General features: G+C 70.0%; 398 protein-coding genes, 18 tRNA genes, 3 rRNA genes, 1 other RNA gene, 1 pseudogene and 2 riboswitches (2 of these 423 only partly in view). Of the genes and pseudogenes, 205 read left to right on the top strand and 216 right to left on the bottom strand.

The features are described from left to right. From OG257_RS20290 to OG257_RS20235, 12 genes are all read left to right on the top strand, one after another. Positions 1–624: the 3' portion of a LeuA family protein gene (locus OG257_RS20290; RefSeq protein WP_329209389.1), read on the top strand. The gene continues 528 nt to the left of window position 1, outside the view; only the last 624 of its 1,152 coding nucleotides appear in the window; the start codon falls outside the window, past its left edge; its stop codon occupies positions 622–624. 96 nt (positions 625–720) lie between these two features. Further along, on the top strand, positions 721–906 hold the full coding sequence (locus OG257_RS20285) for a lysine biosynthesis protein LysW (protein ID WP_329209387.1): 186 nt from the start codon (positions 721–723) through the stop codon (positions 904–906). 1 nt (position 907) lies between these two features. Then, the gene (locus OG257_RS20280) at positions 908–1,756 is read left to right on the top strand and encodes an ATP-grasp domain-containing protein (protein ID WP_329209385.1); all 849 of its coding nucleotides are present in this window, start codon (positions 908–910) and stop codon (positions 1,754–1,756) included. Beyond that, positions 1,753–2,808, top strand: a complete 1,056-nt coding sequence (gene argC, locus OG257_RS20275) for an N-acetyl-gamma-glutamyl-phosphate reductase (protein WP_329209382.1) — start codon at positions 1,753–1,755, stop codon at positions 2,806–2,808. The genes OG257_RS20280 and argC overlap by 4 nt, the downstream gene beginning before the upstream one ends. Next, positions 2,805–3,623, top strand: a complete 819-nt coding sequence (locus OG257_RS20270; protein WP_329209380.1) for an amino acid kinase family protein — start codon at positions 2,805–2,807, stop codon at positions 3,621–3,623. Before argC ends, OG257_RS20270 begins: the two co-directional genes overlap by 4 nt. Beyond that, complete coding sequence (locus OG257_RS20265; RefSeq protein ID WP_329209378.1) at positions 3,620–4,183, top strand: type 1 glutamine amidotransferase; 564 nt, start codon at positions 3,620–3,622, stop codon at positions 4,181–4,183. Before OG257_RS20270 ends, OG257_RS20265 begins: the two co-directional genes overlap by 4 nt. 55 nt (positions 4,184–4,238) lie before the next feature. Further along, on the top strand, positions 4,239–5,357 hold the full coding sequence (locus OG257_RS20260) for a Glu/Leu/Phe/Val dehydrogenase dimerization domain-containing protein (RefSeq protein WP_329209376.1): 1,119 nt from the start codon (positions 4,239–4,241) through the stop codon (positions 5,355–5,357). Continuing rightward, a complete protein-coding gene (locus tag OG257_RS20255; RefSeq protein WP_329209374.1) occupies positions 5,354–7,084 on the top strand; it encodes an AMP-binding protein in 1,731 nt (576 codons plus the stop codon). The genes OG257_RS20260 and OG257_RS20255 overlap by 4 nt, the downstream gene beginning before the upstream one ends. A gap of 59 nt (positions 7,085–7,143) precedes the next feature. Beyond that, positions 7,144–8,448, top strand: coding sequence for a pyridoxal phosphate-dependent aminotransferase (locus OG257_RS20250; RefSeq protein WP_329209372.1), 1,305 nt, complete (start codon positions 7,144–7,146; stop codon positions 8,446–8,448). A 67-nt stretch (positions 8,449–8,515) separates the two neighbouring features. Next, the gene (locus OG257_RS20245; RefSeq protein WP_329209369.1) at positions 8,516–9,484 is read left to right on the top strand and encodes a fumarylacetoacetate (FAA) hydrolase; all 969 of its coding nucleotides are present in this window, start codon (positions 8,516–8,518) and stop codon (positions 9,482–9,484) included. Positions 9,485–9,589: 105 nt separating this feature from the next. Continuing rightward, complete coding sequence (locus tag OG257_RS20240; protein WP_329209367.1) at positions 9,590–10,981, top strand: NtaA/DmoA family FMN-dependent monooxygenase; 1,392 nt, start codon at positions 9,590–9,592, stop codon at positions 10,979–10,981. Further along, entirely contained in the window at positions 10,978–12,210 is a 1,233-nt protein-coding gene (locus OG257_RS20235; protein WP_329209364.1) for an LLM class flavin-dependent oxidoreductase, read from the top strand. Before OG257_RS20240 ends, OG257_RS20235 begins: the two co-directional genes overlap by 4 nt. Here the strand turns inward: OG257_RS20235 and OG257_RS20230 are convergent. Together OG257_RS20230 and OG257_RS20225 are read right to left on the bottom strand one after the other, a co-directional pair. Continuing rightward, complete coding sequence (locus OG257_RS20230) at positions 12,204–13,055, bottom strand: hypothetical protein (protein ID WP_329209362.1); 852 nt, start codon at positions 13,053–13,055, stop codon at positions 12,204–12,206. The genes OG257_RS20235 and OG257_RS20230 overlap by 7 nt on opposite strands. 140 nt (positions 13,056–13,195) lie before the next feature. After that, entirely contained in the window at positions 13,196–14,407 is a 1,212-nt protein-coding gene (locus OG257_RS20225) for a S8 family peptidase (RefSeq protein WP_329209361.1), read from the bottom strand. 332 nt (positions 14,408–14,739) lie between these two features. On the opposite strand from OG257_RS20225, the gene OG257_RS20220 reads away from it, so the two are divergent. Continuing rightward, positions 14,740–19,359 (top strand): HEAT repeat domain-containing protein, encoded by a 4,620-nt coding sequence (locus OG257_RS20220; RefSeq protein ID WP_329209359.1) that lies wholly within the window; start codon positions 14,740–14,742, stop codon positions 19,357–19,359. Between the two features lie 6 nt (positions 19,360–19,365). Here OG257_RS20220 and OG257_RS20215 read toward each other — a convergent pair whose 3' ends face one another. The 3 genes from OG257_RS20215 to OG257_RS20205 form a co-directional block, all read right to left on the bottom strand. Next, positions 19,366–19,617: a hypothetical protein gene (locus OG257_RS20215; RefSeq protein ID WP_329209357.1), complete on the bottom strand. Its 252-nt coding sequence runs from the start codon at positions 19,615–19,617 to the stop codon at positions 19,366–19,368. 102 nt (positions 19,618–19,719) lie between these two features. Next, positions 19,720–20,637, bottom strand: coding sequence for a glycoside hydrolase family 11 protein (locus OG257_RS20210; RefSeq protein ID WP_329215214.1), 918 nt, complete (start codon positions 20,635–20,637; stop codon positions 19,720–19,722). A 574-nt stretch (positions 20,638–21,211) separates the two neighbouring features. Then, positions 21,212–22,132, bottom strand: a complete 921-nt coding sequence (locus tag OG257_RS20205) for an NAD(P)-dependent oxidoreductase (RefSeq protein WP_329215212.1) — start codon at positions 22,130–22,132, stop codon at positions 21,212–21,214. 46 nt (positions 22,133–22,178) lie between these two features. On the opposite strand from OG257_RS20205, the gene OG257_RS20200 reads away from it, so the two are divergent. The 3 genes from OG257_RS20200 (at position 22,179) to OG257_RS20190 (ending at position 25,317) form a co-directional block, all read left to right on the top strand. After that, positions 22,179–22,535, top strand: coding sequence for a winged helix-turn-helix transcriptional regulator (locus OG257_RS20200; protein ID WP_329209355.1), 357 nt, complete (start codon positions 22,179–22,181; stop codon positions 22,533–22,535). Positions 22,536–22,605: 70 nt separating this feature from the next. After that, positions 22,606–23,349 carry an aminoglycoside 3'-phosphotransferase gene (locus OG257_RS20195; RefSeq protein WP_329209352.1) on the top strand — a complete coding sequence of 248 codons (744 nt, stop codon included), beginning with the start codon at positions 22,606–22,608 and terminating at the stop codon, positions 23,347–23,349. A 153-nt stretch (positions 23,350–23,502) separates the two neighbouring features. Next, positions 23,503–25,317, top strand: a complete 1,815-nt coding sequence (locus tag OG257_RS20190; protein ID WP_329209350.1) for an alkyl/aryl-sulfatase — start codon at positions 23,503–23,505, stop codon at positions 25,315–25,317. Here the strand turns inward: OG257_RS20190 and OG257_RS20185 are convergent. Beyond that, positions 25,307–26,710 (bottom strand): SGNH/GDSL hydrolase family protein, encoded by a 1,404-nt coding sequence (locus tag OG257_RS20185; RefSeq protein ID WP_329209348.1) that lies wholly within the window; start codon positions 26,708–26,710, stop codon positions 25,307–25,309. The genes OG257_RS20190 and OG257_RS20185 overlap by 11 nt on opposite strands. A gap of 52 nt (positions 26,711–26,762) precedes the next feature. After that, positions 26,763–27,488 carry a polysaccharide deacetylase family protein gene (locus OG257_RS20180; protein WP_329209347.1) on the bottom strand — a complete coding sequence of 242 codons (726 nt, stop codon included), beginning with the start codon at positions 27,486–27,488 and terminating at the stop codon, positions 26,763–26,765. A 323-nt stretch (positions 27,489–27,811) separates the two neighbouring features. Here OG257_RS20180 and OG257_RS20175 point away from each other — a divergent pair, with 323 nt between their 5' ends. Then, positions 27,812–28,768 carry an alpha/beta hydrolase gene (locus OG257_RS20175; protein WP_329209345.1) on the top strand — a complete coding sequence of 319 codons (957 nt, stop codon included), beginning with the start codon at positions 27,812–27,814 and terminating at the stop codon, positions 28,766–28,768. A 15-nt stretch (positions 28,769–28,783) separates the two neighbouring features. On the opposite strand, the gene OG257_RS20170 is transcribed toward OG257_RS20175, so the two are convergent. Continuing rightward, positions 28,784–29,992, bottom strand: coding sequence for a PucR family transcriptional regulator (locus OG257_RS20170; RefSeq protein WP_329209343.1), 1,209 nt, complete (start codon positions 29,990–29,992; stop codon positions 28,784–28,786). A 41-nt stretch (positions 29,993–30,033) separates the two neighbouring features. Between OG257_RS20170 and OG257_RS20165 the strand changes: the two genes are divergently transcribed. The 4 genes from OG257_RS20165 to OG257_RS20150 all read left to right on the top strand — a co-directional run bounded on the left by OG257_RS20165 (position 30,034) and on the right by OG257_RS20150 (position 34,664). Then, a complete protein-coding gene (locus OG257_RS20165; RefSeq protein ID WP_329209341.1) occupies positions 30,034–31,356 on the top strand; it encodes an extracellular catalytic domain type 1 short-chain-length polyhydroxyalkanoate depolymerase in 1,323 nt (440 codons plus the stop codon). Between the two features lie 349 nt (positions 31,357–31,705). Then, positions 31,706–33,367, top strand: a complete 1,662-nt coding sequence (locus OG257_RS20160) for an ABC-F family ATP-binding cassette domain-containing protein (protein ID WP_329209339.1) — start codon at positions 31,706–31,708, stop codon at positions 33,365–33,367. 110 nt (positions 33,368–33,477) lie between these two features. Further along, positions 33,478–34,173: a class E sortase gene (locus OG257_RS20155; RefSeq protein WP_329209337.1), complete on the top strand. Its 696-nt coding sequence runs from the start codon at positions 33,478–33,480 to the stop codon at positions 34,171–34,173. Positions 34,174–34,196: 23 nt separating this feature from the next. Further along, a complete protein-coding gene (locus tag OG257_RS20150) occupies positions 34,197–34,664 on the top strand; it encodes a cyclic nucleotide-binding domain-containing protein (RefSeq protein WP_329209335.1) in 468 nt (155 codons plus the stop codon). A 325-nt stretch (positions 34,665–34,989) separates the two neighbouring features. Here OG257_RS20150 and OG257_RS20145 read toward each other — a convergent pair whose 3' ends face one another. Next, positions 34,990–35,847: a transglycosylase family protein gene (locus OG257_RS20145; protein ID WP_329209333.1), complete on the bottom strand. Its 858-nt coding sequence runs from the start codon at positions 35,845–35,847 to the stop codon at positions 34,990–34,992. A gap of 124 nt (positions 35,848–35,971) precedes the next feature. Between OG257_RS20145 and OG257_RS20140 the strand changes: the two genes are divergently transcribed. Beyond that, a complete protein-coding gene (locus OG257_RS20140) occupies positions 35,972–36,337 on the top strand; it encodes a PH domain-containing protein (RefSeq protein WP_329209332.1) in 366 nt (121 codons plus the stop codon). Positions 36,338–36,392: 55 nt separating this feature from the next. Here the strand turns inward: OG257_RS20140 and OG257_RS20135 are convergent, their stop codons facing one another. Together OG257_RS20135 and OG257_RS20130 are read right to left on the bottom strand one after the other, a co-directional pair. Continuing rightward, positions 36,393–37,130, bottom strand: a complete 738-nt coding sequence (locus OG257_RS20135; protein WP_329209330.1) for a peptidoglycan recognition protein family protein — start codon at positions 37,128–37,130, stop codon at positions 36,393–36,395. Between the two features lie 159 nt (positions 37,131–37,289). Then, positions 37,290–37,934 (bottom strand): ScbR family autoregulator-binding transcription factor, encoded by a 645-nt coding sequence (locus tag OG257_RS20130; RefSeq protein WP_329209329.1) that lies wholly within the window; start codon positions 37,932–37,934, stop codon positions 37,290–37,292. A 103-nt stretch (positions 37,935–38,037) separates the two neighbouring features. Here OG257_RS20130 and OG257_RS20125 point away from each other — a divergent pair, with 103 nt between their 5' ends. Beyond that, positions 38,038–38,943: a ScbA/BarX family gamma-butyrolactone biosynthesis protein gene (locus OG257_RS20125; RefSeq protein ID WP_329209328.1), complete on the top strand. Its 906-nt coding sequence runs from the start codon at positions 38,038–38,040 to the stop codon at positions 38,941–38,943. A gap of 21 nt (positions 38,944–38,964) precedes the next feature. Here OG257_RS20125 and OG257_RS20120 read toward each other — a convergent pair whose 3' ends face one another. Together OG257_RS20120 and OG257_RS20115 are read right to left on the bottom strand one after the other, a co-directional pair. After that, positions 38,965–39,729: a glucose 1-dehydrogenase gene (locus OG257_RS20120; protein WP_329209326.1), complete on the bottom strand. Its 765-nt coding sequence runs from the start codon at positions 39,727–39,729 to the stop codon at positions 38,965–38,967. 21 nt (positions 39,730–39,750) lie between these two features. Then, positions 39,751–40,341, bottom strand: a complete 591-nt coding sequence (locus OG257_RS20115; protein WP_329209324.1) for a ScbR family autoregulator-binding transcription factor — start codon at positions 40,339–40,341, stop codon at positions 39,751–39,753. A gap of 188 nt (positions 40,342–40,529) precedes the next feature. On the opposite strand from OG257_RS20115, the gene OG257_RS20110 reads away from it, so the two are divergent. Both OG257_RS20110 and OG257_RS20105 read left to right on the top strand, forming a co-directional pair. Next, a complete protein-coding gene (locus tag OG257_RS20110) occupies positions 40,530–41,438 on the top strand; it encodes a quinone oxidoreductase family protein (protein WP_329215210.1) in 909 nt (302 codons plus the stop codon). 52 nt (positions 41,439–41,490) lie between these two features. Further along, the gene (locus OG257_RS20105; RefSeq protein ID WP_329209322.1) at positions 41,491–42,570 is read left to right on the top strand and encodes an acyltransferase family protein; all 1,080 of its coding nucleotides are present in this window, start codon (positions 41,491–41,493) and stop codon (positions 42,568–42,570) included. 61 nt (positions 42,571–42,631) lie between these two features. On the opposite strand, the gene OG257_RS20100 is transcribed toward OG257_RS20105, so the two are convergent. The 4 genes from OG257_RS20100 to OG257_RS20085 form a co-directional block, all read right to left on the bottom strand. Beyond that, complete coding sequence (locus tag OG257_RS20100) at positions 42,632–42,940, bottom strand: SCO5918 family protein (protein WP_329209320.1); 309 nt, start codon at positions 42,938–42,940, stop codon at positions 42,632–42,634. A gap of 53 nt (positions 42,941–42,993) precedes the next feature. Further along, positions 42,994–44,556: a DEAD/DEAH box helicase gene (locus OG257_RS20095; protein WP_329209318.1), complete on the bottom strand. Its 1,563-nt coding sequence runs from the start codon at positions 44,554–44,556 to the stop codon at positions 42,994–42,996. A gap of 316 nt (positions 44,557–44,872) precedes the next feature. After that, the gene (locus OG257_RS20090; protein ID WP_031090619.1) at positions 44,873–45,076 is read right to left on the bottom strand and encodes a cold-shock protein; all 204 of its coding nucleotides are present in this window, start codon (positions 45,074–45,076) and stop codon (positions 44,873–44,875) included. 301 nt (positions 45,077–45,377) lie between these two features. Further along, positions 45,378–45,722 carry a MerR family transcriptional regulator gene (locus OG257_RS20085; protein ID WP_329209316.1) on the bottom strand — a complete coding sequence of 115 codons (345 nt, stop codon included), beginning with the start codon at positions 45,720–45,722 and terminating at the stop codon, positions 45,378–45,380. Between the two features lie 341 nt (positions 45,723–46,063). Between OG257_RS20085 and OG257_RS20080 the strand changes: the two genes are divergently transcribed. Then, positions 46,064–46,648: a hypothetical protein gene (locus tag OG257_RS20080; protein WP_329209314.1), complete on the top strand. Its 585-nt coding sequence runs from the start codon at positions 46,064–46,066 to the stop codon at positions 46,646–46,648. A 33-nt stretch (positions 46,649–46,681) separates the two neighbouring features. Then, the gene (locus tag OG257_RS20075; protein ID WP_329209313.1) at positions 46,682–47,530 is read left to right on the top strand and encodes a GNAT family N-acetyltransferase; all 849 of its coding nucleotides are present in this window, start codon (positions 46,682–46,684) and stop codon (positions 47,528–47,530) included. A gap of 4 nt (positions 47,531–47,534) precedes the next feature. On the opposite strand, the gene OG257_RS20070 is transcribed toward OG257_RS20075, so the two are convergent. Both OG257_RS20070 and OG257_RS20065 read right to left on the bottom strand, forming a co-directional pair. Continuing rightward, complete coding sequence (locus tag OG257_RS20070) at positions 47,535–47,945, bottom strand: YunG family protein (RefSeq protein WP_329209311.1); 411 nt, start codon at positions 47,943–47,945, stop codon at positions 47,535–47,537. A 103-nt stretch (positions 47,946–48,048) separates the two neighbouring features. Next, entirely contained in the window at positions 48,049–48,783 is a 735-nt protein-coding gene (locus tag OG257_RS20065; RefSeq protein WP_329209309.1) for an alpha/beta hydrolase, read from the bottom strand. A gap of 161 nt (positions 48,784–48,944) precedes the next feature. Between OG257_RS20065 and OG257_RS20060 the strand changes: the two genes are divergently transcribed. From OG257_RS20060 to OG257_RS20050, 3 genes are all read left to right on the top strand, one after another. After that, positions 48,945–49,430, top strand: a complete 486-nt coding sequence (locus OG257_RS20060; RefSeq protein ID WP_329209307.1) for a peroxiredoxin family protein — start codon at positions 48,945–48,947, stop codon at positions 49,428–49,430. Positions 49,431–49,535: 105 nt separating this feature from the next. Next, complete coding sequence (locus tag OG257_RS20055) at positions 49,536–50,057, top strand: NfeD family protein (RefSeq protein ID WP_329209305.1); 522 nt, start codon at positions 49,536–49,538, stop codon at positions 50,055–50,057. A gap of 74 nt (positions 50,058–50,131) precedes the next feature. After that, positions 50,132–51,571 carry a flotillin family protein gene (locus OG257_RS20050; RefSeq protein ID WP_329209303.1) on the top strand — a complete coding sequence of 480 codons (1,440 nt, stop codon included), beginning with the start codon at positions 50,132–50,134 and terminating at the stop codon, positions 51,569–51,571. A 73-nt stretch (positions 51,572–51,644) separates the two neighbouring features. Here OG257_RS20050 and OG257_RS20045 read toward each other — a convergent pair whose 3' ends face one another. Further along, on the bottom strand, positions 51,645–52,073 hold the full coding sequence (locus OG257_RS20045) for a DUF6892 domain-containing protein (protein ID WP_329209301.1): 429 nt from the start codon (positions 52,071–52,073) through the stop codon (positions 51,645–51,647). Between the two features lie 140 nt (positions 52,074–52,213). Here OG257_RS20045 and OG257_RS20040 point away from each other — a divergent pair, with 140 nt between their 5' ends. Continuing rightward, positions 52,214–52,684 carry a cation:proton antiporter regulatory subunit gene (locus OG257_RS20040; protein WP_329209299.1) on the top strand — a complete coding sequence of 157 codons (471 nt, stop codon included), beginning with the start codon at positions 52,214–52,216 and terminating at the stop codon, positions 52,682–52,684. Between the two features lie 2 nt (positions 52,685–52,686). Then, positions 52,687–53,940: a cation:proton antiporter gene (locus OG257_RS20035; RefSeq protein ID WP_329209297.1), complete on the top strand. Its 1,254-nt coding sequence runs from the start codon at positions 52,687–52,689 to the stop codon at positions 53,938–53,940. Positions 53,941–54,009: 69 nt separating this feature from the next. Here OG257_RS20035 and OG257_RS20030 read toward each other — a convergent pair whose 3' ends face one another. Next, the gene (locus OG257_RS20030) at positions 54,010–55,080 is read right to left on the bottom strand and encodes a PucR family transcriptional regulator (protein ID WP_329209295.1); all 1,071 of its coding nucleotides are present in this window, start codon (positions 55,078–55,080) and stop codon (positions 54,010–54,012) included. A 328-nt stretch (positions 55,081–55,408) separates the two neighbouring features. On the opposite strand from OG257_RS20030, the gene OG257_RS20025 reads away from it, so the two are divergent. Then, a complete protein-coding gene (locus OG257_RS20025; RefSeq protein ID WP_329209293.1) occupies positions 55,409–56,047 on the top strand; it encodes a hypothetical protein in 639 nt (212 codons plus the stop codon). Between the two features lie 66 nt (positions 56,048–56,113). Continuing rightward, a complete protein-coding gene (locus OG257_RS20020) occupies positions 56,114–58,117 on the top strand; it encodes an NAD-binding protein (protein WP_329209291.1) in 2,004 nt (667 codons plus the stop codon). 35 nt (positions 58,118–58,152) lie between these two features. Here OG257_RS20020 and trpS read toward each other — a convergent pair whose 3' ends face one another. Together trpS and OG257_RS20010 are read right to left on the bottom strand one after the other, a co-directional pair. Beyond that, entirely contained in the window at positions 58,153–59,220 is a 1,068-nt protein-coding gene (trpS, locus tag OG257_RS20015; protein ID WP_329209289.1) for a tryptophan--tRNA ligase, read from the bottom strand. 175 nt (positions 59,221–59,395) lie between these two features. Beyond that, the gene (locus OG257_RS20010; protein ID WP_329209287.1) at positions 59,396–59,524 is read right to left on the bottom strand and encodes a DUF6126 family protein; all 129 of its coding nucleotides are present in this window, start codon (positions 59,522–59,524) and stop codon (positions 59,396–59,398) included. Between the two features lie 156 nt (positions 59,525–59,680). On the opposite strand from OG257_RS20010, the gene OG257_RS20005 reads away from it, so the two are divergent. The 3 genes from OG257_RS20005 to OG257_RS19995 all read left to right on the top strand — a co-directional run bounded on the left by OG257_RS20005 (position 59,681) and on the right by OG257_RS19995 (position 61,988). Continuing rightward, on the top strand, positions 59,681–60,778 hold the full coding sequence (locus OG257_RS20005; protein ID WP_329209285.1) for an LLM class flavin-dependent oxidoreductase: 1,098 nt from the start codon (positions 59,681–59,683) through the stop codon (positions 60,776–60,778). Between the two features lie 5 nt (positions 60,779–60,783). Then, complete coding sequence (locus OG257_RS20000; protein ID WP_329209283.1) at positions 60,784–61,443, top strand: FMN reductase; 660 nt, start codon at positions 60,784–60,786, stop codon at positions 61,441–61,443. A gap of 122 nt (positions 61,444–61,565) precedes the next feature. Continuing rightward, positions 61,566–61,988, top strand: a complete 423-nt coding sequence (locus OG257_RS19995; RefSeq protein ID WP_329209281.1) for a universal stress protein — start codon at positions 61,566–61,568, stop codon at positions 61,986–61,988. A 63-nt stretch (positions 61,989–62,051) separates the two neighbouring features. Here the strand turns inward: OG257_RS19995 and OG257_RS19990 are convergent, their stop codons facing one another. The 4 genes from OG257_RS19990 to OG257_RS19975 all read right to left on the bottom strand — a co-directional run bounded on the left by OG257_RS19990 (position 62,052) and on the right by OG257_RS19975 (position 64,973). Continuing rightward, on the bottom strand, positions 62,052–62,423 hold the full coding sequence (locus tag OG257_RS19990) for a hypothetical protein (RefSeq protein WP_329209279.1): 372 nt from the start codon (positions 62,421–62,423) through the stop codon (positions 62,052–62,054). 134 nt (positions 62,424–62,557) lie between these two features. Continuing rightward, a complete protein-coding gene (locus OG257_RS19985) occupies positions 62,558–63,415 on the bottom strand; it encodes an ABC transporter permease (RefSeq protein WP_329209277.1) in 858 nt (285 codons plus the stop codon). After that, positions 63,412–64,383 carry an ATP-binding cassette domain-containing protein gene (locus OG257_RS19980; protein ID WP_329209275.1) on the bottom strand — a complete coding sequence of 324 codons (972 nt, stop codon included), beginning with the start codon at positions 64,381–64,383 and terminating at the stop codon, positions 63,412–63,414. The genes OG257_RS19985 and OG257_RS19980 overlap by 4 nt, the downstream gene beginning before the upstream one ends. Positions 64,384–64,562: 179 nt before the next feature. Continuing rightward, the gene (locus OG257_RS19975; RefSeq protein WP_329209274.1) at positions 64,563–64,973 is read right to left on the bottom strand and encodes a hypothetical protein; all 411 of its coding nucleotides are present in this window, start codon (positions 64,971–64,973) and stop codon (positions 64,563–64,565) included. Positions 64,974–65,099: 126 nt separating this feature from the next. On the opposite strand from OG257_RS19975, the gene OG257_RS19970 reads away from it, so the two are divergent. Together OG257_RS19970 and OG257_RS19965 are read left to right on the top strand one after the other, a co-directional pair. Continuing rightward, positions 65,100–65,978 carry a hypothetical protein gene (locus OG257_RS19970; RefSeq protein ID WP_329209273.1) on the top strand — a complete coding sequence of 293 codons (879 nt, stop codon included), beginning with the start codon at positions 65,100–65,102 and terminating at the stop codon, positions 65,976–65,978. 100 nt (positions 65,979–66,078) lie between these two features. Beyond that, positions 66,079–67,020: an NADP-dependent oxidoreductase gene (locus OG257_RS19965; RefSeq protein ID WP_329209271.1), complete on the top strand. Its 942-nt coding sequence runs from the start codon at positions 66,079–66,081 to the stop codon at positions 67,018–67,020. A 38-nt stretch (positions 67,021–67,058) separates the two neighbouring features. Here OG257_RS19965 and OG257_RS19960 read toward each other — a convergent pair whose 3' ends face one another. After that, positions 67,059–67,463, bottom strand: a complete 405-nt coding sequence (locus OG257_RS19960) for an RNA-binding S4 domain-containing protein (protein ID WP_329209269.1) — start codon at positions 67,461–67,463, stop codon at positions 67,059–67,061. Positions 67,464–67,698: 235 nt separating this feature from the next. Next, positions 67,699–69,768 (bottom strand): PhoX family protein, encoded by a 2,070-nt coding sequence (locus tag OG257_RS19955; RefSeq protein ID WP_329209268.1) that lies wholly within the window; start codon positions 69,766–69,768, stop codon positions 67,699–67,701. Positions 69,769–70,038: 270 nt separating this feature from the next. Here OG257_RS19955 and OG257_RS19950 point away from each other — a divergent pair, with 270 nt between their 5' ends. Then, the gene (locus OG257_RS19950) at positions 70,039–71,550 is read left to right on the top strand and encodes a VWA domain-containing protein (protein WP_329209266.1); all 1,512 of its coding nucleotides are present in this window, start codon (positions 70,039–70,041) and stop codon (positions 71,548–71,550) included. Here OG257_RS19950 and OG257_RS19945 read toward each other — a convergent pair. Both OG257_RS19945 and OG257_RS19940 read right to left on the bottom strand, forming a co-directional pair. After that, on the bottom strand, positions 71,484–72,674 hold the full coding sequence (locus OG257_RS19945) for a sensor histidine kinase (protein ID WP_329215208.1): 1,191 nt from the start codon (positions 72,672–72,674) through the stop codon (positions 71,484–71,486). The genes OG257_RS19950 and OG257_RS19945 overlap by 67 nt on opposite strands. A 62-nt stretch (positions 72,675–72,736) precedes the next feature. Continuing rightward, the gene (locus OG257_RS19940; protein WP_329215206.1) at positions 72,737–73,390 is read right to left on the bottom strand and encodes a response regulator transcription factor; all 654 of its coding nucleotides are present in this window, start codon (positions 73,388–73,390) and stop codon (positions 72,737–72,739) included. A 147-nt stretch (positions 73,391–73,537) separates the two neighbouring features. Between OG257_RS19940 and metG the strand changes: the two genes are divergently transcribed. After that, the gene (metG, locus tag OG257_RS19935) at positions 73,538–75,151 is read left to right on the top strand and encodes a methionine--tRNA ligase (protein WP_329209264.1); all 1,614 of its coding nucleotides are present in this window, start codon (positions 73,538–73,540) and stop codon (positions 75,149–75,151) included. A gap of 76 nt (positions 75,152–75,227) precedes the next feature. Here the strand turns inward: metG and OG257_RS19930 are convergent, their stop codons facing one another. The 3 genes from OG257_RS19930 to aspS form a co-directional block, all read right to left on the bottom strand. Next, positions 75,228–75,977 (bottom strand): hypothetical protein, encoded by a 750-nt coding sequence (locus OG257_RS19930; RefSeq protein ID WP_329209262.1) that lies wholly within the window; start codon positions 75,975–75,977, stop codon positions 75,228–75,230. Between the two features lie 206 nt (positions 75,978–76,183). Next, positions 76,184–77,128, bottom strand: a complete 945-nt coding sequence (locus OG257_RS19925) for an intradiol ring-cleavage dioxygenase (RefSeq protein WP_329209260.1) — start codon at positions 77,126–77,128, stop codon at positions 76,184–76,186. A 145-nt stretch (positions 77,129–77,273) separates the two neighbouring features. Next, on the bottom strand, positions 77,274–79,091 hold the full coding sequence (gene aspS, locus OG257_RS19920; protein ID WP_329209258.1) for an aspartate--tRNA ligase: 1,818 nt from the start codon (positions 79,089–79,091) through the stop codon (positions 77,274–77,276). A gap of 195 nt (positions 79,092–79,286) precedes the next feature. Here aspS and OG257_RS19915 point away from each other — a divergent pair, with 195 nt between their 5' ends. Further along, positions 79,287–81,395 carry an ATP-binding SpoIIE family protein phosphatase gene (locus OG257_RS19915; protein WP_329209256.1) on the top strand — a complete coding sequence of 703 codons (2,109 nt, stop codon included), beginning with the start codon at positions 79,287–79,289 and terminating at the stop codon, positions 81,393–81,395. A gap of 27 nt (positions 81,396–81,422) precedes the next feature. Here OG257_RS19915 and OG257_RS19910 read toward each other — a convergent pair whose 3' ends face one another. From OG257_RS19910 to OG257_RS19900, 3 genes are all read right to left on the bottom strand, one after another. After that, positions 81,423–82,478, bottom strand: coding sequence for an AI-2E family transporter (locus tag OG257_RS19910; RefSeq protein ID WP_329209254.1), 1,056 nt, complete (start codon positions 82,476–82,478; stop codon positions 81,423–81,425). An 88-nt stretch (positions 82,479–82,566) separates the two neighbouring features. Next, the gene (locus OG257_RS19905; RefSeq protein ID WP_329209252.1) at positions 82,567–83,523 is read right to left on the bottom strand and encodes a pirin family protein; all 957 of its coding nucleotides are present in this window, start codon (positions 83,521–83,523) and stop codon (positions 82,567–82,569) included. A gap of 186 nt (positions 83,524–83,709) precedes the next feature. Next, entirely contained in the window at positions 83,710–84,150 is a 441-nt protein-coding gene (locus tag OG257_RS19900; protein WP_307126116.1) for an SseB family protein, read from the bottom strand. Between the two features lie 166 nt (positions 84,151–84,316). On the opposite strand from OG257_RS19900, the gene OG257_RS19895 reads away from it, so the two are divergent. From OG257_RS19895 to OG257_RS19885, 3 genes are all read left to right on the top strand, one after another. Then, positions 84,317–86,143: an acyl-CoA dehydrogenase gene (locus tag OG257_RS19895; RefSeq protein WP_329209248.1), complete on the top strand. Its 1,827-nt coding sequence runs from the start codon at positions 84,317–84,319 to the stop codon at positions 86,141–86,143. A 174-nt stretch (positions 86,144–86,317) separates the two neighbouring features. Continuing rightward, positions 86,318–87,616, top strand: a complete 1,299-nt coding sequence (locus OG257_RS19890; RefSeq protein ID WP_329209246.1) for a M18 family aminopeptidase — start codon at positions 86,318–86,320, stop codon at positions 87,614–87,616. 104 nt (positions 87,617–87,720) lie between these two features. Next, entirely contained in the window at positions 87,721–87,942 is a 222-nt protein-coding gene (locus tag OG257_RS19885; protein ID WP_329209244.1) for a DUF6458 family protein, read from the top strand. A gap of 143 nt (positions 87,943–88,085) precedes the next feature. On the opposite strand, the gene OG257_RS19880 is transcribed toward OG257_RS19885, so the two are convergent. Continuing rightward, positions 88,086–89,897: an NHL domain-containing thioredoxin family protein gene (locus tag OG257_RS19880; RefSeq protein WP_329209242.1), complete on the bottom strand. Its 1,812-nt coding sequence runs from the start codon at positions 89,895–89,897 to the stop codon at positions 88,086–88,088. Between the two features lie 64 nt (positions 89,898–89,961). Between OG257_RS19880 and OG257_RS19875 the strand changes: the two genes are divergently transcribed. Then, positions 89,962–90,456, top strand: a complete 495-nt coding sequence (locus OG257_RS19875; protein WP_329209240.1) for an LURP-one-related/scramblase family protein — start codon at positions 89,962–89,964, stop codon at positions 90,454–90,456. Between the two features lie 92 nt (positions 90,457–90,548). Here the strand turns inward: OG257_RS19875 and OG257_RS19870 are convergent, their stop codons facing one another. Beyond that, positions 90,549–91,340 carry a carbon-nitrogen family hydrolase gene (locus OG257_RS19870; protein ID WP_329209238.1) on the bottom strand — a complete coding sequence of 264 codons (792 nt, stop codon included), beginning with the start codon at positions 91,338–91,340 and terminating at the stop codon, positions 90,549–90,551. A gap of 198 nt (positions 91,341–91,538) precedes the next feature. Between OG257_RS19870 and OG257_RS19865 the strand changes: the two genes are divergently transcribed. Then, a complete protein-coding gene (locus OG257_RS19865) occupies positions 91,539–92,363 on the top strand; it encodes a maleylpyruvate isomerase family mycothiol-dependent enzyme (protein WP_329209236.1) in 825 nt (274 codons plus the stop codon). Between the two features lie 113 nt (positions 92,364–92,476). Here OG257_RS19865 and OG257_RS19860 read toward each other — a convergent pair whose 3' ends face one another. Both OG257_RS19860 and OG257_RS19855 read right to left on the bottom strand, forming a co-directional pair. Then, positions 92,477–93,784, bottom strand: a complete 1,308-nt coding sequence (locus OG257_RS19860) for an MFS transporter (RefSeq protein ID WP_329209235.1) — start codon at positions 93,782–93,784, stop codon at positions 92,477–92,479. Further along, positions 93,781–94,443, bottom strand: coding sequence for a GntR family transcriptional regulator (locus tag OG257_RS19855; RefSeq protein WP_329209233.1), 663 nt, complete (start codon positions 94,441–94,443; stop codon positions 93,781–93,783). Before OG257_RS19855 ends, OG257_RS19860 begins: the two co-directional genes overlap by 4 nt. Positions 94,444–94,642: 199 nt before the next feature. Here OG257_RS19855 and OG257_RS19850 point away from each other — a divergent pair, with 199 nt between their 5' ends. Next, the gene (locus tag OG257_RS19850; RefSeq protein WP_329209231.1) at positions 94,643–95,542 is read left to right on the top strand and encodes a D-alanyl-D-alanine carboxypeptidase family protein; all 900 of its coding nucleotides are present in this window, start codon (positions 94,643–94,645) and stop codon (positions 95,540–95,542) included. Positions 95,543–95,620: 78 nt separating this feature from the next. Here the strand turns inward: OG257_RS19850 and OG257_RS19845 are convergent, their stop codons facing one another. Genes OG257_RS19845 through pdhA (OG257_RS19835) form a run of 3 tightly spaced genes read right to left on the bottom strand, consistent with a single transcriptional unit; the run spans position 95,621 to position 99,194 of the window. Then, positions 95,621–97,051 carry a dihydrolipoamide acetyltransferase family protein gene (locus tag OG257_RS19845; protein ID WP_329209230.1) on the bottom strand — a complete coding sequence of 477 codons (1,431 nt, stop codon included), beginning with the start codon at positions 97,049–97,051 and terminating at the stop codon, positions 95,621–95,623. Between the two features lie 11 nt (positions 97,052–97,062). Next, entirely contained in the window at positions 97,063–98,043 is a 981-nt protein-coding gene (locus tag OG257_RS19840) for an alpha-ketoacid dehydrogenase subunit beta (protein ID WP_329209228.1), read from the bottom strand. 2 nt (positions 98,044–98,045) lie between these two features. Further along, complete coding sequence (pdhA, locus tag OG257_RS19835) at positions 98,046–99,194, bottom strand: pyruvate dehydrogenase (acetyl-transferring) E1 component subunit alpha (RefSeq protein ID WP_329209227.1); 1,149 nt, start codon at positions 99,192–99,194, stop codon at positions 98,046–98,048. Positions 99,195–99,541: 347 nt separating this feature from the next. Here pdhA (OG257_RS19835) and OG257_RS19830 point away from each other — a divergent pair, with 347 nt between their 5' ends. The 3 genes from OG257_RS19830 to OG257_RS19820 all read left to right on the top strand — a co-directional run bounded on the left by OG257_RS19830 (position 99,542) and on the right by OG257_RS19820 (position 101,798). Then, the gene (locus OG257_RS19830; protein WP_329209225.1) at positions 99,542–100,201 is read left to right on the top strand and encodes a response regulator transcription factor; all 660 of its coding nucleotides are present in this window, start codon (positions 99,542–99,544) and stop codon (positions 100,199–100,201) included. An 84-nt stretch (positions 100,202–100,285) separates the two neighbouring features. Beyond that, positions 100,286–100,717 (top strand): pyridoxamine 5'-phosphate oxidase family protein, encoded by a 432-nt coding sequence (locus OG257_RS19825; RefSeq protein WP_329209223.1) that lies wholly within the window; start codon positions 100,286–100,288, stop codon positions 100,715–100,717. Between the two features lie 82 nt (positions 100,718–100,799). Continuing rightward, a complete protein-coding gene (locus OG257_RS19820; protein ID WP_329215204.1) occupies positions 100,800–101,798 on the top strand; it encodes a phosphotransferase in 999 nt (332 codons plus the stop codon). Positions 101,799–101,831: 33 nt separating this feature from the next. Here the strand turns inward: OG257_RS19820 and OG257_RS19815 are convergent, their stop codons facing one another. Then, positions 101,832–103,400 (bottom strand): protein kinase domain-containing protein, encoded by a 1,569-nt coding sequence (locus OG257_RS19815; protein WP_329209221.1) that lies wholly within the window; start codon positions 103,398–103,400, stop codon positions 101,832–101,834. Positions 103,401–103,692: 292 nt separating this feature from the next. On the opposite strand from OG257_RS19815, the gene OG257_RS19810 reads away from it, so the two are divergent. The 6 genes from OG257_RS19810 to OG257_RS19785 all read left to right on the top strand — a co-directional run bounded on the left by OG257_RS19810 (position 103,693) and on the right by OG257_RS19785 (position 111,154). Continuing rightward, positions 103,693–105,330 carry a protein kinase domain-containing protein gene (locus OG257_RS19810; protein WP_329209219.1) on the top strand — a complete coding sequence of 546 codons (1,638 nt, stop codon included), beginning with the start codon at positions 103,693–103,695 and terminating at the stop codon, positions 105,328–105,330. Positions 105,331–105,736: 406 nt separating this feature from the next. Next, on the top strand, positions 105,737–106,024 hold the full coding sequence (locus OG257_RS19805) for a hypothetical protein (RefSeq protein WP_329209218.1): 288 nt from the start codon (positions 105,737–105,739) through the stop codon (positions 106,022–106,024). A gap of 71 nt (positions 106,025–106,095) precedes the next feature. After that, positions 106,096–106,728 carry a PadR family transcriptional regulator gene (locus OG257_RS19800; RefSeq protein ID WP_329209216.1) on the top strand — a complete coding sequence of 211 codons (633 nt, stop codon included), beginning with the start codon at positions 106,096–106,098 and terminating at the stop codon, positions 106,726–106,728. Positions 106,729–106,887: 159 nt separating this feature from the next. After that, positions 106,888–107,652 (top strand): ABC transporter ATP-binding protein, encoded by a 765-nt coding sequence (locus OG257_RS19795; RefSeq protein WP_329209214.1) that lies wholly within the window; start codon positions 106,888–106,890, stop codon positions 107,650–107,652. Further along, positions 107,649–110,504, top strand: coding sequence for an FtsX-like permease family protein (locus OG257_RS19790; RefSeq protein WP_329209212.1), 2,856 nt, complete (start codon positions 107,649–107,651; stop codon positions 110,502–110,504). Before OG257_RS19795 ends, OG257_RS19790 begins: the two co-directional genes overlap by 4 nt. Positions 110,505–110,605: 101 nt before the next feature. Beyond that, positions 110,606–111,154, top strand: a complete 549-nt coding sequence (locus OG257_RS19785; RefSeq protein ID WP_329209210.1) for a bacterial proteasome activator family protein — start codon at positions 110,606–110,608, stop codon at positions 111,152–111,154. Positions 111,155–111,354: 200 nt separating this feature from the next. Here OG257_RS19785 and OG257_RS19780 read toward each other — a convergent pair whose 3' ends face one another. From OG257_RS19780 to pdhA (OG257_RS19750), 7 genes are all read right to left on the bottom strand, one after another. Beyond that, positions 111,355–112,341: an NAD(P)H-quinone oxidoreductase gene (locus OG257_RS19780; protein ID WP_329209208.1), complete on the bottom strand. Its 987-nt coding sequence runs from the start codon at positions 112,339–112,341 to the stop codon at positions 111,355–111,357. A gap of 71 nt (positions 112,342–112,412) precedes the next feature. Beyond that, positions 112,413–113,555, bottom strand: coding sequence for a potassium channel family protein (locus OG257_RS19775; protein WP_329209206.1), 1,143 nt, complete (start codon positions 113,553–113,555; stop codon positions 112,413–112,415). Next, positions 113,513–115,054, bottom strand: coding sequence for a molybdopterin molybdotransferase MoeA (locus OG257_RS19770; protein ID WP_329215202.1), 1,542 nt, complete (start codon positions 115,052–115,054; stop codon positions 113,513–113,515). Before OG257_RS19770 ends, OG257_RS19775 begins: the two co-directional genes overlap by 43 nt. Before the next feature lie 95 nt (positions 115,055–115,149). Further along, complete coding sequence (locus OG257_RS19765; RefSeq protein ID WP_329209205.1) at positions 115,150–116,025, bottom strand: NTP transferase domain-containing protein; 876 nt, start codon at positions 116,023–116,025, stop codon at positions 115,150–115,152. A 57-nt stretch (positions 116,026–116,082) separates the two neighbouring features. Next, complete coding sequence (locus tag OG257_RS19760) at positions 116,083–117,501, bottom strand: dihydrolipoamide acetyltransferase family protein (protein ID WP_329209203.1); 1,419 nt, start codon at positions 117,499–117,501, stop codon at positions 116,083–116,085. Continuing rightward, positions 117,501–118,532, bottom strand: a complete 1,032-nt coding sequence (locus tag OG257_RS19755) for an alpha-ketoacid dehydrogenase subunit beta (protein WP_329209201.1) — start codon at positions 118,530–118,532, stop codon at positions 117,501–117,503. The genes OG257_RS19760 and OG257_RS19755 overlap by 1 nt, the downstream gene beginning before the upstream one ends. Beyond that, positions 118,529–119,683, bottom strand: a complete 1,155-nt coding sequence (pdhA, locus tag OG257_RS19750; protein WP_329209199.1) for a pyruvate dehydrogenase (acetyl-transferring) E1 component subunit alpha — start codon at positions 119,681–119,683, stop codon at positions 118,529–118,531. The genes OG257_RS19755 and pdhA (OG257_RS19750) overlap by 4 nt, the downstream gene beginning before the upstream one ends. Positions 119,684–119,895: 212 nt before the next feature. On the opposite strand from pdhA (OG257_RS19750), the gene OG257_RS19745 reads away from it, so the two are divergent. Further along, a complete protein-coding gene (locus OG257_RS19745) occupies positions 119,896–120,417 on the top strand; it encodes an Lrp/AsnC family transcriptional regulator (RefSeq protein WP_329209197.1) in 522 nt (173 codons plus the stop codon). A gap of 25 nt (positions 120,418–120,442) precedes the next feature. On the opposite strand, the gene OG257_RS19740 is transcribed toward OG257_RS19745, so the two are convergent. Beyond that, positions 120,443–121,036 (bottom strand): TetR/AcrR family transcriptional regulator, encoded by a 594-nt coding sequence (locus OG257_RS19740; RefSeq protein WP_329209195.1) that lies wholly within the window; start codon positions 121,034–121,036, stop codon positions 120,443–120,445. A gap of 123 nt (positions 121,037–121,159) precedes the next feature. Between OG257_RS19740 and paaN the strand changes: the two genes are divergently transcribed. Then, the gene (gene paaN, locus OG257_RS19735; RefSeq protein ID WP_329209193.1) at positions 121,160–122,860 is read left to right on the top strand and encodes a phenylacetic acid degradation protein PaaN; all 1,701 of its coding nucleotides are present in this window, start codon (positions 121,160–121,162) and stop codon (positions 122,858–122,860) included. Between the two features lie 87 nt (positions 122,861–122,947). Here paaN and OG257_RS19730 read toward each other — a convergent pair whose 3' ends face one another. From OG257_RS19730 to OG257_RS19720, 3 genes are read right to left on the bottom strand one after another with little or no spacing between them, the layout of a single operon-like run. After that, positions 122,948–123,658: a TrmH family RNA methyltransferase gene (locus OG257_RS19730; protein ID WP_329209192.1), complete on the bottom strand. Its 711-nt coding sequence runs from the start codon at positions 123,656–123,658 to the stop codon at positions 122,948–122,950. Continuing rightward, positions 123,655–124,926, bottom strand: a complete 1,272-nt coding sequence (locus OG257_RS19725) for an HTTM domain-containing protein (RefSeq protein WP_329209190.1) — start codon at positions 124,924–124,926, stop codon at positions 123,655–123,657. Before OG257_RS19725 ends, OG257_RS19730 begins: the two co-directional genes overlap by 4 nt. Beyond that, complete coding sequence (locus OG257_RS19720; RefSeq protein WP_329209188.1) at positions 124,923–125,918, bottom strand: DUF5819 family protein; 996 nt, start codon at positions 125,916–125,918, stop codon at positions 124,923–124,925. Before OG257_RS19720 ends, OG257_RS19725 begins: the two co-directional genes overlap by 4 nt. A 115-nt stretch (positions 125,919–126,033) precedes the next feature. Between OG257_RS19720 and paaA the strand changes: the two genes are divergently transcribed. The 5 genes from paaA to OG257_RS19695 are packed head-to-tail and all read left to right on the top strand — an operon-like array spanning position 126,034 to position 129,591. Further along, positions 126,034–127,053, top strand: coding sequence for a 1,2-phenylacetyl-CoA epoxidase subunit PaaA (paaA, locus tag OG257_RS19715; RefSeq protein WP_329209186.1), 1,020 nt, complete (start codon positions 126,034–126,036; stop codon positions 127,051–127,053). Continuing rightward, entirely contained in the window at positions 127,050–127,340 is a 291-nt protein-coding gene (gene paaB, locus OG257_RS19710) for a 1,2-phenylacetyl-CoA epoxidase subunit PaaB (RefSeq protein WP_030972485.1), read from the top strand. The genes paaA and paaB overlap by 4 nt, the downstream gene beginning before the upstream one ends. Beyond that, entirely contained in the window at positions 127,337–128,038 is a 702-nt protein-coding gene (paaC, locus tag OG257_RS19705) for a 1,2-phenylacetyl-CoA epoxidase subunit PaaC (protein WP_329209184.1), read from the top strand. The genes paaB and paaC overlap by 4 nt, the downstream gene beginning before the upstream one ends. Beyond that, positions 128,032–128,529: a 1,2-phenylacetyl-CoA epoxidase subunit PaaD gene (paaD, locus tag OG257_RS19700; protein WP_329209183.1), complete on the top strand. Its 498-nt coding sequence runs from the start codon at positions 128,032–128,034 to the stop codon at positions 128,527–128,529. Before paaC ends, paaD begins: the two co-directional genes overlap by 7 nt. Then, positions 128,530–129,591, top strand: a complete 1,062-nt coding sequence (locus OG257_RS19695; protein WP_329209181.1) for a 2Fe-2S iron-sulfur cluster-binding protein — start codon at positions 128,530–128,532, stop codon at positions 129,589–129,591. Between the two features lie 196 nt (positions 129,592–129,787). Here the strand turns inward: OG257_RS19695 and OG257_RS19690 are convergent, their stop codons facing one another. From OG257_RS19690 to OG257_RS19675, 4 genes are all read right to left on the bottom strand, one after another. Continuing rightward, on the bottom strand, positions 129,788–130,132 hold the full coding sequence (locus tag OG257_RS19690) for a rhodanese-like domain-containing protein (protein WP_329209179.1): 345 nt from the start codon (positions 130,130–130,132) through the stop codon (positions 129,788–129,790). A gap of 46 nt (positions 130,133–130,178) precedes the next feature. Beyond that, complete coding sequence (locus OG257_RS19685; RefSeq protein ID WP_329209176.1) at positions 130,179–131,204, bottom strand: J domain-containing protein; 1,026 nt, start codon at positions 131,202–131,204, stop codon at positions 130,179–130,181. Between the two features lie 58 nt (positions 131,205–131,262). Then, entirely contained in the window at positions 131,263–132,720 is a 1,458-nt protein-coding gene (locus tag OG257_RS19680) for a DUF2252 domain-containing protein (protein ID WP_329209174.1), read from the bottom strand. 144 nt (positions 132,721–132,864) lie between these two features. Further along, a complete protein-coding gene (locus OG257_RS19675; protein WP_329209173.1) occupies positions 132,865–133,938 on the bottom strand; it encodes a hypothetical protein in 1,074 nt (357 codons plus the stop codon). Positions 133,939–134,017: 79 nt separating this feature from the next. Between OG257_RS19675 and OG257_RS19670 the strand changes: the two genes are divergently transcribed. Beyond that, positions 134,018–134,470, top strand: a complete 453-nt coding sequence (locus tag OG257_RS19670) for a MarR family winged helix-turn-helix transcriptional regulator (protein ID WP_329209171.1) — start codon at positions 134,018–134,020, stop codon at positions 134,468–134,470. 69 nt (positions 134,471–134,539) lie between these two features. Here the strand turns inward: OG257_RS19670 and OG257_RS19665 are convergent, their stop codons facing one another. Beyond that, positions 134,540–134,884, bottom strand: a complete 345-nt coding sequence (locus tag OG257_RS19665) for a winged helix-turn-helix transcriptional regulator (protein ID WP_329209169.1) — start codon at positions 134,882–134,884, stop codon at positions 134,540–134,542. A gap of 158 nt (positions 134,885–135,042) precedes the next feature. Between OG257_RS19665 and OG257_RS19660 the strand changes: the two genes are divergently transcribed. After that, positions 135,043–135,654, top strand: a complete 612-nt coding sequence (locus OG257_RS19660) for an FMN-dependent NADH-azoreductase (protein ID WP_329209167.1) — start codon at positions 135,043–135,045, stop codon at positions 135,652–135,654. 240 nt (positions 135,655–135,894) lie between these two features. Further along, positions 135,895–136,572, top strand: a complete 678-nt coding sequence (locus OG257_RS19655) for a response regulator transcription factor (RefSeq protein ID WP_329215200.1) — start codon at positions 135,895–135,897, stop codon at positions 136,570–136,572. A 35-nt stretch (positions 136,573–136,607) separates the two neighbouring features. Here the strand turns inward: OG257_RS19655 and OG257_RS19650 are convergent, their stop codons facing one another. The 3 genes from OG257_RS19650 to OG257_RS19640 all read right to left on the bottom strand — a co-directional run bounded on the left by OG257_RS19650 (position 136,608) and on the right by OG257_RS19640 (position 139,357). Then, positions 136,608–137,237, bottom strand: coding sequence for a phosphatase PAP2 family protein (locus OG257_RS19650; protein ID WP_329209166.1), 630 nt, complete (start codon positions 137,235–137,237; stop codon positions 136,608–136,610). A gap of 159 nt (positions 137,238–137,396) precedes the next feature. Then, on the bottom strand, positions 137,397–139,049 hold the full coding sequence (locus OG257_RS19645) for a sensor histidine kinase (RefSeq protein WP_329209164.1): 1,653 nt from the start codon (positions 139,047–139,049) through the stop codon (positions 137,397–137,399). A 225-nt stretch (positions 139,050–139,274) separates the two neighbouring features. After that, positions 139,275–139,357: transfer RNA gene (locus OG257_RS19640), tRNA-Leu, on the bottom strand. Between the two features lie 315 nt (positions 139,358–139,672). On the opposite strand from OG257_RS19640, the gene OG257_RS19635 reads away from it, so the two are divergent. The 6 genes from OG257_RS19635 to pknB all read left to right on the top strand — a co-directional run bounded on the left by OG257_RS19635 (position 139,673) and on the right by pknB (position 147,714). Next, complete coding sequence (locus OG257_RS19635; protein ID WP_329209163.1) at positions 139,673–140,533, top strand: DUF3662 and FHA domain-containing protein; 861 nt, start codon at positions 139,673–139,675, stop codon at positions 140,531–140,533. 10 nt (positions 140,534–140,543) lie between these two features. After that, positions 140,544–141,059: an FHA domain-containing protein FhaB/FipA gene (locus tag OG257_RS19630; protein WP_307126071.1), complete on the top strand. Its 516-nt coding sequence runs from the start codon at positions 140,544–140,546 to the stop codon at positions 141,057–141,059. 129 nt (positions 141,060–141,188) lie between these two features. After that, on the top strand, positions 141,189–142,682 hold the full coding sequence (locus tag OG257_RS19625) for a Stp1/IreP family PP2C-type Ser/Thr phosphatase (protein WP_329215198.1): 1,494 nt from the start codon (positions 141,189–141,191) through the stop codon (positions 142,680–142,682). Positions 142,683–142,705: 23 nt separating this feature from the next. After that, positions 142,706–144,106, top strand: a complete 1,401-nt coding sequence (locus tag OG257_RS19620) for an FtsW/RodA/SpoVE family cell cycle protein (RefSeq protein ID WP_329209158.1) — start codon at positions 142,706–142,708, stop codon at positions 144,104–144,106. Then, on the top strand, positions 144,103–145,557 hold the full coding sequence (locus tag OG257_RS19615; RefSeq protein WP_329209156.1) for a peptidoglycan D,D-transpeptidase FtsI family protein: 1,455 nt from the start codon (positions 144,103–144,105) through the stop codon (positions 145,555–145,557). Before OG257_RS19620 ends, OG257_RS19615 begins: the two co-directional genes overlap by 4 nt. Positions 145,558–145,728: 171 nt before the next feature. Beyond that, positions 145,729–147,714: a Stk1 family PASTA domain-containing Ser/Thr kinase gene (pknB, locus tag OG257_RS19610; protein ID WP_329209154.1), complete on the top strand. Its 1,986-nt coding sequence runs from the start codon at positions 145,729–145,731 to the stop codon at positions 147,712–147,714. 364 nt (positions 147,715–148,078) lie between these two features. Here the strand turns inward: pknB and OG257_RS19605 are convergent, their stop codons facing one another. From OG257_RS19605 to OG257_RS19585, 5 genes are all read right to left on the bottom strand, one after another. Beyond that, entirely contained in the window at positions 148,079–148,810 is a 732-nt protein-coding gene (locus tag OG257_RS19605; RefSeq protein WP_329209152.1) for a class E sortase, read from the bottom strand. Between the two features lie 26 nt (positions 148,811–148,836). Beyond that, positions 148,837–150,156 carry a class E sortase gene (locus OG257_RS19600; RefSeq protein WP_329209150.1) on the bottom strand — a complete coding sequence of 440 codons (1,320 nt, stop codon included), beginning with the start codon at positions 150,154–150,156 and terminating at the stop codon, positions 148,837–148,839. Next, the gene (locus tag OG257_RS19595; RefSeq protein WP_329209148.1) at positions 150,153–150,791 is read right to left on the bottom strand and encodes an aminodeoxychorismate/anthranilate synthase component II; all 639 of its coding nucleotides are present in this window, start codon (positions 150,789–150,791) and stop codon (positions 150,153–150,155) included. Before OG257_RS19595 ends, OG257_RS19600 begins: the two co-directional genes overlap by 4 nt. After that, the gene (locus tag OG257_RS19590) at positions 150,788–150,976 is read right to left on the bottom strand and encodes a hypothetical protein (protein WP_329209146.1); all 189 of its coding nucleotides are present in this window, start codon (positions 150,974–150,976) and stop codon (positions 150,788–150,790) included. Before OG257_RS19590 ends, OG257_RS19595 begins: the two co-directional genes overlap by 4 nt. 143 nt (positions 150,977–151,119) lie before the next feature. Further along, positions 151,120–151,845: a DUF881 domain-containing protein gene (locus OG257_RS19585; protein ID WP_329209144.1), complete on the bottom strand. Its 726-nt coding sequence runs from the start codon at positions 151,843–151,845 to the stop codon at positions 151,120–151,122. 179 nt (positions 151,846–152,024) lie between these two features. On the opposite strand from OG257_RS19585, the gene crgA reads away from it, so the two are divergent. Continuing rightward, positions 152,025–152,279 carry a cell division protein CrgA gene (gene crgA, locus OG257_RS19580; protein ID WP_329209142.1) on the top strand — a complete coding sequence of 85 codons (255 nt, stop codon included), beginning with the start codon at positions 152,025–152,027 and terminating at the stop codon, positions 152,277–152,279. Between the two features lie 254 nt (positions 152,280–152,533). On the opposite strand, the gene OG257_RS19575 is transcribed toward crgA, so the two are convergent. Together OG257_RS19575 and OG257_RS19570 are read right to left on the bottom strand one after the other, a co-directional pair. After that, on the bottom strand, positions 152,534–153,445 hold the full coding sequence (locus OG257_RS19575) for a rhomboid family intramembrane serine protease (RefSeq protein ID WP_329209141.1): 912 nt from the start codon (positions 153,443–153,445) through the stop codon (positions 152,534–152,536). A gap of 189 nt (positions 153,446–153,634) precedes the next feature. Continuing rightward, complete coding sequence (locus OG257_RS19570; RefSeq protein WP_329209139.1) at positions 153,635–154,162, bottom strand: peptidylprolyl isomerase; 528 nt, start codon at positions 154,160–154,162, stop codon at positions 153,635–153,637. Positions 154,163–154,512: 350 nt separating this feature from the next. Between OG257_RS19570 and OG257_RS19565 the strand changes: the two genes are divergently transcribed. After that, positions 154,513–155,238, top strand: a complete 726-nt coding sequence (locus OG257_RS19565; protein ID WP_329209137.1) for a DUF5324 family protein — start codon at positions 154,513–154,515, stop codon at positions 155,236–155,238. Between the two features lie 269 nt (positions 155,239–155,507). Here the strand turns inward: OG257_RS19565 and OG257_RS19560 are convergent. Further along, a tRNA-Ala gene (locus OG257_RS19560) sits at positions 155,508–155,580 on the bottom strand. Between the two features lie 170 nt (positions 155,581–155,750). On the opposite strand from OG257_RS19560, the gene OG257_RS19555 reads away from it, so the two are divergent. Further along, the gene (locus OG257_RS19555; RefSeq protein WP_266922196.1) at positions 155,751–156,299 is read left to right on the top strand and encodes a helix-turn-helix domain-containing protein; all 549 of its coding nucleotides are present in this window, start codon (positions 155,751–155,753) and stop codon (positions 156,297–156,299) included. Positions 156,300–156,405: 106 nt separating this feature from the next. Beyond that, positions 156,406–157,788, top strand: coding sequence for a serine/threonine protein kinase (locus tag OG257_RS19550; RefSeq protein WP_329209133.1), 1,383 nt, complete (start codon positions 156,406–156,408; stop codon positions 157,786–157,788). Positions 157,789–157,813: 25 nt separating this feature from the next. On the opposite strand, the gene OG257_RS19545 is transcribed toward OG257_RS19550, so the two are convergent. From OG257_RS19545 to OG257_RS19535, 3 genes are all read right to left on the bottom strand, one after another. Continuing rightward, the gene (locus tag OG257_RS19545; protein ID WP_329209131.1) at positions 157,814–159,151 is read right to left on the bottom strand and encodes a hypothetical protein; all 1,338 of its coding nucleotides are present in this window, start codon (positions 159,149–159,151) and stop codon (positions 157,814–157,816) included. Beyond that, complete coding sequence (locus tag OG257_RS19540; RefSeq protein WP_329209129.1) at positions 159,148–161,085, bottom strand: vWA domain-containing protein; 1,938 nt, start codon at positions 161,083–161,085, stop codon at positions 159,148–159,150. The genes OG257_RS19545 and OG257_RS19540 overlap by 4 nt, the downstream gene beginning before the upstream one ends. 175 nt (positions 161,086–161,260) lie before the next feature. Beyond that, positions 161,261–161,395 (bottom strand): DLW-39 family protein, encoded by a 135-nt coding sequence (locus OG257_RS19535; RefSeq protein ID WP_003958712.1) that lies wholly within the window; start codon positions 161,393–161,395, stop codon positions 161,261–161,263. A gap of 294 nt (positions 161,396–161,689) precedes the next feature. Between OG257_RS19535 and OG257_RS19530 the strand changes: the two genes are divergently transcribed. Beyond that, entirely contained in the window at positions 161,690–162,064 is a 375-nt protein-coding gene (locus OG257_RS19530) for a DUF6344 domain-containing protein (RefSeq protein ID WP_329209127.1), read from the top strand. Between the two features lie 351 nt (positions 162,065–162,415). Here OG257_RS19530 and OG257_RS19525 read toward each other — a convergent pair. The 9 genes from OG257_RS19525 to dnaA form a co-directional block, all read right to left on the bottom strand. Continuing rightward, positions 162,416–162,489 (bottom strand) — tRNA-Ile (locus OG257_RS19525). 70 nt (positions 162,490–162,559) lie between these two features. After that, positions 162,560–163,156, bottom strand: a complete 597-nt coding sequence (locus OG257_RS19520) for a DUF3566 domain-containing protein (protein WP_329209125.1) — start codon at positions 163,154–163,156, stop codon at positions 162,560–162,562. 93 nt (positions 163,157–163,249) lie between these two features. Next, complete coding sequence (gene gyrA / locus OG257_RS19515; RefSeq protein ID WP_329209124.1) at positions 163,250–165,877, bottom strand: DNA gyrase subunit A; 2,628 nt, start codon at positions 165,875–165,877, stop codon at positions 163,250–163,252. A gap of 46 nt (positions 165,878–165,923) precedes the next feature. Beyond that, complete coding sequence (gene gyrB / locus OG257_RS19510; protein WP_329215196.1) at positions 165,924–167,993, bottom strand: DNA topoisomerase (ATP-hydrolyzing) subunit B; 2,070 nt, start codon at positions 167,991–167,993, stop codon at positions 165,924–165,926. A gap of 403 nt (positions 167,994–168,396) precedes the next feature. After that, a complete protein-coding gene (locus tag OG257_RS19505; RefSeq protein WP_383174840.1) occupies positions 168,397–168,975 on the bottom strand; it encodes a DUF721 domain-containing protein in 579 nt (192 codons plus the stop codon). Further along, positions 168,972–170,102 carry a DNA replication/repair protein RecF gene (gene recF / locus OG257_RS19500; RefSeq protein ID WP_329209123.1) on the bottom strand — a complete coding sequence of 377 codons (1,131 nt, stop codon included), beginning with the start codon at positions 170,100–170,102 and terminating at the stop codon, positions 168,972–168,974. Before recF ends, OG257_RS19505 begins: the two co-directional genes overlap by 4 nt. A gap of 53 nt (positions 170,103–170,155) precedes the next feature. Beyond that, positions 170,156–171,034 (bottom strand): phosphogluconate dehydrogenase (NAD(+)-dependent, decarboxylating), encoded by an 879-nt coding sequence (gene gnd, locus OG257_RS19495; RefSeq protein ID WP_329209121.1) that lies wholly within the window; start codon positions 171,032–171,034, stop codon positions 170,156–170,158. Between the two features lie 131 nt (positions 171,035–171,165). Then, complete coding sequence (gene dnaN / locus OG257_RS19490; protein ID WP_329209120.1) at positions 171,166–172,296, bottom strand: DNA polymerase III subunit beta; 1,131 nt, start codon at positions 172,294–172,296, stop codon at positions 171,166–171,168. A 1,058-nt stretch (positions 172,297–173,354) separates the two neighbouring features. After that, on the bottom strand, positions 173,355–175,151 hold the full coding sequence (gene dnaA, locus OG257_RS19485) for a chromosomal replication initiator protein DnaA (RefSeq protein WP_329209118.1): 1,797 nt from the start codon (positions 175,149–175,151) through the stop codon (positions 173,355–173,357). A gap of 382 nt (positions 175,152–175,533) precedes the next feature. Between dnaA and rpmH the strand changes: the two genes are divergently transcribed. From rpmH to OG257_RS19440, 9 genes are all read left to right on the top strand, one after another. After that, positions 175,534–175,671, top strand: coding sequence for a 50S ribosomal protein L34 (gene rpmH, locus OG257_RS19480; protein WP_078850492.1), 138 nt, complete (start codon positions 175,534–175,536; stop codon positions 175,669–175,671). A gap of 18 nt (positions 175,672–175,689) precedes the next feature. Next, positions 175,690–176,061 (top strand): ribonuclease P protein component, encoded by a 372-nt coding sequence (rnpA, locus tag OG257_RS19475; RefSeq protein ID WP_329209114.1) that lies wholly within the window; start codon positions 175,690–175,692, stop codon positions 176,059–176,061. Next, positions 176,058–176,417 carry a membrane protein insertion efficiency factor YidD gene (yidD, locus tag OG257_RS19470; RefSeq protein ID WP_329209112.1) on the top strand — a complete coding sequence of 120 codons (360 nt, stop codon included), beginning with the start codon at positions 176,058–176,060 and terminating at the stop codon, positions 176,415–176,417. The genes rnpA and yidD overlap by 4 nt, the downstream gene beginning before the upstream one ends. Positions 176,418–176,420: 3 nt before the next feature. Next, positions 176,421–177,674 carry a membrane protein insertase YidC gene (gene yidC / locus OG257_RS19465; protein ID WP_329209111.1) on the top strand — a complete coding sequence of 418 codons (1,254 nt, stop codon included), beginning with the start codon at positions 176,421–176,423 and terminating at the stop codon, positions 177,672–177,674. A 14-nt stretch (positions 177,675–177,688) separates the two neighbouring features. Beyond that, positions 177,689–178,198 carry a Jag family protein gene (locus tag OG257_RS19460; RefSeq protein ID WP_329209109.1) on the top strand — a complete coding sequence of 170 codons (510 nt, stop codon included), beginning with the start codon at positions 177,689–177,691 and terminating at the stop codon, positions 178,196–178,198. Between the two features lie 108 nt (positions 178,199–178,306). Next, the gene (gene rsmG / locus OG257_RS19455; protein WP_329209107.1) at positions 178,307–179,023 is read left to right on the top strand and encodes a 16S rRNA (guanine(527)-N(7))-methyltransferase RsmG; all 717 of its coding nucleotides are present in this window, start codon (positions 178,307–178,309) and stop codon (positions 179,021–179,023) included. Positions 179,024–179,326: 303 nt separating this feature from the next. Continuing rightward, on the top strand, positions 179,327–180,403 hold the full coding sequence (locus tag OG257_RS19450) for a ParA family protein (RefSeq protein WP_329215192.1): 1,077 nt from the start codon (positions 179,327–179,329) through the stop codon (positions 180,401–180,403). After that, positions 180,400–181,500: a ParB/RepB/Spo0J family partition protein gene (locus OG257_RS19445; RefSeq protein ID WP_329209105.1), complete on the top strand. Its 1,101-nt coding sequence runs from the start codon at positions 180,400–180,402 to the stop codon at positions 181,498–181,500. The genes OG257_RS19450 and OG257_RS19445 overlap by 4 nt, the downstream gene beginning before the upstream one ends. 305 nt (positions 181,501–181,805) lie before the next feature. Further along, positions 181,806–182,423: a GNAT family N-acetyltransferase gene (locus tag OG257_RS19440; protein WP_329209103.1), complete on the top strand. Its 618-nt coding sequence runs from the start codon at positions 181,806–181,808 to the stop codon at positions 182,421–182,423. A gap of 122 nt (positions 182,424–182,545) precedes the next feature. Here OG257_RS19440 and trxA read toward each other — a convergent pair whose 3' ends face one another. From trxA to OG257_RS19405, 7 genes are all read right to left on the bottom strand, one after another. After that, positions 182,546–182,878 carry a thioredoxin gene (gene trxA, locus OG257_RS19435; protein WP_329209101.1) on the bottom strand — a complete coding sequence of 111 codons (333 nt, stop codon included), beginning with the start codon at positions 182,876–182,878 and terminating at the stop codon, positions 182,546–182,548. A 47-nt stretch (positions 182,879–182,925) separates the two neighbouring features. Further along, entirely contained in the window at positions 182,926–183,897 is a 972-nt protein-coding gene (trxB, locus tag OG257_RS19430; protein ID WP_329209099.1) for a thioredoxin-disulfide reductase, read from the bottom strand. Positions 183,898–184,023: 126 nt separating this feature from the next. Continuing rightward, positions 184,024–184,938, bottom strand: coding sequence for an anti-sigma factor family protein (locus tag OG257_RS19425; RefSeq protein WP_329209097.1), 915 nt, complete (start codon positions 184,936–184,938; stop codon positions 184,024–184,026). Beyond that, a complete protein-coding gene (sigM, locus tag OG257_RS19420) occupies positions 184,935–185,630 on the bottom strand; it encodes an RNA polymerase sigma factor SigM (RefSeq protein WP_329209096.1) in 696 nt (231 codons plus the stop codon). Before sigM ends, OG257_RS19425 begins: the two co-directional genes overlap by 4 nt. A 25-nt stretch (positions 185,631–185,655) precedes the next feature. Beyond that, a complete protein-coding gene (locus tag OG257_RS19415) occupies positions 185,656–187,356 on the bottom strand; it encodes a serine/threonine protein kinase (protein ID WP_329209094.1) in 1,701 nt (566 codons plus the stop codon). A 130-nt stretch (positions 187,357–187,486) separates the two neighbouring features. Continuing rightward, positions 187,487–189,646: a murein biosynthesis integral membrane protein MurJ gene (gene murJ / locus OG257_RS19410; protein ID WP_329209092.1), complete on the bottom strand. Its 2,160-nt coding sequence runs from the start codon at positions 189,644–189,646 to the stop codon at positions 187,487–187,489. Positions 189,647–189,695: 49 nt separating this feature from the next. Further along, positions 189,696–191,993 carry a DUF6049 family protein gene (locus tag OG257_RS19405; protein WP_329209090.1) on the bottom strand — a complete coding sequence of 766 codons (2,298 nt, stop codon included), beginning with the start codon at positions 191,991–191,993 and terminating at the stop codon, positions 189,696–189,698. A gap of 180 nt (positions 191,994–192,173) precedes the next feature. Here OG257_RS19405 and OG257_RS19400 point away from each other — a divergent pair, with 180 nt between their 5' ends. After that, positions 192,174–193,616 (top strand): CCA tRNA nucleotidyltransferase, encoded by a 1,443-nt coding sequence (locus OG257_RS19400; protein WP_329209088.1) that lies wholly within the window; start codon positions 192,174–192,176, stop codon positions 193,614–193,616. Between the two features lie 101 nt (positions 193,617–193,717). On the opposite strand, the gene OG257_RS19395 is transcribed toward OG257_RS19400, so the two are convergent. The 3 genes from OG257_RS19395 to OG257_RS19385 form a co-directional block, all read right to left on the bottom strand. Further along, a complete protein-coding gene (locus OG257_RS19395; protein ID WP_329209086.1) occupies positions 193,718–195,007 on the bottom strand; it encodes an MFS transporter in 1,290 nt (429 codons plus the stop codon). Positions 195,008–195,129: 122 nt separating this feature from the next. Further along, positions 195,130–196,212 carry an inositol-3-phosphate synthase gene (locus OG257_RS19390; protein WP_329209084.1) on the bottom strand — a complete coding sequence of 361 codons (1,083 nt, stop codon included), beginning with the start codon at positions 196,210–196,212 and terminating at the stop codon, positions 195,130–195,132. A 59-nt stretch (positions 196,213–196,271) separates the two neighbouring features. Beyond that, positions 196,272–196,973: a PadR family transcriptional regulator gene (locus OG257_RS19385; protein ID WP_329209082.1), complete on the bottom strand. Its 702-nt coding sequence runs from the start codon at positions 196,971–196,973 to the stop codon at positions 196,272–196,274. A gap of 387 nt (positions 196,974–197,360) precedes the next feature. On the opposite strand from OG257_RS19385, the gene OG257_RS19380 reads away from it, so the two are divergent. Together OG257_RS19380 and OG257_RS19375 are read left to right on the top strand one after the other, a co-directional pair. Beyond that, complete coding sequence (locus OG257_RS19380; RefSeq protein WP_329209080.1) at positions 197,361–200,045, top strand: transglycosylase domain-containing protein; 2,685 nt, start codon at positions 197,361–197,363, stop codon at positions 200,043–200,045. 145 nt (positions 200,046–200,190) lie between these two features. Continuing rightward, a complete protein-coding gene (locus OG257_RS19375) occupies positions 200,191–201,693 on the top strand; it encodes a glycosyltransferase family 87 protein (RefSeq protein ID WP_329209078.1) in 1,503 nt (500 codons plus the stop codon). 83 nt (positions 201,694–201,776) lie between these two features. Here the strand turns inward: OG257_RS19375 and OG257_RS19370 are convergent, their stop codons facing one another. The 3 genes from OG257_RS19370 to OG257_RS19360 all read right to left on the bottom strand — a co-directional run bounded on the left by OG257_RS19370 (position 201,777) and on the right by OG257_RS19360 (position 204,452). After that, a complete protein-coding gene (locus OG257_RS19370) occupies positions 201,777–202,808 on the bottom strand; it encodes an alanine racemase (protein WP_329209076.1) in 1,032 nt (343 codons plus the stop codon). Between the two features lie 76 nt (positions 202,809–202,884). Next, entirely contained in the window at positions 202,885–204,003 is a 1,119-nt protein-coding gene (locus OG257_RS19365; RefSeq protein ID WP_073750714.1) for a lipid II:glycine glycyltransferase FemX, read from the bottom strand. Between the two features lie 128 nt (positions 204,004–204,131). Continuing rightward, entirely contained in the window at positions 204,132–204,452 is a 321-nt protein-coding gene (locus OG257_RS19360) for a hypothetical protein (protein ID WP_329209072.1), read from the bottom strand. A gap of 283 nt (positions 204,453–204,735) precedes the next feature. Here OG257_RS19360 and rpsF point away from each other — a divergent pair, with 283 nt between their 5' ends. The 4 genes from rpsF to rplI all read left to right on the top strand — a co-directional run bounded on the left by rpsF (position 204,736) and on the right by rplI (position 206,475). Beyond that, the gene (rpsF, locus tag OG257_RS19355) at positions 204,736–205,026 is read left to right on the top strand and encodes a 30S ribosomal protein S6 (protein ID WP_006604399.1); all 291 of its coding nucleotides are present in this window, start codon (positions 204,736–204,738) and stop codon (positions 205,024–205,026) included. A 74-nt stretch (positions 205,027–205,100) separates the two neighbouring features. Further along, complete coding sequence (locus OG257_RS19350) at positions 205,101–205,730, top strand: single-stranded DNA-binding protein (protein ID WP_329209070.1); 630 nt, start codon at positions 205,101–205,103, stop codon at positions 205,728–205,730. 43 nt (positions 205,731–205,773) lie between these two features. Next, the gene (rpsR, locus tag OG257_RS19345; protein ID WP_003967857.1) at positions 205,774–206,010 is read left to right on the top strand and encodes a 30S ribosomal protein S18; all 237 of its coding nucleotides are present in this window, start codon (positions 205,774–205,776) and stop codon (positions 206,008–206,010) included. A gap of 18 nt (positions 206,011–206,028) precedes the next feature. Continuing rightward, a complete protein-coding gene (gene rplI / locus OG257_RS19340; RefSeq protein WP_329209068.1) occupies positions 206,029–206,475 on the top strand; it encodes a 50S ribosomal protein L9 in 447 nt (148 codons plus the stop codon). 174 nt (positions 206,476–206,649) lie between these two features. Here rplI and OG257_RS19335 read toward each other — a convergent pair whose 3' ends face one another. Continuing rightward, a complete protein-coding gene (locus OG257_RS19335; RefSeq protein WP_329209066.1) occupies positions 206,650–207,987 on the bottom strand; it encodes an MATE family efflux transporter in 1,338 nt (445 codons plus the stop codon). Positions 207,988–208,445: 458 nt separating this feature from the next. On the opposite strand from OG257_RS19335, the gene dnaB reads away from it, so the two are divergent. Continuing rightward, positions 208,446–209,921, top strand: a complete 1,476-nt coding sequence (dnaB, locus tag OG257_RS19330) for a replicative DNA helicase (protein WP_329209064.1) — start codon at positions 208,446–208,448, stop codon at positions 209,919–209,921. A gap of 46 nt (positions 209,922–209,967) precedes the next feature. Here the strand turns inward: dnaB and OG257_RS19325 are convergent, their stop codons facing one another. Then, positions 209,968–210,828, bottom strand: coding sequence for an alpha/beta fold hydrolase (locus OG257_RS19325; RefSeq protein ID WP_329209062.1), 861 nt, complete (start codon positions 210,826–210,828; stop codon positions 209,968–209,970). Positions 210,829–210,903: 75 nt separating this feature from the next. Here OG257_RS19325 and OG257_RS19320 point away from each other — a divergent pair, with 75 nt between their 5' ends. After that, the gene (locus OG257_RS19320; protein WP_329209060.1) at positions 210,904–211,824 is read left to right on the top strand and encodes an AraC family transcriptional regulator; all 921 of its coding nucleotides are present in this window, start codon (positions 210,904–210,906) and stop codon (positions 211,822–211,824) included. 26 nt (positions 211,825–211,850) lie between these two features. Here OG257_RS19320 and OG257_RS19315 read toward each other — a convergent pair whose 3' ends face one another. Both OG257_RS19315 and OG257_RS19310 read right to left on the bottom strand, forming a co-directional pair. Continuing rightward, on the bottom strand, positions 211,851–212,996 hold the full coding sequence (locus tag OG257_RS19315) for an RNA polymerase sigma factor (RefSeq protein ID WP_329209058.1): 1,146 nt from the start codon (positions 212,994–212,996) through the stop codon (positions 211,851–211,853). Further along, the gene (locus OG257_RS19310; protein WP_329209056.1) at positions 212,993–213,400 is read right to left on the bottom strand and encodes a YciI family protein; all 408 of its coding nucleotides are present in this window, start codon (positions 213,398–213,400) and stop codon (positions 212,993–212,995) included. Before OG257_RS19310 ends, OG257_RS19315 begins: the two co-directional genes overlap by 4 nt. 393 nt (positions 213,401–213,793) lie before the next feature. Between OG257_RS19310 and OG257_RS19305 the strand changes: the two genes are divergently transcribed. Both OG257_RS19305 and OG257_RS19300 read left to right on the top strand, forming a co-directional pair. Beyond that, positions 213,794–214,450 carry a maleylpyruvate isomerase N-terminal domain-containing protein gene (locus OG257_RS19305; RefSeq protein WP_329209054.1) on the top strand — a complete coding sequence of 219 codons (657 nt, stop codon included), beginning with the start codon at positions 213,794–213,796 and terminating at the stop codon, positions 214,448–214,450. A gap of 66 nt (positions 214,451–214,516) precedes the next feature. Then, positions 214,517–215,647, top strand: coding sequence for an NADAR family protein (locus OG257_RS19300; RefSeq protein WP_329209052.1), 1,131 nt, complete (start codon positions 214,517–214,519; stop codon positions 215,645–215,647). 53 nt (positions 215,648–215,700) lie between these two features. Here OG257_RS19300 and OG257_RS19295 read toward each other — a convergent pair whose 3' ends face one another. Continuing rightward, a complete protein-coding gene (locus OG257_RS19295) occupies positions 215,701–216,282 on the bottom strand; it encodes a TetR/AcrR family transcriptional regulator (RefSeq protein WP_329209050.1) in 582 nt (193 codons plus the stop codon). Between the two features lie 148 nt (positions 216,283–216,430). On the opposite strand from OG257_RS19295, the gene OG257_RS19290 reads away from it, so the two are divergent. Together OG257_RS19290 and OG257_RS19285 are read left to right on the top strand one after the other, a co-directional pair. Further along, positions 216,431–217,015, top strand: a complete 585-nt coding sequence (locus OG257_RS19290) for a dihydrofolate reductase family protein (protein ID WP_329215190.1) — start codon at positions 216,431–216,433, stop codon at positions 217,013–217,015. Positions 217,016–217,114: 99 nt separating this feature from the next. Then, complete coding sequence (locus tag OG257_RS19285) at positions 217,115–218,494, top strand: serine hydrolase domain-containing protein (RefSeq protein ID WP_329209048.1); 1,380 nt, start codon at positions 217,115–217,117, stop codon at positions 218,492–218,494. 51 nt (positions 218,495–218,545) lie between these two features. On the opposite strand, the gene OG257_RS19280 is transcribed toward OG257_RS19285, so the two are convergent. From OG257_RS19280 to OG257_RS19270, 3 genes are read right to left on the bottom strand one after another with little or no spacing between them, the layout of a single operon-like run. Further along, complete coding sequence (locus tag OG257_RS19280) at positions 218,546–219,709, bottom strand: winged helix DNA-binding domain-containing protein (protein ID WP_329209046.1); 1,164 nt, start codon at positions 219,707–219,709, stop codon at positions 218,546–218,548. Between the two features lie 28 nt (positions 219,710–219,737). Further along, positions 219,738–220,190 carry a GNAT family N-acetyltransferase gene (locus OG257_RS19275; RefSeq protein ID WP_329209044.1) on the bottom strand — a complete coding sequence of 151 codons (453 nt, stop codon included), beginning with the start codon at positions 220,188–220,190 and terminating at the stop codon, positions 219,738–219,740. 27 nt (positions 220,191–220,217) lie between these two features. Then, positions 220,218–220,676, bottom strand: a complete 459-nt coding sequence (locus OG257_RS19270; RefSeq protein ID WP_329209042.1) for a MarR family winged helix-turn-helix transcriptional regulator — start codon at positions 220,674–220,676, stop codon at positions 220,218–220,220. A gap of 140 nt (positions 220,677–220,816) precedes the next feature. Here OG257_RS19270 and OG257_RS19265 point away from each other — a divergent pair, with 140 nt between their 5' ends. Both OG257_RS19265 and OG257_RS19260 read left to right on the top strand, forming a co-directional pair. Then, entirely contained in the window at positions 220,817–222,028 is a 1,212-nt protein-coding gene (locus OG257_RS19265; RefSeq protein WP_329209040.1) for an MFS transporter, read from the top strand. A gap of 99 nt (positions 222,029–222,127) precedes the next feature. Further along, positions 222,128–222,550 carry a GlcG/HbpS family heme-binding protein gene (locus OG257_RS19260; protein ID WP_329209038.1) on the top strand — a complete coding sequence of 141 codons (423 nt, stop codon included), beginning with the start codon at positions 222,128–222,130 and terminating at the stop codon, positions 222,548–222,550. A 79-nt stretch (positions 222,551–222,629) separates the two neighbouring features. Here the strand turns inward: OG257_RS19260 and OG257_RS19255 are convergent, their stop codons facing one another. The 5 genes from OG257_RS19255 to OG257_RS19235 form a co-directional block, all read right to left on the bottom strand. After that, positions 222,630–223,115 carry a DUF2269 domain-containing protein gene (locus OG257_RS19255; protein ID WP_329209036.1) on the bottom strand — a complete coding sequence of 162 codons (486 nt, stop codon included), beginning with the start codon at positions 223,113–223,115 and terminating at the stop codon, positions 222,630–222,632. A 108-nt stretch (positions 223,116–223,223) separates the two neighbouring features. Next, complete coding sequence (locus tag OG257_RS19250; RefSeq protein ID WP_329209034.1) at positions 223,224–223,703, bottom strand: NUDIX hydrolase; 480 nt, start codon at positions 223,701–223,703, stop codon at positions 223,224–223,226. Between the two features lie 52 nt (positions 223,704–223,755). Then, positions 223,756–224,649 (bottom strand): LysR family transcriptional regulator, encoded by an 894-nt coding sequence (locus OG257_RS19245; RefSeq protein WP_329209032.1) that lies wholly within the window; start codon positions 224,647–224,649, stop codon positions 223,756–223,758. A gap of 284 nt (positions 224,650–224,933) precedes the next feature. Beyond that, positions 224,934–226,058, bottom strand: coding sequence for a cystathionine gamma-lyase (locus OG257_RS19240; RefSeq protein WP_329209030.1), 1,125 nt, complete (start codon positions 226,056–226,058; stop codon positions 224,934–224,936). A 66-nt stretch (positions 226,059–226,124) separates the two neighbouring features. Then, positions 226,125–226,502 (bottom strand): phage holin family protein, encoded by a 378-nt coding sequence (locus OG257_RS19235; RefSeq protein WP_329209028.1) that lies wholly within the window; start codon positions 226,500–226,502, stop codon positions 226,125–226,127. A 78-nt stretch (positions 226,503–226,580) separates the two neighbouring features. Here OG257_RS19235 and OG257_RS19230 point away from each other — a divergent pair, with 78 nt between their 5' ends. The 4 genes from OG257_RS19230 to OG257_RS19215 all read left to right on the top strand — a co-directional run bounded on the left by OG257_RS19230 (position 226,581) and on the right by OG257_RS19215 (position 228,838). Continuing rightward, entirely contained in the window at positions 226,581–226,898 is a 318-nt protein-coding gene (locus tag OG257_RS19230) for a cupin domain-containing protein (RefSeq protein ID WP_329209026.1), read from the top strand. A 127-nt stretch (positions 226,899–227,025) separates the two neighbouring features. Then, complete coding sequence (locus OG257_RS19225) at positions 227,026–227,238, top strand: DUF5326 family protein (protein ID WP_329209024.1); 213 nt, start codon at positions 227,026–227,028, stop codon at positions 227,236–227,238. A 290-nt stretch (positions 227,239–227,528) separates the two neighbouring features. Further along, complete coding sequence (locus OG257_RS19220; RefSeq protein WP_329209022.1) at positions 227,529–228,299, top strand: IclR family transcriptional regulator; 771 nt, start codon at positions 227,529–227,531, stop codon at positions 228,297–228,299. Between the two features lie 101 nt (positions 228,300–228,400). Next, the gene (locus tag OG257_RS19215; protein ID WP_329209020.1) at positions 228,401–228,838 is read left to right on the top strand and encodes an SsgA family sporulation/cell division regulator; all 438 of its coding nucleotides are present in this window, start codon (positions 228,401–228,403) and stop codon (positions 228,836–228,838) included. A 57-nt stretch (positions 228,839–228,895) separates the two neighbouring features. Here OG257_RS19215 and OG257_RS19210 read toward each other — a convergent pair whose 3' ends face one another. Further along, positions 228,896–230,251, bottom strand: a complete 1,356-nt coding sequence (locus tag OG257_RS19210) for a YibE/F family protein (protein WP_329209019.1) — start codon at positions 230,249–230,251, stop codon at positions 228,896–228,898. A gap of 197 nt (positions 230,252–230,448) precedes the next feature. Between OG257_RS19210 and thiC the strand changes: the two genes are divergently transcribed. Beyond that, positions 230,449–232,281, top strand: a complete 1,833-nt coding sequence (thiC, locus tag OG257_RS19205) for a phosphomethylpyrimidine synthase ThiC (protein WP_329209017.1) — start codon at positions 230,449–230,451, stop codon at positions 232,279–232,281. A gap of 319 nt (positions 232,282–232,600) precedes the next feature. Further along, positions 232,601–232,957, top strand: a complete 357-nt coding sequence (locus tag OG257_RS19200) for a DUF805 domain-containing protein (protein WP_329209016.1) — start codon at positions 232,601–232,603, stop codon at positions 232,955–232,957. Positions 232,958–233,089: 132 nt separating this feature from the next. On the opposite strand, the gene OG257_RS19195 is transcribed toward OG257_RS19200, so the two are convergent. The 3 genes from OG257_RS19195 to OG257_RS19185 form a co-directional block, all read right to left on the bottom strand. Then, entirely contained in the window at positions 233,090–233,926 is an 837-nt protein-coding gene (locus tag OG257_RS19195; RefSeq protein WP_329209015.1) for a hypothetical protein, read from the bottom strand. A gap of 182 nt (positions 233,927–234,108) precedes the next feature. Continuing rightward, positions 234,109–235,164, bottom strand: coding sequence for a metallophosphoesterase (locus OG257_RS19190; RefSeq protein WP_329209013.1), 1,056 nt, complete (start codon positions 235,162–235,164; stop codon positions 234,109–234,111). A gap of 174 nt (positions 235,165–235,338) precedes the next feature. Continuing rightward, entirely contained in the window at positions 235,339–236,451 is a 1,113-nt protein-coding gene (locus OG257_RS19185) for a LacI family DNA-binding transcriptional regulator (protein WP_329209012.1), read from the bottom strand. A 403-nt stretch (positions 236,452–236,854) separates the two neighbouring features. On the opposite strand from OG257_RS19185, the gene hisC reads away from it, so the two are divergent. From hisC to OG257_RS19160, 5 genes are all read left to right on the top strand, one after another. Continuing rightward, the gene (hisC, locus tag OG257_RS19180) at positions 236,855–237,934 is read left to right on the top strand and encodes a histidinol-phosphate transaminase (protein WP_329209011.1); all 1,080 of its coding nucleotides are present in this window, start codon (positions 236,855–236,857) and stop codon (positions 237,932–237,934) included. 285 nt (positions 237,935–238,219) lie between these two features. After that, positions 238,220–239,728, top strand: coding sequence for a cytochrome ubiquinol oxidase subunit I (locus OG257_RS19175; protein ID WP_329209009.1), 1,509 nt, complete (start codon positions 238,220–238,222; stop codon positions 239,726–239,728). Positions 239,729–239,746: 18 nt separating this feature from the next. After that, positions 239,747–240,748 (top strand): cytochrome d ubiquinol oxidase subunit II, encoded by a 1,002-nt coding sequence (gene cydB, locus OG257_RS19170; RefSeq protein ID WP_329209007.1) that lies wholly within the window; start codon positions 239,747–239,749, stop codon positions 240,746–240,748. A 113-nt stretch (positions 240,749–240,861) separates the two neighbouring features. Further along, the gene (gene cydD / locus OG257_RS19165) at positions 240,862–244,452 is read left to right on the top strand and encodes a thiol reductant ABC exporter subunit CydD (protein ID WP_329209005.1); all 3,591 of its coding nucleotides are present in this window, start codon (positions 240,862–240,864) and stop codon (positions 244,450–244,452) included. Between the two features lie 56 nt (positions 244,453–244,508). Continuing rightward, positions 244,509–246,209, top strand: a complete 1,701-nt coding sequence (locus tag OG257_RS19160; protein WP_329209004.1) for a sensor histidine kinase — start codon at positions 244,509–244,511, stop codon at positions 246,207–246,209. 48 nt (positions 246,210–246,257) lie between these two features. Here OG257_RS19160 and OG257_RS19155 read toward each other — a convergent pair whose 3' ends face one another. The 5 genes from OG257_RS19155 to OG257_RS19135 all read right to left on the bottom strand — a co-directional run bounded on the left by OG257_RS19155 (position 246,258) and on the right by OG257_RS19135 (position 251,804). Continuing rightward, on the bottom strand, positions 246,258–247,103 hold the full coding sequence (locus OG257_RS19155) for a Cof-type HAD-IIB family hydrolase (protein ID WP_443054442.1): 846 nt from the start codon (positions 247,101–247,103) through the stop codon (positions 246,258–246,260). Between the two features lie 196 nt (positions 247,104–247,299). Next, positions 247,300–248,211, bottom strand: coding sequence for an LLM class flavin-dependent oxidoreductase (locus OG257_RS19150; protein WP_329209001.1), 912 nt, complete (start codon positions 248,209–248,211; stop codon positions 247,300–247,302). Between the two features lie 96 nt (positions 248,212–248,307). After that, positions 248,308–248,850, bottom strand: a complete 543-nt coding sequence (locus OG257_RS19145; RefSeq protein WP_329208999.1) for an RNA 2'-phosphotransferase — start codon at positions 248,848–248,850, stop codon at positions 248,308–248,310. A 165-nt stretch (positions 248,851–249,015) separates the two neighbouring features. Next, positions 249,016–249,945, bottom strand: a complete 930-nt coding sequence (locus tag OG257_RS19140) for a MerR family transcriptional regulator (RefSeq protein ID WP_329215188.1) — start codon at positions 249,943–249,945, stop codon at positions 249,016–249,018. Between the two features lie 86 nt (positions 249,946–250,031). After that, entirely contained in the window at positions 250,032–251,804 is a 1,773-nt protein-coding gene (locus OG257_RS19135; protein ID WP_329208997.1) for an SDR family oxidoreductase, read from the bottom strand. A gap of 339 nt (positions 251,805–252,143) precedes the next feature. Between OG257_RS19135 and OG257_RS19130 the strand changes: the two genes are divergently transcribed. The 6 genes from OG257_RS19130 to OG257_RS19105 all read left to right on the top strand — a co-directional run bounded on the left by OG257_RS19130 (position 252,144) and on the right by OG257_RS19105 (position 257,062). Next, positions 252,144–253,154, top strand: coding sequence for an ABC transporter ATP-binding protein (locus OG257_RS19130; protein ID WP_329215186.1), 1,011 nt, complete (start codon positions 252,144–252,146; stop codon positions 253,152–253,154). Beyond that, complete coding sequence (locus tag OG257_RS19125) at positions 253,144–254,052, top strand: ABC transporter permease (protein ID WP_329208995.1); 909 nt, start codon at positions 253,144–253,146, stop codon at positions 254,050–254,052. The genes OG257_RS19130 and OG257_RS19125 overlap by 11 nt, the downstream gene beginning before the upstream one ends. Then, positions 254,049–254,960 (top strand): ABC transporter ATP-binding protein, encoded by a 912-nt coding sequence (locus OG257_RS19120; protein ID WP_329208994.1) that lies wholly within the window; start codon positions 254,049–254,051, stop codon positions 254,958–254,960. The genes OG257_RS19125 and OG257_RS19120 overlap by 4 nt, the downstream gene beginning before the upstream one ends. A 30-nt stretch (positions 254,961–254,990) precedes the next feature. Continuing rightward, a complete protein-coding gene (locus OG257_RS19115; RefSeq protein ID WP_329208992.1) occupies positions 254,991–255,710 on the top strand; it encodes an ABC transporter permease in 720 nt (239 codons plus the stop codon). 294 nt (positions 255,711–256,004) lie between these two features. Beyond that, positions 256,005–256,697: a hypothetical protein gene (locus OG257_RS19110; RefSeq protein ID WP_329208990.1), complete on the top strand. Its 693-nt coding sequence runs from the start codon at positions 256,005–256,007 to the stop codon at positions 256,695–256,697. Positions 256,698–256,972: 275 nt separating this feature from the next. Then, positions 256,973–257,062: transfer RNA gene (locus OG257_RS19105), tRNA-Ser, on the top strand. Positions 257,063–257,113: 51 nt separating this feature from the next. Here the strand turns inward: OG257_RS19105 and OG257_RS19100 are convergent. From OG257_RS19100 to OG257_RS19060, 9 genes are all read right to left on the bottom strand, one after another. Continuing rightward, positions 257,114–257,929 carry an HAD family hydrolase gene (locus OG257_RS19100; protein WP_329208988.1) on the bottom strand — a complete coding sequence of 272 codons (816 nt, stop codon included), beginning with the start codon at positions 257,927–257,929 and terminating at the stop codon, positions 257,114–257,116. After that, entirely contained in the window at positions 257,926–259,203 is a 1,278-nt protein-coding gene (gene serS / locus OG257_RS19095) for a serine--tRNA ligase (protein ID WP_329208986.1), read from the bottom strand. Before serS ends, OG257_RS19100 begins: the two co-directional genes overlap by 4 nt. Positions 259,204–259,905: 702 nt before the next feature. Then, entirely contained in the window at positions 259,906–260,841 is a 936-nt protein-coding gene (gene pheA, locus OG257_RS19090; RefSeq protein WP_329208984.1) for a prephenate dehydratase, read from the bottom strand. Positions 260,842–260,882: 41 nt separating this feature from the next. Continuing rightward, positions 260,883–262,214 (bottom strand): iron uptake transporter deferrochelatase/peroxidase subunit, encoded by a 1,332-nt coding sequence (efeB, locus tag OG257_RS19085; protein WP_329208982.1) that lies wholly within the window; start codon positions 262,212–262,214, stop codon positions 260,883–260,885. A 5-nt stretch (positions 262,215–262,219) separates the two neighbouring features. Next, positions 262,220–264,160, bottom strand: coding sequence for a copper resistance CopC/CopD family protein (locus OG257_RS19080; protein ID WP_329208980.1), 1,941 nt, complete (start codon positions 264,158–264,160; stop codon positions 262,220–262,222). A 14-nt stretch (positions 264,161–264,174) separates the two neighbouring features. Beyond that, positions 264,175–264,618: a copper chaperone PCu(A)C gene (locus OG257_RS19075; RefSeq protein ID WP_329208978.1), complete on the bottom strand. Its 444-nt coding sequence runs from the start codon at positions 264,616–264,618 to the stop codon at positions 264,175–264,177. Beyond that, positions 264,615–265,271: an SCO family protein gene (locus OG257_RS19070; protein WP_329208976.1), complete on the bottom strand. Its 657-nt coding sequence runs from the start codon at positions 265,269–265,271 to the stop codon at positions 264,615–264,617. Before OG257_RS19070 ends, OG257_RS19075 begins: the two co-directional genes overlap by 4 nt. Before the next feature lie 43 nt (positions 265,272–265,314). Further along, positions 265,315–266,055 carry a YcnI family copper-binding membrane protein gene (locus OG257_RS19065; RefSeq protein ID WP_329208974.1) on the bottom strand — a complete coding sequence of 247 codons (741 nt, stop codon included), beginning with the start codon at positions 266,053–266,055 and terminating at the stop codon, positions 265,315–265,317. A 164-nt stretch (positions 266,056–266,219) separates the two neighbouring features. Further along, a complete protein-coding gene (locus OG257_RS19060) occupies positions 266,220–267,047 on the bottom strand; it encodes a hypothetical protein (RefSeq protein WP_329208972.1) in 828 nt (275 codons plus the stop codon). Between the two features lie 258 nt (positions 267,048–267,305). On the opposite strand from OG257_RS19060, the gene OG257_RS19055 reads away from it, so the two are divergent. Next, the gene (locus tag OG257_RS19055) at positions 267,306–267,905 is read left to right on the top strand and encodes an ATP-binding protein (RefSeq protein ID WP_329208969.1); all 600 of its coding nucleotides are present in this window, start codon (positions 267,306–267,308) and stop codon (positions 267,903–267,905) included. A 48-nt stretch (positions 267,906–267,953) separates the two neighbouring features. On the opposite strand, the gene OG257_RS19050 is transcribed toward OG257_RS19055, so the two are convergent. After that, positions 267,954–269,429, bottom strand: coding sequence for an aminopeptidase P family protein (locus OG257_RS19050; protein ID WP_329208967.1), 1,476 nt, complete (start codon positions 269,427–269,429; stop codon positions 267,954–267,956). A 99-nt stretch (positions 269,430–269,528) separates the two neighbouring features. Continuing rightward, entirely contained in the window at positions 269,529–271,016 is a 1,488-nt protein-coding gene (locus tag OG257_RS19045) for a PP2C family protein-serine/threonine phosphatase (RefSeq protein ID WP_329208965.1), read from the bottom strand. A gap of 522 nt (positions 271,017–271,538) precedes the next feature. Here OG257_RS19045 and OG257_RS19040 point away from each other — a divergent pair. After that, complete coding sequence (locus OG257_RS19040; protein ID WP_329208964.1) at positions 271,539–272,222, top strand: bifunctional DNA primase/polymerase; 684 nt, start codon at positions 271,539–271,541, stop codon at positions 272,220–272,222. 741 nt (positions 272,223–272,963) lie between these two features. Here the strand turns inward: OG257_RS19040 and OG257_RS19035 are convergent. The 3 genes from OG257_RS19035 to OG257_RS19025 form a co-directional block, all read right to left on the bottom strand. Next, complete coding sequence (locus OG257_RS19035; RefSeq protein WP_329208962.1) at positions 272,964–273,929, bottom strand: DUF5926 family protein; 966 nt, start codon at positions 273,927–273,929, stop codon at positions 272,964–272,966. Between the two features lie 162 nt (positions 273,930–274,091). After that, positions 274,092–274,685 carry an ATP-binding protein gene (locus OG257_RS19030; protein WP_329208960.1) on the bottom strand — a complete coding sequence of 198 codons (594 nt, stop codon included), beginning with the start codon at positions 274,683–274,685 and terminating at the stop codon, positions 274,092–274,094. 53 nt (positions 274,686–274,738) lie between these two features. Then, positions 274,739–275,566: a glycerophosphodiester phosphodiesterase gene (locus OG257_RS19025; protein ID WP_329208958.1), complete on the bottom strand. Its 828-nt coding sequence runs from the start codon at positions 275,564–275,566 to the stop codon at positions 274,739–274,741. 197 nt (positions 275,567–275,763) lie between these two features. Here OG257_RS19025 and OG257_RS19020 point away from each other — a divergent pair, with 197 nt between their 5' ends. Both OG257_RS19020 and OG257_RS19015 read left to right on the top strand, forming a co-directional pair. Next, on the top strand, positions 275,764–277,269 hold the full coding sequence (locus OG257_RS19020) for a S1C family serine protease (protein ID WP_329208957.1): 1,506 nt from the start codon (positions 275,764–275,766) through the stop codon (positions 277,267–277,269). A gap of 198 nt (positions 277,270–277,467) precedes the next feature. Then, a tRNA-Ser gene (locus OG257_RS19015) sits at positions 277,468–277,554 on the top strand. A gap of 125 nt (positions 277,555–277,679) precedes the next feature. Here OG257_RS19015 and OG257_RS19010 read toward each other — a convergent pair. Next, positions 277,680–278,561: a bifunctional DNA primase/polymerase gene (locus tag OG257_RS19010; protein WP_329208955.1), complete on the bottom strand. Its 882-nt coding sequence runs from the start codon at positions 278,559–278,561 to the stop codon at positions 277,680–277,682. Positions 278,562–278,859: 298 nt separating this feature from the next. Between OG257_RS19010 and OG257_RS19005 the strand changes: the two genes are divergently transcribed. The 3 genes from OG257_RS19005 (at position 278,860) to OG257_RS18995 (ending at position 281,780) form a co-directional block, all read left to right on the top strand. Then, complete coding sequence (locus OG257_RS19005) at positions 278,860–279,171, top strand: hypothetical protein (protein ID WP_329208953.1); 312 nt, start codon at positions 278,860–278,862, stop codon at positions 279,169–279,171. 269 nt (positions 279,172–279,440) lie between these two features. Continuing rightward, positions 279,441–279,995: a SigE family RNA polymerase sigma factor gene (locus OG257_RS19000; protein WP_329208951.1), complete on the top strand. Its 555-nt coding sequence runs from the start codon at positions 279,441–279,443 to the stop codon at positions 279,993–279,995. 138 nt (positions 279,996–280,133) lie between these two features. Next, a complete protein-coding gene (locus OG257_RS18995; RefSeq protein ID WP_329208949.1) occupies positions 280,134–281,780 on the top strand; it encodes a long-chain fatty acid--CoA ligase in 1,647 nt (548 codons plus the stop codon). A gap of 94 nt (positions 281,781–281,874) precedes the next feature. Here OG257_RS18995 and OG257_RS18990 read toward each other — a convergent pair whose 3' ends face one another. Together OG257_RS18990 and OG257_RS18985 are read right to left on the bottom strand one after the other, a co-directional pair. Further along, positions 281,875–285,957, bottom strand: coding sequence for a PAS domain-containing protein (locus OG257_RS18990; protein WP_329208947.1), 4,083 nt, complete (start codon positions 285,955–285,957; stop codon positions 281,875–281,877). A 257-nt stretch (positions 285,958–286,214) separates the two neighbouring features. Next, on the bottom strand, positions 286,215–286,685 hold the full coding sequence (locus OG257_RS18985; protein WP_329208945.1) for an SSI family serine proteinase inhibitor: 471 nt from the start codon (positions 286,683–286,685) through the stop codon (positions 286,215–286,217). 299 nt (positions 286,686–286,984) lie between these two features. On the opposite strand from OG257_RS18985, the gene OG257_RS18980 reads away from it, so the two are divergent. Further along, a tRNA-Ser gene (locus tag OG257_RS18980) sits at positions 286,985–287,075 on the top strand. 205 nt (positions 287,076–287,280) lie between these two features. Beyond that, a tRNA-Arg gene (locus tag OG257_RS18975) sits at positions 287,281–287,353 on the top strand. 117 nt (positions 287,354–287,470) lie between these two features. Here OG257_RS18975 and OG257_RS18970 read toward each other — a convergent pair. The 3 genes from OG257_RS18970 to OG257_RS18960 all read right to left on the bottom strand — a co-directional run bounded on the left by OG257_RS18970 (position 287,471) and on the right by OG257_RS18960 (position 291,342). Continuing rightward, on the bottom strand, positions 287,471–288,823 hold the full coding sequence (locus tag OG257_RS18970; protein WP_329208943.1) for a hypothetical protein: 1,353 nt from the start codon (positions 288,821–288,823) through the stop codon (positions 287,471–287,473). Between the two features lie 266 nt (positions 288,824–289,089). Next, on the bottom strand, positions 289,090–290,295 hold the full coding sequence (locus OG257_RS18965; protein ID WP_329208941.1) for an NAD(P)/FAD-dependent oxidoreductase: 1,206 nt from the start codon (positions 290,293–290,295) through the stop codon (positions 289,090–289,092). A 102-nt stretch (positions 290,296–290,397) separates the two neighbouring features. Further along, positions 290,398–291,342 carry an RNA polymerase sigma-70 factor gene (locus OG257_RS18960; RefSeq protein ID WP_329208939.1) on the bottom strand — a complete coding sequence of 315 codons (945 nt, stop codon included), beginning with the start codon at positions 291,340–291,342 and terminating at the stop codon, positions 290,398–290,400. Positions 291,343–291,577: 235 nt separating this feature from the next. On the opposite strand from OG257_RS18960, the gene OG257_RS18955 reads away from it, so the two are divergent. The 7 genes from OG257_RS18955 to OG257_RS18925 all read left to right on the top strand — a co-directional run bounded on the left by OG257_RS18955 (position 291,578) and on the right by OG257_RS18925 (position 299,735). Next, entirely contained in the window at positions 291,578–291,928 is a 351-nt protein-coding gene (locus OG257_RS18955; RefSeq protein WP_329208937.1) for a hypothetical protein, read from the top strand. Positions 291,929–291,950: 22 nt separating this feature from the next. Further along, entirely contained in the window at positions 291,951–292,838 is an 888-nt protein-coding gene (locus OG257_RS18950) for a DUF2797 domain-containing protein (RefSeq protein ID WP_329208935.1), read from the top strand. A 36-nt stretch (positions 292,839–292,874) separates the two neighbouring features. Next, on the top strand, positions 292,875–293,756 hold the full coding sequence (locus tag OG257_RS18945; RefSeq protein WP_329208933.1) for an amidohydrolase family protein: 882 nt from the start codon (positions 292,875–292,877) through the stop codon (positions 293,754–293,756). A gap of 71 nt (positions 293,757–293,827) precedes the next feature. Further along, on the top strand, positions 293,828–294,568 hold the full coding sequence (locus OG257_RS18940; RefSeq protein ID WP_329208931.1) for a response regulator transcription factor: 741 nt from the start codon (positions 293,828–293,830) through the stop codon (positions 294,566–294,568). Between the two features lie 4 nt (positions 294,569–294,572). Then, positions 294,573–296,195 (top strand): HAMP domain-containing sensor histidine kinase, encoded by a 1,623-nt coding sequence (locus OG257_RS18935; protein ID WP_329208929.1) that lies wholly within the window; start codon positions 294,573–294,575, stop codon positions 296,193–296,195. 25 nt (positions 296,196–296,220) lie between these two features. Then, positions 296,221–297,525 carry a bifunctional glycosyltransferase family 2/GtrA family protein gene (locus OG257_RS18930; protein ID WP_329208928.1) on the top strand — a complete coding sequence of 435 codons (1,305 nt, stop codon included), beginning with the start codon at positions 296,221–296,223 and terminating at the stop codon, positions 297,523–297,525. After that, a complete protein-coding gene (locus OG257_RS18925; RefSeq protein WP_329208927.1) occupies positions 297,522–299,735 on the top strand; it encodes an ArnT family glycosyltransferase in 2,214 nt (737 codons plus the stop codon). Before OG257_RS18930 ends, OG257_RS18925 begins: the two co-directional genes overlap by 4 nt. Here the strand turns inward: OG257_RS18925 and OG257_RS18920 are convergent. Then, complete coding sequence (locus tag OG257_RS18920; protein WP_329208925.1) at positions 299,714–300,583, bottom strand: endonuclease/exonuclease/phosphatase family protein; 870 nt, start codon at positions 300,581–300,583, stop codon at positions 299,714–299,716. The genes OG257_RS18925 and OG257_RS18920 overlap by 22 nt on opposite strands. 166 nt (positions 300,584–300,749) lie before the next feature. On the opposite strand from OG257_RS18920, the gene OG257_RS18915 reads away from it, so the two are divergent. Together OG257_RS18915 and OG257_RS18910 are read left to right on the top strand one after the other, a co-directional pair. Next, the gene (locus OG257_RS18915; RefSeq protein WP_329208923.1) at positions 300,750–302,297 is read left to right on the top strand and encodes an MFS transporter; all 1,548 of its coding nucleotides are present in this window, start codon (positions 300,750–300,752) and stop codon (positions 302,295–302,297) included. A gap of 107 nt (positions 302,298–302,404) precedes the next feature. Beyond that, positions 302,405–303,175: a TetR/AcrR family transcriptional regulator gene (locus OG257_RS18910; protein ID WP_329208920.1), complete on the top strand. Its 771-nt coding sequence runs from the start codon at positions 302,405–302,407 to the stop codon at positions 303,173–303,175. Positions 303,176–303,185: 10 nt separating this feature from the next. Here OG257_RS18910 and OG257_RS18905 read toward each other — a convergent pair whose 3' ends face one another. The 5 genes from OG257_RS18905 to OG257_RS18885 form a co-directional block, all read right to left on the bottom strand. Then, positions 303,186–304,145, bottom strand: a complete 960-nt coding sequence (locus tag OG257_RS18905; RefSeq protein ID WP_329208918.1) for an NAD(P)-dependent oxidoreductase — start codon at positions 304,143–304,145, stop codon at positions 303,186–303,188. A gap of 8 nt (positions 304,146–304,153) precedes the next feature. After that, a complete protein-coding gene (locus OG257_RS18900) occupies positions 304,154–304,624 on the bottom strand; it encodes a PPOX class F420-dependent oxidoreductase (RefSeq protein ID WP_329208916.1) in 471 nt (156 codons plus the stop codon). Positions 304,625–304,634: 10 nt separating this feature from the next. Next, positions 304,635–305,450, bottom strand: a complete 816-nt coding sequence (locus tag OG257_RS18895) for a YceI family protein (RefSeq protein ID WP_329208914.1) — start codon at positions 305,448–305,450, stop codon at positions 304,635–304,637. A gap of 180 nt (positions 305,451–305,630) precedes the next feature. Next, positions 305,631–308,117 carry an MFS transporter gene (locus OG257_RS18890; RefSeq protein ID WP_329208912.1) on the bottom strand — a complete coding sequence of 829 codons (2,487 nt, stop codon included), beginning with the start codon at positions 308,115–308,117 and terminating at the stop codon, positions 305,631–305,633. A 23-nt stretch (positions 308,118–308,140) separates the two neighbouring features. Next, positions 308,141–308,653, bottom strand: coding sequence for a MarR family winged helix-turn-helix transcriptional regulator (locus tag OG257_RS18885; protein ID WP_329208910.1), 513 nt, complete (start codon positions 308,651–308,653; stop codon positions 308,141–308,143). A 370-nt stretch (positions 308,654–309,023) separates the two neighbouring features. Between OG257_RS18885 and OG257_RS18880 the strand changes: the two genes are divergently transcribed. Next, on the top strand, positions 309,024–309,239 hold the full coding sequence (locus OG257_RS18880; RefSeq protein WP_329208909.1) for a hypothetical protein: 216 nt from the start codon (positions 309,024–309,026) through the stop codon (positions 309,237–309,239). Between the two features lie 298 nt (positions 309,240–309,537). Here OG257_RS18880 and OG257_RS18875 read toward each other — a convergent pair whose 3' ends face one another. The 8 genes from OG257_RS18875 to OG257_RS18840 all read right to left on the bottom strand — a co-directional run bounded on the left by OG257_RS18875 (position 309,538) and on the right by OG257_RS18840 (position 314,301). Further along, positions 309,538–310,404, bottom strand: coding sequence for an RNA polymerase sigma factor SigF (locus OG257_RS18875; protein ID WP_329208907.1), 867 nt, complete (start codon positions 310,402–310,404; stop codon positions 309,538–309,540). A 234-nt stretch (positions 310,405–310,638) separates the two neighbouring features. Beyond that, a complete protein-coding gene (locus tag OG257_RS18870) occupies positions 310,639–311,496 on the bottom strand; it encodes an RNA polymerase sigma factor SigF (RefSeq protein ID WP_329208905.1) in 858 nt (285 codons plus the stop codon). Between the two features lie 188 nt (positions 311,497–311,684). Then, positions 311,685–311,978 carry a Dabb family protein gene (locus OG257_RS18865; protein ID WP_329208903.1) on the bottom strand — a complete coding sequence of 98 codons (294 nt, stop codon included), beginning with the start codon at positions 311,976–311,978 and terminating at the stop codon, positions 311,685–311,687. Positions 311,979–311,988: 10 nt separating this feature from the next. Beyond that, positions 311,989–312,153, bottom strand: a complete 165-nt coding sequence (locus tag OG257_RS18860) for a hypothetical protein (RefSeq protein ID WP_164494166.1) — start codon at positions 312,151–312,153, stop codon at positions 311,989–311,991. A 443-nt stretch (positions 312,154–312,596) separates the two neighbouring features. Next, positions 312,597–312,681: transfer RNA gene (locus OG257_RS18855), tRNA-Ser, on the bottom strand. Positions 312,682–312,760: 79 nt separating this feature from the next. Next, entirely contained in the window at positions 312,761–313,189 is a 429-nt protein-coding gene (gene tadA / locus OG257_RS18850; RefSeq protein ID WP_329215184.1) for a tRNA adenosine(34) deaminase TadA, read from the bottom strand. Positions 313,190–313,270: 81 nt separating this feature from the next. Next, a complete protein-coding gene (locus tag OG257_RS18845) occupies positions 313,271–313,846 on the bottom strand; it encodes a tRNA adenosine deaminase-associated protein (RefSeq protein WP_329215182.1) in 576 nt (191 codons plus the stop codon). Positions 313,847–314,064: 218 nt separating this feature from the next. Further along, the gene (locus OG257_RS18840) at positions 314,065–314,301 is read right to left on the bottom strand and encodes a hypothetical protein (RefSeq protein ID WP_383183088.1); all 237 of its coding nucleotides are present in this window, start codon (positions 314,299–314,301) and stop codon (positions 314,065–314,067) included. Positions 314,302–314,416: 115 nt separating this feature from the next. On the opposite strand from OG257_RS18840, the gene upp reads away from it, so the two are divergent. Beyond that, on the top strand, positions 314,417–315,052 hold the full coding sequence (gene upp / locus OG257_RS18835; protein ID WP_329208898.1) for a uracil phosphoribosyltransferase: 636 nt from the start codon (positions 314,417–314,419) through the stop codon (positions 315,050–315,052). A gap of 13 nt (positions 315,053–315,065) precedes the next feature. Here the strand turns inward: upp and OG257_RS18830 are convergent, their stop codons facing one another. Together OG257_RS18830 and OG257_RS18825 are read right to left on the bottom strand one after the other, a co-directional pair. After that, the gene (locus tag OG257_RS18830) at positions 315,066–315,665 is read right to left on the bottom strand and encodes a LytR C-terminal domain-containing protein (protein WP_329215180.1); all 600 of its coding nucleotides are present in this window, start codon (positions 315,663–315,665) and stop codon (positions 315,066–315,068) included. A gap of 141 nt (positions 315,666–315,806) precedes the next feature. Continuing rightward, positions 315,807–316,103, bottom strand: coding sequence for a type II toxin-antitoxin system VapB family antitoxin (locus tag OG257_RS18825; RefSeq protein ID WP_003955420.1), 297 nt, complete (start codon positions 316,101–316,103; stop codon positions 315,807–315,809). A 103-nt stretch (positions 316,104–316,206) separates the two neighbouring features. On the opposite strand from OG257_RS18825, the gene OG257_RS18820 reads away from it, so the two are divergent. Beyond that, positions 316,207–317,805, top strand: coding sequence for a helicase HerA-like domain-containing protein (locus OG257_RS18820; protein WP_329208896.1), 1,599 nt, complete (start codon positions 316,207–316,209; stop codon positions 317,803–317,805). Positions 317,806–317,844: 39 nt separating this feature from the next. Here OG257_RS18820 and OG257_RS18815 read toward each other — a convergent pair whose 3' ends face one another. Together OG257_RS18815 and OG257_RS18810 are read right to left on the bottom strand one after the other, a co-directional pair. After that, positions 317,845–319,368 (bottom strand): M28 family metallopeptidase, encoded by a 1,524-nt coding sequence (locus OG257_RS18815; protein ID WP_329215178.1) that lies wholly within the window; start codon positions 319,366–319,368, stop codon positions 317,845–317,847. Between the two features lie 128 nt (positions 319,369–319,496). After that, a complete protein-coding gene (locus OG257_RS18810; protein WP_329208893.1) occupies positions 319,497–320,117 on the bottom strand; it encodes an HhH-GPD-type base excision DNA repair protein in 621 nt (206 codons plus the stop codon). A gap of 141 nt (positions 320,118–320,258) precedes the next feature. Here OG257_RS18810 and OG257_RS18805 point away from each other — a divergent pair, with 141 nt between their 5' ends. Then, positions 320,259–321,032: an SDR family oxidoreductase gene (locus tag OG257_RS18805; protein WP_329208891.1), complete on the top strand. Its 774-nt coding sequence runs from the start codon at positions 320,259–320,261 to the stop codon at positions 321,030–321,032. A gap of 27 nt (positions 321,033–321,059) precedes the next feature. Here OG257_RS18805 and OG257_RS18800 read toward each other — a convergent pair whose 3' ends face one another. The 3 genes from OG257_RS18800 to OG257_RS18790 all read right to left on the bottom strand — a co-directional run bounded on the left by OG257_RS18800 (position 321,060) and on the right by OG257_RS18790 (position 323,610). Beyond that, positions 321,060–322,295, bottom strand: coding sequence for an RNA polymerase sigma factor (locus tag OG257_RS18800; protein ID WP_329208889.1), 1,236 nt, complete (start codon positions 322,293–322,295; stop codon positions 321,060–321,062). Positions 322,296–322,320: 25 nt separating this feature from the next. Continuing rightward, positions 322,321–322,728 (bottom strand): YciI family protein, encoded by a 408-nt coding sequence (locus OG257_RS18795; protein WP_329208887.1) that lies wholly within the window; start codon positions 322,726–322,728, stop codon positions 322,321–322,323. A 144-nt stretch (positions 322,729–322,872) separates the two neighbouring features. Next, complete coding sequence (locus tag OG257_RS18790) at positions 322,873–323,610, bottom strand: sensor domain-containing protein (protein WP_329208885.1); 738 nt, start codon at positions 323,608–323,610, stop codon at positions 322,873–322,875. Positions 323,611–323,833: 223 nt separating this feature from the next. Between OG257_RS18790 and cbiE the strand changes: the two genes are divergently transcribed. Together cbiE and cobM are read left to right on the top strand one after the other, a co-directional pair. Next, on the top strand, positions 323,834–325,123 hold the full coding sequence (cbiE, locus tag OG257_RS18785) for a precorrin-6y C5,15-methyltransferase (decarboxylating) subunit CbiE (protein ID WP_443054441.1): 1,290 nt from the start codon (positions 323,834–323,836) through the stop codon (positions 325,121–325,123). After that, on the top strand, positions 325,120–325,869 hold the full coding sequence (gene cobM, locus OG257_RS18780) for a precorrin-4 C(11)-methyltransferase (protein ID WP_329208883.1): 750 nt from the start codon (positions 325,120–325,122) through the stop codon (positions 325,867–325,869). The genes cbiE and cobM overlap by 4 nt, the downstream gene beginning before the upstream one ends. Before the next feature lie 42 nt (positions 325,870–325,911). On the opposite strand, the gene OG257_RS18775 is transcribed toward cobM, so the two are convergent. Next, positions 325,912–327,030 carry a cobalt-precorrin-5B (C(1))-methyltransferase gene (locus OG257_RS18775; protein WP_329208881.1) on the bottom strand — a complete coding sequence of 373 codons (1,119 nt, stop codon included), beginning with the start codon at positions 327,028–327,030 and terminating at the stop codon, positions 325,912–325,914. A gap of 15 nt (positions 327,031–327,045) precedes the next feature. On the opposite strand from OG257_RS18775, the gene OG257_RS18770 reads away from it, so the two are divergent. Next, positions 327,046–327,846: a cobalt-precorrin-6A reductase gene (locus tag OG257_RS18770; protein ID WP_329208879.1), complete on the top strand. Its 801-nt coding sequence runs from the start codon at positions 327,046–327,048 to the stop codon at positions 327,844–327,846. A 5-nt stretch (positions 327,847–327,851) separates the two neighbouring features. Here OG257_RS18770 and OG257_RS18765 read toward each other — a convergent pair whose 3' ends face one another. From OG257_RS18765 to OG257_RS18750, 4 genes are all read right to left on the bottom strand, one after another. After that, the gene (locus OG257_RS18765) at positions 327,852–328,364 is read right to left on the bottom strand and encodes a DinB family protein (protein ID WP_329208878.1); all 513 of its coding nucleotides are present in this window, start codon (positions 328,362–328,364) and stop codon (positions 327,852–327,854) included. A 74-nt stretch (positions 328,365–328,438) separates the two neighbouring features. Next, positions 328,439–329,953 (bottom strand): precorrin-3B C(17)-methyltransferase, encoded by a 1,515-nt coding sequence (gene cobJ, locus OG257_RS18760; RefSeq protein ID WP_329208876.1) that lies wholly within the window; start codon positions 329,951–329,953, stop codon positions 328,439–328,441. Further along, positions 329,950–330,576, bottom strand: coding sequence for a precorrin-8X methylmutase (locus OG257_RS18755; RefSeq protein WP_329208874.1), 627 nt, complete (start codon positions 330,574–330,576; stop codon positions 329,950–329,952). Before OG257_RS18755 ends, cobJ begins: the two co-directional genes overlap by 4 nt. Before the next feature lie 67 nt (positions 330,577–330,643). Continuing rightward, complete coding sequence (locus OG257_RS18750; protein WP_329208872.1) at positions 330,644–331,921, bottom strand: cobalamin biosynthesis protein CobG; 1,278 nt, start codon at positions 331,919–331,921, stop codon at positions 330,644–330,646. Positions 331,922–332,116: 195 nt separating this feature from the next. Continuing rightward, positions 332,117–332,264, top strand: a riboswitch (cobalamin riboswitch). A gap of 35 nt (positions 332,265–332,299) precedes the next feature. Here OG257_RS18750 and cobN point away from each other — a divergent pair. From cobN to OG257_RS18735, 3 genes and pseudogenes are all read left to right on the top strand, one after another. Continuing rightward, positions 332,300–335,902, top strand: a complete 3,603-nt coding sequence (gene cobN / locus OG257_RS18745; protein ID WP_329208870.1) for a cobaltochelatase subunit CobN — start codon at positions 332,300–332,302, stop codon at positions 335,900–335,902. A 78-nt stretch (positions 335,903–335,980) separates the two neighbouring features. Next, positions 335,981–336,739, top strand: coding sequence for an IclR family transcriptional regulator (locus OG257_RS18740; RefSeq protein WP_329208869.1), 759 nt, complete (start codon positions 335,981–335,983; stop codon positions 336,737–336,739). A 78-nt stretch (positions 336,740–336,817) separates the two neighbouring features. Beyond that, positions 336,818–337,290, top strand: a pseudogene (locus OG257_RS18735) (tyrosine-type recombinase/integrase); the annotation flags it as partial. Between the two features lie 64 nt (positions 337,291–337,354). Here OG257_RS18735 and OG257_RS18730 read toward each other — a convergent pair. Further along, a tRNA-Ser gene (locus tag OG257_RS18730) sits at positions 337,355–337,442 on the bottom strand. Positions 337,443–337,575: 133 nt separating this feature from the next. On the opposite strand from OG257_RS18730, the gene ffs reads away from it, so the two are divergent. The 6 genes from ffs (at position 337,576) to OG257_RS18700 (ending at position 346,169) form a co-directional block, all read left to right on the top strand. Continuing rightward, positions 337,576–337,670: signal recognition particle sRNA small type (gene ffs / locus OG257_RS18725), an RNA gene on the top strand. Positions 337,671–337,750: 80 nt separating this feature from the next. Continuing rightward, positions 337,751–339,991 carry a DNA polymerase III subunit gamma and tau gene (locus OG257_RS18720; RefSeq protein WP_329208867.1) on the top strand — a complete coding sequence of 747 codons (2,241 nt, stop codon included), beginning with the start codon at positions 337,751–337,753 and terminating at the stop codon, positions 339,989–339,991. A gap of 76 nt (positions 339,992–340,067) precedes the next feature. Beyond that, entirely contained in the window at positions 340,068–341,321 is a 1,254-nt protein-coding gene (gene purD / locus OG257_RS18715; protein ID WP_329208866.1) for a phosphoribosylamine--glycine ligase, read from the top strand. A gap of 417 nt (positions 341,322–341,738) precedes the next feature. After that, positions 341,739–343,460: a hypothetical protein gene (locus tag OG257_RS18710; RefSeq protein WP_329208865.1), complete on the top strand. Its 1,722-nt coding sequence runs from the start codon at positions 341,739–341,741 to the stop codon at positions 343,458–343,460. Positions 343,461–343,684: 224 nt separating this feature from the next. Next, the gene (locus OG257_RS18705) at positions 343,685–345,148 is read left to right on the top strand and encodes a N,N-dimethylformamidase beta subunit family domain-containing protein (RefSeq protein ID WP_329208863.1); all 1,464 of its coding nucleotides are present in this window, start codon (positions 343,685–343,687) and stop codon (positions 345,146–345,148) included. 106 nt (positions 345,149–345,254) lie between these two features. Further along, positions 345,255–346,169: a phosphoribosylaminoimidazolesuccinocarboxamide synthase gene (locus tag OG257_RS18700; protein ID WP_329208861.1), complete on the top strand. Its 915-nt coding sequence runs from the start codon at positions 345,255–345,257 to the stop codon at positions 346,167–346,169. Positions 346,170–346,210: 41 nt separating this feature from the next. Here the strand turns inward: OG257_RS18700 and OG257_RS18695 are convergent. The 8 genes from OG257_RS18695 to OG257_RS18660 all read right to left on the bottom strand — a co-directional run bounded on the left by OG257_RS18695 (position 346,211) and on the right by OG257_RS18660 (position 350,955). Further along, positions 346,211–346,286: transfer RNA gene (locus tag OG257_RS18695), tRNA-Gly, on the bottom strand. 22 nt (positions 346,287–346,308) lie between these two features. Further along, positions 346,309–346,935, bottom strand: coding sequence for a response regulator transcription factor (locus OG257_RS18690; RefSeq protein WP_329208859.1), 627 nt, complete (start codon positions 346,933–346,935; stop codon positions 346,309–346,311). Continuing rightward, a complete protein-coding gene (locus OG257_RS18685; RefSeq protein WP_329208857.1) occupies positions 346,935–348,344 on the bottom strand; it encodes a sensor histidine kinase in 1,410 nt (469 codons plus the stop codon). Before OG257_RS18685 ends, OG257_RS18690 begins: the two co-directional genes overlap by 1 nt. A 53-nt stretch (positions 348,345–348,397) precedes the next feature. Continuing rightward, a complete protein-coding gene (locus OG257_RS18680; RefSeq protein WP_329208855.1) occupies positions 348,398–349,168 on the bottom strand; it encodes an ABC transporter permease in 771 nt (256 codons plus the stop codon). Beyond that, on the bottom strand, positions 349,165–350,112 hold the full coding sequence (locus OG257_RS18675; RefSeq protein WP_329208853.1) for an ABC transporter ATP-binding protein: 948 nt from the start codon (positions 350,110–350,112) through the stop codon (positions 349,165–349,167). The genes OG257_RS18680 and OG257_RS18675 overlap by 4 nt, the downstream gene beginning before the upstream one ends. A gap of 130 nt (positions 350,113–350,242) precedes the next feature. Further along, positions 350,243–350,315, bottom strand: a tRNA-Gly gene (locus OG257_RS18670). Between the two features lie 80 nt (positions 350,316–350,395). Beyond that, positions 350,396–350,467, bottom strand: a tRNA-Gly gene (locus OG257_RS18665). Between the two features lie 152 nt (positions 350,468–350,619). Beyond that, entirely contained in the window at positions 350,620–350,955 is a 336-nt protein-coding gene (locus tag OG257_RS18660; RefSeq protein ID WP_329208851.1) for a histone-like nucleoid-structuring protein Lsr2, read from the bottom strand. Positions 350,956–351,328: 373 nt separating this feature from the next. On the opposite strand from OG257_RS18660, the gene purS reads away from it, so the two are divergent. From purS to OG257_RS18620, 8 genes are all read left to right on the top strand, one after another. Then, complete coding sequence (gene purS, locus OG257_RS18655) at positions 351,329–351,598, top strand: phosphoribosylformylglycinamidine synthase subunit PurS (protein ID WP_329208849.1); 270 nt, start codon at positions 351,329–351,331, stop codon at positions 351,596–351,598. After that, positions 351,595–352,275 carry a phosphoribosylformylglycinamidine synthase subunit PurQ gene (purQ, locus tag OG257_RS18650; RefSeq protein ID WP_329208847.1) on the top strand — a complete coding sequence of 227 codons (681 nt, stop codon included), beginning with the start codon at positions 351,595–351,597 and terminating at the stop codon, positions 352,273–352,275. The genes purS and purQ overlap by 4 nt, the downstream gene beginning before the upstream one ends. Continuing rightward, the gene (gene purL / locus OG257_RS18645; RefSeq protein WP_329208845.1) at positions 352,272–354,521 is read left to right on the top strand and encodes a phosphoribosylformylglycinamidine synthase subunit PurL; all 2,250 of its coding nucleotides are present in this window, start codon (positions 352,272–352,274) and stop codon (positions 354,519–354,521) included. Before purQ ends, purL begins: the two co-directional genes overlap by 4 nt. Before the next feature lie 104 nt (positions 354,522–354,625). Beyond that, entirely contained in the window at positions 354,626–355,153 is a 528-nt protein-coding gene (locus tag OG257_RS18640) for an ArsR/SmtB family transcription factor (protein ID WP_329208843.1), read from the top strand. A 30-nt stretch (positions 355,154–355,183) separates the two neighbouring features. After that, a complete protein-coding gene (locus OG257_RS18635; RefSeq protein ID WP_329208842.1) occupies positions 355,184–356,017 on the top strand; it encodes a M23 family metallopeptidase in 834 nt (277 codons plus the stop codon). 44 nt (positions 356,018–356,061) lie between these two features. Next, positions 356,062–357,354, top strand: coding sequence for a hypothetical protein (locus OG257_RS18630; RefSeq protein ID WP_329208841.1), 1,293 nt, complete (start codon positions 356,062–356,064; stop codon positions 357,352–357,354). A 51-nt stretch (positions 357,355–357,405) separates the two neighbouring features. After that, positions 357,406–358,209 carry a maleylpyruvate isomerase family mycothiol-dependent enzyme gene (locus OG257_RS18625; protein ID WP_329208840.1) on the top strand — a complete coding sequence of 268 codons (804 nt, stop codon included), beginning with the start codon at positions 357,406–357,408 and terminating at the stop codon, positions 358,207–358,209. Between the two features lie 37 nt (positions 358,210–358,246). Continuing rightward, positions 358,247–359,074: an META domain-containing protein gene (locus OG257_RS18620; protein ID WP_329215174.1), complete on the top strand. Its 828-nt coding sequence runs from the start codon at positions 358,247–358,249 to the stop codon at positions 359,072–359,074. Positions 359,075–359,092: 18 nt separating this feature from the next. On the opposite strand, the gene OG257_RS18615 is transcribed toward OG257_RS18620, so the two are convergent. Both OG257_RS18615 and OG257_RS37255 read right to left on the bottom strand, forming a co-directional pair. After that, positions 359,093–360,559 carry a sulfatase family protein gene (locus OG257_RS18615; RefSeq protein ID WP_329208839.1) on the bottom strand — a complete coding sequence of 489 codons (1,467 nt, stop codon included), beginning with the start codon at positions 360,557–360,559 and terminating at the stop codon, positions 359,093–359,095. A 195-nt stretch (positions 360,560–360,754) separates the two neighbouring features. Then, positions 360,755–360,847, bottom strand: coding sequence for a putative leader peptide (locus OG257_RS37255; protein ID WP_383801576.1), 93 nt, complete (start codon positions 360,845–360,847; stop codon positions 360,755–360,757). A 531-nt stretch (positions 360,848–361,378) separates the two neighbouring features. Between OG257_RS37255 and purF the strand changes: the two genes are divergently transcribed. Together purF and purM are read left to right on the top strand one after the other, a co-directional pair. Next, positions 361,379–362,905 (top strand): amidophosphoribosyltransferase, encoded by a 1,527-nt coding sequence (gene purF / locus OG257_RS18610; RefSeq protein ID WP_329208838.1) that lies wholly within the window; start codon positions 361,379–361,381, stop codon positions 362,903–362,905. A 60-nt stretch (positions 362,906–362,965) separates the two neighbouring features. Further along, positions 362,966–364,033, top strand: a complete 1,068-nt coding sequence (purM, locus tag OG257_RS18605; RefSeq protein ID WP_329208837.1) for a phosphoribosylformylglycinamidine cyclo-ligase — start codon at positions 362,966–362,968, stop codon at positions 364,031–364,033. 128 nt (positions 364,034–364,161) lie between these two features. Here the strand turns inward: purM and OG257_RS18600 are convergent, their stop codons facing one another. Further along, positions 364,162–364,419: a DUF3073 domain-containing protein gene (locus OG257_RS18600; protein ID WP_033296941.1), complete on the bottom strand. Its 258-nt coding sequence runs from the start codon at positions 364,417–364,419 to the stop codon at positions 364,162–364,164. Between the two features lie 352 nt (positions 364,420–364,771). Then, positions 364,772–365,854 (bottom strand): Leu/Phe/Val dehydrogenase, encoded by a 1,083-nt coding sequence (locus OG257_RS18595; protein ID WP_329208836.1) that lies wholly within the window; start codon positions 365,852–365,854, stop codon positions 364,772–364,774. A gap of 176 nt (positions 365,855–366,030) precedes the next feature. Between OG257_RS18595 and OG257_RS18590 the strand changes: the two genes are divergently transcribed. Next, on the top strand, positions 366,031–366,876 hold the full coding sequence (locus tag OG257_RS18590; RefSeq protein WP_329208835.1) for a hypothetical protein: 846 nt from the start codon (positions 366,031–366,033) through the stop codon (positions 366,874–366,876). 664 nt (positions 366,877–367,540) lie between these two features. Beyond that, positions 367,541–367,747: a developmental transcriptional regulator BldC gene (bldC, locus tag OG257_RS18585; protein WP_003949541.1), complete on the top strand. Its 207-nt coding sequence runs from the start codon at positions 367,541–367,543 to the stop codon at positions 367,745–367,747. Positions 367,748–368,333: 586 nt separating this feature from the next. On the opposite strand, the gene OG257_RS18580 is transcribed toward bldC, so the two are convergent. The 3 genes from OG257_RS18580 to hrpA form a co-directional block, all read right to left on the bottom strand. Next, complete coding sequence (locus tag OG257_RS18580) at positions 368,334–368,675, bottom strand: DUF6274 family protein (RefSeq protein WP_329208834.1); 342 nt, start codon at positions 368,673–368,675, stop codon at positions 368,334–368,336. 142 nt (positions 368,676–368,817) lie between these two features. Beyond that, positions 368,818–368,892 (bottom strand) — tRNA-Asp (locus OG257_RS18575). A 115-nt stretch (positions 368,893–369,007) separates the two neighbouring features. Further along, positions 369,008–372,928 (bottom strand): ATP-dependent RNA helicase HrpA, encoded by a 3,921-nt coding sequence (hrpA, locus tag OG257_RS18570; RefSeq protein WP_329208833.1) that lies wholly within the window; start codon positions 372,926–372,928, stop codon positions 369,008–369,010. A 224-nt stretch (positions 372,929–373,152) separates the two neighbouring features. Between hrpA and OG257_RS18565 the strand changes: the two genes are divergently transcribed. The 3 genes from OG257_RS18565 (at position 373,153) to OG257_RS18555 (ending at position 375,162) form a co-directional block, all read left to right on the top strand. Continuing rightward, positions 373,153–373,500, top strand: a complete 348-nt coding sequence (locus OG257_RS18565; protein WP_329208832.1) for a hypothetical protein — start codon at positions 373,153–373,155, stop codon at positions 373,498–373,500. Between the two features lie 64 nt (positions 373,501–373,564). After that, on the top strand, positions 373,565–374,320 hold the full coding sequence (locus OG257_RS18560) for a DsbA family protein (RefSeq protein ID WP_329208831.1): 756 nt from the start codon (positions 373,565–373,567) through the stop codon (positions 374,318–374,320). Further along, on the top strand, positions 374,317–375,162 hold the full coding sequence (locus OG257_RS18555) for a cytochrome c biogenesis CcdA family protein (RefSeq protein WP_329208830.1): 846 nt from the start codon (positions 374,317–374,319) through the stop codon (positions 375,160–375,162). The genes OG257_RS18560 and OG257_RS18555 overlap by 4 nt, the downstream gene beginning before the upstream one ends. Before the next feature lie 46 nt (positions 375,163–375,208). On the opposite strand, the gene OG257_RS18550 is transcribed toward OG257_RS18555, so the two are convergent. From OG257_RS18550 to OG257_RS18535, 4 genes are all read right to left on the bottom strand, one after another. Continuing rightward, a tRNA-Phe gene (locus OG257_RS18550) sits at positions 375,209–375,285 on the bottom strand. A gap of 22 nt (positions 375,286–375,307) precedes the next feature. Next, positions 375,308–375,382 (bottom strand) — tRNA-Asp (locus OG257_RS18545). A gap of 38 nt (positions 375,383–375,420) precedes the next feature. Continuing rightward, positions 375,421–375,493: transfer RNA gene (locus tag OG257_RS18540), tRNA-Glu, on the bottom strand. Positions 375,494–375,573: 80 nt separating this feature from the next. Next, a complete protein-coding gene (locus tag OG257_RS18535; RefSeq protein WP_329208829.1) occupies positions 375,574–377,106 on the bottom strand; it encodes a metallophosphoesterase family protein in 1,533 nt (510 codons plus the stop codon). A 145-nt stretch (positions 377,107–377,251) separates the two neighbouring features. On the opposite strand from OG257_RS18535, the gene OG257_RS18530 reads away from it, so the two are divergent. From OG257_RS18530 to OG257_RS18485, 10 genes are all read left to right on the top strand, one after another. Then, on the top strand, positions 377,252–377,602 hold the full coding sequence (locus tag OG257_RS18530) for a metallopeptidase family protein (protein ID WP_329208828.1): 351 nt from the start codon (positions 377,252–377,254) through the stop codon (positions 377,600–377,602). Continuing rightward, positions 377,599–378,093, top strand: a complete 495-nt coding sequence (locus OG257_RS18525; protein WP_329208827.1) for a fluoride efflux transporter FluC — start codon at positions 377,599–377,601, stop codon at positions 378,091–378,093. The genes OG257_RS18530 and OG257_RS18525 overlap by 4 nt, the downstream gene beginning before the upstream one ends. Next, a complete protein-coding gene (locus OG257_RS18520) occupies positions 378,090–378,491 on the top strand; it encodes a fluoride efflux transporter FluC (RefSeq protein ID WP_329208826.1) in 402 nt (133 codons plus the stop codon). The genes OG257_RS18525 and OG257_RS18520 overlap by 4 nt, the downstream gene beginning before the upstream one ends. Before the next feature lie 130 nt (positions 378,492–378,621). Then, positions 378,622–379,179: a hypothetical protein gene (locus OG257_RS18515; RefSeq protein WP_329208825.1), complete on the top strand. Its 558-nt coding sequence runs from the start codon at positions 378,622–378,624 to the stop codon at positions 379,177–379,179. A gap of 229 nt (positions 379,180–379,408) precedes the next feature. Further along, positions 379,409–381,640 (top strand): DEAD/DEAH box helicase, encoded by a 2,232-nt coding sequence (locus OG257_RS18510; RefSeq protein WP_329208824.1) that lies wholly within the window; start codon positions 379,409–379,411, stop codon positions 381,638–381,640. Between the two features lie 261 nt (positions 381,641–381,901). Next, positions 381,902–385,015, top strand: coding sequence for an FG-GAP repeat domain-containing protein (locus OG257_RS18505; protein ID WP_329208823.1), 3,114 nt, complete (start codon positions 381,902–381,904; stop codon positions 385,013–385,015). Between the two features lie 61 nt (positions 385,016–385,076). Beyond that, positions 385,077–386,633, top strand: a complete 1,557-nt coding sequence (locus OG257_RS18500; RefSeq protein WP_329208822.1) for an amino acid permease — start codon at positions 385,077–385,079, stop codon at positions 386,631–386,633. A 91-nt stretch (positions 386,634–386,724) separates the two neighbouring features. Continuing rightward, positions 386,725–386,798, top strand: a tRNA-Lys gene (locus tag OG257_RS18495). A 729-nt stretch (positions 386,799–387,527) separates the two neighbouring features. After that, positions 387,528–389,585, top strand: a complete 2,058-nt coding sequence (locus tag OG257_RS18490) for an N-acetylmuramoyl-L-alanine amidase (protein WP_329215172.1) — start codon at positions 387,528–387,530, stop codon at positions 389,583–389,585. A 513-nt stretch (positions 389,586–390,098) separates the two neighbouring features. Continuing rightward, the gene (locus OG257_RS18485) at positions 390,099–391,442 is read left to right on the top strand and encodes an ABC transporter substrate-binding protein (RefSeq protein WP_329208821.1); all 1,344 of its coding nucleotides are present in this window, start codon (positions 390,099–390,101) and stop codon (positions 391,440–391,442) included. A 50-nt stretch (positions 391,443–391,492) separates the two neighbouring features. Here the strand turns inward: OG257_RS18485 and sigJ are convergent, their stop codons facing one another. Continuing rightward, the gene (gene sigJ / locus OG257_RS18480) at positions 391,493–392,377 is read right to left on the bottom strand and encodes an RNA polymerase sigma factor SigJ (protein WP_329208820.1); all 885 of its coding nucleotides are present in this window, start codon (positions 392,375–392,377) and stop codon (positions 391,493–391,495) included. Between the two features lie 105 nt (positions 392,378–392,482). On the opposite strand from sigJ, the gene OG257_RS18475 reads away from it, so the two are divergent. Beyond that, positions 392,483–393,253 carry an SDR family oxidoreductase gene (locus tag OG257_RS18475; protein WP_329208819.1) on the top strand — a complete coding sequence of 257 codons (771 nt, stop codon included), beginning with the start codon at positions 392,483–392,485 and terminating at the stop codon, positions 393,251–393,253. Here the strand turns inward: OG257_RS18475 and OG257_RS18470 are convergent. From OG257_RS18470 to OG257_RS18460, 3 genes are all read right to left on the bottom strand, one after another. Beyond that, positions 393,250–393,471 (bottom strand): hypothetical protein, encoded by a 222-nt coding sequence (locus OG257_RS18470; protein ID WP_329208818.1) that lies wholly within the window; start codon positions 393,469–393,471, stop codon positions 393,250–393,252. The genes OG257_RS18475 and OG257_RS18470 overlap by 4 nt on opposite strands. A gap of 129 nt (positions 393,472–393,600) precedes the next feature. Next, positions 393,601–393,768, bottom strand: coding sequence for a hypothetical protein (locus OG257_RS18465; RefSeq protein ID WP_329208817.1), 168 nt, complete (start codon positions 393,766–393,768; stop codon positions 393,601–393,603). 205 nt (positions 393,769–393,973) lie between these two features. After that, entirely contained in the window at positions 393,974–395,359 is a 1,386-nt protein-coding gene (locus OG257_RS18460) for an FAD-binding oxidoreductase (RefSeq protein ID WP_329208816.1), read from the bottom strand. A 330-nt stretch (positions 395,360–395,689) separates the two neighbouring features. On the opposite strand from OG257_RS18460, the gene OG257_RS18455 reads away from it, so the two are divergent. The 5 genes from OG257_RS18455 (at position 395,690) to OG257_RS18435 (ending at position 400,544) form a co-directional block, all read left to right on the top strand. Beyond that, positions 395,690–395,763, top strand: a tRNA-Met gene (locus tag OG257_RS18455). Positions 395,764–395,877: 114 nt separating this feature from the next. Continuing rightward, the gene (locus tag OG257_RS18450; RefSeq protein WP_329208815.1) at positions 395,878–396,624 is read left to right on the top strand and encodes a MerR family transcriptional regulator; all 747 of its coding nucleotides are present in this window, start codon (positions 395,878–395,880) and stop codon (positions 396,622–396,624) included. A gap of 130 nt (positions 396,625–396,754) precedes the next feature. Continuing rightward, on the top strand, positions 396,755–397,912 hold the full coding sequence (locus tag OG257_RS18445; RefSeq protein WP_329208814.1) for a PP2C family protein-serine/threonine phosphatase: 1,158 nt from the start codon (positions 396,755–396,757) through the stop codon (positions 397,910–397,912). A gap of 234 nt (positions 397,913–398,146) precedes the next feature. Continuing rightward, a riboswitch (cyclic di-AMP (ydaO/yuaA leader) is annotated at positions 398,147–398,299 on the top strand. An 11-nt stretch (positions 398,300–398,310) separates the two neighbouring features. After that, a complete protein-coding gene (locus OG257_RS18440; RefSeq protein WP_329208813.1) occupies positions 398,311–399,348 on the top strand; it encodes a M23 family metallopeptidase in 1,038 nt (345 codons plus the stop codon). A 251-nt stretch (positions 399,349–399,599) separates the two neighbouring features. Further along, positions 399,600–400,544, top strand: a complete 945-nt coding sequence (locus OG257_RS18435; RefSeq protein ID WP_329208812.1) for an aldo/keto reductase — start codon at positions 399,600–399,602, stop codon at positions 400,542–400,544. Between the two features lie 16 nt (positions 400,545–400,560). Here OG257_RS18435 and OG257_RS18430 read toward each other — a convergent pair whose 3' ends face one another. The 4 genes from OG257_RS18430 to OG257_RS18415 all read right to left on the bottom strand — a co-directional run bounded on the left by OG257_RS18430 (position 400,561) and on the right by OG257_RS18415 (position 405,930). Continuing rightward, positions 400,561–402,057: a PrsW family intramembrane metalloprotease gene (locus tag OG257_RS18430; protein ID WP_329208811.1), complete on the bottom strand. Its 1,497-nt coding sequence runs from the start codon at positions 402,055–402,057 to the stop codon at positions 400,561–400,563. 170 nt (positions 402,058–402,227) lie between these two features. Next, complete coding sequence (gene trmB / locus OG257_RS18425) at positions 402,228–403,055, bottom strand: tRNA (guanosine(46)-N7)-methyltransferase TrmB (RefSeq protein WP_329208810.1); 828 nt, start codon at positions 403,053–403,055, stop codon at positions 402,228–402,230. After that, positions 403,048–404,304 carry an L-2-hydroxyglutarate oxidase gene (lhgO, locus tag OG257_RS18420; protein WP_329208809.1) on the bottom strand — a complete coding sequence of 419 codons (1,257 nt, stop codon included), beginning with the start codon at positions 404,302–404,304 and terminating at the stop codon, positions 403,048–403,050. The genes trmB and lhgO overlap by 8 nt, the downstream gene beginning before the upstream one ends. A gap of 132 nt (positions 404,305–404,436) precedes the next feature. Then, a complete protein-coding gene (locus OG257_RS18415; protein WP_329208808.1) occupies positions 404,437–405,930 on the bottom strand; it encodes a sporulation protein in 1,494 nt (497 codons plus the stop codon). 934 nt (positions 405,931–406,864) lie between these two features. Here OG257_RS18415 and OG257_RS18410 point away from each other — a divergent pair. Together OG257_RS18410 and OG257_RS18405 are read left to right on the top strand one after the other, a co-directional pair. Then, positions 406,865–408,976, top strand: a complete 2,112-nt coding sequence (locus OG257_RS18410; RefSeq protein WP_329208807.1) for an asparagine synthase-related protein — start codon at positions 406,865–406,867, stop codon at positions 408,974–408,976. A gap of 142 nt (positions 408,977–409,118) precedes the next feature. Next, the gene (locus tag OG257_RS18405; protein ID WP_329208806.1) at positions 409,119–412,355 is read left to right on the top strand and encodes an ATP-binding protein; all 3,237 of its coding nucleotides are present in this window, start codon (positions 409,119–409,121) and stop codon (positions 412,353–412,355) included. Here the strand turns inward: OG257_RS18405 and OG257_RS18400 are convergent. Together OG257_RS18400 and OG257_RS18395 are read right to left on the bottom strand one after the other, a co-directional pair. Beyond that, positions 412,342–414,381, bottom strand: a complete 2,040-nt coding sequence (locus tag OG257_RS18400; protein ID WP_329208805.1) for a sigma-70 family RNA polymerase sigma factor — start codon at positions 414,379–414,381, stop codon at positions 412,342–412,344. The two genes, OG257_RS18405 and OG257_RS18400, sit on opposite strands and share 14 nt — an antisense overlap. A 240-nt stretch (positions 414,382–414,621) precedes the next feature. After that, positions 414,622–415,413: a TetR/AcrR family transcriptional regulator gene (locus OG257_RS18395; RefSeq protein ID WP_329208804.1), complete on the bottom strand. Its 792-nt coding sequence runs from the start codon at positions 415,411–415,413 to the stop codon at positions 414,622–414,624. Between the two features lie 384 nt (positions 415,414–415,797). On the opposite strand from OG257_RS18395, the gene OG257_RS18390 reads away from it, so the two are divergent. Together OG257_RS18390 and OG257_RS18385 are read left to right on the top strand one after the other, a co-directional pair. Further along, entirely contained in the window at positions 415,798–417,213 is a 1,416-nt protein-coding gene (locus OG257_RS18390; RefSeq protein WP_329208803.1) for an NAD(P)/FAD-dependent oxidoreductase, read from the top strand. A 373-nt stretch (positions 417,214–417,586) separates the two neighbouring features. Then, positions 417,587–419,269 (top strand): ATP-binding SpoIIE family protein phosphatase, encoded by a 1,683-nt coding sequence (locus tag OG257_RS18385; protein WP_329208802.1) that lies wholly within the window; start codon positions 417,587–417,589, stop codon positions 419,267–419,269. On the opposite strand, the gene OG257_RS18380 is transcribed toward OG257_RS18385, so the two are convergent. Continuing rightward, complete coding sequence (locus tag OG257_RS18380) at positions 419,263–420,561, bottom strand: MFS transporter (RefSeq protein WP_329215170.1); 1,299 nt, start codon at positions 420,559–420,561, stop codon at positions 419,263–419,265. The two genes, OG257_RS18385 and OG257_RS18380, sit on opposite strands and share 7 nt — an antisense overlap. A gap of 142 nt (positions 420,562–420,703) precedes the next feature. Here OG257_RS18380 and OG257_RS18375 point away from each other — a divergent pair, with 142 nt between their 5' ends. The 4 genes from OG257_RS18375 to rrf all read left to right on the top strand — a co-directional run bounded on the left by OG257_RS18375 (position 420,704) and on the right by rrf (position 427,069). Further along, entirely contained in the window at positions 420,704–421,261 is a 558-nt protein-coding gene (locus OG257_RS18375) for a MarR family winged helix-turn-helix transcriptional regulator (protein WP_329208801.1), read from the top strand. Between the two features lie 658 nt (positions 421,262–421,919). Next, positions 421,920–423,445: ribosomal RNA gene (locus OG257_RS18370) — 16S ribosomal RNA — on the top strand. A gap of 303 nt (positions 423,446–423,748) precedes the next feature. Beyond that, positions 423,749–426,873: ribosomal RNA gene (locus OG257_RS18365) — 23S ribosomal RNA — on the top strand. Positions 426,874–426,952: 79 nt separating this feature from the next. Continuing rightward, positions 426,953–427,069: ribosomal RNA gene (gene rrf / locus OG257_RS18360) — 5S ribosomal RNA — on the top strand. Together the 16S, 23S and 5S rRNA genes form the textbook arrangement of a ribosomal RNA operon. 69 nt (positions 427,070–427,138) lie before the next feature. Here the strand turns inward: rrf and OG257_RS18355 are convergent. From OG257_RS18355 to OG257_RS18335, 5 genes are all read right to left on the bottom strand, one after another. Then, positions 427,139–427,804, bottom strand: coding sequence for a response regulator transcription factor (locus tag OG257_RS18355; protein WP_329208800.1), 666 nt, complete (start codon positions 427,802–427,804; stop codon positions 427,139–427,141). Continuing rightward, positions 427,801–429,060 carry a sensor histidine kinase gene (locus OG257_RS18350; RefSeq protein WP_329208799.1) on the bottom strand — a complete coding sequence of 420 codons (1,260 nt, stop codon included), beginning with the start codon at positions 429,058–429,060 and terminating at the stop codon, positions 427,801–427,803. The genes OG257_RS18355 and OG257_RS18350 overlap by 4 nt, the downstream gene beginning before the upstream one ends. A 31-nt stretch (positions 429,061–429,091) precedes the next feature. Next, positions 429,092–429,883: an ABC transporter permease gene (locus tag OG257_RS18345; protein WP_329208798.1), complete on the bottom strand. Its 792-nt coding sequence runs from the start codon at positions 429,881–429,883 to the stop codon at positions 429,092–429,094. Continuing rightward, positions 429,880–430,818 (bottom strand): ATP-binding cassette domain-containing protein, encoded by a 939-nt coding sequence (locus OG257_RS18340; RefSeq protein ID WP_329208797.1) that lies wholly within the window; start codon positions 430,816–430,818, stop codon positions 429,880–429,882. Before OG257_RS18340 ends, OG257_RS18345 begins: the two co-directional genes overlap by 4 nt. Before the next feature lie 94 nt (positions 430,819–430,912). Beyond that, positions 430,913–431,911 carry a GntR family transcriptional regulator gene (locus OG257_RS18335; protein WP_329208796.1) on the bottom strand — a complete coding sequence of 333 codons (999 nt, stop codon included), beginning with the start codon at positions 431,909–431,911 and terminating at the stop codon, positions 430,913–430,915. Positions 431,912–432,069: 158 nt separating this feature from the next. On the opposite strand from OG257_RS18335, the gene OG257_RS18330 reads away from it, so the two are divergent. Beyond that, positions 432,070–433,170, top strand: coding sequence for an FAD-dependent monooxygenase (locus OG257_RS18330; protein ID WP_329208795.1), 1,101 nt, complete (start codon positions 432,070–432,072; stop codon positions 433,168–433,170). Between the two features lie 54 nt (positions 433,171–433,224). Beyond that, positions 433,225–433,776 (top strand): GNAT family N-acetyltransferase, encoded by a 552-nt coding sequence (locus OG257_RS18325; protein ID WP_329208794.1) that lies wholly within the window; start codon positions 433,225–433,227, stop codon positions 433,774–433,776. Positions 433,777–433,810: 34 nt separating this feature from the next. On the opposite strand, the gene OG257_RS18320 is transcribed toward OG257_RS18325, so the two are convergent. The 9 genes from OG257_RS18320 to OG257_RS18280 form a co-directional block, all read right to left on the bottom strand. Then, complete coding sequence (locus tag OG257_RS18320; protein WP_329208793.1) at positions 433,811–435,292, bottom strand: type VI secretion protein; 1,482 nt, start codon at positions 435,290–435,292, stop codon at positions 433,811–433,813. A 1-nt stretch (position 435,293) separates the two neighbouring features. After that, complete coding sequence (locus OG257_RS18315; RefSeq protein ID WP_329208792.1) at positions 435,294–436,712, bottom strand: ATP-binding protein; 1,419 nt, start codon at positions 436,710–436,712, stop codon at positions 435,294–435,296. A 30-nt stretch (positions 436,713–436,742) separates the two neighbouring features. Further along, on the bottom strand, positions 436,743–438,293 hold the full coding sequence (locus OG257_RS18310) for an SCO6880 family protein (protein WP_329208791.1): 1,551 nt from the start codon (positions 438,291–438,293) through the stop codon (positions 436,743–436,745). Continuing rightward, the gene (locus OG257_RS18305; protein ID WP_329208790.1) at positions 438,290–439,642 is read right to left on the bottom strand and encodes a hypothetical protein; all 1,353 of its coding nucleotides are present in this window, start codon (positions 439,640–439,642) and stop codon (positions 438,290–438,292) included. Before OG257_RS18305 ends, OG257_RS18310 begins: the two co-directional genes overlap by 4 nt. Then, positions 439,632–440,498 (bottom strand): hypothetical protein, encoded by an 867-nt coding sequence (locus OG257_RS18300; protein ID WP_329208789.1) that lies wholly within the window; start codon positions 440,496–440,498, stop codon positions 439,632–439,634. The genes OG257_RS18305 and OG257_RS18300 overlap by 11 nt, the downstream gene beginning before the upstream one ends. A gap of 179 nt (positions 440,499–440,677) precedes the next feature. Then, the gene (locus OG257_RS18295) at positions 440,678–440,986 is read right to left on the bottom strand and encodes a hypothetical protein (RefSeq protein WP_014047394.1); all 309 of its coding nucleotides are present in this window, start codon (positions 440,984–440,986) and stop codon (positions 440,678–440,680) included. A 372-nt stretch (positions 440,987–441,358) separates the two neighbouring features. Then, on the bottom strand, positions 441,359–441,976 hold the full coding sequence (locus tag OG257_RS18290; RefSeq protein WP_329208788.1) for a DUF402 domain-containing protein: 618 nt from the start codon (positions 441,974–441,976) through the stop codon (positions 441,359–441,361). Then, positions 441,973–442,875, bottom strand: a complete 903-nt coding sequence (locus OG257_RS18285; protein WP_329208787.1) for an aldo/keto reductase — start codon at positions 442,873–442,875, stop codon at positions 441,973–441,975. Before OG257_RS18285 ends, OG257_RS18290 begins: the two co-directional genes overlap by 4 nt. A gap of 112 nt (positions 442,876–442,987) precedes the next feature. Continuing rightward, positions 442,988–444,382: a serine/threonine-protein kinase gene (locus OG257_RS18280; RefSeq protein ID WP_443054434.1), complete on the bottom strand. Its 1,395-nt coding sequence runs from the start codon at positions 444,380–444,382 to the stop codon at positions 442,988–442,990. A gap of 277 nt (positions 444,383–444,659) precedes the next feature. Between OG257_RS18280 and OG257_RS18275 the strand changes: the two genes are divergently transcribed. After that, complete coding sequence (locus tag OG257_RS18275) at positions 444,660–445,265, top strand: dihydrofolate reductase family protein (RefSeq protein ID WP_329208786.1); 606 nt, start codon at positions 444,660–444,662, stop codon at positions 445,263–445,265. Positions 445,266–445,572: 307 nt separating this feature from the next. On the opposite strand, the gene OG257_RS18270 is transcribed toward OG257_RS18275, so the two are convergent. Both OG257_RS18270 and OG257_RS18265 read right to left on the bottom strand, forming a co-directional pair. After that, entirely contained in the window at positions 445,573–447,159 is a 1,587-nt protein-coding gene (locus tag OG257_RS18270) for an adenosine deaminase family protein (RefSeq protein WP_329215166.1), read from the bottom strand. 112 nt (positions 447,160–447,271) lie between these two features. Next, the gene (locus tag OG257_RS18265; protein WP_329208785.1) at positions 447,272–447,889 is read right to left on the bottom strand and encodes a histidine phosphatase family protein; all 618 of its coding nucleotides are present in this window, start codon (positions 447,887–447,889) and stop codon (positions 447,272–447,274) included. A 236-nt stretch (positions 447,890–448,125) separates the two neighbouring features. On the opposite strand from OG257_RS18265, the gene OG257_RS18260 reads away from it, so the two are divergent. From OG257_RS18260 to OG257_RS18235, 6 genes are all read left to right on the top strand, one after another. Then, positions 448,126–448,506, top strand: coding sequence for a hypothetical protein (locus tag OG257_RS18260; RefSeq protein WP_443054432.1), 381 nt, complete (start codon positions 448,126–448,128; stop codon positions 448,504–448,506). Further along, complete coding sequence (locus OG257_RS18255; protein WP_329208783.1) at positions 448,503–450,293, top strand: alpha/beta hydrolase; 1,791 nt, start codon at positions 448,503–448,505, stop codon at positions 450,291–450,293. Before OG257_RS18260 ends, OG257_RS18255 begins: the two co-directional genes overlap by 4 nt. Before the next feature lie 17 nt (positions 450,294–450,310). Next, complete coding sequence (locus OG257_RS37250) at positions 450,311–450,850, top strand: hypothetical protein (RefSeq protein WP_443054430.1); 540 nt, start codon at positions 450,311–450,313, stop codon at positions 450,848–450,850. 115 nt (positions 450,851–450,965) lie between these two features. Continuing rightward, positions 450,966–451,955: a C40 family peptidase gene (locus OG257_RS18245; RefSeq protein ID WP_383187171.1), complete on the top strand. Its 990-nt coding sequence runs from the start codon at positions 450,966–450,968 to the stop codon at positions 451,953–451,955. 301 nt (positions 451,956–452,256) lie between these two features. Further along, positions 452,257–452,991 carry a phosphatase PAP2 family protein gene (locus tag OG257_RS18240; RefSeq protein WP_329208780.1) on the top strand — a complete coding sequence of 245 codons (735 nt, stop codon included), beginning with the start codon at positions 452,257–452,259 and terminating at the stop codon, positions 452,989–452,991. Between the two features lie 207 nt (positions 452,992–453,198). Next, positions 453,199–456,069 carry a tetratricopeptide repeat protein gene (locus OG257_RS18235; protein ID WP_329208779.1) on the top strand — a complete coding sequence of 957 codons (2,871 nt, stop codon included), beginning with the start codon at positions 453,199–453,201 and terminating at the stop codon, positions 456,067–456,069. A gap of 36 nt (positions 456,070–456,105) precedes the next feature. Here the strand turns inward: OG257_RS18235 and OG257_RS18230 are convergent, their stop codons facing one another. After that, positions 456,106–456,306, bottom strand: a complete 201-nt coding sequence (locus OG257_RS18230; protein ID WP_329208778.1) for a hypothetical protein — start codon at positions 456,304–456,306, stop codon at positions 456,106–456,108. Between the two features lie 173 nt (positions 456,307–456,479). On the opposite strand from OG257_RS18230, the gene OG257_RS18225 reads away from it, so the two are divergent. Further along, positions 456,480–457,364, top strand: a complete 885-nt coding sequence (locus OG257_RS18225; protein ID WP_329208777.1) for a hypothetical protein — start codon at positions 456,480–456,482, stop codon at positions 457,362–457,364. 98 nt (positions 457,365–457,462) lie between these two features. Then, positions 457,463–457,672, top strand: coding sequence for a hypothetical protein (locus OG257_RS18220; RefSeq protein ID WP_329208776.1), 210 nt, complete (start codon positions 457,463–457,465; stop codon positions 457,670–457,672). 66 nt (positions 457,673–457,738) lie between these two features. Here OG257_RS18220 and OG257_RS18215 read toward each other — a convergent pair whose 3' ends face one another. Next, a complete protein-coding gene (locus OG257_RS18215) occupies positions 457,739–458,095 on the bottom strand; it encodes a metal-sensitive transcriptional regulator (RefSeq protein WP_329208775.1) in 357 nt (118 codons plus the stop codon). Positions 458,096–458,315: 220 nt separating this feature from the next. Between OG257_RS18215 and OG257_RS18210 the strand changes: the two genes are divergently transcribed. Continuing rightward, a complete protein-coding gene (locus OG257_RS18210; protein ID WP_329208774.1) occupies positions 458,316–458,936 on the top strand; it encodes a DUF47 domain-containing protein in 621 nt (206 codons plus the stop codon). 5 nt (positions 458,937–458,941) lie between these two features. Beyond that, positions 458,942–459,940 (top strand): inorganic phosphate transporter, encoded by a 999-nt coding sequence (locus OG257_RS18205; protein WP_329208773.1) that lies wholly within the window; start codon positions 458,942–458,944, stop codon positions 459,938–459,940. Positions 459,941–460,096: 156 nt separating this feature from the next. Here OG257_RS18205 and pstB read toward each other — a convergent pair whose 3' ends face one another. Then, entirely contained in the window at positions 460,097–460,873 is a 777-nt protein-coding gene (pstB, locus tag OG257_RS18200; protein ID WP_329208772.1) for a phosphate ABC transporter ATP-binding protein PstB, read from the bottom strand. 39 nt (positions 460,874–460,912) lie between these two features. Beyond that, positions 460,913–461,373 carry the final stretch of a phosphate ABC transporter permease PstA gene (pstA, locus tag OG257_RS18195; RefSeq protein WP_329208771.1) on the bottom strand. It continues 628 nt past the right edge of the window, so only the last 461 of its 1,089 coding nucleotides appear in the window; its start codon lies beyond the right edge, outside the window; it ends in the stop codon at positions 460,913–460,915.

The raw sequence follows: 461,373 nt of genomic DNA, 5'->3' as shown, positions 1-461,373 counted from the left end.
CGGTTCCGGCTCGCCGAGACCGTCGCCCACCTGTCGCCCTGGCAGATGGAGGAGGTGATCGCGGACCTCGTCGCGATCGACGGCTCCGAGATCGAGATCCACTCGCACAACATGCTGGGCATGGCCGTCGCCAACTCCCTCGCCGCCGTCCGGGCGGGCGCCCAGTGGGTCTCGGCGACCGTCGGCGGCATCGGCGAGCGCGGCGGCAACGCTCCGCTGGCCGAGCTGCTCACCTCGCTGCGTGTCATCCACGGCGACACCCGCTTCGACCTGACCCACCTCACCGAACTGTCGCGGGTCGCGCTCAGGGGCGCCGGCCTCGGCGACGCCTTCCAGTCGGGGCCGACCACACCGCACGCCTTCGCGTACGAGCTGCCGGGCCAGCTCAGCCACCCGGCGGCGTACGAGACCCTCCCGGCCGAACTCGTGGGCAACACAAGGGAGTTGCGGGTGCGCAGCCGCCTGACACCGGCCCTCGTCACCTGGGCGCTGGCCGACTCGGGAATCCTCGTCGACATCGCCGCCTTCACACCCTGGCTGGCCGAGCAGCAGGAGCGGAACGGCCGCCCGCTGCTGGACCGGGACGCGATCCGCAAGGCCGCCATCGACTTCCAGCCCGCCTGAACCGCATCACCCGCAGGGGTGCGAGCCCCCTCCCACCCGGGCCGCCCGGCCCGGTCCCGAAAGCCGACACCCGCGTACGACCTACGGAGTTGAACCATGTCCACCGCCACACTCACCGGCATCTGCCCCGAGTGCGAGACCGACCTGACCGTGCCGCCGGTCGTGAAGGGCGAGACCCTGTCCTGCCCCGAATGCATACTCACGCTCCGCGTCGAGGACATCAAGGACGGCCACCTGACGCTGGTCATGGTCGAGGTACAGCTCCGCGACTGGGGGCAGTGACATGGGCGGCAGCGTCGCCCTCGTCGCCGACCGCATCAGCTGGGAGGAACGCCTGCTGATCGAGGCGGCCCCGGCCTTCGGCCTCCGCCTCGACTGGGTCAACGACGAGTCCCTGTGCCTCGGTCATCCGGACGCCCCGTCCGTGAAGGGCTACGACGCCCTGCTGGTACGCAGCCGCAGCTACACCCGCGGCGGACTGATCGCCACGCTCGCCGAGGCGGCCGGTGTCCCCGCCCTGAACACCGCCCGTGCGATCCACGCCTGTGAGAACAAGGCCGCGCTGCGCGCCGTCCTGCACACCGCGGGCGTGCCCGTGCCGGACCACCGGCTCGTGCTCTCCCGCAGGGACTTCGAGAAGGCCCTCGACGAGCTGCCCCTGCCGGTGGTCCTCAAGCCCGTCTTCGGCGGCATGGGCAAGCGGGTCACGCTGATCCGGCACGCCGACACCGCCCAGTCCGTGTACGACTACGTCGAGGACCTCGGGCACGCCTTCGAGCAAGCCTGTGTGGTCGAGCCGTACCTCGGCGGCAGCTCGGTGCGCTGCCTCGTCGTCGGGCGCGAGCTCATCGGCGCCGCGGAGTTCGAGAGCGGGGGCACCGACTGGCGCAACAACGCCGCCCTCGGCAACAAGAACCGCGCCGTCGCCCACGACCCCGACGTCACGAAGATCATCGACGGCGTGGTGTCCGTGCTCGGCCCCGGAATCTACGGGGTCGACCTCTTCCGCACCCCCGACGGCTACGTCGTCAACGAGGTCAACCACGCTCCCGGCTTCCGGGCGGTCGCCTCGGCGACCGGCGCGGACATCCCTTCGGCCATCGGCCGTTACGTGCAGGAGTTACTCGCATGATCCGTGCAGGAGTCGTCGGCGCCTCCGGGCTCGCCGGCGGCGATCTCATCCGGCTGATCACTCAGCACCCCGACCTGGAGCTGACCTTCCTCGGCGGCTCCTCCCACATCGGCAGGCGTCTGTCCCAGCTCCACCCCGGTCTGCGCATCGACCAGGGCCTGACCGTGCAGCCCGTGACCGAGGCCGTCGCCGACCAGGTCGACGTCCTCTTCCTGGCCACCCCGGCGCCGGTCTCGGCCGAGCTGGCCGCGCTGTTCGCCGACCGGATCCCGGCCGTCGTCGACCTCAGCGGCGCCTTCCGCATCCGCACCCCGGAGCTCCACGACCGCTGGTACCCGAAGGTGAAACGCCGTACCGACCTCGCGGACCGCTTCGTGTACGGGGTTCCTGAGCTGATCGGCGACCAGCTGAAGGACGCCGCGCTGATCTCCCTGCCCGGCTGCTACGCCACCGCGATCACCCTGGGCCTGGCGCCGCTCACACTCGGCCTCGGCCTGGACCTGAAGACGGTCGTGGTGGACGGCAAGAGCGGATCCAGCGGCGGCGGCCTGCACCTGCGCACCTCCGACCTGCACCCGTTCCGCAGCGGGGCCATCGCCCCGTACTCCCCGACCGGGCACCGGCACGCCGCCGAGGTCGGGGACTTCCTGCAGCGGAGCAAGCCCGGCGCCATCGAGTCCCTGTCCATGTCCGCGTACGGCGTCTCCCACGTGCGCGGCCTGCTCACCAGCTCGTACGTCTTCACCGACGAGAAGATCGACCAGCGCGAGCTGTCACGGGCCTATCTGCGTTTCTACAAGGGACGCCCCTTCGTCCGGGTGCGACGGCACGACGAGACGCTGATCCCGGTACCCGACCCGCAGGCCGTACTGGGCTCCAACTTCTGCGACGTGACGGCCCTGCACGACGAGGAGGGCGGCCGGATCGTCGTGCTCGCCGCGCTCGACAACCTCGTCAAGGGCGCCGCCGGCCAGGCGGTGCAGGCCGTGAACCTGCGGTTCGGGCTGCCCGAGGAGACGGGCCTGACGATGCAGCCGGTGATGCCCGCATGAGCGCCCAGCACCGAAACCGTGTCCCGACCGTGGTGAAGCTCGGCGGCAGCTGCCTCGACGACCTCGACGGCGCGTGGTGGGACGACCTCGCCCGGCACGGGCAGGAGCGGCCGCTGATCCTCGTACACGGCTGGTCCAAGCCCCTGAAGAAGCTCGATCCCCGCTACAGCGAAACGTCCGCGATCCTGCGCGACCGGTACGGCAACCAGAGCCGGTGGACCACGCCCGAGGTCATCGAGGACATCAAGACCGTCAGCGCGGAGCTGGCCGAGGACGTCCTGGGGCGGCTGGAGCGGCGCGGTATCACCGCGGAGCGGCTGCTGGGCAGCGACGGCCTGGTGGACGCCGGCGAGGGCGAGAAGTGGTGGTGGCGGGAGAAACAGCTCGTCGAGCTGGAGAACCTCGTCGGCCCGATCACCGGGGTGGACCCGGCACCGCTGAAGAACCTGCAGCCGCGCCACGCCTACCTCGTCACGCCGCTCGCCCGGAACGGGGCGGGCCGGGAAGTCAACACCGACGCCGACCGGGCCGCCGCCGCGATCGCCGGGGCCACCGGCGCCACCGACCTGGTCCTGGTCACCGATGTCGCGCACCTGCTCATCGACGGGGAGCCGGTACGCCGGATCACCGCGCAGGCCGCGGCGGCCTTCCGCGACAAGGGCGCGAAGGGCGGCATGCGCAAGAAGCTTCGGGCCGCGGGCGAGGCCCTGGAGCACGGTGTGGAACGGGTCGTCATCGGCAGCGCACCCGTCTCCCACCTGCTCGACGCCCGCACCGGCACCGTCATCACCCGAGCGCAAGGAGCGAACACATGACGCGGCCCCGTGTGCTCGTCGTCAACAACGGAACCCTGTCCCTGAAACAACTTCGGTCCCGGCTGGAGGAGTTGGGGTCACAGACCGAGGCGGTCGACGTCTCGTCCGTACCCGCCCGGCTGGGCGGCCGATACCGGGCGATCGTACTGAGCGGCACCAAGGTGCGCGCCTACGACCGTGACTACTACAAGCCCCTCATCGACCTCGTCAGGAGCGCGGACGTCCCCGTCCTCGGCATCTGCGGCGGCATGCAGATCATCGCCGTCGCAGCCGGCGGACACCTCGCGGAGGGGCCTCAGCGGGTCGGCGGCTACGAGGCTCAGGTCGACACGGAGGAGCCGCTCTTCACCTACGTGAAGCCGACCGTCACCGTCTTCCACCGGCACACCCTCTATCTGCGGGACGCGCCGCCCGGCTTCCGCTCCATCGGCCGCTCCGCGCACGCGCCCGTGGAGTTCCTGCGCTCCGACGACGGCCGGATCCTCGGCTCCCAGGCCCACCTGGAGTTCCGCAAGGACGGCCTGGAGATCCTGCGCGGCTTCGCGCAGCTCTACCGGTGACCCGTCCCTGCCGCACCGACTTCCCCCTCCCACCTACGGCCACAAGGACTTGGCAATGAGTGCTCTGGAAGACCCGCAGGCTCCCGCGTTCACCGTCCACCTGAACGGGAGCGGCGGCACGATCAAGGGCTGGGTCGTCGTCGACACGCTCGTCGACGGCCTGGCGATGGGCGGAACCCGGATGACAACCGGGGTCAGCGAGGAAGAAGTGGCTGGTCTCGCCCGCGACATGACGGAGAAGTTCACGCTCGCCGGGCTGCGCATCGGCGGCGCGAAGGCCGGCATCGTCTCCGACGGTACGAACCGCGAGGAAACCTTCCGCACCTTCGGCCGCACCGTCAAGCCGCTCCTGCACGGCGGCATCCACCTCGGCATCGACATGGGCGTCACCCCCGCCGACCGGGCCGTCTTCTTCGCCGAGGCCGGCTACGACCCGCGCTACCGGCTGGGCGCCCCGGACATGCCGATCGACTGGCGCACCTACTACGAGCCCCTGATCGACGCCACCGGGCACGGCGTCGGGGTCGCCGCGATCACCGCCCTGGAGGCGAGCGGCCGCACGGAGCCGGCCCGGGTGGTGGTGCAGGGCTTCGGCGCGGTGGGCCGGGCGGTCGCGCGGTTCCTGGAGGAGCGCGGGCACATCATCGTGGGCATCGCCGACGTGCAGGGCACCATCAGCGCGGACCGGCTGCCGGTGGCTGATCTCGTCGCCGTGACCGACGAGTTCGGGCGGATCGACCGCTCCCGGCTGCCCCAGCACGTCACCGTCTCCGGCGAGCCGGAGGCCTGGCTGGACGTGGATGCGGACCTGCTGGTCCTGGCGGCGCAAAAGTACGCGCTCACCGCCGAGAACACGCACCGCCTCCGGGCCGGCCTGGTGGTCGAGGGCGCCAACCTCGCCTCCAGTGGCGCGGCAAAGGAGAAGGTGGCCGCATCGGGCGCCGCCCTCGTCCCTGGCGTGATCGCCAACATCGGCGGGGCCGCGTCGGCGGCCCTGGCGGTCACCCGCGTCGTCCCATTCGACCTCGCGACCGAGGCCCGCAAGGCGTGGGTGTTCGACTGGGTCGGCGACCGGGTACGGCAGAACACCCGGGACCTGCTGGACATCGCGGCCGCCCGGGCGGGCAACCCGCTGCCCGAGCTGCTCGCGGCCCGCCGGAAGGACCTCCGATGAGCACGGCGGCCACGGAACCGGCGACTACGACGGTCACGGACCCGGCTCCGCCCTCGGCCACCGCCTCCGCAGGGGCCGAGGAGCGGGCGGCCGAGGAGCGGGCGGCCGAGTACCGCCGCCGCGGCTGGTGGCGGGACGAGACCTTCCTCGACGACCTGCGCCGGCAGGCGCGCCTGCACCCGCACCGGCTGGCCGTCGCGGGCCGACGCGTCGCCGAGTCCCGCACCGACACCCTCGACTACGCGGAACTGGACGCCCTGACGGACCGGTTCGCCCACGCGCTGCTCGACCTGGGCGTACGGCGCGGCGACTTCGTGGCCGTACAGCTCCCCAACCGGTGGGAGATGGTGCCGCTGATCTTCGCCTGCATCCGGGTCGGCGCCGTCATCTGCCCGATCTCGCCCGTCTGCCCGGAGGACGAGCTGCGCCACCGCCTCGGCCTCACCGAGGCCCGGGTCTGCGTCACCCTCCCCGAGTGGTCGGGAACGCCCCTGGCGGAGATCGTCACCCGGCTCAAGGACGACCTCCCCTCGCTCGAGCACGTGGTGGTGGTCGACGGCCCGGTGCCCGAGGGCGCACGGTCCTTCCACGACCACTTCGTGGCCGAGGCGCGGGAGGAGCAGGAGGGGGCCGCCGGCCCGGACGGCCGGGCCCTCGGCCCCGAAGAGCCCTTCGTGGTCCTGTTCACCTCCGGGACCACCGGAGCGTCCAAGGGTGTCCTGCACAGCCAGAACACGGTCCACTCGGCGGTACGCGGCTACGTCGACGCCTTCGGGGCCGGGGACGACTGGGTGGCGGCCGTGTCCACGCCGCTCGTCCACTACTCGGGGTTCGCGCAGGGCGTCCTCGCCGGTGTCATGCTCGGCGGCACCGTCGCCTTCCAGGACGTACGCCGCAACGAGGCGCTGCTCGACCTGGTGGAGCGGTACGGCGCCACCCTGCTGTACGGGCCGCCCGCCACGCTCGCCGACGTGGCCGCGTCGCAGCGGGCTCAGAAACGCGACACGAGCACCCTGCGGCACGTGGTCATCGGCTCGGCCCAGGTCCTCCAGGAGCTGGCCGACGAGGTCCACGAGACTCTGGGCGCGCGCACCTACTCGCTGTGGGGCATGTCCGAGAACGGCCCCGTGACCACGACCCGGCCCCAGGACCCCGAGAACTGGGCGGCCCACAGCAACGGCAGCGCCATCGACTCCATGGAGACCCGCATCGACGCGTCCGGCGCCGGCGGCGGGAGCGGCTCCGTCGGCCGCCTCAAGGTGCGCGGTGCGTCGCTGGCGCTCGGCTACCACCGGCGCGACGAGGCGTTCCGGGCGGAGCTGGACGCGGAGCGCTGGTTCGACACCGGGGACCTCGCACGGGACGACGGACGCGGCGGCATCCGCATCATCGGGCGGGCCCGCGACGCGATCCTGCGCGGTGGGCTGGTCGCGCCCGTGACGGAACTGGAGGCGGTCATCGGCGGCCACCCGAACGCCGTCGAAGCGGCGCTGGTGGGTCTGCCGCCCGACCGGGACGGCGGAGAGCCGGTGATCTGCGCCGTCGTGGTCCCGCGCGGCGGTGCGGGTCCGTCGCTCGGCGCACTCCGTTCCCGCATCGGGGAGGCGGGCCACGACCCCCGCTTCCTGCCGGACCGCGTGGAGCTGGTGCCCGCCCTCCCGAAGACCCTGACCGGCAAGGTCCGCAAGGCGGAGCTCCGGCAGCGGTACGCCACGGCGACGCCCTGAACCGGCCCCTGCCCCGCACCCCGGCCCCTCACCCCACCACCCCGAACGCTGGAGCTGTCATGTCCGAACCCGCACCGGTCTCCATGTCGGCGACCCTCGCCGCCGACGAGGCCCTGGCCCGCCGGCGCCTGGCCGGGGAGCGGGTGCTGTCGATGGCGAGCGGCGAGATCGGCCTGCCCGTCCTCACCACGCTGCGGGACCGGCTCGCCGCGGCGGCGGGCGAGAACGCGTACGGCTCCGTCGCCGGAAGTCCCGCGCTGCGCACCGCCGTCGCCGGGTACTGGGAGCGGCGCGGACTGGACATCGACCCGGAGCTGGTGGTGGCAGGACCGGGCAGCAAGGCGCTGCTGTTCGCGTTGCTGCTCGCCATCGGGGGCGACGTGATCGTGCCCGTACCGAGCTGGGTCAGCTACGCGGCGCAGGCCCGCCTCGTCGGGGCTCGCCCCATCCCCGTACCCATCCTGCCGGGGCAGGGCGGCGTACCCGATCCGGACCGGCTGCGGGAGGCCGTCGCCGACGCGCGGGCCGCCGGGCTGAACCCCCGGTCCGTGGTCGTGACGGTGCCGGACAACCCGACCGGCACGGTGGCGTCGGCCGCCACGGTGCGGCGGCTGGCGGACGCGGCCCGCGCCCTCGACCTGGTCATCGTGTCCGACGAGATCTACCGCGACCTGGTGTACGACACCTCCCGGCCCGCCGTGTCCCCGGCGGTGCACGCACCCGAGCGGACCGTCGTCACCACCGGCCTCACAAAGAGCCTGGCGCTCGGCGGCTGGCGTACGGGCGTGGCCCGGCTGCCGGACAGCGGCATCGGACACGCCCTGCACACCCGCCTCGTCGCCGTCGCCAGCCAGATCTGGTCCAGCCCGCCGGCGCCCGTACAGAGCGCGTCCGCGTACGCGTTCGGGGAGCCGCCGGAGGTCACCGCGCACATCGCGGCGAGCCGTCGGCTGCACGGGACGGTGGTGCGCGCGGTCGCCGGCCGGTTCACCGCGGTGGGCGCGCAGACGGCCCCCGTCGTCGCGACGTGCTACCTCTACCCGGACTTCGAGCCCTTGCGGGACCGGCTGGCGCGGCGGCACGGCGTGCGCGGCGGCGACGACCTGGCCCGGCTGCTCTCCGAGCGGTACGGAGTCGGCGTCCTCCCGGCGAGCGCGTTCGGGGAGCCCGGCCGCGCCCTGCGGATCCGCGCCGCGACCAGCCACCTCTACGGCGACTCCGACGAGCGGCGCAGGGCGGCCCTGACGGCGCCGGATCCGCTCGCACTGCCGTGGATACGGGAGGCGGTCGACCGGGTCGGTGAGGTCCTGGCCGACCTGACGGGCGCGGATGCTCCGGCCCCCGCAGCCGCTCCTCGGTCCTGACCCGCATCACCCACATCAGCACCCCTCAGCCCGCTTCAGCCCCCATCAGCCCTGGAGGAGTTCCCTCATGTCCCAGTCCGTTCCCCCCGCTCTCCCTGTTCTCCCCGTCCTGTTCGAGGCCACGTACGGCGGCGAACGCCATGTCGGTTTCGGCAGGCCCGAGGACGGCACGCGGCAGACCCTCTACCGGGTGGCCGAAGGGCAGGTGGCCGCCGCCTTCATCGCCACCGACGGTTCGGCGACCGCCATCGAGGCCGCCCTCACCGAGGGCGCGGAAACCGTCACCGTCACCGTCGGCGACCCGGAGCTGAGGCTGCTGCCACCGCTGCTGCCGACGGCCACGGGCCATGCACTGCTGAGCGGTTTCATGGGCACGCACAAGAAGAAGTGGAACGGCGAAACCGCCCCCGAAGGAGGGGAGTTCGTTCCGCCCAAGTGGTTCTTCAAGGGGTTCGGCGACTGGGTGCGGCTGCCGGGCGAGACACTGGACGTGCCCGCCGCTCCGGTCGCCCTCATCGAGGAGCCGGAGGTCACGCTGGTCTACGTCAACGACGACGACGGCACGCCCCACTACGCCGGCTACACCTTCGGCAACGACCTGTGCGACATCGGCCTGCACCGCCAGGACCCCGGCTACAACCCGTACTGCAAGCTGTGCGACACCGCGCTCACCCCGTGGCTCTTCCTCGGCCCGCCGCCGCGCACGGTGACCGGGCGGGTCACCATCGTGCGGGACGGGGCGACGGCCTGGGAGGGCAGTTTCGACTGCGGCGCCGACGCCCTGTACTTCCGGGTGCAGGACATGGCGGCACACCTGTTCTCGTTCCCCGCGGTGCGGCGGCCCGGACAGGTCAACTACGTGCTCCTGGGCGCCGACGAGGCCAGTTTCCACGACGGGTTCCGGATCGCCGACGGCGACCGCATCGCCATCGACGTGAAGAGCCACGGCGTGGCCTTCGAGAACACGGTGCGGTACGTCTCCCCGGCCCCGCTCGCCACGCCGGCCGCGACACCCGCGGCAGGCCCTACGGCGTGAACAGCTCATGAAGTAAGGCCTGTTGGCCTGTCCGCGCCGCCACCGGCCCGTGCACGCTCTGAGGGCCCCACCCACAGCCGGACCTTCGCAGGAGGAGACCGCACCGTGCCCGTCACCGGAAAGAAGCAGGTGCACCTCGCGGCGCAGCTGCCCGGCATCCACAACGTGACCGTCTGGTCGGACCCGCGGTCCGGGAGCCAGATCTCCATCGACTCCTTCATCCGGCTCGCGCAGACCGTCGAACGCGGCAAGTTCGACTTCTTCTTCCTCGCCGAGGGGCTGCGGCTGCGCGAGCACAAGGGGCAGGTCTACGACCTGGACATCGCGGGGCGCCCGGAGAACCTGACCGTGCTCAGCGCGCTGGCCGCCGTCACCACGCACCTCGGCCTCGCCGCGACCGTCAACGCCACCTTCAACGAGCCGTACGAGGTGGCGCGCCGACTCGCGACCCTCGACCACCTCAGCGGCGGGCGGTCGGCCTGGAACGTGGTCACCAGCTACGACGCCTTCACCGGCGAGAACTTCCGTCGCGGCGGCTTCCTCGACGAGGCCGACCGCTACACCCGGGCAGCCGAATTCCTGGCCACCACACGCGAGTTGTGGAACAGCTGGGCCGACGGGGATCTCCGCGCCGACGCGGCTGCGGGAGAGTTCGTACGGCCCGGGGTCGGCCGGTTCGCCCATCACGGGACGCACTTCGACATCTCGGGCCGGTTCACGACACCGCCCGGTCCGCAGGGACACCCCGTGATCATCCAGTCGGGCGAGTCCGACGCTGGCCGCGAGTTCGCCGCGTCCGACGCGGACGTGATCTTCAGCAAGCACAACCGGCTCGATGCGGCCCGTGACTTCTACCGGGATGTGAAGCGGCGCCTCGCGCGGTACGGGCGCACCCCGGACGAACTGAAGATCATGCCCACCGCCAACGCCGTCATCGCCGACACCGACGAGGAGGCCGTCGCGTACGCCGCCGAGGTCAGCCGCGACCTGGTGAGCCCGCAGACCGCGATCGCCCACCTGGAGGCGGTCTGGGGCCGCGACCTGTCGGGGTACGACCCGGACGGGCCGCTGCCCGGTATCGAGCCCGAGGACGACGCCCATTTCCTGAAGGGCCACTCGGTGTTCCGCAAGGGGCGCGCCGAGACGGCCCGGCAGTGGCGCAAGCTCGCCGAGGAACGGAACCTGAGCATCCGCGAACTGGTCATCGAGGTCGGCGGCCGCCAGACGTTCGTCGGCAGCCCGCAGACCGTCGCCGACGCCATCGACCACTTCGTGCAGACCGAGGGCGCCGACGGCTTCGTCCTCGTCCCCCATCTCACCCCCGGCGGGCTCGACGACCTGGTGGACCGGGTGGTGCCGCTGCTCCAGGAGAAGGGCGTGTTCCGCGAGGACTACGCGGGGACGACGCTCCGGGACCACCTGGGCCTGAGCACCCCCGACCGCGCCGAACGGCCCGCAGACCGCAAGCCCGTGGACAACGAGAAGGAGGCCTCGTGACCGGCACGACCGGCAGCACCCCGCTCCACCTCGCCGTCGCCCTCGACGGCGCGGGGTGGCACCCGGCCGCCTGGCGGGCGGCGGACGCCCGGCCCGGTGAGCTGCTCACGGCCGCGTACTGGGCCGGCCTGGTCGCCGAGGCCGAGCGCGGCCTGCTCGACTTCGTCACCTTCGAGGACGCCCTCGGACTGCAGACCGCCGCCTTCCACCTGCCGGACGACCGCAGCGACCAGGTCAGGGGCAGCGTGGACGCGGTGCTGCTCGCCGCCCACCTCGCCCCCCTCACCGAGCGCATCGGCCTGGTCCCGACGACGAACGTCACGCACACCGAACCGTTCCACCTCGCCATCGGCATCGCCACGCTCGACCACGCGAGCAAGGGCCGTGCCGGCTGGCGCCCGCAGATCTCCTCGCGCGCCGCCGACGCCTCCCACTTCGGCCGCCGCACCACACCTCAACTGACCGACGACGACGTACGCGACTCGGAGCTGATCGCGGCGCGGCTGCGCGAACTCTTCGCGGAGGGCACCGAGGTGGTGGAGGCGGCACGGCGGCTGTGGGACAGCTGGGAGGACGACGCGGAGATACGGGACGCGGCCACCGGCCGCTTCATCGACCGCGACAAGGTGCACCACATCGACTTCCGGGGAACACGGTTCAGCGTGAAGGGGCCCTCGATCACGCCGCGGACCCCGCAGGGGCAACCCGTGGTGGTGAGCCTCGCGCACGCCTCCACCCCGTACGAGTTCGCGGCGCTCGGCTCCGACCTCGTCCACGTCACCCCGCACGACCGTGCGGGCACCGCGGCGATCCTCGCGCAGGTCGACGAGGCGGTGGAGCGCACCGGCAGGGACATCCGGGACCGGCCCCTGCGGAGGTTCGCGGAACTCCTGGTCTTCCTGGACGAGGAGCCGGGCGCGGCCTCGGACCGCAAGGCCCGCCTGGACGAACTGGCCGGCGCCGAACTCGCCTCCGACGCCGAGATCTTCACCGGCACGCCCGGCGAGCTCGCCGACCTGCTGCTCGACTGGCGCACCGCCGGCCTCGACGGCTTCCGGCTGCGGCCCGGCACCCTGCCGCACGACCTCACCGCGATCACCCGCGGCCTGGTCCCGGAACTGCAGCGGCGCGGTGTGTTCCGTACGGCGTACGACGCCACGACCCTGCGCGGCCACCTGGGCCTGCCGCGCCCCGCCAGCCGCTACGCGGAGGTGGCAGCTCGTCAGTAGCCGTAGCGGCTCTTCAGATGGCGCCAGAGATCACGGAGCATCCACGTGTCGAACTCCGTGATCTGCGCGGCGGAACCCGCATTCATCAGGAAGCAGCACTGCCCGGTCGGGGTCCAGTCGTAGAAGTCGTCGAGCCCGAAGGTGTGACCGACTTCGTGCAGGTAGATGTGGATGTTCTCCTGGCTCAGCGCGCCGGTGAAGTACTCCTGCCCGACTCGCTGACCCCAGTCTCCGCCGGCACCGCCCTGGAAGCCCTCGGTCAGCCACAGGGACTGGTCGTAGTGACGGGCCGCACCGCCGGGGCAGCGTGAGTAGTCGGCGTCCTGGTGGAAGAAGCGGCCACAGTCCGGCGAGCACTGCGGGGCGCCGCCCTCGTCGAGGTTTCCCGCGTAGATGTCGACGGAGCTGTCGGTCCACTGCAGTGTCGAGCGGTCCTTCACCGCCCAGCCGACGATGTCGACCGGCACCGTGGTGTACGGCCAGGCGTTGTGGCCCTGGCCGTTCTCCACCATGGCCGCCGTCCATTTCCCGAACTGCTTCTTCAGCGCGGCATGGATCCTGTCGCGCAGTTCGGGGCCGACCGGGGCGTCGGACTCCCAGCGGACGCAGTAGTTGATGCTTCCTCTGTTGGCCACGACCTGGTCCCAGCCGTAGTTACGGAAGCCGTAGAGGTCGGGGTAGGTCGACTCGACGTGGCTCCACACCTCGCCCAGCGGCTGCACCAGCTTCGCGGGCGGGTTCCACTCCTCGGCGGCCTGCGAGGGGGACGCCGTCACCGGAGGCGCCGCGACCATCGCGACGAGGGCGGCGAGGACGGTGACCAGACGCGCAAGGTCTCTGCGCATGGGTGACTCCCTTGATGGGGGACGGGACTCCGCCCTCAAGTCGCCGCCACCACCCGCGCGGGTTGCCGGTCCGCCGCACAGCAGAGCCGGGGACGTGTACGGGGCGGCCGGCCCCGTACACGTCCCCGGCCGTCATGCGGTTAGGGGACGAGCTTGAGGAGCTTGTTCGGGGAGCCGGATCCGACGCCCGTGAGGACGTTGGACGTCGCGCCGTTCACGAGTGCCGCTGCCACTGCCGCCGGGGAGGCCCCGGGGTGGTTCGTCAGGTAGACCGCGGCAGCGCCGGCGACGTGCGGCGCTGCGAAGGAGGTGCCGTTGCCGGTGTAGGTGGCGGTGTCCGAGCTGTTCCAGCCGGCCGTGATGTCGGAGCCCGGCGCGAAGATGTCCACGACGGGGCCGTAGTTCGAGTAACTGGCCTTGGCGTCGGTCCTGGTCGTGGCGCCGACGGTGATCGCGGTGTCGACCCGGGCAGGGGAGTAACCGGACGCGAGTGCACCCGAGTTGCCGGCGGCGATGGAGTACGTGACCCCGGACGCGATCGACCGGCGCACCGCGTTGTCCAGCGTGGTGCTGGCCGCGCCGCCGAGCGACACGTTCGCGACGGAGGAGGCGACGTGGTTGGCGGTGATCCAGTCGACGCCCGCGATGACCCCGGCAGTGGTGCCGGAGCCGTTGTTGCCGAGGACACGCACTGCGACGATCTTCGCCTTCTTCGCCACACCGTAGGTGCTTCCGGCGACGGTCGTGGCGACATGGGTGCCGTGACCGGCACCGTCCTGGGCGGTGGTGTCGTTGTCGACGAAGTCGTAGCCGTACGAGGCGCGGCCGCTGATCTGCTGGTGGCTGATGCGCACCCCGGTGTCGAGGACGTAGACGGTTGTGCCGCCGCCCCCCGAGTCCGGGTAGGTGTACGTGCCGCTCAGCGGGAGGTTCGTCTGGTCGATCCGGTCGAGGCCCCAGGGGGCGTTGCTCTGGGTGGCGGTCGAGTGGACCTTCTGGTCCTGCTCGACCGAGGCGACCGCCGGGTCGGCGGCGAGCCGCTTGGCCCCGGTGCTGGTGAGCGTGGCGGCGTAGCCGTTCAACGCCGACGTGTAGGTGCGCTTGATGTGGCCGCCGTACTCGGCTATCAGCTGCTTGCCGTGGGCTGTGGAAGCCTTGAACCCCGCCGTCTGCTTCAGCGTGACGATGTAGCTGCCGGCCACCGCCTCGGCTGTCCCGGCGTGCAGGACTCTGCCCTCCGGCTGGGCCGCCTGGGCGGGTAAGGCCGCACCTGCTCCGACTGCCAGCGCCACGGTCGTCGCGGTGGCGATCGCCGCGGCGATCCTCCGCCTGATGTTACGCACTGCTGCCATCGAGAGGTCCTCCTCGAACGGTGGCGCGCCAGGGGTTCCACGCGCCGGGTGGGTGCGGCGTTCGGGATTCGAACGCCGCATCCGACGATGGCTCGGTGCGTTCGGGCGGAGCAAGCAATACCGGGATGCTGTCATGACCGCGCCACGTTGTTGACTGTGCGTCAAACTGCCGCCACACAAGGCAACACAGGCTTTGCACGGGATGCATGATCGGCGCTGCCGAAGCGCACGGCCCGGGTACGTCTCCGAGCCGCACCGCCAAGCCGTGACCGACGACGGGGCGGGCCGAATCTCGCTGGTGGAGCCGGGAACGCCCTGGCTAGCATCCGATGATGACGATGCCGGCGGACCAGACCTTCCACGATGCCGTACGCCGGGCCGACGTCGGCCGGCTGTCCCGACACCTCGACGCGCAGGTCTGCCCGCCTGCCGTCCTCGGGCGTCTGATCCGGCACGGGGATCCCCGAATGCGGTATCTGGGGCTGGCCCTTCTCGCCGAACGAGTCACCTCGGGGCCGGCCGTCGCGCATCCCGAGGCGGCCGAACTCGCGGCGCTCCTGCCGGCGTCGGTGACCGGGCCGCCGGAGACCGCACTCGCCATGGCGGGTCTCTACGAGCGGCTCGGGCCGTTCCGGAAGGGCAGCTCCTGGCCGTCGTGGCGTACGGCCGAGCTGCCGGTGCGCGTGCGGATCGCCTGGCTGCGCGCCGAGCTCCTCAACGACCCCTCGATCGTCCGGCGAGAACCTCCCGGTGAACTGCTCTACCAAGCGGTACGGGGGGCGAGCGCCGCCGACGCGCACCGGCTCGCGCCCCTCGTGGGCGAACTGGCGGACACCGGCGACCCGGTGTTGCGCGCCGAGGCTCTCCGGCTGGCCCGGCAGGGACTGCACGCGGGACTGCTGGCCCCCGCCCGGGTCCGCGAGGTCGTGGTCGGGCTGCTCGCCGGCGGCGGCGCGGTCGTCATGGCCGCCCTGGAAGAACTCGCCCAGCCCTGGGCGACGATGGACCCGGTCCCGACGGGACGCCTGTCCCCCTTCCTCGCCGCCGGCCCGGCGGTTGAGCGACCCGAAGTTGCCGACGCGGCCCTCGTGGCCGCCGCCCGCCACGGGCACGCCGGCCTGCTGCGGCAGGTCGTCGGCGATCCGGAACTGCCACCGGTCCTGCGCCGGAAGGGGATGGAACTGCTCGGAGACCTGGCGGACCGCGGTGACATCGGTGAACTGACGGCCATCGCCGCGCAGGACCCCCTGCTGTTCGGCGGTCCCGCGGTGAGCTGCCTGCGCGGGCTGCACCGGCGGGGGCACTTTCCGGACGACCTGCACGCCCCGTCGGTCGTCGGCCTGGCCCTCGCAGACCATTCGATTCCGCCCGGGGAGGTCGCGTCGGTCCTCTTCACCTGCCGACAGGTGGTGTTCCGGGCGTTGATGGACGCGGACGCGGAGGATCCCGGGTGGCCGCGGCGGCTCGACCTGCTGGTCGCCCTGGCCGGGCAGGGGGCGAGGGAGCTCCCGGTCGGGGAGGCGATCGCACGGCTGCTGCCGCGCGTCACCGCGCCGGGGCCCTTCCTGGCCGCGATCCGTGAGCTTCGCCATGCGGACGCCGAGGAGGCCGTGCTCGCCCTGCTCCCGTCGGCACCCGGCGCGGCCCTGGAGGCACTGGAGGCCGTCGGCGGGCACCGGACGGTACTGGTGCTGAGGGAAGGACTCGGCCTCGGCGCGGGCATGGACGCACCCGGGAGCGAGGGCGTGATCGCACCCCATCTCCGCGCCGTACGGAACCGCGCCCTGGAGCTCCTGTGGCACCTCACCGGAGATCCGGCACAGCGGCGCGCCCTCCTCGTCCGCCTCGATCCCGCCGACCTGCCGCCCCGCATCGCGAGCGACCTCGGCGGGCCGGACGAGCAGGAACTGGCGCTCCTCAGCTCCCGCCCGGACCCCGGCAGGCCGGTGGCGGCCCTGTGCAGGCTGGCGGCCCACGGCGGCGCCGGCACCCTGCCGGTCATCGAGGACCTTCTTGCGCGCATCGTGAGCGAACTGGCGGCGGCCCGGGAATCCGGTGCCACGGACTCGGGGCTCGACAGCGGACCGACGGCAGGCGAACCCGCCGTGCCCCAGGAGGTGCTGGACGCCGTCCACGCCCTGGGCCGCCGTCTCCACGAGCGGGGACGGATCAGGCCCTCCTGCCTGCTCGACGCGGCGGACGCGCACACGGCCGGGCATGCACTCGTCGCGGCGACGGCACTGAACCTGCTGGACCGGCCGGGACTGCCCGCCGGTGAGCAGACGATCCTGCTGGAACTGCTGCTCCGAGCCCCCAGTACGCGCACCCGCGCACGGGTGCACCGCATGCTGCGGCACCGCGACGGCCACGTACGCAAGCACGTGATCGCGTTGCTCGCCCGCGACGCCCGGGGGGACGACGCGCAGACCCTGTCGGCGACCCTGATCGCGCTGACCACCGCCCAGGACGTCCAGACCGTCCGGCAGGCGCTCCTCGCCCTCGGCCACGCGGGTGCCCGCTGGGCCGGTACCGCGATCGCGGCATGTCTCGACCACCCGAACATGAACATCAAGAAGACCGCCGCCGCGGTCCTGGCCGAGGTCGGCACACCGACGGCTGTACCCGCACTGCTCCACCGGCTCGGGCACAGCGACAACCCCGGGCTGCGTGCCGCAATCGTCGAGGCGCTGCGTGCCGTCCTCGGAGAGGCGTACGCCGCGACCCTGCTGGCCGCCGCCGAGCACAGCGAGAGCGGCCGGGCCCGCGAGCTGCTGCTGGACGGGCTCGACGGCGTACTGCCGGTCCGTTCGGTACGCGCGCTGGACGACCAGGCCTCACCGGTCGCACCGGCCCTGCTCGCCCTGGTGGCGGGCGGCCTGGTCCGGCTCGAATCCGGGACGGTCGCGGACCTCTCCGCGTCACTGGCCGAGCACGGCATCACCGCGCCCGCCGCGCGCCGGCCACCGGCGGACGAGGGCGGCGGGCCGGACCCCGACGTCACGTCGCTGGTGAGGGAGGGCTGGAATCCGTCGCTCGCGCTGCGCCTCGCCGGGAGGGACGAGCCCCCGCACCCCGACCGGTTGTCCGGACTGCGGCCCATGCTGGCGGACTGGCTCCGGCTCGCCGACTCCGAACCCGCCGCCCGGGACCGGGTGGTGCGGTTCACCCTGCGACTGTGCCCCGCACCGTGGGCGCCGGAGGAGCTGACGGTCTTCGCCCGGTTCGCCCAGGTCCTGACCGACGTGCTCGCCGAGGCCCCGGACGGGGACCGGCACGGCCTCGTCGCCGTATTCGAGGCGATCGCACCGAACCTCTCGGCGGTCCGGAAGGCGGCCGTCGCCGACGCCGTACGCGCACTGCCTCCCGCCCCCGAGGGGGGCCGGTCCGCGCTGGCGCTGCTGCGCCGCCTCGACGCCGTGCTGGTCCGCGCCGATCTCGAACAGGCGCTCGCCGCGGCCCGGCTCGGTGCCGACCCCTGGCTCGCCGAGGCCGCCGTACTGCGGGAGGCCTTCGCCGTACCGGAGCCCACCACGGACTCCGTGCCCGCCGACGCAGAAGCGTGGCGGGCCGCGCTGGAAGCCGCGGTGCGCACACCGGGCGCCCTGGAGGAGTTCCGCCGTACGGACACCTCCGGGGTCCGCTCCGGGGACCGCCTGAACGCACTGATCGAGGTCCACCCCTCGGCCGGCCCGGAGGTCCGCGCCGCGCTCGTCGACCTGATGGAAGGCGTCCAGCCCCTCGACGCGCCCCCGTGGACCATCACCGAGACCGCTCACGTGCCCACGCCGGCCGCGCGGAACGTCAACGCCGACGACCTCGACCAGCCCCGTTCGACCGCACTTCGTGAGCGCCTGCTGGCCATGCTGCACGGATCCGCTCCCGATCGCAGGACGACCGCGGCACTGGCACTCCTGAAGTGGCCGGAGCCCGAGGTCCGAACTCCCCTGCTGCGGGCGTACCTGCGCGGCCACGTCGACATACCCGTCGGCGCCGACCTGGCCCGCACGCTCAGCGCCCTCGACGTGACGGAGCTCCGGTCCGACGGCATCCTGCGCGAGCGGGTGGCTCTCGCGGCCATGAGCCTCGACCCGTGGGAACTCGGTCCGCTGGTGCCGCTGCTGCTCGAATGGTGGGAGGACGACCGTGCCTCGGCCGCGACCGGACAGGCGCTGCTCAGGGTCCCGGCCGATGTCCTGGCGGAGCACCTCGGCGACCGCCTCGACCGTGGGGCCTGGGGGTACCTCGACCTGCTCACCGGCCGTCCGGTGCTGCGCACATCCGCGCTGGTCGCGGTCTGCCGACGGCTGCGCGCCGAGGGGCGCGACGACCTCGCGGACGGGATGCGTCTCGTCGGGGGCCCGCTGCGTGGACCCGACGCCGCACGGCAGGACGCGGCCGCACTGGAGGCGCTCCGCGCCCGCGCGCCGCATGCCGTGTCCGCCGGAGCCCCGCACCGTCCGAACCGGCAGGAGTTGCTGGAGCAGGCCCGCACCGGCGATCCGGGCGGGGTACGCCGGGCACTCACCCGGCTGACCGAGATACATCCGGGCCCGAACACGGACGTGGACCCCGAACTGCGGGACCTCATAGGTGAGTTGCTGCACCACCCCAGGAGGGAGGTCCGCCTGCACGCCCACCGTGCCTCGCGGGCGATGCTGGACCGGCAGACCTACCTGCGGCACACCGAGGTCCTGCTCGACGACCCCCGGCACGACGTGGTCCGGACGGCGATCCGCGCCCTCTGCCACGCCTCCTGGGCGCCCGCGATCCCTGCCGTGACCGGCCTGCTCGCGCACGCACACCCGGTGGTCCGCAGGGCCGCGACCGAGGGGCTCGTCGGGATGGGCACACCGGCGGTCCCCGCTCTCAGGCGTGCCGCCGACCACGCCCGCCCCGACAGACGGTCGCTCTACACGGACGTCCTCGACCGGATCGCGGCCTCCCAGGGGTGACCGCCGCTACTTCGCGGGGGTTCGGGTTCGCCGGTGGTCCAGGGCCTCCGCGCCGAGGCCGGCCACGACGAGCAGGCATCCCAGCCAGAAGAGGGCCATGCTCTGCCGCTCCACTCCGCCGAGCAGGATGGCCGCGAGGCCGACGGACGGCAGGAAGACGCCGACCGCCGCCCACCCACGGCCCTTGAGCGCGAAGTTGACCGCGGAGGCCGAGCTGAGCACGAAGAGCACCGTCGTCACAACCAAGGCTATGCGCATGCGGGCAGTGTGCAGGGTCGCCCGCCGCGTGCGCCGACCGGGGCGGCGGCCGGGTGCCGCCGCCCCGATCGGCGCGGTGTCACGGGCGTGCTCCGCGGAAGGTCAGCCTGCGCTGCAGGAGACCGTCGGCCAGGTCCAGGATCCGTTGGCCTGGAGGGTGACCCCGAAGTTGTTGCCGCTGCCGTTCGATTTGGCTGTCAGTACCTGGGCGCTCGGGTAACTGGCGGTCGTGTTCCAGGTGGAGAGGACCTTCTGCGGGGACGGGACGTTCATCGTCACGGTCCAGTTGCTGGAGCCGGAGACCGCGACGTCGAGGTTGTACCGGTCGCTCCACTTCTCGCCCGCGGACAGGGTGGCGGTGCAGCCGCCACCACCGCCACCACCGCCACCACCGGACGAGCTGCCCAGCGTGATGTTGGAGCTCCCGCTGCTCTGGTAGCCCTCGGTGGCCATGATCATGTAGTTGAAGGTGCCCAGGTTCATCCCCTTCTGGGCCCAGGCGTCGAAGTGGTTGCCGGTGGTGATGGTTCCGCCGGTTCTCTTCGCCTGCCTGACGCTCCAGAACTGCTTGAACGTCTTGGTGCCTTCGATGGAGGGGGCGTTGGTCCGCGTCGTCTCGTAGATGTCGTACGTTCCGCCGTCGCTGGAGACGGTGCCCTTGAACGTTCCCGTGGGCCGGTAGGTGCCCCAGTTGTCGACGATGTAGTACTCGACGAGCGGGTTCGTCGACCAGCCGTAGAGCGTCAGGTACGCGTTGCCGGACGGGTTGAAGGTGCCCGAGTAGGTCACGCTCCGGCGCCCGCCGGTGCTCCAGCCCTTACCGGCCACGAAGTTCCCGGTGTTGCTCCACGACGTGCCGTAGGTGCCGCCGGATCCCAGGTTCATCGAGACCGTCCCGGAACTGTCCGTCCAGAACGAGTAGTAGTAGCCGTTGTTGGTCCCGGTCTGATTCGAGTTGATGACCGTGTCGGCACTGGCGGTGCCGGGCAGCGCAATTGCGGCCACGCAGGCCATCGCCATGGCGAAGGCACTGCGGATGAAAAGCCTGAAGCGGCCGAATGACCTGGTGCGGCCGCTTGCGCGGCTCGTCGCATGTGCGGGTGCGTCGTTCATGTGCGTACTTCCTCCTCGTCCTCGTAAGGCCGTTGGGGCCGGGCAGCGCAACACGTCTCGCGAAGGTGCCGGTGAACGGGCGACGACGGCGCATGCGCGTCGGTGCCGCGCAGCCCGGCCGAACACGGGCCCGGCCGTTGCGTGTTCGGCGGACCGGCCCCGGTGACGGGTCGTGGTGGACCCGGATCGACAGCGATCTGAGGTCTGCCGACGGCGCTCAGTGTTGATCTGCCCTCGTCAACTGTCAATAGTTTCGGCACGAGTTACGAAACAGTCGCTCGGTCGAGGAGTACGTATGGTGATCGTATTACCTGGTCATAGGAACTATCACGTCCATCGACCTTATGATGGTCACGCAGGATGTAATTGCCGGATCAGAATCAAAGATCTTCATTTCCGAAAGTTTCGAACTCTTTCGGAATGCGTTGCGCGGAGGAGCGTGCTCACACCGGACGCGACACCGTGAAGCGCGCGTGCGCCCTCACTCGCCCCTCAGCAGGCCGACCATGCCCGCCAGTCCTTCGTCTCCGTGGCCCTGGGCCACCCGACGGCGCATCAGCTCCATGTACGGGGTGAGGAGCCGGGGATCGACCGACCGGTCCTCCGCCGTGGCCAGGAGCGCGTCGTTGCCCGCCGTCATCATGGCGAGGTTGGAGGTGACGCCCTCCGTGTAGTCGCCGCTCTCCAGCTGGGCGGCCATCTCGTGGGTCGTGCCGGACATGGCGCCGAGCCATTCGGCGAGCAGGGCCGCAAATCCGGCCCGGTCGAGGTCCTTCTCGGCGCCCACCAGGGCGAAGGCGTGGGTGATACCCGCGAGCATGCCGGTCATCGCGCTGAGCAGGGCGATGTCGTGCAGCGCCGCGTGACCGGGGTCCTCACCGACGAACTTCGCACCGGCGGGAACCTCCAGTGCCCCGCTGTGGCGTTCGAACAGTGCGCGGTCGCCGCTGTAGAAGATGTAGCCGCCGGTCTCCGGCCGGCCGATCATCGGGGGTACGGCCATGATCCCGCCGTCCAGGAAACGGGCGCCCCGCTCCACGGCCCAGCGGGCACGTAGCCGGGCATCGGCGGGGGTGCTCGTGGTCAGGTTGACCACGTCCTTGCCGGTCAGGTCGACGCCGTCCAGGGCCTCTTCGACCGAGGCGTCGTCCAGCAGGCAGAGGACGACGGGACCGGTTGCCGACGCGACCGCCCCGGCCGGGGTCGACGCCACCCGCGCACCCTCGCCCGCCAGTGGTCCGGCCTTCTCCGGGGTGCGGTTCCAGACGGTCAGCGGGTGTCCCGCGCCGAGCCAGGCACGGGCGAGCGCGGTGCCCATGCCGCCGAGGCCGAGGAGGGTGACGGGGGTTCCGGGAGTGGTGTGGGTGTCCATGGCGATCAGGCTGCTATGCACCCGAATCATGATCAAGTACGCACTCTTTTGTGGGTGGTTACCTTAAGGTGAGCGGATGACCAGGCGGGACACGTACGTGTGCGGCATCGACGCGGCGATCGACGTGGTCGGTGGCAAGTGGAAGGTGCTCATCCTGTGGGTGCTGAACGAAGCGCCCTGCCGGTTCGGTGAGTTGGGCCGCGGCATACCGGGTGTCACCGAAAAGGTCCTCGCCTCGCACCTGCGCGAGCTGCAGGCCGACGGCATCGTCTTCCGGGAGGAGTCGCTCGAGGGAGCGGTACGCCGTGTCACCTACGGCCTCACCCCGCTCGGCATCTCCCTGAACGAGGCGCTGAGCCCCCTGGGTGCCTGGGGCAGGGAGCACCTCCTCGGAGGCCGGAGCGCACACGGGCAACAGCCGCCGGACGGGTGAGGGAACCGCGGTCACGCCGCTCCCGGAAAACCACTCGCCCGGACCGCGCGGTGGAGGAGACCATGAGGTCATGGCCTTTTCAGGACCGCCCCCCTCCTCCGTGCGGGTACCTGCTCGCATCGTCGGCCTGGCCGGGGACCGGCCCCTGCTGCCCGTGTGGCAGAACGAGTTGGGCGGCCTGACCTTCCGTATCGGCGACGGGGACGGCCGGCTCTTCGCCAAGTGGGCTCCGGCGGGCTCCGGGCTGGACCTGACCGCCGAGGCGGACCGTCTTCGGTGGGCCCGCCGTTTCACGACCGTGCCCCGCGTGCGCGAGTACGGAGCGGACCGGGACGGAGCCTGGCTCGTCACCCACGGGCTTCCCGGCGAGAACGCCGTCGCGCCCCGCTGGAAGGCGGATCCCGGCACGGCCGTGCGCGCGCTGGGTGCGGGGCTGCGGGCCCTGCACGAGCGGCTGCCCGTGGCCGGCTGCCCCTTCGGCTGGTCCGTCGAGGACCGTCTGACGCGCGCCCGGCGGGCAGGCATCCAGGTGCCCCCGGACCTGTCCGTGCCCCCGCCCGTCGACCGCCTCGTCGTGTGCCACGGCGACCCGTGCGCACCGAACACGCTGCTCCACGAGGACGGCACCTGGTCCGGTCACGTCGACATGGGGGCCCTCGGTGTCGCCGACCGCTGGGCGGACCTGGCCGTTGCCACCTGGAACACCGAGCACAATTACGGGCCGGGCTGGGAGGACACCCTCCTCGACGCCTACGGGATCGCCCCCGACCCGACCCGGGCCGAGTTCTACCGCCGTCTCTGGTCGGCGACGTGAGCGGTCCGGTCACCTGACACCTCGCCGTGCCGCCCACACGGGCCCACCCATGGACGGCCCCGCAGCGCCGAGCACCCGGACGGCCCACATCCCCCGGGCACGGCGCCTGCCGCTCCCACAGGATGAGCACAGTGCCAATCCCTGGAGGCCCGCGTGACCACAGCCGACGTCATCCCCGACTTCGAGGACCGAACCGACTTCGAGGACGCCGATCGCGGGCTGGTCGCACCCCCCACAGCCGGGACGATCACGGCTGCCGACGGCAGAGTGGTGTGGAGCTTCGACGACACCGCCTTCCTGGACGGCGACTGCCCCGGTACGGCGAATTCCAGCCTGTGGCGGCAGTCCCAGCTGTGCGCCCGCGCCGGCCTCTACGAGGTGACCGACGGGGTGTACCAGGTCCGCGGATTCGACCTGTCGAACATGACGCTCATCGAGGGCGACCGCGGCGTGATCGTCGTGGATCCGCTGGTGTCCGAGGAAACGGCAGCCGCCGCGCTCGCCCTCTACCGGGAGCACCGCGGTGAACGGCCCGTCACCGCCGTCCTGTTCACGCACTCCCACCTCGACCACTTCGGCGGCGTCCACGGCGTCACCCGCGCCGGCGACGACGTCACCGTCGTGGCTCCCGAGGGCTTCATGGAGAGTTCCGTCGCGGAGAACGTCTACGCCGGAACGGCCATGCTGCGACGCGGGGCCTACTACGCGGGCTCCAACCTCGACCGCGACCCCGAGGGCCTGATCGGCATGGGCCTCGGCTTCACCGCGTCCACCGGCCTGCCGGGGCTCCTCGCGCCCACGATCGAGATCAAGCACACCGGCCAGGAGCTGACCCTCGACGGGGTCCTCCTCCGCTTCCAGATGACGCCGGGCACCGAGGCACCCTCGGAGATGAACTTCCTCATCCCCGAGCGGCGCGCCCTGTGCATGGCGGAGAACGCGACCCACAACCTCCACAACATCCTGACGCTGCGCGGTGCACTCGTACGTGACGCCCGCATCTGGTCCCGCTACCTCAACGAGGCCCGCGAGCTGTTCGCGCACGACGCCGACGTGCTCTTCGCCTCCCACCACTGGCCCACGTGGGGCAAGGAGCGCATCCGGGCCTTCCTCGCCGAGCAGCGCGACCTGTACGGATATCTGCACGACCAGACGCTGCGCCTCGCCAACCAGGGGTACACCGGCACCGAGATCGCCGAAGTGCTCGAACTCCCGCCGGTGCTGGCACGCGCCTGGCACGCCCGCGGCTACTACGGCTCCGTCAACCACAACGTCAAGGCCATCTTCCAGCGGTACATGGGCTGGTACGACGGGCATCCCTCATCGCTCTGGGAGCACCCGCCGACCGAGAGCGCCCAGCGGTACGTGGACTGCGTCGGCGGTCTCGAAGCGGTCCTCACCAAGGCACGCGGGTACATCGGCGAAGGCGATCTGCGCTTCGCCGCCCAGCTGCTCAAGCACGCCGTGTTCGCCGCTCCGGACAGCACCGACGCCAAGGGCCTCCTGGCGCAGGTCTACGAGCAGCTCGCGTACGGCGCCGAGTGTGCGACCTGGCGCAACTGCTACCTCACCGGTGCCGCCGAGCTGCGCCACGGCATCACGCCGACCGTCATCACGGCAGGCACCATGGCCACCGCTCTGTCCGTGGAGCAGCTCTTCGACTCCCTCGCCGTCCGGATCAACGGCCCCGAGGCGTGGGACCACTCCTTCACGGTGCACTGGCAGCTCACCGACCTCGGTGAGGCGTACCGCATGACCCTGCACAACGGTGTCCTGATCCACTCCCGCACCTCGCAGCCCGGCGACGGCGCGGATCTCGCCCTCACCCTCACCAAGCCACAGCTCATGCAGATCCTCGGCGGCCAGGGGCTCGACGGAATCGAGCACACCGGCGACCCCGGTGTGCTCATGACCATCCTCTCCGTCCTGGACGACCCCGACCCCGACTTCGCCGTCGTCACGCCCTGAGGGACCGGGGCCCCGAGCGCCGTTCGCCGTCGGCTCCCGAGAGGGATCGGCGCAGCAGGTGGAGGGGGACGGCCCGGGACATCGCCTCGGCTCCGGCGTCGTTGGGGTGCAGGTGGTCGCCGCTGTCGTAGCGCGCCAGGAGGCGTTCCGGGTCTGCCGGGTCGCGCAGGGCCCTGTCGAAGTCGATCACCGCGTCGTACGCCCCGCTCGTGCGGATCCAGTGGTTCACGGCCTGCCGGGCGGCCTCGTTCTGCGGACTGTAGAAGCCGAGGGTGTCGTTCTTGAACGGCAGGATCGTGCCGCCGTACGCCTTGAGGCCCCGGTCGTGCGCGCGGGCGATGATCTGGCGGTGGGCGTCGATGATGTCGGCCGCGGTGACCCTCTCGGACTCCGGTGCGACCGTTCCGGGATGGCCGAGGTCGTTCACACCGAGGAGCACGACGAGGTGCTCGGCTCCGGGCTGGGAGGCTACGTCGCGGTCGAAGCGGCGCAGTGCGCTCCGGCCGAAGTACGCCGCGAAGTTCTCCGCCTCGGACCCGGCCGGGGGGTTGGGGTCGTGCAGGAGGCGGTTGCCGCTGATGCCCTGGTTGAGCACGCCCACGGCACGCGGACCGTATCCGGCGTTCAGTCGCCCGGCCAGGAAGTCGGGCCAGCGGTGGTTGGCGTCCACGCCGGTTTCGGCGCCGTCCGTGATGGAGTCGCCGAACGCGACGACGGCCGAGGAGCGTGCGGAGCGGCCGGTGCTCACGCTCACCCCGGTCAAGAAGTACCAGCGGTCGATGGTGGTGGTCGCTTCGATGTCGCCGCGCCCGGTGACGTTTCCGGCTGCGACGTAGTTGTGCTGGAGGGCGAACGCGTGGAGCGTCGAGCCCGCGGTGCGCTCGGGCAGATGGATGCTCACCACCAGATCGGAGCCAGCGGGCACCCGCAGGGAGACCGGGTCGCTGAGCGCGGGGGCGCCCGCGGGGATCGTCACGGACGTACGGCCGCCGAAAGTGAGCGGGCGGTCGGTGCGCGGGTCGATGCGGGAGGCCGGACCGTCGGCGGCCCGGCGGGCGACGTGCGCCTCACCGATGACCAGGGGCCGACTGCCGAACTCGTTGGACAGCCGGATCCGCACCCGGTCGCCGCCGATGCTGGTGCGGACGGTCTGCCGGATGGTCTGGTCCTCGAACGCGGTGGTGTCCGAGGCCGGGGTCTCCGTGGGCGTGGTGGCCCAGGTGCCGGTCCACGCGGCGTCGGCGGACCGGTGGGACGCGTGCCGGACGGAGGAGGCGGCGGAGGGTTCGGCGGACGCGGCCGGCGCCGTGGCCAGGAGCAGGGCTCCGGTGAGTACGGCCACCAGATGGCGGCCCGCGCGTCGGGCGCCGGACCCTGCGGAATGCGGTCTCATACGGATCTCCTGAAGCGGTGTGAGGAGGTGCGGGAAGCTGCTCGGAGCTGCGTCAGGCTCTGCGGGCGGGCTTGTCGAAGCGCCAGTGGGCGGCCCGCAGTGCGGGAACGATCCGGTCGACGGCCTCGACGGTCTGGCTGCGGTCGCCGCCACCGTCGTGGAGCAGCACCACCGCCCCGGGGGTGACGCCCTCCTCGATGCGGCGGACCAGCTCGTCGGTGCCCGGCGGCTCCCAGTCCCCGATCGCCAGCCGCCAGCCCAGCGGCTGCATCCCCAGATCAGCCGCCACCTGCGGGGTCTGACCCCAACTCCCGTACGGAGCACGGAAATAGGGAATACGCACACCGGGTGCGGCACGGCGGATCTCGGCGTTGGTCCGCTCCAGGTCCGCCCGGATGTCCTCGGCCGGCCAGGCCGCCATGTCGTCGTGGCGCATCGTGTGGTTGCACAGCGTGTGGCCGCCCGCGACGATCGCGCGCACCAGTTCGGGGTGCTCCTTGACGTGGTCTCCCCACAGACAGAACACCGCCTTGACGTGGTGCTTGCGCAGCACTTTCAGCAGCCGCGGGGTGTCGGTGGGGTTCGGGCCGTCGTCGAAGGTCAGGGCGACGGCCCGGCCGCCGTGCCGGGTGGAGTCGACGATCCCGGTGCCCGCCTGCTGCCCGGCGTACGCGGGACCCGTCGTGGTGAGGGCGGCCAGGCACAGTCCCCCGGAGAGCAGCAGGGGCGTCACACGGCGGCGCAGGCGGATGCGGACACGGGTACGGAAAGTGGTCAACGCTGGTCCCTCTCGGAGGTGTTACGCATCGCAGGACGCGAAAGTTTCGGCCGGTCCGTCGATCGGGCGAGCAGACGGTAGAGAAGCCACCCGGCCGCCGTCAAGAGGGCCCAACTCCCTTATCGTGCACGCGTTTTCGCTGGTCGAAGCAGGTATTCGCGGGCGTTCGGGGCACCGCCGGGACCGAAAACGGTATGGAAGACGCGCAGGTGTCGGACGAGTGCGGCCATGGAACCGACACATGTCGGATGACCTGGGGGAACGCCCCGTGACACCGTCTCACTCAGGACGCCGCCGCCCGCGGCCCGGACCGGAGGAGGGGCATGCTCCCGCAGTACCGTTTCGATCCGGAACTGGCCGCCGCGCTCACGATGATGCCCGAGGTCGACATCACGGACGTGGGCGCCGCCAGGGCAGCGCAGGCCCAGCAGCTGACCGCGTCCCTCGCGACGGCGGACACCGCGGGGGTGGACGTCCGGGAGGTCACCGTCCCCGGCCCGGACCGTGCGCCGGACGTCGCGCTGCGGCTGTACCGGCCCCGGTCCGCCCAGGGGCCGCTGCCCGTCGTCTACAGCATCCACGGCGGAGGCTTCGTCCTGGGCTCGCCGGACGTCGACCACGACTGGAATCTGCTGCTCTGCAGGGAACTGACGGCACTCGTGGTCTCCGTCGACTACCGGCTGGCCCCCGAGCACCCTTTCCCCGCACCGCTGGAGGACTGCTACGCCGGACTGTCCGGTCTCGCGGCGAACGCCGCGGAGCTGGGTGTCCGGGCCGACCGGATCGCCCTGTGGGGCGACAGCGCCGGAGCGGGTCTCGCCGCAGCCCTGACCCTGCTCGCCCGGGACCGCCGAGGGCCCGCCATCTGCTTCCAGCACCTGTGCAGCCCCGCGCTCGACGACCGGCTGGAGACGTCGAGCGCACGGCAGTTCACCGACACCCCCGTATGGAACCGGCGCAGCGCCCGCCTGAGCTGGGAGGCCTACCTGGGGGACGGGGTACGGGGCACGGCGGGCGTCTCCCCGTACGCGGCACCGGCCCGTGCCGGGGCCGACGCGCTGTCCGGGCTGCCGCCCGCCTACGTGTCGGTGATGGAGTTCGACCCGCTGCGGGACGAGGGCGCCGACTACGCCCGCGCGCTGCGGGCCGCCGGGGTGCCCGCACAGCTGCGGCTGTTCCCCGGCACCTTCCATGGCGCCTGGGCCGTGGAGCACGCGGCCGTCATACGGAACGCGACCGCCGAGGCGGTCGCGGCGCTCCGCACGGCGCTGGGGCGGTAGGCCGGTGCGCGCTCATCAGCCCGTGCCGTTACCCTCCTCGCCTTCACTGCCGGCGGAGCCGTCCGCGGACTGCGTCAGCCGCCATGCGTACAGGGCGAGTTGGGCGCCGAACCGGTCCTGCGGATCACGCAGCCGGAGGCCGAGTTCCTTCTCGACGTGGGCAAGCCGCGCGGCCACCGAACTGTGGTGCAGGTGGAGTTCCAGGGCGGCCTGCCGCAGCGAACCCGTACGGCAGAACGCCGCCAGCGCCGCCAGGAGGTCGCCGCCCTGCCCCGCCCCCTCGCCGCAGGCCAGCTTCGTCAGCCGCCGTACGTCCTCCTGGGCACGCAGCCGCTCCACAGGGATGTCCGCCAGCAGCGCGACCGGGCCGAGTTCACCGTGGTCGGCCACCGACTCCTCGGGGGAGCCCGCCACGGCGAACCGCAGCGCGGAACGCGCCTGTTCCCACGAGAGCCGTGCGTCCAGCGGGGCTGCTGAGGCCCCGACCCCCACCCGTACCGCGTGCGCGGGACGGTGGGCCGTCCCCCGCTCACGGCCCCGTTCGTGCAGAGCCGCCCGTAGTTCCGCGGTCGTCGACGCCGTACGGGAACCGGGTCCGCCCGCGTCCGGACTCTGCACCAGCACCGCCCCCAGGGCACCGGCCCGCGCCACCCGGACCGTGCCCCGCACAGCACCGCGCCCCAGCAGTGCCACCGCCTCCAGCCCGGCGTCCGTCCCCGGCCGCCCGGTCACCGCGACCACCCGCAGCGGCACATCGGGGGCGAGGCCCAGCAGCCGCAGCGCGCGGATCCGGTCCGTGGCGTCCTCGCGCCCGGACAGCACCAGTTCCACCAGAGCCGGATCGGCCGCGGTGGGCACCCGGGGCTGCCAGGGGCGGCCGGCGAGCACCCGGGCGGTGATGGCCATCCACTCCAGGACCAGCTCGTCGAACGGCCCCGGCACACCGGGCCGTTCCAGCCAGACACCGCCGGACGGCTCCAGATCCACCCGGCCGGAGACCTGCGCGGGTACGCCCGGCAGGGCGAGGCCGTCCGGCCCGAACCGTGCCGCCCGCCCGTCGGGCAGCTCGAGGCCAGCCGCACAGCCGGCCAGGCCCGCGGTCGACCGGGCCAGGGTCACCGGATCCGGGCCGCCGCCCAGCAGCGCCTCGAAGTGGGCGATCACGCGCACGGCGGTGGCGGCGTCCGCGTCCAGCGCCGACAGCCGCAGCAACAGGCCCTTCACAGCAGTCCCTTCACACCCGGCAGTCTAGGAAGGACAGGAACATGACCAACAGATCCCTGCACGCACCGGAGGCCGGAAGGCGGTCGGCGAGAGCGCTGCTGACAGCCCTCCTCGCGGGCGTCCTCCCCCTCGTGTCGGCGCTCCTCCTCGCCGTCGCACCCCCCGCGTCGGCCGCTTCGCTGACGGAGGTGACCTCCTTCGGCAGCAACCCGAGCAATCTGAGGATGCACGTGTACGTGCCGGACACCGTCCAGCAGCGGCCGGCCGTCCTGGTGGCGGTGCACTACTGCACAGGATCGGGCCCGGCGTTCTACTCGGGCACGGAATTCGCCTCGCTCGCCGACCGGTACGGGTTCATCGTCGTGTACCCCTCGGCGACCAGGAGCGGCAACTGCTTCGACGTCTCCTCGCCGCAGGCCCTCAGGCGTGACGGGGGCAGCGACCCCGTGGGCATCAGGTCCATGGTCAGTTACGTCCAGCAGCGGTACGGCGCCGACTCCGGCCGGATCTACGTCACCGGAGCCTCCTCGGGCGCCATGATGACCAACGTCCTGCTGGGCAACTACCCCGACGTCTTCAAGGCGGGGGCCGCCTTCATGGGCGTACCGCACTCCTGCTTCGCCACCACCGACGGATCGGGCTGGAACAGCGCCTGCGCCAACGGCACGGTCGACAGGACGCCGCAGGCATGGGGCGACCTGGTACGTGCGGCGTATCCCGGGTACAGCGGTGCCCGGCCCCGGATGCAGATCTGGCACGGCACCGAGGACAGCACGCTGCGCTACCCGAACTTCAACGAGCAGATAGACCAGTGGACCGATGTCCACGGCGTGAGCCGCACCCCCGCGGCCACCGACACCCCGCAGTCCGGCTGGACCCGCACCCGGTACGGCGCCACCGGCAACCAGGCCCCCGTGGAGGCCATCAGCATCCAGGGCGTCGGCCACTCGCTGCCGACCGGCGGCATGGCGGCCCGGGCCCTCACGTTCTTCGGCCTGGACGGCACCACGACCACCCCGCCCGACCCCGGCCCCGACCCGGAGCCGGGTGCCTGCCGGGTGGGCTACACGACCAGCGCCTGGAACACCGGCCTGACCGCGACCCTCACCCTCACCAACACCTCCGCCGCGGCGATCAGCAGCTGGTCGCTCGCCTTCACCCTGCCCGCCGGCCAGACCATCACCTCCGGCTGGGGAGCGACGTACAGCCCGAGCAGCGGTGCGGTGACGGCCAGGAACGTCGCGTACAACGGCACACTCGCCCCCGGCGGCTCGGTCCAGATCGGCCTCCAGGCGAGCCACACGGGTAACACCGGTCAGCCCGCTTCCTTCGCGCTGAACGGATCCGTCTGCTCCAGGGCCTGACAGCGTCCCGGTCCCGGCAGGACGTCCCCGCTGCCGGGACCGGGCATCCCCGCGCACCTGCGGGCCCCGGCCCCGTTGCGCTACAGTCGTCGGGTCCTGTTGTCTCCGATAGAGGTGGACGTTGCGCATCTGAGGTTCGCGATCATCGCGCGGTACGGCACTCGCCGTAGCCCTGTCACGCTGCCGTCGGCTTTCCTGCCGCCCCGTGACCCCGCGTGGATGCGACCTCGGTGCATGAGCCGTCCCCCGCCCTCCGGAGGACCGCACCCCCTTTTTCCATGGCCCGGTCGCCGCGTGGTGCTCGCATACGAAGCCCCTTTTTCCTGTGCTTGCGACTGCGAGGATCACCATGTCCCACCCCCTCACGCCCACGGCTTCCCTCACCTGCTCCGCCCTGTCCTTCTCCTGGCCCGACGGCACGGAGGTCCTCGACGGGCTCTCCCTCAGCATCGGCCGCGGCCGTACCGGCCTCGTCGGCAGCAACGGCTCCGGCAAGTCCACCCTGCTGCGTCTGCTGGCCGGCCGGCTGCGCCCCACCCAGGGTTCGGTGACGGTGGGGGGCAGCCTCGCCTACCTTCCGCAGAACCTCACCCTCGACACGGGACTGCGCGTGGACGCGGCACTCGGCATCGCCGAGCGGCGCACGGCGCTGCGCGCCATCGAGTCCGGCGACGTCGCCGTCGAGCACTTCGAGACCGTCGGCGACGACTGGGACGTCGAGGAACGGGCCCTGGCGACCCTGGGCTCGCTCGGCCTCGGCGGCATCGACCTCGACCGCACCGTCGGGCAGCTGTCCGGCGGCGAGACCGTGCTGCTGCGCCTGGCAGCCCTGCTGCTGGAGCGCCCCGACGTCCTGCTGCTCGACGAACCGACCAACAACCTCGACCTGTTCGCGCGCCGCAGGCTCTACGAGGCCGTCGAGTCCTGGCGCTCAGGCGTGCTCGTCGTGGTCAGCCACGACCGTGACCTGCTGGAACGGGTCGACCGCATCGCCGAGCTGCGGTCCGGATCCATGAGCTGGTACGGAGGCGGCTGGTCCGACTACGAGGAGGCGCTGGCCACCCAGCAGGAAGCGGCGGGGCGCATGCTGCGGGCCGCCGAGTCGGACGTGCGCCGTCAGAAGCGCGAGCTGGAGGAGACCCGGATCAAGGTGGCCCGCCGACAGCGCCACAACAAGAAGATGGACGCCGAGCGGCGGGCCCCGCGCATCGTCGCCGGTGCGCACAAGCGGTCCGCGCAGGAGTCGGCGGGCAAGCTGCGCGGCCTCCACGAGGACCGCCTGCAGGAGGCGCGCGAGCGGCTCGACGAGGCCGCGGACTCGATCCGCGACGACGCCGAGATCCGGGTGAGCCTCCCCCACACCGCCGTACCCGCGGGCCGCACCGTCCTGAGCCTGCACGGGCTGCGCCCGCGGTTCGGCGCACTGCGCGACGGCGAGCTCCAGGTGAAGGGTCCCGAACGCGTCGCCCTGGTCGGCCGTAACGGGGCGGGCAAGACGACGCTGCTGCGGACCCTCACCGGGGAGCTCGCACCGCTGTCGGGGGAGGCCAGGACGTTCGTACCGCTGCGCTTCCTCCCCCAGCGCCTCGACGTGCTGGACGAGGAACTGAGCGTCGCCGCGAACGTGGCCCGGCTGGCTCCCGGGATCACCGACAACCACATCCGCGCCCAGCTCGCACGGTTCCTCTTCAAGGGGGCGCGCGCCGAACAGTCGGCGGGCACCCTCTCGGGCGGCGAGCGCTTCCGTGCCGCACTCGCGGCGACGATGCTCGCCTCACCCGCCCCGCAGCTTCTGATGCTCGACGAGCCGACCAACAACCTGGACATGGCAAGCGTGCGGCAGCTTGCGAGCGCGCTCGACGCCTACGAGGGAGCGCTCGTGATCGCCGGCCACGATCTCGCCTTCCTGGAATCGGTCGGCATCACCCGCTGGCTGCTCGTCGGGGAAGAACTCCAGGAGACGACGGCGGAGGAGGTGCGCGACCTGCTCGCAGCCCCGGAGCCCGGCTGAGCGTGACCCGGCAGGGGAGCGCCCGACCGGGAAGCGGTGGTGTACTGGGAGGAGCGGGCCGTGGACCGCGGTCCGCTCCGGCACCTGCCGACAACGATCCGGATCTCCCCATGCACAGTCTCCGAAGAGTTCCCCGGGCGCTCGCGGGCGCGATACTCGTGGCGCTGGCGGCCGGCTGCTCGGCAGCGACGGCCGGGCAGGCCACGGCGCCGGCCCCCGTACTGGCCGCAGCACCGGCCGCACCGGCACCGACCACGGCCCCGGCACAGCCACCGGCCGACCGGACCGATCCGCGGACCGAGACCGCGACGCTCTCGATCCCGTCGATCGGCCTCACCGATCTGCGCGTGGTTCCGTACAAGGGGACGACGGACGACTGGCCGGGAACCCGCATCCAGAACCGCGGCGTCGCTGCCAGCCCGTACGGCAAGGACGGCGGCGTGGGACCGGGCGAGGTCGGCAACTATCTCGTGACGGCCCACCGGCTCTCCGCGGGCGGACCGCTGCGCGAGCTCCCGTCCGTCGAGAAGGGCGACTCCGTCTTCGTCACGGAGGGCGGCACGGTGTACGAGTACCGGATCACCGAGTCCAGGACGACCTCCTTCCGTTCCGAGCGCTCCCTCGCCGAGCAGCGCGCCGAGGTCCCCGGCTCTCCGGGGGAGAACCCGACGAAGGCGATGATCACGCTCTCCACCTGCGCCACGCCCGAGGACAACGCGGCGGGCAACTTCTGGCGGGACGACAGGGACAATCCGGAACACCGCATCGACAGGATCGGCGTACTGGTGGCCTCGCGGCCGTCATGACGTTTCACAGGAGCGAGGCCCTCATGCCGAAGACCAGGAGTCTGCTGGACGCGCTCCCGTCCGGGAGCCGGGCACGCCTGCTCGCCGAGGCGTCGCACGAGGTTCCCCTGGCGCAGGACGCGCGCGTCTTCGAAGAGGGCCGGCGTGCCGACCGCTTCTGGATCATCCGGTCCGGCCGGGTCGAGGTCGACATCCGGGTACCCGGGCGGCGTGCGGCGGTCGTCGAGACGCTGGGACGGGACGACCTCCTCGGCTGGTCCTGGCTCTTTCCTCCCCATGTGTGGCACCTGGGCGCGCGTGTCGTCCATGCGGGACGGGCGGTGGAGTTCGACGCGGCGGCCGTCCGTGCCCTGTGCGAGGACGATGCGGAGCTGGGCCGTGCGGTGTACAAGTACGTCGCCGAGACGGTCGCGGAGCGGCTGTACGGAACCCGTACGCGACTGCTTCAGCTGTACGGGCCTCAAAACGGGGCAGGAACCCCGGAAGATTGAAGTAAAAACTACGGAAAAGTTTCGACTTGTCCGCTGTAGGACTACCGTAAAAGCATGGCCAGAATCGAGCGTAAGCACGAACGACAGGCGGAGCACGCGTGTCCGGCCTGCAAGCACCACGTCGAGACGGAGCTGAGGCGCCACAAGACCCTCGGAATCTTCGTCCCTGTCTGGGGTCCGGGTCCGTGCCGGAATCCCGAGTGCACGGCGTACGTGGCCGAGGCGGAGGAGACCGGGGCACCGAGGTCCGGTAGGGCCACCCGCAACCACGGGGACACTGCCGTCGCCGACCGATGACCGGCACCACGAGCCGGGCCTGCCTGGCTCAGATGGTCAGCCGGAGACGCTGGCCGGGGTAGATGAGGTCCGGTCCCTCGTCCAGCATGTCGCTGTTGATCGCGTACAGGGCGTCGGTTCCACCGGGCACGTCCGCGCGCTCGGCGATGACGGAGAGACAGTCTCCCGGCTCGACCACGTAGGTCCGGTCACCGGCGAGTTCGTGGGAGTCAACGGCTTCAGCGGCTTCCGTGGTCTCTTCGGATCCACCGGCTCCACTGGTTCCACCGGTTCCACCGGCTTCACTGGTTCCACCGGCTTCAGCGGCTTCGGACGCCTTGGGGGAATAGCTCCCACCGCTGCTCGAACTGCCGCTCGACTGGCGGTTCGGGGTCGTCTGTGCCGCCTCGTGCCGCCGGTCGGTGCTGCCGGACTGAGGACTCGACGTCCGGTTGGCACCGAGGCGTCCGCAGGTGGGCCAGGCGGACAGTCCCTGTGAACGGGCGACCCGTTCACCGACGGCGATCTGTTCCGACCGGGTGGCGAGGTCGGCGCGCGGTGCGTACTTCCCGCCGCCGTACGCCCGCCAGGTCGAGGGGGCGAACTGCAGGCCGCCGTGGTAGCCGTTGCCGGTGTTGATGTTCCAGCGGCCGTTGCTCTCGCACTCGGCGATGCGGTCCCAGTCGGTGCCCGTGACGAGGGCCGGAGCTGCGACAGCCTGCACGGTGGCGGCCCGGACGGTGACCGCCCGGGCGGGGGCCGCCTGGGCCGGAGCTGCCTGGGCCGGAGCGACCCGGGCCGGAGTGTCCGCGGCGCTGCGGCCTGCCAGGCCCAGCACGCTCAGCAGAATCAGCAGAAGGGCGAGCGCCGATTCGACGGGCCGCTTGGCGAGGGGTGATGCCGGCATGACGGTATTCCTCCGCTGTGCTCCGAAAGCTTTCAAGGGCACGTACAGATAAGCCGCCGATATGCTTTTTGTTGGGCTTTGGCGCGTCCAACGCCCGCACATTCACTCGGGTGGAGGCTTTCGCATGGCACTGTTCGGCAACGCTCACACGGTCGACCCGGCCGCAGCACAGCGGGACTACGCACGACTGCTCGGCCAGGGAGAGCAGATACACGCCGCTTACCTGCTGATCCGCGACACGATTCTGTTCACCGACCGCAGGCTGGTCCTCGTCGACAAGCAGGGGATCACGGGCAAGAAGGTCGAGTACCACTCCGTCCCGTACCGCAGCATCACGCACTTCGCGGTGGAGACGGCGGGCACGTTCGACCTCGACGCCGAGCTCAAGATCTGGGTCTCCGGCACCTCCGAGCCGATCCAGAAGACCTTCACCAAGGGCGTCGACATCTACGAAGTGCAGGCGATCCTCACGCAGTTCGTAGCGCGCTAGGGTCCTCGTCCGGATCAGAACGGATCGGGACGGATCGGGTCGCGGGGGCCGGGCGTCACGCGCGCGGTTCCCGCAGCCTGGCCATCTCCTCGCGGATCGCGGGCAGTTGCGCGTACAGCTCCTCGCCGGGACAGCTGGTCTGGTAGGTGTCCCGGTGGCCGGACACGGCGTGGAGGCGGACCACCTCACCCCGCTCGTACAGGCTCTCGTCGTTCGTCGAGACCATCCGTACGGTGCCCATGGGGTCGATGCCCCGGCGCAGCTTCCACGCGCCCACCTTCGCGATCCCCTCGATGAGCGCCAGCGGCACCGGCACCCCGGGCCCGAAGTTCCCCAGGGCCGCGATCCCCACGCTGTGGGCGTTGAACCCCGTGGCGTGCGCGCCGCGCACGGACCGTCCGACGCCGCCGGCCCTGCCCTCGTATATGGTCCCGCAGCGGTCGACGACGAAGTTGTAGCCGATGTCGTCCCACCCCTCGCCGGAGACGTGGTCCTCCTCCATCGCCCGGAGCATCCTGGGGGCATCGGCGCAGTCGTACTGGTTGGTGTGGTTGGTGTGGTGGACAAAGACGGCGTTGACCGCACCCGTGTACGTCGCGTGCTCCTTGACCAGGCTCTCGTCCGCGTGCCAGGCCGCCCGGCTGACGATCGTCGGCCGCGGTGCCGCCGCGGGCGGCGCCTCGGGCTTGGCCGTGGTGGTCTCGGGCGCGACAAGCCGGACCGGCGCGTCCCGGAACACCAGGACGGCCAGCGGCACCACCATGGCGCCCAGGGCTGTACGACGAAGCCACATAGGCCCACCCTGCGCCCTGACCAGCCGCTTCGCAGTCGCGCGGCACCCACTCGGGTGAAGCCGGCAACGCCGCGTCACCGCGCCCCCGCGAGGGCGCGCACACGGCCTGGCCACGTGCGCGCGGTTGCGGCGCATCGCGGCGGGGCTGCCCGCGCCGGATCAGGACGCGGCGGCCGTCCTGCTCTCCTCGAGGAGGCGCTGCGCACGGTGCGGGGAGATGTCCAGCCGGGCCAGCACACCGGGGACGACGTTGTTGGGAAGGATGAGCTCGAAGAGGGCGGAGATCTCGGCGACCAGATCGGGCGGCTCCGCCATCGACTCGGTCACCAGCTGGACCCCGGTCCAGGCCCCGACGAACAGCCGCGACGTCATGATCGGATCGACGTGCGGGAGCAGCTCGCCCCGCTCCTTGGCCTCGGAGAGCATCTCGCCGCCCAGGGCGATCCAGTCCGGCCAGCGGGTGCCGAACAGTCCGCGCGCCCGAGGGTCGACGGACAGCCGGATCGACGCGCTGAGCATGGGTTCTCTGGGCAGCCGATAGGCGAGCAGAAGCGCTGTGTCCACCCATTCCTGAAGCTTGAACGTCTGGGGCGTGACGCCCTCCGCGGTCACCGCTTCTTCGAGAACGCCGCGGGCCAGCTCTTCCTTCGAGGTGAAGTGGAAGTACAGCGCGCCCCTCGTGAGCCCTGCCCGTTCGAGGATCGCGGCGATCGTCGCGGCGTCGTAACCATGCTCGTCGAAGACCTCGGCAGCGGCCTCGAGGAAGACTCTGCGCGTCCGGATCGCCCGTTGCTGTCTTGCCAACTCGCGCTCCCCTTGACGTGACGTTGCGCTGGCCGAAAAATACCGGTGAACCGGTATCATAACAGCGCCAGGGGCCCGCTTTGCGCCAGAGTCCGGGGGGACCGTGCCAGAAGTACCTGCTTTCCCGCATCCGCCACACGTCGACGTACGGGGGGTACCCAAGGAATACGTCCACCTCACACGCGATGCCACGGTTCTCGTCACCGGATGGCGATGCCTCGAAGATGGCGAGTTCTCGCTCACCGCCCAATGGCCCTCTCCCGATGACGGTCTGCGTTACGACTCCCGGGTCCTCACGCAGACCATCCGGCAGAGCGGTCTGGCCATAGCGCATGCAGCGTACGGCGTTCCACTGTCGCATCAAACCCTGCTGCACCACTTCGACTTCACAGTCGTTCCGGGATTCCGGGTTCCCTCCGGTCGACCGTCCGCCCTCGGTGTCAAGGTCTCCGTCTCGGAGTCGAAGAGAAGCAGACGGGCCGTCAGTTCCCTGGGTGTGGATATACGAATCTTCCAGGACAACACCATGGTGGCGCGGGCCGATTCGGAGTTCGGCTGGATATCTCCCGCCGTCTATCGACGACTTCGCGGCGAGAACCTCACGGCAGGCTGGAACGAATGGCCCCTGCCCGCGCCGGTCGACCCCCGGACCGTCGGCCGGACGAGCGGCACGGATGTGGTCCTGGCCCCCGGCGAGCGGCCGAACCGGTGGCAACTGCGCAACGACACCGCGCACTTCCTCCTGTACGACCACCCGGTCGACCATGTACCGGGGCTCGTCCTCCTGGAAGCCGCCCACCAGGCGGCGCAGGCCGTGCTGCACCCGCTCCCCTTCGAACCCACCGACGTCGCCAGCACCTTCGAGCGGTACGTCGAGTTCGACCGGCCCTGCTGGATCGGGGCGGAGGTCGTACCCGCCCCCGGCCCCGGGCAGTCCACCGTTCTGGTCACGGGGACGCAGGACGGGCAGACCGTGTTCCGGGGCCGGCTGAGCGGGCCGTGCGGCTGACGGCCCCCGAAGGCCGTCGGCTCACTGGTTGACGAAGCCGCCGTCCACCGGCAGAACCGTGCCCGTGAGGAACGGGCAGCGGTCGCTGAGCAGCCAGGCAACCGCGTTCGCGATCTCCTCGGGCTCGGCCGTACGGCCTTGCGGAGTAAGGCCGTTGACCATCTCCTCCAGACCCGGGTTGCGCCCGAACCAGTCGGCGGTGATCTCGCTTCGCGTCGTACCGGGGGCCACGGCGTTGACCCGGATTCCCTGCTTGGCGTATTCGTCGGCCGCCGCCCGGGTGAGCCCGACGACCGCGTGCTTGGCCGCTATGTACGGTGCGGCGGCGGGAATGGCCACCAGACCGCCCACACTGCTGTTGTTCACAATGGAGCAGCCCCCGCCGTTCGGCAGCATGGCCGCTATTTCGTAGCGAAGGCAGTTCCAGACGCCCCGCACATTCGTGTCCATGACCGCGTCGTAGACGTCATCGCCCATCAGATGCAGGGGAGTCCGGTCGCCGCCGAGTCCCGCATTGTTGAATGCCGAATCGAGGCGCCCAAAGGTGTTCACGGTGAAGTCGACCGCCCTTGCGGCGTCCTTCGCCACCGTGACATCACAGACGACATGGGCCGCCTGACCGCCCTTGTCCCTCAATTCGCCGGCCAACGCGGCCAGCCGGTCCTCCCTGCGCGCCGCCAGCACCACCGTCGCGCCTTCCTGGGAGAAGACCCGTGCCGCAGCTGCGCCGATACCACTGCTCGCCCCGGTGATGAGGACGACTTTGCCGTTCAGAAGATCGCTCATGGCCGCAGTCTTGCAGGCAAGTCAGGGCCGGACCATGGCCGTGGTGATCCGCGGCAGCATCAGGTTCCAGAACTGGGCGACGGCGTGCCGCGCCGACCAGTCCGCGTCCGCGCGTCCCAGGGCCTGCGCTCCCACCACCACCGCGGTCACGGCGGACACCAGGTCCTCGATGAGGACGTCCGCCGCCAGGACGCCTTCGGCTCGGGCCAGGGTCAGCATCGAGCGGACCCAGTCGTGCCACACCCGCCACAGCGCGACGTCCTCCTGCCAGGCGGCGTCCGCGGCAAGGCCGAAGCCGGCGCGCAGCACGACGTCCTCGGCGAGCCGCCGCGCCAGGATGTGCGAGGTGTCGACCAGATTCCGCAACGACGCGGGCTGTTCGCAGGGGCGCGGAGCGATGAGGTCCTGGAGGATCCGGGCCGCCTCGGACTCGACGGCAGCGCCCAGCGCGCGTTTGCTGCCGAAGTGGAAGTGCAGCGCCCCGCTGCTGACTCCGGCTCCGACACTGATCTCCGTGAGCGACGACGGAGCGAACCCACTCCGGTCGAATGCCTCGGCGGCCGACCGGATCAGCTCCTGCCGCGTGCGTACCGCGCGGTCCTGCTTGGCCATCCTGGCGCTCCGGTGAGTACGGGGTTCCGATGGTTGCGGAAGCGGCTGCCCGTGCTGTGCAGTCGGACAGCCACCCAGAGTGAGCACTCTAACAAACCGGATGTACTGTTTTCTCGGTCCCTGCGGAGATGGCCGAAAGTCTCTTCCCGGACGCACTTCCGCTCCGGATCACCGCGATACCGTGCGGCATGCTCGCGATCCAGTTCGACCGCTTCGGTGGTCCCGAAGTCCTCCGGCCCACGCAACTGGCCACCCCCGTGCCGGGCCCCGGCGAGGTGCTGATCACCGTCGAGGCCGCCGGGGTGAACTTCGCGGACACACACCAGGTGGACGGCTCCTACCTGACTGCCGACGCCCTTCCCTACGTACCCGGCAGCGAGGTCGTCGGCCGCACCCCGGACGGCAGGCGGGTCCTGGCCCGCGTTTCGCACGGGTACGCGGAGCAGGTGGTCGCCAAGGAGTCGGCCCTGCTGGACATGCCCGAGGAGCTGGGCGCGGCCGAGGCGCTCGCCCTGCTCGTGCAGGGACTCACGGCCTGGCATCTGCTGCGGACCTCGGCCAGGCTGCGTACCCGCGAGACCGTCGTCGTCCACTCCGCCGCGGGCGGGGTGGGCAGCCTCGCCGTCCAGCTGGCCAGGGAGTTCGGCGCGGGCCGGGTGCTCGCCCAGGTCTCCTCCCCGGCCAAGGAGCGGCTCGTGCTGGACCTCGGCGCGGACGCGGTGGTCACCTACCCCCTCCAGGAGAAGGCGGACGTCGTCCTGGACGCCGCCGGTGGCGAACTCTTCGACCGGGCGCTGGACTCGCTGGCGTCCTTCGGCCGCCTGGTGACCTACGGCAACGCCTCCCGCACCGGCTTCACCCCGGTGGACCCCGCCAGGCTCGGCCGGCTCAACGCCTCCGTGGTCGGCTTCTGGCTGCGTCCCACCCTGGCGGCGCCCGGCGCAGTCTCCGGACCCGTCAAGGAGCTCTTCGCCCTGGCCGCCGCGGGGCGGCTCAGGCCCGTGGCCGGCGGCAGCTACCCGCTCGCCGAGGCCGCCCGCGCCCACGAGGACCTGCTGGCACGCCGGACGACCGGCAAGGTGATCCTGGTCCCCTGAGGGCCACCGGCACGGGACGCGGGGTGCTTGCGCAGGTGATTAGGGTGGCCGGATGCCGTCCTTGACCTCACTGACCCCGGGCCCCGCCTCACCGGGGGCCGCGTCCCCGGCCGCGCCCCGGGCCGGCCGCGATCCGTACTTCGACAACGCGAAGTACCTGGCGATCGTCCTGGTGGCGATGGGGCACGCCTGGGAGCCGCTGCCCGGGAGCGGCCGCCTGGTCGAGACGCTCTACACCTTCGTCTACACCTTCCACATGCCGGTCTTCATCATGATCGCCGGCTACTTCTCCCGCAGCTTCGACCTGCGCCCCGAGCGGGTGTGGAAGCTCGTCACCAGCCTGGTCGTGCCCTACGCGGTCTTCGAGATCGCGTACACACTGTTCGAGCGCCTCACGGGCACCCCCGACTTCCCGCTGAGCCCCCTCACGCCGTACTGGCTGCTGTGGTTCCTGCCCGCACTGTTCCTCTGGCGTCTCACCACGCCGATCTGGCAGACGGTCCGCTGGCCCCTGGCGTTGTCCCTGGTCGTCGCGGCCATGGGAGCGGTGACCAGCAACATCGGCGGTGATCTGCAGCTCCAGCGCGTCCTGCAGTTCCTGCCGTTCTACGTACTCGGCCTGCAGCTCCGGCCCGCGCACTTCGACCTCGTGCGCAGCCGCGCCGTACGGATCGCCTCCGTGCCGGTCTGCCTGATCGCCCTGGCCGCGGCGTACTGGGCGGTCCCGCGCTCGACGACCTCGTGGTTCTTCCGGCGGTACGGCGCCGAGGAGCTCGGCTCGCCCGCCTGGACGGGTGCGCCGGTGACCCTGCTCCTGTTCGGCTGCGCCGTCGTGCTCAGCGCCTGCTTCCTTGCCTGGGTGCCGAGCCGCCGGCTGTGGATGACGGCGCTCGGCGCGGGCACGCTGTACGGCTACCTGCTGCACGGCTTCGTCATCAAGGGGGCGATCCGCCTCGACCTCTTCGAGGCCGACATCGTCTCCACCCCGCTGGGCCGGGTCGCGGTGTCACTCGCCGCGGCGGCCGTCGTCACGCTGCTGTGCAGCCCGCCCGTGCGACGGGTCTTCCGGTACGTGGTGGAGCCCCGGCTCGACTGGGCGAAGAAGCGGAACCCGGATCCGGCGGCCTCCTGACGCACCGCACCCCCTGGGCCCGGACGGGCACAGGGGGTGCGGTTCACACCTGACGGCGGGTTCAGACGTTGCCGGGCGTTCCGAGCATCGCGGACGCGTTCTCCAGCGCGGTGAGGGGCACCGCGGGGGCGGGCACCTCGGCCGGACGGCAGGTGAAGCCCAGGCGCGCCAGCGCCCTGGTCACCTCGGCGGCGCTGAAGTCGCGGCGGTCCTGCCGGGTGATCACTTCCCCGACCTGCTTGACGGGGTAGACGCGGCGGCTGATGACCACCGCGTCACCGGTGACGGGTTCGGGCTTGATGCCCTTCATCGAATCCTCCACCTCGTTCTTGAACAGATCGAAGGGGAAGCGGGCGATGACACAGCGCATAGTGCCTCAACAGGGTCGAAGAGAAAGCCGGGAAGGGACAGCCGGTCCGGTGACTAGGCAGCCCGGTTGGACCGACGCAGCGCGGCAGCTGCACGCGCTTCGGGAGTCGAGGTGGCGGCGTTGGAGCGGCGGCCCTGCGGGGGCCTGCTGCCGCGCCGGCGCGAGGGGGAGCCGTTGCCCTTGCCCCGCTCCGTCAGCGGTGCGGAGATGGTCACGGGGACACCCGAGGGCGCCTGCGCCCCGGTGATGCGGCTGAGCTCGGCCTCGCCGGAGCGGACCTGGGCGACCTGCGGGGTGATCCCCGCATCGGCCATCAGACGGGTCATCTCGCGGCGCTGGTTGGGCAGCACCAGCGTGACGACACTGCCGGACTCCCCGGCACGGGCGGTACGGCCGCCCCGGTGCAGGTAGTCCTTGTGGTCGCTCGGCGGGTCGACGTTGACGACGAGGTCGAGGTTGTCGACGTGGATGCCGCGGGCCGCGACGTTCGTGGCGACCAGCACCGTGACGTGACCGGTCTTGAACCGGTCCAGGGTGCGGGTGCGCTGCGGCTGCGACTTGCCGCCGTGCAGTGCGGCAGCCCGTACACCGCTGTTCAGCAGGTGGTCGGTGAGCTTGTCCACCGCGTGCTTGGTGTCCAGGAACATGATCACCCGGCCCTCGCGGGCCGCGATCTCGGTGGTCGTGGCGTACTTGTCGGAGCCCTGTACGTAGAGCACGTGGTGCTCCATCGTCGTCACCGCGCCGGCAGCGGGGTCGACCGAGTGGACGACCGGGTCGTGCAGGTAGCGGCGGACCAGGAGGTCCACATTGCGGTCGAGGGTGGCCGAGAACAGCATCCGCTGACCGTCGGGGTTCACCTGGTCGAGCAGCTCGGTGACCTGGGGCATGAAGCCCATGTCGGCCATCTGGTCGGCCTCGTCGAGGACCGTGATGGCGACGCGGTCGAGCTTGCAGTCGCCGCGCTCGATGAGGTCCTTCAGCCGGCCCGGGGTGGCCACGACGACTTCGGCACCGCCACGCAGGGCGCTGGCCTGGCGGCCGATCGACATACCGCCGACGACCGTTGCCAGTCGGAGCTTGAGGGAGCGCGCGTACGGGGTCAGCGCGTCGGTGACCTGCTGGGCCAGCTCCCGGGTGGGAACGAGGACCAGGGCCAGCGGGCGGCGCGCGTCGGCGCGGTTGCCCGCGGTACGGGCCAGCAGCGCGAGACCGAAGGCGAGCGTCTTGCCCGAACCGGTGCGGCCGCGGCCCAGGACGTCACGCCCGGCGAGCGAGTTCGGCAGCGTCGCCGCCTGGATGGGGAACGGCACCGTCATGCCCTCGGAGCCGAGCGCCGCCAGCAGGGGCGCCGGCATGTCCAGGTCGCCGAAGGCCTCGGCGGCGGGGAGTGCCGGGGTGATGGTCACCGGAAGGGCGAATTCACCCGAGACGGAGGAGGACCGGCGGCCATAGCCTCCGGAGCGTCCGCCGCCGGAGCGGCCCTGGGAGCCCGAGCCGCCCTGCCGGCTGGACGCCGCCGAGCGGAATCCGTTGGCGGTGCGGCCGCTCTGGGGCCCGCCGGAGCGAGTGCGAGAAAATCGGTCGTTCGTGCGAGCTGTGCGATCGCGGTTCAATGGAGAACCCTTCCCTCGAATGGCACGTATCGAGGGATTCTTTTTCCGGGCGGCTGCAGCCAAGTACGGCGCCAAGAATCGCAAGAACGAGCCGATGAAATAATGAAGAACGAAGCCCGTCCGTCGGTAATCAGCCGTATACGGCGCTTCAGAATGACTGCAAAGGGACTGCTCCGGCACGACCCGTGTGCACCAGAAATTTACGTACTGGGCCTACCGCGGCGACGACGCCGGGGTCACAGTGCCGGGAAACAACAACGAGCTGGGGCCCGCACCCCAAGGTGCGGGCCCCAGCTGCGCCATACGCCTGAGGTGATCAGGCGGGGGTGATGTTCTCCGCCTGCGGGCCCTTCTGGCCCTGCGTGACGTCGAAGTTCACCTTCTGGCCTTCCTGCAGCTCGCGGAAGCCCTGGGCGGCGATGTTCGAGTAGTGGGCGAAGACGTCAGCGCCGCCACCCTCCTGCTCGATGAAGCCGAAACCCTTTTCCGCGTTGAACCACTTCACGGTGCCAGTAGCCATGTCATATCTCCTTCGGGGCGTTGCCCGTGTCCCGCACTGTGCGAGCCACGTCGCCGCAAATGATTGCCCCGTCCGGAAGAAACCGGAAATACAAAAGTGCACCCACCCGAGTGAACCGGCGAGAGCACTTGAAGTTTTGGGAACCACAACTGCAACTGAGGTCAACAGTAGCACGATTTGGGCAGGTGCGGGCTGTACGCCATTTCACTCCGGCACCGCTCCGCCGTGTGCGGCATAAACCTTCACCGCTCATTACGCGTATTTCTGTGCTGGCGAAAACAGATATGCACCCGCCCGCCGGTCAGGAATCGGCTGCGCTCCGGCCCACCGCGGGCCTCCGCAGTTCCTCGTTGAGGCGCAGGGCCTCCTCGAGCTGGTCCTCCAGGATGACGATGCGGCAGGCGGCGTCGATCGGGGTGCCGCTGTCCACCAGCTCGCGGGCGCGGGCGGCGATACGCAGCTGGTAGCGGGAGTAGCGGCGATGGCCGCCCTCCGAGCGCAGGGGCGTGATCAGGCGGGCCTCGCCGATGGCCCTGAGGAAACCCGGAGTCGCACCGATCATCTCCGCGGCCCGCCCCATCGTGTACGCGGGGTAGTCGTCGTCGTCGAGACGATCCATGCTGTGAGAGGGGGTTTCCGGGGGCATCTGCACCTCTTCTGCTGCGCGCCGGCCCATTGATGTGGCCCGGCTGCACAAGAAACCCTAGGCGTACGGGTAGGCCATGTCTATCGCCACCGGAACAGATTTCCCCGCATCGTGGCGCCCCGCGCGCAGCGTGGCACCGCCCGGACCGCCCTCCCGGCGCCGCGAGGATTCCCCCGAATGCCCCAACACGACTGACCGGCCGGTCAGTTGTACGCCGACCTGAGAGCGGTCATACTGCAGGAGTAGCCCTTCACGCATCCCCCGTCGTGAAGGGCTACAGTCACGCCCGGCCACCGGCATCACGGGACCGGCGGAGCCCGCGGAGCCCCGGAGAACACGGTATGAGCACCACCAGCAGGACCACGTCGGCGGCCCGCACGGTCACGGACGTCCTCCAGCCCCGCAACGTCCTGCTCGCCGGCATGCTCGCCATCGGACTCGCGTCCGCCGGTGACTGGACGGGGCTGCCCTGGGGCCTCCTCGGCGCGGTCTGTGCCGGGCTCGTCCCCGCCGGTTACGTGGAGTGGGAGCGCAGCCGCGGCACCTGGGGCGACCGCCATGTCGTGGACCGGACCCAGCGGGCGCCCATCTTCCTCGTGATCCTCGGCTCCCTGGGCGCCGGTTCGCTGATCATGGTCCTCGGCGGTGCCCCCGCGGGCATCCTGATCGCGATGATCGCCCTGTGGGCGATGACGATCGTGCTGCTGGCCGTCAACACCGTCTGGAAGATCTCGGTGGACTCGGCGGTCGCCTCCGCCGTGGTGGCCCTGCTCTGCGTGGTGCACTCAATGTGGTGGCTGACCGCCTGTGTACCTGCGGTCGCCGTGTGCTGGTCGCGGGTGGCGCTGCGCTACCACTCGGTGGCGCAGACGGCCGCGGGGGCGTTCCTGGGTGCGGCGACCGCGGCGTTTTTCCTCCTCGCCTGAGCCAACGGGTCCCGTACCGGGTACGAGTGATCCGTGCCGACATTCGAGATCACCACCGCGAGCGCCGATGACGTCGGAATGCTGGGGGACTGGGCCGATGACGAGGGCTGGAACCCCGGCCTCACCGACGACCGGGCCTTCTTCGCCGCCGATCCGTGCGGCTTCCTGATCGGCCGGCTCGACGGCGAGCCCGTCACGTCCGTCTCCGTCGTGCGCTACGGCGCCTGCTTCGGCTTTCTCGGTTTCTACCTGACCCGGCCGTCGCTGCGCGGCCGGGGGTACGGGACCCAGGTCTGGCGTGCCGGCCTGGCCCGGCTCTCCGGGCGCACCGTCGGGCTCGACGGCGTACCCGCTCAGCAGGACAACTACCGCAGGTCCGGATTCCGCACCGCCTGGAGCAACGCGCGTTACGAGGGGGCAGTGCCCCTGGACGTCGCACCGCCGGCCGGTGTCACGCTCGTCGACGCCCGGACCCTTCCCTTCGGCCTGCTCAGCGCGTACGACCGGCGCTTCTTCCCCGAGGCACGCGACAGTTTCCTGGCCCCCTGGATCACCGCACCCCGGCGCACGGCGCTCGCCGCGATCCGCGACGGCTCGCTCGTGGGCTTCGCCGTGCTGCGCGCCTGCCGGGCCGCCTCGCGCATCGGGCCGCTCCACGCCGACTCCCCCGAGGTGGCCGGCGCCCTCGTGAGCGCGCTCGCGGCAACCGCCCAGGCCACCGCCGTCGCGATCGACGTCCCCGACATCAACCCGGCGGCCGTACGCCTCGCGGAACAGCTCGGTCTGGCCCCGTCGTTCGAGACGGCACGCATGTACGCCGGGCCGGTGCCGGAAACAGACCGGGCGGGCCTGTACGGCATCACCAGCCTCGAACTCGGCTGACCGATCACACCGACCGGCCGGAACCCACCCGTATCCGCCCGCGCAGCCGCTCCAGCACCCGGCCGCGCAGCGTCTCGTACTCCTCGCGGAGCCGTACGATCTCCGCCGGCCGGTCGATCACCGTGCCCCCGGTGACGACCTCGTGCGGTCCGAACTGCTCCCGGGTGAGGTCGATCTCGATGCCCAGGCCCAGCCTGTTCCACCAGTGGAAGTCGACCTGCCGGCCGTCGACCATCACCTCGCCCCGGATCAGCTGGCCGCCGAGCAGGTCGTTGACCACGAGGGCGGTGACTCCGCACTGGTCCCGCGCCGGATTGTCCGGGTCCCACCGGGGCCGGTGCTCGGGCGTGGTCGTGTCCGCGTCCCAACTGCTGCGGATGGCGGCTTCGATGTCGGCGAGGAGCAGAGGTTCCATGCCGCCGATCCTCGCACCCGCCACCGACAACGGGCCCCGGCGCCAGGACTGCCGTCCGACACGCGTCGCCCGAGGGCCGTTTCGGCCCGGACCGCCCCCGGTCTCAGGTGCGCGGCATCCCCCGCAGCGCCCGCCGGCCGGGTCCGGCGGGCAGGCTGTCCAGTGCCATGGTCCCGTCGGCGGCCGATGCGTCCACCGGCAGTTCCAGCGCGGCGGTGACCGCGTCGGGGAGCGGACCGAGCCCCAGCAGGCCCCTGACCAGGTCGGCGGTCAGGCGGTGCCAGGACGGTGCGCGCCGGAGCATCGCGTGGTCGCTGTCCCTGATCGTGACCAGGCAGGTGCGGGCACCCGCACGGCGGGCCCTGGCCGTGAGGGACTGGGTGGCCTGAGGGCTCGTCACGCGGTCCCGGGTGCTGTGGAGCAGGACGACGTCACGCCCCGCGAGCTGGGTGACCGGGTCCCCCGGCGGACACCACGGGGCGAGGCCCACCACCGAGCGGACCAGCGGATGCCCGGCGGCGTGCAGCGCGGCACGCGCCCCCATCGAGTGGCCCAGGAGGACCACGGGGATGTCGCCCGCCTCGCTCCGCAGGGCGTCCAGGTCCCGTACGACGTCGCGCATCGGGTCCTGACGGGCGCCGTTCCAGCCGCGGTGGCTGTAGCGGACCCGGCGGACGCGTATGCCGGGGGCGGGTCGGACGGCCCGGGCCACCGCGCGGGCGATCGGGAGCATCCGCAGGCCGGGGAGGTTCATGACGCCGGGCGGGGGCGGCGCCAGACCGGTCTCGTACCCGCCGTGCAGGACGAGCACAGCTGCGGACGGCGGTCGTTCGGCCACGCGTACCTCCGGTTCGGGGTGCGGGGCCCGTGCCCGCCCACTCCTCCCATATTCGGTGCCGGGCGGCGCAAGGATGGGTCGAACGTGTCGATACGTGGGAAGTGCCGTTCACTGTACGAAGCACGGACCCATTCACGTACCGGACCAAGGGAGTTGCCGTCATGGCATCAGGACCCCAGATCGGCCAGAACGTCCAGGACTTCACGCTTCCCGGCGGAATACTGGCCGAGGACACCTTCGAGCGCCGCGACTACACGCTCTCCGCCGCCCGCGGCCGGGCCGTCGTCCTCGCCTTCTACCCCGGCGACAACACGGCCGTCTGCACCAAGCAGCTCTGCTCCTACTCCTCGGGCCTCGAGACCTTCGAGGGCCTCGACGCCGAGGTCTGGGGAATCAGTCCACAGGGTGTGGACAGCCACGAGTCCTTCGCCCGCACCCACCAGCTGCGCATGCCGCTCCTGGCTGACACGGGACGGGACATCGCCCGGGCGTACGGGGTCGCGGCGCCCGGCATCGGAGTGCGGCGTTCCGTCTTCCTGATCGGGCCGGACGGCGTGCTGCGCTGGAAGCATGTCGCCCTGCTCGGTGCCACGTTCCAGTCACTGGACACGCTCGCCGGGCACCTTTCCGGCATCGGAACCGCGTAAAGACTGCCGGACTCCGGCAGTATCCCTGGCCGGTGGCGTATGGGATCCTTCAGTCAGTTCGACGGAAACATTTCGGGGGAAATCGAAAGCCGGGGGAGTGATCACGTGACCATTTTTCTCGGTCTCGGCATTGCGGGAATCGCTCTTCTCACCCTCTCCCTGATCTTCGACGGAATCCTTGAAGGGCTCCTCGGCGACGCGCTGGGCGGGCTGCTGAACGGCTTCTTCGACGGCCTGCTCTCCCTGCCGGTCATCGCCGGCTTCATCTCCATGCTCGGCTTCGGCGGCGCGATCGTCCTCGGCACCACCGGTGCGGGCACCCCGGTGGCCGTCGCGGCCGGGGCCGCGGCGGGGCTCGTGGCGGCCTGGCTGACCTGGCGGCTGAGCAAGGCCCTGATGCGGGATCAGACCACGGCCACACCCCGCGGCGAGGACCTCGTGGGCACCTCGGGATCCGTCGTCACCCCGATCCCGGCCGACGGCTACGGCGAGGTCCTGCTGCGACTCGCGGGCCAGACCGTGAAGTTCTCCGCGAAGAGCGAAGTACCGGTCGAACGCGGCGCCGAGATCTGGGTCGAGGCCACCCTCTCGACCACCTCGGTCACGGTCCGCCCCGTCGAGCGCTGACACCGCCGCGCCACACGTCTGTCCACCACCTGAACGAGCTGCCACCCCGTCGGGGGGCAGGGGGGATCCTTCTCATGAGTCCAGTAGTGATCGCCGTCATCGGCATAGTCGTTCTCGTCGTACTCCTCGGCCTCGCGGTCATCACCCGCTACAAGGTCGCGGGACCCAGCCAGGCCTTCATCATCACGGGCCGCCGCGGCAAGAAGTCGACCGACCCGGTGACCGGCCGCACCAGCATCGACAACAGCGGCCAGAAGGTCGTCGTCGGCGGCGGCGTCTTCGTCGTGCCGTTCGTCCAGCAGAAGTTCACCCTGGACCTCTCCAGCCGGCACATCCCCGTCGCCGTACGCGGAGCCGTCACCCTGCGCGGCGTGAAGTCGAACCTCGAAGGCGTCGCGATCGTCAAGGTCGGCGGCAGCGAGGACGCGATCCGCGCCGCCGCCCAGCGCTTCCTCCAGCAGCAGAACGGCATCGTCGGCTTCACCCAGGAAGTGCTCTCCGGCGCCCTGCGCGCGATCGTCGGCCGGATGTCCGTCGAGGACATCATCCGCGACCGCGCCGCCTTCGCCGGCCAGGTCGCCGAGGAGGCCGAGGCCAGTCTCTCCGGCCAGGGCCTGATCCTGGACGCCTTCCAGATCCAGGACATCACCACCGAGGGCTCCTACCTGGAGGACCTCGGACGCCCCGAGGCCGCCCGCGCCAAGCAGGAGGCCGACATCGCCGAGGCCATCGCCCGGCGCGCCTCGGAGCAGGCCCGGTTGAAGGCGGCCGAGGAGATCGCCATCGCCGAGCGGACGTTCTACCTCAAGCAGGCCGAGATCAAGGCCGAGACGGCAGCCGCCACCGCCAAGGCCGACGCCGCCGGCCCCCTCGCCGAGGCGGCCCGCCAGCAGGAGGTCCTCGCCGAGCAGGAGAAGGTCGCCCAGCGCCAGGCGGCCCTGACCGACCGTGAGCTCGACACCAAGGTCCGCAAGCCCGCCGACGCCGCCCGCTACCGGGCGGAGCAGGAGGCCGAGGCCCGCCGCATCGCCCAGGTCAAGGAGGCCGAAGCCGACGCGGAGCGCTCCCGTCTGACCGGTCAGGGTGAGAAGCTCCACCGCTCGGCCCTCGCCGACGCCGTACGCATCGAGGGTGAGGCCGAGGCCGCCGCCATCGCCGCCAAGGGCTCCGCCGAGGCCGAGGCCATGCAGAAGAAGGCCGACGCCTTCGCCCAGTACGGCGACGCGGCGGTGCTCCAGATGCTCGTCGAGGTGCTCCCGCAGGTCGTCGCCAAGGCAGCCGAGCCGCTGAGCGCCATCGACAAGCTGACGGTCATCTCGACGGACGGCGCCAGCCAGCTGTCCCGCACGGTCACGGACAACGTGGCGCAGGGCATGGAACTGCTGAGCTCGACCACGGGCGTCGACCTGGGCGCGCTCCTGCAGAACCTGAAGGGCAAGGTGGGCGGCTCGGAGTCCGTGCCGGCGCCGGCCGCCCCCCAGCACACGAACAACAAGATCGAGGTCACGGACTGAGGCACCTCCGCTCCACCGGGCCCGGCGGCGATCCTTCACCGCCGGGCCCTTTCCATCGGCGGGGAGCACGGCGTCAGTCCATGGCGATCCCACGGGCCGCGAGGATCTCCGGTGCGCCGGGGACGTGCAGCTCAGCTATGCAGGTGATGCGCTCGAGGTTCGGCAGCAGGGCCAGGTCGTCGAGCGACCGGACGTCGAACAGGTCGTCCTCGCCGTCCCAGACCGGGGAGCACTCGTAGTACACCTGGTGCCCGCCGTCGACGAGCAGCTCGTCCACGCCCGCCAGGAGCTCGTCGCTGATCTCCAGCTCCTCGAAGAAGGCGCGGGACTCGTCGAGCACCGTGAACGCCAGGTCGTTGTCGAACACGTGGTTCTGCACGTCCTCGATGCCTCTGGCGCGCATCCGCTCGTCGATGCTGTACGCCGGTACGAGGGCCTTGGACCCGTACATGAGCTTCTCGATGACCAGCAGCTTGAAGTTGAAGTCCTTGAAATCAGCCATGCCCGGAGATCTATCACGCCGCTCCGACAGCGCCCCACCTGCTGCCACATGGCCGGTTTTCGTCGCCGGATAAGGTAATGGAAAGCTAAAAGGATCACCAAGAGCCATCGCCGTACCGCCGTACTCCTCGGGAGGAAGCCATGGGAACCCACCGCACATCGCTGCCAGGAGTCGGCGTCCAGTACGACTACACCACCGAGTCGGGACAGCACATCTCCGTGGTCGTGCACCACGACGGGCGGCGCTTCCTCGGGTTCTACGACAAGGACGATCCTGATTCGTGCCTGCTCTCCGTGCCCCTGACCACCGCTGAGGCCACCGGGCTCGCGCATCTGATCGACGCCGCGCCGATCGACGCCGTGCGGACCGAGGGAATAGATCTCGTCACCGAGCACATTCCGCTCGGGACCCGCTCCCCGTACGGCGGGCGGGTGCTCGGCGAGACCAGGGCGCGGACCCGGACGGGCGCGTCGATCGTGGCCGTCCTGCGTACGCACAGTGCGCATCCGTCGCCCGGGCCGGACTTCCGGCTGGCCATCGGGGACACGCTCGTCGTCGTAGGCACGCGTGAGGGCGTCGACACGCTCTCCGAGATCATTGCGGAGGGCTGACCGTGCACGACACGACCGCACTGCTCATAGAGCTCGGCTCCGTCATTCTCGGGCTCGGCATCATCGGCCGCTTCGCCGGGCGGATAGGCCTCTCGCCGATTCCGCTCTACCTGCTGGCCGGGCTGGCCTTCGGTGAAGGCGGTCTGCTGCCGCTCGGCGCCAGTGAGGAGTTCACCGCCATCGGGGCGGAGATAGGCGTCATCCTGCTCCTGCTCCTGCTCGGGCTCGAGTACAGCGCGTCCGAACTCGTCACCAGCCTCAAGACCCAGTACCCGTCCGGGGCCGTCGACTTCGTGCTCAACGCGACGCCCGGGGCCATTGCCGGTCTGATGCTCGGGTGGGGGCCCGTGGGGGCCGTCGCGCTGGCCGGGGTCACCTGGATCTCGTCGTCCGGCGTGATCGCCAAGGTGATGACCGACATGGGGCGCCTCGGCAACCGCGAGACGCCCGTCATCCTCGGTGTCCTCGTCATCGAGGACCTCGCGATGGCCGTCTATCTGCCGCTGCTCACGGCGATGCTGGCCGGGGTCGGCCTGGCCGGCGGGAGCATCGCCCTGCTGATCGCACTCGGGACCGTCGGGTTCGTGCTGTACCTGGCGCTGCGGCACGGGCGGCTCATCAGCCGTGCGGTGTCCTCCGACAACCCGGAGATGCTGCTGCTCGTCGTCCTCGGGCTCACGGTCCTGGTGGCCGGTGTGGCACAGCAGTTGCAGGTGTCCGCGGCCGTGGGCGCGTTCCTCGTGGGCATCGCCCTGTCGGGCGAGGTCGCCGAGGGTGCGCGCAAGCTGCTGACGCCGCTGCGCGATCTGTTCGCCGCCGTCTTCTTCGTGTTCTTCGGTCTGTCCACCGATCCGGCGGACATCCCTCCCGTCCTGCTTCCTGCGGCCCTGCTGGCGATCGTCACCGTCTTCACCAAGATCGGCACCGGCTGGTACGCGTCGCGGCGGGCCGGCATCGGTCCGCGGGGCCGTTGGCGCGCGGGGGGCACGCTGGTCGCGCGCGGCGAGTTCTCGATCGTCATCGCCGGTCTGGCCGTGGCGACGGAGCCGCGGATCGGGCCCATCGCCACCGCGTACGTGCTGATCCTGGTGATCGTCGGACCGCTCACCGCCCGCTGGACCGAGCCGGTCGCCTCCAGGCTCCAGGCGAAGCTGGCCGGCAAGGGGAAGAAGCCGGCACCGGCCGTGGCGAGCGTCGGGCCCATGCCCTCGCACGACGACCTCACGCCGGAGCACGCGGGGCGCGACGCCGACTGAGACGGGGAGCCGGGGTTCCCCGTGGCCCTGTCCCCCGAGCCCCGGGGAACAGGGCCGGCCCCGGCCGCCTCAGAGCTCCTTCGCCGGCCAGTCCAGCAGCCGGGCCCCGATCACCGCGGTCTGGAGCGTGTAGCGGTGCATCGGATCGGACGGATCGGAACCGGTCAGCTGGTGTATGCGCTCCAGCCGGTACGTCAGGGCGCGCACGCTCAGCGCCAGCCGACGGGCCGTCTCGGCCGCGACACACCCCGCGTCGAAGTACACGGACAGCGTCCGCAGCAGCGGTTCCGCGCCGCCCCGGGCCCCCTGGAGCGGGCCTAGCTCGCTGCGCACCAGATCGGCCATCGCCTGCCGGTCCCGCGTCAGCACCGGGTAGACCAACAGGTCCGTGGCGTACAGCACCGGCTCGTCGAGCCCCATCCGCTGCGCCAGATCGAGCGCCTCGAGCGCCTCGTCGTACGAGTGGACGACGCCGCCGGGACCCCGGTGCGCGCGCCCGACCGCGACCTGGCCGCCGTCCGTCGCGGCGTGCGCCTGCTTGGCGAAGTACCTCAGGACGTCCGGCTGGCTGCCGGGGGCGATGCAGACGAGGCGCCCGTCCTTCGTGGTGAGCAGGATCTTCCGGCCGCTGAAGCGGGTGAGCAGTGCCGTCTCCACACTTCGGGACACGGCGTCGGTCTCGGTGTACGCCTCCGGCCCCGTCGCCACGGCGACGGCGTGCGCCCGCGAGAGCCGCAGCCCGAAGCGTGTGGCGCGCTCCGCGAGCCTGCCCAGGTCGCTGCGCCCGTACAGCAGGTCGTCGATGAACTCCCGCCGCGCCGCTTCCTCGCGCCGCACGGTGAGCCGCTGCGCCCGCTCGAATCCCTCCGCGAAGGCGTCGACCCCCTGTTCCACCGCGGCCAGCACGGCATCGGCGGCCGCACCGGACCCGATCGCGGCGCGCGGCCACGCGCTGCGGGTGGCCGCCAGGTGCAGATTCACCAGGGCGCGCAGCTGGTGCCCGGCCTCCGCGGCCTCACGGCCCAGCGCGCGCCGGGTCTCCAGCTCGTCACGGGTGAGCCGGCGCCCGGTGTCCGCGACCTCGCCCAGCACGCGGGCGTGGTCCCCCAGGAACTCCTCGGGGATCTCCGGCTCTGCCACGGCTCACTCCTCCTGCGTCCTGTACGTGAGGGCGCCGACCCGCGCCGACACCTCTCCAACGCACGTGGACGGGTGCCGGTGCCCGGCATCAGGAACTCGCAAAGATTGCCGGATTCCGGCAGTGCGGGGAAAGAGCCCCGACTGGCACGATCTCTTCAGCAACACACGGGGGAAGCACGGGGGTTACGGGGGAAGCACGGGGGACACGGGGAGAGGACCCGGCTGCTGCGGTGCCGTTCGCGGTGTCGCGGCGCCGGGGCCCCGTGCGCACCCCGCCACCACCACCCCTGGCAGACAGAGGCGCGCAGCGTCGCAGGGGGTGAACCGGATGGCCGAAATCCTTTCCGCAGCACTTGCCTTTCCTGCCGTCGTCCTCGACGCCGCCCTGGTCGTCGTCATCTGCTTCTGGCTGTTGGTGCTGGTCGGGGCCACCGCAACGGACTCCTTCGACAGCGACCTCGACGCCGACGCGGCGGGCATCGGCGGGGTGCCGGTCGCCGTGTCCGCGTCGCTCGCCGTGGTCATCGCCTGGTTCACCGGCCTCACGGGGTCGGTCCTGGTCCAGCGCAGCGGTGTCACCGGTACCGCACGCTCCCTGCTCCATGTCGCCGTACTGGCGGGGGCGCTGCTGATCGCCTGGGGGGTCGTCCGCATGCTCGTACGCCACCTCCGCCGGTACTTCCGGGCGGAACCTCCCCCATCGCGGCGGGACTTCCTGGGGCAGGTCTGCACGATCCGTACGGGGTCCGTCAGCACCGGCTTCGGGCAGGCGGAGGTTTCGGCGGCCGACGGCTCGACCGCGATCGTGCGGGTCCGGCAGCCGGTGCCGTCGTCCGGTCCCGGCGAGGTGCTCGGAGCGGGCAGTACGGGGCTGCTCCACGCGTACGACGCCGAGGGCGAGTTCTTCTGGGTCTCGGCGTACGATGCCGCGCCCGCCCCGCGAGCGCTGCCGCGCAAGGCCGCCTGAGCGCACACGCCCCGCCCACCGCGGGAGAGCGAAAGCTGATGATCGAGAATCGGGAGAGGACAGGGCATGCTGGGTTTCGTGCCTCCCCTTCCTCAGCAGCCCCAACGCCCCACAACCAGCGGCCACATGGTGGTCTGCGGCGACGACACGCTCGCCCGGCGGCTCGCCGTGGAGCTGCGCTATGTGTACGGGGAGCGGGTCACCCTGCTGCTCCCGCCGGGCCGCGACACCAGCCGCCCCGATCTGCCGCTGACCCAACGCGCGCGGGCGGCAGCCCTGTTCGGCCGCATGTCGGCGGCGATGAACCGCAACGGCGCGGCGGGCGGGACCGGTGACGGCGACACCAACGCCGGGGTCGAGGCCGTACGCATCATCGAGGCGCACGAGCCGTCCGACGACGTACTGGAGGAGGCGGGTGTCGACCGGGCCGCCGCGCTCGCGCTGGTCTACGACGACGACGAGCGCAACATCCGGGCCGCCCTGACGGCCCGGCGCCTCAACCCGCGTCTGCGGCTGGTCATCCGGCTCTACAACCGCAAGCTCGGCCAGCACCTGGAGACCCTGCTCGACCAGGCTGCCGCCGTCGCGATGCCGGGGCTCGACCCGGCCGCCCTGGACGCCTCCACGACCGTGCTGTCCGACGCCGACACCGCCGCCCCCGCCCTGGCCGCCACCGCACTGACCGGCAGCAGCAAGGTCATCCAGGCCGAGGGCGTGCTCCTGCGCGCCGCCGAGCGGACCCCGCCCCGGCAGGGCGAGCTCGCCGACCCGGGCCTGTGCACGCTGGCCCTGCTCTCCTCCACCACCCATGACCCCGCGGGCACCGAGGGATCCGACAGCAGCGGCGAGGAGGGTCCCCAGCTCCTGCCCGACCATGCGACGGTGGCCGCGGCCACCGGCCGGGGCACGGTCGTCCTGGAAGCCATCAGCCAGGCGGGCCCCGACCGCACACCCACCCGGATGGGCGGCAGGGGCGCACCGCTCGGCCACATCTTCTCGCGCCGGCTGCGCTGGTCGGCGGCGGGCGTCGCGACGGCCGTCGTGGGCCTGGCCGTCGCCTCGGTCGTCACCACCGGCGACAGCCCCGTGCACGCCGCCTATCTGACCCTGCTCGACCTGCTCGCGATGGGCGACCCGGCGGACGGGGACAAGGACCCGGCGTCCCGCCAGATCATCCAGCTCCTCTCCGGAACGGCCGGGCTCCTCCTCCTGCCGCTGCTGGTCGCCGCCGTCCTGGAGGCGTTCGGCTCGCTGCGCACCGCGTCCGCGCTGCGCCGCCCCCCGCGCGGCCTGTCCGGCCACGTCGTGCTGCTGGGCCTCGGCAAGATCGGTACGAGGGTCCTCGTGCGGCTCCGCGAGCTGGACATCCCCGTCGTCGTCGTCGAGGAGGACCCGGAGGCGCGCGGCATCCCGCTGGCCCGCAGCATGCACATCCCGACGGTCATCGGCGATGTCACCCAGGAGGGCGTCCTGGAAGCGGCCAAGATCCGCCGGGCCCGCGCGCTGCTGGCCCTGACCAGCGTCGACACGACGAACCTCGAAGCCGCCCTGTACGCCCGCTCGGTGAAGCCCGACCTGCGGGTGGCACTGCGCCTGTACGACGACGAGTTCGCCACCGCCGTCTACCGGACCCTGCGCACGGTCCACCCGCAGGCCCTGACCCGCTCCCGCTCCGTCTCCCACCTGGCCGCCCCGTCGTTCGCCGTCGCCATGATGGGCCGGCAGATCCTGGGCGCGGTCCCGGTCGAACGCAAGGTCATGCTGTTCGCCGCCCTGGAGGTGGGGGGCCATCCGCAACTGGAGGGCCACACCGTCGAGCAGGCGTTCCGCCCGGGTTCCTGGCGCGTCCTGGCCCTGGACGCCACCCCGCCGGCCGACCGCCGCCCGGATCTGGCCGCCGTCCCCCCGTACGACCCCTTCGGACCCGACGCGACGGACCGGCCGGCCGGACTGATCTGGAACCTGCACCCGGGCTACGTGCTGCGGCCGGAGGACCGGGTGGTGATCGCGGCGACCCGGCGCGGTCTGGCGGAACTGCTGCGCAGGCAGCGCTCGATGAACCGTCTGTGACCCGTGGCCGAGCACTCGGCCACGGGCCGGCACGGTCAGCGGGGCGTGCCCATCGCCTCGCGCACCTCGTCCAGCGTCGCCTCGGCGATCGCGTTCGCCCGCTCGTTGCCCGCGCGCAGTACCGACCGCACGTACGCCATGTCCTGCTCGTACTCCGCCCGGCGGGCCCGGATCGGGGCCATCGTCGCGTTCACCGCGTCCGTCACGGTCCGCTTGAGCGCGGCACCGCCGCCGTTCCCGATCTCTTCGGCGACGTCGTGCGGGTCGCGCCCGAGGCAGAGCGCGGCCAGCAGCACCAGGCTGGACACCCCGGGCCGCCGTTCGGGCTCGTACGTGATGTGCCGCTCGGCGTCGGTGGTCGCGCCCTTGATCAGCCGGGCCGTCTCGTCGGCGTCCGCGCCGAGGGCGACGGAGTTGTTCCGGCTCTTGCTCATCTTGGTGCCGTCGGTGCCGAGCAGCAGGGGCGCGGCGGAGAGCAGCGCGTCGGGTTCCGGGAAGACCACCCCGTACCGCTCGTTGAAGCGGCGGGCGACGGTGCGGGTGATCTCCAGGTGGGGCAGCTGGTCCAGCCCGACGGGTACGAGGTTTCCCTTGCAGAACAGGATGTCGGCGGCCTGGTGCACCGGGTAGGTGTACATGAGCCCGCTGACCGCGGCCTGCCGGGAGTGGGCGATCTCGTCCTTCACGGTGGGGTTGCGGCCGAGCTCGGCGACGGAGACGAGGGAGAGGAACGGCAGGAGGAGCTGGTTGAGGGCCGGTACGGCGCTGTGGTTGAAGACCGTCGTCCGGGCGGGGTCGATCCCGATGGCCAGATAGTCCAGCAGCAGCCCCTCCACGTGCTCGGTGAGCCGCTCGGCGACGTCCCGGTCGGTGAGGACCTGGTAGTCGGCGATCAGGACGAAGACGTCCACGCCGAGGTCCTGGAGGCGCACCCGGTTGTGGAGGGTGCCGAAGTAGTGCCCGAGGTGGAGGGCCCCGGTGGGCCGGTCGCCGGTGAGGACCCGGAAACGGCCCGGGTCCTGCGCGAGCTGTTCCTCCAGCTCGGCACTGCGGCGCAGGGCGGGTGCTGCGGGGCCGGCGGGCGGCAGGTCTGTGACGGTCACGTGGCTCTCCTCGCTGATCGCGTATGCGTGGAGGACGGCCCGCCGACGGACATCGGGGCAGCAAAAAAGGGCCGTCCATGTCGAACGGCCCTGGTTCCGTGCAGATGAAGGTGGCCGCTCCTAGGAGGAGCGCCACCGGTTCAGGCACAGGACGGAGGTCATGCGCCGAGTGTAGTCACTTGTCCGCGTGGCCGCCCACGTAGAAGAGCAGCATGATGAACCCGGCGAAGAGGTGCGTCGCGAAAATGTAGACGAAGACGCGCAGGACGACACCGCGCTCCTTCCAGCTCTCGCTCTCGCTCATGACTCACCTCTTTCCGCTCCGTCACCGCGACAGGACCGGCTCCAGGGTACGCAGCCCCGGGGCGGCACGGAGCCCGCGGAATAGGGGGGCGGGGTCTCCCGTTGTAGGGTGTGTTCAGATAGTTCAACGTTCAACCAGTAGCTGGAGGCGGGCGCCATGCAGTTCGGGATCTTCACCGTCGGGGACGTCACCACCGACCCCACGACCGGTACGACGCCGAGCGAGAACGAGCGGATCAAGGCGACGCTCGCGATCGCGCTCAAGGCCGAGGAGGTGGGCCTGGACGTCTTCGCCACCGGTGAGCACCACAACCCGCCGTTCGTCCCGTCCTCGCCGACGACCACGCTCGGCTACATCGCCGCCCGCACCGAGAAGCTGATCCTGTCCACGTCCACCACCCTGATCACCACCAACGACCCGGTGAAGATCGCGGAGGACTACGCCACGCTCCAGCACCTCGCGGACGGCCGCGTCGACCTGATGATGGGCCGCGGCAACACCGGGCCCGTCTACCCCTGGTTCGGCAAGGACATCCGCCAGGGCATCCCGCTCGCGATCGAGAACTACGCCCTGCTGCACAAGCTGTGGCGCGAGGACGTCGTCGACTGGGAGGGCAAGTTCCGCACACCGCTCCAGTCCTTCACCGCGACCCCGCGCCCGCTGGACGGCGTCCCGCCGTTCGTCTGGCACGGCTCCATCCGCTCCCCGGAGATCGCCGAGCAGGCCGCCTACTACGGCGACGGGTTCTTCCACAACAACATCTTCTGGCCCCTGGAGCACACGAAGAAGATGGTGGACCTCTACCGCCGGCGCTACGCCCACTACGGGCACGGCACCGCCGAGCAGGCCATCGTCGGCCTCGGCGGCCAGGTGTTCATGCGCAAGAACTCGCAGGACGCGGTGCGGGAGTTCCGCCCCTACTTCGACAACGCGCCGGTCTACGGGCACGGGCCCTCCCTGGAGGACTTCTCGGAGCAGACCCCGCTGACCGTCGGCTCCCCGCAGGAGGTCATCGAGCGGACCCTGTCCTTCCGCGAGCACGTCGGCGACTACCAGCGCCAGCTGTTCCTGATGGACCACGCGGGACTGCCGCTCAAGACGGTCCTGGAGCAGCTCGACATCCTCGGCGAGGAGGTCGTGCCCGTGCTGCGCAAGGAGTTCGCCGCCCTGCGCCCGGCCGGTGTGCCGGACGCACCCGTCCACCCGGCGGTCGCCGCCGCCCGCGCCACCCGCGCCACCCAGAAGGAGGCCTGACCACCGTGTTCGCCACCGCCCCCCTGAAGATCGTCGCTGTCGCCGCCGGGCTGAGCAGCCCCTCGTCCACCCGGCTGCTGGCGGACCGGCTGGCCGACGCCGCCCGTGAGCAGCTGGCGGCCGGCCAGGACCGCAGGGTCGACGTACAGGTCATCGAGCTGCGCGATCTCGCCGTCGACATCGCGAACCACCTCGTCACCGGCTTCCCGCCGAAGGGCCTCGAGGCAGCGATCGACGCGGTCACCGGGGCGGACGGGCTGATCGCCGTGTCGCCCGTGTTCACCGCCTCGTACAGCGGGCTGTTCAAGTCCTTCTTCGACCTGATCGACAACACCGCCCTGACCGGCAAGCCCGTCGTCGTCGCGGCGACCGGCGGCACGGCCCGGCACTCGCTGGTCCTCGAGCACGCGATGCGCCCGCTCTTCACCTACCTGCGGGCGGTCGTCCTGCCGACATCCGTGTACGCGGCGTCCGAGGACTGGGGCTCGTCCGGCGACGAGTACACCGAGGGGCTGCCCTCCCGGATCCGCCGCGCCGGCGGCGAACTCGCCTCCGCGGTCATGGGGCGGACGGTCTCCGGGGCGTCCCGGTCGCTCACCCTCGACGACGGCGAGGACGCGGTCGTGCCGTTCGAGCAACAGCTCGCCGGACTGCGCACAGCCTGAACGGAACACCTGGGGCCTCCCGTTCGGCCCACAGGCCCCAGGTGCCCGTTCTGGTTAGAGTTGTCCCGAATAGGCATGGTGAAGAGCAGGCCAGGAGTGAGCGGACCGAACGGGAGGCAGACATGGGCAGGATCGTCGTCGGCGTGGACGGCTCGGATGCGTCGATCAAGGCGCTGCGCTGGGCCGTACGCCAGGCCGAACTGACCGGGGACACGGTCGAGGCGGTCAACAGCTGGGAGTACCCCGCGTCCAGCTGGGCGTCCATGATGCCTGGCCTGCCGGAGGACTTCGACCCGCAGGCCGTGGCGATCGTGGCCCTCACCGAGGCACTGGAGGAGGCCCTCGGCGCCGAAGGCGCGGCATCGGTCAGCAAGGTCGTCGTGATCGGGAACCCCGCGCAGTCCCTGCTCGACCGGGCCGCGGGCGCGAATCTGCTGGTCGTCGGCGCCCGTGGCTACAGCGGCTTGAAGGCGACGCTGCTCGGCTCGGTCAGCCTCCACGTCGCCCAGCACGCCCCCTGCCCGGTCACCGTCGTCCGCGACTAGGACCTCCGATCCGGCTCACGGGCGGGCCGCCCACGCGGTGGCCCGCCCTTTTCGTGGCCGGAGTCAGCCCTGGGAAGTGACGTGGTCGACCACCCGGGCGAACTCCTTCGTGGGCGAGAAGTCCACGTACTCGCAGTCCTCGAGCGCCTCGGGGACGTGGCCGGGGGGCCAGTAGAACGCCTGCCCCTCCTCGTAGACCTCGTACGAGTCCGAGCCGGCACCGGTCCGCATCTTCAGCCGGCCCTTGAGGAGATAGCCCCAGTGGGGGCAGGGGCACAGGTCCTCCGGCAGGCCCTTGAGCGCCGGGCCCATGTCCGTGCCCTTGGGAAACCGGACGAAGGCGACCGTCAGGTCTCCCCCGATCTCCTTCATGCGCAGTTCCGCACCCTCGCCCTCGAACGCAACGGGCGTCTCGTTCCTTGTCGTAGCCGTCATGGCTCCTCCAGGACTCCTCAGGGCAGGTCCCTGCCCCTGCCTTCCAGTCTGGTCCCGGCCCGCAGAGGGGGCGAGAGAAGGAGCACGGCCCCACCGCCGGAGCGCACCCCGCCGGGAGGGCCGGACGGCCGGAGTCACTTCCGGTTGTAGAGCCGCATCGTCACCGTGCCGAACACCACCACGAACAGGGCCGACCAGCCCAGCGACCAGGCGATGTCCGTCGCCGGCCAGTTGCCGGCCATGAGCTCCCTGACCGCCGTGGCCACGTGGGTGACCGGGCTGTTGTTCACGAAGGCCTGCAGCCAGCCCGGCATGGTCTTCGGGTCGACGAACACATTGCTCAGGAACGTCAGCGGGAAGATCACCATCATGCTGACGCCCATCACCGACTTCTCGGTGCGCAGCAGCAGCCCGAACATCGTCCAGATCCAGGAGAACGCGAACGAGAACACCAGCAGCAGGACAACGCCCGCCAGTACTCCCAGCGCCCCGCCGTCCGGCCGGTAGCCGATGATCATGCCGACGGCGAGCATGACCGCCGAGGCCAGCACATAGCGCAGGACGTCGCCGAGCAGATAGCCGACCATCGGCGCGGGCCGCCAGATCGGCAGCGTACGGAAGCGGTCGAAAACGCCCTTGGTGATGTCGGTGTTCACCGAGACACCCGTGTACATCGTGATCATCACGACGCTCATCACCAGGATGCCCGGCAGCAGGAACTGGATGTACGCCTCGGTGGAACCGGCCAGCGCTCCTCCGAAGAGGTACGTGTACATCAGCACCATCATGATCGGGAACGCCGTGACGTCGAACAGCTGCTCGGGCACGTGCTTGATCTTCAGCATCGCCCGCCACCCGAAGGTGAGGGACGCCGACAGAGCACCGGGCCTGGGCGGCCGCTCCTGGCCGACCAGCAGGGAGGCGAGCGTCTCGGCGTCCGGCGCGGTGAGCTCGACGTCCTCCGTCCGGGTCTTGGCCGGTGCGGTACTCACGCCGCCACCCCCTTCTTGTCCGTGAGCGCGAGAAAGACCTCGTCGAGGCTGGGCTGCCCCAGCGCGAAGTTGTCCACGTGGATGCCGCACCTGGCCAGCTCGGCCAGCGCCCGCGCGGCCTGTTCCGCCGCGCCCTTCTCCGTGCCGTGGCCGTTGACCCTGGCCGTCAGCGCGACCGGGTCCGGGTCCAGCTGGACCGTGGCGTCCAGCACGAGCGCGAGCACCCGCTCGGCCTCGGGCCGCTGGGCGGGGTCCCGCAGGCGCAGATGGACCGAGCCGGAGCCGACGGATGCCTTGAGCTCGCCCTTCGTGCCCTCGGCGATCACCTTGCCGTGGTCGATCACCGCGATGCGCGAGGCCAGCTGGTCGGCCTCGTCCAGGTACTGCGTGGTCAGCATGACCGTGGTGCCCTGGGCGACGACGGCCCGCACGATGTCCCACACCTGGTTGCGGCTGCGCGGGTCGAGCCCGGTCGTCGGCTCGTCGAGGAAGAGCAGGTCCGGGGTGTTCAGAATGGACGCGGCGATATCGATACGGCGCCGCATGCCGCCCGAGTAGTTCTTCACCTGCCTGCCTGCCGCCTCGCTCAGCCCGAAGGCCTCCAGCAGCTGTGCCGACCTGGTCCGGGCCTGGGGCTTGGAGTGCCCGAGCAGCCGGCCCAGCAGCACCAGGTTCTCCGTACCGGTCAGGTCCTCGTCGACCGAGGCGTACTGCCCCGTGAGGCTGACCCGGCTGCGGACCGCGTCGGCGTCCTTCACGACGTCGTGGCCGAAGACCCGTGCCTGGCCCTCGTCCGGGCGCAGCAGCGTCGCCAGCATCCGTACGGCGGTGGTCTTCCCGGCGCCGTTGGGTCCGAGGACGCCGTAGACGGTGCCGGTGGGAACAGCGAGATCGATGCCGTCCACCGCACGGTTGTCGCCGAAGATCTTGACCAGCCCCGTTGTCTCGATGGCCAGTTCAGTGCTCATGGTCCCTTCCTTGTCCGTCGAGATTGCCGGGTTTACCGATTGCCGAGGGTGTCGAGGAGGTCGGGTGGGTCAGGGCCACGATGGCACGGGAGCACCGCGCCACGGGGTACGTCAGAAGGAAAGGCGTGGCCGCCAGATCCGATCTGGCGGCCACGCACCGGTCCGGAGGGACCCGGCGCTCAGTCCTCCCGCGTGTAGTACAGGTAGAAGGCGGAGCAGAACATCCCTGCACCGACCACCAGCCCCAGCACGCTCGACGAGAACACGCTGCTGCCGTTGAGGCTGTGGAGGAAGCCGATCGCGATCCCGGTCAGCGCGCCGTACGCCGCCGCCCGCAGCTCCCTCGGCAGGGCGTGCCCGACCCGTCCCAACACGAAGCACAGCGCGGCGAAAGCCACTCCGGACACGACACCGAGCCAGATCTGCCCGCCGGTGGTCGCGCCGCCGTCGCGCTTGATGAAGAAGGCCCAGAAACCGAGGATCACGCCCAGCGTGAGGGGCAGCGCCCAGGCGAGCGCGCTGTGCGTCCGCCGTGCCGGTGTGCGGGCATGCATGCGTCCACGCGTCGGCATCGTTGCGTGAGTGGCCATGGCGGACAGCTCCTTCCCTCGCCCCCGTCCTCCGTCCCTCCAGGGCACACCCGACCGCGCCGACCGGCAACTCGAATGGCCCACGGCCCGGAGCGCCGCGGCGCTCCGCGGGATTGTCTGGGTGGTGTGCGGACCTACCTCTCAGCGGCTCTGTCGGCAGTACTGCTCGTCCTGCTTGCCGTGCTGGTGCCGGTGAGCGCGCTCTCCGCGTGGGTCGACCTGGAGATCGACGACACCGACCGGTACCTGGCCGCCGTCTCCCCGCTGGCCTCCGACCCCGCCGTCCAGAACACCGTCGCCACCCTCGTCACCGACGAGGCGATGAAGAACATCGACGTCGGACCGCTCCAGGAGACCCTGGAGCAGTTCCTGCACGAGACCGTGCAGTCGTTCACCACCACCGAGTCCTTCCAGCGGGCCTGGGACACCGCGAACCGGACGGCGCACCAGGCCGTGACCGCCGCGCTGCACGGTGACAGCGGCCAGGCGGTGATCATCGATCTGGCGCCGGTGATCGAGCAGGTCAAGGGGGAACTGGTGAACTCCGGAGTGCCGTTCGCCGATCAGATCCCGGTCGAGAGCACCGCGATCACGGTGCTCTCCGCGGACCGGGCGGACGACCTGCGGAGCTCCTTCCAGTGGCTGCGCCACTGCAGCGTCTGGCCGGCCGTGGGGACGGTGGTGCTCCTCGTCCTGGTGGTGGGCCTCGCGCTCGTACGGGGAGGCCTGCGGGCCGGGCTGGGCGCCGCCGCCGTGGTGGGCGGCGGCTTCGTGCTCGGCGCGATCGTGCTGCGCATCCTGGTCGCGGTGGGCCGCGACCGGGTGCTGGACGAGGTGCCGGGCAGCGACCGGGGCGGGGCCGCGGCCGTGTACGACGCGCTGACCGCTTCGCTGCGGACGACCGTGTGGATCGTGATCGTGGTGGGCGCGGTCCTGGTGGTCGGCGGACTGGTGGGACGGTACGTGTCGGCGCGGCGGGGCGCCGGACGGAGTGCCGGGCCGTAGGAGGGTGGCTCCGGCCCGCCGGGCTCCGACATGCGCGGGCGCGTGGGCCGGGCGAAAGTGGGACCCGTGAGAGCAGGGGGGCGACTGAGAGGTCTGCCGTATGCGAGCCATCGCTGTCAGCGCGTTCTGTGCGGAGCCCTGTCTCGTCGAAGTGCCCAAGCCCGATCCCGACGCGGGCGACGTGCGGGTGAAGATCGAGTACGCGGCGCTCAACCCGCTCGACTGGCAGACCGCGGACGGCGCCCTGGACGGGGCTGCCCCGCATGCCTTCCCCCTGATCGTCGGAGTCGACTTCGCGGGCCGGGTGGACATGATCGGCAGCGGCGACAACCGCTTCCGGGTGGGTGACGCCGTCTTCGGCCGGGTGACCGCGCCCCCGGTCGGGCGCTGCGGGTCGTACGCCGAGTACGTGTCCGTTCCGCAGGACTCCCCGATCGCCCTGGTCCCCCGCGACCTGCCGCTCCAGATCGCGGCGGCGCTCCCGTCCGCCGGGACGGCCGCCGCGCAGATTCTGGGGGGCACGGCGGTCCGCAGCGGCCGGAGTCTGCTGATCATCGGCGCGGCGGGTGGCGTCGGCACCTTCCTGACCCAGCTCGCCGCCGCCCGGGGCATCGGGGTCGTCGCGGCGGTACGGGGCGACGAGGAGAAGCGGATGCGGGCGTTCGGCGCAGCCGCCGCCGTCGACACGACCGTCGGTCCCGGCGAGCTGGCCGCGGCGGTACGGGACGTGTACCCGAACGGCGTCGACGCGCTCGTCGACCTGGTCTCCACCGACCCGGACGCCTTCGCCGCGCATGCCGCACTGGTGCGCGACGGCGGTGTCGCGGTCACCACCCGCTCGGTCGCGGGCCCGCCCGGCGTCGCACGGGTCGACTTCCGGCTCGCCCCGGCGGCGGAACTGCTCGAATCACTGGCCGCCGGCGCTGCGCGGGGCGAGCTGGCCGTGCCCGTGGACGCCGAGCTCCCCCTGGAGAAGGCACCGCAGGCACTCGCCCAGAACCGTACGGGCGGGGCGCGCGGAAAGACCGTCTTCGTCATCTGAAGCCGGTCCTTCGACGGGAAGCCCTTCGGCGGGAAGCCCTAGGACGGGCCGGGTCCGCGCTCCTGGAGGCGTTCCATCTCCCGGCGGTCGCGTTTGGTCGGGCGGCCCGCGCCGCGGTCGCGGACCGGGACCTGGATCGCGGCCTCGCGCGGCGGCGGGGGCGGGCTGTTGTCGACGAAGCAGTCGGCGGCCACCGGCGGCCCGACGCGCTTCTTCACGATCTTCGAGACGACCACGATCCGGTCCCGTCCCGCATGCCGCAGCCGTACCTCGTCGCCCGTCTGCAGCGCCTGGGCGGGCTTGGCCCGCTCGCCGTTGACCCGCACATGCCCCGCCCGGCAGGCGGCAGCGGCCTGCGAACGGGTCTTCGTCAGCCGGACCGACCAGATCCAGACGTCGACCCGGACACTTCCCTCCGCCTGCGGCGCCTCACCGGAAACCATGAGACCGACTCTAATGCGGTGAGGCGCCCCGGACGGGTCAGGAACCGAAGTCTCCGATGACTTCGGCCATCTCGTGGGTGTTCTGCGGGACGGTTCTCCTCCTCAGCCGTACCGGCCGCTCACCGAAGGCAACTCGGGCCACGGAGGGGACATTTGTACGACGTACATCAGGCCTGCACCGCAAGGGGCACAGGCCTGATGTTCACCGAGATCGGCAGTGGAAACGGGGTGCGGTTCAGACGCCGATGTCGCTGCCGTCCTTGCGCCAGACGGCCACGACGGACGGGCGGACGATCCGGCCGGGGCCGTCCGGCCAGGTGCTCGCGGGCTTCTCGACGGACGCGCCGTCGATCTCGCCCGGGTGCTGCACGGCCACCAGGACCCGGCGGTCCTGGATCACCGGGCCGCAGGTCTCGGCGCCCGACGGCACGGTGAGGAACTGCTTGAGCTCACCCCGCCGTTCGCCCTGCGTCGCGACACCGAACAGGCCGTCGTGCGAGCCGAGCTGGGCGCCGTCCGTGGAGATCCACAGGTTGCCGTGGTCGTCGAAGGCCACGTTGTCCGGGCAGGAGATGGGGCTGACCTTCTCCTTGGGAAAGCCCGCGAAGTACGTCGACGGGTCGTTCGGGTCACCCGCGACGAGGAAGAGCCGCCAGGCGAAACCGTCGCCCGCCGGGTCGTCCCAGTTCTCCGCGAGCTCCAGGATCTGGCCGTGCTTGTTGGCGTTGCGCGGGTTGGCCTCGTCCGCACCGGCCTTGCCCGCCTTGCCGCGGTCCGTGTTGTTGGTGAGGGCGATGTAGACGCGGCCGGTGCGCGGCGACGGCTCGACGTCCTCGGGGCGGTCCATCTTCGTGGCACCGACCTTGTCACCGGCGAGACGCGTGAAGACGTACACCTCCTCGGCGGTCATGCCGGGCACGTGCGAGGTGCTGCCCGTGGCGAGCGGGATCCAGACGCCGCTGCCGTCGAACTCGCCGTCGGAGGGGAGCTTGCCCGTGCCGTCGAACTCCGCGGCCGGGGAGTCGCCGGTCAACTTGGCGACGTACAGCGTGCCCTCGTCCAGCAGGGTGAGGTTGTGCTCGCGCGCGGCACGCGAGTTCCCCTTCTTCATCTTCTTGCTGGAGACGAACTTGTAGAAGTAGTCGAACCGCTCGTCGTCGCCCATGTAGACCACGGGGCGGCCGTCTGCGGTCAGCCGCGGCTGGGCCGCCTCGTGCTTGAAGCGGCCGAGCGCGGTCCGCTTGCGGGGGACGGAGTCGGGGTCGTACGGGTCGAGCTCGACGACCCAGCCGAAGCGGTGCGCCTCGTTGGGCTCCTGGGCCAGGTCGAAGCGCTTGTCGAAACGCTCCCACTTGCGCTCGGTGGCGCTCGTCGCGATGCCGTAGCGCTTGTCCGTGTCGCTGGAGCCGTTGGCGAAGTACTGGTTGAAGTTCTCCTCGCCGTGCAGCGTGGTGCCCCACGGGGTGGTGCCGCCCGCGCAGTTGTTGAGCGTGCCGAGGACCTTGCGGCCGGTGGGGTCGGCGGAGGTACGGAGCAGGGGGCTGCCCGCGGCCGGGCCGGTGACCCTGAACTCGCTGGTCGCGGTGAGGCGGCGGTTCAGCGGGTGGCGGCTGACCGGGCCGAGCCTGCCGGTGCGGTTCTCCTCCTGGACGACGACCACGGAGAGTCCGTGCGCGGCCCAGGCGATCTCGACCTGCTCACGCGTCGGGTTGGCCGGATCGTATCCACGGAACATCAGGATCTCGTCCGTGTACTCGTGGTTGGCGACCAGGACCTGACGGCCCCGCTCGCCGGGGAGCGGGAGCAGGGAGAGGAAGTCGTTGTTGTAGCCGAACTGGCCCGCCTGCGCCTTCGCCGACTGCTGGTCAGGGTCGAAGGCGGGGGCACCGCGCAGGATCGGCTCGCCCCAGCGGATCACCACGTTCTGGCTGTAGCCGTCCGGGACGGTGACCTTGTCGTTCTTGTTCGGTGCCACGGGCGCGAAGCGCAGGCCGCGGGCGCCCGAAGAGGTGTTCCCGTGCGGGGGCTTCGGCTTGTGGCCGTGGCCCGCGAGCGCGGCGGCCTCGGCGCGCGGGGCGCCCGGGCCGGTCAGAGCTGCGGTTCCGGCGGCGGCGGCGACGGTCACCACCGCGGCGGCGCGCATGATCGACCGGCGCGACAGCGCACCGGCGATGATGTCGCCGGCGTACTCGTTTCCACTGGTGTTCGGTATCTCCTGGAAGCAGGCGTCACCGCAGCGGTAGCGGCACGTCAGCGCAGAGCGCCCGCCCTGGTGCGAGCCGATGAGCGGCAGCAGATTGCGCACGTTGTTCGTCCCTCCGTCTGTGTGTCCTGCGTGACGGTAGGTGCGCATCGACGCGGTACGAGGGACGGACGGTGAACGAGGGGTGAAGTCCGGGCCACTGCTGTCCTCAGGGCTCAATTGGAGCTCGGTTGGAGCTCGGTTGACGCAGGGGCGGGCCGCGCCACCGAACGGCCGGATCCGGCCGCTAACCTTACGTATCCGCCCTGGCCAGGGATCAATTCCCGCAGTACGGACATTTATCGCCACCAACTCATGCGAAAGGCCTCGCCCATGGGCATTCGGAGCTTGCTGCGCAAGGTGTTCGGCCGCACGGAGCAGGACGAGCCGGTCACGGCCACCGTCCCGCCCCAGGCCGAGCGCACCCAGCCCACGGAGCCGGAGCCGGAGACCACCACTTCGGCGGCCGAGCCCGCGAAGGCCTCGGTACCGGCACCGGCCTCCTCCTCTTCGGCGCGGTCCACCGCGGACGGGGAGAACGGACTGGCAACGGACCTGGTGGCGGAGGCCTTCGACAAGGCGGCCACCACCACTTCAACCTCAGCCTCCGGGCCCACGCCGACGGTTCCGGCCCAGGGGTCGGCCCCCGACGCCAAGCCGGCCACGGTGGCCACGGCCGTCGCGGAGACCACGACCGTCGCGGAGACCGCGGCTGTCGCGGAGACCGCGGCTGTCGCGGAGACCGCGGCTGTCGCGGACGAGCCGGCACCGGTAGCCGAGGCGGCTGACCCGGCGCCGATCACGATCGACGTCGACATCGACGCGGAGCCGGAGCAGGCACCCGCTGCGGTCGCCGAGCCCGCCGGAACGGTCATCGAAGCCGAGCCGGTCATCGAGATCGTCGAGGTCGAGACCGCGCCCGAGGCCCCGGCCGCCGAGCCGGTCATCGAGATCGTCGAGGTCGAGGCCGCCGCCGAGCCGGTCGCCGACGAGGTCACCGCGGAGGCCGAGTCGGTCGTCGAGGCCGAGCCGGCCATCGAAGCCGCGCCAGTCGCCGAAGCCGAGCCGGTCGTCGAGGCCGCGCCTGTCACCGAAGCCGCGCCGGAGCCGGTCGCCGAGGCACTCACCGCCGCCCCGGCCCCCGCTGCCGGCGGTAAGCCCGCCGTCACCCTCGCCCGGGTCAAGGCGGCCGCGCCCGCGCTCGTCACCCCGTACAAGGCGGCGCAGGCCGGGCTCAAGGCGCACGGGCTCACCGGCCTCCGGGCGAACGTCTACCTGGTGCTCGACCGCTCCGGGTCGATGCGGTCGTTCTACAAGGACGGCAGCGCACAGCACCTGGGCGACCGCACCCTGGCACTCGCCGCGCACCTGGACGAGAACGCCACCGTGCCCGTCGTCTTCTTCTCGACCGACATCGACGGCACCGGCGCGATCGACCTCACCGCCCACGAGGGCCGGATCGACGAGCTGCACGCGGGGCTCGGGCGCCTGGGACGTACCAACTACCACCGGGCCGTCGAGGAGATCGTCACGCACTACGAGAAGTCCGAGGCCACCGGGCCCGCGCTGGTGATCTTCCAGACGGACGGCGCCCCGGACGCCAAGCAGGCCGCGAAGCAGGCGCTGGCGGACGCGGCACGGCTGCCGCTGTTCTTCCAGTTCGTCGCGTTCGGCGACGAGGACGCGAAGGGCTTCGACTTCCTGCGCAGGCTCGACGTCGAGAACGCCGGGTTCTTCCACGCCGGTCCGGCCCCGCGCGAGGTGCCCGACGCGACGTTCTACCGCGAGGTGCTCGCCGGGCTTCCCGCCTGGGCCGCCGCCCGCGGAATCGTCGCCGGGGACTGATCCACCGGCAGCCGTACGGTCACGGCGAGCCCGCCCCCAGGGCCGGGTACCGCCGTGACCGTACCGCCGTGAGCCACCGCAATAGAACGTACGATCGATAGACCGAGGCCCGAGCCCGGCCCCATCCGGTCCCGCCCCTCACCGCGCCTGAACGGTTCGAAGAACCCCGCGATGTCCCCCTCGGTCACCGCGGGACCGGTGTTGCGGACCACCAGGGTCCCGCCCGCGGACAGCGACACCCGCACGGAACCGCCGGGCACGTTGTACCTCACCGCGTTGGACAGCAGGTTCGCCACCAGCTGCGCGAGCAGCTGCCGGTTGCCCCGTACCGCACACGGCTCCGCCGCGACCGTCACCTCCGGGTGGGTCGGCGGGCGCTCCGCCGCCGAGGGCCGGGCGGCCTCCTCCGTCACCACCTGCGCGAGGTCGAACTCCTCGCGCTCGCTCTTCGCCAGCCCCCGCTCGCTGCGCGCCAGCACCAGCAGCCCCTCGATGAGCCGCTCGCTACGCCGGTTGTTGTCCAGCAGCGTCTGACGGGTCCGTACGAGCTCGTCCGGCGACGGATCGTCGAGACCCACCTGGATCGCGGCCCGCTGGGTGGCCAGCGGAGTGCGCAGCTCGTGCGAGGCGTTGGCGATGAACCGCCGCTGGCTGTCGAACGCCTTCTCCAGCCGGGCCAGCAGCGCGTCCAGCGTCTCCCCGAGCTCCTTCAGCTCGTCGTCGGGGCCGCTGGAGGCGATCCGCTCGTGGAGGGTGTGCTCGGAGAGCCGCCTGGCCTTCGCGGTCATCGCGTGGACGGGCCGCAGGACCCGTCCGGCCGTCCACCAGCCCACGGCGACCGCACACGCCGTCATGACGAGCAGCGCGGCGACCGACCAGTACATGAGCTCACGGCCGGCGGCGTCGCTCACATCGTCGGTGAGGTCGTAGACCGTGGGCGGACCGAGGCGGCCCCGTGTGTGCAGGGGGCCGTTGACCGCGAAGCCCGGCTGGGTGACCGCGGCGGACGTGGCGATGGCCCGCGCCTGCGAGTCCGTACCGGCGCGGGAGGCCAGATTGACCGTCGTCAGCAGGGCCGTTCCGAGGATCAGGAACACTCCGCCGTACACCAGGGCGATCCGCATCCGGATCGTCGAGTGCTGGACCTGCGAGGCACCCGTCGCCCGCAGCCGCCTCAGCAGCCGCTTCACAGGGCGTACCCCACGCCCTGCACCGTGCGGATGAGGGCGGGCTCCCCGAGCTTGCCGCGCAGCTTGCTCATACAGACGCGGACGGCCCCGGTGAAGGGGTCGGCGTTGGCGTCCCAGGCCCGTTCCAGCAGTTCCTCGGCGCTGACGGTGCCCCCGTCGGCCTCCAGCAGCAGCTGCAGCACGGTGAACTCCTTCGGCGACAGGTCCAGATCCCGCCCGTCCCGCGTCGCCGCCCGCCGCACGCTGTCGAGCCGGATGCCGTGCCGCTCCAGCTGCGGCGGTACGGGCCGTGCACTGCGCCGCCGGAGCGCGCGCACCCGGGACACCAGCTCGGGGAACTCGAAGGGCTTGCTCACGTAGTCGTCCGCTCCGAGATCGAGCCCCTCCACCCGGTCCTCCATGGTCCCCGAGGCGGTGAGCATCAGGATCCTGGTCCGGGAGCCGGCGGACACGAGCCTGCGGGCCACGTCGTCGCCGTGCACCCGGGGCAGATCACGGTCCAGGACGACCACGTCGTAGTCGTGCAGGCCCAGGTAGGCGAGCGCCGCGTCCCCGCTGTACACGGTGTCGACGGCGAAACCGGCCCGCCGCAGCCCGGTCGCCACCAGCTCGGCCAGGATCTCCTCGTCCTCGGCGACCAGTACCCGCATCGTGTTGTCTCCCGCCTCGTGCACGCGTGCCCACTCCTCCCAGGATGCGTCTTTGGTACGGGAAGGGATGTTTCGCAAAGCTCTCCGAGCACCGGGCCGCTTTTAACGATGTGAGTGGAACTCCCACGGACCGTTAGGATTTCGACCATGGCGGCCACTGGATCCGAGAAGCAAGGGGGCGACGGCGTGAAGAGTTTCTACGTATCGACCCCCATTTACTACGTCAACGACGCTCCTCACCTGGGGCACGCCTATACGACCGTCGCAGGCGACGTGCTCACCCGCTGGCACCGCCAGCGGGGCGAGAAGGTGTGGTACCTCACCGGCACGGACGAGCACGGTCAGAAGATCATGCGCACGGCCGAGGCGAACGACGTCACGCCCCAGGCCTGGTGCGACAAGCTCGTCGAGGAGGCCTGGAAGCCCCTCTGGGAGCACCTGAACATCGCGAACGACGACTTCATCCGTACGACGGAGAAGCGGCACACCGACCGTGTGCAGGAGTTCGTGCAGGACCTGTACGACAAGGACCAGATCTACAAGGGCGGGTACGAAGGCCCGTACTGCGTGGGCTGCGAGGAGTACAAGCTCCCCGGCGACCTGATCGAGTCCGAGGACGGCACGAAGCTGTGCCCGATCCACAAGAAGCCGGTGGAGCTCCTCAAGGAGGAGAACTACTTCTTCAAGCTGAGCGAGTACGGCCCGAAGCTCATGGAGTTCTACGCGGCCAACCCGGGCTTCATCCAGCCCGAGTCCGCGCGCAACGAGATCGTGAACTTCGTCAAGCAGGGGCTGCAGGACCTGTCGATCTCGCGCTCCACGTTCGACTGGGGCGTCCCGGTGCCCTGGGACCCGAAGCACGTCATCTACGTGTGGATCGACGCGCTGCTCAACTACGCGACGGCGGTCGGCTACGGCGCCAACCAGGAGAAGTTCGACGGTACGTTCCCGGCGAACGTGCACCTGATCGGCAAGGACATCCTGCGCTTCCACTCGGTCATCTGGCCGGCGATGCTGATGGCGCAGGGCCTGCCGCTCCCCGGCAAGGTCGTCGCCAACGGCTGGCTGATGGTCGGCGGCGAGAAGATGTCCAAGTCGAACCTGACGGGCATCAAGCCGCAGGACCTGACCTCGCACTTCGGCGTGGACGCGTACCGCTGGTACTTCCTGCGGGCCATCGCGTACGGCAGCGACGGCTCGTTCTCCTGGGAGGACTTCAGCGCCCGCTACACCTCGGAGCTCGCCAACGACTACGGCAACCTCGCCTCGCGGGTCGCGGCCATGGTCGGCAAGTACTTCGGCGGCGCGCTCCCGGAGGCCACGGCCGCCGGTGACGCCGAGCGGGCGGTCCAGGAGGGCCTCGCGCAGGCCGTCGCCACGGCGGACCTGAAGATCGGCGAGGAGCTGGACTTCCAGGGCGGCATCCTGGCGATCTTCGAATTCGTGAAGCAGGTCAACGGCTACATCACGGAGCAGGAGCCCTGGAAGGTCGCCAAGGACGAGTCGCCGGAGGGCCAGGCCCGGCTCGCGACCATCCTGTACACGGCTGCCGAGTCGCTGCGCGGTGTCGCGGTCCTTCTGAACGCCGTGATGCCGGACACCTCGCAGAAGCTGTGGGAGTCCCTGGGCGCCGAGGCGTCACTGGGCGCCCTGAGCGAGCAGCGGGTGCAGGACGCGGGCCGCTGGGGACAGCTGTCCGTGGGGACGACGGTGACGAAGGGTGCGGTGCTGTTCCCGCGCCTGGAGGAGAAGCCCGCCTAGGGTCGTACGCTGCCTTCCGCAGACAGCGGGGAGCCCGGGACCGGACATCGGTCCCGGGCTTTCGTGCGTCCGGCCCTCACAGCTCCAGCGCCGCGGCGTCCCCCATCACGATCACGGGGTACTTCACCGGGTCCAGGATGAGCAGGAGCTCCCTCATCCGTTCCTCGGGAAGCGAGACACAGCCCTGGGTCGGGCCGCCGTGGTCCACATGGATCCAGATGCCGCCGCCTCTCTCCTCGCCGAGCGGCCGGGTGCGGTCCAAGGGGGTCGTGCCAGGGATCCGGTTGTAGTTGATGGCGACGACATAGTCGAAGGACCCGTCCAGGGGCTCACCGAAGAAGCCCTCGCCGCTCACCGCGAAGCGCGACTGCTCGTCGTACGGAAGCAGCGCACCGGGATCGGCGAGGCGGCCGCCCGCGTCGGTGAGGCTGTAGACACCGATGGGCGATCTGAGGTCGTCCGCCATGTGGAAGTCCGTCCAGCCCTCCATGCCGTTGTGGGCGGGCCAGGGGCCTGCCTCCGGTCTCCAGCCGAGAGCGGGGTCGTCGCGGGTGTAGAGCACGGCCGTGGAGAGGTTGGCGTCGGGGCCCTCACCGGTCACCACGACGGCCTGCCGGGCCGAGTCCGGGATCTGCGCCCGGGTGTTGGGCCCCAGCCCCGGAATCTCCCGGGGGCGGACGGGCTCGGGAGCGGGGGACGCCGCGGCCGAGGACTCGGGACCGGCGGCACCACGGGGCGCCGAGGTCTGCACCGCACCGGCGGAACAGCCGATGACCAGCAGGAACAGAACGACGAGAAGGGCATACGGGCGGCGCAGGAGGGACACGGTGCGGAGCTCCTCAATGACGGGCGATCGGTCTTCTTCGGTGCCAGTCATTGCCGGGCCCCGCGGCGTCGAATCGGAACCGGGGCCATCCGGCTGTACGGGTTCCGCGCACCCGGGGCGGGGCGAGTTCCGCACGGCTGTCCGTAGGCAGGGCGAAGGGCCGGGAACCGCGAGGTTCCGGGCCCTTCACCGGGTGACGGAGATCCCTAGAGGCCGGTGCCGTCGTTGGTCTCGTCCGGGTCGACGCCCATCGTGATCGAGCCGATCACTCCGCGCCCCATCCGGCCCTTGCCGTAGCTGAGCTTGAGCAGCCCGCCCGTGACACCGCTCTGGTCGTAGATGGTGTCCTCGGTCAGCGTCGTGCGGGTGGTGGTGCTGGTCGCGTACGGCTCGATCCTGGCCGAGTCGAGGACCGCGGACTCGGCGAAGAAGAACTGGCCGGTGTGGCAGGTGTGCCCGCCCTCGTACCCGGCGTCGGTCATCTTCCCGCCGACGTGCACCTTGGTGTGGATGTGCACGGCACGGCCCTGGTACCAGCCGGGGAAGATCGTCCTGAACTCCACGTACCCGTGCTGGTCCGTGAGCTGTGTGCCCCGCAGGTACCGCTCGTCGTCGGTGGGTTCGCTGTGCCCGCCGCCTCCGCCACCGGGGCCGCCGGACGGGGGAGTCCCGGTCGGAGTGCCCGTGGGGGCGTCGGTCGGGGCATCCGTCGGCGCGTCCGTGGGGGCGCCGCTCGGCGGGGTACCGCCACCGCCGGGGCCGCCCTGGCTCATGCTCTCGTAGCCGGAGTAGATCCCCAGCGCGTCGCAGTGCCAGATGTCGACGGCGGCCCGCTTCAGCGGCTTGCAGGTGTCGGAGTCGATCACCTTGAGCCGGAGGGTCAGCGGGATGCCCTCCTTGTCCTCCGTGATGTCCTTCCGGATCTTGTCGGCGTCGATGTAGTACGGGCCCTCGGTGGTCTCCGAGGTCAGCCGGTAGCACGCCTCGCCCTGACCGCTCTTCTTGCTGTTGCCGCTCTTCTCCTCGCCGGCCGAGGCAGTCGCGACGACCCCGGCACCGATGCCTGCGGCGGCCATGGCCGCACCACCTGCGAGGATCACGCGTCGGCGGGTCAGATCCTTCTTGTGTGCGGGTCCCTGATTCTCTGTCATGAGGGGTGAGGCTAGGCAGCCCAGCTGGCAGGGACGTGAGCGCAGGCTGTGCGTTCCTGTGCGTATCCCGTGCGCGCACGAAAACAGTCCCCGGCCGGGCGGCCGGGGACTGTTTCACGTGGAACCGAAGCGGAACCGCTGACGCTTACTTCGCGCCGGTGTCCCTCGCCACGGAGTCCTTGGCCTCCGCCTTCTCCTTGGCCGACGCGACGGGCTTGCGGAGCTGGATGTTCAGCTCACGCAGGCGGGTCTCGTCCAGCTCGCTCGGGGCGCCCATCATCAGGTCCTGGGCGTTGCCGTTGAGCGGGAAGGCGATCGTCTCCCGGATGTTGGGCTCGTCGGCCAGCAGCATCACGATGCGGTCGACGCCCGGGGCGATGCCACCGTGCGGCGGGGCGCCGAGGCGGAACGCGCGCAGCATGCCCGCGAACTCCCTCTCGACGGTCTCCGCCTCGTAACCGGCGATCGCGAAGGCCTTCAGCATGACCTCGGGCTCGTGGTTACGGATGGCGCCGGAGGACAGTTCGATGCCGTTGCAGACGATGTCGTACTGCCACGCCAGGATGTCGAGCGGGTCCTTCTCCTCCAGGTCCTTCATGCCGCCCTGGGGCATGGAGAACGGGTTGTGCGAGAAGTCGATCTTCCCGGTGTCCTCGTCCTTCTCGTACATCGGGAAGTCGACGATCCAGCAGAAGCGGAAGACGCCCTCCTCGAAGTGGCCGGCGCGCTTGGCGGCCTCGACGCGGACGACGGACATGATCTTGGAGACCTCGTCGAACTCGCCCGCGCCGAAGAAGACGGCGTGGCCCGGGACGAGGGAGAGGCGCTCGGTGAGGGTCTTGATGTCCGTCTCGGTGAGGAACTTGGCGATCGGGCCCGCCAGCGTGCCGTCCTCGCCGACGCGGACCCAGGCGAGGCCCTTGGCGCCGTGCTCGACCGCGTACGCACCGAGGCCGTCGAAGAACTTCCGGGACTGGCCCGCGGTGTCCGGCACCGGAAGGGCGCGGACGTGCTTGCCGGCGAAGGCCTTGAACTCCGAGTCCGCGAAGATGTCGGAGATGTCGACGAGTTCCAGCTGGGCACGCAGGTCCGGCTTGTCGTTGCCGTACTTCAGCATCGACTCGCGGAACGGGATGCGCGGGAACGGCGAGGTGACAGGGCGGCCGTTGCCGAACTCCTCGAAGAGCTCGGTCATGAGCTTCTCGATCGGCTGGAAGACGTCCTCCTGCTCGACGAACGACATCTCGACGTCGAGCTGGTAGAACTCGCCGGGCGAACGGTCGGCGCGGGCGTCCTCGTCGCGGAAGCACGGCGCGATCTGGAAGTAGCGGTCGAAGCCGGAGATCATCAGCAGCTGCTTGAACTGCTGCGGCGCCTGCGGAAGGGCGTAGAACTTGCCCGGGTTGAGACGGGACGGGACCACGAAGTCGCGGGCGCCCTCGGGGGACGTCGCGGCGAGGATCGGGGTCGCCATCTCGTTGAAGCCGAGGGCCACCATCTTGGAGCGGATGGAAGCGATCACGGACGAGCGCAGCATGATGTTGCGGTGCATGCGCTCGCGGCGCAGGTCGAGGAAGCGGTACTCCAGGCGCCGCTCCTCGTTGACCCCGTCCTCGGCGTTGATCGTGAAGGGCAGCGGGGCGGCCTCGCCCAGCACCTCGACCTCGGTGACCTCGATCTCGATCTCGCCGGTCGGGAGCTCCGGGTTGACGTTGTCGGCGCCGCGCGCGGAGACCTTGCCGTCGATCCGGACGACCGTCTCCTTGGTCAGCTTCGACAGGGCGTCGTTGCCGGGAGTGCCGGGGCGGGCGACGAGCTGCACCAGACCGTAGTGGTCGCGCAGATCGATGAAGAGGATGCCACCCAGGTCTCGGCGATTGTGCAGCCAGCCGCTCAGCCGGACGTCGGTGCCGACGTCAGAGGCGCGGAGCTCGCCGCAGGTGTGGGACCTGTACCGATGCATCGTCGTTCATCCAGTCTTCGCGGTCGGGGTGGATTGACACCCCAGGCTACCGCCCGTAGGCGCACCACTTCATTGACATTGATCCCGCACGGCCTCCCGGGCCGCACCGGACGCGGCCGGTGACCCTGCGCGGACGGCCGTCGGGCGGCCGTCCCTCGGTGGCGTCCGTGGAGAACATCTTCATAAAGTGGGGCAATGCGCACCGAGGAGATCCTGGCTGCGATCGTGACCGGTCTGTGGAGCTGGGACAGCTCAGCCGGCACCGTCACGCTCGACGCGGAGGCGGCCCGGCTGCTCGGTCTGCCTGCCGAGGCCTCGGTCTACCCGTCGGAGGAGGTGCGCCCCCGCTTCCATCCGGCCGACTGGAACGAGATCGACGGGGTGGTGAACTTCGCGATCGCCGAGGACACCATTGCCGAGGCCAGACTGCGGATCGTGGACGAGCAGGGCACGGTGCTCCGTACCGTGCGCAGCCGCTCGAAGCCCGTTCCCGTCAAGAGTCCGGGCCGCTTCGAGTACGTGCTGATGGGCATCCTCCAGGAGGTCGCCGAACCGTCGGCGGGAGTCCCGGCCGCGCTCAGCCCGATCACCGGGGACTGGCGCCGCTCACGCGAGGCCTTCCTGCTGGACGCGGGGCGCGCGCTGGCCGAAGCCGGGTCCACCGAAGAGGTCCTGCGGGTCGCCGGGTCGCTGTCGATGCCCGGGTTCTCGCCGGACGGGCTGGCCGTCTTCGGCATCTCGGGCGAGCGCCTGACAGTCGTCGGCCACCACGGGCACAACATGGGCGACGAGAAGCCCTTCACCGACATGCCCCTGGAGACCGACTACCCGGCCGCCGAGGTGGTGCGGACGGGGCAGGCCATCTACCTCCCCTCGCCGGAGGCGTACCGGCAGCGCTTCCCGACCACCTGGCCGCTCGCCCGCGGCTTCGGACGCCGCTCCTGGGCCTTCGTGCCGCTGATCGTGTCGGGGCACACCATGGGCGCCTGGATGGCCGCGTTCCGGCACAGTGTGGCCTTCTCACCGGACGAGCGGGCCGTGCTGACGACCGTGGCCAAGATGCTGGCGCAGGCACTGGCCCGCGCCGGGGCGGCCGAGACGGAGCGCGAGCTGTCCCTGGGGCTGCAGAAGGCGATGATGCCGTCCCTGGGCCCGGGGGTTCCCGGCCTGACGGTGGCCGCCCGCTACGTCCCGACCGGCGGCGGCCTCCAGGTCGGCGGCGACTGGTACGACATGATTCCGCTCCCCAACGGCCGCATCGCCCTCGTCATCGGTGATGTCCAGGGCCACGACGTACGGGCCGCGGGGCTGATGGGCCAGCTGCGGATCGCCCTGCGGGCCTACGCCTCCGAGGGGCACCGTCCCGACGCCGTGCTCTCCCGTGCCTCGCGCTTCCTGTCCGGGCTCACCGAGGAGTACGACGGCACGGAGGGGGAGGACGAGGCCACCTCGGCACGCTTCGCCACCTGCCTGTACGCGGAGGCCGACCCGGACACCGGCACCCTCGACATCGCCCGGGCCGGCCACCCCGACCCGGTCGTGATCAACGTCGACGGAACCGCCGTGATCCGCCAGACCGCCGGCGGGCTGCCGCTGGGCATCGAGAAGGACGCGGACTATCCGACGACCCGCGTCGTCCTGGAACCGGGCGAAACGATCATGCTGTGCACGGACGGGCTCATCGAGACCGGCGGGCACGACATGGCCACCGGCTGGACCAGGCTCAGACCGGTCCTGGAGGAGCCCACCGAGGACCTGGAGAAGCTCGCCGACGCCCTGGTGCAGGCGGTGCACGGCCCGGGCTCGCACCACACGACCGGGCCCCTGGTGGACCGCCGCGAGGACGACATCGCGGTGCTCGTGCTGCGCCGGGAGGGCGCCACGACCCGCACGGCACCGGGGCGCCGCTCGGCGATGACCATCGCCCAGGCCGAGCCCGAGCGCATCGCCGCCGCCCGGCAGCAGGTGCGTGAGCTGCTGCACGACTGGTCCGACGGGGAGCAGATCGACGCGGCGGAGCTGCTGGTCTCGGAGATGTCGACGAACGTCCTCGTACACACGGACGGGGACGCCCTGCTCGTCGCCGAGGTGAGCGGGGACCGGGGCGAACGGCTGCTGCGGGTCGAGGTGGCCGACGCCAGCGACGAGCTCCCGCACAAGCGGCGCCCGGGCGAGATGGCGTCCAGCGGGCGGGGACTGGTCCTGATGGAGATGCTCGCCGACACGTGGGGGGTGGATCCGCGGGGGGAGGGGAAGTCGATCTGGTTCGAGCTGTGCGAGTCGACGGAACCGCCGGAGTCCTGAGACGCACGGGTGTCGGTGGTCGGGCGGTCATGAGGGTTCAGGTGCCTCGTAGCCCTTGCGCAGCTCACCGATCACGCCGAACACCGCCGCGCAGAGCGGCACCGCGAGCAGCATGCCCAGGATGCCCGCGACGCTCGCGCCCGCGGTCAGAGCGATCAAGATCATGGCGGGGTGCATCTGGACCGTGCGGCTCTGGATGGCCGGCTGCAGGACATGGCCCTCCAGCACCTGGACCGCGATCACCACCCCGAGCGCCCAGAGCGCGATCACGAACCCCCGGTCGGCGAGCGCGACCAGCACCGCGACCGCGCCGGAGAGGAAGGCACCCAGGTACGGGATGTAGGCGCCCACGAAGACCAGTGCCCCCAGCCCCGCCGCGCCGGGCACCCGCAGGATCAGCAGGCCCACCGTGATGCACAGGGCATCGATGAGGGCGATGACCGTGGTTCCGCGCATGAAGCCCTCGACGGCCTCGAAGGCCCTGCGCCCCATGGCCTCCACCAGGGCACCGGTACCGCGCGGGGCGAGGCTGTGGGCCAGGCCCGCGGCGCGGTCGGAGTCACGCAGGAAGAAGAAGGTCAGCAGCAGCGCCAGGACACTGGTGGTGAAGAGTGAGCCGATCAGGCTGATCCCGGTGAGCAGTCCGCCCGCGGCGCTCGCACCGAACTTCTCGACGAGGCTCTTGGCGTTGTCGGCGAGGTCGTCCACGTCGGCGACGCCGGCGATGTCGAAGTGGTCGAGGACCCACTGCGCGGCCTCCTTCAGCGAGTCGACGATCTGGGCACCCGTGTCGACGAGCACCGTGACGACGATGTACCCGGCGCCGCCGACCACCGCGACGAGTGCCACGCAGGTGAGCCCGGCGGCCAGCGACCTGTTCACCTTGTGGGCGGTCAGCCAGCGGTGGACCGGCCCCAGCAGTGCCGTGCCGAGCAGGGCCAGCAGGACCGGGGTGACCGCCGTCTTGAGCACGACACTCAGCCAGATCGCCACTGCCGCGACACCGGCGACCAGGAGCAGGACGCCGCACCAGGCGGCCGTCCGCCGCGCGATGTCGGGCAGGAGGGGCTTCCGGGTAGGCACCCTCCCACCCGATCACGGGGCCGACGCGGTGTCCCGCCCGCACGGGCGTACGGGTGACGGTCCGTCACCCGTACTCCATGCGGTGCGGTCACATGCCGTGGACCGCGGGCACCGTACCGAGGCGGCCGGCCTGGAAGTCGTCGAACGCCTGCTTGAGCTCGTCCTGGGTGTTCATCACGAACGGCCCGTAGTGCGCCATCGGCTCACGGATGGGACGGCCGCCGAGCAGCACGACCTCCAGGTCCGGGGTGTTGCCGTCCTGCGCCTCGTCGGCGCGGACGGTCAGCGAGGACCCCGTACCGAACACGGCGGTCTGCCCCATGCGGACCGGGCGGCGCTCCTGGCCGACGCTCCCGCGTCCGGCCAGGACGTACGCGAGGCCGTTGAAGTCCTCGCGCCACGGCAGGGTCACCTCGGCGCCCGGCCGGACCGTCGCGTGGACCATGGTGATCGGGGTGTGCGTGATCCCCGGGCCCTGGTGGCCGTCCAGGTCACCGGCGATGACGCGCAGGAGCGCGCCGCCGTCCGGGGAGGCGAGGAGCTGGACCTGGCCGCCGCGGATGTCCTGGTAGCGCGGGGCCATCATCTTGTCGGCCTTGGGCAGGTTCACCCAGAGCTGGAGGCCGTGGAAGAGGCCGCCCGACATGACGAGGGACTCCGGCGGGGCCTCGATGTGCAGCAGGCCGGAGCCCGCCGTCATCCACTGGGTGTCGCCGTTCTCGATGGTGCCGCCGCCACCGTTGCTGTCCTGGTGGATGAAGGATCCGTCGATGAGGTAGGTGACGGTCTCGAAGCCGCGGTGCGGGTGCCAGGGGGTGCCCTTGGGCTCTCCGGCGGCGTACTCCACCTCACCCATCTGGTCCATCATGATGAACGGGTCGAGGTGCCGGTAGTTGATCCCGGCGAAGGCGCGCCGCACCGGGAAGCCCTCACCCTCGAAGCCGCTCGGCGCGGTCGTGACGGTCAGCACGGGACGGGCCACGGCATCGGCCGGGGCGGCGACCTTGGGCAGGGTCAGCGGGTTTTCGACGGTCACTGCGGGCATGGGAGCCACCTCCGGAGGGTCTTCTGCATCCAATTTAGTTGAATGGTGAACATCTAGCAAGGCGGCATTCATTCCCGTCCGGTCCCGGACCGCGAAAAGGGGCCCGTACCCAGTCGGTACGGGCCCCTCCCCGGGTCCCGCGATCAGCGTCCGCGCAGCGGCGAAGGCCTTGAGGCCGCGCCGCCCTCAGCCGTACATGCGGCGCATGGCGAAGTCGACCATCTGCTCCACCGCCTTGGCGTCGAAGACCATGCGGTGATCGCCCTCCATGTCCAGGACGAAGCCGTAGCCGGTCGGCAGCAGGTCGATCACCTCGGCCCCGGTGATCACGAAGTACTTGGACTCCTTGCCCGCATAACGCCGCAGCTCCTTGAGCGTGGTGAACATGGGGATCACCGGCTGCTGCGTGTTGTGGAGGGCCAGGAATCCGGGGTTGTCGCCGCGTGGGCAGTAGACCTTCGAGGTCGCGAAGATCTGCTGGAAGTCCTCCGCCGACAGGGAGCCGGTCGTGAAGGCCCGTACCGCGTCAGCCAGGGAGGGCGGCGAGGGTTCGGGATACAGCGGCTGCTCGCCGTAGCCGCCACCCATCTGCTGCTGTGCACCCGGGTTCTGGTCGTAGCCATACATGCCGCAAAGAGTAATCGGACACATCGAGCCTTGAGGGGTTGCGTCTTATTACTGACGGGTAGCATCATCGTAGGGGTCAGCTGATATACCCACGTCCGCCCGTCGCCCGATCCTCACTCCTCCACGGGGCGCTGCGCGCCACTGCTATTGATTACGGAGCCTTCCCATGGGGCACTACAAGTCGAATCTCCGCGACATCGAGTTCAACCTCTTCGAGGTCCTCGGGCGCGACAAGCTGTACGGCACCGGCCCGTTCGCGGAGATGGACGTCGACACGGCGAAGACCATCCTTGACGAGATCACCCGGCTCGCGGAGAACGAGCTCGCCGACTCCTACGCCGACGCCGACCGCAACCCGCCGGTCTTCGACCCGGAGACCAACACCGCGCCGGTCCCCGACACCTTCAAGAAGTCGTACCAGGCCTTCATGGACTCCGAGTACTGGCGCCTGGGCCTTCCCGAGGAGATCGGCGGCACCACCTCCCCCCGCTCCCTGATCTGGGGCTACGCGGAGCTGCTGCTCGGTTCCAACCCGGCCGTCTGGATGTACTCGTCCGGCCCGGCGTTCGCCGGCATCCTCTTCGACGAGGGCAACGACGCGCAGAAGAAGGTCGCGGAGATCGCCGTCGAGAAGCAGTGGGGCTCGACGATGGTGCTGACCGAGCCGGACGCCGGTTCGGACGTGGGCGCCGGCCGCACCAAGGCCGTCGAGCAGGAGGACGGCTCCTGGCACATCGAGGGTGTGAAGCGCTTCATCACCTCGGGCGAGCACGACATGTCCGAGAACATCCTCCACTACGTGCTGGCACGCCCCGAGGGCGCGGGCCCGGGCACCAAGGGGCTGTCCCTCTTCCTGGTCCCCAAGTTCGAGTTCGACTGGACCACCGGTGAGCTCGGTGCGCGCAACGGCGTCTACGCGACGAACGTCGAGCACAAGATGGGCCTCAAGGCGTCCAACACCTGCGAGATGACCTTCGGCGACCAGCACCCCGCGAAGGGCTGGCTCATCGGTGACAAGCACGAGGGCATCCGCCAGATGTTCCGCATCATCGAGTTCGCCCGCATGATGGTCGGCACGAAGGCCATCGCCGCCCTGTCGACCGGCTACCTCAACGCGCTGGAGTACGCCAAGGAGCGCGTCCAGGGCACCGACCTGTCGCAGTTCATGGACAAGACGGCCCCCAAGGTCACCATCACGCACCACCCCGACGTGCGCCGCTCCCTCATGACGCAGAAGGCGTACGCGGAGGGCATGCGCTCCCTCGTGCTGTACACCGCCTCCGTCCAGGACGCGATCCAGGTGCAGGAGGCCGCGGGCGAGGACGCCAAGGCGCTGAACGGCCTCAACGACCTGCTGCTCCCGATCGTGAAGGGCTACGGCTCCGAGAAGTCCTACGAGCAGCTCGCGCAGTCGCTCCAGACCTTCGGCGGCTCCGGCTACCTCCAGGAGTACCCGGTCGAGCAGTACATCCGTGACGCCAAGATCGACACCCTGTACGAGGGCACGACGGCGATCCAGGGCCAGGACTTCTTCTTCCGGAAGATCGTCCGCGACCAGGGCGCCTCGCTGAACACCCTCTCCGAGGAGATCAAGAAGTTCCTCGCGGGTGCTCAGGGCAACGAGGAGCTGTCCGGCGCTCTGGACAACCTCGCCAAGGCCGTCGTGGACCTCGAGGCGATCGTCGGCACGATGATCACCGACCTCACCGCGACCGGCGAGGACGTCAAGAACATCTACAAGGTCGGCCTCAACACCACCCGCCTGCTCATGGCCTCCGGCGACGTCGTCGTCGGTTACCTGCTGCTGAAGGGTGCGGCCGTGGCGGCCGAGAAGCTGCCGAGCGCCTCCCCGAAGGACGTCGCCTTCTACCAGGGCAAGATCGCCGCCGCGAAGTTCTTCGCCGCGAACGTCCTGCCGGGTGTCTCGGCCGAGCGCGCGCTCGCCGAGGCCGTGGACAACTCGCTGATGGAGCTGGACGAGGCCGCCTTCTAAGGTCCTCCGTTCGTCCTTCGGCAGAGACGGCCCGCCCCGGGTACCCGGGGCGGGCCGTCCCCATGATCGGCACCCGGGTCCGGCGCTCGGGCGGCAGCCGTTTCCGGACGACGGGCCGCTGCCCTGGTCCGACGCGGCGAATGCTCCCGTTCAGCCGTCGTTAAAGTGAAGAGCATGAGTTCTCCCCTCCGCTTCGACCGCGGTCACACCGACGACCTGATGGCCTTCCTGATGGCCGGCCCCTCCCCGTACCACGCCGTGGCCGCCGCCGCGGCCCGGCTGGAGAAGGCGGGTTTCCGGCAGGTCGAGGAGACCGCGGAATGGGACGCCACCACGGGCGGCAAGTACGTCCTGCGCGGCGGGGCGATCGTGGCCTGGTACGTGCCGGAGGGGGCCACGGCCAACACCCCGTTCCGTATCGCCGGTGCGCACACCGACTCCCCCAATCTGCGGGTCAAGCCGATGCCCGACACCGGGTCCTACGGCTGGCGGCAGATCGCCGTCGAGATCTACGGCGGAACGCTCCTCAACACCTGGCTCGACCGCGACCTCGGGCTCGCCGGCCGTATCTCGCTCCGCGACGGGACGCACCGCCTGGTCAACATCGACCGCCCGCTGCTGCGCGTGCCGCAGCTGGCCGTGCACCTGGACCGGTCGGCCAACACCGAGGGGCTCAAGCTCGACCGGCAGAAGCACATGCAGCCGATCTGGGGGCTGGGTGAGGTCGAGGAGGGCGACCTCATCCGCTTCGTGGCCGAGGAGGCGGGCGTCGACGCCGACGACGTCACCGGGTGGGACCTGATGCCGCACGCCGTCGAGGCGCCCGCCTACCTGGGCCGCGACCGCGAGCTGGTGGCCGGACCCCGCATGGACAACCTGCTCTCCGTACACGCCGCGACGGCCGCGCTGGCCGCCGTGGCCGGGCAGAGCGACGACGAGATCCCGTACATCCCCGTGCTGGCCGCCTTCGACCACGAGGAGAACGGCTCCCAGTCCGACACCGGCGCGGACGGCCCGCTGCTCGGCACGGTCCTGGAGCGCTCCGTGTTCGCCCGCGGCGGCAGTTACGAGGACCGCGCCCGGGCGTTCGCCGGAACCGTCTGCCTCTCCTCCGACACCGGTCACGCGATCCACCCCAACTACGGCGAGCGCCACGACCCGACGCACCACCCGGTGGTCAACGGCGGCCCGATCCTCAAGGTCAACGTCAACATGCGGTACGCGACGGACGGCAGCGGCCGGGCCGTGTTCGCGGCGGCGTGCGAGAAGGCGGGCGTGCAGTGGCAGACGTTCGTCTCCAACAACGCGATGCCCTGCGGCACGACGATCGGTCCGATCACCGCCGCCCGGCACGGTATCCAGACCGTCGACGTCGGCGTCGCGATCCTGTCGATGCACAGCGCCCGTGAACTGTGCGGCGCCGACGACCCCTACCTGCTGGCGAACGCCCTGGCGGCGTTCCTGGCCGGCTGACCCTCCGCCTCCTCGACAGGTCACCGGGACATGGTTGTTGCCGGGCCGGGTACGCGACCGGTACACCGGCCCGGATTCACCGGGTCGTCGAGGAGGCGGAAATCATGGGACTCGGAGGATGCATTCTCCTGATCGGTGCCGGGGCGATTCTCGCTTTCGCCACCGACTGGAAGCTCGACACGGTCAACGTCGACATGGTCGGCTGGATCATGATGCTGGTCGGCCTCGTCGGGGTCTTCGTCTACATGAGCATCGCGCGCCGTCGCCGCATGGTCGTGCCGCCCACCACCACGGTCGTGTCGGACAACGAGCGCCGCTACCAGTGACCCGAGGGCGCGGACGCGGCGTCGTACGGGGTGGATACGGCCCCCGGGGCGACGCCCCCAGCGGCTCGGGGAACGGCTGATGCGGCGCCGTTGCGCAGCCCGGCTCCACGGGCTGCGCAACGGCGCCGACGGCTTCCGAGCCCTCAGCCCCGGTCGTCCATACCGGCCAGCACCAGCGGGAGCCTGGACACCCCGTCGGCGGTGACACGGACGGGAACACCCCAGTCCTGCTGGTGCACATGGCAGGCCGGGTACTCGTTCTCCGGATCGTCGTCGCAGGACGCCGCCATCGCGGAGACGTGCAGGACTCCCTCGGTGACCCCGTCCGCCAGGACCAGGTCACGGCCCAGGTCCGTGCCCGGCCCCGAGCCCTCCGCCAGCAGTTCCGGCGGGGTCGAGGAGACCAGCAACCGGGTCGAGGGACCGTACCGGGTGTCCAGCTTCTGGCCCGCGGGCGCCTGGAAGACCACGTCCAGCCGCAGCGTTCCGCCGGCGATCTCGGTGGCGGCGCGCTTGGTGCGGTGCGCCTGGTCGGCAACGCGTACCGCCTCGTCGGGCAGCCGCAGCCGGGTCAGCCGGTGCCGGGCCGACTCGACGACGACCAGATCGCCGTCGACGAGCACGGCGTCACTCGGCTCACGCAGATCCGTGGCGAGCGTGGTGACCTCACCGCTTTCGGGGTCGTAACGCCTCAGGGCGTGGTTGTACGTGTCGCTGACGGCGACGGAGCCGTCGGGCAGGGCCGTGACACCCAGCGGGTGCTGGAACAGGGCCTGGCCGGCGGGGCCGTCGCGGTGCCCGAAGTCGAAGAGCCCGGTGCCGACCGCGGTGTGTACGGCACCCTCCCGGTCGACGTAGCGCAGCGAGGACGTCTCCGAGTCGGCGACCCACAGCCGGTCCTCGGCCGCGGCGAGACCGGACGGCTGCGCGAACCACGCCTCGGCGCCGGGTCCGTCCACCAGCCCCTCGTTGGTCGTCCCCGCGGCGACCTGGACCGCACCCTTGGCCGGGTCGTACGTCCACAGCTGGTGCACCCCGGCCATGGCGATCCACAGCCGGTCGCCGAACCAGGCGATGTCCCACGGCGAGGAGAGGTCCACGTCCCGGGCCGGGCCGCTGGTGGCGGAGCCCTGCCACCACTGACGGCCGGTTCCGGCGAGTGTGGTCGTGAGCCCGGTCGTGAGGTCGAGCGCACGGATCGCGTGGTTCACCGTGTCCGCGACGGCGATCCGGCCGTCGGGCAGGACCGCGAGCCCCTGCGGCTCGCTGAACCGGACCTCGTCGGGACCGCCGTCCACGAGCCCGCGCTCACCGGCACCGAAGTGCCTGCGGACCGTCTCACCGTCCGCGTCCAGTTCGACCAGACGGTGCCGGGTGGTGTCGGAGACGAGGAAGCCGCCGTCGGACAGCAGCAGCGCCTTGCCGGGGAAGCGCAGATGCGTGGCGACGGGCTCGGGTGCCACGTACGGGCCGTCGCCGCGGCGCAGCGTGCCCTTCTCCGCGTGCTCGGCCTCCAGCTCCTCGACGAGCTTCTCGATCGCGTGCGCATGCCCCTCGCCCGCGTGCTGTGCGACGACGTAGCCCTCGGGGTCGACGACGACGAGCGTCGGCCAGGCCCGCACGGCGTACTGCTTCCAGGTGGCGAGCTCGGGGTCGTCGAGTACGGGGTGGTGCACCTCGTAGCGCTCGACCGCGTCGACGACCGCCTGGTGCTCCGCTTCGTGCACGAACTTCGGCGAGTGCACGCCGATGATCACCACGGTGTCGCGGTGCTTCTCCTCCAGTTCGCGCAGCTCGTCCAGGACATGCAGACAGTTCACACAGCAGAAGGTCCAGAAATCCAGGATCACAATGCGTCCTCGCAGATCAGCGAGGGTGTACTGCTGGTCGCCTGTATTGAGCCAGCCGCCCTTGCCGATCAGTTCGGGGGCGCGAACGCGTGCACGTGCAGTCATGACAACAGTCAACATCACCCCGGCCTGCGCGCATTCCGGTGGGGCGTCGGGGAACCTGTGATCCATGAGACTTCTCGTACGTGAGCGTCTGTTCGCCGTCGGCGACGACTACTGGATCGAGGACACGGACGGGCGCAAGCTCTTCCTCGTCGACGGCAAGGCCATGCGGGTCCGCGACACCTTCGAGCTCAAGGACGCGGACGGCCGGGTGCTGGTCGAGTTCCGGCAGAAGCTGCTCAGCCTGCGCGACACCATGATCATCCAGCGGGACGGCGAGGAGCTCGCCAGGATCAGGCGCAAGCGGCTCTCACTGCTGCGCAACCACTACCGGGTGACCTTGGTGGACGGCACCGAACTCGACGTCAGCGGCAAGATCCTGGACCGCGAATTCGCCGTGGACTACGACGGCGAACTGCTCGCCCAGATCTCGCGGCGGTGGCTCACCGTCCGGGACACGTACGGCATCGACATCGTGCGCGAGGACGCCGACACGTCGCTGCTCATCGCCGTGGCGGTGTGCGTGATCGTCCTGGCGGACAAGGAGCTCGGCGACGACTGACAGCCGGGCGGGCTGTTTCACGTGAAACGCCCGCACGGCCGGTATGACGCACTCCCGCACATCCGGGCATGCCACACTCCCGCACGTCCGGGTCAGCGCGGCGGAGCGAGACCCAGACGCCGGTCCTTGAGTGCCGGGAACTGCTCCCGTGTGGTGGCCGTCCTCGCCGGGTCGAATTCCACGGTGAGCACCTCCTCCGCGGCACCCGCCTCGGCGAGCACCTCGCCCCACGGGTCGACGACGATGCTGCGCCCTGCCTGCTCGACCCCGGCGTGGGTGCCCGCCGTGCCGACGGCCAGGACGTACGCCTGGTTCTCGACGGCCCGCGCCTGCGCCAGCAGCGTCCAGTGCGAGCGGCGACGCTCCGGCCAGCCGGCCGCGATGACCAGCGTGTCGGCACCCGCGTCGACCAGACCCCGGAACATCTCCGGAAAGCGCAGGTCGTAGCACGTGGCAAGACCGAGCGTGGTCTGCGGCAGGGCTACCGTGACGAGCTCCTCGCCGGCGCCCATCATCACCGCTTCGCCCTTGTCGAAGCCGAAGCGGTGGATCTTGCGATAGGCGGCGACCCGCTCGCCCTGGGGCGAGAAGACCAGCGAGGTGTTGTAGAGGGTGCCGTCATCGGCCCGCTCGACGAAGGAACCCGCGTGCAGCCAGACCCCGGCCTCGGCCGCGGCCTTCGCCATCACGTCGTGGGTGGGCCCCTCGAGCGGTTCGGCCTCGTCGGCGAAAACGGTGTACGCGAAGGCGCCGACCGGCCAGAGCTCGGGCAGGACCACCAGATCCGCATCCCCCTGGGCCACGACCAGCGAAGCTGCTCGTTCCCTACGGGAATTGACTGATTCGTCCGGGTCTACTGCGATCTGGATGAGGGAGGCGCGCACACTACCACCGTCCTGGCATTCGAGCCGTCAACACGGGCCTACGATCGTCACACGAAAGCACTGCCGGGGTGCCTGCTCGCAGCGTAACTTAGCGAGCGAACCTCCCACGCAGCCCGCAGACAGCGCCGTCAGTGCCGGCCAGCCGCCAGCACTCCCTGCACTCCAGCCCATGCACCGCAGAACCGCACGAGGGGTCCCGTGACCGTCCATCCCAGCCTCCAGACCTACGCCGATGCCTGGACCCAATCCGTCGAGTCGATAGCCGAGCTGGTGAAGCCGCTCGCCGAGGGGGAGTGGAACCGCCGTACCCCCTGCCCGGGCTGGTCGGTGCGCGACATCGTCTCGCACGTCATCGGCATGGAGTGCGAGCAACTCGGCGATCCGCGCCCGATCCACACACTGCCGCGCGACCTCTACCACGTGCACAACGACCACCAGCGGTACATGGAGATGCAGGTCGACGTACGGCGCCACCACACGGCGCCGGAGATGACCTCCGAGCTGGAGTACACGCTCATCCGGCGCATGCGTCAGCTGCGCAACGAGACACGGGCGCCCGAGACGATGGTGCGGGCACCGCTGGGCGCCGAGCAGACGCTGGAACTGGCACTGCACATGCGGGCCTTCGACGTCTGGGTCCACGAGCAGGACCTGCGTACGACGCTGGGCCAGCCCGGCAACATGGACTCCCCCGGCGCCCTGATCACCCGGGACACCCTCCTGGCCGCGCTGCCCGATGTGGTCGCCAAGGACGCGGGCGCACCGCCCAATTCGGCGGTGGTGTTCGATGTGCACGGCCCCGTGGAGTTCCTGCGCACGGTCCGCGTCGACGGGGACGGACGCGGTTCGGTCGACGGTGCGCCGTCACTGGGCCCCGCGGCGACCCTGTCGATGGACTGGGAGACGTACTACCGCCTGGCCTGCGGCCGGGTGCGCCCGCAGGCGGTCGAGGACCGGATCAAGGTCGACGGCGACCAGGACCTCGCGGCGAGCATCCTGCGGAACTTCGTCGTGACGTCGTAGTGCGGTCGAGGCCCTGACGGGGCCTTCGTGCCGGGGTGAAGTGACCGGGGTGAAGTGACCGGCGGCGCCCGTCCGCCGAAGGACAGGGACGGGCGCGCCGCCGGGGCGTACGGTCACGCGGGTACGTGCACGGCTTCCACCCGGCTGACCACGTGATGGTCGCGTTCCCTGTGCGTGGCACTCGCGTGCAGCCGCAGGATCTGCAGCACCCCGACCACCTCCAGGACGAAGACCGAGGCGAACGCGACGCGGTAGTTGTCACCGGTCGCGTCCAGCAGCACGCCGACCGCGAACAGCGTGGTCATCGAGGCGACGAAGCCGCCCATGTTGACGATGCCCGAAGCGGTGCCCTGGCGCTCCGGCGGATTGGCGGGCCGGGCGAAGTCGAAGCCGATCATCGACGCGGGTCCGCAGGAGCCCAGCACCACGCACAGGGTGACCAGCAGCCACATCGGAGCGTGGTCACCGGGGTGGAGGATCGTGGCCGCCCAGAGGAGCGCGGTCACCGCGACGGTACCGAGGGCCAGCGGGGCGCGCGCCGCATGGTGCCGGGCGATGATCTGCCCGTAGACGAGCCCCACCACCATGTTGGAGAGCACCACCAGGGTGAGCAGTTCACCGGCGGTGCCCCTGCTCAGCCCCTGCGCCTCCACCAGGAACGGCATGCCCCACAGCAGCAGGAAGACCATCGCGGGGAACTGGGTGGTGAAGTGCACCCACATGCCGAGACGGGTACCCGGCTCCCGCCACGCGGCGGCGATCTGCCGGCGCACGTACGCGGCGCCCGCGTGCTCGGCGGGCGGCGGCTCGTGGCCCTCGGGGTGGTCCTTCAGGAAGAGCATCAGCAGCACCAGCACCACGACACCGGCGACCGAACTGCCCACGAAGGTCGTGGTCCAGCCGAAGCCGTGCAGCGCACGGGCGATGAAGAGGGTCGAGACGAGGTTGCCCGCCATTCCGAACAGCGCGGCGACCTGACCGATCATCGGCCCTCGCCGGGCGGGGAACCAGCGGGCACCGAGGCGCAGCACGCTGATGAACGTCATCGCGTCGCCGCAGCCGAGCAGGGCTCGGGAGGCGAGCGCCATTCCGTACGAGGGGGAGAGCGCGAAGCCGAGCTGTCCCAGGGTGAAGAGCACCGCCCCGATGGTGAGGACCTTCTTGGTGCCGAGCCGGTCGACCATCAGACCGACAGGTATCTGCATGCCCGCGTAGACGAGCAGTTGGAGGATGGAGAACGTCGACAGCGCCGAGGCGTTGACGTCGAACCGGTCGGCGGCGTCGAGCCCCGCGACACCCAGACTCGTACGGAAGATGATGGCCACGAAGTAGACGGCCACCCCGATGCCCCAGATCCGGGCGGCACGCCGGCCGCCGGGCGGATCGCCGGGCAGGGGGAGGGTGGGGACGCCGGACGTCACCGGTCATCACCCCTGACCAGCACCTTGACCCGGCTGACATGGCGGCGCACGACCTGCGCGGCGCCTTCCGCGTCACCGGCCCTGATGGCGTCCAGCAGCTCGCCGTGCTCGGTGATGTTCGCGGCGATCCTGCCGGGGTGCGCCTCCATCACGGCGACACCCATACGCAGTTGCCGATCGCGCAGCTGGTCGTAGAGGCGCGAGAGGATCTCGTTGCCCGCGTTCCGCACGATCTCGGCGTGGAAACAGCGGTCCTTGACCGCTACGGCGGCCAGATCCCCCTCCTCGGCCAGCTGCCGCTGTTCCTCCAGCAGCTGTTCGAGCCGGGCGATCAGCTGCGCCGGGGCGGGGACGGCCTTGCGGGCGGCGAACTCCTCGACGAGCAGCCGGGTCTCCACGACGTCCGCGATTTCCTGCGCGGAGACGGCGAGCACCAGGGCGCCCTTCTTCGGGTAGAGCTTGATCAGCCCTTCGACCTCGAGGCGCAGGAGCGCCTCCCGCACGGGCGTGCGGGACACGCCCACGGCATCCGCCAGGTCGCCCTCGGTGAGGAGCGTGCCGCCCTCGTAACGACGGTCCAGGACCGCCTCCTTGATGTGCGTGTACACACGCTCGGCGGCGGGGGGCTGCTTGACGGGGGCAGGGGGTGCGGCAGGCATGCACACAGCATAGATACAACATGTACCCATGACAGGAGCCGTCCACGATTCGGGACACAACCCCGGAGCCGCACGGCCCGTCCGGCCGCATGGCCGAAATCACCCTCACGGGGGCACATCCATCCGTGGCCCTCAGGAGTCTCACCTTCGAGCGGCACCCTCATGTAGCCGCATTTCGGCGGTATTTGGAGCGTTTGACTTGAAAATTGGTCTTAGGGGCATAAATCGCGCAACCGTTGCCGCCACCGCGGTCCTCACCGCGGGCGCCGTCCTCACGGGCGGTGCGTTCGCCTCCACGGCGCAGGCAGCGACTCCGCCCACGCCCACGATCACGGCCAAGGGCGGCTTCGTGATGGACAACGGCACCGCGAGGGCGCTCTACAGCAAAACCGCGGACACCCGCCGTTCCACCGGCTCCACCACGAAAATAATGACCGCCAAGGTGGTGCTGGGCCAGAAGAACCTGAACCTGGACGCCAAGGTCACGATCCAGAAGGCCTACAGCGACTACATCGTCTCCAAGACCGCCTCGTCGGCCCGGCTGATCGTCGGCGACAAGGTGACGGTCCGCCAGCTCCTCTACGGGCTGATGCTGCCGTCCGGCTGTGACGCGGCGTACGCCCTGGCCGACAAGTTCGGCACCGGCACCACCCGCGCGGCGAGGGTCAAGTCCTTCATCGGCAAGATGAACGCCGACGCGAAGGCTCTCGGCCTGAAGAACACCCACTTCGACTCGTTCGACGGCATCAGCAGCGGATCGAACTACTCGACGCCCCGTGATCTGACGAAGATCGCCAGCGGTGCGATGAAGAACTCCACGTTCCGCGCCATCGTGAAGACGAAGTCGACGAAGCAGAAGGTCACGACGAAGAGCGGCGGCTACCGCTACATGTCGTGGTCCAACACCAACACCCTGCTCGGCAGCTACACCGGCGCCATCGGTGTGAAGACCGGCTCCGGGCCGACGGCCAAGTACTGCCTGGTCTTCGCCGCGACCCGTAACGGCAGGACCGTCATCGGCACCGTTCTCACCGCGACGTCCTCGACCACCCGGACCGCGGACGCCAAGAAGCTCCTGGACTACGGCTTCAAGAAGTAGCCCCGGGCACGGCAGACGGAGAGAGGGGCCTCCCGCACGATGCGGGAGGCCCCTCTCTCCGTCTGTGGAACAGGCTCGCTAGGCCCAGGTGATCAGGCGCTTCGGCTGTTCCAGGATCGCCGCGACGTCCGCGAGCACCTTGGAGCCGAGCTCGCCGTCGACCAGCCGGTGGTCGAACGACAGTGCCAGCGTCGTCACCTGGCGGGGCTTCACCTTGCCCTTGTGGACCCACGGCTGGAGCTTGATCGAGCCGACCGCGAGGATCGCTGACTCGCCCGGGTTCAGGATCGGCGTACCCGTGTCGACGCCGAAGACGCCGACGTTCGTGATGGTCACCGTGCCGCCCGCCATGGCGGCGGGGGACGTCTTGCCCTCGCGTGCCGTGGAGACCAGCTCGCCCAGTGCCGCGGCCAGCTGGGGAAGGGTCTTGTCGTGCGCGTCCTTGATGTTCGGCACGATCAGTCCGCGCGGGGTGGCCGCGGCGATACCCAGGTTGACGTAGTGCTTCTGCACGATCTCCTGGTTGGCCTCGTCCCAGGCCGCGTTGACGTCCGGGTTGCGCTTGATCGCGACCAGGAGCGCCTTGGCGATGATCAGGAGCGGGTTGACCCGGACTCCCGCGAGGTCCTTGTCCTCCTTGAGCTCCGCCACGAGCTTCATCGTGCGGGTCACGTCGACCGTCACGAACTCGGTGACGTGCGGAGCCGTGAAGGCGCTGCCGACCATGGCCTGCGCGATGGCCTTCCGTACGCCCTTGACCGGGATACGGGTCTCCCGGGCGCCCTGGACACTCTCCACCGCGGAAGCGGCGGCGGTGACGGGGGCTGCCGGGGCGACCACCGGCGCCGGAGCGGCGGGGGCCTCGACAGCCGCGGGCGCGACCGCGGCGTGGACGTCCTCGCGGGTGATGATGCCGCCCTCACCGGTCGGGGTGACCGTCGCGAGGTCGATGCCCAGGTCCTTGGCGAGCTTGCGCACCGGCGGCTTGGCGAGCGGCCGGGTCTCCGGGACCACTGCCACGGCCACGGCACCGTGGCCGTTGATCTCGGCCTGGATCGCGGCAGCGGCCGGACCCGGGACCTCGACGCCCTTGCGGGCACGGCGCTTGGTGGAGGCTTCGGCCACGCCGTAGCCGACGAGCACCGGCTGACGGCCCTTGGGCGCCTCCGGCTCCGCCTTCGCAACGGGCTCCGGAGCGGCCGTGGATGCGGCTTCCGGGACGGCGGGGGCGTCACCGCTGCCGGGTGCCACGTCCACCGCGATGATCACCTCGCCGACATCGACGGTCGTGCCCTCGGGGAAGCGCAGCTCGTGCACCACCCCGTCGAACGGGATCGGCAGCTCCACGGCCGCCTTCGCCGTCTCGACCTCGCACACGACCTGTCCGTCGGTGACGGTGTCGCCGGGCTGGACGAACCACTTGAGGATTTCCGCCTCGGTCAGTCCTTCGCCCACATCCGGCATCTTGAACTCGCGGAAACGAGCAGACGTTTCAGTCATCGTCGTCACGATCCCTCTCCTCAGTACGCCAGCGAGCGGTCGACGGCGTCGAGCACCCGGTCGAGACCCGGCAGGTACTCGTCCTCGAGCCGGGCCGGCGGGTACGGGACGTGGTAGCCGCCGACCCTCAGTACCGGTGCTTCGAGGTGGTAGAAGCAGCGCTCGGTGATCCGGGCCGCGATCTCGGCCCCGGAGCCGTAGAACACCGGCGCCTCGTGGACCACCACGAGCCGGCCGGTCTTCTCGACCGACGTCTGGACGGCGTCGAAGTCGATCGGGGACATCGACCGCAGGTCCAGGACCTCGAGCGACTTGCCCTCCTCCTGCGCGGCGGCGGCCGCCTCCAGGCAGACCTTCACCATCGGGCCGTACGCGGCGAGCGTGAGGTCGGAGCCCTCACGTGCCACGGCGGCCTTGTGCAGCGGGCCGGGGATGGACTCGGTGTCGAGTTCTCCCTTGTCCCAGTAGCGGCGCTTCGGCTCGAAGAAAATGATCGGGTCGTCGCTCTGGACGGCCTGCTGCATCATCCAGTAGGCATCGCTCGCATTGGACGGCGAGACGACCTTCAGGCCCGCGACGTGCGCGAACAGGGCCTCGGGCGACTCGCTGTGGTGCTCGACGGCACCGATGCCGCCGCCGTACGGGATACGGACGACGACCGGCATCTTGATCTTGCCGAGCGCGCGGGCGTGCATCTTGGCGAGCTGCGTGACGATCTGGTCGTACGCGGGGAAGACGAAGCCGTCGAACTGGATCTCGACGACCGGGCGGTATCCGCGCAGGGCCAGGCCGATCGCCGTACCGACGATGCCGGACTCGGCGAGCGGGGTGTCGATGACCCGGTCCTCGCCGAAGTCCTTCTGGAGTCCGTCCGTGATGCGGAAGACCCCGCCCAGCTTGCCGACGTCCTCACCCATGATGAGGACCTTGGGGTCGGTCTCCAGTGCCTTGCGCAGCGACTCGTTGAGCGCCTTCGCGATGGACATCTTCTCAACGGCCATGGCTAGTTGCCCTCCTCGGCGAACGATGCCTGGTAGGCGGCGAACTGTGCGCGCTCCTCGTCGACGAGCGGGCTGCCGTCGGCGTAGGCGTGGTCGAAGATCGCCAGCCGGTCCGGGTCGGGCATGGCCCGTACCGCTTCGCGTACCCGCTTGCCGAGGGTCTCGCTCTCCTCCTCCAGCGCGGCGAAGTACTCCGCGTCGGCGAGGCCCTGGTTCTCCAGGTACGTGCGCAACCGCAGGATCGGGTCCTTGGCCTCCCATGCCACCCGCTCCTCGTCCGCCCGGTACTTGGTCGGGTCGTCGGAGGTGGTGTGGGCGCCCATCCGGTAGGTGAACGCCTCGACGAGGGTGGGACCCTCGCCCCGGCGGGCACGCTCCAGCGCCGACCTGGTGACGGCCAGACAGGCCAGCACGTCGTTGCCGTCGACCCGGACACCAGGGAAGCCGAAGCCCTGTGCGCGCTGGTAGAGCGGCACTCGGGTCTGCTTCTCGGTGGGCTCGGAGATCGCCCACTGGTTGTTCTGGCAGAAGAACACCACGGGGGCGTTGTAGACGGCGGAGAAGGTGAAGGCCTCCGCGACATCGCCCTGGCTGGAGGCGCCGTCACCGAAGTACGCGATCACGGCCGAGTCCGCACCGTCCTTGGCGACGCCCATGGCGTAGCCGGTGGCGTGCAGGGTCTGCGAGCCGATGACGATCGTGTAGAGGTGGAAGTTGTTGGTCGTCGGGTCCCAGCCGCCGTGGTTCACACCGCGGAACATCCCGAGCAGATTGGTCGGGTCGACCCCCCGGCACCAGGCGACACCGTGCTCCCGGTAGGTCGGGAAGACGTAGTCGTCGTCGCGCAGGGCCCGGCCGGAGCCGATCTGCGCGGCTTCCTGGCCCAGCAGCGAGGCCCAGAGGCCCAGCTCGCCCTGGCGCTGCAGCGCGGTCGCCTCGGCGTCGAAACGGCGGGTCAGAACCATGTCGCGGTACAGACCGCGCAGCTCCTCGGCGCTCAGGTCGATCTCGAAGTCCGGGTGCTCGACGCGCTCGCCCTCGGGCGTCAGCAGCTGTACCAGCTGGGGCTCGGAAGTCTGTGGCGTCTTCGCGGCGCTGGTCCGCTTGCTGGCGCGTCGCGGTTTGCGCGCGGCAGTGCTTTCCACGGTCACGTGCGTGCTCCTCCGTCGGTCCGGCCCCCGGGATGGCCGGGAAGCCAGTGCGGCTCGCCTGTGTCCGGACCCGTGCACGGGGTGGGTGCCGCTCGGCCGGGAACAGGCGTGACAGGTGCCCCGGCGAGCGCCCTGTCATAGGCACGTTACCCAGTGCACCGCATAACTGCGAAACACCTTGTGACCTGCGATTTTGCTTGGATTTCCAAGTAAATCGAAAAAATCGCGAAGTCTTGCTGGTCACAGCACTGGCAACAGCCTTGCAGGCCGCCGGAACAACGGCACGTTATCCCGGCCGACACCGCCAGGGAAGGGCAGACAGGAAAGGAATGTGTGAGACTGCGATTGTGCCCGAAGATGGAAAAATCACTGTATTTCTGCTAGACGATCACGAGGTGGTCCGGCGCGGAGTCCACGAGCTGCTCTCCGCCGAGGAGGACATCGAGGTGGTCGGAGAGGCCTCCACGGCCGCTGACGCGCTCGTACGCATCCCGGCGACACGGCCGGATGTCGCCGTCCTGGACGTACGTCTGCCGGACGGCAGCGGCGTCGAGGTCTGCCGCGAGGTCCGCTCGAAGGACGAGTCGATCAAATGTCTGATGCTCACCTCGTACGCCGATGACGAGGCCCTCTTCGACGCGATCATGGCCGGCGCCTCCGGATATGTGCTGAAGGCGATCCGCGGCAACGAACTGCTGAATGCCGTACGGGACGTCGCGGCCGGGAAATCGCTGCTGGACCCGGCGGCCACCGCGCGGGTCCTGGAACGGCTGCGCGAAGGAAAGAACGGCAAGGGCGACGACCGGCTCTCCGGCCTGACCGACCAGGAGCGCAGGATCCTCGACCTCATCGGCGAGGGGCTGACGAACCGGGTCATCGGCGAACGGCTGCACCTGGCCGAGAAGACCATCAAGAACTACGTCTCCAGCCTCCTCGCCAAGCTGGGCATGGAGCGGCGCTCGCAGGCCGCGGCATACGTGGCCCGGCTCCAGGCCGAGAAGCGCTGAGCCGCGCGGCCGGGACTTTGGTCCCGGCGCGACCGGGGCGGCCGACTCTTACCCCGCCCCTACAGGTGCCGGAGAGTGGAACGCATGCTTTCTCCCCGCCCCTCCGACGACCTCCATGCCATCGAACTGCTCGGCCGCGTCCGCTACGGCCGGCTGGCCACCAGCATGCGCGCCCTGCCCTTCCTGGCCGTGGCCCGTCACCTGGTGATCGAGGGCCGCGTCGTCCTGCGGATGCACCGGGGACTCGGCTATCACGAGTCCTGCGACGGGAGTGTCATCGCCTACGGGGCGGACAACTTCAACTCCCGGACGGACCGTGCGCCCGACGACGCGGAGGAGCTGTGGTCGGTCCAGTTCACCGGCCCCGCCGAAATCGTGCACCCGACCGCTGACCAGCGAGAACTCTTCGGGACCGGCCCCGCCGAGGTGAACGGCGAGACCTTTGATCCGGTGTTCCTCCGGCTCGATCCGCACGTCGTCCAGATGCACACTCTGAGCTTCGACGCAAGTCAGTGAAACCAGCCACTCAGCGTCACCTAACATGTGGCGAGTGCTGCGCTCATCTGTGACCCTCCCACCTGTTCCGCCGGTCGGCGAGGTGCTGCGCCGCTATCCGGACGCCGGTGAGCCTCTGGCCTGCGAGCCGCTCACCAAAGGCCTGCTCAACCACGGCTACCGGATCTCCACCACCCGCGGTGCGTACTTCCTCAAGCACCACTTGGACAAGCACCACCTCGACGACGCCAGCGGGGACCACGCCACGATCGTCCGGCAGCACCGGGCGACCCAGCAGCTCCACTCCCTCGGTGTACCGGTCGCCCCGCCCCTCGCGGACACAGAGGGTGACACCGTCACGGTGATCGACGGTCAGCACTATGCCCTGCACCCCTGGGTGGACGGCCTCCACCGGGACGGCGCCCAACTGACGACCGCCCAGTCGCAACGGCTCGGGGCGCTCCTCGGAGCCGTACACACGCATCTGGAACAGGTCATGGAGGCGGACCCGCCGCCTCCGGTACGAGGGCAGAGCCCCGACCCCGCCGACACGTTCGCGCTGATCGACGACCTGCTGGCGGCCGCGCGCGGCATGGGACCCCGGGACGCCTTCGACGAGCTCGCCGTGCACCGCCTCGTCGAACGCCGCGCCCTGCTGGAACAGCACGCGCACCGCCGCCCGCCCACCCCGGCGGGGCCGGCCCGGGGCTGGGTGCACGGCGACTTCCATCCGCTGAACCTGCTCTACCGGGGTGCGGACCCCGTCGCGATCGTGGACTGGGACCGGCTGGGCGTGCAGCCCCGTGCCGAGGAGGCCGTACGGGCCGCGGCGATCTTCTTCGTCCGGCCGGACGGGGAACTGGACCTGGAGAAGGTCCGGGCGTACGCGCGCGCCTACCGGCGGTCGGCCGGCGCCGGAGCGGCGGAGCTTGCGGCGGCGGTGCACCGCGTGTGGTGGGAACGGCTCAACGACTTCTGGATACTGCGCTGGCGCTACCGCCTGCACGACCGCAGGGCCGACCCGCAGTTTCCTGCGGTGTCGGCCCTGGCGGTGTGGTGGACGCGGGAGTACGAGGCGGTGTGCGAGGCCTTCACGGGCTGAGGGCCCCGCGGGTGCCTAACGGCCCGCGGCTGCCTACGGGGTGGCGCCTCCGGCGGTATCGCCCGCAGCACCCTCGGCCGCGCCTTCGACTTCACCGCCGCCCGGAGTACCCGGATCCGTGGCGGGATCGGTCGGCTCGGTGGTCGTCCCGCCGTCCCCGCCCTCGTTGGTGTTGCCGTCGGACGTGCCCGTGTTCGTGCCCGGCGAGGACGTGGGCTCGGTCGGCGTCGCCGTCGGCTCGGTCGGCTCGGTGGACGGGGTCCACGTCGGCTCCTTGGTGGGCCAGTTCTGGCCGCCCGTCGAGTCGTCCGGTTCCTCGGTCTCCTCCGTCTCCTCGTCCGTCGGCTCCGGGGAGGCCTCCGACGCGGACGGGGAGACCGAGGTGGACGGGTGGGTCGGTGTCTTCTTGTTGTTCGCGTCGTTGGCCGCGTTGACGGCGAACGCGACACCCGCGCCGATCGCGACCAGGGCCAGCAGGACGAAGAGCCACATCTTGCCGCGCCCGCCGCCGTTGCGGTGCCCGCCGGCGTACGCCCCGTCGTCGGGGTTCATGGGCGGCAGGATCGGGCCCTGCGAGGTGTCCCCGTGCATCGGGTGACCCATCGCCGCCGTACCGCCGCCGATGTTCATCGGCGCGGTGCGGCCGCTGTCGTTCATCACGACCGGGCCGGTGTTCCAGGTGCCCGTGTGACCGCCCTGGACCTGGAGCATCTGCAGGCTGTACTGGACCAGGCCGCGCATCTCCTCGGCGCTCTGGAACCGGTCGTCCGGGTCCTTCGCGAGCGAGCGCATGACGAGGCCGTCCAGCTCCGGCGGCACGCCGTCCGAGACCTCGGAGGGCGGCACCGGAATGTCCTGGACGTGCTGGTACACGACGGACAGAGGCGTCTCACCGGTGAACGGCGGCCGCAGGGCGAGGAGTTCGTAGAGCAGGCAGCCCGTGGCGTACAGGTCGGAACGGTGGTCGACCGCCTTGCCGAGCGCCTGTTCGGGGGAGAGGTACTGGGGCGTACCCATGACCATGCCCGTCTGGGTCATCGTCGACTGGGCGCCGTGCAGCGCACGGGCGATGCCGAAGTCCATCACCTTGACCGCGCCGGAATGCGTGATGATCACGTTCGCGGGCTTGATGTCACGGTGCACGATGCCGTGCTGGTGGGAGTACGCGAGCGCCTCCAGCACCCCCGAGACGATGATCAGCGCCTGCTCGGGCGGCGGGGCCTCGGCGTTGAGCAGCAGATCGCGGATGGTGCGGCCCTCGACCAGCTCCATGACGATGTACGGGACGGTGGCGCCGGCCACGACGTCCTCGCCGGAGTCGTACACGGCGACGATCGCATGGTGGTTGAGGCCCGCGACCGACTGCGCCTCGCGCGTGAAGCGGGCCTTGGAGACCGGGTCCTCGGCGAGGTCGGAACGGAGCAGTTTCACCGCGACCGTGCGTCCCAGACGCACGTCCTCCGCGGCGAGGACCTCGGCCATACCGCCGCGTCCCAGCCGGTGGGTCATGCGGTAACGGCCGTCCCCGACCACGCCGCCGACGATCCCGGAGTCGGTGCCATCCGAAAATCCGCCGCCGTTTGCTTCGGGTTCGGGTGCCATCAGTCCTCGCCGTCGTATCTGTCCGCGCTTCCGCGCGTTCTCACGGTGCCTTGCTGCATTGCCACGTCACGCTACAGCCTCTGCCGGACACACCGGTTCCGAGAGGGACGGGTCATCCAATCGGCTGGCGCGCCGCTCACGCAAATTCCATGCGGTTCCTGTAACGCTTCCGAGACGCTTCTTGTGCGTAGGGTCACGGAACGGGCACCTGGCTTGACGTGTCGGACCCCTCGGGCAGACTTGGCCCGTAATAGGGATCACGCGTCCGTGGGCGCCGAGGGGGATGCAAGTCATGAGCCAGGACGGCGCACACGGCGCACAGGGTCGCTACGCGGGCGGTTCCGTGGCCGGCGGCCGCTACCAGCTGCGCGACCTGCTCGGCGAAGGCGGGATGGCGTCCGTCTACCTCGCGTACGACTCCGCCCTCGACCGCCAGGTCGCGATCAAGACGCTGCACACGGAGCTGGGGCGCGAGCAGTCCTTCCGCGAGCGGTTCCGGCGCGAGGCGCAGGCCGTCGCCAAACTGCAGCACACCAACATCGTCTCGGTGTTCGACACGGGCGAGGACGAGCTCGGCGGCGCGCTGATGCCGTACATCGTCATGGAGTACGTCGAGGGGCAGCCGCTCGGCTCCGTCCTCCAGGCGGACATCCAGAACTACGGCGCGATGCCCGCCGACAAGGCGCTCAAGGTGACGGCCGACGTGCTCGCCGCGCTGGAGACCAGCCACGAAATGGGCCTGGTCCACCGCGACATCAAGCCCGGCAACGTGATGATGACCAAGCGCGGCGTCGTCAAGGTCATGGACTTCGGCATCGCCCGCGCCATGCAGTCGGGCGTCACCTCGATGACCCAGACCGGCATGGTCGTCGGTACGCCCCAGTACCTCTCGCCCGAGCAGGCCCTCGGCCGCGGTGTGGACGCGCGGTCCGACCTCTACTCGGTCGGCATCATGCTCTTCCAGCTGCTCACGGGCCGGATCCCGTTCGAAGCGGACTCCCCGCTCGCCATCGCCTACGCGCATGTGCAGGAGGAGCCGGTCGCACCGTCCAGCATCAACCGGTCGATCACCCCCGCGATGGACGCGCTCGTCGCCCGCGCGCTGAAGAAGAACCCGAACGAGCGCTTCCCCAGCGCCGCCGCGATGCAGGACGAGGTCGTCCGCGTCCTGAGCGCCGGCGCCCATGCGGGCGCTCCCGTGATCATCGGTGGCACCGCCCCGGCGAACAGCGGCTCGGGCGTCGGCTCGGCGGTCTTCCCACCCGTCGACCAGACCACACCCGCACCGCACGGTGTGCAGACGCCGTACCAGCCGCAGCCCCACCAGCAGCACCAGCCCGGCCCGTACGGCCCGGCGACCCCCGCGCCCACTCCGGGTTACGGCTACCCGCAAGCACCTCAGCCGTACGGCACCCACGCGCCCCTGGCACACCAGACGCCGCCCCCGTACACGCTGTCCCACCAGTCCTCGACCGCCGTCAACGGCGGTGGGTCCAAGCGCAACATGCCGGTCGTCGTGGGCTCGATCGTGGTCGCCCTGCTCGCGATCGGCGGCCTGGTCGCCTTCCTGAACATGAAGGACGACACGGACAACGGCAAGGGCGGCGACCCGGACACCAGCGAGTCGACGGTGGCGGGCGAGCACAAGCCGCCGGAGCGGAACCGGACGATGGACACCGAGGACTGCACCGACGCCACGGAGGACACGGACGACCCGGCGAAGGTCCAGGCGCCGAACTTCGTCTACAAGGACATCATCTCGGCGAAGTCCTGCGCCGCCGCCGCAGGCTGGACGGTCAAGGTCATCGAGGTGGAGGGCAACACCTACGCCGAGGACCAGGTCATCGACCAGTTCCCGACCTCGGGTACGGCGGTCGCCGAGCGGGGCGCCCACTTCGAGCTGCGCATCGCGACCGGCGACCCGGCCTGACCTGGCGCGTACGCGGCTGCTGACCGCCCTCGGGGCGCCGGGGGCCGGGTCGCTCCCGGGGATCCAGGGCCGGTCGTCTCCGGACGGGCTACGGGTCGCTCAGGGGCGGGGCGGGGCCTCACTCAGGGGCGGGCCGCCGGTCGTTCTGGTGAGCCGTGTCCGGGATGCCGGACATATCACGCCATGTGACGCTGATCTCATGCCTCCAGGACTCCTGGCTTCACGATCGTCGCGATGCGTGGCCTGTCTGGTGATGGCGGCCGGGGCGGCGCTCGGACCGATCGCCGTGGCGCACGGGGACGGGCGGGGCGTGCAGTCCCCTCCTCAGCGCGTACTTCTCGCGGGACCCCTGGCCGCTCCCGCCGCACCGCCCTCCTCCGCGAGCCCCTCGGCGGAGGAGTCCCCCATGGCTGGGAGACAGGCCGGGGAGGGCCGGGCGCGGCCCGGGCGGTCGCTCTCCCCCATGGAGCTCGCGGACGCCTCGGCCTCCGCCGACGAGGTCCCGCCGGAGGAGGATCCCGTCCCTGCGGTCACACCCCCGCCCGACGCGTTCCCCGAGCCCGGCCGGACCTCCCGCCAGGCACTGGACGAGCCCGCCGTACGTCAGGTGCAGCAGGTGTCGCTCGGGGTGGGAATCGCCCTGGTCGGCCTGGGTCTGGGGTTCCTGGGGCTGCGGTTGCGCCGCGTGAACTGACCGGCCGGCCCACATGCACCGACCGCTTGTGGGGCTTGCACTCGACAACATACTCGGTATACATACTCAGTATGTCGATCCGCCACGGGCTGCTGGCCCTCCTGGAGCGGGGGCCTCGGTACGGCTCCCAGCTCCGTACTGAATTCGAGTCCCGCACCGGTTCCACCTGGCCGCTGAACGTCGGCCAGGTCTACACGACCCTCAGCCGGCTGGAACGCGACGGCATGGTCGCCCAGGACGGTGAGGACGACGCGGGCCACGCGTTGTACTCGATTACCGACGACGGCCGCACCGAGCTGCGGAGCTGGTTCGAGACCCCGGTCGACCGCAGCAACCCGCCCCGGGACGAGCTGGCCATCAAGCTCGCGATGGCGGTCGGGGCGCCCGGCGTCGACATCCGGGCCGTCATCCAGTCCCAGCGCAGCCACACCGTGAAAGCCATGCAGGACTACACCCGGCTCAAGGCCCAGGCACTCGCGGACGTCCCCGCCGACCGCGACGAGGTCGCCTGGCTCCTCGTGGTGGAGCAGCTGATCTTCCAGGCCGAGGCCGAGGCCCGGTGGCTGGACCACTGCGAGTCCCGCCTCGTCCGGCTCGCCGAAGCCGCCGCCACCGAACCCGCTGCCGGACCGGGGTCCACCGCGGCCACCGGCCGCGGAAGCGCCCGCACGGCGGCCTCCCGGCTGCGCGGCACCCGTCGCTGACCACGGACCGCCGCACCCGGACCGCCGACAACGGCCCGCCGACTACGGACCGCCGACACCGACCGCCGGCGCCGGACCGGTGGTGGCAGACCGCCGACCACGCACCGATCCGGCCCGCCCCGACCTTCCGCACGTCGCTCCTAGGGGGAACAACCCACCATGTCCTCGTCCGCACCCTTCCCGTCCTCCGGCCCGCCCGTGGACGCACCCGTCCTCGAACTGAGGGCGCTGACCCGTACCCACGGCTCCGGCATCGCGGAGGTGCACGCCCTGCGCGGCATCAACCTCGCCGTGCACGCGGGGGAGCTCGTCGCCGTGATGGGCCCGTCCGGCTCCGGCAAGTCCACCCTGCTGACCCTGGCCGGCGGTCTCGACACCGCGAGCAGCGGCCAGGTCGTCATCGAGGGCCAGGACATCTCCACGCTCGGCCGCAAGGGCGTCGCCGCCCTGCGCCGGCGCAGCGTCGGCTACGTCTTCCAGGACTACAACCTGATCCCCGCGCTCACCGCCGCGGAGAACATCGCCCTGCCGCGTGAGCTCGACGGCGTATCCGTCCGCAAGGCGCGCAAGGAGGCCCTCGCCTCACTGGAGGAGATGCACCTCACCGAGATCGCCGACCGCTTCCCCGACGAGATGTCCGGCGGCCAGCAGCAGCGTGTCGCCATCGCCCGCGCACTCGTGGGCGACCGCCGCCTCGTGCTCGCCGACGAACCGACCGGCGCTCTCGACTCCGAGACGGGCGAAGCCGTCCTCGCCCTGCTGCGCAACCGCTGCGACGAGGGGGCGGCCGGCGTGATGGTGACGCACGAGCCGCGGTACGCCGCCTGGGCCGACCGTGTCGTCTTCCTCAGGGACGGGTCGATCGTCGACCAGACCCTGTCGTCCGGCGCCGACTCGCTGCTCACCGCAGAGGGTGCCAAGTGAGCGTCTTCACGGGGTGGCGCGCCGCCCTCCGGATCGCCCGGCGCGACGCCCTGAGGTCCAAGGGCCGCAGCGCACTCGTCGTCGCGATGATCGCCCTGCCGGTCCTCGGTGTGACCGCCGCCGATGTCACGTACCGCAGCTCCACCCCGACCGCCGCCGAGAAGCTGACCGCCACGATGGGCTCGGCGGACGCCGTGTTCAGTTCGGCCGGCATGGGGCCCGTCCCTGTCGAGCAGCTGCCCGACCTCAGGACCTACGGCTCACCGCCCGGCGCACCGCAGCCCGACAGCGCCCCGAAGCCCGTCGACGTACGGAGCGCCTTCCCGGAAGGCTCGCGGTACATCACGGAGCAGTCCGTGCCCGCCACGGTCACCACCCGGCACGGCATCGCCAACATCGAGATCGTCGAGCTGCGCACCTCCGACCCGGCTGTCCGCGGCAAGCTCGACCTCGTCGAAGGCACGTACCCGGCAGGCAAGGACGAGGTCGTCGCGACAGAGCACTTCCTCGAGTCGACCGGGCTGCGCATCGGCTCCCGCACGACGCTGAGCGGCCCCGAGCAGACGTACACGATCACCGGCAGCGTCGAGCTGCACAGTGAGCTCGGCGCGAGCAAGCTGTACGCCGATCCGGGTGCGGTCCTCGCACCCTGGACGGCTGCGGCCGCCCGCGACGACAAGATCGTTCCGCCGAACCCCGGAGACACGAAGTGGCTGGTCCAGGGCGCGCCCGGGGCCGGTATCACCTGGTCGGACGTACTCGCGGCCAACAAGAAGGGTGTCCTGGTGCTGTCCCGCCAGGTGGCCCTCGACCCGCCGCCGGACTCCGAGGTGCCGATGGCCGCACGCGCCGGCATGGGCTTCCCCGACGGTTCGGCGGAGCTGAGCGCGGCCGTCGTGACCGTCGTCGCCATGGCGGTCCTCGAGGTCGTCCTGCTGGCCGGCCCCGCGTTCGCGGTCGGCGCGCGCCGCTCGCGCAGGCAGCTCGGCCTTGTCGGAACCTGCGGCGGGGACCGCAGCCAGGTACGGGCGGTGGTGCTGGCCGGGGGTGTGGTGCTCGGCGGATTCGGCGCCGTGTCCGGTGTCGTCGCCGGTCTCGGGCTGACCGTCCTGTTCCGCCCGTTGATCGAGGGCTGGACCGAGAACCGCTTCGGCGAGCTCGAGATCCGCCCCTGGGAGCTGCTGGCGATCGCCGTGATCGGCCTCGTCACCGGGATCCTGGCGGCGCTGGCCCCGGCGATCGTGGCCGGCCGCCAGTCCGTACTGGAATCCCTCACCGGCCGCCGCGGAACACGCCGGAGCTCACGCGTCCTGCCCGCGGTGGGCTGTGTGGCGATGGCGGGCGGCATCGCCGTCGCCGTCATCGGCGGCACCACGGGCAACACGAACCTGGTCGCCGGCGGCTCGGTAGTCGCCGAGCTCGGCGTGCTCGCCTGCATCCCCGTGATCGTGGGCTTCCTGGGCCGGCTCGGCTCCCGGCTCCCGCTCTCCCCGCGGATGGCGCTGCGCGACGCGGCCCGCAACCGGGGCCGCACGGCACCTGCGGTCGCCGCCGTGATGGCCGCGGTCGCGGGCACCGTGGCCATCGCCACGTACACCGCCAGCGTGATGGCCGAGCACGAGTACGACCACATACCCATGCTCACGCCCGGCACAGCGGCGCTCGTGGGCTCCCAGCCGACGGAGGGCGATCAGCTCCCCCTGGCCCGTGCCGCCGTCGAGCGGAACCTTGCCGTCAGCGGCGGCCGTGCCGACTTCGGACGTGTCTGGGCGGGCTCGGACTGCTCCGTCTACTACGAGGAGGAGGACGGCTGCGGCACACTCGAGATGGTCAAGCCGACCGGCAAGGGCCACAGCTGCCCGCTTCAGGGACCGGGAGCCAGGAAACTTGCCGAAGGGCTCTCGGCCGGTGCCCACAAGAAGCTGATGGGCTCCCCCGCCTGCGTCGACGAGTACATCCAGGCGTACTCGTTCGATTCGGGCATCGCCAAGATCGTCGTGGGAGACGCTTCCGTACTGACCTCGTACGTGAAACTCGACGACCCCGAGGCCGCCAGGGCCCTGGCGGACGGCACCCCGGTACTGCTCAACCCGGCGTACGCGGAGAACGGCCAGGTCACCCTGAAGTCCGTCCACACGTACAACGAGCGCGACACCGAGAACCGGAAGCTGCACCCGGGCACGGCCAGGACCACCACGGACCGGATCAAGGTGTACGTCGCGCCCGGGAAGTACGCCGCCACTCCCGGGATCCGCATGATCCTGCCGAAGAAGACCGCGGACCGGCTCGGACTGCACACCCAGGACTACGGCAGCATCTACACCGTCACGCACACCCCCACGGACGCCGAGCAGCAGGCGCTGCAGGCAGCGTTCGCACAGGCCGGGGACGCCGCCTTCCTCCAGACGGAGCAGGGGGCGGAATCCCGGGACGAGGATGTGATCCTGCTGATCCTCGCCCTCTTCGCGGGCGTGGTGACCCTGGGCGCGGCCGCCATCACGACCGGCCTCGCCAAGGCCGACGCGGAGGCCGACCTCACCACGCTCAGCGCGGTGGGCGCGCCCCCGGGCGTACGGCGTTCCCTCTCCGGCTTCCAGTGCCTGGTGGTAGCGCTCACCGGTGTACTGCTCGGCACGGTGGCCGGCATCGTGCCCGCGGTGTCGCTGCGCCTGATCGACCTGCGCGAGGCGATGGCGGCCATGCGCAAGGAGCCCATGGACTCCGCGTACACGCCGATCGTGCTGCCGTGGGAGACCATCGGGCTGCTGGCCCTGGTCGTGCCCGTCCTGGCCGGGCTGCTCGCCGCCGCGTTCGCCGGGTCGCGGCTGAAACTGGCCCGCCGCGCGGGGTGAACGCCCGCTGACCGGCTGTTCCGGTGCCCCCGGAAAGGGTGGATCATCCCTTCCCGGGGGCACCACCGTGATGTGGAGCAGGTATACGAGACAATGGCGGCATGGAGATGCCGAGGAATGACCGGTCGCAGGAGCACCCTCAAGTCCTTGTGGTGGGACAGGACGGAATGGCTATCGGCGGCGGTGGCAGTGACGACGAGTCGCGCGAGGTCCCGGTGACGGAGATGGTCGAACAGCCCGCGAAGGTCATGCGCATCGGCAGCATGATCAAGCAGCTCCTTGAGGAGGTCAGGGCGGCTCCTCTCGACGAGGCGAGCCGGGTCAGGCTCAAGGAGATCCACGCGAGTTCGGTGAAGGAGCTCGAGGACGGGCTCGCGCCGGAGCTGGTGGAGGAGCTGGAACGGCTCTCGCTGCCGTTCACCGAGGAGTCGGTCCCGTCCGAGGCCGAGCTGAGGATTGCGCAGGCCCAGTTGGTGGGCTGGCTGGAGGGCCTGTTCCACGGCATCCAGACGGCCCTGTTCGCCCAGCAGATGGCGGCCCGTGCGCAGCTGGAGCAGATGCGACGCGCCCTGCCTCCGGGCGTGGGCCACGAGGACGAGGAAGGCGGCACGGACCCGCACGGCCCGGCCCGATCCGGCCCGTATCTGTAGGCCCTGCCTTCGTCATCCCGACCTCAGGTCGCCGAGCGCATAACGCGCAGGGGCCCGGCACACGTGGTGTGTGCCGGGCCCCTGCGCGTGGGCGGCGCCTCGGTGTTCGGCGTTCCGTGCCAGGTGCTCGGTGTTCGGCGTTCCGTGCCAGGTGTTCGGCGTTCCGTGCCAGGTGCTCGTTGCCAGGCCGTACGCCGGTGTCAGGCGCCCGGTGCGAGCAGGAGAACCTTGCCGATGTGCGCGCTCGACTCCAGCACCCGGTGGGCCTCCGCGGCGTCCGCCATCGGCACCGTGCGGTCCACGACCGGCCGGACGACACCCTGGCCGATCAGCGGCCAGACATGTTCCCGTACGGCTGCGACGATCGCGGTCTTCTCCGCGAGCGGACGGCCGCGCAGAGAGGTGGCCGTGACGGCAGCGCGCTTGCTCAGCAGGGCGCCGAGGTTCAGTTCACCCTTGACGCCGCCCTGGAGGCCGATGATCGCCAGCCTGCCGTTGACGGCCAGGGCCCGCACGTTCCGGTCCAGGTACTTGGCCCCGACGATGTCGAGGATGACGTCGGCACCCGTACCGTCCGTCGCCTTGCGCAGCTCCTCGACGAAATCCTGCTCGCGGTAGTCGATGAGGATGTCGGCGCCGAGTTCCTGACAGCGTGCCAGCTTCTCCGCCCCGCCCGCGGTCACCGCGACGCGCGCGCCGACGGCCTTCGCGAGCTGGATCGCCATCGTGCCGATCCCACTGGACCCGCCGTGGACCAGCAGCGTCTCGCCGGGGCGGAGATGGGCGACCATGAAGACGTTGGACCAGACCGTGGCCGTCACCTCGGGCAGCGCGGCGGCCGTCACCAGGTCCACGCCCTCGGGCACGGGCAACAGCTGCCCGGTCGGCACGGCGACCTTCTCCGCGTAGCCACCGCCCGCCAGCAGCCCGCACACTTCGTCACCCACCGACCAACCGGTCACACCCGGCCCGAGGGCGGCTACGCGGCCCGCGCACTCCAGGCCGGGGTAGGGAGAAGCACCGGGCGGAGGGTTGTAGAAGCCCTGCCGCTGCAGGACGTCGGCCCGGTTGACGGCGCTGGAAACGACCTCGACGAGGACCTCTCCCTCGCCGGGTACGGGATCGGGGACCTCGGCCCATACGAGCGCCTCGGGGCCACCGGGTTCGGGGATCGTGATCGCATGCATGGCCGCGAGGCTACTCCGCTCCGCCCGGCGAACGCGGCACACGCACACGGCACGGTCCCGGGGGAGAGGCCCTAGGAACGCTGGTTGGACTGCGGCGGTTGATTCATGGGCGGGACATGAAGGGGGGTGGCGCGCACGATCGTGATCACCCGGTCCGTCAACTGCAGGGGGCTGGCCGCCGGATCGTCGTACCCGAGCAGCCTGTGGCCGCGCAGCACACTCACCACGAGGTCCTCGGTCTCCCGGACGCTCTTGCCCACCTCGGCCTTTATCACCGGCCGTTCGACGAGATCGAGACCACTGCCCTGCTGAATGAGGTCCTCCATCACCGTGCCCGCACTGGGGCTGAGCACGGAGAGTCCCAGCAGACGGCCGGCCGCGCTCGCGCTGGTGATCACGGCGTCGGCGCCGGACTGGCGCAGCAGAGGCGCGTTCTCCTCCTCGCGCACGGCGGCGACGATCTTCGCACCCCGGTTGAGCTGACGCGCGGTCAGCGCGACCAGTACGGCCGTGTCGTCGCGCTGGGTGGCGATGATGATCTGACGCGCTTTCTGGACCTCTGCCCGCAGCAGTACATCGCTGCGTGTCGCATCGCCCAGCACTCCGACGAAGCCTTCGGCATTGGCCGCTTCGATCACCTTGCCGGCCGGGTCGACGATGACGATCTGGTCCTTCTTGAGACCCGTGGCGCAGAGCGTCTGGATTGCCGAACGGCCCTTGGTACCGAAGCCGACGACAACTGTGTGTTCACGCAAGTTGGTTCTCCAACGGTTCAGCCGGAAGTCCTCCCGGGTCCGTTCCGTCAGGACCTCGAGGGTGGTGCCGACCAGGATGATCAGGAAGAGCACGCGCAACGGCGTCACCAGCAGCACATTGACCAGCCGGGCCGTCTCGCTGTACGGGACGATATCGCCGTATCCGGTCGTCGACAGTGTCACCGTCGCGTAGTAGACGGCGTCGAGGAGATCGACGTTCCCGTCGGCGTTGTCGTGGTACCCGTCCTGGTCGATCCAGACGATGAAGACCGTGGTGGCCAGCACCGTCAGAGCCATCGCCAGCCGTTTGGCGACCTGGCGCAGCGGCCTGTCGACGACCCGTCGGGGCAGGAGCACCCGAGTGGGGACGACATGCTCGTCCGCGCGCCTGGCCATCGCGTCCTGGCCCGGAAGTTTCACGTGAAACACCCTTCCGTCCACGGCGTCGCCGAGGCCCACGGTAGATCGAGGATCTCCACCTCGGTGCCGGACCGTACCCCGCCGGGCGGCACAACGGCCAGTCCGTCAGCAGCGGCGATCCCACGCAACATCGCAGGTCCGTTGTAATGCAGGGGAACGACGTGATCCGTGCCGCCCGCGCTGTCCGCACGATGGACCACCGGGACGAGCCGGGTGTCGTGCGGATGCCCGTGCACCTCGCCCCGCACTGTCGCCCGGTACGGATCCTGAGCGGCTCGTCCGGCGATCCCCCGGAGCAGGGGCTCGGCCAGGGTGAGCAGTCCGGACACGGCGGCGAGCGGGTTGCCGGGCAGCCCCACCACATAGGGGCCGCCGTCGGCCTGCCGGGCAAGGAGCATGGGGTGCCCCGGGCGCACGGCCACCCCGTCGACCAGCAGCTCGGCCCCCGTCTCGGCCAGGACCGGGTGGACATGGTCGACCGGCCCGGCGGCGGTGCCACCGGTGGTGAGGATCAGATCGGCGTCCGAGGTGGCGAGGGCGTGCCGGAGCGCCTGCGCGTCGTCGCCCAGGCGTTGAGGCTCGGTCACCTCGGCTCCCAGGGTGCGAAGCCAGGGCGCGAGCATGGGGCCCAGTGCGTCCCGGATCAGCCCGTCGTGCGGAAGCCCGGCGTTGAGGAGCTCGTCGCCGAGAACGAACACGTCCACGCGGGGCCGGGGTACGGCAACGAGGGCGTCGTACCCCGCGGCGGCTGCCAGCCCCAGCACGGGAGGGGTGACCAGGGTGCCGACGGGCAGGAGCTGGTCGCCGGAGCGGCACTCCTGACCGCGGGGCCTGATGTCCTGTCCGGGGACGACCTCGCGCGTCGCGTGGAGCAGCCCCTTGGCCTCGTCACTGCGGGCGTGTTCGCTGCGGATGACCGCGGTGGCGTCCACCGGAATGCGGGCCCCGGTGGCAATCCGTACCGCTTCACCGTCGGGGAGGAGTGCCGGCGTGCTGCGTCCGGCGAGCAGTCCTTCACCCGTGCGTACGGTCCACGGACCCGGTCCGGCAACGGCCCAGCCATCCATTGCGGACGTGTCGAAGGACGGCAGATCGGTGAGCGCCACAACCGCCTCGGCCAGGACGTGGCCGAGCGCCCGGTCAAGGGGGAGACGGTGGGCGGCCAGGGGTGCGGCGCGGCCCAGGCGTTCGGCCAGAGCGCGGGCTTCGGCCCAGGGGGTGCTGTGGGCGCGGGTCCGGCGGGCCTGCGTGGAGGGGGAGACGCGCGTGGCTGCCGAGCCTCGGGGGAGACTCGGGGAGTCCGGGGGTGTGTCGCTGGGAGGCTGGTCTCCCGAGGGCTGTGAGGCGGAGGACTCCGCCTTGCCCGGGTCCGACGGCGAAGACTGCTCCGGCGGGGAGGACAGGCCCCCTGCGCGGGCCGGATCCGGTGTCGGGTGCGCGGCCTGTGGCTGCCGCCCCACGAGAGCCAGGGCCTGCTCGACGGCGCGCTCCTCTTCAGCGGCCCGCGCCTCCTCCACCGACACTTCCCCCACCGACATCGACGAAGCCCGGCCCGCGTCGGGGGCCGGGGTTCCGGACCGGTCGTCCGTACGTCCGGAGGGCAAGGGGCCCCCGTCGTCGCCTCCGAGTGCCGTCATGGCGTGCCGGCCCCGTTACCGCTCCCCGCCTCTTCCTCCCATCGGAGGGCGAGCGCGGTGGCCTTCCTGGCGGCCTCCGCCACCGCTTCGGCCGCGGCCTCCGGGCTCGCGCCGCTGCTCGCCTTCGCCGCCGCGTACCCCACCAGGAAGGTGGTCAGAGGTGCGGCAGGTCTGGCGACACCATGGGCGGCATCACGGGCGAGGTCGAGCAGAACGCCGGTGTCGACGTCGAGTTCGATGCCCAGTTCGTCCTTGACTGCGTTGATCCATTCATCCAGCACGGTCCCATGCTCCCTGATGCGCGCCCTGGCGGCAGCAATGTCTTCCCAGGTGTCGCAGTCGAACGAGGCCAGAGGACCGGCCTCGACCCGGACCAGGTCCAGCTCGCCCGTCAGCAGCCGCAGCGGCAGACCGGCAAGACTGCCGTGCTCGGTGGCGAGAAGTGCCAGCTCGCGGCGCAGCGGCTCGGCGCGATAGACCGCGACGAGCGGCTGGTCACGCCCGTCCGGGTCGGTGCACAGGGCGCCTTCGTGGGATCCCGTCGCGGCAGCGGCCAGCAGCGAACCGACGGTTGTCTCCCCCAGGAACGGCAGATCCGCGGAGAGCACCAGAACGCTCTCCGCGGACGTGTGCCGCATCCCTGCACCGAGCGCGGCCAACGGCCCGCCGCCCGGTGGTACTTCGCGCGTCCAGGTGACCGGGCGCGCGGTGGGCCTTCGCCCTCCCACCACTACGGTGGCCCCGGCGTCGGCGCAGACGCCGAGCACCCGGTCGAGCAGCGCCCGGCCGCCCACCCGGACCCCGGGCTTGTCGGCTCCCCCGAGCCGTTTGGCGGCCCCTCCGGCAAGAACGATGGCGTCATACGCGGTCATGCTCCGAGTATGCGTGCCACCCGGCCCCACCGATCCCGTGGGGGGATCCCTGTCCGGTTACAGCGTGCGCAGCAGAACCGCCGGCTGCTCCACGCAGTCGGCCACGTACCGCAGGAATCCGCCGGCCGTCCCGCCGTCGCAGACCCGGTGGTCGAACGTCAGCGAGAGCTGGACGACCTGGCGGACCGCCAGCTCGCCCTGGTGCACCCACGGCTTGGGCACGATCCGGCCGACCCCGAGCATGGCCGCCTCGGGGTGGTTGATGATCGGTGTCGACCCGTCCACGCCGAACACCCCGTAGTTGTTCAGAGTGAACGTCCCGCCGGTCAGATCCGCCGGGGTCAGCTTCCCCGTCCGCGCCACCTCGGTCAGCCGGGAGATCTCCGCGCCGACCGACTCCACATTCCGGGAGTGCGCGTTCCGGACGACCGGAACAACGAGCCCCCGCTCGGTCTGGGCAGCGAAACCCAGATGGACCTCGGACAGCCGGACGATCTCCCGGGCCTCGGTGTCCACAGTCGAGTTGAGCTCGGGGAACCGGGCCAGAGCCGCCGTGCAGATGCGCGCCAGCAGGGCGAGCACCGACACCTTGGGCGCCGCGGCGGAGCCACCGGCCTTGTTCATCGCGGCCCTCGCCGCCATCAACTCGGTGGCATCGGCGTCGACCCAGCACGTGGCATCGGGAATCTCGCGCCGACTGCGCGCCAGCTTGTCGGCGACGGCACCACGGACCCCGCGCAACGCAATCCGCTCACCCGCCTGACGGGACGCCGAACCGGCCGCCGGACGAGACGCCGGAGCCTCAGCGGCAACCTGCTCCTCCTCCGCAACCTTGATCGCGGATTCGACATCGGTACGCAGGATCAGCCCGTCCCGCCCGGAACCCGCCACCAGCCGGAGATCGAGACCGTGCTGCCGCGCGAGCTTGCGAACGAGAGGAGAGATGACCGCCACGGGCCCCCGCACCTCCTCCGCGGCAGGAACCGGAGGCTCAACCGGAGCCTTGGCCGGAGCCGAAGCCGGAGCCGTGGCTGTGGCCGTACTCGTGGCCGCGGCAGAGAACGACGCGGGCCGGACCCGGCGGCGGCGTGCGGCAGGTGCGCCGGTGCCGTAGCCCACGAGCACATTGCCGGACGCCGAATCGTTGCCGGACGCCGGCTCGGTCTCCGTCGCGCCACGGGATCCGGACGAGGAACCGGAAGCCGGGTCCTGTCCCGTCACCGGCTCCTGCGAGCCGACGGCCACCGTCAGCAGCGGCGCACCGACCGGAAGTTCCGCACCCTCCTCGCCGAACCTCGCCGTCACGACACCCCCGTAGGGGCACGGCACCTCCACCATCGCCTTGGCCGTCTCGACCTCGACGACCGGCTGGTCGATGGCGACGACATCGCCGACCTCCACCAGCCAGCGCACGATCTCCGCCTCGGTCAGCCCCTCACCGAGGTCGGGAAGCCTGAACTCGAACACCTGCGGCATCAGTTGTCCGCCTCCCACTGAAGACGGGCCACCGCGTCGAGCACCCGGTCCACGCCCGGCAGATGGTGGCGCTCCTGCATGGGGGGCGGATACGGGATGTCGAACCCGGCCACCCTCAGCACCGGCGCTTCCAGGTGGTGGAAGCACCGCTCGGTGACCCGGGCTGCGATCTCTCCACCCGGACCGCCGAAACCGGAGGACTCGTGGACGACCACAGCACGGCCCGTACGCCGTACCGAAGCTGCGACGGTCTCGTCGTCGAACGGCACCAGCGAACGCAGGTCCACGACCTCGAGGTCCCAGCCCTCGGCCGTGGCGGCCTCCGCGGCTTCCATGCACACCGGCAGCGACGGCCCGTACGTGATCAAGGTCGCGCTGCGCCCGGAGCGGCGGACGACGGCCCGCCCGATCGGCTCGACCGCGGCAGGCGCATCCGGCGACCACGCGGCCTTCGACCAGTAGAGCCGCTTCGGCTCCAGGAAGACCACCGGATCGTCGGAGGCGATCGATTCCCTCAGCAGCCCGTACGCGTCCTCGACCGTGGCCGGCATGACGACGTGCAGACCGGGCGTCGCCATGTAGTACGCCTCCGAGGAGTCGCTGTGGTGCTCGACCCCGCCGATCCCGCCGCCGTACGGCACCCGGACCGTGATCGGCAGCGGCATGGCTCCCCGGGTCCGGTTCCTCATCTTCGCGACATGGCTGATCAGCTGCTCGAACGCCGGATAGGCGAACGCGTCGAACTGCATCTCCACGACGGGCCGCAGCCCGTACATCGCCATACCGACCGCCGCGCCGAGGATTCCCGCCTCGGCCAGCGGCGTATCCGTACAGCGGTCGTCGCCGAACTCCTTCGCCAGACCGTCCGTGACTCGGAAGACACCGCCGAGTGTGCCGACGTCCTCACCGAGCACGTGCACGGTCGGGTCCTCGGCCATCGAGTCACGCAGCGCACGGCCGAGCGCCTGCGCCATGGTGGCCGGCTTGGCCGTGCCCGCCCGCTCGCCGGCCATCGTCGCCACCGTCGTCATCGACCTTCCTCCGCGCCGCTCTCGCCGTGCTCGGCGTCCAGCTCGACCCTCAAACGGGCCGCCTGCTCACGCAACTGCTCGGTCTGTTCCTCGTAGACATGGGCGAACAGGTCCATCGGATCGAGCACCGGATCAGCGTTCATCTGCTCGCGCAATCCCGCCGCCATGCGTTCCGCCGCCTCCCGCACCGTCCCGATACCGTCCTCGTCCAGCAGCCCGCGCCCGGTCAGCTCCCGCTCCAGCAGCCGGATCGGATCGTGCGCACGCCACGCCTCCACCTCGCTGTCCACGCGGTACCGGGTGGCGTCGTCGGCGTTCGTATGGGCTTCCATGCGGTACGTGACGGCCTCGACCAGCGTCGGCCCTCCACCACGCCTGGCCCGCGCCACCGCCTCGCCGAGGACCTGGTGCACGGCTGCCGCGTCGTTTCCGTCGACCAGGCGGCCCGGCATGCCGTACCCCACGGCCTTGTGCGCCAGGGACGGCGCCGCCGTCTGCTTGGCCAGCGGCACGGAGATGGCAAAGCCGTTGTTCTGCACGAGGAAGACGACCGGCGCCCGCCAGACTGCCGCGAAATTGAGCGCCTCGTGGAAATCGCCCTCGCTCGTCCCGCCGTCACCGACCATGGCGAGCGCCACCACGTCGTCGCCCTTGAGCCGCGCCGCGTGGGCCAGACCCACGGCATGCGGCAACTGGGTGGCCAGCGGGGTGCACAGCGGGGCGATGCGGTGCTCACGCGGGTCGTAACCGGTGTGCCGGTCCCCCCGCAGCAGGGTCAGCGCCTCCACCGGGTCGAGACCGCGCGCCACGGCGGCGAGCGTGTCCCGGTAGCTGGGAAACAGCCAGTCACGCTCCTCCAGCACGAGCGCCGCCGCGATCTCGCACGCCTCCTGACCGGTGCTCGACGGATACACCGCGAGCCTGCCCTGCTTGGTCAGAGCCGTGGCCTGCGTGTTGTACCGGCGGCCTCGCACCAGCTCCCCGTAGAGCCGGAGCAGCAGCTCGGGGTCCACGTCGGCCGCGGCGTCCGTACCGAGCACGCGGTACGGCTCGGGGTCCGGGAGCAGCGGCGCGGGGTCGGTGAGCGGCTTCCAGGCCGGGGGCGGCGTGGGCCTGTAGGCGGCTGCGCCGGGCAGCTCTTGGACCGTCATGACAAGCACCTCCTGGCATCGAGATACATCGAGGGGTGTTCGAAATCTTCAGGAATGTCAAGGAATAGGCGGGGCACCGGTGTGGTGTGCCTCACCTACCGATTGTTCGGTCGTGGGCGCATTTTGGCTACAGGCACCGTCAGCCTGTGGACAAACGGTTCTCCACAGCCTGGGATAGAGACAGGTCGTCCACAACAGGGAGGCACGGGCAGATGGCAGCTGAACAAATGGCCGACAGGGGCGAGGGCGCCGGCCAGGTTCCGCCCGCGCGGCCGCTGGACGCCATCGACCGCGACATCCTCCGCATCCTGCAGACGGACGGCCGCGCATCCGTACGGGCTGTCGCCGAACGCGTCCACGTGTCGCGGGCCAACGCCTACGCACGGATCAACCGCCTCGTCGAGGACGGCGTCATCCGCGGCTTCAGCGCACGGGTGAATCACGAGCGGGCGGGGCAGGGCGCCTCCGCGTACATCACGCTCAAGATCGTCCAGAACTCCTGGCGCACCGTGCGCGAACAGCTCCAGGCCTTGCCGGGAGCCACCCACATCGCCCTGGTCAGCGGCGACTTCGATGTCCTGCTCCTGGTCCACACCCCGGACAACCGGGCGCTGCGCGAACTGGTCCTGACCAGGATCCAGTCCATACCTGAGGTGCTCTCCACCCGCACCCTGCTGGTGTTCGAGGAGACCGACCTGGGCCCCCGCCCGGACCGCACGGCGGAGCTCACCTAGGGTCCTCCGCCCGGATCAGGCAGGCTCAGCGGCTGGCCCGCATCCCCTCGAATGCCAGCTGGACAACGGTGTCGGCCAGCTGCTCCCGCTCGGCCGAGCCACCCGGTTGCGGGCGGTACCACTCGACCAGGGAGTTCACCATCCCGAAGAGCAGCCGTGTGGCCATGCGTATGTCCACGTCGGCACGCAGGTCACCGTCCGCCACGGCGGCCTTGAGGAGCTCCGACACCCGCTGGTCGAACTCGCGCCGCCGCTCCAGGGCCAAGCGCTCGGTCGCTGTGTTGCCGCGCACGCGCAGCAGCAGCGTGACGTACGGCAATTCGTCCATCAGCACCTCGACGGTGCGGCGTGTCACGTACTCGACCCGCTCGATCGCCCGCCCGCGCGTCGCGCCCGGCTCCTCGAGAATCCCGAACAGCCCGTCGAGCGCCCGGCTCACCGCGCGCCGCAGCAGCTCTTCCTTGCCGGTCACATGGTGGTAGATCGACGATTTGGAGATGCCCGCCGCCTTGGAGAGGTGCTCCATGGACGTGCCGTCGTAACCGCGCTCGTTGAAGACACGGACGGCAACGGTGAGGAGTGTCTCCGGGGTGTACGTGTCCCGCTTGGCCGTGGTCATGAACGCGATCCTCCCCCATGAGTTGTCCACAGGTTTCTTGGGGCCCCTTGTCCCGACCGATCGTTCGGTTACTCTAACTCCGTCCGCACATCCCTGCCCAGCTCGACGAGGAGTTGGTCCGTCATGGCCGCCGAGCTTTCCACCGAGAAGCTGTCCGAGACCCACCGCCCGACGCTCGACCAGGCCCTCGACGCGATTCGTACGCGCGCCTACTGGTCCCCGCACCCCGAGCACCCGAAGGCCTACGGAGAGGGCGGCCTCCCCGGCAGCCTGGGCGCGGCCGAGGGCAAGGCCGCTTTCGACGCGGTGCTGAACACCAAACTCGATCTCGGCCAGCCCGGGACCGACGGCTGGACCGGCGGGGAGGTCTCGCCCTACGGGCCGGAGCTCGGCGTCGAGTATCCCCACGCCGATCCGGACGTCCTGCTCCCGGCGATGACCGCCGGGTCGGGTGCCTGGCGCGCGGCCGGACCGGAGACCAGGGCCCTGGTCTGCCTGGAGATCCTCGCCCGGATCAGCGCCCGCACCCACGAGCTCGCCCACGCCGTGATGCACACGAGCGGGCAGGCCTTCATGATGGCGTTCCAGGCAGGCGGCCCGCACGCTCAGGACCGCGGCCTGGAAGCGGTGGCCTACGCGTACGCGGAGCAGATCCGCACGCCCCTGACCGCCGACTGGTCCAAGCCCCAGGGCAAGCGCGACCCGCTCCAGCTGCACAAGTCGTACACGGCCGCCGGCCGCGGCATCTCGCTGCTGATCGGCTGCAACACGTTCCCCACGTGGAACGGCTATCCGGGCCTCTTCGCCTCGCTGGCGACCGGCAACCCGGTCCTGGTGAAGCCGCACCCCAGGGCGGTCCTGCCGCTCGCGCTGACCGTCCAGCTGGCACGCGAGGTGCTGTCCGAGGCGGGCTTCGACCCGAATCTGATCGCGCTGGCGGCCGAGAGGCCCGGCGAGGGCATCGCCAAGACCCTCGCGGTACGCCCCGAGATCAAGATCATCGACTACACGGGTTCCTCCGCATTCGGCGACTGGCTGGAGGCCAACGCCAGGCAGGCCCAGGTCTACACGGAGAAGGCCGGCGTCAACACGATCGTCGTCGACTCCACCGACAACTACCGGGGCATGCTCGCCAACCTGGCCTTCTCGCTCTCGCTCTACAGCGGCCAGATGTGCACCACCCCGCAGAACCTGCTCATCCCACGGGACGGCATCACGACCGACGCGGGTGCCAAGTCGTACGAGGACGTCGTCACGGACATCGCTGAAGCCGTCAACGGGCTCCTCGGTGACGACGCCCGGGCCAACGGGCTGCTCGGCGCCCTCGTGAATCCCGACGTCAAGGGCCGCCTGGAGGCGGCGGCTTCACTGGGTGACGTCGCCCTGGCCTCGCGCGCCGTGGCCAATCCCGACTTCCCCGACGCGGTGGTCCGCACGCCGGTCATCGTCAAGCTCGACGGCACCAAGCCCGACGAGGGGGCGGCCTATCTCTCGGAGTGCTTCGGCCCCGTGTCGTTCGCGGTCGCGGTCGACTCGACCTCCGGCGCGCTGGAGCTCCTGCGCCGCACCATTCGGGAGAAGGGCGCGATGACGGTCGGCGCGTACACCACGTCCCCGGACGTGGAGCGTGCGGTGGAGGACGTCTGCCTCGACGAATCCGCCCAGCTCTCGCTGAATCTGACGGGCGGGGTGTACGTCAACCAGACCGCGGCGTTCTCCGACTTCCACGGTTCGGGCGGCAACCCCGCGGCCAACGCGGCCCTGTGCGACGGAGCCTTCGTCTCCAACCGTTTCCGGGTGGTGGAGGTCCGCCGCCAGGCATAGGGATCCGTCGCCGGCCTGCGTCGGACGGCCGGTGCTCCCGGTGTCCGGTGGAGCGGGGAGAGCACGACACCTGCCCCGCTCCACCGGCTACTGGACCCGCGGGTCCGGAATGTCCGCGTACCGCTGCACCCACGCGTGCATCGCGATGGCCGCTGCCGCACCGGCGTTGATCGACCGCGTCGAGCCGAACTGCGCGATCGAGCACACCATCGACGCGTGCTTGCGCGCGTCCTCCGTCAGCCCGGGCCCTTCCTGCCCGAACAACAGCACGCACCGTCGCGGCAACTCCGTACGCTCCAGCGGCACAGCCCCGGGAAGATTGTCGATCCCGATGATCGGCAGCCCCTCGGCCGCCGCCCAGGCGGTCAGGTCCGCGGTGTCGGGGTGGTGCCTCACGTGCTGGTAGCGGTCGGTGACCATCGCCCCCCGACGGTTCCAGCGCCGCCGGCCCACGATGTGGATCTCCTTGGCGAGGAAGGCGTTGGCGGTGCGCACCACCGAGCCGATATTGAAATCGTGCCCCCAGTTCTCCACCGCCACATGAAAGTCGTGCCGCCGCAGATCGAGATCGGCGACGATCGCCTCCCTCGTCCAGTACCGGTAGGAGTCGCCCACGTTGCGCCTGTCCCCCTGGGCGAGCAGCTCGGGGTCGTACCGCTCCCCCTCGGGCCAGGGCTGCGGGTGGGGGCCGACGCCGATCTCCGTGCCGTAGCCGTCGTCGTACTGGATCGGTTCGGCGGACGGGTCGGGTGCCGTGTCCGCCTGGGGCTCTTGTGTACTACCGGTCTCGCTGCTCACCCGACGAGCGTATGGCCACCGCCACCGCCGTGCTGCGGGGCCTCCTGCTCCTGACCGCCCGGCTGCCGCTGCCCGGGCAGCACGGGCGTGCCCGCCGGGCGCGAGAACAGCCGCTGCCGGCCGCGCGTCACCCTGGCTCCCAGCCACACCAGGAAGACGGTCGGCAGGAAGACGGCGTCCGCCGCGATCATCGCCATCGAGAAGAACGGCAGGCCCAGCAGGACGGCGATGCCGGCGTGCTCACCGATCATGACCACCAGCAGGACGTTCTTGACCCGGCGGTTGAACAAGGTGAAGGGGAAGGCGACCTGCACGATGACCGTGGCGTACGTCAGCACCATGACGGCCAGGGCATTGGACGCGAGAAGACCCGACAGTTCTGGCCACGGCGTGAAGTAGTCGAGCTTGAGCGGGTAGTAGAGCGCGGTGCCGTCCTGCCAGCGCGAGCCCTGGATCTTGTACCAGCCGGCGGTCGCGTAGATCAGGCAGACCTCGGCCATGATCACGACGAGGGCGGCGCTGTGGGCGAGGTTGGCCACGACGTCGAGCAGCGTGCGCAGCTCACGGTCGGGTGCGTAGCGGTTCACCAGCCACCAGCCGGCGTTCCCGAGCCACAGCACCCACAGGAGCGACTGCAGCCACCACGTGCCGCCGAAACCGTCCATCAACGAGGCCACGAGCAGGACGGGGCCGGCCGCGGCCCAGAGGACCGGACCCGCCACGTCCCGGACCGGAGTGCGGCCCTCCGCGGCCCGGGCGGCGTTCCGTGCCGCACGGCGCGCATCCAGCGACCAGACGCGCGCACAGCGCGTCAGCACCAGATAGACGGCCATCAGGTGGATGACGTTGTCGCCGCCGTCGCCCATGAAGATGCTGCGGTTCTGCAGCGAGAGGACCCCGACCATGAAGAGGACGGACGTGACGCGGGTGCGCCACCCGATCATCAGGAGCGCGGCCGACAGCAGCGTGAGCGCGTACACGGACTCGAACCAGAGCGCGCTGTCGGACCACATGAGGACGGTGAAGGCTTCGTTGCTGTCGATGAGCTGCCGGGCCATGTCCCAGCGCCAGGGGCCGTCGGGGCCGTACAGCTCTTGGCGGTGCGGCAGCTCACGCAGCAGGAACAGCAGATATGTGGCGGAGACACCGATCCGGACGACGGCGCTCTGGTACGCGCCGAGGGGCGAAGCGGTGACCCGCTGGATGCCACGGGCGAGACGGTCGGCATCCCCTGCGTTCTTCCGGATCCGAGAGGTGGGTGCGCTCACTTCTCCGCCTCCTCGCCCTGTGCTGCCCGGTCAGCTGTGTCCGACTCGGGGAGATCGTCCGAGGTGACTGTCCACCATGGGAGCACCCGGTAGTTCGGCTTGGTGCTGATCTTCTCGTTGCTCCACGGCGGCGCCCCGACGGAACGCACGGCGGACCGCACCTGGATGCGTTCGACCGTGCCTGCGTAGTTGTCGTCGATGAGGCGCAGCATCACGATCCGGCGGATGTAGCGCTCGGAGAGCTCGCCGCGCAGACCGTTGGGACGGTTCTCGTTGTCGTGGGATCCCACGTAGAAGTCCCAGGCACGGCGGAGCTCGTTCTGGTGGACGTGACTGGGGAGGGGGTTTCCGCGTATCGCCTCGCCGTCCTCGCCGGAAAGGCTCATCCAGCGCGTGGTGCGTCGGCCGTCGGCGCCGGCGATCTCGGCCCGTACGTGCACGGCGACGTTCTGCTGGAGCGGATTGGGAGCGAACAGCTTCCAGTTCTGCTCGAACTCCGGGTAGACCCAGTCGTCGACCGTCTCGCCGTGCTGCTTCGTCAGCGTGTTGGACGGTGCGACGTGCAGGAACACCATGGCCAGGTGTCCGACGGCCAGGAGCCCGATGACGGACAGTGCCAGTGCTGCGGTGACCTGGTACGGAAGCGAGAGCGCGGCTATTCCGCCGCTCGGCCTGGGAGGCTGCCCCGGATCCGCACCGACTGCGAAGGCGGTGCCGGGTGCCGGCTCGGGATCCGCGCCGGGTGCGACGGCGGGCGCGGTGCCGGGTGCGGGGGCTGCACCGGGTGCGCCATCCACCGCCGTGTTCGGCGGGCGGCCTGCCCCGGTGCCGGGTATCTCCGCCGATCCGGCACCCGCGTCTTCGTCCCCGCTGTCGGGGTGCGTGGCGGCGGCGTACGGCTCCCCGTCCGGACCGGTTTCCGGATGACCCACCGCCTCCGGCCAGGCGAGCTTCTTCTCGCTTCCGGCGTGCCCACCGTGGTCCGAATCCATCCCGCCCCGATCGCCATCGATCACCACTCAGTTATCCACAGGGTTGACACCCTACGGGCCTCCGACTCACCATTGAAGTCAATGAACCGAACGATCGGTCGGTAGGGAGTGCGGGATGGCGGCAGTGACTGCGGACCAGACGACGCAGGGGACGGCAGGCACGGCGGACGCGGCGCGCGCCGCGGCATTCGACGCCGCGGTGGCAGCCGACGACCGGATCGAGCCGCGGGACTGGATGCCGGACGCCTACAGGGCCTCACTGGTCCGCCAGATGGCCCAGCACGCGCACTCCGAAATCATCGGCATGCAGCCCGAGGCCAACTGGATCACCCGCGCACCCTCGCTGCGCCGCAAGGCGATCCTGATGGCAAAGGTGCAGGACGAGGCCGGCCACGGGCTGTACCTGTACAGCGCCGCCGAGACGCTCGGCACCAGCCGCGAGGAGCTGCTCGACAAACTCCATGCGGGCCGCCAGCGATACTCGTCGATCTTCAACTACCCGACGCTGACCTGGGCCGACGTCGGTGCGATCGGCTGGCTGGTCGACGGCGCCGCAATCACCAACCAGGTCCCGCTGTGCCGCTGCTCCTACGGCCCGTATGCGCGGGCGATGGTCCGGATCTGCAAGGAGGAGTCCTTCCACCAGCGCCAGGGGTACGAGCTGCTCCTCGCCCTCAGCCGGGGCACCGCCGCCCAGCACGAGATGGCCCAGGACGCGGTGAACCGCTGGTGGTGGCCCTCACTGATGATGTTCGGCCCGCCCGATGACGCCTCGGCGCACTCGGAACAGTCGATGGCCTGGAAGATCAAGCGGCACTCCAACGACGAGCTGCGCCGGCGCTTCGTGGACATCTGCGTCCCGCAGGCACAGGCGTTGGGCCTCACCCTCCCGGACCCCGACATCCGGTGGAACGAGGAGCTCGGACAGCACGACTACGGAGCGATCGACTGGACGGAGTTCCAGGAGGTCCTCAAGGGCAACGGCCCCTGCAACGAAGAACGGCTCGCCCAGCGACGCACGGCCCACGAAGAGGGCGCCTGGGTCCGGGACGCGGCAGCGGCATACGCAGACAAGCACGCAGCAAAGCCCGGGGCATCCGGAGCAAGCGCAGAGCCCGGGGAGGCAACAGCATGAGCAGCTCGACCGACTGGCCGCTGTGGGAGGTGTTCGTGCGCTCACGCCGCGGGCTCTCCCACACCCACGCAGGCAGCCTGCACGCGCCGGACGCGGAGATGGCCCTGCGCAACGCACGCGATCTGTACACACGCCGCTCGGAGGGCGTCTCCATCTGGGTAGTTCCCTCGACCGAGATCACCGCTTCCTCGCCGGACGAGAAGGACTCTTTCTTCGAACCCGCCGGGGACAAGCCCTACCGCCACCCCACGTTCTACGAGATCCCCGAAGGGGTGAAGCACCTGTGACCGCGGCTCTCGCCCTCGGCGACGACGCGCTGGTGCTCTCGCACCGGCTGGGGGAGTGGGCGGGGCATGCCCCCGTCCTGGAGGAGGAAGTAGCCCTGGCCAACATCGCCCTGGACCTGTTGGGGCAGGCCAGACTGCTGCTCTCGTTCGTCGGCGACGAGGACGAGCTGGCCTTTCTCCGCGAGGAGCGCTCCTTCCGCAACCTCCAGCTCGTCGAGCAGCCGAACGGCGACTTCGCCCACACCATCGCCCGCCAGCTCTACTTCTCCGTCTACCAGCACCTGCTCTACGAGCAGCTGGCCGCGGGCGGGGGCGAGTTCGCGGACCTCGCGGCGAAGGCCGTCAAGGAGGTCGCCTACCACCGCGACCACGCGGAGCAGTGGGTCCTGCGGCTCGGCGACGGCACGGCGGAGAGCCATGAGCGCATGCAGCGCGGCCTGGACACGCTGTGGCGGTTCACCGGTGAGCTGTTCCAGCCCGTCGAGGGAGTCGATGCCGACTGGGAGGCCCTGCAGAGCAGCTGGCTGTCGGCCATCACCTCCGTGGTCGAGCGGGCCACGCTGACGCTCCCGTCCGGCCCGCAGTCCGGAGCGTGGACGGCGGGAGCGGGCCGGCAAGGTCTGCACACCGAGCCGTTCGGGCGGATGCTCGCCGAGATGCAGCACCTGCACCGCAGCCACCCGGGGGCGTCATGGTGACCGAGACCCTGCTGGAGGCGGAGCTCCACCGGCTCGCGGGCTCCGTGCCCGACCCCGAGCTGCCGGTCATCACCCTGGACGAGCTCGGTGTGCTCCGCGGCGTGCGGATGGACGGCCCGGACAGCGTCACCGTGCAGCTCACTCCGACCTATACCGGCTGCCCGGCGATCGAGGCGATGTCCGCCGATATCGAGCGAGTGCTTCACGAGCACGGCGTGGCCGAGGTCTCCGTGGTGACCGTCCTCGCCCCGGCCTGGTCGACGGACGACATCAGCGACGAGGGCCGGCGCAAGCTCGCCGAGTTCGGCATCGCGCCACCCCGACCCGGAGGCGGGCCGGGCGGACCGGTGCCGCTGACCCTCGCGGTGCGCTGCCCGCACTGCGGTTCCACCGATACGGAACTGCTGAGCCGCTTCTCCTCCACCGCGTGCAAGGCACTGCGCCGCTGCGTCGACTGCCGCGAACCGTTCGACCACTTCAAGGAGTTGTAGATGTTCCATCCGCTCCGGGTCAGCGCCATCGAACGGATCACGGACGATGCGGTGGCTGTCACCTTCGCCGTGCCGCCCGAGCTGCGCGAGACCTTCCGTCACAGCCCCGGCCAGCACCTCAACGTGCGCTACAGCGCCGACGGCGAGGAGATCCGCCGGTCGTACTCGATCTGCGCACCGGCCGTCCAGGAGCCTGGCGAACCGGTGCTCCGGGTGGGCATCCGCATGGTCGACGGTGGTGCCTTCTCCACGTACGCGCTCAAGGAACTGGCCGTCGGGGACCAGGTGGAGGCGATGGCCCCGATGGGCCGCTTCGTGCTCGACCCGCGCCCCGGCAACTTCGCGGCGATCGTCGGCGGCAGCGGCATTACACCGGTGCTGTCGATCGCGGCGACGCTGCTGGCCAGGGAACCCGCTGCGCGCTTCTGCCTGATCCGCAGTGACCGTACGGCGGCGTCGACGATGTTCCTGGACGAGGTGGCCGACCTCAAGGACCGTTATCCGGACCGCTTCCACCTGGTGACGGCGCTGTCCCGGGAGGAGCAGGCGGCCGGGCTCCCCTCCGGCCGGCTGGACCGCGAGCGGCTCACCGGGCTGCTGCCCGCGGTCCTCTCGGTGCCCGACGTGGACGGCTGGTTCCTGTGCGGTCCGTTCGGCCTGGTCCGTGGCGCGGAAGGTGCGCTGCGGGAGCTCGGCGTCGACCGGGCCCGTATCCACCAGGAGATCTTCCACGTCGCCGACGAGGGAACGGCGACACCGTCCGTCACCCGGGCCACCACACCGGCTGACAGCACGCTCACGGCGACCCTCGACGGCCGCTCGGGCAGCTGGCCCGTGCAGGACGGCGAATCACTCCTGGAGACGGTCCTGCGGAGCCGCTCGGACGCCCCCTATGCCTGCAAGGGCGGAGTGTGCGGCACCTGCCGGGCCTTCCTGGTCTCGGGCGAAGTGAGGATGGACCGCAATTTCGCGCTGGAGCCGGAGGAGACCGGGGCGGGGTTCGTGCTGGCCTGCCAGTCGCACCCGCTAACCCCGAAGGTCGAGCTCGACTTCGACCGCTGAGGCTCTGCCGTGCTGAGCCTCTTACCGGCTGAACTGCCTGCCGACTGAACTACCTGCCCGCTGTACCGCAGCAACGCGAACCGCTGAACCAGAGCCGTCAGGCCAGAACGTGAATGAGGACCGAGCAGCCCACCGGCCGCTCGGTCCTCATTCACAAACAGCTGGAGAGCGTTCAGGGAACGTCGGAGAAGGGGCCTCAGAGAACGAAGGCCGCGGTGCCGTTGTCGGTGACCATCGGCCGCCCCGCGCCGTCCCAGGCGAGCATTCCGCCGTCGATGTTCACCGCGTCGATCCCCTGCTGCACCAAGTACTGGGTGACCTGTGCGGACCGGCCGCCGACCCGGCACATCACATGCACGCGCCGCCCGTCGTCGGCCGCCTCGGTCAGCTCACCGAACCGGGCCACGAAGTCACTCATGGGAATGTGCAGCGCACCCTCGACATGCCCGGCCGACCACTCGTCGTCCTCCCGGACGTCCAGCACGAAGCCGTCCGACGGCACTGCCGCGATATCCACAGAGGGCAGTGGGGCGAAATTCATGGGTCATGCCTTCTCTCGTACAAACGCGCCAGAGTTACCGGAAACGCTACTGCACCAGGCCCGCCAGCTCGGCCTCACGCTGGGACACCTCGCCCAGCAGCTTCTCGCCGATGTCCTCGAGAAGCCGGTCGGGATCGTCCGGAGCCATCCGCAGCATCGAACCGATCGCGCTGTCCTCCAGCTCCCTGGCAAGAACCGTGAGCAGTTCCTTACGCCTGCTGAGCCAGTCCAGACGGGCGTAGAGCTCCTCGCTCTCGCTGAGCCGGAGCTCAGGTGCCACCGGACCCGCCGCCCATTCCCCGGCCAGCTCCTTCAGCAGCTCCACATCTCCACGGCCGTAGGCAGCGTTGACGCGGGCGATGAACTCATCGCGGCGTGCCCGCTCCTTCTCGTCCGGTGCCAGATCCGGGTGCGCCTTGCGGGCCAGCTCGCGATAGAGCTTGCGCGCCTCCTCGCTTGGCCTGACCCGCTTCGGAGGCCGGACCGGCTGCTCCGTGAGCATGGCCGCGGCCTCGGGTGAAAGACCGTCGGAGTCCATCCAGTCGTGGAACAGCTCGTCGACCCCCGGCATCGGCATGACGATCGCCCGGGCCTCCTGAGCCTTGCGCAGATCCTCCGGATCACCGGACTTCGCGGCCCGCGCCTCCGCGATCTGCGCATCGAGCTCGTCCAGGCGCGCGTACATCGGGCCGAGCTTCTGGTGATGCAGCCGGGAGAAGTTCTCGACCTCCACCCGGAAGGTCTCCACCGCGATCTCGAACTCGATCAGCGCCTGCTCGGCCACCCGGACGGCTTTGGCAAGCCGCTCCTCGGGCCGGGGCGCACCGGCTGCATCCGCCGCGTCACCGGCCGCGCTGGAACCAGCCGCACCGGAATCAGCCTCACCGGAATTACTCGCGTCGGAGTCAGCCGTGCCGGCATCGTGCTGATCGGCCTGCGGTGCGTCGTACGCATCACCCTGCAGGCCGCCCTGCGACGTGTCGGGCGCGGCATACGGCTCGTCCTGCCGGGCGTGGTTCTGCCGGTCTTCGTCGTTCCGGGTGGTCGGCACCCCGGCGGCTTCGTCGGTCACCCGTCCAGCGTATGGCCACGGCCCGCACACCGAGGACCCGCGGTCGTCTGCAAGCCCCTCATACGCCGAGCTCGGCGGCTATCCGCCCGGCCCCGACGGCCCGTACGAGCTCGGCGTGGTCCGCCTCGGTCCTGTCCGCGTACGTCACCGCGAAATCGGCCACCGCCTCGTCCAGCTCTGCGTTCTTCCCGCAGTAGCCAGCGAGCAGACGGGGATCGGCACTGTGCGCATGGGCCCTGGCCAGCAGCGCGCCCGTCATCCGTCCGTAGTCGTCGACCTGGTCCGCGGCGAGAGCGGCCGGGTCCACGCTGCCCTTGCGATTCCTGAACTGCCGTACCTGGAAGGGCCTGCCGTCGACCTCTGTCCAACCGAGCAATATGTCGCTGACGACCTGCATCCGCTTCTGCCCGAGCACCACCCGGCGCCCCTCGTGCACCACGTCCGGCACATCGAAGCCGGCCTGCGGGAGATAGGGCGCCAACGCGGAGGGCCGGGCCTCCTTGACCTGCAGGACCAGCGGCTCACCCCGGTGATCCAGCAGCAGCACCACGTACGACCGGGTGCCCACGCTGCCCGTCCCCACCACCCGGAACGCCACATCGTGGATCGCGTACCGGGCCAGCAGCGGAACGCGGTCCTCCGAAATCGTGCCGAGGTAATCGTGCAGGCCCGCCGCGACCGCGGCGGCCTCCGCGTCCGGCACCCGGCGCAGCACCGGCGGCGCGTCGACGAAGCGCCGTCCGCCGTCCTCGGAGTCCTCCGTGGACCTGGCGGCGAAGCGGGCACTCGTGTTGTTACGGGCCTTCGCCGAGACCCGCTCCAGCGTCCCGAGCAGGTCCCGGGCATCGGTGTGCGAGACGAGCTCCTCGTCCGCGATGGCGTTCCAGGCGTCGAGTGCGGGCAGCGCGGCCAGCAGGCGCATGGTGCGACGGTAGGCACCCACCGTGTCGTACGCGCCCTGACGGCAGGTGTCCTCGTCCGCACCGGCTTCGCGGCCCGCGAGCACCAGCGAGGTGGCAAGCCGCTTGAGGTCCCACTCCCACGGGCCGAAGACGGTCTCGTCGAAGTCGTTCAGATCGATGACGAGGCTGCCGCGGGCATCGCCGTACAGCCCGAAGTTGGCCGCATGCGCGTCGCCGCAGAGCTGTGCGCCCACACCCGTGACCGGTGTACCCATGAGGTCGTGGGCCATCAGCCCGGCCGAGCCGCGCATGAAGGCGAACGGTGTGGCGGCCATCCGCCCCACCCGGATCGGCGTGAGGCCGGGCACCCTGCCGCGGTTCGACTCCTCGACCGCCTGCACCGCGTCCGGCCGGCCGGCCGGAAGGACCAGGGAGCTGTGCGAGGCCCGCGGAACCGTGGCCCGCAGCGCCTTGCCCGCAGCCTTCGGAGATTCCCCGTCCGACGCCGACGAGGCACCTGTCGCCACACGCTGCGCAAACCCGGGCACGACCGGAATGCGCGCACCTGCCGCTGCCGCCCGCTGTACCGGCACCGTCGCATCGATTTCACTCATGGAGCGCCGCCTCCCCCGCCTTGTCGACCCGTTCGTCCAACATCAACTGCGGACGACGGTACAGCTGTCCCGCGACGGCCGTCTGCCCCTGTGGACAACTCCGGGAACCGGCCTGTGGACAACTCCAGGGCGGTCTCCAACGGCTCAGACCGCGACCGCTTCCTCCATCTCCTCCTCGGCCCCCGCACTCGACGCGGCGAGGGCTTCGGCGCGGGACAGCTCGGAAGCCGCCCGACGCCCCTTCGCCTCGGCAGCACCGGCCACACCCACGACGGCCAGTCCCGCCACGAACCACAGCGCGAGCACCAGCACATGGCCGCCCAGTGAGTGGCCGCCGAAGTACACATGGCTGCGGACACCTTCGACGAAGCCCGCACCGTTCCAGAAGGCATGGAGCGAGCCGAAGAATCCCGGCTGGAGCTCGGGCCGGAAGATGCCGCCCGAGCTGGTGAAGTTGAGCATGACGAAGAGCACCATCACGCCGAGCGTGGTCCACCGCTTGAGGAAGGTGTGCAGCCCGACACCGATCAGCAGTATCCCCGCCGAGTAGAGCCACGCCATGGCCCAGAGCCCGCCGAGCCCGTGGTCCACGAGGCCGAACAACGGCCCTGCGAACACCGCACCGATCACGCTCACCACGAGCGAGGCGCCGACGGCGAGCGCCGCCCTGATCCGCAGCGCCAGCACCGCGCCCGCGCCACCGATCACCGCGACCGAGGCGTACGACCCGATGCTGACGGCCACCAGCAGGAAGAAGATCCCCTGCCCGGTCGGATCGCCGTCCGCGGTCGGCTCGGCGTTCGTCACCTTGAGGGGCGCCCCCTGCTCGGCGGCGACGTCGGTGAAGACCTTCTGCACCACCGTCGCGCTGGTGTCCGACGAGGCGGTGGCCACAATCAGTTCGGGGCTGCTCCCCGGCAGGTAGGCACCGTAGCTCTGCTGTGTCCGCAGGTGGTTCACCGCGGTGTCGCGGTCGGCTACCGTACGCACACTCAATGCACCGTCACCCCTGTCCTGCAAGGTCTGTGCGAGCACGTCGGCACTCGCCCCCGAGCCGACGACGTCCACCCTCAGGTCGTGCGGTTCCGGAGCGTGAAAAGCACCCAGGTAAGCGAGCCCCATGCCGACGCACATCAGCAGCGGCGTAACGAGATGGCTGAGTACATGACGCAGCGCACCGGCAGTGGAGCCGGACGGCGCACTCGGACCTGCGGACATTCGAGCAACCTCCAGTCGTTGGCTTTTACAACCTCTAATTCGTTGTAGCATACATCTAGATTTCGAGAAAGGTGACTCCGTGGCAGGCGCCCCCCGGGAACGCGAGGAGTCGCTGGATGTCATCCAGCGCGAACTGACCGCCTTCGCACGCCGTGCACGCTCAGCCGCAGCACGCCTCCACCCGGAGCTGCCCCTGGTCTCGTACACACTGCTTGCCCACATCGACCACCGGCACGGCTGCCGCGCAACCGACCTGGCGGCGCACTACATGCTGGACAAGTCGACGGTCAGCCGACAGGTTGCCGCCCTGGAGAAGCTCGGCCTGGTCGAGCGCCATCCGGATCCGGACGATCACCGCATCCAGGTGCTGCACCCCACCGCCACGGGCACTCAGGCACTCGCCTCGACCCAGGCAAGCCGCCGCGCGGCCTACCGGGAGCGCCTCTCCGAGTGGACAGCGGATGATCTGGCGCAGTTTGCGGAGTACCTGCTGCGCTACAACACGACCGGCGACGGCGACACACCGCAGTAGACGTTCACCCGCACCACCGGCCCACCCCGCCAGGTGATCACGCGCACCACCGGCCTCCCGGCGGACAGGTCAGCAGCCGCCCGAATCGATCAGATACGTGTCGGCCCACTGCCCCAGCTCCTTGAGCGCCGGCCCCATCGCGGCACCGGCCTCCGTCAAGCGGTACGAGACGCGCAGCGGGGGCCCCTCGTCGACCTCGCGCACGACGAGACCCGCAGCCCCCAGCTCGGAGAGCCGGTCCGAGAGCATGCGCTCACTGATGCCCGGAATCGCCCGCCGCAGATCCGCGAAGTGCACCGGCTGCTGCATCAGCACCGAGACGATCGGGCCCGTCCACCGCTTCCCGAACAGCTCGAAGACGCGGCTGATGCCCACATCCACCCGCCGACAGGCCTGTGCGTCGTGATCTGCCATGGCTCCAGAGTACTGCGTCACCGTGAGGGACTTATGAAAAGTAAGCGACTATGTTATCAATAGGTACGTACGAAACACGGGCTCCCCTCGGGCCCCTCACGGCGCGTCCGTGACTCCGGAACCGAGCTCCGCCCACCCGACTCCCTGTGGAGATCCCCATGGCCACGCTCCTGCACCTCGACTCCGCTGTATTCCCCCAGGGCTCCGCGTCTCGCGCGATCGCTGCCGTATTCGTCGAGACCTGGCGGGAGCAACACCCCGACGGCCAGGTGGTGTACCGCGATCTCGCCGCCGACCCCTTGCCCCACCTGGATGCCACGGCCGTTTCCGCCGGTGCCGACGACGCGCTGCGCGGCCAGTTGGCCGCCGAACTGGCAGGCGCGGACGCCGTGCTGATCGGCGCTCCGATGTACAACTTCTCGATCCCGTCCACCCTGAAGGCGTGGCTGGATCAGGTGATCATCGTCGGACACAACGTCGGCGCCGACAGCCCGGTCACCGGCACCCCTGTCACCGTCGTCGCCAGTCGGGGCGGTTCGTACGCCCCCGGCACTCCTCGCGAGGAGTTCGAGTTCGTCCAGAATTACCTGGAGAAGGTACTGACCGGCATGTTCGGCGTCGAAGTCGATTTCATCGTCCCGGAGTTGACGCTGGCACACTCGAAGCCCGAGATGGCGGAACTCATTCCGCTCGCCGATGCCTCCCGCGCCCAGGCATTCACCGACGCCACAGAGAAGGCCAAGGCCCTCGCGGCACGTCTCGCCGCCTGAGCGACCGGAAACATCCGGGGCAACCGGGCAGCACGGCCGGGGCCACGGAGCAGACCAGCGCTTCGTGGCCCTGATTTCCTCTCCGCGCGGCTCCTGGACGGGCGCCTGCACACGTCCGGTACGACTCCCCTACGGTGCGGATCCGACGTTTCACGTGAAACAACGGCCGCATCCAGCCGCCATCCCGTTACGGTCATCCGCTGGCCCCTATTCATCACCGAGCGGGAAGCGGAGACAGCCATCCCCACCATCCGAATCGTTCTGGCCGACGACGAGGCGATGATCCGCGCCGGAATCCGCGCCATCCTCTCCGGAGATCCCGAGATCGAAGTCGTGGCCGAGGCTGCCGACGGCCGTGAAGCCGTCGCGCTGGCCCTTGAACACCGCCCCGACGTCGTCCTCATGGACATCCGCATGCCGGTCATGGACGGACTCACGGCAACTGAGGAAATCAAGCGCGCTTCCACCGGAATTTCCGTCCTCGTCCTCACCACATTCTCCGAAGACGAGTACGTCAGCAGGGCTCTCAGCGGTGGGGCCAGCGGCTTCATGCTCAAGTCGGGGGACCCACGCGAGTTGCTCGCGGGCGTGCACACCGCGGCAGCCGGCGCCTCCCATCTCTCCGCGAAAGTGGCACAGCACGTCATCGCGGAACTGAACCGAGGCGCCGGCACGCAGGCCAACGCGCGCAGCACCGCACTGGGCGCGCGGGTGGACGCGCTGACCGAGCGGGAACGGCAGGTGCTCGTCCTGCTCGGCAGCGGGCTGTCCAATGCGGAGATCGGGCAGCGGCTCCACGTCGTGGAGGGCACGGTCAAGAGCTACGTGGGGTCGGTCTTCTCCGCGCTGGGCGTACGCAACCGGGTCCAGGCCGCGATCGTCGCCTACGAGACCGGGCTGATCGACGGCGACGCCTGAATCTGACCGGCCCTCCATCGCCGCCAGAACGCCGCTCAGCGCCCCAGGACGGGCACCAGACCCCTCTGCCCCCGCAACCGGCCCACTACCCAGCTTCCGGGCGCCGCCAGAACCCCGACCAGCAGTGGGGCAACCAGCGCTCCAAGCAGCAGACCGGCCGCCACATCGTGCAGATAGTGAACGCCCACGTAGACGCGGGACAGGGCGACCAGCACCGCCAGGGGCAGGACCAGCAGACCGACCAGGCGCCACGTAAGCAAGAGAGTCATGGCCGACGCAGCAGCGATGACGGCATGGTTGCTGGGAAAGGACCAGTCGCCCGGCGCCGGGCACGAGGCGATCGGTCTGACTCCGGGGATGTCCCGGCAGGGGCGCTCCTCATGAAGCCAGACTTTGACGATCTCGCTGACGACGTAGACCACGGCGACAACGAGCGGGGCGAGCAGAGCGTGGGCCATCGCTCTGTTGTCGCGCGTGCGAGCCCTCCACCACTGGACCAGGAAGAGAACGACGAACACGAGAATTCCGCCCTCGGTGACCAATTCACCCAGCCTCTGCACCCACCCAGGCGTGCCGGCGGCCCATTCCGTGATGTCGCGGTACACGCCGACCCCGTACTCCGGACCCGCCTTGGCCGAGCGGACCATGTCTTCCGGCTTAACCACGTTTTTGTACATACTCGGTGTCGCTCTCCGTACGCCGATTCCCGCGTCTCCATGTCATCTGGAACGTAGGTTCCGGCCGGGTACGGCCACATCCCGCGAAAGCAAGCCATCACCCCCACTTTCGTCATGCCGTGGAACGACCTTCGGCATCCCACGACGTCAGCCGCGATCCGCCTGGAGGCGTGATTCGGCCGTCAGCTCGGTCTTGTCGACCAGCCGGTCGTGGGCAAAGCACAGGCGGTACACGTCGACGGTGACGAACAGATCGGCACTGGCCCGGTAATAACTGCAGGTGGCTCCGGGCGGCTCGGGCCGGTGCTCGGAAGGGGCGTCGCTCATTTCCCTGGACGGAAGCAGCCGGCCGACCGCGTCCGCGGGTGCACCGATCTCCAATTGCGCATACGCGGACGGCGGAAGCACCGATGTTGCGGCCCCGTACGCGTAATAGCCCAGCATCACGACGGCGAGGCAGGCGAACAGACCGAGCGGAAGGCCGACCGCGACGACGAATCGCCGCCGCAGGCCCGCCGTGGCACGTAGGAGTCCACCGAAGGCTGGTCCTTGCCCCGAACCGACCGGCGAAGCTCCAGCAAGCGGCGCCCCGGCCGGAATTGCCTCCGGGACGCCGACCGCCGCCCCGTCCGTACCGGCCCCGGCACCTGCCCGGCCCGGTACGCGCGGGAGCCGCGCGAACACCTCGAACCCACCGTCAGGCAGCACGCCCGCCCGGAATTCACCGCCCGCCAGCCGGGTCCGCTCCTGCAGCCCTATCAGCCCGCGACCGCCCTGCGCGCGGTTCTCCAGCGGGTCCCGGACCGGCGGGCTGTTCCGTACGGCAACGGTGACGTCGAGCTGATTGTGATCCAGTCGCACGGTCACCGCCGCCCCGGGAGCGTGCTTCATCACATTGGTCAACGACTCCTGCACCACCCGGTACACAGCCTTGTCCGTCATGCCCGGCAGGTCACCGGCCTCTCCGGTGCATTGGAGCTCCACCCCCGCGCCGGAGGCACGCGCCCGGTCCACCAGCACCCCCACACCGGCATGCGAAGCCTCCAACGGCGGCGGCGCACCGTCCTCGCGCAGGACTCCGATGATGTCCCGCAGCCGCTCCATCGCCTCGGCCGCACCCGCGCGAAGTCCCGCGGCCGTCTCCCGATGGTGGTCCCCCAGGTCCGGAGCGATCTGCAGAGCCCCGGCCCGCAGAGCGATCAGATTCAGCTCGTGCCCCAGGGAATCGTGCATGTCCTCCGCGATACGTGCCCGCTCCCGCAGCCGCGCCTGCTGGACTCTGCTGCGCTGCTGGAGCTCCAGTTGCCTCGCATGCTCCCAGCCGGCCACCTGAAGCTCGTATCTCTGGCGCGTGTACCGGCCCAGCAGCCAGGGGAGCAGCCCGGCGAAGATCAGCCCGGACGCCAGCACCGCCCACATGGGCACCGTCAGCCCCGACCGGACACCGCCAACCACCGCCGCGACACTCACCGGACCCAGCACCCGCAGCGCCGCCCGCCGGTCCACCTGCAGCCGTCCCACGGCGTAACTCATGACACAGACGGCCGGAAGACAGGCCATGACTGCGACGGAGTCGACATCGTCGAGCAGCAGCGCGAGAGTCCACCACAGCCCCGCACACAGGGCCAGGGACACCAGCGGCCACGTACGCCGCACCGCGACAGCGATGCCGATGGCGACGGCGCCGAAGAGGGTCTCCCACCGCCGGCTCCCGTCGAGTCCGGATCCGGGGACGAGGGCGACGGCCGGAACGTTGAGTGCCGCCCACAGCAGGACCGAGCCGACGAGGGTGGATTTCACGCGGATCACGCTAGCCGGGCAGAAGGATCCGCAACCGCCCGATGGATCCACCACCGGCAGAAGGATCCGCCACCGGCAGGTGGATCCACGACCGCCCGATGGATCCGCACCACACGGTCTCCGAACAAACCAGTGGCTCCGCACAACGAAGAACCCCCGCTCCGGATCTCTCCTGAGCGGGGGTTCTGTCGAACCAACCCGGCAGCTGCAAGCAACTGCCCGTTGTGCGCGAGGGGGGATTTGAACCCCCACGTCCCTAAGGACACTGGCACCTGAAGCCAGCGCGTCTGCCGTTCCGCCACTCGCGCATGAGTGGTGTTTTCAGACTCTCCCACCGAGTGGTGCGAGCGCCTGGCGACATCCGGAAGATTAGCACGGTGGACAGGGTGGATTCACATCCGTTGTTTCACCGAACGCACGGAGGGAACCGGGAACGCGGGGCCGACGCCCCCACTCCTCCTGAGTGCACCCGGAGTGCGGGACACTGTCAGGAGGCCACCTCTACGATCCGTGTGAGAGGTGACACTCATCCACTGTGCAGACAAGGGGAACCAGCCGATTTCCCGACGCGTGGATACGATCAGTAAGCAGTACAGGGACGACGACACCGGAGGAGGTGCCCCATGGGAGTCATGAAGCGTTTCGAGCAGCGTCTCGAAGGTCTGGTCAATGGCACCTTCGCCAAGGTCTTCAAGTCCGAGGTGCAGCCGGTCGAGATCGCGGGAGCCCTCCAGCGCGAGTGCGACAACAACGCACAGATCTGGAACCGCGAGCGGACGGTCGTGCCCAACGACTTCATCGTCGAGCTCAGCACCCCCGACTACGAGCGGCTCAGCCCGTACTCGGGTCAGCTCGGCGACGAGCTGTCCGGCCTGGTCAGGGACTACGCCAAGCAGCAGCGGTACACCTTCATGGGACCCATCAAGGTCCATCTGGAGAAGGCGGACGACCTCGACACGGGGCTCTACCGGGTACGCAGCCGGACCCTGGCGTCGAGTTCGTCACAGCAGGGCCAGCACGGCGGGCCCGCACCCCACGCCCAGCCGAACCGTCCCGCGGCCCCACAGGCGCCGGGCGGCTACGGCTACCCCCCGACCTCCCCCCCGCCCATGCCCGCGGCCCCGCCGCCGGGTTCCGGGCGCCCGGGAGGCCCTTCCAGCGACTGGCGCCCGCCGGCCGCGTCCGGGCCCGCGCCCGACGCGCAGGTGCGGCGCTGGATCGAGATCAACGGCAACCGCCATCAGATCTCCCGCCCGACGTTGGTGATGGGACGAAGCACCGACGCCGACGTGCGGATCGACGACCCCGGCGTATCGCGCCGGCACTGTGAGATCCGGACCGGAACGCCCTCGACGATCCAGGATCTCGGGTCTACCAACGGCATCGTGGTAGACGGGCAGCACACCACCCGCGCTACGCTCCGCGACGGCTCGCGGATCGTCGTGGGCAGCACCACCATCGTTTACCGGCAAGCCGAAGGGTGAAGCGGGGGCAATGTCAGAGCTGACCCTGACGGTCATGCGGCTAGGTTTCCTAGCTGTTCTGTGGCTATTCGTAATCGTGGCCGTGCAGGTCATTCGCAGCGACCTGTTCGGAACGCGCGTCACGCAGCGCGGCTCACGCCGCACTGCAGCCGACGCGCGCCCGCAACAGGCTCGCCAACAGCAGGCAGCGCCGCCTCAGCAGCGCCAGCAGCCCGGTCGCCAGCGGCGCGGGGCACCCACCAAGCTGGTCGTCTCCGAAGGCACGCTCACCGGCACCACCGTCGCCCTCCAGGGCCAGACCATCACCCTGGGCCGGGCGCACGACTCAACGATCGTGCTGGACGACGACTACGCGTCCAGCAGGCATGCCAGGATCTACCCGGACCGTGACGGCCAGTGGATCGTCGAGGATCTTGGGTCCACCAACGGCACCTATCTCGACCGGACCCGGCTCACCACCCCGACACCTGTTCCGCTGGGCGCGCCGATCCGCATCGGCAAGACCGTCATCGAGCTGCGGAAGTAGTACGACAATGAGCGAGCGGAGCGAGCGAGCCGCGGCGGTCCTGACAACGGACCCGGCCCGGCTCCCGACCGGAGGGTGGGCAGTGTGGCTCGAGACCGGCTGTACCCCGAGCCGACGGGCGAGGTGCGCATGAGCTTGTCGCTGCGCTTCGCCGCCGGATCGCACAAGGGCATGATCCGGGAAGGGAACGAGGACTCCGGCTACGCCGGTCCCCGCCTTCTCGCCATCGCCGACGGCATGGGCGGCCAGGCGGCCGGTGAGGTCGCCAGCTCAGAGGTGATCTCCACGCTCGTCCAGCTCGACGACGACGTACCTGGCTCCGACATCCTCACCTCGCTCGGTACGGCGGTCCAGCGGGCCAACGACCAGCTGCGTGTCATGGTCGAGGAGGACCCCCAGCTGGAGGGCATGGGCACCACGCTCACGGCCCTGCTCTGGACCGGCCAGCGCCTCGGCCTCGTCCACGTCGGCGACTCCCGCGCCTACCTGCTGCGCGACGGCGTCCTGACGCAGATCACCCAGGACCACACCTGGGTGCAGCGTCTCGTCGACGAGGGCAGGATCACCGAGGAAGAGGCAACCACCCACCCGCAGCGCTCCTTGCTGATGCGGGCCCTGGGCAGCGGCGACCACGTCGAGCCCGACCTCTCCATCCGTGAGGTCCGCGCCGGTGACCGCTACCTGATCTGCTCGGACGGGCTCTCCGGTGTCGTTTCTCACCAGACGATGGAAGAGACCCTGGCCAGCTACCAGGGCCCTCAGGAGACCATTCAGGAGCTCATCCAGCTCGCCCTGCGCGGCGGTGGCCCCGACAACATCACCTGCATCGTCGCCGACGTCCTGGACGTCGACAGCAACGACACCCTGGCCGGGCAGCTCAACGACACCCCGGTCATCGTCGGGGCGGTCGCCGAGAACCAGGCCGCCCAGCAGGGCGACAGCCGGGCCATGGAAACGCCCGCAGGACGCGCGGCCGGCCTCGGCCGTCCCGTCCCGCCGCCCTCCGGAGGCTTCGGCCCGCCCGGCAGCGGTGACGACATGGGCTACGGCTCCGGTCCGGACGGCGCCTTCAACTCCTACAGCGACGACGACTTCGTCAAGCCCCGCGGCGGCCGCAGGTGGCTGAAGCGGTCCTTCTACATCGTCCTCGCGCTGGCCGTCATCGGCGGCGGCGTGTACGGCGGTTACCGGTGGACCCAGACCCAGTTCTACGTGGGCGCCAAGGACGAGAACGTCGCACTGTTCCGCGGCATCAGCCAGGACCTCGCCTGGGTCTCGCTCTCGGAGGTCGAGGAGAGCACCAAGATCGAACTCAAGTACCTCCCGCCCTACCAGCGCAAGCAGGTCGAGGCGACCATCGCCGAGGGCAACCTCGCCGATGCCCGCAAGAAGGTCAGTGAGCTCGAAGCGCAGGCCTCCGCCTGCAAGAAGGACGCGCAGCGCCGCGCAGCCGAGGCGGACAGCAATGCCGCCACGGGACAGGGCGAGGCAGGCGGCACCGCCGGTGCCCCCGCCGCCAGGACATCCTCCGCCAAGGGGACCAAGACGACCGCGACTCCCACTCCCGGCCCCAGCCTCTCGGAGGAAGAGAAGAAGCTGGTCCCGCAGTGCGGTAAGCAGTAAAGCCGTAGGGGGCCTTCAGCACCATGAGCGTTGTCACCAACACCACCACCATCGGCGCGATCGATGCGCCGAGCCGCCGCAACACCGAACTGGCGCTGGTTGTCTTCGCCGTTCTCATCTCGGTGTACGCGTACGCCAACGTCGGCCTCGCCCTCAACGGCGAGCTGCCCTCCGGCATGCTCGGTTACGGGCTCGGCCTCGCCCTGCTCGGCGGCGTGGCGCACCTCGCCGTCCGCAGGTTCGCCGCGTACGCGGACCCGCTGCTGCTGCCACTGGCGACCCTGCTGAACGGTCTGGGTCTGGCCCTCATCTGGCGGCTGGACCAGTCGGAGCGGTTCCAGCAGACCGAGAACTTCGTGGCCGCCGCCTCCAAGCAGCTGCTGTTCTCGGCAGTGGGCGTCGCGCTCCTGGTCGTCGTCCTGGTCGCGTTGAAGGACCACCGCATCCTGCAGCGCTACACCTACATCTCCATGCTGGTGGCGCTGTTCCTGCTGATCCTTCCGATGTTCTTCCCCGCGGTGAACGGCGCCAAGATCTGGATCAAGATCCCCGGTGTCGGAACGATCCAGCCCGGAGAGTTCGCCAAGATCATCATCGCGGTGTTCTTCGCCGGCTACCTCATGGTCAAGCGCGACGCCCTGGCCCTGGCCAGCCGCCGCTTCATGGGGCTCTACCTGCCGCGCGGCCGCGACCTCGGTCCGATCCTCATGGTCTGGGCCTTCTCGATCCTCATCCTGGTCTTCGAGACCGACCTCGGCTCCTCGCTGCTGTTCTTCGGCATGTTCGTCGTCATGCTGTACGTCGCCACCGAGCGCACCAGCTGGATCGTCTTCGGTCTGCTGATGTCCGCGGCAGGAGCCGTCGGTGTGGCCACCTTCGAGCCGCACGTCCAGGACCGCGTCACCGCCTGGCTCGACCCGTTCGCGGGATGGGGCAAGGAGGCGGCCAGCGAGCAGATGGCCCTGTCCCTGATGGCGTTCGGTTCCGGCGGAACCCTCGGCACCGGCCTCGGCCAGGGCAACTCCGACCTGATCGGCTTCGCCGCCAACTCCGACTTCATCCTCGCCACCGTCGGCGAGGAACTCGGGCTCGCCGGAATGATGGCCGTCCTGCTCGTCTACGGTCTGATCGTCGAACGCGGTGTCCGCACCGCGCTCGCCGCCCGTGACCCCTTCGGCAAGCTCCTGGCGATCGGCCTCTCCGGCTCCTTCGCGATCCAGGTCTTCGTCGTCGCCGGCGGTGTCATGGGTCTCATCCCGCTGACCGGTATGACCATGCCGTTCCTCGCGGCCGGTGGTTCGTCCGTCATCGCCAACTGGGCCCTGATCGGCATCCTGATCAGAATCAGCGACACCGCACGCCGTCCGGCGCCGGCCCCCGCCCCATCCCCGGACGCCGAGATGACCCAGGTGGTCCGACCGTGAACAAGCCCCTCCGCCGGATCGCGATCTTCTGCGGGATCCTCGTCCTGGCCCTGCTGATCCGCACCAACTACCTCCAGTACGTCCGCGCCGACGAGCTCAACTCCAACGAGCACAACCGCCGCGTCCAGATCGAGCGCTACGCCCACGAGCGCGGCAACATCATCGTCGACGGGGAGCCGGTCACCGGCTCCGTCGAGACCACCGGAAGCGACTTCAAGTACAAGCGCGTCTGGAAGAACGGCCCCATGTGGGCGCCCGTCACCGGTTATTCCTCGCAGGCCTTCGACGCCTCCCAGCTGGAGAGCCTCGAGGACGGCATCCTCACCGGCAACGACGACCAGCTGTTCTTCGACCGAACGCTCTCGATGTTCACCGGCGACAAGAAGACCGGCGGGAACATCGTCACCACCCTGAACGGCGCCGCCCAGAAGGCCGCCTTCGAAGGGCTCGGCAGCAGGAAGGGCGCCGTCGCCGCGCTCGACCCGCAGACCGGCGCCATCCTTGCCCTGGCCAGCACCCCCTCGTACGACCCCTCGGTCTTCGCGGGCAACAGCCTCAAGGACTCGGACGCCCGGCAGAAGCTCCTGAAGGACAAGGACAAGCCGATGCTGAACCGGGCGCTGCGGGAGACCTACCCGCCCGGCTCGACGTTCAAGGTCGTCACGGCCGCAGCGGCACTGGAGAACGGCCTCTACACGGACATCGACGCGAAGACGGACTCCCCGCTGCCCTGGCGGCTCCCGCAGTCGACCAACCTGCTGCAGAACGAGGGGAACATCCCCTGCAAGAACGCCTCGCTCCGGGAGGCCCTGCGCTGGTCCTGCAACACCGTCTTCGGCAAGATGAGCGACGACCTCGGCAACGACAAGATGATCGAGCAGGCCGACAAGTTCGGCTTCAACGAGGAAGTCTTCACTCCCGTCCGCGCCGACGCCAGCATCTACCCGAAGGACAACCGGCCGCAGAACGCCATGGCGGGCATCGGCCAGGCGTCCAACCGCACCACACCGCTCCAGATGGCGATGGTGGCGTCCGCGATCGCCAATGACGGCAAGCTCATGCAGCCGTACATGGTCGCCCAGCGGCAGGCCCCCAATCTGGACCCCGTCTACACCCACGAGAAGGAGCAGCTCAGCCAGCCCCTCTCGGGTGAGAACGCCCAGAAGCTGCAGCAGATGATGGAGACCGTGGTCAAGAACGGCACGGGAACCAACGCGCAGATCGACGGCGTCACAGTCGGTGGCAAGACCGGAACCGCCCAGCACGGGCTCAACAACAGCGAGAAGCCCTACGCCTGGTTCATCTCGTACGCCAAGACCGACAGCGGCTCACCCGTTGCCGTCGCCGTGGTCGTCGAGGACGGCAATGCCAACCGGGACGACATCTCCGGCGGCGGTCTGGCCGCACCGATCGCCAAGAGTGTGATGCAGGCGGTTCTGGACGGAAAGTAGTGAGACCGGTCACAACATCCGTCAACACCAGCACATTGGGATACCGGTCGGATATCAGGTGACGGGTGCGGGCTGATCACGCCGGGAGTGCCCGGTAGCGTATGCGCGAACAGCGCACCGCCGGACCACACACGGGTGCGGTCGGGACTGACGGAGAGGGCTGGATCAGTTATGGAAGAGCCGCGTCGCCTCGGCGGCCGGTACGAGCTGGGCTCGGTGCTCGGCCGTGGTGGCATGGCCGAGGTCTACCTCGCGCACGACACCCGGCTCGGCCGCACCGTCGCTGTGAAGACGCTGCGGGCGGATCTCGCCCGCGACCCGTCCTTCCAGGCCCGGTTCCGCCGTGAGGCCCAGTCGGCCGCCTCGCTCAACCACCCCGCGATCGTCGCTGTCTACGACACCGGCGAGGACTACGTCGACGGGGTCTCCATCCCGTACATCGTGATGGAGTACGTCGACGGGTCGACCCTCAGAGAACTTCTGCACTCCGGCCGCAAGCTGCTGCCCGAGCGCACTCTCGAAATGACGGTCGGCATCCTCCAGGCCCTGGAGTACTCGCACCGCGCCCAGATCGTCCACCGCGACATCAAGCCGGCGAACGTCATGCTGACGCGTACCGGCCAGGTCAAGGTCATGGACTTCGGCATCGCCCGCGCCATGGGCGACTCCGGCATGACGATGACGCAGACCGCGGCGGTCATCGGCACCGCCCAGTACCTCTCCCCGGAACAGGCCAAGGGCGAGCAGGTCGACGCACGCTCCGACCTGTACTCCACCGGCTGCCTGCTCTACGAACTCCTGGCGGTCCGGCCCCCGTTCGTCGGGGACTCGCCCGTCGCGGTCGCCTACCAGCACGTACGGGAAGAGCCTCAGCCGCCGAGCAACTTCGACCCCGAGATCACGCCCGAGATGGACGCGATCGTGTTGAAGGCCCTCACCAAGGACCCCGACTACCGCTACCAGTCGGCCGACGAGATGCGCGCCGACATCGAGGCCTGCCTCGACGGCCAGCCGGTCGCGGCCACGGCGGCGATGGGCGCGGCGGGCTACGGCGGCTACGACGCCTACGGCAACGACCAGCCCACCACTGCCCTGCGCCAGACGGACCCGGGCGGCGCCCAGACGTCCATGCTGCCTCCGGTCAACCCGGACGACGGCGGCTACGGCTACGACGACCGCCCTGACCGCCGGCGCCAGAAGAAGAGCAACACCTCGACGATCCTGCTGGTCGTCGCAGGCATCCTGGTGCTCATCGGGGCGATCCTCATCGGCCGTGAGGTCTTCAGCTCCACCGACGGGGGCAGCGGCAAGGCCGACGTCCCGAACATGGTCGGCTCGACGCTGGAGGACGCGCAGAAACTCGCGCAGAATTCCGAACTCGTCCTCAAGGTCGGAGCGAAGGAACCCTGCGAGACCCAGGAGAAGGACAAGATCTGCAGCCAGTCCCCGGAGGGCGGCACGCTGGAGGTCGGCGGCACCGTCACCGTCGTCGTTTCCACCGGTGCTCCGAAGGTCGAGGTCCCCAGCGTCGTCGAGAAGACCGAGGAGACCGCCCGCAAGGAGCTGGAGGACAAGGGCTTCACGGTGACCGTCAAGGCGGTCGAGTCCGAGGCGACCGCGGGCACGGTGACCAAGCAGGACCCTGAAGGCGGCACGAAGGCCGAGAAGGAGTCCGAGGTCACGATCACCGTGGCCAAGGAGGCCACGCAGAACGTGCCCTCCGTGGTCGGCAGGCAGTTCACGGACGCCGAGGCACAGCTGAAGGGCGTGGGCTTCGCCAACGTCTCCAGGACCGACGTCGACTCCCAGGAGCCCCTGGGCACTGTCGTCGAGCAGACCCCGGAGGCGAACAGCAAGCAGGCCAAGGACGTCCAGATCGTCCTCAAGGTCTCCAAGGGCCCCGCACAGCCGGAACAGGTCGCGGTCCCCGACCTGCAGGGCAAGACACTCGCCGACGCCAAGGCCGCCCTGGCCCAGGCCGGCCTGCAACTGGGCAACGTGCAGGGCCCCAACGATGACGCGGCGAGGGTCGTCGGCTTCCAGCCCGGGGTGGGTCAGATGGTCGCCAAGAACAGCGCCGTCAACGTACAGACCCTGCCGGGCAACGGCGGCGGAGACGGCAACATCTTCGGCGGCCCGTCCGGCGCGGCGGACTGACCCGCAGAACACGGCACAGCAAAGGGCCCCGCTCACCTCGAGGTGAGCGGGGCCCTTTGCTGTGCACTCCTCACCGGACCACCCGCCGGGACGGCTGTAGCGACGTCGGGATCCACGGCAGCAGCGGGGACGTCACGGGGTTCACCGCCTACGTCCATCGGCTGGTCGTCCGGTGCAAGAGCGCCGCTCCGTACCGTCGGTGGGCAGCGGTGAGATGCAGAAGTTCGTCGACACGAAGACGCTGCAGATCTGCGTCAGCCGCAGGACATGCCGAAGGGCCCGATGCTGCAACAGCAAGTTGCGGGTTCAGACCCGGCTCGTACCGACACCTCGCAACTGCCCCCCTCCAAGGAGGGCAGCCGCCTCAGCGCAGCTCCGCCGGCTTCGTCCTGTCCCGGTCGACCTTCTCGGTCCGCACCAGCTCGCCCCACACGATGTAGCGGTACTTCGACGTGTAGACCGGTGTGCACGTGGTCAGCGTGATGTAGCGGCCGGGCTTCTTCACGCCCGCCCCCTTCGGGACCGGTGCGATCGCGTCGACGTTGAACTTCGACGTCTCGGGGAGCTCCGCGAAGACCTTGTAGACGTACCAGGTGTCCTTGGTCTCGAAGACGACCGCGTCGCCCTTCTTCACCTTGTCTATGTTGTGGAACTTGGCACCGTGTCCGTCCCGGTGCGCGGCCAGCGTGAAGTTGCCCTGCTCGTCCGCGGGCAGGGCCGACTTCACCGGGTCCGTGTAGTAGCCGGCGATGCCGTTGTTGAGGGTCTTGGGGTCGGTTCCCTTCTTGACCAGCACCTCGCCGTTCTTCATGGCGGGCACGTGGAGGAAGCCGATCCCGTCCCCGGTGTCCAGGGCTCCCGGTCCGCCTGCCCAGCGGTCGCGGATGGTGTTGCCCTGTTTGTCGGCCTCGCGGTCGGCGAGCACGTTGGTCCACCACAGCGAGTAGACGACGAAGAGCCCGAGTACCAGGCCGGCGGTGATCAGCAGCTCACCGAAGACGCTGACGGCCGCCGCGACGGGATGGCGGGTACTGCTGCGTCGCACCGGTGGCGCCGACTCGTCGGCGCGCTCTTCGTGCTCGGTCCTCGCTGCCACCGCACCCGTCCCTGTCGTGATGATGTTCAGCCGACGAGCGCGTCGGGCTTGCCCTTGCTGCGCGGTCGTTCCTCGACCATCTTGCCCCACACGATCATTCGGTACGTACTCGTGAATTCCGGCGTACACGTCGTCAGCGTGATGTACCTGCCCGGGCCGGTGAAACCGGAACCCGGCGGCACCTCGCCGATCACCGAGACGTTGGACGGAGACGTCTGGGGAAGGATGCTGAACATCTCGTAGGTGTAGTACGCGTCCTGCGTCTCGACCACGATCGGGTCGCCCGGCTTCAGCTTGTTGATGTAGCGAAACGGTTCGCCATGGGTGTTGCGGTGACCCGCCACCGCGAAGTTCCCCTGCTTGGCCGACGGCATCGCGGTCTTCAGCTTGCCCTCGCCGTAGTGACCGACCATGCCCCGGTCGAGCACCTTGTCCTTGCTGATGCCCTCGGCGATCGGAGCGACCACGTCCAGCTTCGGGATGTGCATGATGGCAAAGCCCTTGCCGGGCTCGAACGCACCCGGTGTGCGCTCGCCGTTCGCCCATTCGTCCTGGATCTTGTTCGTCTCCCGGCCGGCGATCTGGTCGGCCCTGATGTTGGTCCACCACAGCTGATACGTGACGAACAGCAGCATCAGCACACCGAAGGTGATGAACACTTCGCCGACGACCCTGCTGGCGACGACAGCCGGGCTGTCCTTGGCGGCACGGGCCGCGCGCCGGGCCTCCAGCCGCGACATCGGGACGGCCGGCTTCTCCGTGCCCGCTCCCGCCTCGCGCACGGGCTCTCCGCGCCGTCTTCCGCGCCCCTTGGCCGCCCGTCTGCGCTCGGCCCGCCCTCCGGTCGCGGGAGGGTCGGCCACGTCGCCGGCCACCGGCTCATCGCCTTCGGGCGTCCGCTCCGCCCGCCGTGTATCGGCTGTCCGCAGGGCGACGGTCTCGTCGTTCGGAACCGGGGGAGCGGAGGCGCCGGCCTGTGCGGGCGGACCAGGATCGGGGATCACGGCCTCGCGAGGGGCGGGAACCGGCTGAGGAGCCGGTTCCTGCGGCCCCTGCTGCCCGTACCAGTCCCGTTGATACCCCTCGGGGTCGTACCACTCCCTGGGGGGCTGCTGGGGCTGCTGTGACGCCTGCTGAGCCTCCACCGGGGGCTCCGGTCGGGCGGCACCGCCCGCCGGCACGCCCTCCGCCCGGAACCAGGGCGACGCGTGCTGCCCCGGAAGCGGATCGTTCAGCGGGTCCGCAAGCCCGTCCACCGCCGCCTCGAACATGCCGTCGCCCTCGTACGCTCCCTGCGCGTACGGGCCTTCCTGCCCGGCATCGGGTTCGGGGCGGAGTGGGGTCACGCGGCGGCCTTGCCCACCACCGGGGCAAGCCCCGCCGACCTCGCGACCGCCCCCGCATCGCCGCACTGCTCCAGCCAGTTGGCGAGCATCAGGTGACCGTGTTCCGTGAGCACCGACTCCGGGTGGAACTGCACACCTTCCACCGCCAGTTCGCGGTGGCGCAGCCCCATGATGATGCCGTCGGCGGTGCGCGCCGTGACCTCGAGCTCGGGCGGAACGGTATCCGGCTCCGCGGCGAGCGAGTGGTAGCGCGTCGCGGTGAAGGGCGACGGCAGCCCGGCGAAGACTCCCTTGCCCTCGTGGATCACGGGGGAGGTCTTGCCGTGCAGCAGCTCAGGCGCACGGTCCACCACGCCGCCGTACGCGACCGCCATCGACTGCATCCCCAGGCAGACGCCGAAGACCGGAACGCCGCTCCGCGCGCAGTGATGCACCATGTCGATACAGATGCCCGCCTGTTCGGGCGTGCCGGGACCGGGAGACAGCAGGACGCCGTCGAAGCCGTCCTGGGCGTGCCCCGTGGTCACCTCGTCGTTGCGCACGACCTCGCACTCGGCACCGAGCTGGTAGAGGTACTGGACGAGGTTGAAGACAAAGCTGTCGTAGTTGTCGACGACGAGAATGCGTGCGCTCACTGACCGGTCCCCGCTCCGCCGGTGCTGTCGCCGTCCACCGTCACATCACCGAACGGGAGCAGAGGCTCCGCCCAGGGGAAGACGTACTGGAAGAGCGCGTAGACAACGGCCAGGACGAGCACGAGCGAGATGAAGCCCCGCACCCATGTGTTGCCCGGCAGATGCCGCCAGATCCAGCCGTACATGCTGTCGCCTCCATTCGGTACGGCACCAGACTAAAGGGCCCGGGCACAGGCGGGGGTCAGCTGTGGAAAGCTTTCGGCTCACTGTCCGGCACAGGCTGTGCGGCGCCGCGTCCGGACGCACTCGGGGCGGGCGGGGCGGGCGGTCACTCCACAGGCTGTGCGTAGTGGAGATCGATCGTGCCCGAGTAGCCGGGAAGGGTCGTCCTGTCGTACTCGTCGACCTTCCAGCCCAGGCCGTACGCCTTCACGTACAGCTGGTAGTTCTGGATCGCCGGGGAGTCGTTCAGCGCCTGCCTGAGCTTGTCCTGGTCGCCCACGGCCGTGACCTTGTACGGCGGCGAGTAGACCCTGCCCTGAAGGATCAGCGTGTTGCCGACGCAGCGGACCGCGCTCGTCGAGATCAGCCGCTGGTCCATCACCTGGATACCGCGGGCCCCGCCCTCCCAGAGCGCGTTGACCACGGCCTGCAGATCCTGCTGGTGAATGACCAGGTCATTGGGTTGCGGCTCGGGGTAGCCGGGATTGGCCGTGGCGTCCGGCGGGGCGTCGTTCAGGGTGACGCCGACGGCCGCGCCGGTGAGCTTCTTGGTGCCGGCGGCCCGCTCCAGGGCGGCGAGCTTCGCGTCCTGCGCCCTGGTGCTCCCGTCGTCACGCTGGGCGAGTGCGTCGATGTCCGCACGCACGGACGCGGTCGATTCGTCCAGCTCGGCGTTGTGCTCGCTGCGCTGCTGGATGAGGTCGGAGAGCTTCAGCAGGGAGGAGTCCGTGCGGATATCGGTACCCTTGGCCGTGTTTGCACTGGTGACGAAGATCAGTCCGGCCAGCGCGAAAACGGCAGCGGTGAGCGCCCGGACCGGCCATCGGGACATGCGCCGGACCGGCGATTGAGGAGAGTCGGCAGAATTGCTCAACGTACCCTTATCTCCTTAGGCGCCACGGAAGCACTACGCTAACGGACGCCCCGGGGAGGCAGCATTCCCCCTTGCGCCCCCGGCGCCAGCCACAGATCCCTGCGCGGTCACGCAGCGCATCGACAGGAGAGCCCCTCGTGCCGAAGTCACGTATCCGCAAGAAGGCCGACTTCACGCCTCCCCCGGCGAAGCAGGCAACCAACATAAAGCTGACCAACCGCAGTTGGGTGGCGCCGGTCATGCTGGCGCTCTTCCTGATCGGTCTGGCCTGGATCGTGGTGTTCTACGTCACCGAGGGTGACCTGCCGATCGACGCCCTGGGCAACTGGAACATCGTGGTCGGCTTCGGCTTCATCGCCGGCGGCTTCGGCGTCTCCACCCAGTGGAAGTAGCCCTGCCCTGAAGTTACCCACAGAGTTATCCACAGACAGGGGAAAAGGTCAGACGATCTGTGGATAACTTCCGTCGAAGTTGACGCCGGTGTGACTGCAGACTCTCGCATCGCGGGAGGGTACGCCCCTTGTCCTGACTGGAAAAACCCAGTTCAGCGACAAGGGGCACACCTGTTCCCCACGTCATGCACAAGATCCGGCACACTCTGTGGACAACTCAGCCCTTGGCTCAGCCCCTGAACACCTGATTCCGCTCAGATGATCGCTGCGGTCCTGGCGAGGACGATCCCGACGACCGCCACCAGGACCAGTGCACAGGCTCCGTACTGCACGAGATTCCGGTGTTCGCGCGGTGCGTGCACCATGGCGATCGCGATCAGGGTGCCGGCGACCAGTCCGCCGACGTGCGCCTGCCAGGCGATGCCGCCCCATGGGTTGAAGGTGAAGATCAGGTTCACCACGAGGAGCGCGATCACCGGCCGCATGTCGTAGTTCATCCGGCGCATCAGCACGGCAGTGGCACCGAGCAGACCGAAGATGGCGCCCGAAGCCCCGAGCGAACCCTGCCCGGGATCGGAGAGCCAGTAGGTGAGCGCACTGCCCGCAAGGCCGGAGAGCAGGTAGAGCGCGAGGTACCGGGCACGGCCCAGCGCCTCTTCCAGCGGCCCGCCGAGCCACCACAGGCCCATCATGTTGAAGGCGATGTGCCACACCTCCTGGTGCAGGAACATCGACGTCACCAGGCGGTACCACTGCCCCTCGGCGACCCCCTCGACACCGGCCCCGGCATCGCCCGAATAGGCACGGCCGAACAGCAGGAGATCGTCGACCAGCCAGGACCTGCCGGTGACCCAGACGGCGACGAACACCGCGAGATTGATCCCGAGCAGGATCTTGGTGATCAGCCGCGGGTCCTCCGCGACGGTGCCGCCCGCCAGGGTGCGCGGCCGGTTCGCAGCCGGGTGGTGCCCCGAACCGGAGCCCTCACGGACGCACTCGGGGCACTGGAAGCCGACCGAGGCGCTGATCATGCACTCGGTGCAGATCGGCCGCTCGCACCGTACACAGCGGATCCCCGTCTCCCTGCCCGGGTGCCGGTAGCACCTGAGCGGGCCCTCCGTGGCCGCTGACGGGTCCTGGCCTTCTGGCGGCTGCTGCTGCTCCATCGGTCACGGCCCCTTCGGTCCTCGTCCGTGGAGGCGGCGCACATGCCACCGCCCCGCTCGCCCGTTATGTAACAGTACGGACAAGCAGGGCGGTTGGTTCCCCCCAGGGGCCCCTCGGGTCCCCACGGGATCCCGCAAGGTTTCCCACTCCGGGTCCTTCGCGTGGCAGCGGCCGACGGCCGGCCTTGGTCAGCGGTTCTCGATGACGACCGACTCGATCACCACGTCCTGCAGCGGACGGTCGGTGCGCGGGTTGGTCGGAGCCGCCGCGATGGCGTCCACGACCTTCTTGCCGGCCTCGTCCGCGACCTCACCGAAGATGGTGTGCTTGCCGGTCAGCCACGCGGTGGGCGACACCGTCAGGAAGAACTGCGAACCGTTGGTGCCCGGGCCCGCGTTGGCCATCGCCAGCAGGTAGGGCTTGGTGAAGCCGAGGTCCGGGTGGAACTCGTCGCCGAACTCGTACCCCGGGCCACCCGTGCCGTTGCCCAGCGGGTCGCCGCCCTGAATCATGAAGCCGCTGATGACACGGTGGAAGACGGTGCCGTCGTACAGCCTGTCCGTCGACTTCTGACCGGTCGACGGGTTCGTCCACTCGCGCTCGCCCGTGGCGAGCTCGACGAAGTTCTTGACCGTCTTGGGCGCGTGGTTCGGCAGGAGCCGGATCTCGATGTCGCCTTGGCTGGTCTTCAAGGTGGCGTAAAGCTGCTCGGCCACGATCTGCCTTCCGTAAGTCTTCGCTGACGACCACCGATACTCGCACGGAGCACCCCCTTCGCCGCCCGGTCGCCGCCCCGGTAACCGGCCGCACTCACCTTGTTGCCCGCGTTCCGGGCACCCATCGGACATCTCCGGCGGGATTAATGCGGCCAAGTGCGCGACGACGCGGCGCGCACCGGCGCGAACCGTGGCATTGTCATCGGCACGCTCCCCTTGCACCGCATTGACCGAGAGTGCCCCTCATGACCCGGATGCCCGTCCCGCATGGCGCGGACGGCCCCAGCAGGCATGATTTCGAAATGGGTGGATAGGCGGAGTACCTACCCGCCACCAAGGAGGAGGATCCCGTGACCCGCATCGACAGCGTGCGCGCCGCAACCTACTCGGCGAAGGACAGCGCGCAGCACGCCGCGGAAGTGGTGGCGCCCTACGCCGACACGGCCAAGGAACAGGCCGCGCACTACGCGCAGGAGGCTCGCGCACTGCTCGCGCCCAAGGTGTCGAAGGCAGCCGCGCAGGCCCGTGTCCAGTACGACGCGTATCTGGCACCACGTATCGAACAGGCGCTGACCCACGTGCCCCCCAAGGTCGACGACGCCGCACACCGCGCGGCCGTCCGGACCCGCAAGGCGGCCCGCAGCGCAGCCGACTACACCGTTCCGCGGGTCGAGCAGGCGGTCGCCGCGGCCCAGCCCGTCGCCGAGGAGGCCACGGCCCGCAGCTCCGCCGCGCTCGCCGCGCTGCGCGGCCAGGTGACGGCCAAGGAGATCCAGAAGCTCATCAGGAAGCACGAGCGACGGGCCAAGGCCGGCCGGGTGGCCAAGGGGCTCCTTGTACTGGGCGCCCTCGCGGGCGGCGCTTTCGCCGCCTGGAAGTGGTGGGACAAGCAGGCCAACCCCGACTGGCTGGTCGAGCCTCCGGTCGCCACCGAGGTTCCCGACGACCGCACCCCGCTGACCTCGGTCGACGGCAGTGGCGGGGCCGTGCTCGACCCGGAGGTCCGGGCCAAGCAGGACGACGCCGAAGCCGGCTCGGAGACAGCGGACGGCACGGACCGCGACGACCGCCGCTGAGCACACGTGCAGTACGCAGTACGAGAGGGGCGCCGGAAGACCGTGAGGTCTCCGGCGCCCCTCTCGTACTGCGCCACGAGTCGGCACTGAGCCGGAGATCACAGTGATCGGACCACGCGTCCGAGGGGGTTCCCCGCACACCGTGGGAGCCACCACCCCGCCTGCAACCGCCCGGGCGCGCAACGCCCCTCGGGCTTCGGCGGCCCCACCGATGGCACGAAAATGCCCCCTGGCCCTGCGTTACCGCAGGTCAGGGGGCATTTTGACTGTGGAGCCTAGGAGATTCGAACTCCTGACATCTGCCTTGCAAAGGCAGCGCTCTACCAACTGAGCTAAGGCCCCGGAAAGGGGACAGCACCGGACACTTGCGTGTCACGACGTCCGCCGCAGACCAGAGTACCGGGTGACCCCCTGAATCTTGCAAAAGGATTGGGACTCCCGGTCTGCAACCGCTCTCCGTAAGATGCACGACGAGGTTCGCAGCAGCGAAGCCGCAGCGAAGGGGAGACGCAATGGACGCCGCGCAGCAAGAGGCAACGGCTAGAGCCCGGGAGCTCCAGCGCAGCTGGTACGGAGAGCCGCTGGGGGCGCTCTTCCGCAGGCTGATCGATGATCTCGGCCTGAACCAGGCCCGGCTCGCCGCGGTGCTCGGACTGTCCGCACCCATGCTCTCCCAGCTGATGAGCGGCCAGCGGGCCAAGATCGGCAACCCCGCGGTCGTCCAGCGCGTCCAGGCCCTTCAGGAACTCGCCAGTCAGGTCGCCGACGGCAGTGTCAGCGCGGGAGAGGCCACCGACCGGATGGAAGAGATCAAGAAGTCGCAGGGCGGCTCCGTCCTGACCAACACCGGCCAGACCACGACCACCGGCGGGGCGCCCACCGTCCGCCGCGTGGTCCGCGAGATCCAGTCGCTGCTGCGGTCCGTCGCCGCGGCCGGCGACATCATCGATGCCGCGGACTCCCTCGCCCCGACCCACCCCGAACTGGCAGAGTTCCTCAGGGTGTACGGAGCAGGGCGCACCGCCGACGCGGTCGCGCACTACGAAGGCCACCAGAGCTAGACAGACCCTGAGGCCCAGGGAGCAGGGTCCCGCCCGTCGGGACCCTGGCATGATCCCGACGGCCCGGGACACAGCCGGAACTGGAACGGGGAGCGGGCGCAGCGCAATGGGTGAGGTCTTCGCTGGTCGGTACGAACTGATCGATCCGATCGGACGTGGTGGGGTCGGCGCCGTCTGGCGCGCCTGGGACCACCGGCGCCGCAGGTATGTGGCGGCCAAGGTCCTGCAGCAGAGCGACGCGCACACGCTGCTGCGCTTCGTCCGTGAGCAGGCCCTGCGGATCGAGCACCCCCATGTCCTCGCGCCCGCGAGCTGGGCCGCCGACGACGACAAGGTCCTGTTCACCATGGACCTGGTCAGCGGCGGATCGCTGGCCCATGTCATCGGTGACTACGGCCCGCTGCCCCCGCGCTTCGTCTGCCTCCTGCTCGACCAGTTGCTGTCCGGGCTGTCGACGGTGCATGCCGAGGGCGTCGTGCACAGGGACATCAAGCCGGCCAACATCCTGATGGAGGCCACCGGAACCGGCCGGCCGCATCTGCGGCTCTCCGACTTCGGTATCTCCATGCGCAAGGGCGAGCCGCGCCTGACCGAGACCAACTATGTGGTCGGCACGCCTGGTTACTTCGCGCCGGAACAGATGATGGGAGCAGAGCCCGACTTCCCCGCGGACCTGTTCGCCGTCGGTCTGGTCGCGCTCTACCTGCTGCAGGGCCAGAAGCCCGACGCCCAGGCGCTCATCGAGCACTTCGCCGCACACGGCACTCCAGGCGCACCTCAGGGCATCCCCGAGCCCTTGTGGCAGGTCCTGGCCGGCCTGCTGCAGCCCGATCCCCAGGCCCGCTTCCGGACCGCCACGGGTGCCCGCAAGGCCCTCGCGGCGGCGGTCGAGATGCTGCCCGAGACCGGCGATGACAACGAGCCAGTGGAAGTCTTCGACCAGATCGGCCCCCTGCCGGGCGGATTCGGCCCCGACGGGCCCGTAAACGGCCCTCAGGGCCGCGCAAACGGCCTTCAGGCGCCCACACAGGCCCCGACGGGCGGGCAGCAGCTGCCTCATCAGGCAGCACAACAGGCCCCCGTACAGCAGCCCTACGCCCAGCCGCACGCCTCGATGTCGGAGACGGGCAGCTTCCACCTCGCCCCGCCCCCTCAACAGGCACAGCCGAACACGCCCCCCACTCCGTTCCCGGCGCACGCGGCCTCCCCTTCCCCCGCTTCCGCACCGGACCTCGCCCAGGCCCCGACGGCAGCGGTGCAGCACGATTCGTTTCCTACTCGTGCATACACCGCCCAGCACCCTCAGGTTCCGCACCCCGGCGCGGCAGTTGTCCCCCCGGCCGCCGGGCACCCCGTCCCCGGGAACGCCCCGCATGCCCCGACCGCTCCCCGAACGCGGCCGGGACCGCCCCCGAAGGTGGCGGTCCCGGTTCTGCTCGTCGCTCTGATCTGTTTCGCGGTGGGCATCTGGGCGCTGACCCAGGCCTGACGGTCCGGCCGGCCCCGGCGCGGGCCTACCAGGCCTGAGGCGGTCCGCCGAACGGCGACTGCCCGCCCGCTCCCGGGGGCACAGCGGCCGGAACGGCACGGCGCCTGGCCACCAGCGTCCACACCCCGAGCCCGAGCACCAGCACGGCACCCGCGCCGATCCCCGCTGCGGCCACCATCTTCATGGTGTCGCTCTCGCGGGCCTGCGGCGCACTCTGCCCGGTCTCGGCCATGTCCTTGTCGTCATCGGTGACGCCGAAGATCCCCGCGTCTCCCTTGTACGGCGTCGGACCTGCCTCGTCACGGACATTGATCCTGAGCGTCAGCCCGATACCCGTGTCCCCGTAGTGCTTGGCGGCCTCCGGGGTGAGCGTCACCGACAGGTAGTACCAGCCCGCGAACCGCATGGCTGCGGCCTTCGAACTCGAGGCGTAGCGGTTCTCGTAGGCGACCGCGGGCAACGGGTCCAGGGCGCCCGAGACGGGCGCCCCGGAGTAGGACAGCGTCGCGTCGTCGACATGGCCGCGCGCCGGATTGTCCAGCGACAGCGCCAAGGCGTTGCCCAGGTACTCGGTCGAGGCGTTGTTGTTGCTGAGCGAGGCCGACGCGAAGATCCGCTGGCCCCAGTCGACCGGCACACGGTAGAAGCGCGTCTGTCCGGGCGCGATGCTGTCCACCCACTCGCCGGACTTCACACTGGTGGCGTCGTAGTAGCTGCTGCCACCGGCCCGCTTCTGCTTGCCGGCGGGCGGAGCGGGCGAGGCGGACGACCAGTTCTCCGGCGCCTCGGTCGGCACCGAGCCGGCGTCCTTCAGTGCGGGCTCCGTGTCGTACCGCAGCTCCAGGTCCCACTCGTCCGGGGCCGACGTCGCCTTGCTCTCCCGCTCGATCAGCACGTTGTAGGTGCCGGCCGCACTGCACGTGGCCTCGCTGTCCTCCACGGTCCGGTGGGCGTACGCGGCGATCGGGCGCGGGAATTCCGCCGACGCGAAGTTCGCTTGCTCGGAACTGCACTGGGTGTCGTCGAGGTCCCTGATGCTGACCGTGACGCCGTCCCCGTAGGCGACCTTGCCGGCCTTCCTCGGCACGACCACCGCGGAGACGTACGCGTTGGTCCTCGTGTCGAGTTCCAGGCGGTAGTAGAGCTTCTGGCCCCGCTGAATCGAACTCCTGTAGACCGACCCCGGCTTCAGTTCCGCAGCGTCGGCGTTCGTCTCCGTACCCTTGACCGCTGTCGCGGCGGGATCGAAGGCGTACGACGCGGGACCGTCGGCCGCGTGCGCCTGTCCCGGCAGCACCGCCACGGCGCACATAGCCGCGAGCGATGCCAGGATCACCCGGCCCCTGTTGCGCTGCCTGTTCACGCACTTCCCCTTGTCGTCCGCCGGCCCGGCCTGCGACGGCTGCGTACGCACACGAGCCCCGCGATCAGAGCGACCACGGCGCCCGCCCCTGCAGCGGTCGCGATGCCGGTCCATCCTGCCCCGCCCGAACCACTGCTGTCTGCGGCCACAGGCGATTTGCCGTCATCGTCCGCCTTCGTGTCGCCGGACTTCCTGGTCGACACGGGGGCTCCGTGCTGGGGGCCCGCGAGCGCGTCGCCGAGGACCGCCACGCGCAGCACCACGCCGATCCGGGGGTTCTCGGCGATCTCCGCGACCTTCGCCCCCAAGGTCACCGCGATGTAGAAGTCGCCCCCTGCGTGCACCGGCTGGACCTCGGACCGGGACTCGTAGCGGTTGGTCCAGGCGACCGGGACCGACCCCATCCTGATCGCGGCGGGCCGCCCGTTGTACATCGCTGTCGAACTGAACTCACCACCGCCGGCGACCGGGAACCTGGCCGGAGTGAACAACCGCGTCCCGCCGTAGGAGTACGTGGAGGAGACGCCCTTAACGGTCGGCTCGTTCGCGAACTCCACGTCGTAGCGCACCTGCTGGCCCCAGTCGGCCGGAACCTTGTACCAAAGGGTCTGCGAGGGCAGGATCCGGTCCCGCCACACCCCCCGGCCGAGCTCCCTGGCGTCGTTGAACCCGCTTCCGCCACGGACCTCACGCGGATCACCCGACGGCAGTGCGGCCTCCTTCCCGCCGTCCCCGTACTCCGGCCGGGACTGGGCGGGGGTGACCCCGTCGGCCAGGGGCGTCTCGACCCCGTACAGCAGCTCCAGGGGCCAACGGGCGGAATCGGAACCCTTCTTGCTCTGCCGTTCGACCACCAGCCAGTAGCGGCCCGCCTCGTCGCAGCTGCGGCTGCCGCCCTCGGAACGGATCCGTGAGACGGCCGAGGTCAGCGGGGTCGCTCCCTCCTTCTGGAAGAAGTGCTCGGTGTGCGAACCGCAGAGGGAGTCACCGGCGCCGTGGGCGAGGCCGGTGCTCAGGGCGTCGAGGCTGTCGACGGCCGCACCGGGCTGCGGAACCGCGGTCACCGAGAAGTCGGCGGTGGACACCGCGTCGAGGTCGACCGCGTAGTACCGCTTCTCGCCCGGTCCGATGGTGTCCAGGTACTGCCCGGGAGCGATCGCGGGGGCCTTGTCCGTAGCCGTCGCTCCTCGGACCCGCTCACCCTTCAACCGGTAGCCGTCGGCGGAGAGCTGCGCCGACCGCTGCAGCTGTCTGGCGAGCGCCTCCGCATCCGGTGCGTCGTAGTAGCGCCCGTTGCCCGCCTCCGCGATGCACTCGAGCTGCTTGCGGGCGGATCCCTTCACCTGGAAGCCCACGGTGTCGATCCGCAGCCCTACGCCCTCCTTGCCGAGCTGCTCGGCGACCTCGCAGGGCTGAGGCGTTCCGCAGTTGTCCTCGCCGTCGGAGACCAGGAGGATCGTGCGCGTCCCGACGGCACCGTTCCGTGGCTCGGGCAGGTCTTTCGCCGCCTTCTGCAGGGAAAGCCCGATGGGGGTGTCCCCTCTGGGCCGCACACCTGCCACGGCGCTCTTCATGGCGGCCCTGTCGAGTTTCCGCACCGGCCGTACGAGGCGGGTGTCGGTGCAACCGCGGGGCCGGTCGGCGCCGTACACGCGAAGGCCGGCCGGATAGCCGTCGGGCAGCGCGTCGACCACTGTGCCCACGGCCGTACGGGCACTCTCCATCCGGGTCCTGCCCGTGCCGTCGTCGTCCCCCATGGAGCCGGAGGAGTCGAGCACCATCACCAGGCTGCTCGAGCCGTCCTGAGCACCCGGCCCTGCGGGTACGGAAGCCGCAGCGGGCATTCCCCCCGCCACGAGTGCGAACAGCACCCCGGCCAATGCCCCCGCCGTTGCCGTACGGCTACGGGTTCCCGCCCTTGTCCGTGCCCCCATGGAAGCCCCCCTCGACCTGAAATCCACCTGAAACCCCGGCTGCTTTGCTCTCGCAACCTATTGATTTGCGTAGGTGAACTCAAGGGCACAGGTGTCACGGTCCCGCAACAGCGGCCCCGGACAGCAAGGAGCCCCGGTCGCTCAGCGACCGGGGCTCACAGCAGGCTGTTCCGTCTCACACACCCGAACCTGCGGGCACGGAGTCGGTCGCCTCCGTCCACAGATCCTGCTCGGCGCGATCCGCCTGGATCTGGCGGTACACGAGGAGCCCGCCGATGGCAGCCAGTGCGACCAGGAGAAGCTTCTTCACCGCGCGACCTCGTCTTTCCTTGACGTAAGGGACTTCTGCCGCCCGACTATACACACCGGCCGATACCGATCGGTGACCTCCCTGGAACCCAACCGCCGCACCGCTCCCGGCACTCGTCCGGGCATCTTCCGGACCGCTCACCACCCCCGGAAGACGCTTTTCCGGACCGGTTGAACCATAAGAGTGGTGTTCATCAGAAGATCGGCGCAGCGGGGGCGTCGGTCCAGGAATTCGGCAGCCACATCCACATCATCAGAAAGGTAAGCAAACCGGACCACCTGAAAGCGAGGGGCCATGAGCACCTTCAGGGTCAAGAGCATCTGGACCGCCTTCATCACCGCCTTCTTCGCACTCCTCGCCTCGCTGGGCCTCGCCACGGCGCAGGCCACGGCCGCGCAGGCCACGGCCGCGGAGCCCACGACCACGACCCAGGAGCACACGGGTGCGACCGCGGCAACCGCGACCACCCCGTCGGTGCGATGGACCCTTCCGCGTGACAGGGCGCTGCCACCCACGATGAAGCAGCGCATCCGCGCCGAGGCCCACGGTTCCTCACCGGCCACCCGCCAGCTGTCCGCAGACACCACGGACGCCGCGCACGCGACGAACAGCACCCGCTCCACCCACGGCGGCACACCTGCCGGGGACTCGTCCCCGCTACCGCCCTGAGAGCGCCTCGGACGACACACAGGGCCCCTGGTCCGGTTCACACCGGACGGGGGCCTTTCCCGTGCGCGCGCCCCTGAGCGGCGCCCGTCCGCACGTACACACCCAGGACAGGCACTCCCCGAGCAATCCCGGAGCCGAGGAACCGCGGGCAGCAACGACCCGCCAGGCGTCACCCAGGAGTCACGCCCAGGGCCCCACTGCCGCAGGAGCCCGGCAGGACACACCCCCGGGAGGCCGGATCCGGGAACCGCGGCCCTCCACGGGAGACCGGATCCGGAAGACATCCGATCCGGCCGGCAACCGCAACGCAGAAGGCCCCCGGTCCGTGTGGACCGGGGGCCTTCTTGCTTGTGGGGCTAACAGGATTTGAACCTGTGGCCTCATCCTTATCAGGGATGCGCTCTAACCAACTGAGCTATAGCCCCGCCGCGCTGTGCGCTGACTTCTGAAGATTAGCGCACGTCGGGGCCAGTCCCAAAATCGATACCCGGTGCCCTACTCGTCCTCGGCCAGAGTGAGCTCCACGCCACCCACGAAGCCGGCCGACAAGTTGTAGATGAAGGCACCCAGCGTCGCCAGCGCAGTGGCCAGCACCACATCGATCACCGCGATGACCGAGGTGAAGATGAGGACGCGCGGCAGCGACAGGAACGACTGCAGATCGAAGCCGTTGCTCTCGTTCGAGCCGGTGGCCTCACTGATCGTGCCGCCCACGGTGGAGAAGACGCCCATGGCGTCCATCACCATCCACAGGACCGCCGCAGCGACCACCGTGCAGATCCCCAGTGCGATGGACAGCAGGAAGCTGACCTTCATCACCGACCACGGATCGGCCTTGGCCACCCGCAGGCGGGCCTTACGGGTACGCGGAGTGGTCCGCGCCCCGGTCCGGGGCCGACGCGTCGCCTGTACGCCGCCCACGCCCTGCGCACCGCCCTGTGTGCCGCCACCCTGCGTACCGCCCGCGGGGGACGGGTACGCCTGCGGCGGGTGATAGGGCCCCGCCTGGCCCGGTGCGGGCTCACGCTCACCGGGCAACGGCCCGGTCGCGTACCCCTCGTACTGGGGCTGAGGTCCCCGAGTGTCCGTCACAGTTCCCCCTTGGGAGTCCGTGGCAGGGCCACGGGCACCGCTCGCTCCAGCTCCGGAAGAGGCCGAACCGGCGCCCGTGGCTCCACTCACGCTCTACTCCTCGTGCTCCCCGGCCGAGGGCTCCGTGCCCTCGACAGTGCCCTCAACCACGCTCTCGGCATGGGCCTCGACCGTGTTGCCTTCGGCTTCGTCGGTCCCGTCGACCTCTTCGGCCTCACGACCGGCCTCGGCGTTGCGCGCGATACCGACGACGGCATCGCGCTTGCCCAGATTGATCAGTTGGACGCCCATGGTGTCACGGCCCGTCTCCCTGACTTCATTGACTCGCGTACGAATCACACCACCTCCGAGCGTGATGGCGAGGATCTCGTCCGTCTCCTCCACCACCAGCGCCCCGACGAGCGAACCGCGGTCCTCCACGATCTTGGCGGCCTTGATACCCAGACCACCACGACCCTGGACGCGGTACTCGTCGACAGCGGTCCGCTTCGCGTAACCACCGTCGGTCGCAGTGAACACGAACGTACCGGGCCGGACAACATTCATCGAGAGCAGTTCGTCGCCTGCACGGAAACTCATGCCCTTCACACCCGAAGTGGCACGGCCCATCGGGCGCAGCGCATCGTCCGTCGCAGTGAACCTGATCGACTGGGCCTTCCTGCTGATGAGCAGCAGGTCGTCCTCGGCCGACACCAGCTCCGCACCGATCAGCTCATCGTCCGCACCGCTCTCCGTCTCACGAAGGTTGATGGCGATGACACCACCGGAACGCGGAGAGTCGTAGTCCTTCAGCGACGTCTTCTTCACCAGGCCGCCCTTGGTGGCCAGGATCAGGTAGGGCGCCGCGTCGTAGTCACGGATCGCCAGGATCTGCGCGATCTGCTCGTCCGGCTGGAACGCCAGCAGGTTCGCCACGTGCTGACCACGCGCGTCCCGGCCGGCATCGGGCAGCTCGTACGCCTTCGCCCGGTACACCCGGCCCTTGTTCGTGAAGAACAGCAGCCAGTGGTGCGTCGTCGACACGAAGAAGTGGTCGACGATGTCGTCTTCCTTGAGCTTCGTCCCGCGCACGCCCTTGCCGCCGCGCTTCTGCGAACGGTAGTCGTCCGTCTTCGTGCGCTTCACGTAGCCGCCGCGGGAGATCGTGACGACGATGTCCTCCTCGGCGATCAGGTCCTCGATGGACATGTCACCGTCGAAGGGCACCAGCTTGGAACGCCGGTCGTCGCCGAACTTCTCGACGATCGCCGCCAGCTCCTCGCTGACGATCTGACGCTGCCGCTCGGGCGACACCAGGATCGCGTTGTACTCGTTGATCTTCGCCTGGAGCTCGTCGTGCTCGGCGGTGATCTTCTGGTGCTCCAGCGCGGCCAGCCGGCGCAGCTGCATCTCCAGGATCGCGTTCGCCTGGATCTCGTCGATCTCCAGCAGGCCCATCAGGCCCTCGCGTGCGATCTCCACCGTGTTGCTGCGACGGATGAGTGCGATGACCTCGTCGATCGCGTCCAGCGCCTTGAGCAGACCGCGCAGGATGTGCGCCCGCTCCTCCGCCTTGCGCAGACGGAACTTCGTACGCCGGACGATGACCTCGATCTGGTGCGTCACCCAGTGCCGGATGAACGCGTCGATCGACAGCGTGCGCGGCACCCCGTCGACGAGCGCCAGCATGTTCGCGCCGAAGTTCGTCTGCAGATCGGTGTGCTTGTACAGGTTGTTCAGCACGACCTTGGCGACCGCGTCACGCTTCAGCACGACCACCAGGCGCTGGCCGGTGCGCGAGGACGTCTCGTCACGGACGTCCGCGATGCCGCCGACCTTGCCGTCCTTCACCAGGTCGGCGATCTTCTGCGCGAGGTTGTCGGGGTTGGTCTGGTACGGAAGCTCCGTGACCACCAGGCACTGACGCCCCTGGATCTCCTCGACCGCCACGACCGCACGCATCGTGATGGAGCCGCGGCCCGTGCGGTACGCGTCCTCGATGCCCTTGCGGCCCACGACGAGCGCACCCGTGGGGAAGTCCGGGCCCTTGATGCGCTCGAGCAGCGCGTCCAGGAGCTCCTCGTGCGAAGCCTCCGGGTGCTCCAGGTACCACTGCGCACCGGCCGCGACCTCGCGGAGGTTGTGCGGCGGGATGTTGGTGGCCATACCGACCGCGATGCCCGCCGAACCGTTGATCAGCAGGTTCGGGAAGCGCGCCGGGAGAACCACCGGCTCCTGGTTGCGGCCGTCGTAGTTGTCCTTGAAATCGACGGTCTCCTCGTCGATGTCCCGGACCATCTCCATGGACAGCGGCATCATCTTGCACTCGGTGTACCGCATCGCCGCGGCCGGGTCGTTGCCCGGAGAACCGAAGTTGCCGTTGGAGTCCACCAGCGGCATGCGCATCGACCAGTGCTGCGCCAGTCGCACGAGCGCGTCGTAGATCGAGGAGTCGCCGTGCGGGTGGTACGTACCCATGACGTCACCGACGACACGGGCGCACTTGTAGAAGCCCTTCTCGGGCCGGTAGCCGCCGTCGTACATCGCGTACAGCACCCGGCGGTGGACGGGCTTGAGACCGTCCCGCACGTCGGGCAGCGCACGCGACACGATGACGGACATCGCGTAGTCGAGGTAGGAGCGCTGCATCTCCGTCTCGAGCCCCACGGGCTCGACACGCATGCCCACACCCGCGATCGCGGGCTCCTCTTCGGGTGTCACAGGGGTGTTCTCGTCGGCCATTGCTGGTCAAAGTCCTTTCGAGCTGCGGCTTGCTTGTACGGCCGACTCAGATGTCGAGGAAGCGGACGTCCTTGGCGTTGCGCTGGATGAACGAGCGCCGCGCCTCGACGTCCTCACCCATCAGCACCGAGAACAGGTCGTCGGCCTGCGCCGCGTCGTCCAGCGTGACCTGGCCGAGCACCCGGTGGTCCTGGTCCATCGTCGTGATGCGCAGCTCCTCGGCGTTCATCTCGCCGAGACCCTTGAAGCGCTGGATCGAGTCTTCCTTGATCCGCTTGCCGTTCTGCTTGCCGAGCTCCACCAGGGCGTCGCGCTCACGGTCGGAGTACGCGTACTCGAAGTCGTCCCGGCCCCACTTGATCTTGTAGAGCGGCGGACGGGAGAGGTACACGTGCCCGGACTCGACCAGCGGCCGCATGAACCGGAACAGGAACGTCAGCAGCAGGGTGTTGATGTGCTGGCCGTCGACGTCGGCGTCCGCCATCAGAATGATCTTGTGATAGCGGAGCTTCTCGATGTCGAAGTCCTCGTGGACCCCGGTACCGAAGGCCGAGATCAGCGCCTGGACCTCGGTGTTCTGCAGGATCTTGTCGATCCTGGCCTTCTCGACGTTCAGGATCTTGCCCCGGATGGGCAGGATCGCCTGGTACATCGGATTACGGCCCGACTTCGCCGAGCCGCCGGCGGAGTCACCCTCGACGATGAAGATCTCGCACTTGGTGGGGTCGTTCGACTGGCAGTCGCTCAGCTTGCCCGGCAGCGAGGCGCTCTCCAGCAGCCCCTTACGGCGGGTCAGGTCACGCGCCTTACGGGCAGCGACACGCGCCGTGGACGCCGCGATGCCCTTGCGGATGATGTCCGCGGCCTCGTTGGGGTTCCGGTCGAACCAGTCCGTCAACTGCTCGTGGACGACCTTCTGCACGAAGGTCTTGGCCTCCGTGTTGCCCAGCTTGGTCTTCGTCTGGCCCTCGAACTGCGGCTCGCCCAGCTTCACCGAGATGATCGCCGTCAGGCCCTCGCGGACGTCCTCACCCGTGAGGTTGTCGTCCTTCTCGCGCAGCAGCTTCTTGTCGCGCGCGTACCGGTTGACCAGAGAGGTCAGCGCCGCACGGAAGCCCTCCTCGTGCGTACCGCCCTCGTGCGTGTGGATCGCGTTGGCGAAGGAGTAGACCCCCTCCGTGTACTGCGTGTTCCACTGCATCGCGATCTCGGCCGAGAGGAGTCGCTCCTTGTCCTCGGCCTCGATGTCGATCACCGACTGGTGAATGACGTCGCCCTTGCGGGAGTTCAGGTACTTCACGAAATCGACGATGCCGTTTTCGTAGTGGTACGTGACCGTGCGGGCGGCCTCCTCCTCGGCGGGCTCGACCGCGTCCGCGCTGTCCGCGCCCGCCGTCGCCTTCGCCGACTCCCGCTCGTCGGTGAGCTTGAGGGTGAGGCCCTTGTTGAGGAACGCCATCTCCTGGAAGCGGCGCGAGAGGGTCTCGAAGCTGTACTCGGTGGTCTCGAAGATGTCCCCGTCGGCCCAGAAGGTGACCGACGTACCGGACTCATCGGTGGCCTCGTGCTTGGCCAGCGGGGCGGTCGGGACACCGAGCTTGTAGTCCTGGGTCCAGCGGTAGCCGTCCGTCTTGACCTCGACGGCGACCCGTGTGGACAGGGCGTTGACGACGGAGACGCCGACGCCGTGCAGGCCGCCGGAGACGGCGTAACCGCCGCCGCCGAACTTGCCGCCCGCGTGCAGGACGGTCAGCACGACCTCGACGGCCGGCTTTCCTTCGGACGGCACGATGCCGACCGGGATGCCTCGGCCGTTGTCGATCACGCGCACCCCGCCGTCGGCGAGGATCGTGACGTCGATCGTGTCCGCGTGGCCGGCCATCGCCTCGTCGACAGAGTTGTCGACGACCTCTTGGACGAGGTGGTGGAGACCGCGCTCACCGGTCGAGCCGATGTACATACCAGGTCGCTTGCGGACCGCGTCCAGGCCCTCGAGGACCGTGATCGCGCTGGCGTCGTACGAGGCGGTGACCTCGCCGTGCGCACCGGCTGTGGACGGGTTGTTCTCGTTGGGGTTGCCGGAATCGGCCACGAAGCGCCCTTTCTGGCACAGCACAGGCCGTTCTCCGGACAGGCGGGAGCGGCTGCGTCGTTCGGCTTGTATCGACGACTCCCGCATGGAAGCGGGATTGTCCATCAGTCTACCGGTAGCGCCGACATGAATGGGGGTTTGCCGGTACCTGAGTCCGCATGTGCCGCCCTGAATGAGCGCCTGCCGACTCCCCATATTCAGGAAGGGGCTCTGAGAGGCTCACGCGGGCATTGAGCGCTTCGGGCTGTCAACCTCCCACTACGGTGAGGGACGCCTCACACTTGCCACCTGGAACGAACCACCGCACAACCGTGCAATCAGGTGGACAAGGGCAAACCGCGCAACGGCACCGAAGAGGGCGCTCCGCCCCTCGCAAAACCCCGGCGCCGGCCGTGATCACAGGAGCCCGGAGCAGGAAAATCCCTGCTCAGCCGTATGTGTCCCCCGGGCCCGTACTCCCCGGCGCCCGCAGCGGACCGAATTTGCGCTGCGGACCGCCAGGCCCCAGCACCTTGATCATTCTCACCGTGCCATGGCCCAGATCCGTGTTCAGCCTGGCCACCAGCTGCGGCGCCAGCAGCCGCAGCTGAGTCGCCCACGCCGTCGAATCGCACTGCACCGTCAGCACCCGCTCGGCCGGATCCTCGTCGTACCGCAGCGGCACACAGTGATTGGCCAGATCGTCGCCCACGATCTGCGACCACCGCCCCATCACACCGCCCACGGCCGCCGGGGTCTCCCAGCCCCGCTCCGTGATCAACCGGTTGATCGCCGACCCCAGCGCCAACGGATCACGGCCGTCGGACCGCGCACCCGACCTCAGCCCACCACCACGCCTGGCCTGCTTCTTCTGCTGCGCCGCATCACCGCGGGCACGGGCCTGCTCCTTCGCCGCACGCAGCGCCACCCGCGCCAGATCGACACCCGACACCTCGGGCTGCTTCGCCGCGGCACCGCTCACCGGATCCGGCAGCGCCCGCCCGCCGTTCTCTCCCCGGCCGCTCACAGCCGCTCCACCTCACCCGCGGACACCGCGTACCGGGCACCCGCCAGCACACCCGGGACGTCGTCGTCGACCGCCGCCGTGACCAGCACCTGCTCACCCGGGGCCACCAGCTCCGCCAGCCGCTCACGACGCCGCGCGTCGAGCTCGGCGAACACGTCGTCCAGCACGAGCACCGGTTCATTGCCCTCGGAGCGCAACAGGTCGTACGAGGCCAGCCGCAGCGCCAACGCGTACGACCAGGACTCCCCGTGGCTCGCGTACCCCTTCGCAGGCATCCCGCGCAGCCCCAGCACCAGATCGTCACGATGCGGACCGACCAGTGTCACGCCCCGCTCGATCTCCTGCTTACGGGCCTGGACGAGCGCCGCCATCACCTGCTCGTACAGCTCCTCGCGGGTGCGCGCGGGCTCCACGTCGGCACCGACCGAGCTGCGGTACTCCAGCGTCACCGGGCCACCGCCCGGCGCCACGTCCGCGTACGCCTTGTCCGCCAGCGGCTGCAGCGTCGCGATCAGGTCCAGGCGCTGGGCCAGCAGCTCCGCCCCGACCTGGCCCAGATGCTGGTCCCACACGTCCAGCGTGGACAGATCCATCGACCGGCCGCCGTGCCGGCGGGCCATCGCCGCGGACTTCAGCAGGGTGTTGCGCTGCTTCAGCACCCGCTCGTAATCGGACCGGACGCCCGCCATCCGCGGCGAACGCGCCGTGATCAGCTCGTCCAGGAAGCGCCGACGCTCACCCGGGTCGCCCTTCACCAGGGCCAGATCCTCGGGAGCGAACAGCACGGTCCGCACTATCCCCAGCACGTCACGCGGCCTGACCTGCGACGACCGATTGATGCGGGCTCGATTCGCACGGCCCGGATTGAGCTCGAGCTCAATGAGCTGCGACCGCTCGCCCTGAGTGACCGCGGCCCGGACGACAGCACGCTCCGCGCCCATCCGCACCAGAGGGGCATCGGACGACACCCGATGGCTGCCGAGCGTCGAGAGGTAGCCGACGGCCTCCACCAGATTGGTCTTGCCCTGGCCGTTGGCCCCCACGAACGCGGTGACGCCCGGGTCGAGAGGGACCTCGACCCGGGCGTACGAGCGGAAGTCGGCCAGCGAGAGATGCGTGACGTGCATGTTCGCCGACCCTTTCCGACTTCGTGCTCTGCGTTCTGCCGTGCTGCGTACTACTACTTCTTGTTCTCGACCGCGTGCCCGCCGAACTGGTTGCGCAGCGCGGCGATCATCTTCATCTGCGGGGAGTCGTCCTGCCGCGAGGCGAACCGGGCGAACAGGGACGCCGTGATCGCGGGCAGCGGCACCGCGTTGTCGATGGCGGCCTCGACCGTCCACCGGCCCTCACCGGAGTCCGCGGCGAACCCACGGAGCTTGTCGAGGTGCTCGTCGTCGTCCAGCGCGTTGACCGCCAGGTCGAGCAGCCAGGAACGGATGACCGTGCCCTCCTGCCAGGAGCGGAAGACCTCACGCACGTCCGTGACGGAGTCGACCTTCTCCAGGAGCTCCCAGCCCTCGGCGTAGGCCTGCATCATGGCGTACTCGATGCCGTTGTGAACCATCTTCGCGAAGTGGCCGGCACCGACCTTGCCCGCGTGGACGGAGCCGAAGTCACCCTCGGGCTTGAGCGCGTCGAAGACCGGCTGCACCTTCGCCACGTTCGCGGCGTCGCCGCCGTACATCAGGGCGTAGCCGTTCTCCAGGCCCCAGACGCCACCGGAGACACCGCAGTCGACGAAGCCGATGCCCTTGATGCCCAGCTCCACGGCGTGCTTCTCGTCGTCGGTCCAGCGGGAGTTCCCGCCGTCCACGACGATGTCGCCCGGGGAGAGCAGCTCGGCCAGCTCATCAATGGTGGACTGGGTCGCGGCACCCGCCGGAACCATCACCCAGACGACGCGCGGACCCTTGAGCTTGCCCACAAGCTCTTCGAGGCTGTGGACATCGGCGACGTCCGGGTTGCGGTCGTAACCGATGACGGTGTGGCCTGCGCGGCGGATGCGCTCGCGCATGTTGCCGCCCATCTTGCCGAGGCCGACGAGACCGAGCTCCATCAGAGATTCCTTAAGCGTTGTGCCGATTCGTACCCGGGACCGAGCCTACGCCCGGCCGGGGACAGCGCGGCGGGCCTGCTCAGCGCTGAGCGTGCCCGCCGGAAGCTGCCGTGACAGGAACGATCGCCGGATCAGCCGGAGAGGCGGACCGGCATGATCAGGTACTTGTACGCGTCGTCCGCCTCGGCGTCGACGGCGGGACGGCCGCTGAGCAGGGCGGGCTTGGTGGACGTCGTGAAGGAGAGCTGGGCGACCGGGGAGTCGATCGCGCTGAGCCCGTCCAGCAGGAACGTCGGGTTGAAGGCGATCGAGATGTCGTCACCCTCGAGCACGGCGTCGACGCGCTCCACAGCCTGTGCATCGTCGCTGGAACCCGCCTCCAGGATCAGCACACCCTGCTCGAAGCTGAGCCGCACCGGGGTGTTCCGCTCGGCGACGAGGGCCACACGCTTGACGGCCTCCACGAACGGGGCGGTCTCGATGACCGCGACCGAGTTGAACTCGGTGGGGAAGAGCGTCCGGTACTTCGGCAGGTCGCCCTCGAGGAGGCGCGTCGTCGTGCGACGGCCCGCACCCTCGAAACCGATGAGGCCTTCACCGGCACCCGAGCTCGACAGCGCCAGCGTCACCGTGTCACCGCTGGTCAGCGCCTTGGCGGTGTCCAGGAGCGTCTTGGCGGGCACCAGGGCGACGGCAGAGGCGTCCGGGTTCTCGGGCTTCCACAGGAACTCACGGACCGCGAAGCGGTAGCGGTCGGTCGAGGCGAGGGTGACGGTGTCGCCCTCGATCTCGATCCGGACACCCGTGAGGACGGGCAGCGTGTCGTCACGGCCGGCGGCGATGGCGACCTGGGCCGCGGCCGAGGCGAAGACCTCACCCGGGACGGTGCCGGTCGCGGTCGGCATCTGCGGCAGTGCCGGGTACTCCTCCACAGGCAGTGTGTGGAGTGTGAATCGAGAGGAGCCGCACGCCACGGTGGCCCGCACACCGTCGGTGGAAATCTCCACCGGTCGGTTCGGCAGGGCGCGGCAGATGTCGGCGAGGAGCCGGCCGGAGACGAGCACCGTGCCTTCCTCCTCGATCTCGGCGTCCACCGAGACCTTGGCCGAGACCTCGTAGTCGAAGCTCGAGAAGCTGAGGGCTCCGTCACCGGCCTTCAGCAGAAGGCCCGCAAGAACGGGCGCCGGCGGACGGGCCGGGAGGCTGCGGGCCACCCAGGCCACCGCCTCCGCGAGTACATCGCGCTCCACCCGGATCTTCACCGGAACCGCCTCCTGCTGTTGCTCGCTCGCCCTGCTGGCCTTCGTCGTCTGGTTCGGGGTCTCCCTGCCGAGGGGCTGAGGGGAGGACGCCGGGGTCCAGTCTGACGTACGGCACCGACACTCGTTGCTGCTCGGGGTCAAGTCGCGACAAGCGGTCCTCGGAGGTCCCGGCCCAAGTTGTGCACAGGCCCCACTTCGAAGCGGATTCCTGGCTAACTCTGAGTGGCAGTAGTAGTAGGGCCTGTGGAAACCGTGGATAACGTCGTTTCCGCAGGTCAGTGCCCGTTTTTTGTCCACCGACCCTGTGGGCGGCACCGGTGGACAACTTGGTGTTTCTGTGGACACCCGAAAGTTCTGCACACCCGATGCACAGGTGGGGGTTACTTCTCCCCAGGGCTGTCCCCAGCTTTACCCAGGTTCCCCACAGCCCAACCGAGCTCCTTGGTGTGACGCCTTTCACTCTCGGCAGTGAAAGCGGGTGTTGAGTTGCCGAACAGTGGACAGGGGTGTGGAGAAGCTGGGGACAACAGGGCCCAGCCTGTGGGCCGACGGTGGACAACATCATCGAGCCCCTGTGGACGAAAATTCTGTCCACAGGCTGTGGATCATCGTTGACCACAAATCCCCAGGCATGTGACCTGGCCTGATGGAGTATCGACAGCGGGCCCTGTGGATGCAATCTGGACAACTTCATAGTCCCCAGGCTGTGGATGCCCATTTCCTCATGGATCTGTGGAGAAGGGCATGTTCGCGGGCCGTATTCGAACACTCGGGGTGTCTCGCGAGGGTGCGGAGTGGCTCGGAACGTGCTGTGCGCGGGTCGGACGGACGTCCGGGAGGGCCTCCGCGGAGGCCCATGCGTCTCTTCCGACGGACTCCGGGCGGCTTCTCACAGCTTCCTGGCGAAGCTCTGCGGTCCCGTTTTCCGCAGCACCTGCCGGTCCGGCGCCCTCTTACGGCAGCCGTGGTCAGGCCTCCGGATGACGAAAAGCGCCCCGCGAGGACTCCTTGTGGTCCTTGCGGGGCGCCCCGGGTTCGCGCTGCGGAGGGCCGGCTCGTCAGCCGTTCTTGATGCGGTTGGTGAGCTCGGTGACCTGGTTGTAGATGGAACGCCGCTCCGCCATGAGTGCACGGATCTTCCGGTCGGCGTGCATCACCGTGGTGTGGTCGCGTCCGCCGAACTGAGCACCGATCTTGGGCAGCGAGAGGTCCGTCAGCTCGCGGCACAGGTACATGGCGATCTGGCGCGCCGTCACCAGCACGCGGCTGCGGGAGGATCCGCAGAGATCCTCCACCGTGAGACCGAAGTAGTCGGCGGTGGCCGCCATGATGGCCGGCGCGGTGATCTCGGGCGCCGAGTCCTCGCCGCCCGGGATGAGGTCCTTGAGGACGATCTCGGTCAGACCGAGATCCACGGGCTGCCGGTTGAGGCTGGCGAAGGCGGTCACGCGGATCAGCGCACCCTCCAGCTCGCGAATGTTGCGCGAGATGCGGGAGGCGATGAACTCGAGTACCTCGGGCGGTGCGTTGAGCTGCTCCTGTACCGCCTTCTTGCGCAGGATCGCGATACGCGTCTCCAGCTCGGGCGGCTGCACGTCGGTGGTGAGGCCCCACTCGAAGCGGTTGCGCAGCCGGTCCTCCAGCGTCACCAGCTGCTTCGGCGGCCGGTCCGAGGACAGCACGATCTGCTTGTTGGCGTTGTGGAGCGTATTGAAGGTGTGGAAGAACTCCTCCTGCGTCGACTCCTTGCTCGCCAGGAACTGGATGTCGTCGACCAGAAGGATGTCCACGTCGCGGTACCGCTTGCGGAAGGTGTCGCCCTTGCCGTCGCGGATCGAGTTGATGAACTCGTTGGTGAACTCCTCGGAGCTCACGTACCGCACGCGGGTACCCGGGTAGAGGCTCCGCGCGTAGTGCCCGATGGCATGGAGCAGGTGGGTCTTGCCGAGCCCCGACTCCCCATAGATGAAGAGGGGGTTGTACGCCTTCGCCGGCGCCTCCGCCACGGCTACCGCCGCCGCGTGCGCGAAGCGGTTGGAAGCGCCGATGACGAAGGTGTCGAAGAGGTACTTGGGGTTCAGCCTGGCGTGCGGCTCACCGGGACCGGGTGCGGGTGCGGGCTGGGCACCCATGGGGCCGGGGCCGCCGCCACCGGTACGTCCGGTGCCGGGACCGCCCTGACGGTGCTGGGGCTGCTGGTCCTGCAGATCATGACGGTCGCGCGCGTCCCGCTGCTGCTCGTAGCCCTGGCGCTCCGGCGGCTGCGGCCGGTAGTCGTGCTGAGGCTGCTGGGGCCGGGGGCTCGCGTACGGATCGCGGTCCTGGTATCCGCCGTGCCGGGGCTGCTGCCAGGAGAGGTCCTCCTGGGAGCGTGGCCAGGCGCCGGGCTCCGGGCGCTGCTGCTGGTAGTCCGGGTAGGCGGGACGGGCTGTCGGCATGCCGTCGTCGGAGGGGCGGTGGCCGTAGTTGTCGTACCCGTCGTTGTGCGAGGGGTCGTCGCGCTGTGGCCCTTGGTAGCGGTGGGACTGCTGGCCTTGGTGCGACTGGTGCATCGGAGGTGCGGGCGGGGCGGGGGGTTCGCCCGCGGAGTCGTCGACGGTGATCGCGATCCGGATCGGCCGGCCGCACTCCCGGGTGAGCGTCTCGCTGATGAGCGGCGCGAGCCGGCCCTCCAGGACGCGCTTGCCCCATTCGTTGGGTACGGCCAGTAGTGCGGTGTCAGCGACGAGTGCCAGCGGCTGGCAGCGCTCGATCCACTGCTTGTCCTTCGGCTCGATGCCCTGCTGGCCCTCCCCGAGGAGTTGTTCCAGCACTCGTGGCCACACTGCGGCAAGATCGGCAGGTACGTCAGCCACAAGGCACGCTCTCTCGCATGTCCCACGAATGTGTGGTTCTCGGGACGGGATGGGTCGGGTCGGGTGAGGCCCGGCAGGTGGGAAGGAAAGGAACCGGAGTTCAGCCACGGTAGTCAGGGCGACCCGCACGGTTCAAGTTGTTGTCCACAGGCTGTGTATAGACAGGGGGTGGCGCGGAGCCGGTTTGACCGGATGGCGTAGCCGCGCGTACCGTGACCAGGTCGAGTTGTCGATGGCTGCTGCCGCCTGCCTCCGATGGGCAAAGATCACGATCTGTGATTGTGAAGCGGTGCACTAAGGCGTTTACGCGAGTTCCTCGTGGGCGCACGGTGACAGCCAGGCGATGTCCCGCCAACACACGAATCATTTCTGGAGCCCCCGAGTGAGCAAGCGCACCTTCCAGCCGAACAACCGTCGTCGCGCCAAGACCCACGGCTTCCGGCTTCGCATGCGTACCCGTGCCGGCCGCGCGATTCTCGCGAACCGCCGTGGCAAGGGTCGCACCAACCTGTCCGCCTGATCGCGGCCAGGTCATGACGTGCTGCCTACCGAGAATCGGCTGAGGCGGCGCGAGGACTTCGCGACCGCGGTACGCCGAGGACGTCGGGCCGGACGCCCGCTACTCGTCGTACATCTACGCAGCGGTGCCACGGACCCGCACGTGACTGGGGAGAGTGCTTCCCCGCCACGTGCGGGTTTCGTTGTCAGCAAAGCAGTGGGTGGAGCGGTCGTGCGCACCTCGGTGAAGCGGAAGCTTCGCCATCTGGTCCGCGATCGGCTGGCTCAGCTGCCCCCCGGTAGCCTTGTTGTCGTACGAGCGCTGCCCGGATCGGGTGACGCCGACCATGCACAGCTGGCCCGAGACCTGGATGCCGCTCTGGAGCGGCTGCTGGGAGGGGGCGCGCGATGAAGTACCCGCTGCTGGCTCTCATCAAGCTGTACCAGTGGACGATCAGCCCACTCCTCGGGCCTGTCTGCCGCTACTACCCGTCGTGTTCCCACTATGGATATACGGCGATCGACCGGCACGGTGCGATCAAGGGAACTGCGCTGACGGCATGGCGCATTCTCCGTTGCAATCCGTGGTCACCCGGCGGCGTGGATCACGTACCGCCACGCAAACGTCCGCGTTGGCACGAACTGCTGCGCAGCCATGTGCGTGGTGGCAAGGGCGGGGACTCCGCCGCCGTTGTGCCTTCCGGGGGGTCGGTCTCCGAACCCCTGAGCCCGGCCACAGAGACCTCGCCCAAAGCTCAAGGAGCCTGATTAGTGGACACGATTGCCAGTCTGTTCAGCTTTATCACCACACCTGTTTCGTGGGTCATCGTCCAGTTCCACAAGTTGTACGGGGCGCTCTTCGGCGACGACACGGGCTGGGCCTGGGGCCTGTCCATCGTGTCCCTGGTGGTTCTGATCCGGATCTGTCTGATCCCGCTTTTTGTTAAGCAGATCAAGTCGACCCGGAACATGCAGGTGCTCCAGCCGAAGATGAAGGCGATCCAGGAGCGCTACAAGAACGACAAGCAGCGTCAGTCCGAAGAGATGATGAAGCTGTACAAGGAGACGGGTACCAACCCGCTCTCCTCGTGCTTGCCCATCCTGGCGCAGTCGCCGTTCTTCTTCGCCCTGTACCACGTGCTGTCGTCCATCGCCTCGGGCAAGACGATCGGTGTGATCGACCAGCCGCTGCTCGACAGCGCCCGTCAGGCGCACATCTTCGGCGCTCCGCTGGCCGCGAAGTTCATGGACAGCGAAGAGAAGGTCCAGGCGCTCGGCGCCTCGCTGGCTGATGTCCGAGTCGTCACCGCGATCATGATCGTGATGATGTCGGCCTCGCAGTTCTTCACCCAGCGCCAGCTGATGACGAAGAACGTCGACCTGACGGTGAAGACCCCGTACATGCAGCAGCAGAAGATGCTGATGTACATCTTCCCGCTGATCTTCGCCGTCATGGGCATCAACTTCCCCGTCGGTGTCCTCGTGTACTGGCTGACCACCAACGTCTGGACCATGGGTCAGCAGATGTACGTGATCAACCAGAACCCGACGCCGGGCAGCAAGGCGCAGGACCAGTACCTGGGCCGTCTGCTGAAGAGCGTGACCGCTCATGGGCAGGTGCGCGGCAGGACGAGGCGCAACACCGTGAAGCGGATCGTCGTCAAGGGCCCTGACCGCAACGACATCGAGCGCAAGTTCATCACCGGTCTGGCCAAGCTGGGTCTCGCGGCCCAGGAGGACGGGACGGTGGCGAAGAGCGAAACCGCTGTTGCCGAAGCCGAGGGCGGTGCTGCGGCGAAGCGGCAGCAGCCCAAGCGCCAGACGAAGGCGAAGCGCCAGACCGCTGCAACGCATCCGGGTGCGGCCAAGGACTCCGGTTCCGCCGAGCCGGAACCCAAGACGTCGCTCGAGAAGCAGGACGACAAGCCGAAGCCCGCGGGCAAGCCCGCGTCCGGCTCCTCACGCCAAGCCAAGTCCGGACAGCGCAAGGGCCCGCAGCGGCCCAAGCACCCGTCCAAGAAGTAAGAAGGAGTCCATCCGTGACGGAAGGCACCACCACCACGGCCGCTGAGGGCAGCGACACTCTGACCCGCCTGGAGCAGGAAGGGGAGATCGCGGCCGACTATCTCGAAGGCCTGCTCGACATCGCCGACCTCGACGGCGACATCGACATGGATGTCGAGGCGGACCGGGCTGCGGTCTCGATCATCAGCGACTCGGCGCGCGAACTGCAGAAGCTTGTGGGCCGCGACGGTGAGGTGCTGGAGGCGCTTCAGGAGCTGACGCGCCTGGCCGTTCACCGGGAGACCGGTGACCGTAGCCGTCTGATGCTGGACATTGCCGGCTTCCGTGCCAAGAAGCGGGAAGTTCTTGCCGCTCTGGGTGCCAAGGCCGCAGATGAGGTCAAGAGCTCCGGTGAACCGGTGAAGCTGGACCCGATGACACCCTTCGAGCGCAAGGTCGTGCACGACGCGATCGCGGCCGCAGGTCTGCGCAGCGAGTCCGAGGGCGAGGAGCCGCAGCGCTTCGTCGTCGTACTCCCTGCCTGAGGGATCCTTGTACTGTCGGCCCCGTCTGTTCGCAGGCGGGGCCGATCTTTGTCAGCCTGATAGTCAGCCACCCACAGTGCGTTAGTGCGGTACGGAAGGACGGTCCCCGTGACGGAGGCAGCAGAACTCCCTCAGGCGCCCATGGAGGCGCAGGCGGTATTCGGTGAGTTCCTCCCAGAGGCTGTCCGGTACGCGGAGATGCTTGCGGATGCGGGGGTCAAGCGGGGTCTGATCGGTCCTCGCGAGGTCCCGCGACTGTGGGAGCGCCACCTGCTGAACTGTGCGGTGCTCTCCGAGGTGGTTCCGGAGGGCGTCACGGTGTGCGACGTGGGGTCCGGGGCCGGGCTTCCCGGTATTCCGCTGGCTCTGGTGCGCCCCGATCTGAAGATCACGCTGCTCGAGCCGCTTCTGAGGCGGACCAACTTCCTTCAGGAGGTCGTCGAGCTGCTGGGCCTGGATCATGTGACGGTCGTCCGCGGCCGGGCCGAGGAAGTGCTCGGGACTCTGCAGCCTGTACATGTGGTGACCGCCCGGGCGGTGGCTCCCCTGGACCGCCTCGCCGGCTGGGGGGTGCCCCTGCTGCGTCCCTACGGGGAGATGCTGGCGCTCAAGGGAGGCACGGCCGAGGAGGAGATTCAGGGGGCTCGTGCTGCCCTGAGCAAGCTCGGCGTGGTGGAGACCGAAGTGCTGCATGCCGGTGAAGGCATCGTTGATCCGTTGTCCACCGTGGTGCGTGTGGTCGTCGGGGAGAGCCCGGGCGGTGTGAGGTTCGCCGCAAAGAGGGCCAAGGCGGCGAGGGCGGGCAGGGCGCGCCGACGCCGTTGATCCGCTCTGCGCCCGTTGTCACAGGTGGCGATTTCGGACGCTTTTCGGTAAGTGGGCTGTTTATGGGTGATGCTCCGTGAAAGCAGTGATATGTGACTGCTGCGGAGTGTCGGGAGTCCGCTGCTGCGCTGCGCATGCATCGTGTTTCACGTGAAACGTCGCTCTCTGCTGCAGGGAATTATCGGCCGCGGTCGTGCGGCTGCCACACCGCGCGGCCGCAAGCCCGTACGGGCTACCGAGTTGTCCACAGAAGTGGATTCATCCACAGAACAGTCGGCCTCGCTGGTTCACGACCCCGAAAGCATGGCAGGCTCTGTTCATTGCGAGCCTGAAGTCGAGGAGAGTGAATCCTTGCGGTCCGACGCCAACATCGCGGGGCCGATGACCGATCCGGTCCCCGGTCCCCGATCCGAGTCCTCGGGGGACGGTGTTTCACGTGAAACACTGCCGCCCATGGACGACACACCCATCGGTCGTGCGGCCCAGCTGGCGGTCGAGGCTCTCGGCCGCGCCGGCGAGGGTCTGCCCCGGCCTGACCAGACGCGCGTCATGGTGGTTGCCAACCAGAAGGGTGGAGTGGGTAAGACGACCTCGACGGTCAACCTTGCTGCTTCGCTCGCGCTCCATGGCGCACGTGTCCTGGTGGTGGACCTCGACCCGCAGGGCAACGCCTCCACGGCTCTGGGGATCGACCATCACGCCGAAGTTCCCTCTATCTATGACGTCCTGGTGGAGAGCATGCCGCTCTCCGAAGTGGTTCAGCCCGTCCCGGACGTCGAAGGTCTCTTCTGTGCCCCGGCCACCATCGATCTCGCCGGTGCGGAGATCGAGCTGGTGTCACTGGTGGCACGGGAGAGTCGACTGCAGCGGGCGATCCAGGCGTACGAGCAGCCGCTGGACTACATCCTCATCGATTGCCCGCCTTCGCTCGGTCTGCTGACGGTCAACGCGCTCGTTGCCGGAGCCGAGGTGCTCATCCCTATTCAGTGCGAGTACTACGCGCTGGAGGGTCTTGGTCAGTTGCTGCGAAATGTTGACTTGGTACGGGGCCATCTCAACCCGGATCTTCATGTGTCGACGATCCTGCTGACCATGTACGACGGCAGGACCCGGCTTGCTTCGCAGGTGGCGGAGGAGGTCCGTACTCACTTCGGCAAGGAGGTGCTGCGGACGAGCATTCCGCGTTCGGTGCGCATCTCGGAAGCTCCGAGTTACGGGCAGACCGTGCTGACCTATGATCCGGGATCCAGTGGGTCCCTTTCCTATCTCGAGGCTGCCCGAGAGATCGCCCTGAGGGGCGTGGGGATGCATTACGAGGCCGAGCATGCCCATACGGGCAGCAAGAACAGCCAGCAGAGCAATTCGGAGGGCATGCGGTGAGTGAGCGTCGTAGAGGGTTGGGGCGTGGGCTCGGTGCTCTGATCCCCGCAGCTCCGCAGGAGAAGCAGGTGACGTCTCCCGGGGCTGGGGTTGGTCAGGGAGGTGCACTGCCGGTGATGACGGCCGAGCGGGGTGTGGCCGCGGCGAAGGTGACTGCGCTGTCCTCCGGCCCGATGGTGCCGGAGCCCAGCGGTCCTGTTTCGGAAGGGGAGACCGTTCCGGGGTCGGCTGAGTCTGCCGGTGCGTACTTCGCGGAACTTCCTCTCGACTCGATCACACCGAACCCGAGGCAGCCTCGTGAGGTATTCGACGAGGACGCTCTGGCCGAGCTGGTCACCTCCATCAAGGAGGTCGGTCTCCTCCAGCCCGTCGTCGTGCGCGCGGTGGCTGACGGTCGCTACGAGCTCATCATGGGCGAGCGTCGCTGGAGGGCCTGCGGTGAGGCAGGTCTGGAGCGGATCCCGGCGATCGTCCGGGCGACCGACGACGAGAAGCTGCTTCTGGACGCGCTCCTGGAAAACCTTCACCGGGCTCAGCTGAACCCCTTGGAGGAGGCAGCGGCGTACGACCAGCTGCTGAAGGACTTCAAGTGCACGCACGACCAGCTCGCGGACCGGATCGGGCGGTCACGTCCGCAGGTGTCCAACACCCTGCGTCTGCTCCGTCTCTCGCCGCCGGTCCAGCGCAGGGTTGCCGCAGGTGTCATCTCGGCCGGTCACGCTCGGGCACTTCTCTCGGTGGACGACTCCGATGAGCAGGACCGGTTGGCTCACCGGATCGTGGCCGAGGGGCTGTCGGTTCGTGCGGTCGAGGAGATCGTGAACCTCCTTGGTTCCGAGCCCACGAGCTCCGCCAAGCCGAAGGGGCCCCGTGCCGGAGCGCGGCTCTCGCCGGCTCTGACCGATCTGGCGTCGCGGCTCTCGGACCGTTTCGAGACGCGGGTGAAGGTCGACCTGGGCCAGAAGAAGGGGAAGATCGTCGTCGAGTTTGCTTCGATGGAGGATCTGGATCGCATTCTTGGCAGCCTCGCCCCTGGTGAGGGACGTGTGCTGGATCGGAACCTCTCAGAAGAGCCGGACGAGCACGCCGAGGGCTGAGGTCTGGTTGAAGACCTGAGGGGCGGTCTGTGTTCCGGAAGTTCTCGGAACACAGACCGCCCCTTTGCTCGCTCTCGGTATCCGCATCACCTCTGGGTGGATACGATGCGTTCTGGTATGGCGTATCCACCGTGATCCACCTCAGAGGAGGCGGGGGCCGTGCGATCAGTGAATCGCAGCCACCTGGTGTCAGTCGGGTTGGGGCTAGGTGCTGTCGGGGGTTTTGTCGGCAGTCTCTTCCGAGAACGGAGTGCGCTGGCAGCCGCACGTGATGCGGCGGGCGAAGGAAGTGAGGGACCGCCTTCATGGGGCGTCGGCTTGTACCGCTCACACTGGACAACCTTCCGGACCTCCCCAGGCGTTGCCGCTCGTGTGTCTTCTGGGAACTTGATCCGGTCAGCGGGGAAGCCGCGGTAAAAGCAGGAAGACCCGAGCTGGAGAAAGAAGCCTGGATCTCCGCCGTGCTGCTGGAGTGGGGTTCCTGCGGTCGGGTCGTCTATGTGGATGACGTACCGGCCGGCTTCGTTCTTTATGCGCCCCCCGCATATGTCCCGGGGGCGATGGCGTTTCCGACCAGCCCTGTCTCCCCCGACGCGGCACAGCTGATGACTGCGTTGATCATGCCGGAGTTCCAGGGCCAGGGACTGGGCCGGGTCATGGTGCAGACAGTTGCCAAGGATCTGCTCCGACGGGGCTTCAAGGCGATCGAGGCCTTTGGCGATGCCCGCTGGAAGGAGCCGGCTTGTGTGCTGCCGGCGGATCACCTGCTCGCTGTCGGCTTCAAGACGGTGCGACCTCACCCGACTCATCCGCGGCTGAGGCTGGAGCTGCGTACGACGCTCTCCTGGAAGGAAGACGTCGAGTTGGCGCTGGACAGGCTGCTGGGGGCGGTCCAGAAGGAACCTGCCCTACGGCCGCTGTAGTCGTGGTCGACCTCGGTGCGTTCACGGGTGAATGAGTCCCGATCAGATGTCGAGGAGTACGCAGAACGGGCCCACCCCGAAGGGTGGGCCCGTTTCACGTGAAACAGTGCGGGGCGCTGGTACTACTCGCCGATGAAGCTTTCGAGGTCGCGGAGGATCGCGGCCTTCGGCTTGGCACCGACGATCGTCTTGGCGACCTCGCCGCCCTGGTAGACGTTGAGCGTCGGGATGGACATCACGCCGTACTTCGCCGCAGTGGCGGGGTTCTCGTCGATGTTGAGCTTGACGATCTCGATCTGGTCGCCGTGCTCAGCTGCGATGGCCTCCAGCGAAGGGGCGATCTGGCGGCACGGGCCGCACCAGGCAGCCCAGAAGTCCACCAGCACAGGCTTCTCGTTCTTCAGGACGTCCTCGTCGAAGGAGTCGTCAGTCACGTTCTTCAGGGCGCCGGCCACGGCGGCCTCCTTAACTTCGCGGGGTGTGGGGTGAGGTGAGGCGTCGGTCAGACCGCGGGGGTCTTCTCCGGCTCGGCGAGCTTCTCGTCGGCCAGTGCCGAGAGGAAACGCTCGGCGTCGAGAGCCGCGGAGCAGCCGGTCCCGGCGGCAGTGATGGCCTGTCGGTAGGTGTGGTCGACGACGTCTCCTGCGCCGAAGACACCGGACAGGTTCGTGCGGGTGGAGGGTGCTTCGACCTTGAGATAACCCTCGTCGTCGAGGTCGAGCTGCCCCTTGAAGAGTTCCGTGCGCGGGTCATGGCCGACGGCGATGAACAGGCCGGTCACCGGGAGCTCGGACGTCTCGCCGGTCTTGGTGTTGCGCAGGGTCAGACCGGAGAGCTTCTGCTCGCCGTGAACCGTGGCGACCTCGCTGTCCCAGGCGAACTTGATCTTCGGGTCGGCGAAGGCGCGCTCCTGCATGGCCTTGGAGGCACGCAGGGTGTCGCGGCGGTGAACGATCGTGACGGACTTCGCGAAGCGGGAGAGGAAGGTCGCTTCCTCCATCGCGGTGTCGCCACCGCCGATCACGGCGATGTCCTGGTCCTTGAAGAAGAAGCCGTCGCAGGTGGCACACCAGGAGACACCGCGTCCGGAAAGCGCGTCCTCGTTGGGCAGACCGAGCTTGCGGTGCTGGGATCCCGTGGTGACGATGACTGCCTTGGCACGGTGCACCGTGCCTGCGGTGTCGGTGACCGTCTTGACGTCGCCGGAGAGGTCGACGGAGATCACATCGTCGGGGATCAGCTCGGCGCCGAAGCGTTCGGCCTGGGCTCGCATGTTGTCCATGAGCTCGGGGCCCATGATGCCGTCCTGGAAGCCCGGGAAGTTCTCCACGTCGGTGGTGTTCATGAGCGCACCGCCCGCAGTGACGGCACCCTCGAACACCAGCGGCTTCAGCGACGCGCGAGCGGTATACAGGGCGGCGGTGTAACCAGCCGGCCCGGAGCCGATGATGATCACATTACGGACGTCGCTCACGGGTTTCTTCCTCGTCTCTGCAGACTGCCACTGCCTACTGGGGTCGGTTCCACGACTCTCACCCCACCCAACGGATCCTACGGGGCATGCATTCCCGCTAAGCCGGAGCAACTCCCGGCACGGTGCTCAGGGGCGCGCGTAGGAGTGGGTGAGCAGCAGCTGTCCCTTTGCCGCGGGAGCGGCGCCGACGCACGCTGCGTCGACCACATAGGCCTGTACGCGGCTCGGGTCGGTCGCGTGGGGCAGGACGACGAGGAATGCCGCCGTGCCCTGGTAGCTGCCGTGCTCCACCGCCAGAGCCGGGGAATTACGGCCGGTGCCCTGCTGTACGCAGGGGGGGACGTCGACGACAGGCGTGCGCAGGGGGTTCCTGGGCGTCGCCGAGTCGGGGGTCATGTTCTGCGGGGATGACTTGGTGTCGACGGACGGCTTTGTCCCGTCGGCTTCCGCGGTCTTCGACGCCTCTGCTTCGCCGAGAAGCTGGTGGACCTGGCCTTCGAGCGTGTCCACCGAGAAGTCCCGCTGGCTGTCCTCTGCGGCGCTGGATGCCCTGTCGGCGGAGTTCTGAGCCGGTTGGACCGACTGCAGCAGGAAGACGCCCATACCGACGACCGCCGCTCCGAAGGCAGTTCCGAGAATCACCGTGCGGCGACGACGCCGGGCGGGACGCCGGCCGGGGCCGGTGGCACCCCGGGGACGGCCTGACGGACGGTCCACGACAGTGGGCTCCGGAGGCTGCTCGTATGTTTCACGTGAAACAGGAGCGGTGGCTCCGGAGGACGCGTCGGGCTGCGCGAGGCTTTCTGAGGCCAGCGCCGCATCGATCCGGGCAACAACGTCCTCGGGCATCTGCTGGTCGGCGGGCAGATCTCCGAGGAGTGAGCGGATCTCTTCCAGCGAGGAATGGATCTCATCGCACTGCGGGCACCTGTCGATGTGGCGGCGGACATCTGCCGTGCGGGAGGGGGACAGGAGCCCCTCGGTGAGGTCGGAGATCTCTTCGATGTCCGGGTGCTGAGCTGTGTCGGCCGTGGATGTCATGCGTGCCCACCTCCGCCCTTCACAGCAGCAGGATCGCTTGACCCTGCATCTCTTGGTCCCGACGCAGGTGGGACGGATGTCCCCTGCGTCCGGTTCCTTTCCACGACGCTGTCCCCGCTGTTACTGCGTAGATGGGTGAGCAGAGGGAGCAGTCTTGCCCGTCCGCGCGCGCAGCGGCTCTTCACGGTGCCGGTCGGCACGTCGAGGATGCGAGCGGCCTCCGCGACGGGATAGGCCTGCATATCGACGAGCACGAGAGCCGCCCGTTGTTCTGCGGGGAGGGTGGACAGCGCTGCCAGGAGTTCGCGGTGGAGGTCCTGCCTTTCGGCGGGCGCCTCGGCAGATTCGTGCGGCTCCAGCAGCTGATCGAGCCGCTCCGCGTCATCGACCGGCGCCGTTTTGCGTGAGGCGGCCTTGCGCGCACGGTCGAGGCAGGCGTTCACGGTGATCCGGTGGAGCCAGGTCGTGACGGCCGACTGGCCGCGAAAGGTGTGGGCGGCCCGGAACGCCGAGACGAGGGCGTCCTGTACCGCGTCAGCGGCTTCCTCGCGGTCGCCGAGCGTGCGGAGCGCCACGGCCCAGAGCCGGTCACGGTGTCGTCGCACGAGCTCACCGAAGGCGTCCGGTTCGCCTGCGACATGCTGCGCCAGGAGATCCTGGTCGCTGGTGTCGGCGAATCTGGCGTCGTCCAACGGTGAGCCCCCTCCCCTGATGCCGTCAGCTGGTGATCTTGATGTCCGAGACCTTGCCCCTGTAGCGCCCGTCGTCACCCAGCGGCAGCTTGGTCAGCCAGACCAGAACGTACCGCGCCTGCACCGGCTTGTCGGGCTTGAGGGACACCTTTGTTCCGGATCCCTTCGCGGCCTCGGTGAAGCCGTCGGGGAGCTGGGGAACGGACGATCCGTCCGTGGTCCTCAACTCGACCGAGGTGGCGCCACCGAGGAAGGACACATCGACGGATCCGACCTGCTGGACCTTACCCAGGTCGAGGACGACTCCGACACCCTCCTTCAGTTTCCCGAAGTCGGCGCTGTAGTAGCCGTCCGTGGACCAGTACGAGCCGGTGTCCTTGTCGTGGACGTTCTTTATGGTTGCGGGCTTCTCGGAGCCGTCCCCGCCGAGCGGGTCGTAGTCCTGGGCGCGTGCGATGGTGATGGGCTTGCTGGGCTCGACGGCGTTGTTGTCGTCGCCCTCGTTCTCGGTGGTCTGTGTGTTGGCCGGCTCGTCGGAGTCGTTGCCCCGGTCGAGGACGGTTTCGGCCAGCTGCCAGCTACCGAGGCCCAGTGCGGCGATGAGCAGCGCGGACACGGCCCATTTGAGCGCCTTGCCGGTACGGCTCTGCAGCGGGGGCGGCGGTGCGGTGATGACGGGCTGCGTGGCCTGGTGGGGACGTGCCGACGGGCGCCCGTAGGTGCCTTGCTGGTAGGTGGTCCGCTGGTACTCGGGCGGCCCGGTGAACACAGGCTCGGGAGGAAGGATGCGCGGCATGGCTGCGACAGCCTTGGCCAGTTCGTCCGGTGTGGTGCACGGCTGTTCCTGCCGTGAGGCCGTGGCGCCGTCGTTGGCGAGCGCGCGCATGGCGAGCTCCGAGAGGCCGCGATGGACGCCGGCCCGTACCTGGTCCGGAGGAATCAGCCCGACGCCCTTGGGAAGCCCGGAGAGGCCGTAGGCATCGCTCTCGTAGGGCCAGCGGCGGGTCAGCGCGGCGTAGAGCAGTGCGCCGATGGCCTCCGTGTCCGTACGCAGCGGGTGGTCGGCGGTGATGCCTCGCAGGGCCGCGTTCACAGCGAGGCCACGGATCCGGTACTGCCCGGTCGAGCTGCGCAGCACCGCGCCCGGGGTGAGCCGCAGATGCGCGAGACCCTCCCGGTGGGCGGCGGCCATGGCCTGGGAGATCTGGCTCACGAGTTGGTACGCGTCGTGGGCTTCCAGGGGTCCTGAGGCGAGCAGTGCCGTGAGTTCGGTGGCGTCGGGGAGCCACTCATGGACGACGTAGACGAGGTCGCCCTCTTCCACGGCGTCCAGGACCTGCACGAAGCGCGGGTCTCCCAGCAGCGCCGAGGAGCGGGCAGCAGCCAGCACCGAGCGGGCGCGGGGATGGTCGGCGGGGAGCAGATGAACGCCCACCGCGCGGCGAAGCTTCTCGTCGACGGCACGCCAGCTGCTGAATCCGTCCAGACGGGTGACGCACTCTTCGAGCCGATAGCGCTTGGCGAGCTTGTGGCCGCTGTGCAGATCGGGCGTCGCCGGGACGGTATCCGCTCTCTCCTGCCCACCGTCCGCGCTCTTCGGGCTCGCGCCCGCTGTGTCCTGGGCTTGTTCCGTCCCGTCGGTCGTGGCCTCGTCCGCCTTGGCGGCCAGCGGCTCGTCGCCGCCGTTATCGGCCACGTCGACGGCAGCCGTGCTACGTTCCGCCACCGTCGTTCCTGCCTCCCCATCCGTTGCGCGATGCCAGCCAGCACTGCACAGTCCCGCCAATTGTGCCCACACTCCGGCGCTATGCACGACACGCGGTGTCAGGCGATGGTTGTGCGGATCGGAGCGCTCTTTAGCGCCCGAGCCGTCCCCGGACCATGCCGACCATGCCGTTGAGCTCTTCAATGCGCATCTTCTTCGCAGCGACGAAGAAGACGCCCAGCAGGACGATGCTGCCGCAGACCAGGGCGACCACGGAGCCGCCTGCCCCGTCCCCGAGTGCCCCCAGAAGGGCAAAGCCCACTCCGCCGCCCACGATGGCCGCAGGGATCGCGGCCAGGCACAGACGTGCGTAGGTGCGCACGATGCGGGCGCCGTCGAGGTCTCCTCCGAGCCGGTTGCGCAGGCGTCGCCAGGCGATACCGACGCCGACGGCGTAGGCCAGGCCGTAGGAGGCGGCCATGCCGACGACTGCCCACTGGGCGGGCAGGACCACGTAGCAGACGGCGGAAGCCGCGGCGTTGACCGCTGCGACGATGACCGTGTTGTAGAAGGGCGTGCGGGTGTCCTCGTACGCGTAGAAGCCACGCAGTACGACGTACTGCACGGAGTACGGGATGAGGCCGAGGGCGAACGCCATCAGGATGAAGCCCATGGACCGTGCTGCCTCGGTACCACTGGACGCGTACAGCAGGGTGCACATCGGCAGACCGAGTGCGAGGAACGTGAAGGCGACCGGCACGATCGCCACGGCCGAATTGCGCAGCCCCTGCGAGATGTCGTCGCGGACCGCCCCGGGGTCGTTGTCATGGGCGGCGCGGGAGATACGCGGCAGCAGAGCGGCCATGACCGAGACGGTGATGATCGCCTGAGGCATGCCCCAGATCAGCTGGGCGTTGGAGTAGGCGAGGAACCCCGTGCCGTCCTTGTCGGAGAGGTTGCCTGCCGCAGTTGCCAGCTGGGTGACGACCAGAACGCCGGCCTGGTTGGCCAGGACGAACAGGACCGTCCACTTGGCGAGCTTGATCGTTTTTCCGAGCCCGTGCCCCTTCCAGTCGAAGCGGGGGCGGAAGCGGAAGCCTGCCTCGCGGAGGTACGGAATCATCGCCAGGGCCTGGACGACGAGGCCGAGCAGCGTTCCGATGCCCAGCAGCCGGACGCCCTCCGGCGGGATCGTCTCGACGCCCATCAGGGATTCGCCGGACGTGCCGTAGACCCAGATGAACAGGCCGAAGGTGAAGATCATGACGATGTTGTTGAGGACCGGGGTCCACATCATCGCGCCGAACTTGCCCCGGGCGTTGAGGATCTGCCCCATGACCACATGGACACCCATGAAGAAGATGGTCGGCAGGCAGTAGCGGGCGAAGGTGACGGCCACATTGTTCGCTGCCGCGTCGTTCGCGATGGTGCTCGACATGAGATGGATCAGCTGCGGAGCGGCGAAGACCGCCACCAGGACGATCAGGCCCAGCGCCACCATGACGAGGGTCAGCAGACGGTTGGCGTAGGCCTCGCCGCCGTCCTCGTCGTCCTTCATGGAGCGGACGAGCTGGGGCACGAAGACCGAGTTGAGGCCTCCGCCGACGGTGAGGATGTAGATCATCGTCGGCAGGGTGTAGGCGATGGTGAAACTGTCGCCGAGCATCGCCGCACCGAGCGCGGCGGTGATCACAAGGCTGCGTACGAAGCCGGTGAGCCTGGATACCAGGGTGCCGGCCGCCATCAGCGCGCTGGACTTCAGTATCCCGGAGGCACGGCCGCCGGATTTCGGCGGGACGGGAGCCGGAGCAGCCTCCGGCTCGGGGGCGGGGCCGGGAGGCCGTCCTGATCCCTCCTGGTCGCGGAAGAGGTGCGCGAAGGCGTCCGGCTCCTCGCGGCCGTCGGATGCCTGTGTCACCAGGTCGTCCACTCCTACGTACTGGGTGGTTGCCGCGTTGTCTCCGTACGGCAGGTGCCGCGAGGGGCCTGCAGGCTCCGGTGGCGGAGTCTGGGCCCAGATGCGGGGGTCGGGGGCGTACTGGGCCGAGGGAGGCTGCTGGTACAGCGCCTGAGGCTCCTGGTAGGTGCCAGGGGGCGGCGGAGGGTGGGCGGCGCGGTCGTAGAGGGCCTCGGCCACCGGATCCTGGGCAGCGAGGTCCTGAGACCGGTAGGGATCGTGGTCGTAGGCATGCTGCAGGTACGGGTCCGGTGCCCCCTCGTCCTGACCTGCGTCCGACGGCACCGGCGGCCCGCCGGATGATCCAGCTCCGCCCGCGCCCTGGGCGCGGTCACCGTCGTACGGCGCGTTCATCGAAACCCCACCTCATCGTCCCCGGCCGACCGGCCCCGACAGACATCGCTCAACGGTCCACTTTCTCACCCGTTCCCGACGGGTCCCCGCTTTCCGGACCGGTGTCCGGGGTCGGGTCACTCGGCTGCTCGGGTTCGCCGCCGTTGTCCCCCGCTGCGCCGTTCGCGACGGTGCGCTTGCGGTGCGTGTACATCCTGATGCCTGCCAGGACGAGCAGGAGCAGTCCGCCGGCGATCACGAGGAGCACCGTCGGTGTGACTTCTGAGACCTTCACGGTGAAGGTCATCTCCTCGCCGTACGGTGTTCCGTCCTCGGTGAAGAGCTGTGCGGTGACCTGCGCCTGTCCGTTGGCATTGGCCGATGCGTCGAATTTCACGGACTGGCTGTGCCCGCCTGCGATCTTGATCGGCTGCTCGGCCACGGCTGCGCCGTCATTGAGCTTGAGCCGTGTCGAGTTGCCCGACGTCAGGCGGAGCTTGAGGTTGTCCACACCCTGCACCAGCTTGTTCTGCACGGTGACTGGGATCGTCGCGCTGCGGCCCGACAGGGTGACATCGGACTTCGCGATGAGCTGCACCTCGTTGGTGAGGCTCTGCAGGTAGGTGCGGACCGCGTCGCGGTACTGCTGCGCTTCCAGAGGCCTGCCGCGCCACGATGTGGAGACGGAGCGGTTGATCGCGTTGCCGAAGGGTGTCACCACCCGGTCGGGCGCCGTGAGGATGACCTGGAAGCTGTTCAGCGAGTCCTGCGTCGTCCTGATGTCCTGGAACGCCTGGGTGGGCAGTTCCTGGCTGCGGAGCTTCTTCGGGTACTGGGAGGCCCTCGGCACCTTCGTGGTGGCCTGGGCGTCGGGCTTCTCCTCGGCCGCCGCCACCAGGTCGACGGGCTGCGTCCAGTGCTCGTCGGCGAGGGCGCGCAGGGCGGCAGCCATGGCTTGTGCCTGCGTCGCCGTGGGTGTCCGCTGCGGTGCGACGACAACGCTGCGCGCCTTGTTCGGGGCCTGCTCGGTCAGCGCGAGCGTGTGGGCCAGGAACTTCTGCACAGCGAGCGTCGAGTCACCGGCCCTGGCCATGTCGCCCTTGAAGGCGGTGGACAGCCGGTAGTCGGCAACGACAGCGGTGGTGCCGCCTCCGATCGGCCGGGCGGCTGTCGGCGTGTACGGCAGCCCGCCGGTTTCGTCGAGGCTGTCGCTGCGGGCGATCACCTTGTGTGCGCCGGCCGAGGTGGCGACGTCGACGATCGAGGGATCGATCGCACCGTCCACCGGCCAGGCGAAGTCGGTGGAGGGCTTCACGTGGAGGATGGTCTCGACCGTGGGTCCCGCTACTTCGGTTGCCGTCTGCAGGTGGCTGAGCGTGCCCGAGACGTTCTTGCCGCGGTGGGCGATGGAGGCAAGGTCGGGGTCGGCGAACGGCAGGGCCACCACCTTGCCGTCCTTGACGGCCGCTTGCAGTGTGGTGAGCCACTGCTTGGCGATGGCCTGATTCGTCCCCGCGACGGTGGTGTCTTTGACCCTGACGCGATAGTTCCTTGTCATCGCGTCGACGGAGGCCAGCAGGTCCGGGTCGATCACCCAGGTCACCGGAAGCTGACTGCCCAGCGACACCAGCTGCTCCAGCCGGCCACCGGGAGCGAGCTCCTGCGCGAGTTTGTCGTTGGCGAAGACAGGGGTCTGCTGTTCGTCGGAGCCCGTCTCGGCCGTGACGTGTGCCGAGGCGATCAGCGGCCAGAGGAAGGTCAGTTTGGTCTTGCTGTCGGCGTCCTCGGGCTGCCAGGGCAGGAAGGTCCGCTGAATGCCGAGCACCTGGTCGTAGCCCGCATCGGCGGTCCGGCCCGTGACGGAGACGCCGAGCTGGTAGACGCCCTCTTCGTCCAGGCCCAGCTTGTCGACAGGAACAGCGAGGCTGAAGTCCTGACTGACGCCGGACGGAAGCTTCGGGATCTTCAGCGTGTACGTACCGCCGAGCCTGGCCGGGTCGCTGCCCGGCAGGTATCCGGTGCGCTTGGCGGCGTCATCGATTGCGGACCGGCCGGGGAGCGTCGGCCCCACGCGGAGGTCGACCTCGGCTTCGGTGACCGCTTTCTTGCCCTTGTTGGTCAGGGTGCCGGAAACCGTGAGGGTGTCCCCCTCGACCGGTGCGGCGGGGCTGAGCGTGTCCAGAGACACATCGACGGTGCGTGAACCTGTCGGGGCTTTGGCGGTCCCCTCGGCCTGCGCTGCGGGCGCTGCCGGACCCGTCAGGAGCCCGGCGAGCAAGGGCGCCCCGACGATCAAGGAGGCTGTGCGCCGGAGCCACCGGCGGGCAGGGGAGGGACTCGTCCCCTGGATGTCTGCCGCCTCGGCCACGCGTACCCGTCCCTCTTAGTCGTCAGCTGGTGTCGGTCTTGCCGGTCTCTGCGTCCACGCATGGTAACGATGTGCCCGATGGCTGAGTGCCGGGGACTGCGCCACATGATCGGGAGAGTCTCGCAGGGCCGCCATAAACGATGACGCCCGGGCCGGTCGGTGCACGTACCCTTTTCTGTTGTGCCGAACGCCAACGAAGACAGCCCCAGTGCACTGAGCCAGGTGCAGCACCGCGCAGTGAGTGAACTGCTGCGGGTGTCCCCGGTCGCCGACGACCTCGCCCGCCGATTCCAGGAGGCCGGATTCGGTCTGGCCCTGGTCGGAGGGTCGGTCCGCGATGCGTTGCTCGGCCGGCTCGGGAACGACCTGGACTTCACGACCGATGCCCGGCCGGAGGACGTCCTCAAGATTGTCCGTCCGTGGGCAGACTCCGTGTGGGAGGTCGGAATCGCGTTCGGCACGGTCGGATCGCAGAAGGACGGCTACCAGATCGAGGTCACGACCTATCGGTCGGAGGCGTACGACAGGACTTCCCGTAAGCCCGAGGTCTCCTACGGCGACTCCATCGAGGAAGACCTCGTTCGCCGTGACTTCACGGTCAACGCCATGGCTGTCGCTCTGCCGCAGAAGGAGTTCATCGACCCCCACGGCGGTCTCGATGATCTGGCCGAGCGTGTGCTGCGCACCCCGGGTACTCCTGAGGCCTCCTTCTCCGACGATCCGCTGCGGATGCTGCGTGCCGCTCGCTTTGCCGCGCAGCTGGACTTCGAGGTCGCCCCTGAGGTCGTTACGGCGATGACCGACATGGCCGGACGTATTGAGATCGTCTCGGCCGAGCGGGTCCGCGAGGAGCTCAACAAGTTGCTGCTGTCAGGGCACCCCCGCAAGGGGCTGGGGCTGCTGGTGGATACCGGTCTGGCTGACCGGGTGCTGCCCGAGCTCCCCGCCCTGCGACTGGAAAGTGATGAGCATCACCGCCACAAGGACGTCTACGAGCACTCCCTGACCGTCCTGGAACAGGCCATTGACCTTGAGGAGGGCGGACCGGACCTCGTGCTCCGGCTCGCGGCCCTGCTTCACGACGTCGGTAAGCCGAGGACGCGGCGCTTCGAGAAGGACGGCCGCGTCTCCTTCCACCACCACGAGGTGGTGGGCGCCAAGATGGCGAAGAAGCGGATGGCGGAGCTGAAGTACTCCAACGACATGGTCAAGGACGTGTCGAAGCTTGTGGAGCTGCATCTGCGCTTCCACGGCTACGGCGACGGTGAGTGGACCGATTCCGCCGTGCGCAGGTACGTGCGGGATGCAGGGCCGCTGCTGGACCGGCTGCACAAGCTGACCCGCTCGGACTGCACGACGCGCAACAAGCGCAAAGCCAATGCGTTGTCGCGAACCTATGACGGGCTCGAGGCGCGCATCGAGGAACTGCAGAGCCAGGAGGAGCTGGACGCGATCCGGCCCGACCTGGACGGCAACGAGATCATGCAGATCCTCGGGGTCGCACCCGGACCGGTGATCGGCAAGGCCTACGCCTTCCTGCTCGAGCTGCGGCTGGAGAACGGGCCGATGGAGCACGATGCTGCGGTCGCGGCCCTCAAGGAGTGGTGGGCCGCTCAGGACTGATGCCGGGCGTGGTCATGTTTCACGTGAAACATGACTCACGATTCTGGAGGGGTTTCCATCGGAGGGCGTTGCTTCGCGTGGTTTCACGTGAAACAACGCCCTCACTCCTTGATGCGGGCGCGCTGGAGCGCCAGGCTGATGTGCCGCCGGCGGAACATCGCTACTGAGACCAGGGCGTAGAGCACGGCCACGACAACCACCACAAGCACGGACCGGCCATCGGCGGGAAGCGCGAGGGCGGACAGTGCTGCGGCAGCGACGAAGGCAACGTTGAACAGCACGTCGTAGAGCGAGAAGATCCTGCCGCGGAATGAATCGTCGACCGAGGTCTGCACTTCGGTGTCCGTCGCGATCTTCGTTCCCTGTGTCACGAGCCCGAGGACGAAGGCTGCCGCCAGCATCGGAGTCGGGGCGAACGGCAGTCCCAGTGCCGGCTCCAGGAGAGCCGCCGCACCTGCGCACACCGCCATCCAGCCGTACCGGCCGAGGCGCCCCACCGCCCACGGGGTGATCGCCGCGGCCACGAAGTACCCTGCGGCGGAGGCCCCCAGCGCAAGGCCGAGCAGTGTCAGTCCGTCGGACTCGCTGTCGGACCACGCGTAGCGGCACAGCATCAGCACCATCACGGTCAAGGCGCCGTAGCAGAAGCGGATCACCGTTATGGCAGCCAGAGCGCGTGCGGCGTCCTTCCGCTCGGCCAGATGGCGCAACCCGGCTACGAGGCCGCGTGCGGTCGTGGTGAGCGCTTCCCGCAGTCTCACGTGGTGCAGGTCCTCATCCGGTCCGAGGAGGCCGCGGGGAAGGGTCAGGGATGTGAGGGCCGAGAGAAGGTAGAGGACCGCACCCAGCAGGATGACGGCGGCGTCGGACCCGTCCGTCAGTAGTTGCATCGACAGGGCGAGCCCTCCGCCGGCCGTTGCGGCCAGCGTTCCGGCCGTCGGGGAGAGGGAGTTGGCGACGACCAGACGGTCGGTGTCGACGACGCGTGGGAGGGCCGCTGACAGCCCGGCCAGGACGAAGCGGTTGACCGCGGTGACGCAGAGGGCGGAAGCGTAGAACGCCCACGCGGGTACGGAACTCAGGAGCAGCAGGGCTGTGCAGCAGGCCAGGGCGGCCCGCAGCAGATTTCCGTACAGGAACACCTGTCGGCGCGGCCAGCGGTCCAGCAGGACGCCGGCGAACGGGCCGATCAAGGAGTACGGAAGCAGCAGCACAGCCATGGCGGATGCGATGGCGCCCGGCGTTGTCTGACCCTCCGGGGAGAAGACGACGTACGTGGCGAGCGCGACCTGGTAGACGCCGTCGGCCGACTGCGAGAGAAGCCGCACGGCGAGAAGGCGACGGAAGTTCCGAAAGCGCAGGAGTACGCGTAGATCACGCACGACAGGCATGTGGGCAAGGGTCACACACGTTGGGGGTCCCCGGGCGGATTGCCCGGGGACCCCCAACGTGTGGAGGGGACGGAGCGTTTCCGCTCGTCACCCTGGTGAGGCTGCAGCCGTGATCGGCCGGATCAGCGCTCGATGTCGCCGCTGATGAACTTCTCGACGTTCTCGCGGGCCTCGTCGTCGAAGTACTGGACCGGCGGGGACTTCATGAAGTACGAGGAAGCCGAGAGGATCGGGCCACCGATGCCGCGGTCCAGGGCGATCTTCGCTGCGCGCACGGCGTCGATGATGACACCGGCGGAGTTCGGGGAGTCCCAGACCTCGAGCTTGTACTCCAGGTTCAGCGGAACGTCACCGAAGGCACGGCCCTCGAGGCGCACGTACGCCCACTTGCGGTCGTCCAGCCAGGCCACGTAGTCCGAGGGGCCGATGTGGACGTTGTCCGCACCGAGCTCGCGGTCACGGATCTGCGAGGTGACGGCCTGCGTCTTCGAGATCTTCTTGGACTCGAGGCGCTCACGCTCGAGCATGTTCTTGAAGTCCATGTTGCCGCCGACGTTCAGCTGCATCGTGCGGTCCAGGACGACGCCCCGGTCCTCGAACAGCTTCGCCATCACACGGTGCGTGATGGTGGCGCCGACCTGGGACTTGATGTCGTCGCCGACGATCGGGACACCGGCCTCGGTGAACTTGTCCGCCCACTCCTTGGTGCCGGCGATGAACACCGGGAGAGCGTTGACGAACGCGACCTTGGCGTCGATGGCGCACTGCGCGTAGAACTTCGCAGCAACCTCGGAACCGACGGGCAGGTAGCAGACGAGGACGTCGACCTGCTTGTCCTTGAGGATCTGGACGATGTCGACCGGGGCCTCGGCGGACTCCTCGATCGTCTCGCGGTAGTACTTGCCGAGACCGTCGTGGGTGTGGCCACGCTGAACCGTCACGCCGGTGTTCGGCACGTCGGCGATCTTGATGGTGTTGTTCTCGCTGGCGCCGATGGCGTCCGCGAGGTCGAGGCCGACCTTCTTCGCGTCGACGTCGAAGGCGGCGACGAACTCGACGTCGCTCACGTGGTACTCGCCGAACTGAACGTGCATCAGACCGGGCACCTTGCCGGCCGGATCGGCGTCCTTGTAGTACTCGACGCCCTGCACCAGCGAGGCGGCGCAGTTGCCCACGCCGACGATGGCTACGCGAACCGAACCCATGCCGATTGCTCCCTGTGTTCTCAGTGTTCCCCGTGGAACCTTGCGGATCTGCGGGGACTTCACTTGGTGTCGTCGGACGGATCCGGCCGGGTGTTGTCCCGGTGCCGGGGCAGGCCGCCCGTCTCTCCTGATGTGTCGTGCTGAGCAGAGCCCTCGGGCGAGGATCGTCGCTGATCCCGTCCCGATCGCTCGCTCTCGATGAGCTCGTTCAGCCAGCGCACTTCGCGCTCCACGGACTCCATGCCGTGTCGCTGCAGCTCAAGTGTGTAGTCGTCGAGTCGTTCGCGGGTGCGGGCAAGGGAGGCACGCATCTTCTCGAGGCGTTCCTCGAGCCTGCTGCGGCGTCCTTCGAGCACGCGCATCCGTACATCGCGCTCCGTCTGCCCGAAGAAGGCGAAGCGAGCAGCGAAGTGCTCGTCCTCCCACGAGTCCGGGCCGGTGTGCGAGAGCAGCTCCTCGAAGTGCTCCTTACCTTCTGCCGTCAACCGGTAGACGATTTTGGCGCGGCGACCCGTGAGCGAGGACGTGGGAGCGACCCCACGGCCGGCGACCGGCGGAAGATCCGGAGTACTTCCCGGCTCCTCGATCAACCAGCCGCTGGCAACCAGCGTCTTGAGGCAGGGGTAGAGCGTGCCGTAGCTGAAGGCGCGGAAGATCCCCAGCGACGTGTTGAGGCGCTTGCGCAGCTCGTACCCGTGCATCGGGGACTCGCGGAGCAGGCCGAGTACGGCGAATTCGAGGATGCCTGAGCGTCTGCTCACCTTCGCCTCCTCCTTCTCCGAGTGCTCCCGCGGAGCCCTTGAGTCCACCTTATGCCGTGCTGATGTATCGACTCGATACATCAGCACGATAGATCGACGCGGGGTGTTCGACAAGGGGAGGCTCCGTGAGCGGCGTCACATCGACAATTCCTAGGGAGCGACTTGCGTTATTTGGGGTGAAGTTCGGCTCTAGGGGGTTTTTGACCCTGCGTAGTCTGTGCGGCATGCAGATCACCGGGAACCGTGTGACGCCGCCAAGCGTCAGTCATCGCGGACTGCCGGATGTACTGCGGATGAGCCTTCCGCAGGGCGCGTCCGTAATTCGGGGGGACCGGATCTCAACTGCCGCTTCCAGGCGCTCTTGCCTGCCCGAGGAGTAGTCGTTCGATGAGCGAGCACCGTCGCAAAACGCCGCAACCGCAAGGTGGAGGGCGTGCCGCGGCCAGACGAGCCGCCCAACAGCCTGCCGGACGCCGCAGCGAGTCGTCACGCAGAGCAACTTCAGCATCACCTTCCGACGCATATGGCGAGGAAGCCTCCTACGGCGGCCGGGCCGAGGCCCGTCGCGCCGCCCAGCGCGGCGGCGGTGGCAGACGGCGTGGAGCCGGCGACACCGGTGGGCACGAAGGCCGAGGCCGGGGCCGGGCCGACGCCCGCCCCGGCAAGAAGCGCCTCATCGACTACCCGCGGGCCGGAAAGTACGGCGCACGCCGCTGGGTGCCGTCGTGGAAGCTCGTCTCGGGTGTGACCCTGAGCTTCCTCGGCCTCATGATGGGCGCGGCCGGCATCGCGTACGCGCTGGTGGTACCGCCGAACATCAAGGACGTCGCCACGGCGCAGAACAACGTCTATTACTGGGCCGACGACACCCCCATGGTCGCCACCGGCGGTTCCGTCAACCGGCAGTCGATCGGTTACGCGCAGATCCCCGTAGCGATGCGGAACGCCGTCATCTCCGCGGAGAATAAGTCGTTCGAGACCGACAGGGGCATCGACCCCATGGGTATCGGTCGCGCCGTCTACAACATGGCCCGGGGAGGTGACACCCAGGGCGGATCGACGATCACGCAGCAGTACGTGAAGAACTCCATGCTCTCTCAGGACCAGACGCTGAGCCGGAAGGTCAAGGAACTCTTCATCACGCTCAAGGTCGGTGAGACGGAGAGCAAGAAGAAGGTCATGGAGGGCTATCTCAACGTCTCCTACTACGGACGGGGTGCGTCGGGGCTCCAGGCGGCGGCACGTGCGTACTACGACAAGGACGCCACGGATCTGACCCCGAGCGAATGCGCCTTCCTGGCGACCCTGCTCAAGGGGGCGACTTACTACGACCCGGCGGGCGCTCCCGAAATCGACCAGGAGCAAGCCACCCCGGCGAAGAACACGAAGCGGGCGAAGCTGCGCTGGAAGTGGATCCTCGACGAGGAGGTCAAGGACGGCCGGATGACCCAGGCGGAGCGTGCCAAGTACACGACGTTCCCCATGCCGGAACCGCCGCGGAAGGACGCGAAGCTGGGTGGCCAGACGGGCTACCTGGTGGACCTAGCGACGAAGTACTTCCTCGCGCAGAAGGAAGACGTCACCGAGCGGCAGCTCGCGCAGGGTGGCTACGAGATCCACACGACCTTCGACCGGAAAAAGGTCACGCAGCTCGCGACCGCCGTCAACAAGGTGTACGCCGACAAGATCGATGTGAAGGCGCGTCCTGAACTGGACTCGCACGTCCAGTTCGGCGGTGCGTCGGTGGACACCAAGACGGGCGCGATCGTCGCCACCTACGGCGGTCAGGACGCGACGAAGCACTACACCAACAACGCCGATGTGACGGGCGCTCAGGTCGGTTCTACCTTTAAGCCGTTCGTGCTGGCGGCGGCCATGCAGTACGGGAAGCGCGATCCGGAACTCGATGCGGACCAGAGCGACTCGGAGCGCACCCTGGTTTCGCCGAAGAGCATCTACAACGGCGACAACAAGCTGAAGATCAAGAAGTACAACGGCGAGGTCTGGCGGAACGCGAAGGGCGGTGAGTGGCTCCAGACCAACGACGGAGACAAGTCCTACGGACCCATCGACCTGCGAACCGCCATGCAGGAGTCCGCCAACTCCCCGTACGTCCAGCTCGGGATGGATGTCGGTACGGACAAGGTGAAGGAGGCCGCGCTCGACGCGGGGCTGCGTGACGACGACTACATGGCGGACGCGAAAGTCCCCTCGTATTCCATCGGCACGTCCTCTCCGAGCGCCATCCGGATGGCCGGCGCGTATGCCACCTTCGCCACCAGCGGACAGCAGCGCGATCCCTTCTCGGTCACCGAGGTCAAGCACAGGGGCGAGGTCATCTATCAGCACGAGACGGTGTCCGAGCCAGCCTTCCCCAGCATTGTCGCGGACAACGTCACCGACGTCCTGAAGAACGTCGTCGAGAAGGGCACGGGAACACCTGCCCAGCTCCCCGACCGTGACGTGGCCGGGAAGACGGGTACCACGGACGGCAACAAGTCGGCCTGGTTCGTCGGTTACACCCCGCAGCTGTCGACCGCGGTGAGTATGTTCCGGATGGACGACAACGAGAAGAACAAGAACCGCAAGTTCCTGAAGATGTTCGGCACGGGCGGTGAGGAGAAGATCCACGGCGCCTCGTTCCCCGCGCAGATCTGGCACGACTACATGGCAGTGGCGATGAAGGGCATGGAGGTCAAGGACTTCCCGGAGCCGCAGCCGTACGGCGAGACGCTCTACGGCGGTGGCGCCCCCAGCCCCACCCCGACACCCAGCCCGACGCCTTCGCAGACGCCGTCCAGCGAACCGTCGAGTCCGTCGCCCACCCCGTCCTCGCCGTCCCCCACACCCAGCAAGTCGTGCGGAACGTTCGACTGGGACTGCAACAACGGTGGCACCGACACCGGCACCACCGATGGCGGGGACAACAGCGGCACGACCGACGGCAATACCAATACCGGTACGACCGACGGCGGGACCGATACCGGTACGACCGACGGAACAACGGATGGTACGAACGGCAACGGGAACGGGAACAATGCGGCCGGCGGGTTCTTCGGCGGCGGCGGATAGCGCCACCGCTCGCCGGACCCCCGACGAGTGACCGTAGGACAAGCGTGACGAGGGCCGCCCGCACCTGCCAGGTGCCGGCGGCCCTCTCCGTGTCCCGGGGGCGGCACACGCCCCGCCCACAGCGCCGTACGGCAGGATGTGCGGCATGCCAAGCGCAGAAGACACGAGCGTGCACCAGGAGCGGCCCGTCGTTCGGCCCACGCAACAGGACGAGATCGCCGCGGCGGGCAGCGAGCTGATCGGCGGACCGGTGGGACGCTGGGCACGGCTCGGCGCCGGTCCGCTGACGCCGGTGCGCGTCATCGTGCTCGTGGCGATCGGAATGTTCGCGCTCGGCATGGTGCAGAAGCTGCCCTGCTACGACTGGGCCTGGTTCCGCGGGACCAGCTCGCAGTACACGCACGCGTGCTACTCCGACATTCCGCATCTCTACCTCGGACGCGGCTTCGCCGAGGGCCTCGTGCCGTACTTCGACCGGCTCAGCGGCGACATGGAGTACCTCGAGTACCCCGTCCTCACGGGCCTGTTCATGCAGGTCGCGTCCTGGCTGACGCTGACGCCCACCGGCGATCCCATGCAGCAGCGCGAGCAGATGTACTGGATGGTCAACGCGGGCATGCTGATGATCTGTGCCGTGATCATCGCCGTGTGCGTTGCGCGGACGCACCGGCGTCGCCCCTGGGACGGCCTGCTGGTCGCCCTCGCACCGGCACTCGCGCTCACCGCGACGATCAACTGGGATCTGCTCGCCGTGGCACTGACGGCCGCCGCCATGCTCATGTGGTCCCGCGGACGGGCACTCGCCTTCGGCATCCTCATCGGCCTGGCGACGGCCGCCAAGCTCTATCCCGTGCTGCTTCTGGGACCGCTCCTCGTGCTGTGCTGGCGGGCCGGGAAATGGCGTGAGTTCGGGTCGGCGATGCTCGGCGCGGCGGGGGCCTGGCTGCTGGTGAACGTTCCCGTCATGGCGTACGCCCCCGAGGGGTGGAAGAAGTTCTACACGTTCAGCCAGGAACGGCAGATCGACTACGGCTCGTTCTGGCTGATCATCACCCAACGCACCGGCAGGCCCATCGACGTGGACACCGTGAACACGGCATCGGTGCTGCTGATGATCGTGCTGTGCGCGGGGATCGCGGGGCTGGCGCTGACCGCCCGGCGCCGGCCCCGGTTTGCTCAGCTCGCGTTTCTGGTGGTCGCCGCCTTCATCCTGACGAACAAGGTCTACTCACCGCAGTACGTGCTCTGGCTGATCCCGCTGGCCGTGCTGGCCAGGCCGCGCTGGAGGGACTTCCTCGTCTGGCAGGCCTGCGAGGTCATGTACTTCCTGGGGATCTGGCTGTACCTCGCGTACACGACGAGCGGCGACAAGCACCAGGGGCTGCCGCAGGAGGGCTACCAGGTCGCGATCGCCCTGCATCTCCTCGGAACGCTGTACCTGTGCGCCATCGTGGTCCGCGACATTCTCCTGCCGGAACGGGACACCGTGCGGCGCGACGGGTCGGACGACCCGTCGGGCGGGGTGCTGGACGGGGCTCCGGACGCGGTCGCGTTCGGGCAGGCGGTCCACCATCACGGCAAGCACGCGGCACCCGCGGTCGAAGGACCGCGGGTGGAGTGGGGAACGACGGGCGGAGCGGCCGATTGAGGGGCCGCCGGACCCCCGCGAGCCCGGCCTGATCTGATCTGATCCGGGCGAAGGGTGAAGGGTGAAGGGTGAGCGCGAGGGCCCTACCGGTCCACGAGGCGGTCGAACTGGGTGGTCGTGTGGCGCAGGTGGGCCACCAGTTCGTCACCGACCTTCGGCTCCTGGGCGTCCGAGGGGACGAACAGGATGGACACCTGCATGTGCGGCGGCTCGGCGAACCAGCGCTGCTTGCCCGCCCACACGAACGGCGAGAGATTGCGGTTGACCGTGGCCAGCCCGGCCCGGGCGACACCCTTCGCGCGCGGCATCACGCCGTGCAGGGCCTTGGGGGCCTCCAGACCGACGCCGTGGGACGTACCCCCGGCGACGACCACCAGCCAGCCGTCCGAGGCGGCCTTCTGCTGGCGGTAGCCGAACCGGTCCCCCTTGACGACGCGCGTGACGTCGAGGACGGCGCCGCGGTACTCCGTCGCCTCGTGGTCGCCGAGCCAGAGGCGCGTGCCGATGCGTGCGCGGAAGCGGGTCTGCGGGAACTGCTGCTGCAGCCGCGCCAGTTCCTCGGCCTTCAGATGGCTGACGAACATGGTGTGCAGAGGCAGCCTGGCCGCGCGCAGGCGGTCCATCCAGCCGATGACCTCCTCGACCGCGTCCGAACCGTCCGTGCGGTCCAGCGGCAGGTGCAGGGCGAAGCCTTCGAGACGTACGTCCTCGATGGCCGCGTGCAGCTGCCCCAGCTCCTCCTCCTTCACACCGTGGCGCTTCATCGAGCTCATGCACTCGATGACGACCCGGGCACCCACCAGGGCGTGCACCCCGTCCACCGACGACACCGAACGGATGACGCGGTCGGGCAGCGGTACGGGCTCCTCGCCCCGCCTGAAGGGCGTGAGGACGAGGAGGTCGCCGCTGAACCAGTCCTTGATACGGGCGGCTTCGTACGTGGTTCCGACAGCGAGCGTGTCGGAACCGAAACGGATCGCCTCGTCGGCGAGCCGCTCGTGTCCGAAGCCGTAGCCGTTGCCCTTGCAGACAGGAACGAGACCGGGGAACTGGTCGAGGACGGACTTCTGGTGCGCCCGCCAGCGCGCGGTGTCGACGTAGAGGGAGAGCGCCATGGCCGGCCCGGAACCTTTCTGGTGGCTGCGGTGTATCAGAGGTGTGCGGAGCTTAGTGAAGTGCCTTCGGGCAGTGTCAGCGGCGCGACATGTACATATCGAGCGCCTTGTGCAGGAGCTTGTTGAGGGGGAAGTCCCACTCACCGACGTACTCGACGGCCTCGCCGCCGGTGCCGACCTTGAACTGGATCAGGCCGAAGAGGTGGTCGGTCTCGTCCAGCGAGTCGCTGATGCCGCGCAGGTCGTAGACGGTCGCGCCCATCGCGTAGGAGTCGCGGAGCATCCGCCACTGCATCGCGTTCGAGGGCCGGACCTCACGCCCGATGTTGTCGGACGCGCCGTAGGAGTACCAGACATGCCCGCCGACCACGAGCATGGTGGCGGCCGAAAGGTTGACCCCGTTGTGCCGGGCGAAGTACAGCCGCATGCGGTTCGGGTCCTCGGAGTTGAGCACCGTCCACATGCGCTGGAAGTACGACAGCGGGCGCGGCCGGAAGTGGTCACGCACTGCCGTGATCTCGTACAGCCGCTGCCACTCGGCGAGGTCCTCGTAGCCGCCCTGGACGACCTCGACACCTGCCTTGTCGGCCTTCTTGATGTTGCGCCGCCAGAGCTGGTTGAAGCCCTTGAGGACATCTTCCAGAGAGCGGTTGGCCAGAGGCACCTGGAAGACGTAGCGAGGCTGGACATCACCGAAGCCGGCGCCGCCGTCCTCGCCCTGCTGCCAGCCCATCTTGCGCAGACGGTCGGAGACCTCGAAGGCACGGGGCTCGATGTGGCTGGCCTCGACGTCGCGCAGGCGCTTCACATCCGGATCCTGGATACCGGACTTGATGGCGGCCGAGTCCCAGCGCCGGATGACGACGGGCGGGCCCATCTTCACGGAGAAGGCGCCCTGCTGCTTCAGATGGGCGAGCATCGGCTGGAGCCAGTCGTCCAGGTTTGGGGCGTACCAGTTGATGACCGGGCCCTCGGGAAGGTAGGCCAGATAGCGCTTGATCTTGGGGAGCTGGCGGTACAGCACAAGGCCGGCGCCGACCATCTCGCCGTTCTTGTCGAACCATCCCAGGTTCTCCGAGCGCCATTCGGTTTTCACATCCGCCCACGCCGGGACCTGGCAGTGACTGGCCGAAGGCAGGTTCTGGATGTACGCCAGATGCTGCTCTCGGCTGATGGTCCTCAGGGTCAGGCTCATGCGGGGCGCTCCTCGGCAGGTGTGTCCCCATCGGTCAGGGGCTCCGGCTCTCGCGCCGAAGCCTACTGTGACCGAGGAGTGCCCCGTCTGGGCCCCGGGCGACCGGGAATGGTGCCCAGGGGGCATCCTCAGCTGATCACGCCGCCGAAGAGGCCGCCATGGGCCATGCCGAGGAAGAACCCGATCGCGGACGCACCCAGACCCAGGATCAACGGGAACCGCTCACGCGTGGTCACCGAGACGTACTGTCCGTATGCGCCGGTCAGGATCCCGATCAGCCCGGCCCACGAGCTGATCAGATGCAGGTTGTGGAACATCGCCGTCACGAAGGCGAGAGCGCCGAGGACCAGAGTCACCACCACCAGGGTGTCCTGGAGGGGATGAGGTCTGCCGTCCGTGGCGAAGAGGGACACGGGCGGGCGGGGACGGGGTCGCATTGTCTGTGCCATGGAGAACCTCCTGGCCGGAAGGCGGTGCACTGTAGCGCCGCTCACAACCGATGTGTACAGATTGCGTCTCCTCGGCACCGGATTTCAACCGGAAGCCTGTCTGCGGGTACTCTGTACGGTCTGCACCGGTGTCTGCCCTGAGCCAGCACTGCAGCTCCCTCGGATTCGACGACGGGCGTTGTCAGTGGCGGCTGTTTTACTCGGAGACACTGTTGCTTACGCATCACGACCCTCCTGCCACGGAACGACCGTGGCCGCTGAGTCCAAAGGAGGTGGGTTCCACATGCGTCACTACGAGGTGATGGTCATCCTCGACCCCGATCTCGAGGAGCGAGCAGTCTCCCCGTTGATCGAGAACTTCCTTTCCGTTGTCCGTGAGGGCAACGGAAAGGTTGAGAAGGTCGACACCTGGGGCCGTCGTCGTCTCTCTTACGAGATCAAGAAGAAGCCTGAGGGCATCTACTCGGTCATCGACCTGCAGGCCGAGCCTGCAGTCGTCAAGGAGCTCGACCGACAGATGAACCTGAACGAGTCGGTCCTCCGGACCAAGGTCCTCCGTCCCGAGACCCACTGAGCTTCTAGCTCAGTGGTCATCGGGTTCGAGTAGCAGCAAGCAGCCAGAAGCAATCCCCGCCGAGAGGTTCACCCATGGCAGGCGAGACCGTCATCACGGTCGTCGGCAATCTCGTCGACGACCCCGAGCTGCGCTTCACCCCGTCCGGTGCGGCGGTCGCGAAGTTCCGTGTCGCGTCCACTCCCCGCATCTTCGACCGGCAGACCAATGAGTGGAAGGACGGCGAAGGCCTGTTCCTCACCTGCTCGGTCTGGCGTCAGGCGGCGGAGAACGTCGCGGAGTCGCTCCAGCGAGGCATGCGCGTTGTCGTGCAGGGCCGGTTGAAGCAGCGGTCCTACGAGGACCGTGAGGGCGTCAAGCGCACGGTCTACGAGCTGGATGTCGAGGAAGTCGGCCCCAGTCTCAAGAACGCCACGGCCAAGGTCACCAAGACCACTGGTCGCGGTGGTCAGGCCGGCGGCCAGGGTGGATACGGCGGCGGTGGCCAGCAGGGCGGCGGCAACTGGGGCGGCGGTTCCGGTGGCGGCGGCCAGCAGGGCGGCGGCGGTGCACCCGCCGACGACCCGTGGGCCACCAGCGCGCCGGCCGGCGGCCAGTCGGCCGGGGGCCAGCAGGGCGGCGGAGGCGGCTGGGGCGGAAGCTCCGGTGGTTCCGGCAGCTCCGGTGGTTCCGGCGGCGGCTACTCGGACGAGCCTCCCTTCTAGGGCTGCTCGTACCCCCACTTCTTGATCACACAGGAGAAACACAATGGCGAAGCCGCCTGTGCGCAAGCCTAAGAAGAAGGTCTGCGCATTCTGCAAGGACAAGACCCAGTACGTGGACTACAAGGACACGAACATGCTGCGGAAGTTCATTTCCGACCGCGGCAAGATCCGTGCCCGCCGCGTCACCGGCAACTGCACTCAGCACCAGCGTGACGTCGCCACGGCAGTCAAGAACAGCCGTGAGATGGCGCTGCTGCCCTACACGTCCACCGCGCGATAAGGGAAGGGTGACCGAATCATGAAGATCATCCTCACCCACGAGGTCACTGGCCTCGGTGCTGCCGGCGACGTCGTGGACGTCAAGGACGGGTACGCCCGTAACTACCTGGTTCCGCGGGGCTTTGCCATCCGCTGGACCAAGGGCGGCGAGAAGGACGTGGCGCAGATCCGCCGCGCCCGCAAGATCCACGAGATCTCGACGATCGAGCAGGCCAACGAGATCAAGGCCAAGCTCGAGGCCGTGAAGGTCCGTCTGGCTGTTCGCTCCGGCGACGCCGGCCGTCTCTTCGGCTCCGTCACCCCGGCCGACATCGCCACGGCGATCAAGTCTGCCGGTGGCCCGGACGTCGACAAGCGTCGCGTCGAGCTCGGCTCGCCGATCAAGACGCTCGGCGGATACCAGGTGTCCGTCCGTCTGCACCCCGAGGTTGCCGCGAAGCTCGGTATCGAGGTCGTTGCTGCCTAAGGGCACAGCTCAGCTGAGCTAGGTGAAGGGCCGCACCCTGAGGGTGCGGCCCTTCGTCGTTTCACGTGAAACAGCAATCGAGGGCAGCAAAGGCCGCCGTCTGCTCCGCCGCCTCTGCTCCTCCGCCGCTGCTCCGCCATCCCTGCTGCTGCTCAGCCGTCGACCCGGCCCCGATCAGCGGCTGGCGCCGGTGACGATCCACCGGCCCGAGCGGGTCCGGATCCAGAGTGTCGCAAGCCGGACTGTCATCATCAGCGTCATCGCCCACCAGAGAGCCGTGAGGCCTCCTCCGAGGCTGGGGATGAGGAGTGCGACCGGAGCGAAGACGGCCAGGGTCAGGAGCATGGCCCAGGCCAGGTAGCGGCCGTCGCCGGCCCCCATCAGTACTCCGTCCAGGACGAAAACCACGCCGGCGATCGGCTGGGAGACCGCCAGGACCAGTAGGGCGGGCAGCAGGGTGTCCTGCACGGATTCGTCACCGGTGAAGAGCGGGATGAACAGGGGGCGTGCCAGCACGATCAGTACCCCCAGGACCACCCCGGACGCGATGCCCCACTGGACCATCCGGCGGCAGGCTTCGCGTGCGCCCTTGGCGTCGTTCGCCCCCAGGTAGCGGCCGATGATGGCCTGACCCGCGATGGCAATGGCATCGAGGGCGAAGGCTGTGAGGCTCCAGAGCGAGAGAATGATCTGGTGTGCGGCGATGTCCGTGTCGCCCATCCGGGCGGCGACAGCAGTGGCGATCATCAGGACCGAGCGCAGAGAGAGCGTGCGGACCAGCAGGGGGACACCTGCCTGTGCGCTCGCCCTGATCCCTGCGGCGTCAGGGCGAAGAGACGCGCCGTGCCGACGGGCCCCGCGCACCACGACGATCAGGTAGACGAGGGCCATTCCGACCTGGGCGATCACGGTTCCCCACGCGGAGCCGGCGATCCCGAGGCCGGCTCCGTAGACCAGGACCACGTTGAGCACACCGTTGGCGGCGAACCCGCCGATGGCGACGTAGAGCGGCGTACGGGTGTCCTGCAGGCCACGCAGGACGCCGGTCGCGGCGAGCACGACGAGCATGGCCGGAATGCCGAGGCTGGAGATCCGCAGATACGTGGTGGCGTAGGGAGCGGCGGTCTCCGATGCGCCGAACGCCTCGACCAGCCACGGGGCCGACGGGAGCGTAACGGCGACGACGACGGCGCCGAGCAGCAGGGCGAGCCAGATGCCGTCCATGCCTTGGCGGATCGCGGAGGACAGATCTCCCGCACCGACCCGGCGGGCGACGGCAGCGGTGGTGGCGTAGGCGAGGAAGACGAAGACGCTCACGGCGGTCGTCAGCAGGGCCGCTGCGACCCCCAGGCCGGCCAGCTGGGAGGTGCCGAGGTGACCGACGATGGCGCTGTCGACGATGACGAAGAGCGGCTCGGCAACGAGCGCGCCGAAGGCCGGAACGGCGAGTGCGATGATCTCGCGGTCGTGCCGGCGGCGACTGGATCGTCGGGTCGTGGGGGCCTGGGTCATGAGGGCTAATCTAATCTTCCACAGGTAAGAGATGCAATGCGATAGCAGTCCTTACTTTTTACCGAGTCCCGGGTTCGCTCGCGCGTGGTTTGCAGTGATCTTGCGCTGAGGAGAAAAGTTTTTCTCCCCCACAGCCGGTGGATGGAGAAAGTGCAGGTCAGGGCCGCCTTGGTGATGACGGTATGAGTTTGTCCACAGTGCTGTCCCCCGGTCCGTGCACAGGTTCTGTGGAGTTCTCCACAGCATCTGGTCCGTCGTCCACATGCCCTGTGGATAACCAGATTGGCTGACGGTGCGGACCGGCCTACCGTGGGGCGGCGCCCGCACTCCGTTCCGGCTTGGAAGTCCGCAGAACTTGACGCGCCGGATCCGGAGTCGGGCGTCTTGTTTGTCGGTGCCGTGCCGTAAGAAAGAGTGGCATGGCTAGGTCCGCGAAGCGGACGGGAGGAGGTGGCCCGGTGAGCATTCCCGAGCCTTTGGACGATCCCTGGGCCGACGTCGGTCCCAGCGACCGTCTGCCCGTTTCCCGTCAGCGACGCGGTGAGGGCAAGGGACGGGACGAGCAGCACGACCGGGGGCGCGAGAGCGGCTGGGACGGTGGCTCGTCCGGGTTCGAGCGAGTCCCTCCGCAGGACCTCGACGCGGAGCAGTCCGTGCTCGGCGGCATGCTGCTGTCCAAGGACGCCATCGCCGATGTCGTGGAGATCATCAAGGGCCACGACTTCTACCGTCCGGCCCACGAGACCGTCTACACGGCGATCCTCGACCTCTATGCCAAGGGCGAGCCGGCCGACCCGATCACCGTGGCGGCCGAGCTGGTCAAGCGCGGCGAGATCACCAAGGTCGGCGGAGCCCCGTATCTGCACACGCTGGTCCAGTCCGTACCGACGGCCGCCAACGCCTCGTACTACGCGGAGATCGTCCACGAGCGGGCCGTGCTCCGGCGTCTCGTCGAAGCGGGCACGAAGATCACGCAGATGGGGTACGCCGCCGACGGAGACGTCGACGAGATCGTCAACTCCGCCCAGGCCGAGATCTACGCCGTCACCGAGCAGCGCACCAGTGAGGACTACCTGCCGCTCGGCGACATCATGGAGGGTGCGCTCGACGAGATCGAGGCGATCGGGTCACGCAGCGGCGAGATGACCGGTGTACCGACCGGATTCACCGATCTGGACTCGCTGACGAACGGCCTGCACCCCGGTCAGATGATCGTCATCGCGGCGCGACCCGCCATGGGAAAGTCCACGCTCGCCCTGGACTTCGCCCGCGCATGCTCGATCAAGAGCAATCTCCCGAGCGTGATCTTCTCCCTGGAAATGGGGCGCAACGAGATCGCGATGCGCCTGCTGTCCGCCGAGGCGCGGGTGGCGCTCCACCACATGCGCTCCGGCACGATGACCGACGAGGACTGGACGAGGCTGGCCCGGCGGATGCCGGACGTTTCCGCGGCTCCCCTCTACATCGACGATTCGCCGAACCTCTCGATGATGGAGATCCGGGCGAAATGCCGTCGTCTGAAGCAGCGGAACGGTCTCAAGCTCGTCGTCATCGACTACCTGCAGCTGATGCAGTCCGGTGGTGCCAAACGTGCAGAGAGCCGTCAGCAGGAGGTCTCGGACATGTCCCGAAACCTCAAGCTCCTCGCAAAGGAGCTGGAGCTTCCCGTCATCGCGCTCTCCCAGCTGAACCGTGGCCCCGAGCAGCGTACGGACAAGAAGCCGATGGTCTCCGACCTGCGTGAGTCCGGTTCCATCGAGCAGGACGCCGACATGGTGATCCTGCTGCACCGTGAGGACGCGTACGAGAAGGAGTCGCCCCGTGCGGGCGAGGCGGACCTGATCGTGGCCAAGCACCGTAACGGCCCGACGGCGACGATCACTGTGGCCTTCCAGGGTCACTACTCGCGTTTCGTGGACATGGCGCAGACCTGAGTCGCCCTTCTGCGGGCGGGGTCTGCGTTCGTCCCTGGCTTGATCGTCAAGTGGCCTCGGGCGCTCGAACGGTGTGGGTCTCGGTGAAGGACAGGAGGAGCGCCGCGGTCCGCGGCGGATCCTCCAGAATGGGTGTGTGTCCGGCACCGGGCAGGAACTCGACTCTCGCGCCCGGAACGACGCGGTAGTCGGCCGCGGACGAGGGGCGCCATCTGCGGTCTTCGTCGCCGAAGATCACCTGCAGCGGTTTACCGAGGGCCTTCAGCCGATCCGGGAGCGCCAGCTCGTTCAGATAGGCGGTGCACGCCTGCATGGCTGCGGTGACCGCCCCGAAGGACATGCCGCGCAGTTCGTCGACGAGCTCTTGCGGGACCTGGAAGCCCGCGCGGAATCCGGGGCTTGCGAACTGGCGGATCTGTTCGTCGGTCGGCGGCCACTGCGCGGGGTGGAACGCGGCGGGACCGGGTGCGATGAAGGCATCCATGCCGGGGCCGGTGCTGATGAGCGCGAGCGCGGTCACCAGGTCGGGTCGTTGCTCGGCGAGGGCGGTGGCTGCGTAGCCGCCGCTGGAGTGGCCGACGACTACGGCGTGTTCGACGCCGAGCCGGTCCAGTGCCGTGCTGATCCTGCGTCCCTGCTCCGGGGTCGCGTAGTCGCCGTCGACCGGTTCGGCCGAGCGGCCGTGCCCCGGCAGGTCGATCCGGATGACGCGATGGAGCGTGGCCAGCAGTGGAACGAGGGCGTCCCACGACCGGCTCGAGGCTGCGGATCCATGGATGAGGAGGAGAACGGGGGCGTCGCGAGGGCCGTCCTGGCGGACGTAGAGGTCGCCGTGGTCCAGGCAGAGGATCGAATCCTCGGGGGCAACGGCGTCGCCGTTCGGATGAGGGTGCCTGTCGGGAGTCATGAGTCCACTGTCGCCGTCGGTACACACCGGCGGCTTGGACAAATGTTCCCTCCTTGGCCCGCGTAGCATTCGGGGATGGGGTCCACCACGGGTGAACGTGAAGATCCCGCTGTGTGGGACGTCGCACGCCCGCAGCGGCCCAGCAGGGTTGCCGGTGTCGACATGGCCGGGTTCCGCGTCCCCGGCCCACTTGTCGGTGGCCTGCGGGTGGTTCCGCACCCGGCGGTCATGCTGATCCTGGAGTTCGGGGCGATCCCGTCCACAGTGGAGGACGGCGCCGGGCGGCGGCATCGGGGCAGTCTCGTCGCCGGTCCCGGGTTCGGATCCGGGGGCGGGGTCCGGGCGTGGGGCGAACATGCCGAGTGCGTGCAGGTGCGTCTGTCCCCGGTGGTCGCAGGCGCGGTTCTGGGTGTCTCTCCGGCCGATCTGGCCGGTTCCCCGGTGTCCCTCGACGAGGTGTGGGGCAGGGACGCGTCACGGATTCGCGAGCAACTGAGCGAGATTCCCTCGTGGGAGGGCCGCTTCGCGTTCATGGACGCACTGCTCGCCCGCCGGTTCGAGGCGCGGTCGCCGGTGGACCCGGCGGTGGCCTGGGCCTGGAACCGGATCGTCGGCGGCAGGGGCCTCGTCCGGATCGACCATCTGGCGGACGAACTCGGATGGAGCCGCAAGCGTCTGTGGTCCCGGTTCCACTCGCACATCGGCCTCCCACCGAAGAGTGCCGCGAAGCTGGTCCGCTTCGACCATGCCGTGCACCGCCTGATCGCCGGTGAAGGCGCAGCCCAAGTCGCGGCGGACGGCGGCTACTACGACCAGTCCCATCTCCATCGGGACGTCATGGAGTTCACCGGTACGACTCCGACGACCGTGCTGGGCGAGCCGTTCCTGACGGTGGACGACCGCGCATGGCCGACCGTGGAGCACCCGCCCAGGACCCGCGTTCCACAGATCTCGTCCCGGTCGCCACGTGCCGACGTCGGCTCAGGGGACCGCTGAGAGATCCTGCACCTTCAAGGCCTCGCTCAACCGCGCAGCTGGGAGTTGAGCCGTGCGGCCTGTCGCGTGAGGTGGTCGCGCTCGGGGAGGCTGGGCGCCGAGCGGGCAGCCTCGGCGTAGAGCCGTGCCGCGGTCACCAGGTCACCGTCCCGCTCGTGCAGGTACGCCACGACGGCGGTGTGGCGGGGCAGGGCGGGGTCCAGCCCCGCCAGGGCTGCCAGGCCGGCACGCGGGCCGTCGGCCTCACCGACCGCGACGGCCCGGTTGAGGCGGGCCACCGGGCTGTCGGTGAGGCGTACCAGTTCGTCGTACCACTCGACGATCTGCACCCAGTCGGTCTCCTCGGCCGTCCGGGCGTCGGCGTGCAGCGCGGCGATGGCGGCCTGTGCCTGGAACTCGCCCAGGCGGTCGCGGGCGAGGGCCGCCTGGAGCACGTCGACGCCCTCGGCGATCAGGCGGGTGTTCCACAGGCTGCGGTCCTGTTCGGCAAGGGGCACGAGCCGGCCGTCGGGGCCGGTCCGTGCCGGGCGCCGGGCGTGGTGGAGCAGCATGAGCGCGAGCAGGCCCGCGACCTCCTCATGGCTGGTCCCGGCCGCCAGTTGGCGAGTGAGCCGGATCGCTTCGGCGGCGAGGTCGACGTCGCCGGAGTAGCCCTCGTTGAAGACCAGGTAGAGGACGCGCAGCACCGTGGCGACGTCACCGGGCTGGTCGAACCGGACGCCGGAGACGGTCCGTTTGGCCCTGCTGATCCGCTGGGCCATGGTCGCTTCCGGCACGAGGTAGGCCTGCGCGATCTGGCGCGTGGTCAGACCGCCGACCGCCCGAAGCGTGAGAGCGACGGCCGAGGCCGGGGTCAGGGACGGGTGCGCGCACAGGAAGTACAGCTGGAGCGGGTCGTCCACCGACTCGCTCGGGCCGGGCACGGGCTCGCGCTCGACGCGTACCTCGCGGTGCCGGCGGGAGGTGTCGGCGCGGGCGGCGTCGAGGAACTTGCGCCATGCCACGGTGACCAGCCAGCCCTTGGGGTCCCGCGGCGGGTTGTCCGGCCACACGCGCACGGCCTCGACCAGGGCGTCCTGCACGGCGTCCTCAGCCGCCGCGAAGTCGGCTCCGCGGCGGACGAGGACACCGATCACCGAGGGCACCAGCTCCCGGAGCAGCGAGTCGTTCACTCGGTGGTCGTGGGCAGCTCGGCGTAGAACGGGCGCAACTCGAGCCACTCGTGGATCGGCTTCCCACCCGCACCCGGAGCCGCGGACAGCTCGCCGGCCAGCTCGATCGCCCGCTCGTAGGTCTCGACGTCGATCACCATCCAGCCGGCGATCAGGTCCTTGGTCTCCGCGAACGGGCCGTCGGTGATGGGAGGGCGTCCCTCGCCGTCGGAGCGGACGAACGTGCCCTCCGGGGAGAGCGCCTGGCCGTCGACGTACTCGCCGGTGCCCTCGAGCCGAGCGGCGAAGTCGCGCATGTACTGGATGTGGGCCGTAACCTCTTCCGGCTCCCACTGGTCCATCGGCACGTCGTTGACCGCTGCCGGTGCGCCCCGGTAGTGCTTGAGCAGAAGGTACTTGGCCATCGTGTTCTCCTCGGTGACGTACGGCCCATTGTGGCCGTGTTCGATCCAGGGACGGAGCCGTGCACGGGTTCTCGACATCCCCCAGCGAAATTTCCTCGCGGATTTCGGATACGGACGTCAAGGACGCGGACGCCCCGGCCGCAGTGGGGGTCGAGGCGTGGGCGATCCACCCGTCATGGGCGATCCAGACGCGGCTGATCCAACCGATGCGGGCGTCCTCGGGGCGCTCCGCCCAGCGTCTCATCGGGCCTGTGCGCTCGACGGTGGCGACTCACGACTCGTTCCGGGAAGAAGCGCGTCGCCCCCGACCGCCCGTTCGAGTAGCCCTGCTGCCGCCGCAGGCCCGTCCGCATGTGCTTGTCCGCCGTCGCAGCGCCGCACTACCGTTCCGACGTGGAACTCTTCTCACGCTCATGGGCGGCGTTGCGCACGGTGGTAGCCGAACTTCCGGACGAGGACTTCGTACAGCCCTCCGGCTGTGCCGGCTGGCTCGTGCGGGATCTGGTGTGCCATCTGGTCATCGACGCTCAGGACGTCCTGATCACCCTTGTGACCCCCACCGAGAAGAAGCCGACGCGCGACGCGGTGACGTACTGGGACGTCACCGGAACCCCTCCGACCGGCGATGATCCGCTGGACGCGCTCACCGTTCGGCTGGCTGCCGCGTACGAGGAGCCTCGGCTGCTCAAGTTCCACTTCGACGACGTCGGCTCCGCCGCCGGCCGCGCCGCCGAACTCGCCGACCCGGAACTCAGGGTGGGCACCCGCGACGAGGTCCTCACCGCGGGCGACTACCTCTCCGCGTACGTCCTGGAGTGGACGCTGCACCACCTCGACCTGATTGCGCACCTCCCGTACGTGGCGGAACCGCCTGCGGAAGGGCTCGCCCGGTCCCGCGCGATGCTGGAGAGGATCGCCGGGGCGGATTTTCCTGCGTCGTTCTCCGACACGGACGCGCTGCTGGTCGGTACCGGACGGCGTGCCCCGACCGGCGGGGAGAGGGCCGAACTGGGCGGGCTGACCGCGGAACTCCCGCTCGTCCTCGGGTGATCGCCGGTCCTGCGCGGGTGCCCGTTCGCATGGCCGTGGTCGGGTCTCGGGCGGTAGCGTGCACGCATGACATGGCGGGGGCCGACGTATCGGACAGTGGACGGGCAGAGGATCGACGGGGAATGGTGCCACGTCTGGCGGCGGGACCCCTGGAACGACCGGCACTACCTCGACGATCTGATCGTCTTCGCGGACGGGGCAGTCAGGTGCGAGGAGCGGACCGACCTGCACGGCCTGGAGAAGCTGCTGGCATCGGGCCGGATCGCGGTCACGGAGCCGGGGGCGTCGAAGCCTCCTGAAGAGCAGTCGATGTGGCTCTCCAGACGAGGCGAGCCGGTGACCCCGGAGGGATTCCTCCTCGAAGTAGCGGACAAGATCGAAGAACTCAGCGGACGGCCTACGTCCGGACAGCGTTGCTGGGATGCGATCCGACGTTTCCAGCAGGACCCGAACGAGTCCAACCGCGTCCTGATCCGAGAGGCGTACCTGGCGGTTCCACCCCACGTCCGTATCTACGTCCTCGGTGACATGGACCGTCAGGACCGTCCTCTGCGGATTCTGTTGACCGAAGTGGGTGCCGCTGTCGACGGGGGCGGGCCCGTGGTGACAGCGGAGATGCACGCTGACGTCCTCGACTACTTCAACCGGGGTGACGAGGGGGTCGCGCGGGAGGAGGAGAGCCGCGCCGTCGATCATGCCGACGATCCCCCCACGGCCGGCCAGGCTGCTTTCACTTCGCTGGAAACCATCTATCCGCGAGGCTGGCCGGACGTACTCGGACTGTTCGTGCTGCGTAACGAGTTCCCGGCACCGGTGGTCTTCGCAGGGGAGACCTACCCTTCCGTACTCCACGGCTACTGGGCCCTGTCAGCGGCGGACGCCGCCGACCACGATCAGATCCGCGATGCGCCGAGCGGGCGGGAGGCGCGCGACAGGGGAGGCCGGGCAGAGCGCAGAGCGGACTGGCCCAGGATGCGACTCGCCGTCATGGGCGGCTTGTTGGAGGCGAAATTCACCCAGCATCCCGACCTCGCCGAGATCCTTCTCTCCACGGGGGACAGCGTGATCAGCTACACAGGCCACTGGGACTCCCCTTTCTGGCGGGACGCATCCGACGGCCGGGGGCGCAACTGGGTGGGCCGCCTGCTCGAACTGACCCGCTCCGGGCTCGTTGCCCGACAGGTGCTGCCGGGCTGACGGAGCTCGGAACGAACGTGCACAGCGGCTGCGGATCCTCGAGGCGGAGCTGTTCAGGCGCGTTGAGCGGGAACGACACTGGTGACGACGAGGTCCACCAGGCGGTCGTGTGTCGTGTCCGAGAGCATGTCGGGCAGGGTGAGGTGCTCCAGGAGAAGACCTGTCATGGCCAGGTGGAGCGCGAGGAAGGTGTCGGCGTCGCCCGGCAGTTCCGCGTCCTGGTAGAGGCTGCGGTTCTGGTCGAACTCGGCGCGTACGGTCTCGGTCAGGCGGGCCCTCAGCGCCGGGCGGCGGGTGGCTTCGAGGCGAAGCTCCAGCATGGCCAGATAGCCGGTGCGGTCATCGGTCATGCGCTGGACCAGCCAGCGCATGAGTGACGTGACCAGCTCGCGTGAGGGCTCGGGACGCATCGCGTGCTCGACCCTGGCCGCGTCCGGTGTCATGCGGCTGTTGATGCGGGAGCCCGCCTGCATGAACAGATCGTCCCGGTTCGCGAAGTAGTTGGACGCTGTGCCGACGGGGACACCCGCCCGGGCATCCACCGCACGGAAGGTGAGTCCGCGGGCTCCTTCGTGGGCCAGCACGTCGATGGCAGCGTCGACGAGCGCCGTTCTGCGCTCCGGATTCCTGGCCATGAGTCGTCTCCCTCCACCCGCCCCGGAAAGAGGCTTGCGCTACCACTACATGTGAAGCACTCTAGTCGAAGTGGTTGCGCCGTGGGGCAGTCGGCGCCGCAGCCGCTTCTCTTCCATGACCAACAGGCTTGTGCAGAACGGGGATCAGATGCGAAAGCTCACCTATTTCGTAGCGTGCTCGATCGACGGATTCATCGGCGATCCGAACGGCGACGCGACATCGATGATGGCCTTCGTGAGTGAGGAGTTCCTCGGATTCCTCACGTCCGAGTATCCGGAGACGATCTCGGCGCAGGGGCGGGAGGCGCTGGGGTTCAAGGACGCCAAGAACCAGCACTTCGACACCGTGATCCAGGGGCGGGGCAGCTACCAGTTGGCGGTGGACGCCGGGATCACCAGCCCGTACTCCCATATCAGGGAGTTGGTTGCCTCCAGGACTCTGCGGGAGTCCCCCGATCCGAATGTGGAGATCGTGGCCGACGACCTGGTCGGGCGGATCAGGGAACTCAAGGCGGAGGACAGCGAACTGGGCATCTGGCTCTGCGGGGGATCCAGCCTTGCAGGCGAGCTGATCGACGAGATCGACGAACTCGTCATCAAGACCTATCCGCAGGTGTACGGGTCCGGGATGCCGATGTTCGGTTCGGACTTCGCGACCGCCGACTTCACTCTGGAGGGCGTGCGCACCTTCGACAACGGGGCGCTGGTGAGGACGTACAGCCGAAAGCGCTGACGCGGCCGGTGCGCCCCGGTGCCGCGTGCGCCGGGGCCCCGGCGGTCGTACGGCAATAAGGATTCGCCCGGCGGCCGCCGTGCCGGTAGTCCTTGTGCCATGACCTCTTCCGAAGCCTTGCTCCCCAGCACCAGGCGTGCTCTGCTCCACCGCATTGCCACCGCGCAGTCCGAAGGGCGTGCCCCCTCAGTCGTCGCCGCGGTTCTGCGGGACGGCCAGATCGCCTGGAGCGGTTCGCGCAGTTGCGTCGACGGGCATGCCCCCGATGCCGATACACAGTTCAGAATCGGCTCCATCACAAAGACGTTCACCGCTGTGCTGGTGCTGCGCCTGCGTGACGAAGGCCTGCTCGATCTGGACGACCCGCTGGAGAAGCACCTCCCGGGCACGGGAGCGGGCGCGGCGACCGTCTTTCAACTGCTGGGCCACAGCGCAGGCCTGGCCGCGGAAACGCCTGCACCTTGGTGGGAGCGGACGCCGGGGACTGTCAGGCCAGGGCTCGACGACGTTCTGGGCGAGCAGCCGCAGATGCATCCGGCCGGGCGCAGTCACCACTATTCCAACCCCGGCTACACGCTGCTCGGTTCTCTCGTGGAGGCGCTGCGCGGTGCTTCCTGGGCCGAGGTACTGCACCGCGAGATCCTGGAACCGCTGGGGATGGACCGTACGACTCCGGAGCCGCAGGCCCCGCATGCAGGAGGCTGGGCGGTCCATCCGTGGGCGGATGTCATGCTGCCCGAGCCGACCGAGGACCTCGGCCTGATGGCGCCGGCCGGTCAGCTCTGGTCGACCACCACGGATCTCCTCCGGTTCGCCTCGTTCCTGGCGCGGGGGGATGACCGCGTCCTCCGTGCTTCGTCGGTCGAGGAGATGCGCACGCCCTCCGCTCCGGCCGAAGCCGGCGACTGGGCCGGCGCGTACGGTCTTGGCCTGCAGGCGGTACGACGGGAAGACCGAACGCTCCTCGGTCATACGGGTTCGCTTCCGGGCTTCCTCGCCGCCCTGTGGTTCAGCGTCGAGGACGATGTGGCCGCCGTGGTGCTCACCAATGCCACCTCCGGCCCGCTCACCGGCGCGGTTGCCGCAGACCTGGTGCAGATCGTCGCCGAAGCGGAGCCGAGGATCCCGGAGCCTTGGCGTCCGCTGCCCGACGTCGACGAGGAGCTCCTGGCGCTGGCCGGCCCCTGGTACTGGGGCACCCATGCCTACGTCCTGAAACTGGCTGCGGAGCGCGGCCTGGAGCTTCAGCCGTTGCGCGGTGCCGGTCGCAGTGCCCGTTTCCGCGTGTGCCCCGACGGCACGTGGACCGGCCTCAACGGTTACTACGCGGGGGAGACGCTTCGGGTCGTGCGCGCCGATGACGGCACCGTGGATCATCTCGACCTCGGATCGTTCGTCTTCACACGGGAGCCCTACGACACGGGGGCGTCGATTCCGGGTGGAGTGGCCGAGGGCGGCTGGCGAGGACTTGCCATCTGAGCTCCGTAAACGGTGTTTCACGTGAAACACCGAATGGGGGCGACAGACGGCTCAGGCCGTCAGTTCGCGCTCCAGCGGGGTACGGAAGCGCGGCGTGATCCGAGCCTCGCCCACCCAGGCCGACAGCCGGGATGCCTCTGCCTCGATGAGGCCCGAGGCGTCCCGGCCCACGTCGGACAGCAGCCGCCACACCGGCTCTCCGTCCGCTCGCTGAGCCCAGCCGCCCACGATTTCGCCGTTCCACCACACGGTGGGGCCGATGTTGCCCGCCCGGTCGAAGAGTGCCGCACGGTGGCTGACCGACAGGTGGAAGCTGCGGTCGGACCAGCCCATGGCGCTCGGGTCAAGGCTGGGCAGCAGTGCCGCCCAGGGTTCCAGGGGCTGTTCCGGAGCCACATCGCCCGACGCGACCCAGCCGGAGGCTCCGTTGTCGAGGAGCACTTCCTCCGCGTCGGCGGCGGCCAGCGCCTTGCGTGTCTCACGGACGCCCCAGCCCGTCCACCACTTCAGGTCGGCTTCGGTCGCGGGACCGTACGCGCGGAGCCAGCGCCGGGCCACCTCCGCCTGTGCCTCCGCGATCGCAGACGTGGGCCAGGGATCAGCGGGCGTCCAACGGAACTGGCTGGAGGTCCAGGAACCACGGGGGCGGCCCCGACGGATGCGTCCGTCGGCGGCGAGGACGCGGATGACTCGGGAGGCGACTCCCTGCACCGCCTCCTGCTTCGTGCCCGGGAAGACGGTGATCTTGGTACGCAGGGCCGGCACAGCGGCGGAGAGCTCGCTCCCCGAGGCCTGGCCGCGCTCTGCCAGAGCGACCAGTGTGTCCTGCTCGGCGGCGGAGAGCCAGGCTTCGTCCAGCCCGTGGCCGTCCTCCCGCAGGTGCTTGAGCAGGGTGCGGCGCTCCTTGGCTGCCACGGCCCGCGCATTGGACGCGTCGATGGCAGGCGCGACATCCGTCGACATGGTGAACAAGGTGTTCCGCATGGAGAGCAGTCGAACCAGGGAGACGTCCTCGTAGAGTGCGCGCTCCACTGCCCCTACGCTCGCGTCGGACAGCCGGGCGCACGCGGAGAGGAAGACCGTCGCGGCGTCGGTGGCGTGCAGGGCTACGACTGCGTCGGCAGCGGCCACGACGGAGTCGGCCCGCACGGACGGGGCGAGCAGATGCCGTCTGCCGAGCCTGATCCGACGCTGGTTGTCATCGATGCGGTGCATGACTCCCCCTGGGTGGAGACGTTCCTGCTCAGAGTGCGAGCTTGAAGCCCACGTGGCTCGCGGTGAAGCCGAGCCGCTCGTAGAAGCGATGGGCGTCGGAACGGGAGGCATCGGATGTCAGCTGCACCAACTGGCACTTCTGGCGCCGGGATTCGTCGACCGCCCACTGGATCAGCTGGGTACCGAGGCCGCTGCCCCGCTCCGCGGCGTGGATGCGGACGCCTTCGATGATCGAGCGGGTCGAACCGCGCCGAGTCAGCCCGGGGACCACGGTGAGTTGCAGCGTTCCCACGACGCGCTCCTCGCGCACGGCGACGACGAGATGCTGATTGCGGTCGTCGGCCAGCCGCCGGAATGCGGCGTCGTACGGGGCGAGGTCGTCCGGTGACTCGCGCTGCGCACCGAACGGGTCGTCGGCGAGCATCGCCACGATGGCCGGGATGTCGGTGAGGACAGCGGGACGTATTGCGATATCGCTCATGATCGGCAGACTACGCAACTCGCCCGCTCAGGCGGGGACCTTGAGGGCTTCGACGGTCCTGACCAGCGGAGCGAGCTCCGGGTTCTTCGCAGCCTCGTCCAGGGCGGCCCGCAGAGCGGTGTCGTTGGTCGGCCGGGCCTCGCCGAGCAGCGTCAGTCCGGCTTCGGTGACATCGGTGTAGATGCCTCGCCGGTCCGTGTCGCAGAGATACCGGGTCAGCAGGCCGCGGTCCTCGAGCCGGGTGACCAGTCGGGTGGTGGCGCTCTGGCTCAGCACGACGGCGTCGGCCACCTGCTTCATCTGAAGATGGCCGCCCGTACCGCTGTGCTGGCGGCTCAGGACGTCGAGCAGCGAGTACTCACGCACGCTGAGGCCGTGGCGGGACTGCAGGGCCCGCTCGATGTGGGCCTCGATCTTTCCGTGGAGCAGCGAGAGGGCGCACCAGCCCTGGGAGAGGGCGGTCAGTGCGGGATCTGTCGCGGTCATGTGTCTCTCCTCCGTGCGGAGCTGCGTGCATCCCAGGATAGGGCACATACGCAATAGCCCGCGCTTGCAATTAACCAGCGTCTGCAATTATTGTGGACGCTCGTAAGGCGCAGACGCAATCTTCAGGGAAGGTGAAACCCATGCCGCTCGCGCTCCTCGCCCTCGCCATCGGGGCATTCGGTATCGGAACCACCGAGTTCGTGATCATGGGGTTGCTCCCCGATGTCGCGGCGGACTTCCAGGTCTCGATCCCCACCGCAGGCTTTCTGGTCACGGGCTACGCCCTGGGGGTGGTCCTAGGCGCTCCGCTGATGACGGTGCTGGGCACCCGGGTCACCCGCAAGCGCATGCTGATGCTCCTGATGGGGCTGTTCATCGTGGGCAACGTGGTGTCCGCGCTCGCCCCCGTCTTCGGGGTGATGCTCGCCGGACGAGTCATCGCCTCGCTCGCCCACGGAGCGTTCTTCGGTATCGGATCGGTCGTTGCCGCCGACCTGGTCGCTCCGGAGAAGAAGGCCGGCGCCATCGCCATGATGTTCACCGGGCTCACCGTCGCCAATGTCGTCGGAGTCCCCCTGGGCACCTACATCGGCCAGAGTGTCGGCTGGCGGACCACGTTCTTCATCGTTGCCGGACTCGGTGTCCTCGGCCTTCTCGGCGTGGCGAAGCTCGTGCCCGAGCAGCCCGGGCCCGGGGGTGTCAGGATCCGCCACGAGCTGGCCGCCTTCCGCAATGTGCAGGTGTTGCTCGCCATGGCGATGACGGTTCTGGGCTTCGGCGGTGTCTTCGCGGCGATCACCTACATCACCCCGATGATGACCGAGATCGCCGGCTACTCGCCGTCCTCCGTCACCTGGCTGCTCGTCCTGTTCGGACTCGGCATGGTCGGTGGCAATCTGCTCGGCGGCAAGTTCGCCGACCGCCACCTGATGCCGCTGTTGTACGTATCGCTCGGCGCTCTCGCCGTGGTCCTGGCGCTGTTCACGCTGACCGCCCACGACAAGACCGCTGCCGCCGTCACCATCGTCCTCATCGGGGGACTGGGCTTCGCGACCGTGCCGCCGCTCCAGAAGCGCGTTCTCGATCAGGCCGCCGGTGCTCCCACCCTTGCCTCCGCCGTGAACATCGGAGCCTTCAACCTCGGCAACGCGCTGTCGGCGTGGCTCGGCGGAATGGTCATCGCTGCCGGGCTCGGATACACCGCACCCAACTGGGTCGGCGCCGTTCTTGCGGCTTCGGCACTGGTCCTCGCCCTCGTCTCCGGCGCACTCGAGCGCCGCACGGTCACCCGTAGCCGGCTCGTTGCCGAGCACGCCCCCGAGCCGGTCGCCGTCGCCGCCGGCAGGCACTGACAACCGCTGTCACCAGTGGCCCGGCACCGCAGCCGCCCGCCACATCCAAAAGCACCACGCACCACACACCACGCACCACGCACCAAGGAGCCGTCCCCCATGAGCACCACCACCGCCTTCGCACCGCTGACCATCCAGGACGCGGAAGCGCTCGTGGACACCGCCCGTCGTTCAGCCGAGGCAGCCGGCGTGACCGTCGCTGTCACCGTCCTGGACGCGGGCGGTCATCTGCTGGCCTTCCGCCGCGACGACCGGGCCGTCCTCATCGCCGGAGAGACCAGCACCCGCAAGGCGTACACCGCCCTCCAGCTGAACGCCCCCACGGCCGACCTGGTCGACGCCGTCCAGCCCGGCGGCCTCTTCCACACGCTGCCGACCGCACTCGACCGCCCGCTGCTCTTCATCGCCGGCGGCGTCCCGGTCCGTCGCGGAGGCCGGCTCATCGGTGCTGTCGGCGTCGGTGGCGGCGCACCCGAGCAGGACCACGCGTTCGCGACCGCCGCAGCCGAGTCCCTCGTCTGAGGGTTACCACCGCGCGAGGACCGGCAACACTGCCGACCGCTTTCGGGGGCCCGCGTTCCGCGGGCCCCCGAAGTGCGCATCAGGTCTTCGAGGCGCGCAGGCGCCGGCCCCGCCGGGTCGGCCCCCACGGCTTCAGCACCGAGATCGCGGTGATGAAGAGGTAGGTGGCCGTGGCCACCGAGGGCGCGATGACCAGATTGATGTCCGCCACTCCCTGGGCGGCGGCCTCATTGATGCCGGGGCGGAGCGAGAAGATCGACAGCCCTGCCGTGACAAGGGTCAGCCAGAACTTCGTCCAGACCCAGCGATGCCTCGCCAGGCCCCAAGGGGTGCCGAGGGACAGCACGAGGCCGCTCAGGAGGGAGAGCAGGGCAACCGGCACGACCAGCCAGTCACCGAAGACCTTCATGGAACGGGTGGCCGCCTCCGTCATCGAGGTGTCACCGGTGAGGAACGCGGCGAGGCCGAGGGCCAGCAGTCCGACCGTGAGGCCCAGCCAGCTCACGGAAACGGCGACATGGGCGACGAGGAGGCTCCGGCGAACAGGGCGCTTGAGTGGTTTCACGTGAAACACGGTGTCAAGCGTGGAGCGAGCGGTCATCTGACGGCGGGAGTATCCGCATGTACTGGCCTCGGCGTACAGACGGCCGTGGCGCCGGTGTGCAGGAGCCTCTCAGCCCAGGTCGGGCGCGTGCATCGCCCGTACGCCCTCGATGTTGCCGTCCAGGTAGTGGCGCAAGGACAGCGGTACGAGGTGCACGGCTGCGATTCCGACCCGGCTGAAGGGCACTCGTACGATCTCGTACTCGCCGCAGGGGTCTTCGATCTCAGGGCCGTGCCGTCGTGACGGATCCATGGATTCCAGTCGGCAGACGAAGAAGTGCTGCACCTTCACACCTTTGACGCCGCCACCCGCGATGTGTTCCACGGTATCGACGAAGCAGGGCACGACATCGATAATCTTGGCGCCGAGCTCTTCGTCGACCTCGCGGTGCAGGGCGTCGACGACGGTGGCGTCCTCGGGCTCGACACCGCCACCGGGCGTGACCCAGTACGGATCCACCCCCGGCTTGGTGCGCTTGATGAGGATGAGGTCATCGCCGTCGAGCAGGACGGCGCGTGCGGTGCGCTTGACCACAGGACGTTCGGTCATGGCAAGAGAGTGGCCCATGAAACGCGATCTGAAACTCCTACAGGCCGACCGGTCACCAGTCCACGGCTGCACGCACCAGGCACTCGTGCGCCCGCGCAATGTGCGGGAGGGCCAGTGTGCCGGTCCGCACGGCCAGGAAGTACGTCCGCAGCGGCGGTACGGGCGGATCGAGCAGAGCCACGACCTCGCCCCTTTCCAGCGCGTCCTCGCAGAGATAGCGAGGCAGCACGGCGAGGCCGGCGCCCGCAGCCGCGCACTGCAGGACCGCGCGCAGATCCGGCGCGATCACCGTTGCGGAAGCGGCGGGTCTGCTGTCGAACACGGCGGCCCAGTACCGGGAGACCAGGGGGAGGCTCTCGTGCACCTCGACCACCGGAAGCTGCTCCAGGACCACTGAGCCCTTGTGCCGCAGTGTTCCGGGCCCCAGCCGCCCGGCCCAGCGCGGCGCCGCGACCAGGACGTGCTCCTCGTCGCAGAGGGTCGTCGACGTGAACAGTCCTCCGCGTGGACGAGCGGTCGTGATGGCCAGGTCGTGGTGTCCGGCAGCCAGTCCTTCCAGCGTGTCCTCGGCATTGCCGTTGAACGTGCTGCGCAGTGCGAGGCCCTGGGAGATCAGCGGAGTGAGCGCGGGAAGCGCGCGTACGGCGGTGAACTCCGGGGGACCGGCCAGATGGAGGGTGCGCACCCCCGGCTCCTCGTCGAGACCGGCGGTGATCTCGACCAGTGCGTCCAGATGGGGCGAGGCCCGGTGTGCGAGCTCGTCGCCGATCGTGGTCGGGGTGACGCCGCGGGCCCCGCGCAGAAAGAGCGGGCGGCCCAGCTGACGCTCCAGCGTGCGTATCTGCGAGGTGACGGCGGGCTGGGACAGCCCGAGCAGTGCGGCGGCCCGCGTGAAGGATCCGGCCCGGTGCACCATGACGAATGTGCGTAACAGGGCCAGGTCCATGGCTTGTATCTCCCACCCTCGCGACGCTCCGGAACCGCACCGTCGGCCCGCACAACTATAAATATGTCGATAGGCAGCTGTCGCTACTGTGATTGGACACTGACGCAGAGTCAATTAGCCTTGTGCAAGCGGTTCTTCGTTCAAGGAACCGGAGTGGTCCGAGCCAAGAGGGGGGAGGCTCGGACCACTCGTCCCGAGCAGGACCGGTCAGGTGGACGGGGACGCCCGTCCCGGGCCGGTCCTGCCGGACCGCGGAGCGCCCTCGGTCGGTGTCCCGCTGCTTGTCAGCGAGCGGCCTCGTCGAGCGCGCGCTCCACATCGGCCAGGAGATCGGCAGGGTCCTCGGCCCCGACCGAGAAACGGATGAAACCTTCCGGGACGGCGTCGCCGCCCCAGCGCGCCCGGCGTTCGGCCGTGGAGCGCACTCCGCCGAAACTCGTCGCGTCGTCGACCAGACGCAGCCCGGCCAGGAAGCGTTCGGCCGTCTCCTTGTCGGCCAGCGTGAACGAGACCACGGAGCCGAAGCGCCGCATCTGCCGCACGGCCTTCGGATAGGAGGCGTCGGTGGGCAGTCCGGGGTAGCGCAGCCCTGTCACTTCCGACCGCTCGGCCAGCGCCTCGGCCAGGGCCAGCGCGGTGGTGCACTGCCGGTCGATCCGCAGTTGCAGCGTGGCCAGTGAGCGGTGCGCGAGCCAGGCCTCCATGGGGCCGGGAATCGCGCCGACGACCTTGCGCCAGCGCCGTACGCCCGCGGACAGCTGCGGATCCCGGCAGGTCACGTGGCCGAGCAGGATGTCGCCGTGCCCGGTCAGACCCTTCGTGTCACTGGCGACCGAGAAGTCCGCGCCCAGCTCCAGGGGGCGCTGGCCGAGGGAGGTGGCCAGCGTGTTGTCGACCGCGACCAGAGCACCCGCCGCGTGTGCCGCCGTGACGAGCCGGCGGATGTCGCAGACATCGAGCCCCGGGTTGGACGGGGTCTCGATCCACAGCAGCTTCGCCCCCTCGAGGACTTCCAGCTGGGCGTCGTCCGCAGTGGGCGCGGTCCGCACCTCGACGCCGAATGCCTCCAGTTGCTCCCGCACCAGGGGGAGCGCCTGGTAGCCGTCATCGGGGAGCACGACGATGTCACCGGTGCGCGCCTGGGACAGCAGCACGGCTGACACGGCCGCCATTCCGGAGGCGAAGACCGTGGTCTCGACCGTCTCCCCCGGTGCCTCCAGCTCGCTGATGGCCCGCTCCAGAAGGGTCCACGTCGGGTTCGTCTCGCGGCCGTAGGTGTAGGGGCCGACGGGCTCGCCCGACAGATGGAAGTGGGCGGCGAAGACGGGGCCGGGCAGCGTGGGTTCGTACTGCTGCGGCTCGGGCAGTCCCGCTCGTACGGCGCGTGTCCCGTCGCCCGTGGTGCTCATCTGTTTCCTCGTTTCTCTCCCCGGTGTCCCACCGGTCCTGTCCGCACTCTTTCAGTAACGGGCAGATCAGTCGTTGTCGGGCAGCACGACGTTGAGTGCCCAGGACACGACCGAGATGATGAGGCCGCCGAGGACGGCGGTCCAGAAGCCGTCGACGTGGAAGCTCAGGTCGAAGACACCGGCCAGCCACGAGGTAAGCATCAGCATCAGGGCGTTGACCACCAGGGTGACCAGCCCGAGGGTGAGAATGAACAACGGCAGCGTGAGCAGCTGCACCACCGGCTTGACGACAAAGTTGACCAGGCCGAAGAGCAGCGCGACCACTATGAGGGTCAGCACCTTGGGCCCGGTGTCTTCGCCGGTGAGCGTGATGTCCTGGAGCAGCCAGATGGCCACGGCCAGTGCACCCGCGTTGGCGATCGTCTTGACTACGAAATTCTTCATGTGTCTGATCGTGGCAGACAAGATCCGTGCCGGACACCGGCAGAACGGACGAGAACAGATGCAAGGGGCGGACAGGCGATGAAGGCATTCAGACTGGACGAGCTGGAGGCGGAGCGGGCCGCCAACGAGGGTGCCTACCTGCAGTTCATCCGGGAACGCAACATGTCCGTCGGCCTGTACGCACTGGACGCCGGCGAACTCGACCCCCAGAAGCCGCACAAGCAGGACGAGGTCTACTTCGTCGTGAGCGGCCGCGCCGCGATCACCGTCGGCATGGAGACCACACAGGTGGGCAGGGGGAGCGTCGTGTACGTTCCCGCCGGTACGGCCCACAAGTTCCACCACATCACCGAGGACCTCAGGGTGATGGTGGTCTTCTCTCCGCCGGAGAGCTGAGCCGGCACCTCGGGGTTCCCTAGGGGATCGGTCAGGGGACTTCAAGGGCTCCCGGGCCCCCACCGGCCACCCCCACGCCTCTAGCATCGAAGCAGGAACTCACAGAGACGAGGTAAGGACGATGGCGGTGCGGGAGATTTTCGCGGGGATGCCCTGGTGGGTGAAGTGGGTCGCGGTGCCTCTCATCGCGATCGTCGTGTTCGGTGGCCTCATCGCCAGCGTGGTCGGCTTCGTGATCGGTCTGCTGTTCAAGGCGCTGGTCTTCGTCGTCCTGGTGGGCGGTCTGATCTTCGTCGTGCGGAAGTTCATGGCGTCCTCCTCCTCCCGCAGCGACTGGTAGGCGCGAGCGGGGCCGGGTGCCGCGCAGCCGGGCGCGTGAGGGACGGGAGCCCGGCCACAGGTGCGGCGATTAGCCCAGCTGAGCTAAGTCCAGGATGAAACCTCACTCGTGACGGGCGGTGCCGATACAGTGGCAGACCGCTGCCGTCGGCTGGGAAATGACTGCCCGTCATCGTCCTGACCAGTGGTTTGTGCGACCGTCCGGTCTCCGGACCCCCGGCTCGCGGCGGGCCCGTGGGGGCGGCCCCCGCGGGAGGGCTGAATGCCCGTCACCATGCCTGGGGGTGACCTTTGACCACGGCATCGAGTACCGCTGTCCCGACGTTGATCGGTTCGGTTCAGCGGGCGTTGAGACTGCTGGAGGCTGTGGGCACCCATAGGGAAGGGGCGCCGGCGAAGCAGCTCGCCCGGGAAGCGGGGCTTCCTCTTCCTACTGCCTACCACCTGTTGCGCACCCTGACTCATGAGGGCTACCTCCGCAGGGAGAACGGTGTCTTCCTGTTCGGTGCCGCTGCCGAGCGCCTCGTCGGAGGCCGGGCGCCCGCACCCCGTCGTGGTGTGATCATCGAATCGCTCGCGCACTGGGCCGATGTCATCGGGGCGCCCGTGTACTGCGCTGTCTACCGGGATGGGGAGATCGACCTCGTCGCGGTGGCCGATACGCCCGACTTCCCCGCCGTCGAGGAGTGGGCCGCCTTCCGTGAGACCGGCCATGCACATGCTCTCGGCCAGTGTCTGTTGAGCCAGCTCGACGAGAGGGCGCGCGAGGACCATCTGGACCGTCACCCAGTGCAACCACTGACGCGCTACTCCGTCAGGGATCGTCCGGCGTTTCTCGACCGGATGAGATCAATGAACCGTACGGAACCTGTCATTGAACGACAGGAATACGCGCTGGGAACGGTCTGCGCGGCCATCCCGATCACGGTGGGAACCGCCGTTGCGGCCATGGCCATTTCACTGCCTCTGGACCAAGAGGAACGGTTGCTCCCCGCAGTCGAACAACTACGCTGTGAAGTGACCAGCCTCTTGCGCTCGTTCGTGTTCTCTATCAGTATCTGAAAAATCACTCCTTGTGATCTGCTATCGCGTGCACCACGATGGCGTCAATAGGGCCATGGGGGATCATTCCTGGCCAGATTCATCTACTGCGGGGTTGAACGATGCGCGAGTCGGTTCAAGCAGAGGTCATGATGAGCTTCCTCGTCTCCGAGGAGCTTTCGTTCCGTATTCCGGTGGAGCTCCGGTATGAAGTGGGCGATCCGTACGCGATCCGGATGACCTTCCACCTGCCAGGTGACGCCCCCGTCACCTGGGCCTTCGGCCGTGAGCTGCTGCTCGACGGTCTCAACAACCCGAGCGGCGACGGCGATGTGCACATCGGCCCGACCGAACCCGAGGGGCTCTCGGACGTACACATCCGGCTCCAGGTCGGCACGGACCGTGCGCTCTTCCGCGCCGGCACGGCGCCTCTTGTGGCATTTCTCGACCGGACGGACAAGCTGGTGCCACTCGGACAGGAGCACACGCTGGGTGACTTCGACGGCAATCTGGAAGAGGCGCTGGGCCGCATCCTCGCCAAGGAACAGAACGCCGGCTGAACAGGGACCACACGCTGAACAGGCAACACCGGTGCCACATGGGCCCGGCGTTCGCGCTCACGCCTTACGGCGTCGGCCCCTCCCGGTCCGTACGGGGGCAGGAGCTCCGGCTTCCGCGCCGAGCCCCGTGCGGTCCGCGGAGACCACCAGGGCCGCGAGCACCGTCGTCACCGGCACCGAGGCGACCAGCCCGATCGATCCGACCAGGGTCCGGACGATCTCCATCGCGACCAATTCGCTGGTGGCCACCGTTCCCACGCTGCTCTGGGCGATGGAGAAGAGCAGCAACAGGGGCAGCGCGGCGCCCGCGTAGGCGAGTACGAGCGTGTTGACGACCGAGGCGATGTGGTCGCGCCCGATCCTGATGCCCGCCCGGTAGAGCCGCCGTACGCCCATCGTCGGGTCTGCCTGGTGCAGTTCCCAGACCGCCGACGTCTGGGTGACGGTCACGTCGTCGAGAACGCCGAGCGAGCCGATGATCACACCGGCCAGCAGCAGGCCGCTCATGTCGATGTCCGGGAACAGCCCGTGGATCAGACCGGTGTTGTCATCGGTGTTGCCGCTCAGGCTCGCCCAGCCGATGAAGAGCGAGCCCAGCAGCCCGATCAGCAGCAGCGAGACGAGTGTGCCGATGACGGCCACGGAGGTGCGCGCGGTCAGCCCGTGGCACATGTAGAGGGCGATCAGCATGATGGCGCTGGCCCCGATCACCGCGACGACGAGCGGATTCGAACCCTGCAGGATCGCCGGGAGGATGAAGAGCGTCAGCACGGCGAACGAGACCGCGAGCGCGATGAGCGCCATCAGCCCGCGCAGCCTGCCCACCACGATCACCGCGAGGGCGAAGATCCCGGCGAGCAGGGCCATCGGGAACGTGCGGTCCACGTCGGTCACCGAGTACTGCAGATCACGGGGCGCGTCGGGCGCGTACGCCACCACCACCCCCTGGCGGTCCTTCAGTTGCCTGGTCGAGTCGGGCTGGATGATCTCGACGAAAGTACGGCCCTTGTCCTTGCCGCTCGTCACCTCGATCGTGGCCTTCTTGCACAGCCCCGACTGCTCGTTGACCGCCTCACGCCCCGAAGGCGTCGAGGTGTCGCCGGTCGGCGGCACCTGCGCGGCGTTCACGTCCGCGCAGTCCACCCTGGCGATCTCCACCACCTTGCCCTGCTGGGTCTGCCGGTCGAAACCGACACCCGTGCGCTCGTGGGAGGGCGCGCCGCCCGGCCAGAAGGCCACGAGACCGACCAGGACCGCGGCGGCGAACGGGATCAGCACGGCGGCGATGACCTTGCGCAGGTGCTTGGACACGGGCGCGGCGGGGCCATGGCTGTGGGTGTGGCCCGGCGCATGGCTCTGCGTGCTGCCGGACTCGGGGCCGTGCGGTTCGGGGGCGCTCGGGGAGGACGTCACCGGGAGATCATCCCAAGAACGGGAGAGGCCCTCTGGCCAGCACGCCAGGAGGGAGGCTAGCGTGGAGGCACATTTGCACACGCGGGAGCTCGGAGCACCGGGCTGAGAGGGCGCTGACCTCCGTACATCCGTACGGGACACGCTGCGCCGACCGCCGAACCTGTTACCGGGTAATGCCGGCGTAGGGAGTAGGTCTCATGACCACAGCGGACGCACGCACGCCTGCCTCGAAGCAGAATGCGCAGAACACCCAGAATGCGCAGAACGCGGCGAACAGCGAGGCCGGGAAGTCCATCGGCTGGCACAAGGGGTACGTCCAGGGCTCGCGCCCGGACCTCCGGGTGCCGGTCCGTCAGGTGCACCTCACCAACGGCAAGGACGTGACGCTCTACGACACGTCGGGGCCGTACACCGATCCCACCACCGAGACCGATGTCCGCCGCGGGCTCACGCCCCTGCGGGAGAACTGGATCATCTCGCGCGGCGACACCGAGGAGTACGCGGGCCGCCCCGCACGCCCCGAGGACGACGGGCTCAAGCACACATCGCCGCGCGGCGGTCTGCGCAACCTCGACGCGGTCTTCCCCGGCCGCCCCCGCCAGCCCCGCCGCAGCCGCGACGGGCAGCCGGTGACACAGCTCGCGTACGCCCGCCGCGGCGAGATCACTCCGGAGATGGAGTACGTCGCGATCCGGGAGAACGTGGCGCCCGAGGTGGTGCGCGAGGAGATCGCGGCGGGGCGGGCCGTACTGCCGGCCAACGTCAACCACCCGGAGATCGAGCCGATGATCATCGGCAAGCGGTTCCTGGTGAAGGTCAACGCCAACATCGGCAACTCCGCGGTGACCTCCTCCATCGAGGAGGAGGTGGACAAGATGACCTGGGCGACCAAGTGGGGCGCCGACACGGTCATGGACCTGTCCACCGGCCGCAACATCCACACCACGCGTGAGTGGGTCCTGCGCAACTCCCCCGTGCCGATCGGCACCGTTCCGCTCTACCAGGCCCTCGAGAAGGTGGACGGCCGGGCCGAGGAGCTGACCTGGGAGATGTACAAGGACACCGTCATCGAGCAGGCCGAACAGGGCGTCGACTACATGACGGTGCACGCCGGGGTCCGGCTGCCGTACGTCCCGCTGACGGCCCGCCGCAAGACCGGCATCGTCTCCCGCGGCGGCTCGATCATGGCGGCCTGGTGCCTCGCGCACCACAAGGAGTCGTTCCTCTACGAACACTTCGAGGAGCTCTGCGAGATCCTCGCGGCCTACGACGTGACCTACTCGCTCGGTGACGGACTGCGCCCCGGCTCCATCGCCGACGCCAACGACGAGGCGCAGTTCGCCGAACTGCGCACGCTCGGCGAACTGAACACCGTCGCCAAGCGGTTCGGCGTCCAGACGATGATCGAGGGCCCGGGCCATGTCCCGATGCACAAGATCAAGGAGAACATCGACCTCCAGCAGGAGATCTGCGAGGAGGCGCCGTTCTACACGCTCGGCCCGCTGACCACCGATGTCGCCCCGGCGTACGACCACATCACCTCGGGTATCGGTGCGGCGATGATCGCCTGGTGGGGGACGGCGATGCTCTGCTACGTCACGCCCAAGGAGCACCTGGGGCTGCCGAACAGGGACGACGTGAAGACCGGCGTGATCACCTACAAGATCGCCGCGCACGCGGCGGATCTCGCCAAGGGGCACCCCGGGGCGCAGGAGTGGGACGACGCGCTGTCGGACGCCCGGTTCGAATTCCGCTGGGAGGACCAGTTCAACCTGGCGCTCGACCCGGACACGGCGCGGGAGTTCCACGACGAGACGCTCCCGGCCGAGCCGGCGAAGACGGCGCACTTCTGCTCCATGTGCGGCCCGAAGTTCTGTTCGATGAAGATCAGCAGGAGCATCACGGAGCAGTTCGCCCCCGACCACCTGCTCCCCTCGGCTTCGGAAGAGGAGATCGAGGCGGGGATGCTGGAGAAGTCCAAGGAGTTCGCCGCGAGCGGCAACCGCGTGTACCTGCCGCTGGCGGACTGACGGCGGCGGAATCGCCGGAAGTCACGGCGCTGTCCTGGGTGTTGCGTGCCCGGGGCGGCGCCGCCTGGCTGTTCATCAGATTGTCCGCATTGAACCCGAAGAGTATGAGCAATAGCTGGTTTCACGTGATGAGTCCTCCGATCGCCTGATTACAGAGGCAGTTCGGCGACGGAAGGGACACGGAAACGTGGCAGGTCTATGTACGTTTCGGCAGGGACATGTCCTGGCTTGACCGCTTCCTTATCTGTGCCTTACCTTCCGCTGTGCTTGGCCGAAAAGGTGTGCGCCCCGACCGGGGGCGCCAGGGGAGGGAAACACAGTGAGCTGGTACCTGAACGTACTCAAGAACTACGCGGGCTTCAGCGGTCGTGCGCGCCGCAAGGAGTACTGGATGTTCGCGCTCTTCAACGTCATCATCGCCGGGGTCCTGCTCGGTATCGGTGCTGCCATCGACACCCAGATCCCGTACATCATCTACATCCTCGCTGTGATCATCCCCTCGCTCGCCGTCGTCGTCCGCCGGCTGCACGACACGGGCCGTTCGGGCTGGTGGTTCCTGATCTCGTTCGTCCCGCTCGTGGGCGGCATCATCCTGCTCGTCTTCATGTGCTCCGAGGGCGCGCACGAGGCCAACGAGTACGGCGCGAACCCCAAGCTGGCTCCCCAGGGAGTCTGACGGGGGCGCTCCGACCGGGTCGGAGCACCGCGCACAGAACAACGCGGAGGCCGGGTGCAGCAGCGAGCTGCCCCGGCCTTCGCCGTGCCGGAAACGCGAAAGGGCCACCGTGGTGCCGGATCGCGACCGGGATCACTCGGGCTGGTGCTCGGGGCCGCCGAAGTCGGGACTGGTGAAGTCGGGGCTGGTGAACGACGGACGCGGTCCGGCCGAGGGGCCGTCCTGCGGGCCGGAGAAGTCCGGTCTGCTGTAGCCGATCTTCGGGATGCGGTTCGCCGAGCGGTGTGGGGTCCGTGAGGCAGGCCCCGCGGTCGGGTCGGCCAGGGCGTCCCGCAGGAAGGGCAGGATGCCGCGCTCCAGCAGTGCGTGGCGCCAGGCTTCCCTGGCGCGTGCCACGTCCTCGGGCAACTCCTGCTCGTCGTCCATCGCCGGCAGCGCGGTGGCTCCGTTCCGCAGTGCGGTGAGGAGGAGCCCGACCGCGGCGACCAGGATGGCCGCGGCGGCGACCGCCGCGAAGAACCATCCGGCGGCGACCAGAGTGCCGCCGAACGCCAAGGACGGGCTGACCGCCTTCAGGAGATAGCCGACCAGCAGGAATATGAGGGCGGCGGAGCCGGCGAGCACAGGGGCCAGCGCGGCGATGACGGCAAGGGTTCCCGCGCCGGCCCCGTCTGTTTCGTCCGGGGCCGGTCCGAGGGCTGACCCGAGGGCGGATTCGGGGCCCGACGCGTCGGCCGGTCCTCGCAGTTCGCCGCGGACCTTCACGTAGTGGTCGTACTCGGTCGCGGCGGCTGCGGTGATCAGAGCGGTGGCGTTCAGCGCCATCGTCCGCAGTTGTTCCGCGTTGAGCCGGTCCCCCACACCGTCCAGATCCGGGCGTTCGTGAGCGTGGCGCAGAGAGTCGGCAAGGATCCGCTCGTACTCGGGTCGGTCCTCGGCCAGCAGGTGCGGAGCGCTTTTCATGTGCATCCCCCGATGCTCCGTAGGGCCTGATCGACCGCCTGGGCAGGGCAATCGGGCGGAAACGGAGGAGAGCCTGCTACTGATACGCCGATGGTAGAGCGACCACGGCACGGGTTGACAGGGGGTTTCCGGAAATAGGCCCAGTCGTCGGCGTTGTCAGGTCGTGGGTGCGTCTTCCCCGACAGCCGTCAGTCATTCAGGGGAAGTTGGACAACCAGTAGCTTTCCGGCCATGGTCACTCCGCCGTCCATGGCGATGGCAAGCCCGTCCGCGTACACGTGCGGACCGTCCACCACGGGGCGGGCGCTGTCTTCGCCGTCCTCGGATCCGACCTCGCCGAGCAGGTACGGGATGGGGCTGTGACCATGCACGACGCGCTGTCCGCCGTACGTCGACATCAGCTCGCGAACGGCCTGCGAGCCGCCCTCGTCGCGGAAGGCGAACCGCTTGGTGAGCTTGCGGAAGAGGTCCCAGCACTCATCGGCGTCGTTGCGCGTGAGAATGGCGTGCACCGTGTCGTTGACGTCCTCGATGGTGGAGCCGTAGTCGAGGTAGGCCGTCGTGTCGGAGTGCATCAGCAGGTGCCCGTCCTCCTCGACGACCGCGTCGAGCCGGGCCATCCACTGCAGATGGACGTCCTGGAGCCGCTCCATGTCGGTCTTCTGGCCGCCGTTGAGCAGCCAGGCCGCCTGGAAGGTCGCGGTACCCGCACCGGAGTTCACCGGGGTGTCGCCGAACCTCTTGGCACCGAGGAGCAGCAGTTCGTGATTGCCCATGAGGGCCTTGCAGTACCCGCCGGCCGCCGCGGCCTCGGCCGAGAGCCGCATGACGAGATCGATCACGCCGATACCGTCCGGGCCCCGGTCGGTGAAGTCGCCGAGGAACCACAGTCTGGCGTTGCCGGCGGACCACCGGCCCTCGGAGTCGATGAGGCCCTGCCGGCCGAGGGCGGCAAGGAGCTCGTCCAGGTAGCCGTGGACGTCGCCGACGACGTAGAGGGGCCCCCGTCCCGTGCCGGAGGCCGGCCGGGGCTGGGGAACGGCCTGCACCTGGACGGTGTCGCCGCGGTTGATCACGGGAAGATCGCGCGCCGTGGGGGTGTACCCCTCCGGCTCGTCGCCGATGACGGCGTTGCCGGGATGCGGCAACGGCGAAGGCATCGGCGCCTGCGCATACGGCGGTACGCGGAAGTCACGCAACGTCGCTGTCCGCACCACGGGTTCCTGACCGGCCCCCTGAGTCATCGACCCCTCCACCACCGTCGCGCCGCCGTACACCTGACGGGCCCTGCCTGGTAGAGGTGGTCCGCGGTGTCGTGCGCCCATCATAGGAATGCGGATCGTGCTCTGGGACGCACCAGGGGTGGTGAATCCGAGTGCACGCATGGTTCACCGACCGTTTGGTCCGGATTAATCCGATCAGTCCCCGGCGGGGGAGCGCGGCGGGCTGACCGTGGTGCGCGGCGGACGCCGCTGCGAGGACGTCCGGACGATCAGTTCCGTCGGTATCACCTGCTCCAGCGGTCCGTCGTGCTCGACGCCCTCGATGGCGTCGATGAGGAGCTGGACGACAGCCGTGCCGATTCTCCGCGGCTTCAGCGAGAGCGTCGTGATGGGGGGATCGGTCGCCGCGTACACGGTGGACTCGCTGCAGCAGACCACCAGCAGGTCCTCGGGGACCCGCAGGCCGTAGCGGCGGGCGGCGGCGAGCAGATCGGTCCCATTGGGGTCGAAGAGGCCGTAGACGGCGTCGGGCCGGTCCGGGCGGGCGAGGAGCCGGTCTGCCGCCACGGCGCCCGCACAGGGGTCGTGGGCCGGATAGGACTCGTAGACCGGGTCCTGGCCCACCCGCTCGCACCAGTGGAGGTAGGCGGTGGTCGAGAGGCTGGTGTAGGTGTCGGTGGTCGTGCCGGTCAGAAGCCCGATGCGGCGGGCTCCGGCGGCGGCCAGGTGGTCGAGGAGGTCGAGTACGGCTGCCCGGTGATCGTTGTCGACCCAGGCGGTGACCGGCAGCGTGCCGGCCGGCCGTCCGTCCGACACGACAGGCAGGCCCTGCCGCACGAGTTCGGTGACCACCGGGTCCTGGTCGGAGGGGTCGATGACGACGGTGCCGTCCAGGGCGACGTTCGACCAGACGTCGTGGCGCGAGGTGGCGGGGAGGATGACCAGGGCGTAGCCGCGGGCGAGCGCCGCCGATGTGGCGGCTCTGGCCATCTCCGCGAAGTAGGCGAACTCGGTGAAGGTGAAGGGTTCGTCCCCGTACGTGGTCACGGTGAGGCCGATGAGCCCCGACCTGCCGGTACGGAGGGTGCGGGCCGCGGCGGACGGGCGGTAGCCCAGCCGCTCGGCGACCTCGCGGACATGTCGGCGGGTGGCGTCCGGGAGCCTGCCCTTGCCGTTGAGCGCGTCGGAGACGGTCGTGATGGAGACTCCGGCCGCGGCGGCTACATCCCGGATCCCCGCCCGTCCCTGTCGGCCGCTGCGCCGGGGCGTCTCTGTCCGGCTCACCTGGTGCTTCCCTGCTGCTGTCATGGCGAGCCGATAGTAGGGCTCCGGCGGTGGGTTGGGCCGGTCGCATATGCGTACGTTGACAGGCACGTTTCTGCATGATCATGAGGCATTAAATGCCTTGTAAATCAAGGGTGTTGGCAGGTTGGAGGCCAATGTGTCATGTGTCGGTGTACATAGGCCTGCTAATTGGTTCATGTCTCGAAGAGGTCTCAACTCACCTGTTCGAGTGATGCGCGCTACGGAGTGAGCCACCGGCGCGCGCCATGGGGCGCGGCGCTCCCCCCGGAGGGCTCGTCGTTCCGTCGGGCATTAACGGTCCTTTCCGGCACAGCGGACGATTCTCCGGTCAGGCCATTCGCAGGGACGTCGAATCCTCTTAAGGTGAGCAGTATTGATGTGTACGGATGGTCGAGGAGGACCTGCGGTGAGCGAGACGAGCCCCAAGCTGCGTGCCGAGCTGGATGGTGTGCCTGCCTATGTGCCGGGCAAGCCGGCGGCTGCCGACGGACCGGTTGCTTTCAAGCTGTCCTCCAACGAGAACCCGTATCCGCCGCTGCCGGGGGTCATGGAGTCCGCACTCGGCGCCGCCGCGAACTTCAACCGGTACCCGGACATGGCCTGCACCGGCCTGATGAACGAGCTGGCCGACCGGTTCGGTGTGCCGGTCTCCCATCTGGCCACCGGTACCGGCTCGGTCGGAGTGGCCCAGCAGTTGCTCCAGGCCACTTCCGGCCCGGGTGACGAGGTCATCTACGCGTGGCGTTCCTTCGAGGCCTATCCGATCATCACCCAGGTCAGCGGTGCGACCTCGGTCAAGGTGCCGCTCACCGACGGCGAGGTGCACGATCTCGACGCGATGGCGGGGGCGATCACCGACCGCACCCGGATGATCTTCGTCTGCAACCCGAACAATCCGACCGGCACCGTGGTGCGCAGGGCGGAGCTGGAGCGCTTCCTGGACCGGGTGCCGGGCGATGTGCTGGTGGTGCTCGACGAGGCGTACAAGGAGTTCATCCGGGACGCCGACGTGCCGGACGGCATCGAGATCTACCGGGACAGGCCCAATGTGGCGGTGCTGCGGACCTTCTCCAAGGCCTACGGCCTGGCGGGTCTGCGGGTCGGCTTCGCGGTGGCGCACGAGCCGGTGGCTGCCGCCCTGCGCAAGACCGCTGTCCCCTTCGGTGTGAGCCAGGTCGCCCAGGACGCCGCGGTGGCCTCGCTGCGGGCGGAGGACGAACTGCTGGGCCGGGTCGGGTCGCTGGTCGGCGAGCGCACCCGGGTGTACGAGGGCCTGGTGAAGCAGGGCTGGACCGTGCCCGAGTCCCAGGCCAACTTCGTCTGGCTCCGGCTCGGGGACCGTACGCTCGAATTCGCCGCGGTGTGCGAGCGGGCGGGTGTGATGGTCAGGCCGTTCGCGGGTGAGGGTGTGCGGGTCACGATCGGTGAGACCGAGGCCAACGACGTGTTCCTGAAGGTGGCGGAGTCGTTCCACAAGGAGCAGTAGGAGGGCGGCTCGACCGCCTGCGTGCCGGTGGCCCCGGACCTCGTTCGACGAGGTCCGGGGCCACTGTGCTGAGCGCCCGGACGGGCATGGACGCGGTGTCCGGTATCGGTGGCTCGGTCCGGTCGGCCGGAAAGCACCCCCCGCGCGATGGCTTCGAAGATGTGTGCGCCATAATTGCTTGTGAATGTGAACGCGTTCACAAGCGCGCCCCGTTTCATCCCGTGATCGGTGGGATTGGTGGGGCAAGCTGCGGCTGTGATCACGGCGACGTAAGGAGAAAAGGGCGTGAACCTAGCTCTGGCGCCAGAGACTCTGGCGCGATGGCAGTTCGGCATCACCACCGTCTACCACTTCCTGTTCGTCCCACTGACGATCTCCCTCGCCGCCCTCACGGCCGGCCTGCAGACCGCCTGGGTGCGCACGGACAACGAGAAGTACCTCAGGGCCACGAAGTTCTGGGGCAAGCTCTTCCTGATCAACATCGCCATGGGTGTGGTCACGGGCATCGTCCAGGAATTCCAGTTCGGCATGAACTGGTCCGACTACTCGCGGTTCGTCGGTGACGTCTTCGGTGCGCCGCTCGCCTTCGAGGCGCTGATCGCGTTCTTCTTCGAGTCCACCTTCATCGGGCTGTGGATCTTCGGCTGGGACAAACTGCCGAAGAAGATCCATCTCGCCTGCATCTGGATGGTCTCCATCGGAACGATCCTCTCGACGTTCTTCATCCTGGCGGCCAACTCCTGGATGCAGCACCCGGTCGGCTACCGGATCAACGAGGAACGGGGCCGTGCCGAGCTCACGGACTTCTGGCACGTGCTCACCCAGAACACCGCGCTCACCCAGTTCTTCCACACCATCACGGCGGCGTTCCTCGTCGGCGGCGCGTTCATGGTCGGCATCTCCGCCTTCCACCTCGCGCGCAAGAAGCACATCCGGGTGATGCGGACATCGCTGCGCCTCGGACTGGTCACGGTCGTGGTCGCCGGCCTGCTCACCGCGGTCAGCGGTGACCTGCTCGGCAAGGTGATGTTCAAGCAGCAGCCGATGAAGATGGCCGCGGCGGAAGCCCTGTGGGAGGGGGAGCACGGCGCGCCCTTCTCGCTCTTCGCGGTGGGCGACGTCGCCAAGGGGCACAACACCGTAGAGGTCTCGATCCCCGGAATACTGTCCTTCCTCGCGGACGACAGTTTCACCTCGTACGTCCCCGGCATCAACGACATCAACAAGGCGGAGCAGGAGAAGTTCGGGCCCGGTGACTACCGGCCGAACATCCCCGTGGCCTTCTGGAGCTTCCGCTGGATGATCGGCTTCGGCATGGCGTCCTTCGGGCTCGGACTGCTGGGGCTGTGGCTGACGCGGAAGAGGTTCATGCTGCCGCCGGCCCTGCGGACCGGTGAGGACGAGGTGCCGCATCTGGTGCTCTTCAAGAACAAGGCACTGAGCCCGAAGCTCACCCGGCTCTACTGGGTCGTCGCCCTGTGGACCATGCTCTTCCCGCTGATCGCCAACTCCTGGGGCTGGATCTTCACGGAGATGGGCCGCCAGCCGTGGGTGGTGTACGGCGTGTTCCAGACCCGTGACGCGGTCTCCCCCGGTGTCTCGCAGGGGGAGGTGCTCACCTCGATGATCGTCTTCACGGCGCTCTACGCGGTGCTCGCCGTGATCGAGGTCAGGCTCCTCCTGAAGTACGTCAAGGCCGGACCGCCGGAGCTCACGGAGGCCGACCTCAATCCGCCCACCAGGATCGGCGGCCATGACCAGGACGCCGACAGGCCCATGGCCTTCTCCTACTGAGAGCAGCGGAGCTGAGAGATGGAACTCCACGACGTCTGGTTCGTGCTCATCGCCGTCCTCTGGACGGGGTACTTCTTCCTGGAGGGATTCGACTTCGGAATCGGCGTACTGACCAAGCTGCTCGCCCGTGACCGCAAGGAACGGCGCGTACTGATCAACACGATCGGGCCCGTCTGGGACGGGAACGAGGTGTGGCTGCTCAGTGCGGGCGGCGCGACCTTCGCCGCCTTTCCCGAGTGGTACGCCACGCTGTTCTCCGGCTTCTACCTGCCGCTGCTGATCATCCTGGTCTGCCTGATCGTGCGCGGCGTGGCCTTCGAGTACCGGGCGAAGCGGCCGGAGGAACGGTGGCAGACCAACTGGGAGCACGCGATCTTCTGGACCTCCCTGATCCCGTCGGTGCTCTGGGGTGTGGCCTTCGGGAACATCGTCCGGGGCGTGAAGATCGACGCCGACATGGAGTACGTCGGTAACTTCTGGGACCTGCTCAACCCTTACGCGATCCTCGGCGGGCTGGTCACGCTGTTCCTCTTCACCTTCCACGGCGCCGTGTTCGCCGCGCTGAAGACCGTCGGGGACATCCGGGAGCGGGCGCGCAAGCTGGCGCTCGGACTCGGTCCGGCTGCCGCGGTACTCGCCCTGGGCTTCCTCATCTGGACCCAGGCGGACAACGGCGACAGCTGGAGCCTGGGGGCGCTGATTGTCGCCGCGGTTTCACTGACCGGCGCGATCGGGGCCATCGCGAGGGGACGGGAGGGCTGGTCGTTCGCGCTCTCGGGACTGACCATCGCGGCCGCCGTCACCATGCTCTTCCTGACGCTCTTCCCGAACGTCATGCCGTCCTCGCTGAACGACGCCTGGAACCTGACGGTGACCAACGCCTCTTCGTCCCCGTACACGCTCAAGATCATGACCTGGTGTGCCGCGGTCGCGACTCCGGTGGTGCTGCTGTACCAGGGCTGGACGTACTGGGTGTTCCGCAAGCGCATCGGCACGCAGCACATCGCCGATCCGCACTGACGGGCGGCAGGTGGCAGGCCGAAGCCGACTGCCGACTGCCGAAAGGCACAGACGCTGCGTCAACAGGTGCTGCGTCGAACGACTGGCATGAGCTCACTGGGGAGCTGTTTCACGTGAAACCGATCGATCCGCGTCTGCTTCGGTACGCCCGCGCCACCCGTCTGTTCCTGGCGGCCGTGGTGGCACTCGGACTGGTCGGCGCAGCCCTGGTGATCGCCCAGGCCATGCTTGTCGCCGAAGTGGTGGTGGGCGGATTCGAGGACGGGCTGACCGTTTCCGGACTCCGCACACCACTGCTGCTGCTCGCCGCGGTCGCGCTGGGCCGGGCGCTGGTGGCCTGGCTGACCGAGCTGGCCGAGTACCGGGCGAGCGCCGCGGTCAAGTCCGAACTGCGCGGCAGGCTCATGGAGCGGGCGGCAGCCCTGGGTCCGGACTGGCTGAGCGGACAGCGCACCGGTTCGCTGGTGGCTCTCGCCACCCGGGGTGTCGACGCGCTCGACGACTACTTCTCGCGCTATCTCCCGCAGCTGGGACTCGCGGTCGTGGTTCCGGTGGCGGTTCTGGCCCGGATCGTCACGGAGGACTGGGTCTCGGCCGCGATCATCGTGGTGACACTGCCACTCATCCCCCTCTTCATGATCCTCATCGGCTGGGCCACCCAGTCCCGCATGGACCGTCAGTGGCGGCTGCTGTCGCGGCTGTCCGGGCACTTCCTCGATGTCGTCGCGGGGCTGCCGACGCTGAAGGTCTTCGGCCGCGCCAAGGCGCAGGCCGAGTCGATTCGCACCATCACCTCGCAGTACCGCATGGCCACGCTGAAGACGCTGCGGATCGCCTTCCTGTCTTCGTTCGCGCTGGAGCTGCTGGCGACGCTCTCCGTGGCGCTGGTCGCCGTGACGGTCGGGATGCGCCTCGTCCACGGGGAACTCGACCTCTACACCGGCCTGGTGGTCCTCATCCTGGCGCCCGAGGCCTTCCTGCCGATCCGGCAGGTGGGTGCTCAGTACCACGCCGCAGCAGAAGGGCTCTCGGCCGCCGAGGAGATCTTCGCGGTGCTGGAGACCGAACCCCGGCCCGTGGGCGCCCAGGATGTTCCGCCCTCGTTGCGGCTGGAACTGGAGCATGTGACGGTCCGGCACCGGGGCCGTGCCGAACCCTCGCTGGATGCCGTGTCCCTGGTGGTGGAGCAGGGGGAGACCGTCGCCCTGGTCGGCCCCAGCGGGGTGGGCAAGTCCACGCTCCTGAACGTGGTGCTGGGGTTCGCCGTGCCCGACGAGGGGCGGGTACGGGTCGGCGGGACCGACCTGTCCGACCTCTCCCCCGAACGCTGGCGCGAGCAGATCGCGTGGGTCCCGCAGCGTCCTCATCTCTTCGCCGGAACGATCGCGGAGAACGTACGGCTGGCGCGTCCGGACGCGGACGACGACGCGGTCACGGCGGCGCTGCGGGACGCGGGGGCGCACGACTTCGTGGCCGGCCTGCCGGACGGGGTGCGGACACCGCTGGGTGAGGACGGTGCCGGGCTCTCCGCCGGCCAGCGCCAACGGCTCGCACTGGCACGGGCGTTCCTTGCCGACCGGCCGCTGCTGCTGCTCGACGAGCCGACCGCGAGCCTGGACGGTGAGACGGAAGCGGGCATCGTCGACGCGGTACGGAGGCTGGCGGCGGGGCGCACGGTGCTGCTGGTCGTGCACCGCCCCGCGCTGCTCTCGGTCGCGGACCGGGTGGTGGCGCTGGAGCCGCGGGCGGCCGGGGCGGACATCGTACGGTCGGCGGTGGCGGGCCCGAGCGGGGCGGACGGGCTGGACGGGGCCAACGGGCTTGACGACCCGGCGGCCGGGGCTCCCGGTGGGCCGATGTACGGGGGCGACCCCGAACTGCTCAAGGACACCGCCCCGAGGACCGGCGGCCGGGTGCTCGGCAGGGTCAGGGAGGCCGCCGGTGCCCAGCACAGGAAGCTGGGTCTCGCGCTGCTGCTGGGCAGCCTCGCCGTGGGCTCGTCCGTCGGCCTCATGGCTGTCTCCGGCTGGCTGATCTCGCGTGCGTCGGAGCAGCCCCCGGTGCTCTATCTGATGGTCGCGGTCACCGCGACCCGGGCCTTCGGTATCGGCCGGGCCGTATTTCGCTATGCCGAGCGGCTGGTGTCCCACGACGCGGTGCTCAGGATGCTCGCCGAGCTCAGGGTCGCCGTGTACCGAGGGCTCGAACGCATCGCCCCGGCCGGCCTGCGTACGACACGGCGCGGCGACCTGCTGTCCCGGCTGGTCTCCGACGTGGACGCGTTGCAGGACTACTGGCTGCGCTGGCTGCTGCCCGCAGGAACCGCGCTCGCGGTCGGGGCCGGCGCTGTCGGCTTCACCGGCTGGCTTCTCCCGGAGGCCGGCGCCGTCCTGGCCGTCGGCCTGCTCCTTGCCGGCGTGGGCGTGCCGCTGGTCAGCGGGGCCTGCGCCCGGCACGCGGAACGCCAACTGGCTCCGGCCCGGGCCGTGCTGGCCACCAGGATCACCGATCTGCTCGGCGGAACGGCGGAGCTGACCGTCGCCGGTGCGCTGCCCTCCCGCAGGAGTCAGTTGCGCGCGGCCGACGGCACACTCACCCGGATCGCCTCGCGCGCCGCGACCGCGACCGCACTCGGCGGCGGACTCTCCGCGCTGATCTGCGGCCTCACCGTCGTCGGTGCCGCACTCGTCGCCGTTCCTGCGGTGCTCGACGGACGGCTGGCCGGGGTGGAGCTCGCCGTCGTCGTCCTCACCCCGCTGGCAGCGTTCGAGGCCGTGGCAGGGCTGCCGCTCGCCGTGCAGTACCGCCACCGGGTCAAGCAGAGCGCCGAGCGGGTCTACGAGGTGCTCGACGCCCCCCTGCCGGTCCGGGAGCCCGCCGCACCGGCCGAGGCGCCTGCCTCCCCCTTCCCGCTCTCCGTAAGGGCGTTGTCGGCGCGCTACGAGGGAGCCGAACGGGACGCCCTGCACTCCGTGGACCTGACGCTGCTCCCGGGGAAGCGGGTGGCTGTCGTAGGGCCGTCCGGCTCGGGAAAGACGACGCTCGCCCAGGTTCTGCTCCGCTTCCTGGACGCACGGGAGGGGACGTACCGGCTCGGCGGCGTCGAGGCGGCCGAGCTGGACGGGGACACGGTCCGGACATTCGTCGGGCTGTGTGCCCAGGACGCCCATGTCTTCGACAGTTCCATCCGCGAGAACCTCCGGCTGGCGCGCACCGGCGCCACGGACGGCGAGCTGCGGGACGCGCTCGCCCGGGCGCGGCTGCTGGACTGGGTCCGGGCGCTGCCGGACGGCCTTGACACCCTGGTGGGCGAACACGGCGCCCGGCTCTCGGGCGGCCAGCGGCAGCGGCTCGCGCTGGCCCGTGCACTCCTTGCGGACTTTCCCGTCCTCGTCCTCGACGAGCCCGCAGAGCACCTCGATGTGGCCACAGCTGATGCGCTGACGGCCGATCTGCTGGACGCCACCCGGGGACGTACGACCGTGCTGATCACCCATCGGCTGGCAGGACTCGACGCGGTGGACGAGGTCCTGGTGCTGGACGGAGGCCGCGTGGTGCAGCAGGGAACGTACGCCGCCCTCGCCGCCCAGGACGGCCCGTTGCGCCGGATGCTGGATCGCGAGCAGGAGCCGGAGCGGCTGGAGGAGGCGCGGCTGCGGGAGGCGCGGCTGCGGGAGGCGCGGCCGGCAGAGGTGCGGATGTGACGGCGGGAGACGGCGGCCGACTTTCCGGACGAATCATGACTAACTAGGCTCGGTTCATGCCTGAGCAGGACGCGAAGGACTCACCCGATGCCACGGCGCAGGCCGACGAGAGCCTGCAGAGACTCTCCACGGAACTGACCGCCCGTGTTCCGCAGCTGCTGGACGCCATGCGGTCCCTCGGTACGGGGCTGCAACTCCATTCCACCCTCGAGCGCATCTGCGAGACCGCGGCCGAGCTCGCCCACGCCCGCTACGCGGCGATCGGCGTGGTCGACGATTCGGGCGACGGCCTTTCCGACTTCATCAGCCACGGAGTCCCGGGAGAGATCGCCCACGCCATCGGGCGCCGGCCCGACGGCCGTACCGGGCTCCTCGGCGCACTGATTCATGATCCGGTTCCCATCATGCTGTCGGACGTGACGGCCGACCCGCGCTTCACCGGGTTCCCGCCCGCCCACCCCAGGATGCGGACCTTCCTCGGGGTGCCGATCCGAGTCCAGGGCGAGATCTTCGGGAATCTCTACGTGGCGGAGAAGCACGGCGGGGCCGACTTCGACGACAACGACCTGCACATGCTGCGGGTGCTCGCCACGGAGGCCGGGATCGCCATCGGGCATGCGCAGTTGTACGAGGCCGCACGCCAGCGGGAACGGTGGATCGAAGGTTCGGTGGCCGTCACCACCGCCCTTCTCTCCGGTGGGGACGCCGACGACGCGCTGGCTGTCGTCGCCGAACAGACACGCCGTCTCGCCGACTCCGCCGCAGGAATCGTCCTGCTCCCGGCCGAGGAGGGCGGCCTGGAGATCGTCGCCGTCGCCGGCACCAAGCCGTCCGCCTCGCTCGGAGTGATCATTCCGTCCCGAAGCCCCGTGGTGGCGGCACTCCTCAGGGGCGAGGCGGTCTTCATGGACGACGCGGCCACCGACCCCCGCATGATCACCAGGCTGTCCCACCAGTTCGGCCCGCACATGCTGCTGCCGCTGCGCAGCGGCGGACGGGTGCTCGGCGCGCTCTCCGTCCCACGGGAACGGGGCGGTCGCCCGTTCACCCAGGCGGAGCGCACGCTGGCCACCCAGTTCGCAGCGCAGGCAGCCCTCGCGCTGAAGATGGCCGAAGCGCAGCGCGACCGGGAGCGGCTCGCGGTGTACGAGGACCGGGACCGGATCGCCCGTGACCTCCACGACCTCGTCATTCAACGCCTGTTCGCCGCCGGGATGATGCTGGAACGTGCGCAGCGCCGCTCGACCGTACCCGCGGTGCAGAACGGCGTCGGACGGGCTGTCGACGAACTGGACGTGACCATCCAGGAGATCCGTACCGCCATCTTCGCGCTGCAGCAGGAACCGGCCGAGGCGCCCTCCGGACTGCGGACCCGGGTACTGCGGGAGATCAACATGGCGGCGGTGCCCCTGGGCTTCAAGCCGTCGCACCGCTTTCTCGGCCCCGTCGACTCACTGGTCGGCGAACTCGCGGGCAAGAACCTCATCGCGGCGCTGCGCGAGGCACTGTCCAACACGTTCCGGCACGCCGGGGCTTCCAGGGTCGAGGTGAGCGTGGATGCCACCGCGACCCTCCCCGACGGGCGGGACGCGGTGCGGCTCTCGGTCGTCGACGACGGGGTGGGCATCCCGGACAGCGGACGGCGCAGCGGACTGCGCAACCTCGCACGTCGTGCGGAGTCCCTGGGGGGAGCGAGCTGGTTCGGGCCGGGGGAGGACGGCGGTGGTGCGGCGGTGGTCTGGGAGGTCCCGCTCTGACGACGCCGGGACATCGGCAGGGACCCTGCCGTGCCCGTGCGGGCGGTGTCAGCGGGCGGCGAGGATCCGCTCGATGACGACCGCGACACCGTCCTCGTCGTTGGAGAGGGTCACACCGGAGGCGGCGGCCACCGCGGCCGGGTGGGCATTGCCCATCGCGAACGAGGCGCCGGCCCAGCTCAGCATCTCGACGTCGTTGGGCATGTCCCCGAAGGCGACCACTTCGGCCTGGCTGATGCCGCGCTGCGCACAGCACGCGGCGAGCGTGGCGGCCTTGGAGACCCCGAGTCCGCTGATCTCCAGGAGGGCGGTGGGACTTGAGCGGGTGAACGAGGCCCGGTCCCCCGCGGCCTCACGGGCCAGCGTGAGGAAGGCGTCCGGCGCCAGTTCGGCGTGGTGGGCCAGGACCTTCAGAACCGGGGCCGCGGAGCCCGGTGCCTCCTCGTGGAGGAGCTTCTCCGCGACGGCGACCGTGGCCCCCGGGTCCATGTGGAAGGGCGGGTAGGCAGGTTCGTAGTGGATGCCCGTGGTCAGCTCGACCGCGAAGGAGACCCCCGGTGCGGCCTCCCGGAGAACATGGACCACGTCCAGGGCCACGTCGCGCTCCAGCGGGTGGACCTCGATCAGCCGGCCGTCCGCGTGCAGATCGGCGACGGCGGCCCCGTTCGCGCAGATCGCCATGCCATGACCGTGCACGTGGGTGCTCACGACGTCCATCCAGCGGGCGGGTCGCCCGGTGACGAAGAAGACTTCGATCCCCGCCTCCTCCGCTGCGGCGAGGGCGGCGACGGTGCGGTCCGACAGGGTTTTGTCGTCGCGCAGCAGGGTGCCGTCCAGGTCGGTGGCGATCAGCCGTGTCACGGCAGGCAGAGGCGAGTCGATAGCTGAGGTCACCTGCCCATTCTCCCGCATGGAGTTGCCCAGGCGTGCAGAGGGGCGCACATCTGAGATGGCGTGCCCCTGAACTGCAGAACATGTCAAAGGCATATGCCGACGGCTGTTCGGCCGCGAATCGCCGCCCGAGCGCGGGAGAGCGCAGCCGGACGGGGGCGAGACGCGGCCGAAGACGGCCGGATGCGGGCCCGGACGGTCAGCCGAGCTGTGACAGGCCCTCGGTGGCGATCCGCTCGAACACCTTCTCGTCGACGGCGAAGTCGGAGTCAGGCACCGGCCAGTGCACGACGATCTCGGTGAAGCCGAGCTCGGCATGCGTACCGGCGAAGTCCACGAACGCGTCGAAGGATTCCAGCGGACGGTCCGGCGTGAAGCCGGTGAGCAGGACCTTGTCCAGCTCCGAGACATCCCGGCCCACGGACTCGCACGCCGCTCCGAGCCGGGAGACCTGTCCGCGGATGGCCGCGACGGACTGCTCCGGGGTGCCGCTCTCGTACAGCTTCGGATCGCCCGTCGTCACCCATGCCTGTCCGTACCGTGCCGCCAGCTTCAGGCCCCGCGGCCCCGTGGCGGCGATCGCGAAGGGCAGCCGGGGGCTCTGCACGCAGCCGGGGATGTTCCGGGCCTCGTTCGCGGAGTAGAGCCGGCCCTCGTGCGTCACCGAAGGCTCCCGCAGCAGCCGGTCCAGGAGCGGCACGAACTCGTCGAAGTGGTCCGCGCGCTCCCGCGGCGTCCACGGCTCCTCGTCGCTCCTGCGCAGCGTCGTGGCGTCGAAGCCGTTCCCGCCGGCACCGATCCCGAGCGTGATCCGCCCCGCGGAGACATCGTCCAGCGTGATGAGGTCCTTGGCGAGCGTCACCGGGTGCCGGAAGTTGGGTGAGGTGACCAGGGTGCCCAGGCGCAGCCGCTCCGTGGCCGCAGCAGCGGCCGTCAGGGTCGGGACCGCGCCGAACCACGGGCCGTCGCGGAAGGTCCGCCAGGCCAGATGGTCGTAGGTGTACGCCGCGTGGAAACCCAGTTCCTCGGCGCGGACCCACAGGGCCCGGCCGCCGTCGTGCCAGCGGCGGATGGGGAGGATCACGGTGCTCAGGCGGAGTGAGGACGTCATGCACCCGACTCTACGGCGATGCGCGGCGTCCTCGACTTCGGTGGGGGCGGAGCGGGCGCGGGGAGACCGGACCCGGCGGCCGTACCGTTCGCGCGGTCAGTCGCGCAGCCGCAGGAACTGCGGTGGTACGGAGTCGGTGAGCCACACCCCGTTGGTACTGACGTGAAAGATGTGGCCCGCCCGGTGCATGGCGCCCGCGTCCACGGAGAGGATGACCGGCACCCCGCGCCGTGCGCCGACGCGAGTCGCCGTCTCGCGGTCGGGCGAGAGGTGGACGTGGTGGCGGTCCATGGGCCGCAGCCCCTCGGTACGGATCACGTCGAGCACCCGGCCCACCGTGCCGTGGTAGAGGTACGCGGGTGGCTCGGCCGGTGGCAGCCCGAGGTCGACCGTGACCGTGTGGCCCTGGTTCGCCCGGATGCGGTCGCCGTCCACGGCGAAACGCTGCTTGTCGTTGGCCGCGACGACATGGTCGAGCTCGGCGCGGGTGATGGGGAACCCGTGTCCGGCGCATGCCCGCATCAGTTCGTCGATCGGCACCCAGCCGGAGGGGTCGAGGGTGATTCCGATCCGTTCCGGCTGATGCCGCAGGTGCTTCGACAGGTACTTGGACACCTTGACGGTGCGTCGCTCGTCCATCCCGTCAGAGTGCCCGCAGCGTCCGTCCCGGCGCACCCCGATTTTGCTCAGAGTTCGTGACACTCATTGGGTGCCCAGGTTTGATCCACAGCCAACTCAAGTTATCCACAGGCTATTTGGCGATTCTGTGGACAAGTCGCGTGGCTTTTAAGGCTTTTGTCCAAGTCATTCAGATTTAGCATGAGATGAGGTCAACGCATCCAATGTTCGCGCCTGAACCTCCCGTTCAGCTGCCGCCGCTACGAAGGCGGCGATGCCCTGGGAGCCAACAAGAGCCTGAACAGCCTGCATTGTCGAAGCCGGGATGAGCACCGGCTGCGGTCCGGGGTGCTCGGCGGGCGCATCGGGTGCGGTGAGGTGCTTCTGCAGATGGCGAACCGCCAACCGGCTCATGGCGCGCGCCAGTTCGGCATCCACGACGTGCTGTGCGAGCGGTCGCAGGCGGCGCACCATCGAGGCCGCTTCCGCCGCGTCCGTATCGGTTCGCCTCCGATGGCCCGCGTAGCGGGCGAAGACGTGCTCGGTGGTGAACTCCAGGAAACGGGACGCGATGTGCTCGACCTGCGGCCGGAGTTCCCCCAGGTGTCCGGAGATTGCGGACAGAGGAACTCCGGCAGCGTGCAACTCCACTGCCACGGACAGCTCTTGAGGACTCGGAACCAGGAATTCGTCGACGTCTCCCGGCGCGGGCTCGAGTACGCCGAGAGCGACTGCGTCCGCCACCGCGTCGGCGAACCCGTCCGTCACCGCACCCTCCACCGGCGCGCCGCCCGGCGTCCCGCCGAACCTCGCCTCCAGCTCCGCCCGCGTGATCCGGCCGGCCTCCTCGTCCGACCACGGGCCCTGCACCTCGGCGACCAGGCCGAGTACTCCGCCGAGCCCGCGTCCCGTGTCCCAGGCGTCGAGCAGCTCCCTGATGCTGGACAGGGAGTAGCCGCGGTCCAGCAGGCCGGCGATCTGCCTGAGGCGGGTCAGATGTATCTCCCCGTAGACGTTGGCCCGCCCGCGCCGCTCCGGTGCCGGCAGCAGGCCGCGGTCCTGGTAGGCGCGGATCGTACGGACGGTCGCACCACTCGCCTGCGCCAGGTCCTCGATCCGGTACTCCGGGGCGACCGGGCCTTGGTCGTCCGGAGGGTCAGCCGGAGCGTTCCGGCCCTGCGTTCCTGATGGTCGGGGCCCGGTCACAGCGGCGGCTTCAGCCGGGCGATCCCACGCAGTACTCCGGGGCTGATCCGCGACAGCAGCCGGGAGCCGCGGGCCTCGGGCGTCACCGGCACGACGGCCCGGTTGTGCACCACGGCCCCGAGGATCGCGTCGGCGACCTTCTCCGGCGGGTAGTTACGGAGCGCGTACAGGCGGCCCGTGCGCTTCCGGAGGCGGCTCTCCTCGGCCGCATCCGTTCCGGCGAAGCGTGCCGTCCCCGTGATGCCGGTGTTGACGATGCCAGGGCATATCGCACTGACACCGATCGACTGTTCGGCCAGCTCCGCACGGAGGCATTCGCTGAGCATCAGCACGGCGGCCTTCGAGGTGCTGTACGCGGGCAGCGCCCTCGACGGCTGGTAGGCGGCTGCCGAAGCGATGTTGACGATATGGCCGCCCTGGCCGCGGGCGGCCATCTGCTTGCCGAAGATCCGGCAGCCGTGGATGACACCCCACAGATTGACGTCGAGGACGTTCCGCCAGTCCTGGCTCGTGGTCTCCAGGAAGGAACCGGACAGTCCGATCCCGGCGTTGTTCACCAGGACGTCGACGACTCCGTACTCCGCCGCGACCTTCTCGGCGAGCTTCTCCATCGCCTGCTCGTCGCCGACGTCCACCACCTCGCTCCAGGCGTCCTGCGCACCGGACCGTAGGGCCTCCTGTGCCGCCCGGGCCGCCCCCTCCGGGTCCCGGTCCACGACCACCACGCGTGCGCCCGCTTCCGCGAACGCGAGGGCGGTGGCCCGGCCGATGCCGCCGGCCGCGCCCGTCACCAGGACCAACTGCCCGCCGAACCGGTCCGCGTGGGCCCCGGTCGCCGCGGTCTCCGGCAAGGACGGGCCGCTCGTGCCGACCGCCTCACCGGCCGTGACGAAGTCGCTGATCCAGGCTGACAGCTGGTCCGGCCTGGTACGCGGCACCCAGTGCTTGGCAGGAAGGGACCGACGGACCAACCGGGGTGCCCAGGAGCCGAGTTCGTCGTAGAGCGTCGCCGAGAGGAAGATGTCACCGGTCGGGGTGATCAGCTGGACGGGCACATGGGCGACCGCGTCGGTGCGAGGTCTGCGCAGGCGGGCCCGGACGTTGTCGCGGTAGAGCCAGGCCCCGTGTGACGCGTCCCTCGGAAGCGAGGACGTCGGATAGCCGTCCGCGGGCACCCTCTCCATCCGCCGCAGAATGCGCGGCCACTGCTTGCCGAGCGGCCCGCGCCAGGCGAGCTCGGGGAGGACGGGCGTGTGCAGGGCGTACACGTACCAGGACTTGGCGCCCTGGCCGAGCAGCTGACCGAGGCGTCGTGGCGTGGGGCGGGACACCCGCTGCTTGATCCAGTGCCCGAAGTGGTCCAGGGACGGGCCCGACATCGAGGTGAACGAGGCGATCCGGCCCTTGGTCCGCTCGACCGTGGCGAACTCCCAGGCCTGGACCGAGCCCCAGTCGTGGCCGACCACGTGCACCGGCCGGTCCGGGCTCACCGCGTCCACGACGGCCAGGAAGTCGTCCGTGAGCTTCTCCAGCGTGAAGCCGCCGCGCAGGGGTCTGGGCGCCGTCGACCGGCCATGTCCCCGCACGTCGTACAGCACGACGTGCCAGTGCCCGGCCAGCCGCAGCGCGACCTGCGACCAGACCTCCTTGCTGTCCGGATAGCCGTGCACCAGGACGATCGTCGGCCGCGTCGGGTCGCCCAACTCGGCGACGCACAGCTCGACTCCGCCCGTACGAACCCAGCGCTCGCGCGCGCCTTGCAGATTCACGCAGCCCCCTTGGTCTGTGCGGTGTCGCGGTACGTGCCCGTAACGTGACACTGATGAATGTGACAATCCCTGGCGGCTGCGTCAAGGGGTGTGCCGGGCCTGTGGACAACGGCATGTGGACAACTCGGTGCGGACGCGGACGCGGTACGGGGCGGGCAGGGTGTGAGGGCGGCACGGGCACGGCGCCGGGGCAGGTCCGGGCTCGGGCGGGTGCGCGGCTCCCGGATCCTTCCTTGTGGGGTCTCCCTTACGGGTCCGTACGCCTGGAGTCGGACGCGGATACCACCGTCAGGTCTGACGACTCCTGTGGTGCGCGCCACTACCTTCGAAGACGTGACTGTGATCGCGACCGAAAGCCTGAGCAAGCGGTTCCCCCGGGTGACCGCTCTTGACCGGCTCTCCTTGGACATCGGACCGGGCGTAACCGGCCTGGTGGGCGCCAACGGAGCCGGCAAGTCCACATTGATCAAGATCCTGCTGGGTCTGTCCCCCGCCACCGAGGGCCGGGCCGCGGTGCTCGGGCTCGACGTCGCCACCAGTGGCGCCGCGATCCGGGAACGGGTCGGGTACATGCCCGAGCACGACTGCCTGCCCCCTGATGTCTCGGCGACCGAGTTCGTCGTGCACATGGCGCGGATGTCCGGGCTGCCGCCGACGGCAGCGCGCGAGCGCACCGCCGACACGCTGCGCCACGTCGGTCTGTACGAGGAGCGCTACCGCCCCATCGGCGGCTACTCGACCGGCATGAAGCAGCGGGTGAAGCTGGCACAGGCGCTGGTCCACGACCCCCAACTGGTCCTCCTCGACGAGCCGACCAACGGTCTGGACCCCGTCGGCCGCGACGAGATGCTCGGTCTGATCCGTCGTGTCCACACCGACTTCGGCATCTCGGTGCTGGTCACCTCGCACCTCCTGGGCGAGCTCGAGCGCACCTGCGACCACGTCGTCGTCATCGACGGCGGGGCTCTGCTGCGTTCGAGCTCCACCAGCGACTTCACCCAGATCACGACGACCCTGGCGGTCGAAGTCACCGACAGCGACGACCACCCGGACGGCACCGACGCCCTGCGCCGGAGCCTCACCGGAGCCGGGGTCAAACTCATCGGCCTGGACGGCCTCGACTCGGAGGGGCTGCCCGGCGCGGGCCACATCCTTCTCGTCGAGGCGACGGGCGAGGAGACGTACGACCTGGTCCGCGACAGCGTCGCCGGACTCGGACTCGGTCTCATCCGGATGGAACAGCGGCGGCACCACATCGCCGAGGTCTTCCGTACCGAAGAGGCACCGCAGGCCATGCCCGCGACAGCCGGGGCCGTACAGCAGAAGGGGAGCGGTCGTGATGAGCACTGAGACCGGGACCGTGACCGGGAACGACACCTCCCGGATCCACAACATCGGGTACCGCTCCTACGACGGTGTCCGACTGGGCCGGGCCTACGCCCGCCGTTCGCTCTACTCCCAGTCCCTGCGGGGCTCCTTCGGACTGGGCCGTTCCGCCAAGTCCAAGGTGCTGCCGATGCTGCTGTGCGGGGTGATGTGCCTGGTGGCGCTGATCATCGTCGCGGTCGCCATCGCCACGCCGAACATGACGAAACTGCCCATCAAGTACACGGCGTTCGCGATCTACCTGCAGGCGGTGATCGGGCTCTTCATCGCCTCGCAGGCACCGCAGTCGGTGTCGAGGGACCTTCGTTTCAAGAGTGTTCCGCTGTACTTCTCGCGGCCGATCGAGCGCGTCGACTACGTGGTCGCCAAGTTCGCGGCCATGGCTTCGGCCCTCCTCATCCTCACCGGCCTGCCGCTCGTCATCCTCTACGTGGGCGCACTGCTCGCGAAGTTCGACTTCGCCGACCAGACCGCCGGGTTCGGGCAGGGGCTGGTCTCGGTGGCGCTGCTGTCCGTGCTGTTCGCCGGGATCGGACTGGTGGTGGCCGCCCTGACACCGCGCCGCGGGTTCGGTGTCGCCGCTGTGATCGCCGTCCTGACCATCACCTACGGTGCGGTCTCCACGGTCCAGGCGATCGCCTGGTCGACGGACTCCACGGGAGCCATCACCTGGCTGGGTCTCTTCTCTCCGATCACGCTGATCGACGGGGTGCAGACCGCGTACCTCGGTGCCACCACCAACTTCCCCGGCGGAGTGGGCCCGGGTGCCGGTGCAGGGGTGGCCTATCTGATCGTTGTACTCGCGCTCGTCGCCGGCTCGTACGCCGTACTGATGCGCCGCTACCGGAGGGTCGGGCTGTGACCACCATCGAGATCGACCACACGTCGCGCTGGTTCGGGAACGTGGTCGCTGTCAACGACGTGAGCATGACCGTGGGGCCAGGTGTCACCGGGCTGCTGGGCCCCAACGGTGCCGGAAAGTCCACGCTGATCAACATGATGGCCGGGTTTCTCGCTCCGTCGACGGGCAAGGTCACGCTCGACGGCAAGACCATCTGGCGCAACGAGGCGGTCTACAAGGCGATCGGCATCGTGCCGGAGCGGGAAGGCATGTACGACTTCCTGACCGGCCGGGAGTTCGTCGTCGCCAACGCCGAGCTGCACGGGCTCGGCGACGCGGAGGCGCGCAAGGCGCTGGCCACGGTCGAGATGGAGTACGCGCAGGACCGCAAGATCTCGACGTACAGCAAGGGCATGCGCCAGCGCGTGAAGATGGCGTCCGCCCTGGTCCACGAGCCCTCGGTGCTGCTCCTCGACGAGCCGTTCAACGGCATGGACCCGCGTCAGCGCATGCAACTGATGGAGCTGCTGCGGCGGATGGGGGCGGAGGGACGCACGGTCCTCTTCTCGTCCCACATCCTCGAGGAGGTCGAGCAGCTCGCCTCGCACATCGAGGTCATCGTGGCGGGGCGGCACGCCGCGTCGGGTGACTTCCGGAAGATCCGCCGGCTGATGACGGACCGGCCGCACCGCTATCTCGTGCGGTCCAGCGACGACAGGGCACTGGCTGCCGCGCTCATCGCCGACCCGTCGACCGCCGGGATCGAGATCGACCTGAGCGAGCAGGCCCTGCGTATCCAGGCCGTCGACTTCGGGCGCTTCACCACGCTGCTGCCGAAGGTGGCACGCGAACAGGGCATCCGGCTGCTGACCGTTTCGCCGTCCGACGAGTCCCTCGAATCGGTCTTTTCCTATCTCGTAGCGGCCTGAGTAGTGGCCTGAAAGGAGCTGTGAAGCGTCATGTACGACCCCACAGTCGCCCGGCTCACCTACCGGGCCCTGCTCGGCCGGCGCCGGGCCGCCATCCTGTTCATCCTGCCCGTACTGCTGGTGGCCATCGCCGTGGCGGTACGGGCGTTCGCCGGGGCCGATGACGACGTCGCCTCCGGGGTGCTCGGTGGATTCGCCATCGCCACGATGGTGCCGCTGATCGGCGTCATCGCAGGAACCGGAGCCATCGGACCGGAGATCGACGACGGTTCGATCGTCTACCTGCTGGCCAAGCCGGTGAAACGACCCACGATCATCTTCACCAAGCTGATCGTCGCCATCGCTGTGACGATGCTCTTCTCCGCACTGCCGACCTTCGTCGCGGGCATGATCCTCAACGGCAACGGCGGGCAGATCGCCGTGGCGTACACGATCGCGGCGCTGGTCGCCTCGATCGCCTACAGCGCGCTGTTCCTGCTGCTCGGCACGGTCAGCAGGCATGCGGTGGTCTTCGGCCTGGTGTACGCGCTGGTCTGGGAAGCCCTCTTCGGCAGCCTGGTGCCGGGCGCCAGGACGCTCAGCGTGCAGCAGTGGTCCCTCTCGGTCGCCGAGAAGGTCGCCGGGGAGGGCCTGGTGACCTCGGATGTCGGCCTGCCGCTGGCAACGGTTCTGCTGGCGGGCGTGACGATCGTGGCCACGTGGTACGCAGGCCAGAAGCTGCGGGCGCTGAAGCTCGCCGGCGAGGAGTGAAACCGCTTCCACCGGCCTGATGTGCCGTGCAACCCCCGTCCGATGGGCGGGGGTTGTCCTATGAGCGGACAGCGGAGCGCGTAACTGTACGGTTATCGGCTCGTTGACCTGGGTGCGTGGAGGCAACTGGGATCTGTGGCGTCGAGCTTTCGTGAAATCGGGGAATGCCGGCATCGGTGGGGCTGAGCCCCGCGGTACCGGTCATCGAGTGAGTGGCAACCGTGAGCGTCCTCCGCCCTCGCAGCCCGGGGACAGGGCCGTCCATCGCCGTTTCCGCGCACGAAAGGCATGCCCATGCCCACGGAAGTAGCCCTGCTCGAATCGCACGCTTTGCGTGTTGAGCGGATGGGGCGCGTCGACGCCCTCGACAAGGTCAAGAGCCTTGTCATGCTCCCTGACGGGATTCACGTTCGCACAGACGACGTGGCCCGGTACTTCGAAGTATCCACAGCCTCGGTCAGAAGGCTGACCGACCGGCATCAGCAGGAGCTGACCGACAACGGCATGAGGGTTCTACGGGGTGATGACCTGCGCTCCTTCCATGGCGACATGCTGTCGCTATGGGAGGGGGAGGTGCCGGAAAGTTATCCACAGGCTGCCACTCAGCTGCGCCTCTACACCCGCAGGACCGTGCTCGACGTCGCCATGCTTCTTCGCGACAGCGACATCGCCCGCTGCGTCCGGACCTATCTGCTCGACGCCGAGGAGGATCTCCGGGCGTCCATCGCCTCGCTCGACCAGCGGGTCACCCGTGTCGAGGGGTGCCTCGTCGGCGTCGGGAGCGCACTCCAGGAGCTCGGTCCCGTACTGAGCAGGATGTCGCACCGGCTCGATGTCCTCGACCGGAAGCTGGACGTGACCCACCAGGTCGTCGGGGCCATCAGCCTCCGGCTCACCGATGTCTCCCAGGACATCGTCCGGCTGGACGCCCGCATGGACGACTTCGCCCGGCACCTCAAGGACCTGAGCCGCCGCGGCCACAGCTGACGTCCGGCCCGGGGAGGGCGGCCGCCGGGGGCCGCGGGAAAACAAGTGGCCCCCGGTGGTCGCCCTCGGGCACAGTGAGGGGGACGGCGCACGCGAACAGGGCGCCCACGAAGACCGGGAGAGGAGCGCGGCGATGACCGAGAGTCCGAGTCCGTCGAGTTCCCAGCAGGGTGGTCCGCAGCCGGTACCGCAGTAGCTGACGCATCAGTTGCTCGTGAACCGCTGAGCAGGGCCCCCGGGGTGGCTTTCCCTGCGCATCGCGCGGCCACCCTCCCGGAGGATTGGCCGAGTGGTAAGGCAGCGGCTTGCTAAGCCGTCGTCGGGGGCGTGCCCCCGCGCGCGTTCGATCCGCGCATCCTCCGCCACCCAGGAGCAGCAGAACCACTCAGCAGGAACCGGCCTCGCCGCAGGAGCCCCTACGCGCGCGTGGCCGTCCTGAGCAGCTCCTCCAGCACCACCGCGATGCCGTCGTGCTCGTTCGACGCCGTGATCTCGTGCGCCACTGCCTTGAGATCGTCGTGCGCGTTGGCCATGGCCACACCGTGCTGTGCCCAGCCGAACATGGGGATGTCGTTCGGCATGTCACCGAAGGCCAGCGTGTCCGCGGCCTTCAGCCCCAGCCGTCGGGCGGCCAGCGAAAGACCGGTCGCCTTGCTGAGGCCGAGGGGCAGGATCTCCACGACCCCCGGGCCCGCCATGACGATGTCCACCAGGCTGCCGACGGCGCCGCGTGCGGCCTTGGCCAGGGCGTCGTCGCCGAGCTCCGGGTGCTGGATGTAGACCTTGTTCAGGGGGGCGGTCCACATCTCGGCCGCGTCGTCCACGAACAGGGCGGGGAGCGGGCCTTCCTGTACCCGGTAGCCGGGTCCGACCAGCACCTCGCCGTCGAGTCCGTCACGGCTCGCCGCCAGCGCGAGCGGGCCGACCTCCGCCTCGATCTTGGACAGGGCGAGACCCGCGAGCTGCCGGTCCAGGGTCAAGGAGGTCAGCAGCTTGTGCTCGCCCGCGTGGTAGACCTGCGCGCCCTGGCCGCAGACCGCGAGGCCTTCGTAGCCCAGGTCGTCCAGGATGTGCCGGGTCCAGGGGACCGCACGTCCGGTGACGATGATGTGGGCCGCGCCGGCCGCGGTAGCCGCGGCCAGCGCCTCACGTGTGCGCTCGGAGACCGTGTCGTCGTCACGCAGCAGCGTGCCGTCGAGATCGGTGGCGACGAGCTTGTAGGGGAAGCTCACTTGGAGACCGGCTCCAGAACCTCGCGCCCGCCCAGATACGGACGGAGCACCTCCGGAACCCGCACGGAACCGTCCGCCAGCTGGTGGTTCTCCAGGATGGCCACGATCGTGCGCGGTACGGCGCAGAGCGTGCCGTTCAGAGTGGCCAGCGGCTGGACCTTCTTCCCGTCGCGCATGCGGACGGAGAGGCGGCGTGCCTGGAAGCCGTTGCAGTTCGACGCGGAGGTCAGCTCGCGGTACTTGCCCTGGGTCGGGATCCAGGCCTCGCAGTCGAACTTCCGGGAAGCCGAGGCGCCCAGGTCGCCGGTGGCGACGTCGATCACCTGGAAGGGCAGCTCGAGGCCGGTGAGCCACTGCTTCTCCCAGTCCAGGAGCCTGCGGTGCTCGGCTTCGGCGTCCTCCGGGTCTACGTACGAGAACATCTCGACCTTGTCGAACTGATGGACGCGGAAGATGCCCCGGGTGTCCTTGCCGTACGTGCCTGCCTCACGGCGGAAGCAGGGCGAGAAGCCCGCGTACCGCAGGGGCAGCTTGTCGGCGTCGATGATCTCGTCCATGTGGTAGGCCGCGAGCGGGACCTCGGAGGTGCCGACCAGGTAGAAGTCGTCCTTCTCCAGGTGGTACACGTTCTCCGCGGCCTGGCCGAGGAAGCCGGTGCCCTCCATCGCGCGCGGCCGGACCAGCGCGGGGGTCAGCATCGGGATGAAGCCGGCCTCGGTGGCCTGTGCGATCGCCGCGTTGACGAGGGCGAGTTCGAGCAGCGCGCCGACCCCGGTCAGGTAGTAGAAGCGCGAGCCCGAGACCTTGGCGCCGCGCTCCATGTCGATGGCGCCGAGCGACTCGCCGAGCTCCAGGTGGTCCTTGGGCTCGAAGCCCTCCGCACCGAAGTCACGGATCGTGCCGTGCGTCTCCAGGACGACGAAGTCCTCCTCGCCGCCCACCGGTACGTCCTCGTGGACGATGTTGCCGAGCAGGAGCAGCAGCCGCTTGGCCTCGGCGTCGGCCTCGTCCTGCGCGGCGTCGGCCGCCTTGACTTCGGCCTTCAGCTGATCGGCCTTCTTGAGGAGCTCGGTGCGCTCCTCGGGTGTTGCCTTGGGGATCAGCTTTCCGAGCGACTTCTGCTCGGAACGGAGTTCGTCGAAGCGGACGCCGGACGACCTGCGCAGCTCGTCGGCGGAGAGCAGGGCGTCGACGAGGGCGACGTCCTCTCCACGGGCGCGCTGGGAGGCGCGAACACGGTCGGGGTCCTCACGGAGCAGGCGAAGGTCAATCACCCCCCAAGGCTACCGGTGCGGGGATCCGCAGCTCGAACCGATATCGACGAGCGTGTCAGTTTGCCCGAATTGCCGGGATTGGTAATCCTGGCGGAGAATCATCGGGGCCGGTGGCGGGCATTCGGCGGGAAACACGGACCGGGCAACGGGGGTGGTCGTCAATGTCATCGATGTCGCCAATGTCGCCAACAAAGGGGTCCGATTGCTCCGAAAGCGGAGCAAGTGCCTGCACGCTCTGACGCATCGCCGGTGCTTCGGGAGGGAGTTGAGGGGGCGCGGCTCCAGGCCTTGTCCACAGGGGCGCGCCGGTTCATTTAGTTATCCACAGGCTGTGAAGAAGATCTGTGGACATCGGAAGAGATCGTTCCGAATGCCGCATGAAGGTGGACGGATTCCTTCCGAAACCTGGTTCGCGCACTCATTCGGGTGGGAATTGATCGCTCTGGGGAGTTGATCAATGGAATTGGGCTGACAGGGCCAGGACTGGGGCCCTGTGGGGGATCCGGGCTCGCTGGGGTGATTTGTCGACCATGTCGTGTTGCACTGTCGACTTGTCCCCAGGTTGCGAGGGAGCCTGTGGATAACTTTGTGCCGGGTATCAGATCAGAAAGTAGAACCGGCGGGCACCATGCGACGGGTCCATCCCCGACCGCCTGTTCCCGCCTGTCCCCGCCTGTCGGTCCTGCCCCGTCCGTGGGCCGGTCAGGCCCGGCCGTCCTGGCTGCGTGCGAGCCAGTCGGAGGCCTCGGTGAAGTCCCTGTCGGACGTCCCGGGCCGCAGGGCGCGCACTTCCTCGGGCGTCACTCCGGCTCGCGGGTACGAACCCAGGAACCGCACCTTCGGGCAGATCCGCTTCAGCCCCATCAGGGCCTCGCCGACCCGGCGGTCCGCGATGTGGCCTTCCGCGTCCACGGCGAAGCAGTAGTTCCCGATGCCCTCCCCCGTCGGCCGGGACTGGATCAGCATGAGGTTGACGCCCCGCACGGCGAACTCCTGGAGCAGTTCGAGCAGGGCGCCCGGGTGGTCGTCGCCGAGCCAGATGACGACAGACGTCTTGTCCGCCCCGGTCGGTGCCGACGGCCTGGCGGGCCGGCCCACCAGGACGAAGCGGGTCTGCGCGTTCTCCGCGTCGTGGATCTCCGTGACCAGCGGTTCCAGCCCGTAGGTCGACGCGGCGAACTCACCGGCGAAGGCGGCGTCGTAGCGCCCCTCCTGGACCAGCCGGGCGCCGTCCGCGTTCGAGGCGGCGGACTCCCACACCGCGTTCGGCAGATGGGCCGCCATCCAGTTGCGTACCTGCGGCTGCGCGGCGGGGTGAGCGGTGACGGTCTTGATGTCCGACAGCTTGGTCCCGGGGCGCACCAGCAGCGCGAAGGTGATGGAGAGCAGCACCTCGCGGTAGATCATCAGCGGTGCGCCGCTGGTCAGCTCGTCCAGCGTCGCGGTGATCCCGCCCTCGACGGAGTTCTCGATGGGGACGAGTGCCGCCGCCGCCTCCCCGTTGCGTACCGCGTCCAGTGCCGCCGGTACGGAGAGCATGGGGGCGAGCTCACGGGTGGCGGCTTCCGGGAGGGTACGGAGGGCAACCTCGGTGAAGGTGCCTTCGGGGCCGAGATAGGCGTAGCGCGTGGCTGACATACGGTCACCCTAATGGGCCGTACGGGAGTGCCCGAGCGAAGTCACCCTTCCAGCAGACGCTGCCCCACGTACTCGCCGGGCGCGGTACCACCCGGAACGGCGAAGACACCGCTGGCCTCGTGCCGGATGAACGGTGAGAGGGCGTCCCCGCGGTCGAGTTTGCGCTGTACCGGGACGAAGCCCCTGAACGGATCGGCCTGCCAGCAGACGAAGAGCAGCCCTGCGTCCGGAGTGCCGTCCGCGGAGATGCCGTCGTGGTACGAGAACGGGCGTCGCAGCATCGCGGCCCCGCCGTTCTTCTCGGGGGAGGAGATCCGGGCGTGGGCGTTGTCGGGAATCAGCAGTCTGCCGTCCCGGCCTGCCTTCTCCAGGTCCATCTCGGTGGTCTCGGAGCCGCCGCTCAGCGGTGCGCCGTCCACCTTGCGCCGCCCGATGACCCGTTCCTGCCGGTCGACCGTGAGCTTCTCCCAGTCGTCCAGGAGCATCCTGATCCGCCGTACGACCGCGTAGGAGCCGCCTGCCAGCCATTCGTGGGCCGGATCGGAGGAGGCCGGGCCTTCCGATGCGCCGGAGGTGCCCGCGGCGTCTGCAGACGGGACGAAGATCCGCCGGTCGAAGTCGCTCTCCTCCGGCTTCGGGTTGCCTGTCCCGTCGATCTGGCCCATCAGGTTGCGGGCCGTCATCGGCCGGGCCGTTGCTCCCGGAGTGCGGTTGAAGCCGTTCATCTGCCAGCGCACCCGGGCCGTGGCGCCGGCCTCCTTCTGGATCGCGCGCAGCGCGTGAAAGGCGACGAGCGCGTCATCGGCGCCGATCTGCACCCAGAGGTCACCGTTGGAGCGCTTGGCGTCGAGGTGGTCGGAGGAGAACGGCGGCAGGGGGTCCAGGGCGGCCGGCCGGCGGGCGACCAGGCCCGTGCGTTCGAAGAAGGTGCGGCCGAATCCGAAGGTGACCGTCAGGGAGGACGGTCCGGCGTCCAGGGCGACCCCCGTGTCGTGGCCGGTGCCGTCCCCGGCCGGCTTGCCGGCCATCAGCAGCTCCGCCACGGCCGACCAGCGGCGCATCAGGGCGGCGGCTTCCTTGCGGCCGGACCCGGGCGCCAGGTCGAAGGCGATCAGATGCCCGCGGGCCTGAAGCGGAGTGGTGATCCCCGGTTGATGTTTCCCGTGAAACATCGCCTCGGTCGAGCCGATGGCGGTCAGCGGGGCCGGTCCGTCGCCGCTCGTCGCGGCATATCCGCCCGCGCCGCCTGCCGCACCCAGCACGAGGCCGGTCGCTCCGGCTGCTCCCGCGCTGCCGATCAGCCGCCGACGGGAGATGCCGGCGCCATCGGCGATGCCGCCGGGTGCGCCCTTCCTGTTCTTTTCCCTGCTCACCCTGCTCAGCCGATCTTCACGTTCTTGTCGACGGTCGTCTGGTCGATGTCCGACGTACGCACGGTCACCGTGACCTTCCAGTCGCCCGCCATGGGGATCTGCACACCGCCGGCTGTCCAGTGGCCCGTGGTGATGCGTTCGGGGACAACCGGCAGAGGACCGATGTCCTTGGACTCCAGAGTGAAGGCGAGCTTCACCTCGGGGACATCCATGGGGCGGTCGCCCGGCCCGTCGACCCAGATGTGCACGTTGTTGGCACCGGTCCCGCCGGGTGTGACGTCCAGCCGTACGGTCCCCTTGCCGTTCTGGCCGCCCGTGTCGAACGGCAGGCTCAGGTTGACCTGTCCGCCGGTCAGAGGCGCGGCCACCGCCGATTTGCTGCGGGCGGCCTCCTCCTCGGTGCGTCCGGGCTCGGTGGACGTCAGTACGGTCGTGACCGCGAGCAGCACCACGGCGATACCGGTCTCCACCATGACCGAGCGGCGCAGTCCGGAGCGGTCCGGATCGGCGTCCCGGGCGCGCTTCTCCTTCGTCGCTGTCAGTGCGGCTCGCTGCCGGGTGAGTTGGACGGCGCGCTCGGGGTCCACCTCTGCGGTGTCCCCGGCTGCGGGACCTTCCGTCTCGGCGCCCGCTTCGGAACTCCCCGCCTCGGCGACGGAGTTCTCGGCACCGGCCGGCTCCTCGTCCCCGGCCAGCCGTCCCGTCCACCGCCGCGAGATCCACGCGACGCCGACGAGTACGGCAACCAGGGCCACCTTGATGAGCAGCAGCTGCCCGTAGCGGGTGTCGGTCAGCGCGGACCACGAACCCAGCTGCCGCCAGGACTGGTAGAGCCCGGTCGCGGCGAGGACGAGCACGCTGCCGAAGGCCATGCGGGAGAACCGCCGTACCGCGCGGCTCGTGATGTCCGGTGTCCTGTACAGGGCGACCAGCAGTGCGGTGAGCCCGCCGAGCCAGGCGGCGACGGCGAGGAGGTGCAGCACGTCGACCGGCATGGCGATGCCCGGCTGGATACCGGCCGAGGCGTGCTCGGCCAGGGCCCACGTCCCTGCGATCCCTGCCGCGATGACCGCTCCGCCGATGGCGAGCCCGAAGGTGAGGTCCTGCTTCTCCTTCTCGTCCTCGCGCTTGGCGTACGCCCCGAACAGGACGGCGATGAAGAGCGCGGAGGCGCCCAGGAGGAGCAGCCGGGAGACGAGCGCCGCCCCCGGCTTGGTGTCGAGCACGGACTGCAGACCGTCGAGGTCGAAGGCGTCCGCGAGCTTGCCGGAGCCGGTGTAGGGGCTGCGCAGGAGCAGCATGGCGAGGGTGGCCGCGGTGAGTGTGACCCAGCCGCGCACGACGAGACGCTGCAGCGGCCGGGCGCCCGCGCCGCGCTGCCAGCAGGCGAGCACGAAGGCGGAGCCGCCGGCGAGGAGGATGAACCCGGCGTAGGCGGCGTAGCGCGCGATGTCGTAGAGCGTTCCGACGAGTCCGCCGCCGGCTTCGTCGGAGGGCAGCGCGACTGTGGTCTGCGACGGGGCGCCGACGGAGAAGGTGAAGGCGCCGGAGACCGGGTGGCTGTCCGCGGAGACGGCTTGCCAGGCCACGGTGTAGGTGCCGTCGGGCAGGCCGCCGTGGAGGGTGATTCCGTACTGCACGGTGCCGCTCTGCAGATCACGGGGGCTTCCGGTGTCGGCCCGCTTCCCGCTCGGGTCGAGGACCCGGATCGAGTCCTCTCCCATGGCGATCTGCTCGGAGAAGGTGAGCGTGACCTCCTTGGGGGCGGTGGCGACCACCGACCCGTCCTGCGGGTTGCTCCCGGTGAGGGCGGCGTGCGCGGACGCGGGAGTCGCGCCGGCCAGCACCAGGCCGAACAGCAGGCTGATCAGCGCGGCGAGGAGCGCGACCGCGGCGAGCGGCCGTCGTATAAGGGAGAGCCCGAAGGGCGGGGCGGTGGCTGTCATGGGGTGTCAGTACCTCACTGCTTCTTCGGGTTGTAGGTGGTCTCCTTCACGGGAACGTCGACCTTGATGGGGTCGGCCGTCTCGAAGTGCAGTTCCAAGGAGACCGTTTCGCCCTGCTTGGGCCGCTGCTTGAGGTCCGTGAACATGATGTGGCTGCCACCGCGTTCGAGGTCGAGCTCGCCACCGGCGGGCACCTCGAACGAGGAGGCCATCCTCATGACCTGGTTCTTCGTCTCGTGGATGGTGACGTGGTCCGAGAGGGAACTGCTCACCGAGGTGAGCCGGTCGGTACCGCCGTCGTTCTTCACGATGAGGAAGCCGGCCGCCATGTCGCCGACGGGCTGCGGCATGAAGGCGCCGGTCACCTTGAGGTCGGGCTTGCTGTCCGAGGAGCACCCCGTCAGTGCGAGGCCCGTGGTGAGGGCGAGCGCACCGACCAGAACCGTGCGGTGGTTCACGGCTTCTCCCCCTTGATGATCTTGGGGAGGTCCTGGGTGTAGTCGTCGGCCGTGGTGTCCTCGCCGTACAGCACGTACCCCTTGTCGGTCTTCGGGGAGAACGCGATGACCTGGGCCCCGTGCATCGAGACGACGGTGCCGTCCTTCTCCTTCTTCGGCGGGTCGATGCCGATGCCGATCTGCCGTGCTCCCGCCTGGATGGTGGGGAAGTCACCGGTGAGACCGGTGAACGCGGGGTCCTGGGCCTTGAGCCAGCTGCCCAGGGACGCCGGGGTGTCCCGTTCGGGATCCGTGGTGACGAAGACGACCTGGAGTCTGTCCCGGTCGGCCTCGGGCAGGGCCCGCTTGGCGAGCGCGATGTTGCTCATGGTCAGCGGGCATACGTCGGGGCAGTTGGTGTAGCCGAAGTAGATGAGAGTCGGCTTGCCCTTGGTCCGCTCACGGAGGTCGTACGTCTTGCCGTGCGTGTCGGTGAGGACGAGGTCGGGCTTGGTGAACGGCTGGTCGAGCACCGTCGCGGCCTTCGTCTCGGACTCGACGGAGACGTCGGCGACGGACTTGTCCGCCGATGCGTCGCCACTGCCGCAGGCCGAGAGGGTCAGTGCGGCCACGGCGGCGAACGCCGCGGCCAGCACCGTCTTCTTGTTGCGCATGGAGAGCTGTTTCCTGGTCTGTGGTGCGGGTGGGGCCGGTGGGTCAGGCGCTACGGCGACGGCCCGCGAGCACGCCGAACGCCACGCCCGCGATACCGATGACGATGCCGACAACGCCCAGAACGCGTGCGGTGCTGTCGGAGGCCGAGGAGGAGGCCGAGGACGCGGTCTTCGACGACGCGGTGGTGTGCTTGGCCTTCGCGGCGTCGCTGCTCTTGTCGTCCGCGGCGGCACCGTGGGCGTCGGCCGAGGCAGCGGTCAGCTTGAGGACGGGCGCCGGGCTCTCGGGCTCGTCGCCACCCGCGGTGGGCTCCTCGATCCAGCGGACGACTTCCTTGTTGCTGTACGTCTGCAGGGCCTTGAAGACCAGCTGGTCGGCGTCCTCGGGGAGCTGTCCGACCGAGAGCGGGAACTGCTGGAAGTAGCCGGGCGCGATCCCGGTGCCGTCGGCGGTCCAGGTGACCTTGGAAACGGCCTCGTTGATCTTCTTGCCGTGCACGTCGAGCGGCTTGGCCAGCTTGCTCTTGGTGATCTCGATCTTCCAGCCGGGCAGTGCCTGCGCGCTGACGGAGGACAGCGGGTGGTCCGTCGGGAAGTTCACCTCGAGCTTGGTGGTGGAGGCGTCGTCGCGCTCGTTGGGGACCTTGAAGTTGATGGTGGCGTAGCCGCCCTTGGCGGCTTCGCCCTGCGGCTGCACGCTGACGTGCGCGGAGGCGGTACCGGCGAGCAGCAGGACGGTGGACGCGGCGACGCCGCCCGCGATGGCGATGCGTGAAACGTTCATGGCAGAGATCACTCCACAGGCACAAGGAAAAGGTGGTCCGGCGCGCGGGTGCGCGACGGCATCGCGACAGCTCGTCCCCGGGGTCCGGGGTCCGGGGTCCGAGATCCGGGACTGGGATCCGGGGACCCAGGATCCGTGGACCCGGGTTCCGGCGAGGAGTCGCGTCAGGCTGCGCGTACGTATACGGGTGGAGGCCCGCGCCTGATCACCATGTGCTGCAGAGGGTCCCCGGTCGCGGGCGCCGGAGCGTCCGTGGCGGTACGGGGAAGGAGCGGCCCGGTCGTGGGGCGCCCCGGAAGCCCCGCACGCAGTGTGCGTACGAGGGCCATGGCTGCCCGCAGTGCCCGCAGCCTGGCTCCGGCCGCCAGTTGCCGGCCGCCGTACGCCGAGAGCCTGGCCAGCCCGAAGAGTGCGACTTCGCCGCGCCGCAGGAGCCAGCCGGTGGCGAGTGCGGCGAGGAGGTGCCCGAGGAACATGGGCAGACTCGGCAGCAGTCCCGACATCAGGGCGCCCGCGTCGGCCGCGGAAGCGGCGTCCGCGGCTGCTGCACCGCCGGATGCGAGGTGGGTGTGCCCGTGGGTCACGGTCGCGGGGTCGATGCCCGCGGTGGAGACGATGCGATGGGCCTCGCCGGCGCTCAGCTGCGCCGGCCCGGCACCGCAGACCAGCCCGGCGGCGAACCGGATCAGCGAGGCGTCCCCGGACGCCGCCGCGGGACCGGGCGCGTGGCGGCCCGTTGCGAAGACGATGTGCAGGGCGATCTGTCCGGTCGCGAGTGCGGCGGTGATCGACGGGAGTGACCGCTCGCGCCCGGCGAGCAGTGCCGCGGCGGCGAAGACTCCGAGGAATCCGGCGAGAAGTGTCCACCCGGGCACGGCCGTGCCTGCGGCGAGCGTGTGTCCTGCCGCGGCCAGCACGACGCAGACCGCGGTGAACACCGCGGTCCTCAGGAGCCGCAGACCGGCTCCGGCGCGTGCGACAGGCATAGACATGGCCGGGACATCATCGCACTGCGCCCCTTGGTCCCGTACGGCAGGTCCGGAAGGTCGGCAACTGTCCGCATCGGGGGTGATCGGGGAGTGTTGCACCTGTTCAGGAGCGCTCGGTGGCGTCGGCGGTGCCGGGCATACACCGGTATACGGAACATTCGCATCCGCCGAATGAGCGCTGTCACAGCCGATCCGTGCTTACGAAGTGCTCCACGCGGCAATACGTATCGGTATGTCGAGCCGCAGCCAGGAGGCTGGAGCATGAGCATGTGGTGGTCACTCCATTTGCGGCGCGAAGCTGCGAGCGTTCCGCTCGCCCGTCGTTTTCTGCTCGGCACCATGGAGACCGCGGGGGTGGATCCGGACATCTCCTACGACCTGTCGGTCGCGCTCAGCGAAGCCTGTGCGAACGCCGTGGAACACGGCGGCGACCTGGGAGACGCCGGTGACCTCGCCGGCCTCGGTCGTACCGGTGACGAGCAGCCCGGACGTGGTTCCGGCCAGTACCGGGTCACCGCCTATCTGGACGGCGAGAAATGCCGTATCGAAGTCGCCGACTCGGGGCCCGGTTTCCCCGCCCGGCGCACGCTTCGCACCGCCGCGCAGCCGTCCGCCGGGTCTCCGGTGGATCCGCAGCCGTCCGCCGGGCATCCCCCGGCGGGTCACCCGTCGCCCGCGCGCGTGACAGGCGGGTACCCGGCGGGAACGCCGCCGGTCATGGCGGAGAGCGGCCGGGGACTCGGCCTGATCGAGGAGCTCGCCGATCACGTCCACTTCGGCAACCGCCCGGGGCGTGGAGCGGTCGTGAGCTTCGACAAGGTCCTGAAATGGCGGGAGGGCGCGCTGCTCATGGTGTCCTGAGCAGCGCGCCCTCCCGGCGCACGCGGCGCGGCCCGCGCGCCGCCCGTGTCAGCCCTTGAGCCGGCCCATCCACGCCTCGACCTCGTCGGCCCGGCGCGGCAGCTTGTCGGACAGGTTCCGGTTGCCGTCCTCGGTGACGAGGATGTCGTCCTCGATCCGGACGCCGATGCCCCGGTACTCCTCGGGCACGGTCAGGTCGTCGGCCTGGAAGTACAGTCCGGGTTCGACCGTGAGGCACACACCGGGCTCCAGGGTGCCGTTGACGTACGACTCGGTGCGTGCGGCGGCGCAGTCGTGGACGTCCATGCCGAGCATGTGGCCGGTGCCGTGCAGGGTCCAGCGGCGCTGCAGGCCCAGCTCCAGGACCTTCTCCACGGTCAGGTCGCCCAGCAGGCCCCACTCGACGAGCTTCTCGGCGAGGACGCGCTGCGCGGCGTCGTGGAAGTCGCGGTAGGCGGCGCCGGGCTTGACGGCCGCGATGCCCGCCTCCTGCGCCTCGTACACGGCGTCGTAGATCTTCCGCTGCAGCGGGGTGAACGTGCCGTTGATCGGCAGCGTCCGTGTCACGTCCGCGGTGTAGAGGTCGTTGGTCTCCACACCGGCGTCCAGGAGCAGCAGCTCACCGGAGCGGACCGCTCCGTCGTTGCGGACCCAGTGCAGCGTGGTGGCGTGCGGGCCGGCCGCGCAGATCGAGCCGTAGCCGATGTCGTTGCCCTCGACCCGGGCGCGCAGGAAGAAGGTGCCCTCGATGTAGCGCTCACTGGTCGCCTCGGCCTTGTCGAGGACCTTGACGACGTCCTCGAAGCCGCGTGCCGTGGCGTCGCAGGCCTTCTGCAGCTCGGAGACCTCGAAGGCGTCCTTGACCAGACGGGCCTCGGAGAGGAAGACACGCAGCTCTTCGTCGCGTTCGGCGGTGACCTTGTCGGTCAGGGCGCTCTCGATGCCCGCGTCGTGGCCGCGGACGTTGCGCACCGGACCGGTGGCCTCGGCCAGCGCGGCCGGGAGCTCGCGGACGTCCTTCGCGGGGATGCCCAGCAGCTGCTCGGCCTCGGCGAGGGAGTGGCGGCGGCCGACCCAGAGCTCGCCCTGGCCGTCGAGCCAGAACTCCCCGTTCTCGCGGTTGGAGCGGGGCAGCAGGTAGACCGTCGCGTCGTGCCCGGCCGTGTCGCCGGAGCCGGTCGGCTCGAGCACCAGGACGCTGTCCTGGTTCCGGTCGCCGGTGAGGTACGCGTACTCGGTGGAGGGGCGGAACGCGTACTCGGTGTCGTTGGAGCGGGTCTTCAGGTTGCCCGCGGGAATGACGAGCCGCTCGCCGGGGAAGCGCGCGGAGAGCGCGGCGCGGCGGGCGGCGGTGTGCTCGGCCTGGGCGATCGGCTCGAGGCCGTGGAGCTCGGTGTCGGCCCAGCCGGACTTCATGCTTTCGGCGAGCTCATCGGAAATGCCCGGGTACAGGCCGTTCTTCCGCTGCTTGATCGGCTCTGCTTCGGTGGCTTCCGGGGTCTCCGGGGTGAGCTCCTCAGACACGATTTGTCTCTCCTTATACGACACTGGACCCCATCCATCGTACGGGCGTACGGAAGGGGGCCCAGGGCCGGAAGACCTCTTACCGGTCCGGAGCTGCCGTCAGTCGAAGTGCGCGGCCAGCAGGACCACGTCCTCGGTGCTGTCGCTCCGGTCCAGGCCGTCGGGCAGGACGGTCCGCAGGACATGGTCGGCGACGGCTCCCGGATCGTGGCGCAGCGCCTTCGGTACGCCGGCGGCCGCCGCGTGCAGTCGTGCGAACGCCCGGTCCATGGGGTCGCCGGTGCGGCGCAGCAGCCCGTCGGTGTAGAGCAGCACGGTCTCGCCGGGGGCGGGCGTGAACTCCACGCTCGGTGCCTCCCAGCAGGCCAGCATGCCCAGGGGTGCGGAGAGGGTCGTCTCCACGAACTCGGTGCGCCGGTCGCCGATGACGAGCGGCGGGGTGTGTCCGGCCCCGGCCAGCAGGATCGTGCGGCGTTCGGGTTCGCAGTAGGCGTAGAGCGCGGTGGCGGCGCAGGCCGGTTCGGTCAGCCGCAGCAGGAGTTCGAGATCGGAGAGTACGGCGACGGGGTCCTCGCCCTCCATGACGGCGTAGGCCCGCAGGCCGGCGCGGAGCCGGCCCATCGCGGCCAGGGCGCTCGGACCGGAACCGCCGACCGAGCCGACGGCCAGGCCGAGCGCGTTGTCCGGGAGGGGGAGTGCGTCGTACCAGTCGCCGCCGCCCTTCGGTGCGGTCCGGTGGCGGGCGGCCAGCTGTACCCCGGGTACCCGGGGCAGCCTGGTGGGGAGCAGTTCCTCGGCGATGATCGCGGCATCCGCTCTGGCGCGTTCCAGTTCCAGGAGGCGGGCGAGGTGCTCGGTGGCGTAGCGGGCGTACAGGCCGACGAGGTGGCACTGGCGTTCCAGCGGTTCGGCGGGTTCGTCGTACAGCCAGACGGCCACGCCGAGCCGCCCGGCGGTTTCGGTGGCCAGCGGAAGGGTGTAGCTGGCGGCGTAACCGAGCGTGGCGGCGACTTCGCGGCAGCGGGGGTCGATGCTGTCGTCGCCGAGGATGTCGGGGCTGGCCAGTGGGGTGTCGGTGTCCGGGAGGCCGTCGAGGAAGCGGCCGTAGGAAGTGGCGCTGCGCGGCACGGTCTCGATGGTTCCGAGATCGGCGTGGGCGAGGCCGAGGCCGATGGTGAGGGACGGGCCGCCGCCGTCGGCCGGTTCGAGGACCAGGAGTCCGCGGCGGGCTCCGACCAGAGCCGCTCCGGCGCCCAGCAATTCGTGGAGGGCGGTGTCGAGGGTGCTGGTTCCGGCCAGTCGCTCGGTGAGTTCGTGCAACGTGGTGAGGTCGGAGACCCAGCCCGCCAGCCGGTCCTGGATGAACGCTCCGGGTGCGGCGGGCACGGCCTTGAGGGGGGCTGCAGTGTGCGTTGAAACAGGAACCATGGGATCGATTCCAGCCACTTTCGGCAGATGTGGGGCGCTCATGGCAGTCGGCTTTCCGACTGGTGCGTTTCGTCGAATAGCATCGCAAACCCCCATGTCATTCTGCGCCGCTATCAGTGCATCCACATGTACACGTACAAGTAAGGTGATGTCCAGCATTGTCCTTGCGATATTTGTGGTGTCCAGGGGTCTGTTAAGTTGGCCAAAAAATGCACCCCCGTGCAGCTATTTGCGGTCGACTGGGTGTGCTCGACAGGGGGCGCCCTCGGGGTGAAGTGCCGGAGGGAGCGTCATTCCGGGCATGCTGGGTACGTAACCGTTGATGGCCAGGGGCAGTTGCGATCGCCCCGGAACCCGACAGCGCGCCCGGACGTCCTCACCCGTGACGGCCGCACCCCCCACCCGCGAGTGGCGGGGTTTGCACAAGGGACGGCAAGCGCGACGCGCACGCCGCCCGCGCGATGTATTGACTGGACTCGGCTCGGTTCCACACGGTTCGACTCGGCTCAGCTCCATTCTGTTCGGTTCCACTCTGCTCGGCTCGGCTCACGCTCGGCGCGGACTGCCTGTCCGTACCGCAGCCCGGTGAGCATGCACGCACAGCGAAGAGACGCACACGTGGTGTAACGAACACGTGGTGTGATGTGGACCTCGGCGTTCAACGGAAAGGAACGAGCGCTCATGCGCGAGATCCTCGGAAGGCGACGCAGGCACCGGCCCCGGCGCAAGGCAAGTCCCGCCCAGCTCGACGCGGCGCTTACCTGTGCCACCGCTTGGAAGTGGCCCGTCCTCCCCGGAGCGGGGCTGGCGACGGCAGGTGTGCGCGGCGAGCGCGGCCGCGGCTGCGCCTGCCCCGATCCCGAGTGCGCCGTGCCCGGCGCACATCCCTTCGACCCCGGTCTCCTTGCGGCGACCACCGACGCGCGCATGGTGCGCTGGTGGTGGTCCAACCGGCCGGCCGCTCCCGTCGTGCTGGCCACCGGTGGCCAGGCGCCCTGCGCGCTGAGCCTGCCGGCCGTGGCGGGTGCCCGGGCGCTGACCGCGCTCGACGCCATGGGGCTGAGACTCGGTCCGGTGGTGGCGACACCGACCCGCTGGTCGCTGCTGGTCGCTCCGTACACGCTGGAACGGCTCGGAGAGCTGCTGCACGCCAAGGACTGGGTGCCCAGCTCGCTGAGGTTCCACGGTGAGGGCGGCTACCTCATCCTGCCTCCGTCCGAGGTGGGTACGGGGCAGGTGCGCTGGGAACGGGCACCGCTGGCCGGCCCTGCCGCGCCGTGGCTCCCGGATGTGGAATCGGTCCTGGACGCGCTCGTCGAGGCGAGCAACAGCGCTCCGGACGGCGGCAGTCGGCTCGCGTACTGACGGACCGGTGACGGCTGCGGGAAACCGCTGACGCAGGAACGACGGGCGGCTCACTCGTAAGGGTGTGAGTCCGCCCGTGTTCTGCGTGAACAGCCGGGCGGGTGCGGGCGGGACGTGCGTATTTCGTCCCCGAATCCCCCGGCCCGAATCGATTGAATCCCCGTGCCGGGCACAAAAGGCGCTGATGGCAGGCTTTCTGATGACCTTTCCGCAGAAGATTACGGAAACGGTGCGGGGTGGAAGTCGGGAGGAAGTACGGCGCAGAAGTCGAAGGGAAATGCGCTTGCTGAGCGCTCGCCCATTCGCGCGACGCCTCCGTGGCTGCCGGACATCTGTCCGAAAGCAAACGCTCCGTCACCGCCCGTAGCTCCGAAGGGAGACAGGGCGCGCCCGGTGTTCCGGACCTTCGGTGTGCGTACCTGAACCCGCTCCGCGCACGACGGCCGAGGCGTGTACCGGTGGTGGAGCGCAGGTGCGGAGGGGGCGCTGACGTCGGGTGCGGCCAGAGTGCCGTGGCGGGGCCGATCCGCCGGTGCTCCGGCGTGCGCCCCTGCGTGCCCTACCCGGAAATGCGGACGCCCGGCCGCTGGCGACGGGGGATGCACCAGCGACCGGGCTTCCAGAACGGTAACAAGAGATCTGCCGTTAGCAAATTCGATCTCGCCTATTCGGACAGCGATTTACTTGCGAGTACGGCGAGTTGTGACCGGGGTCACCGAACCGTCCGCGGCGTCGTCACTGTCAGCTGAGCGTCACTTGGCGGTTGGTGAGCCCACCCCGTGCCCGTCGCTCCTCGCCGGTGAGCGGGGCGTCCGACGCGAGAGCTTCGGCGAGCTGCTCCGCGAACTTCGCCGCGGGCTTCTCGCAGTCCTCGGCGCCCATAGCGGAGGGCAGGTCCCAGACCGGGACCATCAGCCCGTGTGCCCGGAACGAGCCGACCAGCCTCGTTCCCTCGCCCAGCGAGGACGCGCCGGCCGCGTGCAGTCGGGCGAGCGCGTCCAGGAGCTGCTCCTCCGGGTGCGGCATGACCCAGCGCAGGTGGTTCTTCTCCGGCGTCTCGCACCAGTACGCGGCGTCCACTCCGGAGAGCAGCGTGGTCGGGATCGCCGCGGCGTTCGCGCGCTCCAGGGATGCGGACACCTCGGGGGTGGCGTTCTCCGCGTCCGGGACCCAGAACTCGAACCCCGAGTGCACAACCGGCTCGAACGCGGCGTCCGGGTCGAGGACGTCCTGCAGCCGCGGGCCGTCGGCGGGCACCCGGCGGGCGGCGACCGGCGACCCGGGCTCCGCCTCCAGGGCCCGCTGCAGGGTGTCGGCGAGGTCGCGGCTGAGGTCGCCGGAGGAGGTGTCGTTCTGCAGGGCGAGCAGGACGGAACCGTCGTCACGGCGCAGAGCCGGCCATGCCATCGGCAGCACGGTCGCGAGCGTCACGGACGGTACGCCCTCGGGCAGACCGCCCGTCAGCGTCAGCTCGACCGTGGCGGCGGGCACCAGTTCGCGCAGGGCGATCCAGTCGCACTCCCCGGAAAGTCCCTCGAAGGGGCGCTGGACCAGCTCGGTCACGGCCTGGGCGGCGGCGCGTCCGTGACACGCCTTGTAGCGGCGGCCCGAACCGCAGGGGCATGGCTCACGGGCCCCGACGACCGGGATCTCACCGTCCTTGAGCTGCTGCTTCCCGGCCTTGGACTGAGGGCGCTTCTTGGCCATGGTGGGCGTTCTCCCGATTGTGACGGTGCGGTCTCCGGCGCGAGCCTAGCCGCCCCCGCCACCGCAGGGTCACACCTGCCGCCGGGCCCGCCACGGCCCCGTGCCGGCAGTTCCGCCCGGAGTCCGGCCCGCTGCCGCCCGCGCCGCTCCTGCCGAGCCGCCTCAGCCTGCGTCGTCGAAGGCCTCGAAAGCGTCGGCGAAATCCATTCCGTCCAGCGCGTCGAGCCCGTGATCCGCCGGGACCAGGGCCCATACGGTCACCTCACCCGAGGTGTCGTCCCGAACGCCCCACTCCTGGGCGAGGGCGCTGATGATGTTGAGCCCTCGTCCGCCGCGCGCGGTGACCGACGGGGTGGCCGGAATCGGCCTGGTCGGGCCGCCGCCGTCCGTGACCTCGACCGTCAGGCCGCCCGCTCTGTCGACGCGCCATGCGGCGCGGATGTCGCCGTCACCGACCTCCGCGTGCCGGCCCAGCGGCCTGCCGTGACGGCAGGCGTTGCTGAGAAGTTCGGAAAGGATCAATACAGCATCGTCGACAACCGTGTCCGACACCCCGTTGCTGCGCAGCTGCTCGCGCATGCAGCGCCGTGCCTGCCCCACGCCTGCAGGGCCATGAGGAACGGCCATGCTCGACGACGTGGGCACCTCTTGTGCCACCACCAACGCCACCCCCGAGACCTCCTTTGCCCCACGCCACGGATTGGATGCCCCCCTGGGCTTCACCGGAAACCGGCCAAAGCCCTGCCAGTGATGCACTCGTAACGATCGATTGCGGAGCGAATGCGCCGGTGTACCCCCTGTAACTGATGCTAAAAGCGGCCTAGTTGCGAAAGAACCTGCTTCGGTCGGTTTGTGATGATTGCATCCACGCCCAGGTCTACGCAGAGCTCTACGTCCTCCGGTTCGTTCACCGTCCATACGTGCACGCGATGGCCGGCCCTGTGCAGGCGTTCGATGTACCCGGGGTGGCTGCGCAGGATCCGCATCCCGGGGCCGGCGATCCGCGCGCCGGCCGGAAGCCGTCCGTCGCGCAGCCGCGGCGAGACGAACTGCATCAGGAAGACGGTGGGCAGGGTGGGTGCCGCCGCCCGGATGCGGTAGAGGGACCGTGCGGAGAAGCTCATGACGCGTACGGGGGAGGGCCCGCCCGCCGGCGGATTGTCCAGGCCGAACTGCTTGAGCAGCAGGAGCAGGCGTTCCTCCACCTGCCCGGCCCAGCGGGTGGGGTGCTTGGTCTCGATGGCCAGCTGGAGCGGCCGCCCGGTGGCCCGCACCTCGCTGACCAGCTCGAGGAGCCGTTCCAGCGTGAGTACGGAGGTGAGCTCACCCGGCACCGGATCCCAGTCCGGGGACTCCTCGTGGTCCTTCCACGAACCGAAGTCGAGTGCGGCGAGGTCGGCGAGCTCCAGGGCGGAGACCGCACCGCGGCCGTTGGAGGTGCGGTTCACCCTGCGGTCGTGCACACAGACGAGCTGTCCGTCCGCGGTGAGGCGGACGTCGCACTCCAGGGCGTCGGCGCCGTCCTCGATCGCCTTCCGGTAGGCGGCCAGGGTGTGCTCGGGGGCGTCGTCCGAGGCTCCGCGGTGGGCGATGACCTGGATGGGAGGGGGCATGCTGTGCTGCCGGGCGTGGGTCACCGCGTCATGGTGCCACCGTGACGCGGCGGGTGCGGGCACCTTGTCACGGGGGACCGTTTTGCCTGATGTAAAGATTGGTGTGCGGATGCACAGGTCCTGCTTACAGTGGCCTGACGTGCTGTGGGAAAAGCTGACCGCAGACACGTGCACAGCGGATCTCTTGCCGAATGCCGAGTGGAACCGAGGAGTAAAGAGCTGTGAGCACCGAGAACGAGGGCAACGAGGGCAACACGGTTCCGTCCGTACCGTCTGTTCCGTCCGCACCTCCCGTGCCGGCTGCCGCTCCTGAGGGCACCCCGCCGGGCGGCCCGGCGACGCCCGGGGCCACCCCGCCCCCTCCCGCGGACGCGCCGACGTCGCAGATTCCGGCTGCCGCCGCGCACCAGTCCGGCCCCGAGCCGTCCATGCCGCACCACGAACAGCCGCAGCCCTACCAGCCTCCGTCGCACCAGCCTCCTGCCGGTCCGGCCGATCCGGCCTCCTGGCCGCCGCCGCCTCCGGCCGTCCCGTCGTACGCGGACGGCGGCGGCACCCCGGTGTGGGGCGCCCCGGCCACGGCGGAGCCCGAAGGCCCCCGCAAGCGGCGCGCGGCGAGCGGTCTGATCGCGGCCGTCGCGGTGGCCGCGCTCGTCGCGGGCGGCGTCGGCGGGGCCCTCGGCTACTGGGCCGCCGACAGCAACGACTCCGGCTCCTCGGGGTCGACCACGGTGGCGGCCTCCAACAGCCCGAAGGACTTCAAGCGCGAAGCGGGCACGGTCGCGGGCGTCGCGGCGAACGCGCTGCCCAGCGTGGTCACCATCGACGCGCAGTCCGGCGACGGCGAGGGCGGCACGGGCACCGGCTTCGTGTACGACAAGGAAGGCCACATCCTCACGAACAACCACGTGGTGGCCTCCGCGGCGGACAACGGCCAGCTGACCGCGACGTTCTCCGACGGCAAGAAGTACGACGCGGAAGTGGTCGGCCGGGCACAGGGCTACGACGTGGCCGTCCTGAAGCTGAAGAACGCTCCGGACGGACTGACCCCGCTGCCCCTCGGTGACTCCGAGAAGGTCGCGGTGGGCGATTCGACCATCGCGATCGGCGCCCCGTTCGGTCTCTCCAACACGGTCACCACCGGCATCATCAGCGCCAAGGACCGCCCGGTCGCCTCCGGCGACGGTTCCAGCAACAAGAACTCGTACATGAGCGCCCTGCAGACCGACGCCTCGATCAACCCGGGCAACTCCGGCGGTCCGCTCCTGGACGCGGGCGGTGCGGTCATCGGCATCAACTCCGCCATCCAGTCGACCACCGGTGGCGGCGCGGGCCAGTCCCAGGCGGGCTCCATCGGCCTCGGCTTCGCCATCCCGGTCAACCAGGCGAAGAACGTCGCCGAGCAGCTGATCAAGACCGGTCAGCCGGTCTACCCGGTGATCGGCGCGACGGTCACGATGGAGGAGAAGACCGGCGGCGCCACGATCTCGGACCAGGGCGCGGCAGGCACCCCCGCCGTCACGCCGAACGGGCCTGCGGCCAAGGCCGGGTTGAAGGCCGGCGACGTGATCACGAAGTTCGACGACACGGTGGTCGAGAGCGGACCGACCCTGATCGGCGAGATCTGGACCCACAAGCCGGGCGACAAGGTCACGCTCACCTACAAGCGTGACGGCAAGACGGCGACGGCCGAACTCGTGCTGGGCGAGCGCAAGGGCGACAGCTGACCTGCCGGGACTGTTCGAACGCCGCACACGGGAGGGGCTGCCAGAATCTTCGGCAGCCCCTCCCGCGCGTGTGGCCGGAGTGACGCGACGGCGGCTGCGGCCGGCAGCGGACCTGTGGCCGACCTCTGGCCAGGGTTGCCCGGGAGGATCAGCGACCCGGTACGCTGTAGGCGCTCCGCTGCAGGTGGGCGGGGCGAGGGTGGGTTGCCCGAGCGGCCTAAGGGAACGGTCTTGAAAACCGTCGTCGCAGCGATGTGACCGTGGGTTCAAATCCCACACCCACCGCAGGATGAACGGCCCCTGACCAGGTATTTCGGTCAGGGGCCGTTCCTGTTGGCGTTGCGCGTCGGGCTCGGTGGCCGTCCGTCAGTTCCCTGTGTGCCGGGCGCAGATGCGGGTGCGCGGGGGGTTCACAGGGCTTCGGGGCGTTCCGATGTCAGGCGGGCCGCTGAGGCGATCGCCGCGCGGGCCTCCTGTTCGGAGAGGCCCGTGCGGACCGCCGCGTCGGTCAGGGCGTCCGCGAGTGCGTCGCCGAAGCCGTGTTCGTAGGCGCGGCACGCTGCCCAGAAGAGGCGCGTGTTGCGCTGGCCCTCGTGGGCGGCGAGCACGAACTGGACGAGGCCCTGGCCCTGGCCGGCGCGGGAGGGGCGGCTCGTGGGGTGCGGGCGTGCCGGGGGTGTGAGCAGGCGCAGGAGGGCGCGTGGGCACGGGGCGGGTGAGAGGTGGGCCGTGCCGGGGGCGAGCCGGTACCTGCCGTGGGTGGTGACCGACCCGGGTCCGACCAGATAGCCGCCGCTGCCGCGGACGTCGATGCCCTGGGCGAGGCGGCTCGCGGAGTTGGGCACGGTGATGCCGGACGGGCCCGTCAGCCAGAGGTGGCGGCCGCCGCTCGGGGTCAGCACCGTCACCGTGGCCGGGATGGTGAACAGGTGCTGGAGGGCGATCTGCTGGAGTGCGGCCACGGAGTCGTTGCCGTGTGCCCCGTCGATGTCGAGGTCGATGCCGATGAGGCGGTGGGGATCCCGTCCGCAGGCGATTCCGTATCCGGTGGCCCGGGGCGCGGCGGCGAAGAGTGCCCGCACCGCGGCCGGGTCGGTCGTGGCGTCGTGGACTCCGTGACCGGGCAGTCCGCAGGCACCCCGGCAGCGTACGGGAGGGTCCTCGCCGCGATGCGGGGAGCGCAGTGCGGGGAGCTTGGTCGCGGACAGGGGGAAGACGGGGAGCCCGCGTTCGGCGGCGGAGAGCGCGTGCGCCAGGGCCAGGGTGGCGGTCTGCCGGTCGATGATGGCCATGCCTCTATGTTCGTACAGATGTTCGAAGAAGGGAAGGGGATTAGGGGGTGTGCGGGATGACGGAACGCTTCTTCCTGTGCGGGGTGCGGGGTGAGGGTGTGTGGCGACTTGGGGGTGTGCGAGAGGTTTATCGGGTGTTCCTCATGCTTGCGGGGGAATCGGGAACCATGGGCGGTTCGCCGGTGATGCGGTGGGCAACTTTCGTCTCGCGACGTCGTGACCAGCACCGAGGCGGTCGGCCAACTGCTTCGGAACCAGCCGTACCAAGCCGTACTTTCGGTTCCTGGAGGAAATAGACATGGCAAGCACCCGTACCGCTCGCGCCCTCGCCGCCGTTGCCGCCCTGCCTCTCGCTGCCGCACTGTTCGGCGGTATCGCGGTCGCCGACAACGGCTCGTTCGCGAACGACGGATCGAACGCGGCGGTGGCGACGATCGGGTCCGCCGGGGTCGGGGGCAACAACTCCGGCAATTCATCGACCTCGCAGCAGCAGGCCGTCGGCTCCGGCGCATCGAACCACAGCAATTCGGCCCAGGTGAGCGGATCGGCCTTCACCGCGATCGACCAGTCCACGGACATCGTCGCGGTCTACTTCACGCCGCTCTGGTGAGCCCGTGGCCGGGGGTGCCGGGGGGTCGGCACCCGGCCGGCTGAGCAGCGGTCTGCGGGGCGGCACTCCGGTGCGCCCCGCAGGCCGCTGTCCGTCTGTCCGGGCGGGGCGCCCGCGCACCCTTCCCCGGGGTGAGGACCCTGAGGGCGGCCGAGGGGCCCTCCACCTTCAGGAGGTGGAGCCTGCCCCGCCCCTACAACCTGAGGCGGACGCCGCTTCGGGACCTGGGGCCGATCCCCTCGACGGTGCCCGCTCCTAGCGTGGAAGGCATGACCACGCCAGTCTGCACCGGTGCCTCCAGGGCAGTCGCTGCTTCCGCCGGACACCCGCGCTACACGTCGTTCTCGTCGTACGTACGGGCACGGGGCCCCGTGCTGCTGCGTACCGCCCGCTCCCTCACCGCGAACCCGAGCGATGCCGAGGATCTGCTGCAGACCGCTCTCACCAAGACGTACGTCGCCTGGGAGCGGATCGAGGACCACCGGGCGCTCGACGGATACGTCCGCCGCGCACTGGTGAACACCCGCACCTCGCAGTGGCGCAAGCGCAAGGTCGACGAGTTCGCCTGCGAGGAGCTGCCCGAGAAGGAGGCCGCTCCCGCGCCCGACCCCGCCGAGCAGCAGGTGCTGCACGATGCGATGTGGCGTGCCGTGATGAAGCTCCCGGACCGCCAGCGGGCCATGGTCGTCCTGCGGTACTACGAGGACCTCAGCGAGGCGCAGACGGCCGATGTCCTCGGGGTGTCCATCGGTACGGTCAAGAGCGCCGTGTCACGCGCGCTCGGGAAGCTCCGCGAGGATCCGGGGCTCGATCCGGTCCGATGAGGCCGCGCGAGTGCCCGTGACAGCCCGATTTTGCCGACCGACACCGATTCGTACTCCCGGGAGTAGTGACATACCGAGCGGTATGTGCGCAGAATCAGCGCAACCTTACTGCCGCGTAGCGCCCACCGGGAGGACGCCGTGCTGAGCACCATGCAGGACGTACCGCTGACTGTGACCCGCATCCTGACGCACGGGATGACCATCCATGGGAAGTCACAGGTCACGACCTGGACCGGCGAACCAGAGCCGCAACGGCGCAGTTTCGCCGAGATCGGCAGGCGCGCCACACAGCTGGCCCATGCCCTGCACGACGAACTCGGCATCGATGGCGACCAGCGCGTCGCCACCCTCATGTGGAACAACGCGGAGCACGTGGAGGCGTATCTGGCGATCCCCTCCATGGGCGCCGTGCTGCACACGCTCAACCTCAGGCTGCCGGCCGAGCAGCTGGTGTGGATCGTCAACCACGCGGACGACAAGGTCGTTCTCGTCAACGGTTCGCTGCTGCCGCTCCTCGTACCGCTGCTCCCCCGCCTGCCGTCCATCGAGCACGTGGTCGTCGCCGGGCCGGGCGACCGCTCCGCGCTCGAGGGAATCGCGCCCCGGGTGCACGAGTACGAGGACCTGATCGCCGGACGCCCCACCAGCTACGACTGGCCCGAGCTGGACGAACGCCAGGCCGCCGCCATGTGCTACACCTCCGGGACCACCGGGGACCCCAAGGGCGTCGTCTACTCCCACCGGTCCGTCTACCTGCACTCCATGCAGGTCAACATGTCCGAGTCGATGGGCCTGACGGACAAGGACACGACCCTGGTGGTCGTCCCCCAGTTCCACGTGAACGCCTGGGGGCTGCCGCACGCGACGTTCATGACCGGCGTCAACATGCTCATGCCCGACCGCTTCCTCCAGCCGGCCCCGCTCGCCGACATGATCGAGCAGGAGAGGCCGACGCACGCGGCCGCCGTTCCCACGATCTGGCAGGGACTGCTGGCCGAGGTCACCGCGAATCCGCGCGACCTCACCTCCATGGCGAACGTCACCATCGGCGGCGCCGCCTGTCCGCCCTCCCTGATGGAGGCCTACGACAAGCTGGGCGTCCGCCTCTGCCACGCCTGGGGAATGACGGAGACCTCACCGCTCGGCACGATGGCCAACCCGCCCGCCGGGCTGACCGCCGAGGAGGAGTGGCCGTACCGCGTCACCCAGGGCCGGTTCCCGGCCGGGGTCGAAGGGCGCCTGGTCGGCCCGGGCGGCGAGCACCTGCCCTGGGACGGGGAGTCCGCGGGTGAACTGGAAGTCCGCGGCCCCTGGATCGCCGGCGCGTACTACGGCGGTGCGGACGGTGCGGACCTGCGCCCCGAGGACAAGTTCAGCGAGGACGGCTGGCTGAAGACCGGCGACGTCGGTGTGATCAGCGAGGACGGCTTCCTCACGCTCACCGACCGCGCCAAGGACGTCATCAAGTCCGGCGGGGAGTGGATCTCCAGCGTCGACCTGGAGAACGCGATCATGGCGCACCCCGATGTGGCGGAGGCCGCGGTCGTCGCCGTCCCCGACGACAAGTGGGGTGAGCGCCCCCTCGCGACGGTCGTCCTGAAGGAGGGTGCCACGGCCGACTACGCGGCGCTCAGGACCTTCCTCGCCCAGTCCGTCGCCAAGTGGCAGCTGCCGGAGCGCTGGTCGATCATTCCGGCGGTGCCGAAGACGAGCGTGGGCAAGTTCGACAAGAAGGTGATCCGCAAGCAGTACGCGGACGGCGAGCTGGACGTCACCCAGCTCTGAGCCGAACCACTGGACACGGGCGAGGGCGGTACGGGTCTTCCCGTACCGCCCTCGTCGTACGCGTCCGTCCGCCGGTCTCTCCCGAGGCCGACCGTCAGTTGGTCCCTATCTTCGCCAGCAGATCCACGATCCGGGACTGCACCTCGTCGCTCGTGGAGCGCTCGGCCAGGAACAGGACCGTCTCGCCCGAAGCGAGCCGCGGCAGATCCGCCTCGTCCATGCCGGAGGTGTAGACGACCAGCGGCGTACGGTTCAACTGGCCGTTCGCGCGCAGCCAGTCGATGATCCCGGCACGTCGGCGACGTACCTGCATCAGGTCCATCACGACCAGGTTCGGCCGCATCCGCGTGGCGAGTTCGACCGCCTCGCTGTCACCCGACGCCCGCGCGACCTGCATGCCGCGGCGCTCCAGCGTCTCCGTGAGCGCCAGCGCGATCTCCTCGTGCTCGTCGATCACCAGCACCCGCGGCGGATGCTGGTCACTGTCGCGCGGGGCGAGGGCCTTGAGGAGCACGGCGGGGTCGGCACCGTACGCGGCTTCCCTGGTCGCCTGCCCCAGACCGGCCGTCACCAGCACCGGAACCTCCGCGGCCACGGCGGCCTGGCGCAGCGACTGCAGAGCCGTACGCGTGATCGGACCGGTCAGCGGGTCGACGAACAGCGCGGCCGGGAACGCCGCGATCTGGGCGTCGACCTCCTCGCGGGAGTGCACGATCACCGGACGGTAGCCGCGGTCGCTGAGTGCCTGCTGGGTCGAGACGTCCGGGGCGGGCCAGACGAGCAGCCGCCGCGGGTTGTCCAGCGGCTCGGGGGGCAGCTCGTCGTCGACGTGGAGCGGCTGCGGCCGGTTGGCCACCTCGACCGCGCCACCGGGTCCGTCCAGCGGCTCCGGCCCTTCGGCGCCCTCGTCGGGAGCGCCTATGGCGTACGAGCGCCCCTCGGCCGCGGGAGCGGACAGCAGCTGACCCGAGCCGGCGCCCTGGGTGGTGCCGCCCTGCGCGGGACCCGCCGGTGCGGGTGCGCCCGCGGTACCGGGCCGGGCCGGGGCGACAGGTGAGGGGCCGGGCTGCGGAGCTGCGGGCAGCACCGGGCGCTCGGCCTCCGGAGGGGCGGCGAGCTTGCGGCGGCGTCCGGCACCGCCGAGCGTCTGGTTCTGCTGGTGCGCGAGGTGCTGCGCGAACGGCACACCCTGACCCAGCGTCCGCACGCTGAACGCGCGTCCCTGCGTCGAGTCCGAGGACGTGGGCGACGGTGCCTCGGCGGGCAGCGGCTGGCGCCGCGCGTCCGGTACGGGGACCTGCGCGGCCACGGGTGCGCCCGCAGGGCCCTGCGGGTCCGGTGCGGGGTGGTCCGCGTCGTCGGCCACCGGATGCTGTGCCGCTACGGGCGCGGCTGCGGCCCCGGAGGGAGCCCCGGCCGCGGGGGGAGCAGCGATGGTGCCCGTGGTGTGTGTGGTGCTGTCCGGACCCACCCAGGATTCGTCGGAAGCCTGAGCGGGGACGTCGGCGGCGTCCTGCCCGTTCAGTGCGGCCAGGCCCTGCCCCGAGGTACCGGACTGCGACCAGTCGGGCTGCGGGGGGACGGTGGGCAGCGGCTGCCCGGGCACGGAGTGGTCCGGCAGGCCCGGCTGCTCCTGCACGTCTGCGGCGCGCGCCCTGCGACGACCCGACGGCACGGGGTGTGCCTGCGGCGGTGTGTGGTCGGCGTCCGGCGCGCTCGGTACGGCGTCGTGGCGCTCCGGCAGCGGGCCGGACGGCCCGCCCTGCGCGACGGGCGGCACCCGGTCCGCGTCGGCGGGAGGCAGCGCGAACGCGGTACGCGGCTGTGCGGCCTCGGCCGGAGCGGAGTGCTCCGGCGCAGCCGAGAGGGCCCGCCGGGCCCGTCGCCCACCGGTCTGCTGTGCCTGCTGTGCCTGCTGTCCCTGTGCCTGACCCTGGTGGGCCTGCGGGGGCCCGGCGTCGGCCGACGCGAGGGCCGGAAGCGCGCGCTGGTTCCCGCCGCCGGGACGCGTCTGCCGTCCCTGGGCCTCCTGCGGCACGCCCTGCGGAGGCACGGTCTGCCCGCGCTGCGGCCGGCCGCCCCCGCCCTGCGCACCCTCGGCCGCCGTCACCACGGAGCCTTCGGAGGGAGCCGGGGGAGCTGAGGGAGCCGCGGAGGCAGGGGAGGGTGCCGGGAGAGCCAGGGCCTCCCGGGGCCGGTCCGCCTGAGCCTCCGTCTCGGCCGGGCTGGGCCGCCCGCGCCTGCGCCCGGAGCCCTCGCTCTGCTGAGGCGCGATCGCTTCCTGTTCCTGCTGCTCCTGGGGCGCAGCCGGTCCACGACGCGCCCTGCGCCGCCCTGTCGGCTCGTCCGCCGCGGCCTCCCCGGCCTCGGCGGCCGCGTCCACGGGGCTTTCCAGGAACGCGTCGGTCGACGCCCTCCGGGCCCTGCGCCGGCTGCCACCCGTACCGCTGTTCGCGGGTTGGGGGGCGACGTCCGGCTGGACCTCCTCGGGTACGGGAACCGGCGCCGGCGGGGGCGCAAGCGTCCCGGAGCCCGCACCGAGCGGCACCTCCAGGACGTACGCACTGCCGCTCATCCCAGGCATCTCGTGCGTCTGGAGCACGCCGCCGTGGGCCCGCACGATCCCGCGCACGATCGGTACGTGCACCGGGTCTCCCCCGGCGAACGGCCCGCGCACCTCGATCCGTACGACGTCACCGCGCTGCGCCGCGGCCACGACCACCGTCGAGTCGACGTAGCCGCCGCCGGGAACGATCCGGGCCTTGCCGGTCGAGTCGACTCCCGCCACGTCCGCGACGAGGTGGGCGAGCGCCGTGATCAGCCGGCCCGGGTCGACCTCGGCCTCGATCGGCGGCGCGTGCACCGCGAACTGCGCGCGGCCGGGGCCGATCAGCTCGACCGCACCGTCGATACCGGCCGTCACCACCGAGTCGAGCAGCACCGTCTGCTTGACGAGCGCCTCCACGCCGCCGTCCAGACGCTGGTAGCTCAGCACGTTGTCGACGAGCGTCGTCATCCGGGCGTAGCCCGCGGCGAGGTGGTGCAGGATCTGGTTGGCCTCGGGCCACAGCTGGCCGGCCGGGTCGGCGGCGAGCATCGAGAGCTCGCCGCGCAGCTCCTCCAGCGGGCCGCGCAGGGATTCGCCGAGCACCGCGGTCAGCTGGGTGTGCCGCTCGCCCAGCTCGGACAGCTGATCGGCCTGCTCCTCCAGCTCGGAGGCGTACCGCTCGGTCCGGTCGGCCAGCTCGGCCGCGTGGCGTTCGGTCAGTCCGGCGACCTCGGCACGGTGGTTCTCGGTGAGCTCGGCGACCTCGGCGGCGTGCCGTTCGGTCAGCCCGGTGACCTCGTCCGTGTGCTGTTCCGTCAGTTCCTCGTAGGGCCTGCGGTCGGTGAAGGTCATCACCGCGCCGACCAGCTGGTCCCCGTCGCGCACCGGCGCGGTCGTGAGGTCGACCGGCACCTGCGCGCCGCTCTTGGACCAGAGGACCTGGCCGCGCACCCGGTGCTTGCGGCCGGACTTGAGCGTGTCGGCGAGCGGGGACTCCTCGTACGGGAAGGGGTCGCCCTCCGCGCGCGAGTGCAGGATCAGCGGGTGCAGTTCCTTGCCGCCGAGGTCGCTGGCGCGGAAGCCGAGGATCTGGGCGGCGGCGGGGTTGACCAGGACGACCCGGCCGTCCGTGTCCGTACCGACGACGCCCTCGGAGGCGGCCCGCAGGATCATCTCGGTCTGGCGCTGCGAACGGGCCAGCTCGGCCTCGGTGTCGACGGTGCCCGAAAGATCCCGTACGACGAGCATGAGCAGCTCGTCGCCGGTGAAGTTCGAGTGGATGTCGTTGTATCCGGCCTGGCCGCTGTCGAGGCTCGCGCTGGTGACCTCGACCGGGTACTCGGTGCCGTCGGTCCGGCGCGCGGTCATCCGCGTCGGCTTGGTCCTGCCCTGCTCGTCCGCAGTCTCCGGCCTGCGCATCGACCCCGGGATCAGCCTGGAGTCGAACTCCGGAAGCAGATCGAGCAGTCCGCGCCCCACGAGCGCGGTGCCCGGGGTCTCGAACATTTCGAGGGCGATGGTGTTGGCGTTGACGACCGTGCCGTTGCAGTTGACGAGCAGGAGCCCGTCCGGGAGGGCGTCGAGTATGGCTGCGAGGCGAGCAGCGCCTCGGGATGGCCTGCTGCTCACGAGACGCTTCCTCCCTGAATACCGCACCTTGCCGACAGCGGGCCCCATCCTGCCCCTCGGGCCTCAGGCTGTCACGAAAGGAGTCTAAAGGCACCGAGGGCACATGGGGCGGCGGATGAGGGGGAGCTCTCACCAAGGTTCTGTGCACACGGTGTACGCCGGTGGTCCATGTCGTGACTGCGGGCGCCCCCTGTGACGTGCGACGACGCACACCGGGGGCCCCGGCAGGAGGCGCCGCACACGCCCCGCAGAGCCTGTTACCTGGCGGACGGGAGCACCGGCACAAGGTTGTTCCAGCGCGAGATCTCGCAGCCGTTGGCCCGGCTGAACCGCGCGTCGATGTTCTCCCCCTGCCAGGTCCCCTGGACCCGGGCGGCGGCGGGTCCGCCCGCCTGCTGCGTACACATGGCGTTCCGGTCCGTCGGTACGAAGGGGTTGTCGCCCGACTCCGCGGCCTCCGCCAGCAGGTCGCAGGCGCGCTGAGCGGCGGGGTGGGTGCCGCCCGCCGGATCGCACTGAAGCTCGAACGTTCCGTCGGCCGTCGGGTTGCCCGACTCCGAGACCGTCACCGTGAGCCGGGTCGCCGTGTCCCGCCCGCCCACCCAGTCCCCCTGGAGCACGGGGAGCGGGGGCAGCGGCAGGAGAGGGGTGACAGCCGTTGCGGCGGGAGCGGCGGCCGACAGTGCGGCGAAGGACGCGACGGCGGTGAGCGTGAGACGGCGCAGCATGCGGGGCTCCTGTTGTTCTGGCGCACCCGGGGGGCGCGCCGGGCTGCTCCGGTGCACGCCGGGTGGGTGCGCGCGCCGGGCAAAGGGGCGGTGGCGGACAGAGGGCGGAGCCCTCGCCTTCTCTAACGCTCCGCGCGTCCGCACGTTGCGCAACTCGTGGGGGGCCGACCGGAACAGCCGCGCCGCAGGGCGCTTTGCCTCGCCGCCCGCCTGCCTAGTACCGTGGGCGGCGATTGGTGACAGCGCGCTCGACTGTGTCATCATCTGCACGCACCACTCGCGCTCGCGCGGGGTGTGCTGGAGGCGTCGCCTAGTCCGGTCTATGGCGCCGCACTGCTAATGCGGTTTGGGTCTTAAAGCCCATCGAGGGTTCAAATCCCTCCGCCTCCGCAAGATCCCGAAGCCCCGCACCTCTGGTGCGGGGCTTCGGTCGTGTACCGGCCACGGAAGTGTCCGACGGGCGGGCCGCAGACCTGCTCCAGGACGGCGTTTTCGCAGGTCAGGAGAGGTATGGCTAATGGATTTCGCGTGACGGCGCAGGTCATGTAATGTTGTTCCCGCAACGCCGACCAGGCAGAAAAGCCCGGAACGCCAAGCACTCGTAGCTTAACGGATAGAGCATCTGACTACGGATCAGAAGGTTGCAGGTTCGAATCCTGCCGAGTGCACAGCAGGCCAGAGGCCCTCAGGAGAAATCCTGAGGGCCTCTCGCGTTTCCCGTGCAGCAGCGAGGTGCAGCAGCGAGGTGCAGCAGCGAGGTGCAGCAGCGCAGTGCACCATCCGTGTCAGCCGGTACCGCCCATCGAGTCGGACACCCGGGTGTGTTCGCCCTCGCGGCTGTCCGCGAGAAACTCCACCAGCGCCGTGGCGAAGAGCCAGACCAGTGTGATGGTGAGGACGACCAGCGCCGTCGGGTAGCTCCACAGGACGTACGTCAGGACTGCCAGGCCGAGCAGGATCCAGGTGATCCACGCGCGGTGGCGTCGGAGGAACGGTCCGACCGGGCCCGTGCGCATGCCCATGCGGTCGGCGGTGGAGCGGACCGCCCCGATGCCGGCGTGCCACGACTGCCGTACGAAGGTCGCCGATCGGCCGGGACCGCTCAGCCAGGCGGCCAGGGCGACCACCACGCCGAGCGTCACCGCCATGCGGACCGTGGTGCGCAGGTAGCGCGTGAGCGTGTCGTAGACGGACTCGGCGGCGGCCTGCGAGACGTTGTCGGGCAGCGCGTTCAGATAGGCCACGCGGAAGACGGTCAGGCCCAGGCCCAGCATCAGCACGGCGAAGGCGAAGGCGAGCGCCGCGGTCACGAGAACGCGCCTGCGGTGCCTGGACAGCAGGACTCCGGCTGCGATGAGGACCACCGAGAGCACGGGCAGCCAGAACCCGGCGATCTGCAGGACCCGGAAGTACGTCTTGACGTCGCCGATGTTGTCGACGCGCAGCACCGTGAAGTCGGTGTGCACTTCCGGGATCTTCGAAGCCACCGTCATGCCTGCGTCGACGAGGCGTTGCTTGACCTGTGCGACGACCGGTCCGAGGTCGACGGCGACCGTGTTGTCGTTGATCTTCACCGCACCGCCGCCGGAGCCCGTGAGCGCCTTCTCGACGGCCACGTGGATGCGCTCGTTGGCCTGGATCCAGATGTTCTCGAAGGTCTCGGAGGCGATGACCTCCTCCGACTTGTCGTGGACGAAGCTGCGGACGGCGCTCTCCAGTGAGTCGCCGAGTTTGCCGAGCGCCTTCTGGGCCAGCGGCCGGTCCGCGGGTGCCACGCCTTCGAGCAGGGTCGGCAGGTCGATGTGCTGCATCACCGCGTCGGTGACCCTGTTCGCCGCGGCCTTCTGGATGGCGGGGTCCGAAGCGAGCGGCGTGACCGTGTCCACGTAGCGGTCCTTGTTGCCCACGATGTCCGCTGCCCAAGAAGCGAAAGCGGCATGCGGAGCGAGGATGCAGCCGATGATGATGAGCAGCGCGGAGAAGAAGGAGCGCCAGCGGTGGTGGGGCGCCCGGGCCGTCTTGTCCGCCTCCAGCGCGTCAAGGCGTGACCGCAGTACGTCCAGCTCGTGCTGTTCGCCGTCTGCGCCCGAAGCGTCAGGCTCTTTCCCACCCGGACCTGCTGACCTGTCGTCCGGCATGGCGCGCCTCCGGGTTTGTCTCGTCGGTTTGCTGCCAGCACATCCCGGAGGCCGGTCACGCGCGAGCGCTCGGCGGCCGTCAGGGTGAAGGGCATGGGGCGCCGCGGAGACCACCCACCGGTGCCGTGGACCTGCCGTTCGGTCAGACCCGCCGCAGGTTCGAGCTCCTGCTGAACGAACAGCAGCCCGAAGGCCCCCGGATCATCCAGAGAGGCCCCCAGGGGAAGTCCTGGGGGCCTCTCTGGCGGGGCTTCTCGCGGGGGGCGTCAGGCCGATGCCTCGGCGGGCGAGCCCTCCGGAGTCCTCTCCCGCACGATGCGCCGGGGCCGCGACGGCACCCCGAGCAGCGGGTTGGCGACGCCCCAGGCCGCGCCCTTGCAGATCAGCTCCTTGTAGAGGGCGGCGAGCCGTCCCGTCAGGGCCGCACCCTTGGAGCGGTCGTCTGCGGTGACGTACTGGATCAGGCCTTCCCTGCGGCCCAGCGAGATGCACTGGTTGAAGTAGCGCAGCGGCGTGTTCGGGGTCTTCCCGCCCGTCAGGCGCGCCGCGATGGCGTCGGCGGCCTGCCAGGCCATGGGGGTGCCCGTGGCGCACGACATCCGCAGCGGCTTGTCGCCGGGGCCCATCGCCATGGCCGCGTCGCCGATGGCGTACACGTCCGGGTGCGAGACCGAGCGCATGGTCCGGTCGACCACGATCTGGCCGGTGTCGGTGACTTCCAGGGCGGTGGCCCGGGCGATCGGGTGGACCGCGAAGCCGGTGGTCCACACGGTGACCGCGGCCGGGACGGAGGTTCCGCCGGCGGTCGTGACGCGGTCGGCCTCCACGGCTGTGACGGCTGCCTGCTCGTGGACGGTGATGCCGAGCTTGTCGAAGACCTTCCGTACGTGGTCGCGGCCCTTGGGCGAGAGCCAGTCGCCGAGCTCGCCGCGGGCGGTGAGGGCGACGTCGAGGTCAGGGCGGGCCTCGGCGATCTCCGTCGCGGCCTCCAGGCCGGTGAGGCCGCCGCCGACGACGACCACGGTCTGCCCGGCGTCCAGGCCGGCCAGGCGCTCGCGCAGCCGGAGCGCTCCGGGGCGGCCGGCGATCTCGTGGGCGTGCTCGGCGGCGCCGGGGACGCCTCGGCTGTTCCAGGCGCTGCCGAGGGCGTAGACGAGGCTGTCGTACTCCAGCTCCTCGGTGCCACCCCCGTCGCCCTGGTCGATGACGGTGACGGTCCTGCGGTCGACGTCGACGCCCGTGACCCTCGCGAGCCTCAGCTCGACGCCGGTGCCCGCGAACATTTCGCTGAAGGGACGGGCCTTGAGGTCCTGGCCGGTCGCCAGCTGGTGCATCCGCACGCGCTCGACGAAGTCGGGCTCGGCGTTGACGAGGGTGATGGCGACGTCCTCGCGGTGCAGCCGCTTGGCGAGGCGCCCGGCGGCGATGGCTCCGGAGTATCCGGCTCCGATGACGATGATGCGGTGCTGCATGTCCTGGCTCCTGTCTCGCGCGGGTTCACCACCTGAACCGGGCAGCCCTCCGTTTCCTGACAGGAGTGCGATGTGAAGCAGGTCACATCGGGATCAGAAGAATCAGAAGGCGTTGAACAGGGGTTCCCCGTGCTCGGTGGCCGCCCACTGCCGGGTCGCGCGTTCGAGCTTGTCGGGGTTGACCTGGTTGCGGAACGCGGCGATGCCCTCGGCGGTGATCTCCAGGCACATGACGCCGACGACGCGGCCGTCGAGGACCGCCACGATGGCGGGGGCGCCGTTGGCGGTCGTGACGTAGACCCCGGGTGAGCCGCCGACGATGGCGCGCTTGGCCTCGGCCGGCTTGAACAGACCCCGCATGAACTTCGCGACCGCGAGGGCGCCCTCGAACGCCTTGGCACGGGCCGGGACCTTCCCGCCGCCGTCGCCGATCGCGACGGCGTCCGCGGTGAGCAGCCGCACGAGCGGCTCGGTCCGGCCGCTGGTGGCGGCGGCGAGGAACTCCTCGACGATCCGCCGGGTCGCGGCCTCGTCGATCTCGGTGCGGGCCTTGCCGTCCGCGACGTGCTTCTTGGCGCGGTGGAAGGTCTGCTGGGCGGCGGCCTCGGTGACGCCGATGATCTCCGCGATCTCCCGGTGCGGGTAGCCGAAGGCCTCCCGCAGCACGTACACCACCCGCTCGTTGGGGGAGAGGCGCTCCATGAGGGCGAGGACGGCGTACGAGACCGATTCGCGCTGCTCGGCGGTGTCGTCGGGGCCGAGCATCGGGTCCCCGGCGAGCAGCGGCTCGGGCAGCCATTCGCCCACGTAGGTCTCGCGCCGGACGCGGGCCGAGGTGAGCTGGTTGAGGCACAGGTTGGTGAGGACCTTCGTCAGCCAGGCCTCGGGGACCTCGACGCGGTCGACGTCGGCGGCCTGCCAGCGCAGGTACGTGTCCTGCACGGCGTCCTCGGCATCGCTCGCGGAGCCGAGGAGGCGGTAGGCGATGGCCTGCAGGCGGGGCCTGGAGGCCTCGAACCGGTCCACGTCGTTCATGGTCAGAGCCATGGCCCGGATCCTAGCTCTCGCGGCCTTCTGCGGCCCATGGGGAGCGGCCCCCGCGTCGCTCGGCCGGTGCTGTCCGACAGGGACCTTCCATAGGATCGGCGCATGATGCAGCGAAGGGCCGATGCCGCGTAGACCCCCGGCTGTGCTCCGGGCCGGGCCGCCGGATCGTCGAAGCCGCAGTCGGACCAGCACGTTGCTCATCGGCACGTGCCCCGGACCACCCGCGTGCACCGCCGTGCACACGTACCTCTTCGTCGACGGCCTCGATGTGATCGGGCGAAGCGACAGCGGAGCCGTGGGACTGCGTCCGGACACTCTTCTCCGGCCCGGCGGACCGCTGTACCCGGCGGATGCCGCCCGCAGCGTGGGTGTGGCGTCGTCGCAGGGGCATTCCGGGTCCGACCCTGCGACGCTCCACATCCGGGTGCGACTGCGTGGTGCGACGGTCGTCTGGAGCGAGCTGATGTACCCGGGCCTCGACGACGGGGTGATCGAGGAGGTCTGCTTCGATCTGGAGCAGTACGTGGGCGAGATCGAGCGGGCGTACGGCTTGTGCGCGACCGATCCCGCCGGGCCGTTGGGCTGACGAAGAGCCGGGAGAGGGCGAAATGGGCTGGCAGTGCACCGGGCTGGGCTGGCCCGACGACGGGCCCGTGCTCGGGTGGCGGCGGAGTGGCGGGGCGGGCCGGGGCCGGGAGAGCGTTCTGGCGTACGGGAAGGAGCTCGGGTTCCGGGCGGAGGGCGAGCGGCGGTGTTCCGGAGCGCGCGGCAACCCGTGTCCGGTCACGGCTGTGGTGTCCGCGCGGAGTACGGGGGGCCGCTGCCCGGAGTGCGCGCGGCTGGACCGGGCGCACTCGGTGGCCGCGGACACGATCGCCGACGACCCGCGCACGTACCGCGTCTACCTGGCCTGGTTCGGGCCGGGCATGGTCAAGGTCGGGATCACCCGTGAGTCCCGGGACGCGGCGCGGCTCCGGGAACAGGGCGCCGTGGTGTTCACCTGGCTGGGGCGCGGGCCCTTGATGGCAGCCCGGCGCACGGAGGAGCTGCTGCGCGCGGCGCTCGGGGTGCCCGACCGGATCCCGTACGCGCGCAAGCGCGCCGTGCGGGGCGAGTTGCCCGATGCGGCGGAACGGGTCGCCGAGGTCGAGGAGTTGTACGGGCGTGCCGCCGAGCTGGAGGGGAGCGGGTGGCCCGAGGCGCTGGAGCGTCTGCCGTTCGAAGCCGTCGACCATGCCGGGGTCTTCGGGCTCGACGGGGTGGGGGCGGCGGCGGCCCGGGTGGTGACCGGGCTGGTGGACGGCGGTGTGGTGGCCGGGCGGCTGGTGGCGGCGGCGGGGCCCGATCTGTATCTGGCGACCTCGGCGGACGGGGTCGTCGTGCTGGACGCCAGGCTGATCACCGGCTGGGTGCTGGTGGGGGCGGACGCGCGGGCGGGGCTGAGCGTGCCGGTCGTCGCCGTGGGGGGCGGTGGGGTGCAGGACGGGCTGTTCTGAGATCGTCGCGAGGTGGCGACGAGGAAGGCGGGGCGGATGAGCAGCGGCGACGGTGACCGTGACGACGTGGTGCGGTTCTGGGAGCGGCTCGGACTGCCCGGGATCATCGACGTCCATACGCACTTCATGCCGGAGCAGGTGCTCCGCAAGGTGTGGGCGTACTTCGACTCGGTCGGCCCGCTGACCGGTCTCGAGTGGCCGATCGCCTACCGGCACGACGAGGAGGAACGGCTCGCGGTGCTGCGCTCGTTCGGGGTGCTGCGGTTCACCTCGATGCTCTACCCGCACAAGGCCGGGATGGCGGCGTGGCTCAACGGCTGGGCGGCCGGCTTCGCGGGAAGGGTGCCGGACTGTCTGCACACCGCGACCTTCTTCCCGGAGGAGGGAGTGGAGGACTATGTGCGCGAGGCGGTCGAGGCCGGGGCCCGGGTCTTCAAGTCGCACATCCAGGTCGGCGCGTACGACCCGAACGATCCGCTGCTGGAGCCCGTCTGGGGGCTGTTGGCGGAGGCCGGGATCCCTGTGGTGATGCACTGCGGGTCCGGGCCGGCGCCCGGCGCGCACACCGGGCCCGAGCCGGTCGGCCGGCTGCTGTCCCGCCATCCCCGGCTGCGACTGGTGGTGGCGCACATGGGGATGCCGGAGTACGCGGAGTTCCTGGCGCTGGCGGCGGCGTACCCCGAGGTGCGGCTCGATACGACGATGGCGTTCACGGACTTCACCGAGGACTTCACGCCCTTCCCGGCCGTGGAGCGCGGACGGCTCGCGGATCTGGGGGACCGGATCCTGCTGGGCACGGACTTCCCGAACATCCCCTATCCGTACGCCCATCAGCTGCACGCGCTGGAGCGGCTGGGGCTGGGCGATGCGTGGCTGCGGGCCGTCTGCCACGGGAACGCGAGCGCCCTGTTCGCCTGAGGAGAGGCATTCTCAGGGAATTCACAGGGAGGGGAAAGGTCTCTCTCACGGCCGTCTCACAGGCTTGGGTCATGACGACGACCTCGCCCCAGGGGCGTACCGAACTGCTCAGGCCGGACCGCAATCCCGTCCGCGTACTGGTCGTGGACGACGAGGCCCCCCTTGCCGAGCTGCTCTCCATGGCCCTGCGGTACGAGGGGTGGGACGTGCGCAGCGCCGGGGACGGCGCGGGCGCTGTCCGTACGGCGCGTGACTTCCGCCCCGACGCCGTGGTTCTCGATGTGATGCTGCCCGACATGGACGGGCTCGCCGTGCTCAGCCGGCTGCGGCGGGAGCACTCCGATGTGCCGGTGCTGTTCCTGACCGCGCGGGACTCGGTGGAGGACCGGATCGCCGGGCTCACGGCGGGCGGCGACGACTACGTCACCAAGCCGTTCAGCCTGGAGGAGGTCGTGGCCCGGCTGCGCGGGCTGATCCGCCGCTCGGGCACGGCCACCGCGGCCCGCAGCGAGTCGACGCTCGTCGTGGGGGATCTGGTGCTGGACGAGGACAGCCACGAGGTGAGCAGGGGCGAGGACTCGATCCACCTCACGGCCACCGAGTTCGAACTGCTGCGGTTCCTGATGCGCAACCCGCGCCGGGTGCTGAGCAAGGCGCAGATCCTGGACCGTGTGTGGAACTACGACTTCGGCGGCCAGGCGAACGTCGTCGAGCTGTACATCTCGTATCTCCGCAAGAAGATCGACGCGGGGCGTACCCCGATGATCCACACCCGGCGCGGGGCGGGATACCTGATCAAGCCCGGTGACTAGCCCCGTGGGCAGGACCCGTGGGAGCGCGCGGCGGCCGTGGACGCTGCGCACCCGGCTCGTCGTGTACGCGGTGACACTCATCGCGGTCGTCGCCGCCGTGATCGGCTCGGTCACCACCATCGCCTTCCACAGCTACATGTACGGGAAGCTGGACACCCAGCTGACCGACATCGCGAAGCGGGCCGACGACCGTCCGCCGGTGCTCGGGGCGCCCGCTCCGGGCGGGCTGCAGGACAAGGATCCGCTCGGCTTCGTCGGTATGGGCGGTCAGCCCTTCGACACGTTCGGTGCCGTCCTCGTGGACGGGTCCGTCACCGATTCGCAGATCTCGGTGAAGGGGGACAGCGGGCTCGACGTGCAGCAGAACCTGGAGCCGCTGACCGCCGCGCAGAGGGATGCCCTGGAAGCGGCCGGAGTACCCGCGGACGGCGCGGTGCACGACGTCGAGCTGCCCGGGCTCGGCGGCTACCACGTGAAGGCCGTCCCCAAGGACGACGGTTCGACCGTCCTCGTCGGCATTCCCACCGGCGAGGTGAGCGGCGCCCTCACCACCCTGATCCTCGTCGAGGTCTGCGTCACCGGGGCGGGACTCATCGCCGCCGGGATCGCGGGCGCCGCGATGGTCGGTGTCGCCCTGCGCCCGCTGCGCCGGGTGGCGGCCACCGCGACCCGGGTCTCCGAACTGCCCCTGCACAGCGGGGAGGTCGCCCTGTTCGAACGGGTCCCCGACGCCGAGGCCGATCCGCGGACCGAGGTCGGCCAGGTCGGTTCGGCCCTCAACCGGATGCTGGGCCACGTCGGTTCGGCCCTGGACGCGCGGCAGAAGAGCGAGATGCGGGTGCGGCAGTTCGTCGCGGACGCCAGCCACGAGCTGCGGACCCCGCTCGCCTCGATCCGCGGGTACGCCGAACTCACCCGGCGGGGCCGGGAGTACGCCGGTCCCGACACCCGGCACGCACTGGGACGCATCGAGTCCGAGGCGGAACGGATGACGGGCATGGTGGAGGACCTGCTGCTCCTGGCCCGGCTCGACGCCGGACGGCCGCTCTCGTACGAGAGCACCGATCTGTCACCGCTCGTCGTCGACGCGGTGAGCGACGCGGGCGTCGCGGGCCGGAGCTCCGGGAGCTCCGGGGACGCCGGCCGGACCTCCGGGGACATGGCCGGGCCCACGCACCACTGGCGGCTGGAACTGCCCGAGGTGCCCGCGACCGTCCGCGCCGATCCGACCAGGATCCAGCAGGTGCTGGTCAACCTTCTGGCGAACGCCCGTACGCACACCCCGCCGGGGACCACGGTCACCGTCCGCGTCCGGGAAGCACGCGGGGACATGCCCTGGGTGACGCTGGAGGTCCAGGACGACGGGCCCGGGATCCCGGCCGGACTGCAGCCGCACGTCTTCGAGAGGTTCGCGCGCGGCGACGCCTCGCGCTCCCGGAACGCCGGCTCGACGGGGCTGGGGCTCGCCATCGTGCAGGCCGTCGTCGCCGCGCACGGCGGCCGGGCAGAGGTGCGCTCGGTGCCGGGGAACACCGTCTTCGCCGTCCATCTGCCAGCGGACGCGGTGTACGAGGGCGGCCCGGCAGGCGGCTCACAGCCTGGCCACAGGCTCACCACAAGGGTGTGACAGCGCGGCTGGCGAGTGTCGTGTCATGCGAACCGACACCCCTTGGAGCACCTTGCCGGCCCGGGAGCATCTCCTGGCCGCAGCGGTCGACGCGGCCGGTGCTCCCGTACTCGACGTGGTGGTCCCCGTCTACAACGAGGAGAAGGACCTCGAGACCTGTGTGCTGCGCCTGCACGACCATCTGGCGCGAACGTTCCCGTACCGCTTCCGGATCACCGTCGCGGACAACGCGAGCACCGACCGCACGCCCCAGGTGGCGGCGCGGCTCGCGGCGCTGATCCCGGAGGTGCGGTCGTACCGGCTGGAGGAGAAGGGCCGGGGGCGGGCACTGCGCACCGTCTGGTCCCACTCGGACTCCCCGGTCCTCGCCTACATGGACGTCGACCTCTCGACGGACCTCAACGCCCTTCTGCCGCTGGTCGCCCCGCTGATCTCCGGCCACTCCGACCTGGCCATCGGTTCGCGTCTCGCGCGCAGTTCGCGCGTGGTGCGCGGCTCGAAGCGGGAGTTCATCTCGCGGGCCTACAACCTCATCCTGCGCTCCTCGCTGGCCGCCCGGTTCAGTGACGCGCAGTGCGGGTTCAAGGCGATCCGGCGTGAGGTCGCGCAGCGGCTTCTGCCGATGGTCGAGGACACCGGGTGGTTCTTCGACACCGAGATGCTGGTGCTCGCCGAGCGGGCCGGGCTGCGCATCCACGAGGTGCCGGTCGACTGGGTCGACGACCCGGACTCCACGGTGCACATCGTGAGGACCGCGACCGAGGACCTCAAGGGGGTCTGGCGGGTGGGCCGGGCGCTGGCCGTCGGCGCACTGCCGCTGGACCGGCTGGCACGGCCGTTCGGGGACGACCCGCGCGACCGTGCCCTGCCCGGCGTGCCGGGCGGCCTGGCACGGCAACTGGTCGGCTTCTGTGTCGTGGGCGGGCTCTCCACGCTCTTCTACCTCCTCCTGTACTCCCTCTTCCGGCAGGGCGTCGGGCCGCAGTTCGCCAACGGGGCCGCACTCCTGGTGTCCGCCGTCGCCAACACGGCAGCGAACCGGAGGCTCACCTTCGGCGTACGCGGCCGGGGTGGCGCGGTGCGCCACCAGGCGCAGGGGCTCGTCGTCTTCGCCATCGGTCTCGCGCTGACCAGCGGCTCGCTCGCCGCACTGGGCGCGGCGTCCGGAGCGCCCTCGCACGGCACGGAACTCGCCGTGCTGATCGCGGCCAACCTCGCGGCGACGGTGCTGCGGTTTCTGCTCTTCCGCGCCTGGGTCTTCCCGGACCGGCGCACGGACCACCAGGACGCCCGCAAGGCTCCCGCACACGAACTGAGGAACGCCCGATGACCGCCACTCACCCCGACCACCTCCCGGCCCCGCCGGACACCCCCGGGCCGTTCGCGTCACCGGCGGCGCCGGCCGCACGGCAGGGGCACGGCCTTCCGAAGGAGCCGCTGCTGCGGCGCATCCGGCAGGGCAGGCCCGAGGATCCGCGCTGGGCACGGCCCGCCTTCCTCGGCATGCTGCTGGTGATCACGCTCGCGTACCTGTGGAACCTCAGCGCCTCCGGATACGCCAACTCCTTCTACTCGGCCGCCGTACAGGCCGGCAGCCAGAGCTGGAAGGCCTTCTTCTTCGGCTCGCTGGACTCCGCGAACGCCATCACCGTCGACAAGCCCCCGGCCACCCTCTGGCCCATGGCCCTGTCGGTACGGATCTTCGGCCTCAGCTCCTGGGCGATCCTCGCGCCCCAGGTGCTGATGGGCGCGGCCACGGCCGGTGTCCTGTACGCGGCCGTGCGCCGCCGGTTCAGCGCCGCCGCCGGTCTGATCACGATGGCGGTCTTCGCCCTGACGCCGGTCGCCGCGCTGATGTTCCGCTTCAACAACCCGGACGCGCTGCTGGCGCTGCTGATGACCGTCACCGTGTACTGCGTGCTGCGCGCCCTGGAGGGCGGCCGGACGAAGTGGCTGGTCTGGGCGGGCGTCGCGGTCGGTCTCGCGTTCCTGTCGAAGACCCTGCAGGCGTTCCTGATCCTGCCGCCGCTGGCGGTCCTGTACGCGGTGTTCGCGCCCGTGCCCGTACGCAGGCGCTTCGGTCAGCTGGGGCTGTCCGCCCTCACGACGGCCCTCGCGGGCGGCTGGTGGGTGGCGATCGTCGAACTGTGGCCCGCCTCCTCCCGCCCCTACATCGGCGGCTCGCAGAACAACTCCTTCCTGGAACTCACCTTCGGCTACAACGGACTCGGCCGGATCAACGGCGAGGAGACCGGCAGTGTCGGAGGCGGCGGAGGCGGCGGCTGGGGCGAGACCGGCATCGGCCGGATGTTCAACTCCGAGATCGGCAGCCAGATCGCCTGGCTGCTGCCTGCCGCTCTGCTCCTGCTGGTCGCCGGCATCTGGCTGACCTGGCGGGCGAAGCGGACCGACACGGCCCGTGCGGCCTTCCTCGCCTGGGGCGGCTCGCTGCTGATGACGGCGTTCGTTTTCAGTTTCATGGCCGGGATCTTCCACCAGTACTACACCGTTGCCCTGGCGCCCTACGTCGCGGCGCTCGTCGGCATGGGCGCCACCGTCCTGTGGGAGGAGCGGACCAAGTGGTGGGCGGGAGCCGTGCTCGGCGGGACCGTCGCGGTGACGGCCCTCTGGTCGTACGTCCTGCTGGGGCGTACCCCGGACTACTTCCCGTGGCTGCGCTGGGCTGTCCTGATCGGCGGCCTCGTGGGAGCGGTGGGTCTGCTGCTCGCGGCGCGGCTGGGGCGCGTGCTCGCCCTCACCGCGGTGGGGCTGGGCCTGGCCGCGTCGCTGGCCGGGCCGACCGCGTACACGATCAGCACGCTGAACACCGGGCACCAGGGCTCGATCGTCACCGCCGGACCGGCGGGCGGGGGCATGGGCGGACCCGGGGGCGGTGGTGGCCGGGGCGGCGGCCCCGGTGGTACCGGTGGTGTTCCGGGCGGCGGCCCCGGTGGTGGGACGCCTCCCGGGCAGGGCACGCAGCAGGGCGGTCAGGCTCCGGGCAACGCCCAGGGCGGCGGCTTCCCGGGCGGTGGCCGGCCGGGTCAGGGCCAGCAGGGCCAGGGACAGCAGGGGCAGACCGGCCCGCAGGGCGCAATGCCCGGCGGTGCCATGGGTGAACGCGGCATGGGCGGCGGTGGCATGGGCGGTCTGCTGGGCGGTTCGTCCGTCGGCGCCGAGGCCAGGAAGCTCCTGGAGGAGAACGCCGACGACTACATCTGGGCGGCGGCGGCCATCGGTTCGCAGAACGCCGCGAGCTACCAGCTCGCCACCGGTGACCCGGTGATGGCGATCGGCGGCTTCAACGGCAGCGACCCGTCCCCGACGCTCGCCCAGTTCAAGAAGTACGTCGAGGACGGAAAGATCCACTACTTCGTCTCGAGCGGCTCGGGCGGCGGTGGCGGCGGTGGCGGCGGTGGCGGCATGGGTGGCAGCGGCGCCTCGTCCCAGATCTCGACGTGGGTGGAGGAGAACTTCAAGGAGGTCACGGCAGGCAGCGCGACCTTCTACGACCTCACTCAGCCGACGAGCGGGAGCTGACGCCGCAGTTCGAGATCGGCGACAACGGGGCGGTGGTCCGAGGCGAGCGTCTCGGCCACCGCCCCTTCGCGTACCCGCACGGCCCCGGCGCCGGACTTCGACACCGCCACGAAGTCGATCCGTTTCACCGGATCCTTGGCCGGGAAGGTCGGTGCCCCCGGATCGGCGTCCGTCAGCTCCTGCCAGAGCGGAGCCAGTTCCGGCGCGTCCGGCTCCGCGTTGAAGTCGCCCAGGAGGATCTGCCGGGCGCCCCGGTCCTCGGCCATGATGCGCCGGGTGTCGGCGACCTGGGCGATGCGCACGGACGGGTCGGGCCGGTAGTCCAGATGCGTCACGTACACATGCACCGGCAGCCCCTGGACCCGCAGCACGGCCTCGGCGAAGCCCGGCGCGGGCGCGGGCACCGGGTTCGGATCCTGGGTCGAGAGCCTCGTGATCTCGTGGTTCTCGGCGCTGATGATCCGGTACCGGGACAGCACCGCCACCCCGTACTCGCGCCGGGGTTCACCGGGTGTCGCCGGGTCGAGGCTGTAGATCGGCGCGAACGACACCCGCATGTCCAGCCGCCGGGCGAGCTCGCCCGCCAGATCGCGCCACTCGCTGCGGGCACCCCAGTGCGCGTCGACTTCCTGGAGGCCGATCACGTCCGCGTCCAGCGCGCGCAGTTGGGCGGTCTGACGGTCCAGGTCGAAGACCTCGTCCATGCCGGCGCCGGCATGGATGTTGTACGTCGCGACGCGGAGCGGGACCGCGTGCCCCTCCTCGGCGGCTCCGGCGGGCGGCGCGAGTGCGGCCACCGACAGGCCCGCAGCGATCAGTACGCCCACCGTACGACGACGCAAGTACATGTCACTCCACTCGTATCCGCTCGGACGCTTGTCAGGTCTGCGTCGACAGAGCTACCCGCCCCGACGCCGCGCGCAAACGAGTTGTACGCCGTACGGGAAGTGTCTTACGGTGTACAACGCCGCACTCCCTTACACCGTACAAGCGCACCGGAAACCAGGAGCCCGCATGACGGCGACCGCCGCCGAGCAGAACGATCTCGCCCCCCGGGGAGGCCATCCGCAGCGCTGGCTGATCCTCGGCGTCATCTGTCTCGCCCAGCTCACCGTGCTGCTCGACAACACCGTCCTGAACGTCGCGATCCCCTCCCTCACCACGGAGCTGAACGCCTCCACCGCCGATGTGCAGTGGATGATCAACGCCTACTCGCTCGTCCAGTCGGGCCTGCTGCTCACGGCGGGGAGCGCCTCCGACCGCTACGGCCGCAAGAAGATGCTGGTCGCCGGCCTCGTGCTGTTCGGCATCGGCTCGCTGGTGGCCGGGCTCGCACAGTCCTCCGGGCAGCTGATCGCCGCCCGCGCGGGGATGGGTATCGGCGGCGCCCTGCTGATCACCACCACCCTGGCCGTCGTCGTGCAGATCTTCGACGACACCGAGCGCGTCAAGGCGATCGGCATCTGGTCCACCGTCAACTCCCTGGGCTTCGCCGTCGGTCCGCTCGTCGGCGGCGTGATGCTCGACCACTTCTGGTGGGGCGCGATCTTCCTGGTCAACATCCCCGTGGCGGTCATCGGCGTCATCGCCGTCGTCCGGCTCGTCCCCGAGTCCAAGAACCCCCGGGGCGATCGTCCCGACCTGCTCGGCGCACTGCTCTCCACCATCGGCATGGCCGCCGTCGTGTACGCGATCATCTCCGGCCCGGAACACGGCTGGGGCTCCGGCCAGGTCCTGCTGACCGCTTTCACCGGGGTCGCCGTCCTCACCGGATTCGTCCTGTGGGAGCTCCACATCCCGTACCCGATGCTGGACATGCACTTCTTCCGGAACCAGAAGTTCATCGGCGCGGTCGCGGGCGCGATCCTGGTCGCCTTCGGGATGGGCGGTTCGCTCTTCCTGCTCACCCAGCACCTCCAGTTCGTGCTCGGGTACGGGCCGCTGGAGGCCGGTCTGCGCACGGCACCGCTCGCACTCACCGTGGTGGCCCTCAACCTGACCGGGCTCGGTGCCCGCCTTGTCCCGCGCATGGGGACGCCCGCCACCATCGCCACCGGGATGAGCCTGCTGGCCGCCGGGCTCGGGGCCATCGCCCTGCTCGGCCGCGAGGGGTACGGCGGCATGCTGCTCGGCCTGGTCGTCATGGGCGCCGGCATCGCGCTCGCCATGCCCGCCATGGCCAACGCGATCATGAGCGCCATCCCGCCGGAGAAGGCGGGCGTCGGCGCCGGGGTCAACGGCACCCTCGCCGAGTTCGGCAACGGGCTCGGGGTCGCGGTGCTCGGAGCCGTACTGAACTCGCGGTTCGCCGCTCTCGTACCGGCGGCCGTCGGGGCGGCCTCGCTGCCCGCGGCGCTCGCCGCCGCGGACGGCGAGGGGGAACGGCAGCGGATCACCGATGCCTTCGCCTCGGGCCTGGAGGCCAGTCAGCTGGTCGGTGCGGTGGCGGTCCTGGCGGGCGGCCTGCTGGCCGCCGTACTGCTGCGCCGGGCGGAGCGCGCGGACGCGGCGCAGACCGCCGAGGACCCTCGGCCCGAGCAGCGGGCACCGGAGCGGGCATAGCATCGGACGGAGTGCTGTACGGAGGGGTGCCATCCGCTCCGTACGGCACCCGTTGAGACGGACACCCAGGGCAGTCCGTACCGTCGGCAAGTCGAGGAGAGTGCGTCATGGGGTCCGCGGCGGACGGTGCGAACAACCCTGCACGGATCAGTGTGTGGCTGGACCGGCGAACCCCTTCGCGCGGCCGCAGGACGGATCAGCCGGCCGGCCTCGACCGGGACAGGATCACCGCGGCGAGCGTACGGCTGCTGGACTCCGAGGGCCTCGCCAAGTTCTCCATGCGCCGCCTCGCCGCCGATCTCGACGTCACGGCGATGTCCCTCTACTGGTACGTCGACACCAAGGACGACCTGCTGGAACTGGCCCTGGACACCGTCTTCGGGGAGATCGCGCCGCCCCAGGAGGACACGGGCTGGCGCGAGCGGCTGCGCGAACTGGCCACCAGCTACCGGCAGATGCTGGTCCGGCACCCGTGGGCCTCGGCACTCGCCGGGAACTTCCTGAACATCGGCCCGCACTCGATGCTGTTCTCGTACGCGGTCCAGGACGTCATCCGGGCCACCGGACTGCCCCTGGAACACCAGTCGGGTGCGATGTCCGCCGTCTTCCAGTTCGTCTACGGGTTCGGCACCATCGAGGGCCATTTCCTGCAGCGTTCGGCACAGGCCGGGCTGAGTCAGGACGCGTACTTCCGGCAGGCCATGAGCACGATCCGCTCCCATCCGGACCACCGGCACATCGTGCAGACCTCGGAAGCCATCATGGCCGCGCGCGGCGGGGACACCGTCGAGGAGATGCGCGAGCGGGACTTCGTGTTCGCGCTGGACCTTCTGATCGCGGGCATCGAAGCGATGTGCGAGCGGGCGGTCCACCAGTAGCCCCGCGGCGTCAGTACCCGCGCCCCGTGTCCACGGCGAGTGCGGGACGGCGCCCCTCGGCCACCGCCTGCCAGCAGGCCGCGAAGTCCGTGACGACGTCCTCGTCGGCCGTGATGCCCGCGGAGTGCGAGGTGATCACCGTGCGCGGCAGCTGCCAGACGGTGTCGTCGGGGCCCGCGGGCTCGTCGGGCAGCACGTCGAGGACGGCCCGTCGCACCGTACCGGCGCGCAGGGCGGCCTCCAGTGCCGCCATGTCCACGCACGCGCCCCGGCCGACGTTGACGAAGGAGGCGCCCCTCATCGCGGTGAACCGTGCGCCGCCGAAGAACCGCTCCGTGGCCGCGGTCAGCGGGAGCGTGGACACCACCCACCGGGCTTCGGCCAGCGCCGCCCGCTCCTCGTCCCCGCCGGCCGCGACCACCCGGTCGAAGCCCGGCGGTACGCCGTGCGGCGTGCGGGAGACGCCCACCGTGCGCAGCGAACACGCCCTCAGCAGCCCGGCGACCGCGGAGCCGATGTGTCCGGTGCCGTGGACGACGACGGTCTGCCCGGCGGCGAGTTCGGACGGGATGCGGCGCCACCGGGCCGCGGCGTGCTGTGCCGTGTGCTCCGGGACGGACTGGCACTCGGCGAGCACCCAGGCCAGCACGTACTGGGCGATCCGCTCGCCCATCCGGCCCACGGTCCGGGTCAGCAGCGCCCCTTCGGGCCAGGGTCCGGCGGCGAGCAGCGCGTCCGTACCCGCGTTGACGCTGTGGAACCACAACAGCTGTCCGCTGCGCAGGGCTCGGGGCAGCGTGTCACCCACGTACAGGAACGGTCCCTCGGGCACGGTGCCTGACGCGCGTCCCGCCGGGCGTCCGGTGATCCGCTCCAGCTCCCCGACCACGGACGTGTCGAGGGCGGGCGCGGCCAGGAGCTCGGCCCGTGCGAGCAGATCGGGGCGGGGCGGACGGCGGGCCGGCGTCACGGGACCCGTCAACTGCCGGTGGCCAGATGGGCGGGGAAGCCGCCGGTGGCGACCGGGCTCCAGCGCTCCGGCGTGATGCGGATGATGGACTTGCCCTGCTTCACCATCGCCGCCCGGTACTCGTCCCAGTCCGGGTGCTCACCGGAGATGTTCCGGAAGTACTCGACGAGCGGCTCGACCGACTCCGGTGAGTCGATCACCTCGGCCGAGCCGTCGATCTGCACCCAAGGGCCGTTCCACTCGTCCGACAGGACGATCACGCTGACGCGCTCGTCCCGCTTGGCGTTGCGGGTCTTGGCCCGTTCGGGGTAGGTCGAGACGACGATCCGCCCCGCGTCGTCGACGCCACAGGTCAGCGGGGAACCCTGGGGGCGGCCGTCGGCCCGGGTGGTCAGCAGGATCGCCCGGTGCCGCGGCCGTACGAAGTCCAGCAGCCCGGCGAGCTCCACGGTGGTGTTGGTCGCGATGTTCGGTGCCATGCCGCCAACCCTATGCCGGGACGGAATCCCCCTGCACGGCCTGGATGTCCAGCTCCACCCGCAGCGTCGTACCGATCGCGGAGATGCCCGCCTGCACCACCTGGTTGTAGTTCATGGCGAAGTCCTCGCGGCGCAGTTCGGCCGTTGCGTGGAAGGCCGCCCGTACCCCGCCCCACGGGTCGGGGCCGGTGCCGAGGTAGCTGAGGTCCAGGTCGACGTCGCGGGCCACGCCGTGCATCGTGAGCACGCCGTCGACCGTCCAGCGGTCCGGTCCTGCCGGGGTCAGGGCGCGCGAGCGGTAGGTGATCTCCGGGAACCGCTCGACGTCCAGGAAGTCGGGCGAGCGCAGGTGCTTGTCACGCATGCCGTTGCCCGTGTCGATGCTGGCCGGAGTGATGAAGGCCTCCACCCGGGAGCGCTGGACGTCCTGCGCGATCTCGATCCGGCCGCCGAATTCGGTGAACCGGCCGTGCACGCTGGAGATTCCCAGGTGCTGCGCGACCGCGGCCACCGAGGAGTGCACCGGGTCCAGCGACCAGGTGCCCGGCGGCGGCAGCTCCACACCGCCCTGCCGGGCGAGCACCACGGTGCCGGCCTCGACCCGGCCACTGGCCGTGACGAGCGCGGTGGAGGCGGCGGGCGCGTAGCCGACCGCTGTGACGATCACCGTGTACGCGCCGGCCTGCAGGCGGTCGTCGGTACGGACGGAACCGTTCTCGTCCGCCGCGGCCCGGAGCACCTGGGCGCCCGTCATGTCGGTCACCGTGATGACCGCGTGCTGGACCGCCCAGCCGTCCCGCGTCCGTACCTGTGCGCGAAGTCCCATCTGTGCTCTCTCCTTGCTCCATCACTCAGTTGCTCAGTGACTCAATGAGTCGGGCCCCGGGCGGGGACGGCAGGCCGTCCCCTGCCTGCCGTCCCCACCACGGGGCCCTTTTCCGCCGGCGGCCACAGCCTCTCCGCTCGAAGTGCTGTTCCGCCAGAGGTCTTTGTGGATCTTCCGTGTCTACTGCCCCGGGTGGGCGAGCTCGATGTCGTGGCCGTCGACTCCGCCACCCGTCACGGTCAGTGCGGTGGCCACCGGCGGGTAACCCGTCGCGATGACCGAGTACTCGCCCGCGTCCAGGTCGGTGAAGGCGTACGCCCCGTCCTCCCCGGTCGTCGAACCCGCGACCACGTTGCCTGCCGCGTCGATGAGGGTGACCCGGGCGTCGGGCAGCGGGGCCCGGCCGGAGCCGGCCCGTACGACACCCTGGACCAGCGCACCGGACCGCAGTGCCGCGTCGACCCGGGTGACTCCCTGGCCGCCGATCTCCACCGGCAGGGCCAGCGGACGGAAGCCGGCGGCCGTCACGGCCACGGTCACCGTGCCGGGGATCAGCTCGCCGAAGGTGAAGTCGCCCGCGTCGCCCGAGGTACCGGTGGCCAGCACGTCGCCGCGCACATCGGTCACGACGACCATCGCGCCCGGGACCGGGGTGCCGCCCTCGGCGTTCCGTACGGTCCCGGCGAGACCGCTCGTTCCGGCGAGCAGGATGTCGTACGCGAGCGGCTCCTCGCCGACGACCACGGTGGATGCCTGCGGCTGGAAGCCGTCGGCGGACGCGATGAGGACGTAGCTGCCGGAGCCCGGCGCGTCCAGTACGTAGCCGCCGTCGGCCTGGGCGACGGAGCGCCCCAGCTGCCGGCCGCCCAGCGAGATCAGCGTGACGGCCGCCCGGGCGACAGGCGCGCCCTCGGCGCCGCGCACCACTCCGCGTACGGGCGTTCCGTGCGCGGTCACGACCGGGGCGTCCGGTGCCTCGACCGAGGTGACCCCGGCCGTTGCTTCGGCGACGAGCGCGGTGGTGCCCGTGGTGGCCTCGGCGGCCTCCGTGGCGGGTGCCCCGTCGCCTGCCGGGACCTTGTCGTTGCCGGCGTTCGTCTTCAGCGCGACCTCCTTGATGAAGATCGTGACGATGAACGCGACGAGCGCTGCCGGGGCGGCGTACAGGAAGACGTCGGCGACGCCGTGGCCGTAGGCGACCTCCATGACGGTGCGGAACGGCGCGGGGAGCTTGTCCAGGTCGGGGATGCCCCCGCCGCCGGTACCGCCGTGGCCGAATGCGGCGCCCTGGGGGCCGAGGTCGGCCAGGCCGTCCTTGACGTAGTGGGTGACGCGGTTGGCCATGACGGCGCCCAGCGCGGAGACGCCGATGGCGCCACCGAGCGAACGGAAGAACGTGACGACGGAGCTGGCCGCGCCGAGGTCGGCGGGAGCGACCTGGTTCTGCGTGGCGAGGACCAGGTTCTGCATCATCATGCCGATGCCGAGGCCCATCACGAACATGAAGACGGCGATGTGCCAGTACTCGGTGTCGTACCGGATGGTGCCCAGCATCCCGAGGCCCGCGGTGACGAGGAAGCCACCGGCGACCAGCCAGGCCTTCCAGCGGCCCGTCTTGGTGATGATCTGGCCCGAGACGGTCGACGACAGGAAGAGCCCGGCGATCATCGGGATGGTCATGACGCCGGACATGGTCGGCGACTTGTCGCGCGCCAGCTGGAAGTACTGGCTGAAGAAGACGGTGCCCGCGAACATCGCGATGCCGACGAACAGCGAGGCGATCGAGGCCAGGGTGATGGTCCGGTTGCGGAAGAGGCGCAGCGGGATGATCGGCTCACTGGCACGGGACTCGATGAGCACGAAGACCAGCGTGAGCAGGACCGCACCGGCGAGCATCGTATAGGTCTGCCACGAGACCCAGTCGTACTTGTCGCCCGCGAAGGTGACCCAGAGCAGCAGCAGCGAGACGGCGGCGCTGATGAAGAACGCGCCCGACCAGTCGACCTTGACCTCGCGCTTGACGACCGGGAGCTTCAGGGTCTTCTGCAGCACGATCAGGGCGATGACCGCGAACGGCACACCCACGTAGAAGCACCAGCGCCAGCCCATCCAGCTGGTGTCGGTGATGACGCCGCCGAGCAGCGGGCCGCCGACGGTGGCGACGGCGAAGACCGCGCCGAGGTAGCCGCTGTAGCGCCCGCGCTCGCGCGGGGAGATCATCGCGGCCATCACGATCTGGGCGAGGGCGGAGAGACCGCCGACCCCGATGCCCTGCACGACACGGCAGGCGATGAGCATGCCGCTGCTGGTCGACAGACCGGCCACGACCGAGCCGAGCACGTAGATGATCAGTGCTATCTGGACCAGCAGCTTCTTGCTGAACAGGTCGGAGAGCTTGCCCCACAAGGGGGTGGTGGCGGTCATGGCCAGCAGCGAGGCCGTGACGACCCAGGTGTAGGCGCTCTGGCCGCCGCCGAGGTCGGAGATGATTTCCGGCAGGGCGTTGGAAACGACGGTCGACGACAGGATCGCGACGAACATGCCGAGCAGCAGCCCGGTGAGCGCTTCCATGATCTGGCGGTGTGTCATCGGCGTGCCGTCGGGGGCGTCCGATGCCCCGTGCTTGGCGTGGCCGCCCCGCACACCGGTCGGTGTGGTCGTAGCCATGGAGTTCCTTGTCTTTGCTTCTGTTACACAGGTGTACGGGTGTGCGAATCGTCGGAGTGCCCGGTGCGGCAGTCGCCGCTGTGCTTCCCGGGGGCGCAGCCGACGAGGCTGCGGCAGGAGAAGCTGTCGCGCAGCCGGGACAGCAACGTGTTGAGTTGTCCGACGTCCTCGTCGGACCAGTCGGGGAGGTTGCGGGCGAACATTTCCGTGGTCCGCCGGGACAGCTCGCCCAGCAGGTCGTGGCCCGCGGGGGTCAGCCGCACGATGCGGGACCGCTTGTCCGCAGGGTCCGGGAACCGTTCGATCCAGCCGTTGTCCACGGCATGGGCGACGTGCCGGCTGGTCACCGACATGTTCACGGCGAGAAGTTCGGTGAGCCTGGTGATCCGCATCTCGCCGTACTGGGACAGCAGGGTCAGCACGGCGGCCGAGCCACCGGGGCACTCTGCGGGCAGGATGCGGGCGAGGCCCCTTTTGACGGCTCCGATGGCGCTGAGCTGGCGGGCCAGTTCCTCGTACTGGCTCCTTGCGGCCACCGGTCCTCCAGATTTCTCCCGGGTCATCTTGTTGCTTAGGGCAACGATAGAAGCTGTTGGTTGCTACAGGCAAACGAAAAGGGGCTTGCAGAAGTAAAGGAAGGCAAAAGCCTCCGTAGGCTCCCGGTCAAGCCCGCAGCGCAGGGCAGGTGAGCCGCGCCGGATGTGTTCCGCAGCACAGGGCGCGAGCGGCGCCGCTCCTCACGGGAAGCGGCCCGGATCTCCACGGGAAGCGGCCGGACGGGGCCGTGGAGGCGGTGCGGAGCGCTTCGGTGGACGGGTGAAGAGGCCGTGGACGGCTTGGACGGGCATCGTCCGCTGTGGACCCGGGGGTTGGGCGGCACCCCTGAGTTCGCTAGTGTCCTGGGCCATGGCACACAACCCCCACGCCCCGCAGCCGGGCCCCGAGGGCACTCACGACCCGGCGGGCAGCACGCAGATGTTCCGCGCCTTCGTCGACGAGGGCGAGCCGCAGCGCAGGCAGCAGCCTGCCGCGACGTCTTCCGGGCCGAAGGCCGGGGTGATCGCGATCGTCGTCGCGGTCGTCGTCGTCCTCGGCGCGGTCGCCTGGCTCGCGCTCGGCTGACCGCGGTCCCCGCGGACGGGGACCCTGCTCAGGTCACGCCCCTGTCACTTCCCACGGCGTGACGCCCCGGCCCTCCGGCATGCCCGCCGGAGGGCCGGGGCGTCGTGCCGCGTCCGCGCGCGGTGCGGCGCCCGCTGCGCCCTTGCCGGACGCATGCCCGGCCGGCACGACGGCGCAGGGCACACCGCGGCCGCCGAGGCGGTGAACAAGGTGCCCCGGCGGCCGGTCGAGCCGCGTGTCCGGCGTCGTGTCGCACGCCGGACCGGCTGATGCGCCGTCAATCACCGACCCGCAAGGGTCAGTCCGCGATGAGCCCCTCCCTGAGCTGGGTGAGCGTCCGGGTCAGCAGCCGTGAGACATGCATCTGCGAGATGCCGACCTCCTCACCGATCTGCGACTGGGTCATGTTGGCGAAGAAGCGCAGCATGATGATCTGCCGCTCGCGCGGGGCGAGTTTGGCCAGCAACGGCTTCAGGGACTCGCGGTACTCGACGCCTTCCAGCGCCGCGTCCTCGTAGCCCAGGCGGTCCGCCAGCGAGCCCTCGCCGCCGTCGTCCTCGGGGGACGGGGAGTCCAGCGAGGAGGCCGTGTAGGCGTTGCCGACGGCCAGGCCGTCGACCACGTCCTCCTCGGAGACCCCGAGCGCCTTGGCGAGCTCGGGCACGGTCGGCGAGCGGTCGAGCTTCTGGGCGAGCTCGTCGCTGGTCTTGGTGAGGGCGAGCCGCAGTTCCTGCAGCCGGCGCGGCACCCGCACCGACCACGAGGTGTCGCGGAAGAAGCGCTTGATCTCGCCCACCACGGTCGGCATCGCGAACGTGGGGAACTCCACCCCCCGCTCGCAGTCGAACCGGTCGATCGCCTTGATCAGGCCGATCGTGCCGACCTGGACGATGTCCTCCATGGGTTCGTTACGGCTCCGGAACCGCGCCGCCGCGTACCGCACGAGCGGGAGGTTGAGCTCGATGAGTGTGTCCCGCACATAGGTCCGCTCCGGACTGTCCGTTCCGTCGGGACCCGATGCGGGACCCAGCGCGGCGAGCCGCAGGAACAGGGAGCGGGACAGAGTGCGGGTGTCGATGGCTTCCGATGAGCTGGTGAGCACGGCAGGTGCTGGTGCGCTCTTCGTGAGCGTGAGCACCTTCGAGCTGCCCTGTTCTGCGGACATGCCACCCCCTTGAGGTCGCGGACGGTCGCGGTGGCCACGACCATCGGAGGAACGCAGCCTCCACCTGAATACCGGAGGTAGGGCTGCGGCAAACGCGGTTCCAGCAGAATGTCACATGTCGGCAACACGCTGTAGTGACATGTCGACAAGTCAGCGCCAGAACTGCCCTGGAAACAGGGGGTGTACGGCTTTTGTGCCGCCGGAACCGGTCTCCGTGCGATCTACCCGTTCCGGTTACGCCTCGATCCTGTTTGCGGATCTCAGACGGGCAAAACTTCTGGCCAGGAGCCTTGACACATGCATCTGGGAGACACCGAGTTCGGCGCTGATCTGGGACTGGGTCAGATTGTTGTAGTAGCGCAGGAGCAGGATCCGCTGCTCGCGCTCCGGCAGCTGGACGAGCAGGTGCCGTACCAGATCACGGTGTTCGACCCCGGCGAGTGCCGGGTCCTCGTAGCCGAGCCGGTCCAGGAGCCCCGGCAGGCCGTCGCCCTCCTGGGCGGCCTCCAGGGAGGTCGCGTGGTAGGAGCGGCCCGCCTCGATGCAGGCGAGCACCTCGTCCTCGGAGATCTTCAGCCGCTCGGCGATCTCACCGGTCGTGGGTGAGCGGCCGTGAGCGGTCGTCAGATCCTCGGTGGCGCCGGTGACCTGGACCCAGAGCTCGTGCAGCCGCCGCGGGACGTGGACGGTCCGGACGTTGTCGCGGAAGTAGCGCTTGATCTCCCCGACCACGGTGGGCATGGCGAACGTCGGGAACTGGACGCCGCGTTCCGGGTCGAATCGGTCGATGGCGTTGATGAGGCCGATCGTGCCGACCTGGACGACGTCCTCCATCGGCTCGTTGCGGCTGCGGAAGCGGGCCGCGGCGTACCGCACGAGGGGCAGGTTCGCCTCGATCAGGGCGGCGCGCACCCTGCGGTGTTCCGAGGTGCCCGGTTCGAGGCCCTTGAGCCGGCCGAACAGCACCTGGGTGAGCGCCCTGGTGTCCGCGCCCCGGGTTCTGGTGGGCGTGGAGGGATCGGGCGTCTCGGTCTGGATGTCGTCCGTCTGGACGTTCTGGGGCGGGACTTGAGGCGCTGTACTGGCCGGCACGGTGTCGCCACCCCTTTGCGGTCAACTACGGTCAACTCATCCGTCAAAAGCGGTCATAGCATCACAAGACATGTCCACTGTGTGCAAGCACCGCAAAGAGTCGTGTTGAGCGCGATTCGGTTTAAACATGCCGAAAAGCCCCTCTCCTGAAAGGTGAGGGGCCCGAAGGGCCGAAAGGCGGGAACGCGTCAGAAGGGGTAGTCGGCAATCACCCAAGTGGCGAATTCGCGCCACTGTCCGGCAGCCGCCTGATGTGCCGGGTGCTCGATGTAGCGCTTCAGGGAGTCCTCGTCCGCGACCGCCGAGTTGATGGCGAAGTCGTACGCGATCGGCCGGTCGGTGATGTTCCAGGCGCACTCCCAGAACTCCAGCTCGGGGATCGTCCCCTCGAGCTCCCGGAAGGCCTGTACGCCCGCGACGACCCGCGGTTCGTCGCGTTCCACGCCGTCGTTCAGCTTGAACAGGACCAGGTGGCGGATCATGGGGGTTCTCCTACTTCACGAGCTCGGACATGAAGTCCCCGACGCCCTGTGCGGCGCTCGACACGCCTTCGAACCCGACTTGGACGAGATCGGCGGCCCGGGCGGGAGACGTGATGATCGTGTACAGCACGAAGACCACAATCAAGTAGAGCGCGATCTTCTTCGCTTGCACCACAGTCCCGCCTCTCCCTTTCGATCACCTGTGCAGTCGGGTGATTCTAGCCGCACGTATGGCCGTATCCGATGGCAGTTTCCGATCACTGATGCGGTCTTTAAGGACGAAGGACCCTCCGATCCGGGCCCTTTGCCCCCGGCTGCGGCTTCTGCCAGGAGGCACGATGGGAAGCGAGCCCGCCGTATGCAACCGAAACGTGCGGGCCGAGGAACAGGACCTCTCCGGGGTCCACACCGCGAGATTCCCCCCTGACCGCGGCGAGGGCCCCCTGGTCCCTGTTCTCACCGGGGGAAGCGGCTTGTCCCCCCGATGCCGCTTCCCCCGACCTCGAACCTGACGCACGGCATGACTGTGGCCCCGGCTTGCGAGCCGGGGCCACAGTCATGTCCTGCGCGAGGAACGCCCGAAGGGCCCGGCGCACTGCGCCGGGCCCTTCGTAAGAGCGGTAGCGGAGGGATTTGAACCCTCGGTGAGTTTCCCCACACTCGCTTTCGAGGCGAGCTCCTTCGGCCGCTCGGACACGCTACCGAGAGAGAGCTTAGACCATCCCGGGCCATGGTTCGAAATCAGATTCCCGCCGCCCGGCCGGAGCGCGTGCGCGGCAGGGTCAGCGCTCGCGGAAGAAGGCCGTCAGCTGGGCCGCGCAGGCGTCCTCCAGCACCCCGTGGATCACCTCGGGGCGGTGGTTGAGCCGGCGGTCCCGTACGACGTCCCAGAGCGAACCGGCGGCGCCGGCCTTCTCGTCCCGGGCTCCGTAGACGACGCGGCCGATCCGGGACTGTACGAGGGCGCCCGCGCACATGGTGCAGGGCTCCAGGGTGACCACCAGAGTGCAGCCGGTCAGCCGCCAGGCGCCGAGAACGGCGGCCGCGCGGCGCAGCGCGAGGACCTCGGCGTGCGCGGTCGGGTCGCCCGTCGCCTCGCGCTCGTTGTGGCCGGTGGCGAGCAGGGCGCCGTCCGGACCCAGGACAACGGCGCCGACCGGCACATCGCCGGCCAGCGCCGCCTGCGCGGCCTCGTCCAGGGCATGGCGCATGGGTGCCTGCCACGGGTCCCGTACGGGATCGGGGACAGGCGGTGAGGAGGGCGGGGGTGGTGGTGCGTTCACCCGCGGACCCTAACGGACGGTCTCCAGGACCTCGGCCGCGCCGAGCGCGTCCGCGATCTCCACCAGCGCGTCGGTGCGCAGGGTCAGCAACTGCTTCTCGGACAGCCCGAGGTCGGCGAGGACCCCGATATCTCCGAGCGGCCCCGCCGGTACGGCGTCGGGGTCGTGGTCCAGGTCGGGGTCGGGGTCGTCGGCGCCGGCCCGGCCGTCGGCGCTGTCCTTGGCTTCGTCCGGTTCGCCGTCCTCCGTACCGTCGAGGTCCACGAGTTCCTCGAGTGCGGCGATCTCGTCGTCGGCCCCCGGTTCGCGGCCGAGCAGTTCATCGGTGAGCAGGATCTCCCCGTACGAGGAGCGGGCGGCGGCGGACGCGTCCGAGATGTAGATACGGGGGTCCTCCTCACCGTCCACCCGGACGACGCCGAACCAGGCGTCCTCCTGCTCGATGTAGACCAGGACCGTGTCCTCGTCCACCGAGGCCTCTCGGGCCAGATCTGTCAGGTCGGACAGGGTTTCCACATCGTCGAGCTCTGTATCGCTCGCTTCCCACCCGTCTTCGGTGCGCGCGAGCAGTGCGGCGAAGTACACCGTGACTCTCCCACTGGTCATAGGTGAATCGGTCCGACGGGAGGGCAGACGGTCTTCCGGCTGCTCTGGGCCCCGCCCAATCGGCATCGTGGCAGAAACGAGCGCGAAGCGAGACGTCTTCGACCGTTGCGTCGGCCATGAGTTCCGGGAGTGCCTGCTCGGCGGGGGGCTCCTCGCGGGCATCCGGCGAAGGGCGCGGAGGTCCGGACGGCGGGCGGTCACCAGCGGAACGTGCGCATCCGCATCTGTTGGCGCATACGGGCCGCGCGGGCGCGGCGCGGTTGGACCCGGTCGCGGAGCTGCTTCGCCTCATGGAGCTCACGGAGGAACTGGACCCGGCGCCTCCGGCGCGCCGCGTCACTCTCCTGCGCGTCCGGCACGTTCTCCTGCACGTCGGGCAGGTCGCGCGCGTCGCGTCCGGCCTGCCGCTGTTTCCGCTGCTCCCCGTCGGGCAATCGACACACCACCCCAAGCCTGGGTCCGTATGCCCCCACCTTCCCCCCGAACAGGTGCTTGATGCCAGTGCAGACGTGCGGGAAGCCCGCCCGGGGCCCGGCTACTGTTGACGGCATGCGGATCCACGTCGTCGACCACCCGCTGGTCGCGCACAAACTCACCACGCTGCGCGACAAGCGCACCGACTCCCCGACCTTCCGGCGGCTCGCCGACGAGCTGGTCACCCTCCTCGCGTACGAGGCCACCAGGGATGTGCGGACCGAGCAGGTCGACATCGAGACCCCGGTGACCGCCACGACCGGCGTGAAGCTGTCGTACCCGCGGCCCCTGGTCGTGCCGATCCTGCGTGCCGGTCTCGGCATGCTGGACGGCATGGTGCGGCTGCTCCCGACCGCCGAGGTCGGCTTCCTGGGCATGATCCGCAACGAGGAGACGCTCCAGGCGGAGACGTACGCGACGCGGATGCCCGAGGACCTCTCCGGTCGTCAGGTCTACGTCCTGGACCCGATGCTGGCCACCGGCGGCACGCTCGTCGCGGCCATCAGGGAGCTGATCAAGCGCGGCGCGGACGACGTCACCGCGGTCGTGCTGCTCGCGGCGCCCGAGGGCGTCGAGGTCATGGAGCGCGAGCTGGCCGGCGCGCCGGTGACGGTGGTCACCGCCTCGGTCGACGAGCGGCTCAACGAGAACGGCTACATCGTGCCGGGGCTCGGCGACGCCGGCGACCGGATGTACGGCACCGTCGACTGACGGGGCCGCCCGGCTATCGGCAGGAGGACGGAGCCGGGGCGGGCTTCGTCAGGGCGGTGAGCGCGGAAGCGGCCGCCGCGGGCGGGCTGAACGCCGTGAACTTCGTACCGATGATCAGATCGACGTCCGCCGTCCGGCGGGCGTCGGTCTTCTGCACGATCCCGGGCAGCTGCGTGCCGAGCACCGGGAAGGAGCCGTTCGCCGCCGTCGGGGCGCCGAGCAGCAGTGCGGTGCCCGGCACCTTCTTGTCGTACGCGGCCGTGGCGTTGCCGACCTTGCCGATGGTGAAGCCGCGCTTCTTCAGTTCGTCGGCGGCGGCCTTGGCCAGCCCGCTGCGCGGCGTCGCGTTGTAGATGTTGACCTTGATGGCGGCCGGCTTCGGGAGCGCCCTGGCGGGTGCCGAAGCGGTCGGTGAGGGGCAGGCCTTCGTGCGCTCGGCCGCGTTCGCCTGTCCGTCGCCACCGGTGAAGACGTCGATGAGCTGCAGCGTGCCCCATCCGGCCAGGCCGAGGGCCGCAACGGCAGCGACGGCCGACAGGACGAGCCTGCGGCGATGACGGGGGCGGCGCATGCGCGGGTAGGTGTTGCCCGTGATGCGGTACTTTCCGCCCATGCCGGGAGGGGTCAGCATGCTCATGGGCGCAGCGTAGTGCGACCTGGTGATGATGCCTACTAAACGATCAACAGATGGCACCCGTATGTGCATAAAAGCACTCGAAAGGCCCGAAATGGGCCACGGGTGGGAGTGGCGCGGTCAGCCGAGTTCGAGGACGCGTGCGTGCAGCACCTGGCGCTGCTGCAGTGCGGCGCGCACGGCGCGGTGCAGTCCGTCCTCGAGGTAGAGGTCGCCCTGCCACTTCACGACGTGCGCGAACAGGTCGCCGTAGAACGTGGAGTCCTCGGCGAGCAGGGTCTCGAGGTCCAGCTGTCCCTTGGTGGTCACGAGCTGGTCGAGGCGGACCGGGCGCGGCGCTACATCCGCCCACTGCCGGGTGCTTTCCCGGCCGTGGTCAGGATATGGCCGCCCATTTCCGATGCGCTTGAAGATCACACGGAAAGCCTACCGGGCAAGGGCGTCCGGGCGCAGCCACGGGACGGGACTGCGATGCTTGGCAAACCGCAATGAATCGGGTGAAACCGGAACAGGGGCTGTCATGAGTGGGAGCGAGAGCGGGGGCGCACTGCCGCAGCAGGCTCAGGACATCGCCGACGGGTACGCGGTCTCCGGTGCCGCACTCGAACTCGGCGCGCTCCTCTGGGACGGTGCGGCCCTTCCCGGTGCGCGGATCCGTATCCCGCTGGGCATGCTCAACCGGCACGGCCTCGTGGCGGGCGCCACGGGCACCGGGAAGACCAAGACCCTCCAGCTGATCGCCGAGCAGCTGTCGGCGAACGGGGTGCCGGTCTTCCTCGCCGACATCAAGGGCGACGTTTCCGGCATCTCCGCCCCCGGGCAGCCCGGCGAGAAGGTGAGCGAGCGGGCCGGGCAGGTCGGACAGGAGTGGACGGCGGCCGGATTCCCGAGCGAGTTCTACGCGCTCGGCGGCATCGGGTCCGGCATCCCGCTGCGTGCGACGGTCACCAGCTTCGGTCCGGTCCTGCTCTCGAAGGTCCTCCAGCTCAACCGCACGCAGGAGCAGTCGCTCGGGCTGATCTTCCACTACGCGGACTCCAAGGGCCTGGAGCTGGTCGACCTCAAGGACCTGCGGGCCGTTGTCGCCTTCCTCGTCTCGGACACCGGAAAGGCCGAACTGAAGGGCATCGGCGGGCTCTCCACCGCCACGGCCGGGGTGATCCTGCGCTCGGTCACCGCCTTCGAACAGCAGGGCGCGGGCGACTTCTTCGGGGAGCCGGAGTTCGATACGGCCGAGTTCCTCCGGCAGGCACCCGACGGGCGGGGGGTGGTCTCCGTACTCGAACTGGCGGCCGTACAGGACAAGCCGCAGCTCTTCTCGACGTTCCTCATGTGGCTGCTCGCCGACCTCTTCCACGATCTGCCGGAGGTCGGCGACCCCGACCGGCCCAAGCTGGTCTTCTTCTTCGACGAGGCGCATCTGCTGTTCGACGACGCGTCCAAGGCGTTCCTGGACGCGATCACACAGACGGTGCGGCTGATTCGCTCGAAAGGAGTCGGGATCTTCTTCGTCACGCAGACACCGAAGGATGTCCCCGCCGAGGTGCTGGGCCAGCTCGGCAACCGGGTGCAGCACGCGCTGCGCGCCTTCACCCCGGACGACGCGAAGGCGCTGCGGGCGACGGTGAAGACCTTCCCCGACTCCCCGTACGACCTGGAGGAGCTGCTGACCGGACTGGGTACGGGCGAGGCCGTGATCACGGTGCTGAGCGAGAGGGGCGCGCCCACCCCGGTGGCGGCGACCCGGCTGCGGGCGCCGCAGTCACTGATGGGACCGGTGCCGGCGGACGCGCTGGAGCGGGCGGTCAAGGGGTCCTCGCTGTACGGGCGTTACGCCGAGGCCGTGGACCGTGAGTCCGCGTACGAGAAGCTCGCGGCCGGCCAGGAGGAGTCCGCGCGGGCCGACCGGGACGCGGCGGACCGCGCGGCCGTGGAGGAGGCCGTGACGTCGGCGCCCGGGGAGTCGAAGCAGGCCCCCGAGGAGCGGAAGGAAGAGGGTTCGCTGGTCCGGCAGGTGGTGGGGAGCAGCATGTTCAAGTCCCTGGCCCGGAGCGTGGGAACGCAGGTCGGGCGGGAGATCTCGCGGTCGCTCTTCGGTACGTCACGCCGCAGGCGGTGAGCGGGGCTCGGCGCCTGCGGCGTGAGGGAGCGGTCCGGGTTACTCGGTGACGCCGTGCGCGTGTCCCTCGCGCAGTCCGCCGCCGCTGCCGGGCTCACCGGTGCTGGGGGCCGGCGGGACCGGGCGGGTCAGGGAGCGCAGGTCGTAGGCGTAGGTGCCCACGGCGTTGGCGATCACATCGATGTTGGTGTCGAAGTGAGCCATGTCGATGTTGTCCAGGTCGTCGCAGGCCGCGTGGTAGCACGGGTCGTACGCGATGCCGGCCGTGCCGCCGAACGTCTTCGCCTGGTCGGCCGTCTTGATGCCCTCGGCGCCCGTGTCCGTACCGCCGGACGGGATGCCGGCTTCGATGAACGGCCCGTAGTCGGAGCGTCCGGTGAAGTCCGTGCCGGTGTGGGGCTTGGCCTTCCCGTCCAGGAACTGGTTGATGTCACGCTCCAGTTGGGCGGAGCCCTCGGGGCCGGGGCCCTCGCCGACGTTGTCGGAGTTGTCGCCGTCGAAGACGAACTGCACACCGTTCGGCGAGGCGATCATGTCGAAGTTGAGGTACAGCGCGACCTGCTTGCGCTGCTCCTCGGAGAGCTTCGTGACGTACGCCTCCGAGCCCAGCAGGCCGTTCTCCTCCGCCGACCACCAGGCGAACCGCACCTTGTTGGCGGGCTGCTTGTGCGACTTGGCGAGTTCCAGGGCGACTTCGAGGAGTCCGGCCGAGCCGGATCCGTTGTCGTTGATCCCGGGGCCGTCGGTGACCGAGTCGAGGTGCGCGCCGAGCATGACGGTCTTCGCCGGGTTCCCGCGGCGGGTCTCCGCGACGACGTTGCGGGTGGTGCGCTCCTCCTGGAACTCGCGGATCTCGAAGTCGACCGTCACCTCGCCCTTGGCCAGGTCCGCGACGAGCTTCTCGCCCTCTGCCTGGAGGAGTCCGCCGGTGGGTATCTTCCCCGACTCGACGTCCCCGAGGGTGCCGGAGAGCACGCCTTCGGTGTTGTTGTAGATCACCGCGCCGGCAGCGCCCGCGTCGCCTGCCGCAGCCTGCTTCACGGCGAAGGAGCAGCCGCCGCGCTTGATCAGCGCGATCTTGCCGGTGAAGGTCGCGGAGGCGTAGTCGGCTGCCTCGCAGCCGGTGGTGTCGTCGGCGGGAACGGCGACGAGGGCCGCTCGGATCCCGCCCTCCTTCGTGGACTTCGTGTACGTCATCGCCTTGATGGAGATATCACGGGGCGTGGGTGAGACCACGGAGAGCTTCTCGGCCAGCGTCTCGGTGTAGACGAAGTCGAAGGCCTGGTAGCCGACCTCGTAACCGGCCTTCTGGAGCTGCCGGTAGACGTAGGCGGCGGAGGCGTCGTGGCCCAGCGAGCCGGCCGCGCGGTGGCCGTCCGCCGAGTCGGCTATCGCCTGGAACTGCTCCAGGTGCCGGTGGGCGTCCTTCGCGGACGAGTTCTTGACCAGGGTCCGCGACAGCTTGGCGGCATCCTTGGCCGGGTCGTGGGACGCGTGGCCGTGGTGCGGGGACGCGGCGAGGAGGAGCGGTGTGGCCAGGGCGGTGGCGGCCACAACCGCCATGGCTCTGCGACGAGTTGCGTGCACAGGAGTCCTTCCGATGCGAACGGATGTGCGTGAAAGCTAGCGAGTGGTCCGGCATCTGTGAACCGCAGAGGCCGGTTGTGATCGCTTGTGTGGCTCGTTCGTGATCACTTGGCCCGTCCCGTCGCCTTCGCCGCTCTGGCCGCCGCCTTCGCTTCCTGCTTGTACGCACGCACCTCGGCGAGCGAGTCGGGTCCGGTGATGTCGGCGACGGAGCGGTGCGAGTCCGCCTCCCCGTAGGGACCCGCGGCCTCCCGCCATCCGGTCGGGCGGACATCGAACTGCTTGCCGAGCAGAGCCAGGAAGATCTGCGCCTTCTGGGTGCCGAACCCGGGCAGCGCGTTGAGGCGTTTCAGCAGTTCGGCGCCCGTCCCGGCGCCCTCCCAGACCGCGCTCGCCTCTCCGCCGTACTCCGCCACCAGGAACTGGCACAGTTGCTGCACCCGCTTGGCCATGGAGCCGGGATAGCGGTGCAGGGCGGGTTTGGAGGTGAAGAGCTCGGTGAACGCCTCCGGGTCGTAGGCGGCGATCTCGTGCGCGTCCAGATCGTCCGAGCCCATGCGCCCGGCCAGGGTGTACGGGCCGGTGAACGCCCATTCCATGGGAACCTGCTGGTCCAGCAGCATGCCGACGAGGGCTGCGAGCGGACTGCGCCCGAGGAGCTCGTCCGCGTCGGACTGCTGGGCGATCCGCACCGTGAAGTCCTTGCCGTCGTTGCTCTTGGTCATATCTTCGATGATCGCGAGAGCGGCGGGGATCGGCGAGTCCAGCGATGCCGGGCGGGGAGCCCCGGGAGGCCGGGCGGGGAGCCAGGGGGCATCCGGGGAGTGGGGACGTCACCTTCCCGGAGCGCCGTTCGTTCTCGGGGCATGAACGCCGAAGAGAAGCTGACCATTGCCGTCGCCGGCGGAACCGGGACGCTCGGCCGGGGGGTCGCAGGCACGCTGCGCTCGCGCGGCCACCAGGTGCGGGTCCTCAGCCGTCGCTCGCGGGAGTACCGCGTCGACCTGACCACGGGGGAGGGCCTGGACAGGGCGCTGGCCGGCTGTGACGTCGTGGTGGACGCCAGTAACAGCACCTCTCCGAAGGGGGCGGCGCGAACGCTCGTCGACGGTTCGCGGCGCCTGCTGGCCGCCGAGGAGGCCGCCGGGGTCCGCCACCACGTCTGCGTCTCCATCGTCGGCTGCGAGCGCGTCCCCTTCGGCTACTACAGGGCGAAGGCCGCGCAGGAGCGGGTGGTGGAGGCGGGGCCGGTGGACTGGACCCTGGTGCGGGCGACGCAGTTCCACGAACTGGTGGCCGGGCTGTTCACGTCCATGGCCCGCTTCGGAGTGCTGGTCCTGCCCAGGATGCCCCTGCGGACCGTGGCGTCCGCGGAGGTGGCCTTGGCGGTGGCCGATGCCGCCGGGGGACCCGCGCTCCGCGGCCGTATCGAGGTGGCCGGACCCGAGACCGCCGACGTCCGGGACCTCGCCCGGCAGTGGCGTTCGGTCACCGGCAGCCGCGCGCGGATGGTGCCGTTGGCACTGCCGGGCGCGGTGGGCAGGGCTGTCCGGTCGGGTGCGCTGACCACGGACCGGCCGGACGTGACGGGCACGACGACGTTCGTGGAATGGCTAGAGGAGCGCGAGCGCCGGGGCTGAGGGTCGGCGGTGGCGGGCCGCAGGGCTTCAGGGCCGCAGGCGGTCCGCGCGCATCTGCAGGTAGCGGACCTCCGGTGCGCTGAGGGTGCGGTCGGCGGCCAGCCGGTAGGCCGCCCGTGCCCCGTCGCGGTCTCCGGCCCTCTCCAGCAGATGGGCCCGTACGGCGTCCAGCCGGTGGTTACCGGCCAGCCGGTCGCTCAGCGCGTCCACTTCCGCCAGCCCGGCCCGGGGGCCGTGCACCATGGCGACGGCCACCGCGCGGCCGAGCCCGGCCATGGGGTCCGGGGCGCGGGCCACGAGGATGTCGTACAGGGCGAGGATCTGCGGCCAGTCGGTGTCCTCGGCGCGCTCCGCCTCGCAGTGCAGTGCCGCGATCGCCGCCTGCAGCTGGTAGGCCCCGGCAGGTCCCTCGGACAGCGCCTCCTCCACCAGGGCGGCGCCCTCCGCGATCGCGGCACGGTCCCAGCGGGTGCGGTCCTGCTCGTCGAGCGGGATCAGCTCACCGTCCGGGCCGCTGCGGGCCGCGCTGCGGGCCTCGGTGAGCAGCATCAGCGCCAGCAGTCCGGCCACGCGGCCCTCCCGGGGCAGGAGCCCCCGTACGGAACGGGTCAGCCGGATCGCCTCGCGGGCGAGGTCCGCGCGGTGCAGGTCACTGCCGGAGGTCGCCGTGTACCCCTCGTTGAAGATCAGGTAGAGCACCTGGAGCACGGCGGCGAGCCGCAGATCGCGGTCGGCGGGCCCGGGCCGGCGGAACGGGGTTCCCCGGATCCTCTGTTTCGCCCGGCTGATCCTCTGGGCCATCGTCGCCTCGGTCACCAGGTGGGCCCGGGCGATCTCGGCCGTGGTGAGGCCGCCGACGGCGCGCAGGGTGAGCGCGACCTGGGCGGCGGGAGTCAGCTCCGGGTGGCAGCAGAGGAAGAGCAGGGTGAGGGTGTCGTCCTCGGACGGTGCCCGGCTCTCCCCGGGCGGCGGTGCGGTGAACGCGTCCCGCGGGGTGAGCGCTGCCGCCGTCCTCTCGCGCCGGTGCCGGGCGGAGTCGCTGCGCAGCTGGTCGGTCAGCCGCCGGGACGCGATCCTGATGAGCCAGCCGCGCGGGTTGTCCGGCAGCCCCTGCTCCGGCCACTGCTGCGCTGCCGCGAGGAGTGCCTCCTGTACGGAGTCCTCGGCGGCGTCGAAGTGTCCGTACCGGCGCACGAGCGCGCCGAGGACCTGCGGCGCGTGCCGGCGCAGCAGGTCCTCGATCTCCGTCGTCCTACGGTCCACTCGTCACCTCTGACCAGGCGGTTCCTCAGCATCCGCCCGAGTCGATCGGGCGGATGACCACGGGGTACTCGGGAGCGCCCTCGGGCTGCGGACAGAGCGCGATGCGTGCCGCGATCTCGGTCACCCGCTCCAGGCTCTCGCAGTCGAGCACCCAGTACCCGGCGAGGAGCTCCTTGGTCTCCCCGTACGGACCGTCGGAGATCACCGGCTGTCCGTCGGCGCCCGCGCTCACGAAACGGGTCTTCGCGGGTTCGACCAGTCCCTGGCCGTCCACCATCTCGCCGGTCTCGGCGAGGTCGTTGTTGAGTCCTTCCATGAAGGCGAACATCGCCTTCACGTCCTTCTCGTTCCAGGCCGGGCTGCTCGCGGACGCCTTGCCGCGCATCGCCTCGTAGTCGGCCTGAGATCCCTGCACCATCACCAGGTACTTCATGATTCGCTCCCTCGGCGGCTGCGCTGCCCCTTGTGGGCAACTCTCACAGGGGACGTCGGAGCCGCGGGCGGGTTCTCGACACCACGCGGCAGACTTTCCGCAATCACTCCAGCAGGTGCGGTCCGGCGGCAGGCGCGCTGTGCCCTACAGCGGCCGGTTCCGGCCGAGCAGCGAACGCACCGCCGCGCGGTCGACACTCGTCAGGGCGTGCACGAGCTTCGGGGTGAGGAAGACGATCACGAGGCCGAGGAGCGAGGCCGCGGCGATCTGGAGGGGGGAGGAGAGGTAGTACTGGTGGCGGACGCCGTCCGAGGTGTAGTCGAAGACCTGGTACCCGGACCAGCCCACGTACCGGGGAAAGACCCAGGCGTAGAGCGGGTAGAGCGCGACCGTCCATCCGGTGATCAGGAAGGTCAGCGTCAGGCAGAAGCTCGCCACCCGCCACGGGAACATGACGACCTGGAAGAGCAGCGCCTTCCAGCCCGCCGCGTCCGTCAGCCGGGCCTGGACGCCGGCCCACCAGCCGGGCCTCGTGGCCGCGGGGATGTCCGCCGGCGCCGTGGCGTCCAGGCCGAGCAGTGCGCCCGCCCGTCGCCGTTCGGCGGCACCGAGGCCGCGAGCGGCGGCGAGCAGAGCGGCGAGGACAGGCAGGCCGAGCACCGTGAGGGAGAGCCCGGCGCCGAGCGAGAACAAGGTCACGGAGAGGACGAATCCACCGATGGCGATCGGCAGCGAGGTCAGCGCGTAACCGATCTCCCGGTACGTGGCAGCGGCGAACGGGCCGCGCCGGAACGCCGTCGTGGGCGCGGTCCTCGGGGCCCGTTCGCCGGGCGCGTCGGCGGTGGACGGTGCTGTGGTGCGCGGGAGGGTGCTGGTGGTCATGGCGGCCTCGACATCATCGGGTGGGGATGCTCCGTGCTGGCGTGCTCCACACTCGTGGATCCGCGCGCCCGACGGCATGGGGTGACCAGGCCGGTTGGGGGTGGGGCTGCCCCCCGGGTGCCCCGGGGGATCCCGGTGGCCGGTCACCCGACCTGGCCGGGCCGCGGACCGGACCGGACAGTAGAGTTCGGCAGCGTCATCCCCCGAACACCGAGGTACGGCCGTGTCCCCCGCACCATCCGAACCACCCGCCCCGAAGCTCTCGTCCGACGCGCGTGTCGTGAGCGTGGTGGGCATCGGCGCCGACGGATGGGCCGGCCTGCCGGACACGGCACGCTCCGCGCTCCTGGACGCCGAGGTACTGATCGGCGGTGAGCGCCAGTTGCGGCTGCTCCCGCCCGGCTGCGAGGGCCGGCGCGTGCCCTGGCCGTCGCCGCTGCGGCCCGCCGTTCGCGGCCTGCTCGCCGCCCACGAGGGGAACCGGATCGCCGTACTGGCCAGCGGCGACCCCATGTTCTACGGCATCGGCCGGGCACTCACCGAGGAGCTCGGCCCGGGGGCGCTGCACGTCCTGCCGCACCCGTCGTCGACCTCCTACGCCTGCGCCCGGCTCGGCTGGCCGCTGGAGGACACCGAGGTCGTCACCCTGGTGGGCCGTCCCACGGCCCGGCTGGCCGCCGCCCTGTACGACGGACGCCGGCTGCTCGTCCTCAGCGCGGACGCCGCCACTCCCGCAGCCGTGGCCGCCCTGTTGCGGGAACACGGCTTCGGGCCCAGCCGGATGCGGGTGCTCGAACAGCTCGGCGGCGAGCGCGAGGACTGCGTGGACGGCACCGCGGACACCTGGGCGCGGGAGCCGGGCGACCCCCTCAACGTCATCGCCGTCGAGTGCCGCTCCACGCCGGACGCCCTGCGCATCGGCGCCGTACCGGGTCTGCCCGACGAGGCGTACGAGCACGACGGCCAGCTGACGAAGCGCCATGTACGGGCCGCCACGCTCGGCGTGCTCGCGCCCGCGCCCGGCGAATTCCTCTGGGACATCGGCGGCGGCTCCGGATCGATCGCCGTCGAATGGCTGCGGACCCATCCGTCCTGCCGTGCGGTGACCGTGGAGCGCGACCCGGTGCGCGCCCGGCGCATCGCCCGCAACGCGGACCGGCTCGGCGTTCCCGCCCTGCGCGTGGTCACCGGCCGGGCGCCGGACGCCCTGGCCGGACTGCCCGTCCCCGACGCCGTGTTCATCGGCGGCGGGCTCACGGTGCCCGGCCTGCTCGACGCCTGCTGGGACGCGCTGCCTCCGGGCGGCCGACTGGTCGCCAACACGGTCACGCTGGAGTCGGAGGCGCTGCTCGCCGAGCGTTACCGGGTGCACGGCGGCGACCTGGTGCGGCTCGCGGTGGCCCACGCGGTGCCGGTCGGCGGGTTCACCGGGTGGCGCCAGGCGATGCCCGTGACGCAGTGGTCCGTACGCAAAGCCTCGCCCGACACACACGCTTCAGGAGACAACAGATGACCGTGCACTTCATCGGTGCGGGCCCCGGCGCCGCAGACCTGATCACGGTGCGCGGCGCGCGCATTCTCGCCGCCAGTCCGGTCTGCCTGTACGCGGGCAGCCTGGTGCCGCGCGAGCTGCTTGCCGAATGCCCGCCGGACGCCCGGCTGGTGGACACCGCCGACCTGGACATCGACCAGATCACCGCCGAACTGGTCCGTGCCCACGCCGACGGTCACGACGTCGCCCGGCTGCACTCGGGCGACCCCTCGGTCTTCAGCGCGGTCAACGAGCAGATGCGGCGGCTCGACGAGGCGGGCGTGCCGTACGACGTGGTGCCCGGGGTGCCCGCTTTCGCCGCGGCGGCCGCTGCGCTGAAGCGGGAGTTGACGGTGCCCACGGTCGGCCAGACCGTCATCCTCACCCGGATCGCCCAGCGCGCCACCGCGATGCCCGAGGGTGAGGACCTGGCCACGCTGGGCCGCAGCGGCGCGCTGATCGTGCTGCACCTCGCGGCGCGGTACGTGGACCGGGTGGTCGACGAGCTGCTGCCGCACTACGGGGCCGACTGCCCTGCCGCCGTGGTGGCCATGGCCTCGCGCCCGGACCAGATCATCCTGCGCGGCTCACTGGACTCCATCGCGGAGCAGGTCAAGGAGGCGGGAGTGATCCGGACCGCGGTGATCATGGTGGGCCGGACGCTGGGTGCGGAGCAGTTCCGCGACAGCCACCTCTACTCCCCTGCCCGGGACCGCCACACCTGCTGACCCGGGCCTGTACGGCGGGTGCTGGGGGCTCACGGCTCCCGGTCACCGCACCTCGCTCCGCCCCACCACCGTCCCCGCCCGGTCGATGCAGATCACGTCCACCGCCACGGGCGCTCCCCGCAGCACGGACAGCGCCTGGTCCCGGGCGGCCACGGCCACCAGGTCGCCCAGCGGCACACCGGCCGCCGCGCAGAGCTGCAGCGCGGCCAGGCCGGTGTTGGCGACCTCGATCTCGGCCGCCAGCGCCTCGCTCGCGCCGCCCTGCCGTGCCAGCCCGGCCAGGAAGATCTTGTCGACCTGGGAGCGGCCCGAGTGCAGGTCCAGATGGCCCGCGGCGAGCTTGGACAGCTTGGCGAACCCGCCGCAGACCGTCAGCCGCTCCACCGGATGCCGGCGCACGTACTTCAGTACCGCCCCCGCGAAGTCCCCCATGTCCAGGAGGGCGATCTCCGGCAGCCCGTACTCGGTCACCACCGTCTTCTCCGAGGTCGAGCCCGTGCACCCCGCCACATGGGTGTGCCCGGCCGCCCGGGCGACGTCCACCCCGCGGCGGATCGAGTCGATCCAGGCCGAGCAGGAGTACGGCACCACGACGCCCGTCGTGCCCAGGATCGAGAGGCCGCCCAGGATGCCCAGGCGAATGTTCCACGTGAAACGTGCGATCTCTTCGCCGTCGTCCACCGAGACCGTGATCTCCACGTCGCCGGTGCCCCCGTGGTCGGACGCCACCCGCGCCACGTGGTCCCGCATCATCTGGCGGGGCACGGGGTTGATCGCGGGCTCACCGACGTCGAGCGGCAGCCCCGGGAGCGTCACCGTCCCCACGCCGGGCCCGGCCCGGAAGACCACTCCGGACCCCGGAGGGAGCTGCCGCACGGTGGCCCTCACCGTCGCGCCGTGCGTCACGTCCGGGTCGTCGCCCGCGTCCTTGACCACTCCGGCCATGGCACTGCCGTCGCCGAGCTCCTCCACCGCGAGCGCGAAGGCCGGGGTCTGCCCCCGGGGCAGGGTGATGGTCACGGGATCGGGGAACTCGCCGGTCAGCAGCGCGGTGTACGCGGCCGTGGCCGCGGCGGTCGCACAGGCGCCGGTCGTCCATCCGGGCCGCAGACCGGTGTGCTTGAGTTGGGCGGTGCGCCCGCCCTGCGCCTCACTGCTCATGGATGGACCGATCCGATGGCTCTGCACGTACTCGTCCTCGGCGGCACGACTGAGGCCCGCCTGCTCGCGGAGTCCCTGGTGGCCGCGGACGGACTGCCCGCCGGGGCCCGGGTGACCAGCTCGCTCGCGGGGCGCGTCGGCCGTCCGAAGCTTCCGCCCGGCGAGGTGCGCATCGGTGGGTTCGGCGGAGCCGACGGCATGGCCGCATGGCTCCGGGCGCACCGAGTGGATGCGGTCATCGACGCCACCCATCCTTTCGCCGGGAAGATCAGTTTCAACGCGGCCGAGGCCGCCGCCACAGTCCATGTTCCCCTGCTGGCTCTGCGCCGGCCCGGCTGGGTGCCCTCGGAGGGCGACCGGTGGCATGCGGCCGGCTCGCTGGCGGAGGCGGCCGGGCTTCTCCCGGGACTTGGCAGGCGGGTCTTCCTCACGACGGGCCGGATGGGCCTCGCCGCCTTCGCGGGTCTGGACGAGCTGTGGTTCCTGATGCGTTCGGTGGACGCTCCCGATGTGCCGCACCCGGCGCGGATGGAGACGCTGCTGGACCGGGGGCCGTTCACGCTGGAGGGGGAGCGGGAGCTGATCCGCAGCCATCGCATCGACGTCCTCGTGACGAAGGACAGCGGCGGCGAGGCGACCGCCCCCAAGCTCACGGCCGCCCGCGAGGCGGGCATCCCGGTGGTCGTGGTCCGCAGGCCCCCGGTACCGGAGGGAGTCCCGGTGGCCGGGACCCCCGGGGAGGCCGTCAGCTGGCTGCGCGACCTTGCGGGGCAGGTGCTCCCGGAGACGGGGCAGGCGCTCCCGCGCAGCGTCTAGGCGGCTCAGACGCCCGTACGGCCGTCGATCCGTTCGCGTACGAGGTCGGCGTGGCCGCAGTGGCGGGCGTACTCGCCGACCATGTGCGTGTAGATCCAGCGCAGGGTGACCTGCCCGCCCATGAAGGGGCTGGTGTCATCGAGTGCGCGGGTGGCGCAGTTCGCCCGCGCCCGGCCGATCTCGGCCTGCCAGATCGGCAGCGCCTGCTCGTACGTCGCTCCGCCGGCCAGGTCGAAACCGCCGTCGGTGGCCTCGGGGTCGGCACCGGGGGTGAAGATCGGCGGGGCGTCCTCCTGGGCCAGGACCCGGCGGAACCAGTTCCGCTCGACCTCCGCGAGGTGCTGGACGAGCCCGAGCAGGGTGATCGGCGAAGGTTCCGCAGCCGCTTCGCGGAGCTGCCCCTCCGTCAGGCCGTCGCACTTCCGGGCGAGTGTGGTGCGGTAGAAGTCGAGCCAGCTCTCCAGGGAGGTCCGCTCATCGGCGTCCAAAGGGGGCATGGGGCGTTCGGGAGCGCTCATGTCCGCCATCGTGGCACGGGGGTCCGACAGCGGACGGGCAGCGGCCCGGCGCCCCCGGACCCCGCCGCGGGCGTTCAGTCCTCCGGGTAGCGGCGCGGCGTCCAGACGATCTGCCGGCCGTCCCCCCTCCGCACCCACCGGGTCTGCGAGGACCCCACGATCAGGATCGTCCGCATGTCGACCTCGGCCGGATCCAGATCGGCGAGCCGCACCGTGCGCACACTCTCCGCCGGGCCGCCGACGTCGCGCCCGAGCACGACCGGCGTGTCCGGGGAGCGGTGCTCCAGCAGCAGGTCGCGGGCCTTGCCGACCTGCCAGGTACGGCTGCGTGAACCGGGGTTGTACAGCGCCATCACCAGATCGGCCGTGGCCGCCGCGCGCAGCCGCTCGGCGATGACCTCCCAGGGCTTGAGCCGGTCCGAGAGCGAGATGGTGGCGTAGTCGTGGCCCAGCGGAGCACCCGCGCGGGCGGCGGCGGCATTGGCCGCGGTCACGCCGGGCAGCACTCGTACCGCTATGTCCGTGTACGCGTCCTGCGACGCCACTTCCAGCACGGCCGTCGCCATGGCGAAGACCCCCGGGTCACCGCCCGACACGACGGCCACCCGCCGCCCGCGCCGAGCCAGGTCCAGGGCGAACTCCGCGCGTTCCGACTCGACCTTGTTGTCGGAGCCGTGCCGCTGCTGCCCGGGACGTACGGGCACCCGGTCCAGGTACGTCGTGTAGCCGACGACGTCGTCGGCGGCGGCCAGCGCCCCGCGGGTCTCGGGCGTCAGCCACAGCGGGCCGGCCGGCCCGGTGCCCACCACGACGACCTCGCCGGATCCGGCGGCGCGTTCGGGGCGGGGTGCGTCGATCCGGCTCGGCAGCACCGCGACCGCGAAGTACGGCACCGAGTCGGCGTCGGTGTCGGCCAGATCACCGGTGCGCTCCCCGGCCATGGTGGCGCGCTCGACGTAACGCGCCTCGGCGAGCCTCCCGGACGCCTCGAACGCACGGCGCACGGCAGGAAACGTGCGGCCCAGTTTCATCACCACCGCTGAGTCGGTGGCCGCCAGACGTGCCGTCAGCTCCTCCTCCGGCAGCGTGCCCGGCAGGATCGTCAGCACCTCCTCGCCCTCGACGAGCGGAGTGCCGAGACGGGCGGCGGCGGCGCTGACCGAGGTGACGCCCGGGATGACCTCGGTGGTGTAACGGTCCGCGAGCCGCTTGTGCATGTGCTGGTACGAGCCGTAGAACAGCGGGTCGCCCTCGGCGAGCACGGCGACGGTGCGCCCCGCGTCGAGATGGACCGCGAGGCGGGCCGCGGCCTCGGTGTAGAACTCGTCCAGCGCGCCCCGGTAGCCGCCGGGGTGGTCGGTGGTCTCCGTCGTGACGGGGTAGACCAGCGCCTCTTCGATGTGGTCGGCGCGGATGTGCTGCGCCGCGATGGAACGGGCGATGGACCGGCCGTGCCGGGCGGAGTGGTACGCCACGACATCGGCCTCGCCGATGACCTGCACGGCGCGCACGGTCATCAGGGACGGGTCGCCGGGCCCGAGCCCGACCCCGTACAGCCGTCCGGTCTTCTTGTGCTCGCTCACGCTCACTCTTCCTCGCTGGCGATCGCGTTGATGGCCGCCGCCGCCATGGCGCTGCCGCCGCGCCGGCCGCGCACGATCAGGTGCTCGAGGCGGGACGGGTGGGCGGCCAGCGCGTCCTTGGACTCGGCGGCGCCGATGAAGCCGACCGGGACCCCGATGACGGCTGCGGGGCGCGGGGCGCCCTCCTCGATCATCTCCAGGAGCCGGAAGAGGGCGGTGGGCGCGTTGCCGACGGCGACGACAGCCCCTCCCATGCGGTCGCGCCACAGTTCCAGCGCGGCGGCGCTGCGGGTGGTGCCGAGCTTCGCGGCCAGTCCCGGAACGGCCGGGTCGGACAGGGTGCACACCACGTCGTTGTCCGCCGGCAGCCGCTTGCGGGTGACCCCGCTGGCGACCATGGCCACGTCGCACAGGATGGGCGCACCGGACCGCAGCGCCGCGCGGGCGTCGGCCACGGCGTCCGGCGAGAAGGCGAGGTCGCGTACGAGGTCGACCATGCCGCAGGCATGGATCATGCGGACGGCGACCTGGCTCACATCGGCGGGCAGCCCTGCCAGATCCGCCTCCGCGCGGATGGTGGCGAAGGACTGGCGGTAGATCGCCGGTCCGTCCTTCTCGTACTGATGCACAGTGCTGTCGCTTTCTTCATCGGGTTTGTGGCCGGCGGCCAGACACAGGTGAACAGGTGATGCACGGTCAGGTGCGAGAGCCTCGCGCCGCCGCCACCGCGGCGGCCAGCGCGGCAGGGTTGTCCCGGACCGTCGCCGTGGCGTCCGACCGGTCCCCCGTCACATGGGAGATCCGGTGTCCGTCCGGGGTGGCGACCACGTCGATCCACTCCCCGTGCGGATGGCCGCACCGGCGTTCGCACCCGGACCAGTACACAGGCAGCCTTCCCACGGGTCCGACGGCGGCCCCCGCTTCGGCCCGCACGTCGGCCAGGGACTTCGCGCAGCCGGGCCGTCCGATGCACGCCCCGACACCGGCCCACGGCGAGCCGGGCCCGGTGATCAGACCGGCCTCCGAGAGGGCGGCGAGCAGTTCGTCCGCGTGATCCGGTGAGACGCCGGTGACGACGACCCCGCGCCACGGGGTGAGCCGCAGTTCGCCGGCGCCGGCCAGGAGCCGCCACTGATTCGGGTCCAGGCGCCCCAGCGGTACGCCGACGGACAGCGCGACATCGCGGCGGCCGCCGTGTACGCGGCCGAGGACAGGCGGGACGGATGCGTGAGGACGGGGGTGGCGGTCCTCAGACACGGCGGTACCGGTCTGCCGCAACCGCCGTACGACGTCGTCGGCCAGTGCGGCGGAGCCGCCCGGCAGGTCCTTCACCCGCCAGGCACCGGTGTCCGGGGCGGCGTCCAGAAACGCTTCGGCGGCCAGGAGCGCGGCGCGGGGCGCTTCGGCGGCCGGGACGCGCAGGACGGCGTCGGTGTCCCCGATGCGCAGCATCGCGTCGCCGTCGGCACGGGCCAGCAGGGTGAGGTCGGCGCCGAGGGCGTCGACGTCACCGCGGCCGTCGTCGAGTGCGAACAGGAAGCGGCCGGAGAGCGCGGTCGCACGGTCGCTCCCGCACAGCAGACGGTCCAGTGCGGACAGCCACGGTCCGACTTCCGCGGCTCCGAGGCCGTCGAGCCCGGCGAGGGGGGAAGCGACGACGTTGCGTATCCGCTCGTGGCGTTCGGAGGGCAGCAGCCCGGCCCTGCCCAGCAGTCCGGCCAACTCCGCACCGCAGTCAGGGGCGAGCCCGCGCAGCTGCACATTGCCGCGCGAGGTGAGATGCAACTCACCGTCTCCCAGGCGGGCCGCGGCCTCCCCGAGGGCGTTCGCCCGTGCAACGGTCAGCACTCCGCCGGGCAGCCGGACCCGTGCCAGCGCACCGTCGTCCGCCCGGTGCAGACGCAGTGTTCCGGGGCAGGCATCACCGCCCGGAGACCGGGGCGGGACGGCGGATGGGGGCATGGCGGCGAGCATACCGACCGTGACCGCAGCACAGTCCTACGGTGACTGTGACCTGCAGGACACCCATCGGGCCGGAGCCGGAACCGCGAGCGGTCCAGGGTCCGGGCTGCTGTCCCCGGCCGCGTCCGCCGCAGGGCGGGAACCGGCCGTCGGGCGGCCGGGACAAGTCCCGTCCAGGGGCATCTCCTCACGCCGGGCCCCTGGCCGCCTACTATGCCTAGCGGCGGTCCGTTCGGCCCGCCATCGCCAGACGGCGACATGGGAGGAAGCCCGGTGAGATTCCGGCGCGGTCCCGCCACTGTGAGCCCGGTCCACGACCGGGCGAGTCAGGAACTCCTGCCGTCCGACACCGCCCGGGGCGTGGACACCCCGAGGAAGGGCTGACGCCGCATGATCCTGCTCCTGTCGACGTCCGACACCGACCTGCTCAGCGCCCGCGCGTCCGCGGGCCCGGTCAACTACCGCTACGCCAACCCCTCCCGGCTCTCCCTCGAGGAACTCCCGGAGCTGCTGGACGGCACGGACCTCGTCGTCGTACGCCTCCTCGGCGGCGTACGGGCCTGGCAGGACGGCCTCGACCAGGTGCTGGCGACCGGCCGCCCCGTCGTCGTGCTGACCGGTGAACAGGCCCCCGACGCCCAGCTGATGGCCGCGTCCACCGTCCCCATCGGCATCGCCGCCGAGGCGCACGCCTACCTCGCGCACGGCGGCCCCGCCAACCTGGAGCAGCTGGCCCGCTTCCTGTCCGACACGGTGCTGCTCACCGGCCACGGTTTCGAGCCGCCCGCCCCCGCCCCCGCCTGGGGCCCGCTGGAGCGGACGGCCCGTGAGGGCGTCACCGGGCCCACCATCGCGGTGCTCTACTACCGCGCCCACCACATGAGCGGGAACACGGCGTTCATCGAAGCGCTCTGCGCCGCGGTGGAGGACGCGGGAGCCCGCGCCCTCCCGCTGTACGTCGCCTCGCTCCGTACGCCCGAGCCCGAACTCATCGACGAACTCCGGGCCGCCGACGCCATCGTGACGACCGTCCTCGCAGCGGGCGGCACCAAGCCGGCCACCGCGTCCGCGGGCGGCGACGACGAGTCCTGGGACGCGGGCGCCCTCACCGGCCTCGACGTACCGGTGCTCCAGGCGCTCTGCCTCACCAGCCCCCGTGCGGCCTGGGAGGAGAACGACGAGGGCGTCTCCCCGCTGGACGCCGCCACCCAGATCGCGGTGCCGGAGTTCGACGGGCGCCTGATCACGGTGCCGTTCTCCTTCAAGGAGATCGACGAGGACGGCCTGCCCGCGTACGTCGCCGACGCCGAGCGTGCGGCACGCGTCGCCGGAATCGCCGTACGGCACGCCCGGCTCCGCCACATCCCGGCCGCCGAGAAGCGGATCGCCCTCGTCCTGTCCGCGTACCCGACCAAGCACTCCCGCATCGGCAACGCGGTCGGCCTCGACACCCCCGCCAGCGCCGTCGCCCTGTTGCGCAGGCTCCGGGCCGAGGGCTACGACTTCGGGCCCGAGGAGGACATCCCGGGCCTGGTCTCCGGCGACGGCGACGAGCTGATCTACGCGCTGATCGAGGCCGGCGGCCACGACCAGGAGTGGCTCACCGAGGAGCAGCTGGCCCGCAACCCGGTCCGGATCCCCGCCGCCGACTACCGCCGCTGGTTCGCCACGCTGCCCGCCGAACTCCGCGAAGCCGTCGAGCGGCACTGGGGCCCGGCCCCGGGCGAGATGTTCCTCGACCGGTCCCGTAACCCCGAGGGCGACATCGTGCTCGCCGCCCTGCGCCGCGGCAACCTGCTGATCCTCATCCAGCCGCCGCGCGGTTTCGGTGAGAACCCGATCGCGATCTACCACGACCCCGATCTGCCGCCCTCGCACCACTACTTGGCCGCCTACCGCTGGATCGCCGCGTCCGCGGACGACAACGGTTTCGGCGCCGACGCGATGATCCACCTCGGCAAGCACGGCAACCTGGAGTGGTTGCCCGGCAAGAACGCCGGCCTGTCCGCCGCCTGCGGCCCCGACGCCGCACTCGGCGATCTGCCGCTCGTCTACCCGTTCCTGGTGAACGACCCGGGCGAGGGCACCCAGGCCAAGCGCCGTGTGCACGCCACGCTGGTCGACCACCTCGTACCGCCGATGGCGCGCGCCGACAGCTACGGCGACATCGCCCGCCTCGAACAGCTCCTGGACGAGCACGCCCAGATCGCCGCGATGGACCCGGCGAAGCTCCCGGCCGTCCGCGCCCAGATCTGGACCCTGATCCAGGCCGCGAAGCTCGACCACGACCTGGGGCTTCAGGACCGGCCCGAGGACGAGGGCTTCGACGAGTTCATCATGCATCTCGACGGCTGGCTCTGTGAGATCAAGGACGTCCAGATCCGCGACGGGCTGCACGTCCTGGGCGGCGCCCCGGCCGGCAAGGACCGCGTCAACCTCGTCCTCGCCGTCCTGCGCGCCCGTCAGATCTGGGGCGGTACGACATCGCTGCCCGGTCTGCGCGAGGCGCTCGGCCTCGACGAGTCCGCGGCCACCCGCACCGCCGCCGACGCGATCGAGGAGCAGGCCCGCACCCTCGTCCAGGCGATGGAGGACGCGGACTGGGATCCGGCCGCCGTCGCCGGAGTGGCCGCCGGACAGCCGCCCGCCGTCGCCGACATCCTCGACTTCGCCGCCACGGAGGTCGTGCCCCGCCTCGCCGCCACGACCGACGAGCTCGACCACACCGTCCACGCGCTGAACGGCGGCTTCGTCCCTGCGGGCCCCTCCGGTTCCCCGCTCCGCGGTCTGGTGAACGTCCTGCCGACCGGCCGGAACTTCTACTCCGTCGACCCGAAGGCCGTCCCGTCCCGTCTCGCCTGGGAGACCGGCCAGGCCCTCGCGGACTCGCTCCTGGAGCGCTACCGCGCCGACAACGGCGACTGGCCCACCTCCGTCGGCCTGTCCCTGTGGGGCACGAGCGCGATGCGCACGGCGGGCGACGACATCGCCGAGGCCTTCGCCCTGCTCGGCGTCCGCCCCGTCTGGGACGACGCCTCGCGCCGCGTCACGGGCCTGGAGCCGATCCCGTACGAGGAGCTGGGCCGCCCCCGTATCGACGTCACGCTGCGCATCTCCGGCTTCTTCCGGGACGCCTTCCCGCACACCATCGGCCTGCTGGACGACGCGGTACGCCTGGCCGCCTCCCTCGACGAGCCCGCCGAGCGGAACTTCGTACGCGCCCACACCCAGGCCGACCTGGCCGAACACGGCGACGAGCGGCGTGCCACCACCCGTATCTTCGGCTCCCGGCCGGGGACGTACGGTGCCGGGCTGCTCCAGCTCATCGATTCCCGCGACTGGCGCACCGACGCCGACCTCGCCGAGGTCTACACGGTGTGGGGCGGCTACGCCTACGGCCGTGAGCTCGACGGGCGCCCGGCCCGGGACGAGATGGAGACCGCGTACAAGCGCATCGCGGTCGCGGCGAAGAACACCGACACCCGTGAGCACGACATCGCGGACTCCGACGACTACTTCCAGTACCACGGCGGCATGGTGGCGACCGTACGCGCGCTGAAGGGCACCGCCCCCGAGGCGTACATCGGCGACTCGACCCGGCCCGAGACGGTCCGCACGCGCACCCTGGTCGAGGAGACGTCCCGGGTCTTCCGCGCCCGGGTGGTCAACCCGAAGTGGATCGAGGCGATGCGCCGCCACGGCTACAAGGGCGCCTTCGAGCTCGCCGCCACGGTCGATTACCTGTTCGGGTACGACGCGACGACGGGCGTGGTCGCCGACTGGATGTACGACAAGCTCACGGAGACGTACGTCCTGGATCCGACGAACCGCGAGTTCCTCCAGCAGGCCAATCCCTGGGCCCTCCACGGCATCGCGGAACGCCTCCTGGAGGCCGAGTCGCGGGGCATGTGGGCGAAGCCGGACCCGGCCGTGCTCGAGGCGCTGCGCCAGGTCTTCCTGGAGACGGAAGGCAACCTGGAGGGCGAGGACTGAGGCGCGCGTCCCAGCGCTCGGAACAGGGCGGATCCGGGACATATTGCCGCTCGGCTGTACCGGGTCCAAGCTGGTGGAATGGGTGATCAGGTAGGCCCCACGCCTGTCGCGGCTGTCCAGCAGGCCCTCCGCCTGCTGGAAGCGGCGGGAGCGCACGAGGGCGGCGTTCCCGCGGAGCAGCTGGCGAGGGAGGCCGGGCTGCCGTTGGCCACCGCGCACGAGCTGCTGCCCGCGCTCACCCATGACGGCTACCTGAAGAGGCTGGACGACGGCGGGTTCGTCATGGGTGACGAGCTGTTCGAGCCGCAGCCGGGAAGCCTCGCGGAGGGGCTGCTCACGCGCGTCCGCCCCGCACTCGCCTCGCTGCGGGACGAGGTGTCGGCCGCCGCGTACCTGACCTTCTACGAGGACGGCGAGATCCGCGTCGCGGAGATCGTCGACGGCCCGCAGGCGCCGAGAGTGGACCTCTGGGTGGGATTCAAGGACGCCGGACACGCCACGGCACTGGGCAAGTGCGTCCTGCGCGAGCTGGACGACGAGGCGCGCGGCGACTACCTCTCCAGACACGACCTGGCCGATCTCACACCCCGCACGATCACGCGGCGGGAGGACCTCGTGCGAGAGCTCGATTCCTCGCAGCCCGCCCCCGTCGTCATGGACCGCGAGGAGTACTCCCTCGGCACGCTCTGCATCGCGGTGCCCGTGTACAGCGGGGACAAGCTCGGCTCGCTCGGCATCTCCTTCCGGTCGGACCGGATGTACCGGACCAGCCAGGTACGGGAGAGGCTGCTCGCATCGGCTGAGCGGGTGACCAGGGGGCTCTCCCTCACCCTCTGAGCCGGACGGCCGGAGGACCTGCGCCTCGAGCAGGGCCGCACCGGAGAAGACCTCGACGGAAGCCGCCGCAAGTAGGCGCGGCGCGAGGCGAAGAACACCAAGTCGCGTGCCGGCCGTCGTGGTTCCCCTGCCGGGGCCTCTGGTTGTGATGTTGCGAACGCACGGGGAGGCCCAGGCGCGGGAGCGCAAGACCGCTGGGAATCTGTGGACCGAGTCGGACTACGTGTTCACGAAGCCGCTCGGTGGCCCGTTGAGCCCGAATAACGGACTACCACGACTGGAAGAAGCTGCTGGAGGACGCTGGGGTCCGTGACGCGCGCCTGCACGACGCCCGGCACACCGCCGCTACCGTCCTCATGCCGCTTGGCGTCCCGGACCGCGTGATCGACCAGATCATGGGCTGGGAGGCGGGGACGTCCGCCCGGATGCGCGCGCGGTACCTGCATGTGCCCCGACGCCATGCTGAAGGACGTGGCGCAGAAGATCGCGGACGCCATCTGGGGGCCCCACCGAAGGGCCTTGTGGACAAAGACCAGGACAACGGGGGCTGAGACAACGCCGAAGGGCCCCACCGCAAGCGGTGGGGCCCTTCAACGTATTGCCCGGTGAGAGCAATGGCGGAGGATACGAGATTCGAACTCGTGAGGGGTTGCCCCCAACACGCTTTCCAAGCGTGCGCCCTAGGCCACTAGGCGAATCCTCCGCCGCAAACAATACAAGACGTTGGGGAGTGCTCGCGAACACGTTCCCCCGGAGATCGTTCCGAGCGGTCCCGGAGCGGACCCGGGGGGCCGGGTGGGTGGACTTCGGGGGGCGGGGATCGGTTAAGGTGGGCGTCAGCCCCTCACGTGGCGCTATCTGACTGAACTCCCCCAGGGCCGGAAGGCAGCAAGGGTAGGTTGGCTCTGGCGGGTGCGTGGGGGGCCCTTGCGTGCCCGGGGGTGTGGTGTCCCGCCGATGGTGTGCCCGGAGCGGGGCCGGTTGTCGGTCCGCCCCGATAACCTCGTATGTGTGTCGTCCCTTGCGCTCTACCGCCGCTATCGCCCCGAGTCCTTCGCCGAGGTCATCGGTCAGGAGCATGTCACTGACCCCTTGCAGCAGGCCCTGCGGAACAACCGGGTCAATCACGCGTACCTGTTCAGCGGGCCGCGCGGATGTGGAAAGACGACCAGCGCGCGCATCCTCGCCCGCTGTCTGAACTGCGAGAAGGGGCCGACGCCGACGCCGTGCGGGGAGTGCCAGTCCTGCCAGGACCTCGCGCGCAACGGACCCGGTTCGATCGATGTGATCGAGATCGACGCCGCGTCCCACGGTGGTGTCGACGATGCCCGTGACCTGCGGGAAAAGGCATTCTTCGGGCCTGCGTCGAGCCGGTACAAGATCTACATCATCGACGAGGCGCACATGGTCACGCCGGCAGGTTTCAACGCCCTGCTGAAGGTGGTCGAGGAGCCGCCGGAGCACCTCAAGTTCATTTTCGCGACCACGGAGCCCGAGAAGGTCATCGGCACCATCCGGTCGCGTACGCACCACTACCCGTTCCGGCTGGTTCCGCCCGGGACGCTGCGCGGCTATCTCGCCGAGGTGTGCGGCAAGGAGAACAGCTTCGTCGAGGACGGTGTGCTGCCCCTCGTCGTGCGCGCGGGTGCGGGATCCGTGCGTGACTCGATGTCTGTCATGGACCAGTTGCTGGCCGGCGCGGGCGATGACGGTGTGACATACGCCATGGCGACCTCGCTGCTCGGCTACACGGACGGGTCCCTGCTGGACTCCATCGTGGACGCTTTCGCCGCGGGCGACGGGGCGGCGGCCTTCGAGGTCGTGGACCGGGTGATCGAGGGCGGCAACGACCCACGGCGCTTCGTCGCGGACCTGCTGGAGCGGCTGCGCGACCTGGTGATCCTGGCGGCCGTGCCGGACGCGGGCGACAAGGGGCTCATCGACGCGCCTGCCGACGTGGTCGAGCGGATGCAGGCCCAGGCGTCCGTCTTCGGTGCCGCGGAGCTGAGCCGCGCCGCCGATCTGGTCAACGAGGGGCTCACGGAGATGCGCGGGGCGACCTCTCCGCGGCTTCAGGTGGAGCTGATCTGCGCCCGGGTGCTGCTGCCCGCGGCCTTCGACGACGAGCGTTCGCTCCAGGCCCGGCTGGACCGGTTGGAGCGCGGCGTGTCCTTCGCGGCACCCGGCGCGGGCCCCGCCGTGGGGTACGTCCCCGGGCCGGAGGCCCATGCGCCGGCCGGTGCCGGACTGCCCGGCGGCGGCCCCGCCGCAGCTCGTGCGGCGGTACGTGGCGAGGCACCCGACGGCGGCCCCGCAGCCGCACCCTTCGCAGCTCCCGCCGCAGCCCCTGCCACCGCTCCCGTCGTCCCGGAGGCTCCGGCTGTCGCGCCGCCGGTCCACCAGGCACCCGCGGAAGCACCACCCGCAGAAGCGCCGGCCGCCGGGCAGCGCCCCGGGGCGTGGCCCGCCGCCGCAGGGGCCGGAGGCGCCGGAGCGGAGCCGGCGCGTCGTCCCGGGGGCTGGCCGACCGCGTCCGCACCGGGTCAGACACCGCCTCCGCAGACGGCCCCCCCGGCCACCGCCGCGGCCCCGGCTGCCGCCGCTGCTGCGCCCGCAGCACCCGCGCCGGGCGGACAGGACATGGCGCAGGGCGTCGGCCAGGTACGGAACATGTGGCCGGACATCCTGGAGGCCGTGAAGAACCGCCGCCGGTTCACCTGGATCCTGCTCAGCCAGAACGCCCAGGTCACCGGTTTCGACGGCACCACACTGCAGATCGGCTTCCTCAGCGCGGGTGCCCGGGACAACTTCGCGAGCAGCGGCAGCGAAGAGGTGCTGAAGCAGGCTCTTGCCGAGAGGTTCAACGCCCAGTGGAGGGTCGAGGCCGTCATCGACCCGTCGGGCGGCGGAGGTGGCGGAGGCACGCCCCCGCAGACCGGTGGCGGCGGTGGCCGCCCTCCGGCCGCCCCGTATCAGCCCCCGGCGGCCCCGCAGCCGCAGCCGCAGTCGTACGAGTCCCGCCCGGCCCCGGCACAGGAGCCCCAGCAGCCGCCGTCCCAGCAGTCCGGGCAGGCCGGGCAGTCCGACCAGGGGTACTCCAGGGCCGCTCCCGAGCCGTCGCGTTCGGTCGCTCCCGAGGACGACACCGCGGAGGCCGACGATCCGGATCTGGTGGACTCCGCGCTCTCCGGGCACGATCTGATCGTCCGCGAGCTGGGGGCGACGGTCGTCGAGGAGTTCAACAACGAGTAGGGGGCCCGTGCCGCGGACCGTGTCCACGGAGCGGCGCCCGTCATGGCGCCCGGCCCCCGGCGGTTAGGCTGCACCCGTGAAGGTCCTCGTCATCGGCGGCGGCGCCCGCGAACACGCCCTGTGCCGCTCTCTCTCCCTCGACCCCGATGTCACCGCTCTGTACTGCGCCCCCGGCAACGCCGGAATCGCAGAGGTGGCCGAACTGCACCCGGTCGACGCACTCGACGGCGAAGCCGTCGCGCGCCTCGCCACCGAGCTGGGCGCCGAGCTGGTGGTCGTCGGCCCGGAGGCACCGCTTGTCGCCGGGGTCGCCGACGCCGTGCGCGCGGTCGGCATCCCCTGCTTCGGCCCCTCGCGCGAGGCGGCCCAGCTGGAGGGCTCCAAGGCGTTCGCCAAGGACGTCATGGCCGGTGCCAACGTCCCGACCGCCCGCAGCTACGTCTGCACGACGGCTGCCGAGATCGACGAGGCACTCGACGCCTTCGGAGCCCCGTACGTCGTCAAGGACGACGGTCTCGCGGCCGGTAAGGGCGTCGTCGTCACCGACGACGTCGAAGAGGCCCGCGCCCATGCGCTCGCCTGCGACCGTGTGGTCATCGAGGAGTTCCTCGACGGCCCCGAGGTGAGCCTCTTCGCGATCACCGACGGCACCACGGTCCTGCCGTTGCAGCCGGCACAGGACTTCAAGCGCGCCCTGGACGGCGACGAGGGCCCGAACACCGGCGGCATGGGCGCGTACTCCCCGCTTCCGTGGGCCGACCCGAAGCTGGTCGACGAGGTCATGGAGACCGTCCTCCAGCCGACCGTCGACGAGCTCCGCCGCCGCGGTACGCCCTTCTCGGGGCTGCTGTACGCCGGCCTCGCGATCACCTCGCGCGGGGTACGGGTCATCGAGTTCAACGCCCGTTTCGGAGACCCGGAGACCCAGGTGGTCCTGGCCCGGCTGAAGACCCCGCTGGCCGGTGTCCTGCTCGGTTCCGCGAACGGCACCCTGGACCTCGTACCCCCGCTGAACTGGCGCGACGACGCTGCCGTCACCGTGGTCATCGCCTCGCACAACTACCCGGGCACACCCCGCACGGGTGACCCGATCGACGGTCTCGCGGATGTGGCGGCGAAGGATGCCCCGCACGCGTTCGTCCTGCACGCCGGTACGCGGCAGGACGGCGACGCGGTCGTCAGCGCCGGGGGGCGCGTGCTCTCCGTCACGGCGACCGGTTCGGACCTCTCGATGGCCCGTGAGCGCGCCTACAAGGCCCTCGGCCGGATCCGGCTCGACGGCTCCCAGCACCGTACGGACATCGCCCGCAAGGCTGCCGAGGAGGCCTGAGGCCCGAGTCCTGGGGCCCGAGGCCCGACGGTCCCGGCCGTCTCAGCCCGGTCCCGGTCCCGGCCCCCGGTCCGTTCTTGCGTGCTTCCGTGCCCGGCCACTTCCCGGAGTGGCCGGGCACGGGTGTGTACGGGCGGGTACGGGCGGGTAACGGCTCCTCCGGAACCACCGGCACGGGTCCGGCAGAGCGTCACCCGTAACAGCGGACCCTTGTGCACCGGCGCGTCAGCAGCTTTGCCCAAAGCCATTCCATCGGGTGACGACTGGGCCATCCGGATGACGTCCGCCGAGGCCCCAACTAGGGTGCGGCGCAAGCGTTCCGGCACTTGGCCCACCGGCATTGCGATGTCGGTGGTGGGTGCCACAGTGGGGGAGTGACCAACACCGTCGCGGGGGCAGAGGGGGTGACGTCAGGCCGTGTCCGGTACCGGTTCGGTTGAGGAGCTGGGTGCGCTTTCAGCGCGTGCCCGTGCCCTGGCTCTGCTGCGTATCCGCAGCAGAGCCGTGGCCGTGGCCATCCTGCCCGCGGCTGCGGCCGTCGTGCTGCTCGTCGCGGGCGCACAGGGCCACATCGGCGGCGGTGCGTGGGACACGGTCCGCTGGGGGGTGACGGTCTGCGCCGTCGTCGTGCTGCTGCTCGCCGTCGCGGTCGCCGCCGCGGTGGCGCGGGCGCGGCCCGCGGTCAGTCCGACCGTGCCGCTCACGGAGGAGGCGGCCCCCGATCTCTACCGGCTGGTCCGTGATCTGGCCGACCGGCTCGACGTCCCTGCGCCCTCCGCCATAGCTCTGACGCCGGACTGCGACAGCTGGCTGGAGGACCGTACGCACCCCGCCGCCCAGCAGAGGGCGACGGACCTGGCCAAGGGGCTGTCGGGCGGCCGGCGCGGCCGACGGGTTCCTGCCGCGCCCGTGCTCGTGATCGGCTCGCCCTTCCTGTGGTGGATGCGGGTCGCCGAGCTGCGGGCGGTGCTGGCTCCGGTCGTCGCGGGGACCGGTCCGTCCGCGCACCCGGACATAGCCGCCGCCCGCCGTTTCGTACGTGGACTCGATGCCGCCGTCGCCGATGCCTCCGTACCCGGCCAGGGGGCCGTGCGCAGGGTGCCGGCCGCCTTCGTCGGCTGGATCGCCAGGATGCTGCTGCGCGGTTGTCGCAGTCATGCGGCCGAGATGGAGCGCTGCGTCGCCGCCGCCGCCTCGGTGCGCGCCCAGGGGGTGGACTACGGACTGCGGATCGTCGCCCAGGAGCAGGTCGGCCTCGCCTACGCGGGCTGGGACCGGCTGCTGACCCGGGTCGCGCTGCCCGCCTGGCGGATGGGCCGCTGGCCCTCCCGGCTCGACGCCGGTGTCGTCTCCGCGCTCACCGAGCTCTCCCGGCGCGACCGGCTGGCGGAGGGCTTCACCTCGCGGCTCGGGGAGCGCCCTGCCTGCGATCTTCTGGAGGAGCCGGGCGTGGCCGACGAAGCGGCTTCCCTGCTGGCCGCGCGGCTCTTCCACGGTGGCCCCGCGGAGAGCGGCCCCGACTGGTCCCCGGTCGACTGGCAGCAGTATCCGGAAGAGGTCGTCGACCGGAAGTGGCGTACGGAGGCGGCCCGGCTCCACCGCGTGCTCGACTCCCTGGGCGTGTCCGCGGGTGTGCACCGCGCCCCGCCCGCCGAGCCGGTCGGCACCGCGGTGCCGACGCTGGCCCGTGTCATCGACCACCTGGCGGCACCCGGCGGGAACGCCGAGGAGCTCGCCGCCGGGATCGGTGCCGCCGTGGCCCGCGACGAGGCGGGAGCGGCACCACCGCCCCGGGCCGGCGGCCCGGCGGACGGTGCGCAGCCCGGAGCGGATCCGGACCCCCTCGACCTCTGGGGCCCCGTGCCGCTCCCGCTGTTCCCGCTCCAGCCTCCGCGCACGGGTGCGGAGTTGCTGGCCGATCACGTCGTGGCGATGGTCTGCTGCGCGGCCGTGGACACGGCGGGGGCGGCGCCCGGCCTCGACTGGCTCGACGGGCCGGCGCTGCTGGTCGACGGCGGACGCAGGTCGGACCTGGGTGCTCCCGTTCTCAGCCTCGTCGAGGACGGTGACGCGGAGCCTCTGCGTTCCTGGCTCTCCGGCCTGGGCGTCCGCACCGACAAGCCCGTACGGCTGGTGTGAACGGCTGCCCCAAGCGGTACCCGCGGGCCTGTATACGCCTTGGTCTCCCAGTACACCCATGTGTCTCCTGCGTCCCCCATGTCCCCAACATCCGGAAGGTTACGTTCCGTTCACGTCAATTCGCGACGAACGGTGACGGAGTGCATGCGTTATGTGATGTGCTGGGGACCGGCGCTGACATCCGGCGCACCAGTGTGGTCCGGGGGACGAGGGAGGGGAGCGACATGGGGGCCGAGCAGATCCGGCGATGGGAATCAGGTGCCCTCGCGCACGCGGTGAGCGACCCCTTCGGGCAGGGCCCGCTGCCGTGGCTCCGGGGCAGCGAGAACTACTTCGACGACACCGGCCAGGTCGTCCCCTGGTACGCCGATCCCGACCTGGGCCGCGGCGGGGCCGGTGGCGGCACGCGTGCGGCCGACGATGTGCACCGCCAGATCAAGGGCTTCGTGTCACCCGGCGCCGCGGCACCCGGCGAGGCGATCGACTTCCACATCACGGTGGACCCGCCCCAGCAGTTCTCCGTCGACATCTACCGCATCGGCCACTACGCGGGCGACGGCGCCGCCAAGATCACCACGAGCCCGCGACTGTCCGGCATCGTCCAGCCGGCCCCGCTCGCCGCCGACCGTACGGTCTCCTGCCATCACTGGTGGCTCTCCTGGCGTCTGCAGATCCCCAGTTACTGGTCGGTCGGCGCGTACGTCGCGGTCCTCACCACCGCCGACGGCTACCGCTCCCACATCCCCTTCACGGTCCGCGACGACCACCCGGCGGATCTGCTGCTCCTGCTCCCGGACATCACCTGGCAGGCGTACAACCTCTACCCGGAGGACGGCCGCACCGGCGCCAGCCTCTATCACGCCTGGGACGAACAGGGTCGGCTGCTGGGCGAGGAGGACGCCGCTTCCACGATCTCCTTCGACCGCCCCTACGCGGGCGCGGGACTGCCCCTGCACGTCGGCCACGCCTACGACTTCATCCGCTGGGCCGAGCGCTACGGCTACGACCTCGCGTACGCCGACGCCCGCGATCTGCACGCCGGCCGTGTCGACACCAGCCGCTACCGCGGTCTGGTCTTCCCCGGCCACGACGAGTACTGGTCGGTGCCCATGCGCCGTACCGCGGAGCGTGCCCGCGACACCGGCACCTCGCTCGTCTTCCTCTCCGCGAACACCATGTACTGGCAGGTCGGCCTCTCCCCGTCCCCGTCGGGGGTTCCCGACCGCCTGCTGACCTGCCGCAAGCGCAGCGGGCCGGGCAAGTCCGCGCTGTGGCGCGAGGTCGACCGTGCCGAACAGCAGCTGCTCGGCATCCAGTACGCGGGCCGGGTCCCCGAGGCCCACCCCCTGGTCGTCCGCAACGCCGAGCACTGGCTCTGGGAGGCCACCGGAGCGGCCGAGGGCGACGAGATCGACGGGCTGGTCGCCGGTGAGGCCGACCGCTACTTCCCGCGTACGTCGCTGCCGGAGCACGAGAACCGCATACTGCTCGCGCACTCCCCCTACCGGGACGGCGACGGGGCCACGCGGCATCAGGAGACCTCGCTGTACCGGGCGCCGTCCGGTGCGCTGGTCTTCGCGTCGGGAACCTTCGCCTGGTCACCGGCGCTGGACCGGCCGGGCCATGTCGACACCCGCATCCAGCGGGCCACGGCCAACCTGCTCGACCGGATCTGCAAGCGCGACTGAGCGGCTTCCCGCCCGCGCCACCGACCGAGGCGGACCCGTGGCGTCGTGGCCCGTTCGCATGCGGGACAATCGGAGCGACTCCTGGATCAACCTACGCGGAGGCAGCGTGTCCGGTTTCGTAGAAAAGCCCGAGCCCGTGCAGGTGCCGGGGCTCACCCACCTGCACACCGGCAAGGTGCGCGACCTGTACCGGAACGAGGCGGGCGACCTGGTCATGGTCGCCAGCGACCGTATGTCCGCGTACGACTGGGTCCTGCCCACCGAGATCCCGGACAAGGGGCGGGTGCTCACGCAGCTGTCGCTGTGGTGGTTCGACCAGTTCGCCGATCTCGTGCCGAACCACGTCCTGTCCTCGGAGCTCCCCGCCGGAGCTCCCGCCGACTGGGCGGGCCGCACGCTGATCTGCAGGTCGCTGCGGATGGTCCCGGTCGAGTGCGTCGCCCGTGGGTATCTGACGGGGTCCGGACTGATCGAGTACAACGCGACGCGTACGGTCTGCGGGCTCGCGCTTCCCGAGGGGCTCGTCGACGGCTCCGAACTCCCGGTGCCCATCTTCACGCCCGCCACCAAGGCCGCGGTCGGGGACCACGACGAGAACGTGTCGTACGAGGAGGTCGTCGGCGAGGTCGGCGCCGAGACGGCCGCCGCGCTGCGGCAGACGACGCTCGCCGTGTACGGCCGTGCACGGGACATCGCGCGTGAGCGCGGGATCATCCTCGCCGACACGAAGTTCGAATTCGGCTTCGCGCCCACCGCGGACGGCGGCGAGGAGCTGATCATCGCGGACGAGGTGCTGACCCCGGACTCCTCGCGCTTCTGGCCCGCCGCGACCTGGAAGCCGGGCAAGGCGCAGCCCTCGTACGACAAGCAGTTCGTGCGCGACTGGCTGACCTCGGCGGCCTCAGGCTGGGACCGCCACAGCGAGCAGCCGCCCCCGGCGCTGCCGCAGGCGATCGTCGACGCGACCCGGGCGAAGTACCTGGACGCGTACGAGCTCCTGACCGGCACCCGCTGGTCGTAACAGCAGAAGGCCCCGGTCACGAGGACCGGGGCCTTCTTGTGTGGAGCGAACGACGAGGTTCGAACTCGCGACCTCAACCTTGGCAAGGTTGCGCTCTACCAGCTGAGCTACGTTCGCATGCGCCGAAGCGCGCTGCTAACTATACCCAACCCCGCTCCCGTGCGAGACGCACTGCCGTATGACGGTTCTCGGCACCGACTTTGGACGCGGCCGAGGACAGGTAGTTGCGCACGGTCCCCTGGGACAGCGACGCCCGCTCCGCGATCTCCGCGACGGGCGCACCGTCCGCCGCGAGTTCCAGCACCTCGGCCTCGCGCGCGGTCAGCGGGGAGTCCCCGGCGGAGATCGCGTCGGCGGCCAACTCGGGGTCCACATAGCGGTTTCCCGCGTGCACCGTACGAATGATCTCGGCCAGCCGGCGGGCGCTGACCGTCTTCGGGACGAAGGCGCGGACGCCCGCCGCGAGCGCCCGCTTCAGGTGCCCGGGTCTGCCGTGACTCGTCACGATCATGGTCCGGCAGCCGGGCAGTCCGGTGCGCAGGGATGTGGCGACCTTCACACCGTCCGCGCCCGGCATCTCCAGGTCCAGGACCGCGACGTCCGGCCGGTGCGCCATCGCCATCGCGAGCGCCTCGGGTCCGGTCGCCGCCTCGGCGACCAGGAGGATGTCGTCCTCGAGGGCGAGCAGCGCGGCGAGTGCGCCGCGGATCAGGTGCTCGTCCTCGGCCAGCAGGACCCGTATGGGGGCCGGTCGTTGTCCGGGCATCACGCGGCCACCTCATCCGGACCGGAGGAGCCGGCGGAGGCGCGGGAGCCCCGGTCGTGGTCCGTGCCCGGAGCGGGCAGGGGCACCCGCGCGGTCAGCCGGAAGCATCCGTCGCCCGGGGTCGGGCCCGCTTCCAGCGTCCCGCCGTGGGCGGCGAGCCGTTCCTGCAGGCCCACCAGGCCGGAGCCGGTGCCCGTACTCGCCCCGGTCCCGTCCTCGTTCGCGCCTTCGCCCGGGACGACGGCCGGCTCGGGCACGCCGTCGTTCTGCACCGTCAGCACCACCTCTCCCTGTCGAGGAGGCCGCGGGCCTCCGGGCGACCCGCTCGCCCCGGACGGCTCCGTCGTGGCGAGCCGGATCGTGCACCGCCGGGGGTCGCCGTGCCGCAGCACGTTCGTCGTCGCCTCCCGTACCACCCACCCCAGCGCGGACTGGAGGTCCGGCGGGAGGGCCGGCGGACCGTCGTCGAGCCCATGGATCACGCAGTCGATCCCCGCGGCCTTCAGCACGCCCACCGCCCCCTCCAGTTCGATACGCAGGTCCGCCTCCCGGTAGCCGCGTACGACGTCCCGGACCTCGCGCTGCGACTCCTGGGCGATCCGCTGCACCTCGGCCATCTGCGAGACGGCCTCCGGCCTTCCCCGCTCGGCCAGTTGGACCGCCAGCTCGCTCTTCAGGGCCATCACGGCGAGATTGCGCCCCATCACATCGTGCATGTCCCGCCCGAACCGAAGCCGTTCCTCAGCGACCGCGAGGCGGGTCCGAAGTTCGTGCGAGGCGTCCAGTTCCCGGACGACGCCGACGAGCCAGGCCGAGAAGACGTACGTGAGGGCGAGCAGCGAACCGGCGGCGGCGACCCCGACGAAGTTCAGCCAGGTCTGCCGCAGGCCCAGCCCCAGGACGGCCGTGACGACGGCTGTCGCTGTCGGGGCACCGAGCACCGCGTACACGCGCGCTTCCGTCGTCCGCAGACCGAGCACCAGCGTCGCCACGCCGAAGGCGGGGATCCCCATCATCAGCAGCCCGAAGTCGTCCTGCTTGGTGATCGCCCCGGTGTCGAGCAGCAGGAGAAGGGCCAGGACGCCCGCACCGGACAGTGCGGCGGTGGCCGCCATCAGCGATACGGGACGCTCCCTGCGGCCCAGCCGCCAGTCGAGGGCTCTGGAGGTGAGGACGGCACAGACCACCGAGTGCGCGAGCAGGAGAAGGAACAGCCACACACCCGCGGGCTGCCGATCGGCGAACAGTTGCGGAAAGGCGAGCGCACCGGCTTCGGCACCGGCCATCGCGTGGAAGGTAAAGCGCGTGTAGAGCTCGACCTTCGCGGTGTCGGTCCTGGCGGACCGCAGTGCCCGACGTCCGAACAGCCGCGCCCACAGCGGGTCCCCGCCCGTCTTCTCCGTGGTCATGGTGCTCCCGTCCCCGTGTTCCGCTGCCTGTGTCCCGCTGTTCGGCGGCCGGCTCATCGTCGTGGATCCCAGCGGAACCAGCGCTGCACAGCAAACACCCCGCACACGGTCCAGGCCAGTGCCGTCAGCCCCGACCCGAGCAGGTCGTAGCCCTCCCCGCCGCCCAGCCAGCCGGCCCGTACGAGCGTCATCACACCTGTCATCGGGAGCAGTTCGCACAGCGAAGCGGCACGGTCCGGGAGGACCTCCAGCGGTACGAAGAGACCGGAGCCCAGTATCGACACGAAGAACACCGGCAGCGTGGTGAGCTGGGCGGTCTGCACCGTGCGCGTCGTCGCGGACGTGACCGCCGCCAGCGCCGACAGCAGCAGCAGTCCCAGGAGCAGCCCCAGGACCAGCAGTCCGGGCTGCCGGGGTGCGCCCAGGCCGAAGGCGAGCCCTCCGACGACAATCATCAGGACGCACTGGGCGAGGGCCAGCGACACCGCCGGGAGCGCCGTACCGGTGAGGATCTCGCGGTCGGAGACCTCTCCCGTGCGCAGCCGCTTCAGGACGAGTTCCTCGCGACGGGCCACGTAGGTGGCGACCAGGTTCATGTAGACGACCTGGAGCAGCACCATGCCGAGGCCCCCGGTCAGGGCCGCTCCGGCGACGGTCAGTCCGGTCCCGCCGAGGTCGATCCGGTCCAGTGAGGACTTCATCGCGAAGATCATCATCAGGGGCATCAGCAGGGCGACGAACACCGCCGTCCTGTTGCGTACGAGCAGGGTCAGCTCGGCACGTCCGAGGGCGCCCAGCCGCCCCGTCGTCGTGGTGCTCGTCATGCCGTCGCCACCCTCTCCGCCTGTGCGTGCGTGTTCGCGATGTCCAGGAACGCCTCTTCGAGCGAGGCGGAACGGGCATCGAGCCCGTGCAACCGCACGCCGGACTCCCGGGCCCAGAGCAGCAGTTCGTGGAGGGATTCCTGAAGCTCGTGGGTGCGGATGTCGATGCGCCGGCCGTCGGCCGCGGCCCGCAGCGTCAGCGGGAGCTGTGCCGCTGTCACCCCTTCGGGGAGCTCGAAGCGGATCCGGGCGGGACGCTCGGCCGTCACCTCGGCGATCGTGCCCGAGGTGACGATCCGTCCCTGGTGCATGATCGCCAGCCGGTCGGCGAGCGCCTCGGCCTCCTCCAGGTAGTGCGTGGTCAGCAGGACGGTCGTGCCGTCGTCCCGCAGCTCCCGCACCAGCCGCCAGGTGTCGCGCCGGCCCTCGGCGTCGAGCCCCGTCGTCGGCTCGTCCAGGAAGAGGACCTCCGGGCGTCCGAGCAGGGCCAGTGCCAGGTCGAGGCGGCGGCGCTCCCCGCCGGAGAGCTGCTTGACCCGGACGCCGGCCCGGCCACCGAGGCCCACCCTGTCGAGCACCTCGCGGGGCGGCCCGGCCCCGCTGGTGCAGCCCGCCCACAACCGCAGGGTCTCGGTGACCGTCAGGTCGGACGGGAAGCCGCCCTCCTGGAGCATCACTCCGGTCCGGGGCCGGACGGCCGCGCGCTCGCTGTACGGATCGTGGCCGAGTACGCGCACGGTGCCGCTGTCCGGGCGGGCCAGTCCCTCCAGCAGCTCGACGGTGGAGGTCTTTCCCGCGCCGTTGGTCCCGAGCAGGGCGAAGAGCTCGCCGCGCGCCACGGAGAAGGAGATCCCGCTCACGGCCTCGAAGCCGCCGGCGTAACACCGCCGGACCTCGCTCGCTTCGATGGCCGCGCCGGGGAGGAGAAAGTCGTCGCTGGTCATGACCCAAGACTTCCGCCGGATCAGGGCGGTGCGCAGTGCGCGCTGTCATCACTGCTCATGACAAACGTCATGGGTCGGCAATGGATACGACAAAGGCCCCGGTCGATATCGACCGGGGCCTTTGAACAAGAGCGGACGACCAGGTTCGAACTGGCGACCTCAACCTTGGCAAGGTTGCGCTCTACCAACTGAGCTACGTCCGCATTGCTGCCACTCGGCTTTCACCGGTGGAGCGGTCACTACTCTACCTGATCCACAGGAGTGGTCCGGCAAGGCAGTGAAGAGCGGGTGACAGGAATTGCACACTGCGCCTTCCCCCTGGAAGGGGGATGTTCTACTACTGAACTACACCCGCACGCTGCGTGAGGCCCGGCCTTTCGGCCTTGCCCTTCGGCGTGCTTCAGACTCTAGCCGACCTGCAGGGGTGTTGTGCAAGTCGGCTCCCCGGGGTGTTCCGCCGGGGAGCCGGGGAGATCGTTCCGGAACGGGACGTTCCGGAAGAACCTCTCAACTGGCGGCCTGGAACGCCTCGTAGACCTTCTTGGGGATCCGGCCGCGGGCCGGCACCTCCATCCGGTGCGAGCGCGCCCAGGCGCGCACGGCCGCCGGGTCGGGCGCGAGGGACGTGTGGTGGTACGACACCGGGGTCTTGCCATGCTTACTGGCATTTGTCTGCTTTCGGCCGGCCGTCATGTACGGGGCCAGCGCCTTCCGCAGTTTTTTTGCGTTGACGGGATTGAGGTCGATCTCGTACGACTTCCCGTCCAGGGCGAAGGTGACCGTTTCCGCCGCTTCTCCCCCGTCGATGTCGTCGGAGAGCGTGACCACTACGCGCTGAGCCACGGATATCGGTCCTTTCCTACGGCATCGGCGCGTCTGACATGCGCTGATGCCGGGCCTTCCGGCTGCTAGGCGGATGCGGATCGACTGGTGTCGACTGTTCCGGGGCAATGGTGCTTTCCCCCGTAATCATTTGTACAGCGGTGGGAGCAGCATTGTGAAGCCCAGCCAATTACATCCGCGTGTCCGCGTGCAATCCGGGTGAAGATTTTTTCCCAGGACTTTCCCTGCATGTTGTCGCGGCCGATATCTCGGCGTGATCCTGGCCGTCTGATATCTACCCGCGTAGAATTTCTGGCCAGGTACGCTGAGTGGACCCGCGGGGATCTGGGGAACCCCTCGGAGACACAGCCGCACCACACCACCGGGAGTGCCAGTGGCACGCGTCGTAGTCGACGTCATGCTCAAGCCGGAGATCCTCGACCCGCAGGGACAGGCTGTGCAGCGCGCACTGCCCCGTCTCGGCTTCGAAGGAATCGCGGACGTACGTCAGGGAAAGCGTTTCGAGCTCGAGGTCGAGGGGCCGGTCGACGATGCCGCCCTCGCCCGTATTAACGAGATGGCCGAGACCTTCCTCGCCAACACCGTCATCGAGGACTTCACCGTCAAGATCGAGGCGGACGAGAAGGCCGAGGAGCCGAAGTGACTGCTCGTATCGGAGTCGTCACTTTCCCCGGCACGCTCGATGACCGGGACAGCCTGCGGGCCGTCCGGATCGCGGGCGCCGAACCCGTTTCGCTCTGGCACCGCGACAAGGACCTCCACCAGGTCGACGCGGTCATCCTGGCGGGCGGATTCAGTTACGGCGACTATCTGCGGGCGGGTGCCATCTCGCGCTTCTCGCCGGTGATGGAGACCGTCATCGAGCAGGCGAAGGCCGGCATGCCGGTCCTCGGTATCTGCAACGGCTTCCAGATCCTGACCGAGGCGCACCTGCTGCCCGGCGCGATGCTGCGCAACAACCACCTCCACTTCATCTGCCGCGACCAGAAGCTGCGGGTGGAGAACGCGGAGACCGCCTGGACCTCGGACTACACCGTCGGCCAGGAGATCTCCGTACCCCTGAAGAACGTGGACGGCCGGTACACCGCCGACGAGCACACGCTCGACGAGCTGGAGGCCGAGGGCCGCGTCGCGTTCCGCTACGCCGACCTGAACCCGAACGGTTCGCTGCGCGACATCGCCGGCATCACCAACGCCGCGGGCAATGTCGTCGGTCTGATGCCGCACCCGGAGCACGCCGTGGAGCCGCTGATCGGCACCGGCGGCACCGACGGCCTCGGTTTCTTCACCTCGATCATCAAGAAGCTGGTCAACGCATGAGCCTGGACACGGTCAAGCACGCGGCCGAAACCCCGGACGCCGAGCAGCCCTGGAAGGAGCTCGGCCTCAAGGAGGACGAGTACGCCCGGATCCGCGAGATCCTGGGCCGCCGTCCCACCGGCGCCGAGCTCGCCATGTACTCCGTGATGTGGTCCGAACACTGCTCCTACAAGAGCAGCAAGGTCCACCTCAAGCAGTTCGGCGAGAAGGTCCCCGAGAACGACGCGATGCTCGTCGGCATCGGCGAGAACGCCGGTGTGGTCGACGTCGGTCAGGGCTACGCGGTCACCTTCAAGGTCGAGTCGCACAACCACCCCTCGTACATCGAGCCCTACCAGGGCGCGGCCACCGGCGTCGGCGGCATCGTCCGCGACATCCTCGCCATGGGCGCCCGTCCGATCGCGGTCGTCGACCCGCTGCGCTTCGGTGCGGCCGACCACCCCGACACCCGGCGGGTCCTGCCGGGCATCGTCGCGGGCATCGGCGGCTACGGGAACTGTCTCGGTCTGCCGAACATCGGCGGCGAGGTCGTCTTCGACGCCTGCTACCAGGGCAACCCGCTCGTCAACGCCGGCTGCATCGGCGTGATGAAGCACGAGGACATCCACCTGGCCCAGGCCTCCGGCCCCGGCAACAAGGTGATCCTGTACGGCGCCCGCACCGGCGGCGACGGCATCGGCGGTGTCTCCGTGCTCGCCTCGGAGACCTTCGACGACACCAAGCCCACCAAGCGGCCCGCCGTCCAGGTCGGCGACCCGTTCCAGGAGAAGCTCCTCATCGAGTGCACCCTGGAGATCTTCAAGGAGAAGCTCGTCGCGGGCATCCAGGACCTCGGCGGCGCCGGGCTCTCCTGCGCCACGAGCGAGCTGGCCTCCGCGGGCTCCGGCGGTATGCGCGTCGAGCTGGACACCGTCCCGCTGCGCGACTCCTCCCTCTCGCCCGAGGAAATCCTCATGAGCGAGTCGCAGGAGCGCATGTGCGCGATCGTCGAGCCGCAGCACGTGGACCGCTTCATGGAGATCTGCGAGAAGTGGGACGTCATCGCCACCGTCATCGGTGAGGTGACCGAGGGCTCGCAGCTGGAGATCTTCTGGCACGGCGAGCAGATCGTGGACGTACCGCCGCGGTCCGTGGCCCACGAGGGCCCGACGTACCACCGGCCGTTCGCCCGCCCCTCCTGGCAGGACGCGCTGCAGGCGGACGACGCCGGCAAGCTGGCCCGTCCGGCAGACGGCGCGGAGCTGCGGGAACAGGTCCTCAAGCTCGTCGGCTCCCCGAACCAGGCCTCCAAGTCCTGGATCACCGACCAGTACGACCGCTTCGTGCAGGGCAACACCGTGCTCGCGATGCCCGAGGACGCCGGCATGGTCCGGATCGACGAGGAGTCGAACCTGGGCGTGGCCATGGCGACCGACGGCAACGGCCGGTACGCGAAGCTCGACCCCTACACGGGCGCACAGCTCGCGCTGGCCGAGTCGTACCGCAACGTCGCCGCGTCCGGTGCCAAGCCGCTCGCCATCTCGGACTGCCTGAACTTCGGCTCCCCCGAGGACCCGGACGTCATGTGGCAGTTCGCCGAGGCCACCCGTGGTCTCGCGGACGGCTGTCTGGAGCTGGGCACCCCGGTCACCGGCGGCAACGTGTCGCTGTACAACCAGACCGGTGAGACGGCGATCCACCCGACGCCGGTCGTGGCCGTGCTCGGTGTGATCGACGACGTCACCCGGCGCACGCCGGTCGCCTTCGCCGAAGAGGGCCAGCTGCTCTACCTGCTGGGCGACACGGCCGAGGAGTTCGGCGGATCGGCCTGGTCCGAGGTCATCCACCAGCACCTCGGCGGCATGCCGCCCAAGGTGGACCTGGGCCGCGAGAAGCTGCTCGGCGAGATCCTGATCTCGGCCTCCCGCGACGGCATGATCGACGCGGCGCACGACCTCTCCGACGGCGGTCTGATCCAGGCGGTCACCGAGTCCTGCCTGCGCGGCGGGAAGGGTGCCCGGCTGGTCGTGCCGGACGGTCTGGACGCGTTCACCTTCCTGTTCTCGGAGTCGGCGGGGCGCGCGGTCGTCTCGATTCCGCGCAGCGAGGAGCTCCGCTTCAACGACATGTGCGGTGCGCGGGGTCTGCCCGTGGCCCGGATCGGTGTCGTGGACGGCGAGGAGATCGAGGTCCAGGGCGAGTTCAGCATTTCGCTGAGCGAGCTGCGCACGGCGCACGAAGGGACCCTGGAGGGTCTGTTCGCCTGAGTTCCGCCTGTACCGAAGCCCCTGTCCGGCCGACCGGACAGGGGCTTCGGCGTTCCTGCCCGAACCGGTTGATTGTTATTACGTAATTACGTAAGGTGCGTGTTGTGGAGCTTGAGGAGCGGGTCGCCGAGCTGGAACGCCGACTGGCGGTGCTGGAGCAGGCGGCGGACAGCGGCGGGACGCCGAGTCTCGGCGACGGCGACTTCTGGGCGCTGGCCGGGCTGAAGGACCAGCTCGGCCGGCTCGGGGAGGACGCCGCCGACGGCGGGGTGCTGTTCACGGGCGCCGTCCGGCTGCCGGCCGGTGAGCGGTACGAGTGGCAGTACGGCGCACTCACCGCAGGGCTCCTGGGCTCGGACGAGGACCGCCCCGACTGGGCGGACGCCGCCGAACCGCTGGCCGCGCTCGGCCATCCGGTACGGCTGCGACTGCTCCGGGAGATCCTCGGCGGCCGGCGTACCGCTGCCGAGCTGGCCGAGCTGGACGAGACAGGCACGACCGGTCAGATCTACCACCACCTGCGCCTGCTGACCGGCGCGGGCTGGCTGCACACGACGGGACGCGGGCGCTACGAGGTACCGGCGGCCCGGGTGGTGCCGCTGCTGGTGGTCCTCACGGCCGCCCGGCCCTGACCGGCACCACACCTGACGAGGGGAAGCCTCATGCCCGTTCGCAAAGCCGCCATGATCCTCTACCGCTGCTGCTGGATCGTCTTCGTCGCCCTGGTGCTCGTGAGCGTCCTCGCGGATCCGCTCGTCCCTTACGGGCTGACGTTCGTGCCCGCGGGCATGGCGATCGTCATCGGTCTCACCGTGGGCCGCCGCAGCCGTACGGACCTGGCGGAGGCGGGGCCGCCGGTGGAGGTCGGTCCGCCGGTGACGGGCCGCTGGACCGCGCTCAACAGCCCGGCGGACAAGGTGCCCAGCCACGGCACGCACGGCTACGGACAGACGTACGCGATCGACATCGTCGCCGAACCGGAGGGTGACGGCGTCCCGGTACGCCCGCCGTTCCGGTGGCTGTGGCCCGTCGTCCGCCGCAACGAGGACTTCCCCGCGTTCGGCGCCCCGCTGCTCGCGGTGGCGGACGGCACCGTCGTGCACGCGAGCGACGGGCAGCGCGACCACCTCAGCCGGAACTCCGGCCCGGCGCTCGCCTATCTGATGCTGGTCGAGGCGTCCGTACGCGACATGGCGGGCGCGGGCAGGATCGTCGGCAACCACATCGTGCTCGACCTCGGCGACGGTACGTACGCCGTGTACGCCCATCTCCGGCGCGGCTCGCTCCAGGTGAGGGCGGGGGACACCGTACGGGAGGGACAGCGGCTCGCCCGGTGCGGGAATTCGGGCAACTCCACCGAACCGCATGTGCACTTCCAGCTGATGGACCACCCGGACCTCGATGTGGGCCGCGGGGTTCCCTTCACCTGGCGGGGCCTGGGCATCCCGGCCAACGGCGAGGCGTTCGTCGCCGACGAGGCTGTCAGCAGCGGCTGATAGCTTGGCGATCGTTACACGTTGTGATGTTCGGGGGGACGACGGTGGACGATCGAGGAACTGCCCAACAGGACGGCGACGCAAGGGAATGGCCCGACCGCGGGCCCTGGGGCAACATCTTCAACAAGCTGCTGTGCGTGCTCGCCGTCGCCGGCATCGGGCTCAGTGTCTGGGCCTTCGCCCTGGAGCTCATCGACCTGCGCGACCGGTCCGAGAGCCGTGAGCGCATCACAGCGGCGTGCGACGGCCTCATCGACCCCGACCCCGTCCTCGGGCTCAACGGCGGCGGTGTCGACCGGGTCAAGCTCTCCGACGAACACGAGGCCGACACCGACGAGCGGTCCAGCGGCTGTCTCGTCTACCGGGTCGGCGATCCGGGGACGACGTACGGGCACTTCTCGCTGGCCCTCGTCCGGCACGCGGTGGACCCGGACGCCGAGGAGTCCGAAGAGGACGAGACCGAGATCGACGAGGAGTCCGACCGGCCCTTCCGCTCCCCGTACACGGACGACGAGCCGGCCGTCGTGGTGCGCCACGCGCTCCCTCACCCGCTCGGAGACGGCCGGCTGGGCGACTACGACGAATACAAGGTGACGGCCCGGGCGTTGTGCGAGAAAGGGGGCGCGGTCTCCTCCATAGAGGCGACCGCCGTCGCCCAGTACGACGAGCCCGTCACGTCCGAGGACCGCCGCACGCTCGCCGGCCTGGCGCGTCAGGCGGCGGACCGGGCTGCCGGGCGGACGGGGTGCAAGGCGGAACTCCCGGAGCTTCCCGCCGTACTGGCCGAGCCGAAGCTGGAGCTCGGCGCCGCGGCGAGCACGGGCGGCACCTGCGCCTGGTACCGGCGCTTCCTGACCGCGGAGGACCGGGGACAGCTCCCCGAGCGGGCGCTGGCCGCTCCTGCGAGTACGGCCGGCGACCATGACGCCTGCGTGCTGGCGGTCGGGGAGAAGGAGACCCGAAGGATCTTCCCGGGTTACGCGAAGACCGCGGACCACCCGCAGAAGCTTCAGGACGTGCTGAAGTACTCCCCCTGGTGGGTGAAGACCGAGACGTACGTCGGCGACGGGACGCGGGGGCTCCTGAGCAACGAGACTCTCGGGCCGGCCGTGCTTGCCCCGGGAACCGCGGGCACGGACTCCAGCGGCATCTGGTGGGCGTCCTCCGTCTGCGGGGGCCGGCCCGCCGTGCACGTGATGTGGGTGGCCTACCCGTACGACCGAATAGTCGCCGACCGGCTGGAAGCACTGTTCCGGGCATACGTCGACGACGCGGCCGAACGCCGCGGCTGCACCGGTGTCACCTTCCCCGAGAAGGCCGACTTCGCCCGGAGTTGAGCGACGCGCGATCAGCCGTCGTTGTCGGAGGTGCCGGTTAGTCTCGCTCCTATGCCACCGGCCAAGAAGCGCTTGCGCGCGTACGACTACTCCAGGACCCTGACCGCGGTCCTGGCCCAGTTCGGCCACGTGCGGGAAGCCGTTCGCAGTCTCGCGCCCGAACAGCTGGCCCTGCCCGCCCGGTTGGGAGAGTGGACCGTACGGGACCTTGCCGCGCACATGACGATGGCCCTCGGACGGGTCAGCGACAGCCTGGAGCTGCCCGAACCGGCCGGCGGACCGAAGCCCGAACTCGCCCTGCTGGAGTGGCCGCTCTCCACCGCCGGGCGGGCCGGCGGGATCGCCGACGCCACCCGGGCCCTGGCCGAGGAATGGCCCGACCTCGACGCGCTGTACGAAGTGACCGCCACCAGGTTCGGGGAGCTCGTGCCCGCCGCGGCCGGCGACCGGCTGGTGACGACCCGGGCGGGCACCATGCGGCTGGGCGACTTCCTGGTCACCCGTACCGTCGAGCTCGTCGTGCACACGGACGACCTCCACCGGGCGACCGGCCTCACCATCCCGTACGACCGTCAGGCGCTCGCCGCGTGCACGCGGCTGCTCGCCGACGCACTCGCCGACAAGGCGCCCGGCGGGTCCGTCGAGGTGCGCGTCCCGCCCTTCGCGGTCGTCCAGTGCATCGGTGGCCCCAAGCACACCCGCGGAACCCCGCCCAATGTCGTGGAGACGGATCCGCTCACCTGGATCCGGCTCGCCACCGGCCGTACCCGGTGGGCGCGGGCGCTCGACGATGCGCAGGTCGCCGCCAGTGGTGAGCGGGCAGACCTCGCTGATCTGCTCCCGCTGATGGGCTGAGGGGAACCGGATCGGCTACTCGATCCGTCCCATGACCATGCACAAACAACGTATGGCTGTCAGCGTCCTGGCCCTCCTCACCCTTGCCGCCTGCGGTACGGAGTCGGGCTCCGGAGCAGGATCCGGAGACGGCAGCGGAACCGTACGGACCGACCTGCCCGTCACCGGTGTCCACTGGAGCGTCTCCTCCCTCACCGTCGGCGGGAAGAAGACCGCCGCTCCGGCCGGTGCCCACGTCGAGATCGACTCCCAGGGCAGGGCGAGCGGCAATCTGGGCTGCAACCGCTTCACCGCGGACGTCCGCATCGACGGTGACACGGTCACCGTCGGCCCGGGCACCACCACCGAGATGGGCTGCGAGGAGGATCTCCAGCAGTTCGAGAAAGCGATGGGCCGCACCTTCAGCGGCAAGCTCAAGGCGGCTGTCACGGGCCGGAGCGCCGACAGGGCCCTGACCCTGACCACGGCCGAGGGCGACTCCATCGCCCTCACCGCGCAGCCCCCGGCCCCGCTGACCGGCACCGCCTGGAAGGTCACCGGGCTGGTGTCCGGGAGCACCGCCACCTCCCTGCCCGCGGGTACGGAGGGCAGGGCGCACCTCACCTTCGGCAAGGACGGCTCCGTGGAAGGCAGCCTCGGCTGCAACTCCTTCCACGGCAGGGCGAAGGTCGCCGGTTCCTCGATCACCTTCGGCCCGCTCGCCTCGACGCGGAAGATGTGCCCGGGGCCCGAGATGGAGCTGGAGCGCACGCTGCTCGGTGTCCTCAAGGGGAGGACGACGTACACGATCGAGCACCGCTCCTTGTCCCTCACCGCACAGAACGGCAAGGGACTCGGCGCGTCGGCCCCGGCGGCCAAGGGCTGATCCCGGGCGACCGCGGGATCAGGAACCCGTCGGATACGGGAGCAGACCGGCGTTCGTCCGCTCCCACGACGCCCGCAGCTCGGCCAGCAGCTCCGGCTCGGCCGCCGCCCGGTTCGCCTGTTCCCGCTGGTCGTCGGCCAGCTTGAACAGCTGGTCGGTGCCGGCCTTCCCCCGGTAGTACTTCCAGTCACCGCGGCGCAGCGCCCGCTCCCCGCGCACCCGCCAGAACAGGTCGCGCTCCTTCGGTTCCTCGTCACGCAGCAGGTATCCGGCGAGGCTGATGCCGTCCAGCGGATAGGCGGGGTCCGGCCGGGCGCCGCCGAGCTCCAGGAGCGTCGCGGTCCAGTCGGGCGAGAACACCGGCAGGTCGCTGACCTGGTGACCGTCGATCCGGGCGGGCCAGCGCAGCACCGCGGGGACGCGGATGCCGCCCTCCTGGAGCGAGCTCTTGTTACCGGACAGCGGCCAGTTGTAGGAGAAGCGCTCGCCGCCGTTGTCACTGGCGAAGAAGACCAGGGTGTCCTCCTCCTGACCGGACCGCTTCAGCGCCTTCAGCACCTCGCCGACGGAGCGGTCCAGGTCCTCGACCATCTCGGTGTACTTCTGGACCGAGCCGCCGTCGGCGTTCCACAGCGCGCTTCCGTCGCCCGCCTTGATGCGCCGGACGATCTCGGCGCTCTCCTCGGTGTCGCCGTCCGCGATCCACGGCCAGTGCGGAGTGGTGAAGTTCAGGTTGAGGAGCCAGGGCGCGTCGTGGTCCCGCTGGACGTACTCGCTCGCGCGCTCCGTCAGGATCCGGGTGTAGTAGCGCAGGTCCTTGTACTCGGCGTCGCCCTCGTACAGGTCGTACTCACCGCCGAGCCCGAGCTTGGAGTAGTACTCCAGCGCCCCGCCGAAGTTGCCGAAGAACTCGTCCCAGCCGGACCTGGTCGGGCTGTAGTCGGGCAGATAGCCGCAGTGCCACTTGCCGATCAGCGCGGTGGAGTAGCCCGCGCCGCGCAGCAGCGAGGCGAGCGTCGGGTGCGTCGGCTCGAGACCCACGGACCTGTCCGCGATGGGCTCGGCGAGGCCGCCCTTCGTCCGCCCCGGATAGCGTCCGGTGTAGAGGCTGAACCGGGTGGGGGAGCAGGTGGCGGACCCCGCGTACGCATCCGTGAACCGCACCCCCTGGCGGCCGAGTCTGTCCAGGTTGGGGGTCCGGATGTGCGGGGCCCCGTACGAGGAGAGGTCCGCCCAGCCGAGGTCGTCACCGAGGATGAACAGGATGTTGGGCCGCCGGGAGTGCTTGCCGCGGGCGGCACGGAACGGCTGCTCCCGCACCGCGTCGCCGGAAGCCGGCCCGGAAGCCGCCGCGGCCGGCGAGGCGGCCTGCACTCCGACGGCGGCGGTGGCTGCGGTCGCGCCCACCGCGGTGGTGAAGGCGCGCCTGCTCAGCGGTGAGTCGGATCGCTGAGGGGAACTGGTATTCGAATCACGAGAGGGCATGAGGTCTCCAGGGAGGGCCCCGGGCGCCGGTCGGGACAGGGCGCACGAGGTGGATGAACGCGACGGGGCCCGTCAGGGGGCGTGCGGGAACGCACCCGGCCACGGGCGGGCAGAAAGGGAGAAGCGGGAGAAAAGGCCGGATCGGCTCAGGCGTCCCGGAAGTCCGGGGCCCGGGGGTGCAGGGAGCGCGAAGGCTCAGACGCAGCGACAGATGGCGCTCGCGACACGTCCCAGATCGACGTGGCGGCGCGCTACGAGCGGGACCGAAAGATCACCGGAGGGCTGCATGGGGCAGGAGCCTGCCAACGGGCCATGAGCCTGTCAACGCCAGTCTCGTACTGCGGACACAGGTCTCGTACTGCGGACAACGTCATCCGCGCCGCCCGGACCGGGCACATCACGTGGACCTCGGAAGGCCTCCCCCGGCCCTCGTCCGGAGCCGCTCCCGGGCCCCCGGAACGCCCGGCGGACCCCTCGGCCGCGCCCCCGAGTGTGAGGCTCACCACGAAACGAGTGTGCGGCCGACGTCCCTCCGGCCCCTGGACCCGCCTCACCGAGTGCCACGAGAGTGCCGTCCGCCGCCCATTCCGCGGCCGGCCCGAACCGACCGGTAACCAGCCGCTCATCCGGGCGCCGACTGCCCCGCGCCCGCGGAAAGGCTCTCCGGCGAACCGGTCGCGATCACTCCGAGTGATCACTGGGTGTCACCCGGAACGGCCCGCCCGGGCCCCTCCCGGCCACGTCCGCGGTGATCCCGCAGGCCGTGCACGGCGCTTCCCCAATTCGGACCGGTGGTCGATCTCGCCTACACTCGGTGCCGTGCCTCGTGGTGATGGACGACTCAACCACGACCTGCTCCCCGGAGAGAAAGGCCCCCAGGACGCTTGCGGCGTCTTCGGTGTCTGGGCTCCGGGCGAAGAGGTCGCCAAGCTCACCTATTTCGGACTGTATGCCCTGCAGCACCGTGGACAGGAGTCCGCGGGCATCGCAGTGAGCAACGGGTCCCAGATCCTGGTCTTCAAGGACATGGGACTGGTCTCGCAGGTCTTCGACGAAACGTCTCTGGGTTCCCTCCAGGGCCATATCGCGGTCGGTCATGCCCGCTACTCCACCACCGGTGCCTCGGTGTGGGAGAACGCGCAGCCGACATTCCGTGCCACCGCGCACGGCTCGATCGCCCTGGGTCACAACGGCAACCTGGTCAATACGGCCCAGCTCGCCGAGATGGTCGCCGACCTTCCCCGCAAGGACGGCCGTGCCACTCAGGTGGCGGCGACCAACGACACCGACCTGGTGACCGCGCTGCTCGCCGGCCAGACGGATGAGGACGACAAGCCGCTCACCATCGAGGAGGCCGCCGCAAAGGTGCTCCCCGAGGTCAAGGGCGCCTTCTCGCTCGTCTTCATGGACGAGCACACCCTCTACGCCGCCCGTGACCCGCAGGGCATCCGCCCCCTGGTGCTCGGCCGGCTGGAGCGCGGCTGGGTGGTGGCCTCCGAGTCCGCCGCCCTCGACATCTGCGGTGCCAGCTTCGTTCGCGAGATCGAGCCGGGCGAGCTCGTCGCCATCGACGAGAACGGCCTGCGCACCTCCCGCTTCGCAGAAGCGAAGCCCAAGGGCTGTGTCTTCGAGTACGTGTACCTGGCCCGCCCCGACACCGACATCGCCGGGCGCAACGTCTACCTCTCCCGGGTCGAGATGGGCCGGAGGCTGGCGGCCGAGGCCCCTGTCGAGGCCGATCTGGTCATAGCGACGCCGGAATCGGGCACTCCCGCGGCCATCGGCTACGCGGAGGCGAGCGGAATTCCGTTCGGTGCCGGACTGGTCAAGAACGCCTACGTCGGCCGGACCTTCATCCAGCCGTCCCAGACCATTCGCCAGCTGGGTATCCGTCTCAAGCTGAATCCGCTCAAGGAAGTCATCAAGGGCAAGCGCCTGGTGGTCGTCGACGACTCGATCGTCCGCGGCAACACCCAGCGTGCTCTGGTCCGGATGCTCCGCGAGGCGGGCGCCGCCGAGATCCACATCCGGATCTCCTCCCCGCCCGTGAAGTGGCCCTGCTTCTTCGGCATCGACTTCGCGACCCGCGCCGAACTGATCGCCAACGGCATGTCCGTCGACGAGATCGCCACCTCGATGGGTGCCGACTCGCTCTCGTACATCTCGCTCGACGCGATGATCGAGGCGACGACGATCGACAAGCCGAACCTGTGCCGCGCCTGCTTCGACGGTGAATACCCGATGGAGCTCCCGGACCCGGAGCTGCTCGGCAAGCAGCTGCTGGAGACCGAGCTGGCGGCCGGCCCCGCCGCGACCGCGGCGGCCGACGCGCTGCGTCGTCCGTGATCCGGACGGACCGGCTCCCTCCCCACCAGCCCCGTATTCCCACACGAAAGATCCCAGGCAATGTCTGAGACAACAGGTGCTTCCTACGCGGCGGCGGGCGTCGACATCGAAGCCGGTGACCGCGCCGTCGAGCTGATGAAGGAGTGGGTGAAGAAGACGAAGCGCCCCGAGGTCCTGGGGGGCATCGGCGGATTCGCCGGCCTCTTCGACGCCTCGGCCCTCAAGCGCTACGAGCGCCCGCTGCTCGCCTCCGCCACCGACGGCGTGGGCACGAAGGTCGATCTGGCCCGGCAGATGGGCGTGTACGACACGATCGGCCACGACCTCGTCGGCATGGTCGTGGACGACCTGGTCGTCTGCGGTGCCGAACCGCTCTTCATGACCGACTACATCTGTGTCGGCAAGGTGCATCCCGAGCGTGTCGCGGCCATCGTGAAGGGCATCGCCGAAGGCTGCGTCCTGGCAGGCTGCGCGCTGATCGGCGGCGAGACCGCGGAGCACCCGGGTCTGCTCGGCCCCGACGACTTCGATGTCGCGGGCGCGGGCACGGGCGTGGTGGAGGCCGACCGGCTGCTGGGCCCGGACCGTATCCGTAAGGGTGACGCCGTGATCGCCATGGCGTCGTCCGGTCTTCACTCCAACGGGTACTCGCTCGTGCGCCACGTGGTCTTCGACCGGGCCGGCTGGGCCCTGGACCGGGAGATCGAGGAGTTCGGCCGGACGCTCGGCGAGGAGCTCCTGGAGCCCACCAGGATCTACTCCCTGGACTGCCTGGCGCTGACCCGTACGACCGAGGTGCACGGCTTCAGCCACGTCACCGGCGGCGGACTGGCCAACAACCTGGCCCGGGTCGTCCCGGACTCGCTGCACGCCACGGTCGACCGTTCGACATGGACGCCCGGCGCCGTCTTCGACGTGGTCGGCAAGGCCGGTCAGGTCGAACAGCTGGAGCTCGAGAAGACGCTCAACATGGGTGTCGGCATGATCGCGATCGTTCCCGCGGACTCGGTGGACGCCGCGCTCACGACCCTGGCCGACCGGGGTGTCGACTCCTGGGTCGCGGGTGAGATCACGGACCGCGGTGCGCACACCACGGGCGCCGAACTGACCGGCAGCTACGCACGGTAGAACGCCACGAACGCCGGTCCGGCACACTCCGGACCGGCGTGAGGCGGGGCAGCTCCACCCGTCCGCACCCGGACAGCACAGAACCCGGTCCGGGCAGGCCCGGACCGGGTTGATGTGTCAGCGCGAGGTCAAGCGCCGCGGCGCTGTGACGACGGACCGGACTGGTCGTCCTCGTCCGCGTCCTCGTCGTCGTTGTACTGATCCGCGTACTGTGCGTACGGGTCATCTTCCTCGTCGTCGTCCTCGAACGGCTCAGCGTTCGGTGGCTGACTCGAAGGTGATGCGCCCAGCTCATTGGCCAGACGCGACAGGTCAGTCCCGCCGCTGCTGTACTTCAGCTGACGGGCGACCTTAGTCTGCTTGGCCTTTGCCCGGCCGCGCCCCATGGCTCGACCCCCTCGGTGACGGGGCTCGACGGCCCCAGAGTCTTGACACGCGTTCATGTTTCAGGACGGACTCTCGGCTGAGAGACCGCGCCCGTGGCTTTAACGGTACCTGCTTCCTCGGCCATACGGTACGCCGCCCGCATCACGTGCCTCGGTACAGGACCACCGAGGAGCCCGTCCTCGCTGGTCAACCGCGATTTTAACCTCTTGCGGACGGCCGACCCGCCGACCGGCGTGAGCCTTGTCTCCCTGCCCGGCCGCACCGGCCGGGCACCGGGCCGCCACCGGCCCGTCACCGGCACTGCACAGTCCGGTGACGGGCCGATGGCCGCCGGGTGAATCGGGCGAAGCGTCAGCGGCGACGGGCCTCGGCCATGCGCTGCTCGGCGATCCTGTCGGCCGCGGCGGCCGGCGGAATCCCGTCCTCCTTCGCACGTGCGAATATGGCCAGCGTGGTGTCGAAGATCTTTGCAGCCTTCGCCTTGCACCGGTCGAAGTCGAAACCGTGGAGCTCATCGGCGACCTGGATCACGCCACCGGCGTTCACCACGTAGTCGGGTGCGTACAGGATCGCGCGGTCGGCGAGGTCCTTCTCGACACCCGGGTGCGCGAGCTGGTTGTTGGCCGCGCCGCACACCACCTTGGCGGTGAGCACCGGCACGGTGTCGTCGTTCAGCGCTCCGCCGAGTGCGCACGGGGCGTAGATGTCGAGCCCCTCGGTACGGATCAGCGCGGCGGTGTCCGCGGCCACGGCGACCTCGGGGTGCAGGTCGGTGATCCGGCGTACCGACTCCTCGCGCACATCGGTGATGACGACCTCGGCGCCGTCGCTGAGCAGGTGCTCGACCAGGTGGTGACCCACCTTGCCGACGCCCGCGACACCCACCTTGCGGCCGCGCAGCGTGGGGTCGCCCCACAGGTGCTGGGCGGAGGCGCGCATGCCCTGGAAGACACCGAACGCGGTGAGGACGGAGGAGTCTCCCGCGCCGCCGTTCTCGGGGGAGCGGCCGGTGGTCCAGGGGCACTCCCGGGCGACGACGTCCATGTCGGCGACGTACGTGCCGACGTCACAGGCGGTCACGTAGCGCCCGCCGAGCGAGGCCACGAAACGGCCGTAGGCCAGGAGCAGTTCCTCGGACTTGATGGTGTCCGGGTCGCCGATGATGACGGCCTTGCCGCCACCGTGGTCCAGGCCGGCCATGGCGTTCTTGTACGACATGCCGCGCGACAGGTTCAGCGCATCCGCGACGGCCTCCTCCTCGGAGGCGTACGGATAGAAGCGGGTGCCGCCGAGGGCGGGGCCCAGGGCGGTGGAGTGGAGGGCGATGACGGCCTTGAGGCCGCTGTCACGGTCCTGGCAGATCACGACTTGTTCGTGGCCTCCCTGATCCGAGTGGAACAGGGTGTGCAGGACGCCGTCGGTCAGATTGGTCACTGTGGTGACTCCCAAGTACGAAGCGGCGGAAGACCCTCCTGAAGGTGGGGAGGGCCCCGGACCGACCGGCACGGCCGGTCCGACTGGGCAAGAGCGTAAGTCCTCGGGACACGCAGATCTGTTCCAGTGCCGAGGATCACCCCCTGGCGGAGTACCGGCGTGACACGATTTGCTGCATGTCGGTGGTGTCTTCAGTGCTCGTCCCTTACACGTCCTACCTGCGGGTGTACGAGCCGCTCGCCGCCTTCCGGGAGCCCGAACGCAGTCACTGGGCGCGCTACGCGCAGCGTTCCGTCCTCCCCACGGCGCAGGACGAACTGCGTCGCTCGCTGGCGGACTTGGTGCCCACCCCGCCGGTGGGTGTGCCGGTGCACGAGAGCGGGGACGCCTTCGTCGCGGAGCTGGACGGGGCGGTGTGCGTCTGTCCGTGGCGGACCCGGATGCGCGGCTGGCTGGCGCTGGAGGAACTCGGGGGGCTGTTTCCGGCCACGGTGCTGGACGCGGTGCTGCCCCCGGTGGTGCGGGGGCAGGCGATCGCGGACTACGAGCGGTGGGCGGAGCGGAACCCGGACGCCCGTCCTTGGATCCGGACGACGGTGTGGCACGTCCCGGTGCGCTGGTTCGTCCTGTTCGACGACGAGGAGCGCGAGTACGTCGAGGCGGGCGCCGACGGGGCCCAGCCCCTGCTGCGCTACCGGACGCCGATGGTGCAGGCGCGGCGGCGGCTGGCGCGGGCGCTCAGGACACTGCGCGAGACGGTCGACGAAGGGCCGCTCACCGAGGGCCTGGTGGATGTGGGCCGCTGGCTCGAGGAGTTCCATCCGCGCGCCCTGGTGGAACTGGACTACGGCGGCCTGGTGCACGCGCTGCCCCGCGAGCAGCTCGCCGGCGACCGGTCGGCGGCGGACGTCGCCGAGGGCATCGCGGCGCTGAAGGCCGGCGACAGCGACGCGGCGGGTGTCGCGTACGGGCGTCTCGCCGAGCGGTGGCGGGCGGTCCGGGACCGGCAGTCCGCCAACTGACGATCCCGAAGTTGTGTGAAATCCCACGAACCGTCGCATAGCGGTGTGATCGGAAGGGAAGAGACATCCCGTGAGGTGTCCGGCATAGGCGGATGCCGAGAGGCCGGGCGGGGGTGAACGGGGATGTCCTGACGGGAACTGACGAGCCGTGAACCCGCAGCCTGTGTGACGCGTGTGACACACGAGGCGGGAGGCCACTCCGCAGGGCCCAGGACCTACGTCCCGAACCGGGCCTTTGCCTCAAGGGTGACGGATAGCACTTACGGGGCCCTTGCGCCCTTCCCTACTCCTCATGCCAAAATAGGACAAGGAGTCCGGGGAGGACTCTGTTCGCCCAACTATGGGCGGAATGCTTGGCATTGCACGCTATGGGGGGTCTGACGACTTCTGATGACTCCTGATCGTCCTGTGACTGATCGTTACTGGGGCGTGACTGTCCGCTATGGCATGGTCCATCGGCTTCCGTCGCTGATGAACACCTGGGAGGGCAATTCCATCGGTTTGGCCGACGTGGCTGGACGGATGGTGTAGTTGTAGTGCCGAGGACAAGCCGTTCGTCCTATAACCGACTCGGCCCGCGTCCGCCATTTCGGGCAACGCGGGTCAAGGTGCAGAATTTAGAGGAAAGAACCGAGATGGTTCGGTTCTCCCGAGGAGGCCGCTCATGACCGCTCGCACCCCTGATGCCGAGCCGCTGCTGACCCCGGCTGAGGTTGCCACGATGTTCCGCGTGGACCCGAAGACGGTCACGCGGTGGGCAAAGGCTGGCAAGCTCACGTCCATCCGCACGCTCGGTGGGCATCGCCGGTACCGCGAGGCAGAGGTCCGCGCACTGCTTGCGGGTATTCCGCAGCAGCGCAGCGAGGCCTGATACACCCCTGCCGCCGCAGCCATAACAGGGCTACTGCCGGGTCCCCCAACCCACAGTGCCCACCTATAGCTCCACACGACGGACGCCTGCCCCAACGGGCGTCATACCTGCGCAATAAGGGTGCGTCGTTCGATCGCGCTGGACTCCGCCGGGTCCAGCGCGATCTTTTTTATGCCCGCAGGGCCCGCGAGCCTGCCCCGCCTGCCTCCACGTCCCCGCGCCCGGCCGTACGCCCGCCCCCTGTTCGCCTCCCGCGTCCGTCTGCCCGCCCGACTCCCGTGGATGTCCGAACGGGCCGACGAGTCGGTTTCCGGGGCGGCCGGCGTACGACTGTGGGCGAGCCTGTTCGGGCCTGTTCGGGTGGGTCCTGGACGTCGTGGGACAGCTCGGACGGAACGGTCCGGGATGTGCCTCATGCGCAGTGCAATTGCACATATTAAATTCGCTAGTTGTAGGAAGGGAGTAAAGTCCCCACTTCTCAAAACTCGTTCGGTGACTCCCGTCACACCGGCCCTGTCTTGCCAACCGTGTGCCCGGCCAACTAAAGGCCTTTCGCGGCCCGGAGGCGGACGGGCGGGGCCGACGGTCAGGGCGCGCGGGGCCCTTCGCCATCGCTTCCGCCCTCGCTCCCCTGCCCGGCCCCTGGAGCGCTCTCCCCGGGCGGCGCCGGGTCCGGGGGCACGGGTGCCGGGCCGGTGCCCCTTCCGGGGGCTTCGGCGGCGTTCTCGGGCGTGCCGGTCGGTTCGGGGGCATTGCCGTGCCCCGGGTCCGCGTACGGCACCTGTGGGGCAGGCACGGGCTCCATGGCGAGCCGCAGCAGGCGATGGCAGATCGGGCAGTGACGGGTGATGTGCCGGTAGCCGGATGCGGCCGCCAGATGGGCGCGCAGCAGCGCGCGGGTCTCGTGCCGTGCCGCGGGCGCAGACATGCGTGCGACCTCCCCGTGGGCCGGACTGCCCCGCACCGAGGGAAACAGGGGCAGTCTCTGTTCTAAGGGGGTACCCGCGGCAGTTGCCGACGTCAAGACGCGCGAAAGCCCGGATCCAGAGGATCCGGGCTTTCGTCATATGCGGTCCTGACGGGATTTGAACCCGCGGCCTCCACCTTGACAGGGTGGCGAGCACTCCAAACTGCTCCACAGGACCAGGTTTTCGCGGCTGCCTTGCGGCTGGCTGCGAAAACAGACTGTACAGGAGGTCCGAGGGCCAGGTCGAACTCACCCGTGGTGGTGGCTCCGTCACGGCGCGGAAACGGGCCGATTCACGGTGCCGCCGCGTCGATCGCCTTCACGATCCGCTTGTCCGAGACGGGCTGTGCCGTGCCCAGGGCGTGCGCGAAGTAGCTCACCCGCAGCTCCTCGATCATCCAGCGGATGTCCAGGACGTCCTGCGGCACGGGCCGTCCCTGCGGCAGCTGTTCGAGCAGCCAGGCGTACTCGTCCTGCATCTCGTGGACCTTCTCCATGCGCGTGGTGTCGCGCTGGACGTTCGTCGGCATCTGCTGCAGCCGGCGGTCCTCGGCGACCAGGTAGCGCATCAGGTCGGGCAGCCTGCGCAGCCCGGTCATGGTGACGAACCCGGGCGGTACGAGGCGGGCGAGGTGGTCCCGTACGTCCGTGACGTTGTTGATCAGGACCAGGCTGTTCGTCGCCTTCAGCCGGCGCTCGCAGGCCTGCCAGGCCGCGAGGATCTGCTGCACCTGCTTGATCGTGCGCACGGTCAGGTCCACGAGGTCGGCGCGCACCTTGTCGTACAGCTTCCGGAAGGACGCCTCGTCCCAGGCCGGGCCGCCGTGCGCGGCGATCAGCCGGTCGGCGGCAGCCGTCGCGCAGTCGTCGAAGAGCGCCTGGATCGAGCCGTGCGGATTGCGGGACAGGGCCAGCTTCTGCTGGTTCGTGAGGGTGTCCGAGGCGAACTTCGCGGGGTTCACCGGGATGTTCAGCAGGATCAGCCGCCGGGTGCCGCGCCACATCGCCTGCTGCTGCTCGGCCTCGGTGTCGAAGAGCCGTACGGCGACGGTCGCGCCCTGGTCGACCAGCGCCGGGTACGCCTTGACCGGCTGGCCGGCCCGCCGGGTCTCGAAGGTCCGGTTCAGGGTGCCGATCGTCCAGTCCGTGAGGCCCGAACGCTCGATGGACTCGCCGGAGGGCCCCGCGGTCGCCGCGGCGGCCTGGGAGAGGGCCTGACGGGCCTTGGGGCGCAGCTGGACCCTCAGCGCCTCCAGGTCCTTGTCCTCCGCGACCTTGCGGCGCCGTTCGTCGACGATCCGGAAGGTGATCTTCAGGTGGTCCGGGATGCGCGACAGGTCGAAGTCGTCGGCCGTGACCGGGACGCCGACCATGCGCTGGAGCTCGCGGGCCAGGGTGAACGGCAGCGGCTCCTGCAGGGGTACGGCCCGGTCCAGGAACTTGTCCGCGTAGTTCGGGGCGGGGACGTAGTGCCGGCGGATCGGCTTGGGCAGCGAGCGGATCAGCTCGGTGACCACTTCCTCCCGCAGCCCCGGGATCTGCCAGTCGAAGCCCTCGGAGGTGACCTGGTTGAGCACCTGGAGCGGGATGTGGACGGTCACGCCGTCGGCGTCCGCGCCCGGCTCGAACTGGTACGTCACCCGGAACTTGAGCTTCCCCTGCCGCCAGGAGTCCGGGTAGTCGTCCTTGGTGACGGTCCCGGCCTTCTCGTTGATGAGCATCGAACGCTCGAAGTCCAGGGCGTCCGGCTCGTCCCGGCGCTTGTGCTTCCACCAGGAGTCGAAGTGCGCCCCCGAGACGATGTGCTCCGGGATCCGCTGATCGTAGAAATCGAAGAGCGTCTCGTCGTCCACGAGGATGTCGCGGCGCCGGGCGCGGTGCTCCAACTCCTCGACCTCGCCGAGCAGTTTGCGATTGTCATGGAAGAACTGGTGGTGCGTACGCCAGTCGCCCTCGACCAGGGCGCTCCGGATGAACAGATCGCGGGACGCCTCCTGGTCGATGCGGCCGAAATTGATCTTGCGCTGGGCGACGATCGGTACTCCGTACAGCGTGACCCGCTCGTACGCCATCACCGCCGCCTGGTCCTTCTCCCAGTGCGGCTCGCTGTAGGTGCGCTTCAGCAGGTGCTGGGCGAGCGGTTCGATCCACTCCGGCTCGACCTTCGCGTTGACCCGCGCCCAGAGCCGGGACGTCTCGACCAGCTCCGCCGACATCACGAAGCGCGGCTGCTTCTTGAAGAGGGCCGAGCCCGGGAAGATCGCGAACTTGGCGCTGCGGGCACCGAGGTACTCGTTCTTCTCGGTGTCCTTCAGCCCGATGTGCGACAGCAGGCCGGCCAGCAGCGAGGTGTGCACCGACTGCTCCGGCGCGTCCTCCTCGTTGATCTGGACGCCCATCTGCTTGGCGACCGTACGCAGCTGCGCGTAGATGTCCTGCCACTCACGGATGCGCAGGAAGTTCAGGTACTCCTGCTTGCACATCCGGCGGAAGCTGGAGGAGCCCCGCTCCTTCTGCTGCTCCCGGATGTAGCGCCACAGGTTCAGGAACGCCAGGAAGTCGGACGTCTCGTCCTTGAAGCGGGCGTGCTGCTGGTCGGCCTGCGTCTGCTTCTCCGAGGGCCGTTCGCGCGGGTCCTGGATGGAGAGCGCGGCGGCGATCACCATGACCTCGCGGGCACAGCCGTTCGTGTCGGCCTCGATGACCATGCGGGCAAGCCGCGGGTCCACCGGCAGCTGGGAGAGCTTGCGCCCCAGCGGGGTGAGCCGCTTCTTCGGGTCCTTCTCCTCCGGATCCAGCGCACCCAGTTCCTGGAGCAGCTGGATGCCGTCGCGGATGTTGCGGTGGTCCGGCGGGTCGATGAAGGGGAACTTCTCGATGTCGCCCAGGCCGGCGGCGGTCATCTGGAGGATGACGGAGGCGAGGTTGGTGCGCAGGATCTCCGGGTCGGTGAACTCCGGACGGGTCAGGAAGTCGTCCTCGGAGTACAGCCGGATGCAGATGCCGTCCGAGGTACGGCCGCAGCGGCCCTTGCGCTGGTTGGCGCTGGCCTGCGAGACCCGCTCGATCGGCAGCCGCTGGACCTTGGTGCGGTGGCTGTAGCGGGAGATCCGGGCGTTGCCCGGGTCGATCACGTACTTGATGCCGGGAACGGTCAGCGACGTCTCCGCGACGTTCGTTGCCAGAACGATCCTGCGGCCCGTGTGGCGCTGGAACACGCGGTGCTGCTCGGCGTGCGACAGGCGCGCGTAGAGGGGGAGCACCTCGGTCTGTCTGAGATTCCTCTTGTTCAGCGCGTCCGCGGTGTCACGGATCTCCCGCTCGCCGGAGAGGAAGACCAGGACATCGCCGGGTGCCTCCGACCGGAGCTCGTCGACGGCGTCGCAGATCGCGGTGATCTGGTCGCGGTCGGAATCCTCGCTGTCCTCTTCGAGGAGGGGGCGATAGCGCACCTCGACCGGATACGTACGCCCGCTGACCTCCACGATCGGCGCCGCGCCGAAGTGCTTGGCGAAGCGCTCCGGGTCGATGGTCGCCGAGGTGATGACGACCTTCAGATCGGGGCGCTTGGGCAGCAGCCGGGCGAGGTAGCCCAGCAGGAAGTCGATGTTCAGCGACCGCTCGTGGGCCTCGTCGATGATGATCGTGTCGTACGCGAGGAGCTCGCGGTCCGTCTGGATCTCGGCCAGCAGGATGCCGTCCGTCATCAGCTTCACGAAGGTCGCGTCCGGGTTCACCTGGTCGGTGAAGCGCACCTTCCAGCCGACGGCCTCGCCGAGCGGGGTCTTCAGCTCGTCGGCGATCCGCTCGGCGACGGTACGGGCAGCGATCCGGCGGGGCTGGGTGTGCCCGATCATGCCCCGGACGCCGCGCCCCAGCTCCATACAGATCTTGGGGATCTGCGTGGTCTTGCCGGAGCCGGTCTCACCCGCGACGATCACGACCTGGTGGTCGCGTATCGCCTCCAGGATCTCGTCCTTCTTCTGGCTGACCGGGAGCTGTTCCGGGTACGACAGGACCGGCATCCGGGCGGCGCGTCCTGCGAGCCGCCCGGCTGCTTTTCCGGCCTCGGCCGCGATCTCGTCCAGCACGGACTGTCGGTCCTCGGGCTTACGGATGCGGCGGGCACCCTCGAGACGACGGCCGAGCCGGTGCGCGTCGCGGAGCGAGAGCTGCCCGAGCTGGGACTGGAGATCGGCAAAGGAAGTAGACATACGGATCCCAGGATCTCACCCGGGCGCGAAGAGTGGCGAACGCATTTCACGCGAACGCATCTCACGGGCTCCGGGTGGCGGGATCCGCGGTCGGGCTCCCACCCGGATTCCGGCACGCGGCGGTGGACGATCGCGTACCGCGCCGGTGACCGAGAGGGCGCGCCGGATCACAGCACGTACCATTTCGGGCAACTGATCATCCGTACCTCGACCGAGGCGGTCCCATGTCCCGTGCGCGGTGGTGCTGCCTGACGGCAGTGCTCGCGGTCGTACTGGGGCTGCTCTGCGCACCCGCGACGGCGGCCGGCACGGGCACCGGCACCGTTCAGGCCGTGGCCGCCGCCGGGAACACGGGCATACCGGGCTGCGACCGGAACAGGGACCACGACGGCACCGACCCCGTCCTCCCCGCCCGGACCCGCGCCCCGCACGACCAGGCGCCCGGCCCCGCCGCAGTGGGCCTGCCCGCCGCCACCGACCGGGCCCGGGTCCCGCTGCCGGTGCGGCTCGCCGTACGCGGTCCGGGTCCCGCCACACCCACACCCGTCGAGCTCTCCGTGCTGAGGGTGTAGGCGGACCCGCCTCCCCCTTTCTTCCTCTCCCGCAGAACCCCCACGCACCAGCACGGAGTGCCGCATGCCCACGCCCACCCGCCCGACATCCAAGAAGCCGCTCGCCTTCGGCGCCGCTGTGGTCCTCGCCGCAGGCCTGCTCGGCTTCGTCTCCTACCGGGCCACCGCCCCCGACGGCACCCCCTCCGGCACCACCGCCGTCAGCACGACCTCGGAGCCGGACGCCGACATGTACGCGGAACTGGCGGAACTCGCCCGGCGCGACGCGGGCGACAAGCTGGCCCAGGGCCGCACCGACGCCCCCGTCGTCCTCATCGAGTACGCCGACTTCAAGTGCGGCTACTGCGGGAAGTTCGCCCGCGACACCGAACCCGCACTGATCAAGAAGTACGTCGCCGACGGCACCCTGCGCATCGAGTGGCGCAACTTCCCGATCTTCGGCAAGGAGTCGGAGGCCGCCGCACGCGCCTCCTGGGCGGCCGGCCGGCAGGACCGTTTCTGGGCCTTCCACCGGGCCGCGTATGCCGAGGGCGCCAAGGAGAAGGGCTTCGGCAAGGACCGGCTCAGGGCCCTCGCCCAGCAGGCCGGGGTCAAGGACCTCGACCGCTTCGTACGCGACACCGACAGCAAGGCCGCCGCGGACGCGGTCGGCAAGGACCAGGAACAGGCGTACGGAATCGGCGCCACGTCCACCCCGTCCTTCCTCATCAACGGCCGCCCCGTGGCCGGAGCCCAGCCGATGGCCGTCTTCACCCAGGCCATCGAAGCGGCAGCGGCCGAGGCCGCCAACGTGGGCAGCGCCGGGGACCCCGCGAAGTGACCCCGGGCATCGGATACTTCGCGGCCCTGCTCGGCGGGCTGCTCGCCCTGGTCAGCCCGTGCAGCGCCCTGCTGCTCCCGGCCTTCTTCGCCTACTCCCTCGACTCCGCCTCACGGCTCCTGGCACGCACCGGCATCTTCTACGCCGGCCTCGCCACCACCCTGGTACCGCTCGGCGCCGCCGGCTCGTACGCCGGACGGCTCTTCTACGGACACCGCGACGCCCTGGTCCTCGGCGCGGGCTGGCTGATCATCGGGCTCGGCCTCGCGCAGATCGTGGGCCTGGGCTTCGCCTCCCGCCGGATCGCCGCCCTCAGCGGCCGGATCCGCCCCACGACCGCGCTCTCCGTCTACGCCCTCGGCGCGGTCTACGGGCTGGCCGGCTTCTGCGCGGGCCCGATCCTGGGCAGCGTCCTCACCGTGGCGGCCGTCAGCGGCAGCCCCGTGTACGGCGGACTGCTGCTCGCCGTCTACGCGCTGGGCATGGCCGTTCCGCTGTTCGTGCTCGCGCTGCTCTGGGAACGCTTCGACCTCGGCCGCCGGGCCTGGCTGCGCGGCCGGACCCTGCGCGCGGGCCGCTTCGAACTGCACAGCACATCCCTGCTCTCCGGCCTGTTCTTCATCGGGCTCGGGGTGCTCTTCCTCATGTACGACGGGACGACCGCGCTGCCCGGACTGCTGGACGTCGACGACTCGTTCGCCGTCGAGCAGTGGGCCCGGAACATCGGCCGACGGGTGCCCGACGCAGTGGCGTTGGGAGCCGTGGCGTCGGTGGCGCTGCTGTCCCTCGGGGCGCAGGCGTGGCGGCGGCGCAACGGACGGAAGGAAGAGGAAGTGGTCTAGGGCCGGACAACGGCGAAGGCCCCGTCCATCGGACGGGGCCTTCGGGTGGTGGCTGGGGCCGGGATCGAACCGGCGACCTATCGCTTTTCAGGCGATCGCTCGTACCAACTGAGCTACCCAGCCACGCAGCTCATACGGGCTGCAGCGGTCCTGACGGGATTTGAACCCGCGGCCTCCACCTTGACAGGGTGGCGAGCACTCCAAACTGCTCCACAGGACCAAGCAATGTGCGAGACAAGTCTCGCACACAGTAAAGCGTGCCCCCAACGGGATTCGAACCCGTGCTACCGCCTTGAAAGGGCGGCGTCCTGGGCCACTAGACGATGAGGGCTAAGGGCCCACCTGCGCGCTTTCCAGCGCGTCGGGGACGTGAGAAGCATATGGGATGCGGGGAGGTATCGCCAAAACGGTTTACGGGGAGGTGTTGGAGACGGTCGGGGAGGGCGAGGGAGCGGCCAGGTTCTCCTCCGGGAGATGGCGGCTGACCTCGGCCGTCGTCAGGCCCAGACCGCCCAGGGTGATCTCGTCCCAGGCCTGCAGGTGCCGGGTGGCGCGGTCCAGGTAGAGCACCGAGGCGCGCACCTTCTCCGGCTTCTCGTTCTGCACGGCGCGCAGCCCGCCGCCGCCCGTGGAGCCCTCGACCTTCAGCCGCGTACCGAGCTTCAGCAGTTCGTTCACCCGGTGGTGCACATGGCCGGCCAGGACGAGCGGAACGGTGCCGTCGGTCTGCCGCGCCGCGTTCGGGTCGTGGGCCACCGCGATGTCGACCGGGGTGCCCGCCCGCTGCTGGTCGCGCAGCGCGGAGGCGAGCCGCATCCCCGCCAGCTCCTCGGCCGCCCTGCCGCCGGTGGGGCGTGAGCGGTCGGGGGTGAACTGGGGGTCGCCGGTGCCCGCGATCCGCAGTCCGGCGACGTCCACGGCGCTGCCCTCGTCGAGGACGTGCACGTTCTTGAGGTTCTTCATGTAGGCCTGGGTGACGGCGGAGTCGTGGTTGCCCCGCACCCACACGTAGGGCGCGCCGAGGTCGCGGATGGGGTCCAGGAAGCCGTTCTCGGCCGCTGTGCCGTGGTCCATCGTGTCGCCCGAGTCGATGATCACGTCGATCTCGTACTGCTCGACCAGCGAGCCGATGATGTGCCAGGAGGCGGGGTTGAGATGCACGTCCGAGACGTGCAGGACCCTGATGGTGGCGGGGTCCGGCGAGTACACCGGGAGCGTGGACGTGGCGTCGTACAGCTTGGTGACGTTGGTGACGAGCCGGGCCAGTTCCTGCTGGTAGACGTCGAATTCGGTGACGATCGAGCGGGCGTCGCCGACGACCGAGGGGGCGCTGGAGAGCAGTCCGGAGAACTTGGGCTCCAGGACGGACTTCGGATTCCAGGTGGCGTACGCGCTGACGCCCGACGCGGCCAGGAGCGCCAGTGCGAGCCCTCCGGCGGCCAGTGCCCGGCGCGGACGGCGGTAGACGGCGAGGCCGAGCGCGGTGGCACCGGAGACGACGGCGACGCAGGAGCGGACGGCGAGCTCCCGGGTGCCGGTGGCGACGTCCTCGGTGACCTCGTCCTGGAGACCGGAGAGCCGTTCGGGGTGCTTGACCAGGGCCTGGGAGCGCTCCGGATCCAGCTGGTCGACATCGACGTCGAGGCGGACCGGGGCGATGTGGGAGTTCAGCTCCAGGGCACCGAGCGGCGACACGTTGATCTTGGTGCCGCCGCTGAGTGAGGGGCGCAGGGTCATGGTCGTGTCCATGGGCCCCACCGGCGTACGCACGCTGCCGACGATCAGAAGCCCCAGCCAGGCCCCCAGCACGACGACGGCGAGCAGTCCGAGCACACGCGTGTACGGGTGCGGGGCGGCGGCGAGCGTGCTGACGGGGGCGGTGGAGCGGGCGCGGTAGTGGTGCCGGATGCGGACGACTGCGGCGCGGAACGGGTCGCGGGCCATTGGGCCCGTATGCCCCGATCGGGCGCCGTGCATGCGGACCGGTCGGGAGGGGTGGGCCGGGCGGGTGGCTGCCCCCGGTGAGGGCTGCCCGATCCCGTCCGGTGCGGCCCGCCCGCCACGGCCGCTCGTACGTGACAATGGCGGGGTGCTGGAGATGACGCGCGAGGAGTTCGAAGAGCTGGTGAGTCTGGCTCTTGACCGGGTCCCGCCGGAGCTGATGCGGCTGATGGACAACGTCGCGGTGTTCGTCGAGGACGAACCGGAGCCCGGGGACCCCGATCTGCTGGGGCTCTACGAGGGCACGCCGCTCACCGATCGCGGTGAGTGGTACGCCGGGGTGCTGCCGGACCGGATCACCATCTATCGCGGGCCGACCCTGCGGATGTGCGAGTCGCGCGAGGACGTCGTCGCCGAGACCGAGATCACGGTGGTCCACGAGATCGCCCACCACTTCGGCATCGACGACGAGCGGCTGCACGCGTTGGGCTACGGGTGAGCGCACGGGAACCCGGTCGCCGGCCGCCCATCGACCCGGACGTCGACCTCTCCGTACCCGCGCAGCGTGCGGAGACCGCGGGGGCCGGCCGGTGGCAGGTCCCCGCGGTGATCGCGGCGGGAGGCGCGCTGGGCGCCACGGCCCGGTACGCGGCGTCCCTGGCCTGGCCGGCCGCCGAGGGGGCGTTCCCCTGGGCGGTCTTCGTCGTCAATGTGACGGGCTGTGCCCTGATCGGGGTGCTGATGGTGCTGGTCGCCGAGCGGGGGACGGTCACGCATCCGCTGGTGCGGCCGTTCCTGGGGGTCGGGGTGCTCGGCGGATTCACCACCTTCTCGACGTACGCCGCCGACGTGTCGAAGCTGCTGGTGCGTCAGGAGGTGCTCGTGGCGACGGCGTACGCGCTGTCGACGGTCGTGGCGGCGCTCGGAGCGGTGTGGGGGGCGGCCGCGCTCACGCGGGCCCTGGTGGACGGGCGGGGGCGGGCCTCGTGAACTGGCTGCTGGTCGTCATCGGAGGCGCCGTCGGTGCGCCGTTGCGCTATCTGACGGACCGTGCGGTGCAGGCCCGGCACGGGGCGGGGCTGCCGTACGTGTTCCCGTGGGGGACCTTCACCGTCAACGCGGCGGGCAGCCTGCTGCTCGGGGTGCTGACGGGGGCCGCCGTATCCGCACATACGTACGCCCTGCTGGGTACGGGGCTGTGCGGGGCGCTGACGACGTACTCGACGTTCTCGTACGAGACGCTGCGGCTGGCCGAGACCGGCCGGGGCTTTCTGGCGGCGGCCAATGTGGTGGCCTCCCTGCTCGTGGGCCTCGGGGCCGTGTTCCTGGGGGCGGAACTCGCCGGGGGCTCCGGCGGCTTCGCGGGCTCGGGGGGCTTCGGCGGCTGACCCGGGAGCGCCCTGGGGCGGTGTGCGGGTGTTGTGTCCGTGCGTGTCCCCAGCGGGGTCGGGGGAGTTGGACACGGCGCCCCCCGACCTGTCCCTGCTCCGCAGTCTCCCGCCCCGGAGGTGCCATCCCGTGCGCCAGTTGTCCGCCCCTGTCCGTTGGGCAGCCGTCACCGCGCTGACGATCGCCGCGTCCACAGGCTGTATGAGCGTCGGCGAGGACGCCGGGAAGCCGGCTCCGTCGCGCCCGGCCGGCCAGAAGGGGGCACCGGCCGAACCGGGCGGTGACACCGCTTCCGGCTCGGGCCGGGCCGGCTTCGGCGGTGGCGGCCACGCCGGAGCGCAGTCCGAGCGGGACACCGCCCGCAAGGCGTCCCCGGGTGCCTCCGGGGCAGCCCCGTCGGCGACGCCGGGGGACTCCCGTCCGGTACCCGGGCCCGGTACCCCCGCGCCGTCCGGGGGAGGGCACCCGCCCACCCCGGAGCCCAGCACCCCGGGGCCCGGCGAACCGCCGCCCCCGCCGGTGGTTCCGGAGGAGCCTCCGCCCGCTCCCGATCCGGAGCCCTCACAGCCGCCGGAGCAGCCCTCCGCCTCGCCCGCCGCGCACTCCCGAAACGATGCGACGGGTGCGCGCGACAGGGTGGAGGTGTGGCCCACTCCGGAGGTATCACCGCAGGTCGCGCCGGTGTGAGGGGGTCGGGTTTGCGCAATGTGGGGGAGGGTGCGTATGGTAGTAGATCGTTTGATCCCATTGCCCGGCGCCGACACAGAAGAGCGCCGTGTGGCGCGTACTCTCCCTTGCCGTGGCTGGACCGCATTGAGGCGGTCGAAATTGCGAAAACACGGAGTTACGGGCGCGTGCCGAGACTCCGGAAGGTTTCGCATTTCGCATGTCAATTTCCAGTTCTGACCACACCGTCATGCCCGAGAACGTCGAGAACAACGAGCTCGTGGAGCTCGCCGAGGCCGTAGTGGCCGCGGCTCCCGAGGCCGCTGTGGCCGTCGTGGACGCTCCCGCCGAGATCCAGGCCCCCGCCGACGCCGAGCTCTCCGACGAGGCCGCAGAGGTCGTCGAGGACGCTGCCGACGCTGAGCCGACCATCACGTTCGCCTCGCTCGGACTGCCCGACGGCATCGTCCGCAAGCTCGCGCAGAACGGTGTGACCGCCCCCTTCCCGATCCAGGCGGCGACCATCCCGGACGCCCTGGCCGGCAAGGACATCCTCGGCCGCGGCCGTACCGGCTCCGGCAAGACGCTCTCCTTCGGTCTGCCGACCCTGGCCACGCTGGCCGGCGGTCACACCGAGAAGAAGAAGCCCCGCGCGATCATCCTCACGCCGACCCGTGAGCTCGCGATGCAGGTCGCCGACGCACTGCAGCCCTACGGCGACGTCCTCGGCCTGAAGATGAAGGTCGTCTGCGGCGGTACGTCGATGAGCAACCAGATCTACGCGCTGGAGCGCGGTGTCGACGTCCTCGTCGCCACCCCGGGCCGTCTGCGCGACATCATCAACCGTGGCGCCTGCTCCCTGGCGAACGTCCAGGTCGCGGTCCTCGACGAGGCCGACCAGATGTCCGACCTGGGCTTCCTGCCCGAGGTCACCGAGCTGCTCGACCAGATCCCCGGCGGCGGCCAGCGCATGCTCTTCTCCGCCACCATGGAGAACGAGATCGGCACGCTCGTCAAGCGCTACCTGAGCAACCCGGTCACCCACGAGGTCGACAGCGCCCAGGGCAACGTCTCGACCATGTCGCACCACGTCCTCGTCGTGAAGCCGAAGGACAAGGCGCCGGTCACCTCCGCGATCGCCGCCCGTAAGGGCCGCACGATCATCTTCGTCCGCACCCAGCTGGGCGCGGACCGAATCGCCGAGCAGCTCATCGAGTCCGGCGTGAAGGCGGACGCGCTGCACGGCGGCATGACGCAGGGTGCCCGTACCCGTGTGCTCGAGGACTTCAAGAAGGGCCTCGTCAACGCCCTCGTCGCCACCGACGTCGCCGCCCGCGGCATCCACGTCGACGGCATCGACCTCGTCCTGAACGTGGACCCGGCCGGCGACCACAAGGACTACCTGCACCGCTCGGGCCGTACCGCCCGTGCCGGCAAGTCCGGTGTCGTCGTCTCGCTGGCGCTGCCGCACCAGCGTCGCCAGATCTTCCGCCTCATGGAGGACGCGGGCGTCGACGCCTCGCGTCACATCGTGCAGGGCGCGGGCGTCTTCGAGCCGGAGGTCGCCGAGATCACCGGTGCCCGTTCGCTGACCGAGGTCCAGGCCGACTCCGCGAACAACGCGGCCAAGCAGGCCGAGCGCGAGGCAGCCGACCTCACCAAGCAGCTGGAGCGCGTCCAGCGCCGCGCCGTCGAGCTGCGCGAGGAGGCCGACCGCCTGGTCGCCCGTGCCGCCCGTGAGCGTGGGGACGACCCGGAGGCAGCGGTGGCCGAGGTCGCCGCCGAGGCCGAGGCCGCCCTGCTGGCCGCCGCGGCCGTGCCGGAGCAGCCGGCTCCCCGCGAGGACCGTCGTGACGACCGCGGCAACTACGGCCGTCGTGACGACCGTGGCGGCGACCGCGGTGGCGACCGTGGTGGATACCGCGGCGGCAACGACCGTGTCGGCGAGCGCAGTGGCCGCCCGTCCGGTGCCAACGGCTACCGCGGCAACAGCGACCGTCCGTCGTTCCGCAGCAGCAACGACCGTCCGTCCGGCGGCGGCTTCCGCTCCGGTGGCGGCGAGCGTCGTGACGACCGTGGCGGCCGTTCCTTCGAGCGTCGTGACAACGACCGCCCGGCGTTCCGTGAGCGTCGTGACGAGCGTCCCTCGGGCGGCTTCCGCTCCGGTGGCGGCGACCGTCGTGACGACCGTGGCGGCCGTTCCTTCGAGCGTCGTGACAACGACCGCCCGGCGTTCAACCGCGACAACGACCGTCCCGCGTTCAACCGCGACCGTCGTGACGACCGCCCGTCCGGTGGCTTCCGCTCCGGCAGCAGCGACCGTCCGGTCAACCGTGACCGCCGCGACGACCGTCCCTCGAGCGGCTTCCGCTCCGGCGGCGGCGACCGTCCGGCCGGCCACCGCGGTGGCACCGGCACGGGTACCGGCACCGGTACCTTCGGCCGCCGCGACGACAAGCCGCGCTGGAAGCGCAACGGCTGACCGTCGCTGACCGACTGATCCGCAGGGCCCGTACGACACTCCGGTGTTGTACGGGCCCTGCGGCGTTGAGGCGTTGAACGGGTTCGAAACCGCTCTCTATTTCTGTGAAGATCCTGTTAGGATCCGTCCACTCGCGTGGGGGGCTACGTGCCGGGGGCAGACCCGAGCGTCCAAGTGCGCCCGGAAGCCGTCCAGTTCCAATGACAGCTTTTCCTTCCTCCTCCATGCCTGCGTGCTCATCAGTCCAGGGGAGGAACCCGAGTGGCCCACCGTGCCCTCAGCTCCGGCGTCATCGCCGCATCGCTCGTACTGTCCGTCACCGCGGGCCTGCCGACGCCGGCCGCGGCCACGCCGCGGGCGGTACAGAACGCCGTCCCGGCCGCGACGGCCGCAGCGGCCGACCCCGTGGTGGTGCCGGCCACGCTGCGCAGCACCGTGCAGTCCTTCAACCTCGTCTCCACCGGCGGTGCCCGTGAGGCCGACGCCGTCGGTGAACTGGGCGTCTTCAACCGCCCGTCCGCCAATTCCGGCTACCGCTGGACGCGTTTCTCCGACGGTGCCCACGTTCCGGCGGGCCCGACGGGCAGTGGCATCCTCATGAAGGTGTACGGGACCGGTACCGACACGATCGCCTATCAGTGGGCGGACGAGGTCGAGCTGCGCGACATGGTGGCGGGCACCACGACGTTCGTGCCGATCCCCGAGGGGCTCACCTTCGCCGGCGTCTACGGGCATACGGTCGTCGCCGTGAAGCTGGTGACCACGGAAGCCGACGGGACGACCAGCACGACGGCCACCGAGGCACACCTCCTCGACATACGGGCCGACGGGACGACGCGGGACCGTACGGTCACCGGCCTCCCCGAGGGCGCCAGATACGCGGGGGCGGCCCAGACAGCCGCGACAGGCGACGAGAGCGGCGTCCTGCTGCGCTACGTGCACGACGGGGTCGCCAAGATGGCGATGGTCGACTTCGGAACCGCGCACATGGCCGGCAGCTCCGCCCGCATACAGGGGACCGCGCCCGGTTACCTTCTGACGCCCCGGTACGTGGTCTGGTACTCGTACGGCGCCGACTCGACGATCAGCGTGGTTCCCCGGTCCGACATCGGTGCCACTCCGAGGGTCCTCACCGCACCGGCGCCCACCGAGCGCAGCGGCTACCACCTCGCTGTCGTCGGCGACTGGCTGCTGCACAACAAGGGGAGCGTCTCCCTGATGGCCACACCGCTCGACGGCGGTCCCTCACGTCAGCTGCTCGCTAAGGCCAGGACGGAGATCGCGGCTGCCCAGGACGGTTCCGCCGTGGTCGTCGGCGGAGCCACCGGCTATGCGTCGGACACCACGTGGGGGGTGTACCGCATCGTCGAGGGTCAGGACGGGGTGCCCGAGCCGACCCGTGTGATCGACCTTGCCGCACTGCCGATGGACCTGGAGGGAATCGGCCTGTCGGCGGGCAGGCTGACCGCCGTGACCCGTCCGACAACGCTCCGTAATGGCACGGAGCGAGAGCTCGCGGTCCAGGGAACCCCCTCCTACGGACCCGCGTCCGGGTCGTCCATCTCGTTCGTGAGCGAATGCGGACCCGAGGATCCCGACTGTCACGCCATCCACGGCACCGGCGACGGCAAGCCGGTGGTACTGATCCGGCTGGAGTCGGGCGCCGGCGACGAGATACGGGAACGCGGGAGTTCGGTCCGCACAGGGCTGTCCGGTGGAACGCTCACGGACACCGACGGCGACTACGCCGTCTATACGCATGCCGCGTCGAACCAGCAGATCGTCTACCGGTTGGGCGGTCAGAAGATCCTGACCCGGAGCCCCGTGGCGTCCGCCCTGTGGGCCGGAACGCTGTGGAGCGCCGGGACGAAGCCGGGCACGGTGACCTCGTACGACCTGGCCACGGGCTCGACGACGGCGACGGTCGACCTCGGCTCGGGCTGCGCACCGAGCGAACTCCAGGCACTGGGACGCTGGTTGTACTGGACGTGCGGACCCTCCGGCGGCGCCGGGATTCTCGACCGTACGACAGGGAAGTCGATCGCCGTACCCGTCGGAGAAGCCCTGCTTGGGGACGGATATCTCGTACGCCACGACAAGGCGGCCGGAAAGCTGGTGCTGACCGATCTGGTGTCCTCGGCGGCGACCGGTGCCGCGGTGACCCGCGTCGTCGCGGACCTGCCCGCGACCGCGAACCCGCAGCGGCGGGTGGCGTGGACGGTCGACAAGTACGGCGGGCACCTCGCCTACGTGGACGCGGGACAGCAGGTGCACGTCGTGCCGACCGGGGTGGCGACCCAGCCGCTGTCCGCCCGTGACGAGTCGTGGACGGGGCAGCCCGGTGCGGACTCGAGCGTGTGGAGATACGGGGGGAAGCTCTCCAAGCCCGCCTCGTCGTGGAAGGCCGTCTTCACGAACCGGCGGACCGGGAAGGCGGTCGGCACCGTCACGGGCGGCGAGGTCCGGGGCAGGCTCACGGGGTACTGGGACGGCCGGACCGGTGCCGACCCGCTGGCCGTCAACGGCCCGTACAGCTGGACGCTGACCGTCCAGCCGGCCGACGGCCACGGTGCGGCGATGGTCCGTAGCGGTGAGTTCGTGCTGACCGGGGGCGCCGCGGCCTGGCGGGACTCCGGCCGGGACGGACTCGGTGATCTCCACGTCGTCGTGGACGAAGGCATGATCGGACATCGCGACGGCAAGCTGCCCGGTACGGTCGGCCCGCCCACCGGCCACTGGGGGATCTTCGACACGGACGCGAGGAGGATCCTTCCTACGGGCGACCTCGCCGGTGACGGGTGCAACGACTACCTGGCTGTGAAGACCGACGGCACTCTGCTGCGGATCGACAGCTGGTGCGGGATCGGTGTCAACGCGGAGCCCGTGCAGATCGGTGTCGGCTGGAAGACGTACGACATGTTCGCGCCCGGCGACATCAACGGCGACGGGATCCCGGACCTGCTGGCCCGCCAGCAGTCCACCGGCTACCTCTTCCTGTACCCGGGCGACGGCAAGGGCAGGCTGAAGGCCCGTACCCAGATCGGGGTCGGCTGGAAGGGGCTCACGGTCGTGGGAGCGGGCGATCTCACCGGCGACGGCTTCGGTGACCTGCTCGTACGCGACAGTGCCGGGGTGCTGTGGCGCTATGCGGGCACGGGCACGGGCAGGGTCGCGGCCAAGGTGCGGATCGGCCCCGGCTGGCAGGCGTACAACGCGCTCGCGGCCGTCGGTGACATCACGGGCGACGGCAGGAACGACCTGCTCGCCAGGGACAAGGCCGGGGTGCTCTGGCGGTACAACGGCACGGGGACGGGCTCGTTCACGGCGCGGGCCAAGGTGGGGCCGGGCTGGAACATCTACCCGACGATCTTCTAGCGGGGCAACGGGTGGAGTGAGGGGTGCATGCCGTGCCCCCGGTGAGGGCATCGCTGGGGGCATGACAAACGACGAAGCAGCAGTCACGAAGCCCCCGCCCGATGTCTCATCGGGTCCCTCCGCCCCTGCCACGGACGAGGAGCGGCTGGCCCAGCTGGGCTACACCCAGGTGCTCGCGCGCCGGATGTCCGCCTTCTCCAACTACGCCGTCTCGTTCACGATCATCTCCGTGCTCTCCGGCTGCCTGACGCTGTACCTGTTCGGCATGAACACCGGCGGCCCGGCCGTCATCACCTGGGGCTGGGTCGGCGTCGGCCTGATGACGCTGTTCGTCGGCCTGGCGATGGCGGAGATCTGTTCGGCGTACCCGACGTCCGCGGGCCTGTACTTCTGGGCCCACCGCCTCGCCCCACCGCGCTCGGCGGCGGCATGGGCGTGGTTCGCCGGCTGGTTCAACGTGCTCGGCCAGGTCGCCGTCACCGCAGGGATCGACTTCGGGGCGGCGTCCTTCCTCGGGGCGTACCTGAACCTCCAGTTCGGCTTCGAGATCACGCCCGGCCGCACGATCCTGCTGTTCGCCGCGATCCTCGTCCTGCACGGACTGCTGAACACCTTCGGCGTCGGCATCGTCGCCGTCCTGAACAACATCAGCGTCTGGTGGCACGTCGTCGGTGTCGCCGTCATCGTCGGCGCTCTCACCTTCGTACCGGACTCGCACCAGTCGGCGTCGTTCGTCTTCACCGAGTTCGTCAACAACACCGGCTGGGGCAGCGGCTTCTACGTTGTGATGATCGGCCTGCTGATGGCCCAGTACACCTTCACCGGGTACGACGCCTCCGCCCATATGACGGAGGAGACCCACGACGCGGCCGTGGCGGGCCCGCGCGGCATCGTGCAGTCCATCTGGACCTCCTGGATCGCCGGCTTCGTGCTGCTGCTCGGCTTCACCTTCGCCATCCAGTCGTACGACGGCGCCCTGAGCTCCCCGACAGGCGCCCCGCCCGCCCAGATCCTCCTGGACGCGCTCGGAGCCACCACGGGCAAACTCCTGCTGCTCGTCGTCATCGGCGCCCAGCTGTTCTGCGGCATGGCCTCGGTCACCGCCAACAGCCGCATGATCTACGCCTTCTCGCGCGACGGCGCCCTGCCCTTCTCCCGTGTCTGGCACACGGTCAGCCCTCGAACCCGCACCCCTGTCGCGGCGGTCTGGCTGGCGGCGCTCGGCGCCCTGGCGCTCGGGCTCCCGTACCTGATCAACGTCACCGCGTACGCCGCCGTGACGTCCATCGCGGTCATCGGCCTCTACATCGCCTACGTCATCCCGACCCTGCTCCGCCTGCTGCGCGGCGACGACTTCACCCCGGGCCCCTGGCACCTGGGCCGCTGGTCCCGCCCCATCGGCATCGTCGCGGTGGCCTGGGTCGCCGTGATCACGGTGCTGTTCATGCTGCCCCAGGTGTCCCCCGTCACCTGGGAGACCTTCAACTACGCCCCGCTGGCCGTCCTGGTGGTGCTCGGCTTCGCGGCCACCTGGTGGCTGGCGTCGGCCCGCCACTGGTTCCTCAAACAGTCCGATCCCGACCACAAGGCCGCGATCGAGGACGAAACGGAAGGATGATTCCCCAGGCCCCGGCGCGACAGGGCCCGGCACCCGATACCCGATCGGCTGCCGGGCCCGGGCGGGCTATGCTCGGGGGGTGATCGCTCAGGGGCCGTTAGCTCAATTGGTCAGAGCAGCGGACTTTTAATCCGTTGGTTGTGGGTTCGAGTCCCACACGGCCTACCTGGTGCGGGGAAGGGGAAACCCCCTGACCTGCTGCTCGGCGTCCCGATCGGCTTCGGCCGGTCGGGACGCTTCGTTTTTCTCGACCTCTCATCCACGCCGGGCAAGAGCCGGCCACGTCTTCGCGCGGGTCGACGCACTGTCACGTCTTCCTCTTCTCCTGTGTCTTCACAGAGGCACCGCATCTGCGGTGCTGTGGCGAACACGGTGAGGAGGAGGGGAGCCACGACTGCGGCAAGTGGTTGCTGGATCGACGGCCGACACCTGGCGGCAATCGAGTGATCTTGCTCATATTTTCGATGTTGGATTGCCCTGAAAGTTCCCGTCATCGGCGAATTGGCCTCCCCTCACCATGGGGTGAATCTGCGTACATCTACCGAGATGACATCAATGTCCCACTCACAGCTAAAGCTCGATGTGGTCCGCTACCGGTAGGTTCCATCCGGCTCGGGTCTCGAGGGGCCGGGTTGTGAAGATCGATGGGGTCTGGGGAGAGTCGGGGGGTGGGGCTGCGTGAAGCGGCGTCGGATATGGGTGACGGCGGCTACGGCCGTTGCGGGGCTGGCCGGAGTGCTTGTCTTCCAAGGAGTCACCGGCAGCACGGGCGACGGTGTCCAGCCGGACGGAAGCCCGGGCCCCGTCAAGGCCCGTGCCAACACGGAGCAGTTGGCGACGAGCGGCGACGGCCGGTCCGCCTCCCTGGCGCAGCGGGACGCGGAGCCGTTCAGCATGCTGGGGGTGACGTGGACCGATCCGGCAGCGCACGTCCCCGGCGCGGTGGAGGTGCGTACGCGGTCGGTCGGGTCGGGGCAATGGTCGCGCTGGCTGCGCCTTGACGGCGACAGCGGTCAGGGCGAGAACGGTGCTGCACGCGGCGGCACCGAGCCGGCATGGGTGGGCCCCTCCAACGGTGTCGAGGCCCGTGTGCGTTCGGGCGGGTCGACTTCGGAGCTCCCCGCGGGCCTGCGTCTGGACATGGTCGACCCCGGCAGCGGCAAGGTCACGGGCATCGAGCCCGCGGCGTTCGCCGTCGAGGAGACCGATGAGCCCTTGCCCACCGACTCGCCGTCGGACCCCGGTGAGCCGACGCAGAGCCCGACGGAGCCCTCGGCTCCGGCGAGCAGCGAGCCGCCCGCCGAACCTTCCGTGAGCGAGCCGCCGGCCGCGTCGGAAACGCCCAGCGGCTCACCGTCGCCGTCCGTCTCGGCTTCCGAAACCGTGAGCCCCACGCCGACGGTGTCGGTGCCGCCCGCGCCGCCGTCCACCGCGCCGCAGCCGCCGGTCACCTCCCGCGCCGGCTGGGGTGCGGACGAGTCGATCAGCCCGGAGGAGCCGGGCTATCTGCCCGGTGAGAAGGTCAAGGCTGTGGTGGTGCACCACACCGCCGAGTCCAACACCTACACCTGTGAGCAGGGTCCGGCGGTCGTGCGCGGCATCTACGCCTACCACGTGAAGCAGCTCGGCTGGAAAGACCTCGGATACAACTTCCTCGTCGACAAGTGCGGCCAGATCTACGAGGGCCGCAAGGGCGGCATCGACAGGCCCGTGATGGGCGCGCACGCCTACGGATTCAACGCCGAGACGACCGGTATCTCCGTACTCGGCACCTACACCGATGCCGCTCCGCCGCAGGCCGCGATGGCCTCGGTGGCCCGTATCGCGGCGTGGAAGCTCGGCCAGTACGGCGTGAACCCCGCCGGTACGACGACACTCACCGCGGGCGACAGCGGCCTCAACTACTTCGGCAAGTCCTGGGCCAAGGGCGACCAGTTGACCTTCCCGGTCATCCACGGTCACCGGGACGGCTACAACACCCAGTGCCCCGGCAACGCCTTCTACGCCCAGCTCGGCACCGTCCGCTCCTGGGCGGCCGGCCCGGTCACGGGTCTGGCGATCAAGTCCGTCGCCGGTTCGGTTCTGTCCGGGACGACGTACTACGCCAAGGCCGCGGTCACCGTGAACTGGTCGGCCACCACACCGGCTTCGCTGATCTCGAAGTTCGAGCTGCTCGTCGACGGAAAGGTGGCGGCCACCGCGGCCGGTACCGCGACCTCCGCCAAGGCGACCCTCGCCGTGGGCAGCCACAAGGTCACCGTCCGCGCGGTCCACCAGTCCGGCACGACCGCCACGACAGCGGCCGCGACCGTCGTCGCGGACACCACCGTCCCCGCCTTCACCACCAAGCCCTCCCTCTCCCTGCGCACCGGCGCCGTCAGCACCACCGCCGTCCCGCTCACCCTGAGCTGGAAGGCGACCGACGGCGCCGCGCTGAAGGAGGTCCGGCTGACCGCCCCCGTGGCCAGGACGTACGGCCCGACCACCTACAGCGCCGCCCACACCGCGAAGTCCGCAGTGGCCACCGCCTGGCGCATGACGGCCTACGACCGAGCCGGAAACACCGCCACCGCCTCCGCCACGGGCACCCCGGTGATCCTGCAGGAGTCCTCCGCAGCCAGGTCCGGCACCTGGGCGACCAAGTCCTCCACCAGCTACCTCGGCGGCAGGTCCTACTCCAGCGCCACCAGGAACGCGAGCCTGACCTGGACCTTCACCGGCAAGTCGGCGGCCTGGGTGGTCTCCCGCGCCTCCACCTCCGGCCAGGCGTACGTCTACGTCGACGGCGTCAAGACCGCCACCGTCGACCTGAAGTCCTCCACCACCAAGTACCGCGACGCGATCTGGACCAAGACCTGGACCACGACCGCCAAGCACACGATCAAGATCGTCGTCGTCGGCACGAGCGGTCGCCCGACCGTCACCACCGACGGCCTCGTCTACCTCAAGTAGCCATTCCCGCACGGCCTGCCGGTCTGCTGCGCAGCGCCCCGATCGGCTTCGGCCGGTCGGGGCGCTTCGTCTTTCCCGGCGCCCTGGGCGAGCGGCAGCGTCGGTGGCGTACGCAACTGGCCCTCCTTTGCGAGCGCGAGGCCTGCGGGAACTTCTTTTGTCCAGTGCATTGACGGGGGCATCGGGCCGACTTACCTTCATCGCGTTGTTCTTCGTATGTCATATATGAGACGCGATACAAGAGATCTGAGACCCGCCATGCAGACAGGCCCGCACCCGGCCCCCTCCCGCACCGGACGACTGCGCCGCGAGCAGGCGCCGAAGGTTCCGGCCGGTTCGGGCAGACCGGCGCGGTCCTGCGCGACGCGGACGTTGCCCGCCGTGCAGGGCTGACAGACCGCCCTCCGATTCCCCCGACGGCGCCCCGAGCGCGTCCCGCACGGCTTCGGCCCGCGGTGACCCGCTCGCCCCGGGGATCCCTGACAGTGAGCACTCAGAGAAGAGAGCCGACCCATGAGCAAGCACCGCAGCCGCCGCCTCGCCTCCGCGATCTCCCTGGTTTCCGCCCTGGCCCTGACCGCCACTGCCTGCGGTGACGACGGCAGCGGAATGACCGGAGCGACGGGAAGCGAAGGCAAGGGCACCGGGCACATCGTCTTCTGGGACGAGAACGGAGGGGTCCGTACGGCGGTCTGGAAGGAGATCATCGCCGACTTCGAGAAGGCCAACCCGGGGCTCGACGTGGAGTACGTGGGCCTTGCCTCCACCGAGGCGCAGTCCAAGTACGACACCGCCATCCAGGGCGGCGGTCTGCCCGACGTCGGCGGTGTGGGGGCGGCGATGGTCGCCGGCATCGCGGCGCAGGACGCGCTGGAGCCGCTGGACGAGCGGTTCGGGAAGAGCAGCCTCAGCGGCAAGCTCAACGAGGCGATGATCGAGAACGTGAAGGCCGCCGGCGGCCGGGACGCGATGTACACGGTGCCGATCTCCGCCACCAACGGCGTCCTCTACTACCGCACCGACCTGTTCAAGAAGGCGGGCCTGGGCGAACCCGGCACCTGGGACGAGTTCTACAAGGCCGCCGCGAAACTGACGGACAAGAAGAAGAACGTCTTCGGGTACACGATCCGTGGCGGCCCCGGCTCCATCGCCCAGGCGCTGGACGCGATGTACGGGCAGTCCGGCATCGAGTCCTTCTGGGACGCGGCCGGGGAGAAGACCACGGTCGACGACCCGAAGAACGTCGCGGCGCTGGAGAAGTACGTCGGCCTGTACAAGAAGGCCACTCCCGCGGCCGACCTCAACAACGACTTCACCAAGATGGTCGCCCAGTTCGACTCCGGTGACATCGGCATGCTCAACCACAACCTGGGCTCCTACCAGGACCACGTGAGCACGCTGGGCGCCGACAAGTTCCGCGGCATCCCGCAGCCCGAATTGGCCGACGGAACCCGGGTGATGGTCTCCAACCCGGTCTCCGGCCTGGGCCTGTTCAAGTCGTCCGAGAACAAGGCGGCGGCCTGGAAGTTCATCGAGTACGCCGCCTCCCACGCGGCGAACTCCAAGTTCAGCGAGTCGGCCGGCCTGATACCCGCCAACGAGGAAGCCGCCGGGGACCCCTGGATCGACACGTCCGAGACCACGAAGCTCGGCGCCGAGGCGCTGTTCTCCGGCGACACGAAGATCGTCCAGCTCCCGTACTACCTGCCCGACTGGAACACCCTGTCCAAGGCGGACAGCGAGCCGAACTTCCAGAAGGTGCTGCTCGGCAAGATGAGCGCCGAGGAGTTCCTGGGCTCCCTGGCCGAGCGGCTCAACGAGGCCCAGGCGGAGTGGAAGCAGCAGCAGGGCAGCTGACGCCCGGCCACCGGGTGCCCCGCCACGAGCGGGGCGCCCTGCCGTTCCCGTCAGTCGTCCAGGACCGTCAGGTCGAGGGCGCGCAGCCGTTCCGGGTCGGACAGTACGTCGATGGCGGCGATCCGGCCGTCCGTGACGGTGAAGCCCATGACCGACAGCGGCTTCCCGTGCGCGGCGACCACGACCCCTGCCGCTCCGTTGACCAGTGCGGGCCGGGCGAACGGGGACAGCTGTCCGAAGGTGAGCGCCTGCGAGGCCACGGTGTGTGCCCCGGTGAGGACGGCCGTGTGGCGGGCCTGGGCGCCTCCGCCGTCGGACCGCAGGACGACCTCGGGGTCCAGCACGGCGACGAGCCCGTCGAAGTCGCCGTCGCGGGCGGCGGCGAAGAAGGCGTCGACGATCCGGCGCTGGCGCGCGAGATCGGGGTCAGGTACCGGCGCCCGCCCCTGCACCCGGCGCCGTGCGCGGCTCGCGAGCTGACGGGTCGCGGCGGGCGACCGGTCGATCATCGGGGCGATCTCCGTGAACGGCACGGCGAACATGTCGTGCAGCACGAACGCGAGCCGTTCGGCCGGTGCCAGCGTTTCGAGGACGACCAGCAGCGCCAGCCCGACCGAGTCGGCCAGCAGCGTCTGCTGTTCGGGGTCGCCCCCGGACACGGGGCTGATGACGGGGTCGGGCACGTGCACGTCCAGCGGGTCCTCACGCCGGTGATCGCGTGAGCGCAGCATGTTCAGGCACACCCGCGCGACCACCGTGGTCAGCCACGCGCCGAGGTTCTCCACGCTGTGCGTGTCGGCGCGCCCGACGCGGATCCAGGCGTCCTGCACGGCGTCGTCGGCCTCGCTCACCGACCCGAGCATCCGGTAGGCCACCGCCCGCAGCCGGGGCCTGTGTTCCTCGAAACGCTCCGTCAGCCATTCGCGCTCGTCCACCTGTCACATTCCTTCCTCGCGGCGGGTCATAGCGGTAGACCCACGGAACAGAGCCGATGTGACCGGGAGGACGGCTTCCCGGCCGCACCCGAGATTGGAGAGATCATGACATCACCCATCCTGGTCACCGGCGGTACGGGCACGCTGGGACGGCTCGTCGTGCCGCTGCTGCGGCAGGCCGGCCGTGAGGTACGGGTGCTCAGCCGGCACCGTCACGAGTCCGCGGACGAGGGCATCGCGTACGTGACCGGTGACCTGCTCGGGAACGAGGGTGTCGAGTCCGCGGTGGACGGCGTCGAGATCGTCCTGCACCTCGCGGGCGGCCCCAAGGGCGACGACGAGGCGACCCGGAATCTGGTGCGGGCCGCCTCGCGTGCCGGGGTGCGGCATCTCGTGCACATCTCGGTCGTCGGCGCGGACCGGGTACCGCTGGGCTATCTCAGGGCACAGCTGGAAGCGGAGCGGGCCGTGACCGGTTCCGGTCTGCCGTGGACGGTGCTGCGTGCCGCCCAGTTCCACGACCTGACCCTGACCGTCGTGCAGAAGATGGGAATGCTGCCCGTGGTTCCCGTCCCCGGCGGGCTCAGGCTCCAGCCCGTCGATCCGCGCGACGTGGCCGCCCGGCTCGTGGAACTGGCGCTCGGTGCTCCGGCCGGCCGGGTGCCCGACCTGACCGGGCCCACGGTGTACGACATGTCCGGCCTGATCCGCGGGTACCTCCGGGCGCGGGGCAGGCGCCGGATGACGGTGCCGGTCCGGATGCCCGGCAAGGCCGGCCGCGCCTACCGTGCCGGCGACAACCTGTCCCTCGAAGGGGCCGATACGGGCACGCGGACGTGGGAGGACTTCCTGGCGGCGCGCGTGGGCAGGCCCTAGTCGAGGCCTTCCGCCCGCAGCGCGTACATCAGGAGGAAGGTCCGGTAGGTGTCGGCGGACACGTCCAGGCAGATGTCGGGCCGGAGGGTGGCGGTCGACGTGTTGTCGAGGGCACGCTGACAGGCCGCTTCGGTCTCGGCCTCGGACGGGATGTTCGAGAGGTACGCGGCGAGCAGGAGGGCCGCTCCGAGGGCGACGACGGCGATTCGGATGCGCATGGTCCTCCAACGACCATGCGGTCCGGCCGGTCACTCGGACCCCTTGCTCACGTGCCTGTCGATCAGCCGGCCCTGTTCCTCACCGGGCCCGCTTCTCGTCCGGTTCCTCGGACCGCTCCGGCCCGTCGCTCACTCGGGTTCGTCGAGGAGCGGCGGCAGATCGGGCTCGATGAACAGGCCCGCGTACTGCGGAGAGGGAAGGGGGGCAGCCGCGCCCGGGGCGGCGAGCTGCGCGCCCGTGTCCGCGGCCGAGCCGTTGGAGTGCCGCTGCGTGGTGCGTGCGGGCATGTCGGTCATGGAGTGTCCTGTACGTAGGTGTGCGGTGAGAGCCCCGTGACCGAGCCGATGGTGTGATGCCGGACTGGTCCCGACCGGTACGACGACGATGTGCCGCTTCCGGTGTCGCGCCGCTCCGGGGGCGGCCGGATCATCATGCGGTGCATGCAGACTGTAACCCTCGGAGCACGGCTTTCCCTCTGTATTGCCGTGGTCGGCGTGAGGGTCAGTGACCCGGGTTGGGCTCGATGTTCTGGTTTGCGTGGAAGAGGTTGTGCGGGTCGTAGGCCTGCTTGACCTCCGCGAGCCTGTCGTAATGGCCGCGGTAGGTGGCCCGGACCCGGTCCGGGGACTCGCCCGCGCCGATGAAGTTCACGTACGCGCCGCCCATGGAATGCGGGTGCAGCGCGTCCCAGTAGTCCACGGCCCACTGCCGCAGCGCCTCCGCGTTGTCCGGGTCGGGGTCGATGCCTGCGATGACGCCGGACCATACGGCGTCGCGGTAGGCCCATGCCGTGTCGTCGGCCCCGACACGGCCCGCGGCCCCGTCGACGGGGTAGAGGTGCATGGTCGACAGACCGGTGGGGAGTGCCTCCGCGTACCTGGCGTGCACGTCGACGGCGTCGTCCGTGATCCGGTCGAAGAAGGCGCCGCGCCAGTACCACTGGAGGCCCGTGGGGATCAGCTCGTCGAACATGGCCTGCAGCGCCGGGTAGGGCATCGGCGCCGTGAAGTGGAAGGCGGGTTTGCCCGGTTCGTTCACGACCGCGAGGGTCTCGCCCAGGGCGTCCGGGTCCGCCGTCGAGGACCAGACGACACCGCACACCTTCTGGCCGTGGAGCTCCTCCGGGAACGGGGGCGCGGGCGGGACGGTCATCGACGCGAAGAAGCCGTACAGATCGTCGGGCGCCTGCGGCAGGAACTCGCGGTACCAGCGCATGACGTCGGGGAGGAGGTCCAGCGGCCACACGGTGATGCCGACACCCACGGTGTCCACGGGGTGCAGCTCGAAGTCGAACGACGTCACGATGCCGAAGTTCCCGCCGCCGCCGCGCAGCGCCCAGAAGAGGTCGGCGTTCTCGCTCGCGTTCGTCGTGACGAAGCCGCCGTCGGCCAGGACGACGTCGGCGGACACCAGATTGTCCGCCGTGAGGCCGTACTTGCGGGTGAGGTAGCCGTGTCCGCCGCCGAGGGTGAGGCCCCCGACACCCGTGGTGGACATGATGCCCGCGGGGGTGCCGAGGCCGAACGCGTGGGCGGCGTGGTCGAGGTCGCCCAGCTTCGCCCCGCCGTCGACCTGCGCGGTCTGGGTGGCCGGGTCGACGCGCACGCCGCGCATCGGCGACAGGTCGATCGTGACGGCGTCGTCGACGAGGCAGAGACCGGGTCCGCTGTGTCCGCCGCCCATCACCGCCACCTCGAGGCCGTGCGTGCGTACGAAGTCGACGGCTGCCATGACGTCCGCCGTGTCGTGGCACCGGACCACGGCCGCCGGTCTCCGGTCGATCATGGCGTTGTAGATCGTGCGGGACCGTGTGTACTCCGGGTCGTCCGGGCCGATGACGGGGCCGCGCAGTTCGGTCCGCATCGTTTCGAGTGTGGTGCCGTCCATGACCGTCTCCTTGCCGAAGCGTGTGCCGCACCCGGTCCGCCTGTGCCGGCCTTCGGTGCGGGTTTGCGCCGGCGCTCCGGCAACTTCGGTAGCCGGCGGAAGCGGACACCGCAGGACTGATAGCTCCAGCGTCCCGCCGCTGACGGAGCCGCGCACTCCGGCCCGCCCGTGCCTACGGGGGCATACGCACCCTGCCGCCGATGCGGACGGATGCTCCGCGGGGGCCGCGGGCACCGGCGATCCGGGCGGTGCCGGAGCGGGTAGCGGGGGGTCGCGGAGGTAAATGGTCAGGACCTCGTCCCGGATGGCGTAGTGTTGCACTCACAACGACGCGGGGTGGAGCAGCTCGGTAGCTCGCTGGGCTCATAACCCAGAGGTCGCAGGTTCAAATCCTGTCCCCGCTACTGAAAGACAGAGGCCCGGATCCTTTCGAGGATCCGGGCCTCTGTCGTATGCCGACGTCCGCCACGGCTGCCGTGCTTGACCTTGACGCAACGTAAAGATCTAGCGTTCTCGGCATGGAGTGGTCCATCCAGGAAATCGCCAGAAAGGCCGGCACCACGAGCCGCACGCTCCGGCACTACGGAGATCTCGGTCTCCTCGCGCCGAGCCGGATCGGGTCCAACGGCTACCGCTACTACGACCAGGACGCCCTCGTCCGGCTGCAGCGCATTCTGCTGCTGCGGGAGCTGGGTCTCTCGCTGCCCGCCATCAAGGACGTACTCGAGGGGCAGCGGGACACGTCGGTGGCGCTCCGGGCCCATCTGCGACTGCTGGAGCAGGAGCGGGAGCGCATCGGGCGGCAGATCGCCTCGGTGCGGACCACTCTCCACAAGACCGAGGAGGGAAGAGAGCTCATGGCCGAGGAAGTGTTCGACGGCTTCGATCACACGGTGTACGAGCAGGAGGTCACCGAGCGCTGGGGGCGGGACGCGTACGAGAAGGGCGACCGGTGGTGGCGATCGCTGAGCCGGGCGGAGCGCGACAGTTTCCGGGCCGCGCACGAGGCCGTCGCCCGTGACTACGGGCAGGCCAGGGCCGCGGGCATGGACCCGGGCAGCGAGCAGGTGCAGGACATCGCGCGGCGGCACTGCGAGTGGCTGTCGGTGACCGCGACGGCCACCCGGTCGTACGTGATCGGCCTCGGCGAGATGTACGTCGCCGATCCCCGCTTCGGGAAGAACTACGATCGGTACGGAGACGGCACCGCCGTCTTCGTACGGGATGCACTGACGATCTACGCGCAGCGCAGGCTCTCCGACTGACCATCGGGGCGCGGCGCTCGGCGCTCCTCCCTTTGGCCGACGACGAGTCGCCGCACGGCGCGGCTCCGGCCAGCCTGGTTGGAGCGCGGTACCGTCCGCAGCCGTGGGCGGACCGGGCAGGAGTGCACAGGTGGGGAAGCGGGAGAGGCGGCGCGGCGTAGCTGCTGGAGGTGCCCGCACCCGGCAGTTCGTACGTCTGCTGCCCGCACTGATGATCGCGGCCGGGGTGGTCTTCGACCTCAATACGCCGCCCGAGGTCAGTGCGATCCCCCTGTTCGCGGCGGCCCCGCTGATCGCCGCGCCGTTCTTCTCGCTGGCTAGCACGATCCGTACGGCCGTGGCCGCGATCCTGACGGTCCTGGCCATCCGGTTGTACGACGACACGATCTCGGACGTCGCCCCGGTCACCGAGCTGTTCACCCTGGTCACCGTTTCCGTGCTGGCCCTCGTCATCAACGGCGTCGTCCGGCGCAGCAACGAGCAGCTGGCCTCGGCCCGGGTCATCGCGGAGACCGCGATGCGCGCCGTGCTCCCGACGCCGGACGACCGGATCGGCGGGCTACTGGTCGCGGCGCGGTACGAGGCGGCGCAGGCGGACGAGTTCGTCGGCGGTGACCTGTTCGCCGTCGCGGACACCCCGCACGGGGTGCGGCTGGTCGTCGGGGACGTACGGGGCAAGGGGCTGGCCGCCGTGGAGGCGGTGGCCGTGGTGATCGGGGCGTTCAGGGAGGCCGCCGAGCAGGAGCTGTCGCTGGAGGGTGTGGCGCAGCGGCTGGAGCGGGCGCTGGCGCGGGAAGGGACCCGGCGCGGCGGGCTCGACTCGATGGAGGGGTTCGTCACCGCCGTGCTCGCCGAGATTCCGGCGGGCTCGGGGAGGTTGCGGATCGTCAACCGCGGTCACCCCGAGCCGATCCTGCTGCACGCGGACGGGGCGCTCGAGGTGCTGGCGCCGACCGTGCCGGCGCTGCCGATCGGGATGGGCCTGGGGGCGTGGCCGGACCGGTCGGACGAGTGGGAACTGCCTGCCGGGGCGACGCTCCTGGCGTTCACGGACGGCCTCTCCGAGGCGCGGGACGCGGACGGGGTCTTCTACGACCCGGCGGCCCGGCTGCGCGGCCGGATCTTCCCGGGGCCCGAGGAACTGCTCTCGGCGCTCACCGACGACGTACGGCTGCACACGAAGGGCCGTGCCGTGGACGACATGGCGCTGCTCGCGGTCGGCCGGCCCGCCCGGGGGCAGCCGGAGCGGCGGACGACTGTGAAGATCGTGGGGCGGGGCGATGGATGAGTGGTTGCCACGGTGTGTAGTCGAAGGGCACCGCTCCGCATAACATTTGACGCAACGTCAGAAATTGGTACCCCGACCGGGAATACTCAACTCGCCCGTTTCGGACCGTTAATCCCCTGAAAGTCCACGCCGGAGCCGTGAATGATCAACGGGAACAGCTTGGAATCGGACCCGGGTGTCTATTAACGTTCGATAACGCAGCGCGGTTGTCCCAGTCGTCGCAAGAGGCGGCACCGTGCGCGAGCGCCGAATTCCGCAAGGAAACCGGGGAACCACCTACATGGGGTGAATCGGGCACCTGTGTCTCGTAAGAGACGGAGATGCCCGTAGGAGACCTTCCTGCTCCGAACCCGTCAGCTAACCCGGTAGGCGAGAAGGAAGGAAAGGAGTGCGCCCACGTGGCGTCCAATCAGCCTGCCCCCGAGGCCCCGTCACCCTTCAGGTCCGACAGCTTCGGTGACGAGGGCAGGACATGGGAGGAATGGAACCCCACCGAGGAGTCCATCCGTCCCGTACGCGGCAGGCACCGTGTAGCCAAGCAGCGCGGCCTCGCCCGTAGCTCCACCGTCCTCGGTGTCGGCGTCATCGCGGCCGTCGGCGCGGGTGGCATGGCCACTGCGCAGAGCAAGCCGCCGGTCTCTATTTCTCTTCCCGATTCCATCGCGGACAACCTCCCCGACGCCAAGTCCCTGCCCGGCGTGAGCGCGTTCATGTCGGACGACGCGGCGGACAACGGCACGGTCGCCGCGTCCTCCCCGCTCACCACCGCCGGCATCACGGCCGCCGAGGCCGAGCAGGGCACGAGCAACGCCGGTGAGGCGCTGCGCGCCCGCATCCTCCAGCAGGCCGAGCAGCAGCAGGCCGGAGCCGAGGCCGAGGCCAAGGCCGCGGAGGAGAAGGCAGCGGCCGAAGCGGCCGCGGCCGCAGCCGCGAAGCAGCAGAGCGAGGCCGAGGCGAAGGCCGCCGCGGAGAAGAAGGCGGCGGAACTCGCGGCGAAGAAGAAGGCAGAGGCCGAGCGCCTCGCCAAGCTCGCCGCCAGCTACGCCCTCCCGACCTCCTCGTACACGATCACCTCGACCTTCGGCCAGGCCGGTTCGATGTGGTCCTCCGGCTACCACACCGGTCTCGACTTCGCGGCGCCGACCGGCACCCCGATCAAGGCCGTGCACAGCGGCACGGTGAAGTCGGCGGGCTGGTCGGGTTCGTACGGGTACCACACCGTCATCGAGCTCGACGACGGTACGGAGATCTCGTACAGCCACCAGTCCTCGATGGACGTCACCGCCGGCCAGCGGGTCACCACCGGTGAGACCATCGGCCGCGTCGGCGCCACCGGCAATGTGACCGGCCCTCACCTCCACCTGGAGGTCCACACCGCGGACGGCTCGGGCATCGACCCGATGAGCTGGCTGCGCAGCAAGGGTCTCTCGATCTGAGGTCTCCCGGTCCGAGGGCTCCGCGGCGCTTCCGCCGAGCCCTCGCCGGTGCTCCGCGGTGCTGCCGTCGAGCCCTCGCCGTTCCTGCGCCGAGCGTTCGCGCAGGCGGACGGCCCATCCGAACCCCGGCGGACGACGCCCCCTGAACCCCGGCGGCCCTGGCGCACCCCCCCCCGACGTCAGGGCTGCCGGTCTGCCCGCGGTCCGCATCCGTCGGAATAGTCGCCTGAGGGGACTGGTTTGTTCCAGGTATGACTTCACTCCGCACACTCGGTTCCTCGGGCCTCCAGGTCTTCCCGCTCGCTCTCGGCGGCAATGTCTTCGGCTGGACGGCCGATGAGGACGGGTCCTTCGCCGTCCTGGACGCGTACGCCGCGGCCGGCGGCAACTTCATCGACACGGCCGACTCGTACTCCGCCTGGGCCCCGGGCAACGAGGGCGGCGAGTCGGAGACGCTCGTCGGCAAGTGGCTGGCGTCGCGCTCCAACCGCTCCGACATCGTCGTCGCCACCAAGGTCGGCGCCCACCCCGAGTTCAAGGGGCTCGCCGGCGCGACCATCAAGGGCGCCGCCGAAGCCTCGCTGCGCCGGCTCGGCACCGACCACATCGACCTCTACTACACGCACTTCGACGACGAGACCGTCCCCGTGGAGGAGATCGTCACCGCGCTCGACCAGTTGGTGAAGGACGGCAAGGTGCGTGAGATCGCCGCCTCCAACATCAGCCCCGAGCGGCTCCGGGCCTCCCTGGAATTCTCCGAGCGCGAGGGCCTCGCCCGCTATGTCGCGCTGCAGCCGCACTACAACCTCGTCTCGCGCGACACCTACGAGGGCGAGCTCCAGGACACGGCAGCCGAGGCGGGCCTCGCCGCCGTCCCGTACTTCGCGCTGGCCTCCGGCTTCCTCACCGGGAAGTACCGGCCCGGCACAACGGTCGAGAGCGCCCGGGCCGACGGCGCGGCCAGGCACCTGGAGTCGGAACGCGGCCGCAAGGTGCTCGCCGTGCTCGACAGGGTGGCCCAGGAGCACGACGCGGAGATCGCCACGGTCGCGCTGGCCTGGCTGGCCGCCCGGCCGACCGTCGCCGCGCCGATCGCGTCCGCCCGCACGGTCGGGCAGCTGCCCGCACTGGTGGCGGTGGCAGACCTGCGGCTGACCGACAAGGACCTGGCGGACCTCACCGAAGCATCCGCCTGACACCTCCCCCTCCCGGCTAGGCGGGTGGGCGGCTGTCCTGCTGGTGACCGTCGTGCAGATACGGGTTGTACCCGCCGTAGTGCCGGTGCGGCGCGGGGAGTTGCTGCTGCGGATACGGAGCGGGCTGCTGCGGGTACGGGGCCGGCTGCGGGAACCTGCGGGGGGACGGGACCGCGGCCGGGCCCATGGGGGCCGTGCCGCGCAGGGCGCGGAACCGGCCCGTCGCATGGGCCGCGTACGTCAGGGCCGGGCCGGCGACCTCCCGGCGCTGCCACAGGTGGTGCAGCAGCTCCTGCTCGCGCTCGGCGAAGTCCGGACCGGGTGTGTCGCGGCGGGCTCTGCGGCGCAGCACCGCCAGGGAGGTCGCGAACCCCTCGTACTCCGCGACCGCCTGTGCTGCGGCCTTGCCCCGGGCCCGGTCGGAGGTTCCGTGCCAGTGCCGTGCCATGTCGCGGGCCATGCCCCTGGCCCGCATCGAGGCGAGCGACAGCGGTTCGGCCGGAGTCAGCCAGCCGGCCGCAGCGTAGACGGGCAGCTCGGTGGCCAGGGTGCGCAGTTCGCGTTGGCGCGTCCAGATGGCCAGCCAGGTCACCAGGCCGAAGGCCGGCACCATGAACACCCCGTACACCGCGTAGAAGCCGTAGGGGCCGAAGGCCGACGAGCCGTTCCACAGGGCGTGCATGCCCATGGCGAGGAGCAGGCCGAGGACCGGCAGCAGGATCCGGCGCACCCGGTGGTGCCGCCCGGCCACCGCCGCGACCCCGAAGCCGATGCCCGTGAGCACCGTGAACAGGGGGTGTGCGAACGGCGACATCACCACCCGTACGAAGAAGGTCCCTGCCGTCACCGACGCGAGGCCCGTGGTGCCCAGCTCCTGGTCCTCGCCGAAGGCGTTGCCCAGGTAGAGGATGTTCTCGGTGAAGGCGAAGCCGGTCGCGGTGAACCCGCCGACCACTATGCCGTCCACGACACCGCTGAACTCCCGTCTGCGGAACAGGAATATCAACAGCACGGCGGCGGCCTTGGCGCTCTCCTCGACGACCGGGGCGATCACCGTGGCCCCGAGGGTGTCGGCGCTCGCCGGGTCGGCGGTGGCCGTGGCGATCCACCGGGTCGCGAACGTGTTCGCGATGATCGCCACCAGGGCGGCGGCGCACGCTCCCCAGGCGAAGGCGAACAGCAGATTGCGCCAGGGGCCCGGCTCGACCCGGTCGAGCCAGCGGAACGCCGCCATCAGGAGCGGCACGGGCAGGACGGCCAGCCCCAGCCCGACCAGGAAACCCTCGGTGCCGGTCTGTTCGCGGACCATGGACAGGATCAGCAGGCCGCACAGAGCGAGCACGACGATCACCGCACCGGCACGGAACGCCTTGCTGCGCCAGACCACGCCGACGCGGCGCGGCCGGTAACGCCACTGGCCGCGCTCCGGGACGGCGCCCAGGAACTCGTCGAGCCGCTGCTCCTCGAGAACCGGGACGGCCGGCTGCTGGTGCTGCTCGTACCCCTCGGACACCCGATGACCCTAACGAGAGGGACTGACACCTGGCCATGGTGCGCTGCGCCGGGCACCGTTCAGTGGCTGATCAGCGACCCCCCGGCAGCAACTGGCGCCGACCGAGGGGCGGCCGAGGGCGGCCGAGGGCGGCCGGGGGCGGCCGGGGGCACGTCAGTGCGCGCGCCGGCTCACCGACGGGTGAACAGAACGTCCTGCACGACGTGCCCCTTGTCCAGGCCCTGTCCCTCGAAGCGGGTCAGTGGCCGGAACGCGGGCCGTGGCGCGTAGCCGCCGTCCGCCTGTGTGTTCTCGAACAGGGGGTGCGCCGTCAGCACCTCGAGCATCTGCTCCGCGTACGGCTCCCAGTCCGTCGCGCAGTGGATCACCGCGCCCGGCTTCGTCCGCTGTGCCACCAGGTCGAGGAACTCGGTCTGGATCAGCCGGCGCTTGTGGTGCCGCTTCTTGGGCCAGGGGTCGGGGAAGTACACCCGGAGCCCGTCCAGCGCCTGCGGCTCCAGCATCTCGCGCAGCAGGATGATCGCGTCACCGTTGGCGACCCGGATGTTGGACAGCCCTGCCCGGTCGGCGAGACCGAGCAGATTGCCCTGGCCCGGGGTGTGCACGTCGACGGCCAGAATGCCCGTGCCGGGGTCGTCGGCCGCCATCTGCGCGGTGGCCTCGCCCATGCCGAAGCCGATCTCCAGGACCACCGGGAGGCCGTCGAACAGCTCGGGCAGATCGAGGACGCGGAGGCCGTCGATGTCCAGGCCCCACTTCGGCCACAGCCGCTGGAGGGCGTCCTCCTGGCCGGCGGTGACCCGGCTGCGGCGCGGCTGGAAGCTGCGGATCCGGCGCTCGTGGTGCGATCCTGCCGGGTCGGCGGCGGGTCCGCCGGGGAAGCGGGGCTCCTGGCGGAGTCTGCGCTGCCGTTCGAAGGATGCTGCGCGCCGGGCCTCGGCATCCGCGTCCGCGGGGGTGCCGGGCGTTTCGGGGGTGGGGTTCACAGGCTCAGACACAATGACCGGATTCTACGGCGGGCGGCTTCCATCCCGTCGCGCGTGCCCGCAGCAGGGCCCGTCGCGCCACCTCCCTCCCGATGGGCAGCGAAGCCGTGGCGGCGGGGGACGGCGCGTTCAGTACGTGCACGGTGTGCGGGGCCTCGCGGAACAGGAAGTCGTCCACCAGCGTGCCGTCCCGCAGCACCGCCTGGGCCCTGACCCCGGCAGGGGACGGCCGAAGATCGTCCTCGGTCACCTCGGGCAGCAGCCGCTGGACGGCCCGGGTGAACGCCTTCCTCGACAGGGATCTGTGCACCTCGCCCGCCCCGTACCGCCAGTGCTGCCGGGCGATCCGCCAGGAACCGGGCCAGGTCAGGGTGGACGCCAGCTCACGGGGGCGGACGACGGGCCAGCCGTACCCCTCACGGGCCAGCGCCGGGACCGCGTTCGGCCCGACGTGGACCGTGCCGTCGGCGCCCCGGGTCAGATGGACCCCGAGGAACGGGAACGCCGGGTCCGGCACCGGGTAGACCAGGCCGCGCACCAGCTCCGGCCGCGCCAGCTCGTAGTACTCCCCGCGGAACGGCACGATCCGCACCCCGGGGTCGTCGCCCGCGAGCCGTGCCACCCGGTCGCTGTGCAGCCCCGCGCAGTTGACCAGCACCCGGGCGCGGACCACCTGCCCGTCGGCCGTCCGCACGGCGATGCCCCAGGGGCGCCGGTCGACAGCGACTACCTCCGCGCCGAACCGGATCTGCCCGCCCGACCCGCTCACCTCGGCCGCCAGCTGTGCGGCCACCGCCCCGAAGTCGCACACCCCGGTCGTCCCGACCCGGATCGCCGCGAGGCCGCGGACCTGCGGCTCGTACTCCGCGATCTGGGCGGGGCCGAGCTCCCGGACCGGCAGTCCGTGCTCCCGCCCCCGCTGGACCAGGCCGTGCAGGCGGGGCAGCTCGCCGCTCTCGGTCGCGACGATCAGCTTGCCGGTCACGGCGTGCGTGATGCCGTGACGCGCACAGAAGTCGACCATCTCCGCGGCGCCCCGGACGGCGTAGCGCGCCTTGAGGGAGCCAGGGGGGTAGTAGATGCCGCTGTGGATCACCCCGCTGTTGCGCCCCGTCTGATGACGGGCGGGCCCCCACTCCTTCTCCAGCACGGTGACCCGGGTGCCGGGCGCGGTGCGCGTGAGCGCGTACGCGGTCGACAGACCGACGATCCCGCCGCCGATCACCAGCACATCGCAGTCGTACGCCGCGTGCGTCATCACGCCACCTCCCACCCCGATAGTGCACTGACCCACTGACAACGGGCTCAAACCAGGGGAGGCGGGGGCGTGGCGAGTCGTGGTCCCGCAGCCGCCCCCCGGGTCCGGGCATACCGGGGCGTTACGGCGTTCCGCCTATGCCGGGGCCACCAGAAGCGGCCGGGCCCGTTCCCGGAGCTCGGCCACACGGGGCTCGTCCCCGTACGGTTCGAGGCGGTGCAGCAGATCGCGTACGTACTCCGTGGTGCGCGCCGAGGAGATGCGTCCGGCCACCTCGACCGCCCGCGTCCCGGCCGCGCACGCCGCGTCCAGGTTGCCCGACTCCAGCTCCGCGACCGCCGACACGACGAGCCGCAGCCCGTGGGAGCGGACGAACTCCTCCGTCGGCCTGGACAGGGCCTGCTCGGTGAAGCGTCGCACCTGCCGCGGGGCCTTCAGGTCGCGGTAGCACTCGGCGGCGTCGGCGGCGAATCTGTCGTACGAGTAGAAGCCGAGCCACGACGGGTCGGCATCGCCGGCCCGCGAACGCTCCAGCCAGCTCTCCGCCGCCTTGAGCGCGGCCCCCGCGGCCGGTGCGTCGCCCGCCTTCGCATGGGCGCGGGCCTCCACGAGGCGGAAGAAGCTCATGGTCCGTGCGGTGGCGAGGCCGCGGTTGCGTTCGACCGCCGCCTGCGCCAGGTCCACGCCCTCGTCGGCGAAGCCGCGGTAGGTGGCCTGCAGGGACATCGACGCCAGTACGTATCCGCCCAGCGGCACGTCGGCGGCGGCCCGGGCGAGCCGCAGTGCCTGGATGTAGTAGCGCTGCGCGGCCTCCTGCTGGCCGGTGTCGAACGCCATCCACCCGGCGAGCCGGGTCAGCTCGGCCGATGCGCCGAAGAGTGCCCGGCCCACCTCGTCGCTGTACGAACCGAGGAGCAGAGGTGCGGCGTCGACCCGTAAGCACTCCGGGACCATGGAGGAACGCCAGTCCCCTCCGCCGTACTTGGAGTCCCAGCGGCGGGCGTCCTGGGCGGCCTCGCGCAGCTTGGCCACATCGCTGTGGCCGACGCGCAGGGGTGACACGTCGGACGACGCGTCCGGACCGGGCTGGACGGGCACGCCGCCCTGCGCCCCGGGTGCGCCCGGTGCGCCGAGAATCGCGGCCTCGGCCGCCGTCGGGTCCCGCGCGACCGACGGATCGGCGGGGGTTATCAGCCAGCGGGACGCGGGCGTCGCGTACGCGCTCACGGCGAAGGAACCCGCCAGCGACTGCCAGATTCCGCCGCCCCTGCGCCCGGCCGGATCCAGCCGGTACAGATCCGTCGCCGACCGCACGGCCTCGCCCACGTCGCGCGGGAAGGCCAGACCGACCTCCGGCGCCGGGTCGGCGTCGGCGAGCCCGATCTCGTGCAGCGGCACCGGGCGGCCGAGTTTGGCCCCTATCGCCGCCGCGATGAGATGGGGCGCGGCACCTTGGGGCACCATGCCCTTGGCGACCCAGCGGGCCACCGAGGTCTTGTCGTAGCGAAGAGTCAGACCGCGCTGCGCTCCGAGGTCGTTGACCCGCCGGGCGAGCCCGGCGTTACTGATTCCCGCGAGGGCGAGAACCGTGCCGAGCTTCTCGTTCGGCCCGCGTTGCTCCCTGGACATGCGCCACCCCTCGACACACAGACGGCAGCCGCGTCACCGTGAGGCGCGCGGCATTCGTACCGTGTTCTCCCCAGGTACGGTCCCGGGCACTCCGGCCGCACACGCATTTGGCCGAGCCCCGTGGAATATGCCGCCCTGCCGAGAACATCAGTAAACCCAGCGTAGTTCGCCGCATCCCTACCGTTAAGGGGCAGACGTCCGTATGGCGGGAATGTTGTGCGTGCGGGCGGACTGTGCGGTCCTCGTCCGGCGCGGCGCCGGATGTGCGCCCGGGGAGCGGGCAGCACGCCGCGAGGGCCAGGGGCACGGCGGCGGAGGTGTCCTGCGTGCTCCTGGTGTGTGGCCGTGCGCCCGGCCGTGCGCTCTGGTCCGGCCGGTACGGGAGCGCTTCCATTGGTGCTGCGTGGGTCGGCCCGCTGCACTGGACTCAGCGGGCTGGGGGAGACCGCCGCCCCAATCCCCGCGGGCGGCGAACCGGTCCGGGAGGTGGCGAACACCTCCCGGACTGTGTGTTGTACGGCAGCCGGTGGGGGGCGGGACAGGTCGGCCGGCGCACCGGGGGGATGCGCCGGCCGATGTGGTCCCGGACCGTCCGCGAAGCCCCCGGAGGCGAAACGCGCGGTTGCATCGCGATCAGAGATTGGCCGAATAACGCCGGTCGGCCGACGCGTTGGGGAACGGTCCGGCTATGGCCGGATTCCAACGGTGCCGCGAAGCGCCCGGGGTACAACCCCCATCCGGGGCCCGGCGCCACAACTCCCGGAAGCACCGGTTCTGTTGTCACGGGCTCTGCCGGGCCTTTGCCAGGGGCGCATGCGCATCCGGTGTGCGCTGCCCGTACCCCCTCCCGGGCGCCTTTGTCGTGGCAGCATGTCCCGCAGCGGCGTTCGCGTGTCCTGGTACGCCGCTTCGTCCACAGCCTGTGGAGGCGGCGATGCGTTGGTTGGTGGGGTGGAGCAGTATCGCCGCGAGCTTCGGCACCGTAGGTGCGGTCGGCAACCACGGCGAGGGACGCACCGTCCACCCCGTGGGTTCCCAACTCCTGTGGGGTGACCCGGATCCGCTCTGGGCCGTCGGCGACTGGCGCCCCGACGAGATCCGCATCATCAAGGTCGCGACACAGGAGGGCGCTCCCACCACCCGTCTCGCGGTCCTAGGCTGCTGCGGTGCCACCGACGAACAACTCCGCGTCGGACTGCTCGCCGCCCGCGGCGGGGCGCTGCGCCATCTCACCGCCTGGCCCGGCAGCTACACGGCCGTCGTCCAGATCGGCCGCCGCATCACCGTCGCAGGTGACATCGCCGGAGCCCGCCCCGTCTTCCACACGCCCTGGGCCAACGGAACCGCGTACGCCACCGCCGCCCTTCCGCTGGCGGACCTCATCGAGGCCCAGCTGGACATCGGCCACCTGGCCGCACTGCTCGCCTGCCCGGAGACACCTGAAGCCCTGGGCAACGGCACCCCGTACGCCGGGGTGAAGCGGGTCCCGCCGGGCCACGCGCTCATCCTCCGGGAGGGCTCCCGGGAGATCACGGGCTACGAAGCGGTGGCGTCCCTCGCCGTGGCGGCGCCCCAGGTCGACCCGGTCAGAGCCGTCGAGGGCGTACGGGACGCGCTCGTCGAAGCCGTACGCGCCCGGCTGACCGCCCCGCGCCACGCCCCGGAGACCCTGCCGCCCGACCCCGGACCCGTCCCCGGCATGGGGCCCGCCGAACGCCGCGCCGCCCGAGGGGCGCCCGTACCCGGCATCGGCTCCGACCTCTCCGGAGGCAGCGCCTCCGCGACCCTCGCCCTGCTGGCCGCCGGACTCCCCGGGCTGCCCGGCACCGTCCTCGGCCACGGCACCGGGGCGGGCGAGCGCCTGCTCGCGGTCACGTTCAACGACCTCTGCGCGAAGGGCCGCGAGGACGAGCTGGAACGCGCCCGCGCCATCGCCGCCAACCCCCGCCTGCACCACGTGGTCGTCGCCGCCGGTGAAGAGGCCCTGCCCTACGCGGCACTGGACAGCGGCCCGCTCACCGACGAACCCGCCCCCTCCCTCGTCGTCGCCGAGCGCCACCGCCGCCGCCTGGCCGCGGGCAGCGCCGACCACTTCGTCGGCCACGGCGCCCGGCAGGTACTCGACGCACACCCCGCCCGCCTGGCCGACCTGCTCATGGACCGGCGCAGACGCCACCTGCTGCGCCCCGTCGCCGCCCTCGCCAAGGCCGAAGGAACCTCCGCGCACTCCCTGCTCGTCCCGCTGGCCGTCTACCGCGCGGCCCGCCGGCTCGCCCGCACCTCGTACCGCACCGGTCTGGAAACAGCAGCCGGCCTGCTGCCGGACGCCAACCGCTACGCGCCCGACCTCGACACCCCCGCAGAGGCCTCGCTCGCCTCCCTCGCCTGGTCCCGTCCGGGCCCGGCCGCACGCTGGCTCACCGGGGAGGCGCTCGCGGAAGTAGCGGTCCGGCTGCAGGAGGCGGCGATCCGGCCCACGTCGGTGCAGCGGCCGGGAGAGGCCCGCGCCCGCGCGGCACTGGCCCGGCACGCGGCCGACCACCGGATCCTGGAACAGGCCGCGGAGATCCGCAGCCAGCGGCTGCACGCCCCGTTCCTCGACAACCAGGTCGTACGGGCGGCCAGGGCGCTCCCCGAATCGCTGCGCGTCCAGCCGGGAGCCCGGGCCGCGATCCTGCGCAGGGTCCTCGCGGGCGCGGGCATCCACGACCTGCCGCCCGGCTGGGGCACCCCGTCCCAGGCCACCTCGGCAGCGGCGGGCCGCCTCGGCCTGCGCGCCGCTCTGCCGGAACTGATCGCGCTCTTCGACGCACCCCTGCTCGCCGACGCGGGCCTGATCGAGGCCCGCGTCGTACGGAAGGCGCTGCGCGCGGCGTCCGAAGGCGAACCGCTTCCCCTGGACGGCCTGGCCGACCTCGCCTCGACGGAACTCTGGCTGCGCCGCCTGGTCACCCGCCGAGGCACCTGCTGGACGGGCACAGCGGCCCCGCGCCAACGGGCAGTCGCAGGCGGCGTGGTCCCGGCCCGCAGGACGCTCCAGCCGTAACGCCGACGACCGGGGCGCCGCGCGACAACCCGCGGACCGGGCGCCGCGCGACGGCCCGCGGACCGGGCCCACGATCCGGCCCGTCGGGCGTTCGAGGACAAAGCCCCGCGCTCCGCAAGCCCGCACCGGACACAATGGGCCGGTGCAGTACCTGATCCTGGGCGCCACCGAGGCGCGAGACGAGCAAGGCGGCCCGCTGCCCGTGGGCGGTACGCGGCTGCGCGCCCTCCTCGCCGCACTCGCCCTGCGCGCCGGCCGCCCCGTGTCCGTCGCCGCGCTCGTCGACGACGTATGGGCGGGTGATCCCCCGAACGACGCGCCGGCCGCCCTCCAGGCCCTCGTCGGCAGGCTGCGCCGCGCCCTGGGCCGGGAGGCGGTCACCGGCACGCCCGGCGGTTATCGACTCGAAGCCGACCGCGACGACGTCGACCTGTACGTCTTCGAGCGGCTGGCCCGCCGGGGAGCCGCCGAACTCGACTCCGGCGACCCCGAGTCCGCCGCCCGCACCCTGCGCGCCGCGCTCGCCCTGTGGCGCGGACCCGCGCTCGCCGACCTCCGCGAGCGCGACCACGGGATACGGGCCGAGGCCGACCGGACGGCGGCGATCCAGCAGCGCATCGAGGCCGACCTCCGGCGCGGGGCTCCGCGGGGCCTCGTACCCGAGTTGAGGGAGCTCACGGCCGCCCACCCCTACAACGAGCCCCTGCACGCGCAGCTGCTCCGTGCCCTGCGCGCCGAAGGAAGACAGGCCGACGCACTCGTCGCGTACGAGGAGGCACGCCGGGCCCTGGCGGACGGCCTGGGCGCCGACCCGGGACCGGAACTCACCGCCCTGCACCGGGAGCTCCTCGACCACGCGGGCCCCTCAGCCCCGGCCGACCCGCACCCCCCGGAAGGCAACCTCCGCCCCAGGCTCACCTCCTTCGTCGGACGGGAGCCCGAACTCCTGGCGATCCGCGCCGACCTGACCCGCGCCCGCCTCGTCACCCTCACCGGCCCCGGCGGCTCGGGGAAGACCAGGCTGGCCGAGGAGTCCGCGGCGGGCCAGGGCGCCTGGATCGCCGAACTCGCCCCGCTGGACGACCCCTCCGCCGTACCCGGAGCCGTACTCTCCGCCCTCGGCCTGCGCGAGACGACCCTCCTGCGGGACAGCGCCCACGACAGGCCCGCCGCGTCCGCGGACCCCACCGAACGGCTCGTCGAACACCTCTCCCACCGGTCGCGGAACCGTCCGTTCCTCCTCGTGCTCGACAACTGCGAGCACGTCATCGACGCGGCGGCGGCACTCGCGGAGACCCTCCTCACGCACTGCCCGCGGCTGCGCATCCTCGCCACCAGCCGCGAGCCCCTCGGCGTGCCGGGCGAGGCCGTGCGCCCCGTGGGCCCGCTGCCGCCCCATCCCGCCCACCGACTCTTCGCCGAACGTGCCCGCGCGGTGCGGCCGGACTTCCGCACGGACGAGGAGACGGAGGGAAACGACACCGAGGACGCCCAGGTCATCGCCGAGATCTGCCGGCGGCTCGACGGGCTTCCGCTCGCCATCGAACTGGCGGCCGCCCGGCTGAGAATGCTCACGCCGCGCCAGATCGCGGACCGCCTGGACGACCGCTTCCGTCTGCTGACCAGCGGCAGCCGCACCGTTCTGCCCCGTCAGCAGACCCTTCGGGCGGTGGTCGACTGGTCGTGGGACCTCCTCTCGGAGGACGAGCGCACCGTCCTGCGCCAGATCTCCGTCTTCGCGGGCGGCTGGGACCTGGCCGCCGCCGAGGCGGTGACCCGAAGCCCGGACGCCGCGTCCCTGCTCGGCGCGCTCGTCGACAAGTCCCTCGTCGTCGCGACCCCCACCGACGCCGGCGAGATGCGCTACCGCCTCCTGGAGACCATCCACGAGTACGCCTCCGAGCGCGCCGCCGAGACACCGGACGTACGGGCCGCAGCGGCGGCGGCACACACCGACTGCTTCGCCGCACTGGCCGAGAAGGCCGACCCCCTGCTGCGCTCCGGCGAACAGCTCCCGTGGATCAGCCGGCTGGAGGCGGACCTCGACAACATCCGTGCGGCCCTGCACCGCACGGTCGTCACCGAACCCTCCGAGCGGGACGCGCTACGACTCGTCCTGGGCATGGGCTGGTTCTGGTGGCTGCGCAACTTCCGTAACGAGGGCGCGGCCTGGGCCGACCGGGCCGCCGGCCTCGGCGAGGACCCGGACGATCCGGCGGACCCCCGCTACTGGCCACGCAAGCACCTGCACATGCTGCGGTTCTTCCTCACGATGGAGACCAGGTCCGTCGCGGACGCCCAGGGGGACGAAGAGATCCAGGCACTGGTGAGCTGTGTGACCGAGGCGTTCGGATCCGGCGGCCCGCAGGCCGCCCGCTTCCCGGGACTGTTCTGGCCGCTGACCTCGTACATGCGCGGCGAGTTCACCGAGGACGTGCGCGGGCACTTCGACGCGACCGTCGCCAACGCCCGCGAGAACGGCGGCGACTGGGAGTACGGCGTCACTCTGATGTTCCGCACCCACATGCTCGTCGACACACCGCACGGCATGACCGGCATCGACGAGGACCTCGCCGAGCTGCGCACACTGAGCCGACGCATCGGCGACCGCTACCTGCGCGCCCAGGTCGCGAGCGCCGCCGCGGAGGCCGGAATGATGCGGGGGAGGTACGACGAGTCGAGAGGCGCCTACCAGGAGGCACTGGCGCTGGCACGGGAGGTCGGTGCCCACGCGGAGGCCCCGTTCCTGATCGGCCGCCTCGCCGAACTCGACTACCGGGCCGGTGACCTGGACGCGGCCAGGAAGGGACTGGACGAGGCGGAGGCCGAGGCCGAGCGGCAGCACGTGCTGGACGCCCACGCCTATGTGAACTACCTGCGGGCCTCGATCGCGCTGACGGCCGGGGAGATCCCGGCGGCGAGGCGGTTCGCCGACGCGGCGCGCGGCGCGCAGGTCTACGGCCCGCCCCCGCAGTTCGCGGCAGGCCTCCTGTGCCTCTCGGGGCGCATCAGCGTGTACGAACCCTCAGGCGGTCCCGCCACCGGTCTGCGCGGTATCACCGACGGCTTCCGCATGGCCGTCGAAGCCCGCTGCGCGGACGTGTTCACCGCCTACCTGGCGGAGGCGGCGGGCATCACACTGCTGCTGCTGGGACGGTACGCGGCAGCGGCCCGCCTCCTGGCGGCCTCCGACACCTGGCGCGGCAGCGGTCCGCGGTCGGTGCTGGAGGATGCGGAGGTGGCCGAGGCGCTGGCGGAACTCAGGGAGAAGCTGGGGCCCCTCCTGTACGACGCGGAGCGCGCCGCGGGCAGCGCCCTGACCCCGGACGAGGCCGTGGATCTCCTGACCGGCATCACCGAGGAGCTCAGCGGCAGCTGATCCTCGAGTTCGCCCAGTCGGCCAGTGCCGCCGCGCCGAACGGCTCCGTGGGCTCCACGACGAGCCGGATCGTCCGCTGGCCGCCGATACCGACGCGCATGGCGACGGCAGGGTCACCGCCCCGCATCACCGGTGACTGCCACAGCCGCGCACCGTCCCCGCCGAACACGGAGAAGCGCATCGCGCCGGTCCACTTGGTCAGATCGTCGACACCGGCCATCGCCTCGTAGGTGGTGCACTCGCGGTTCAGCCGGACGGTGAACGACGAGCGCGGGTGGACGGTCACCCCGTGGGCGTACGTCGTGGAGCCGATCGACAGCCCGGAACGCTGCCAGACCGCCCCCCGGCTCTCGCTCAGCAGGATCTCGGGCTCGGTGTGGTCGCCGACGACGGAGTACTTCAACTCGCTGACCTGGAAGACCTCGGGAGCCGGTGCCGGAGGAGGCTCCGGTGCCGGCGGCTTCGGCGGGGCGGGCTCGGGAGTGGGCGTCGGCTTCGGAGCGGGCGGAGGCTCCGGCGTGGGCGGGGGCGTGGGTGTGGGCTCCGGCTTCGGCGTGGGCGTCGGCTCCGGCGGAGGTTCGGGTGCCGGGGCGGCCGGGGCCGGCGGCTTCGGCTTCTGCGGAGGAGCGGGCGCGGGCACCGCCGGGGCGACCACCGGCGGTTTCGCCACCGGCGCGGCCTCCGGCGCGGGCCCGCCGTCACCGACGAGCGCCCACACCAGTCCGGCCGCGGCCGCCACGGCGACCGCAGCCGCGATTCCGGCCTTCGCCGGCGCGCCGAGCCCTTCTGCCGCGGCACCGCCGGCCGCGCCGCCGGACGCCGTGCCGCCCGTCGCCGCCGCGGCGGCTCCGGCACCGGCCGCACCGGCTGCCCCGCCCGCCACGATGCCCGCGGCCTTGACCGCGTAGCCGGCGGCGAACCAGCCGATGACGGCGACCGGGAGCAGTGCCGGAATCCCCGCGTTCACGTGCGCCAGTTCACCTGCGGCGACACGGCACTTGGCGCACTCGTCGAGATGCTTGCGCAGCCCTCGTTCGGCCCGGGTCCGCAGTCCGCCGCGGGCATGGGCACCGAGCCGGTCGGCGTACTGCGCGCAGTCGCCCCCGGACGTCAGGGTCTCGCTCACGTGCGCCTGCAGATAGGCCTGCTTGAGCCCCTCGCGCGCCCTGACCGCCAGTACCGCCGTGGCATTGGCCGACAGCCCGAACAGCGGGGCGATCTCGCTCGGCGACTCCTCCTCCACGGTGGTGTGCCACAGCACGGCCTGCCAGCGCTCCGGCAGGCTGCGGAACGCCTGCATCGCCATCGACCGGTCCGCCTCGTGCATGGCCATCACATCGGCGCCGAGGTCGAGGGTGTCGGCATCGGAGAGCTCGGAGGAACGCGTGGCCTGGGCGGCGAACACCGCGAAGTCGTCGACGAGATGCTCGCGCTTCGCGCTCTTCGTCCAGGCGGCGGCGACATGGCGGACAGCTGTCATGAGGTACGCCCGGACCGCTTCCTCCGGCCCCTTCCCGCCGCGCACCGCCTGAAGTGTCCGTGCGAACACCTCGGCCGTCAGGTCGTCGGCGGTGTGCGCGTCGCGGCAGCAACTGCGGGCGTAGCGGCGTACGGCCCCCGAGTGCCGACGGAACAGCTCCTCGTACGCCCGGTCGTCGCCGGCCCGCATGCCCAGGATCAACTGGGCGTCCGACGGCGGGAGTTCGCCGGAACTGCCTCGGCCCTCACGCTGCAGGGGCACGACGAACGCCGCGCCGGTCTCCGTACCGGTGTCCGCTTCGCGTTCCGCCGCGGGGCCCGTTCCGTGTCCTGTCGAAGGATCTGTCCCGGGGCCGGCAGGGACGTCGGGCGGTGCCGGCCAGGGGCCGGGCAGGATGGTGCCGCCCTCGGCGCGTTCTTCCCTGTCCTCGCGGTTTCCGGAGCCTGCCTGGCTCGGCACGTGACCGGACGGCACACCGGTCTCCGTGCCACCGCCTGAGGCAGCGATTTCGTCGAACGGTTCTTCCTGCTGCCCGTCACCGCTCATCGCGGAAGCCCCCGTATGCACTTCGGACCCGAATACCGGGCAAGCGTGCCACAGAGCGCCGTCACGGCGAACCCTTCAGCCCCGTCAACCACTCGTCCGGGGTGTCTTGCTGTATAAGGGCCGCGGCATCACGCCACGGGGAAGCCGACGGTTCCCGCCCCCGGTCCTCGGGTGCGGATGCGGGCGTACCGGTGTCCGCCCAGCGCTGGACGGAGCGCTGGGCGGACACCGGCCGTATGCCTACGCGGGACGGGAGCGGAGACCCTCCAGCAGGATGTCCAGCAGCCGTGCCGAAGCCGCAGCCTGCTGAGCGGGATCCGGCAGGGCCGGAGCCGCCGTGGCGATCACCAGCAGCACATCGGCCACCGTCACATCGCCCCGCAGCTCACCGGACTCACGCGCCCGGTCGACCAGCCTGCCCACGACCTCGAGCAGCTCTGCCGCACCCGAGTCGTCGTCGAACTCCTCCTCGGCCGACGGGCGCGGTGGAACCACCCGGAGATCGGCCTGGCCCACTCCCTGCCGCTGGTGCGGGACCCGAGACTCGCCCTGGCCGTCGGCCGCGCCGTGCTCGTCCGCGTCGGCCCCGACACGCAGGACCTGCGGAGGCAGCAGCCGACCCGCACCCGAGGCCACGGACGTCCGCAGGAAACGGGAGAGAGCCGACCAGGGCTCCTCCTCCTGCCCCAGAGCCGTCCGCGCCTGATCGGTCAGCCGGGAGGTCTCCTCCTCGGCTATCCGTCGTACCAGCACGTCCTTGCTCGGGAAGCGGCGGTAGACCGTGCCGACCCCGACCCTGGCGCGCCGCGCCACGTCCTCCATCGGCGCGCCGTAACCCAGCTCGCCGAACACCTCTCGCGCGGCGCGCAGGACGTGTTCCAGATTGCGCTGTGCGTCCACGCGGAGCGGTGCCGAGCGGGGTACGTTCCCCGCCGCCGCGACCGTTCCTACCGCTCCCACCGCAGTCAGCCGCCCGTGGCCCTCCGAAGAAGAGGCGACAGCGGTCTGCCCATGCAAATCCTGAATGTGCATAACTTCCCCCGGTTATGACGTCTCCCCCCGGAGACTTCCCCGCCGTGTCAGTCGGTGTGCGGATCATCGTCCGAATCCGACACCCCGACGGGGTACGAACATAGTTGAGCCCGGGTCAATTCAGAAGGGGGTAGTTCCGCACGGAGCGCCCCCCGATCGGAGCAAGGACCGGTTGGCCCCTGATTCGCCCCCTCTTCCCGGGCTCTCCCGCCATGCCTGACCTGCACAGCTGTCGAATTTGCCGGTGTGCGGGCGCCACTCGGTGATCGAAGAGCTCCGGTCACACAATTTGTCGGGCCTGTGGACAAACAACGGACTCCGTTGCGTCATGGGATGGTGATGGCTCCAGATTCCCGGCGGACGACCCCCGGCACCCGGCCAAGTGTGCGCATTCTCGTCGTAGGCGGTGGCTACGTCGGGATGTACACGGCGCTGCGTCTCCAGCGGAAGCTGCGGCAGAGACTGAAGAGCGGCGACGCCGAAATCGTGGTGGTCACACCGGAGCCCTACATGACGTACCAGCCGTTCCTGCCCGAGGCGGCGGCCGGCTCGATCTCACCCCGGCACGTCGTCGTACCGCTCCGCCGGGTCCTCAAGGACTGCACGATCGTCATCGGTGAGGCGGAGCGCATCGATCACGCCAAGCGCACCGCGACCGTCACGACCCTCGCCACCGGTGAGGACGGCACGGGCGCCGTCGAGATCCCGTACGACGAGATCGTCGTCGCGCCCGGATCCGTCTCGCGCACCCTGCCGGTCCCCGGCCTCGCCGACTTCGGCATCGGCTTCAAGACCGTCGAGGAGGCCATCGGCCTGCGCAACCACGTCATCGAACAGATGGACATCGCCTCCGCCACCCGTGACCCCGCCATCCGCGACGCCGCCCTCACGTTCGTCTTCGTCGGAGGCGGTTACGCAGGCGTCGAGGCGCTCGCCGAGCTCGAGGACATGGCCCGCTACACCTCGCGGTACTACCACAACATCAAGCCCGCGGACCTGAAGTGGATCCTGGTCGAGGCCACCGGCCGCATCCTGCCCGAGGTCGGCGAGGCGATGGGGAAGTACGCCGTCCGGGAACTGCGGGGCCGCAACATCGACGTACGCCTCGACACCCGTCTCGACAGCTGCGAGGGCAGGATCGCGGTGCTCAGCGACGGCTCCCGCTTCCCGACCCGCACCCTTGTGTGGACGGCAGGCGTCAAGCCCGCACCGCTCCTCGCCGCCACCGACCTGCCCCTCACCGAGCGCGGCCGGCTCCGCTGTACCGCCGCGCTCTCCGTCGAGGGCGTCGAGCACGCCTGGGCCGCCGGTGACGCTGCCGCCGTACCCGACCTCACCTCCTCCGAACCGGACAGGGAGACCGCGCCGAACGCCCAGCACGCGGTACGGCAGGCCAAGGTCCTCGCCGAGAACATCGTTGCCACCCTCGCCGGACAACCGGTCAAGGACTACCGGCACTCCTACGCCGGATCCGTCGCCTCGCTGGGGCTGCACAAAGGCGTCGCCCACGTCTACGGGCGCAAGCTCAAGGGCTACCCGGCCTGGCTGATGCACCGCACGTACCACCTCAGCCGGGTGCCCACGTTCAACCGGAAGGCGCGCGTCCTTGCCGAATGGACCCTGGCCGGACTCTTCAAACGCGAGATCGTCTCCCTCGGCTCGCTCGAACACCCGCGCGCCGAGTTCGCCCTCGCGGCCGGTGGCCACGCCCACCCGGGGCACCCCGGAAGCGAGGCAAACCGGACACGTCCCGAGGACAACCCGCCGAAGGACGACAGTCCGCCGAAGACATCCGGTTGATCTCCCGGCCCCCCGGGTCCGCGCCCTCCGACCGCTGCGGACAGCGGTTCTCCTGCCGTACGACGGCCGCAGTTCAGCCACCGGACGGACAGCCGAACCACAACTGTCAGTACGGTCGGTCACACTGGGCGTGTGACCATAGGTGGGCCCACACCTGCACAGAGTGACCCGGCCGACAGTCACCTACAGTGACCGAAAGCGACGATCGACAGCACGAAGAGGCCCGGCTGCGCCTTCCCGGGGGTCCGGCCCCGGACGCCCCTGCACCGGCAGGAGAACCGGCAAAGAAACCGGCAAAGAAACCGGCACAGACACCGGCAGAAGAAGCAGCTCGCCCGAGCGGACCAGACCGACACACGAGGCCAGAAATTCCGTGAACTTCACGCGCTGGAGCGCCCGCCTTCCCGGAACGCAGCGTAGAACCGCCGCGCGGGACGATCACAGTTCCGTACCCGCCGCCCGCGCCGAGTCCGCCCGGCCGAAAAGCGCACCCGCGCCGCCGGACACCACCCCGGAAACGCCCGCTGCCACGCTCCCGGGCGCCGCTCACGAAACCCTCTCGGCCCGCGACATCCTCGGCAGGCTCCCCGCCCCCGTCGCGCTGCTGCACGGCCCCGAGCACCGCATCACGTACGTCAACGACGCCTACACGGCGGCATTCGGCCCCCGCCCCTGCGGGGTGCGCGCCGTGGACGCCATGCCCGAACTCACCGAGCTCAGCCTGCTGCCCCTGATGGACCAGGTCCTGCGCAGCGGCACGCCCCGCACGGTGAAGTCCCGAAAGGTCCAGGGCGGCAGTTCGTACACCGTGACCTGCACCCCGGTGGCCGCAGGCGATCCCGAGCTCACGAAGAGCGCCCCGGGTGAGGAGGGCGTGCTCGTCTACGCCACCGATGTCACCGACCACGCCGAAGCGGCGGAACGGCTCCGTGCCAGCGAACGCCGCCACCGCGAAACCGCTGTGACACTCCAGCGCTCCCTGCTCCCGCAGGACCTGGAACAGCCCGACGACCTGCGGATCGCCGCGACGTACCAGCCCGGTGGCACGGACGCGGCGGTCGGCGGCGACTGGTACGACGTCATCACCCTCGGCGCGGGCCGCACCGCTCTCGTGATCGGCGACGTGATGGGGCGCGGCGTCCGCGCCGCCGCCGTCATGGGCCAGCTGCGCACCGCGGTCCGTGCCTACGCCCGCCTGGACCTGCCGCCCCACGAGGTGCTCCAGCTCCTCGACGTCATCGCGGCCGAGATCGACGCCAGCCAGATCGCCACGTGCGTCTACGCGGTCCACGATCCCAACGAGGGGCACCTCGTCTACTCCTCCGCAGGCCACCTCCCGATCCTCGTGTGCGACGAGGACGGCACGGTGCACCGCGCCGAGGACCCGACCGGACCGCCGCTCGGCACCGGCGGCTGGGTCCACACCTCCGGGACGATCGCCCTGCCGCCCGGGTCCACCGCCGTGCTGTACACCGACGGCCTGGTCGAGCGCCGCAGCGAGGACATCGACGAGGGCGTCGCCTCCCTGGAGCGCGCGCTGTCCGGTGCCAAGGGGGCGCCTCAGGTGGTCTGCGACCGGCTGATCCGCTCCTTGGGGGTGACCGCCGAGCACGACGACGACGTGGCGGTCCTGGTGGTGCAGCACCCTGCCCGGACGGGGACGAACGCGGAGCTGTTCCACAACGCCTCGCTCGACCTGCTCGGCGGCATCGAAGCCGCACCCCGGGCCCGCGCCTTCGCCACCGGGGTCCTGGCCTCCTGGCGGTTCCCCGTCGAACTCTGCGACCTGGGCGTGCTCGCCGCGAGCGAACTCGTCGCGAACTCGCTCCAGCACGGCACCCCGCCCATGCGTCTGGGCCTGCGCCGCACCGACCGCCGCCTGATCATCGAGGTGACGGACGGCGACGACCACCTGCCGCGCCGCCGCAGAGCCGAACCCGCGGACGAGGCGGGACGCGGCATCTCCATCGTCGCGAGCATCGCCTCGTCCTGGGGCAGCCGCCGCACACCGGGCGGTGGCAAGGCGGTCTGGTGCGAATTCGCGCTACCTCAGTGAACGGTGACGGGAGCGGCCACCGGCCCGCCCTCCGGAAGTGACACGGCCACCACCCGCGACGGCACCGCCACGAGCGACGGCTTGTCCTGTACGGGAGTGAGCTGCCGCCCCAGTCGCAGTGCCAGCACGGTGATGCCCAGCGAGAACAGCACGAACGTCACGATGTACAGCCCGTGCAGCGTCGCCCCCATGGGGCCGCCCACGGCCGGTCCGACCGCCAGGGCCAGCTGCTTCACCAGGGCGAACGCCGAGTTGTACTGACCGACCATCGCCTCGGGCGCCAGGTCGGCGACGAGCGGGGCCACCGTCGGCGACAGCATCGACTCACCGAGCCCGAACAGGGCGTACGTCGAGATCATCGCGGCCGTGGCCATGGTCTGGCTGCCGTGCCCCAGGCCCGCGTAACCGGCCACGATCCAGGCGAACGCCCAGATCAGACCGACCCACGCGATGACCCGGCTGCGCCGCCGGCGCTCCACGAGACGGAGCACGACGAACTGTGCGACGACGATGACGGCCGTGTTGGCGGCCAGGGCGATACCCAGGGTCGACGGCTCGATCCCGGCCGCTTCGGTGCCGTAGGCCGCGAGCCCGGACTCGAACTGTCCGTAGCAGGCGAAGAAGAGCACGAAGCCGAGGACACACAGCTGGACCATGGCCTTGTGGGAGAGCAGCACCCGCAGTCCGGCCCCGGGCGCGGAGCCGTCGGTGGGCCGGGCACCGGCGATGGAGGGGGTGCGGGGCATGCGCACGGTGGCCGCGACCACCGCGAGCACGACGAACATGACCGCCTCGATCAGGAAGAGCAGGGTGAAGCTCGACGGATCGTTGACGTCGACGATCTGCCCGCCGACCAGCCCGCCGACGCCGAGGCCCAGGTTCTGCAGGAAGAACTGTGTGGCGAAGGCGCGGGTACGGGTGGCCGTGCTCGAACACCACACGAGCATCGTGGCGAGTGCCGGCTGCATGACCGCCGTGCCGGCGCCGAGGACGGCAGCCGACAGCACGGCGGTCGTCACATTGCCCGCCACACCCAGCGCGGCAGCGCCCACGGCGGCCAGGCCGGCGGCGACGATCAGCACGGGCAGCGGCCCGCGGCGGTCAATGGCCCGCCCTGTGAACGGCAGAACCCCCAGCGCTGCCATGGCGAAGACAGCCAGTACGACACCTGCCGTACCGGCGCCAAGATCCCGGACCTGCGCCACGTAGACGTACAGATACGGAACGGTGAACCCGAGGCCGAACGCGCTCAGCGCGCTCCCCACCTGGATCCGCCGCAGCGCTGCACCCATCTCCCTGGTCACACTCACCTACCTCAGACTTCGAAGAACCTTGAAGAACACAGACTCGTAGACTTTAGCACTAAAATTAGAACCTTAACGCTACACATAGAAGGACTTCGACGGCGATGGGGAGCGTGCGATACTGCCCGCCATGTCTGACACCCCCGAGCAGCCCGAGCTCCAGGAGCCGAGCCTCGACGAGCAGATCTCGGCCTACCAGCGCGAATTCCGCGACCTCGACCCCCAGGTCGAGCAGGTCGTCTCCGCGCTGGGCCGGCTGAACCGCCGGATGAACGTCGCGTACGGCAGGCAGGTCGCCGCCCTCGGCATCAGCAACGCCGAGTGGGAGGTCCTCAAGACCCTGGTCCTGGCCGGCGCCCCTTACCGGCTCGGCCCCGGCGAGCTGGCGAAGCGCCTCGGCCTCACCCCGGCCGCGATGACCCACCGCATCGACCGGATGGCCGGCGAAGGCCTGGTCACCCGGGACAGGGACGAGAACAACAGGGTGCGCGTCATCGTCGAGCTGACCGACGAGGGGCGTACGAAGTGGCTCGAGGCGATGCGCATGGCCAGCGACTTCGAGGAGGACCTCCTCCAGGACCTCTCGGGGGACGAGCGCGGGGTTCTGGGCGAGATGCTGATTCGCCTCCTGCGCCGCGTGGAGCACGCCCAGCCGGACGCGGGCGGCCGGCTCACCGACCTGGACTGATGGGTCCGAAGGGCCCCCCGGGGAGGGGTTGACACGCTCATCCCCGATCCGTAAGGTTCTCCGAGTTGCCACGGAGCCGGAACGGTCCCGAGGCAGCCGATCCCGCCGCGAATGCGGCAACCAAACTCAGCACGATCTCCCGCCGGGGAGAATTTCGGCATGCCGAAATTCAATTCGAAGGCTCGATTATGAGCCGCGGAGGAAACCCGCTAGAGTTTGAGCGTCGGAACGGCCCAACAGCCGGGATGACAAGCCCCACTGACTGGGAATCAGGCCCGAAAGGATCTGATAGAGTCGGACTCGCCGGAAAGGGAAACGCGAAAGCGAAGAACTGGAAAGCGAAACCCGCTTCGACCGGGAATCGGACACGAAAGAGTCTGATAGAGTCGGAAACGCAAGAACGAAGGGAAGCGCCCGGAGGGCCCCGGTGAAACGGGACCGAAGGAAGCGTCCGTTCCTTGAGAACTCAACAGCGTGCCAAAAGTCAACGCCAAATTTGTTGATACCCCGGCCCACTTCGGTGGGTTGGTGGTTCCTTTGAAGTCCTACTGGCCCATGTGGCGGGTAGGCAACATCAGCGAGGACGCTGTGGATGACCAGCCCTATTCCGGTTGGTTGTCCCGCTCTTTTATGGTGCTCTCCCGATTACGGGAAAACATTCATGGAGAGTTTGATCCTGGCTCAGGACGAACGCTGGCGGCGTGCTTAACACATGCAAGTCGAACGATGAAGCCCTTCGGGGTGGATTAGTGGCGAACGGGTGAGTAACACGTGGGCAATCTGCCCTTCACTCTGGGACAAGCCCTGGAAACGGGGTCTAATACCGGATAACACTCTGTCCTGCATGGGACGGGGTTAAAAGCTCCGGCGGTGAAGGATGAGCCCGCGGCCTATCAGCTTGTTGGTGGGGTAATGGCCTACCAAGGCGACGACGGGTAGCCGGCCTGAGAGGGCGACCGGCCACACTGGGACTGAGACACGGCCCAGACTCCTACGGGAGGCAGCAGTGGGGAATATTGCACAATGGGCGAAAGCCTGATGCAGCGACGCCGCGTGAGGGATGACGGCCTTCGGGTTGTAAACCTCTTTCAGCAGGGAAGAAGCGCAAGTGACGGTACCTGCAGAAGAAGCACCGGCTAACTACGTGCCAGCAGCCGCGGTAATACGTAGGGTGCGAGCGTTGTCCGGAATTATTGGGCGTAAAGAGCTCGTAGGCGGCTTGTCACGTCGGATGTGAAAGCTCGGGGCTTAACCCCGAGTCTGCATTCGATACGGGCTAGCTAGAGTGTGGTAGGGGAGATCGGAATTCCTGGTGTAGCGGTGAAATGCGCAGATATCAGGAGGAACACCGGTGGCGAAGGCGGATCTCTGGGCCATTACTGACGCTGAGGAGCGAAAGCGTGGGGAGCGAACAGGATTAGATACCCTGGTAGTCCACGCCGTAAACGTTGGGAACTAGGTGTTGGCGACATTCCACGTCGTCGGTGCCGCAGCTAACGCATTAAGTTCCCCGCCTGGGGAGTACGGCCGCAAGGCTAAAACTCAAAGGAATTGACGGGGGCCCGCACAAGCAGCGGAGCATGTGGCTTAATTCGACGCAACGCGAAGAACCTTACCAAGGCTTGACATATACCGGAAAGCATCAGAGATGGTGCCCCCCTTGTGGTCGGTATACAGGTGGTGCATGGCTGTCGTCAGCTCGTGTCGTGAGATGTTGGGTTAAGTCCCGCAACGAGCGCAACCCTTGTTCTGTGTTGCCAGCATGCCCTTCGGGGTGATGGGGACTCACAGGAGACTGCCGGGGTCAACTCGGAGGAAGGTGGGGACGACGTCAAGTCATCATGCCCCTTATGTCTTGGGCTGCACACGTGCTACAATGGCCGGTACAATGAGCTGCGATGCCGCGAGGCGGAGCGAATCTCAAAAAGCCGGTCTCAGTTCGGATTGGGGTCTGCAACTCGACCCCATGAAGTCGGAGTTGCTAGTAATCGCAGATCAGCATTGCTGCGGTGAATACGTTCCCGGGCCTTGTACACACCGCCCGTCACGTCACGAAAGTCGGTAACACCCGAAGCCGGTGGCCCAACCCCTTGTGGGAGGGAGCTGTCGAAGGTGGGACTGGCGATTGGGACGAAGTCGTAACAAGGTAGCCGTACCGGAAGGTGCGGCTGGATCACCTCCTTTCTAAGGAGCATCTAGATTCTCTTCGGGGAATCCAGAGACCATTTCGTCGGCAAATGTTCGACGGTGGTTGCTCATGGGTGGAACGTTGACTATTCGGCACGGTTGGCTGGTTTTCGTAAGTACTGCTTCGGCGTGGAAAATGGGAACTAGTTGATCGGGTCGGGCACGCTGTTGGGTATCTGAAGGTACGGGCTCGTTGAGTCTGGATCTTCGGTTGCCGGCCCCAGTGAACTCGCCTGTTAGGGCGGGGTGATGGGTGGCTGGTCGTTGTTTGAGAACTGCACAGTGGACGCGAGCATCTGTGGCCAAGTTTTTAAGGGCGCACGGTGGATGCCTTGGCACCAGGAACCGATGAAGGACGTGGGAGGCCACGATAGTCCCCGGGGAGCTGTCAACCAAGCTTTGATCCGGGGGTTTCCGAATGGGGAAACCCGGCAGTCGTCATGGGCTGTCACCCACTGCTGAACACATAGGCAGTGTGGAGGGAACGCGGGGAAGTGAAACATCTCAGTACCCGCAGGAAGAGAAAACAACCGTGATTCCGGGAGTAGTGGCGAGCGAAACTGGATGAGGCCAAACCGTATGCGTGTGATACCCGGCAGGGGTTGCGCATACGGGGTTGTGGGATCTCTTTTTCATAGTCTGCCGACTGTGAGACGAGTCAGAAACCGTTGATGTAGGCGAAGGACATGCGAAAGGTCCGGCGTAGAGGGTAAGACCCCCGTAGCTGAAACATCAACGGCTCGTTTAAGAGACACCCAAGTAGCACGGGGCCCGAGAAATCCCGTGTGAATCTGGCGGGACCACCCGCTAAGCCTAAATATTCCCTGGTGACCGATAGCGGATAGTACCGTGAGGGAATGGTGAAAAGTACCGCGGGAGCGGAGTGAAATAGTACCTGAAACCGTGTGCCTACAAGCCGTGGGAGCGTCGCTGTATGTGCTTGCACATGCAGTCGTGACTGCGTGCCTTTTGAAGAATGAGCCTGCGAGTTTGCGGTGTGTTGCGAGGTTAACCCGTGTGGGGAAGCCGTAGCGAAAGCGAGTCCGAATAGGGCGATTTAGTAGCGCGCTCAAGACCCGAAGCGGAGTGATCTAGCCATGGGCAGGTTGAAGCGGAGGTAAGACTTCGTGGAGGACCGAACCCACCAGGGTTGAAAACCTGGGGGATGACCTGTGGTTAGGGGTGAAAGGCCAATCAAACTCCGTGATAGCTGGTTCTCCCCGAAATGCATTTAGGTGCAGCGTCGTGTGTTTCTTGCCGGAGGTAGAGCACTGGATAGGCGATGGGCCCTACCGGGTTACTGACCTTAGCCAAACTCCGAATGCCGGTAAGTGAGAGCACGGCAGTGAGACTGTGGGGGATAAGCTCCATGGTCGAGAGGGAAACAGCCCAGAGCATCGACTAAGGCCCCTAAGCGTACGCTAAGTGGGAAAGGATGTGGAGTCGCAGAGACAACCAGGAGGTTGGCTTAGAAGCAGCCACCCTTGAAAGAGTGCGTAATAGCTCACTGGTCAAGTGATTCCGCGCCGACAATGTAGCGGGGCTCAAGCGTACCGCCGAAGTCGTGTCATTCATACACATATCCCCAACGGGAGTATGGATGGGTAGGGGAGCGTCGTGTGCCGGGTGAAGCAGCCGCGGAAGCGAGTTGTGGACGGTTCACGAGTGAGAATGCAGGCATGAGTAGCGATACACACGTGAGAAACGTGTGCGCCGATTGACTAAGGGTTCCTGGGTCAAGCTGATCTGCCCAGGGTAAGTCGGGACCTAAGGCGAGGCCGACAGGCGTAGTCGATGGACAACCGGTTGATATTCCGGTACCCGCTTTGAAACGCCCAATACTGAATCAGGCGATGCTAAGTCCGTGAAGCCGGCCCGATCTCTTCGGAGTTGAGGGTAGTGGTGGAGCCGATGAACCAGACTTGTACTAGGTAAGCGATGGGGTGACGCAGGAAGGTAGTCCAGCCCGGGCGGTGGTAGTCCCGGGGTAAGGGTGTAGGCCGTGTGGTAGGTAAATCCGTCACACATTAAGGCTGAGACCTGATGCCGAGCCGATTGTGGTGAAGTGGATGATCCTATGCTGTCGAGAAAAGCCTCTAGCGAGTTTCATGGCGGCCCGTACCCTAAACCGACTCAGGTAGTCAGGTAGAGAATACCGAGGCGTTCGGGTGAACTATGGTTAAGGAACTCGGCAAAATGCCCCCGTAACTTCGGGAGAAGGGGGGCCATCACTGGTGAGGGAACTTGCTTCCTGAGCTGGGGGTGGCCGCAGAGACCAGCGAGAAGCGACTGTTTACTAAAAACACAGGTCCGTGCGAAGCCGTAAGGCGATGTATACGGACTGACGCCTGCCCGGTGCTGGAACGTTAAGGGGACCGGTTAGTGCACTTTCGGGTGTGCGAAGCTGAGAACTTAAGCGCCAGTAAACGGCGGTGGTAACTATAACCATCCTAAGGTAGCGAAATTCCTTGTCGGGTAAGTTCCGACCTGCACGAATGGCGTAACGACTTCTCGACTGTCTCAACCATAGGCCCGGTGAAATTGCACTACGAGTAAAGATGCTCGTTTCGCGCAGCAGGACGGAAAGACCCCGGGACCTTTACTATAGTTTGATATTGGTGTTCGGTTCGGCTTGTGTAGGATAGGTGGGAGACTTTGAAGCAGCCACGCCAGTGGTTGTGGAGTCGTCGTTGAAATACCACTCTGGTCGTGCTGGATGTCTAACCTGGGTCCGTGATCCGGATCAGGGACAGTGTCTGATGGGTAGTTTAACTGGGGCGGTTGCCTCCTAAAGAGTAACGGAGGCGCCCAAAGGTTCCCTCAGCCTGGTTGGCAATCAGGTGTTGAGTGTAAGTGCACAAGGGAGCTTGACTGTGAGACCGACGGGTCGAGCAGGGACGAAAGTCGGGACTAGTGATCCGGCAGTGGCTTGTGGAAGCGCTGTCGCTCAACGGATAAAAGGTACCCCGGGGATAACAGGCTGATCTTCCCCAAGAGTCCATATCGACGGGATGGTTTGGCACCTCGATGTCGGCTCGTCGCATCCTGGGGCTGGAGTCGGTCCCAAGGGTTGGGCTGTTCGCCCATTAAAGCGGTACGCGAGCTGGGTTTAGAACGTCGTGAGACAGTTCGGTCCCTATCCGCTGTGCGCGTAGGAATATTGAGAAGGGCTGTCCCTAGTACGAGAGGACCGGGACGGACGAACCTCTGGTGTGCCAGTTGTCCTGCCAAGGGCATGGCTGGTTGGCTACGTTCGGAAAGGATAACCGCTGAAAGCATCTAAGCGGGAAGCCTGCTTCGAGATGAGTATTCCCACCACCTTGAGTGGTTAAGGCTCCCAGTAGACGACTGGGTTGATAGGCCAGATGTGGAAGCCCGGTAACGGGTGGAGCTGACTGGTACTAATAGGCCGAGGGCTTGTCCTCAGTTGCTCGCGTCCACTGTGTTAGTTCTGAAATAACGAACGGCCGTGTTTTCATCCGGTGTTGGTTAATTTCATAGTGTTTCGGTGGTCATTGCGTTAGGGAAACGCCCGGTTACATTCCGAACCCGGAAGCTAAGCCTTTCAGCGCCGATGGTACTGCAGGGGGGACCCTGTGGGAGAGTAGGACGCCGCCGAACAATTATTCCGGGAAAGCCCCGTGCCCTTGTGGCACGGGGCTTTTCTGCGTTCAAAACCCTTTCGGGTTGTCAGGCCGGGGTCACCAGGTGCGTGTCATAGGCCAGGATGACCGCCTGGACGCGGTCCCTCGCTCCTGTCTTCGCGAGGATGCGCGAGACGTGCGTCTTCACGGTCGATTCTGCGAGGTGGAGCCGTTCCGCGATCTCCGTGTTGCTCCAGCCCTGCCCGATGACGGTGAGGATTTCCCTCTCCCGTCCCGTGAGTGCGGCGATCCGCGGGTCCTGGGTGGCGGGTCCGCCGGGGGCGGACGGCAGATGCTGTACGTACGCGTCCAGGAGCCGGCGGGTCAGGCTCGGGGCGACCACCGCGTCACCGCCGGCCACGGCCCGGATGCCGGAGAGGAGTTCCTCCGGCAGGGCGTCCTTGACCAGGAAGCCGCTGGCGCCTGCGCGCAGCCCGTCGTACGCGTACCGGTCGAGGTCGAATGTGGTGACGATCAGGACGCGGGTGGGGGCGCCGGCCCTGACGATGCGCCGGGTGGCTTCGATGCCGTCGAGCAGGGGCATCCGGATGTCCATCAACGCGACGTCCGGCTGGTGCCGGGCGACGAGTTGGAGGGCCTCGTGGCCGTTGGCGGCTTCGCCGACGACTGTCATGTCGTCCTGGCTCTCCAACAGCATGCGGAAGCCGAAGCGTTGCATCGCCTGGTCGTCGGCGATGAGCACGGTCGTCACGAGGGGAAGTCCTCCAGAGGGAGCCGGAGCCGTACCTGCCAGCCGGATGTGGCGGGCGGGCCCGCTTCGAGTGTGCCGTCGTAGAGGGAAGCGCGTTCGCGCATCCCCGTGATTCCCTGCGCGGTGCCGTCGGGCGGGACGGGTTCGGGTCGCGGGGTTCCGTTGTCGGTGATCAGGGCCTCCAGCTCCGTCGCCCGGTAGGTCAGGGTGACCTCCGCCGCGAGGTCCGGGTGCGTGCCGCCGTGTTTCAGCGTGTTGGTGAGGGCTTCCTGTACGACCCGGTAGACCGTCAGTTGCCTTCCCGCGGTGAGTGCTTCGGGCGGTGGTGTGCCGCGGCGGTGAAGACGTACCGGGAGGCCCGCTCGCCGTACACCCGCGAGCAGGGCGTCGATGTCGTCCAGGGTGGGCTGCGGGGTTCGGTCGGCCTCGGCGGGGTGGTCGCGCAGGACGCCGAGCAGCCGGCGGAGTTCGGCGAGGGCCTGACGGCTCGTCGTTCCGATGGCGTCCAGCGCTTGGGCGGCCCGTTCGGGGCTCTTGGCCGCGGCGTAGGAACCACCGTCCGCGAGGCCCGTGATGACGGACAGGTTGTGGCCGATGATGTCGTGCATCTCCCGGGCGATCCGGGTGCGTTCGGCGGCTGCAGCGAGGCGGGCCTGCTGGTCGCGTTCGAGTTCCAGGCGGTTGGCGCGGTCGACGAGCGCCTCGGTGTACTCCTTGCGCGTACGGACCACGATGCCGAGCAGGGCCGCGAACGCGAACGCCCAGAGATGCGGGAGGAAGAGCCGGTCCCAGCCGTCCGGGAAGTGGCCCGAGGCGATCACGAGCGGGGCGATCACGATCGCCCCCGACCACGCCAGGGCGCGCAGCGGCAGCCGGACCGCGATGTTGAAGACCACGATCTCCTGGAGGAACACGGCCTGGATGACCGCCCCCGTCCAGACGTTGATCAGGGAGAACGGGGCCATGAACACGAGAACGGCCAGAGGATGGCTGCGGCGCCACAGCAGCGGGGCGGAGAACGCCAGGCTCATCGTGAGCACCAGCGGCGCGGGCACGTCCGGGTCAACGGCCACGGTGCGCCAGCCGCCCGTGGAGATGTCGAGTACGGCGAACAGAACCCAGAACGCCGCGGTGATCCCGTTCCAGACGGCGGGCCGGCGCCGGTCGTACGCGCGTATGCGCTGGAGCAGGCGCTGGATGTGCCCGGTGAGCGGGGTGGGGCCCGCGAGCCGGTTCGTATCGTCGTCGTCCGTCACCCGTACATCCTCGCCTCCGGCCTCGCGGGCGTCATGCGTCGCGGCGTCGCAGGAGCAGCGCTGCCGTTCCGAGGCTTGCCGCGCACCACAGCACGAGGGCGAGCAGGGCTCCGCCGACGGGCGCCGCGCCGGGGAGCGGGGTGGCGGAGCCGAGGACGCCTGCGGCCTGGGTGGGGAAGTAGCGGACGGCGGTTTCCACCGCGTCGTACGGGAGCATGCTCAGGACCTCCGGAAGGACCATCACGCCCCCGATGAAGGCGCCGATCGCGCCCGGCACCGAGCGGATCAGGGCGCCGAGTCCGAGGGCGATCAGGCTCAGGAACGTGGTGCCGGCGGCGTTGCCGAGCACCGCGCCGAGCACGGCCGGTTCGCTGAGGGAGGCGGCCTGGTCGGTGTCGTGGAGGAAGAGCTGGGCTGCGGCGAAGGTGATGAGTGCGGCGCCGGCCATGACGGTGAGGACGGTGACGGTGAAGACCGCCGCCTTGGCCCACAGGACGGGGAGTCTGGCGGGTACGGCGGTGAGCGAGGCGCGGATCATGCCCGTCGAGTACTCGCCCGCGGTGACCAGGATGCCGAGCACCACCGTGCAGAGCGTGCCGAGTGTGGAGCCGAAGAGGACCAGGATGACCGTGTCGACGTCCGAGTCGCCGCCGTCGGACGTGTAGGTCGCGCCCATGATGATGCCGACGGACAGGACGAGGGCGGCGGCGGAGCCCAGGGTGATCCAGCTGGAGCGCAGGGTCCGGAGCTTGTGCGCTTCGGAGCGCAGGACCCGGGCCGGGGTGACGCGGTACGCCTGGGTGGTGGCGGGGGCGGTCGTCATGCGGGGACTCCGCTCGGTTCGGGGGCGGTGATCCGGTACTCGACCGACTCCTGGGTGAGGTCCATGAAGGCCTGCTCCAGGGAGGCGGTGCGGGGGGTGAGTTCGTACAGCGGGATGGCGTGGGCGGCGGCGAGGCGGCCGATGTGTGCCGCGTCCGTGCCGCGGACCTCCAGCTGTCCCGGTTCCGCGCCCGTGGTGTGGGTGATGTCGATGCCGGGACCCCCGAGGAGTGCACGCAGCTCCGGGGCCTGAGGGGTGACGACCTTGACCGATGCGCCGCCCGCCGTGGCCACGAAGTCGGCGACCGTGGTGTCCGCGAGGAGCCGGCCGCGTCCGATGATGACCAGGTGGTCGGCGGTGAGGGCCGTCTCGCTCATCAGGTGCGAGGAGACGAACACCGTGCGGCCCTGTACGGCCAGGGACTTGAGGAGGTTACGGATCCAGAGCACGCCTTCCGGGTCGAGGCCGTTGACGGGCTCGTCCAGGATGAGGGTCGCCGGGTCGCCGAGGAGTGCGGCGGCGATGCCGAGCCGTTGGCCCATGCCGAGTGAGAAACCCTTGACGCGTTTGTGGGCGACCGCGGTCAGCCCGGCCAGGTCGAGGACGTGGTCGACGCGGCTGCGCGGGATGCCGTGTGTGTGGGCGAGCGCCATGAGGTGGTTGAAGGCGGTCCGGCCGGGGTGGACGGAACGGGCCTCCAGCAGGGCGCCGACTTCGGTGAGGGGTGCGCTGTGGGTGGCGTACGCGCGCCCGCCGACCGTGGAACGGCCGCGTGTGGGGCCGTCCAGGCCGAGGAGCATGCGCATGGTCGTGGACTTCCCCGCACCGTTGGGGCCGAGGAAGCCGGTGACGGTGCCGGGCCGGACCGTGAAGTCGAGGTCCTGGACGACGGTGGTGTCTCCGTAGCGTTTGCTGAGTTCGTATGCCCTGATCATGCGGCCGACGCTACGGAGCCTGCTGCCGGCGGTCGTCCGACCGGGGGCGGGACGCGGGTGCTGCCGTAGTACCGGGGTACGACGCGCGGGGCCGTTACTCCTGGCGCCCGCCCCGTCCCTCGATGACGGGTGCGAGTCCGTCGAGGAGGGCCTTGAGGCCGAGCTCGAAGAGTGTGTCGAGGCGCAGGTCGTAGCCGTCCTCGAAGGCCCCGACCACCTTGGCGAACGTCGGGAAGCGGCCGGAGTCCACCAGGTTCTGGAGGTCGGGGGCGCGGCTGTCCATCCACTGGTCCTCCGACTGGCCCGTGGTGGCCGCCGCGTTCGCCTCCCGCTCCAGGTGCACCGCCAGGCCCTGGACGTGGCTGTAGAGCAGTACGTGGATGTCGAACAGCTGGGTGGGCGCGAGGCCGTGGCCGTCGAGGGCGCTCAGGGACCATTCGCCGTGGACCATCAGATTGGGCACCAGCAGGGGGCGGGTGAGGGAGTCGAGCTGGGCCAGCCACGGGTGCTTGCGGTGCAGGGCCCACAGGGTTCGCGCACCGAGCTCCGCGCGGGCACGCCAGCCCTGCGGAACGTCGGCGGGGTAGAACCTCTCGCCGAACGCGGCATCGGCCATGAGCAGGACCAGGTCGTCCTTGCTGGGCACGTACCGGTAGGGCGACATGGCCGCGACTCCGAGCCGGGCCGCGACACCGCGCATGGAGAGCGCCGAGAGCCCCTCGGTGTCGGCGATGTCGACGGCGGTGCGGACGATGCGCTCGAGGGTCAGCTCCTGATCGTCGGGGGGCGTGGTGGCGGAGGACGGTGCGGAGGAGGACGGGGCGGCGGTCTGACGTCTGCGGGGCGGTGTGAGGGGAGCGGCCGCGGCGACGACCGTGCCGGTCCTGGGCCTGGCCTCGACCAGTCCCTCCAGGCGCAGGGTGGTCAGGGCCTTGGTGGCGGTGGCGAGCGCGACGCCCCAGTCCTTGGCGATCTGACGGGTCGAGGGGACCCGGTCCCCGGGGGCCAGTTCGCCGTCCCGGATGCGGCGCCGGATCTCGGCGACGATGCGCAGGTACGGCGGCTCCTCCCTCACGGCTGTGGGCTTCGTCACGGTCTCGCACCTCTCTCTTCTGTACTAGTGCAGAGGGTAGCAGCGAGGATGGGTGTCAGCGGGCAACTGGCCTAGTACAGAAGGGAAATAAGCCCAGTTGAAGCGATCACGCGTACGCCGTACGTTCAGATGCGTACACCGTACGAGAGGAGCTTCTGATGCACACTGTTCTGATCTCCGGCGGCGGCATCGCCGGTCCGGCACTCGCCCACCGGCTGCGCGGCCACGGCTTCGGGGTGACCGTCGTCGAACGCGGGACGGGCCCCCGCGCCGGCGGGCAGGCCGTGGATGTGCGGGGTGTCGCACTCGATGTCGTCGAGCGGATGGGCCTGCTGGAGCGGGCACGACAGGTCCGTACCCGCATGCGGGGGATGTCTGTCCTCGATCCGGAGGGCCAGGAGATCGACCGGTCCACGGAGGCGACCTTCAGCAGCGGGCGGCTCGACAGCGACGACATCGAGCTGCTGCGCGACGACCTGGTGGACCTCGTGTACGAGCACACGCAGGAAGGCGTCGAGTACCTCTTCGGCAACAGCATCACAGCGCTCGACGAGGACGGGTCCGGTGTCCAGGTCGGCTTCGCGCACGGGCCGTCCCGCCGTTTCGACCTCGTCATCGGTGCCGACGGTCTGCACTCGGCCGTACGGCGCCTGGCCTTCGGGCCGGAGGAACGCTTCGCGCACCATCTGGGCAGCTATCTGTCGGTGTTCAGCGCGGACAACTTCCTCGCCCTGGACAACTGGCAGATGTGGCTGAGCGACGGCGACGTGGGCTTCGGCATCATGCCCGTACGCGACAACTCCGAACTCAGGATCGCCTTCGGCTTCGAGTCCGGCCCGCTCGCCCACGACACCGCTGCTCTCCGGCGCATCGTGGTGGACAGGCTCGCGTCCTTGCGGTGGGAAGGCCCACGCCTGGCCGAGGCGGCGCAGAAGGCGCCCGACTTCTACTGCGACGCCATGGCGCAGATCCGCATGGACCACTGGTCGCGGGGCAGGGTGGCCCTGCTCGGCGACGCCGGCTACTGCCCTTCCCCGCTCTCCGGGCAGGGAACCAGCCTGGCTCTCGTCGGCGCCCATGTGCTGGCCGACAGCCTGGCCCGGGCGCAGGGAGACCACACCGCCGCCTACGCCCGCTACGAGGAGCGGATGCGCCCCTTCGTCACCCTCAACCAGGACCTGGCCACCGAGAACCCCGGCGGTCCGGCCTCCGAGGAGTCCGTCACGCGCGCCAAGAACGCCTTCACTTTGGACGGCTGAGGTGACGGTGGTATCCCGTTTGCCTGGACGCGTGCGGCGGGGCACCATCGCCGGATGGAACACGTCATACGAGCGGTGAGGGCCGAGGAATGGCCCCTGGCCAGGGAGATCCGGCTGGCCGCCCTGCAGGATCCCGTCGCTTCGGTCGCCTTCGCGGAGACGTACGAGCATGCGCTGGCCATGCCCGACTCGTTCTGGCAGCAGCGGACGACGGATGCCGCCGACGGTGTGCAGGTCCGGCAGTTCGTCGCCGAGGCCCCCGACGGCCGGTGGGTGGGTACCGCGTCGGTGCTCGTGGAGCGGCCCGCGCAGGAGGTGCGCTTCGGGGAGGCTGCCGAGGTCGACCAGGCGCATGTGGTCGGGGTGTTCGTCCGGCCCGAGGCGCGGGGCGGCGGGGTGGCCGACGCGCTGTTCGGGGCGGCTGTCGACTGGGCCTGGTCGCTGTCCGCTCCCCGTGTCGAGCGGGTGCGGCTGTACGTCCACGAGCACAACCCCCGGGCCGCGGCGTTCTACCGGAGGTTCGGCTTCGTGCCGTCGGGACGCACCGTGCCCGCGCCGGACGATCCGGCCGCGCGGGAACTGGAGTTCGTGATCGAGCGGGCCTAGGGGCCCTGCGGCCCCGTGACCTCAGGCGGTGGGCTCAGCGGATTCCGGTGCCGGGGAGCTGCAGCCGCTGCGTCCAGCGGGCCCGGCCCTGTTCCTGCGAGCGGAGCAGGACCAGGGTCGGCATCCCCTGGTCCTCGCCGGTCGACAGCAGCTCCGGGAGTTGGGGAAGCGGAGCCACGGCCGCGACGTCGTCGAGGACGAGGGTCATTGGTGGGTCGAGCCGACCGTCGGTTGACCGTGCGGCCATGCGGCGGCCGTGCTCGACCACGTGTGAGGCGAGTGCGGTGAGCAGGGGCATCGCACCGGGACGGTGGCGAGGATCCTCGATGGGTTCGCCGACCACAAAGAGCGTTCCCCCCTCACCCGCAAAAGATTCCAGTCCGAGCGAATCGGATCGGTTGGGTGTGCAGGCCTCGCGGATGTGGACCGAGGAGAGGGCCGCGAAGGCACGTACCGTCAGCTCCTGTGCGCTCTCGCGGCGTTCGGGGTACGCGGTGAGCGCGGACTCCAGCAGCCCGGCGAGTCCGGAGGCGGCCCTGGGGTGGGTACGGAGCAGGCGCACCGGTTCATGGGCGCTGCCTCCGGACGCCCAGCGGTGGACCTGGCGGAAGGGGCGGCCGTCCACGGCCGCGGCGTGCAGCCAGCACTGCAGAAGCGTTTCGGCGGTGTCGGCCATGGAGCTGTCGACCCTGGCCGACGGGCGGACCGGGGCGAGCAGGGCCGCGGCCCGGGCGGCTGCGGTGGCGGGGTCCTCGCAGCCGGCGGTGGGCGCCCAGTGGAGGCGGGCCGGGGTGTCGCAGAGATGGCCCGGGTCGTAGACCAGGACCGGGCCGAGCTTGCTGCGGGCGTCCTTCGTCTCGGCCCAGACCGTGGGGTCGGACGTGACGACGAGAGCCGGGCCGCCGGCTTCCCGGATGGCCTGGACGACGGTGGGGCGGCGGGTGGCGGCGGTCCCGTAGACGAGGAGGGGCGTGCGGGGGGAGGGGACGGACGCGGGAGCGGGCTCGCGCTCGTACTCGCGCACGGGGGCTGCCTCGACGACCACGGGCGCCGGTGCGACAGGACGTACCGGCTCGGGCTCGGGCTTCGGCCGGTGTACGGGCTCGCGCTCGGGCTCGTACGGATCGGCTGCCGCGGCCCTCTGCTTCCGTACCATCCGCCAGCGGGCCACCACCCCCACGACGAACACCGTCAGGACCAGCAGCACCATCAACTCGCCGATGAACAGGCCCCAGAACAAGCCGTACCCGGAGAGCTCGCCCGCCGGAGTGTCCGGCCAGGCCGCCGGGAGGTCCTGCGGTGCGAGGGCCAGCGCACGCAGGGCCAGCGGCGTCCGCGTGAAGGTGACGCCCGTCGGCCAGGCCCCGTGCGCGAACAGTCCGGCCAGCCCCGTGGCCGTCCAGGCCAGCACGGTCAGCCCGAACAGGAAGGCCAGGAGGCCGATCAGCAGGCCGTCCGGGATGCCGCCCTGGCCCTCGCCGCCGCGCTCCGTACGGGATGGTGCCTGGCGTGCCATGTCATGCCACCGTTGACTCGGACGACTCGTTCAGCCGGTGCTGGTGCTCGATCCGCGCCGCCCGCTGCTCCGCCTCCAGCTCTGCGGCCCTTACGTCCTCGGGGAGCATGTCGGACGTCGAACCCTCGGTCATCGCGCGGTCGGTGAACACCAGGGGGCGTTCCGCCTCGGTGATCAGGTGCTTGACGACCTGCACGTTGCCGTTGACGTCCCAGACCGCGATGCCCGGGGTCAGCGTCGGGATGATCTCGACCGCCCACCTGGGCAGGCCGATCACCTTGCCCGTCGCTCTGGCCTCGTCGGCCTTCTGGGCGTAGATCGTCCGTGTCGAGGCCATCTTCAGGATGGCCGCCGCTTCCTTCGCCGCGGCCCCGTCGACGACATCGCTGAGGTGGTGGACCACCGCCACGAAGGACAGGCCGAGCCGTCGCCCGAACTTCAGCAGCCGCTGGAAGAGCTGCGCCACGAAGGGCGAGTTGATGATGTGCCAGGCCTCTTCGACCAGGAAGATGCGCTTCTTGCGGTCGGGCCTGATCCAGGTGTGCTCCAGCCAGACGCCGACGATCGCCATCAGGATCGGCATCGCGATGGAGTTGCGGTCGATGTGCGAGAGGTCGAAGACGATCAGCGGTGCGTCGAGGTCGATGCCGATCGTCGTCGGGCCGTCGAACATGCCGCGCAGGTCACCGTCGACCAGCCGGTCCAGGACGAGGGCGACGTCAAGGCCCCAGGCCCGTACGTCGTCTATGTCGACGTTCATCGCCTCGGCGGACTCCGGCTCCGGGTGGCGCAGTTGCTCCACGATGTCCATCAGGACCGGCTGGCGGTCGCCGGTGGTCTCGTTCACGTAGGCGTGCGCGACCTTGAGCGCGAAGCCGGAACGCTCGTCGAGGCCGTGGCCCATGGCGACTTCGATGATCGTGCGGAGCAGGGCGAGCTGGCCCGTCGTGGTGATCGACGGGTCGAGCGGGTTGAGCCGGATCCCGTCGTTCAGCGCGGCGGTCGGATCCAGCCGGATGGGGGTTATACCCAGCTCCTGGGCGATGAGGTTCCACTCGCCGACACCGTCCTCGCCCTGGGCGTCCAGGACGACGACCTGCCGGTCGCGGAAGCGGAGCTGGCGCAGCACGTACGTCTTCTCCAGCGCCGACTTGCCGTTGCCGGACTCGCCGAGCACCAGCCAGTGCGGGGCGGGGAGCTGCTGCCCGTACAGCTGGAAGGGGTCGTAGATGTAGCCCTTGCCGGAGTACACCTCACGCCCGATGATCACGCCGGAGTCGCCGAGGCCGGGCGCGGCGGTCGGCAGGTAGACGGCCTGGGCCTGGCCCGTCGACGTACGGACCGGCAGCCGGGTCGTCTCCACCTTCCCGAACAGGAAGGCGGTGAAGGCATCCGACAACGCGGACAGCGGGTCTCGCATGGCGTGACTGCCCTGCCTCTCGGTTGGTGGTCAGCGGCGGATGCCGGTGGCGAACGGCAAGGTGTTCACGAAGGCGCGGTGGTGCTCACGGTCGCACCACTCCAGCTTCAGATACGACTTGCCGGCCGAGGCCCTGATCGTCCGCTTGTCGCGGGCGAGGGCTTCGGGCGACCGGGACGACACGGTGATGTACCCCACGAGGTTCACCCCGGCCGCACCGCTCGCCAGATCTTCACCCCGCTGGTCGAGCCGACCGTGCGCGGCGATGTCGCGCGGGTCGACGGTGCGGTTCATCTTGGCCTGGCGGCTCGCCTCGGCCTCGTCGTTCGTCTTCTCCGTCAGCATCCGCTCGATGGCGACCTCCGTGGGCTCGAGGTCCATGCAGACCGCGACCGTACGGATGACATCGGGCGTGTGGACGAGGAGAGGGGCCAGGAAGTTGACGCCGACAGGCGTCATCGGCCATTCCTTCACCCAGGCCGTGGCATGGCACCAGGGGGCGCGGGTCGTCGACTCGCGGGTCTTCGCCTGAAGGAACGTGGGTTCGACCGCGTCCAGTTCGGCCGGCCAGGCGTTGCGCTTCGTCATGGCCTGGATGTGGTCCATCGGGTGGTCCGGGTCGTACATCGAGTGCACGAGCGAGGCCAGCCGGCTCTGGCCGAGCGGCTGGCGGACCCGGATGTCCGCCTCGGCGAGACGTGCGCAGATGTCGGTGAGCTCCCGCGCCATGACGACGGCGAGCCCGGCGTCACGGTCGAGCTTGCGGCGGCCCTGCGGGCGGGCGGCGCGGGCCATGGCGTTGGCCTCGGCGGCGAGCTCGCGGCTGTAGTGCATGCAGGCGACGAGATAGGCGCGGTGCTGCTCGCTGGAGGTGGAGACCATCGACTGGAGCTGGTCGTAGGACTCCTGGAGCCAGCCCGGCGCGCCCTTGTCGCCGCGCTGGGCGACGTCCTTCGCGTGGGCGTCGGGGTCGGCGGGGAGCGTCCGGGCCAGCATCTGGATGCGGGTCACGAAGCCGTCGCCGTTGGCCACATGCTTGAGCAGGGTGCCGAACCTGTCGACCAGGGCCTCCTGGTCCTCGCTGTCGCGCAGGCCGACACCGGGGCCCTCGATCTCGATCGCGGCGGTGACGGTACGGCGGTCGGCGTGCAGGAGCACGGCGATCTCGTCCGGTCCGAACGGCGCGGCGAGCCAGCTGATCCGGCCGATGCCGGGCGGCGGGCCGATCTCCACCTCACGCCCGTCGGCGCTGACCCCCGCCTCCATGGCGGCGGAACGGTAGGTCGTACCGCGGCGCAGGGTGCGCTTGAAGCTGCGGTTGATCTCGAACCACTTGTAGAACGTGCGGCCCTTGAAGGGGACGTACACGACGGCCAGGGCCAGCATGGGGAAGCCCATGAGGGCCACGATCCGCAGGGAGAGGACCGGGACGAGGAGCCCGCTCATCATGCCGAGGAACGCGCCGGCGATGATCAGCGCGATCTCGCCCGTCTCACGGTTCTTGCCGACGATCGCGTTCGGCCTGGCGCGGCCGATGAGATACGTACGGCGGGGCGCGATCGTGTGGGACTGGGTCGTCAACGCCCTCCACCTCCTGTGCTCGTGTTACCTGTGCTGCCTGAACCGCCTCGCGAGGAGCGGCTGCCGTGGGGGGTCCCGGAGGTGGGCCCGGACCCGCTGCGGGGCGGAGGTGCGGCGGAGGGGACAGATCCGCCGCCGACCCCGCTCCCCGAACCGCGGGAGCTGTGCGCGGCCACGCCGCCGCTGGCGGGGTTGGAGGGGCGGGCACCGCCGCCTCCACCGCCTCCCTCGCCGCCGCCGCGTCCGCTGTGGGTCTTGATGCCCTGGGAGACGAGCGCGGCAGGGGAGCTGATCAGCGCGGCGGCCTGGGAGCCGTCGGTGGCCTGCTTGCGGTTGGTACGGGCGCCCTGGATCTCGTCGCCGAAACCGGGGACGAAGCGGTAGATCATGGCGGACGCGAAGATGGCCAGGAGGATGATGGCGAGCCCGGACACGACCGCGGACATGGCGTTGGGCCCGTCGTCCTCGGAGAGCGCGCCGGCCAGGCCGAGCACGATCACGATGACCGGCTTGACCATGATCACGGCGATCATGATGCCTGCCCAGCGGCGGACGTGACCCCACATGTTCTTGTCGACGAGCCCGGCGTACACGACGACGCCGAGCAGGGCGCCGACGTAGAGCAGGGCGGCCCGGATGACGAGCTCCAGCCACAGGATCCCGGCGGCGAGGATCGACACGAGCGAGACGACGATCAGCATGATCGGGCCGCCGCCGATGTCGGTGCCCTTCTTGAGCGCCTCGGCGAACGAACCGAAGAAGACGTCCGTCTGGCCGCCGGTGGCCGTCGCGATGCCTTCGGTCACGCCGTCGGTCGCGGAGACGACGGTGTAGAGGATGAGCGGCGTGAACGCGGAGGCCAGGACGGTCAGCCAGAGGAAGCCGATGGCCTCGGAGATCGCGGTGGTCAGCGGAACGCCGCGGATCGCGCGCTTGGCCACGGCGAGCAGCCACAGGACGAGCGTGAGGATGGTGGAGGCCGCGAAGACGACGGCGTACTGCTGGAGGAACCGCTGGTTCGTGAAGTCGACGGTGGCGGTGCCCTCGACGGCCTCACTGAGCTTGCCGACGGTCCAGGACGCGGCGTCGGCGCAGCCGCGGGCCAGGGAGGAGAGGGGGTCGAGGGCGTCGTCGGTGACGGTGGGAGCGCGGCGGGAGGGGCTGCCGCCCTCTCCGCCTTCGCAGTAGTCCTTGGCGGGGCCGACGATGAGGTCGCACTTGTCCTTGTCGGACGGCGAGGGCGTCGGGGACGGGGCAGCGACAGCTCGGCTCGCAAAGACCACCAATGCCGCCTGGGCGCTGGCCAGTGCAGCGCCGACCCGGAGCGCAGAACGCGAACTAACGGGCATACGTGAACCCTCCGTACTCCTCGACTGCCTTGGCGATCTCGTCGGCATTGGAGGCCGTACGGTCGGTGTTCACCGGGGCTGGGCCCTCCTTTTGGGAGAAGCTGTCGACCTTCCAGTCGTTGCCTGCCCATTGGAGCTTCAGCGTCATGGTGAACCAGTCGTTGCTCACCGGGTTGGTGGAGCTGACACCGGCGGTACCGAAGACGCCGGTGCACCACACCTCGACAGTGGCGGACTCCGCCGAGTAGGCGACTGTTTTCGTTCCGACGGGCGCAGTTCTCGAGACGTACGTCATCCCCTCGGCTGCGTTGCCGTTCGCGTCGAGGCCGACCTTGTCCAGGAAGTCTTTGCTGTACGCCTGATTGAACTTGGCTTCCAGCTCGCCTACCCGCTCCGCGATGAAGATTTGGCGCACGATCACGCCCCGGCGGTCCGGCTGGAGGATCTCGGCCGATACCAGCGCCACCGCGTAATTCGCCGCCGCGCTCTGCGCCCCCTGCTCGTCATGCGCGAAGCCCGACGCGATCGTGCCGTTCTTGCCCTGCACCGGCTTCGTGCCCGTCGCAGCCGTGGGTCCGGCGCCGGCGGCGGGTGGTTCCTTCCCGCTGCCGCCGGATCCTTCGTCCCCGTTCCCGCTCTGGTTCGCGAACGCGATAGCTGCGATGAGGAGAACCACCACGCCCACGATCATCACCAGGGAGCGGGAGTTCCGGGCGGGCCGGCGTCCGTAGCCGTCGCCCTCGTCACCGCCGGGAAGCCGCGTACGGGTCTGGCGCGTGCCGCCGAGCGTGCTGTACATGTCATCCGTACGGCCGCCCGGTTCGTCACCGTATCCGCGCTCGTCGCCCTGGCTCATGCCGTGTACGCCCCCTCAGCCGTGTGCAGTTCCGCGTAGTACGACGGTAGCTGTGCTGGTTCCCGCGTGGGCGCGGTGTGGTGACTCGACATCAGGGGACGCAACCTCTGCCGGTGGGCACGACGGACGGGTGGTGTGGGGTGGGCGGGACAGCCCAGGGCAGGGAGGCCGAAAGCGGGTCAGACAGCCATCCCGTACACAATCGTGAACAGGGTGCCGAGGGAGCCGATGATGAAGACTCCGGTCAGGCCCGCCACGATCAGGCCCTTGCCCTGTTCCGCGCTGAAGGTGTCGCGCAGGGCCGTCGCGCCGATGCGCTGCTTGGCCGCACCCCAGATCGCGATGCCGAGGCAGAGCAGGATGGCTACCGCCATCACCACCTCGATCATGATGCGTGCCTCGTTGCCCAGGGTCCCGAACGGCCCCCAGTTCGGGGCGATTCCGCCGATGATGGTGGTGATGTCGCCCTTTTCAGCTGCCAGGATCATGTAAGTCACCGCCCCTGATGGGTAGTTCGCCGCCCGTGCCGTACGGCACGGGTCGCCCTCTATCTTCGCTGATGAAACCGGCTCAGCACGACGCCTTCCCGCTCTCTTTACCCGGATCTCGCACGTTTGACCGGGGCGGCCGCCCTGACCTGCGGCTCGTACGGAGATCTGGGCGCATATGCATGGTTACTCTGTGTATCACGCGGTGTGACCGCTAGCAACGACGGTGGCCATGGGTTACGGGTGCGGTTGCAGCGTTCGCCGGTTGCGGAGTGTTCGTATGCGCTGTTCGAGAGCCGTGAGCGCGCCGGTGGCTTCCGGCCGACGCGTCATCAGGTGGCCTACGGGGAAGGGCTCGAGGTTCCCGCAGGATCAGAGGACCGTCCGGGCCGGGGCCGCGGCGAGGGGCGGGGTCGTCCAGTGCTTCGGCGGCCTGAAATCGCACCAGGAACCGTCGAACGGGAAGGTTCCCGCTTCGGCGAGCCCGGCCAGCCTCGCGCCCTCGGCGCGGATCGCTGCCGCCTCGTCGGCCGACCAGTAGGCGGGGTGCCCCGTCTTCTCGGCGAACGACCGCTCGTCCTTCCATTGCCAGGTGCGGTCCGGCGCCACGTTGATGTCGAGTTCATGGTCGGCGACGTCGATGTCCTCGCCGTGGTGGACGCGGTGCTCGAGGTTCACGTACCAGCCGCGGAACTTCTGCCGCCGCCCGAAGAACCAGAACACCGCGTGGCCCGCCCCGGCCGGCTGGTGGATGAGGGCACTGCCCATGGGCCACCTGCCGGCCTTCGCCGGATAGCCCCCGGCGGGACGGTCGTGCGGCGGGATGTCCCTGAGGTGGGCGCCGCCGGGCAGCTCCGTATGCCACATCGGGGTGCCGGTCTCCAGCCACACCAGCTGCCCCTCGTCCGTGCGTTCGACCAGGCGTACGGGGACGGAGGTGCTCAGGTGGCCGCCGATGAAGAAGTTCCATCGGAGGATCTGCCCGGTCATGCGGCGAGCAGGGCCAGCTCGTCGGTCGTCAGGCGCAGCGCACCGGCGGCCACGTTCTCGGTCAGGTGGTCGGGGTTGCCGGTGCCGGGGATGGCCAGCACGTGCGGTCCCTGGTGCAGGGTCCATGCCAGGCGCACCTGGGTCGGCGTCGCGCCGTGGTTGCGTGCGACCGTGAGCACCGCCTCGCCGTCGGCGGTGGTGGCTCCCGCCTCGCGCCCGGCACCGGCGATCGCATAGAACGGCACGAACGCGATGCCCTGCTCGCCGCAGTGGCGCAGAAGGGCGTGGTGCTCGGGCGGGGAGCCGATGCCGTACATGTTCTGGACGCAGACCACGGGTGCGATGGCCTGGGCCTCGGCGAGCTGTTCCGGCGAGGTGTTGGACATGCCCAGGTGGCGGATCAGCCCGGCCTCACGCAGTTCGGCCAGTGCCCCGAAGTGCTCGGCGACGGACGAGGACGTGTGGCTGCGGGCGATGCGCAGGTTCACCACGTCGAGGTGGTCGCGTCCGAGCTGGCGCAGGTTCTCCTCCACCTGCCCGCGCAGTTGGTCCGGGTCGGCCCATATCCACTCACCGGAGGGATCACGGCCCGGTCCGACCTTGGTGGTGATGACCAGGTCGTCGGTGTACGGGGCGAGCGCGCTGTTGATGAGCTCGTTGGCGGACCGCAGGGGCGAGAAGTAGAAGGCGGCGGTGTCGAAGTGGTTCACGCCGAGCTCGACGGCACGGCGCAGGACACGTATGGCCCGCCCCCGGTCGCCGGAGTCGCCGCGTGCGAAGGCCGGCCCGTTCTGCGGGAGGCGCATGGTGCCGAAGCCGATGCGGTTGACCGTCAGGTCACCGAGCTTCCAGGTGCCGGCCACGGACGCGTCGATCGTCTCTGAGGATGAGGTCATCATCGGATTCTGTCACCAGTCGGGCGGCCGGCTGGTGGTGTTGTGGGTCGAATGCGTAGGGGGTCAGCGGGACGGCCTGCCCTAGCGCACGTGGAGGCCGCCGCACCTTTCGCCTTCAGTCGGACCTGGGGCCCGTCAGCGGGACTCCGTGGCGACTGGCCAGGGCGCGAAGCGTGTCCGACAGCGGGGGCGCTTCGGCGGCCGGGTGGAGCAGACCCGTGTGGATTCGGGTGAAGCCCTTGGCCTCGCGGGCGAGGACCCACGTCGGGTGCTGGAAGCCCATGGGGAGTTGCTGCCCTGAGTTGAGCCGCAGGGTCAGCCAGGCTTCCTCGGCATCCAGCTCCAGGGCAGCGATGCCGGACCAGCGCAGCACGATCAGGTTGTCCGGGGCTCCCACCCCGATGCCCAGGTCGTTGACGAGGAGCCGTTCCTTGCCCGTGCTGGTCAAGCCGATGAAGCGTATGAGCACGAGGAACACACCGAAGACGCTCAGCCCCGTCACCGCGTCCGGCAGGTGGAAGACCGTGATGTTCAGTGTGGTCAGCGCGACGAGCAGAAGTATGTAGAGCAGGTTCCGCAGCACCTGCCGGTTCCAGTCCTTCGGGTCACGCTGATAGACGGCCACGGGCGACAGACCAGGGGGTACTGGGGGCGGCGCGGGCCGGGTCGCCGTCTCCGTAGGGGCGTGGGCGGAGCCGTCGGGAACCGGGGCGGTATGGTCGTCGGCTCCGCCGTTCGCACACAGGTCGAGCAACAACCGCGGAGACGGTCGCTGTTCGGGATTCTTGTGCAGGCATGCGCGCACCAGGGGCTGCAGCGCCTTCGGCACCGCTGACGTGTCGGCCTCCGTGTGTACAGCGGCGTACATCTGTCCGTACGCCTCGCCGTGCCCGAACGCGCTGCCGCCCGCCGCCGCGACCAGTACGGCGCCGAGAGCGAAGACGTCGCACGCGCCGGTGATGTCGCGGTGGCCCTGCACCTGCTCCGGCGCGACGAACCCGGGGGTGCCGATCACGCCGCCGTCGACGGTCAACCGCGTGCCTTCCAGCGGGCGGGCGATCCCGAAATCCAGGACGCGCGGCCCGTCCTCGGCGAGGACGATGTTGGCCGGCTTGAGATCGCGGTGCACGAGCCCGCAGGAGTGGATCGCCTCCAGTGCCTCGGCCAGCGCCGCTGCCAGAGCCCACAGCCTGGCCTCGCCCAACGGGCCGCGCTGCCGGATTTCGTCGGCAAGCGTCGGCCCTTTGACGAACGCACTGGCCATCCACGGCTCAGGCGCGTCAGGGTCGGCGTCCACCACGGCAGCCGTGTGGAAGCCGCCGACCCTGCGGGCGGCCTCGACCTCTTTGCGGAACCGGGTTCGGTACCGGGGGTCGGCCGCGTACTCGGGCCGGATCACCTTGATGGCGACCTCCCGTCCGCCACGCGAGCGCCCCAGATAGACCGAGCCCATGCCGCCGCTGCCTATCTCGCGCACGATCACGTAGTCCCCGATACGCGCCCTCGTCACGGCTCCCCCTCCGATGCCCGGCGCTTTGCTGGTTGTGCAGCAACTCATGTCACAGTAACGCCAGTTGGTCATTCACGTGTGTCCTTGGCGGGCGCTATGGCGCCGTGGTGGAACGGAGTGGCGAGGGTGGCGGACGGGGGGAGCTCACGGGGCCGGACGCGGGCAGCCTGATCGGCTTCAGCGGCATGGGTGTTTTCTCGTTACTCCGCAGCGTGGCCGATGAGTTTGTGGCTCCCGGCCGGTCCAAGCTCGTGTCACCCCAGGAAAGGACACCGCCATGTCGGAGCTTCTCGTCGACTTCATCACCTCCCTCGACGGCCACGCGTCGGGAGAGGGATGGCCCGGGTTCTGGGGCCTCGAGGGCCCGGAGTACCTCGCCTGGCTCGGTGAGCAGCCCGAGGTCACCTACCTGATGGGAGCCAACACCTACCGCCTCATGTCGGGCTTCGCCGCAGGCGAGGTCCCGCCTGGCCAGGACGAGTTCAGGCCCGAGGAAGAGGCGTCCGTCGACGAGCTCACGCAAGCGTCCAAGGTGGTGTTCTCCTCCTCACTCGAGGAGCCACTGACGTGGGCCAACTCCACGCTCGTCCGCGACGACGCCGTCGAGGCGGTCCGCGCCATGAAGTTGAGTGGCTCGGGGCTCCTCAGCACGATCGGCAGCCTCAGCCTGTGCCGGTCCCTGCTACGGGCCGGACTCGTCGACCGCTTCCGGGTCGTGATGTTCCCGGTGATCACCGGGGCCACGGGCGAGGAACGCATCTACGACGGCTATCCGGACATTGCCCTCGAGATGATCGGGCACCGCACCTTCGACGGCCGCATCCAGCTGGTCGAGTACAAGCCCCGCGTACTCGAGCACCCACCGCTCGGCGTCCCTGCTTGACGTCGCACAGGGCGCCGGCCAGCGTCAAAACGCCCGGTCCACCTCACCCCGAGCCGTCGCAGGTCAACCCATGTACGCCCTCGCCCTCCTCGGCCGCAGTCTCCGCAGAGAACCACCATGGACGCGCCGGCGTGGATGCCGCGGTCGGCTGCGGCGAACCGGGGCTCGTGCGCCGCGTCCGCCGCATGCTCCACTCGGAAGAGCCCGAACCGTGCGACGACCCCTGGGCCCCACTGCCCAGAACGACGACGGGCGTCCCTCAACCACGTCGCCCGCACACCTGCCCGCGTTCCGTGCGTGGGGGCGCTCAGTCGGCGTGCCGGGCCTCGAACGCCCGGAAGGACCGCTCCTGGCGGGCCTCCAGCCGCGCTTTCGGGCTGTCCGCGAGCAGTCGTGCGCAGCGCGTCGACTCCAGGGACCGGCACTCATCGACCAGCCGGAAACCCTTGCGTACGGGGTCGGGACGCCACAGGCTGCGGCCCGGCAGGAAGGCGTACTCCAGAGACGCCCGGGCCAGGTCCTTGAGTTCGGGATAGCCGAGCCCGTAGGTGCGGGCCGCGCGGCGGTACTCATGGCTGATGTCGGTGCGTGACACGCCGGGATCGTCCGTGGCCAGCACCACGGGGACTCCGTACGCCCGGTACACCGGGAACGGGTGTTCCTTTCCCTCCACCTGGAGGATCTGCGCGTTGCTGGTCAGCGGCACCTCCACGGCGATCTGCCGGCGGGCCATGTCGTGGACGAGACGCGGCCAGTTGTCCTCGTGCACGAGGTCGACGCCGTGTCCGATCCGCTCGGCCCGCCCTGTGCGTACGGCGTCATTGATGTGGAAGGTCAGGTCTTCGGGCTTCACCAGGCCGGGCACCAGTTCGCCGGCGTGCAGGGTGATGTGGGCGCGCGGGTAGACCGTGTGCAGGTAGTTCAGCATGCGCATGTGGAGGCGGTAGTCGCGCAGCGAGATCTCGGCGTCCTCCGGCTGGACCAGGTTCACCGCGAGGAACCGCTGGTCGTGCTCGGCCAGGCGCAGTCCCAGGGCGATCTGGGTGAAGACGTACTCCGGAGCGTTGTCGCGCAGCACCTGGAAGATCCTGCGCACCGTGACCCGGCAGCCCGGAGCGGGGCGGCTGCTCCCGCAGTGCGCGGTCTCGCGGAACTCGGCGTCGTCCGTGTCCGACTCCTGCTCGGCGGCGGTGACGAGTCGGTCCAGCCGTCCTCCGGCGAGCAGTTCGCGGTGCAGGGCGGCGAGGTCCGGATCCCAGCCGACATCGGTCGCGAGCTCCCTCGTGGCGGCCGCGACGGGGGTGACCATGGTCTCCAGGTACGACTGGTTCTGTACGGCGGCGGTGCCCGTCACATCGGCCAGCAGCTTTCCCGTGTGTGCGGTCGCGGCGCCGAACTTGCCGAACGTGGCGAAGAAGTGGTCGTGCCCCGATTCCCCCTCCGGGAAGTCCTGCATGGACCAGGCGCGGATGACGGACTGCCGGAACCCGGCATCCGTGAGCGCGTCGGCAGCCGGCCGGGTGCCGGGGCCGCACGGTGGGGCGACGGCGGTCAGGGTGGCGTCGATGCAGAGGCCGTCGTCGGCGGCGAGCTGGACGAGGTACTCGGTCCGCACCGCACCGGAGAGGTGATTGTGCAGGTCACCGCCCTTGGGCAGGTCCCGGAAGAACCTGTCGGCCGCCCCCTCGCCCTCCCCGTGGGCGTCCAGCCATGCGGCGGTGCGGGTCTCGGCGGCGGTCGTGGGCCGGGGCGGTGCGGGAGCGGCCGTGGCGGCGGCCCGTGCCGGCGGTCCGGCGGGCAGCGACGAGACGAGGGCTGCCGCGGCGAGCCCTGCGGTCATCAGCAACCGGCGGGCGCGCGATGGAGTGCGCTGGAGGGAGATCACGTGGTGCATGGTCACGAAGTCCGCGGTGCGCCAACCCGTACTGGGTGCGCAGCGCTCGATAATCCATCCGTCCGGGGGAGCCGAGGGGCGACCATCCGCTGTGCCCGGCTCAACACGGAGCTCAGAGGCGGAGCTCCGGCGGGAAGCCGGTCCAGCGGAGCTCGGCGGGAAGGTGACCCATGTCGTTCACCATGACCACGGCGGCCGGCCGGCCGGGCGTGTAACGGATGACGGTCAGCGCCGCGTTGGAGTGGTTCAGGCCCATCCAGCGCCAGGCGGGGGCGTCGAGGGCGTCCCGTACGAACCAGGCGGCCAGGAACGCGTGGGTGACGACCAGTTCATGGCGGGGTTCGTCACCGTCGACGGGCCCGGTGAACCGTGCCGCAGCGGCACGGGCCAGCTCCGGGCCGCGGTCACGCTCCTCGGCGGGGAACTGCTCCACGAACGCGAGGAGCCGGTCCGCCGACTCGGGCGGGAGCTCGTCCCGCTGCGGGAGGTACGGGAGGTAGTCCCCGGCCGGTTCGCAGGCGTGCAGGGGGACGTCTTCGAGCTGGTCGCGGATCAGCCGGGCGGTCTGCGCGGCGCGGGGGAGCGGGCCGTGATGGATCGCGGAAATGGGGCTGCCCCGGAGGCGCTCGCCGAGCAGCGCCGCCTGACGCCGCCCGTTCGCCGTCAGCTCGGACTCGTCCGGCGAAGCCTCGCCGTGGCGGGCGAGGTAGAGGTAGCGGGTTGCGGTCACGGTGCGGTCCTTCTCGCTGCGGCACGGATCCTGCGGACGCGGTGGTGGACGTTGCGGGGGATCACCTTGGTTCCGCGGCCGGACCGCACTCCCGGATCGACTCGTCGCGCGTTCGGGTGAATGCCGGGGGCGGTGGTGCCTTGGGGGCCCGGGGCGGAGGGCTTCGGCGGGGAGTTGGCCCGGCGTGTCGCGTACGCCGGGTTTGGCACAGTGCCGCTCCATGATCGAGGAGCGGGGTGAGGGGTGTGGCCGGGGTGCAAGGGCTCAGTGATCCGGTGGGTCCGGCGGGTGGTGGCGGTCGGGAGCAGCTGAGGCACAGCGACGGGCCGTGGCTGCGGGCCGCGGGGGGCGCGGAGGCGCTGCGTACGCACCTGGGTCCCGTGCCCTCGGAGCTGGCGCTGGCGCACCAAGGGCTGACGGCGGGAGCCGGTGACCTGTCGGCGCTGGCCGAACTCGGCACCGTACGGACGTCGTGGGAGCGGCGGATCACGGCGGCACAGGGCGAGTGCGCGAGCCTCGCGGGCAAACTGCGGGCCGTCGCGCGGATCCAGGGCGCGACGAACGAGGCCGTGAGGTCGTCCTTCGCACCGGCGTCAGGCAAGGCCGGGGCTCAGTGAAGAAGACGTCGGGACTGACCTGGGCGGCGTTACGGGACCTGAAATGCGCCGAACTGGAAGGGGCGGCCGACGGTTGGGGCCGCGCGAGCAACCGTGCCGACGCGGCCCGCGACCGGATCGACAAGCAGCTCCTGAACGGGCTGCGCGACACGCAGCAGGGCGAGGCGGCGGACTCGGCGGTGGCGCGGCTGCGGCAACTGAGCCGGAACTTCCAGTACGTGTACACGGAGTGCGGGCTGCTCCGTACGACGCTGAACAGCCTGGCCCACGAGATGAAGGCGCAGCAGCGGGTGCTGGCGGATGCGCTGGACGATGCGGCTGCTCTGAAGTTCACGGTGCACCCGGACGGTTCGGTGACATACCCGGCGGCCGGCGAGGGACTGATCGACGGCAAGCCGCTCCGGGGCGGTACGGCGTCGTCGGGCGGTCTGCCGGGGCTGATGGCGCCGTCGGGGCTCGTCGCGCCGAACCCGAACACGGCGAAGGCGCAGGACATCGCGGACCGAGTGGCGGGGGCGGTGCGGGCGGCGGCCGAGGTCGACTGGCGGTACGCGGGGATCCTGCGGCGCCTGAAGGCCGAAGAAGGCCTGAAGGTCCCGGACTCGACGTGGAAGGACGCGGCGGGGGACGCGGCGGCGGTCCGGGACGCGGCGAGGTCGTACCTGAGGAACGGCATCCCGCAGGACGCGACCCCGGCCGAACGGCACGCGTGGTGGGCGGGCCTGACGCAGGAACAGCGCGAGGAGTACCTGGCGGTGTACCCGGACCGGATCGGCAACCTGGACGGGATCCCGGCGGTCGTGAGGGACGCGGCGAACCGGGACAACCTGCAGCTGCTGATCGGGAAGCTGGAAGGGAGGGACGACGACAGGTCGGTGACGCAGCTGGCGGGGCTGCGGGAGATCGATCGGCAGTTGCAGGCGGCTCCGAAGCCGGGGGAGCCACCGATGTTTTTGCTCGGAATCAGCGATGAGGGCAACGGGAGGGCGATTGTCTCGTATGGCAACCCGGATACAGCTAGGAACGTATCGACATATGTGCCTGGGCTGAATACATCCTTGGATGAAGATTTCGCGAAGAATGATCTTAAGCGAGCCCTTGATACTGCTAAAGGAGCCCGATATCACGATCCTTCCAGTGCGGCAATCGTCTGGCTTGGATACGACGCACCGCAGGCGCCAGACGGTTTGCGCAGTTTGGCTGTCTCAGGTGAGGAGAGCGCGGAGGCAGGTGGGAGGTCTCTCAATGGATTCATGAGTGGGATGCTTGCCACGAATGAGAGCGGGGATCCCCACTTCACTGCGATTGGGCATTCGTACGGGTCGCGAACCGTAGGTGCAGCAACGCAGAACGACGGGGGGATCCCGGGAGTCGACGACATTGTTCTGGTAGGAAGTCCCGGGGTCGGAGTTGATCGTGCAGAGGATCTTGGGGTGGGGAAGGGGCACGTCTTTGTCGGCGCGGCAGAGAATGATGTCGTGACCAAACTGCCGTCCAAACAGCAGGCCGCCGTCGGTGCAGCGGCCGGGCCCTTCGCCTATGTAGTGGGAGACATTGCCGACCAGGGAGATGACGATCTCTGGTTTGGCAAGGACCCGGCAAGCGAGGCGTTTGGCGCCAAGCGCTTTCGCGTTGATGACGGGCCGCATGTTGTGGGTGCCGGCGGGTTTTCCATCGATGCGCATTCTCAGTATTTCGACCCGGCCAGAGATTCGGCGTCAGCGCACAGTATTGCTCTGATTGCGGCGGGGCGTTCCGAAAAAGTCAAGGCTGAGGAGTATCGATAGTGCGCAGATTTAATAGAATGGTTGCCGCTCTAGTTGTATTTGTAGTGATTTCAGGGTGTGCGAGAGGTGCTCACCCGTTTGGTGGGAGCGAGAGAGTCAATATGGACATGCAGGAAGCTGCCGAGCGAGCTGACGGAATTCTGGACGGCGTCCTGGAGGAAATTGATCCAGAAGTTAAGTGGACGCACGATACAACTAGCGTTGGCAGCTGTGACGTAACCCGAAGGCGCGCAGTCATGACCATCGTGTCCGCGGATCGTCGAGGCAGTTTCCTAGGTGTAGTGGATCGCTCCTGGCGAAAGAGTGGGTACAGGATCAAGTCCATCAACAATGATCCAGAAGTGCCAGCAATCTTCGCGCAGACGAAGGACGGCTTCGGGGTCAGCCTGATCGTCGGAGGCGAAGGGCAAGTGTTCTTCGAGGTCGACAGCCCCTGCGTACAGGAATCAGACGTCGCCGAGTCCACCACCGAGCCGACCGCGCCCACCTACGAGGGCATGGAGCACATCCCCCGCCCCAACATCCGCTCCCCCTTCTGGTCCGCCGGCGCCCCCTGACCCCCCGTAACCGCCCCTGACGCCCCCTCATGCCCCCATCCACCCGTACACACCAGCGAATCGCGTCGTGAACCCCGCCCGAATGGGGGATGGTTGTGGGGTGCGGAAATACTGGGTGTTCCTCGGCGGCGGCATCGGGCTGGGCCTGTGCTTCATCGCTCTGCTCGTCGTGGGTACGTACTCCGCCGCCGCCGGTATCTCGGGGGCGAGCGGTGCCGTAGGGCTGGCCAAGGGGGCCGTTCCCGCGCGGTATCAGCCGCTCGTGGAGAAGTGGGGCAACCTCTGCCCGGCCATCAACCCCGCCCTGCTGGCCGCCCAGCTGTACCAGGAGAGCGGCTGGAACCCCCGTGCCCAGAGCCATGCCGCGGCGCAGGGCATCGCGCAGTTCATCCCCGGCACCTGGGCCGCGCACGGTGTCGACGGGGACAACGACGGGGACCGGGACGTATGGGATCCGGCGGATGCGATTCCGTCCGCCGCTTCGTACGACTGCGAACTCGCCGGGTACGTCAAGAAGGTGCCGGGCGATCCGACCGACAACATGCTCGCCGCCTACAACGCCGGGGCCTACCGGGTGATCCGGTCCGGCGGGGTTCCCGCGATCTCCGAGACGCAGAATTACGTCAAAATCATCCGGTCGCTGGAGAAGAGTTTCGCCAGGCCCGTCGGCCGGGTCGCGCCGTCGCAGCAGGCGGCCGGGGCGATCTACTTCGCGCAGAAGAAGCTCGGTACGCCCTACCTCTGGGGCGGCAACGGAACGGCGGATCAGGGTGGCCGGTTCGACTGTTCGGGGCTGACGCAGGCCGCGTACCGGACCGTCGACATCGAGCTGCCGCGTGTGGCGAATGATCAGTACAACGCCGGTCCGCACCCCTCGCGGGACGAGTTGCTCCCCGGTGACCTGGTGTTCTTCTCGGACGACCTGAACAACTCGCGGGCCATCCGGCACGTGGGGCTCTACGTCGGAGGCGGGTACATGATCAACGCGCCGTTCACCGGAGCCGTGATCCGGTTCGACAAGATCGACACCCCTGACTACTTCGGTGCGACAAGAGTCACAGAGGATGGAGCCGCGGCTCTTCCGACCGCCCTCCCGCAGGGCTGACGGACCGTGGACCGTGGCCGGAACTCTCCGTGAAGCCTGGGCCCTGAGCAGCGACGATGAGTCACTCTTCGATAACGTCATGGTGATCATTCGGTGGAGAGTGGAACGTACGCAGCGAACAGGCCGTTCCCTGGACTGGGACAGCATGCGCACTGACCATGCGGCACTGGCCAGGACAGTCACGCGGCATGGCGCCGACGGCGTCACGCAGTACTGAATCGCACCGACCACGGGGGTCCGACCAAAGGCGACGCACAGCGCTGTGCGTCGCAGCAGCAGACAAGGCAAGGGGCCGCAGCAGATGGCTGGACTCGCACTCGATGGGTCGAACCCCGACGTCAGCCTGCTCTACGACATCAACGGGCTGGCGAAGGCCGCTCCTGCCTGGTTCGACCGGGTCATGGAGTTCGTCGGTGAATACGGGATCATGCTCGGCATGGTCCTGGTGGTCCTGTGGTGCTGGTGGAGCGTGCGCCGACGCGGGACCGCCGACGATTCGGTGACGGCGGTCGCCGGGCTCGTGTGGGCACCCCTCGCGGCCGGCATCGCCCTGCTCGTGAACATCCCCATCCGGGGTTTCGTGGAGCGGCGGCGTCCGTTCTACGACCACGAGGGACTTGATGTCCTGGTGGCGGGCAAGACCGACTTCTCCTTCGTGAGCGACCACGCGACGATGGCGATGGCGATCGCGGTGGGGCTCTTCGTGGCCAACCGGAAGTTCGGCCTGGCAGCGATCGCGCTGGCGCTCCTGGAGGGCTTCTGCCGTGTCTACATGGGCGTGCACTACCCGACCGATGTGATCGGCGGCTTCGCTCTCGGTACGTCGGTGGCTCTGCTGCTCTCCCCGCTGGCGATGATGCTGCTGACTCCGCTGGTGACGGCCGTGTCGCGTTCCGGGTCGGTCGGGTGGCTCGTCCGCTCGCGCCGGCCGGTGGCCTCCTCGGCCGACGACCTGGGTGAGTCGCGCGGGATTCCCGAGCCGCGTCCCGGCTCGGGGCGTGGTGCCTCGCCCGACGAGAAGGACCTCGCCGCGTAGAGCGGGACCGCGCAGTGCGGTGTGGTGTTCGACGGCCGCAGAGAGGTGCCCCGCACGGGGTGTCCCTCTGCGGCCGTTCATCGTTGTCCGGTGTTCCTGCGGGCGTGTTGACGGGGCATCATGTTCACCATTCGGGGGTGATGCGGTGTGGCTGGGCGTCGGCCGTCACGGCAGGAAGTCAATCGGCGGCACGGGCGTGCGGGGTTCGTGGGGCGCCGCGGTGAGCTGGCGGTCTTCCGGGAGACCTTCGCCCGCGATCCGGAAGAGGTGGACTTCCCGTTCCTGTTCCATGTGCGCGGCAACGGCGGCGTGGGCAAGTCGACCCTCGTACGGCAGTGGGAGGCCGCGGCGCGCGAGCAGGCCTCGGTGGTCACGGCGTTCGTCGACGACGATGTGCACGACGCGCTCGAGGCGATGGAGACGGTCAGTGCCCGGCTCGGTCAGCAGGGGCACCCGCTGAAGCGGTTCGACAAGCAGTTGGCGATCTACCGTCAGCGCCGGCACCAGGCCGAGAACGCGGCTCCCGCTCCGCAGGCCGCCCCGGGTGAGCCGGGTGCGGCGGAGTCCGTACCTGCCGCCTCGCCGTCGAGCACGGTGGCCGCGCAGGTGGGTCTGGTCGGGCTCGGGATGCTGCCCGGTGTCGGGGCGTTCGTCGGTGCGGTCGATCCGCAGCAGGTGGCGCTGGGCGCCGACCGGATGCGGACGATGCTGAACATGCGGCTGCGCAGCCACGACGATGTGCAGCTGGTGATGAATCCGGTGGCGAGTCTCGCCCCGGTCTTCCTGGAGGACCTGGCGGACGTCTCCGAGCGGTGCGAGCGGGTGGTGCTGTTCTTCGACGTGTACGAGCGGACCGGACCGGTGCTCGACGCCTGGCTGCGGAGCATCGTCTTCGGCGAGGAGTACGGGGGCCTGCCGGTCAATGTGCAGGTCGTGCTGTCCGGGCAGCTGCGCCTGGACGCCCGGGTCTGGGGCGACTGGCTGGGGCAGGTCACCGAGGTGCGCCTGGAGGTGTTCACCGAGGAGGAGGCCCGTACGCTCCTCGCCGCGCACGGCGTCGCCGACGAGCCCAGCGTCGAGCTGGTCCTGCGCCTGTCCGGGCGGCTTCCGCTGCTGGTCGACATGCTGGCCCGGAGCGATCCGGGCACGGGCGACAGCATCGGTGATCCGTCCGAGACGGCGGTCGAGAGGTTCCTGCGGTGGGAGCCGGACGCGGAGCGCCGTGAGGCGGCGCTGGCCTGCGCGCTGCCCTTGCAGTTGAACGAGGACATCTACCGTTCCGCCGTTCCGGAAGCCGCTGCCGAGGGTTACCCGTGGCTCCGCGGCCTGGCCTTCGTCTCCTCGCAGGCGGGCCGGTGCCGCTACCACGACGTCGTGCGGGCCGCGATGCTGCGCCTGCAGCGCACCCGGTCCCCCTCCCGGTGGCAGCAGGCGCACACGCGCCTCGCCGACATGTTCGAGCAGTGGCGGCTGGCGGCGGAGGCCGATCTCGGTACCGGGACCGACGGGCACTGGGAGGACGCCGCCTGGCGCGAGCACCGGCTCAACGAGACGTACCACCGGCTGTGCGCGAACCCGCGTACCGCGCTGCCGGACGCCCTCCACCAGGCGGTCCACGCCGTCGATCTCGACCTGGCGACGCTGCGCCGCTGGGCCCAGATCCTCGGCCAGGCCGGGGACGACACCGGGGCCGCCGCCCTCACCTCCTGGGGGCAGCGCCTGGAAGCCGCGGGGGAGCAGGACGCGGCAGGCCTCGCCGTGCTGACGCTGCTGCTGGCCGCGTCCGAACTGGACCCGGACGGACGGAGTCTGGCGTACCGTGTCCGCTCCCGCGAGCATCGGGCGGTGGGTGACCACGAGAGCGCGCTGGCGGACTGCGCAGCGGCCCTGGGCCTCGCGCCGGACACCGCGCGCAACTACGCGGCGCGCGGTGAGACGTACCGGCTCATGGGCCGGTACGAGGAGGCCCTGGCCGACTGCACCCGTGCGATCGAGCTCGAACCCGACTACGAGTGGGCCGTCGCGAGCCGCGGCCAGACGTACTTGGCCATGGGGCGGCACGAGGAGGCTCTGGCCGACTACACCCGTGCGATCGAGCTCGACCCCGGGTATGAGTGGGCCGTCGCCAGCCGCGGGGAGACGTACCGGCGCATGGAGCGTTTCGACGAGGCTCTGGCCGACTTCTCGCGTGCCGTCGAACTCGACCCCGGGTACGCCTGGGCCCTGGGCAGCCGCGGGCTGACCTACCAGGTGCTGGAGCGGTACGAGGACGCGCTCGCCGAGTTCTCGCGTGCCCTCGACATCAACCCCGGCTATGCCTGGGCCCTGGGCAGCCGCGCGCAGACGTACCAGGCGATGGGGCGTCACGAGGAGGCGCTCGCCGAGTACACCCGCGCGATCGAGCTCGACCCCGACTATGCGTGGGCCTTCGCCAACCGCGGTGAGACGTACCGGGAAACGGCCCGTTTCGACGAGGCACTGGCCGACTACACGCGTGCCCTCGACATCAACCCCGGCTATGCCTGGGCCCTGGGCAGCCGCGCGCAGACGTACCAGGCGACGGGACGTCACGAGAAGGCCCTGGCCGACTACACCCGTGCCCTCGATGTCGCCCCGCGCTCCGAATGGATCATCAACGGCCGCGCCCAGGTCCTTCTGCTCATGGGCCGCCATGACGAGGCGCTCGCCGATTGTGTCCGGGGCCTCGGCCTCGACTCCGAGGACGGCTGGAACCTGGGTCTGCATGCCGTGGCTCTGCGCATGACCGGTGATGAGGAGGCGGCCACGGAGCAGTTCCGGCGCGCTGTCCGGGTGTCCGCGGCCGGGGCGGAGGGTGAGGGCCCGAAGGCTGCGTGGGCGCACGAGTGCCTGTTCGTCATGACCTGCGCGCTGCCGGACCCGGACGGGGCCGCCGCGCTGTTCGACGCCCTGCTCGACCGTGCGCCCGCCCGGAACCTGATCCAGGAGTTGGCGGAGGACCTGGCTCTCCTCCGGAAGCTCCTGCCGGAGACAGGTCCGGACACGGACGCCTTCGTGCGGCGGCTGGAAGAGATCCTCGAGCGTCCGGCCACCCCTTAGCCGGGGACGTTTCCCACCGGCACCCACCGGCACTCCTCAGAGACCGGGCGCCTCTGGGCGGCCCGGCGCGGCGCTGTGGTGTTCGGCGTCGGTGCGGGCCCGGTCGCGCGAGCGTCTGGCCGGTCCCGACCAGCCGCAGGTGCAGCGGGCCAGGCAGAACGAGCCTCGTTCGACGGTGGTGGTGGTGTGTGCCGGGGCGGGGGCTTGGACGGCGGAGTCCGGGGGGTCCTCATACACGCGTCCACGGTACTGGGGCCGGCCGGCGACCGTCTGCGGGTGGGCCGATCGGCTTCCCTGAGCCCCCGGGTGGGGTGGGGCGGGCCCTTGTGGCGTGACGGGGCGCCCCGGTGGTCGTTAGGCGAGGCGGGCGGGAGCTCGGTCAGGGGTACGTCGTTGGGGGTTGGCAGGCGATGGTGGTGCAGCAGCACAGGTGCGGAGGCGGGGCACTGGCTGTGTGCGCCCTGGCCGTGGCGGGTGTGATGGCGGTGAGCACCGGGTGCTCCGGCAGGAGCGGCGGTGACGGGGCCGGCGAGCGGTCCGTGGCCGGTGACGGCGGACCCGCCGGCACCCCGGCGGCCGTGGTCCGGCGGGCCGCCGACCGGCTGACCGCAGCGGGCAGCGCCGGGACGCGTACGTCGATGGAGACCGCGGCCGGCGGGACGCGGGTGACGATCCGGGGCCAGGGAGCGTACGACTTCCGCAGGCAGCTGGGCCGGATCAAGGTGGTACTGCCGAAGGACGCCGCAGGGGCGGCCGGGCACCGGCCGATCACGGAGCTGCTGGCGCCCGGGGCGCTCTACATGAAGAACCGCGGTGCCGGAGTGCCCGACGACAAGTGGGTCAGGATCGACACGACGGCCCTGGAGGACGGCAACCTCGTCACGGGCGGCGTCACCGATCCGATGGCCGCCGCCGAACTGCTGCGCGGGGCGGGCGAGGTGACGTACGTGGGGAGGACGGAGCTCGCCGGGGTGGCGGTCCGCCACTACCGGGGGACCTCTGACATCGGGCGGGCGGCGGTGGTGGCGTCGCCGTCCTCGCGCGGCGCGCTGGCGGCCGCGGCGAAAGGGTTCAGCACGGACGCGGTGCCGTTCGACGTGTACCTCGACGACAAGGGACTGCTGCGGAAGGTGCGCCACCGCTTCAGCTTCGCCTCGGAGGGACCGGCGGTGTCGGTGGTGTCGACGATGCTGCTGTACGGGTTCGGGGCACCGGTCGCCGTGGAGCTTCCGCCCGCCGGGGACATCTACACGGGCAGCATCCAGCAGGGGCGGGGTGGCCCGGAAACACCGTAGGGAGGGGGCTGAAATGGTCCGTCCGTGCCATGCGCGGTGAGTGTTGCGCTGCCTACCCTAGGAAGTCGGTGCGCCAGGGTCGGCGACGGCAGAGAGAGGTGACGCAGGTGGTGACGCTCAGCGCTCCGAACGCTCAGGACTGTGTGGCTCTCGCCGAGATCGAACTGTGCGGCGAGCTCATGATCGCGGCTTCGGCCACGTGTGAGGACCGGCTGAGTCCGGACCGCATCGACGAGGTGCTCAACGTCACGACGGCCCTGGCCGAGCGGCCGCCGACGATCCCCCGGCAGTGCACCCACGGGGGATGAGCTCCGGCTCCGCCGCTGTCGGACATCTCACGGACCTTGTCGGAGCCCCATACGTTTCCGGCCACCTCAGGTGCGCAGGAGGCGGGCGATCGCCTTCGTGGCCTCCTCGACCTTCGCGTCGATCTCCGCTCCGCCCTTGACCGCGGCATCGGCGACGCAATGGCGCAGATGCTCCTCCAGTAGCTGGAGCGCGAAGGACTGCAGTGCCTTCGTGGACGCCGAGACCTGGGTGAGTATGTCGATGCAGTAGATGTCCTCGTCCACCATGCGCTGCAGGCCACGGACCTGGCCCTCGATGCGGCGCAGCCGCTTCAGGTGCTCGTCCTTCTGGTGGTGGTAGCCGTGGATGCCGCGGTCATGGTCGGTGACGACCTCTTCCGTACCGGCTGCGTCGGCTGATTCAGTGGCCTCGGTCGTCGTCATGGGGTCCTCCCGTTGTCCTCTTGCTCTGCGTCCGTAGACCTGTCTGCCCGGTCTGTATACCCCTGCCGGGTATATCGTAACGAATCCAGCCGAAACGTGACCGGGGGGCCGTGCTGATCACTGTGCCCGATGCGCGACACTGAATAACGCCGGTTAGCCGTGGCCGGATGATGCGCCTAGCATCAGCCTGACCGAATCCAAAGCACCCCGAGGACCCCACGTGCGCTTTCGTCTGACCCCCAGGGAGACGAGCTTCTACGACATGTTTTCCGCATCCGCGGACAACATCGTCACGGGCTCGAAACTCCTGATGGAACTGCTCGGGGCGGATTCTGCCTCCCGAGTCGAGATCGCGGAGCGTATGCGGGCAGCGGAGCACGCGGGGGACGATGCCACCCACGCGATCTTCCACCAGCTGAACTCCTCCTTCATCACGCCGTTCGACCGCGAGGACATCTACAACCTCGCGTCGTCGCTCGACGACATCATGGACTTCATGGAGGAGGCCGTCGACCTGGTCGTGCTGTACCAGGTGGACGAGCTCCCCAAGGGTGTCGAGCAGCAGATCGAGGTGCTGGCCCGCGCTGCGGAGCTGACCGCCGAGGCGATGCCGAGCCTGCGGACCATGCAGAACCTCACCGAGTACTGGATCGAGGTCAACCGTCTCGAGAACCAGGCCGACCAGATCCACCGCAAGCTGCTCGCCCAGCTCTTCAACGGCAAGTACGACGCCATGGAGGTGCTGAAGCTCAAGCAGATCGTGGATGTGCTGGAAGAGGCCGCTGACGCGTTCGAGCACGTTGCGAACACCGTGGAGACCATCGCGGTCAAGGAGTCCTGAACCTCGTGGACACCTTTGCGCTGATCGTGACCATCGGCGTCGCGCTCGGCTTCACGTATACGAACGGCTTCCACGACTCGGCGAACGCCATCGCCACCTCGGTCTCCACCCGGGCGCTGACCCCGCGTGCGGCTCTGGCGATGGCCGCTGTGATGAACCTCGCCGGCGCCTTCCTGGGCCAGGGGGTCGCCAAGACCGTCAGCGAAGGGATCATCGCCACGCCCGAGGGGCAGAAGGGGATGGGAATCCTCTTCGCGGCGCTGGTCGGCGCGATCATCTGGAACCTCATCACCTGGTACTACGGTCTGCCGTCCTCGTCCTCGCACGCCCTGTTCGGCGGCATGGTCGGCGCGGCGCTGGCCGGCGGGACGATGGTGCACTGGGACGGCGTCCTCGACAAGATCGTCATCCCGATGTTCCTCTCGCCGGTCATCGGTCTGGTCGTGGGCTATCTGGTGATGGTCGCGATCATGTGGATGTTCCGGAAGTCCAACCCCCACAAGGCCAAGCGCGGCTTCCGTATCGCGCAGACGGTCTCGGCGGCGGGCATGGCGCTCGGGCACGGCCTCCAGGACGCGCAGAAGACGATGGGCATCGTCGTGATGGCGCTGGTCATCGCCGATGTCGAGGGACCCAACGACGAGATCCCGGTCTGGGTGAAGATCGCCTGTGCGCTGATGCTCTCGCTCGGTACGTACGCGGGCGGCTGGCGCATCATGCGTACGCTCGGCCGCAAGATCATCGAGCTGGACCCGCCGCAGGGCTTCGCGGCGGAGACCACGGGTGCGTCGATCATGTTCGGCTCGGCGTTCCTGTTCCACGCGCCGATCTCCACGACGCATGTGATCACCTCGGCGATCATGGGTGTGGGCGCCACGAAGCGGGTGAACGCCGTGCGGTGGGGCGTGGCCAAGAACATCATCCTGGGATGGTTCATCACCATGCCGGCCGCGGCGCTGGTCGCCGCGCTGAGCTACGGCGTCGTGGCCCTGCTCTTCGGGTGACGGCCTGACGGCGTGACGGCCGAACCGCGATGACGGCGAGTACGGGGTGACCGTGTCGCATGGGTCCGCCCCCGCTCCGATCGGAAGATCGGGACCGGGGGCGGGCCCTCTGCCTTGTGGTGGCACCGCCATGCAGCACCCCAAGGCCGTCTGTGGTTATCCGAAGCGGCCCGAGATGTAGTCCTCGGTCGCCTGGACCGACGGGTTGGAGAAGATCCGCTCCGTCTCGTCGATCTCGATCAGCCGGCCGGGCTTGCCCACCGCCGACAGGTTGAAGAACGCCGTACGGTCCGAGACGCGCGCCGCCTGCTGCATGTTGTGCGTCACGATGACGATCGTGAAGCGCTCCTTCAGCTCACCGACCAGGTCCTCGATCGCGAGGGTCGAGATCGGGTCGAGTGCCGAGCACGGCTCGTCCATCAGCAGCACGTCCGGCTCGACCGCGATGGCGCGGGCGATGCACAGGCGCTGCTGCTGGCCGCCGGAGAGGCCGGAGCCGGGCTTGTTCAGGCGGTCCTTGACCTCGTTCCAGAGGTTGGCGCCCCTGAGGGACTTCTCGACGACGTCCGACAGCTGGTTCTTGCGGTACGAGCCGTTCAGCTTCAGGCCCGCGGCGACGTTGTCGAAGATCGACATGGTCGGGAACGGGTTCGGGCGCTGGAAGACCATGCCCACGGTGCGGCGCACGGTGACCGGGTCGACCCCGGGCCCGTACAGGTTCTCGTCGTCCAGCAGCACCTTGCCCTCGACGCGGCCACCGGGGGTGACCTCGTGCATGCGGTTCAGGGTGCGCAGGAAGGTGGACTTGCCGCAGCCGGACGGGCCGATGAAGGCGGTCACGGAGCGGGGCTCCACGGTCATCGAGATGTCCTCGATGGCCTTGTGGGAGCCGTAGAAGGCGGAGAGGCCGCCGATGTCGATGCGCTTGGCCATGAGAATCACTGCTTCTTTCGGAGGTCGCTGTTGGCCGCGTCAGCGACCGGTCTTCGGGGCCTTCCAGCGGGCGATACCGCGCGCCGCCAGATTGAGGATCATGACGAAGGCGATCAGGACCAGGGCGGCGGCCCAGGCGCGGTCGTAGGACGCGGCCTCGCCGACCTTGTACTGCTCGTAGATGTAGAACGGCAGCGAGGACTGGGCGCCTTCGAAGGGGTTCGTGTTGATCAGCTGGCTGCCGAAGACCAGCAGGATGATCGGAGCCGTCTCTCCCGCGATACGGGCGATGGCGAGCATGACGCCCGTGGTGATGCCGCCGATCGCGGTGGGGAGGACCACCTTCAGGATGGTGCGCCACTTGGGGATGCCCAGGGCGAGGGAGGCCTCGCGGAGCTCGTTCGGGACGAGCTTGAGCATCTCCTCCGTGGAGCGGACCACGACCGGGATCATCAGGATCGTCAGGGCGAGCGCGCCCATCAGGCCGGACGGCTCGATGC

Source organism: Streptomyces sp. NBC_00683 (genome assembly GCF_036226745.1).
Taxonomy (GTDB): Bacteria; Actinomycetota; Actinomycetes; order Streptomycetales; family Streptomycetaceae; genus Streptomyces.
This window is presented reverse-complemented; position numbering and strand designations above follow the sequence as displayed.

Bases quoted from the DNA above. Each gene is read 5' to 3' on its own strand.
- recF (WP_329209123.1), bottom strand. From the start codon at position 170,102: ATGCACGTCACGCATCTCTCGCTGGCCGACTTCCGCTCGTACGCCCGG.
- OG257_RS20165 (WP_329209341.1), top strand. From the start codon at position 30,034: ATGACCAACAGATCCCTGCACGCACCGGAGGCCGGAAGGCGGTCGGCG.
- OG257_RS19300 (WP_329209052.1), top strand. From the start codon at position 214,517: ATGACATGGCGGGGGCCGACGTATCGGACAGTGGACGGGCAGAGGATC.
- OG257_RS20280 (WP_329209385.1), top strand. From the start codon at position 908: ATGGGCGGCAGCGTCGCCCTCGTCGCCGACCGCATCAGCTGGGAGGAA.
- OG257_RS18320 (WP_329208793.1), bottom strand. From the start codon at position 435,292: ATGGCACGCCAGGCACCATCCCGTACGGAGCGCGGCGGCGAGGGCCAG.
- OG257_RS18400 (WP_329208805.1), bottom strand. From the start codon at position 414,381: ATGAGCGGTGACGGGCAGCAGGAAGAACCGTTCGACGAAATCGCTGCC.
- OG257_RS18270 (WP_329215166.1), bottom strand. From the start codon at position 447,159: ATGCACCACGTGATCTCCCTCCAGCGCACTCCATCGCGCGCCCGCCGG.
- OG257_RS18285 (WP_329208787.1), bottom strand. From the start codon at position 442,875: ATGATGACCTCATCCTCAGAGACGATCGACGCGTCCGTGGCCGGCACC.
- OG257_RS20220 (WP_329209359.1), top strand. From the start codon at position 14,740: ATGACGATGCCGGCGGACCAGACCTTCCACGATGCCGTACGCCGGGCC.
- OG257_RS20060 (WP_329209307.1), top strand. From the start codon at position 48,945: ATGGCATCAGGACCCCAGATCGGCCAGAACGTCCAGGACTTCACGCTT.
- pdhA (WP_329209199.1), bottom strand. From the start codon at position 119,683: ATGACGGTCCAAGAGCTGCCCGGCGCAGCCGCCTACAGGCCCACGCCG.
- OG257_RS19940 (WP_329215206.1), bottom strand. From the start codon at position 73,390: ATGCGGGTACTGGTCGCCGAGGACGAGGAGATCCTGGCCGAGCTGGTG.
- OG257_RS18910 (WP_329208920.1), top strand. From the start codon at position 302,405: ATGGGGTCCGCGGCGGACGGTGCGAACAACCCTGCACGGATCAGTGTG.
- OG257_RS19530 (WP_329209127.1), top strand. From the start codon at position 161,690: ATGAGCACCTTCAGGGTCAAGAGCATCTGGACCGCCTTCATCACCGCC.
- OG257_RS19810 (WP_329209219.1), top strand. From the start codon at position 103,693: ATGAGCCAGGACGGCGCACACGGCGCACAGGGTCGCTACGCGGGCGGT.
- OG257_RS20090 (WP_031090619.1), bottom strand. From the start codon at position 45,076: ATGGCTACTGGCACCGTGAAGTGGTTCAACGCGGAAAAGGGTTTCGGC.
- OG257_RS20100 (WP_329209320.1), bottom strand. From the start codon at position 42,940: ATGCGCTGTGTCATCGCCCGCTTCCCCTTCGATCTGTTCAAGAACGAG.
- OG257_RS19160 (WP_329209004.1), top strand. From the start codon at position 244,509: ATGCCTGAGCAGGACGCGAAGGACTCACCCGATGCCACGGCGCAGGCC.
- OG257_RS19195 (WP_329209015.1), bottom strand. From the start codon at position 233,926: ATGCACATGAAAAGCGCTCCGCACCTGCTGGCCGAGGACCGACCCGAG.
- upp (WP_329208898.1), top strand. From the start codon at position 314,417: ATGCGGATCCACGTCGTCGACCACCCGCTGGTCGCGCACAAACTCACC.
- thiC (WP_329209017.1), top strand. From the start codon at position 230,449: ATGACCACAGCGGACGCACGCACGCCTGCCTCGAAGCAGAATGCGCAG.
- OG257_RS20140 (WP_329209332.1), top strand. From the start codon at position 35,972: ATGGCACTGTTCGGCAACGCTCACACGGTCGACCCGGCCGCAGCACAG.
- OG257_RS19125 (WP_329208995.1), top strand. From the start codon at position 253,144: ATGAGCACTGAGACCGGGACCGTGACCGGGAACGACACCTCCCGGATC.
- OG257_RS20085 (WP_329209316.1), bottom strand. From the start codon at position 45,722: ATGCCCCCGGAAACCCCCTCTCACAGCATGGATCGTCTCGACGACGAC.
- paaB (WP_030972485.1), top strand. From the start codon at position 127,050: ATGAGCAGCTCGACCGACTGGCCGCTGTGGGAGGTGTTCGTGCGCTCA.
- OG257_RS19720 (WP_329209188.1), bottom strand. From the start codon at position 125,918: ATGGATTCGGACCACGGTGGGCACGCCGGAAGCGAGAAGAAGCTCGCC.
- OG257_RS19895 (WP_329209248.1), top strand. From the start codon at position 84,317: ATGGGGCACTACAAGTCGAATCTCCGCGACATCGAGTTCAACCTCTTC.
- OG257_RS19755 (WP_329209201.1), bottom strand. From the start codon at position 118,532: ATGACGACGGTGGCGACGATGGCCGGCGAGCGGGCGGGCACGGCCAAG.
- paaA (WP_329209186.1), top strand. From the start codon at position 126,034: ATGGCGGCAGTGACTGCGGACCAGACGACGCAGGGGACGGCAGGCACG.
- OG257_RS19080 (WP_329208980.1), bottom strand. From the start codon at position 264,160: ATGACAGCCACCGCCCCGCCCTTCGGGCTCTCCCTTATACGACGGCCG.
- OG257_RS18705 (WP_329208863.1), top strand. From the start codon at position 343,685: ATGGGGGCCGAGCAGATCCGGCGATGGGAATCAGGTGCCCTCGCGCAC.
- OG257_RS18275 (WP_329208786.1), top strand. From the start codon at position 444,660: ATGTCGGAGCTTCTCGTCGACTTCATCACCTCCCTCGACGGCCACGCG.
- OG257_RS19635 (WP_329209163.1), top strand. From the start codon at position 139,673: ATGGGAGTCATGAAGCGTTTCGAGCAGCGTCTCGAAGGTCTGGTCAAT.
- OG257_RS18820 (WP_329208896.1), top strand. From the start codon at position 316,207: ATGAGTGGGAGCGAGAGCGGGGGCGCACTGCCGCAGCAGGCTCAGGAC.
- OG257_RS18740 (WP_329208869.1), top strand. From the start codon at position 335,981: ATGGGTGATCAGGTAGGCCCCACGCCTGTCGCGGCTGTCCAGCAGGCC.
- OG257_RS19690 (WP_329209179.1), bottom strand. From the start codon at position 130,132: ATGAATTTCGCCCCACTGCCCTCTGTGGATATCGCGGCAGTGCCGTCG.
- OG257_RS19240 (WP_329209030.1), bottom strand. From the start codon at position 226,058: ATGAGCACCACGGGCGACGGGACACGCGCCGTACGAGCGGGACTGCCC.
- OG257_RS20105 (WP_329209322.1), top strand. From the start codon at position 41,491: ATGCCGTCCTTGACCTCACTGACCCCGGGCCCCGCCTCACCGGGGGCC.
- OG257_RS19975 (WP_329209274.1), bottom strand. From the start codon at position 64,973: ATGGCCACTCACGCAACGATGCCGACGCGTGGACGCATGCATGCCCGC.
- OG257_RS18330 (WP_329208795.1), top strand. From the start codon at position 432,070: ATGCACACTGTTCTGATCTCCGGCGGCGGCATCGCCGGTCCGGCACTC.
- OG257_RS19065 (WP_329208974.1), bottom strand. From the start codon at position 266,055: ATGAACGTTTCACGCATCGCCATCGCGGGCGGCGTCGCCGCGTCCACC.
- purM (WP_329208837.1), top strand. From the start codon at position 362,966: ATGTCTGAGACAACAGGTGCTTCCTACGCGGCGGCGGGCGTCGACATC.
- OG257_RS18790 (WP_329208885.1), bottom strand. From the start codon at position 323,610: ATGACCACCAGCACCCTCCCGCGCACCACAGCACCGTCCACCGCCGAC.
- bldC (WP_003949541.1), top strand. From the start codon at position 367,541: ATGACCGCTCGCACCCCTGATGCCGAGCCGCTGCTGACCCCGGCTGAG.
- OG257_RS19995 (WP_329209281.1), top strand. From the start codon at position 61,566: ATGGGCAGGATCGTCGTCGGCGTGGACGGCTCGGATGCGTCGATCAAG.
- OG257_RS19765 (WP_329209205.1), bottom strand. From the start codon at position 116,025: ATGACCGCGTATGACGCCATCGTTCTTGCCGGAGGGGCCGCCAAACGG.
- OG257_RS19665 (WP_329209169.1), bottom strand. From the start codon at position 134,884: ATGGCAGATCACGACGCACAGGCCTGTCGGCGGGTGGATGTGGGCATC.
- OG257_RS19010 (WP_329208955.1), bottom strand. From the start codon at position 278,561: ATGGCCATCATCGACCGGCAGACCGCCACCCTGGCCCTGGCGCACGCG.
- OG257_RS18560 (WP_329208831.1), top strand. From the start codon at position 373,565: ATGCCCACGCCCACCCGCCCGACATCCAAGAAGCCGCTCGCCTTCGGC.
- OG257_RS18950 (WP_329208935.1), top strand. From the start codon at position 291,951: ATGGGCTGGCAGTGCACCGGGCTGGGCTGGCCCGACGACGGGCCCGTG.
- OG257_RS20205 (WP_329215212.1), bottom strand. From the start codon at position 22,132: ATGATTCGGGTGCATAGCAGCCTGATCGCCATGGACACCCACACCACT.
- cydB (WP_329209007.1), top strand. From the start codon at position 239,747: ATGGAACTCCACGACGTCTGGTTCGTGCTCATCGCCGTCCTCTGGACG.
- OG257_RS18295 (WP_014047394.1), bottom strand. From the start codon at position 440,986: ATGATCCTGGCAGCTGAAAAGGGCGACATCACCACCATCATCGGCGGA.
- OG257_RS19245 (WP_329209032.1), bottom strand. From the start codon at position 224,649: ATGGACCTGGCCCTGTTACGCACATTCGTCATGGTGCACCGGGCCGGA.
- OG257_RS19150 (WP_329209001.1), bottom strand. From the start codon at position 248,211: ATGACGTCCTCACTCCGCCTGAGCACCGTGATCCTCCCCATCCGCCGC.
- OG257_RS20080 (WP_329209314.1), top strand. From the start codon at position 46,064: ATGAGCACCACCAGCAGGACCACGTCGGCGGCCCGCACGGTCACGGAC.
- OG257_RS19360 (WP_329209072.1), bottom strand. From the start codon at position 204,452: ATGGCACAGACAATGCGACCCCGTCCCCGCCCGCCCGTGTCCCTCTTC.
- OG257_RS18680 (WP_329208855.1), bottom strand. From the start codon at position 349,168: ATGACGAGCACCACGACGACGGGGCGGCTGGGCGCCCTCGGACGTGCC.
- OG257_RS20160 (WP_329209339.1), top strand. From the start codon at position 31,706: ATGTCCCACCCCCTCACGCCCACGGCTTCCCTCACCTGCTCCGCCCTG.
- OG257_RS20245 (WP_329209369.1), top strand. From the start codon at position 8,516: ATGTCCCAGTCCGTTCCCCCCGCTCTCCCTGTTCTCCCCGTCCTGTTC.
- OG257_RS19625 (WP_329215198.1), top strand. From the start codon at position 141,189: ATGAGCTTGTCGCTGCGCTTCGCCGCCGGATCGCACAAGGGCATGATC.
- OG257_RS37250 (WP_443054430.1), top strand. From the start codon at position 450,311: ATGGTTGCCGCTCTAGTTGTATTTGTAGTGATTTCAGGGTGTGCGAGA.
- OG257_RS18410 (WP_329208807.1), top strand. From the start codon at position 406,865: ATGCGTTGGTTGGTGGGGTGGAGCAGTATCGCCGCGAGCTTCGGCACC.
- gyrA (WP_329209124.1), bottom strand. From the start codon at position 165,877: ATGGCCGACGAGAACACCCCTGTGACACCCGAAGAGGAGCCCGCGATC.
- OG257_RS20200 (WP_329209355.1), top strand. From the start codon at position 22,179: ATGACCAGGCGGGACACGTACGTGTGCGGCATCGACGCGGCGATCGAC.
- OG257_RS18565 (WP_329208832.1), top strand. From the start codon at position 373,153: ATGTCCCGTGCGCGGTGGTGCTGCCTGACGGCAGTGCTCGCGGTCGTA.
- OG257_RS19450 (WP_329215192.1), top strand. From the start codon at position 179,327: ATGGCAGGCTCTGTTCATTGCGAGCCTGAAGTCGAGGAGAGTGAATCC.
- OG257_RS19795 (WP_329209214.1), top strand. From the start codon at position 106,888: ATGTCCTCGTCCGCACCCTTCCCGTCCTCCGGCCCGCCCGTGGACGCA.
- OG257_RS19590 (WP_329209146.1), bottom strand. From the start codon at position 150,976: ATGTACGGCTGGATCTGGCGGCATCTGCCGGGCAACACATGGGTGCGG.
- OG257_RS19310 (WP_329209056.1), bottom strand. From the start codon at position 213,400: ATGGCCAAGTACCTTCTGCTCAAGCACTACCGGGGCGCACCGGCAGCG.
- OG257_RS18345 (WP_329208798.1), bottom strand. From the start codon at position 429,883: ATGACGACCGCCCCCGCCACCACCCAGGCGTACCGCGTCACCCCGGCC.
- OG257_RS19815 (WP_329209221.1), bottom strand. From the start codon at position 103,400: ATGGCACCCGAACCCGAAGCAAACGGCGGCGGATTTTCGGATGGCACC.
- OG257_RS19265 (WP_329209040.1), top strand. From the start codon at position 220,817: ATGCCGCTCGCGCTCCTCGCCCTCGCCATCGGGGCATTCGGTATCGGA.
- OG257_RS20145 (WP_329209333.1), bottom strand. From the start codon at position 35,847: ATGCCGGCATCACCCCTCGCCAAGCGGCCCGTCGAATCGGCGCTCGCC.
- OG257_RS19040 (WP_329208964.1), top strand. From the start codon at position 271,539: ATGCGCGAGATCCTCGGAAGGCGACGCAGGCACCGGCCCCGGCGCAAG.
- OG257_RS18970 (WP_329208943.1), bottom strand. From the start codon at position 288,823: ATGCCGGACGACAGGTCAGCAGGTCCGGGTGGGAAAGAGCCTGACGCT.
- OG257_RS19900 (WP_307126116.1), bottom strand. From the start codon at position 84,150: ATGTATGGCTACGACCAGAACCCGGGTGCACAGCAGCAGATGGGTGGC.
- OG257_RS18685 (WP_329208857.1), bottom strand. From the start codon at position 348,344: ATGACCACGGAGAAGACGGGCGGGGACCCGCTGTGGGCGCGGCTGTTC.
- OG257_RS18880 (WP_329208909.1), top strand. From the start codon at position 309,024: ATGGCACACAACCCCCACGCCCCGCAGCCGGGCCCCGAGGGCACTCAC.
- OG257_RS20070 (WP_329209311.1), bottom strand. From the start codon at position 47,945: ATGGAACCTCTGCTCCTCGCCGACATCGAAGCCGCCATCCGCAGCAGT.
- OG257_RS18510 (WP_329208824.1), top strand. From the start codon at position 379,409: ATGCCCGAGAACGTCGAGAACAACGAGCTCGTGGAGCTCGCCGAGGCC.
- rpsR (WP_003967857.1), top strand. From the start codon at position 205,774: ATGGCGAAGCCGCCTGTGCGCAAGCCTAAGAAGAAGGTCTGCGCATTC.
- pheA (WP_329208984.1), bottom strand. From the start codon at position 260,841: ATGTCAGCCACGCGCTACGCCTATCTCGGCCCCGAAGGCACCTTCACC.
- OG257_RS19925 (WP_329209260.1), bottom strand. From the start codon at position 77,128: ATGACAGAGAATCAGGGACCCGCACACAAGAAGGATCTGACCCGCCGA.
- OG257_RS19295 (WP_329209050.1), bottom strand. From the start codon at position 216,282: ATGGCCAGGAATCCGGAGCGCAGAACGGCGCTCGTCGACGCTGCCATC.
- OG257_RS19825 (WP_329209223.1), top strand. From the start codon at position 100,286: ATGCTTTCTCCCCGCCCCTCCGACGACCTCCATGCCATCGAACTGCTC.
- OG257_RS19325 (WP_329209062.1), bottom strand. From the start codon at position 210,828: ATGACTCCCGACAGGCACCCTCATCCGAACGGCGACGCCGTTGCCCCC.
- OG257_RS18830 (WP_329215180.1), bottom strand. From the start codon at position 315,665: ATGGGCGGAAAGTACCGCATCACGGGCAACACCTACCCGCGCATGCGC.
- OG257_RS19805 (WP_329209218.1), top strand. From the start codon at position 105,737: ATGGCTGGGAGACAGGCCGGGGAGGGCCGGGCGCGGCCCGGGCGGTCG.
- OG257_RS20265 (WP_329209378.1), top strand. From the start codon at position 3,620: ATGACGCGGCCCCGTGTGCTCGTCGTCAACAACGGAACCCTGTCCCTG.
- OG257_RS20020 (WP_329209291.1), top strand. From the start codon at position 56,114: ATGCTGGGTTTCGTGCCTCCCCTTCCTCAGCAGCCCCAACGCCCCACA.
- OG257_RS18810 (WP_329208893.1), bottom strand. From the start codon at position 320,117: ATGACCAAGAGCAACGACGGCAAGGACTTCACGGTGCGGATCGCCCAG.
- aspS (WP_329209258.1), bottom strand. From the start codon at position 79,091: ATGCATCGGTACAGGTCCCACACCTGCGGCGAGCTCCGCGCCTCTGAC.
- murJ (WP_329209092.1), bottom strand. From the start codon at position 189,646: ATGAACGCGCCGTACGACGGTGACCGCGCCCAGGGCGCGGGCGGAGCT.
- gnd (WP_329209121.1), bottom strand. From the start codon at position 171,034: ATGGAGCTCGGTCTCGTCGGCCTCGGCAAGATGGGCGGCAACATGCGC.
- tadA (WP_329215184.1), bottom strand. From the start codon at position 313,189: ATGCGCCATGCCCTGGACGAGGCCGCGCAGGCGGCGCTGGCCGGCGAT.
- OG257_RS18635 (WP_329208842.1), top strand. From the start codon at position 355,184: ATGCCCGTTCGCAAAGCCGCCATGATCCTCTACCGCTGCTGCTGGATC.
- OG257_RS18615 (WP_329208839.1), bottom strand. From the start codon at position 360,559: ATGCCCTCTCGTGATTCGAATACCAGTTCCCCTCAGCGATCCGACTCA.
- rpsF (WP_006604399.1), top strand. From the start codon at position 204,736: ATGCGTCACTACGAGGTGATGGTCATCCTCGACCCCGATCTCGAGGAG.
- OG257_RS20115 (WP_329209324.1), bottom strand. From the start codon at position 40,341: ATGGCCAAGCAGGACCGCGCGGTACGCACGCGGCAGGAGCTGATCCGG.
- OG257_RS19440 (WP_329209103.1), top strand. From the start codon at position 181,806: ATGGGGCGTCGGCTTGTACCGCTCACACTGGACAACCTTCCGGACCTC.
- OG257_RS19190 (WP_329209013.1), bottom strand. From the start codon at position 235,164: ATGACTCAGGGGGCCGGTCAGGAACCCGTGGTGCGGACAGCGACGTTG.
- yidD (WP_329209112.1), top strand. From the start codon at position 176,058: ATGAAGTACCCGCTGCTGGCTCTCATCAAGCTGTACCAGTGGACGATC.
- OG257_RS19555 (WP_266922196.1), top strand. From the start codon at position 155,751: ATGGACGCCGCGCAGCAAGAGGCAACGGCTAGAGCCCGGGAGCTCCAG.
- OG257_RS19370 (WP_329209076.1), bottom strand. From the start codon at position 202,808: ATGGCGCTCTCCCTCTACGTCGACACCGCGCGCTGGCGGGCGCACCAG.
- OG257_RS20185 (WP_329209348.1), bottom strand. From the start codon at position 26,710: ATGAGACCGCATTCCGCAGGGTCCGGCGCCCGACGCGCGGGCCGCCAT.
- OG257_RS18415 (WP_329208808.1), bottom strand. From the start codon at position 405,930: ATGTCCAGGGAGCAACGCGGGCCGAACGAGAAGCTCGGCACGGTTCTC.
- OG257_RS18475 (WP_329208819.1), top strand. From the start codon at position 392,483: ATGACATCACCCATCCTGGTCACCGGCGGTACGGGCACGCTGGGACGG.
- OG257_RS19960 (WP_329209269.1), bottom strand. From the start codon at position 67,463: ATGGTTTCCGGTGAGGCGCCGCAGGCGGAGGGAAGTGTCCGGGTCGAC.
- OG257_RS18340 (WP_329208797.1), bottom strand. From the start codon at position 430,818: ATGATCAGGGCATACGAACTCAGCAAACGCTACGGAGACACCACCGTC.
- OG257_RS19585 (WP_329209144.1), bottom strand. From the start codon at position 151,845: ATGTCCCGATGGCCGGTCCGGGCGCTCACCGCTGCCGTTTTCGCGCTG.
- OG257_RS18795 (WP_329208887.1), bottom strand. From the start codon at position 322,728: ATGAAGTACCTGGTGATGGTGCAGGGATCTCAGGCCGACTACGAGGCG.
- OG257_RS19215 (WP_329209020.1), top strand. From the start codon at position 228,401: ATGCGCGAGTCGGTTCAAGCAGAGGTCATGATGAGCTTCCTCGTCTCC.
- OG257_RS20260 (WP_329209376.1), top strand. From the start codon at position 4,239: ATGAGTGCTCTGGAAGACCCGCAGGCTCCCGCGTTCACCGTCCACCTG.
- OG257_RS20175 (WP_329209345.1), top strand. From the start codon at position 27,812: ATGCTCCCGCAGTACCGTTTCGATCCGGAACTGGCCGCCGCGCTCACG.
- metG (WP_329209264.1), top strand. From the start codon at position 73,538: ATGGCGGCCACTGGATCCGAGAAGCAAGGGGGCGACGGCGTGAAGAGT.
- paaN (WP_329209193.1), top strand. From the start codon at position 121,160: ATGGCCGCCGAGCTTTCCACCGAGAAGCTGTCCGAGACCCACCGCCCG.
- OG257_RS20155 (WP_329209337.1), top strand. From the start codon at position 33,478: ATGCACAGTCTCCGAAGAGTTCCCCGGGCGCTCGCGGGCGCGATACTC.
- OG257_RS18600 (WP_033296941.1), bottom strand. From the start codon at position 364,419: ATGGGGCGCGGCCGGGCAAAGGCCAAGCAGACTAAGGTCGCCCGTCAG.
- OG257_RS19675 (WP_329209173.1), bottom strand. From the start codon at position 133,938: ATGTCCGCAGGTCCGAGTGCGCCGTCCGGCTCCACTGCCGGTGCGCTG.
- cobN (WP_329208870.1), top strand. From the start codon at position 332,300: ATGATCCTGCTCCTGTCGACGTCCGACACCGACCTGCTCAGCGCCCGC.
- OG257_RS19275 (WP_329209044.1), bottom strand. From the start codon at position 220,190: ATGAGCGATATCGCAATACGTCCCGCTGTCCTCACCGACATCCCGGCC.
- OG257_RS19630 (WP_307126071.1), top strand. From the start codon at position 140,544: ATGTCAGAGCTGACCCTGACGGTCATGCGGCTAGGTTTCCTAGCTGTT.
- OG257_RS18490 (WP_329215172.1), top strand. From the start codon at position 387,528: ATGCTGGGGGTGACGTGGACCGATCCGGCAGCGCACGTCCCCGGCGCG.
- OG257_RS19745 (WP_329209197.1), top strand. From the start codon at position 119,896: ATGGCAGCTGAACAAATGGCCGACAGGGGCGAGGGCGCCGGCCAGGTT.
- OG257_RS19840 (WP_329209228.1), bottom strand. From the start codon at position 98,043: ATGGCCGTTGAGAAGATGTCCATCGCGAAGGCGCTCAACGAGTCGCTG.
- OG257_RS18325 (WP_329208794.1), top strand. From the start codon at position 433,225: ATGGAACACGTCATACGAGCGGTGAGGGCCGAGGAATGGCCCCTGGCC.
- OG257_RS19990 (WP_329209279.1), bottom strand. From the start codon at position 62,423: ATGACGGCTACGACAAGGAACGAGACGCCCGTTGCGTTCGAGGGCGAG.
- OG257_RS18290 (WP_329208788.1), bottom strand. From the start codon at position 441,976: ATGACCGGGCAGATCCTCCGATGGAACTTCTTCATCGGCGGCCACCTG.
- cobM (WP_329208883.1), top strand. From the start codon at position 325,120: ATGACCGTGCACTTCATCGGTGCGGGCCCCGGCGCCGCAGACCTGATC.
- OG257_RS20215 (WP_329209357.1), bottom strand. From the start codon at position 19,617: ATGCGCATAGCCTTGGTTGTGACGACGGTGCTCTTCGTGCTCAGCTCG.
- OG257_RS19045 (WP_329208965.1), bottom strand. From the start codon at position 271,016: ATGCTGGACATCACCTTACTTGTACGTGTACATGTGGATGCACTGATA.
- OG257_RS20110 (WP_329215210.1), top strand. From the start codon at position 40,530: ATGCTCGCGATCCAGTTCGACCGCTTCGGTGGTCCCGAAGTCCTCCGG.
- OG257_RS20285 (WP_329209387.1), top strand. From the start codon at position 721: ATGTCCACCGCCACACTCACCGGCATCTGCCCCGAGTGCGAGACCGAC.
- OG257_RS19885 (WP_329209244.1), top strand. From the start codon at position 87,721: ATGGGACTCGGAGGATGCATTCTCCTGATCGGTGCCGGGGCGATTCTC.
- OG257_RS19980 (WP_329209275.1), bottom strand. From the start codon at position 64,383: ATGAGCACTGAACTGGCCATCGAGACAACGGGGCTGGTCAAGATCTTC.
- OG257_RS19620 (WP_329209158.1), top strand. From the start codon at position 142,706: ATGAGCGTTGTCACCAACACCACCACCATCGGCGCGATCGATGCGCCG.
- OG257_RS20270 (WP_329209380.1), top strand. From the start codon at position 2,805: ATGAGCGCCCAGCACCGAAACCGTGTCCCGACCGTGGTGAAGCTCGGC.
- OG257_RS19695 (WP_329209181.1), top strand. From the start codon at position 128,530: ATGTTCCATCCGCTCCGGGTCAGCGCCATCGAACGGATCACGGACGAT.
- OG257_RS18240 (WP_329208780.1), top strand. From the start codon at position 452,257: ATGGCTGGACTCGCACTCGATGGGTCGAACCCCGACGTCAGCCTGCTC.
- OG257_RS20225 (WP_329209361.1), bottom strand. From the start codon at position 14,407: ATGGCAGCAGTGCGTAACATCAGGCGGAGGATCGCCGCGGCGATCGCC.
- OG257_RS19060 (WP_329208972.1), bottom strand. From the start codon at position 267,047: ATGTCTATGCCTGTCGCACGCGCCGGAGCCGGTCTGCGGCTCCTGAGG.
- OG257_RS20045 (WP_329209301.1), bottom strand. From the start codon at position 52,073: ATGGCTGATTTCAAGGACTTCAACTTCAAGCTGCTGGTCATCGAGAAG.
- OG257_RS18580 (WP_329208834.1), bottom strand. From the start codon at position 368,675: ATGTCTGCGCCCGCGGCACGGCACGAGACCCGCGCGCTGCTGCGCGCC.
- OG257_RS18485 (WP_329208821.1), top strand. From the start codon at position 390,099: ATGAGCAAGCACCGCAGCCGCCGCCTCGCCTCCGCGATCTCCCTGGTT.
- OG257_RS19000 (WP_329208951.1), top strand. From the start codon at position 279,441: ATGACCACGCCAGTCTGCACCGGTGCCTCCAGGGCAGTCGCTGCTTCC.
- OG257_RS19375 (WP_329209078.1), top strand. From the start codon at position 200,191: ATGCCAAGCGCAGAAGACACGAGCGTGCACCAGGAGCGGCCCGTCGTT.
- OG257_RS18940 (WP_329208931.1), top strand. From the start codon at position 293,828: ATGACGACGACCTCGCCCCAGGGGCGTACCGAACTGCTCAGGCCGGAC.
- OG257_RS19660 (WP_329209167.1), top strand. From the start codon at position 135,043: ATGGCCACGCTCCTGCACCTCGACTCCGCTGTATTCCCCCAGGGCTCC.
- OG257_RS18815 (WP_329215178.1), bottom strand. From the start codon at position 319,368: ATGGCGGTTGTGGCCGCCACCGCCCTGGCCACACCGCTCCTCCTCGCC.
- OG257_RS19915 (WP_329209256.1), top strand. From the start codon at position 79,287: ATGCGCACCGAGGAGATCCTGGCTGCGATCGTGACCGGTCTGTGGAGC.
- OG257_RS20050 (WP_329209303.1), top strand. From the start codon at position 50,132: ATGAGTCCAGTAGTGATCGCCGTCATCGGCATAGTCGTTCTCGTCGTA.
- OG257_RS19770 (WP_329215202.1), bottom strand. From the start codon at position 115,054: ATGTCGGTGGGGGAAGTGTCGGTGGAGGAGGCGCGGGCCGCTGAAGAG.
- OG257_RS18395 (WP_329208804.1), bottom strand. From the start codon at position 415,413: ATGCACATTCAGGATTTGCATGGGCAGACCGCTGTCGCCTCTTCTTCG.
- OG257_RS18945 (WP_329208933.1), top strand. From the start codon at position 292,875: ATGAGCAGCGGCGACGGTGACCGTGACGACGTGGTGCGGTTCTGGGAG.
- hrpA (WP_329208833.1), bottom strand. From the start codon at position 372,928: ATGTCTACTTCCTTTGCCGATCTCCAGTCCCAGCTCGGGCAGCTCTCG.
- OG257_RS19230 (WP_329209026.1), top strand. From the start codon at position 226,581: ATGAAGGCATTCAGACTGGACGAGCTGGAGGCGGAGCGGGCCGCCAAC.
- OG257_RS18500 (WP_329208822.1), top strand. From the start codon at position 385,077: ATGACAAACGACGAAGCAGCAGTCACGAAGCCCCCGCCCGATGTCTCA.
- OG257_RS19395 (WP_329209086.1), bottom strand. From the start codon at position 195,007: ATGCCTGTCGTGCGTGATCTACGCGTACTCCTGCGCTTTCGGAACTTC.
- OG257_RS18375 (WP_329208801.1), top strand. From the start codon at position 420,704: ATGTCTGACACCCCCGAGCAGCCCGAGCTCCAGGAGCCGAGCCTCGAC.
- OG257_RS19280 (WP_329209046.1), bottom strand. From the start codon at position 219,709: ATGCACCGCATCGATGACAACCAGCGTCGGATCAGGCTCGGCAGACGG.
- OG257_RS18225 (WP_329208777.1), top strand. From the start codon at position 456,480: ATGGTGGTGCAGCAGCACAGGTGCGGAGGCGGGGCACTGGCTGTGTGC.
- OG257_RS20210 (WP_329215214.1), bottom strand. From the start codon at position 20,637: ATGGCGATGGCCTGCGTGGCCGCAATTGCGCTGCCCGGCACCGCCAGT.
- OG257_RS18620 (WP_329215174.1), top strand. From the start codon at position 358,247: ATGCACAAACAACGTATGGCTGTCAGCGTCCTGGCCCTCCTCACCCTT.
- pknB (WP_329209154.1), top strand. From the start codon at position 145,729: ATGGAAGAGCCGCGTCGCCTCGGCGGCCGGTACGAGCTGGGCTCGGTG.
- OG257_RS19800 (WP_329209216.1), top strand. From the start codon at position 106,096: ATGTCGATCCGCCACGGGCTGCTGGCCCTCCTGGAGCGGGGGCCTCGG.
- OG257_RS37255 (WP_383801576.1), bottom strand. From the start codon at position 360,847: ATGCAGCCCTCCGGTGATCTTTCGGTCCCGCTCGTAGCGCGCCGCCAC.
- OG257_RS19145 (WP_329208999.1), bottom strand. From the start codon at position 248,850: ATGGACGAGCGACGCACCGTCAAGGTGTCCAAGTACCTGTCGAAGCAC.
- OG257_RS19760 (WP_329209203.1), bottom strand. From the start codon at position 117,501: ATGCCGCAGGTGTTCGAGTTCAGGCTTCCCGACCTCGGTGAGGGGCTG.
- pstB (WP_329208772.1), bottom strand. From the start codon at position 460,873: ATGGCCAAGCGCATCGACATCGGCGGCCTCTCCGCCTTCTACGGCTCC.
- OG257_RS18865 (WP_329208903.1), bottom strand. From the start codon at position 311,978: ATGATCCGCCACCTGGTCCTGTTCAAGCTGAACGACGGCGTGGAACGC.
- OG257_RS18925 (WP_329208927.1), top strand. From the start codon at position 297,522: ATGACCGCCACTCACCCCGACCACCTCCCGGCCCCGCCGGACACCCCC.
- OG257_RS19270 (WP_329209042.1), bottom strand. From the start codon at position 220,676: ATGACCGCGACAGATCCCGCACTGACCGCCCTCTCCCAGGGCTGGTGC.
- OG257_RS19115 (WP_329208992.1), top strand. From the start codon at position 254,991: ATGTACGACCCCACAGTCGCCCGGCTCACCTACCGGGCCCTGCTCGGC.
- OG257_RS20010 (WP_329209287.1), bottom strand. From the start codon at position 59,524: ATGAGCGAGAGCGAGAGCTGGAAGGAGCGCGGTGTCGTCCTGCGCGTC.
- OG257_RS19335 (WP_329209066.1), bottom strand. From the start codon at position 207,987: ATGACCCAGGCCCCCACGACCCGACGATCCAGTCGCCGCCGGCACGAC.
- OG257_RS18985 (WP_329208945.1), bottom strand. From the start codon at position 286,685: ATGCTGCGCCGTCTCACGCTCACCGCCGTCGCGTCCTTCGCCGCACTG.
- OG257_RS19740 (WP_329209195.1), bottom strand. From the start codon at position 121,036: ATGACCACGGCCAAGCGGGACACGTACACCCCGGAGACACTCCTCACC.
- OG257_RS20150 (WP_329209335.1), top strand. From the start codon at position 34,197: ATGCCGAAGACCAGGAGTCTGCTGGACGCGCTCCCGTCCGGGAGCCGG.
- OG257_RS18435 (WP_329208812.1), top strand. From the start codon at position 399,600: ATGACTTCACTCCGCACACTCGGTTCCTCGGGCCTCCAGGTCTTCCCG.
- OG257_RS19290 (WP_329215190.1), top strand. From the start codon at position 216,431: ATGCGAAAGCTCACCTATTTCGTAGCGTGCTCGATCGACGGATTCATC.
- OG257_RS18960 (WP_329208939.1), bottom strand. From the start codon at position 291,342: ATGGCTCTGACCATGAACGACGTGGACCGGTTCGAGGCCTCCAGGCCC.
- OG257_RS20040 (WP_329209299.1), top strand. From the start codon at position 52,214: ATGGGAACCCACCGCACATCGCTGCCAGGAGTCGGCGTCCAGTACGAC.
- OG257_RS20230 (WP_329209362.1), bottom strand. From the start codon at position 13,055: ATGCGCAGAGACCTTGCGCGTCTGGTCACCGTCCTCGCCGCCCTCGTC.
- rplI (WP_329209068.1), top strand. From the start codon at position 206,029: ATGAAGATCATCCTCACCCACGAGGTCACTGGCCTCGGTGCTGCCGGC.
- OG257_RS19950 (WP_329209266.1), top strand. From the start codon at position 70,039: ATGGGCATTCGGAGCTTGCTGCGCAAGGTGTTCGGCCGCACGGAGCAG.
- OG257_RS18675 (WP_329208853.1), bottom strand. From the start codon at position 350,112: ATGACCAGCGACGACTTTCTCCTCCCCGGCGCGGCCATCGAAGCGAGC.
- OG257_RS20120 (WP_329209326.1), bottom strand. From the start codon at position 39,729: ATGAGCGATCTTCTGAACGGCAAAGTCGTCCTCATCACCGGGGCGAGC.
- OG257_RS18770 (WP_329208879.1), top strand. From the start codon at position 327,046: ATGGCTCTGCACGTACTCGTCCTCGGCGGCACGACTGAGGCCCGCCTG.
- OG257_RS19235 (WP_329209028.1), bottom strand. From the start codon at position 226,502: ATGAAGAATTTCGTAGTCAAGACGATCGCCAACGCGGGTGCACTGGCC.
- OG257_RS19785 (WP_329209210.1), top strand. From the start codon at position 110,606: ATGGAGATGCCGAGGAATGACCGGTCGCAGGAGCACCCTCAAGTCCTT.
- OG257_RS19285 (WP_329209048.1), top strand. From the start codon at position 217,115: ATGACCTCTTCCGAAGCCTTGCTCCCCAGCACCAGGCGTGCTCTGCTC.
- OG257_RS19550 (WP_329209133.1), top strand. From the start codon at position 156,406: ATGGGTGAGGTCTTCGCTGGTCGGTACGAACTGATCGATCCGATCGGA.
- OG257_RS18305 (WP_329208790.1), bottom strand. From the start codon at position 439,642: ATGCCCGTTAGTTCGCGTTCTGCGCTCCGGGTCGGCGCTGCACTGGCC.
- OG257_RS19680 (WP_329209174.1), bottom strand. From the start codon at position 132,720: ATGAGTGAAATCGATGCGACGGTGCCGGTACAGCGGGCGGCAGCGGCA.
- OG257_RS20005 (WP_329209285.1), top strand. From the start codon at position 59,681: ATGCAGTTCGGGATCTTCACCGTCGGGGACGTCACCACCGACCCCACG.
- OG257_RS18915 (WP_329208923.1), top strand. From the start codon at position 300,750: ATGACGGCGACCGCCGCCGAGCAGAACGATCTCGCCCCCCGGGGAGGC.
- OG257_RS19890 (WP_329209246.1), top strand. From the start codon at position 86,318: ATGAGTTCTCCCCTCCGCTTCGACCGCGGTCACACCGACGACCTGATG.
- OG257_RS19035 (WP_329208962.1), bottom strand. From the start codon at position 273,929: ATGGCCAAGAAGCGCCCTCAGTCCAAGGCCGGGAAGCAGCAGCTCAAG.
- OG257_RS18465 (WP_329208817.1), bottom strand. From the start codon at position 393,768: ATGACCGACATGCCCGCACGCACCACGCAGCGGCACTCCAACGGCTCG.
- OG257_RS18920 (WP_329208925.1), bottom strand. From the start codon at position 300,583: ATGTACTTGCGTCGTCGTACGGTGGGCGTACTGATCGCTGCGGGCCTG.
- OG257_RS20135 (WP_329209330.1), bottom strand. From the start codon at position 37,130: ATGTGGCTTCGTCGTACAGCCCTGGGCGCCATGGTGGTGCCGCTGGCC.
- OG257_RS19875 (WP_329209240.1), top strand. From the start codon at position 89,962: ATGAGACTTCTCGTACGTGAGCGTCTGTTCGCCGTCGGCGACGACTAC.
- OG257_RS18535 (WP_329208829.1), bottom strand. From the start codon at position 377,106: ATGGCCCGCGACCCGTTCCGCGCCGCAGTCGTCCGCATCCGGCACCAC.
- OG257_RS18300 (WP_329208789.1), bottom strand. From the start codon at position 440,498: ATGAGCCAGGGCGACGAGCGCGGATACGGTGACGAACCGGGCGGCCGT.
- OG257_RS19540 (WP_329209129.1), bottom strand. From the start codon at position 161,085: ATGGGGGCACGGACAAGGGCGGGAACCCGTAGCCGTACGGCAACGGCG.
- OG257_RS20250 (WP_329209372.1), top strand. From the start codon at position 7,144: ATGTCCGAACCCGCACCGGTCTCCATGTCGGCGACCCTCGCCGCCGAC.
- OG257_RS20025 (WP_329209293.1), top strand. From the start codon at position 55,409: ATGGCCGAAATCCTTTCCGCAGCACTTGCCTTTCCTGCCGTCGTCCTC.
- OG257_RS18215 (WP_329208775.1), bottom strand. From the start codon at position 458,095: ATGACGACGACCGAGGCCACTGAATCAGCCGACGCAGCCGGTACGGAA.
- OG257_RS18965 (WP_329208941.1), bottom strand. From the start codon at position 290,295: ATGCAGCACCGCATCATCGTCATCGGAGCCGGATACTCCGGAGCCATC.
- purL (WP_329208845.1), top strand. From the start codon at position 352,272: ATGAGCCTGGACACGGTCAAGCACGCGGCCGAAACCCCGGACGCCGAG.
- OG257_RS19320 (WP_329209060.1), top strand. From the start codon at position 210,904: ATGGGGTCCACCACGGGTGAACGTGAAGATCCCGCTGTGTGGGACGTC.
- OG257_RS18775 (WP_329208881.1), bottom strand. From the start codon at position 327,030: ATGAGCAGTGAGGCGCAGGGCGGGCGCACCGCCCAACTCAAGCACACC.
- OG257_RS19380 (WP_329209080.1), top strand. From the start codon at position 197,361: ATGAGCGAGCACCGTCGCAAAACGCCGCAACCGCAAGGTGGAGGGCGT.
- OG257_RS18805 (WP_329208891.1), top strand. From the start codon at position 320,259: ATGAACGCCGAAGAGAAGCTGACCATTGCCGTCGCCGGCGGAACCGGG.
- OG257_RS18930 (WP_329208928.1), top strand. From the start codon at position 296,221: ATGCGAACCGACACCCCTTGGAGCACCTTGCCGGCCCGGGAGCATCTC.
- argC (WP_329209382.1), top strand. From the start codon at position 1,753: ATGATCCGTGCAGGAGTCGTCGGCGCCTCCGGGCTCGCCGGCGGCGAT.
- OG257_RS18690 (WP_329208859.1), bottom strand. From the start codon at position 346,935: ATGCCCGGACAACGACCGGCCCCCATACGGGTCCTGCTGGCCGAGGAC.
- OG257_RS19945 (WP_329215208.1), bottom strand. From the start codon at position 72,674: ATGCGGATCGCCCTGGTGTACGGCGGAGTGTTCCTGATCCTCGGAACG.
- OG257_RS18380 (WP_329215170.1), bottom strand. From the start codon at position 420,561: ATGGGTGCAGCGCTGCGGCGGATCCAGGTGGGGAGCGCGCTGAGCGCG.
- OG257_RS18890 (WP_329208912.1), bottom strand. From the start codon at position 308,117: ATGGCTACGACCACACCGACCGGTGTGCGGGGCGGCCACGCCAAGCAC.
- OG257_RS20195 (WP_329209352.1), top strand. From the start codon at position 22,606: ATGGCCTTTTCAGGACCGCCCCCCTCCTCCGTGCGGGTACCTGCTCGC.
- paaD (WP_329209183.1), top strand. From the start codon at position 128,032: ATGGTGACCGAGACCCTGCTGGAGGCGGAGCTCCACCGGCTCGCGGGC.
- OG257_RS19260 (WP_329209038.1), top strand. From the start codon at position 222,128: ATGAGCACCACCACCGCCTTCGCACCGCTGACCATCCAGGACGCGGAA.
- OG257_RS19350 (WP_329209070.1), top strand. From the start codon at position 205,101: ATGGCAGGCGAGACCGTCATCACGGTCGTCGGCAATCTCGTCGACGAC.
- OG257_RS19905 (WP_329209252.1), bottom strand. From the start codon at position 83,523: ATGCCCGCAGTGACCGTCGAAAACCCGCTGACCCTGCCCAAGGTCGCC.
- OG257_RS18450 (WP_329208815.1), top strand. From the start codon at position 395,878: ATGGAGTGGTCCATCCAGGAAATCGCCAGAAAGGCCGGCACCACGAGC.
- OG257_RS19185 (WP_329209012.1), bottom strand. From the start codon at position 236,451: ATGACAGCAGCAGGGAAGCACCAGGTGAGCCGGACAGAGACGCCCCGG.
- OG257_RS18625 (WP_329208840.1), top strand. From the start codon at position 357,406: ATGCCACCGGCCAAGAAGCGCTTGCGCGCGTACGACTACTCCAGGACC.
- OG257_RS19575 (WP_329209141.1), bottom strand. From the start codon at position 153,445: ATGGAGCAGCAGCAGCCGCCAGAAGGCCAGGACCCGTCAGCGGCCACG.
- OG257_RS18750 (WP_329208872.1), bottom strand. From the start codon at position 331,921: ATGCTCGCCGCCATGCCCCCATCCGCCGTCCCGCCCCGGTCTCCGGGC.
- OG257_RS19365 (WP_073750714.1), bottom strand. From the start codon at position 204,003: ATGAGCCTGACCCTGAGGACCATCAGCCGAGAGCAGCATCTGGCGTAC.
- OG257_RS19855 (WP_329209233.1), bottom strand. From the start codon at position 94,443: ATGCCTGCCGCACCCCCTGCCCCCGTCAAGCAGCCCCCCGCCGCCGAG.
- OG257_RS18900 (WP_329208916.1), bottom strand. From the start codon at position 304,624: ATGGCACCGAACATCGCGACCAACACCACCGTGGAGCTCGCCGGGCTG.
- OG257_RS19055 (WP_329208969.1), top strand. From the start codon at position 267,306: ATGAGCATGTGGTGGTCACTCCATTTGCGGCGCGAAGCTGCGAGCGTT.
- OG257_RS19880 (WP_329209242.1), bottom strand. From the start codon at position 89,897: ATGACTGCACGTGCACGCGTTCGCGCCCCCGAACTGATCGGCAAGGGC.
- OG257_RS19070 (WP_329208976.1), bottom strand. From the start codon at position 265,271: ATGCGCAACAAGAAGACGGTGCTGGCCGCGGCGTTCGCCGCCGTGGCC.
- OG257_RS20255 (WP_329209374.1), top strand. From the start codon at position 5,354: ATGAGCACGGCGGCCACGGAACCGGCGACTACGACGGTCACGGACCCG.
- OG257_RS18875 (WP_329208907.1), bottom strand. From the start codon at position 310,404: ATGTCCGCAGAACAGGGCAGCTCGAAGGTGCTCACGCTCACGAAGAGC.
- OG257_RS18590 (WP_329208835.1), top strand. From the start codon at position 366,031: ATGTCGGTGGTGTCTTCAGTGCTCGTCCCTTACACGTCCTACCTGCGG.
- OG257_RS19250 (WP_329209034.1), bottom strand. From the start codon at position 223,703: ATGACCGAACGTCCTGTGGTCAAGCGCACCGCACGCGCCGTCCTGCTC.
- OG257_RS18765 (WP_329208878.1), bottom strand. From the start codon at position 328,364: ATGAGCGCTCCCGAACGCCCCATGCCCCCTTTGGACGCCGATGAGCGG.
- OG257_RS19390 (WP_329209084.1), bottom strand. From the start codon at position 196,212: ATGGGTTCGGTTCGCGTAGCCATCGTCGGCGTGGGCAACTGCGCCGCC.
- OG257_RS19425 (WP_329209097.1), bottom strand. From the start codon at position 184,938: ATGACATCCACGGCCGACACAGCTCAGCACCCGGACATCGAAGAGATC.
- OG257_RS18460 (WP_329208816.1), bottom strand. From the start codon at position 395,359: ATGGACGGCACCACACTCGAAACGATGCGGACCGAACTGCGCGGCCCC.
- OG257_RS19005 (WP_329208953.1), top strand. From the start codon at position 278,860: ATGGCAAGCACCCGTACCGCTCGCGCCCTCGCCGCCGTTGCCGCCCTG.
- OG257_RS18315 (WP_329208792.1), bottom strand. From the start codon at position 436,712: ATGCGAGACCCGCTGTCCGCGTTGTCGGATGCCTTCACCGCCTTCCTG.
- OG257_RS19780 (WP_329209208.1), bottom strand. From the start codon at position 112,341: ATGCATGCGATCACGATCCCCGAACCCGGTGGCCCCGAGGCGCTCGTA.
- OG257_RS18895 (WP_329208914.1), bottom strand. From the start codon at position 305,450: ATGGGACTTCGCGCACAGGTACGGACGCGGGACGGCTGGGCGGTCCAG.
- OG257_RS19965 (WP_329209271.1), top strand. From the start codon at position 66,079: ATGCGAGCCATCGCTGTCAGCGCGTTCTGTGCGGAGCCCTGTCTCGTC.
- OG257_RS19110 (WP_329208990.1), top strand. From the start codon at position 256,005: ATGCCCACGGAAGTAGCCCTGCTCGAATCGCACGCTTTGCGTGTTGAG.
- OG257_RS18470 (WP_329208818.1), bottom strand. From the start codon at position 393,471: ATGCGCATCCGAATCGCCGTCGTCGCCCTCGGAGCGGCCCTCCTGCTC.